The organism is Solwaraspora sp. WMMA2065 (genome assembly GCF_030345075.1).
GTDB lineage: Bacteria > Actinomycetota > Actinomycetes > Mycobacteriales > Micromonosporaceae > Micromonospora_E.
The window spans coordinates 2299509-2760881 of the sequence record NZ_CP128361.1; the positions used below are offsets into that span (position 1 = coordinate 2299509).

The window sequence follows — 461373 nt, forward strand, 5'->3', positions numbered from 1 at the left end:
AACTCGGCTGCTTCGGCGAACCGGCCGAGCGCGGCCAGCGCCCCGCCCTGCGCGCTCGCCGCGCTCTGTTCGCCGAGGGCGTACCCGATCTCGCGGAACAGGCCCACCGCCCGGCGGCTGTGGTCGACGGCCGCCCCTGCCCGGCCGGTCCGGACCAGGATCGCGGCGGTGTAGGTCAACGCCCACGCCTGCTCACGGCGGTCCCCGATCCGCCGGGCCAGTTCCAGCGCCCGGGCCAGGGCGGCCAGCCCGTCGACGTTGCGGTCCTGACAGAAGTACCGGGCCCAGCCCAGGAAGTTCAGCAGAACGGCCTCGTCGCGAGGGCTTCCGACCGCTTGGGCGGCGGCGACTCCCAGCGAGAAGATCTCGCCCCAGGGGTGCCGGTGACTGTTGGCGTCGGAGTACCAGTGCAGTGCCCTGGCGACCGCGACCACCTCGGCGTGCCGACCGCGCCGGGCGGCGTCGCGCAGTGCCGCCAGCCAGTTGCCGGACTCCCGGTCCAGCCAGTACGCCGCCGCCCGGTCGTCGTCGAACGGGGAATCGGCCCGACCGGCGTCCGGTTCGAACATCACCCCGGCCTGCCGGGTACGCAGCAGCAGCCAGCCGATCATCCGTTCGTGCGCCGCCGTCCGGCGGGTCTGCGGTTCCTCGGCGTCGAGGCGTTCCTTGGCGTAGAGCCGGACCAGGTCGTGGAACTGGTACCGGTCGCCGAGGGTCAGGAGGAGACCCGCCTCGACCAGCTCCTCCAGGGCCGTCGACGCGGTCTCCTCGTCGATGCCGGCCACGACGGCGACCAGCGCGGGTGCGAAATCGGTGCCGGGGATCAGTGAGGCCCGCCGGAACACTCGCGCGATCACCGGGTCCAGTTGCCGGTACGAGACCTCGAACGCCGACCGCACGCCCAGGTCCCCGGCGGTCAGGACGGTCAGCCTTCGACGTTCGTCGCGGAGCAGGTCCACCAGCCACGCGACCAACCATTGTGGCCGGCTGGCGAGCCGGTTGCCGGCGATCCGCACGGCCAGCGGCAGCTGTCCGCAGAGGGTGACGAGTTGGTCGGCGGCGGCCGGCTCGGCGGCGATCCGGTCGGCGCCGACGATCGCCGCGAGCAGCGCTCGACCGGCCGCCGGGTCGAGCAGGTCGAGCGGCTGGCGGACCGCGCCGGCCAGGCCGGCCAGCGGACGCCGACAGGTCACCAGCGCGAGGCATCCCCGCCCGGCCGGCAACAGTGCACGTACCTGTGCCTCGTCTGCGGCGTTGTCCAGGATCACCAGCAGCGGCCGGTCCCGGGTCAAGGTGCGGAACAGTCCGCCCCGCTCGGCCGACGACGCCGGAACCCTGCTGTCCGGCACCCCGAGCGACCGCAGCAGTCCGGCCAGCGCCTCGGCCGGGTCGACCGGGCCGTCCGGCGAAGCGCTCTGCAGGTCGACGAAGAGCTGGCCGCCGGCGAAGGCACCGCTGAGCCGATGTCCGGCCACCACGGCGAGACTGGTCTTACCGATCCCCGGCGGCCCGTGCAACACCACCACCGAGGCGGTGTCCGAACGCCCGGCGGCAACCTCGGTGGCCAGCGCCGCGAGCCGTTGCAGGATCTCCGTCCGGCCGGTCAGGTCCGGGACCGCGGAGGGCAGTTCCCCGGGTACGGTCACCGTCGGGCGGTCGGGCGGCACCGTGCCGCCGTCGTGCGGCTGCCGCTCGGCCCGGGCCAGGGCGACGAAACGGTCCCGGTCCGACCCGGCCAGCCGCAGGGCGTCGGCGAGCAGCACCACCGTCCGTCGTTGTGGGCTGCGCACCCGGCCCCGTTCCATCTCCCGGATGCCACGGACGCTGGAACCCGCCGCCTCGGCAAGCTCCTCCTGGGTCAGTCTCCGCTGCAGGCGGAGGGCCCGGAGCAGATTCCCGAACTGGTCATGCTGCACCTGACTGGTAGCCATGGCTTCCCCAACCACCCAACGCCCTGGCGCACATGACGTGCGTGCTGCCACCTCTACGTAACTATAATCGGCGACAATATGCACAGAGTGTGATCGCAGTCGTGACAAAACAGTGACGAGTCGCCGGAACCCGGCCCGCGCCGGCACGGGCTCCCAGCCGCTCGAATCAGGAGATCGACGGCGGCTGGCCGGTGGCCTCCAGGACCGACAGCCAGAGGTCGCCGTGCGGGTCGACCTGGTTACGGGTGCTCACCGCCAGCGGCATCGGCACATGCACGAACCTGCCCCGCCACCGACCCACCACCAGGTCCGTCCGACCGGCCATCGCCGCGTGCACCGCCGCATGCGCCAACCGAATACAGTAGACACTGTCGTACGGGTTCGCCGGCACGCCACGGATCGTGTAACTCGGGTCGATGTACTTCACACTCGCCTCGCGCCCGGCCCCGGCGAAGTCGTCGACGATCCGCTGCCGCAGATAGCGTCCGAAGTCGTGCAGCCGCAGATTGCCGGAGGCGTCGTGGCCCACGGGTTCACCGGCCAGGTGCTCCTGGCCGGCGCCCTCGGCGGCGACGACCGTCGCGTGCCCCCGGTCGGTGACCCGCCGGCGCAGGTGCGCCAGGAGGCCACCCGGGCCGTCCAGAGCGAACGGCACCTCGGGCACCAGGACGAAATCGGCGTCGTGGGTGGCCAGGGCCGCGTAGCAGGCAATGAAACCCGAGTGCCGGCCCATCAGCTGTACGAGCCCGATCCCGCCGGGGAACGCGGTGGCTTCCACATGGGCGGCCCGGATCACCTCGGTGGCGTGCGCGACCGCCGTCTGAAAACCAAAACTCTGATCGATGTACGGAATGTCGTTGTCGATCGTCTTCGGCACCCCGACGACGGCGACCGGCCGGCCCCGACGGGCGAGCACCTCGGTGATCCTCGACGCGCCGCGCATCGAACCGTCGCCACCGATCACGAACAGGATGTCGATGCCGAGCTCGTCGAGGGTGTCGGCGATCTCCTCCGGATCCTGGTTGCCCCGCGACGTACCGAGGATCGTGCCGCCGTACTCGTCGATCCGGTCGACGACGGCCGGCGTCAACGGCACCACCGGATGGCCGTGCCGGGCGACCAGCCCCTGATAGCCGTTGCGGAAGCCGACGATCTGCCGCACCCCGTAGCCGGCGGTCAACTCCAGCACCAGGGCCCGGATGACGTTGTTCAGGCCCGGGCAGAGCCCACCGCAGGTGACGATCCCGACCCGGGTCCGGGCCGGCTCGAAGAAGATCTTCTGTCGCGGTCCGCCCGGCTCCAGGCTGGGCAGCTCGTCGATGGGCAGACCCCGGCCGGTGAGCATCCCGACGGTGTCGTCGAGCAGCACCCGGTCGGACTCGTCGACGTAGTGCCAGCTGGTGTTGCGCCCGAGCAGCAGTCGGGCCAGCGGCGAGTCGAACAGGCACCCGCCCAGCGTCCGGATCTCCAGTCGCACCGGCTCGTCGGCCATCCACCCATGGTCCCGGCCGTAGTTTTCGGCAGCGTTACCGAACGGCGCCCTCGACCGATCCGACCTGATCAGGGCGGCGATCGACGATTCGACGGCGGCGGTGTCCAGCGGATCACCGATGGCGATGTTGCAACAGAACACCGTCGACCAAGACGGCGACCGCGTACGCCGTGCGGTCGCCGGTCAGCGGAGTCAGGATCTCACAGAGATGGTCCCGTCAGGATGAAGAGCCCGCTGGCCGCAGGGATTGTCACCGGAGTGATCGCGACAGCGGGTACGTGACACTTCCTCTCCGCCGACTTGCACACCTGGGTCCCCCGACCGGCTGACACCCGCACCCCACCACCACGGCGCCGCCGCACCCAGCCACACCGACCGCCAGTATGTCCACGAGACCTGGGATTACTTACGATCTGAGGGCGTATGACATCATCTAGGCATGGCAGCGCTCACCGTGGACAGTGCCCGGTCCGATGACGCTCGATCGAGAGCCATCGGTAGATTTCACCCAGCAACGATTCTGACCGCCCTGTGTGTCACACTTGGCGTCCTATACAGATTCCTTGCACTGCTGTGGAGTGTGCCGCCCACCAATAGCGATGAGGCGACCATGGGACTGGCCGCGATCCACATATCGAAGGCCGAGAATTTTCCAGCATTCTTCTACGGGCAGAACTACATGGGAACACTCGAAGCCTACTTGGCTGCGCCGATATTCGCACTATTCGGACCATCGGTTATTTCGCTGCGAATCCCGAACCTGCTCCTCTTTGGCTCATTTCTTGTCATAATGTGGCGGCTCGTCGACCAGCTTTACCGCAGCCGCTGGTTTACTTTGCTGATAGTCGGAATTCTGGCCCTCGGCTCGGACCGGATACTGAAGAATCAAATGATTTCCGGTGGCGGCTATCCTGAAATCAATCCGGCAGGCGCCGGGTTAATGTTGCTCGCAGTTGGGCTCGCGGCAGACCGGTATCGCCATCGCGGCGCCGCCTTCGCGGCATGGGGATTCATCGCGGGATTGATGATCTGGGTTGACCCACTCGTCCTGCCATATATTCTTTGCGCAGGTGCGGTCCTAGCTATCTTTACAAAGAAGGAGATTATCTGGAGCGGTGGCGCCCTCCTCGCCGGAGGCACCCTCATAGGAGCAACACCCCTCATCGCGCACTCAATCAGCTCACGCGTCAATCCGATCTCCGTGCTGCTGACTTTGAGCGGAAGCAGTGAGGCATCACCATGGATGGACCACCTGTATGGCGGTATGATATTCGGTATCCCAATGGGGATGGGATTCTGCGCGCCAAGCGAGTGCACGCCATGGCAACTCTGGTGGGGACTTGCTTTTCCGCTGCTTCTCCTAGTTGCAGCAATAGCCACATTGGCTTCGATTCGACATGAGGAAGGAATTCAGAAAGTAACCTCCGTAGCCCACCTAGGTTTGTTGATCGGCGCGGCATTGACGATTCTCGCGTACGTTCGGAGTAGTGCCGCAGCAGACACTCCAGTCGAAAGTGCCAGGTACCTCTCGTGCCTACTAATTTCGCTACCAGCCGCGCTGTGGCCACTTTGGGAATCACTGCAGAGTCGCGTGGTAGTTTGGCGCGTGGCATCAGCAACCATTCTCGCCGCCACTGCAATATCGACCTTGGTCGCCACTGCTGGTGTCGTGGCAATTGCGCCCAACATGAGAGATCTTGCCCAACAAAGGGATAACATGATTGCACGACTCGAACAACTCGGTGTAACCCACGTGTTTAGCGAGTACTGGACGTGCAATAACATCACCTTCGCGACAAACGAGAGCATCGTGTGTGCCGTCATTGACGAGGGCGACTTGAGTCCAGGCCTAAACCGATACTTGCCGCATCTGGAGGCGGTGCAGGATTCGAGCGATCCAGCATATGTTCTTCCTGTCGATTCACCCGCTAATCCGGTCGTCACACGGCTACTCTCAACGAATCAAACCTCACCCGCCATTGTGAGCGTACCCGGCTACCACATCTACCTGCCGAGCAGCTGAGATGCGTCCGCATCCGCCGGGCCTGAACCGGTTTCAACCCAAACCATCCGACATACATTAGGTATTCACCGGGGCGAGTAAGCTTTCCAGCATTTCGGCCGGTGGCGCGACCTGCGGCGTCTTGGCGTGCTGATAGTTGCAGATTGCAGGGCCGTCGATCCGTTGCTGTGCTCACGAGAGGAACCCTTGCCCTCGTCGCGAGGCAGGCGATGATGATCGACAATCTTTAGGCACAGGTCGACGATCTGCGGGTGGTGGTGGTGGAGGAGGAGTTGCGGCGCGGGTTAGACTCCCGATTCGTCGAACTCGTCGCATCCGCCGTCGTCGGACAGCCCGTTCAATCGGCCATCGCCGAAGAACTCCGTTGCGGGACTACCGGCGGCAGTTGTTTGAGGCGTCGCGTCAACCGCCGCCCAAGGTGGTCCAGTACCACATGGCAGAACCCCCGATGCCCGTGTTGCGGACAGGTCAACCAGGGCCAGCCGCCCCGGTACGTGACCGGTCGGGCCAGTGGGGACCCGGAGTGTCCGCCCGCGCGGTCCTCGCCACGATCGGCCACCATCTGCCCAACGCGCGGGCCGCGGCGCTGTTGGACCCGCTAATCGGCCCGGATCCGCGGCCTGCTGCAGAACATCACGTCATGCTCGCCCAAGTCCAGATCGAAGCCAGATCGACCGATCCCCACGATCATTACACCGCAGCGCCTGGTCGCGGCCGTGCCGGAATCGTTGAAGGGGCCCTGACCGCCATGAGCAAACTAAACACCTAGACCGGGCTCTATGCAATAACCTGGACGGGCACAGCACTCTGCAAGGTGCCCTGAATATTTCGAGAACCTCAGGATCACCGAGAGCCGTGCCCGCCCAGTCAAAGCTACAGCACTCCAGACATCAACGCATAGTTCCCAACCGCGAGCACTCCGACTTTGTCGGGCACATGATTGAAGAACTCTAGGCAGGGATTAGGGTGTACCCCTTGAATGCGGCATAGGTGCCGGATGGGCAGTACGCAAACGAGCCGCGCCTGTCGCCAGCCCAACGGGTAACGCCGTTGTACGTCCCACCATTTGTGCAGATCACAAAATAGCGGTAGCTGTCCGGCCCATTCCCGTCGACCCAACCGCCGAAACTAGTATCGGTATTTAGATATGTCTCAGGTTCGCCGAACCACTGCACTCCCACCGAAGTGGCCGATGCGGGCACAGCCATCACTGTAACGGCCGCAACGACGCATGCACCCAAAAGACCAACCTTTGCCACGAACCTACGAAGCATCTTCGTTTCCTTTTAAGTCAACCGATAATAGAAGCTCAAGCGAAGGATCTATCAGATTCGAGTCGTGCCCCTGCGCCAGCGAACACGCCGAATTCCTCGCTTGCTACACGTCGTGGAACCGCGCGGCCAAGTAAGCTTGCGATGCCCATCGTCAATCTACTGCCACAGTTTGCCTTTCGAGCTTTTCAAGGCAAACCCCTTAGCCGCTCGAACTGCAACGAATCTCAGCCGAATCTTCCTTAGACGATAATCATGGTCAGATTCGATCGGTCAGACGAGGTTACTACCGTAGTAGCTACCGAGGTAGTAGACGTATACCCCACCGGAGGTGGCCGACGTGCCGGAAGGACAGGAAACATACGATGCAGTACGGTCTCCCGCCCACAACACCATACCGTAGTACCACGAACCGTTGCTACACCTTACTACACCTCGGTAGGTGTAGTCTGGGCCGTTTCCGTCGCACCATCCTCCGGCGAATGTCGAGTAACGGCTAGCGTAACACTCCCCTAGCCAACCCGCACTGACCCCGACGTTGTCCGATCCGCCGATTCGCCCCACGCTCTCGGCGACCAAAACCGCCTCACTTATCGAACCCACGTCATGTGCGGAGGCTTGGGCTGGATTCGCCATAACAGCGAGAGCTAGACCGACGGCTGCTGCACCAACAGCAATTCTGGAAAGAAGCTTCTGCACGATACCTCCAGTTCGAGGGGTCAGGCCGTTTATCAACCTCTTGAGTTGATGCTGCAATCGTCTACACCTGACATACGGCAGTCAAGATGCGATTGATGTGACTCATTACATAGACCGACATCCTCCCTGCTCAGCCAGCGAACACCAATCGATGATCTTAATCAACTCCCTGTCTCAAAAGTGACATTGTCATGACTCAGATTGTCTTTCGTCAGATCATGAGCGTCCGCAAACGCTCGAGCTCAGCCAGCACCGATCCGACCATCGCCTCCAGACAACCGTGGTCGTAGCCTTGGCCAACGGGTGAAGGTCTCAGCGAGGGCAGGCTGCTGGCACATTAGATCGGCGACGCCAACGAGTTGATCGCACCGCGCTCTGAGCCTCGATCCACCGACGCGGTTGCCGCTGAATGTTGGTTGATCATTTCTGTATTGGGTGGTGCGGCGGGCGTGAGGGAGTCGCCGATCACGTGATCGGCTTGCTCCGAGGGTGAGTGTTCGGGGTGGAACGGGATTGTGGCCTGTGGTCGGGCCGCCTGGTTTCGGCTGGTGGGGTGTGGTCAGCCGGGTGCCGGCTGGACGGCGGTGAACAGGTTGTCGAACGCCGCCTGCCAGGGCCAGTACTCGGGCAGGTGTAGGTGGATGGTGCGGGCCCGGTGGGCGAGGCGGGCTGCGACGGTGATGATCCGGGTCCGGATGGTGGCGGGTCTGGCGGTCGACCAGGTGCCCGCGGCGAGGTGTCCGGCGGCGCGGGTGAGGTTGTGCGTGATCGCGGCGCAGGTCAGCCAGGCGTCGTTGGCGCTGAAGTGTCCGGAGGGCAGGTGGGCGAGGGGGCCGGCGATCAGGTCGGCGTTGACCTGCTCGATGATCGCGTGTTGCCGGTGCTGGGCTTCGGCCTGTACGAGGGTGTACGGGCTGTCGGTGAACACGGCGTGGTACCGGTAGGTCGGTAGGAGTTCGTCCTGGCCGGGGATCTGTTGCGGGTCGTCGCGGCGGACGCGGCGCACGATCAGCCGGGCGGTCGCCTCGTGTCGGGTGCCGGCGAACGCGGTGTACGTGGTTTCGGCGATCTGCGCGTCGGAGATCCACCGGCCGGCGTCTTCGTCCCGGACGGCCTGCGGATAGGTGATGTCGACCCACTGGTCGGCGGCGATGCCGTCGCACGCGGCGCGGATCTTCGGGTCGATGCGGCAGGTGACCGAGAACCGCACGCCACGACGCCGGCAGCCGCTGATCACCGTCTTGGCGTAGAACGCCGAGTCCGCTCGCACCATGATCTCCCCCGAAGCGCCGCATGCCCGGGCGGTCGTGATGGCCTCGGCGATCATGGTGGCGGCGCCCCGGGACGAGCCGGCGTTACCCGACCGCAGCCTCGTGGCGGCGATCACCGGCGCGGACAGCGGGGTGGACAGCGTCGCGACCAGGGGGTTGTAGCCGCGCAGGTAGACGTTGTAGCCGCCGACCTTGGCGTGGCCGAACCCGATGCCCTGCTTCTGCTTGCCGTACACCCGCCGCAGCATGGAGTCGATGTCCACGAAGCACAGGGTGTCGGCGCCGGTCAGGATCGGTGCCCGGCCGGTCAGACCGATCAGGGTGTCGCGGGCGGCGGCCTGTAACTGCCGTACGTGCCCGTGGGTGAACGTACGCAGGAACGACCCGAGCGTCGACGGCGCGTACACGCTGCCGAACAGCGACCGCATGCCACCGTGCCGGGCGATGTCGAGGTCGTCGATGCTGTCCGCGCCCGCGAGCATCCCCGCCACGACCGTGGCGACCTTCCCGGCGGGGTTCGCGCCCTTGTCCGTCGGCAGCCGCACCCGGTCGGTGACCGCGTCATGCAGACCGGCCTGCTCGGCCAGGCGCATCACCGGAACGAGACCGGCACACGACACCAGATTCGGATCGTCGAACGTCGCGCGCACCACCGGCGCGTCCTGGCGTATTCTCACCTGCGAGGTGCCCTCTCGAACCGAGCGATAGAAGCGTCAGAACTCCTATCCTTCCAGTTCAGAGGGCACTTTCTATAGCCGGGGTCCTGCCGGTCCGACCTTCATCGGTGGATCGAGGCTGAGTTGCCCGAGCGAGAGGAACCGCAGCGTGCCGCCATTCACCTGCCAGGCGCGGACCCGAGTAGCGCCTCGCTCTGGTGGCGTACCAAGCGATCAGGTCGTCGACGGCGAGCTCGATACTGGTATCGTACGGCACGGGATACGCTCACCGTGCAGATGCCCGGCCTTCGTCCGGAAGCCGGTCAAGATGAGCCCAGTGTTGCTTGTAGACCGCCCGCTGGGTGACCCCACCCCAGTAGATCCGGGTAACCCGCCTGGCCAAACAGCCTGGTCTTGACGTTGAGGTCGTGGATCATTGCCTCGTCGGCGACCTCGACCACGAGCAGCACATCGGCGGCCCCCCAGAACTACAACCGCGATCCGACAGTGCGGGTCGGAAAGCGACTCCCCGGTCGGCAGGGTCGCGGTCGTCACCCGCACCCCGTCTCGCGGCAGCATCGCCAGCGACCGGCCCGGGCACTCAGAACTCGTCGAGTTGAAGGAAGACCAGCAGCAGAAGCATCGAGGCGGCGGCACCGGCGAAGCTGATCAGGAAACCCAGCTTCGGGAACCGGGGGCCGCCGTCGGTCTCCAGCCGGGACGTGCCCCACTTGCTGATCACGAAGTACGCGGCGAAGAAGCCGGTCGCCGGGAAGCCGGCGCAGGACCAGATCCACTTGGTGCTGTAGTCGACGCCGGCGGTCACCGGATTCAGGAAGAACCCGAACTGCAGGACGGCGACGGCGGCCGCGAACCCCAGGTAGACGGTGACCGCCCGGGCCAACGGTGACCAGCCGGGCAGCAGCGGCGGGCGGCCGGCGGCCTGCTCCGCCTCGGTGGCGGCGGCGTCGGCCTCGTCGAGCTGGCGGCGGGCCGACTCCAGCTCCTGCTCCGGATCCGGCGGGAGCCCGCCAGCCACGGTCGGGTCGCCGGAGACCGGGGCGCCCGACACCGGGCCGGCCGCACCCGCGCCGCCGCCGTACTGCTGCACCGACCCGGCGGCCGGGGAAGGCGGCCCGGAGGCCCCAGCCGGCAGCGGCACCCGCTGCTCGCCGGTGGCCAGCTCGGGGCGGCGTGGCGGCGGAGGAAGCCCGACCGGCCCCGGCATCGCCCGGCCCGGCGGGGGCGGCGGGGGCGGTGGCCACGGGACACCGGCCGGCGAGACGCCGTACCCGCCGGACTGTCGCTGGCCCGGTGCGCTGCCGGCGGCCGGGGGCGCGGCGATCGGCGGCGGCGCGGGCGGTGCCTGCTCGCCGGCGGCCTGGGCGATCGCCGCCAGCCGCTGCCACTGGGCGTACAGCCGCTGACCGAGCTGGTCGGCGTAGCCGGTGAGCCGCTGTCGACGGGTCTGATGCTGCGCCGAGCCGGCCTGACCGGTGCGGTGCAGCTCGTGCAGGTGCCGGGCCAGGGCGGCGTACTCGTCGAAGTCGCTGCTCACCGCGCTCAGCCTTCCTCGTCCAGCTCGCGGCCGGGCAACGCGAACGGCACGATCAGCCGGGTCCGCTGGTCGTGCCGGTCGATCAGCAGCGCCCGGTTCGGCCGCGGCCGGTACGCCAGGTCGTGGGTGCCCAGGTAGGAGCCGAGCTCACCGCCGGGGACGTTCATCGCCACCAGGCAGGCCAGGTCGTCGCGGTTGTGTGAGCCGCCCAGGTCGTCGGCGAGCCGCCGTAGCCCACGCCACCAACCCAGCAGATGGACGCCCTGGCCGGGCCCCTGGCGCAGCACCACCTGCAGGTCGTCCAGCCCGGACTTGTACATCTCGTCCTTCGCGCCGAGCACCCCGGCTGCGGCGTCCATCCCGAACACCACGAGGTACGTCCGCCCGCCGTCAGTCGTCGTAGTGGTGTCCGGGTTGGCCAGTCGGCGCAGCTCCTCGCGCAGCTCGGCGGCGGTCAACCGGGTGATCGAATGCCCGAAGGCGTGCAGCGCCTCAGCGGTTTCATCGGCGACCTCGTCGGCGGAGGCGACCAGCGGGGCCAGCAGGAACCGGGCGTGGCCGGCCGGCTCCTGCCGGGCCAGGCTGACCGTGGCGGCGTGCAGCACGTCGGCGGCGTGGCCGGTGGTGCCGACCACCGCGATGTGCCGGCCGGGGGTGGCGTCCAGCGGGAACACCGCCGACGTCAGATCCACGTCGACCTGCCGGCCGACCAGCGCGAGGGGACGCCGCCCGCCGGGGGCCAGTGAGCGGTACGTCGGGTCGCCGTCGAGGTGCGCCGCCTCGTACCCCTTGAAGATCGCCGGTGGCCGGGAGCCGGCGGCGCGGGCCTGCCACAGCTCGTGGCGCAGCGCGGCGATCCGCCGGGCACCGCCGTGCGCGTCCGGGAACCGGACGACCGTGTTGGCACCGGCGATGCCGGCCGAGGCGTTGACGATCGCCTGCCCGACCGGCAGCCCGCCGGCGGTCTGGTTGAGCGGGTCGAGGACGCCGTTGCCGCCGGGCAGCGCCACCCGCAGCGGGAACTGGCCGAAGATCGAGTCGGTCTTGCCGTAGAGGGCTTCGATGCCGGACATGCTCTGGCTGGCCAGGACCAGGTGTACGCCGTACGACCGGCCTTTGCGGGCCAGCTCCTCCAGCAGGGCGGCGGCCTCGCGGGCGACCGAGTCGTTACCGTCGAACAACACGTGGAACTCGTCGATCACGGCGACGGTACGCGGCGTCGGCGCGCCGTCGCGGGGCAGGTCGGCCAGCTTCGTCACGCCGTGGCGTTTCATCGCCGCCGCCCGCCGGTTCAGCTCGCGGCGCAGTTCGCGCAGCACGGCGACGCCGTACTCCCGGTCGGACTCGATGCCGACGGCGCGGGCGTGCGGGATCCACGACGGGTCGCGGCCGGTCGGCACGAACTCGGTGAAGCTGACGCCTTCCTTGAAGTCGAGCAGGTAGAGCGCCAGCTCGTCGGGTGGGTAGCGGGCGGCCAGGCCGTACAGCAGGTCAAGCAGGAAGACGGTCTTGCCGGAGCCGGTGCGCCCACCGACCAGCCAGTGCGGGGTGACGTCGTCGAAGGCGAGGACCGCCGGCTCCCGGCCGGCGCGGCCGACGACGGTGTGCAGGCCGGTGCCGGCGGTCTCGGTCCAGATCCGGGGCGGCAGCAGGTCGGCGAAGTCGAGTGCGGAGCCGCGCCGGTGGATCTCGCCGAGCCGGTCGGCGAGGGCCTGCACGACCCGGGCCGGCGGGTCGCCGTCGAGGGCGACCGGTGCGGCCAGCCCGGTGCCGTCGGAGCTGAACGGCTGGCCGGGTGGGTCGCCGACCCAGCCCCGGTTGCCGTCGAGTCGGATCTGGGTGGTCGGGCCGAGCGTCGGCGGCTGCGCCCCGGTGCCGGTCGGCGGGTAGCCGGCGACGATCACGCAGACCCGGGCGGCGTTGCCGGCGTGGGTGAGCGCGGCGAGGCGCATCAGCTCGGCGCGGCTGTCCGGCAGCGCCGCCGCGACCACCACCAGCAGCTCCCCCGGCTGCCCGCCGGTGCGGGCCTGGGCGGCGCGTACGTGCTGGTCGGCGTCGTCGAGGCGTTCCTTGGCTTCGGCGTCGGTGGCGGCCGGTGCCGCCAGCACGCCGGCTTCGACCAGCGGGCGCAGCGGCAGGAAGGTGGCGCCCATCGAGGTGGTGTCCAGCGCGGCCACCCGTACCGTGCCGGGTGGGGCGGCGGCGAGCAGTCGCACGACGAGGCTGCGCAGCAGGGCGGCGATCCGTGGCTGGCGGGCGTCGGCGTCGATGGCCAGGTGGGTGCCGGCGCCGAGCGGCACCAGCGCGGGGAACTCGACCGGGTCGCCGGTGCCGGCCAGCCCGACCGGGCGGGCCATGCCGACCCGCACCGGGGCCGGGCCGACGGCCGGGTCCTGGATGGCGCTGGTCGCGCCGGTGGTGAGGGTTTCGCCGACGTGGCGCAGCCGTTCGGTGACGTCGCCGAGGTCCGGCGGCGGCGGTGCCGGGCTGTCCGCTATGGCCGATCGGGCGGTGGTCAGATGGGTCACGGCCCGCCGGTGGGCGGCGACCGCCCGACGGTACGCGGCACCGAAGCTCATCCCACCCCCACCTGCCACTCGGGTAGCCACCGGAACACTATCCGAATCGGGCGGGCGCTGTTAACCCGGCTGCCCGGCCGGCGGCGGTAGCCGGCCGGGCAGCCGGGTCAGGACGGTCAGGTGCCGACGGTCAGACGCCGGTGATCGAGGTGATCCAGTCGCGGCTGGCAGCGACCGAGGAGTAGTTCTGCGAGCTCGACCCGTTGGAGTTCGAGCAGACACCAACCTGTTGTCCGTTGTAGAACTGCGGACCGCCCGAGTCCCCCTGCCAGGCGATGCCGGTCACCGGGGAGCTGCGCAGCGCCGGTCCCTCGTACGCGTCCCGGCCCCGCACCGACACCACCTGCACCGAGGCTGTTTTGAGCTGCGGCGACAGGTGACAGTTGAGGCAGGTACGGCCCCAGCCGTAGATGGTGTTGGTCGAGCCGACCGGCGGGTCGCTGCTGGCGAGCGTGACGTACGTGGTGCTGATCGGTGTGCTGAGATACAGCAGCCCGATGTCGTATAGGTATCCGTACTGGGAGTAGGTCGCGCTGACCGCGCTCACCTGGCCGCCGGTGGCGTGATGGACACTGCCGGCCCGTACCGACATCGAGCCGCCGATGCAGTGCTCGGCGGTGAGCACCCAGCGGGAGGCGATCATCGAGCCGGAGCATCTGAACGAGCCGTCGCTGTAGACAGCGGCTGCCCAGGGCGCTGACAAGACGGTGTCGCCGCCGATGATCTGCTGCGGTGCGCCAGCGGCTGTCGACGGAGTCGTGACGGCGGCCACGAGTGCCGTCACGGCCACTACCAATAGTTGACGGAGACGCAAGGCGGTGCTCCTCACTGAGCGGACACCCAGCCCTGGCGTCCCACTCATCAAAGACCCCCGGCAATGATCTTATCGCTGACGGTATCGATGAACAATGCGCATTCACCTGCATAGATTGCAGCGTGGCCGGCCGGACGCCGGACCGGCATCGTCGACACCCGGGATCGGACGGTAGTGCCGGCGCCGAGCCCGAAATGCGCCTAGTATCCGTAATCAGAGTGTCCCGACGACCGTCGGAAGTGCGATCGATGCGACCTGGCGACAACGACGGCGCCGACGCCGACGGCCGGGAGACCGGGCACGGCACCCGCGACCATTCGGAGCACGAGGAGACCGAGCTCGACGACACGGAACGCGACACGATGTTGCGCCGGCTCGCCGACCGTCTCGACAAGCCGCTCGGTGTCCTCGGTGTACTGTTCCTGCTGCTGGTGATCGGCCAGTTCGTCACCACCCATCCGCCGACGGCCGCCGTGCTCGGCGCGGCCAGCTGGGCCTTGTGGGTGGTCTTCGTCGCCGAATTCTCGCTGCGGGCCTGGTTGGGCCGGCATCACCCGGGCCGGTTCTGGCGGCGCAACTGGTGGCAGCTGCTCTTCCTGGCCGTTCCGGTGCTGCGGTTCGCCCGGGTGGCGTTGGCCTTGCGGACGGCCCGCGCCGGTGCGGCGATCACCGCGGCGGTACGGGGTTCACGCTCCGCCGGCCGGTTGCTCACCGACCGGCTCGCCTGGCTCTTCGCGGTGACGGTGAGCCTCATCCTCGCCGCCGGCCAGCTGCTCGTGGTCTCCGGCTCCTATCCGAGCTACGCGCAGGCGCTGCACGACGTCACGCTCACCACGATCACCGGTCAGCGGATGGCGGCGCGGGATCCGTTCGCCCAAGGCCTGGAGCTGATTCTGGCCGCGTACTCGGTCGTCGTCTTCGGCACCCTGGCTGGCGCGCTCGGTGCCTACTTCCTCAGCAACCGAACGACTCCCGGCGACGACCGCGGTGGCGACAGCAACCGGGACCAGGCGGCCACCTGACGGGCGGCCCGGTCCCCGTGGTGCGGGCGGGGACCGGACCGCCAGGTACGTAGCGCCGTCAGGTGGGCGGCACTGCCTGTCAGCCGGTGACCGTGTTGAGCGCGGCCAGGTAGCCGTCGCGGTAGCCGGCGGCGTTCGGGTGGTACGCGGCGATCAACGCGGAGAAGTCGTTGATCCACGGGCTGCCGGCGCAGACGCCGTGCCCGGCGAACTGCGGCCGGGTGTCCACGAAGGTGGCCCCGGCGGCCGACGCGCGGGCGGCGGTGACGTCGGCCAGCAGGTCCGCCGCGTCGTTGATGATGGACCGCTTGGTCAGACTCATGCTGAACAGGCCGCAGTAGCGGACCTCGTCGAACAGGCGCGGGTAGCCGAGCACGATCAGCTGCGCGTCCGGTGCCCGCTGTCGGATGGCGGCGTAGGTGGTGTCGAGCCGGCCGGGCAGTTCGGTGGTGGCGAACCGTTCGGCCCGGTCGACCGCGCTGGCGCAGGAGGACTCGCTGCCCAGCCGGCAGCTCAGCACGACGTCGGCGAATCCGGCGTCGTTGCCGCCGATGGTGATGGTGACCATCGTGGTGCCGGCGTCGAGCGCGGACAGCTGGTTGTCGAGCACGTCGTCGGTGACCGCACCGCCGCAGGCGACGAAGCGGAAGCTGGCCGGCGCGTTGGCGGCCGCCCACAGCGGCGCGTACGAGCGGTCGCTGCGCAGGCAGGTCGTCTCGTAGGGGCCGGCGCCGACGCCGGAGGAGAACGAGTCGCCGAGGGCGACATAGTGCACGGCGGCGGGTGCGGCGTGCGCCGGAGCGGTGGCCGCGCCGATGCCGACGCCGGTGGCGCCGAGGGTGACGGCCAGCGCGACGGCGGCGCGGGCCAGGGGACGAAGGGGCATGGACGGACCTCACAAGGATGGGGGGATCCTCGTGGCCGCGCGCGTGGCCGTGGGGAGTAACGGTTGTTACTAGCCGGTAATGCTATCGAAACATCCGCATCCCCGAAAGAGGAACGGCCCCACCGAAGACCAGCAGATCTTCAGCAGGGCCGAACGGAACGGTCCTGGTCAGCGGGCGGCGAGTGGCTGCGCCGTCGGCACCACCGGTGCCGGCAGCTCCCCCACCCCACCGAGGTACGAGTGGATGGCGGCCGCCGCCGCCCGTCCCTCGGCGATCGCCCACACGATCAACGACGCCCCCCGGTGCATGTCACCGGCGACGAAGACCCCCTTGGTGGCGGTCTGCCAGTCACCGTCGGAGTCGATCGCCCCGCGCCGGTTACGGACCAGCCGCAGCTGCTCCAGCAACGGCTGCTGCTCGGTGCCCTCGAAGCCGATCGCCAGCAGCACCAGGTCCGCCGGCAGCTCCCGCTCGGTGCCCGGCACCACGGTCAGGATCCGCTCGCCGTCACGCTTGGTCACTGTCACCTCGGCGATGCGGACCGCCCGTACCGCGCCGGTGCCGTCGTCGACGAACTCCTGCACCGCGACGGCGAAGACCCGCTCGCCGCCCTCCTCGTGCGCCGGGTACTCGCGCAGCACCCACGGCCAGGTCGGCCACGGGTCCCGGGCCTCGTCGCGGGCGCTCGGCGGCTCCGGGTAGAGGTCCAGCTGGTAGACCCCGGCCGCACCCTGCCGGTGCGCCACCCCGAGGCAGTCGGCGGCGGTGTCACCCCCGCCGATGATCACCACGTGCCGGCCGGCCGCGTCGATCGCCGGCCGGTCCACCGGTACGCCGTCCACGTGCGATGACCCGGACTCCGACGGCGGCTCGACGGCCACCACCCCGGCCGCCTCGGCCGTGCGGGCGTGCGCCGCCGCAGCCGCCACCACCCGGTTCGACTCGACCAGGTGCTCCATCGCCAGGTGCACCCCGCGAAGCGCCCGGCCCGGCGTCGCCGGGGTGTCCCGGCCGGCCAGCGCCCCGCAGGCCAGCAGCACCGCGTCGTGGTCGGCGCGCAACTGCTCGGCGGTCACGTCGACGCCGACGTTCACTCCGGTGCGGAACTGCACGCCCTCGGCCGCCAACTGGGCCAACCGCAGATCGATGTGCTCCTTCTCCAACTTGAAGTCGGGGATGCCGTACCGCATCAGGCCGCCGATGGCGTCGTCACGCTCGAAGACGGTGACCGCGTGCCCGGCGCGCGCCAGCTGCTGGGCGGCGGCCAGCCCGGCCGGGCCGGAACCGACCACCGCGACCCGCCGCCCGGACGGCTCCGGCACCGGATGCGGAGTGACCAGACCGGCGCCGACCGCCCGGTTGATGATCTCCACCTCGACCTGCTTGATGGTGACCGGCGCGCCGCCGGCGATACCCAGCACGCAGGCCGCCTCACAGGGCGCCGGGCAGAGCCGGCCGGTGAACTCCGGGAAGTTGTTGGTGGCGTGCAGCGACTCGATCGCCGACGCCCAGCCACCGGTACGGACCAGGTCGTTCCAGTCCGGGATGCGGTTGCCCAGCGGGCAGCCGTCGTGGCAGAACGGAATGCCGCAGTCCATGCAGCGGGTCGCCTGCTCGCGGATCAGCTCATCGGTGGCCGGCGGGTAGACCTCCCGCCAGTCCATGATCCGCACCGGCACGGGTCGGCGATGCGGCAGCCGCCGGTCGATCCGCAGGAATCCGGTCGGGTCAGGCACGAGCCACCTCCATGACGGCCTCATCCACGTCACGGCCGGCGGCTTCGGCGGCCCTCATCGTCTCCAGCACCCGTCGGTAGTCGCGCGGGACCACCACGGTGAACTCCTCCACCGCCTCCGGCCAGCGCTTGAGCAGCGCCTCAGCCACCGCCGAGTCGGTCTCGGCGAAGTGCCGCTCGACCAGCTCACGCAGCATCGGCTCGGCGTCGGCGGCCACCGGCTCCAGATCCACCAGCTCCCGGTTGACCAGGTTCTCGTCGAGGCGCCACAGGTACGCCGTACCGCCGGACATGCCGGCGGCGAAGTTGCGCCCGGTCGGGCCGAGCACGACGACCGTACCGCCGGTCATGTACTCGCAGCCGTGGTCGCCGACGCCCTCGACGACGGTGACCGCACCGGAGTTACGCACCGCGAACCGTTCGCCGACCCGCCCGCGGAGGAACAGCTCACCGGCGGTCGCCCCGTACAGGATGGTGTTGCCGGCGATGATCTGCTCCTCGGCACCGGCGCCACCGGGCGCCGCGAACGGGGCCGCCGGGTCCGGGCGGACGATCAGCCGACCACCGGACAGGCCCTTGCCGACGTAGTCGTTGGCGTCGCCGACCAGCCGCAGCGTCACCCCGCGCGGCAGGAACGCGCCGAACGACTGCCCGGCGGTGCCGGTCAGGGTGAACTCGATGGTGTCGTCGGGCAGCCCGGCCCCGCCGACCCGGCGGGTCACCTCGCCGCCGAGCATCGCGCCGACACTGCGGTGCTCGTTGCGGACCGGCACCGACGCCCGCACCGGGGTCCGCTCGGTCAACGCCGGTCCGGCCAGGGTGATCAGCTCGTTGTCCAGGGCCCTGTCCAGACCGTGGTCCTGGGCGCGGACGCCGCGCAGCGCGGCACCGGCCGGCAGCGCCGGCACGTGCAGCACCGCGGACAGGTCCAGGCCCCTGGCCTTCCAGTGCTCCACGGCCGGCGTGGTGTCCAGCAGGTCGGCCCGGCCGATCGCCTCGTCGATTGACCGGAAGCCCAGCTCGGCCAGGTAGCTGCGGACCTCCTCGGCGAGGAACAGGAAGAAGTTCTCCACGAACTCCGGCTTGCCGGTGAAGCGTTCCCGCAGCACCGGGTTCTGGGTGGCGATGCCGACCGGGCAGGTGTCCAGGTGGCAGACGCGCATCATCACGCAGCCGGAGACGATCAGCGGGGCGGTGGCGAAGCCGTACTCCTCGGCGCCGAGCAGCGCCGCGATCAGCACGTCCCGGCCGGTCTTGAGCTGGCCGTCGACCTGGACGGTGACCCGGTCACGCAGCTTGTTCAGCAGCAGCGTCTGCTGGGTCTCGGCCAGGCCCAGCTCCCACGGGGTGCCGGCGTGCTTGAGCGAGTTCAGCGGGGACGCACCGGTGCCGCCGTCGTGCCCGGAGATCAGGATGACGTCGGCCTTGAGCTTGGCGACGCCGGCGGCGACAGTGCCGACGCCGATCTCGCTGACCAGCTTGACGTGCACCCGGGCGGCCGGGTTGACGCACTTGAGGTCGTGCACCAGCTGGGCGAGGTCCTCGATCGAGTAGATGTCGTGGTGCGGCGGCGGAGAGATCAGCCCGACGCCGGGGGTGGCGTGACGGGTCTTGGCGATCCACGGCCACACCTTGTTGCCGGGCAGCTGGCCGCCCTCACCCGGCTTGGCCCCCTGCGCCATCTTGATCTGCAGGTCGTCGGCGTTGACCAGATACTCGCTGGTGACGCCGAACCGGCCGGAGGCGATCTGCTTGACCGCCGAACGGCGGGCCGGGTCGTAGAGCCGGTCGACGTCCTCGCCGCCCTCGCCGGTGTTGGACCGCCCGCCGAGGCGGTTCATCGCGATGGCGAGGGTCTCGTGCGACTCGGCGGAGATCGACCCGTAGCTCATGGCGCCGGTGGAGAACCGCTTGACGATCTCGCTAGCCGGTTCGACCTCGTCGATCGGCACCGGCTCGCGGACCCCGTCGCGCAGGGTGAACAGCCCACGCAGCGAGCCGGCCTCGGCGGCCAGGCCGTCGACGGTGGCGGTGTAGCGGCGGAACACGTCGTACTGCCCGGAGCGGGTGGCGTGCTGCAGCAGGAACACCGTCTCCGGGTTGAACAGGTGCAGTTCACCTTCACGCCGCCACTGGTACTCGCCGCCGACGTCGAGGCGGCGGTGCGAGCGCTCGGCGCTGTTCGACGGGTACGCGCGGTCGTGCCGGGCGGCGATTTCAGCATGGATGCCGGACAGCCCGACCCCGCCGACGGTGCCCGGGGTGCCGGCGAAGTAGCGCTCGACCAGCCGGGGGTCCAGGCCGACCGCTTCGAAGACCTGGGCACCGCAGTACGAGGAGACCGTCGAGATGCCCATCTTCGACATGATCTTGAGCACGCCCTTGCCGAGCGCCTTGACGTAGTTGCCGATCGCCTCGGTGGAGGTGATACCGGCCAGCGCGCCGGTGGCGATCAGGTCCTCGACCGACTCGAAGGCCAGGTACGGGTTGACCGCGGCGGCGCCGTAGCCGATCAGCACGGCGGCGTGGTGCACCTCGCGGCAGTCGCCGGACTCGACGAGCAACGCCACCTGGGTGCGGGTCTGCTCACGCACCAGATGCTGGTGCACGGCGGCGGTGAGCAGCAGCGACGGGATCGGCGCCAGGTCGACGGTCGAGTCCCGGTCCGACAGCACGAAGATCCGCACGCCGTCCTCGATCGCCTCGGACACGTGCCGGCAGATCTCGGTGAGCCGGGCCTTGATCCCGTCGGCGCCGTCACGCAGCGGGTACAGGCCGGAGACCCGGACCGCCTTGAAGCCGGGCAGGTCGCCGTCCTCGTCGATGGACAGGATCTTGGCCAGCTCGTCGTTGTCGATGATCGGGTACGGCAGCACGATCTGCCGGCAGGACGCCGGACCCGGGTCGAGCAGGTTGGCCTCCGGGCCGATGGTCGACTGCAGGCTGGTCACCATCTCCTCCCGGATGGCGTCCAACGGCGGGTTGGTGACCTGGGCGAAGAGCTGGTGGAAGTAGTCGAACAGCAGCCGGGGCCGGGTGGACAGCGGCGAGATCGGGGTGTCGGTGCCCATCGACCCGATCGGCTCGATGCCCTTGCGGGCCATCGGCGCGATCAGGATCTTCAGCTCCTCCTCGGTGTAGCCGAAGGTCTGCTGGCGGCGCTGCACCGAGTCGTGCGCGTAGACGATGTGGTCCCGCTCCGGCAGGTCCCGCAGGTCGATCAGCCCGGCGTGCAGCCAGTCGCCGTACGGGTGGGCGGCGGCCAACTCGGCCTTGATCTCCTCGTCTTCGACGATGCGCCCGGCGGCGGTGTCGACCAGGAACATCCGGCCCGGCCGCAGCCGGCCCTTGGCGATCACGGTCGCCGGGTCGAGGTCGAGCACGCCGGCCTCGCTGCCCAGCACCACCAGGCCGTCGCTGGTGCGCCACCAGCGGCCCGGCCGCAGCCCGTTGCGGTCCAGCACCGCACCGACCAGCTCACCGTCGGTGAAGGCAACCGAGGCCGGACCGTCCCACGGCTCCATCAAGCTGGCGTGGAAGCGGTAGAAGTCACGCTTCGCCGGCTCCATCCCGGGGTCGTTCTCCCAGGCCTCCGGGATCATCATCAGTACGGCGTGCGGCAGGCTGCGCCCGGCCAGGTGCAGCAGTTCGAGGACCTCGTCGAAGTTGGCCGAGTCGGACGCCTGCGGGGTGCAGACCGGGAACAGCCGGCGGATGTTGCCGGGGATGTCACCGGTGGCGAGCAGTGCCTCGCGGGCGTTCATCCAGTTCTTGTTGCCCCGGATCGTGTTGATCTCGCCGTTGTGCGCGATGAACCGGTACGGGTGCGACAGCGGCCAGGACGGGAACGTGTTGGTGGAGAACCGCGAGTGCACCAGGGCGATCGCGCTGGCCACCCGCTCGTCGCGCAGGTCGGGGTAGAACTCGGGCAGTTGGTCGGGGGTGAGCATGCCCTTGTAGACCATGGTCCGGCCGGACAGCGACGGGAAGTAGGCGGTCACGCCGCGCTCGGCGCTCTCCCGCTCGGCCTGCTTGCGTACGCAGAACGCCACCCGGTCCAGGTCCAGCCCGGCCAACGGAGTGCCGGCCGGGCCGGCCGCCGAGTCGGTCAGCCGCTGCGCGGACAGGAAGAGCTGCGCGATCCGGGGGCGGGCGGCGTCGGCGGTCTCGCCGAGCCCGTCCGGCTGCACCGGCACGTCCCGCCAGCCGAGCACGTCGGCGCCCTCGACCAGGGCGTACTTCTCGACGATCCGGCGGACCCGGGCCTCGTCGGCCGGTTCAGCGGGCAGGAACACCAGGCCGGTGGCGTACTGCCCGGCCGGCGGCAGGTCGAAGTCGACGACGGCCCGCAGGAACTCGTCCGGGACCTGGATCATGATGCCGGCGCCGTCACCGGTGTTCTGCTCCGCACCCCGCGCACCACGGTGGTCGAGCCGGCACAGCGCGGCCAGGCCCTTGGCCACCACGTCGTGCGAGCGGCGGCCGTTGAGGTCCGCCACGAAAGAGACACCACACGCGTCGTGCTCGTGGGCGGGGTCGTAGAGACCCTGCGCCGGCGGCTGGGATGCCTGCGGCGGGCAGGGGTGCGGTCCCTGCGGGTACGGAAGAACCACCGGGCCTCCTGTCGTCACTCGCGCATGAACAGGTTTCGGGACGACGTCGGCCCTGGAGAGTTTTCTGAGTCTACGTGAGGGGCCACCGGACATCACCAGTGCGAATTGATCACACGTCCATTGTATGGGACGTGTAGTCTCACAAGGTGGCCAACCAGGAGAACGCACTCCTCGATCGGCTGGACCGGTTCTGCGATGCCGTACCGCGTGCTGCCGCCCGCCCCGAAGAGCTGGGTGACTATGTACTTTTCGTGCGGAAGGAGGAGGCGGGTTGGCCGTTCTACGCCCGTCCCCGGGTAGGCGTGACCGCACCGCCGGCCGCCGCCGACATCACCACCGTACGCGCCCGGCAGCGCGAACTGGGCCTTCCCGAGTCCTTCGGATGGATCCACGAGATCAACCCGGACCTGCTGGCGGTGGCCAGGTCGGCCGGGCTCGGCGTGCGCCAGGCTCCGCTGATGGTGCTCGACCCGACCGCTCTGCCCCCGGTTGACCGGTTCGCCGACCGGCCGGTGCGGCTGCTCGACCCGGACTCATTCGGCTTCGCGGCCGATCTCACCACCTGGTTCACCATCGCCCAGGCGGCGTTCGGCCCGTCCGGCGGCACCGGCACCGGGCTGCCGACCGTCGGCGCCGACGCCCCCGAGATTGTTACAGTGACATTTCCCACTGTCGACAATGGCGGTCCCGGCGTTGGCGCACCGGACCCGGCCGGGCAGCCCGCGCCGGCCTCCGGCGGGCTCGCCACCGCCGCCCCACCGGCCCCGACCATCGTCGACCCGGCCCTGCCGGACGCTCTGGTCGAGCACGAACGGTCGGCGATCGCCGACGGCAGCCACACCATCGCCCTGGCCGGGCTGCCGGCCGGCGGCCAGCCGGCCGCCGTCGGATCACTCAACCGGGTCGACGACGTCGCCGAGATCGTCGGCGTCGGCACCGTGGCACCGGCCCGACGTCAGGGCCTGGCATCGGCCGTCACCGCCGCGCTGGCCCGGCACGCGCTCGCCACCGGCGTCGACCTGATCTTCCTGGCCGCCGGCGACGACGACGTGGCGATGCTCTACCACCGGCTCGGCTTCCGCCGGGTGGGCACCTCCTGTGTCGCCGAGCCCACCGCCCACCCCGGCGGCTGACCGGCCCACACCCCGCAGGCGACCAGCCCACTCGCCGCGGGCAACACGGTCAGGACGGCGGCGGCTGCCACTGCGCGGCGGTGGCTGCCACACTGCCCATCAGCCGCGGGCTGATGGTGCCGAGCGTTGCGTCCCGGGCCCGCAGCGCCAGCCGGCCCCGCGCCGACAGCACCGCCGCCATCCGCCGGGTCTGGCGCACCATCGCCACCGCCCGTGGCCGGCGCAACCGGCTGTACGACTCGACCGCCGCAGCCAGCGCCGGACCCGGCACGGTGTCCCGCACCAGGGCGCACAGCGTCGCCGCGTCCTCGAACGCCAGACAGGCGCCCTGCCCGAGATGGTGCGGCATCGCGTGTGCCGCGTCACCGAGCAGCACCACACCGCCCGGCCCGACCGGGAACCCGTACGCCGGGGGTAGCGGCCGCAGCTCGCGGACCTCCTGCTGGACCAGGTCAGCCGGCTCGGTGGCGGCGAGCAGCTCGCCCACCGGGGCCGGCCAGCCGGCGAACCAGCGGCGCAGCAGGGTCAGCTGGGTCGCCGGCGGCTCCGGGCGGGAGGCCCCGGCGGCCGTCGCCACCCAGTAGATGCCGCCCCGGCTGGAGCCGCCGGCCGAACCCCGCTCACCCAGCGACGCCGAGACGAACCGGTAGCCGGCGCCGAGTATCTCGCCGCCGACCTGGCCGGCGGCCAGCTGCGGCGCCCGGTACCAGGGAATCACCGCCCGCCAGGCCGAGCACCCGGAGCTGACCACCGAACTGCCCGGGGCCAACGCCGGACGCAACGCGCTGTGCACACCGTCCGCCGCCACCACCAGATCGGCCTCGACGACGCCCCTGCCGATGGTCACCGCCGGCCGGTCCACCGCCGGCCGCAGGCCCTTCACGGTCACCCCGGTGCGGATCTCGGCCTGCTCGCCGAGACCGGCGATCAGCGCGTCGTGCAGATCCTCCCGGTGCACCACCACGGGGGCGCGGTCCTCCGGCTGCGGCCGGGGCTGCACCAGCCACTGCCCGTCGGGGCGACGTACCCCGGTGTGCGACACCGGGGTGGCGATCGCTTCCAGCCCGGCACCGAGGCCCAACGCCCGCAACGCGCGAACACCGTTGGGCCAGAGCACCAGGGCGGTGCCGTCGGACCGGACCCGGTCCTCACGTTCCAGCAGGGTGACCCGCCAACCGGTGCGGGCCAGGGCACCGGCGACCGCCAGACCGCCGATACCCGCCCCCACCACGACCGCAGTACGCATCCCGCCCCCTCTCCCCCGGTCGGCCGGCGCCCGCCGACCGGCGGTCAGCTTCCGGTCTTGCCGGTGCCGGCACCGGTCTCGGCGTCGGCTCCAGCGACGCCGTCGGTGCCGGTGCCGGTCGCGGTGTCGGTCGGCTCGGCGGCCGACGGGTCAGCGGCCGGCTCGGTCGCGGCCGCCGGAGTGATCTCGGCCGCCGACGTGGCCTCGATGCCGGTCCCGGCGGTGGTCTCGGCCGGCAGCTCACCGGTGCTCTCGTACCGCCGGAACTGTTCCTCGGTGACCACCCGGTAGCCGGCGGCCAACTCGGCGGCGGGTTTCTTGCCCGACACGTCGACCTGGGACACCTCACCGGCTGCCCCGGATCCGGTCGCCCCGCTCTTGGCCGGCCCGGCGGTGCCCGAGCCAGCGGTGCCCGAGCCAGCGGAGCCCGAGCCAGCGGCGCCCGGCCCGGCCTCGTCCGAGCCGGCGTCGGCCGACGTCGACCCGCCGACGGGCGGCATCGGCCGGCCCTCCTCGTCCAACGGGACGAGGAACTGCTGCGGGCCGCGTACCCGGACGAGATAGACCAGCGCGGCCAGGAAGACCACCGCCGAGGTCCACACGTTCAGCCGGACACCGAAGATCTCGTTGGCCTCGTCGGTCCGCATCATCTCGATCCAGAACCGCCCGGCGGTGTAGCCCGCCACGTACACCGCGAACGCCCGACCGGCACCGAGCTTCCAACGGCGTTCGGCGAGCAGCACCAGCGCGGCGACACCGACGTTCCAGATCGCCTCGTACAGGAACGTCGGGTGGTACAGCCCCGGCTCCAGCACCGGGTTGCCCTCCGGGTCGCGCAGCGCCTGACCGGGGTTGCTGCGGTCCATCTGGTGCACCTGCAGCCCCCACGGCAAGGTGGTCGGGCCGCCGTACAGCTCGTTGTTGAACCAGTTGCCGAACCGGCCGACGGCCTGGGCGAGCGGCAGGCCGGGAGCGAGCGCGTCGGCGATCACGCTGAGCGGGATGCCCAGCTGTCGGCCGGCCAGCCAGGCACCGACCGCGCCACCGGCGACAGCGCCCCAGATACCGAGACCGCCCTGCCAGATGTAGAACGCCTCGATCGGGTTGCCGTTGGCGCCGAAGTACGCCTGCGGCGAGGAGATGACGTGATAGAGCCGGGCACCGAGGATGCCGAACGGCACCGCCCAGATGGCGATGTCCAGCACCGCCCACGGCCGGACCCCGCGCTGGCGGAGCCGGTACTCGGTGACCGCGCTGGCCACCACGATGCCGAGGACGATGCAGAGCGCGTACGCCCGGATGGGAATCGGACCAAGTTGCCAGACAGCGGTGGCCGGGCTAGGGATCGCGGCGAGTGTCACGGGTGCACACGCTACCGTCGTGGACCCCGAACCAGTGACCCCCGGTCAGCCAGCGTCAGGCGTGTCGCCGGCTGACCAGGTCACGGTGCCTGCTTTGCCAAGCCGCCCAACCCGCTTCACCGGGTCACGGCACGTACCCCGGCGGCGAGTTCACCGCTGAGCGACCGCAACGCGGCCAGCCCGGCGGGCAGGTCTGCCCCGTCCAGCAGGCACCGGATCAACGCGCTGCCGACGATCACCCCGTCGGCGAACGAACCGACCTCGGCCGCCTGGGCGCCGTTGCCCACCCCGAGACCGACGCCGACCGGCAGGTCGGTGAGCTGGCGCAGTCGGCCGACGAGGGTCGGTGCCGCGCCGGACGACTGCTCGCGGGCCCCGGTGACACCCATCAGCGCGGTGGCGTAGACGAAACCCCGGCAGTGCCGCACGGTCATCGCCAGCCGCGCGTCGGTCGACGACGGCGAGACGAGGAAGGTCCGGTCCAGGCCGTACGCGTCCGAGGCGGCCAGCCACTCGTCCGCCTCGTCCGGGATCAGGTCCGGGGTGATCAGCCCGGTGCCGCCGGCCGCCGCCAGGTCACGGGCGAAGGCGTCGACGCCGTACCGCTCGATCGGGTTCCAGTAGGTCATGGTCACCACCGGCGCGCCGGTCGCGGCGACTGCCTCGATGATCCGCAGCGCGTCGGCGGTGCGGACCCCGCCGGCCAGGGCGATGTCGCTGGCCCGCTGGATCACCGGGCCGTCCATCACCGGGTCGGAGTAGGGCAGCTCGACCTCGATGACGTCGACCCCGGCGTCGACCATCGCCCGCATCGCGACGATGCTGTCGTCGACGCTGGGGAAGCCGGCCGGCATGCAGCCGACCAGCACGGCGCGGCCCTCGGCCCGGGCCTTGTCGAACGCCACCGAGATGCTCATCGGTCCTGCCCGTCGAGTCGGTCCTGCCCGTCGAGAATGCCGAAGTAGGCGCCGGCGGTGTGTACGTCCTTGTCGCCGCGCCCGGAGAGGTTGACCACGATGGTCGGCTCGCGCCCCAGCTCGGCGGTGAGTTCCGGGATGATCCGCAGGGTGCCGGCGAGCGCGTGTGCGCTCTCGATCGCCGGGATGATCCCCTCGGTGCGGCAGAGCAGCTGGAACGCCGTCATCGCCTCGGCGTCGGTGATCGGCTGGTAGCGGGCCCGGCCGGCGTCGTGCAGCCAGGCGTGCTCCGGCCCGACCGCCGGGTAGTCCAGCCCGGCCGAGATCGAATGCGAGTCCAGGGTCTGCCCGTCGTCGTCCTGCAGCAGGTAGGTACGGGCACCGTGCAGCACCCCGGCGGCACCGCCGGTGATGCTGGCCGCGTGCCGGCCGGTGGCCACCCCGTCCCCGCCGGCCTCGAAGCCGTACAGCCGGACCTGGTCGTCGCCGACGAAGGCGTGGAAGATGCCGATGGCGTTGGAGCCGCCGCCGACGCAGGCGGTGACCGCGTCCGGGAGCGCGCCGAGGCTGTCCAGGCACTGCTGGCGGGCCTCGTCGCCGATGCCGCGCACGAAGTCGCGGACCATCACCGGGAACGGGTGCGGGCCGGCGGCGGTGCCGATCAGGTAGTGGGTGTGGTCGACGCTGGCCACCCAGTCACGCAGCGCCTCGTTGAGCGCGTCCTTGAGGGTACGCGACCCGGTGGTCACCGGCACCACGGTGGCGCCGAGCATCCGCATCCGGGCCACGTTGAGTGCCTGCCGTTCGGTGTCTACCTCGCCCATGTAGACCACGCATTCGAGGTCCAGCAGGGCGGCGGCGGTGGCACTGGCCACACCGTGCTGACCGGCGCCGGTCTCGGCGATGATCCGGGGCTTGCCCATCCGCCGGGTCAGCAACGCCTGGCCGAGCACGTTGCGCACCTTGTGCGCGCCGGTGTGGTTGAGGTCCTCCCGTTTGAGCAGCACCGTCGCGCCGACCTGCGCGGACAGCCGCTCGGCCCGGTAGAGCAGCGACGGGGTGCCGGCGTAGTCGCGCAGCAGTCGGTCGAAGTCGGCCCGGAAGCCGTCGTCGGACATCGCCTTGCGGTACGCGACATCCAGCTCGTCGAGGGCGGCGATCAGCGCCTCCGGGACGAAGCGTCCGCCGTAGCGGCCGAAGTGGCCGGTGTCGTCGGGCAGCGCGGCGGACCCCACGCCGGTGCCCGGCGCGTCGACGCCGGTGACGTTCGGGGCGTTCATCGGACCGGCCTCGGCGTCGCCGGGTGGTTGCCGGCGTTGACCAGCTCGGCGACCGCGTCCCGGGGGCTCTTCTGGGTCACCAGGCCCTCACCGACCAGGACGGCGTCGGCGCCGGCCGACGCGTACCGGATCAGGTCGTGCGGCCCGCGCACCCCCGACTCGGCGATCTTGACGACACTGTTCGGCAGCCCTGGCGCGATGCGTTCGAACACCGACCGGTCCACCTCCAGGGTGCGCAGATCACGGGCGTTGACCCCGATGACCTGGGCGCCGGCTTCGAGGGCCCGGTCGGCCTCCTCCTCGGTGTGCACCTCGACCAGCGCGGTCATGCCCAGCGACTCGATCCGCTCCAGCAGACCGACCAGCACGTTCTGCTCCAGCGCTACCACCATCAGCAGGACCAGGTCGGCGCCGTGGGCGCGGGCCTCGTGCACCTGGTAGCTGGAGACGATGAAGTCCTTGCGCAGCACCGGCACGTCGACGGCGGCCCGTACGGCGGTGAGGTCGTCCAGTGAGCCGCCGAACCACCGCTGCTCGGTCAGCACGCTGATGCAGCGGGCACCGCCGGCGGCGTACTCCGAGGCAAGGTCGGCCGGGTCCGGGATGTCGGCCAGCGCACCCTTGGACGGCGAGGCCCGCTTGACCTCGGCAATCACCCCGACCCCAGGCTTGCGCAGCGCTGCGCAGGCGTCAATTGGCGGCGGCGCGGCGGCGGCGAGCTCACGGATCCGGCTCAGCGGGACCAGCCCTTCGCGGCGTTGTACCTCGGCTCGGACGCCGGCGATGATCTCGTCGAGCACTCCGAGCGCCGGCGCCGACGGTCCGGCGCTGTCCTCCTGGTCAGCAGTCACCAACGGACTCCCCTCTCCGGGTGTCATGCGCCCGATGCTAGGTGGCGACGCAGGTGAGCCGGAGTCGGGGGTATGGCGCGCCTCACCATCTGGGCTGGGGCATAATGCCCAACTTTTGTGAGAAGGGCGTCACCCACCGTGCCAACGACCAACCGGGGGCCGGGCCACCCGGGCAGCACCGGACCCCATCGACACTGATCATATCGTGTCGGCGGTGCCGGCTCCGCTGTGGTGCAGATCAACACCGGTGGTACGGGTGCCGCCCGCCCCGTTGGGCGATAGTTGACCTGCGGGTCACCGCTGTGAAACAGCCCCCGGTCAGCATGGGTTCGGGCAGACTGGTCGGCGGTAGCCGCCGGCCACGCAACCACCTGGGGGACGCCATGAGCAGCACACCACGGGACGCCAATGTCGACCTGATCGCCATCCCCCGGGCCGTGGTCTCGCTGGCCGCCGAGGTCGTGCACACCATGGAACGGGCCGTGGTCGGCGATCACCGGGTACGTACCGCCAAGGGCAACGCCTGGGAGGCGATCTGCGCCGACCGGGCCCGCGCCCACCAGCGGGACGAGATCCGCCGGCTGGTGGCCACGCTCACCGCCGGCCGGTCCGTCGACGTGCCCGACACCGCTGATGAAGCCACCACAACCGCCACCGCTGAAGCCGCCACCGCTGAAGGCATCACCGCTGAAGCCGCCACCGCTGCCGTCACCGGTCGGCGCCCAGGTCGTCCTCGGTCGGGTCCTCGCCCCGGTCCAAAGCGTTCCACGCATCCAGCGTCGACCGGGTAGACCGGCCACCCGCACCGGTCACCCGGCCGTCGGCACCCGGACCGGACCCGGCACCACCGGGCCCCGCCCCACCAGACCCGTCACCACCGGGCCGGCTTCGCTCGTACCGGGCGCCCATCGCCGGCCAGTGCCGGGAGCGCAGCGCGGTGACCAGCCCACCGGCGGCGAGCAGCACCGCACCGATCACCGTCGACGCCGGCCACTGCGGGGCCGACACAGTGCTGTCCGTCGTCGGACCGGTCGGACCGGCACCAGCGACCAGCACCGTCAGCCCACCGGCCGCCAGCGCCACGCCGAGTGCCGCGAGCAGCGCGCCGACCAGCCGCCGGGCCAGCCCTCGGGTGGCCAGCACCGCGCCGGTGCCGGCCAGTCCGACCAGGGCGACGGCCGGCAGCCACGGCAGCACGTCGGCACCGGTACGGGCCACCTCGACCGCCGGCAGCGGCGCCGGACGCCCGGTCACCTCGACCGCCCAGTCCCGTCCAGCGGCGTACATCACCAGGCCGGCTCCGGCCAGACAGGTGACGGCGGTGCCGGCGAGGGCCCGCCCCGGCGCGGCGGACATGCCCGGACCGGTCACCGGGCCGGACGCAGCGTCTCGGCGGCGGCGATCGCGACCAGCACCGCCGCTGCCTTGCTCTGCGTCTCCCGTTCCTCGGCGGCCGGATCCGAGTCCGCCACGATCCCCGCGCCGGCCTGCACGTAGGCGCGGCCCCGGCGAATCAGCGCGGTCCGGATCGCGATCGCCATGTCCAGGTCGCCGCCGAACCCGAAGTAGCCGACGGTGCCGCCGTACAGGCCACGTCGGGTCGGCTCCAACTCCTCGATGATCTCCATCGCCCGGACCTTCGGCGCACCGGACAGGGTGCCGGCCGGGAAGGTGGCCGCCAGCGCGTCGAACGCGGTCCGGTCCTCGCGCAGCTCGCCCACCACCGTCGACACGATGTGCATCACGTGGCTGTACCGCTCGACGGTGGCGAACTCGGGCACCTCGACGGTGCCCGGCCGGCAGACCCGGCCGAGATCGTTGCGGCCCAGGTCGACCAGCATCACGTGCTCGGCACGTTCCTTCGGATCGTTGAGCAGCTCGGTGGCGAGGGCGGCGTCGACCTGCGGGGTGGCGCCCCGCCGCCGGGTGCCGGCGATCGGGTGCAGCATCGCCCGCCGGGTGCCGCCGGCGGTGACGGTGACCTTGAGGTGCGCCTCCGGCGAGGAGCCCACCACGTCGAAGTCGTCGAACCGCAGCAGGTACATGTACGGGCTGGGGTTGGTCGCCCGCAGCACCCGGTAGACGTCCAGCGGGTCGGCGGAGGTGTCCCGCTCGAACCGCTGAGCCAGCACGATCTGGAAGCACTCGCCGACCCGGATCGCCTCCTTGGCCTCCTCGACCGCCTTGGGGTACGCACCCGCGGCGGTGCGGCTACGGGCCGCCGGCCCGGGCCCGGCGGGCGCGTCCATCATCGACACCATCGGCGGGTTGGGCCGGGACAGCGCGGTCGTCATCGCGTCGAGCCGGCCGATCGCGTGGTGGTAGGCGGCTGCCGCAGTGACCGGGTCGGCCGCCGCCGGCAGGACCGCGTTGGCGACCAGGATCGCCGTACCGTCGAAATGGTCGAGCACCACCAGGTCGGTGGCGAGCAGCAACCCGAACTCGGGCAGCGCGAGATCGTCCTCGGTGTGCTCGGGGATCCGCTCCAACCGGCGGACGAAGTCGTAGCTGAGGTAGCCGACCAGGCCGCCGGTCAGCGGCGGCAGGCCGCCGCCGACCGGGTCGGTGTCCGGGGCCGGCCCGGTCAACGCGGCGACGGTCGCCCGCAGCACCTCGACCGGGTCACCCTCGGTGGGCACCCCGTCGGGCGGATCGCCGAGCCAGTGCGCACCGCCAGCTGACTCGGTGAGCGTCGCCGCGCTGCGTACCCCGATGAACGAGTAGCGCGACCAGGCGGTGCCGGCCGACCCGGCACCCTGTTCGGCGGATTCCAGCAGGAAGGTGCCGGGTCCGCCGGCGAGCTTGCGGTACACCCCGACCGGGGTCTCGCCGTCGGCCAGCAGCCGTCGGGTGACCGGCACCACCCGACGCTGCCGGGCCAGGGTCTGAAAGGTCGGCTCGTCCGGGCTGACCGTACCGGTGATCATCGATTCTCCTGAGGGTCGGCGATGGTGCCGGTCACCGGCAGCTCGTCGAAGAAACAGTTACCGGCCCCGGTGTGGCAGGCGGCGCCGACCTGCTCGACCGTGACCAGCACCGCGTCGCCGTCACAGTCCAGCCGCACCGACCGCACGTACTGGTGGTGCCCGGAGGTGGCGCCCTTGACCCAGTATTCCTGCCGGCTGCGCGACCAGTAGGTGGCCCGGCCGGTGGTGAGGGTGCGGTGCAGCGCCTCGTCGTCCATCCACGCCATCATCAGCACCTCGCCGCTGCCGTGCCGCTGCACGATGGCGGCGACCAGGCCGTCGGCGGTGCGGCGCAGCCGGGCGGCGACGGCGGGATCGAGCGCGGAGCTCCGCGGCGGGTCGCCGGGCGCGGGCCGCCGGGCGGTGGTCGGTGGGCCGGCTGCCGATTCATCTGGTACGGACACAGTGCCCGATTGTTCCGTACGCCCCGACCGCTGTGGCGCGGCCTCCGGCGTGCGGTGTCGTGAGCCCGACAGCGGTCGGCCGGAATCGACGGTTCGGGGGCTGTGCCGGTACGGCTTCCGGAGTACCTTGGCTGTGCGCCGCCACGGTCCAGGTCTGCGGGCACATCCACTGCCCGGCGGGCCCCGGCCCCGGTGCCCGCCGATCGCACCTTCCGCTCAGGGTTACTGCACCTGGGCCGGTGGTCTGTGTCTGCCGGGCCTGTCGGCTGTGGCCGGCGCAGCGAGTCGGCGCACCACCCAGCACCACGCCCGTGCGGACGGCTCCGGTCACACCGGGACCGGGTCGCCCCCGCCGAAGCGGACGGAGGATCAGCAATGCAGCCCACCCCCACCCCTGCACACGCCGGGCCGGTGAAGCCGGAGGAGACCGGCGCAGGTTCGGGTCCCGTGCACGGCACCCCGGTGCCGACGCCCCGAACCGCCTTCGACGACAACCCGATCAACGAGGCGACGACGGAGATCCCGATGATCGTGCCGAAGCCGGCCGACCGCAACGGTCCGAGCCCGTTGCCGCCGATCGCCACGCAGCTGCTCGGTGGCGGCGCGGCCGTCCCCGACGCACCCGAGCACCAGCAGTCGGCTCAGCAGGACCCGGCGGAGTCCGCGGCGACAGCGCCCGCCGGGGCAGCGGGAGACCCCGACGGCCCGGCGGGCGGCCCGGCCGACGGCGAGGACGACGGCGAGGACGACGACCGGGGCGCGCCGGCTGCCGCGACGGCGGTGGCCCAGGACGAGCCGCCGGCACCAGTATCCGGCCAGCCGGACGACCAGGCAGACGACCAGGCGGACGACGACCCGACGTCCGGGCAACGGGCGGGGACCGACGCCGAGTCGGACGGGGAGGATTCCGGGCCGGTCGACCAGGACGCCGCAGCCGCCGGTCAGGAGAGGAACGGCGACGGGGATCCGACCGCCGGCCCGGATGGGCAGGCCGACCCGGTTGACGACGAGCGGTCGGGCCCGACGGCCGGGGCGGATGACGACCCGGCGGACGACGAGGAGACCGTCACCGCGCACGGCGACGCCGGCGATCTGTTCTACGCCGCCGACGACGGCTTCGACGAGGACGACGACGAGGAGTTCGACGACGAAGACGAGGATGCGGACGAAGACGACGACGAGGACGAGGACGAGGAGCAAGCTGCCATGCTGACCACAGTCGAGGAGCCGACCGGCCCGGCGGCCGGGCACGACGAGGAGCCGGTAGCGGTCCGGCCGGCGCGGCCGGGTGACGTGACGCTGCCGCCGATCACCATCTGGACCGAGGACGCCGCCGACGAGCTACGCGACGAGTGGCACGAGATCAAGGCCCGGTTCGTCGACGAACCGGAGGTCGCCCTGGCGCAGGCTCAGTCGCTGGTCGGGCACACCGTCCGTACGCTGGCCGAGCGGCTGCTGGCCGAACAGGTCGAACTTGACCCGCACCGGCACAACGAGACGCCGGACACCGAGTCGATGCGGATGGCGTTGCGGCAGTACCGGGAGTTCCTGGACCGGCTACTCGCGATCTGACCCTGTGGGTGGTGTGGGACGGGTGGTCCCGTCCCACACCACCCACAGGTCGGCGTCCCGCAGCGCCCGCAGCCCGGCGTTACGGCGTGGCGGTCCGCCGCACCTCGCTGCGGCAGGCGTCGATCTTGTAGTCCAGGACGGTGAGGTTGTGTGCGCGGTGAGTCCGACCCGCCCTGCGGCCTCGCTGACAGTCACCGTGCGTTCCATTGACGATTCCACGCGGTCCAGGATCGCAGCCCTACGGCGCTGGCGGCCACCACCGCGACCGCCGGCCACCACCGCGGCTGCCGTCGCCCATGGACCAGCCGAGGTAATTCAACTATCGTTGAGTTCATCAGATGATGAATTTCTTCGGAGGCAGCCATGGACCCCGTCGTCGAGGTCACCGACCTCGTGGTCGACCGCGGCCGACGCCGCGTTCTGCACGGCGTCTCATGCACCGTCAGCAGCGGCAGCGTCACCGGACTGCTCGGTCCGAGCGGTAGTGGCAAGAGCACGCTGATGCGGGCCGTCGTAGGCGTGCAGACTGTCCGGTCCGGACAGGTCCGGGTGTTCGGCCGACCGGCCGGGGCACCGCAGCTGCGGCGTACCGTCGGATATCTCACCCAGGCGCCGAGCGTCTATGCCGACCTCACGGTCCGGGAGAACGCCCGGTACTTCGCCGCCCTGTACGGCCTGCCGGCGGCCGACGCCGACCAGGCCGTGGCGGACGTCGGGCTCGCCGCAGCCGCCGGACAGTTGGTGGCCGACCTGTCCGGCGGCCAACGCAGTCGCGCCTCGCTGGCCTGCGCGCTGGTCGGCCGCCCGGAACTCGTCGTGCTCGACGAGCCGACCGTCGGCCAGGACCCAGTGCTGCGGGCCGAGCTGTGGGCCCGGTTCCACGCCCTCGCCGCCGCCGGCACCACCCTGCTGGTCTCCAGCCACGTGATGGACGAGGCCGGCCGGTGCGACCGGCTGCTGCTGATCCGCGACGGTCGGTTGATAGCCGACGACACCCCGGCGGCGATCCGCGCCGCCGCCGGCACCGACGACCTGGACGAGGCCTTCCTGCGGCTGATCCGCGACCATCAGACCACCGACCCGAGCCGAGGAGCAGACCGGTGAACCCGAGGATTCTGGCCGTCACGGTCGGCCGCGTGCTGCGCCAGCTGCGCCACGACCGGCGTACCGTCGCGCTGCTGGTCGTCGTACCGGCGCTGCTGTTGACCCTGCTCTACTACATGTACGGCGACCAGCCCGCCACCGGCGGGCAGCCGGCGCTGTTCGACCGGGTCGCGCTGATCATGCTCGGCGTCTTCCCGTTCGTGATCATGTTCCTGGTGACCAGCATCGCGATGCTGCGCGAACGCACCAGCGGCACCCTGGAACGGCTGCTCACCACCCCGCTGGGCCGGCTGGACCTGCTGTTCGGCTACGGCATCGCGTTCGGGCTCGCGGCGGCGGTGCAGGCCACCCTGGCCAGCGCTGTGGCGTACTGGCTGTTCGACCTGTCCACCGCCGGCAGCCCGGCGTTGGTGATCGCGATCGCGGTGCTCGACGCGCTGCTCGGGGTGGCGCTCGGTCTACTGTGCAGCGCCTTCGCCCGCACTGAGTTCCAGGCCGTACAGTTCATGCCGGTGGTGGTGATCCCACAGCTGCTGCTCTGCGGGCTGTTCGTCGCCCGCGACGAGATGGCCGGCTGGCTGGAGGCGATCAGCAACGTCCTGCCGCTGTCCTACGCCGTGTCGGCGTTGACCGAGGTCGGGGCGCATCCGGAGCCGACCGCGACGCTCTGGCGTGACCTGACCGTGGTCGCCGGGGCAGTGGTGGCCGCGTTGGTCCTCGCCGCCGCGACGCTGCGCCGCCGCAGCGGCTGAACCCGACGCGACAGGAAGCGGTACCGATGGCACGACGCACCGGGCGACGACCGGGCAACCCGGACACCCGCGAGGCGATCCTGACCGCCGCCCGGCAGGTCTTCGGCGAACGTGGCTTCGACCAGGCGTCGGTGCGCGCGATCGCCGCGGCGGCCGGTGTCGACCCGGCGCTGGTACACCACTACTTCGGCACCAAGGACAACCTGTTCCTGGCCGCGATGGATGCGCCGGTCGATCCGGGTGAGCTGCTTCCGCAGGCGCTTGCCGGCGGGCCCGACGAGGTCGGCGAACGGCTGGTCCGGCTGGTGCTGGGGGTCTGGGACTCGCCGGCCGGGGTGGCGGCCCTGGCGCTGCTGCGGTCGGCGTTGACCAACGACTGGACCGCCCGGCTGATGCGCGAGTTCGTCACCACCCAGATCATCCGGCGGGTGCTCGGCCAGCTCGACATCGAACCGGCGGAGCTGCCGATCCGGTCCGCTCTGGTCGCCTCGCAGATGGCCGGTCTGCTGGTGGTCCGGTACATCCTGCGGTTGGCACCGCTGTCCACCATGGTGGCCGATGAGGTGGCCGCAGCGGTCGGTCCGACGATCCAGCGCTACCTGACGGGGCCGCTGACCACAGCAGCCGGGGCGGCCGAGACGACGCCGGGCTGAGTCTGCTGCCCCGCGTCAGGCGGCGGCCGGTGGGGCGCAGCGCCGGCAGAGCACCGGGTGCAGCAGGCGGGCGAGTTCGGCGCGATCACGGACCGGGGCCGGGAAGGCCAACCGGGCGCGCGGCCCGTGCGGGCCGAGCGCGACCACGAAACCGTACCGGTCCATCCGGACGACCTGCGGATCCCCGGCCAATGACCGGTGACCGGCGTCGCGCAACTGCCGGCGGATGAACGCGGTCATCTCGGCCCGGTGGTGGTCGGCGAGGTCGGCGAGCAGCTCCGACTCGACGGCGCCGATCGGGTCGGGCTCGGCGGCGGCGTACTCGTCCGGGTCGACGTCGATCGTGACGCCACAGCGTTCCAGCCGGACCTCGGCCACCTCCATCCTGAAGATGGTGGCCCCCCGGCCGATGTCGAGCAGGTCGGGGCAGGCGTGCACGTCGGCGAAGTCCAGTGCGGCCATCCGGGCGGGGGCGCCGTCGAGTGGGCCGACCCAGCCGGACACCCAGACCCGGCCGTGCGTCGGCGAACCGGCCACCGGCGGTACGTCGGCCACCTCCAGCACCACGGCGGTGTCGTCGGTGCCGGCGACGGGTCGCAGCGCGCTGTCGAGCAGATCGGACCCGGCGGCGAGCAGCAGGATCCGCCCCATCGGGTCGGTCGCGTGCCGTACGGCGTGCGGTCCGGGGCGGCAGGCGACGTGCGCCATGCCGGGCAGCCGGCCGGATGCCATCGTCCGGGCGATCTCCGCGGGACTGGGCTGCATGACACGGACCTCCGAGATCAGTTAGGCTCACCTTAGTGAGGGCAGGCTAACCTACTGAACCGGAGACGTCCACGTGAACCACCCACGACCCAAGGCGCGCATCTCCCGCGCCCTCGGCATCCCGCTGACCCGCAAGTGCACCCGGTACTTCGAGCGGCGGCCGTACCCGCCCGGCGTGCACGGCCGCGCCCGCCGCAAGCCCTCCGACTACCAGGTGCGGCTGCTGGAAAAGCAGCGGCTACGGCACCAGTACAACGTCAGCGAGACCCAACTGCGGCGCGCGTTCGACGACGCGGTACGCGGCACCGGCAAGACCGGCGAGGCTCTGGTCACGCTGCTGGAGCGACGCCTCGACGCGATCGTGCACCGGGCCGGCCTGGCCCGCACCATCTACCAGGCACGGCAGCTCGTCGCCCACGGCCACTTCACCGTGGACGGTCACAAGGTGGACCGGCCGTCGTACCGGCTGCGCCCGGGTCAGCTGGTCCAGGTCCGGGAACGCAGCCGGACCAAACCGCCGTTCCAGATCGCCGCCGCCGGGGCGCACGCCGGCGACGGGCCGGGGGCGCCGTACCTGTCGGTCAGCCTCACCGAACTGACCGCGACCCTGATTCGCGAGCCCGCCCGCCGCGAGGTGCCGATCATCTGCGACGAGCAGCTGGTCGTCGAGTTCTACTCCCGCTGACCCCAGGGCGCCGTACCTGCCGGCCCGGTGGCCTGCCTGGCGGGTACGGCGCGGAGCCGGCGGTCACCGGGTCTGCTCCAGCCAGGAGGCGAAGAGCCGACCGTAGACCGACTTCGGATCGGCGAGCAGTTCCTCGTGCGGGCCCCGCTGTACCACCCGGCCACGGTCCATGACGATCACCTCGTCGGCCGCCTGGGCGGTGGACAGCCGGTGCGCGATCGCCACCGTGGTGCGACCCCGGGTGACCGCCTCCAGGGTCCGCTGCAGCCGTACCTCGGTCGCCGGGTCCACCGCGCTGGTCGCCTCGTCGAGCACCAGCAGATCCGGATCCGCCACGTAGGCCCGGACCAGCGCCACCAGTTGCCGCTCACCGACGCTGAGCGCCTCGCCCCGCTCACCCACCGCAGTGTGCACCCCGTCCGGCAGGCCCGTCACCCAGTCGGCCAGCCCCAACTCCGCGAAGGCGGCGGTCAGCTGCCCGTCGGTGAGCTCCGGGCGGGCGAACCGGACGTTCTCGGCGACCGTCGCGTCGAACAGGAAACCGTCCTGCGGAACCATCACCACCCGGGACCGCAGCGACTCGAACCGGACCCGGTCGAGCGGTACGCCGGAAAGCTTGACCTGCCCGGACACCGGGTCCATCAGCCTGGTGAGCAGCTTCGCGAAGGTCGTCTTGCCGCTGCCGGTCTCGCCTACCACCGCCACCCGGGTCTTCGCCGGGATCTCCAAGGCCACCTCGGAGAGCACCGGCGGCCCGCCCGGGTAGGCGAAGCAGACCTGCTCGAACCGCACGTCCAGCGGCCCGCCGGGCAGGTGCACCCCGTCGGCGCCCGGGTCGGCCACATCCGGAGCGACGTCCAGCACGTCGAGCACCCGCCGCCAGCCGGCGATCGCGTTCTGCGCCTCGTTGAGCACCTCGGTGGCGATCTGGACCGGCTGAATGAACAGGGTCACCAGGAACAGGAACGCGGTGAGCTGGCCGACGGTCAGTCCGCCGTCCACCCCCATCCGGACGCCGACCACCACCACCCCGGCCAATGCCAGGCCAGCGGCGATCTCCCCGGTGGAGAAGCTGACCACGCTGGTCCGCAGCGCACGCTGCTGGGCGCGGCGCTGCCCTTCGATCGCCTCGTCCAGCCGACCGGCGGTGCGTCGGGACACGCCGTACGCCCGGATCACCGCCGCACCGACCACGCTCTCCGCGACCGCGGCGAGCAGCGCGCCGGTGCGTTGACGGACCACGCCGTACGCGGCCGCGAGCCGACGCTGGAACGCCCGGATGATCAGCAGCGCGGGAACGAAGGCGGCGAGGACCACCAGGGTCAGCTGCCACGAGTAGACCGCCATCACGGCAGCGGTCACCACCACCTGACCCATGCTGATCAGCAGGATGACCCCGCCCCACTGCAGGAACTGGGTGATCTGGTCGACGTCGCTGGTGACCCTGCTGACCAGCGAACCGCGCCGCTCGGACTGCTGGTGCAGCATGGACAGGTCGTGCACGTGCCGGAACGCACGGGTCCGCACGGCGGCGAGCGCGGTCTCGCTGACCGTGAACAGTCGGCGCACCATGAAGTAGCCGCAGATGGTCGTCACGACCAGCACGGCGGTGGTGGCCGCGACGATCGTGCCCACCACTTCGAGATCGGGGCCGCCCGGCGCGCGCAGGCCGTTGTCGATGGCCTGCTGGACCGCGACCGGGATGGCGGCCCGGCCGATCATCGACACCAACGCCAGCAGCAGGGTGCCGGCCAGCCCGGTCCGCAGCTCCGGGGAGAGCGCCAGCCCGCGACGCATCGTCTGCCAGGTCGACTCGGGTGTGCCTGCCAGCGGGCCGGCGGCCGACCCGCCCGACGGGGCAACGGGGTCGCCTCGACGCTCGCGGTCGGACCGGTCGACGGTGGGCGCACTCACGCGACCACCTCCGCCGCCCGCGCCGGACCACCGCCGGGATCGCCGTCGCCGCTGGCGGTGCCGGTGCCGGACCGGGTCCGCTCCCGCTCCGCTTCCGCCTGCTCATACGCGGTGACCAGGTCGTTGTAGCCGGGGCAGCGGGCCAGCAGCTGCTGATGCGTGCCGTGGTCCACCACCCGGCCCTGGTCGAGGTAGACCACCTCGTCGGCGAGGGCGATGGTGGCCCGCCGGTACGCGACGATCAGGATCGACGTGGCGATCTCGGAGTTGCGCAGCGCGGCCAGGATCGCCGCCTCCACCCGGGGGTCGACGGCGCTGGTCGCGTCGTCGAGCACCAGCAGCCGGGGCTGCCCGGCCAACGCGCGGGCCAGGGTGAGCCGCTGCCGCTGACCGCCGGAGAGTGTGGTGCCGCGCTCACCGACGACGGTGTCCAACCCGTCGTCGAGCGCCGCGACGAACCCGTCCGCCTCGGCCAGCCGCAGCGCCGACCAGGCCACCTCGTCGGTCAGCCCTGGCCGGTCCAGGGTGACGTTCGCCCGGACCGTGTCGTCGAAGGCGAACGGCACCTGGGCGACCAGGGAGACCGTGCGGGCCAGCGAGCCGGCGGTCAGCCAGGGCAGTTCGACGTCGTCCAGCATGACCCGGCCTGCGGTGGGGTCGACCAGCCGGGCGGCCAACGCGGCGATGGTCGATTTACCGGCTCCGGTCGGCCCGACCAGAGCCACGGTCCGCCCGGCGGGCACGGTGAACGAGACGTCGCGCAGCACCGGCGGCAGCGCGGCGTCGGCGCCGGGCACGGTGACCGCGGTCCGGTCGACGGGCTGGTCGGCCGGGGCCGGCGCGGTGGGCTCGCCGACCGGGGGTCGGTAGCTGAACCAGACCCGGTCGAAGACCAGACTCGCCGGGGTGGCGGCGGCGGGCAGTTCGGTGTCGCCGTACGGCATCTCGCCGGTGGCGGTGAGCACGTGCCGCACCCGGTCCCATCCGGCGACGCTGCGCGGCAGCTCGGCCAGCACCCAGCCGATCGCCCGGACCGGGAAGGCCAGCACGGTGAACAGGAACGCGACGCTGACCAGGTCGGCCACGCTCACCGCGCCCTGCCGCAGCCGGGCGGCACCGACCAGCAGTACGGCGAGGGTGCCGAGGCTGGGCAGGGTCTCCAGCAACGGGTCGAACAGCCCGCGCAGCCGGCCGACGGAGATCAGCGCGTCGCGCAGCTCGACCGCCCGGCCGGCGAACCGGGCAGTCTCCTGGGCCTCCCGCCCCATGGTCTTGACCACCAGGGCGCCGTCGAAGCTCTCGTGCGCGATCCCGCTGACCTCAGCCCGCAACTGCTGCGCCCGGACCTGCCGGGGCGCCATCCGGCGGGAGTAGACCACGTTGAGGGCGAACAGCGCCGGGAACACCGCCAGCCCGACCAGTGCGAGCACCCAGTCGGTGGCGAACAGTGCGGCGATCGCCGTGACCAGCATCACCACCGTGCCGACGGCGAACGGCAACGGGGCGACCGGGAACCAGGTCGCCTCGACGTCGGAGTTCGCGTTCGACAGCAGGGTGCCGGTGGGGTGCCGCTGGTGCCAGGACATCGGCAGGTCGAGGTAGCGACGGGTGACCCGGCGGCGGTAGCTGGCCTGCAGGCGGTACTGCATGAAGCCGGCGCCGAGCCGCCGGCCGAAGATGCCCACCACCTTGACCACGCTCACCGCCAGCAGGGCCGCCGCGCCGGCTCCGAGCAGGCCGGTCTCCACCCGCCCGGACTCGATCGACGGGACCACCACCTCTCCCACGATCGCCCCGACCACGTACGCGCTGGCGATGGTGAGCAGCCCGAACACGACGCTGCCGCCGACGCCGACGGTGAACAGCCCTGGCTGCTCGCGGATGCCCTGGCCGAGCACCCACAGGCCGCGGAGCAGGACGTCACGGCTTGTTCGATTGGCCACGCTACCCCCGACTGTAAGTCCTGATCATCAAATCTCATCCTTACCGACCCACAATGCCAGCGGGGTACGACGACTGTGGCCACCGACACAGCACGCCCCCCGGCGCCGGCACCTGGCCCCGTACCGCAACGTCGACTTGCTCGGCACGACGTCCGTCGCGTGCCTAGGATCGGGTCATGGCGCGGTTCGCACAGATGGAACGTCATGCCCTGGCCGACCTGTTCCTTGCCGTTGGTCCGGATGCCCCTACGGTGAACGTCGGGTGGACCACCCGGGATCTCGCCGCGCACCTGATCGTCCGGGAGCAGCGGCCCGACGCGGCAGCGGGCATCTGGCTGCCGCTGCTGCGCGGCTACAGCGAACGGGTCCGGCTCGAACTGGCCGCCCGATCCTTCCCGGACCTGGTACGGATGGTCCGGCAGCCACCGGCGTGGAGTCCGGTGAGCAACCGAATCACCGACGAGGTGGTCAACCTGATGGAGTTCTTCATCCATCACGAGGACGTCCGCCGCGCCCAGCCGGACTGGCAGACCCGGGACCTGCCGCCCGGCGAGCAGGCCGCACTGTGGAAGCGCGTCTCGGCGCTGACCAAGCTGCGGCTGCGCAGGTTCCCCGGCACGGTCACCGTCGTCGCCGACGGCTACGGCGACGTGGCGACCGGGACCGGGACCGGGACCGGGACCGGCGGGGACCAGGTGTCGATCAGCGCCCCACCCGGGGAACTGGTGCTCTTCCTGACCGGCCGGCAGCGGGTGGCCCGGGTCCAGATGGACTGCGCCGCCCCGGTCGAAGAACGATTGCGTAACGCCCGCTTCGGCTTCTAGCGATGATCCTCGTCGCGGCCCGCCCGGACCGCGATGATGATCATACCGGCACGCCTTCCCTTCCCTGGGCGGCCGGCTGGAGGCCGTATGCGCGCGTTCGCACCGACGTCCGTGGTCGCCCCACCGTTCCGGCCCCGTGCCAGCCCGTACCGGTCGACGCTCGCCCGGGCATCGGCGAGCTGGGCGGACCGGCACGGGCTGACCGCCGATCCGCAGCGTGTCGCCCGGCTGCACCGCGCCAACGCCGCCGAGCTGGCCGCCCGGGCCGCGCCCGACGCGGACATCGACCGGGTGCAGCTGCTCAGTGACCTGATCACCTGGCTGTTCGCCCTCGACGACCGGTGTGACGAGGACGGGCTCGGCACCGACCCGGGCCGGGTCGCACCGGTGATCAGCCAGTTGATGCGCGCACTCGACGGACCCGGTGCGACGCCACCGACCGACCCGGACGATCCGGCCGAGCGGTCGCCGCTGACGCTGACCCTCGAGGATCTGTGCCACCGGATCCGCCGGCTGGGCCGGCCCGGGGTCCTGCTTCGGTTCACCGCTTCGCTGCACCAGTACCTCTTCGCGCTGCTCTGGGAAGCCGGCAACCGCCAGCAGGGCCGGGTGCCGGCGGTCGCCGAGTACATCCAGATGCGCCGGCACGCCGGCGCGGTACTGCCCAGTTTCGCGCTCACCGACCTCGCCGAAAGCGGACTGCCGCATTCCCGTCACCGGGTTGACCCGAGGCTCGCCAGACTGAACACTGTGGCGGCGGATCTGGTCTGCTGGTGCAACGACCTGTTCTCGTACGGCAAGGAACATGGCCAGGATCCCCACAACCTGGCCACCGTGATCGCCCACGAGACCGGCCACGGTCCGGCGGCGGCTCTGGCCACCGCCGCCGAACGGTTCAACGACGGTCTCGCGCTGTTCCTCCGGCTGCAGGCCGAGGTGCTGACCGACGCGCCGCCGTCGGTGGCCCGCCTGGTCGCGACGCGACGAAACTGGATCCGTGGCACCTACGACTGGTCGGTGAACTCCAGCCGGTACCAGCCCGGGTGACCGCCGTCGCCGACGACGGCCCCGGCATGCCGCACAGGCTGGTCCTACGTGGCGTCTCAGGGGCCGGCTCCACCGGTCTGGGTCTGGACATCGCCCGCCGGGCCGCGCAGGCCAGCGGTGGTCGGCTCGAGCTGGCCGACGGCTCCCCCGGCGCGGTGGTGACGCTGCGGTTCGGGCCGCCCACCGGCGGCTGAGCCAGCCCGGCCCGTTCGGTTCAACCCCGCTTTGTCGACGACGCAGCGTGCCGCTATCCGGCGACGGGCGAACCTTTGGTCGTACCACGACGACAGGAGGTTGGAGATGGCCAGCAGACCGATGATCGTGATGATCGGGCTGGGTGCGGTCGCCGCGCTCGCCGTCGCGGGCACCGCGCTCGGCGCGGCGGCCCAGGACGTGACCGGCGGTGCCGGGTCACCCAGCCCGGCTGTGGTCGCCAGCGAGTCGGGACAGGAAACGACTTCGGTACCGCGTACCGGCACGGACGGCCGGCCGATCTGGGAGGTCGAGGTCGTAGCCGACGGCGTCGAGTGGGACCTGGACATCGATCGGGTGACTGGAGACATCGTCAAGGTCGACCGCGACGACGATGACGACCGCCGGGATCGCTGAGTGGCGGTCCGGGCCGGTCGGCCGGCCGCCGGGACGAGGTGCCGCCCGTCCCGGCGGCCGGACGGATCAGCCGATCGGTGCGGGCAGCAGCGGCGGACGCTGGGTCAGCGTCGGCACCGCAGTCAACGTCGGGCGTGGGGTCAGCGTCGGGCGTGGGGTGAAGGTCGGGCGTGGGGTGAGGGTCGGGATCACGGTCGGATTGACGGTCAGCGTCGGTACCGGAGTGATGATGTTCCGGAACAGCACGTAGAGCAGCAGGTTCGGCGAGCCGGGCCCGGGGTTGACCACCACGTTCGGCGTGGCGAGCCGCAGGATGAAGGCGGTCACCTGCGCCGGGGTGTAGTTCGGGTACGCCTGCAGCACCATGGCGGCCGCGCCGGCCACGTGCGGGGCGGCCATCGAGGTGCCGCTGATCGTGTTGGTAGCGGTCGGGCTGGTGTGCCAGGCCGAGGTGATCTGCGATCCGGGCGCGAACAGGTCCAGGCAGCGTCCCCAGTTGGAGTACGGTGCCCGGTTGTCGTTGCGGTCGGTGGCCCCGACGGTCATCGCGGCGGTCACCCGGGCCGGCGAGAAGTTGCAGGCGTCGGCGTTCGAGTTGCCGGCCGCCACCGCGTAGCTGACGCCGGAGGCGATCGAGGCGGTCACGGCGCTGTCCAGCGTGGCGCTGGCCCCGCCGCCGAGGCTCATGTTCGCCACCGCCGGTCGGCCGGCGGCGTTGGTGGTGACCCAGTTGACGCCGGCGAGGACCCCGGCGACGGTCCCGCTGCCGGAGCAGTTGAGCACCCGGACGGCGACCAGCCGGACCTGCTTGGCCACTCCGAACCTGGTGCCACCGACCGTACCGGCGACGTGGGTGCCGTGCCCGTTGCAGTCCGCCGACGTGCCGCCGAACGCGTCGTACCCGGGGACGGCCCGGGGGCTGAGGTCGGTGTGGTCGAACCGGATGCCGGTGTCGATGATGTACGCGGTGACCGTCGAACCGGTGTTCGGGTAGGTGTAGGAGCGGTCCAGCGGCAGGTAACGCTGGTCGATCCGGTCCAGACCCCAGGACGGCGGGTTGACCTGGGTGCCCGCCAGCGAGACGGTGTGGTTCTGTTCCACGTACGCCACGGACGAGTGCGCCGCCAGGCGACGGGCGGCGGCCTCGGAGAGTTTGATCTCGAAGCCGGTGAAGGCGGTCTCGTACAGCCGGTTGACCACACCACCGTAGGTGCCGGCGAGGGCGGCGGCGCGGGTCGCGATCCGGGCGGTCCGCGTGGTGCGGGAGCCGCTCACCGCGCTGGCCTTCAACGTGACGATGTAGCTGCCCGTCACCGCGGTGGCGCCACCCGCCTGGCGGATCTCGCCGGTGGGTGCGGCCGCGGCCGGCGGGGTGACCGTGATGGTGGCGACGGCCGCCGCCACGACCAGTACCAGGGCCCGCCGGACGTGCGTGCGCAAGGGTGTCATCTCCGTCCTTCCTTCGATCTTTGATCCACAGCGGAGCGCCCACTGCGGACAGATGAACGATCGACGATGCCGATCGGACCGATCGTAGGTCGGAGCTGATTGACAGTTTCCTATATCTCTTCGGTCATACTACTCGCAGTATGCATACGACTACCCTCAGCACTGTCACCATTCGGCGGTAGCAACGGGTGCGACCCCCGGGCGCTGGGGTGCCCGGGGGCCGCGTGCACTGCTCGACTCGTCGGATCGGTCAGCTGATCACCGGATCAGTTGACCACGAAGAGCAGGCGGTTCGGCGAGCCGGAGCCCGCACTGGACACGACGCCGGTGGTGGCGTTGCTGACCAGGTAGCTGGCCACCTGGGACGGGCTGTAGGAGGGGAACCGGCCGAGCACCAGAGCGGCGGCACCCGCCACGTGCGGGGAAGCCATCGAGGTGCCGCTGATGGTGTTGGTCGCGGTGTTGCTGTTGTACCACGGTGCGGTGATCGACGAACCCGGCGCGAAGATGTCCAGGCAGGAGCCGTAGTTGGAGTACGACGCGCGGGCGTCGCTGCTGGTGGTGGCGCCGACGGTGATCGCGCTGGAGACCCGGGCCGGCGAGTAGTTGCAGGCGTTGGCGTTCGAGTTGCCGGCCGCCACCGCGTAGCTGACGCCGGAGGAGATGGAGTTCGCCACCGCGCTGTCCAGCGTGCTGCTGGCCCCGCCGCCGAGGCTCATGTTCGCCACCGCCGGCTTCACCGCGTTGGCGGTGACCCAGTTGACCCCGGCGACGACCCCGGCGATGGTGCCGCCGCCGGAACAGTTGAGCACCCGAACGGCGACCAGCCGGACGCCCTTGGCCACCCCGTACGCGCTGCCGCCGACCGTACCGGCGACGTGGGTGCCGTGTCCGTTGCAGTCCGCCGACGTGCCGCCGAACGCGTCGTAGCCGGCGCGGGCCCGCCCACCGAAGTCGTTGTGCGTGGTGCGGATGCCGGTGTCGATGATGTACGCGGTGACGTTGCTTGCCGTCGTGGGGTAGGTGTAGGCGTTGTTCAGCGGCCGGTTGCGCTGGTCGATGCGGTCCAGACCCCAGGACGGCGGGTTGTTCTGGGTCGCGGCGAGCGACACGGTGTGGTTCTGCTCCACGTACGCCACGGACGAGTGCGCGGCGAGCCGGCGAGCGGCCGACGGCGACAGCCGCGCCTCGAAGCCGTTGACCGCGGCGCCGAAGACACGGTTGACGGCACCGCCGTACTGTGCGGCGAGGCTGTCGGCCCGGTCGGCGACGGCGACCGCGCGGGCCGCGTCATTCCGGGCCGCGACGGCGGCGTCGGTGAACACCACGATGTAGCTGCCCGCGACCGCGGTGGCCCCGCCGGCGAGCTTGATCTCCCCGGCCGGAGCGGCGGCCGCCGGGTTGCCAACCAGCGCGGTGGCGACGGCGGCGGCGCAGCCGGCCAGCAGCAGCCGGCGGCCGGTGGTACGAAGAACGGTCATCCCTGTTCCTTCCTGGATGCGGACACCCGCGTCGGCTTGTGGCCGTCTCGGTCGCGGGCGGGCGATCGGGATATCGATCGATGGGATCGTATGCAGGAGCGTAGGCAGGTTTATATATCGATATCCCTATACCGCCGACGCATGGTTTGCGGTGCCCGGCGCCGGCCCGGGCCGCCGACCCCGAAGCCGGGCACCGCCGCCGGACACCGCCGGGCACGGGCGAACCAGCCCTTGACGAGGAACGGCACCGCGAGACCTGGCCGGGTTTGCCGCGCTGGGCGACGCTTGGGGCTAGCCGAAAGCCGACCCTGGCACTACTGTTCGGTAACACAGAATTTACGTGACGGCGCTCACTATCACATATGCGGAGGCGACGGACCCGATGGCTCTCGACGTCCCATACCGGTCGATTCCCGACATGTTTCTGCAGCGGGTGGCTGCCACGCCGGACCGGAACGCGATCGCCGGCCCGGCCCCCGGCGACTCCGGCCTGACCTGGATGACCTGGGCCGAGGTCGCCGGCCGGACCAGGGCGATCGCCGCCGGCCTGTACGGGCTGGGCGTCGGCAACGAGGACCGGGTGGCCATCCTGGCCAACACCCGGATCGAATGGGTGCTGGCCGATCTGGGCATCATGTGCGCCGCCGGCGCGACGACCACCGTCTACCCCACCACCGAGCCGGCCGACGCGGCGTTCATCGTCGGCGACTCCGGCTCGAAGATCCTGATCGCTGAGAACCGCGCCCAGGCCGACAAGATGGTTGGCGCGGACCTGCCCGCGCTGACCCACGTGGTGCTCATCGACGGAGCAGCCGACCCCGCCGCGACGGTCCCCCAGCTCACCCTGGCCGAGCTGGAGGAACGCGGCGCCCAGGCACTCGCCGAGGAACCCGGCCTGATCGAACGGATCGCCACCACCATCGAGCCGGAGCACCTGGCCACCCTGATCTACACCTCCGGCACCACCGGGCGGCCCAAGGGCGTCGAGCTGCTGCACCGGGGCTGGTGCTGGGAGGCTGTCGCCCAGTCCCAGCTGGGCATCATGAACCCCGACGACCTGCAGTACCTCTGGCTGCCGCTGTCGCACTCGTTCGGCAAGACCCTGCTATGCAGCATCATCCACGTCGGACTTCCGACCTACGTGGACGGCCGGGTGGACAAACTGGTCGACATGTTGTCGGTGGTCCGGCCCACGCTGATGTGCGCCGCCCCGCGGATCTTCGAAAAGGTCTACAACAAGGCGGTCACCACAGCACAGGAGGCCGGCGGCGCCAAGGCCCGGATCTTCGACTGGGCGGTCGGCGTCGGTCGCCAGCGGGTCGCCCGGCAACAGGCCGGCCGGCCGGTGTCGGGTGGGCTGAAGCTCAAGTACGCGATCGCCGAGAAGCTGGTCTTCAGCAAGCTCCAGGCCCGCCTCGGCGGGCACATCAACGCGCTGGTCTCCGGTTCGGCGCCGCTGAGCCCGGACATCGCCGAGTTCTTCGCCGCCGCCAACCTGCCGATCTGCGAGGGCTACGGGCTGACCGAGGCGAGCGCGGCCAACTTCGTCAACCGGCCGGTCCAGATCAAGATCGGCACCGTCGGGCAGGCGCTGGGCGACCTGGAGTGCCGCATCGACGAGGACGGCGAGGTGCTGCTGCGCGGCGCACCGGTGATGCGTGGCTACCACAACCTGCCGGCGGAGACCGCCGAGGCGTTCACCGCCGACGGGTTCTTCCGCACCGGCGACATCGGCAACCTCGACGACGAGGGCTTCCTGACCATCACCGACCGCAAGAAGGACCTGGTCAAGACGTCCGGTGGCAAGTACGTGGCACCGTCGCACATCGAGGGCCTGTTCAAGGCGGTCTGTCCGTACACCTCGCAGGCGGTGGTGATCGGCCAGGCCCGCAACTACTGCACCATGCTGGTCACCCTGGACCCGGACGCCATCACCGGATGGGCCGCCGACGGACCGCTGGCCGGCCGACTGTACGCCGAGATCGTCGCCTCGCCCGAGGTGCACACTCTGGTGGCGGGCTACGTCGCCGAACTCAACGCCAAGCTCAACCGGTGGGAGACAATCAAGAAGTTCGCTATCCTCAGTCGGGATCTGACCATCGAGGACGGCGAGATGACGCCGTCGCTCAAGATCAAACGCCGGATCGTGGAGAACAACTTCGCCGCCGAGATCGACCGGATGTACGCCGGTCAGCTCGCCGAGATCTGACCGTGGGGTCGGGCACCAGCCGCCGTCAGGCGATCATAGCGGGTTCCCGCCACTGGCGGCGGCTGGTGCGGTCAAGGTCGTAGCGCACGGCGGCGATCCGTCGTACCGCATCGGTCAGCACCGGCACCGGCAGGGTGAACGGCAACCGCAGGAACCGCTCCAGGGTGCCGTCGATGCCGAACCGGGGACCAGGGGCCAGTCGTACCCCGGACTCCTCAGCCGCCCTGGCGAGCGCGCTGGAGATCGGGCCGTCCAGCTCCGCCCAGAGGGTCACCCCGCCGTGCGGCACGGTGACCCGCCACTCGGGCAGCACGCTGGCCAGCTCGGCGAGCAACGCGTCCCGCTGGGCGGTGAGCTGCGCCAACCGGGCCGGCACGATGGTGTCCGCAGCGGCCAGCAGGTGGACCCCGACCAGCTGGTCCAGCACCGGACCGGCCATGTCCACCCCGACCCGCAGCGCGGCCAGTCGCTGCACCAACGGCGCCGAGGCCCGCACCCAGCCGATCCGCAGCCCACCCCAGTAGGGCTTGCTCATCCCCCCGACGGAGATCACCCGGGAATGCCGGTCGAAGACCGCGGTAGGCGGCGGCACCGGGGTGCCGTCCAGCGGCAGGTCCACGAACGACTCGTCGACCACCAGGTCGGTGCCGCTGGCGTGGGCCGCCGCGACCACCCGCTCCCGCAGCGCTGTCGACATCAGGTGACCGGTCGGGTTCTGGAACTCGGGGATCAGGTAGGCCAACCGGGGCCGGTCCTGCCGGATCGCGCCGAGCAGCAGGTCGGCGTCCCACCCGTCGCCGTCGGTGGTCGCCAGTCCGTGGGTGGCGATCCGGGCCCGGCGGGCGGCGAGCGCGGCGAGCGCGTTCGGGTAGGTGGGCGACTCGACCAGCACCGGCGCGCCGGCTGGCAGCAGCAGCCGTAGCACCAGGTCGAGGGCGTGCTGGGTGCCGCTGGTCACCATGATCTGTTCCGCGCTGGTGGGCAGACCACGCCGGGTGTAGCCCTGGGCTACCGAGGCCCGTAGCTCGGCAAGCCCGGTCGGGTAGTAGCCGGCGTGCTGCAGGTAGCGGGGCAGGTCCTCGGCGGCGGCCCGGGCCGCCGGCACCAGCTCGGGCGGGGCGGCCAGCGCCGCGTACCCCAAGTCGATCATGTCGGGGGCGGTCTCCGCAGTCCACAGCCCGGAGCTGGCGACCTGGTGGCCGCTGGGCAACGTGGTCCAGCTGCCGGCTCCCCGGCGGCTGGTCAGGTGGCCGGTCTCCCGCAGGCTGCGGTACGCGGCGGTGACGGTGGTCCGGCTGATCCGCAGCGCCTCGGCCAGTTCCCGCTCGGCCGGCAGCCGTACGCCGAGCGGCAGCCGCCCGTCAGCGAGCAGGCCGCGGACCGCCCCGGCCAACGCGGCGTAGTCCGGGTTGCGCCGCCGGCCGGGCAGGGCATGCCACTGGCCGAGCAGCCGGGCCAATTGGCTCCCCCGCACGATCACCGCCATAACCAGTTGCCTCCAATTGGCCGTACCGCCATCGCCGATTGGACTTCAGAGTGGCATGCATGACCAGAATTGGCAACGGCGGTGGACTCCGCTGCAGACCGGATCCCAACCCCGGTCACCATCCCGGCGGCCGCCCCGGCCGCCACCCGGGTCGGCGACTGCCCCGGCGGCTCGGACAGCTCTACGCCGGCCTCACCCTGTACGGCGTCAGCATGGCGCTGATGATCGAGTCGGATCTCGGGCTGAACCCGTGGGACGTCTTCCACCAGGGGTTGACCCAGCTGACCGGGCTGAGCTTCGGGACCGTCACGGTGCTCGTCGGCGGCGCCGTGCTGCTGCTGTGGATACCGCTGCGGCAGCGGCCCGGCCTCGGCACGGTCAGCAACGTGGTGGTGATCGGCGTCGCGGTGGACGCTGGCCTCGCACTACTGCCGGCACCGACGCACCTGCCGGTCCGGGGCACGTTCCTGGTCGCCGGGATCGTGCTCAACGGCCTGGCCACCGGCCTGTACATCGGGGCGCGGATGGGCCCCGGCCCCCGGGACGGGTTGATGACCGGCTGGGTGGCCCGGCACCCGCGCAGCTCGGTCCGGCTGGTCCGCACCGTGATCGAGCTGACCGTGCTGGCGTGCGGCTGGCTGCTGGGCGGCACCGCCGGGCTGGGCACCGTGCTCTACGCCGTCGGCATCGGACCGCTGGTGCAGTTCTTCCTGCCGCTGTGCACCGTACCCACCGACGCAGCCGCGCCCGACAGAACCGCGCCCGAGCCGGTCCCGGCGGTCAGTCATCCGGTGGACGGTAGCTGACACCGGCCCGGTCCAGCCGGCGCAGCTGCCCGGTCAGCCGGCTACGGAACTCCGCCCACACCCCGGGCGGGACCGCGCCGGTGTCGTCGGTCGGCACCGGTCCGGACCAGCCCACCTCGGCCAACGCCGCCAGCCGGGGGAAGGCCCGCCACCACACCCGCTGCTCGGTGGGCAGGTACTCGCTCCACAGCTGCCCCTGCACCCCGAGCACGTCGCCGGGCTGGAACCCGTACACCGTGCGCAGCGGCAGCACCCCGGCGATGGCCAACGGCTCGGCCGGATCGTCGGACTCGGCCCAGTCGAAGTACGTGTGGCTGTACGGCGCGGCGACCACCGGCAGACCGGCGGCCCGGGCCGCGTCGATCCGGTCGATGCCCCGCCAGGCGAAGACGGTGGCCCCGGCCGGTGCACCCCGGTCGAGCAGTTCGTCCCAGACTGCAGTCCGCCGGCCGTGGCCCGCCAGATGCTCGGCGAGCCGCCCGGTCCACCAGCCCTGCAGGTCCGCCACCCGGGGCAGGCCGAGTTCGGTGGCACGAGCGACGGCCGCCGGGTTCGCCGCCCACTCGGCGGTCGGCACCTCGTCCCCGCCGACGTGCACGTACTCGAACGGGAAGACCTCGACCACCTCGTCGAGGATGTGGTGCACGGCGGCCAACGTGGCCGGTTCCAGGTTGAGTACGTGGGTGGAGATCCCCCAGGTCGTCCCGACTGCCAACTGGCGGGTCGGATCGTTGCCGAACTCGGGATAGGCCGCGATCGCCGCCTGGGCGTGCCCGGGCAGGTCGATCTCCGGCATGATCCGCACGCCGCGCCGAGCCGCGTACGCCACCAGGTCACGCAGCTCCGCCTGCCGGTACCAGCCACCGTGCGGCACCCCGTCACTGCGGCCGTCCCGGAGGTGACCGGCCGGCGACGCCACGCGGAACCCGCCCACCTCGGTCAACCGGGGGTACCGCCGCACCTCGAACCGCCAACCCTGGTCATCGGTCAGATGCAGGTGCAGGGTGTTGAGCTTGTGCATGGCCAGCACGTCGACGTAGCGGTAGAGCAGCGGCAACGGGTGGCACCAGCGGGCCACGTCGAGCAGCGACCCCCGCCAGGGGTACGCCGGCACGTCGACGATCTCCACCATCGGCAGCCGCCACGGCACCCCGGTGACCGGGCCGGCCGCGTACACCTGCTCGGGCAGCAACTGCCGCAGCGTCTGCACCGCCCAGCGCAGCCCGGCCTCGGCGGCGGCCACCGCCCGGACCCCGGCCGGGTCGACCCGCAGCCGGTAGCCCTCGGCACCGAGCTCGGGATCATCGCGCACCAGCAGGCTGATCACGCCATCGCCGGGTGCCCCGACCGGCGGCAACGGCAGCCCGGTCGCCGGGGTGAGCAGCTCGCGCAGCAGGTCGGCGACACCGACCGGCGCGCACACGCTGGTCGCGGCATCGAGGGCGAAATGCCCGGCCTCACGGATCAGGTGGGTGGGACGTGGCAAAAGCATGTCCACAGCCAAGCACAGGAGTTCCGCCCGCGCGCCCGGCGCGGCATCATGGGCAGATGATGGACGAGGGGTGGGCTTGGTCGGACGCGTGGATCTTCGTCTCGGCGGTCATCGCGGGCAAGGTGGGTCGGCACCGCAGGTCGCCGCTGAGCCGTCGACCCGAAGGGGTACGTCTGGTCGACGTGCTCGCCACCGCCGAACACCTCAACCAGGCGATCCCCACCCGGGAAGAAATAGAGACCGGGGTACGCCGACTGCTCGGTGCCGACCTGATCTCGGTCAGCGACGGCTGGTTCCTGGTGACCGAGGCCGGGGAACAGCTGTGGCGGGACCGGCCACGCAGCGGTCTGACCACCACGGTGGACAGTGTGCACGGGGTGCTCGACCAGCGGTACGCCGCCACCGAGGCCGAGTGGCGGCTGGACGACCAGGACCACGCCGCCGCGATGCTCGAATACACCGGGCGTTTCCTGCCGCCGGTGCCCCGGCGTTCGGTGGAGAACTCCGCCGCCGCCCAGCAGGGCCGGGCCTGACCTCGGGCGGGTCGACGGGGTCGGCTACGGCGGTCAGCGCACCGGGTGGCCGGCGTCACGCAGCTCCTGTTTGACCGCGCCGATGGTCAGCTCGCCGAAGTGGAACACGCTCGCGGCGAGGACCGCGTCAGCCCCGGCGGCCACCGCCGGTGGGAAGTGCGCGGTGGCACCGGCACCGCCGCTGGCGATCACCGGTATGTCGACCACCGCCCGTACCGCAGCGATGAGCTCGACGTCGAAACCCGCCTTGGTGCCGTCGGCGTCCATCGAGTTGAGCAGGATCTCACCGGCACCCAGTTCGGCCCCGCGCCGCGCCCAGGCCACCGCGTCGATCGCGGTCCCCCGCCGACCGCCATGGGTGGTCACCTCGAACCCGCTCGGCGTGTCGCCGCTGGCGACCGTCTCCCGCCCGGCGCGGCGTACATCCAGGGACAGCACCAGCACCTGCCGGCCGAACCGGTCGGCGACCTCAGCGATCAGACCGGGACGGGCGATCGCCGCGGTGTTCACCCCGACCTTGTCCGCCCCGGCGCGCAGCAGCGTGTCCACGTTCTCCACCGAACGCACCCCGCCGCCGACGGTGAGCGGGATGAACACCGACTCGGCGGTCCGGCGGACCACGTCCAGCATGGTGCCGCGGGCGTCGGAAGAGGCGGTGACGTCGAGGAAGGTCAGCTCGTCCGCTCCGGCCGCGTCGTAGGCGGCGGCCAGCTCGACCGGATCCCCGGCGTCGCGCAGGTCGACGAAGTTGACCCCCTTGACCACCCGGCCCGCGTCCACGTCGAGGCAGGGGATCACCCGGACCGCGACGCTCACCCGGAAACCTCCGGGCGACCGGCGTCGCGCAGCGCGGCGAGCGCCTGCGCGACGCTGAACGCGCCCGCGTACAGCGCCTTGCCGGCGATCACACCCTCCACCCCGGCCGATTCCAGCGTGGCAAGCGCCCGCAGATCATCCAGGGTGGAGACGCCGCCGGAGGCGATCACCGGCGCGTCGGTCCGCGAGCACACCTCACGGAGCAGGTCCAGGTTCGGTCCCCGCATGGTGCCGTCCTTGGTGATGTCGGTGACCACGTACCGCGCGGCCCCGGCCTTGTCCAGCCGTTCGAGGATCTCGAACAGGTTGCCGCCGTCACGGGTCCAGCCTCGGGCGGCCAGCGTACGGCCACGCACGTCCAGGCCGATCGCCACCCGGTCGCCGAACTCGGCGACGATCCGGTCGCACCAGACCGGATCCTCCAACGCGGCGGTGCCGATGTTGACCCGGGCCGCGCCGGTGCCCAACGCGGCGGCGAGCGACTCGTCGTCGCGGATCCCGCCGGACAACTCCACCGCCACGTCGAGCTGCCGGACCACCTCGGCGAGCAGATGGGCGTTGCTGCCGCGGCCGAAGGCGGCGTCGAGGTCGACCAGGTGGATCCACTCCGCCCCGTCACGCTGCCAGGCGAGCGCCGCCTCCAGCGGATCACCGTAGGAGGTTTCGCTACCGGCCGCGCCCTGGACCAGGCGGACGGCCTGGCCGTCGGCGACGTCGACAGCGGGAAGCAGGGTCAGAGTCACGGATCGTCTCCTCGAAGATGGTGGGTGTCAGGTCCGTCGGCCGAGTGCGATGACCACGACGGCGGGTGCCACGAGCAGCAGTACGGCGATCAGCAGCAGGCGCAGCGCCATGTCGGGCACGGCCAGCCAGACGACCGCCAGCGCCGCCACGGTCAGCACTGCGATCCCGGCGCGTTCGGCGCGGCTGCGCCGGATGAACAACCGCCCGGTGCGCCCGCCCGGCCGGCGTGGGGTGAGCCGGCGCAGCGCGGACCGACGACGCTGCCGGCGGGCGCTGGTCCGGGCCCGGGCGGCCCGCTCGCGTTCCGCCTCGGCCAGCCGGGCGGCCCGGCGGCGGGCCCGTTCCTTGCTCACCGGTCCTCCCCTCCCGTCGTGGTCGGCGCAGTCAGCATGGCCAGCCAGTTGCCCAGCAGGGTGGCCCCGGTCTGGCCGGACTTCTCCGGATGGAACTGCGTCGCCGACAGCGCACCGCGTTCGGCGGCGGCCACGAAGCGGCCCCCGTGACCGGTGGTGGTGACCAGGGCGCCGGCGGCGGTCAGCTGATCGACGGCGAGCGCCGCGTAGGAGTGCACGAAGTAGAACCGGGCGTCGGCGGGCTGCCCGGCGAACAAGGTGCTGCCGGCCGGCGCGGCGACGGTGTTCCAGCCCATGTGCGGCACCCGCTCGGCGGGCAGCCGGCGAACCCCGCCGGGCAGCAGGCCGAGCCCTTTGGTGACCACCCCGTGCTCCTCGCCGTACTCGAAGAGGATCTGCATGCCGACGCAGATGCCGAGCACCGGGCGTCCCTCGGCGACCCGCCGGGCGATCACCGGCGCCGCGCCCAACTCGTCGATGCCGGACATGCAGGCCGCGTACGCGCCGACACCCGGCACCACCAGCCCGGCGGCGGCGTCGGCCGCGGCCAGGTCGGCGGTCACGGTCACCTGGGCACCGGCCCGGGCCAGCGCGCGTTCGGCGGAGCGCAGATTGCCGGAGCCGTAGTCGAGCACCACGACGGCCGGCGGTGGCGTGGCCATCAGTCACCTCCGGGTAGCAGCCAGAACACACCGGCGGCGACCGCCAGCAGGGCGAGCCCGGCGGCCAGGCCGACGGCACCGCGCCCGGCACCCTGACGATGCAGCGACCAGGCACCACCGACCAGCACCCCGGCCAGCGCGAACAGCGCTACCGGCAGGAAGCTGTCCACGTTACAGCGCGCCTTTGGTGCTGGGCACCGAGCCGGCCGACCGGGGGTCGATCGCCACCGCCTCGCGCAGCGCCCGGGAGACCGCCTTGAACTGGGCCTCGACCACGTGGTGCGCATCCGGGTGGCCGCCGTCGCGGGCGGCCCGCAGCACCGACACGTGCAGCGTGATCATGGCCGAATGGCCGAGTGACTCCCAGATGTGCCGGGTCATGCTGGTCGGGTAGACCGGCCCGATGTAGGGCGCCAGCGCCGGCTCGTCGTGCACCACGTACGGCCGGCCGGACAGGTCGACCGCCGCTCGTACCAGCACCTCGTCCATCGGAATGGTGGCCGAGCCGTACCGGCGGATGCCCGCCTTGTCGCCCAGCGCTTGGCGCAGCGCGGTGCCCAGCGCGATCGCCGTGTCCTCCATCGTGTGGTGCGCGTCGATCTCCAGGTCACCGACCGTCTGTACGGTCAGGTCGAAACCGCCGTGCCGGGCGATCTGGTGCAGCATGTGGTCGTAGAAGCCGACACCGGTGCCGATGTCGGCGGTGCCGGTGCCGTCGAGGTCCAGCTCCACCAGCACCTTGGTCTCGGCCGTGGTGCGTTCGACCCGCGCGGTGCGGTTCATCAGATTCCTTCCGTGGACGCTCCGGCCCGCAGGCCAGGGAGGAAATTTGCGGCTGTCTGCGACGTGGCGGCCCGTTCGGCCTTGGCGACCAGTTCGGTCATCGCGGCGAGGAACGCGTCGGTCTCCTGCGGCGTCCCAGCGGTCACCCGCAGCCAGCCGGCCAGCCCGACGTCGCGGACCAGCACCCCACGCTCCAGCAACGCCTGCCAGACGGCCCGCTGGTCGCCACCGGCGACGCCATCGACACCGCACAGCACGAAGTTGGCGTCGCTGTCCGCCACGGTGAGCCCGAGCCGACGCAGCTCGGCGACGATCCGGTCCCGCTGATGCATGATCACCCGTACCGTACCGAGCAGGGTGTCCCGGTGCGCCAGCGCCGCCCGGGCCGCCGCCTGGGTGAGTGCCGACAGATGGTAGGGCAGGCGGACCAGTTGGACCGCGTCGACCACCGCCGGATGCGCGGCCAGGTAGCCCAGCCGACCGCCGGCGAAACCGAACGCCTTGCTCATCGTCCGGGTCACCACCAGCCGTGGATGCGTCGACAGCAGCTGCACCGCGCTGGCCGTGCCGGGGCGGGCGAACTCGGCGTACGCCTCGTCGACGACGACCATGCCCGGCGCGGCGGCCAGCACCGCCCGCACCACCGCCGGGTCCAGGGCGGTCCCGGTCGGGTTGTTCGGGGAGCAGAGGAAGACCAGGTCCGGCTGGTGCTCGACCACCTGGCCGGCCGCGTCGTCGGCGGACAGGTCGAAGTCGGGTCCGCGCCGGCCGTCCACCCACCGGGTGCCGGTGCCCACCGCCAGCAGCGGATGCATCGAGTACGCCGGGGTGAAGCCGAGCGCCACCCGGTCGGGACCGGCGAACGCCTGCAGCAGCTGCTGCTGGATCTCATTGGAGCCGTTGGCCGCCCACACCCCGGCGGTGGTCAGCCCATGGCCGAGATAGCCGGCCAGGTCGGCCCGCAGCGCGACCGCATCCCGGTCCGGGTAGCGGTTGAGTTCCCGCAGTTCGGCGGTGACCGCCTCGGCGATCGCCTCGACCACGACGTCCGGCAGCGGGTAGGAGTTCTCGTTGGTGTTGAGCCGCACCGGCACGTCCAACTGCGGTGCGCCGTACGGGCTGCGCCCGCGCAGATCGTCGCGGATCGGCAGGTCGTCCAGGGTGATCGGGCCGGTCATCTGGTCACCGTCGATCCACCCGCGATCGGGGAAACGGCCGGTGAGTTCGCTGCCGGGGCGGCGCTGCCGGTCGGGTCGGCGAACCGGGCCCGGACCGCCTGCCCGTGCGCCGGCAGGTCCTCGGCCTCGGCCAGAGTGACCACGTGGTCGGCGACGTCACGCAACGCGTCCGCGTCGTACTCGACGAGGTGGATGCCGCGCAGGAAGGACTGCACCGACAGACCCGAGGAGTGCCGGGCGCAGCCGCCGGTGGGCAGGACGTGGTTGGAGCCGGCGCAGTAGTCGCCCAGCGACACCGGGGCGTACGCGCCGACGAAGACCGCCCCGGCGTTGCGGACCCGCAGCGCCCACTGCCGGGCGTCCCGGGTCTGGATCTCCAGGTGCTCGGCGGCGTACGCGTCGACCACGGCCAGACCGGCGTCGAGGTCGTCGACCAGGACGGTGCCGGACTGCTCGCCGCCGAGCGCGGTGGCGATCCGGTCGGCGTGCCGAGTGGCCGGCACCTGCCGGGCCAGCTCCCGGTCGACCGCGTCGGCCAGCCCGGTCGACGGGGTGACCAGCACGCTGGCCGCCAACGGGTCGTGCTCGGCCTGGCTGATCAGGTCGGCGGCGACGTGCACCGGGTCGGCGGTGTCGTCGGCGAGAATGGCGATCTCGGTCGGGCCGGCCTCGGCGTCGATGCCGACCACCCCGCGCAGCAGCCGCTTGGCGGCGGTGACCCAGATGTTGCCCGGCCCGGTGATCACGTCGACCGGGGCGCACCGGTCGGTCCCGTCCGGATCGACGGCGGCACCGTAGCCGAGCATCGCGACGGCCTGGGCGCCGCCGACCGCGTACACCTCGTCGACGCCGAGCAGGGCGCAGGCGGCCAGTACGCGGGCGTCGGGCAGCCCGTCGTTGTCGCGCTGCGGCGGGCTGGTCACCACCAGCGACGCCACCCCGGCGACCTGGGCGGGTACCACATTCATCACCACGGTCGACGGGTACATCGCCAGCCCGCCGGGCACGTACAGCCCGACCCGGCCGACCGGCACCCAGCGTTCGGTGACGGTGCCTCCGGGCACCACCTGGGTGGTGACGTCGGTCCGGCGCTGGTCGGCGTGCACCCGCCGGGTCCGGTCGATGCATTCCAGCAGCGCGGCCCGGACCCCGGGGTCGAGGTCACGCTCAGCCGCGGCGAGCGCCTCGGTGGGCACCCGCAGCCGGTGCGGGCTGACCCCGTCGAACCGCTCGGCCGCCTCCCGGATCGCCGGGTAGCCATGGTCACGGACCGCCTCCACCAGCGGGCGGATCCGCTCGACCGCCGCGGAAACGTCGAGCTGGGCACGGGGCAGCAGGCCACGCGGGTCGCGTGACCCGCCTCGCAGGTCGATCCGGTTCAGCACGCCTGCGAGTCTAGGCGTCCTCCCACTGGCCGGACGCCGCCCGTCCAGCGGACGGGACAGTGAGCGTGACCACGCTAGGCTCGACCGGTGGGTCAGCGGCTACCGGTCTTTCCGCTCGGGACGGTGCTCTTCCCCGGGTTGGTGCTGCCTCTGCACATCTTCGAGGAGCGCTACCGGGCGCTGGTCCGGCATCTGACCAGCCTGCCCGACGGGGTCCCCCGGGAGTTCGGGGTGGTGGCGATCCGGCGTGGCTGGGAGGTGCTGCCGACCGCCGGGCCGCCGGGCGCGCCGACGCCGACCTCGGTGAGCCTGCACGAGATCGGCTGCACCGCGCAGCTGCGGCAGGTCACCGAGCTGCCGAACGGACGGTACGACCTCGTGACGGTGGGTCGGCGCCGGTTCCGGATCACCGACCTGGCCACCGAAGGTACGCCGTACCTCACCGCGTCGGTGCAGTGGCTGCCCGAGCCGACCGGGTCCGAGGAGCTGGCCGACCTGCTGGCGCCGCAGTTGCTCGCGGTGTTCCGGCAGTATCTCGACCTGGTCCGGACCGACTCGGCCGAGATCACCGAACAGCTGCCGGAGCAGCCGACCGTGCTGTCCCACCTGGTGGCGGCGACCGCCGCGTTGCACATCAGTGAGCGGCAGGCGCTGCTGGCGGAGCTGGACACCGCCCGGCGGCTACGGGCCGAGCTGCGGATGCTCAATCGGGAGGTGGCGCTGCTGCGCCGGGTGCGGGCGGTGCCGGTCCCGTTGCCCGAGTTGGCGATTCCGGCGAGTCCGAACTGATCCGCGGATCGGCGGCGACGTCCGGGGCCGGCTCCGGACGCAGGTCCGGGTGGTCGGGTCCGGCCCCGACCAGGTCCGGCTCGGGACGCAGGTCCGGGTGGCTGGACCAGCCGGCCAGCATGGTGTACGCCAGCACTGCGCCGAGCGCCGGAGCACCGAACGCGCCGGTGACCGTCGGCAGCACGCCGAACCACAGGTCGAAGTCGCCGGCCTGCAGATCCGGTGGCCGCTCCAACTGGGCACCGAGCGCCGCCGTCTCCAGTGCCCGCTGGTAGCCGGCCAGGCCGATCTGCCGGCCGAGGGTCCAGGCCAGCGCTGCCGCGCCGAGCCCACCGACGGTGACGGCGACCAGCCCGTACGGTCCACGGGACCGGGGCAACGACGCCCAGACGACGATCCCGGCGAGGATCCCGTAGCCGACGCCGAGCATCGCGAACCAGCCGTCGGCGGCGACGAAGTACTCCGGGGCGCCGCCGCGTACCGCCGCGCCCTGCTCGGTTCTGACCACCGGAATCCAGGGGGCCAGCATCGACCAGGCGACGCCGAGCGGAGCACCACCGACGGTGATCGCGGCGGCGACGTACAGCCCGGGCCGACGCCAGATCCGGCGCCGGCCGGCGGCCCGGGTGGGCTCCACGGCGCCGGTGTCGGGCGGCGGCGCCGGCGACGCCCCGGACGGGCCGGTCGGATCACCGGGTGGGCCGGCGTCAGCGGTGGAACTCACCCGTCGATCCTCTCGCAGATCTCAGCCGGCCACGGCGGTGGGGCCGAGGAGCGCTTTGAGGTCTGCCATCAGGGCGGTGGTCGGGGCGACCCGGTGCGGGCCGAGGCGCAGCAGGGTGGCGCGGCCGCCGTTGACGAGTTTGACGTGTACCTCGGCCGAGCCGGGGTGGCTGGTCAGCACGTCGCGGAGGCTGTCGACCAGGGGTGGGGTGCAGCGGGCCGGGGACAGTGCGATCACGATGGGTTTGATCTCGTCGGCGGCGGTGATCTCCGGTACGGACAGGTCCATCGCCATCAGTCGGGGCTGGTCGTCGCGTCGGTCGACCCGGCCCTTCACCACGACGATGGCGTCCTCGGCGATGTACTGGCCGACGAGTTCGTAGGTGTTCGGGAAGAACAGCACCTCGACGGCGCCGCCCAGGTCCTCCAGGGTGGCCGACGCCCACGCCCGGCCCTGTTTGGTGATCCGCCGCTGCACCCCGGAGAGGATGCCGGCCAGGTTGACCACGGTACCGTCGGCGACCGCGCCGTCCTCGGACAGGGCGGCGATGGACATGTCCGCCGCTGCGGCGAGGACATGCTCGACACCGAACAGCGGGTGGTCGGAGACGTACAGGCCGAGCATCTCCCGTTCGAAGGTGAGCAGGTCGGTCTTGTCCCACTCGCCGTCCGGGATCGGTGGGGTGACCACCATCGGACCCGCGCCGCCGCCGGCCGGGTCGGCGGCGCCGAACGCGTCGCCGAACAGGTCGTACTGGCCGACCGCCTCGTTGCGTTTGAGGTCCATGAACGAGTCGATCGCGTCGGCGTGCACGGTCAGCAGGCCCCGGCGGGTGTGCCCCAGCGAGTCGAACGCCCCCGCCTTGATCAACGACTCGACGGTACGTTTGTTGCAGGCCACCGCGTCGACCTTGCGCAGGAAGTCGTAGAAATCGGTGTAGGCGCCCTTGTCCTTGCGGCACCGGGCGATCGCGTCGACCACGTTCGTACCCACGTTACGCACGGCGGCCAGGCCGAACCGGATGTCGGCGCCGACGGCGGTGAACCGGGCCCCGGAGGCGTTCACGTCCGGCGGCAGCACCTTGATCTTCATCCGCCGGCACTCGGCCAGGTAGACGGCGGCCTTGTCCTTGTCGTCGCCGACGCTGGTCAGCAACGCGGCCATGTACTCGGCCGGGTAGTTGGCCTTGAGGTACGCCGTCCAGTAGGACACCAGGCCGTAGCCGGCGGTGTGCGCCTTGTTGAACGCGTAGTCGGAGAACGGGACCAGGATGTCCCACAGCGTCTTGATCGCCTCGTCGGAGTAGCCGTTGTCCCGCATGCCCTGCGAGAACGGCACGTACTCCTTGTCCAGGATCTCCTTTTTCTTCTTGCCCATCGCCCGGCGCAGCAGGTCCGCGGCGCCGAGCGTGTAGCCGGCCAGCTGCTGGGCGATCGCCATGACCTGCTCCTGGTAGACGATCAACCCGTAGGTGTCGCCCAGGATGTCGGCGAGGGGTTCGGCCAGCTCGGGGTGGATCGGCACCACCGGTTTACGGTTGTTCTTGCGGTCGGCGTACTCGTTGTGCGCGTTGGCGCCCATCGGACCCGGCCGGTACAGGGCGAGGACGGCGGAGATGTCCTCGAAGTTGTCCGGCACCATCGAGCGCAGCAGCGACCGCATCGGCCCGCCGTCGAGCTGGAACACCCCGAGCGTGTCACCACGGGCGAGCAGCTCGTAGGCGCGCTTGTCGTCCAGCGGCAGATCCTCCAGGACCAGGTTGAGGTTCTGGTTCTCGGCGATCCCGGCCAGGCAGTCGTCCATCACGGTCAGGTTGCGCAGCCCGAGGAAGTCCATCTTCAGCAGGCCGATGGACTCACACGCGCCCATGTCCCACTGGGTGATGATCGCCCCGTCCTGCTCCCGCTTCTGAATCGGCAGCACGTCCACCAAGGGGTCCCGGGACAGGATCACCCCGGCCGCGTGCACCCCCCACTGCCGTTTCAGCCCCTCCAGGCCCTTGGCCGTGTCGACGATCTTGCGGACCTCGCCGTCGGACTCGTACAGCGCCCGGAACTCCACCGCCTCCGGGTAGCGCGGGTGTTTCGGGTCGAAGATGCCGGTCAGCGGGATGTCCTTGCCCATCACCGGCGGCGGCATCGCCTTGGTGATCCGGTCACCCATCGCGAACGGGTAGCCGAGCACCCGCGCCGCGTCCTTGATCGCGGCCTTCGCCTTGATCGTGCCGTAGGTGATGATCTGGGCGACCCGCTCCTCGCCGTACCGCTCGGTCGCGTAGCGGATCATGTCACCGCGGCGACGCTCGTCGAAGTCCATGTCGATGTCCGGCATCGACACCCGGTCCGGATTCAAAAACCGCTCGAACAGCAGGCCGTGCGGGATCGGGTCCAGCTCGGTGATGCCCAGGGCGTACGCGATCAGCGCCCCGGCCGCCGAACCACGGCCCGGACCGACCCGGATCCCTTCCCGCTTGGCGTAGTGCACCAGGTCCGCGGTCACCAGGAAGTAACCCGGGAAACCCATCTTGAGGATCACGTCGAGCTCGTACTCGGCCTGCCGGCGGTGCCCGTCGGGCACCCCACCCGGGAAGCGGCGCTCCAGCCCGCGCAGCACCTCGGCCCGCAGGAACGACTCCTCGGTCTCCCCGGCCGGTACCGGGAACTGCGGCATCAGGTCCCGCGACGAAAACAGGGCCGAATAGTCGCCGATCTTCTCGGCGATCTCGAGGGTGTTGTCACATGCCCCCGGCACTTCGGCGTCCCACAGTTTCCGCATGTCCGCCGCGGATTTGAGATAGAAGTCGCGGGCGTCGAACTTGAACCGTTTCGGGTCCGCCATCGTCGAACCGGACTGTACGCACAGCAGCACCTCGTGCGCGTCCGCGTCGCGTTCATGGGTGTAGTGCAGATCATTGGTTGCGACCGGTTTGAGATTCAACCGCTTACCGAGCCGGATCAGATCGTCCCGGACCCGGGTCTCGATACCCAGTCCGTGATCCATCAGCTCCAGGTAGAAATTGTCGGCACCGAAAATGTCGCGGAATTCGGCCGCCGACGCGCACGCCTTCTCGAAGTCACCGATCCGCAACCAGGTCTGGACCTCACCGGACGGGCACCCCGTGGTCGCGATGATCCCCTTGCCGTACTCGTTCAGCAGTTCCCGGTCCGCACGCGGCTTGTAGAAGTACCCCTCCAGGCTCGCCCGCGAGCCCAGCCGGAACAGGTTACGCAGGCCGTCCGCGTCCGCCGCCAGCATCGTCATGTGGGTGTACGCGCCACCACCGGATACGTCGTTCTCCCCACCCTCGGCCCACCGTACCCGGGTCCGGTCCCGACGGTCCGTCCCGGGTGTGAGATACGCCTCCAGGCCGATGATCGGTTTCACCCCGGCGCCGGTCGCCTGCTTGAAGAAGTCGTACGCGCCGAAAAGATTGCCGTGGTCGGTCATCGCCAGGGCCGGCATCTCCAGACGGTTGGCCTCGGCGAACAGTTCCTTCAACCGGGCCGCTCCATCGAGCATCGAATACTCTGTGTGCACGTGCAGGTGCACAAAACTATCGGACACCGACCCGGCCCCCTTCTCCCGTCCCGGCACGACCAGCGAACCCTATCGTGTCGCCAGCGGCCCCGCACCGAGGCGCGCGGGGACCGCAGCCGCACGGCCGGCACGACTTTCACTCGCCCCCGACTCACGACACTCCCAGGAGAGTACGAGCTCCACCCGACAACACTGTCAGCGAGGGTTTACCGTCTCTGTGTGAACACAGCCAGACAGATACCCACATTTCGCTCCAGGTTGGCCGGCATCGGCGTCGAGACGCTGGTCAGCATCGGTGCCGCGTTCGGGTTCCTGGCCTGGAGCAAAGACATAGATGTCGATCCACTGGACCGGAAAGGGCAGGTGAGCGGTCTGGCAGCACTCCAGCTCCGGTTCGCGGTGCTGGCCGGCGTGCTGGTCGTTGCGATGGTGCTGATGCACCGGCTGCTCGCCCCTGCGCACCGGCCGTACGTCGTCCGGGCCGGCTGCGCCGCAGTCGCCGGGCTCGCCACCGGGCTCGTCGCCGGTGGGATCGCGGTGGCACTGCGCGGCACCCGGCTGCCGCTGTGGGCCGGCGGCGGCGACTACCAGTGGATCCTCGAGTGGACCGCCGCGTTGTGGTCCGGGCAGGACATATCCGACCACTACCCACCAGTCGTCTTCTGGGTGATCGGGGCCTGGGCGCGGTTGACCGACCAGCCGCACGTCCTCGCCCTCAAGGACCTCCAACTGGCCGGTACGGCTCTGTTCGGCCCGGCCGCCTATCTGGCCTGGCGACTGGTGCTGCGTCCGCTCTGGGCGGTGACCGTCGGGGTGCTGGCGATGCTGCCGATGATCGAACCGGTCAAGCCGTACCCGCAGATCACCCTGGTGATGCTGATCCCGGTACTGGTGAGATTCCTGTCGACGGTCCGCCGGGCCGACCGGATGACCGACCGCCGGGCGCTGCTGGCCGGTGCGGTGGCCGGGGTCGGACTCGGGCTGCTCTTCCTGCTCTACTCCGGATGGTTCGTCTGGTGCGCCGGCGGCATGCTGGTGGCCGTCGCGCTGGCCGCCCCGTGGCGGGCCGGCTGGCGGTCGATCCTACTGCTCGGCGGCGCAACCCTGGTCAGCTTCGTGCTGGTCGGATGGGTGCATCTGCGCGGCCTGCTCGCCCCGACCGGCGGCACCTCCGACGACTACTTCTATTTCGACACCGACACCGAGCCGGCGTACATCGCGATGTGGCGCAACGACCGGCCGGCCGACGTCGGCCCGGTCTGGCCGCCGGTCGGCGAACTCGGCGGGGTCGGACTGTTCACCCTGCTGCTCGCCGCCGGGCTCGGGCTGGCCCTCGCGCTGGCCTGGCGGCGCAGCATCGTGATCGCCCTCGGCGCGTGCGCGGCCAGTGCCTGGTTCCTGCGGATGTGGCTGGCCAGCGAGCAGTGGGAGACCCAGACCGTACGGCTGTATCCGCGGACCACCGCAGTGGTGCTCTACTGCCTGCTGATCCTCACCGGATTCGGTGTGCTGCTCGCCGTCCAGCACTGGCGCGGCCGCACCGGCGCCGCCGCCCCGGGCCGGGAGCCGACCGTACCGGTCGGGTTGCTGCTCGTGCCGCTGCTGTTCGTGCTCGCCTCCGCCGGGTCCGCCACCGTCGACCGGTACATGCCCGACGAGCGGACCAACCACGCCGGCTACTTCGCGTGGATCGCACACACGACGCCCGACCCGGACGGCCGGTGCTCCCGCTGGGGTGTGGCGCACGGCTGCCAGCCGACAGCCGACCGGGTGCCAGCGGACTGACCAGGGGCCAGCGGGACGGGCCCGGACTCAGCGGACGAACGGCTCCAGCATCATCGCGGCCGCCTGCAGCCATGCCTGCCGCGTCTCCGGCTGCAACTGCACGTACTCGATCGACGACCCGGTTTCCAGGGCCGGGTCGTAGGGCACCACGGCCACCGCCCGGGTCCGGGTGGCGAAGTGCCGGCGCAGGTCGTCGAGCAACGGCATCGGCCCCGGACTCGGGCAGGACAGCAAGGTCACCGCGTTGCGCACCAGGTCGCCCATGCCGACATCGTCCAGCAGGTCCAGCATCCAGTCCGCGGTGAACGCCGCGTCCTCCCGGGGCACGCAGGTGACCACCAGCTGATCGGCGGCCTGCAGGACGGTCTGCCAGTTGGCGCTCTCCACGTTGTTGCCGGTGTCCACACAGATCACGTCGTGGGTCCGGCGGAGCAGCTCCAGCACCCGCCGGACGGTGTGCGGGTCGAGCCGCTGCGCGAACCGAGGGCTCTCCTCACCGGCGAGTACGTCGTACGAGCCGTCGGAGGCGTGCCGGAGGTAGTCGTCGAGCCGGTCGGTCAGCTCGTAGCCGTGCGAGCCCTCGATCTCCACCAGATCGGAGATCAGATGGCGGATGGTCCGGGCATGACGGGCGCTGCCGGCCCGCAGTCCGAGCGTGCCGCGCAGTTCGTTGTCGTCCCAGGCGAGCACCCCACGGCCACGGACGCTACCGATCGTCGCCGCAGCGAGCACGGTCGCCGTCGTCTTGTGCACCCCGCCCTTCGGATTGGCGAACGCCAGCACCCGCGGTATGCCGAGGTTGCGACGCAGGATGCCGGTGGCCCGGTCGACCTCCGCGTCGGGCCGGCTCTCCCGCCACTCGATCCGTGCCGGGTATCCGCCACCGCCGTCCGGGCCCGGCGGGTACCCCGGCCCCGGCCCAGGTCCGCCCCGGCGCGGCGGCTCGGCGGCCGGCGGGTAGCCGCCGACCTCGGGGCCGCCCGGGAAGCCCTGTTCCGATGGTGGCGGCACACTCGGGCGCACCGGCCGAGCGGCCCGGTCCGCAGGGTGGCCGGGCATCACCGGATAGCCGGGCGGGTAGCCACCCGGGGCGGCCGGAGCCGGCGGCGGCGCCAGGGCGGCGTACCGTCCGGCGGCCGGCGCCGGCGGTCCCTGGTCGGCCGGATAGCCATGATCAGCCGGATCGGCGGGATAGCCGGGGTGGCCGAGGGTCGAGGGGTGACCGGGACCGGCCGGATGGCCGGAGTCGCCCATCCAACTGCCACCGGTGGAATGCCCCGGCTCCGGATGGTGACCCGGCACCTGCGCGATGCCGTTGGGCACCTGGGCCGTGCCGCGACCATTCTCCCGCGACCGGGGCGCCGCCCCGTTGGGGTCCGCCACCTCAGGCTGCTCACCGGTACGGCCACCGAGGCGTGCCCGGTCGAGCAGCGCGCGCCAGCGCGGCGCTGGTTCGGCAGGCCGGCCCCAGCCGGACTCGGTGCCCTCCACGGCTCGCCCTCCCAGCGCTATCGGTCCCCGCCTGACAGGCTACGAAGCTAGACCTGTTCAGGCCACACCGCCAAAGGCCCGTTGTTCGGCCCGACCGGCCATCTCTACCGGACTCCCCCGGTCCGGTCACCGCAGCCGTCACCCGACGAGGAGCGTGGCGGCACCGGGGGTAGCGTACGGAACCGGGACACCGGTGGTCGATACCGGCCCGCTACCAAGATTCACCGGTGGGGTGCCCCGGGCAGACCGGCGGTCCGCCGGTGGCCGGCGACGCGCCGGTCGGTGACGGGGTACAGCCGGACGGCGTGCCAGCCGTCGCGGCCGGACGGCCCGGCCCGTTGGTCGACCGGCCCGCCGGGGCCGGGGTCGGGCGCCCCGACCCCGCCGGCGACGGGTCAGCCCTACCTGCCGGGTTTCCCGGACCGACCGGCGACGTGTCGACACCGTCCCGGCCGCCGTCGTCGGCGTCCGGGGCGGAATCGGCGCTGCCCGGGGTGGACTCACGGTCGGGTGCGGAACTGGTCCGCCCAGCTGACCCCGCGTCCGGGTCGCCGTCGGTCGCCGGAGCAACACTGGTCGGGCCGCCGCCGACCTTGGTGTCGGCCGCACCGCCCGGCTCGGCGGCCGGAACATCGAACGGCAACCCGCTGCTGGTGAGCGCGGCGTCGCCGACCGGCACCACCTCGTCGTACTCAGGTAGCGGAGGCAGGAACACCGCCCGGTCCAGGCGGCGGACCTCGGGCGCCGGATCGACGACCCGGATCTCGGCCAGGCGGGCCAGCCTGCGCAGATCGACCGGGACGCCCTGCACCACCGCCGCGAACACGCAGGCGCAATGGTCACGGTAGGCGGCGGCCTCGGCGGTGGCCACCCGGGCACCCTTGTCGTAGGCCAGCCACTGGTCAAGATCGGCTGCCCGGCCGAGTTCGGCGACCCGGCGTCGGTAGTCGGTCGCCTGCCTGCTCTTGCGCTCGGCGACCTGTTCCATCCCGGTCAGCACGTCCTCGGGCAGCTGAAAGGCCGGCATCCGGATCACCTGGGTCTTCTCCCGTCCCAGCGGAACCCGGGTGTACACCTCCACGGCAGACACTCCGGACAGGACAGCGGCGAGCCGGTCGGGTGCCAGATACCCGTTGAAGGTTGCCAGGGCGTAGTTGTCGCCGGTCGACCCGGCAGGTGCCGGACCCTCCGGCAAGGTGGCCAGCTCGCCGCGTACCGCCCGGAGGTAGTCCGGTATGGACTCACCCTCGGCTACTCCCACCTGCACGACGTCGTCCACCGCGCGAACGGCGCCGTCGTCGTGATCCACCGCCCAGACGGCGGCGACCAGCACCGCGCTGATCGACACCCCGGCCACCCCGGCGAGCAACTGGGGACGGACCGGTCGCTGCGCGAGCCGGACGGCAGCGTCCGCCAGGACCGGCAGCAGCCGTCGGTCGATTCGCCGCAACAGGTCGCCGGCACGCACGGGCGACTCCCCTTTCCCGATGGCGGGTGGACGCTGAGTGACCGCGTGTTCGCCGGCTCTCAATCGCCGAGCACGGCCAGGGCACGCTTCAAGTCGTCAGGGTAGTCGCTGTGGAAGCGAACTTCCTCCGCCGTACGGGGGTGTAGGAAACTGAGCGCACGGGCATGCAACCACTGGCGGGTCAGTCCGAGTCGGACGGCGAGTGTCGGATCCGCACCGTACGTCAGGTCACCTACGCACGGGTGCCGCAGCGCGGAGAAGTGCACCCGGATCTGGTGGGTACGGCCGGTCTCCAGGCGGATGTCGACCAGACTGGCGGCAGGGAAGGCCTCGACCGTCTCGTAGTGGGTGACGCTCGGCTTGCCACCCGAGACCACCGCCCACCGGTAGTCGTGGGTGGGATGGCGGTCGATCGGGGCGTCGATGGTCCCGCGCAGCGGGTCGAGGTGCCCCTGCACGACGGCGTGATAGCGCTTGTCCACCTCGCGTTCCTTGAACGCGCGTTTGAGCACCGAGTACGCGTGCTCGCTCTTGGCCACCACCATCAGGCCGCTGGTGCCGACGTCGAGCCGGTGCACGATGCCCTGGCGTTCGGCCGCGCCACTGGTCGCGATGGTGTGACCGGCCGCCGCCAGACCGGCCAGCACGGTCGGGCCGGTCCACCCGGGGCTCGGGTGCGCCGCCACGCCCACCGGCTTGTCCACCACGACGATGTCCTCGTCGGCGTACTCGACCCGCAGTCCGTCGACCGGTTGGGCGATCACCACCGGAGCCGTGACGGGCGCCGGCAGGACCACCTCCAGCCAGGCGCCGGCACTCACCCGGTCGGACTTGTGCCGGGTGACCCCGTCCACCTCGGCGTCGCCGGACTCCACCAGCGCGGCGGCCGCGGTGCGGGACAGTCCGAACAGCCGGGAGACAGCCTGATCGAGCCGGGTGCCGTCGAGCCCATCGGGCACCGGCAGCGACCGTCGCTCCCCATGGCGGGCAGGTGTGGTCAACGGTCCACCTTTCCGGACAGCCGGCGGCCGTCGCGCTGTCGGCCGGTCAGTTCCAGCAGTACGGCGAGGAGTACGCCGACGACCAACGCGCTGTCGGCCACATTGAAGATCGGGAAGACCTGGCCGTACGGGTGGAAGACGCTGAACATGTCCACCACGTGGCCGAGGAGGGGTCCGGGGGCGCGGAACATCCGGTCCAGGAAGTTGCCGAGCGCCCCACCGAGGATCAGCCCGAGCGCCACCGCCCAGGGCAGCGACCGCAGCCCTCTGGTCAACCAGCCGATCCAGCCGACGACCGCCACGGTGACCAGCGGGAATATCCAGGTGTAGTCGGATCCGAGGCTGAACGCCGCACCACTGTTGCGGATCAGCGTCAGGTAGAGGGCACCACCCAGCAGGCGGACCGGTTCCCGGTCGGTGAGGGCGCTGATCGCCCACTGTTTCGCGCCGAGGTCGACGAGCAGTGCCGCCGCCGCGACCAGGGCGAAGACCCACAGCGCACGTCGGCCGGTGCCCGTCACCGGCGAGCCGGTGACGGGCGTGCCATCGCCCCCAGGTGCTGGCGGGGCGTCGCCACCGGCGTTCGGAACGTCCGGGCGCGGATCGCTGTCGGCGGACAGACGCCTCTCCCTTCTCAGTGGAGCGGCTCGCCCACGTCGGGCCCGTCACCGCCCGGCTAGCGCCGCTCCTCGATCTGCTTGCAGGACACGCAGAGGGTGGCCGAGGGGAAGGCGGCGAGCCGCTCGACCGGAATGTCCGTGCCGCACCGCTCACACCAGCCGTAGTTGCCCTCGTCCAGCCGCTCCAGCGCCCGCTCCACCTGGTTGATGCGGTCCAGGATGCTCCTGGCGAGGGAAATCTCCTGCTCCCGCTCGAACGTCTTGGTGCCGGTGTCGGCCTGGTCGTCGCCGGCCGAGTCGGTCAGCCGTTCCCGCTGCAGCTCGGTGATCTCGCTCAGCGTCTGATCATACTCGGCTCGCAACTCGTCCCGACGGGCCTGCAGGGCAATCTGGATCTTGGTGGTCTCGGCCGCGCTGCGCGGTGCCCGGGCCACTCGTCCGCGGGCGGCGGTCTTCGTGTCGGCTGGCTTCGCCATCGTCGCTCCCTCGGCCGCGTCACCCGCGGCGATCGGCAGTGCCTGTACGGGATCCTCCGGCGTCGGCAGGCCGGACGGTACGCGGCGCGGCGTCGTGGACGGGGTCACCCGACCCGTCCGGCGCCTCGCTTCCGTCAGCTCGGCCATGCTGCCCCCAAAGCACAAAACGGGCGTACAACGGGTCCGTTGCACACTCCGGAGATTCGCAAGGATACGGAACGTGAAGACATCCGACAACAATGGCACAGCTTTCGTCCGGTGATGCACCGATTTGACTGGCCAGCTTGAGCGGCAGGGGACGGTGGCGGGGCACAGGCCGGCATATCACCCAAGAAGGACATTCGCCGGGCCTCATCGAGGAAGCGCGCGACGTGGTCGAGGTGTCGGCGCTCGGCCGTTTCATCCGTCCCGCAGACGTCTTCAGCCGTCCCGCAGACGTCGCAGCCGAGCGTCCAGCACCTCAGCCTCGTCGGCGGTCACGGTGTCCACCTTGAACAGCTTGTCCCGACTGGCGGCACCCGCCCGTAGCGTGATCCGCCGGGTAGGCACCTCGAGCGCAGCCGCGAGCGCATGCCGGGCCGCCTCCGTCGCACGACCGTCCACCGCCGGGGCAGTGACCGCGACGACCAGCGCTGGTCCCTGTGAGCCGGGGTGGCAACCACCGATCCGGGCCCGGGAGGCGCCGGGCTTGACCCGGACGGCGACCACCAGGTCGGTCTCCGGACGCCCGCCGGCACCGGCGGCCGGCCGGGTGGGCCGGCGGCTGCTCGAACGGGACATGAACCGAACGCCGCCTGTTCAGACGCGGCCGGACTCGGCCAGCAGGGTCCGGTTCGGCTGGCAGAGCCCACAAGGCGTGAATCCGAGCTCCAGGGCCTCGCGCACCGGCAGCGGCTCACCGTCCCTGGCCACCAGATACAGGCAGCTCGCCAGGTGGTAACGAGGCCGTCCGTCGACCACGATCACTTCGGCATCGAGCCCGGCGAGCCGGGCGTGATCGGTCTCACCCGTCTCCTCGACCGCTGGCTCGTCGGGCGGGTCGTCGTCGGCCGCCCCGCCGCCGAGATGGTCATCGGCCGGATCGGTCGGCTGCCGACCGACCGGCGCGGCGGATGACCATTGACCGGCCCCCTGTACCGGATCGGGGTCAACGCCGAACTCCGGACGGGACAGCGGCTCCGGGTCGACCGAGCCGACGCGTCCGCCCCCTGCTCGGGCCGCAGCGGCCTGCCTGGCACCGACCACGAGAGCAACCGCCGCGAGCAGACTGGCGACGATCGAGCCGACCAGCAGCAGGCTGGACCCGCTCGCCAGGCCGAGCACAAGCAGGGTGACGGCGACGAGGATGAGCACCAGACTTGCCACTATCACGGCTCACCCCCGCCGCATCGTTGCTGACGTACCCCCCGCGAGAGGCTCGGCCTCAGCGGCCGGCCTCCAGCGCACCGGACCGGCCACCGCCGTAGGAGCTGGCCAGGCCGGCGGTCGCCAGACCACCACCGCCCGAAGCGGAGCGACCGCCCTCGACCCGCCCCATCTCGGCCTCGAGGCCCTGCCCGCGACCGTCCAGGTCGCGCAGCTGGCTCTCCAGGTACGCCTTGAGCCGGGTGCGGTACTCCCGCTCGAACTGCTTGAGCTCCTCGATGTGCTTCTGCAGCGCGGTGCGCTTGGCGTCCAGGCCACCCATCGCCTCCTGGTGGCGCTGTCGCGCGTCCCGCTCCAGCGCGTCGGCCTTGGCCCGCGCCTCGCGGGTGACCTCCTCGGCCTTGGTGCGGGCGTCGGTAAGCAGCTTGTCCGCTTCCCGGCGGGCGTCGGAGACGTGGTCGTCCGCCGTCCGCTGGGCCATCATCAGCACCCGCAGCGCCTGCTGCTCGCCGTCGCCGCCGCCACCGACGGCCGGGCCACCGGCCGACCTGACCTGCTCCAGCTCGGCCTGCATGGCACGGGCGGCCTGCTCGGCGGCGGCCTTGTCCCGCTGTACGCGGTCGAGCTGGGCCTTCATGTCGTTGAGCTCCGCCGCGAGACGCGGGTCGGCGCCCGGGCCCGCCGGCCCGCCACGGCCGCCGCGCTCCACCTGGGCGCGTAGCTCGTTGTTCTCCTCGATCAGACGGGCGAGCTCACGCTCGACCTCGTCCAGGAAGGCGTCGACCTCCTCCTCGTCGTACCCCCGCTTGCCGATCGGAGGCTTTTTGAAGGCGACGTTGTGGACGTCGGCCGGGGTTAGCGGCATCGAAACTCCTCGGGTCAGTTGCGGCCGCGTAGCGCGCCGGTCAGTTGGTTGCCCTGATCAGCGGCTCCACCACGAACGTGATCAGCACGAACAGGATAACCAGGAGCACAAGGGAGGCCAGGTCGAAGCTCACGGTACCAATTCGCAGTGGTGGGATCACCCGCCTCAACGCCTTAAGGGGGGGATCAGTGACGCTCCACACCGATTCCAATCCGGCTGCGGCACCCCGACCGGGTTGCCAGCGTCGACCGTACTGAAGCACCGCGCTCAGGACAAACCTCGCCAACAGGGTGAGCAGAAAGACATACAACAGCAGATACAGGACTTGGAACAAGATCGACAACACGGCAGGCGAGATCCTCAGGTCAGGGCTAGCCCAGGCTGAAAAATCCACCCTCGGCTATCTTGGCCTTGTCCTCCGCGGTGACCTGGACGTTGGCCGGTGAGAGCAGAAACACCCGGTTGGTGACGCGTTCGATCGTACCGCGCAGACCGAACGCCAGACCGGCAGCGAAATCAACCAGACGGCGGGCGTCTGCCTCATCCATCTCGGTGAGGTTGATGATCACCGGCGTGCCGTCGCGGAAGTGCTCCCCGATCGTCCGGGCCTCCCGGTAGGTGGTCGGGTGCAGCGTGGTGATCTGGTACCGCTGCTCCTCCTCGGCGACGACCATCCGCTCCCGCACCGCAGGCTGCGGCGCAAGAGCCAGGTTGTCCCTGGTCGGGTAGCTGGCCGACGCAGCCTCGGCACCGGCCCGGGTGATCGATCGCACACTGGCGCGCTCGCCCCGGTCCGGATCCGGACCCCGGTGCTCCCGCTCAGCGGCCCGGTGCTCCCGCTCGGCGGCCCGGGCCTGCAGCCGCTCCGACGGCCGCAGCCGCTCCACCGGTGGCCGCGCGCGTGGTGGCGGGTCGTCCGGCTCCTCGTCGTCAGCGAACTCGTCAGCATACCTACTGTCACGATAGCGCGACTCTCGGTAGCCACCCTTGTCGTAGCCGTCGTCGTAGCCCTGGTCGTCGTCCTCCTCGACCAGGCCTAGCCAAACCCCCGCTTTGCGCAGTGCACCCATGCCGCGCCCCTCCGTCCGCCGTGCGGCACGCGCCCCCGCCGTGCCACTGTCGCGCGTGAACACTGCAGTGCCCACCGGTCCGAGCCGGCTCCCCGCCATGACCGGTGCGCGGTCACGGACGTCGACCCCCGACGACGGGGAGTCCGGCTCAAACAACACTGATGTAGTTTGGTATCCGCCGCCAGGCTACCGTAGCGTTGGGCGCTTTCCGAGCAACGCACTTCCGACACGGACATGTGTCGCGCCGGCGTCCACCGCCGCCTCCAGGTCGGCGCTCATCCCGGCAGAGACCATCCAGGCCTCCGGCGCGGCGGCTCTGAGCTGGGCAGACACCTCCGCCAGCCGGGCAAACGCCGGCTCCGGCGACTGGTCGAGCGGAGCCACTGCCATCACCCCGGCGAGTCGCAGATCGGACTTGCCCAGGATGCACTCGACCACCGGCCAGAAGCCGGTCACCGCATCCGCCGAGTCCGGCACCGCGCCACCACGCCCCGTCACGCCGTCCAGACTGACCTGGACCAGCACGTCGAGCGCCCGGCCACGCCCACTGGCGGCGGCGGCCAGGGCTCGGGCCAGGGGCACCCGGTCCACCGAGTGCACCAGGTCCGCGTAGCCCACCACCGACCGGCACTTGTTGCGCTGCAACTGGCCGACGAAGTGCCAGCGCAGTCCCGGCCCACCGGACGGACCCGCAGCCAGCTCGGCGACCTTGGCCGCCGCCTCCTGGTCCCGGTTCTCGCCGACGTCGGTGACCCCGAGCTCGGCCAGCAGCCGCACGTCGGCGGCTGGATAGGTCTTGGTCACCGCGATCAGCGTGACGCTGTCCGCCGACCGACCCGCCGCCGCCGTGGCGGCGGCAAGCCGGGACCGTACGGCGGTCAGCCGGTCGGCCAGTTCCGCACGTCGTCGTTCGGTGTCGACCGTCATGAGCCGTTCTTGAGAAAGTCCGGGACGTCGACGTCGTCGAAGAGCACCCGGCGGGTCTGCTGGGTCGGCGTCTGAGGCGCCGGGGCGACAGCCGGGCTGGTCGGCGCGGCCGGCGACACCGGTGCCGCCGGGACCTTACGCGGACCCTCGGCCGGCTTGTACGCGGGAGCCCCACCGTCGAAGCCGGCCGCGATGACGGTGACCCGCACCTCGTCGCCCAACGCGTCGTCGATAACCGCCCCGAAGATGATGTTGGCGTCGGCGTGCGCCGCGTCGGTGACCAGTTGCGCCGCGTCGTTGATCTCGAATAGGCCGAGATCGGAGCCACCGGCGATGGAGAGCAGCACCCCCCGGGCACCGTCCATGCTCTGCTCCAGCAGTGGGCTGGAGATCGCCGCCTCGGCCGCCTCGACCGCCCGGTTCTCGCCCCGGGCACTGCCGATCCCCATCAGCGCGCTGCCGGCCCCGCTCATCACGCTCTTGACGTCGGCGAAGTCCAGGTTGATCAGGCCGGGCGTGGTGATCAGGTCGGTGATGCCCTGGACACCGGAGAGCAGCACCTGGTCGGCCTGCCGGAAGGCGTCCATCATGCTGATCCCCCGGTCACCGAGGGCCAGCAGCCGATCGTTCGGGATGACGATCAGCGTGTCGCACTGGTTACGCAGCTCCTCGATGCCGGCCTCGGCCTGCACCTGGCGTCGCTTGCCCTCGAAGGAGAACGGCCGGGTGACCACACCGATCGTCAGAGCGCCGAGCTTGCGGGCGATGTTGGCCACCACCGGCGCCCCGCCGGTGCCGGTACCGCCGCCCTCACCGCAGGTGACGAAGACCATGTCGGCGCCCTTGAGCACCTCCTCGATCTCGTCGCGGTGGTCCTCGGCGGCGTTCTTGCCGACGTCCGGGTTCGCCCCGGCACCGAGCCCCCGGGTCAGCTCCCGGCCGACGTCGAGCTTGACGTCGGCGTCGCTCATCAGCAACGCCTGGGCGTCGGTGTTGATCGCGATGAACTCGACGCCCTTGAGGCCAACCTCGATCATCCGGTTGACGGCGTTGACTCCGCCTCCGCCGATGCCGACGACCTTGATGACCGCCAGGTAGTTGTGCGGAGGTGTCATCGGGGTGCCTTCCCTTCGAGAGTGGCGGGCGCCGGCCTGACCCGGCCCACTGGGACCACGGAGGACAGACCCGTCGGTACACGAGAGCGGGACGAACCCTCACCCTCTACTAGAGGCTTAGGGTTATGTCAACCACTGAACCTCTCCGGGCAACGTATGCGCACGTACCGCGTGATCCAAGGACCATGCTGGGCGTGTCGCGGGCCGCGCCGGGCCGAGCCAGTCTCGGCAGACCGTAATGTACCTTCTACACCGAGCCGTCCTGAAATCACCCAGACGACATGCCGGATCAGCGGATGGTCACCACATCCGGGGCACTGACGTCGATCACGCTGCCGTCCTGGACCAGCAACGCGTCGGCGACCCGGGCCTTGACCGCGTTCTCCGTGGCGTCACCCCAGATCACCACCCGGTCGTCGGCGAGCCGCAGCTCGATCCCGGCCGGGCCACTGACCACCATCTCCTCCAGTACCTCGCGCAGCTGGGCGGTCAGCGAGTCGAGCACCACGACCGCGTCGCGGACCAGCGCCTGGTCGAACTCGGCCGTCTCCAGCCGGACGACCGCCAGGTCGTCCGGGCGCGTGGCCAGTGTCCGGAAGGCCACCCCGGCCCCGTCGACCACCACGAACGCGTCGTCCTGGGGCACCACGGCGGCCGGCACCCGCTCCACCACGGTGATCACCACCGTACCCGGCCAGTCCCGGCTCGCCACCGCCCGCTCCACCGCGGCCAGGCCGGAGACCCGGCCGGCCACCGCGGCCAGATCCACCCGGGCCAGTGGGGTCCCCTGTGGAATCTGCGCGGCCTGCCGTACCTCCGACTCGGTCACCAGCGCCGCCCCCGCGACCCGGACCTGGTCCACGCCGAACACCGAGGTCGCCGAGACCACCCACCAGCCGACCGCGGCCAGGGCCGCCAGGCAGCCGGCCACCGCCCAGGGCAGCGCGGCCCGCAGCCGTCGTCGCCGGGCCCGGCGCATGAACCGCCGGACCGACGGCGGCACCGCCTCCCGGCTCGCCCGGACCAGCCGCCAGCGGCCGGTGGACCCGTCCGCGCCGCCCGGCTGGCGCCGGGTGTGCCCGGTGTCCGCTCCCGCCGGCCCGGACCGGGCGGCGGGCACCCCGGCACGACCGGTCCGACCTGCCGGCCGGACATCGCCCACCCGACCGGAACCCACCCGACCGGTGCCGGAGCGGCTGGAACCGGTCCGACCCGAGCCGGGCCGCGGCGAGCGACCAGCCGGGGTCATCCGGCGTCGGCCGCCGGACCGGCGAGCGCGGACAGCAGTTCGTCACCCAGCAACGAGATCGGTGGAGCGCCCATCGTGACCACCAGGTCACCCGGCCGGCAGCGGCGGACCACCTCCGGTGGGACATCCTCCCAGGACGGTACGAACACCTTACGATCGTCCGGCAACGGGACGTCCGCCGTCAGCGCCACCCCGCCCTCACCCGGCTCCCGCAGCTCACCCGGCCCGAACACCTCCATCACGATCACCTCGTCGGCGATCGCCAGGGCGGCGGCCAACTCGGCCTGCAGGTCCCGGGTGCGGTAGACCCGGTAGGGCTGGAACACCACCACCAGCCGACCGGCACCGGCGACCTCCCGCATGGTGTGCAGCGCCGCGGTCATCGACGTCGGATGGTAGGCGTACTCGTCGTAGACGGTGACGCCGCCGGCCGAGCCCTTGCGTTCGAACCGGCGACGAACCCCGGGGAACGCGCCCAGCGCGGCGACCGCGTCACTCAACGGCAGCCCGAGGCGCAGCGCGGTGAGCACCGAGGCGGCGCTGTTGAGCCCGAGATGCCGGCCGGGTACCGGCAGGGCGATCTCACCGAGCGGCGCGCCGTCCAGGGTGGCCAGGTAGCGGACCCCGGCCGCGGACGACGTGATCTCGGTCAGCCGAAGATCGGCGTCGGCGGACTCGCCGTAGGTGTGGACGGTCCGGCCCTCGTCGCGCAGCGCCTCGGTCAACTGCCGGGTTCCGGGGTTGTCCGCGCAGGTCACCACGAACCCGTCCGGATCGGTCAGCCCGGCGAACTCGGCGAAACCAGCGGCGAGCCCGGCCAGGTCACCGTACGTGTTCAGGTGGTCGGCGTCGATGTTGGTGATGATCGACACGAACGGGCGGTAGAGCAGGAACGAACGGTCACTCTCGTCGGCCTCGACGACGAAGTACTCGCCCGTACCGTGGTGGGCGTTCGAACCGACCTCGGAGATCTCGCCACCGATGACGAACGACGGGTCCTCGCCGGCCCGTTGCAGGGTCAGGGTCACCATCGAGGTGGTCGTGGTCTTGCCGTGGGTGCCGGCGACCGCGATGGTCCGCCGACCGGTCATCGCCGCCGCCAGGGCCTCCGACCGGTGCAGCACCCGCAGCCCACGCCGACGGGCGGCGGCCAGCTCCACGTGGTCGGCCGGGATGGCGGTGGAGTAGACCACCGTGTCCACCCCGTCGAGGTTGGCCTCCTCATGGCTCATGTGGATGGTGCCGCCGAGTGCCCGCAGCACCGCCAGCGACGGCCAGTCCCGCAGCTCGCTGCCGGTCACCGGGATCCCCCGGGTCAGCAGCAGGCGGGCCAGGCCGCTCATCCCGACCCCGCCGATACCGATCAGGTGTACGGTCCCCAGCTCCTCGGCGGTGAGCGTGCCGGTGGGGGCGAACTCGGTGATGTTCACGTGGTCACCTTCCCGTGCGGGTCATCGGGACACCGCCTCGTAGACGAAGTCGAGCAGCGCCTCGTCGCCGTCGCGGCGACCGTACCCGGCCGCTGCCGAGCCCATCGCAGCCAGCCGCTGCGGGTCGCGGGCCAACGGGACCACGACCTGCTCCACCCAGGCCGGGGTCAGTTCGGCGTCGTCGACGAGCAGACCACCGCCGGCCTCGACCACCGGCAGCGCGTTGCGCTTCTGCTCCTGGTTACTGTGCGGATAGGGAACGTAGACCGCGGGCAATCCGATCGCGGCGACCTCGGCGCAGGTCATCGCGCCCCCCCGGCAGACCATCAGGTCGGCTGCGGCGTACCCGAGCTCCATCTCCGACAGGTACGGCAGGGTCACGTACGGCACCGGCAGATCACTCGGCACCGAGACCGCCTCGTTGCGGGCACCGATCGCGTGCAGCACCTGGACGCCGGCCCGGGCCAGTTCCTTGGCCGCCCCGGAGACCGCCAGGTTGATCGACCGGGCGCCCTGGGAGCCACCGGAGACGAAGACCGTCGGCAGATCCGGGCGCAGCCCGAAGTGCGCTCGGGCGGCCTCCCGGGCGGCCACCCGGTCCAGCCCGGTGATGGACCGGCGCAGCGGCACCCCGACCACCCGGGCGTCGCGCAGCGACTCGGCCTGGACCGGCTGGTGTGGGAAGCCCACCGCGACGTGCTTGGTGAACTTCATGCCCATCCGGTTGGCCACGCCCGGCGGCACGTTCACCTCGTGCACCACGATCGGCATCTCGCGACGCCACGCCGCCAGGTAGGCCGGTACGGACACGTACCCGCCGAAGCCCACCACCACGTCGGCCCGCACCTCGTCGATGACCTTGCCGGCGGCGCGGGCGGCCTTGAACATCCGGTCTGGCGTACGCACAAGGTCCATGTTGACCGACCGGGGCAGCTGATGTGCGGGGATCAACCGCAGATCGTACCCTTTCGGCGGAATCAGCTCGTTTTCTAGCCCTTTCGGGGTACCGAGACAGGTGATCTGCACGCTCGGGTCGTGCCGGCGCAGACAGTCGGCGAACGCCAACAACGGGTAGATGTGCCCACCGGTCCCCCCACCTGCCAGCACCACCGATCGCAGCGGACCCATCAGCATCTCCTCTCGCTCGACTCGGTGGCCGCGCGGCGGGCCCGGCGGACCGCCGACGGCGTACGCGGCACGCCGGGCGGTTGCGTACGGGGCCCGTCGGCCCGGATGCGCGCTTCGCGGGGGTACGTTAACGCCCGTCCCGTCGCCTCGGTACACGGGGCGGCGTTGACCCGCCCTGGCCGCCTGACCCCGACCCCGACGCACCGCGACCGCCCGGCTGCCCGGAGCCGGCCGGTTTCGGTCCGACGCCGGTCATCCGCGGCTTGGCCGGGTGGCGCGGGCGGGGCATCGGCGGCAGCGGGGCCCAGACCAGTCGCACCCAGCGGGCCGGCGGACGGGCGTTGAGCGCCCGGGCGGCGTCGGGCTCGGCCCGGGCGAACGACGCCAGCATGCCGATCGCGGCGAGCGTCACCACCAGCGCACTGCCACCGGCGGAGATGAACGGCAGCGGAATACCGGTGATCGGCAGCAGCCCGATCACCCCGGAAATGTTGATCACCGCCTGGCTGATCAGCCAGCTGGCCGCCGCTGCGGCGGCGAGTCGCCGGAACGGGTCGGCCACCCGACGGGCGATCCGCAACGCGGTGTACGCGAGGACCGCGAACAGGGCCAGCACCACGACGCAGCCGACCACCCCGAGTTCCTCGGCGACGATGGCGAAGATGAAGTCGTCCTCGGCCTGCGGCAGGTAGCCCCACTTCAACCGGCTGGAGCCGAGCCCTTCACCGAACCATCCCCCGTTGGCGATCGCGTACCTCGCCTGCAACGCCTGGTAACAGTCGTCGACGCACTGGTCCGGAGGGGTGAAGAACGACGTCAGCCGGGCCAACCGGTAGTTGTCCGCGTCCTGGGCGCCGGAACCGGCGCCCTGCCAGGCGGCGGCGATCAGCAGGCCGATGCCGACCAGACCGACCGCGCCCAACGTGGCGAAGATCCGCAGCGGTACGCCGGCTGCCCAGAGCAGCCCGACGACCAGGGCCAGGATGCACAGCATGGTGCCCAGGTCGTTGTAGCCGACCAGGAGGAACAGCAGGCCGACGGCGGGGAACAGCGGAATTGCCAGCTCCCGCCAGTGGCCCAGCTCGGCACCTTTGCGGGCGATGACGTCGGCGCCCCACAGCACCAGGCCGAGCTTGGCCAGCTCGGAGGGTTGCAGCTGAAAGGAACCGAAGTAGAGCCAGAGCAGCTCCGCCTCGACCGGACCGACCCGGGCGGCCTGCCAGCCCGCCAGCGTGGACACCAGCAGCAGCCCGTTGAGCAGCAACAGCAGGGCGACCGCCACGCCGAGCACCACGATGCCCAGGGCACGGAACGTCGCCGCCGGCAGCCGCTGACAGATCCAGAACGCGACCAGGCCGATCACCGCGAAGGTCGCCTGTCGGCTCAGCACGCTGAACGCGCTGCCGTCGTCGATGTACGCCTTGATGCTGGTCGCGGAGAAGACCATGGTCAGGCCGATCATCAGCAGCAGCCCGCTGCTGAAGATCAGCAGATAGTACGAGGCGAGCGGCCGGGCCAGCAGACCACGCAACGCGGCCAGTCCGCCGATCGGATCCAGCCGGGCGGTGGGGCCGTGCCGATCTGGGACAGGCTGCCCCGGAGCCGGGCGATCCGGGGCAGGCCGGTCCGCGGCAGTGACAGGCCGATCCGTGACGGGCCGGCCCGGGTCAGCGCCCATCCGGGCCGCCACCTGTCGTCGCCATCGGTCCATCATCAGCGCTGCCGCCCCCGGCGGCCGGGCATCGACACCACACCGGCGTGTCGGGCCGGTCGCCGCAGCGGGCGCGGGCTGGTCCGGGCTAGCCCATCACCGCGAGAAACTCGCTGTAGAACAGGCCGAGACCGATCGCCACGCCGATCCCGGCGATGATCCAGAAACGGACGACGATGTTGACCTCGCTCCACCCGGCCAGTTCGAAGTGGTGCTGCAGAGGCGACATCCGGAACACCCGTTTGCCGGTGGTGCGGAACGAGATGATCTGGATCACCACCGACATGGTGATGATGACGAAGAGCCCACCGATGATCAGCAGCAGCAGCATGGTCCGGGTGGCCATCGCCATCCCGGCGATCAGCCCGCCCAGCCCGAGCGCGCCGGTGTCGCCCATGAAGATCCGCGCCGGCGAGGTGTTCCACCAGAGGAAACCGACACATGCCCCGGCGGCCGCCCCAGCGATCAGCGCGATTTCCAACGGGTCGCGCACCTGGTAGCAGTACTCGGCCGTGTAGTTCGGGTCGGCGCACCAGTGCCGGTACTGCCAGAAGGCGATCAACGCGTAGGTGGCGAGCACCATCACCGACGCGCCGGTGGCCAGACCGTCCAGACCGTCGGTCAGGTTGACGCCGTTGGTCGTGGCCATCACCACCAGGATGAAGATGACCACCGACGCGGCCTTACCGACGTCGAGGGCGTCGATGTCGCGGATGAACGACAGCGTGGTGCTGCCGACCGTCTCGGTGTTGGTCGCGTCGCCGGTGGAGTCCACCATCGTGCTCGGGAAGTACAGCGCGATCACCCCGAACACCGCGCCGACCAGGATCTGACCGAGTAGCTTGCCCCGTTTGTTCAGCCCGGCGCTGTTGCGCTTGCGGACCTTGAGGAAGTCGTCGACGAAGCCGACCGCCCCGGAGAAGACCAGCAGGCCGAGCAGGACGAGCGCGGTGATGGTCGGTCCGACCTGGGCGATCTGCTGGGCCGGCAGGGTGGTCAGGGCGAGGTGACCGGCGACATACGCGATCACCGTCGCCACGATGAAGACCACGCCGCCCATCGTCGGCGTGCCCTTCTTGCCCTGGTGCATGACCGGGCCCTCGGCCCGGATCGGCTGGCCGGCCTTGAGCCGCGTGAAGACCTTGATCGCCACCGGGGTGCCGAACAGCGACACCAGGAAGGCCACGGCCGCCGCGACGATGACCGCTCTCACGCCGTCGCCTCCCCTGCCCCGGTGACCGGCGTACCCTCGGCGGCCGATCCGTCGCGCAGCGCGTCGGCGACCTCCCAGGTGCGGTACCGCGAGCCCTTCACCAGCACCACGTCCCCGTCGGTGAGCTCCCGCCGGAGCAGGTCGATCGCCGCCTGTTGATCGGTGACCAGCACCGACTCCCCTTCCCACGTCGCAACCGCCGCCGCCGCCTGCCGGATCGGCGCGGCCTGTTCACCCACCACCAGCACCCGGTGCACGCCGAGCTCGGCGGCCAACCTGCCGACCTCGGCGTGCCCCTGCTCCTCGTACTCGCCGAGCTCGGCCATGTAACCAAGCACCGCGAAGGTCCGTCGCCCCGAGCCGAGATCGACCAACGCCCGCAACGCCGCCGCTGCGGAGGCGGGGTTGGCGTTGTAGGAATCGTCGATCACGGTGATCCCGTCCGTCCGGTCGATCACGTCCATCCGACGGGTCGAGACCAGCCGGAGCCGGCCTAGCCCGGCCGCCAGCTCCGCCGGGTCGGTCAGCCCCAGCTCGATCGCCACGGCCGCGGCGAGCAGGCTGTTACCGACCTGATGCCGGCCGCTGACCGCGAGCCGTACCGGCGCCGACCCGGCCGGGGTGACCAGCTGGTACGCGGCACGTCCCCGGGCGTCCACTGCGACCTTCTCGGCACGCACCGTCGCCGCGGGATCCTCCCCGGCCAGCACCACCCGCCCAGCGGTGCGGTCAGCCATCCGCCGCACCCGGGGGTCGTCGGCGTTGAGCACCGCGACGCCGTCGGCCGGCAACGCCTCGACCAGTTCGCCCTTGGCGGTGGCGATGGCGTCGACCGAACCGAACTCCCCGATGTGCGCGACCCCGACATTGATCACCACACCGATCCGGGGCGGCGCGATCTCGCACAGATGCCGAATGTGGCCGATTCCCCGGGCACCCATCTCCAGCACCAGAAACCGGGTCTCGACGTCGGCCTGCAGCACGGTGTACGGCTGACCGAGCTCGTTGTTGAACGAGCCGGCCGGCGCCACCGTCGGGCCGAGCCCGGCGGCAAGCTGCGCGATCAGGTCCTTGGTCGTGGTTTTACCGGACGATCCGGTCAGGCCGATCACGGTCAGCTGGGGCAGCCGGTCCAGGACCGTCCGGGCCAACCGGGCCATCGCGTCGAGCGGGTCGTCGACGAGCACCATCGGCACCGGGGCGGCACCGCCGGCGGTGGCGACCGGGCGGGTGCCGAGCACCGCGACGGCTCCGGCGGCGAGCGCCGCGCCGGCGAAGTCGTGCCCGTCGACCCGCTCGCCGGCGAAGGCGACGAACAACCCGCCGGGCCCGATCTTGCGGGAGTCGAACTCCACCCCGCCGGTGACCCGGCTGGCCGGGTCGGCGTCCCGCAGCCGCCCACCGACCGCCTCGGCCACCTCGGCCAGCGTCATCGTGATCATGCCTGCCTCACCAGTGCCGGGAACCGGGCGGTCAGCGACGCCGCGAGCTCCACCCGGTCGTCGAACGGCTGCACGTCGCCGTCGATCTCCTGTCCCTGCTCGTGGCCCTTGCCGAGCAGCGCGACCACGTCGGTGGGCCCGGCCAGCCGGACCGCCTCGTCGATCGCCGCCCGCCGGCCGGCGACCTCCACCACCTCGGCACCGGCGACGCCGTCGGCCCCGTGGCGTACCTCGGCCCGGATCGCCGCCGGATCCTCGGTCCGCGGGTTGTCGTCGGTGACGATCACCAGATCGGCACCGCGGGCGGCGGCGGCGCCCATCGTCGGACGTTTGCCCCGGTCCCGGTCGCCACCGGCCCCGATCACGCAGATCAGCCGGCCCCGCCGCGAGTCGGCCAGGCCGCGCAGCGCGGTCAGCACGGCGACGATAGCGTCCGGTTTGTGCGCGTAGTCCACCACGCCGAGCACCGGCCCAGGAGCGGCGACCTGTTCCAGCCGGCCCGGTACGCCGGGACAGTCGGCCACTGCAGCGACGGCCGTTGCCGGGTCGACGCCGAGCGCGACCAGGGTCGCGATGGCCAGCAGCGCGTTCGCCACGTTGTGCCGCCCCGGCAGTCCGACGGCGGCCTCGAGGCAGATCCCGTCCGGGCCCAGGGCGATGAAGTGTTGCCGGTAGCCGTCGTCGCTGACCGCCGCGGCCCGCCAGGTGGCGGCGGCGTCCCCGGCGGCCGAATAGGTGACCGTGTGCGGACGACGCAGCGGCTCCAGGGCCGGGTCGTCGTGGTTGAGCACCTCGACCGCGCAGCGGCCGTCGAAGAGCCGGGCCTTGGCGGCGAAGTAGTCGGCGGCGTCGGCGTGGAAGTCGAGGTGGTCCGACCCGAAGTTGGTGTAACCGCCGACCGCGAACCGCACGCCACCGACCCGGTCCAGCGCCAACGCGTGGCTCGACACCTCCATGACCACGCTGGCTACGCCATGCTCACGGGCCACGGCCAGCATCGCGTGCAGGTCGGTCGCCTCGGGCGTGGTCCGTACGCTGGGCACGATCAGGTCGCCGAGGCGGGTCTCGACCGTGCCGATCAGCCCGGTCGACTGGCCGGCGGCCCGCAGCCCCGACTCGACCAGGTACGCGGTGGAGGTCTTGCCGGCGGTACCGGTCAACCCGACCATGGCCAGGTCCCGAGTCGGCTCGCCGTAGACCACCGCTGCAACCCGGCCCAGCACGGCCCTCGGCTCGGGAACCACCAGGGCGGGTAGCCCGGCTTCGGCAGCCGCCGGGGCGCCGGCCGGATCGGTGAGCACGGCCACCGCGCCGCGGGCACCGGCGTCGGCGACGAACTCGGCGCCGTGCCGGCGGGCTCCGGGCAGCGCGGCGTACAGGTCACCGGGCCGGACATCGCCGCTGGCGTGGGTGATTCCGCTGATCAGCGGGGCTGCGGCGGTCGGTGGCGGCACCGCCAGCGACGCGGCGAGCTCCGCGAACGGAATCGGACGATTGGTGCGGGGTCGTGGATTGCCGGGCACGGCGCTAGACCCTACCCGGTCCGCGGTCCGGGGCCGCGCAGCGGCGTACCGGTCGCTCCGCATCGCGCAGCGTTTCGTCCGTACGGGTGAGTCCCGCACGTCGCCGGGGCACGGACAGTCACGGGTGCACCACGAACTCGGGTGGCTCGGTGCCGCTCGGCGGGACCCGGTAGTGCAGCAGAGTGAAGCGCATCATGTCGCGAAACGCCGGGGCGGCGACGTCCCCGCAGCCACCACCGGGGGTGTGCGACACCACGGCGATCACGTAGCGCGGGTCGTCGGCCGGCGCCATGCCGATGAACGACGTCACCTCGCCGGGCGCGACGGAGCCGTTGACGATCCGCCGACCGGTGCCGGTCTTGCCGGCCACCCGGTAGCCGGGGACCGCCGCCGCGGTGCCGGTGGCACCGGGGATTGTGGTGACACCTTCCATGATCGCTCGCAGCGCGGCGGCGTTGTCGGCGCCGAGCACCCGGCGGGCGGTCGGCGCCTCGGTCGGGGTGCGCTGTCCGTGCTCGTCGACGATCTCCCGGACCAGTCGGGGCGGTACGTAGACGCCGTCGTTGGCGATCGCCGCGTACGCGGCGGCCATCTGCAGCGGGGTGGCGTCGACGCTGTGTCCGAGCGGCACCGACCCGTACGACGAGGCGCTCCACTCGTCCAGCGGCAGCACCCGGCCGCTGGCCTCGCCGGGCAGTCCGACCCCGGTCGGGCTACCCAGACCGAACGCCTGCTGGTACGCGTGCAGCCGCTCCGGCCCGAGCTGGTCGGCGATCTTGATCGTGCCGACGTTCGACGAGTAGGCCAGCATGCCGGCCAGGCTGGTCGCGACACCCGCCTCGATCGGGCGAGTGTCCCGGAAGGTGGTGTCGCCCTTGCGGATCGTCGGCCCGAGGTCGAGTGTGGTGTCGGGCCCGATCAGCCCTTCCTCCAGGGCAGCGGCGAGCACCAGCGGCTTGTGCACCGAGCCGGGTTCGGCGGTGAAGGTGGTGGCGATGTCCTGCCGGTCGGACGGGTCGCTGGACCACGCGTCGGCGGCGTTGTAGGTGGGCTCGCTGGCCTGGGCGAGCACCTCCCCGGTATGCGGGTCCAGTACCACCGCGGCGGCCACGCTGACGGTGCACTGCTCCAGCGTCGCGCTGAGGATGCGTTGCACCTCGTACTGCAGGTCCCGGTCGATGGTGAGCACCAGCGAACTGCCGGGCTGCGGCTCGGTCTCCTGCCGGTAGCCGCCGGGAATCTCGGCCAATCGCAGGTCACGGTTGCCCTGCTCGGCGATCCGCTGCCCGTTCACCCCGCGCAGCACCTCGTCGTAGCGCGCCTCGAGGCCTTCCAGCCCGTTCATGTCCAGGCCGACGAAGCCGAGCAGGTTCGCGGCCAGGTCGTTGCCGGGCACCTCGCGCCGTTCGTCGTAGTCCACCCCGATACCTGCCAGCTCAAGGTCCATCACCTGGTCGGCGAGTTCGACGTCCACCCCACGGGCCAGGAACTCGAACCGCGACTCCTGCCCGTCCTCGCGGGTCTGCGGCACCAGCCGGTCCAGCAGCGTGGAGCGGGGGATGCCGAGCAGCGGTGACAGCGCCTCCGCCGTCGCCTGCGGATCCTCGACCAGACCCGGGTCGGAGTAGACGAACCGGGCGGCGACGCTGTGCGCCAGCACCGCGCCGGTGCGGTCGTAGATGCTGCCCCGGGGGGCGGGCACGACGACCGGCGAGCCGACCCGGTCCCAGACGCCGCCGTCGGCGTACGCCGGGGCGTCGACGACCTGCAGCACGATCAGCCGGATCCCGATCACCACGAACATGGTCAGGGTGAGAAAGGTGCCCAGCCGCAGCCGGCGCCGGGGATCGGCCAGCCGGGGCAGGGTGGCGGGCCGCCGTGGGCGGCCCCGGGTGCCCTGTCGGGCCGGGCCCGGGGCACGCCGGGCGGAGCCGGACGACGCCTGCCGGGACCTGCCGGCCGACCCGGCACGGCCGGTGGTTGACCGGCGGCGGTCGGAGTCGGCTCCGCGCCGCGCTGCCCGGTCCGGGTCGGCTCCGCGCCGCGCTGCCCGGTCCGGGTCGGCGCCGCGCCGTGCCCTCCGGTCCGGGTCGACGTCGCGGCGCGGCGTGGTCCGGCGGTCAGGGTCGCGACGTGGTCCGGTACCCGGTCCGGTGCCCGGGTCGCCGGGGTCCGCCGGGCCGGTCCGGTCCGGCGGCCGACCGCTGGTGGCCCGACCCCCGTCGAGCACCTGCAGCGCGGGCCGGAACGGATCCCGGCTGCGTTCGGCGCGGCCGGTACGGCGTTGCTCGGCTGTCTCGCGCACCGTCCGACCCCGGGGGGTGTAGGCACGGGCGTCGGCGATCCCGCCGATCGGGCCGGGTTCACCGACGCCGCCGCGCCGGGATCCACGTGGATCCCGGCGCGGCGGATCGGAACGGTCAGCCACCCGGCCTACTCCCCTGCCCCCTGCTGCGAGCTGGTGATGGCCGGCTCACCGGTGGCCGGCTGCGGTACGCCGATGATCCGTCCGTCCGGCAGCCGGATGAACGCCGGCGGACCGGACTCGACCAGGCCGAGCTTGCGGGCCTGGGCGGCCAGGTTGTTCGGCGCCTCGTACTGCGCGATCTCCTTCTCCAGCTGCTGCTCCTGCAGATCCAGGTTCGACTGCTGCTGCTGCAGGGTGCCGATCCGCACCGCGTTCTCGTTGATCTTGGTGTTGACCAGCAGCACACCGAGCACCCCACCGACGACGACCACCAGGATCATCGCGATGAACGGTGCCCGGGGCACCGACACCGGTGCCGGCGGTGCGACCCGCAGTCGCGGCGGCGCCGGCTCCGCCGAGCTGTCCCAGACCCGGACCGAGTCCTGAGTCGTGGGCTGCTCCTGCAGCGCCGCGCTGCCCTGGGTCGCGTAGCCCCCTGACGGGTTGCTGCGCCGCGCCGCGGTCCGGCCCCCCGACCGCAGTGCGCCCACCCGGGCGCCGCGCTGACCGACCTGCCCCGAGCGGTCGCGCTTCTCGACGTTCATCTCCCCTCCCCCTACTCTTTCTCGTCACGACCCCGATCGTGACGTCTCCGCCGGCCGGCTACCCCGTCCGGTGTGGATGGCCCGGACGCCGCCGCGCCGGGCCGATGTGGTGCTGTCCCCGGGTGGGGCCGTTCGCGGGCGGCCCCACCCTTTCCCCGCCCGGCGGTGCCGGCACTGCGCACCGCCGCCTGTCCGATCTGCTTCGCCACCGGTCCGATCTGCTCCGCCGCCCGCAGCCGCACCGACGCCGCCCGCGGGTTGGCCGCGATCTCCGCCTCGCTGGCCTGCTCGGCACCCCGGCCGAGCAGCCGCAGCGTCGGGCCGGTGCCCGGCAGTTCGACCGGTAGCTCCAGCGGCGCGGTGCTGCGCGCCCGGCCAGCCAACGTCTGCTTGGTGATCCGGTCCTCCAGCGAGTGGTAGGACAGCACCACCATGCGTCCGCCGACGTGCAATGCGTCCAGCGCGGCCGGCAGCGCCCGGCGCAGCACCGCCAGCTCCTCGTTTACCTCGATGCGTAACGCCTGAAACGTTCTTTTCGCGGGGTTTCCCCCAGTTCTTCGGGTAGCCGCCGGCACGGCCGACTCGACCAGCTCGGCCAATCGCGTCGACGAGGTGATCGGCTGCCGCTGCCGCTCCCGCACGATCGCCGAGACGATCCGGCTGGCGAACCGCTCCTCGCCGTACTCCCGCAGCACCCGGACCAGGTCCCCCGGGGGGTACCCGTTGACGATCTCCGCGGCCGTGGTCCCCCGACCCTGGTCCATCCGCATGTCCAGGGCGACGTCCCGGGAATAGGCGAACCCGCGGTCGGGCGCGTCGAGCTGCAGCGAGGACACCCCCAGATCGAACAACACGCTGTCCACCCCGGACAGCTCGAGCTGGGCGAGGACCTCGGGCAACTCGTCGTAGACCGCGTGGACCAGATGGACCCGGTCGGCGAACCCGGCCAACCTCGCCCGGGCATGGGCCAGCGCCTCCCGGTCACGGTCCAGCCCTACCAGGGTGACCAGTGGGAACGCCGCCAGCACCGCATGGGCGTGACCACCCAGGCCGAGGGTCGCGTCGACATGCACGGTCGGCCGGTCACCGCGGTCCAGCGCGGGGGCGAGCAGCTCGAGACACCGCTCGAGCAGCACCGGTACGTGCGTACCGCGAAGCTCCCCCATGTCGACCCCCAGTGACCTGCCTGCCGTGTCGTGCCCGGTTGCTGCGTTGCCGCTCGTCGTACCGCCAGATCCCCATCCGCTCTACTCCCGCCCACCGTCCGCGCCGGGCCGGTGCTCGAAACACGCGCCTGGCGCCGGGGAAGTGGCGCCAGGTGCGGGAGCGGCTGGAGATCTCGCAGTACGTCGGACGACCGGTGCCGACCGGCGGCTCTCGCGTCAGCCACCGACACCCGACGAGACGCCGGGCGGTCGACCATCCGTTGCCCTACAGTCCGCCGGGCAGCACCCCCTCTTCGATGTCCGCGAAGTCGTCCTCGCTATCGGAGAGGTATGTCTCCCATGCCTGCTTGTCCCAGATCTCCACCCGGCTGCTCGCCCCGATCACCACGAGGTCGCGGCCGAGCCCGGCGTACTCCCGCAGATGCGCCGGGATCGTCACCCGGCCCTGCTTGTCGGGCACCTCGTCATGGGCACTGGCGAAGAAGACCCGGCTGTAGGCCCGCGCCGCCTTGTGCGTCATCGGTTGCTCGCGCAACTGCTCGGCGATCCGCTGGAACTCCGGCGTCGGGAACACGTACAGACAGCGTTCCTGCCCCTTGGTAATCACGACACCTCCCGCCAGCTCGTCCCGAAACTTGGCTGGAAGGATCAACCGGCCCTTTTCGTCCAGGCGTGGAGTATGGGTGCCGAGAAACACGGCCCAACCCCCCTTGCCCTTGTACGGCATTCGCGGTGCCGCATCCCCCGGGGCCGGCGGGCCCTCCCGGCCCCGCCATCGCGCCCCACTCTACTCCACTTCCCTCCACCTGCAACCGGAATCGCGACCGAAACACGCCCGATTCACCGACAAAACCGCACGTCAGCGGGGGTGGTGCCGAGTGGAGGAGGCGAGGGCCCGCCCTAGGTCCACTTTCCGACAGGCACAACCGATCCCAGGCACACATCGGGTGAAACGGGCCCCATTACAGCGCTACAACGGCTGTCCGCTCTCGATCGCGGGCTCGCCAGCGGGCAGACGGTGGAGGGAAGTGGAGATCCTGCGCCGGCTACCGCGCGAGGATCTCCAGAGCGGCCCGTACCGGATCACCGTTCCAACGGGAGGCTAAGGCATCGACCAACGTCCAGCCGGCCCGACGCAGCGCCCGCTGCCGCGCCAGATGCGCCTGTGGACCGTCCGGATGGACCCCGCAGATGAGGCCCACGGCCTGCGCGCCGACACCGAGACAGATGTCCACCGTCCAACGCCCTACCGGATAGTCGAACCGCACCGGCCCGTCGAGATCGGCCAGCCGGGCACCGAGCTGCCCGACCCAACCGCTGACCCCGACCGTGGCCACCGCGCCCCCGGACGGCACCGCAGGCGGGGGCCGGCGCGCGTACTGCAGGAACTGCCCCACCAGGCCGTCGGGTGCCGTCAGCGAGGTCACCACCACCAATTGCCGCCGCGCCCGGGTGATCAGGACGTTGAACAGGTGCGGATCGGCGAGGAAACGCAGCCGGGCCGGTGGATCGGCGGCGGTCACCGCGAACGACGCCACCACCGTCTCGGCCTCGCCGCCCTGGATCGCGTGTACGGTGCCGACCCGCAGCCCCAGCTCTTCGATCCGCTCTACCGGGAACTCCTTGACCAGCGCCGCCTCCAGCGCGTCAGCCTGAGCGCGAAACGGGGTGACGACGCTGATCTGCGACCGGCCGGAATCGGCGAGCTCCCGCACCACATCGACGGTGGCGGTCACCTCTGCCTGGTTGACCCCGTCCACGGTGGCCGCCGACACCACCTGCCGCACCGCGATGACGTCGATCGACTCGTTCGCCGGGTGGCGGGTCGCGACCGCGAACCGGTCGGCGTAGAACCGCCGGGCCGAAAACTCGATCAGCTGCGGTACGCAGCGGAAGTGCTCGTCGAGCCAGGTGACCGCCGCGCTGGCGGCAGCGAGGTCGAAGGCGCTGACCCGACGGACGTCGAGCCGGTCGTCCAGACCGTGGCGGTCCAGTGTGTCGGCCACGTCCACGTCCGCGACGAAGGAGACGAACCGCAGCTGCCGCGGGTCGCCGACCACCAGCGCCCGACGGGCCCGGGCCAGTGCCGGCGCTGCCCGGATCTGGTCGCTGTGCGAGGCCTCATCGAGGATGACCAGGTCGAACAGACCGGGCACCGGCGGCAACAGTTCGGCCACGTCGGTCACCGTGCCGATCCACAACGGCAATGCCCGGACCAGCGCCGGACCGTCCAAGGCGCTCAGCAGCTCCCGGCGCCGGTTGCGCCCGGCCCGCAACGCGCTGGCCAGCGCCCCCGCGTTGCGCCGGGCCGCCAAATCCCACCGCCGTTCGCTACCGGCGCGGTGGCGCATCGCGGTCCCGACGTGTTCGGCGAGTTCCCGGTCGGCCTGGTCGAGTCGGTCCCAGTGCACCGTCAGATCAGTTCCGCCTGCCACGGCGAGCCGGGCCCGGGCCGCCACCGCCCGGGCCGCGTCCACCGCCGCGGCCACCTGGTCCAGAGCACCGTCGGTGCTCCCCGCGAGGTCGGCGGCGACGCCGAGCCGACGCCGCAGCCAGCGACGGGCGGCCCACCGCCGCCACCGCGCCCGCCAGCTCCGGCCCGCGCCGCGCGCCAGCCGGACCTTGCGCGCGGCACCGGCGAGGTCCGTCCCGGGTGCGAACGCACCCGGCGCGCTCAGTGTCAACGCACCGAGCAGAGGCTCCCACGAGGTAGCGGCGGCGGCCAACTGCTCGGTCTCCAGTGCGAGCCGGATCAGTCCGGTCTCCCGGTCGACCCGGTCACGGGCCACCGCCACCGCCTCCTCGGCGGCGTACACCCTCGCCGCCGGCACACCCGCACCGGCACCAGCGGCGAGAGTAGCGGCGACCTCCGCCCTTCGTTCGGCGTCGCCGAACAGCACCGGCGTCGGCCCCCGGTAACGGGCCAGCAGATCAACCAGTACGTCGGCGGCGTGCGGCGACTGCGTCACCACCAGGACACTGCCGCCCCGGTCGACCGTGTCCAGGGCGGCGGCCACCACCGCATGGCTCTTGCCGTTGCCTGGCGGACCCGAGACGACGGTGAGTCGTTCCCGCCGGACCCGACGGACCACGTCCGACTGGGCGGCGGTCAGCGGCAACGGCGACTCGACCGCGGCAGCGTCGGCCCCGGTATCCGGCAACCCGGCCGCCACCGCTGTGCCGCTGCCGGTCGGCTGGTACACCTCGGCCAGGGCGGTGCCCGTCAGGTCCCAGCCGGCCCAGGCCCGGCACCGATTCCAGGTTCGCCGCCACGGCGCGATCCGTGACCAGGGAGGTCAGCTCCAACTCACCGGCCGACACCACCCGGTAACCACGCAGCGCACGCTCCAACCGGACCGGTTCGGACAGCAACGGCAGCCGGACCCGGCGACGGACCCCGTCCCGTTCGACGGTGCCGACGACCAGACCCAGGCCGCGTCGCAGGATCCGCTCGTCGCGGTGCAACAGGTCGACCGCGGCCAACCGGTCGGTGGCGGCGTCGCGCCGGTGCCGGTCCGGATCGGCGAGCCAGAGCAGCGGCTGGCCACCGCGGGTCACGTCCAACGCCCGCTCTGGTGCGGCGGGTGCCAGCTCGGCCAACGCCCGCAGCGCGGTAGCGACCATTGAGCTGCTCATCGGTCGTCGACCGTACCAACGCGTCCGTGCGGCGATCCACGCCCACCACGGTCCGGTAACCTCGCTCGCGTGACGGACGCGAAGATGCCCTTGCGGGCGAAGGTGGCAAGCTCGGTGTCCCGCACCGCTGCGGCGCTGTCGCGGGCCGCTGGGCGAGGTGACGGGTCGGTGATCGGCGGTTGGATCGGCCTCAAGATCGATCCGGAGCTGCTGGCGCATCTCGCCGCCGGGCGGTCCGTCGCGCTGGTCTCCGGCACCAACGGCAAGACCACCACCACCCGGCTCGCCGCGGCGGCGGTCGGCGTACTCGGCCGGGTCGCGACGAACTCGTACGGCGCGAACATGCCGACCGGGCACACCTCCGCGCTGGCCAAGGCGGGCACCACGCCGTACGCGGTGCTCGAAGTGGACGAGCACTACCTGGCTCAGGTGCTCGAGGCCACCAGTCCCCGGGTGGTCGCCCTGCTGAACCTCTCCCGCGACCAGCTGGACCGGGCCAAGGAGGTGGCCATGATGGCCCAGCTGTGGCAGGTGGCGCTGGCCGAGCATCCCGAGGTCAAGGTGGTGGCCAACGCCGACGACCCGATGGTGGTGTGGGCGGCCGCTACCGCCGGCTCGGTCTCCTGGTTCAGTGCCGGGCAGCGCTGGCACGACGACTCGTGGGTCTGCCCCGAGTGCGGTTCGGCGATCGAACGCTCCGACAACCAGTGGTGGTGTGCCGGCTGCCCGCTGCGCCGGCCCGAACCGGAGTGGGTGGTCGACGAGGACGGCGTCATCGACCCGACCGGCGCCTGGCACAAGGTGACGCTGCAACTGCCCGGCCAGGTCAACATCGGCAACGCGGCCACCGCGCTGGCGGTGGCCGCCGAGTTCGGCGTACGCCCGGTGGCCGCGGTGTCCCGGTTGGCGGTGGTCACCTCGGTGGCCGGCCGGTACGCGCAGGTGGTCCGCAACGGGCGGACCATCCGGCTGCTGCTGGCCAAGAACCCGGCCAGTTGGCTGGAAGCGTTCGACATGGCCGAACAGGCGCCGACGCTGCTGTCGATCAACGCCCGCGACCCCGACGGGTTGGACACCTCCTGGCTGTTCGACGTCGACTTCTCGCCGTTGCGCGGTCGCCAGGTGCTGATCACCGGGGACCGCGCCTTCGACCTCGCCGTCCGGCTGGAGGTCAACGACGTGCCGTTCCTGCACGTCCCGTCGCTCAACGCGGCGATCTCCTCGGTGCCGCCCGGCCGGCTGGAGGTCATCGCGAACTACACCGCATTCCAGGACATCCGAGCGGAGCTGGACCGTGTCAACTGAGTCGTTCCCGGCCATCGGCCCGTCGATCGGCGGGCCCAGCGTGCTCCGCCTGGTCTGGATCTACCCTGACCTGCTGTCCACCTACGGCGACCGGGGCAACCTGCTGATCCTGGCCCGCCGGGCCCAGCAGCGCGGCATCCCGGTGGAGCTCACCGAAATCCGCTCCGACCAGCCGGTGCCGCAGTCGGCGGATATCTACCTGATCGGCGGCGGCGAGGACGGCCCGCAGGCGCTGGCCGCCCAGCGGCTCCGGGCCGACACCGGGCTGCACCGCGCCGTCGACCAGGGTTCGGTGATCTTCGCGGTCTGCGCCGGCTACCAGCTGCTGGGCACCTCGTTCTTCGCCAAGGGCACCCAGTGCACCGGCCTGGAACTACTGGACCTGCAGTCCGACCGGGGACCGAGCCGGGCGGTCGGCGAATTGGCCGGCGACATCGACCCGCGGCTCGGCGTACCGCCGCTGAGCGGTTTCGAGAACCACGGCGGGCGCACCCATCTCGGCAACGGCGTCTCGCCGCTGGCCCGGGTCACCGCCGGGGTCGGCAACGACGGGACCAGCGAGGGCGCCTGGCGGGGCAACATCCTCGGCACCTACGCGCACGGCCCGGCGCTGGCCCGCAACCCGGCGCTGGCGGACCTGCTGCTGCGCTGGGCGATCGGTGCCGCCAGTCTGCCGCCGCTCAACGACATGTGGGCCGACCGGCTGCGGGCCGAACGGATGGCCGCGATCCGCGCATGAGGCGGCTGTGGCAGGCGCTGCGCGAACCGGCGGTGGCCCGGTTCGCGGCCCTGCTCGCGCTGATCGCCGGCTGCGGACTGCTGGTGCTGCTGATCCCCCGGCCCGACCTGGCGGCCCTGTCCGGCCTGCCGGACCGGCTCGGCCTGGCCGCACCGGTGCTGGCCGTGGTGGGCGGCGCGCTGCTGCTGACCGTCCTGGTGCCCCGGACCTTCATCACGCTGACCTGGGGTGCGCTGTTCGGCCCGGTGGCCGGGGCCGGCTACAGCCTGGCAGCGGCGACGCTGGCGGCGCTGATCGGCTTCGGTGTCGGCCGCTGGCTCGGCCGCGAGTACGTCGCCAGCCGCACCTCGGCGGCGCCGGCGGGCGGCCTGGCCAGCCGGACCGGTCGGGTCCGGCTGCGGCTGGCCCAGCTGGACCGGTGGTTCACCACTCAGAGCGTGCTGGGCGTGGTGACGGTCCGGCTGTTGCCGGTCAGCGGCTTCGGGATGGTCAGCCTCGGCTACGGCACCACCGGGGTCCGGCTGACCCCGTTCCTGATCGGCAGCGTACTGGCGTCGGCGCCGACCGCAGTCGGCTACGCGGTGATCGGCGCGGCCGTGGTCGCCCCCGGTGAGGTCAACTGGCTGGCCGCCGCGCCCGCCGGACTGGGCGCGGCGGCCACCGTCGTCCTGCTGCTGCGCTGGCGCCGCGCGGTCCGCGCCAGTGCCGCCGCCGCCCGCGTCCCAGACCACGATGTCACCGCGCCGGCGCGGGACCGGGCCGGGTCCGACGGCGACGTCACCGCCTCGGCGTAGCCGGACCGGGCCGGGACGACGCCGCCACGGCCGCCGCGACCTCGAGTGGATCGGCCGGGTCGCGACCGAGCAGCCGGACGAGATCGTCGCCGCCGGCACCGAGCAGCCCGTGTCGCACCGCGCTCGCGGTCGACACCAGCATCGGCGGTTGGAACGGCAGCAGACCCGCTGTGTCCGCCAGCCGGGCGCGGTACTCCCCCAGGCCGATGGTGCGGTGTCCGACGCCGAGCCGGGCCGCGACCTCATCGGCGGTCACTGGCCGGCCGACCAGGTCGTAGCGGCGGCCGGCATGCTCCGACGCGGCGGCGGCGACCAGCGCGGCGGCCTCGGCCAGGTCGGCCCGGGCGACCGCGGCCAGGGCCCCGGTGCCGAAGGCGGACTCCAGCCCCTGCGGGCCCCAGGTGAGCAGCGCCCCGAACAGTTCGGCGTACAGCCCGTTGCGCAGTACCGTCCAGCCCAGGCCGCTGGCGGCCAGCAGCTGTTCGGTGACCCGGTGTGCCAGCGCGAAGCCGAGATGGTCGCCCGCCGTGGTCAGGCTCGTGTACACCACCTGGTCGACCCCGTCGCGGACGGCGGCGTCGACGACCGCCCGGTGGCGGGCGACGACCTGGTCGTCCTCGGCGTAGCCGGCGGAGACCAGCACCAGCGTCCGGACGCCGCGCAGATCGAGGTCGGCCGGCCGGTCGAAGTCCAGGTGCCGCAGACCCGGGCGCGGTGACCGGCTGGCACCGGTGACCGGTGCCCCGGTGCGGCCCAGCCGGTCGACGATGGCCGCGCCGAGGTGTCCGGTGGCACCCGTGACAAGGATCATTGAGGACGTCCTCCTGCTCGCCGTAGCTTCCTGCGGCGATCGTCCCGTCCCCCTGTCGGCACCGACAAGAAGGCACTCTCATGTCACCCACGCACACCGCGGTAACCACCTCGGCCGCACAGCTGGAGCCGTGTGGGCGCGCCGAGCACCCCGACTGCGGCATCCGCGACGTGCTGGACCGGCTCGGCGACCGGTGGTCGGTCCTGGTCGTGGTCGAGTTGGCGGCCGGGCCCCGGCGCTTCCGCCAGCTGCAACGGTCGATCGACGGCATCTCGCAGCGCATGCTCACGCTCACCGTCCGCCGGCTGGAGCGGGACGGGCTGGTGACCCGTACGGTCTATCCGACCGTCCCCGCCCAGGTCGACTACCGGCTGACCGACGTCGGCGCCAGCCTGACCCACCTGGTCAAGGCGCTGGCCGACTGGTCACTCGCGCACCGACCGGTGATCGCCGCCGCCCGCCAGCGCTACGACGACCGCGCCGGCGATCACCTGGCCGGCTGAACCCGGGCCGGCCCGCAGCTGACCCTGCGGGCCGGGCCGCCGGCACCAGGAGCCCTGGCCTCAGGGGACCACGCTGACCATCCGGCCCGGGACCACGATCACCTTGCGCGGCGTACGGCCGGCCAGGTGCTCGGCGACGGCGGCCAAAGCGGCGGCCCGTACCTCGTCCTCGGCGGCCTCGGCCGGCACCTCGACGCGGCCCCGCACCTTGCCGGCCACCTGCACCGGGTAGATCACCGACGCGGCCCGCAGCAGCGCCGGGTCGGCCGACGGGAAGTCGGCGTAGGTCAGCGAACCGGTGTGGCCGAGCCGCTGCCACAGTTCCTCGGCGACGTGCGGGGCGAACGGCGCCAGCATCAGGACCAGCGGCTCGGCCGCCTCCCGGGGCGTCGCGGGCAGCCGGGTCAGCGCGTTGGTCAGCTCGATCAGCTTCGCGATCGCCGTGTTGAACCGCAGCCCGTCCATGTCGGCGCGGACACCGTCGACGATCCGGTGCGTCAGCCGGCGGACCTCGTCGGCGGCGGGCGCGTCGGTCACCCGGGACGCGCCGGTGTGCTCGTCGACCAGGGCCCGCCACACCCGCTGCAGGAACCGGTACGAACCGACGACCGCCCGGGTCTCCCAGGGACGGGAGACCTCCAGCGGGCCCATCGACATTTCGTACACCCGGAACGTGTCGGCGCCGTACGCCTCGCACATCTCGTCCGGGGTGACCACGTTGCGCAGGCTCTTACCCATCTTGCCGTACTCGCGGTTGACCGCGGTTTCGCCGTGGAACCAGCCGCCGTCGCGCTCGGTCACCGCCGCCGCGTCGACGTACGCGCCGCGCGCGTCGGTGTACGCGTACGCCTGGATGTAGCCCTGGTTGAACAGCCGGCGGAACGGCTCGACGCTGGACACGTGCCCCAGATCGAACAGCACCTTGTGCCAGAACCGGGCGTACAGCAGGTGCAGCACGGCGTGCTCGACCCCGCCGACGTACAGGTCGACACCGCCGCAGTCGGTCGCCGACGCCGGTCCCATCCAGTACCGCTCGTTGGCCGGGTCCACGAAGGCGTCGGCGTTGGCCGGGTCGGCGTAGCGCAGCTCGTACCAGCAGGAGCCGGCCCACTGCGGCATCGTGTTGGTCTCCCGGCGGTAGCTCCGCCGGCCGGCCGGCGCACCCGGCACCCCGGTCAGGTCCAGCTCCACCTCGACCCAGTCGGCGGCCCGCGACAGCGGCGTCTCCGGGTCGGATGCGGCGTCGTCGGGGTCGAAGGTACGCGGCGAAAAGTCGTCGATCTCGGGCAGCTCCAGCGGCAGCATCTCCTCCGGCAGCGGGATCGGCAGTCCGGTCTCGTCGTAGACGATCGGGAACGGCTCGCCCCAGTAGCGCTGCCGGCTGAACAGCCAGTCCCGCAGTCGGTAGGTGACCGCGCCCCGGCCGTGGCCGCCCGCCTCCAGCCAGGCGATGATCCGTTCCTTGGCCTCGGTCACGCCCAGACCGTTCAGGAAGTCGCTGTTCATCGCCGGCCCGTCACCGGTGTACGCCTTGCCGGTGAAGTCCGCCGGCGGTGTCACGGTCCGCACGATCGGCAGGTCGAACACCTCGGCGAAGTCCCAGTCCCGCTCGTCCTGCGCCGGCACCGCCATGATCGCCCCGGTGCCGTAGCCGGCCAGCACGTAGTCGGCGATGAAGATCGGCAGCCGGGCGCCGTTGACCGGGTTGGTGGCGTACGCGCCGACGAAGACGCCGGACTTGTCGCGGGTCTCGGCCTGCCGTTCGGCGTCGGTGCGCCCGGCCGCCTGCTTGCGGTACGCCTCGACCGCCTCGGCCGGGGTGGCGTGCCCGCCGGTCCACGCCGGCCGGGTGCCCTCCGGCCAGGCGGTCGGCACCAGCTCGTCGACCAGGGCATGCTCCGGGGCCAGCACCATGTAGGTGGCGCCGAAGACGGTGTCCGGCCGGGTGGTGAAGACCTCGATCGGCGCGGCGTCGGTCGGGAAGACGATGTGCGCGCCGGTGGACCGGCCGATCCAGTTGCGCTGCATCAGCTTGATCGGCTCGGGCCAGTCCAGCAGGTCCAGGTCGGTCAGCAGCCGGTCGGCGTAGGTGGTGATCCGCATCATCCACTGCCGCAGGTTGCGCTTGAAGACCGGGAAGTTGCCGCGCTCGGACCGGCCGTCGGCGGTGACCTCCTCGTTGGCCAGCACGGTGCCCAGACCGGGGCACCAGTTGACCGGCGCCTCGGAGACGTACGCCAGCCGGTGCGCGTCGACCAGTTCGCGGCGTTCCCGGTCGGTCAGCTCGGACCAGGCGCGCCCGTCCGGGGTGGCGCGCCGACCCGACTCGTACGCGGCGATCAGCTCACTGACCGGCCGGGCCCTGCCGGCCTCGGTGTCGTACCACGAGTTGAAGACCTGCAGGAAGATCCACTGGGTCCAGCGGTAGAACTCCACGTCGGTGGTGGCCACCGACCGCCGGTCGTCGTGGGCCAGCCCCAGCATCCGCAGCTGGGCCCGGTAACGTTCGATGTTGGCCTCGGTGGTGGTCCGCGGGTGCTGGCCGGTCTGCACCGCGTACTGCTCGGCGGGCAGGCCGAAGGCGTCGAAGCCCATCGCGTGCAGCACGTTGCGGCCGGCCATCCGCTGGTAGCGGCCGTAGCAGTCGGTGCCGATGAAGCCCAGCGGGTGGCCGACGTGCAGGCCCGCGCCGGACGGGTACGGGAACATGTCCAGCAGGAAGAGCTTCTCGGCGTCGGCGCGCGGGTGGGCCGGGTCGGCCAGCGGGCCGACCGGGTTGGGCGCGTGGAAGGTGCCGTCACGCTCCCACCGCTGCTGCCACCGTCGCTCGATCTCGCCGGCCATCGCGGCGGTGTACCGGAACGGTGGGGTGTCCGCCGCGGTCTCGACTGCCTCGCTCATCGTCGGTCGCCACCTCAGGGTCGGTTGTGGGCTGTGGTGTATTGGTCGTGGGCATGAAAAAACCCCTCCACAGGAGGGGTCGCCGTGCTGCCGCCGCCGGACGGCCGCTGCGCCGGTCAGGCGGCCTGGTGGGTCAGCACGGCCGGAGAAGGAGCAGGAAGGCGCCGGCCATGGCGTCAGTGTACTCCGGGTCGGCGAACCAGGTGGACCGCCCTCACCGCCGGCTCCGGCGACGGCTACGACCGGCCGGCCTCCCCCGGTCCCTCCGGCACGGTGCCCGGCCGTGACCGGTCTCCCTGTCCCGCGTCGGGCCGGGGCCCGCCCTGCTCGGCGAGGGCGTCGAACCTGCTCTGCGGGCTCATCGGCGCACCGGACAGGTAGGCCGACCGGGCCAGCGCGTACCCGCCGACCGGCGCGGTGACCACCTGCAGCAGTACGGCCAGGGTCACCACCACCGCGGTCCGTGGGCTGGGCAGCAGGGTCAGCGCGCCGAGCAGGATGAGCACCAGACCCAGGCTGGCCGCCTTCGCCACCGCGTTCATCCGGTTGTAGACGTCGGGCAGCCGTAGCATGCCGAGCCCGGTGATCCCGATCAGCAGGGTGCCCGCGCCGAGCAGCACCCCGGCGAGCACGTTCCAGCCGTTCACCGGCTCCTCCGATGCACCAGGCGGGCGAGCGCGACCGTGGCGAGGAACCCGACCAGGGTCGCGGTCAGCACGATGTCGAGCAGTTCGGCGATCCGCAGCCGGGCGGCGAGGACGGCGACCCCGGCGATGAAGACGAAGAAGCCGAAGTCGACGGCGGCGGCGCGGTCGGCGTCGGTCGGGCCGATCACCAGGCGGATGATCGCCGCCGCCATCGCCAGGGCCAGGACGGCGAGGACGAGGTCGAGTCCGGTCACCGGTCGGCTCCCTCCGGCTGGTCGGCCCGGTCGTCCCGGTCCCCCGGGTCGTCCCGGTCGACCGGGCGGGCGGCGGGCAGCAGGTGGTCCTGCAGCCGGGCGAGTTCGGCGCGGAACCGCTGCGGGTCCTCGGCGTGCATGCCGTGCACGAACAGGGTCGGCGGTTGCGGGCGGACCGCCACGGTGAGCGTGCCCGGGGTCAGCCCGACGGCCAGCGCCATCAGCACCATCTCGGTGCTGGTCCGGGTCCGCAGCGGGAACTCGACGATCCCCGGCGACAGCCCGCTGCCCGGCGTGACGATCTCCCGGGCGACGACGACGTTCGCCACCACCAGGCGGCCGGTGAAGTAGCCGACGAAGCTCAGCACCCGCCCGGCCCGGCGCAGCGTCCGGACCGGCCAGTGCAGCAGCGTCCGGTCCGGCCCCCGGCGCGGCCTGCCGGCCCGGCCGCCGCCGGCTCCCCGGCCGGTACGGGCTTCCACCGGGCCGGTTCGGGTCTTTTCGGTCCGTCGCGTTCGTCTGGTCAACGTCCGGTCACCGCCTCCACATAGGCGCTCGGGTCGATCAGTCCGTCGGCGGCGGTCGCCGCCAGGCCGAGCAAAGGCTGCGCGGCCGGACCCAGCAGCAGGGTGAGGGCCGCGAGCAGCACCGCCGGCCCGGTCAGCCAGGTGGTCATCCGCGGCGGCACGTCGTCGGTACGGGCGGCCGAGTTCGCGGACACCGAAGGTTGGCCGGCCGGGTTCACGGAGGCCGACGGGCGGCCACCATGGTCCACCGGTGCGGGCGTGGGTTCACCCCAGAACGCCAGATCCCAAATCTTGATCATCGAGATGAGTGTGCCGAGGCTGACCAGCACCGCGACGGCGAACAGCAGATAGTCGCCGTTGGCGACCGCTGCCCGCAGCAGCAGGAACTTGGCCAGGAACCCGGAAAACGGCGGCATCCCGGCCAGCGACAGCCCCGCACCTATGAAGGCCAGGGCGAGCAGCCGGTGCACCGTGGCCAGCCCGCCGAGCCGGTCCAGCTTATCGGTGCCGTAGCCGACCACCACCGCCCCGGCGCAGAGGAACAACGCCGCCTTGACCAGGATGTACTGCACCAGGAAGAAGATCGCCGCAGTGAGCGCGGCCGGGTTGAACACCGCCAGCCCGATCAGCAGGTAGCCGATCTGGCTGACCATGTGGAACGCGAGCACCGAACGCATCGTGGTCTCGCCGAGCGCCCCGAGGACGCCGATCACCATGGTCACGGCGGCGGCCAGCCCGATCACCCACCGGTAGTCGACCGCGCCGTCATAGACCACCGCCACGATCCGGACGATCGCATACCCACCGACCTTGGTGAGGACGCCGGAGAACAACGCGGTGACCACCGGTGGCGCGTACGGGTAGCTGCGGGGCAGCCAGCCGTGCAGCGGCACCACCGCGGCCTTCACCGCCAGGGCGAGCAGCACCACTGTGCCGGCCAGGGCCAGCGCGCCGTCGCGGCTGGCCGACCCGGCCAGTTCGCCGAGATCGACGGTGCCGGCGACGGCGTAGACCAGCCCCACCCCGGCCAGCAGGATCGTGGAGGCGAGCAGGTTGACGGTCACGTAGATCCGCCCGGCCACTGTCCGCTCCCGGCCGGCGCCGGCGGTCAGCAGTACGTACGACGGCACCAGCATGACCTCGATCAGCACGAACAGGTTGAACAGGTCGGCGGTCAGGAACGCCCCGAACGCGCCGGCGCTGGTCATCAGCGCCAGCGGGACCAGATACGGTCGCCGGTCGTCACCGGAACCGATGGCGAAGACCCCGCACAGCAGCACGACCAGCGCCACGACCGTGACCATCAGCGCGCTGAAGGTGTCCGCCGCCAGGGTGATCGCGAAGCCTGCCGGCCAGCCACCGATCCGCTCGGTCAGCACCTCACCACGGCGGGTCGCGGCCAGCAGCATTCCGCCCTGGGCGAGCACTGCCACGCCCGTGCCCAGCCAGCCGATCCGGTGCAGCGTCAACCGACGCGGTACGGCCAGCAGCAGCCCGGCCACGACCAGTGGCAGCACGATCGGACCGACCAGCGGCAGCGGCGCATTCATCGGGGCAGCTCCCCGGTGTCGCCGCCGGCCACCGTCCGACCGTGTTCGGCGACCTGGTCGGACATCGACCGGGGCTCGGTCAGCACCGGCTCCGGGCCAGCTTCCGGCTCCGGGCCCGCTGCGATGTCCTGGCCCGCCGCGCTGTCCGGATCGACCTTGTCCTGCGGGCCGGCCTCGCCCAGCTCCAGGTCGGGTCGGCCTGGTCGTGGCCGGTCGACCACCGCGAGCGCGAGCAGGAAGATCGTGATGCCGAATGTGATCACGATGGCGGTGAGCGCGAAGGCCTGAGGCAGCGGATCGGCCGTCGCCGCCGGGTCGACGTCGCCGAACGGCGGCTGCCGGCGCCACAGACCGCCCGAGGCGAGCAGCAGGATGTTGACGGCGTGGCCGAGCAGGACGAAGCCGATGACGACCCGGATCAGGCCGCGGTGCAGGATGAGGTAGACGCCGGCCGCAGTGAGCAGGCCGATCACCAACGCGACGGTCATGGTGCCCGCACCCCCGCCCCGTCGGACGGAACCGCCCCGTCGGACGGTTCCGCCGTGCCGAGCCGCCGTACCGACGCCGTGATCAGGCCCAGCACCATCAGATAGACGCCGAGGTCGAAGAAGGTCACCGGCGACACCGCGAAGCCGAGCACCGACAGTTTCAGCCCGGGCGACGGCGTCAGGAACGGCTCACCGGCCAGCAGCGCGGACAGACCGATCCCGAGACAGGTCAGCAGCCCAGCGGCGAGCAGCGGCCCGGGCCGCAGCCGGCCGGCCGCCGTCGGTGGGCGTCCGGCGTACGCCAGCTGACCGAGCCCGGCCGCGATCCCGGCCACCAGCGCGGCGACGAAGCCGCCGCCGGGCTCGTCGTGGCCGCGCAGGAACAGCCACGCCGAGACCACCAGCATCACCGGGGTGAGCAGTCGGTACGCGAACCGGAGCACCGGATCCGGCTCGGCCGGGCCGGATCCGGTGCGGCCGCGCCCGGCGGTGCCGCCAGGCCCACCGGCGACGCCGGGCCCGCCGGCGACGTCGGGCCCACCGGCGACGTCGCGTCCGGTGGTCCGGAACAGCCCGACCAGCCCGAGTGCCACGGCGACAAGGACGGTCGCCTCACCGAGGGTGTCGAACGCCCGGAACTCGACCAGGATCACGTTGACCACGTTGCCGCCGCCGGTCGCCGGTTCCGCAGTCCGCAGGAAGTAACCCGCCGGGGCGGACAGGTCACGACGACCGGTCAGCCCGACCGTCGCGGCCACCGCGACGGCACCGGCGGCGACCGCGAGGGCGGCGGCGAAGAAGCTGACCGGCTGACGGTCGGCGCCCGGCAGCCGAGCCGGCAGCCGGCGCAGGACGAGCATCGCGACGACTGCGGTCAGTACCTCGACGAGCATCAGGGTCAACGCCACGTCCGGCGCGCCGGCGAGCAGAAACCAGGTGGCGACCATCAGGCCGACCAGGCTCAGCAGCCCGACCGCCGCGAGCGCCGACCTGGCCAGCACGATCCCGGCCAGGGCCACCGCGAGCAGCACCAGCAGCGGCCAGTCGCCGGCCGCCGCGCCAGCGGCCGGCCAGGACGGCATCGACCCCAGCGCGGCGCTGCCGGCCGCCCCGATCAGCACCAGCAGCAGCACCGGCCGGAACAGGTGGGCGGCCGGCGAGTCGTAGCGGGTCGGCCGGCCGACGATCCCGCCCAGTCTCAGCAGCGCGCCGTAGCAGCGGTCGAAGGTGACCGCCCCGGCCGGCGGCAGCCGCACCGACTGCACCAGCCGGTCGACCCGTCCACGGGCGGCGAACAGGGCCATCCCCGACAGCACGGTGAGCGCCGACAGCGCCAGCGCCGGGGTGAAGCCGTGCCAGAACGCCACGTACGGCGGATCGCCGCCGGGGGACGCGTCCTCGGTCGCCTGGTCGATCAACGGGCCGAGCAGCGCGGCCGCCGGGCCGAGCAGCAGGCTCAGCAGCGCGGCGATCGCCGCCGGGGTCAGAAACGCCAACGCCGGCTCGTACAGCTCCGGCTGTCGCGGCGGTCCGGCGAAGGTCTCGTAGACGATCCGGGCGCCGTACGCGAAGGTGAGGGCGGACGCCGAAACGGCCAGCACCTCGGCCGACGGGCTGAGCCACGGATCGACCCCGGTCTTGATCAACGCGTCGAAGATCGCCTCCTTGCTGACGAACCCGAGCAGTGGTGGCAGGCCGGCCATCGACATCGCGGCCAGGCCGGTCAGGGTGGCGGTCACCGGCATCACGTGGCGCAGGCCGGAGAGCTGTCGGATGTCCCGGCTGCCGGCCTCCCGGTCGATGATGCCGACGAGCATGAACAGGGTGGCCTTGAACAGCGCGTGAGCGACGGTGTGCAGCACCGCAGCGGCCAGCGCCGCCGGGGTGCCGACCCCGATCACCCCGACCAGCAGCCCGAGCTGGCTGACCGTCGAGTACGCCAGCATGGCCTTCAGGTCGTGCTGGCGCAGCGCGAGGAACGCACCCGCCAACGCGGTGCCGAGCCCGCCGAGGACCAGCACGATGGTCCAGGCGGCCTGGTCGGCGTAGATCGGCGAGAACCGGATCAGCAAGTAGATCCCGGCCTTGACCATCGTCGCGGCGTGCAGGTAGGCGCTGACCGGGGTGATCGCCACCATCGCGCTGGGCAGCCAGAAGTGGAACGGGAACTGCGCGGACTTGGTGAACGCCGCGACGATCAGCAGCCCGCCGACCACCCAGGCGACCGGCGAGCCGAGCAGCCGGTCGGGGTAGGCCAGGATGGTGGTCAGGTCGCTGGTGCCCAGCTGGACCGTCATCACCACGACCGCCGCCAGCAGCGCCAGGCCGCCACCGGCGGTGACCAGCAACGCCCGGGTGGCGGGGCGGGCCGCCGCCGGACTGGCCTGGCCGATCAGGAAGAACGAGCAGATCGTGGTCAGCTCCCAGAACAGGAACAGCAGTACCGTGTCGGCGGCGAAGACCAGGCCGAGCATCGCCACGGTGAACAGGGTCAGCAGCGTGTAGAGCGCGGCGCACGGGCGGTGCGGGGCGAGGTAGCGCGGGCAGTACATCATGATCAGCGCGCCGACCCCGAGCACCAGCAGCCCGAAGACCATCGCCAGGCCGTCGAGCCGCAGCGCGAACGCGATGTCCAGCGACGGCAGCCAGCGCGCCGAGACCGCGACCGCGCCGTTGTCCAGCACCACCGGCAGCCGGGAGGCGAGCAGCCCGCAACCCAACAGGTAGCCGACCGCGAGCGGGTAGCCGGTGTCGCGGCCGAGCGATCGGGTGAGCAGTGGTACGGCGGCGGCGAGCCCGGTCAGCAGGGCCAGCACCGCGACCATCGTCAACGGGCACCCCTCGGTGCGGCGGTGACCCAGGGGTACGGACCGGCCCGGCACCGGCCGGCGGTCGTCGGGCGCACCTCAACCGTCCTCGCTGGCGGCCAGCAGCACCGGCCGGGTGGCATCCCGGACCACCTGGTCGGCGACGCTGCCGAGCAGCCGGTTGGACAGTCCACGGCCCCGCCGCCCGACCACGATCATGTCCACGTCGCGCGCCTGAGCGACGTCCAGCAGGGCCCGGGCGGGCCGGCCGGTGACGATCTCGATGCTGCTCGGCAGCGGCTGCCCGACGGCGTGGCGCAGTCGGGCCGCCCGGTCGGTGAGCAGTTCCCGTGCCCGGTCCAGCTGGTCGACTTCTTCGGCGGTGCGTTCGCCCCGCTCGACGGCGGCGACGTCGACCACGGTGGTCAGGATCAGCTCGCCGACCCGACCGGCGAGCACCCGGTGCGCCGTACGCAGGGCGTGTTCGGAGTCGGCGGAGCCGTCCAGGCCGACCAACACCCGGGGCCCCGTGCCGGGTGCGCTCGGCCCGGTGTCGGGCGGTGCCGGGCGGGTTTCCAACCGCCCCGTCGGTCGCGATCCGCGCTCCACCGCGATCGGGACGAAGAGCAGTCCGAGCACGGCGCCCAACGGATACCAGTACCAGGCGCGTTGGCCGTGCCGGGCGATGAACACCGCCACCGCTACGATCCCGGAGAGCACCCAGACGGCGACGACGGTCACGATGTAGCCGGCTGTGGACATCCAGCTCCCTCCGGTTGCACGTACCGGTCGACCCGCCCGACCATCTGACCTGGTCACCGCTGGTGTCGCCGACTACCCGGGAAACGCCGGTCCTACCCGGCCGCCCGGCGGGTTCACCCCGGCGGGTGGTGTCGGTCGGGGCGGGGCGCGGTCCGGGCGGGCGCTTGAACCGGACCGGTCACCGGCCCGTACTCCCGGTGGGGAGCGGGTGCCGCCCTGCCCGCTCCCGCGCGGCTCCCGGACCGTCCGTCTACGACCGGGTTGCCCACGGTGAGCATGGGCGGGTGAGCAGACCACGCCATCCCGTGGATGGCGGACGCGCGAAAGATGGATAGCCTGAGAGGCATGTGGGGTCCCTGCGGCGGGAGACGACGGTCCCCCACGTGACCGACGGCGGGCGGCCGGGCCGACCCGCGTGACGCCGTACGACGAGGAGGAGGATCGTGACCCAAGACAGCTGGGACGATCTGGGTGCTCCGATGCCCCATGACGAGTTCCGCGCCGTGTCCGACGCCATCGTGGCCAACATAGAGCAGGTCATCGAGGGCAAAACCGCCACGGTTCGGCTGGCACTCGCCGTCCTGCTCGCGGAGGGGCACCTGCTGATCGAGGACGTTCCCGGAGTCGGCAAGACCAAACTCGCCAAGACGCTGGCCAGGTCGATCGACTGCTCCGTACGCCGGATCCAGTTCACCCCGGACCTGCTGCCCAGCGACGTGACCGGAGTCAGCGTCTACAACCAGGACAACCACGACTTCGAGTTCAAGCCGGGCGCGGTCTTCGCCAACCTGGTGGTCGGCGACGAGATCAACCGGGCGTCGCCGAAGACCCAGGCCGCGCTGCTCGAATGCATGGAGGAGCGGCAGGTCACCGTCGACGGCACCACCTACGAGCTGCGGACGCCGTTCATGGTGATCGCCACCCAGAACCCGATCGAGATGGAGGGCACCTACCCGCTGCCGGAGGCGCAGCGGGACCGGTTCACCGCCCGGATCGCGATGGGCTACCCCGACCCGAGCGCCGAGCTGGCGATGCTCGACGGGCACGGCGCGGCAGACCCGGTGCACCAGCTGCAGCCGGTCTCCGACGCGGCGGGGGTGCGGCGGCTGATCGCCACCGTCCGGGAGGTGCACGTCGCCGACCCGGTCAAGCAGTACGCGGTGGACCTGGTCACCGCCACCCGGGAGTCCCCGGAGCTGCGACTCGGTGCGTCGCCCCGGTCGACCCTGCAGCTGCTGCGTACCGCCCGCGCGGTCGCCGCGCTGGAGGGCCGCGACTACGTGCTCCCGGACGACCTGCAGGCGCTCGCCGTTCCGGTGCTGGCCCACCGGCTGATCCCGACCGCCGAGGCACAGCTGGCCCGACGGACCACCGACGCGATCATCGCCGAGCTGGTGCACCGGATGCCGTTGCCCCACGAGCGGCAACGGCCGGCCGCCCCGGCGTACGACGGCAGCCAGTTCGGCCCGGCCGACGCCCCGATGGCCGTCCCCTTCGAGCCGCGAGGCCGGTGACCGATGCGGGCGGCGCTGCGCGGCCTGACCACCCGCGGCCGGTCGTTCCTGGCCGCCGGCGCGGCGGCGGTCGTCTCGGCACTGATCCTCGGCGAGAAGGACCTGCTGCGGGTCGCCATCCTGCTGGCCGTCCTGCCGCTGCTGGCCGCCCTGTACGTGGGCCGTAGCCGGTACAAGCTGGCCTGTACCCGCTCGCTGGAACCGCACCGGATCCCGGTCGGCTCCAACGCCCGGGTGGTGCTGCGGCTGCAGAACCTGTCCCGGCTGCCCACCGGCACCCTGCTGCTGGAGGACCGGCTGCCGTACGCCCTGGGCAGCCGGCCCCGGGTGGTGCTGGAACGGCTCGGTGCTCAGCAGGCCAGTTCGGTGGCGTACACGGTGCGGGCCGAGGTCCGCGGCCGCTACGAGGTCGGCCCGCTGGTGGTCCGGCTCACCGACCCGTTCGGCCTGTGCGAGCTGACCCGGGCCTTCCCCAGCGTCGACCGGCTCACGGTCATCCCACAGGTCACCGCGCTGCCGTCGGTCCAACTCGCCGGCGAGTACGCCGGTTCCGGTGACAGCCGGGCCCGGTCGGTGGCGGTGCACGGCGACGACGACTCCGCCACCCGCGAGTACCGCCGCGGTGACGACCTGCGCCGGGTGCACTGGAAGTCGACCGCCCGCACCGGTGAGCTGATGGTGCGCCGGGAAGAACAGCCGTGGGAGACCCGGGCGACCGTGGTGCTCGACACCCGCGCGTACGCGCACCGTGGCGAGGGCCCGACGGCGAGCTTCGAGTGGGCGGTGGCGGCGGCAGCGAGCATCGCCGTGCACTTCCGGTCGAACGGCTACCGGCTGCGGCTGGTCACCGACACCGGCATCGACGCCGACGCCACCGAGGCCGACGGGGACGGACTGCTGCTCGACCGGCTGGCCGACGTCACCGCCAGCCAACGCAGCGACATCGCCACCCTGGTCGAGCAGGTACGCCGCCGCTCGGACAGTTCACTGGTGATCGCGTTGTTCGGAGCGCTCACCCCGACCGAGGCTAAGCTGCTGGCCGGGCTGCGGGGCAACCGGTCGACCTGCGTCGGCCTGCTGATCGACAGCTCGACCTGGATGAATCTGAGCCCGGACGAACGGGCCGAGGCCGACCGGGCGCACGGTGCCGCCGCGCTGTCGCTGCTGCAGAGCGGCTGGCGGGTGATCGGAGTGAACCATGGCGACCAGTTGCCGTCGCTGTGGCCGCAGCTCGCCCGGGGTTCCCAGGGCTTCGCCTGGCGGGCCGCGCTGGCCGAGACGATAGCCGGAGGAGTGAATTGACCACCCGCAGACACCTCGGTCTGGTCGCGGCGGCAGCCACCCTGATGGCGGCCGCGCCGATGGCCACCATCTTCCAGGACTGGACCTGGCTGGTGCAGTGCGCGATCACCGTGACCATGATCGGTGGCGCCGGGATGCTGGTCCGCTCGTTGCGGGCTCCCGGATGGCTGCACCCGGTGGCCATGATCGGCGCGCTGCTCCTCGCCCTGACCTGGCTGTTCCCCAGCGGCGACGAGTTCCTCGCGGTGCTGCCGTCGCCGGCGACAATCGGCCACTTCGGTGCGCTGCTGGCCCAGTCGGCGCAGGACGTGCACGCGTACGGCGTGCCGGTGCCCGACGGCGACGCGCTGCTGTTCATCACCGCGCTGGGGATCGGTTCGGTCGCGGTCGTCGTCGACGTGCTCACGGTGACCCTGCGCCGGCCGGCGCTGGCCGGCCTGCCGATGCTGGCGATCTACTCGGTGCCGGTGGCGATCTACGTCGACAGCGTTCCGGCGGCACCGTTCGTGGTCGGCGCGGTCGGCTACCTGTGGCTGCTGATGGCCGACAACGTCGACCGGGTCCGCCGGTTCGGCCGCCGGTTCACCGGCGACGGCCGGGACGTCGACGTGTGGGAGCCGTCGCCGCTGGCCGCCGCCGGTCGGCGGCTCGCCGTGCTCGGGGTGGTCATCGCGGTGCTGATCCCGCTGACCATCCCCGGCATGACGTCCGGGCTGCTGACCAACCTCAGCGGCGGCGGGACCGGCGGCAACGGGCTGGGCAACGGCCCCGGCCAGGTGAACCTGTTCGCGGCGTTGAGCGGCCAGCTCAACCAGAGCGAGGTCACCGAGATGGTCCGGGTGACGACCAACGACCCGGCCCCGGCGTACCTGCGGATCGGTATCGCCGATGAGCTGCGCGAGGACGGTTTCGCCAGTCGCCCGCCACGCGGGCGGCCGGACTCGGCCCGGTCGCTGCCCGACCCGCGGACCGACCCGGACATCCGCAACACCGGGGTCAGCCACCAGGCGTACGAGGCGACCGTCGAGGTCACCGGGAACTTCAACATGGCGCTGCTGCCGACCTACGCGGTGCCGGTGCAGATGCGCGACGTGGACGGCAACTGGGCGTACGACCGCACCGCGCAGATCGTCTTCTCCGGCCAGTCGCGGGCCCGCAACATGACCTACGGATTCGAGTACGTCCGCACCAGCTACACCCCGGGGGCACTGCGCCGGTCCCAACCGTTGCCGGCCGACAACGACCTGCGGCAGGCGTTCACCGCAGTGCCGCAGGTGCCGCAGGTGACCGAGCTGGTCGGGGAGCTGACTGCCGGCGCGCGCAGCGACTACGACCGGGTGCTGGCCATCTACGAGCACTTCTCCCGAGACAACGGTTTCACCTACAGCCTGGCCACCGAGGGCGGCACGGCCGGCCAGGACATCGTCAACTTCCTCGACAACAAGGTCGGTTTCTGCCAGCAGTACGCCGCCGCGATGGCGTGGCTGGTCCGCGCCGCGGACGTACCCGCCCGGGTGGCGTTCGGTTTCACCAACGGCTCCCGACGACTGGAGAACACGTACACGCTGACCAACCTGAACCTGCACGCGTGGACCGAGGTCTACTTCGACGGGCTCGGCTGGGTGCCGTTCGACCCGACCCCGGCGGCGAGCATCCCCGGCTCGGTGCGCTCCGAGTGGGCGCCGGACGTGGACGCCCCGCCGGACGCCGGACCGAGCGCCGGACCGAGCGCGGCCCCGTCCGCCGCGCCTTCGACGACGGCGCTGCCGGAGACCGGGCCCGGCCAGCTCGACCCGGGTGCACTGGGTGCCGGATCCGCTGCCGATTCCACCGCCGGTCCCCGTTGGCCGTGGTGGGCCCTCGCTGGTGTGGTCGCGGTGCTCGTGTTGGCGGCCCTGCCTGCGGCCCGACGCGCGACGGTACGCCGTCGGCGGCTGGCCCGTGTCCTGGCTCCGGTGACCCCGGCGGGCACCGACCCGACGGACGCTCGGGACGCCGACTCCCCCGCCGCGAGCGGGGCCGCCGCCGGTGGTGCTCCGCTGATGACCGTCACCGGCGCCGACGCCGGGGCCGCCCGGCAGCACGCGCACGCCGTCTGGAGCGAACTGGTCGACACCCTGGTCGACCTGCGGATGCCGGTCGACCGGTCGGAGACGCCACGGGCAACCGCGGCGCGGCTGGCTGCTCTGGAGTCGGTCCACGGTGCGGCGACCGACGCGGTCCAGCTACTCAGCCAGGCGGAGGAGCGGGCCCGGTACGCCCGTCAACCGGTGCCGGGCGAGCCGCTGGTCGAGGCGTTGGGGCGGGTACGGGCGGCGTTGGCGGCCGGGGTGGGTCGGCGTACCCGGCTGGCGGCCCGGCTCCTGCCGCTGTCGGTACTGCTGCGCTGGCGGGACGCGGTTGTCGAGGCGTACAGCCGGGTCTTCTCGGTCGTCGGCCGGTGGCGCGACGCGGCGGCGCGGTTGAGTCCGCGCCGGCTGTTGGCCAACCGGGCGGGTCGCTGACCCGTCCCGGGGTTTCGCGAAACCGCCACCTCGGGTCGGCGCACCGGGCATAATCGCCCACGTGCCGAGACGCTTGATCGCAGCGCGGTCAGTCAAGCAGCGCGGTCAGTCGACGAGATCCGTGGCCGACCGCCGCTGCCCCGCGTGGCGGGCCGGTAGGCGGGCACGACAAGACCACCCGGCTCACGCCGAACCGGGCGGCTGGTCCCGCCCGCTAGGTCAGCGGTGGCCCTCCGGCCGCTGGCGCCAGCGCTCGTCCAGCCGGTCGATCAGCGATGACCGTCGCCCGCTGCGGGTCCTCCGACGTGTGGTCCCGCCGACCACCCGCAGGTCGGGCGAGTTCGACTTGCGCTGGGACTGCATGGCGAACGCCGCTGCCCCGAGCATGACCACGAAGCCGGCCACACCGAGCAGCGGCACTTTGCTCACTGTGCCGTAAACGACCAGGGCAAGGCCAATGATGATCACACCGGCAGCGACGAGCAGGCGACGCCGCGCGTGGAAACGCGGGTCGCTGGCGCGCACGGCCGAGGCGAATTTGGGGTCCTCGGCAAGCGACCGCTCGATCTGCTCGAACAGCCGCTGCTCGTGCTCCGAGAGCGGCACGGCACTCCTCCCCGGTCACGTTGGTCAGCCCGGTCGGACCGACAGACCGTGGCAGCCAACCGGCTGCTTACCCGCAAGTCTACGAGGGGGGTCGCGGGTCGGAAAGCCGGACGACGGACCGCCTAGGTTGATTTTCCGTCCGGCGGACGTCATCACCTGGTAACAGAGTAGCCGCCCAACCGGACAGTGCACCGCTGCCCGGCCCTCGTCACACCAGGAACTCGATCTTTCTCGCCCACCGCACCGCGAGTTTCACTCTCATAGCACACTCAACCGGGCAAATCACTCGCGACCAGCGCCGGTGGTGATCAGCAGCGGAACGGCCATCTCGACCTCGGTCACTCCACCGTGGAAGCCGACCAACGCGGAGCCGACCGGATCGGTCCGGGTGGCCACCACGACGAACCGGTCCTGACAGATCACCACGACGTCGCCGATCCGGCCCAGATGCCCCGACGGCACCGGGCCGAACCAGCCTTCGGCGATCAGCTCGTCCCGCTCGGCCACCCGGGCCGCCGGGCCGAGGACGGCCCGCCACCCGGCGATGACGTCGCCCACCGCGCCCGGCACCGGGTGCAGGTAGCGGGCGCGGGGCTCCCCGGCGACCACCCGCACGCCGGCCCGCAGCCGGGGGTCGGTGTCCAGGTCGAACCGGTGTCGCGGGTCGGCCGGCACGTTCAGCTGACCGTGGTCGGCGGTCACCAGCAGCGCCGCGTCCCGGGGCAGCCCGCCCAGCACCCGGTCCAGCAGCCGGTCCAGGTCGGCGGCGGCGGCCCGCCAGGGCGGGGAACCGACCCCGGACAGGTGGCCGTGCCGGTCCAGGTCGGGATGGTAGCCGGAGACCAGCACCGGAGCGTCGCCGGCGGTGACCGCGTCGAGCAGCCCGGCGGCGAGGGCGTCGGCGTCGGCCGCGCCCCGGTACGCGCCGCCCCGGTTGGCGGCGACCGTCAGCCCGCTGCCGGCGAACTCGGGCCGGCTGACCACGGTGACCGTCACCCCGGCGGCCGCCGCCCGTTCCAGCTGGGTCGGCACCGGCTGCCACCGCCGCGGGTCCGGGTCGTCGCGCCAGTCGACGTGGTTGAGTACCCGGTCGGTGCCGGGCACCAGGCTGCGGAAGCCGAGCACCCCGTGCGCCCCCGGCGCGGCACCGGTGCCGAAGCTGACCAGGCTGGTCGGTGTGGTGGACGGGAAGCCGGTGGTGAGCCGCCGCGCGTACCGGCCGGCGGAGAGCGCGGCCAGCGTCGGAGCGTGTTCGCCGGCGGCCGGCAGCTGGTGCCAGCCGAGCCCGTCGACCAGCAGCACCACGACGCGCCGCACCCCGGCGAGCGGCCCGGCGAGGCCGAGTACGTCGTCCGCGCCGGGCACCCCGAGCACCGCCAGCACGCTGGGCAGCACGTCGGCGAGGCTGGCCGCGCCGTACTCCGGGCGCACCGGGCGCAGCAGCTCCGCAGCCGGCGGGTCCGCCGCTGTCACAGCGGACGCCGGGCGAACAGGTGCAGCTGGGTGGCGAGGTCCCGGTACGGCGGCTGGGCGGCGACGGCGAGCTCCAGGGCGAGCAGGGCCTGCGGGTCACCCTCGGCGACGGCCGCCGGCAGCAGGTCGGACAGTACGCGTACCCCGTGGATCTGCTCGACCCGCAGCCCGGCGGCGGCGAGCAGATCGACGGCGCGGTCGGCGTCGTAACGGCGGCGCAGCGTGTCCCGCGCGCCGGCGGTGCCCTGTGGGTCGGCGAGCAGTGCGGCGGCGAGGTCGAGATGTCCGTTGACCGCGCGGGCCAGCACCGCTGCGGCGCGGCCGGCCACCAGTACGCTGGCCGCCCCGCCCGGCCGCAGCACCGTGGCCAGCGACTCCACCACCCGGGCCGGCTCGTCGACCACCTCCAGTACCGCGTGGCAGAGCACCAGGTCGGCGCTGGCCGGCGCGATCAGCTCGCCGAGCGCGTCGCCGTCGCCCTGGGTGGCGGTGATCCGGTCGGCGACCCCGGCGTCGGCGGCCCGTCGGGTGAGCGCGGCCAGCGCGTCGGGGCTGGCGTCGACCACGGTCACCTGGTGTCCTGCTTCGGCCAACGGCACCGCGAAGCCACCGGTGCCGCCGCCGACGTCGACCACGGTGAGCCTGCGGCCGGGCTGCCGGTCCAGCTCGTGACGCAGGACGGACCAGACCACGGCGGTTCGCGGGCCGGCCGCCTGGCCGGCCGGGATGTGTGTCGGTTCCACCCGCGCGAGCCTATCGGCCCGGCCCGGTCCCACTCGGTCCGGTGCGGCCCGGTGCGGCCCGGTGCGGCCCGGGGCGGCCGATTCCGGGGCGGCGCTCGTCGCCGGGCGGCGGTACTCCGCGATTGACGGTATATCGCACTACGAAGTAGTCTGCGAAGCGTGGATACCACCCAGCTTCTCAAAGGGGTGCTCGATCTGGCCGTCCTCGCTGTGCTGCAGCACGAGGACGGCTACGGCTACGACATCCTGCGGCGACTACGCACCGCCGGGCTGACCGAGGTCGGCGACGCCTCGGTGTACGGCACGCTGCGCCGGCTGTTCCAGGCCGGTCTGCTCACCACCTACGTGGTCCCGTCCGAGGAGGGCCCGCACCGCAAGTACTACTCACTCAACGGCGCCGGGCGTGACCAGTTGACCCGCTCCGGCAAGACCTGGCGCGGCTTCGCCACGACGATGGACAACCTACTTGACGATCGGGGGGTGGCGGCGTGAACGCCGCGACGCAGGCTGAGATCACGCACTACGTCGAGCAGGTCCGGTCCGCGCTGGCCGACCTGCCCGGCCCGGTCCGCGACGAACTGCTGGAAGACCTGCCCGAGCACCTCGCCGAGGTGCTCGCCGAAGGCGACGGCACGCTGGTCGACCGGCTCGGCGACCCGACGGAGTACGCCGCCGAACTGCGCGCCAGCGCCGCACTGGACGCCCCGGCGTCGCCGCCGGGGATCGGCCACCGGGCGGCTGCCGCCTGGCAGGCCACCCGCCACCGGCTGGGCCGGATCGACCGCCGGGTCGGCCCAGTCCTCGCTCACGGCACCGCCAGCGAGTTCCTGCGGTCGCTGCGCCCCGGCTGGTGGGTACTGCGCGGCTACCTCGCCGCGATGCTCCTCACCCACCTGGTCTTCGGAGGGATCTCCTCGCCGCTGCCCACCCCCGATGGCAGCGTCCCGGCCGGGCTGCTACTTCTCACCGTGGCCGTGACCGGCTCGGTCTGGCTCGGCCGCCGAGGACTACGACTGACCCGACGGCCACGGCTGGTGGTGACTGGCGCCACCGCCCTGGCGCTCGTTGGGTTCGCCTCGTACTTCCTGTTCGGCCTTGGATCAACGTCAGAAGGTCCGCTCGTCGTGATGGAGTCGAACGGCGGCGCGGCCTACCTCGCTCCCCCGTTGCCGGCTCCGCTGGACGTGTATGTCTACGACAGTCAGGGACAGTTGGTGGAGGGTGCCCGGCTGTTCGACGAGAACGGCGAGCCGATCGTTCTCGGCTACCCGGACTGGTGCGAGTTGACGGACCTGGAACGATTGCGGATCGGGCAGGGCATTCTCCGCATGGGCGACCGGTTTACCTTGCACGACTCGAACGTGGAGTACCTCTACCCGCTCTGTCCCGAGCGGAACCCGTTCCAACTGCCGGCCCTGAACCCGAGCCCCGACACCACCCCGGCACCCGACCCGTCGCCGAGCTGATCTGCGGCATCGGCTGTGTATTCAGCGGAAGTCCCGGGACGTCGGACTGACCGGGGTGGTCACCGCGTCCAGCCGGTCGGCGACCAGGTTGATCACCCCTTCGGCCTTCTCCAGCCGGCCCCGCACCAGCAGCGCCGCGCTGGACCGGGCCACCGTCCGGTAGCGCTGCCACAGCCCGGGTGAGCAGGTCACGTTGAGCATCCCGGTCTCGTCCTCCAGGTTCACGAACGTCACCCCACCGGCGGTCGCCGGGCGCTGCCGGTGGGTGACGATACCGCCGACCCGGACCCGGGTGCCGGCCTCGACCCGACCCAGGGCGGCGATCGGCACCGCCCCGGCGGCGGCCAGCCGGTCCCGGACGAACCGCACCGGATGATTCTCCGGCGACAGCCCGGTGGCCCACACGTCGGCCATCAACGCGTCGACCTCCTCCAGACCGGGCAGGGCCGGCGCCGCGACCCCGACGGCGACACCCGGCAGCCGGTCGGCGCGTTCCTGCGCGGCCGCCCCGGCCCCCCACAGCGCCTGCCGACGGGTCAGCCCGAAACAGGCGAACGCGTCGGCGGTGGCCAGCGCCTCCAGCTGGGCAGCGGTCAGCCCGACCCGGCGGGCCAGGTCCGGCATGTCCCGGTACGGCCCGTGCGCGGCCCGCTCGGCCTCGATCCGCTCGGCCAGGTCGTCGCCGATGCTCCGGACCGCCGACAGGCCGAGGCGCACCTGCGGGCCGCCGACCCCCCACTGGTGCGGCGGCTCCCCCGGCGCGCCACCCCACCGGGTACGGGCGTCGACGACCAGGGTGGCCGCCGCGCCGCTGGCGTTGACGTCCGGCCGGTGCACCCGTACCCCGTGCCGGCGGGCGTCGTCCACCAGGGTCTGCGGCGAGTAGAACCCCATCGGCTGGGCGTTGAGCAGCGCGGCCAGGAACGGTGCCGGGTGGTAACGCTTGAGCCAGGCACTGGCGTACACCAGGTAGGCGAAGCTCATCGCGTGGCTCTCCGGGAACCCGAAGCTGGCGAACGCGCTCAGCTTCACGTACAGGTCGTCGGCCAGTTCACCGGTGATGCCCCGGCCGGCCATTCCGGCGTACAGCCGGTCGCGGATCGCGGCCATCCGAGACGCCGACCGTTTCGACCCCATCGCCCGGCGCAGCTGGTCGGCGCCGGCGGCGTCGAAGCCGGCCAGGTCGATCGCCAACTGCATCAGCTGCTCCTGGAACAGCGGCACCCCGAGGGTCTTCTCCAACGCGTTGCGCATCAGCGGATGCGGGTAGGTCACCGGGTCCTGGCCGTTGCGCCGGCGGATGTACGGGTGCACCGAGCCGCCCTGGATCGGGCCGGGCCGGATCAACGCCACCTCGACGACCAGGTCGTAGAAGCAGGTCGGTTTCAGCCGGGGCAGGGTGGCCATCTGGGCGCGGCTCTCCACCTGGAACACCCCGACCGAGTCGGCCCGGCACAGCATCGCGTACACCTCGGGGTCGTCCAGCGACATGGCGCTCAGGTCCAGTTCGGAGCCGATCAGGTCGTGCGCGTCGTGCAGCGCGGTGAGCATGCCGAGCCCGAGCAGGTCGAACTTGACCAGGCCGACGCTGGCGCAGTCGTCCTTGTCCCACTGCAGCACGGTGCGCCCCGGCATCCGGGCCCACTCCACCGGGCACACCTCGATCACCGGCCGGTCGCAGATCACCATGCCGCCGGAGTGGACGCCCAGATGCCGGGGGAAGGTCTGCAGTTCGTCGGCGTACGCCACCACCTGCGCCGGAATGTCCTCCCCGGCCGCCGCGACCGCGCCGTAGTGGTCGATCTGTTTGCTCCAGGCGTCCTGCTGGCCGGGCGAGAACCCGAACGCGCGGGCCACGTCGCGCACCGCCGACCGGGGCCGGTACGAGATCACGTTGGCCACCTGGGCGGTGTGTTCCCGGCCGTAGCGGCGGTACACGTACTGGATGACCTCCTCGCGGCGGCCGGACTCGATGTCGACGTCGATGTCCGGCGGGCCGTCGCGTTCCGGGGCGAGGAACCGTTCGAACAGCAGCTGGTGGCGGACCGCGTCGACGTTGGTGATCCGCAGCGCGTAGCAGACCGCCGAGTTGGCCGCCGACCCCCGCCCCTGGCAGTAGATGTCGGCTTCGCGGCAGAACGCCACGATGTCGTGCACGACCAGGAAGTAGCCGGGGAAGTCCAGCCGCTCGATCATGTCGAGTTCGTGGTCGAGCTGCCGGTACGCCTCCGGGTGGGCCTCGCGGGGGCCGTACCGTTCCAGCGCGCCCCGCCAGGTCAGCTCCCGCAGCCAGCTCATCTCGGTGTGTCCGGCCGGCACCGGGTGGTCCGGCAGCCGGGGGGCGACCAGCTGCAGGTCGAACGCCAGTTCGGCGCCGTACGCGGCGGCCCGGGCCACCGCACCCGGGTAGTCGGCGAACCGGGCCGCCATCTCGGCACCGGAGCGCAGGTGGGCGGCGCCGGCAGCGGGCAGCCAGCCGTCGATGTCGTCCAGGCCGCGCCGGGCCCGGATCGCGGCCAGCACGGCGGCCATCCGGTGCCGGGCCGGCGTGGCGTAGTGCACGTTGCCGCTGGCCACCGTCGGCAGCCCGCGGGCGCCGGCCAGCTCGGCGAGGGCGTCGTTGCGGTCGCCGTCGTCCGGATGCCCGTGGTCGGTCAGCTCGACCGCGACGCCGTCCGCACCGAACAGCGCCACCAGCCGGTCCAGCTCCGCGTCGGCGGCGGCTGCTCCGCCGGTACGCAGCGCCGCCGGCACCGCCCCCTTGCGGCAGCCGGTCAGCACCAGTACGTGGTCGCGCAACTCGGCGGCGACCTGCTCCAGGCTGCCGTAGTCGGGTCGGCCCTTCTCTCCGCCGCGCAGCTGCGCCCGGGAGATGACCCGGGCCAGCCGGGCGTAGCCGGCCGGGCCACGGGCCAACGCCAGGAGATGTCGCCCGGCCGGATCCGGCTCCCCGGTGCGCGGTGCCGCCCGCCGGTCTGCGGTGTCCATGGTGCTGAGGGACAGCTCTGCACCGAACACGGTCGGCAGTCCGTACGCGGCGGCCGCCTCGGCGAACCGCACCACCCCGTAGCAGCCGTCGTGGTCGGTGACGGCCAGCGCGGTCAACCCCAGCCGGACCGCCTCCTCGACCAGCTCCTCCGGGTGGCTGGCCCCGTCGAGGAAACTGAAGTTGCTGTGGCAGTGCAGTTCGGCGTACGGCGTGACCGGCCCGCCCCCGGCGGCGGCCGGCCCCCCACCGGCGGTGACCAGCGGCGCGGCCGACGGTGCGGCCGACGGCGCGGTCAGCCCCGGCGGCGGTGTGTACGGTGCCCGTTTGCGGGTCCAGCCCGGCGCGTCACCGCCGTCGCCGTCGACCGCGAGCGGGTCGACCACCATCGGGTCGTCAGTCATAGACGGCCTCCACCACCCAGCGCCCGTCGGTGCGGGCGATCAGCAGGGCGCTGCCGTCGGCGAGCGCGACCTGGAACCGGGCCCGGCGGCGCGCCTCGGCCGGCGCCCACCAGCGTTCGTCGAGCGGCCACGGGCCGGCCCAGCCGGTGACGTCGACCGGGGTGCCCGTACCGACGGCGACCCGGGCCGGTGGGGCGCTGACCACCAGCCGGGCGCTGACGGTGACCGGTTCGCCTGCCGCGTCGTACACCTCGGCCGGCAGCGGGGCGGGCAGCACGACCGCCGGTGCCGGTGGTGGCAGCCGGCCGGGCCACGGCGGCGCTTCGGGCCGGGTCGGCGCCCGTTCGTCGCCCCACGGCACCAGTCGGACCTGGTCGACCGGGGACCGACCGCCACCGAGCACGGCGGTGACCACCGCGTCCGGCCCGAGCAGCCCCTGCACCCGGGTCAACGCCCGGCGCGCCCGGGCGTCCTCCGCGCCGATCTCCCCCCACAGGCCGGGCTGCAGGGCGACCCGGGCGAGCACCCCGTCCGGGACGAGCCGCAGCCGGACGATCCCGGCGGTGGGCGCCGGCGGTGACGCGGCGGTGCCGGCACCCGGCCGGCGGGCGGCGGCTCCGGTGAGCCAGCCGTCGAGCTGCCAGCGCAGCCGGTCGGTGATCGCCGCGGCGGTGAGCATGCCGTCGTGCCGCCAGACGCGGTGCAGTTCCTGGCCGTGTGCGGTGACCGCTTCGATGCCGACCCGGGTGCAGGCCAGTCCGTTCCCGCTGAGCTGGTCGTGCAGCTGCTCGGCCAGGGCGCGGGCGGCGAACGCGGCCGCGTCGACCCGGTCGAGCGGTTCGTCGTAGTCGGCGGTGACGGACAGTTCGGGGGGCGGTTGTCGGGGGGTGAACGGCTGTTCGTCGCGCCCGGCGGCGAGCCGGTGGGCCAGCGCCGCGTCGGGGCCGAACCGGGCGAGCACGTCGCGGGCCGGCAGCGCGGCGAAATCCCCGAGGGTACGCAGACCGAGCCGGCGCAGCAGGCCGGCCAGGTCGGGTCGGCCGAGCACCCGCAGCGGCAGCCCGGCCAGGAACGTGCGGCTGTCGCCGGGCGGGACGATCCGGCCGGTACGGGCGGCCAGCCCGGCGGCGAAGAACCCGTCGGCGACACCCACCTGGCTTTCGACTTCGCAGACCTGCGCGACGTGTTCGACGATCTGCTCGGCGGCGGCCTCCTCGCCGCCGAAGTAGCGGGCCGGGCCTCGGGCGGCGACGGCGCACGCCCCGGGGCGGTGCACCTCGACTCCGGCGACGACCTGTTCGATCGCGGCGACGACCGGCTCGAACGCCCGGGCGTCGCGGGCCGGGTCGTGGTCGAGCACGGTGAGCCCGGGGCAGCGGCTCTGCGCCTCCCGTCGGCGCAACCCGGGATGTACGCCGTCGGCGCGGGCAGCCGCGGTGCAGGCGACCACCCGGTTGGCGTGCAGCACGGCGACCGGCCCGGTGGCCGGCACGCCGTCGATGATCTCGGCGGCCGTCACCGGCCAGTCGGGGCACCAGACGACCAGCGCCCGGGTGGGCCGGCCGGCCGGGGTGGCCATGTTCATCCGCGCCGCACCAGGGTCAGCTCAGTGCGGCTCATCGCCGCTGCACCAGGGTCAGCTCGGCACGGCGGGTCCGGCGGGTGATGCCGCCGGCCGGCGCGGCGGCTGCCGGGGTGGGTGGGCCACCGGGCAGCCAGATCCGGATCTCCCGGGGCCGGGTCAGCGCTCCCCGGCCCCGGGCGGAGACGACCATTTCCCGACGGCGGAGCCGGCCCCGGCCCGGCCCGAGCCCTTCCCAGCGGCCGTTCACCACCTGCAGGGTGACGTCGGGGGCGTCCCACCGGCCGCAGGGCACCAGCACGCAGCCCCGCTGCCGGGCCCGGGCGGCGAGCCGGCCGGTCACCTGCGCTGTCACGGCGGCGGGGGCTGCGACGACCACCACGTCCACCCCGTCGATCAGCGCGGCGACCACCGCCGGCCAGTCCGGTCCGGGGTTGGGCACCAGGGCCAGCCGGTCCAGGGCGATGCCCAGCTCGGCTGCGGCGGTGACACCCAGCGCCGGCACTCCGACGACGGCGCACCACAGCCCGGCCCGGGACGCCTCGGCGAGCAGGGCCAGCAGCAGCGAGGTCGCGCCGAGCCGGGCCGACCGGTGGGGCAGCACGTTGACGGTGGAGCCGCGGCGCAGCCCTCGCCCGGGGAGCAGGCCGGTGAGCATGGTCGGGACGGGAAGCACCCGGTCGATGCCGCCCGCCCCGGGCAGGCCGGTCGGGTCCGGCGTACCGGCCGTCGCCGCTGATCCGGCGCCGCCAGCGAACGCACTGGCCGGGCGGACCAGGCCGGCGGCGACGGCGGACAATGCCGCCGTGCCGGCCACCATTCGCCCCGCCATCCTGCTTCTCTCCCCCCGGGTGTTCCGCTTACATGGTGTTTGGTGGTGGTGTGCGCGCGTGATCGCCGCCGGCACCACGAGTGCCGGCGGCAACAACAAAGTCACGCCTGCGTGGGTTGGTCGGTCAGGCAGCGGCCAGGCCGTCGAGAGCCGGGTCGAGCGCCGGTTGGTGGGCCAGCCCGAGGGTGTCCTCGACCAGGGAGACGAACTGCCCGGCGGAGCGCAGCAGGTCATCGGCTTCCCGGGCGGTGACCACCCGGGGGATGCCGGCTTCGGCGGCGGCCCGTTTGCTGGCACCGGCGGCGAAGAAGGTGGCCCACTCGGCCATCTCGGGAGCGACCATCATCAGCAGGGCCCAGACACTGGTGACCCGGTTGCGGCGGGTCGGTGCGGGCCGGGCGCGGGCGGCGAGCATCGCGGCGGCGGCGCGCAGGGCTGCCAGGTGGGCCGCCGCGTACCGCAGCCCGTCGGGGCGGGTGTTGCCCGCTTCGGTCAGCCCGTGCCGGGCGAGGACGAGCAACTGGGCCGGGGTGCGGTTGGGCAGCAGGTGCGCCGGCACCGTGGGTGCCTGGGCCGGTGCCGAAGTGGTCGGCATGGATCCTCCTCCGCGCGTTTCACCTGTTCGGGTGCCCGCCCACGGAGGAAGACGTCGGCGGGGCGTCGTCGGTGCGGATGCGGATGCTTCCCCACACCGCATCCGCACCGACGATGCTGGCGGGGTCCGCTGCCCGCCGCCCGGGGGTCGGGGGCGGCGGGCAGCGGTCCTGCCTGGTGGCGCTGGACCCGCGAAAGTCCAGTGCCGGGGCGTGCGGCTCGCGGCGCCGCACTGCCGGGACTCGCGCCGCGAATCGCTCCTCCCGGCGGCCAGTACGGGTGTCGACTCCGGTGGTGCCGTTGCTGACCGGCGGACCCAACCAGCAGAGCTACCTGTTATCGAACACCCGTTCTAACCTCTGCTTCAGAGTACACCCTGCCACCGACGAAAATGCAACGTCAGGCACGCCGAACGCCGCTGGCCGGGTCCCGGCGTACGGGACCCGGCCAGCGGACCGGACAAGCAACCTCATCGGGTTCGACCTGGGCAGAGCTCAGGGACGTGGCTCAGGGACGGCTCAGGCGGAGTAGCCGCGCTTGGCGGTCCAGTCAGCCAGCACATCGAGGCCCATCCAGTACTCCTGGCCCTCGAAGTACGGGTCAGCGATCTTCACCGTGTCACCACCATCGCGGTAACCCGTCACCGTCAGGTAGTGCCCACCCTCGTACGAATGCGCCACCCCGTCGACGTCCGACGCCGTGCCCATGATGTTCGCCACCACGGCCCGGTCGTCGTCCACCGCCTCACGCACATCCGCCTTCAGCTTCGCCACATGCTCCGGCTTCGCCGCGGCCGCACCGATCGACACCGTCTCGTACTCGTCACCACCGGTCACCTCGTTGAGTACCCGGGTCGTCTCCTCAGCCGAATCGGTACCGGCCTCGGTCGTCCCCAACTTCTCCGCCACCTCGTCCTGCGACGGGGCCTTACCCTGCGCCGTCAACGCGATCCGCGTCGCCGCCGGCCCGCAGTAGTAGAAGTTCGGCTGCGCCTCGTACTGCACCGCCACCTCACGCGCACCGCCGTCGGCGGCACCCGGACCAGCGGCCTGCGCCACCACCGCAGGAGCGGCCACCACACCACCAGCGGTCAGCAGACCAGCAACCGACAGAGCAGACTTACGGAAGATCGTGTTCATAGCAGAATCTCCGTTCCGAGGGGAATGAACCGGACACCAGACCACACCGGGTCGATGACCGGTCACGAACGGGACAGAACAGAACACGCACAAGAAAATCGAACTCAAATGATGCGCTCCAACCTGCGCACACCCGCCGGTCCAGGCGGGGGGCGGTCTCACCGGCGCACCGGATACAACCATCCGAGGATGCCCGGCATTCCGCACCCGGCGGGGCCGCAGACCCGGCCGCACCCGCACCGGGCGACAGACCAGGCGGACCAGGCGGATCAGGCCCGGCAGATCAGCCCGGCCACTCGCCCACTCGGTCCAACGCCAGGATCCAACGCCGCCCGGCCGGCCGATGTTCCCCCGCGCCCGGCACCTCAGCCACCCGCCCGCCGCGCCGCACCGAACCTCGCAAACAGGCCTAACCGCGCAAACGGGATGCCGCCGACCCTGGTCAGTCGCCCGGCCTCTTCCACAGCACGTACTCCAGTTGCAGCGGGCCCTGCTCGCCGTCGACCGACGTGCGCTGGGTGAGCGTGCCGTACCGCCCGTCGCTGGTCCGGATGCAGTAGACCGGGAACAGCCGCCGCCACCGGTTGCCGCTGAACATGCCCTGGACGACCTCCTCGTCGTTCCAGGCCGAGTCGGGCAGTGACGAGCAGCCGCCGAGGGTGGGCGTACCTTCGTCCCAGTCTGCGGCCTGTGCGCCGTTACGCAGGGCGGCCTGGCCGCCGGTCAGCGAGCTCCAGGTGCCGGCGGACCGGGGCTCCACCAGATCCACCGCCGCGGCGAACTCCGGATCCTGCTCCGGGTCGCCGAACCGCCCGGTGTCCAGGTCGTAGTGCAGGTCGTCACCGTCGAAGACGAGCCGGTCACCGGCGTACACCGGTTCGCTGTCCAGCGCGTCGGTGATCACGAGCGTGGAGTCGACGGTCGGGTCGGCGGTGATGGTGATCCGGTTCTGTTCGATCTCGGTGACGAACCGCCCGTCCATGTCGATCCGCAGCTTGCGGGTGGTGTCGATCCGGAAGACACTCACCCGCTGCGTACCGTCGATCGTCTGGTTGATCAACAGGTAGGTGGCGTCCTGGTCGGCCGCCTGCTCGCGGGCCGCCTCCTCGGTGGCGTAGATGCCGACTTCGGCGACGATCCGGTACGGCGCCGGCAGCGCCGCCACCGATTCCTTGGCGATCTCGACGACGATCGGCATGATCGCCTCCTCGAAGGCGGCCATCCGTTCGTCGTCGCCGCAGCCGGCGACGGCGGTCACCGTGACGGCGGCCGCGACGAGCCCGGCCACCGCCCGGACCCACCGGCCCGACCCGATACCTCCGTACGGCCGTGATCGTCCCGTTCGTCGCACGCGCGCCTACCGCCTCTCCGATCACACCGACACCGACCTGCCGGTTCGCTGATCATGATGAGGTGGTCGCGCAAGGTCAACGCCCGGTCGGGCTCAGCCGGACGCCATCGCGATGTCGAGGGCCGCCGACCGGACGTCGGGCACCGGGTGGCGGCGCAGCCGGTGCAGCGGCGACCGCCACGGCGGCGACCAGCCGTACCGGTCACCGGCGCGGACCAGCGCCACCGCGAACAGCCCGCCGGCCAGGTCGCCCCGCTCAGCGAGCGCCCCGACGACGGCGACCAGCACCGCCGGCTCCCAGCTGCCCTCGGCGCGGCGGACCTGGTCGGTCAGCGTCTCGGCGAGCCGGCCAGCCAGCACCGGACGGTCGGCGACCAGGTCGGCGAGCGCGGTCAACTCGGCCGCGACCGGGGTCGCGGTCGGTGCGGCCAGCGGCACCAGGTGGGTGAGCAGCCGAGCCGCCTGCGGGGTCAAATCGGCAAAACCGGCGAGGGTACGCGCGGCGGCCCGCACCGCCGTCCGGTCGGTTTCCGGGTCGGCGTCGCGGCACCAGCGCACCGCCGCGTCGACGACCCGGTCGAGGCGGCGGTGGGCCGGCCGGTCCCACGCCGGGTCACCCGGCCGGTCGTCGGCCCGGTCCAGCCGGGCCAGCGCGGCCACCGCGGCCACCAGCGGCGACCGGTCGACCGCCGGCGGTGACCCGTCAGCCGCCACTGCCACTGCCGCCGCCGATTCGTCGAGCAGCCGGATCACCACCCGCATCGCCGACGCCCACCGGTGCGGGTCGTCCAGGTCGGTCAGGGCGGCGACGGTCAATTCGGTCAGCTCGGGCGCCCAGCGGGCCCAGGCCGGCAACGCCGCCCAGGCCAGCCGGGCCGCTTCCGGGTCCGGGTTGCTGGTGGCGGCCACGACCAGGGCGGCGTACCGGGGGCGGTCCGGCTCGGCGATGGTCGACGGCGGTGCGTCCAGCAGCGCCGACACCTCAGCCCGCGACGGCGCCGCCGAATCGGGCCGGCCGACACCAGCCGCTCCGGCCAGGATCGTCCAGCTGGCCGGCACGTCGGGCCGCTGCCGGGCGGCGGCGACCGCGGCGGCCCGCACGTCGGGGTGCTGGTCCACCCGCTGGTACGCCGCGGTGACCACGTCGAACGCCTCCGGCGGGCCGAACCGGGCGAGCAGCCGCAGCGCCTGCTTGCGGCTGGTCACCTTGCCGGCGCCGAGGGCGACGTCGGTCAACATGGCGACCAGTGTCGACGGTGCGACGAGCCGGGCGGTACGGCCGGCCGCGTAGACGGCGACCCGGGCCCGGTCGTCGTCTACGTGCCGCAGCAGCACCGGCAGCGCCTCGTCCGGCCGGTCGGTCCAGGCCAGCGCGGCCAGCGCCGCCTCGGCCAGGGTGACGTCCGCCGCGTCGAGGTACCGGGCGACGACCGCCCAGCCGGCACCGGGCACCGGGGCAGCGCAGCTGATCGCCCGTACCCGATGGTGTTTGGCCATGCTCCGGTCGGCGGCGATCGACGCCAGCAGGTCGGCGTACGCCTGCTGGTGGCGGGGCAGCCACCGGGCGACCCGGTGCGCGGGGCCGGGCACCCAGCGGGCACCGGCGGAGAGGAACTTGCCGGTCCGCTTACCGGGCGGCGTGGTGAACACCTCGTCGAGCAGGTCGGTGCGGCGGGTGCAGATCGCCTGCCACACCTCGTTGACCTCCACCGTGGACACATCGACGGCGAGCACCTCGCCGACCCGGTCGGCCCGGGTCGCCGGGTCGGCCAGCCACAGCGTCACCGCCCGGCGGAACACCGACGACACCACGCCGGGGCGGATCGCCCGGCGCAGCAGCCGCTGCAGGTGCGGCAGCCGCCAGGCGCGCCGGCCGAGCGACCAGGCGACGGCGAACAGCGGCTCGAACCGGTCCCGGGCCGCCGCGCCCTCGATCCACGGTGCGATCCGGGTGAACAGGTCGTGCTCCTGGCCCCGGCGCAGCACCTGGTCGAGCCGGCCGAGGAACGGCACCTGCCGGCCGTCGTACAGCGTGTCGAAGGTCTGCATCGCCCAGCCGACCAGCGCCGGGTCGGCCGTATGCCGGCGCAGCACCTGCCCGGCCAGCCCGCCGATCGCGGTCAGACTGGCCGACGAGGTGTCCCGGGCGGCCACCGCCTGGGTGACGACGTCGGTCAGCGCCGGCACCGTCGCCGGGGTGAGCAGGCCGACGACCTGCGACAACGCGGTGAACGCGCGGGCCCGTACCGGGTCCTGGTCGTTGCGCAGCCGGCGCAGCTGCTCGACGACGGCGGCGACGGCCGCCGGGTCGCCGCTGCGGCCGGCGGCGGCCAGCAGCAGCGCGTAGCCGGTGCCCCGGGCGGTGGCGTCCGCGCGCCGGGCCGCCGCGACCAGCGCCGACTCCGCCTCGGCCCAGGGCAGGAACGCGGTGTACGTCAGCGTCCAGTCCTCGCTGGCCCGGACCCGGTCCAGGTCGAGTATCCGGCGGACCTCCCGGTGCTGCCAGTGGCGGGGCAGCACGGTCAACAGTTGCTCCGACAGCAGCACGTCGGCGGTGTCCACGTCGGCCGTCACCGCGTCGTACAGCTCGCCCCGACGGGCCGGGGCCAGCGCGGCGAGCAGCCGGGCGAAGGCACGGTCGGTGCCGCGCAGCCGTACCCCGAGCGGCACCAGGTCGGTCAGGTCGGCGTCGCGCAGCCGGTACAGCAGGCCGGACGGCAGCTGCTGGCGGCGCAGCCAGCCGGCCCGGGCCGGGGCGGTGAGCAGCCGCAGGGTCCGCGCCGGATCCGCGCCGGTCAGTACGCCGTACGCGGTCGTCGCGCCGGGCAGGCTGGTCGTCGGGGCGTACCGCTCCAGCAGGTCGAACACCCGCGTCGGATGCTGCTGCGCGGTGTGCAGCACGGCGCGGCCCCACTCGGACCACCAGGTGTCGCGGGCGGCGCGGGACCGGGCGGCGAGTTGCGTCTGCGCGAAGTCGAGCAGCACGGTGGGGTGCCGGCGGGCCAGCGCGATGCCGTTGGCGACGGCGTACGACAGCGGTGGCAGCAGCCGGGCGACGGTCTCCGGGCCGCAGGCGGGCAGCAGGACCGCGGCTTCGCCGTCACCGAACCGGGCGCGGACCGGGTCGATCAGCGCGTCGGCGAGGTCGGCGCGGCGGGCCGCGCGCAGCGTCCGGTACGCGGTGCGCCGCAGGTCGGCCGGGGCATCGTGCAGCAGCGCCGCCACCTCGTCGGGGTCGGCCCAGCCGGAGCGCAGGTACGCGGTGACCGCGACCGCCCGCAGCCGGCGGTCCGGGTCGCTGAATCCGGCCCGCACCGTCGTCTGGTCGCCGACGATCACCGCCATGGTGAGCCCGAGGAACCGCTGGTGGGCGTCGCCGCCGGTCAGGTCGGCGAGTACGGCGGGCAGGTCTCCGGTGGCGGCCAGCCGGCGGGCGTGCCCGGCCAGGGCGGACATCCGGGCGTGGTGGGTCAGCGGGTCGAGGGCGGCGAGCAGTTCGGCGGTGGGGTTCGGCACCGCATGATCGTCTCAGCCGCCAGCAACCGCATTTCTTCTGGACATCGACCAAGCTTCGTGGAAATTCCATCATCTTGTCGGATCAGGTCACTGACGAAAACTGTTCGCGTTCGTCGGTTGACGCGCCATGCATACAGTTGACGTATGGACGAAATCGTCACCGGCGCATTGATCATCTTGGCCGCCGTGGCAGCCGTGGCCATCGCGATAGCGGTAGTCCGTTCGCGAGCGCCGCAGCGCCGCAGCACACATCCCGAACTGGTCCGCTACCTCGCCGGCCGCACGATCGCCGAGGTCGCACCAGAACAGGAACAACTGTTCCCTTCGCTGGCAGACGTCTACCTTTCCGATCCGCAGCGGGTGATGTCCCGGCGGCGACGCCGGAAGGACCCACTCGGCTTCGGGATGCCACCACTCGACGACGTTCTAATGATCGGCATCGTGATCTGGGTGGCCGACAAGATGGTCGGCGAGCTGATCGGGAAGGCCACCAGCAGCGGATTCGAGCGGTTCCGAAGCTGGCTGCGGCGGCTTTTCCGCCGCAGGGCCGCCACGCCCACCGACACCCGTACGGACCGGGAAGTGGCGTTCGCCCTGCGTCAGGCAGACGCCGCCGAAGCCCGACGAATCGTGCTGGCCCGGCTCGCTCAGGCCAAGATCGACGCGAACAAGGCTGAGCGGCTCGCTGACGCGATGGTGCTCGCCCTGCTCACCGTCCCGCTACCGACGGACACCACGCCGACGACGCCTGCCGACCCGGCCGGCTCCCACACCCCGCAGGGACAGCAGTGATCACCCGGGCCACCGACGAGATGACCGGCCGGATGGTGCCGTCCGGCAGCAGCCGACTCACCGCATGTCTCGTCACCACCGCGACCATGCTTGCCCTCCTCGTCGGCTGCACCGCCGACCAGGACCGGACACCGGACACCGGGCCGACCCCCGGATCCGGCACCAGCGCTGGTGCCGGATCCGGCGATCCGCAACTGCAGTCGTTGCTGCTCACCACAGCCGACCTGCCGGACGGTCTCAACCCGACCACCGATCTTGACGACGCCAGCGGCGGCCTGGACACCGGCTGCCAGGCGATGGGCGGATCCACCGAGCCCGCCGCCGAGGCCCGGGCCGACTTCGCCGGCGAGTCCGGCACCTTCGTCAGCGAATCGCTCCAGCAGATGCTTACTGTGGACGACGCCCGAGCAGCGATGGCCGAGCTGGCCGAGGTGCCGGCCGTGTGCGGCACCTTCCCGGCCGAGTACGGCGGCCTCTCGACAGAAGTATCGGTCACCACCGCCGACCCACCACCGGTCGGCGACGAACAGGTGGGGCTGAAGTTCACCGTGTCCCTCAACCAGCAACCGCTCGTCGTCCTTCACCACTACGCCATCCGCGTCGCCGACCTGCTCATCGTCGTCTTCCACACCGGACCGATGCCGGGTGACGCGAAGCTGGCTGGTACGGCGACCGAGGCCGCGTACCGCAAGGCGACCGGCACGTGAGCATCACGGCGTCACCGCCGTCGGCCGGGCCGCAGGACGGTGCCGATCCGGATCGACGACGGCTGCGGGCCCTGCTCAGCGGCGCCGCGCTCCTGCCCTCGGACACGTCGGTCCGCTACGCCGTCCTGGCCGGCATGGTGCTCGCCACCACCAGCATCATTTACACCAGACTGTGGTTGGACCGCCTCGGTCCGGACAGCCCGTATCAGGGTTGCTCAGCAGAGTTGACGCAGCTCGGCAACGTCTGGCAGATCGCGGAGCCGCTGCCGGCGTACCGGCCGATCATGGAACGAATCGCCGGATGCCTGCGTGACGACGCCGCCGCCGCGTCGAGCTGGGCGATGGTCGGGATCGTCGTCGTAGCAGCCGCCGCCGTCGCCGGCTACCTGGCTCTGCCCCGGTGGCGGATCCGACGACGCGGACTGCGTCCACTCGGGCCCGAGGCACCGGAAGGGCTCGTCGCCCACCTCGACACGCTGGTCACCCGCGCCGGCCTGACTCGGGCACCGACCTTCTGGCTGGACCCGTACGCCCGGGACCAGGCACACGCGTTCGGCACCCAGCGACACTGCCGAATAGCGCTGCATCCGGCCGTGGTCGGGGACTTCACCGATCCGGCTCGACGCGGCCGGTTCGACGCCGTGGTGCTGCACGAGCTGGCGCACCTGCGCAACCGCGACATCCGCTACACCTACCTCACCCAGACCACCTGGTGGTCGTTCCTGCTGCTCGCCGTCGCCCCGTACCTGGTGTTCCGGCTGCTGCCGATCGGATTCGGCGACGCCGACGGGTGGTGGCCGGCCCCCATGCATCCGGACACCCCACTGCTAGAGCGATTCCTGTCTATCGCTGTACTGATGGTGATAATGCTGAGCAGTCAGTCGATCCTGCGGATACGCGAGACGCACGCCGACATTGCATCGGCCGCAATCGGCGACCCGACCCCCTTGCGAAAGTTGATGGAGGAGGAGCAGCAGCGCCAGTCCCGGTGGTGGTGGCTGAGCAGCCATCCACCCGCCCGGCAGCGGGCCCAGTTGCTGCTGGATCCGACCCGGCTGCCGGCCACCGGCCTCGTCGTGGCCGTCTGCGTCAGTTTCGCCGTCGCGCTGCTGCAGTCCAGCTACAACGAGATGCTGGTGCAACTCGCCCTCGTGTTCTCCGGTGATTCCACTGCGTTCTTCCTGGCCTATCCGACGCTGAGTCTGCTCACCCACTTCACAGGCGCGTTGCTACTGGCCGGGATCGCCGCCGTGATCGGCTGGCATGCCGTGCTGCGCCAGCAGCTGCTGTCCGGAGTCCGACGACCGTGGCTGGCGCCGCCGGTGCTGGCCTGCGCCCTGGCCGCCGGGGTCCTGGCCGGGGAGCCGTTCGCTATCTACCACGGCAGCGTGGGCAGCTGGGGTTTGTTCGACTCCGTCGGTGCCACCGGATGGGCGCGCTGGATCTCGGCGGGTGCGCTGGTCGGCATGATGCTGGTCGTCGTGCTGTGGGTACGACAGGCCGCGCAGGTGTTCACCGGCATGGTCGACCGGACGCCACGGTGGGGAGTGCTGCTGACGACGCTGGTAGCGGCGATCGCGCTCTACCCGTACCACGTGTCGTGGTCCGGCATGCACGACAGCCCGCTGATGGCAACCGTCGTCGATTTCCTAATTGTCAACCCCGACCTGGCCTGGACCGCCGAGTGGTCGCCGCCGGCACGGTCGTGGGCGATGCGAGCGTCCCTGCCGATGGTGGCGATCGCGGCGATTCCGGGTTCGGCGCTGCTGCTGGCGGCACCGAGCGTGGCGGTCACCGTCCTGGCGTTGCTGCGCCCGCCGGCCGACACGCCCCGCTGGTGGCAGACCGCCGGGCTGGGTGCCTCGGGTGCCCGGCCGGCGCGGCCACGCCGGCCACGGCTCGCACGGGCCGTCTGGACCGGCATCGGCGGCACGGCGGCGTTCCTGGCCGCCGCGACGCTGCTGGCCCTGTTGGTCCGGGCACGAGGCGGCCCAGCGGACGGGGTGAACATCGTCGGTGCCGGCACCTACCTGCAGCTGGTCACCGGCTACCTGATCGCCGGCTCCGCTGCGGTGACCGCGCTGGTCGCCGGCTTGGTGGTCGGATCCGTCGGGCGGTTCCCGCTGGCGTTGCTGGCCGCGACGCTGACGACCTCCGGCGGGGTGCTCCTGTCAGCGGTGCCGATCATCGCGGGCATCTGCGGTACCGGTCGGTCGGTCGAGTGTCTGCCGATCATCGGGCGAAGCATCATGGTCACCACGATGTTCGGGGCACCGTGGGCCATCCTGCTCGGCTGCGTCGGCGCGCTGCTCGCGACCGGGCTCGCTGCGGCGGTCGGTGCGCTCCGCAAACGACGCACCATGCCCGAGGACGACCCAGCGGACGCCAGGCCGGTAGCCAGCCGGCCGGTCCGAGCACTCTACGGCACCATCCTCGTCACACTGTTGCTGGCTCCGCTGGCGGTCGGCGCTTGGCTGCTGGTGCGGCTGGCCACCTGAGCCAACGGCACCTCTGTCTCCTGGCCGAGCTGGATCCCTATGTAGATGTCCGAGTATGCTGCCGGGTATGACGCGACCGGTCCAGATCACCACCGGGGTGGCCCGGGTGTTGGCGGCACTGCTCGACGACCCCGGCACCGGCCGCTACGGCCTAGACGAGTTGTTCCGAAGTCCCGTCAGTGGTCGTAGGCGATCAGGGACCGGGTGACGGGTGCGCCGGTCTTGTTGTTGTGCCAGATCGCGGCGGCCATCGCGAGGAGTCGCTGGGCCACCCGTACGGCGACGCCGACGAAGGTCCGCCCACCGTGTTCCTCAAGATCAAGCTGGCCCTTGAGGGTGTCGTTGACCGACTCGATCAGCTGCCGGACCTTCTTGAGCATCGGTTCGCCGTAGCGGGCCTTCTCCCGCTTGCGTGACGGGCGTAGCAGGGTGATGCCCTGGTCGGCGAGTTCCCGCTCGAGTGGTCCGGACGCGAAGCCCTTGTCGCTGATCAACAGGATGCCGTCGTGTTCTGCGACGACACCGGCCTCGACCTCCAGCATCGCGGCGAGGACCTCCCGCTCGCCGATCTTCGGGTTCGCCAGGGCCCACAGGATCGGCATCCCGGTCGGGGTGCAGACCAGGTACAGGCGCAGTCCCCAGAAGAACCGGGAGTGGGAGGCGCAGTAGCCGTATCCGGCCCAGCCGGCCAGGTCCGAACGTTGCACGGTGGGGCGGGACATGCCGCACGGCACCGGGGTGGAGTCGACGATCCAGTGGTTGTCGAACCAGAAGTCGCTGTCGCGGGCCAGGTTCCGGATCGTCTTCTTGATCAGCGGGAGGGCGGCGCGGAGCCGTTTGTTGTAGCCGGGCCGCTGCGGTAGGTAGGGGAACATGCCGGCCAGGTGGACCCGGGCGTAGCGGATCCAGTGGGCTTCGGAACGGGCGCCGAGCAGGACCTGTGCCACGGCCAGGCAGACCAGTTCGGAGTCGGTCAGCAGTGGTGGTCTGCCGCGCCACCGGGGCGTGCGGATGCTGTCGTCGATCTTCACGTACAGTGCGGTCAAGAGGGTGTCCAGGTCTTGCGTCACAACATGATCTTGGATGCCCTCTCCTCATGCCCGGACATCGACCCCTGACTTCGGAACTACTCGTCTAGAGCTGATGCGGGCCACCGGGCAGCCCAGCGGCACCCTCTACCCGATCCTCAACCGGCTCCTGGCCGCCGGCTGGGTGCACGCGCAGTGGGAGCAGATCGACCCGGTGGCCGAAGGCCGCCCGGCCCGGCGCTACTACCAGCTCACCCCGGACGGCCTGGTCGCCGCCCGCACCGAGCTGGCCGCGCTCTACGCCACGCTGCGCCCGCACGCACCCGGGCACGCCGACCCGGCCACCGGCCGACTCGGCACCGTCACTCCGGAAACCACCTGACCGCCATGCTGAGCTGGCTGGTCCACCAACTGTTCACCGTGGCGGCCCGCCGCTGGCCGGCCGCCGACCGCGCCGAACTGATCCGCGAATGGCTTGCCGAGGCGCACACGCTCCATAACGAGCCAGGCGTTCCCGCGCCGGTACGGGTCTGGCGGCAGGTCCGGTTCGCGACCAGTCTCGCCTGTGCCAGGCGATCCTCGATCGGTGCCATCGGCACGGTCCCGGTCGACCACGTGGAGTGGACCGCCCGGCACGTCGTCGCCCTGTTCCTCGCCCCGCTGGCGGCGGCCGTCCTGGCGATCCTCGCCAACGGACCACTATGGATGGCGGCCAGCACCGGCGACCACCCGCCGGCGGCCCTGACCCTGCTGAGCCGCACCGGGCACGTCGTCGCCGGGATCGGCTGCGGCGTACTGCTCGCCGACCGGATGCGCCGACGGCGCGGAGCGCCGGTCAGCTGGCCGTGGTGCGTCGCCGCGACGATCCCGGTGCTGACCGGGCTGGTTGTCGCCGGATCGGCCGTACGCCACCTGGCGATCACCCTCACCGGACCGACGGTTACTGCCGCCGGCACCGGTCCGGCGGGCACCGACGTGGGCACAGCAGTCGTCGCCGGTACGCTGCTCCCGTTGACCGTCGTGGTGGCGGCCCTCGCCTGCCGCGCCACCCGGTGGGCGCTCGCCGCCGCCGTACCGGGCACCGCCGCCATCACACTGACCGCGACCGTGCTCGTCGCCGGGCCGGCCGGAGCGCAGACACCGTTGCCGATCCCGCCGGGGATCCTGCTCGGCGCCGTCGCGCTGTCCCTGGCGTACACGGTGCGGGCGGTCCGGCCACGACCGCCGACGCCGCCGCGACCACGGCCGACCCCGGCCCCACGCCTGCTGGTGGCGACGGTGCCGGTCATCGGTGGCGGACTGATCGTCGCCTACCTGTTCACCCCGTACGGTTGGTGGACGACGCTGCCCACACCGGTCGTCGCGGTCGCCACCCTCGCCACGAACGGGTTCTGTTTCGCCGTGGCACGCTGGGTGGCCGTCCGGATCCCGGCGGGCCGGCCCGACCCGATCTGGCCGGAGGTCGTTCCCGGTCAGCCGGAGCCCGTACCGCTACGCCGATCCTGGCGGGAGCTCCTCGCCTGGGGCGGCGCGGCGGGCGCGGCGATCGGCTGGGCGGTCACGCTCGCGTACCTGACCCCGGACATCGGACTGCAGACGCCGTGGCCGCACACCGACGCGGTGCCGGCCGGCTGGGCCGAATGGGACACCTCGACCGGCCGGGTCTGGATGCAGGACCTGCAGATGTACGCCATCTGCTGCGTCGCGGTGTGTCTGGCGGCCGCCGCCGCGTACCGTCGCGCGTCGCTGCTGCCCGCGCTGGCCAGCCCGGTCGTGCTGCTCGCCGCCACCGTCGGGGTGATCCGGTCCGGTTGGCACACCCCGGTCGCGCTGCCCTGGCTGGCCGCCGGGGCGCTACTACTCACGATCGCGGCATGGTGGGCGACCGATCACCTCGCCCCCACCCGTCGACGCACCCCGGAACGCGACAGGTTGCTGATCGCGCGGCTCGCCGTGCTGGCCGCGTTCCTGGTCCCCGGCAGCTACCTCTACGGCGTCTTCCTCAGCGACGGACCGCCGGTCCCACCGGTCGCCCTCGCCGTGACCATCGGCCTGTCGACCGTACTGGCGATCGTCGCCAGTGCCGCAGTGACCGCGTCCTCGGCACGGACGTCGATCAGGACGCTGCCCGAGACCACCGCGGCGGCCTGGTCGCTCACGGTCGGTGCCGGCGCGGCCGTGTTCGGTACGGCGGTGTTCAGTACGGCGGTGTTCAGCGGCGCCACGACGGCGTCGCCGGTCAGCTATCCCCTGCTGGCCGTCGCGCCGGCGCTGGCAGTGCCGGCCGCCGCGCTGACCATCGCAACGATCCGCGCTCCACGAACACGTCGCACACCTGAGGCGGGCCGCGCTACGAAAGCGGGCCGAGCGCCCCGGCCTGCCGGCAACGACCGTCACAACGTCGGTTCCGTACGCCGCCTCGCTGTCGTGCGCCGCGTCGGCGGTGGCATCGGGCTCGGCGTGACGCTGCTGACCGCTGGATACGTGGCCCTGATCTGCGGCATGATCCTCGCGTTCGGGTTCGGCCAACTGATTCCCTGGCTGGAGTACCAGCAGAGCTACGACCCGATCGGCTATCTGCCCGGTGGGGTCGCGCTCGGTCTGCTGCTGGCCTTTCTCACGCCGTACCTGGTCGAACCGTGGGGAACGTATCCGGCCCGGTCGGTGGTGCCGGTGCCGCCGCCGGCTGTCGCCGAGTCACCAGTGTCGTGATCCACTTCGCACTGTCGAACCGCGTCCCGGCGAGTCGCGTCGATCAGCCGAAGTGGATCAAAGCGGCTATCCGGCCGGCTCGGCGACGGCCGTGCCGAGGGCGTGAATCCGCTGACGGATCTCGGCGATCGGCGCGGACAGGTCGACCGGGTGTACGTCGACCCGGATTCCCGAACCGGCCAACTGGTAGCTGCCGGACGTCGGACCGCCGGCGGCGTACACCAGATGGCCCCGGGCCAGCCCGTACGTCGTGCAGTACGCCAGCATCTGGTAGACGTCGCTGTTCGGCGGACGGCCCGGCCCGGCGGTCTCACCGGGTTTGCCCCACGCGGTCGGCTTGTACTTGGCGTCCACCACCGCCCGGCACGACGACCCGTCCCACCAGGTGATGTCGGGTCGCAGCCCGATCCGCCGCCCGGTGTCCAGGTGCGACTGGTGCTGGGCGCGCAGCCGGCCGCCGTACCGGGACTCGATGCTGTCGCGCAGCATGGCGGTGAGCCAGCTTTCGAAGACCGCGTTGAGGTCGAAGACGAAGCCGGTGGTGGCGAACGGGCCTGGCGGCTGTTCGACGCTGTTGCCGGCCAGGATCAGCCGGGCCAGCCGCAGCGCCGGCTGGTAACGGGCGGTCAGCCGGTCGACCCGGGTCACCGGCGACACTGCCCCAGCCGGCAGCGGGGTAACGTCGGCGAGCGCGGCGACGATCCGGTGCAGGGCGTGCCGGGTCACTGCCGGTACGCCGGGCAGCCGCTGCAGCCGGTGGGCAGCTGCCAGCAGGATCCGGTTCTTGGTGATGTCGACCGTGTAGTCGTCGTAGCGGACCTCCAGCGGCGGGGCGAAGCCGAGTCGACGCCGGACCTGGTCGGCCTCCCGGATCCGGCCCCGCAGCACCGGCAACGCCTCCTCACGTACCTGGTAGCCCTGCAGCACCCCGGCGGCGAACGCGGCCGAGCAGGCGGCGGTGAACGCGACCGCCATGGCCGGCACCAGGTCGGTCTCCTCGGCCAGCCCGACCGGCTCGTCGCGCCAGCCACGCTGATCGTCGGCGTACCCGAGCAGCCACATCAGCCGACCGATCGGCAGCTTCGGGCGTACCCGGACCTCGACGGCCGGCTCGGATCCGGCCTGACCCGCGCCCGACCGGCCCGCGCCCGGCCGGCCCGTGTGGACGCGGACCACGCCGACGCGGGAGCCGGCCCGCAGCCGCAGCCGACCGTCCAGGGTGGCCGAAACCCGGACCAGGCCGGTGGCGGCCAACGCCCGGGCCACGGCCTTCGGCACCGGGTCGTAGTCGCGGGTCTGATGTTCACACAGGCTGAGCAGCCTCACTGGGGCTCGTCCCCGGTCTCCTCGACCGGCTCCGGCGGCTCGACCGCCGTCAGGGTCGCCGCCGAGGTGCTGCCGGCTGCGAGCGCCTTCCACAACACGTCCAGGCCGTAGCGGGCGCGCACGTCGACGCCGTCGCCGACGTGGCGCTCCTCCAGCAGCGGCAGGATCGCGGTCTTCCAGATCCGGGCCAGACCGTCGGCGGTGGCGGCCCGTGACGTCATCAGGTACGACGGGCCGACAGCGGCGTCGCGGTCGCCGATCCGGCGGTTCAGCTCGTCGAGCAGGTCGGCCCGGTCGGCCGGCAACTGTTGGTCGTCGAGCCAGCGGCGCAGCATGTCGACCAGCGGCGGCTCGCCGGGGAACAGCGACTGGAAGTAGAACCGGCGGCGCATCGCCGCGTCGACCAGGGCGATCGACCGGTCGGCGGTGTTCATCGTGCCGATCAGGTAGACGTTCGGCGGCAGGTCGAAGTCGTCGCCGGGCGAGTACTGCAGGGCGATGTTGCGGTCGCGGTATTCGAGCAGGAAGTACAGCTCGCCGAAGACCTTCGCCAGGTTGGCGCGGTTGATCTCGTCGATGATCAGGATGTACGGCTGCGCCGGGTCGGCGCGGGCGTCCTCGACGAGCTGTTTGAACGGACCGGGTTCGAGGGAGAAGCCGACGCCGTTGCCGTCGTCGGCCGGCCGGGGGCGGTAGCCCTCGAAGAAGTCCTCGTACGCGTACGAAGGGTGGAACTGCACCAGCCGGTACGCGTTGTCGGCCTCGCCGGTGAGGAAGCGGGCGAGTTCCTGTGCCAGGTACGTCTTGCCGGTGCCGGGCGGCCCGTACAACACGATCTGTTTCTTCTCCCGCAGCAGGTCGACGGTCTCGGCCAGCCACTCCCGGTCGATGAACAGCCGTTCGGCGAGTGCAGTGGTCGGCTCCGGCAGCTCGGCCGCCAGGTCGGCCAAGTCGGCCACGTCCTCGCCGTCGAGGTCGGCGGACCCGCCGTCGGCGTCGTCGCCCTCGCCGATGCCGGCGAGGGCAGCGAACTCGGCGGTGTGTACGCCGAGGCCTGCGACGCTGAGATACCCGGCGAGTTTGCTGCGGGCGGCATCGGACAGTTCGTCGCGGTCGGCCGGCGCGGTCGGGTTGGCCCATCGCACGGCACGGCGCAGGTTGGACAGGTCATCGGTGGACGCGACCCGGGTGACCGGGCCGGTCACCTCGCCGATGTAGAGGCCACGCCGGTCACCGGCGACAACGATGTCCCCTTCGCTCATCTGGTTGTGGAACCGGTCGAGGACACCGGCCATTATGGCCCGCTGCATCGGAGTCAGGTCCGGTGCGGCTTGCCGCAGCTGTTCGACAATCTGGGCCCTGGAGCCGGCGATCTCACCGTCGAGCCGTTCAGTGAAGCCGATGGAGCAGAATCCGTCGGCGAGCCAGTCGTCGAGCAGGTTGCGGCCGTGCACCCGGGCACTGCGGACCAGCCAGCCACGTTGTCCGGTGGTGGCGGCCGCCACCGCTGACGGCAGCCAGCGGTCCGCCCATGGCGGGTGGTAGAAGTGCACCGGCTGGTCGGGTGACTCGGCGTTGAGGGTGTCACGGATCGCCACCAGGTCACGCTCGACGTCACCGGTCGGAGTGGTGAGCCGGTGGGTGAAGGCGGCGACGATCAGCTTCTTGTGCTTGTTCGACGCGATGTCCGGGAAGACATCCGGGAATGCCAGGTTGAGCAGCAGGTTCCGCTGGCTGTACGCGGCGTTGATCGGCACGCCGTCGAGGATTTCGCGGAACTTCCACGGATCGTCGAGTGCGCGGCGTTGTTCGTCGCGCGGCAACGCCTTCCACGCCTGGAGCACCCGGACCAGCCAGGCGATCTGCCGGTCCCGCTGAGTCAGGTAGGCCACGCCGGCTTTGACCCGCCCGTGGTCGAGCACCGCGTCGAGATCGGCCGGGATCCGCACCGGTTCCGGCAGCAGCGTCAACGCAGCCCCGATCACCTTGCGTTTGACGGTCCCGCCCAGGTCGCGGGGCAGCAGCAGATGCAGGTAGATCAGCTCGGCCATCAGCTGGATCGCGGTCGCCGGTACGCCGTCGAGCTGCCCGCGCAGCTTCCTGGTGAAACTGCCGGTGCCGGCGTCCGGCCGCTGCACGAAATACTTCTCCAGCAGGTCGGCCGACTCAGCTGTCCAGACCGGACGACCGGGAGTAAATGCCGAGTCGTTGGCGGCAAGGCCCGCTTCGATGATCCGCCCGGGCGGCGGCGTAGACGTCTACCACGGCCGTGCACGCTACGACATCGCCGAGCATTGCGGATCACCGGTGCCGGTGGCAGATGCGTCCGGTCGGGACATCGGCGTACCCGGGCGGTTGTCTGAAATCTGTCTACCGGTTTGGTGCGGCTGGCCAGTCGGGTCGGATATGTTTGCCGGCTGCCCTCGAAGCAGCGGTGGACCGGCATCCGCGGTCCGCCTGTCCGTCCGTGTCTTAAGTACAGGCACCGGAACGACAGAGGGGAACGGATGAGCAGCCAGTCTCCAGCGAGCGGCAAGAGCCGGCACTGGGTGGTGATAGAGACCGGCGCCAATCAGGCGTACGTGTTCGCCAGCAACAAACAGGCGGTGAACGTCGGGGCCAGCGAATTGATCTTCCGGAGCGGCACCGAGTGGGTGACCGAGGTGGTCAGAAGGATCAACGAGAGGTCCGGACGGGACGTTGTCGAGATCGTGGTAGCTGCCTCGGGCAAGGCACTGCTGCTGGCCCGGAACGCCGCCGTCGGGAGGGCAGTCATCCGGGCGGTGACCCGCCGGGCACTGCATCAGGCGCCAGGGCTGGAGATCTGGGGCACCGTTGACCCGAAGCCGGTCAACGGCGACGCCGACCTGGCGGCTGGACTGAGCCGGGCGTACCAGTTGCAGGCGGCGTGGCGCAGCCGTCGCCCGTCGCCGCTGCTGCGGCACCCAACGCTGCCGTTCACCCGGCCCTGCCACTACTCGGGGCAGCCATCGACCGCGTTCGGCGACGAAGGCGGCACACCGTACCCGAGGGCGGCTAAGGTCGACGCGGCCTGGCGGCGGCGCAACGCCGGCCGGAACCGGATGGCCGATCGGCTGGTCGACTCGGCGGTGGTCCAGGCTGACAAGTTGAACGACGGGGTCAGCAACGCCGGCTGGGTGGCGGTGATGCACGCCGACGGCAACGGCATCGGCAGCGTGTTCCGCAGCATCGCCGATGCGTACAGCGGTCAGGAGTTCCTGGCCAAGCTGGGTGCCTTCAGCCGGGCGCTCGACGAGGTGACGGTCGCCGCGCTGCGGTACGCCGTCGAGCAGGTCAACGACCGGACCGGCTGGTTGCTGCCACTGGTCGTCGGCGGTGACGACGTGACCGTGGTGATGGACGCCCGGCCGGCGTTCGAGGTGACCGCGACCTTCGTGGAACGGTTCGCCGAGCAGGCCGCCGGCAACGAAACCATCTCGCAGGTGCTGGCCGACGTGCAGCTGCCAGGGCTCACCGCCTGCGCCGGGATCGCGTACGTCAAACCGCACTACCCGTTCAGCCAGGCGTACGAGTTGGCCGAGGAACTGTGCAGTTCCGCCAAACAGATCAAGCGTATCGATCCCAGCTGTGGTGCGCTGGACTTCCACGTGCTGCACGACTCGATCGGGCAGCATCTGGGACGGATCCGGGCACCGCTGACCGTGGCCGATGGCGACGAGGCCGAGTTGCGGCTGTGGCCCGGTCCGGTGGTCATCGGCGAGCCGGCGGAAGGCGGCTGGGCGGCGGCACACCACGTCACGCCGTTGCGCACGGTGGCCAAAGAGTTGGGTCGCAAGTCGAGCGAGGACAATCCGCCCGTACTACCCCGCAGTGCTCTGCACCGGTTGCGGCAGGCGCTGCTCGCCGGCCGGACCGAAACGAACCGGGCTCGCGACCAGGTCACCGTATGGGCGCCCAAAAGGGAGAAGGCGGAAGCGTTCCTGCGGGAACATCTGCTGGTCGACGAACCGCCGGCGGACTCCGGCGTCACTTTCAGCCGGATCCTCGGCGCAATCGACCTGATCGACATGGCGACCGGTACCGCTCCGCACACCGCCGCGGAACTCGACGACATCCGCACTGCGCCGTCCAGGGAGGCTGCCTGATGACCAACACCAAGTCAGCGGCGGGCAACGCCGAATTGCGCAACGGCCAGCCGTTCACCGTCGACGTGGAGTTCCTCAGCGACTGGGGCTGCGGCACCGGCACCGGCCGGCACGGCGCGGTGGACCGCGAGGTGCAGCGCGACGCCGACGGCCTGCCGATGCTACGCGGTAAGGCACTCGCGGCGGTCCTGCGTGACGCGGCGGAGACCGTCGCCACCGGTTTGGACGAAGGCGTCACCGGCACCTGGCGCACCTGGGTGGAGGCGGTCTTCGGCAGCCAGCCCGGCGCGTCGTCCCTGCAACGACTCGGCCCCGCCGCAGCTGGCGAGCCGCGACCGCAGCCACGCTCGATGCCGGTTCCGGCAGCGCTGCAGGCCCGGCCGCTTCGCCTGCACGCCGACGTACGGGAGGCGGTCGCCGCGTTCGAAGACCGTGACCGCCGACTGGCCCGGGAGGCGGCCGTATTGCTGCGCCCCGGGGTGCAGATCGACCAGTATCGGCACACCGCAGCCGACGACATGTTCCGCATCGAGGAACGGGCAGCGGTCGGGTTGACCGTGACCGCCGACTGGCATCTGGACTTTCCGGGGCTCGACGTCGGCGCCCCGGTGCCATGGGAGGCCGAACTGCTGCTGCTGGCCGCCGCCCGGCTGGTCGACGCCATCGGTGGCAAGCGTCGACGCGGCGCGGGACGGTGCCGGGTCACCATCGCCGGCCACCGCGCCGGCACCCAGTTGGCCACGCTGCTGGGTCAGATCGACCGGGCGAGGACCCCGGCCGATGTGAGGCCGACAAATGCCGCGCCGACCACCGAGACTGCCGACGCGACGCTCGGCGCCATGACCGAAACCCTGCCGGAGCACCGCCACGATCTGCGGATCACCGCGCTCACTCCGTTGATGGTGGCCCGTGGCGTGCTCGGCAACCTGGTGTTGTCCGAACGATTCGTGCCCGGTACGTCGCTGCTGCCGATGGTGGCCAAGGCGCTCGGCGACCGCGCCACCGAGCTGATCACCAGCGGTCAGGTGGTGGTCACCAACGCCACCGTCGAGGTCGGCAACAAACGGTCGCTGCCGCTGCCCCGTTCCCTGCATCAGTTCAAGGACGCCGACCCCGACCTGCCGGACGAACCACCGGTCCTGGTGAATCTGCTGAAGCCCCGTAGCGACGACGGCAAACGACTGCGGACCATGGTCGGCTTCTGCGTCCGCGACACCGTCGACGGCGGCATCCGCATCGCCGAGGTGGACCTGGTGACGCAGGCGCACGCCGTCATCGACGACGCATCGCAGCGGCCGACCGAGGAGTCCGGTGGCCTGTTCGTATACGAGGCGATCGCCGCCGGCACGGTGCTGCGCTGCGAGCTGTGGCTCCCCGCCGACGCTCAGCTCAAAACCGACCGGCTCAACGGCGAACACGCGATCGGGCGGTCCCGCAAGGACGACTACGGCCACATCAGGGTCGAGGTCATCGACCAGCCCGGTGAGCCGGTGTTGATTAGCCGCGACGAGAATCCGGCCGAGGGCGAGCTGGTCGTCTGGCTGCTGTCCGATTTGCTGCTGCGCGGCCCGGCCGGTGCGCCGGTGACCAGTCCGGACCTGCTGGGCACCGTGCTCGGCGAGGCGCTGGGCGTCGACCTGACACTGCCGCCGCTGGAGCCGGGACAACCACCGGCGGAGTTCGTCACCACCCGGCGGGTCGAGTCATGGCAGCGCCGCTGGTCGATGCCGCGCCCGTCACTGGCCGGAATCGCCGCCGGCAGCGTCGTGCGGTTTCAGATGAGCGGGGTGCCCGGCGACGAAGCGCTGCGCCGGGTCGAGGCCGCCGGGCTCGGGGAGCGGACCGCCGAAGGCTACGGCCGGCTGGCGTTGCAGCCCTGGCTGCTCGGCCAGGAGACGGTTCGGCTACCCAAGCCCAACAAGAACATGGGTGGCAGCAGGGGCGATGAGGGCACGGCTCGACGGTGGCTTCCGGATAACGTACCGGAGTTGGCGGTCGAACTGCTGCGGCGTGGCTGGCGGCGGGAACTGCACCGTACGGCAGCGGTCCGGGCAGCCGACGACACCCTGCGCGACCTTCTCGTACCGGGCAACGCGACCGCGGCGCAGTTGGGGATCCTGCGCACGTTGGCCGACCGGCTCACCGCCGGTGACGGCCCGGCGCAGCTGCGGGGCTGGATCGCGGCGACCCGCCGCAATCCGCCGCGCATGCAGGTGTGGGGCGAGCAGCGGCTCGATCAGCTGGCGCTGCTGGCCAGCGGCAACGAGGAGCTGTGGACGCTCCTGGGTGTACGCCCGCCGGAACCCATCGCGGGCAAGCTGTACCAGCAGGCAGCCGGTTGGCTGCTCACCGAGGTGGCACGGGCCGAGGTCGAACGACGCCGCAACCCGGGGACAGACGACGACCAGCAGGCCGGTCCAGAAGCCGACCGCAACGAGGAGGTGCCGGTATGAGCCGCCAGGTGGCAATCAGGTGGGAGCTGACCGGCGTCCTCGTCGCCAAGGCGGCGGTGCACATCGGTGGTCTCGACGCCGGGCCGGCACAGCTGGTCCAGGCCCGCGACGGTGCCGGCCGGCCGCTGCTGCCCGGCACCGCGCTGGCCGGGGTGATCCGCTCCGCGCTGCGCGGTGCAGGGAGCCCCGACAGCGCCCTGTGGGGCCTGCCGTCCGATTCGGACGGCGACGGCGGGCAGGCTTCCTGGGTACGGGTCGACGACGCCCCCGCTCTCGACGGCCCGCACGTCGAGGTACGCGACCACGTGTCGATTGACCGGTTCCACGGTGCGGCGGCCAAGGGGCACCTGTTCAGCCGGGAGGTGCTGGCCGCCGGCACCCGATTCGACTTCCGCATGGTGGTCGACGCCCCCGCAGACGGCGACGCGGCGGCGCAGGCCCTGGTCGAAGCGGTCGCGGCTCAGCTACGCGGCCCCGGCATCAGCGTCGGCGCGGCCACCACCCGTGGGCTCGGCCTGGTCCGGCTGACGGACGCCGTACGGCGTAAGTCGGATCTGGCCACCCAGGCCGGCATGCTCGCCGCGCTACGCACCGGTGGGGAGCCGGTGGGCCTGCCCCCTGCGGACCCGGATCAAGTGCCGGCCGGTGTGCTGCGGATCGTCGTGCCGTGGCGACCGCACGGTCCGCTGGCGGTGCAGGTCAGCTCGGACGGGGACGTGGTCAGCGCGTTTCCGTTGACCGGCCGCGACGGGGCCGACATCCATCTGGAACTGCCCGGCAGCTCGATCAAAGGTGTGCTGCGCAGTCACGCCGAGCGGATCACCCGTACGGTGACCGGCAAGTCCGCGCCCGAGGACTTCCTGGACCAGATGCGCGCCGACGGGCTCGGCTCGGTGGCGGCACTGTTCGGCACCGCCGCCGCCCGCGACAGCAGCGACCGGGATCAACCGACTGGACGGCGCGGCGCGTTGCAGGTGACCACCTGCACCAGCAGGGCCACCTTGCCGGCGGCCCAGTGGGACGCGGTGCGCATGCTGCAGCAACGCCTCGGTGACAGTGCGGGTGGTGGTGTCGAGATCGGCAAGAAGCCCGACAACAGACGATCGAGACAAAGAAAGAAGAATCAACCGCAGGCGGCTGGCAACACCGCGAACACGGCCAGCAAGGATGGCACCCAGCAGGAAGCAGACGTGCACCGGGTCGCGTTGGGCCGCCTGCAGCTCGCCGTCGACGAGCTGAACCGTGGCGTCAAGGGCATCAAGTTCATGATCGCGCACCACGTGGCGGTGGACCGGTGGACCGGCGGTGCTGCGGACGCGTTGCTGTTCGCCACCCTGGAGCCGCACACCACCGACGACAAGGCATGGCACCCGATCACCCTCGATCTGCGGGTCAACGAACTCGGGCCGGCCCCGTCGAAGCCGGACCCCGAATCCGACAAGGACGGGCAGTGCGCCCCGCCGCCGGAACAGCTTGCCGCGCTGGCGTTGCTGCTGCTGGTTCTGCGGGACCTGCGCGACGGCTGGCTGGGCTTCGGCCACGGCACCGCCCGTGGTGCCGGTGGCGTGCGGGTCGACGCCGACAAGGTCCGCTTCACTGCCGGCTCGATGACCGGTTGGTTCAGCTGCCTCGACGGCCGGTCGCTGGCCCAGGTGCTGGCCGACCAGGAGCTGACGGCGTCGCTGACCACCGCCTGGCTGGCCACGACTGAAGGAGCACCGGCATGAGCAGGGTCATCCGTACCGTTCGTCCGGTCGACGCGGGCCCGGCGGGCACGGCGCTGGCTGCGTTCGCCGCGAGCACGTCGGGAGTGGGTTTCTGCTACCGGCCGGCGGATGTCCGCTGGTTCCGGTTCGCCTCCGACGGGGTGGCCAGGGGCGCTAACGGGTCGGCGCTCGACCTGACCGGTGTGTTCGAGCTCCGGGCGTTCACCGGCTCGGCTGAACTGCGTTGGCTGCATGACAGCGGCGGAACGGGCACCGCTCACTGGGTCGGCGAGTCCGACACCGGCCACAGCCGGCCAGGCGTGCCGTGGCGGCTGCAGCACAAGCCGTACGAGCGGCTGCTGTGGGGCGCCGTGGTCGGCGAACGCAACGACCACGGCTGGGTGACGCTGCACGACGGACGGATCGGCACGCTGCCGGTGCCGGTCGACGGGCCGGCACCGGAAGGCTCCCTGGTGTGGCTGCAGGCGGTCGAGTACGCCGAGAACGACAAGCACGGCAACGTGGCCGTCGTGGATGAACGTCTGGTCGGGCTGGTGGCCCGACCGTTTCCGACGCCGAAGGACAAGGGGGCCGCACGATGACGATCGCACAGGTGCCGAGCGAGGCACCCGAGCCGTTGCCGATCGGCAACGGGTTCCTCAACCCGTACGCCTTCGTGTCGATCCCGGACCGGGCAGAGCTGCCGGAGTCGCTGTCGGACTGCGGGGTGGACAGCAAGTTGGCGGGCAAGCCGGTCGGCCACGACCGTTACCACGCCGACCGGTGGACGGGGACGATAGGCGTCACCGTCACCACCCGTACCCCGATGTTGATCCCCGACCATGGGCGACGTGCGGCCGCTAGCACGAACGCCGATGAGCCGCTGGAGGTGCGGGTGGACCACAAGGGCCGCCCGATGCTGGCCGGGTCGGCGGTAAAAGGCGCGCTGCGCTCGGCGTACGAGATGATCACGAACTCGCGGTTCGGGGTGTTCCAACAGGACAGGCAGCTGGCTATCCGGTCGACTGTTGACGAGAGCCTCGCCGACCTGCGACCGGCGGTGGTGCTGGAGGTCGGCGACGACACCGCCACCCTGCAGGTGGTCGAGTCCCTCACGCCGGACCATCTGCAGGGCAAGAAACTGGAGCGGCCGGTGCAGACGGCGGTGTGGTCGAAGATGACGCTGCGATGCGGGTGCACCGGCGGCTGCAGTGGCAAGATCGGGCACGGCACGGACGGCGGCGAGGATCCGCCGCGCAGCCCCGAGTTGGAGGCGTGGATCTACTTCGCCGCGCTGGGCAAGTTTCCGCTGTGGCGGGTCGCCGCCCTTGCTGAGCCGGGCAAGCTGTGCGACAAGTCAACGGCGCGACAACGGCGGAGCGAGGACATCGAGCGTGAGAAGAAGCGCACCCGCGGGCTGACGATCGATGCGCAACATGACCTGGTCAAGGTTCGGGGACGGCTGCACCGTACCGGCAGCACCTTCCCGGCCGGCGGTGAACGGAAACGGTACGAGCGTTTCGTGATCACCCAGGTGTTCGAAGGCCCCGCCGACGCGAAGCTGACCAAGGTCACCGTCGGCAAGCAGCTGCTCGACGGCTGGCAGGCCACGATCGACTCGTACCACCAGGCGCATCACCGGGAGAAGGACACGAGCACCCGCTACGGCCAGTACGTGTGGCAGCCGCAGCGGTGGAGGCAACTGCGCCCGCACGACACCCTCTACGTCAGGATCGAGGAGGTCGACTCGGCGAAGGGCCGCACGATCCAGGCCAACCGGCTGTTCCCGGCGATGGTCGGTCGGGTGCCGTTTGCCGGCACGCCGGAGCAGAGCCTGCCGGAAGCACACCGTCCGGCGAAGAATCATTCGGAGCTGTCGCCAGCCGACCGGGTATTCGGCTGGGTGGGGCAGGATGGCCGCCGAGGTGACGAAGGCCCCGCCTATCGGGGGCATCTGCGGGTGCTGCCGCCACACGAGTCACAGGCGCCGGACCCGAGCAGCGTGCACCGGATCGGTGGAGGGCTGCAGCTGGTCGCCCTCAACTCCCCCAAGCCGTCACAGTTCCGCTTCTACCTGGGTGACCGCGACGGCAAGCCGCTCAACGGAGTGGCGAAGGACGCCGACGAGGGCTACCCGGCCGAGCAGAGCAAGCCCGGTGAGCAGGACAAGCAGGCCGAGCGACGCTTGCGCGGGCGCAAGGTCTACCTGACCCACGCGGAGGTGCTCTACGGCCAGCACTCCCCCACGTACTGGAATCCGCCGGCTGCCGACGGCACCGGCCCGCTGAAGCCGGACCTCGTGCACGTCAAAGCCGGCCCGCGCTACCGCGAGTACGCCCGGACGCCGGTCCGCGACGGTGACAAGGACAACGTGGACGTCGTCACGTCGGTGTCGCAGTGGGTGAAGCAGGGCACGAAGTTCCGGCTGACGCTGCAGGTCGACAACCTCACCGACACCGAACTCGGCGCGCTGCTGTGGCTGCTGTGGCTACCCGAAGGTGCCTGCCTCAAGCTCGGGCTGGGCAAGCCGCTCGGGTTCGGCGCGGTGCGGGCCGAGGTGAACTGGGACGACACCAGGCTGTTCCATGGCGACCGGCTGCGGGACCGCTACCGACTGTTGTCGCGCTCGCCGGAGCCGGTCGACGTGTCGGCCGTCCGGCAGCTGATCGACGACTACGACGCACTACTGCGCGAACATCTCCCAACAGTACGGACGGAGTTCCTGAACGCCGCCTACGGTTTCCTCAACGCCCCGGTGCACTACCCCCGGGCGGCGGACACCGACAAGGAGCACACGCCGCCGCAGCCGGGCCAGCCGTCGACGCCACGCAACACCACCTACGACTGGTGGGTGACCAACGACGCCATCGGCGAGAAGGACAACCGGCCGAAGGACCGACGGCTGGCGTTGGGTGAGCTGTCCAATCCGGCGAACCTCGTCCTGCCGTACCACCCGATGAAGAAGGAACGCAACGCTGGCGGCAAGGGTGGCGGTAACGGGGGCAACGGCAAGAACGGCGGTGGCGGTGGAAAGAACGGCGGTGGAAAGAAGTAACTCGGCGCGGTGGTGAGCCGGCTAGGCTCCGGTGGAGGTCCCGCTACCGGAGCCCGGCAGCCGGCCCGGCTGACGTGTCAGGTGTCGCGCAGTCGGCGTACGTCGTCGCGTAGCTCGGCGAGCACGTCGGCCAGCCGGGGCCCGCTGCCGAGTCGGTCGCCGAACGCGGCACGGGCGGCGTTGGCCATTGCGGTGAGCAGCCCGCTGACGGTGTGCTGCGCTCCCCCGGTGTGCTCCAGGATCAGGTCGCCGAGGGCACGGGCGTCGAACGGCCCGTGCCCATGGGTGACCGGCAACTGGTTGCGGGTGGCGAACATCCAAGTCAGCTCGTTGCGGATCTTCGTCTTGGTCTGTGCGTGGTTGTCCGCTGAGCGTTCGGCGCAGGCGCATGCGCCGATGATCGCCCGCATCCCGGTTGCCGGGTCCTTGTCGATGCCGGGCAGCGCGGCCCACACCTCGATCCGTTCAGCGACCATCCGGACGGCGCGGTCCTCGGCGTCCACGATGGTCATCGGCCAGTCCTCCGGCTCGCCGGCGAGGCGCAACGCGTTTGACAGACACTGCGCTTGATCGCGCAGCTGTTTGCCAGTGGCGAGGGTGCCGAGTAGCCGGGCGGCGGTGTCGAGTTCGGCGACGTCCAGGGCGTGGCTGGCTGCGGCGAGGATGGCCCGGTCGGTGCCGAAGCGCAGCGGCAGCCGGTGGGTGCCGGCGTCGAGCACATTCTGGGTCTCGGTGACGAGCTGGCGCAGGAACAGCGGGATTCCCCGTACGGCGGCGATCTGCTGCCCGGCGGCGAGCAGGGTCAGCACATGCTCCTTCGGCCCGGTCGGGATCAGCACGATCGCCCCGGTGTCCGGGCCGACGTGCTGGCTCAGCAGCTCGACCGCGGCCTTCTCGGTGAACGCGGCCGGGTCGTCGGGGTCGAGCCCGACGGCAGCGACCGAAGCGGTGACGACGGTGTGTCCAGCGGCGCGCAGCTGCTCGCCGACCCGCTGCGCGTGGGTGAACGTCCCGGAGGCGGTGCCGAGGATGATCATTTTCACCGGTACCTCGACCGGACCGCCGAGGTAGGTCTGGACGTCTTTCTCGATCCGCCGCCACCGGTTCTGTCGGACAGCATCGGCGATCTCCTTGATGACGTAGTCACCGCCTTTGCTGTCCGGCCAGCCGAGGATGGTGAGGTAGCAGACGGTGTCGCCGGGCACCAGGGGCAGCGGCCCGAGTCCGGACGGGGTGGGCAGGTCGGCCGCCGGGGCGGTGTCGTGTTCGGCGAGGTGCCGGCGCAGGGCGTCGAGCATCGCCGGCTGCGGCGGCGCGAGTTCGTGGGAGCTGTCCTTGCCCATCTCGTTGAGCTGCCGCACGATCGGCGAGAGGAGCCACTCGCCGCTGGCGGTGCGCTTCGCGTCGAGCACGGCGGAGTCCTGATGCTCCCGGTCGATCGTGCCTATCAGCTTGCCGAGGGTGGCGATCCGTCGCCCGTTGCGCTGCTGCGCCCAGTGGAGCAGGTCGAGCGTGCTGCCGTCGTTTTCCCGCAGCTCCTGGTAGCGGTGGACGATGTAGGCGCGGACGGTGAAGCCGCTGCTGCCGTCGCCGCGCATCAACGCGGCGGCCATCACGGCCCGCATCCGGTCGGCGTTCGGCACGACGTACGCCTGCCCGAAGTGATCAGCCTCAGCGTCCACGACCCGCCGCTGCTCAACCGTCAGGCTCAGCTGACCCGCATCGGCGAGAGCCCGCAGCAGATCGTGGTAACGCCAGCGACGCAGCAACGGCACCACCGGGTCGACCGGCAACCCGACCGTCGGGTCGTAGACGGCGTGCCGGGGCGCCACGGTCGGCCCGATCCGGATCAACGACCACGGCAACCCGGACGTGATCACCGCGTCGAGCGCGCCGAGGATGACCTGGGTGGAGCCGCTGCCCCACACCGTGTAGACCCGCCCCGCAGTGGAGTCGGCGCGGCTGCGCAGGAAGCGGGTGACACCGCACGCGATGTCGGGTTCGGTGACGCTCACGCCGTGGACGATGGTGACGGCGGTGACCGGTACGCCGTACAGGTCGGGTTGGCGGTTGAGGGCGTGCGCGACGACGTCGGCGATCGGCGCGACGACCGGGGTGCACAGGAGCACCAGGTGGATGGTGGTGGCGCTGGTATCGGCCGGTAGTGCGCTGAGTGCGGCGGCGAGCGGCGCGACCTGGCCGGTGGTCTGCTCGGGGGTGCGCAGCAGCAGGATCTGCCGGGTGTGGGGGTCGTCGTCGGGCCGCTGTTCGAGCCGGGCGAGGAGGTCACCGGCGTCGGCCTGCCCGGCCGACAGGCGGGCGCGGCCCGCCGGTGCGCCGAGGTCGGAGTTTCCGACGGCGTGGAGCAGGTAGGTGACGGGTCGGGTCACGTTCGTCCTATTCGGGTCGGGTGTCGACGATGGTGCCGAGCCTGTTGCCGCCGAGGCCGGGCAGGCCGGGTCGACCCGCCTGGCCGGCGCGTTCGGCGCGCCAGGCCAGCTCGGTGTGTTCGGTGTCGCGCAGCCGGCGTACGTCGGCGCGCAGCTCGGCGAGCAGGTCGGCCAGTCGGGGGCCGGCGCCGGGGCGGTCGCCGAAGGTGCTGCGGGCGGCGGCGGCCATCGCGGTGAGCAGCCCGCTGACGGTGCGCTGCGCTCCCCCGGTGCGCTCCAGGATCAGCGGCTCCAGGTTGAGTGGCTCCGGGGCGAGCGGCTCCGGGTTCAGCGGCTCCGGGGTGTCGCCGTCGGCGCGGCCGTGGCCGTGGGTGATCGGCAGCCGGTTGCGGATCTCGTACAGCGGTCGCAGCACCTGCCGCCGGGTGGCTTCCTTGAGCCGGTTGGCGTCGATGGAGTGTTCGGTGCTGGCGCAGGCACCGATGATGGCGCGCATGCCGGTGGCGGCGTCCCGGTCGACGTCGGGCAGCGCGGCCCACACGTCGATCCGTTCGCCGATCATCCGGAAGGTGCAGTCCTCGGTGGTGGTGACGTCGGCCTGCACCGGCACCGGCCAGCAACGCAGCTGCTGGGTGGCGCAGCGCAGCGCGTCGGACAGGCTCACCGCGCGGGCGCTCAGTGGCTGCCCGGTGGCGAGGGTGCCGAGCAGCCGGGCGGCGGTGTCGAGTTCGGCGACGTCCAGGGCGTGGCTGGCGGCGGCGAGGATGGCCAGGTCGGTGCCGAAGCGCAGCGGCAGCCGGTGGGTGCCGGCGTCGAGCACGCTCCGGTCGCGGGTGACGAGCTGCCGTAGGAACAGCGGGATTCCCCGTACGGCGGCAGCCTGCTGCCCGGCGGCGAGCAGGGTCAGCACATGCTCCTTCGGCCCGGTCGGGATCAGCACGATCGCCCCGGTGTCCGGGCCGACGTGTTGGCTCAGCAGCTCGGCGGCGGCCGGCTCGGTGAAGGCGGCCGGGTCGTCGGCGGCGACGCCGAGGTCGGCGATCGGGGCGGCGACGGCGGTGTGCCCGGCGGCCCGCAGCCGGTCGGCGGCCTGGCGGGCGTGCGGGTAGGTGCCGGCGGCGGTGCCGAGGATCAACGCCTTGACCGGCACCGGCTGGCCGGCCGGCACCCCGAGGTAGGTGCGGACCGCCGGGTCGAGGTCGTCGCGTCGGTCGGGGTCGGCGGCGGCCTGGACGATCTGTTCGACGATGTACGGGCTGCCGTCGCGCGACGGGTTGCCGACGACGCTGAGGTACCAGACGGTGTCGCCGGGCACCAGGGTCAGCGATCCGAGCCCGGCCGGTGCGTTGTCACCGGCTGTCGGAACGCCACCGGCGGTGGCGGCGGCCGGGGATCTGTCGTGTTGGCGCAGGTGTCGGCGCAGCGCGTCGAGCATCGGCGGGTCCGGTGGTTTGAGTTCGTGGGCGCTGGCTTTGCCCATCTCGTTGAGCTGGTGGACGATCTGCGAGGCGAGCCACCGGCCGCTGGGCGCGGCTTTCGCCGCCCGTACCGCCGGGTCTGCATGCCCGGCGCGTTGCTCGCGGATGACCCGCAGCATCGCCCCGAGGGTGACCGGGGATCGTTTGGCGTGCTGTTCGGCCCAGGTGAGCAGGTCCAGCGGGGAGCCGTCGGCGGCGCGTAGTTCGTGGTAACGCTGGGCGACGTAGGCGCGGACGGTGAAGCCGCTGCTGCCGTCGCCGCGCATCAACGCGGCGGCCATCACGGCCCGCATCCGGTCGGCGTTCGGCACGACGTACGCCTGCCCGAAGTGATCAGCCTCAGCGTCCACGACCCGCCGCTGCTCAACCGTCAGGCTCAGCTGGCCCGTATCGGCGAGAGCCCGCAGCAGATCGTGGTAACGCCAGCGACGCAGCAACGGCACCACCGGGTCGACCGGCAACCCGGCCGTCGGGTCGTAGACGGCGTGCCGGGGCGCCACGGTCGGCCCGATCCGGATCAACGACCACGGCAGCCCGGACGTGATCACCGCGTCGAGCGCGCCGAGGACGGTCTGGGTGGAGCCGCTGCCCCAGACGACGTACGCCCGATCGGTGCCCGGGTCGGCGTGGGTGTCGAGGGTGTGGGTGACGCCGGTGGCGATGTCGGTCTCGTCGAGGCTGTCGCCGTGCATGACGGTGACGGCGGCGATGGTGCCGCCGTACAGGTCGGGCAGGCGGCGGACGGCGCGGTCGATCGCGGCGGCGATGGCGGCGACCCGGGCGGTGGTGGCGAGGATCAGGTGTACGGCGGTGCCGGCGGTGTCGGGGTCGGCATGCAGTACGGCGAGGGCGGCGGCCAGCGGCGCGGTGTCGCCGGTGGTCTGCGCCGGGGTGCGTAGCCGCAGGATCCGCCGGGTCTGGTCATCGTCGTCGGGCCGCTCGTCGAGCAGCCGCAGCAGGTCGGTGGCGCCGGCGCTGTCGGGTGGGGGTACGCCGAGGTCGGCGTGCCCGACGGCGTGCAGCACGAAGGAAACGCGAGGGGACACGGCCCGTCCAATCGAGGGGGTGGTCGGGGGGATGGTGCCGAGCCGATCAACGTTACTCAGTGGATTTGTCACGGGGCAGGCGGTGTCGGGTATCCGATGGCAGCCTTGCCCCGGCGACGGGTTCCACAGTGGCGCGGTCGGCGTCGATGATGGCACGGTGACGGACGATCGGTGGGACGGACCGGGGCTGACGGTGTTCGGCTCGGCCACCGGTGGCGGCCGGGCGGGCCGGCCGGCCCGGGCCGGCGGCGGGTCGGGCGGTGACCGGGGCGGCTGGGCGGGCGGGCTGCGGGCGGCGTTGTCGGACGGGACGGCGGCGGTGGCGGTCGGCGGCGCGCTGGCCGGCGGGTTCGGTGTCGAGGCGGCCAAGTCGGTGATGGTCGGTGAGGCGGCCGGCCGGTGGTGGTTCGTGGTGGGCTGCCTGGCCGGGGTGACACTGCTGGTGGCCGGGTTCGGGCTGCGGGAGCGGGCGCACCGGCAGGTGCAGGTGGGGATCGTGGTGACCGCGCGCGACGTCGGGCGCGGGCTGGCCAGGGCCCGGCAGTACGAGCAGCAGGCCGAGGAGTTCAGCCGGTCGACGTGTGCGGTGACGGTGGCGACGGCGGTCACCTTGTCCGGCGATCCGGTGGTGGACAAGTCTCGGGTCGAGGAGTTGGCGGATGAGACGTTCAACGCGTTGATGCTGGCGCAGCGGCTGACGCCGGAGGCGACCCGGGTCAATCTGATCCCGACGATGCCGCTGCATCTGGCGTTCTGGTTCGGTGCCCGGCTGGGTCACACCCATTCGCGTGAGGTGCGGGTCCACGCCGTCCGCCAGGCCGACGGGTCTCCCCCGTATTTCGCGGCGACGGCGTTGCGGGCCACCGAGTCGGCGGCGGCTCCGCTGTCGGCGAGCCTGGAGGTCGTGGCGGGCGGGGATCCGTCGCGGGCGGCGCTCGCGCTGGATCTGCAGGGTTTCGGGCGCCAGTTCGCCGATCCGGTACGGGAGACCTGCCGACAACACGGCATCGGTCACCTGCTGGTGCTGCGCAGCGCGGGTTCGTTGCTGGCCGAGGACGCGGCCACCTATACCGGGGTGGTGGAGCAGGCCCGCCGGGAGTGGCTGGCCGCCGCGTTGCCGAGTGCCGCCCGCACCGGCCGGTACGCGGTGTTCCTCAGCGGCTCGGTGGCGATCTCGCTGGCGTTGGGTGCCCGCCTGGCGGCACCGGATCCGGGGCGGTGGACGGTCTTTTCGTTCGACCGGGACACCCACTCGTACCAACCGTTTCCCTTGCCGGAGCCGACCCGGTGAGCGACAATTTCCACATCGACCTGTCGGCGACTACCGGACGGGAGGTGAGACAACCACGCCGGACCCAGCAGCCTCCATCGAGGACAGACAAGCCATCGATGTACGCAAGATTAAGTGCCGGAGTTGCGGCGAAATGTCGATTGCGACAACCTCCGGCACGCCCGGGATCCAGGGGAGGTTGGCGGAAAGATCCCAAAGTGCGCCCGAGCTGCGAAAACCCACCTCACAGAGATCATCTAAGCCGGCATCAAGATCATGATGATCATGAGGTTGCCCTCCGAGCCACCTGTTTGCCCAGCTCAGGCCGCCCGACATTTCGGACACGGTCCCCGGACACACGAAAACCGCACCGGATTGAAACCGGTGATATGAGCGCGTAAACTCGGTAGTCCCAAGTCCCCGGACACACGAAAACCGCACCGGATTGAAACTCTGACAGGCCTTTGGTAATGGCCCCGGCTACAGTCCCCGGACACACGAAAACCGCACCGGATTGAAACCAGCCACCACCAGCGCGATGAGGCGCATGGCGTGGTCGAGTCCCCGGACACACGAAAACCGCACCGGATTGAAACTTGAGAACGGCGTTGGTTGCCGGGCAGTACACGATGGTCCCCGGACACACGAAAACCGCACCGGATTGAAAGCCGTTCCAAAACGTCAAGGACGAGAAGCCCCGAGTCGAATTCAGGGCTGGGTGTCAGCGTGGCGGCGATGGAGTGGTGGTCAGCTCGCCGCACTTGGGGCACCAGCGGCTCTTGACTCGGAACGAGAACAGGCCTGCGAGGAAGCCGATTAGCGCGGCGCTCGTCAACGCGCAGATGTCCATGATCCTCTGCCTTCTCTACGGATGAGGATGGTGGGGTTGGGTCGGTGGTTGCAGCCACCGGCCCGACCCCGAGGTCCGCCGGGTCACCCAAAGCGGAACGAAAGGCCCGGAGCGCACCCAGCCGTACGACGCCCCCGTTGGCGTAGGCGTTGGGCACAAGTGGCCGGCCATGGAGCCGGGGCGCCGTACGACGTAACCGCCCGAACCAGTTCCGGCCACCTGACCCACACGGACGACGGAACGCCCGGCCAGAATTACCCGGGTTCGGTCACTCCCGGCAGTAGTACGACTCGTACTCGTACAGCGCCGTTCGGCCCTCCCCACGGTCGCGCCCGGAGAGGGTCAGCAGCTTCACGGAGACCATGACGCGCTGCCCCGTCCCGCCGGAACCCGCGTCACACCACACCTCCACCGTGTCCGTCTTCGGCAGCTCACGCGGGCCGATCACCAGGATCGTCACGACGTACGCCCTCCGCCCGAATCGGTGGGATCGAACCGGGCGAGCACGGCGGCCCGCTCCCGGCGGGACAGCTCCGGAGTGTGTGCCCACATGGACAGCAGACGTTCGGCGCTGGGCCGGTCGGTGGCCTCGAACGCCCGGAGCGCGTTCTCCACCCGGTCGATGACAGGGCTCTTGCCGGGCGGGTAGAGCGCCATCAGCCGGGCGGGTGCGAGTTCGTCCGGTGGGGCGGGGAAACTGTTCATCGGGTCGGACCTCCTGTGTCCGATCAAGGCCCCGGGCTGGCGTGTCCGCGCCGCTCAGGGCCGCCTCGTCTGGCCAGGGGTGGGTACGTGGATCGTCCAGCGAACTCCGCCGCTCACCACCGACCCCTGTTCCGGGTTTGCCGACCGGGCTCCGGATCACCCGATGCCGGCGGCGGGTCGTCGAACCGGCAGCCGATGTGCCGTTGCCGCCACTGCCGCAGTCCTTCCCGGAGCCGTTCGGACTCGGTCCGAGCGGCATCGCTCTGTCGGACCAGCCGATCCAGCTCGTCGGCGAGAAGCCCCAGATAGACGTACACCTCGTCGGGGTCCAGCCCACGCCACCGCGACCCGAACCGGACCGCCCTGACCTGGTGCGGTTCGACCTGATGCCTCACGCCCTCGGACACTGCGCAACCCCGATCCCGCGTCTCCCGATCCCTGCTGGCACACGCGAATCATGAGCCACACTTGCAGGAGTAGTCAATAGGGTAGTTCCGATTGGGTAGACCCGAACATGCCTACCGTTCGGCTCATGACCGGAGGACCGGGCGAGTTGATGGGTCCGTACGAGATCGCCGAGTACCTCGGCGTGTCTCGGCAGCGGTTCCAACAGATCGCTCGCCGACCCGGCTTTCCGAAGCCCTACCAGGAGCTACGCGGCATGAAGGTGTACCTCGCCGCCGAGATCACCGAGTGGGCGAAGCACAACCGGCCGCCGCGCCCGGACGCCGACGAGTAGCCCTCTCCGCCCTCCGAATCGGCAGCGCGGACCCGGCCGGCTCGGGCGAGGTACTGATCTACGTCCTTCCATGTACGTCGTCACCTGTCGGCGGCGCGCGCCGGCAGGTCACACGCCCGACACTCCGCCAACCGACTCGGCATGTCCCGCGAGGGTCTCCCGCGCCTGGGCCAGCACATCCGCGTCCGGCCGGTTCCGCATCGCCGCCACCGCGTCAAAGAGCGTCCCCTGCGGATCACCATCAGGTGCCGCCGCCACCCCACGCGCGGTCAGCAACCGGAAACGGGGATCACGTCCGTTCGGGGTACCCCTGTCTGGCGGGCAGGCTGTGGAGCAACGATGCGAACGATGTACGGCTGAAGTCGAGAATCGGACCCGCCGGGCCGGCCTTACTGTCCCGCACGCCCACCCGATCACCCGTCACGTTCACCTCGACGCAGTTGTCGTCGCCGCCGGACCGCGTGGACTTGCGCCAACCTGCGGCTGGAAAGCTGCTCATTACCTCGATTCTCCTCACCGACCCGCCCCAGCTGCAGCTTGAACTTCACGAGGTTCGACCCCGAGCGACTCCAGCGCCGCCGACAGCGGCACGAACTGTCCCTCGGCACGGGAGCGGACGATCACCGCAGCGTCCTTGCTGTCCCGGAACGCTTCGAGCTCTTCCCACTCGTCGATCCCGACCAGTACGGCCACCGGCCGCTCGTGCGTGGTGATGATGACCGGCTCGCCGGTGCGCCCGACCGACTCCAGCGCCCTGCCCGCGTCATCGCGGAGGTCTTCCAGCGTGATCCGCTCCACACGGGCACCGTACCGCCCGGTGCCTTGCCAGCCACGTTGGCGACCCCAGTAGATCGGCGGCCACGTTCAGTGGGCGGTCCAGCCGGGTTGGCGGGGGAGGCGGTGTGGCTGGCGGACCGGCAGCCACCTGGCCCGGCGGGCGCAGTCGGGGCACGGGGCGTGGCCGTGGATCCGGTCCGCCGGGCCGGCGACCGCGGCCAGGTCGGCGACGACCCGGGCCGCGGTCAGGTTGACCTCCGGTGGCACCAGCCACCCGCTGTACTGGAAGCGGTCGGCGATCGGGCCGAGCCGGGCGCGGACCTCGGCACGGCGGCGGTCGTTCACGATGTCGTAGACGACGAGCACCGGCCGGTTCACCAGCCGGCCCAGCCCTGCTCGGGGAGAACTTCCAGCGGTACGCCGTACCCGGCGGTTTCGCAGTCCGGGCAGGACGGCAGGGCCAGCAGGTGCCCGCCGCCGGTGAACCGTTCGGCGCTGGCGGCGAGCAGCCGGTCCAGATGCGCGTCACCGATGTGGATGGTGAAGACGCTGTACAGCACCCGTACGCCGTGGCGGCGCAGCAGCGTCGTCAGCTGCCGGCGGTCGCGGTCGTCGGGCAGGTCGAAGGTGACGGTCCACCAACTGGGCTGCATGCCGGTCACCTCCAGCGGAACGGCCGGTACCGCGCCTGCTCGTCGAGCAGCCAGCCGCGCAGCCGCAGCGCCTGGCGGCGTACCAGTTGGTGGTAGGTCGGCTGGTCGGCGGGGGCCGGCCATTCGCGGGCCGGCATGGCCAGCCGGGCCTGATACCGCGAGATCAGCGCGGACGTCGCGCCGGGTGTCAGGTGGGTGCCGTCGAAGTCGGCGTCGGTCACGGTACGCAGACCGAGCATCGCCAGCACGGTGCTCTCCAGCAGCGCCGGCCGCCACTCCTCCATCAGGTCGAAGGCGAGCGTGGGCCGGCCCCGGCTCGGAGTGTGCAGGAACGACAGGTACGGGTCGAGCCCGGCGGCGAGGATCGCCCCGTGCACGGTTTCCCGCAGCAGCGCCGAACAGTAGTTGATCAGCGCGTTGGTCACGTCGCGGCGGCTGCGGTCGCGGGCGGCGAACCCGTACTCGGCCGGGGTCATCACCCGGATAGCCCGGAAGTACGCCCCGGCCGCCGCGCCTTCGATGCCGATCAGCTGCGCCAGGTCGGTCGCGGCGCTGGCGGCCTGCTCGAACTCGGCGAGCCGGGTCACCGCCGCCCACACCGTCGCCGGGTCGCCGCTGCGTTTCGCGCGGCGGCGCAGCAGCGTCGCCTGGTTGGCGATCTTAGCGGGGATGACAGCACGGGCCAGGTCGAGCCGGGCAGCCGGGTCGCGGTGCCGGTCGAGTTGACGCAGCCGGGCGGCGATGTGCCCGGCGGTGGGCGGTTCGAGCCGGCCGAGCGGTCGGCCGTTGCGGCTGAGCAGGATCAACGGGATGTCGTGGGCGAGCATGCTGTGCATTGCGTGCGGGGTGACGGTCACCCGGCCGGTGGTGACGACCTCGCCGACCATGGTCAGCGGCGCGGAGGCACGCAGCACACCGTCGCGGTGCACGACGAGCCGGCCGTCGCGCCGGCCGAGGACGCAGTCCGGGCCGATCACGTGGAACGCCTTGCCGATCATCGCCGGCTCCCGTTGCTGGCCGGCAGCTTGCCCCGCTGCGGCGTGTTGAGCAGCGGGTGCGTCCAGTCCGCGTTGGGCTGCTTGGGCCGACCGTGCTCGCCGTCGAACACCCAGCCGAGCATGCTGAACCCAGCGTCGAACGTGGTGATCTGCGTCTTGCCCGGGTGCAGCCGCAGGTTGAGCGCGGCCAGCTCGGCACCGATCTGCCGGGCGCCGTTGACCGCCGCGTCGAGGTCGAGGCAGAACAGCGCCAGGTCGTCGGCGTAACGCACCAGCCGGCCGTGCCGGCCGTCGACCCGGGCGTCGAACTCACGCAGGTAGAGATTGGCCAGGGTCGGACTGATCGGCGCGCCTTCGGGAACACCCCGACCCCGGGTACGCAGACCGGCGGCGGTCAGCATCGGCGCGGTGAACCAGCCGCGTACGATCCGGCTGACCGCCGGGTCGGCGAGACTGCCGCTGACCATCTCGTGCAGGAGCTGGTGGTCGACGCTGGCGAAGAAATCCGCGATGTCCGCGCGGACCACATAGCGCAAACCCTTGTCCCGGTACGCGAGAGCCATCGTCAGCGCGTCCACCCAGGAACGACCCCGCTGGTACGCGAAACTGACCTCGGCGCGGCGGGTCTCCCACCGGTCGCCGGCGACGTGCAGGAAAGCGCGCTGGGCGACCCGGTCGGCGACGGTCGGAATGCCCCGGTCGCGGCGCTCGCCACCACGGGTGACGGTCATCAGTCGAAGGGGTTGCGGAGTGTATTCGCCGCTGCGCAGCAGCGCGGACAGCGACTCCAGTCGTGGGCCGAGGTGGTGGGCGAACTCGGCGACGGTCACGCCGTCCGCTCCGGCGAGTGCGGTGCCGGCGGCGACCCGCGACCAGGCGGCCCACAACGTCGGCTGGTCAGACATCCGACTCAACAGCCGGGAAGGAGAGGTATTCATGCCGAGATCGGACGGACGAACTCCGATAGAATCGGTGGCATCGACGTTACCGCCGAGATCAACAGGAGCTTATGTCCGGAAATGCCCCTTGCGACAACCTCCGACACGCCCGGGATCCCGGATAGGTTGGCGGAAAGATCCCAAAGTGAACCTGAGCTGCGAAAACTTGCCCCACGGAGATCATTTGAGGCTTCCCCAAGATCATGATCAACAAGAGGTTGCCCCCAGAGCACCATGTTTGCCCAGCTCAGACCGCCCGACATTTCGGACACGGTCCCCGGACACACGAAAACCGCGCCGGATTGAAACCGGCGATGTTCTCGTAGAACAATCGCGACGGCAGGGTCCCCGGACACACGAAAACCGCGCCGGATTGAAACCCCCCGCGGCTGACACTGAAGGAGTGCCCCCAGGTCCCCGGACACACGAAAACCGCGCCGGATTGAAACTGCCGTTGTCTTGGGCCACTGTTGACCTTTCGTCGAGTCCCCGGACACACGAAAACCGCGCCGGATTGAAACCAGCGAGAGCCATTTCCTTTCCTTCCTGTAGAACGGGTCCCCGGACACACGAAAACCGCGCCGGATTGAAGCACTTTCAGTCTGATCTGGAGAACGGCGGTACGGGTGGTCCCCAGACACACGAAAACCGCGCCGGACTGAAACCTTGAACTGCGCGTTGGCCTCGATGTACGGGGGGTCCCCAGACACACGAAAACCGCGCCGGACTGAAACCGCCCCATTGGGGTCAACGGGGCACCAGGTTGCCGGGGTCCCCAGACACACGAAAACCGCGCCGGACTGAAACCGCCGCCGAAGCCGTCTTCGCGTCGGGGAACTGGGGTCCCCAGACACACGAAAACCGCGCCGGATTGAAACTTGTTCCCCTCAGAGCGAAGCACAAGCTGCAGTTCGCGCAGTCCCCAGACACACGAAAACCGCGCCGGATTGAAACTGCAGGAGCACTTGGACAGCGCCACTCTACGCGAGGGTCCCCGGACACATGAAAACCGCGCCGAATTGAAACCCCTCCACCGAAGAACAGTGCCACTCCACGGTACAGGTGTCCCCGGACACACGAGAATCGCGCCAGATTCGGGCAAGCAAATGCCCGTCGTGGTGTCCGCGAGTGGCAAAGCCACGACGGTGCAACATTGATCCCGATGCACCGCAGCGCGTGATCCCGTCCAGGGGAGAAAATCCCGTGACGGGATCACGCGAAGTCGCATCGGGTCTATCGAGAGACAGCGTCAGTCGGGCTGGGATCAGGTGTCGTGGTGGCGGGACTCGTTGCGGGGGCCTGGCTCGCCGGGTGACGGATATCGGGATGGCTGGGTGTTCGGGCTCGGTGATGCTCCGGCAGCGTCGTGGGCCGCTGGTGGCGCGGTGGTCCGGGCCACCGACGGTGGGCCGGCGGCGTCGCTGAGACCGCGTGGTGAGTCCGGCCCGCAGGCCAGGCACTCCGGGTCGCGGTCGGCGTCCAGCACCGCCGTTTCGTTCGCCGCCGCGTCCACCAGCAGATACCGCACCGGTGGCCGCCACGGCGAGACATAGTTCAGCAGCTCGCCGACTGCGTACCCGGCGATGATCTGGTTGAGGAAAACCACGCTGGGCGTCGGCTCGGCCGGATCGTCGACCCGGTAGCCGGCCGCCCGGCGTGCAGCGGCCAACCCGGGATCAAGCTCGGCATCCACCAGACGCGGGTCGTAGCCGGACAGGCAGAGCAGGCACGGGCCACCGGGGCGGACCACCGCCAGATGCCCGCCGGCTTCCAGCCGTACCCGGGAATTGGTTTCTTGGTTGTGGTCGTCGGGCGGCTCCGGGCGGGGTGCCGGCCCCAGCTCGACCCCGACGTCGAGATAGCAGCGGGCGTACTGCACGGCCAGCCGGTTCAACGCCCAGCGTGGCGCGTGCCCGTCAACCGCGCCGACGATCACCTCGGCCGGGCGCACCTGCTGCCAGACGACCGGGTCGAGGATGCTGCCGGCGATGCCGCGTACCCGTACCTGCGGGTTGATGGTCCGGACCGTGCGTGCCGCGACGGTGACCTTGGTCGCCGCCCGCGCCACGTCGGCCGGCTTGGCGCCGACCAGACGGTTCAGGTTGGTGGCGGTGACCGTGTCGGGGTCGACCAGCAGCAGGCCGCCCACGCCCAGGTGGGCCAGCGACTGGACGACCTGGCTGCCGACACCGCCGAGGCCGACCACGGCGACGGTCAGCTCGGCGAGCCGGCGCTGCGTGTGCGGGCCGAACGCCCGCACCTGCCGGTCGTAGCGGTCCGCCGGGGTCGGCCCAGTGGCACCGGCCTGCGGGTCCGGCCCACCGGCCGGTGCGGTCAGGATCGGCGTGGTCAGAATCGGCACAGTTTCACCTCGGTCAGGTCGTCGTCGCCGAGCAGCACCAACCGGTCGAGCATCCGCAGCGTCCCGTCGTCCGGGTCGGTGTACGCGCCGGCCACCGACGCCTGCCCGAGCACCACCGACGCCACACCGACCGGCGGCGCGGCCGGCATCCGGTCGAGGAACTCGGTGTGCGTCTGGCGCATGTTCTCCACGTCCAGGCCGGAGAACCTGACCGTGTCGTCGGCGAACGGATGACTGTGCACGTCGACCAGGGACAGGCCGGTCTCGAAGCAGGCGATCAGCACCTCCCGGGTCAGCCAGGCGGCGACTTCGATCCGTACGCCGTTCTGCACCGACAGCGCGTCGTCCGGGATCGGGATGGCCCGGGTGACCAGCAAGTCGGTGACGGCCCCGGCGCCCCACGGGTCGGTCCACCGGCCGGCGCGGGCCAGCAGGTAGGCGCCGCGTTCGTCGTCACTGTCGCGCAGATGCCGCCGTACGGTGTCCCAGGTGTCGTGGCTGATCCGCAGCACGCAGGACATCAGTCGACCGTGCCGAGGTAGGTGCGGATCGCCTCGACGTAGCTGACCAGCGAGTCGAAACGCGGATCCCAGTTGCGTTCCGGGTCTTCCAGGCAGTACCAGCGGTAGCCCAGCTCGGCGTATCGGTTCTTGTAGGCCGAGAAGTAGTGGGGCGGTTGCACGAGCGCGCGGCCGTCGCGGCGGCGCAGGTGGTCGCCGAGGAAGAAGCCGTCCGGTGCGGTCTCCGGGTAGGTGGCCGGCGGCACGATCAGCACGGTGGTGCGGTCCGGCTCCCAGTGCGGCGGGAGCCGGAACTCGGGGATGTGCAGCCAGGATTCGTCGTCGGCGACGGTCAGCCCCGGGTACGCGTACGCGAGCTGGGCGGCTTCGTGGCGGATGCGCAGCCGCCTCGGGTCGAGCGTCGTCATCGCCTTGGAGTGCCGGGCGTGGTGGGTGAACTGCTGCTGATCGGCGACGCGGATCCGCTGGTCGTCGGGGACGATGACGTTGCGGTCGTCGTCCTGGCGGACCAGGACCCGTTCCTGCGGCAGGCCGGCCGCCCGCTTGATGTCGCGGCCGGACAGCATGTCGTCGATTACCGGTACGTCGACCCCGTTGATCCTGATCGTTTTGCCCATGTCGTCCTCCGGTTGCCGGGGTTGCTCCTACCTGGAACAGATGGACGAAGTGGCAGCGCAGTCCACCAGCTGGACGTGTGTGGACGGTCACCGGCTTTGGATCGGCCTCCAGTTGCTACCATCGAGTAACCACACGTATGGTAGTTGCACGAACACCAGGGGTTAATCTCACTGGCTGCCGCGACCATCGTCCACGGCTCTCGGGCCGGCGCCCTGGGCGGTCGCTCCCCACCACATCACGACACCGGTGTCGTCCGGCGGGCACCCAGCCCGCCTGCTCATCCACCCCGCTGTTCTCCTGCGTCGCAACGGGAGGCACCTCGATGGACACCGCACTGCGCTCACCGGAAGACCCGAACGACACGTACGCCTGCTTCCTCCTCGCCGTCGTCCGCGCCATGACCCACCACCTGGGGATGGTCATCGCCCGCACCGTGCACGGCACCAGCCACTGCGTCGACAGCCCGCGCGCCGCCAACCGGTGGCTGCACCTGTGCGCCAACTGCGCCGACGTACGCGACGAGCACATCCGCCGCCAGTTCGACCGACTGCGGCGCAATGCCACCGTCCACGGCACCGCCAGCGGCAGCGCCCGCACCGGCGTCGGCGGCCCCAGCCGGATCGAGGAGATCAACCAGGTGGTGTCCTTCCTCTACGGGCCACAGGCGTCGACGGTCGACCCGGACGCCGCTGGCGCGGACCTGCTCCGCTACGCCCACCACCCGAACCGGGCCAACGCCGACATCGCACCCTGGCTACGCGCCATCTACTGGCAGTTCGTGCACCAGGACCAACGCCAGGCCATCGCCGAGCTGCGCCGCCGGTCGGCGACCGCACGCGGCATGCACGCCCGCCCCGAACGGGACCTCACCACCGCCCGCTGGGCAGCGCCGCTGGCCAACGACCCGGTCGGCCTGGACCTGCTGATCAGCTTCGTGATCGGGCTGCGCGACTAGGTCTCCGACCCGTGGCGGATCCCGCACGCGGCGGCCAAGCACGGACTCACGGACCAGCAGGTACGCCTGCGTCTGACGGCGGCCGTCGACCAGCTCCGACGGATCAACCCGAGTTTCTACGAGGCGAACGTCGCCGCCGCACTGCACCGTCGCGCCGACCGGCTCGACCCGTGCGACGACCTGCCGGGTGCCCGGCCGATCCGCGGCACCGCCCCGGGCGACCCGGCCGAGCGGTACGCCGACCCGGCGACACTCCCCAACGGCGTCGCCGCCGCCAAGTGCTGCTGCGGCTACTGGCCAACCCGGCCGTACGCCGCAGCGGGCTGCCGAAACTGCTCGCCGAGATGTGCGATGTCGCGCTCGAACGATCCGCCGTCGACCTGGAGAAGTCCTGCGCGCGACGACTGCGGCTGCCGGCCGGCACAGCCCGTCGGCGACTGGAAATCCTCGCGGTCCTCGTCGCCGGTGCCGGTGTCGAGTGGCTGGACGATCTCCTATCGGAACCGCCCGGATAGTCCGGTATCCGGGGAGTGGGTGGGGCGACGGAAACCCACCGCCGCCCCACCCACTCCCCTATTCCATCACTGTGGACGAGCGAATAGACTGGAGCCCGGCAGGCCCACCAGAGCCACCCAGGGAGGTGATTGGTCCGGAATGCCCGTTGCGACAACCCCCGACACGCCCGGGATCCGGGGTAGGTTGGCGGAAAGATCCCAAAGTAAACCTGAGCTGCGAAAACATGGTCTTCGGAGATCATCTAGCCACTCTCCAAGATCATGATCAACAGGAGGTTGCCCCCGAGAGCCCCTGTTTCCGCAGGTCAGACCGCCCGACATTTCGGACACGGTCCCCAAGCACACGAAAACCGCGCCGGATTGAAACTTGACCGCTGCCCCATTCTTTTGGGGATCCACAGTCCCCAAGCACACGAAAACCGCGCCGGATTGAAACCTTACACGTGCCGAAGCGCACGCACGTGGCCATGGTCCCCAAGCACACGAAAACCGCGCCGGATTGAAACTTCACCAGGTTGATGGAAAAGGCGTACCCCGGTCCCCAAGCACACGAAAACCGCGCCGGATTGAAACCTCCCGCACCGCTTCGTCAGCGGTGGGAACGGCGGTCCCCAAGCACACGAAAACCGCGCCGGATTGAAACTGCCACACCTAGCACTGCTCCGGCTGCTGCCGGTGGTCCCCAAGCACACGAAAACCGCGCCGGATTGAAACTGATGCTGTTACCGTTCTGAGTACAGGCTCGGAACGGGTCCCCAAGCACACGAAAACCGCGCCGGATTGAAACTTGGGCATTTCTTCACCTCCTCTCGGTTGAAGAACGGTGTCCCCAAGCACACGAAAACCGCGCCGGATTGAAACCTCCCTGCGGGCCGGTGATGAAGGACTGGCGGAATGTGTCCCCAAGCACACGAAAACCGCGCCGGATTGAACCAGCCCCGGCGGGCCGCCACCACTACCCATAGTCCCCAAGCACACGAAAACCGCGCCGGATTGAAACTGGCAGGGCCGCCCTCCATCCCCCCCCCACGATTGAGGTCCCCAAGCACACGAAAACCGCGCCGGATTGAAACCGTCCCCGATCTTCGCCTTGACGGCGGCGTTCACGACGGGTCCCCAAGCACACGAAAACCGCGCCGGACTGAAACCTGGCCACCAGATTCAGTTGACCTGCAGCTCTACTCGCTGGACACAAGGTGAAGATCACTTATTTGATTCTTGCGACGCTGGCCGGCCTTGTCGGGGCCGTATTCGGTTCGTGGCTGGGTTGGCAGACGGCAGGGCCGACCACCGACACGGCGGCAGCCCGACAGGTGGCCGCTGTCGCGTTTCCCGGCGTCGAGGTGAGTGAGCCGACCCGAAACGGTGACCGGCACGGATTTCCGCCGGCTGTCGACAGTGCCTGGACCCTGCTCGTCGGAGGTGACGGCTACGTCGCCGGAACCGTCACCCTGCCGTTGCCGTTCGGTCCGGCGTCGACCTCCGACGGCCGTCCGGTCAGCGAGGCGGTCGACCGGCTCACGGCTGCCGGTTGGGATGCCGAGCGATTCCGCGCCAACGGCGACTACGACGCTTTCACGGCGACCCGGGACGGTGTCGCCGTGCGTCTGTCTGCGCGGGATGCTACGAGCTTCGTGATCGACGTTGGCCGCGCGCGGCCGTGGTGGGTCTGGCCGCTGGCGGTCGCCGGATTCCTCGTCGCCCTGATCACCACGTTGCTTGCCCTCCGGCAGCTCGATGCGCACACCAGCGGACGCGCCTGGGTCCGGGTCGTCGCCGTCTCCTTGCTCGGAGCTGCCACCGTATTGAGCCTGCCCGCTCTGGCGGTGGGTGGGCTGGCCGCCAGCCATGCAGCGATCACCGGCGGCGACCCGTGGGCGCCGCCGTGGCTCGGCTTCACGATGGTCGGCCTGCGCCCGATGGCGTGGCTGGCCGGGCTGCTCACCGTCACGGCGGTCCTCGTCGCCGCTGCGTCACCGACGCGAACGCCGGCGACCGCCCGGACACCGGGCCGGGGACGCCGTACCGCAGAAGGGTCTGATCCTGCTGCGGCATAGTTGTGCCGCAGCAGGCATCAGCCACATTCAGGGTTCAGGGCTCGCGGTTGAACAGCCGTTTCGACCAGAGGTATCCGCCGAGCGCGATGGCCGTGCACCAGGCGAGCGCGATCCACCCGTTGCTGCCGACCGGTTCGGCCATCAGCAGGCCGCGCAGAGTTTCGATGATCGGGGTGAACGGCTGGTACTCGGCGAACCAGCGCAGCCCGGCCGGCATCGAGTCGGTGGGGACGAACCCGCTGCCGAGCAAGGGCAGCAGGATCAGCGGCATCGGCAGGTTGCTGGCGGTCTCGACGCTGCGGCTCACCTGGCCGAGCGCGACGGACAGCCAGACGAGCGCGAAGGTCACCACCAGCAGGAAACCGGCGGCACCCAGCCACCCGACCGGCCCGGCGGTGGGCCGGAAGCCGACCAGCAGCGCGACGCCGACGACGACCGCCACGCTGACCGCCGCCTGGATCATGCTGCCCAGGACGTGTCCGGTCAGCACCGAGACACGGGCGATGTGCATCATACGGAATCGGCCGATGATGCCTTCGGTCATGTCCATCGCGATCGAGATCGCCGTCCCCTGGACGGTGGTCGTCACGGTCATCAGGATGATCGCCGGTGCCACGTAGTTGACGTACGCGGCGCGCCCGCCGGCCCCGCCGCCGGGGAGCGCCCCGCCGGGCATCATGGCGCCGAGTTGGCCGAGCCCGGCGCCGAGGGTGCCGCCGAACACGTAGACGAACAGCAGCAGGAAGACGACGGGCATCCCGACGAGGGTCACGGTCATCGACGGGTATCGCAGCATGCGTCTGAGGTTGCGGCGCAGCATCGTCGCCGAGTCGCGCAGCGGGTGGGTACGCAGGCCAGCGGCGACGGCGGTGGCCGGGCCGGTCAGGGCGTGGGCGCTCATCGGGTGGTCACCTTGTCGTCGTCGGTGGGTTCGCCGGTCAGGGCGAGGAAGACGTCGTCGAGGTCGGGGGTGTGTACGGACAGTTCGTCGACTTCGACGGCGTGGGCGTCGAGCCGGCCGATCAGGGTCTTCAACGCCTGCAGGCTGCCGTCGCTGGGCACCCGCAGGGCGAGCGGGTCGGGGTCGCGGGTGACCTGACCGAGTGAGTGGGATGCCTGGCCGAGCGCTCCGGGTGTCTGGCCGGGTACGCGGGTGGCCGTGTCGAGTACGCGGGTGGCCGTGTCGAGGCGTCGCTGGTCGGCGAAGCGCAGCCGGATGTGCCCGCCGGGGATGCGGCGTTTGAGGTCCTCGGCGGTGCCCTCGGCGACCACCCGCCCGTGGTCGAGCAGCGCGATCCGGTCGGCGAGTTCGTCGGCTTCGGCAAGGTACTGGGTGGTCAGGAAGATGGTGACGCCGTCGACAACCAGGTCCCGGACGATCTGCCACATGGTGCGCCGGCTGCGCGGGTCGAGCCCGGTGGTCGGCTCGTCGAGGAAGATCACCCGGGGGTCGCCGACCAGGGTCATCGCCAGGTCGAGCCGCCGCCGCATGCCGCCGGAGTAGGTCGACGCCGGTTTGCCGGCCGCCTCGGTCAGGTCGAACTGGTCGAGCAGTCCGGCGACGCGCCGGCGGCGGTCGGCCCGGCCGAGGTGGTGCAGGTCGGCCATCAGTCGCAGGTTCTCCGCGCCGGTGAGCAGGTTGTCCACCGCCGAGAACTGGCCGGTGACGCCGATCGCGGCGCGTACCGCGTCGGGGTCGCGGGTGAGGTCGTGCCCGGCGACCCGGGCGTCCCCGGCGTCCGGTCGGATCAACGTGGACAGGATCTTGACCGTGGTGGTCTTCCCGGCGCCGTTCGCGCCGAGCAGCGAGAAGACCGTTCCCGCCGGTACGTGCAGGTCGATGCCGTCGAGCACGACATGATCGCCGTACGCCTTGCGGAGCCCGGTGGCGGCGATCGCCGGCCGGGGCTGCGTGGAGTGCATAGTCGCCCTCTCTTCGAGCAAGGAGTGGGTCAGGAGCGGCGGATGGTGATGTCGCCGTAGGAGACGCGGCCGCGTACCTCGACGGTCTCGTCGGCGTCGTCGGGCCGGGTGGCGGTCTCCAGCAGGTTGTGGACCTGCCCGAAGTCGGTCTTCACTTCCAGCCAGGCGGCGGTGCCCTCGGCGATGCCGACGTCCAGGTTGCCCATGGCGGTGCCGAGCACGACCGAGCCGCGCACCACCTCGCCGAGGCGGATGCTGCCGTTGGACGTCTTCGCGTCGACGCCGGCGCCGGCGCGTTCGACGCGGATGTCGCCGTTGGCCGCCCGCACCCGTACGTCGCCGGTGACCGCGTCGATCGTGGTCTCGCCGTTGGAGTTCTTGACCACGGCGGTGCCGTCGATCTCGCCGATCTGGATCTTTCCGGAGCCGGTGGTGATCCGGGCGTCGCCGGTGACGCCGTCGACGGTGACGTGGCCGGCCGAGGTGTCTACGCGCAGCGGGCCGGTCAGTTCCAGCCAGGCGTTTCCGGCGGCGGTCCTGACCCGGCACTGCCCGAGCCGTCCGGTGCAGCGGACGTCGCCCAGTTGCGTCTCGGCGGAGACCTGGGAACCGCTGGGCAGTTGGATGGATACCTCGACGGACCGGGTCCGGCGGGAGAAGTCGAAGGCGGGTGATTTCGGGGCGGTGATCCGCAGGGTGCCGTTGGCGTAGTCGACGCGTACCCGGGCGGCGGCGGCCACGTCGGAGTCGTCGGTGTCGTCGCTCGGGCGGACCTCGACGACGGTGTCGGTGCGCTGGGTCGCGGCGATCTGTACGTTGCCGCTGACGAGTTCGAGGGTGACGGAGATCGGCTCGGGCGTGTCGAAAGTAGGCATGGTTGTCCCCGCATCATGGTCGGTGGGTCGTCCCCGCAGGTCGGGGACGTGAGGTGTGGAGAGTGGACCGTTAGTGGGAGGGAGCGCGGTGCGGCTAGCGCACCCAGCCGGTGAAGGTCTGCGTGCTGCGTTTCCCGGTGCCGCGTTCGTCGCGGCGCCGGTCCCGGTCGGGCCGCTGCAGACCGGCGGCTGCCGCCCGGACCAGCCAGGCGTTGACCGAGCGCCCCTCCTTGGCGGCGGCCTCCTCGACCACAGCCTTGAGCTGCTCGGGTAGGCGTACGTTGATCCGCGTCACCGGGCCGTCCTCGGTGATCAGCAGGTCGTTGTCGGGTGGGCCGTCGGCCGTCGCCGCGCCGTCCCCGGCGGTGGTCCCGGTCGGTTCGGCGGGTGGCGTGGTGACGACGAAGTGCGGGTCGCGGCCGCGTAGCCGCAGCTCCACCGAGCCGGGTGCCAGGTCGCGGGTGATCTCGTCGGCGGCGGCCGACAGCGCGTCCAGCAGGGTCATCCGGATCGCCGACTCGAGCGACCCGGTCAGGCGCTCGACCAGCGCCCGCGCCTCGTCTCCGCCGGTTTCGGCGAGGGTGGCGAACTCCCGCCCGAGGTTGCTCACGTACGACGTCAGGTCCATGGTGCCATCATGGCACAAGATGGCACCACCGACAAGCCATCGTGACATCACCATGATGCCGCACTGGCACCTTGCGGCACCTGAGCCGAGGAAGTGACGCTGCGGCCGACAGACGAAAGCTGCGCGGCACCCACCGGCCGGTGGGTGCCGCGCAGCCCTTGTCGATCAGCTGGCGGTGCAGCTCAGCGACGACACGTTGGCTCCGTTGTTGCCCGAGCCGATGAAGCCGAACGTCGTACTGGCTCCGGCGCCGAGCGACCCGTTGTAAGAGACATTGCGTGCGGTCACGTTGGCACCGCTCGACGTGACCGTGGCACTCCAGGACTGGCTGACGGTCTGCCCGCCGTTGAACGTCCAGGTGACCGTCCAGCCGCTCGACGTTGATCCGGCGGTGACCCGTACCTCACCCTGGAAGCCACCTTGCCACTGCCCGATCACCGAGTACGCCGCCGAGCACGACGGCCCGGTGGACGGCGGCGGGGTCGTGCCGCCACCGCGGAAGGTGAACTCGTCGACGTCGAACAGGTAGCTGGAGCCGCCAGTGAAGACGAGGAACAGTTGCTGCGTACCGCTGGGTGGGGTGAGCGTGCCGGTGACGGCGGTCCAGGTCTCCCAGTCACCGGTCGGGCTCACGGTGGCCGTACCGATGACGGGTCCCGACGCCGAGCCGGTCCGCAGCGAGATGGTGCCGCCGGAGCCGGCCGAGGCGACCCGGGCGGGGAACGACGTGGCCCCGGCCAGGTTGTACGGGGTGAACGAGATCCAGTCGCCGTTCTCGATGTAGCCGACCGCGCTGCCGCCGTGGGCGGAGGCCTTCTCCACCAGGGTGGTGCCCTGCTGGTCGCCGTAGTGCTCGGCCTGGCGGGTCCGGGGCTGCAGCACCGTCTGCGTCGAGGTCACCGGGATGGTCGCGCCCACCGGGGTGTACTCGGCGATCATGACTCCGAAGATGTTCGCATTCGGGTCGTGTTCGCCGTCCTCGGTGGTCTGCAGGGTGCCCGAGCAGCCGGTCGCGCTGGAGATGCCATGGGCGTGGCTGTCGTGCCCGAGCAGATAGTTGACCTTCACCCGGCTGCAGTCGATCGTCGACACGTCCGGGTCGGTGACCGTCACCTCGAACGGGATGGCGTCACCGAACTCGAACAGCCGGCCGTTGCGCGGTAGGTCGAGGGTGACCGTCGGCCGGCCCACCCCGATCACCACGCTCGCGGTGGCGCTGCGGCCGGTGCTGTCGCGCACCGTGAGCGTCGCCGTGAACTCGCCGTTGCTGGTGTAGGTGTACGACGGGTTCGGCTGCGTCGAATCGGTGCTGCCGTCCGTGGTGAAGTCCCACGCGTACGTGATGGCGTCCCCGTCCGGGTCGCTGGTCCCGGCCGAGCTGAACTGTACGGTCAGCGGCGCGTTGCCGGTGGTCGGGTCGGCGGACGCGGCGGCGATCGGCGATCGGCCGCCGCCGGAGCCGGTGACCGTGACCGTCTTGATCCACCGCCGGCCGAACTCGCCGATGAACACCTTGCCGTCCATCGACGCCGGGAACTTCACGTCGGAGGCGAGCGAGGCGTCGTAGTTGTAGACCACGGCGTCCATCGGAGACAGGCTGCCGCAGCACAGCTCCGGCGGGTTCTGCTCGCCACCGTACGGCAGCCAGGCCCGCTGGGACGGGGGCAGTTGGGTGATACCGGAGTTGTTCGGGGAGTTGTTCACCGGGCCGCCGGAGCAGTTGAACGGTGCACCGGAGGGGCCGGACGGGAACGTGAAGTCGATGTACGGCGTGTTGTAGTTCGAGCAGTACGGCCAGCCGTAGAAACCGGGCTGGGCGATGCGTTCGAACGCGACATGGTTCGCCGGCCCGCGGTTGGGGTCGGCGGTGCCGGCGTCCGGCCCGTACTCGCCGAGGTAGACGACGCCGGTCGCCTTGTCCACGGACATCCGGAACGGGTTACGGAAGCCCATCGCGTAGATCTCCGGCTTGGTGTTCGCCGTGCCGGCCGGGAACATGTTGCCGGCCGGGATGGTGTACCCACCGTTTGCACTCGGCCGGATCCGCAGCACCTTGCCCCGCAGGTCGTTGCTGTTGCCGGCGGTACGCTGCGCGTCGTACGCCGGGTTGCGGTTGGACCGTTCGTCGATCGGCGTGTAGCCGCTGGAGTCGAACGGGTTGGTGTCGTCTCCGGTCGACAGGTAGAGGTTGCCGTCCGCGTCGAAGTCGATGTCACCGCCGACGTGGCAGCACATGCCGCGGCTGGTCGGGACCTGCAGGACCGTCACCTCCGACGCCCTGCGACGCCGAGCCGGTCGACGGCGCGTCGCCGCCCGGGGTGGACAGCGGCGGCGAGTAGTACACGTAGACCCATCGGTTGATGGCGAAGTTCGGGTCCACCTTGATGCTCTGCAGACCTTCCTCGTCGTGGGTGTACACCGGGATGGTCAGCGCCACCTTGGTGTTGCCGGCCGCGTCGGTGTAGCGGATGGTGCCTTCGCGGGAGGTGTGCAGCACGCCCCGGTTCGGCAGCACGGTCATGCCCATCGGCTCGCCGACCTCGGCCACCCCCTTGGCCAGGGTGACCTGGCTGTAGCCGGGTGGTATCTGGCTGGTCGAGCAGTTGCCGGTGACCTGCGCGGCGTACTGGATGCCGCCCAGCACGTGGCGGCGGAAGTTCGCGTCGCTGAAGCTCTCGTTGGTGTGGCCCATGCCGGTGTACCAGGAGCGGCCACCGTCGTAGCCCCGGCACCACGCGATCGGGTGGTCGCTGCCCATCGTGCCGCCGGTGTACGTGCTTTCGTCCACGGTGGCCAGGATGTGGTTGTCCGAGCGTGGGTTGGTCCGGTAGTTGTACCGCTCGTCGTAGCGGTTCCACGCGGTCGGCAGCCCGGCGGTCGACGGGTGCGAGCTGTCCTCGATCCGTACGGTGGCGTTCTGGTTCGCCGGGTGGCTGGCGAAGTACGCGCCGACCAGGTCGCCGTACGGGCGGGCTCGCCAGGGCGGCCCTGCTCGCCTTCGCCCGGGGCGACACACGATGCCGGCTCCAGGTCACCGCGTCGCCATCGAAGGCCGTCGTTGCAACCCTACGGGAGCCACAAATTGGAAGTCAATGGATCTGCAACAGCCCGGACGGGCCCAGCGGTACGCCCGCCGGGACCACGTCCTTCCATTACGACCTTGGTACGTCGTAATCTCTGTCGATGGAAGCGCTCCCACGATCGCCCAACCCACGACAGGAGAACCTCTACATGCCGTCGATACGGACACGGTGGGCCGCCACAATGGCGGCCGGCCTGCTGCTCGGAGCGGTCGCCGCCGTCCCGACCACCCCCGCCACGGCAGCCGCCGCCCCACCGGCTGCCCGCACCGACACGTCAGCCACCACATCAGCCACAGCCACCACATCAGCCGCGGCCGCGGCCGCTCAGGCCGTACCGGCGAACGACTGGCTGCACACCGACGGCAACACGATCGTCGACGAGGCCGGCAACCAGGTGTGGCTCACCGGGGCCAACTGGTTCGGCTACAACGCCACCGAGCGGGTCTTCCACGGCCTGTGGTCGGCCAACATCGAGGCGGTCACCCGCGCGATGGCACAGCGCGGCATCAACATCGTCCGGGTGCCGATCTCGACCCAGCTGCTGCTGGAGTGGAAGGCCGGCCAGCCGCTGGCCCGGCCCAACATCAACGCGTACGTCAATCCCGAGCTCGACGGGCTGAACAACCTGCAGATCTTCGACTACTGGCTCGACCTGTGCGAACAGTACGGGCTGAAGGTCATGCTGGACGTGCACAGCGCCGAAGCGGACAACTCCGGCCACCTCTACCCGATGTGGTTCAAGGGCTCGATCACGCCGGAGGACTTCTACCAGGGCTGGGAGTGGGTGGCCGAGCGCTACCGCGACAACGACACGATCGTCGCGATGGACATCGAGAACGAGCCGCACGGCACCCCGAACGACCCGCAGCGGGCCAAGTGGGACTCCTCGACCGACCAGGACAACTTCAAGCACGCCTGCGAGACGGCCGGCCGACGGATCCTGGCGATCAACCCCGACCTGCTGATCCTCTGCGAAGGCATCGAGGTCTACCCGCGCCCGCACGCCGACTGGGACTCCCCCAACACCAACCCGGACCTCAGCCCGAACTACTTCTACAACTGGTGGGGCGGCAACCTGCGGGGCGTCGCCGAGCACCCGGTCGACCTGGGCGCCAACCAGGACCAGCTGGTCTACTCCCCGCACGACTACGGCCCGCTGGTATACGAGCAGCCGTGGTTCCAGGGCGAGTTCGACAAGGCGTCGCTGACCGAGGACGTGTGGCGGCCCAACTGGCTCTACATCCACGAGGACGACACCGCGCCGCTGCTGATCGGCGAATGGGGCGGCCGGTACGGCCAGGACGCCCGGCAGGACAAGTGGCTGCACGCCCTGCGCGACCTGATGATCGACTACGGCATCCACCACACGTTCTGGTCGCTGAACCCCAACTCCGGTGACACCGGCGGCCTGCTGCTCGACGACTGGACCAGCTGGGACGAGGTCAAGTACAACCAGGTGCTCAAGCCGGCACTGTGGCAGCACGACGGCAAGTTCGTCAGCCTCGACCACCAGGTGCCGCTCGGCGGGGCCGGTTCCACCACCGGGATCAGCCTCGCGCAGCGCTACAGCGACGGCGGCGGGGACGACGACGTGACCGCGCCGACCGCGCCCGGCCAGCCGACCGCCAGCGACGTCACCGCCGACTCGGTGACGTTGACCTGGGCGGCGTCGACCGACAACGTCGGCGTCACCTCGTACCAGGTGCTGCGGTCGACCGGCGGTGCGCCGGCCACCCTGGTCGCCACGGTCTCCGGCACCGCGTACACCGTGTCCGGCCTGACCGCCGAGACCAGCTACACGTTCACGGTGCGGGCCCGCGACGCCGCCGGCAACGTCTCGCCGGCCTCACCGGCGCGGACGGTCACCACCGCGGCCGACGACGGCGGCCCCGGCGACGACGGCTGCACCGCGACGTACACGGTGACCAGCAGCTGGCAGGGCGGCTTCCAGGGCAGCATCGAGGTGCGCAACACCGGCACCTCGGCGATCTCCGGCTGGACGCTCACCTGGACCAACCCGAGCGGTACGTCGATCGGGTCGCTGTGGAACGGCCGGTTGACCACGTCCGGCGGGGTGAACACGGTACGCAACGAGCCGTACAACGGGGCCCTCGCGCCGGACGCCGCCACCACGGTCGGCTTCGTCGGCTCCGGTCCTGGCACCACGCCGACCGATCTGAGCTGCACCGCGTCCTGAGCGAACCCGAGTTCGGACCGAATCCGGACCCGATCCGCTGCCCGACCCCGACCGGGTCGGGCAGCGGATCCCCCGGCCCGTTGGCGCCGGTCTGCTTGAGTGGGGGCACTCACCGACCACACCAGACCGAGAGGGTACGCCGGCCGATGCCCACCCAGATCGTCGTCTCCCTGGTGCCGACCGCCGCCACGGCGGTCCCGCCGCCGCACACCGGCCCGGCCGTCTACGCCGCGTTCCTCAAAGCGGTCCGCGCCGTCGACCCGGAGCTGTCCGCGATCATGCACGACAGCCCCCGGTACAAGCCGTTCACCCTCAGCCCGGTCCTCGACGAGCAGGGCCGGCCACCGTCGACACCGGGGCAGCCGGCCCGGATCGTGGCCGGCCTGCTGATCGACGCGTACGCCGCCCCGGTGCTCGCCGCGCTGCACCACGCCGCCGGGCATCAGATCGCACAGACCCGGTACCGCACCGTCGACGTCGCCGTGCACGCGGTGTCGTACGCCGAGCTGGCCACCGGCGCCGACCCGGCCGCCACCACCTGGGCGTACGACCTGCTGACCCCGGTCGGGTTCGCCACCGGACGCGGGGACGGTGCCCGCCGCCAGCGCCCCTGGCCGGACGCGGAGCGGGTGTTTACCAACCTGACCCGGCGCTGGGACGCGTTCGCCGGGGAGGTGGCGTTGCCGACGTCGGCGGAGCCGGCGGTCGTCGACCATCTGGAGGCGGTCGACGCCCAACTGCGGATGGTCACGCACCTGGTGGAGCCGGGGCAGCGTAACCCGCAGCACCGGTTCCGCCGGGGCACGGTCGGCTCGGTGACCTTCCAGTTGGCGGAGGCGTCGGGGGTGCCCGGCGACGCGCGGCGGGCGGTGGACGCCCTGGCGGCGTTCGCCAGCTACGCCGGCTTCGGTGACCGGACCGCGATGGGCATGGGCCACGTCCGGCGCAGACTCAGCCCGCCCCCGCAGCAGTGATCCACTTCGGCTCATCGGACTGCCGCCCGGCGTGTCGGGTCGATGAACCGCAGCGGATCAAGGCCAGCCGGTGACGACCGTTGGCCGGGTCTGCCGCGTACGCGGCAGACCCGGCCAACATGGTCAGGGCGAGGTCAGGACGTCAGTGCGAGTAGCCGCGCGTGGCGATCCAGTGCGCCAGGGTCTCGGTGCTCACCCAGTAGTGTTCGGCGCCCAGGAAGGCCGGGTCGGCGATCTTGACAGCGTCGCCGCCCTCGCCGTAGCCGACCACGGTCACGTAGTGCCCGCCCGGGTACGAGTGGGTCCGGCCGTCGACGTCGCTCACCGTACCGATGATGTTGGCCACCACGGCTCGGCCGTCGTCCACGGTCGCCCGCACGTCGTCGCGCAACTGGTCGATCTGCGCCTGGCTCGCCTTGGACGCCTCGATCGCGGTGGTCCGGTACTTGTCGTCGCCGGTGAGCTCGTTGAGCACCCGGGTGGTGTCCGCGGCCGAGTCGGTGCCGGCGACCGTGGTGCCCAGCCTGCTGGCCACCTCATCCTGCGACAGTTCGCGGCCCTGCGCGGTCAGCGCGATCCGGGTCGCGGCCGGACCGCAGTAGTAGAAGTTCGGCTGCCGCTCGTAGCGGATGTCCAGCAGCCGGCCCTCGCTGGACCACCCGCCCTGGTCGGAACTGGCGGCAGTGGTGGTCAAGCTCGTGGTGTCCGAGGCCGGGGCAGCCTGGGCTGCGGCAGCCGGACCGGCCACCACACCGCCGACTACCAGCAGACCGGCGACGGACATTGCGGATCGGTGAAGAACGGTGGTCATCTGCGGATCTCCGTTCCGGGAGGGTGCGGAAGATCCGGGCACTGATCGTCTGGCAACGGCCCGGACCCCGCGAACGGGACAATCGGTCAGTCGGTGCCCAGCGCGGCGGTCAGGGCTGATACCACGCCCATTCCCGACCGCGCCCAACGCCCCGCGTGCGGAAATCACAACAACGCGTACGCCACGGGACGCACCGGGTAACAACCGCAGCGGGGCGGCCGACATTCCGCCGTCCCGCCAATCAACCGGAGATCAACCGCCGATCGCCGGTCGCTCGGCAACATCGTTGAAGATCTGGTCCTCGAACGCGAGCAGCGTCGAGCCGACAGCCTTGATGAATGCGAAGTTCAGCCCTCCGCCGACCACCGCTCCGACGATCGGCACCGCCTTGCCCAGAGTGCGCGCCGTGAGCCGTTTGAGCAGTTCCTGCGCGACCCGCAGGGCGAGGAACTCGACGCCCTTGATGCCCAGTTCCACCCCGATCGAGAGTCCGACGATCTTCATGAACTCGGGGAAGCTGACCGCGTACCGCCCGGTCCGGTGGTAGATCACCGCGAGGGTGACCCGGAACTGCTGGGCGATGGTGTTGGCGAGGTCGGCGGGGATGCCCAGGGCCAGCGTCACGCCGCCGCCGAGCCCGGCAGCGGCCCCGGTGCCGGCGGCCAGACCGGCGCAGTAGTTGATGTAGCCGTTGATTCCCATCGAGTCGACTTTCTCCTTGATCTTGAACCCGTCGAGATTCTTGTGAACAAACTGGAAGGACTTCGCCAACGCACCGGCAGAGTTTGTGTTCACCGTGACCACCTGACCCGCAAATCTTGTCGTCAGACCATCGGATGCCGACTGATCGATCGGCACCTCGACGGTATTCGACGACGAAGCCCAGCGGCGAGAGCAGTACGTACAAGCGCGACAGTCAGCCGTACCGTCAAACCGCCGGGCCGGGCGGCTCACCCCGGCGAAGGACCATTGTCGACTAGCCGGAAGTATGTCGCGAGCGTCGCGTCGCCCAGCTCTTCGAGGATCAGCCCCCGGGTGGCGGAATGCTGCAGGTACGCCGAGGCGCTGCTGATCGCGTACGACGGTTCCCCACCGTCCCGTTCCACGGCGCTGATCGAGAAGTGCTGCCTTGGCTCGGATGCCACGCAGTCCGCCGCGACGACGGTCAGCGGGTCCGCCCCCGACGACCTGACCTGCCAGCACGCGTCGGAGCCGTCCGGGTTCGGTTCGGCGGCGCGGATCCGGAAGGTGTCCGCCCCGGCCGGTTCAATGACGAACAGCCGCCGGCCCTCGGTCCCGTCGACCTCGCCCAGCGGGCCGTCGTCGAGCAGCGACACCGCCGACTCGAACGCGTCGGTACGCACGATCGCGACCTGGCGGTCCCCGGACAGCAGCGGATCGTCCCCGACGGAGGCCGGCGCCCCGGTCGGCGCCCCGGTCGGCGATCCAGTCGACGCACCGGACGGCGCACCGGACGGCGCACCGGACGGCGATCCGGACGGCACGCTCATTGTCGGGCCGGCGGGCCCGACCGGCAGCTGCGGTGCGGCGGTCACCAACTGGATCGCAGCGACGCCCGCGCCGACGGCTCCGACCAGCGTCACCGCCAGCGCGGCGGTGGTGGCACGTCGGCGTCGGCGCAGCGTCTCGCCGCGCCGCCGGATGTCCGCCGCCGGGGCGAGCCGGCCGGTCTGCCCGGCCCGCCGGGCCACGTCGCGCAGCGTCTCGTCGAATCGGTCGTCAGACGGCACGGCTCCGCCCTTCGTCGCCGCTGGTGGTCAGGTGTACGGCCAGCGCCTTGCGGCCCCGGGCCAGCCAGGTCTTGATCGTGTTCGGGCTGGTGCCGGTCTCCGCGGCGATCTCGGCGACGCTCAGGCCGACCAGGTGGTGCAGCACGACGGCCCGGCGCTGGTCGACACCGAGCCGGCGCAACGCGGCGACGATCGCGACGTGGTCGGCCGACACCTCGTCGGCCTGGTGGCCGTTGGCGTCGCGGCGGTGGGCGCGCAGTCGGTTCACCGCCTTACGCCAGGAGCTCACCGCGATCCGGTACGCGACCGTGCGTACCCAGGCTTCGGGGCTGTCACAGTCGCGCACGGACCGCCACCGGTCCCACGCGCGGGCGTACGCCTCCGCGACCGCGTCCTCGGCGTCGGCCCGGTTGCCGAGCACCACGGACAGGTGTCCGAGCACCCGTTGGGCCGACGCGGCGTAGAAGGCGTCGAACTCGTCGGCGTCACGCATCCGTCGTGCTCCACCCGTCACCTGGTCGTTCCTGCACCGGTCACCGGGTCGGCGCCGGCCCGTTGTCGGTGAACCGGAACCCGTCCGGGGTCGGCGAACCGTCGCCCTGCTCCTCCAGGATCAGCCCGGAGCGGGCCGAGGTGCGCAGGTACGCCGACCTGCTGCTGATCATGAAGGTGTCGTCGGCGCCGGTGTCGGCCGCGACGATCGCGAACCGCTGCCGGGGGTCCCCGGCGTCGCAGGCCGCACCCTCGACCGACAGCGATCCCCCGTCTCCCGGGTTGCGCACCCGCCAGCAGACCGGGTCACCGGCACCGGGACCGCCGCCGGTCGCCTGGTACGACTCGATCAGGAACAGCCGCCCCTGCAACGGGACCACGACGAACAACTGGCGGCCCTCGTCGCCGTCGACCTCGGCCAACCGTCCGTCGTCGGTGATCGACAGCCCGGACTCGAACGCCTCGGCCCGCACGATGCTGACCTGCCGGGTGCCGGACAGCACCTGCGGCAGGCCGCCCGTGGGTGCCGTCGGCTCCGGCGGCGGTGCCAGGCTGGCGGTCGGGGTCCCGGTCACCGTCGTCGGGTCCGGGTCGGACGTCGGCGTCGCGTCACCGGCCGGTGCGTTCGTGCCGCACGCCGCCACCGCGCCGGCCAGCACGGCGATTCCCAGACCTGTGATCCATCGGCTCGTCACCACGGTTCTCACCCTCATCCGCCTGTCGGTGACCCGGCAGCGACGGCTACCCGCCCACCGCCGCCGGGTCCGGTCGATGTTCTCGATTCGACCGACATACCCCCAGACGTGTGGCGGCGGCGCCCGGTTTCAGCCATGCACATGGACTTGCGGCGACCTGGCGCACGTGCGCAGCCTTCCCCGCACCGGTCCGTCAGCCGCGCGGAGCTGGCACCTGGCCACCGTCTCCGTCACCTGCCGCGGTGCCGTTCGTCGCAGCCGAATAGGCATTACGACCGCCCTGGTAGGGGCTTTGTGGCAGTACGGACGACCGTACGCCCGCCGGACCTCCTGCGGCCGCCGGCCTGACCGGGGCAGGGCGAGCGGGCCGGGGCAGGCGGGCGACGTCGAGGGCCCGCAATCTCATCGCGGGCTTCTCGACAAGATGCCACGACGGTACAGCGAACAGCATCGTGCCGATTACCGACAACAGGATGTACGATGACATGCCGTACTCGGCCACGCCGACCAGTGCCAGAACTTGCTGCACCGGGAAAGCATAGATGTAAATTCCGTACGAGTAGTCCCGCCCACGACCGACCCGTCCGAGCCGTCGCGGAAGCGCAACACCCAGATATGTGAGCAGGTACGCGTAGGCTGGCAGTCCGACAACGACGAATCCGCCCCACAGTAGGCTGATCGCGAGCAGGACGGCTGCCAACACAGCCAGCCGGCCGTCCATCGGTATGCGATGCATATAGCAGCGGACGGCGGCGCCCAGCACAAAGAGGAAAGTCAGATACAGTAGCCAGTCAGAGGCGAACGAGCCGATCAGCGGAAACGGGCCGACCGCCCCGACGGGAGCTGGCCGGAATGCCCATGTCGAAGCAATTGAAATGTCACGAATAATCAGTGCATAGCCGAATATCAGGATTGCCAGCAATGCCCGCGGGGCCAGGCGCAGGACCGAAGTCACACTGAGGACAGCGACCAGGCCATAGCACAAAAGTTCGTACCGCAAGCTCCACAGTGATCCATCGAACGCGCTCGGCCCACCCATCATCTGACCGAACGGAGTAGACGACAACAGTCCCGATATCGGGTACTGCTCCATAGCGGTGAACCAGTTGACCGCCAGGTAGGAAAATGGACCTTGCGGATGACTCCAGAACCCTCGCATCGTACCGTTCTCGTACAGAGCGACCAGCGGCGCCACCACAAATGCGGTGACCAGTAGACACACCCAGAAGCCGGGAAAAATCCGAAGCACCCGATGCCAAGAATACCGCAAGACCGAGTGCTTGAGCGCACTTCCCGTGATCAAGAATCCGGAAACCACGAAGAATCCCTGGACCGACAGCGAACCGAGCTCGCTCTGCCCAGCCGATATCCCGTAGCCAAGGCTCGCCGCGCCGTAGCCCAGCGGCCAGGCATGCGCCACGAGGACACCAAGGGCCAGGGCCAGGCGGATCAGCCCGAACGAATTGCTGTCCGGCACGTACCGGTCGGCAAGGCTCGGCAGACCGCGACACATCGCCGCATGCGCACTCAACACGGATCTCCTCAGGCCGGACCGCCTCATTGATGAAGGCCGAGGTCTCCCGCTGGTCACGACGACCCCGACACGGGGACAATCAGGTCGTCCCCGCACCGAAAGAACCTTAATGCCCACAGACTGACGAGTGGACTCGATTCCAAGAACGACATGCCTTTCTTCGACGAAGCAGGTTGACTAACATGAAAGGCCGTCCGATATCAGCCGTGCCGGGAAACTTCCCGGCAGGCGCGGTCGGCCAGGCGGGTCGTCTCCGGCAGCCGGTAGTGCGGCGTCAGGCGCAGGGTGATCTCGGTCGCCTGGGCGATGTCGATGAGATGCCCGGCCGACACGTACACCGGTCTGACGCCGGTGCGGGTGCGCAGCACCCGGCCGACCACCTCACCGTTGTCGACCAGGTCGGCCCAGCCGCCGCGCTCGGGTGGCACCTCGCCGTGGGTGCTGACGAACGCCGTCTTGGCCACGCCGAACGCCGGGATGCCGGTGACCACGCTCAGGTGGCTGGCCAGGCCGCAGCGGCGCGGATGCGCTACGCCGTACCCGTCGCAGACCAGCAGGTCCGGGCGGACGGTGAGCCGCTCGAGGACGGTGAGCAGGACCGGAACTTCGCGGAACGCGAGCAGGCCGGGAACGTACGGGAAGTCGCAGACGCCGGTCGCGGTCGCGCTGGCCACGACGGGCAGGTTGTCCGCCAGGTCGAGCACGACGACGGCACCGGCGAGTCGGCCCGCCGACGACGAGTCCGATTCGTACGCGACGTCGACACCGGCGACGAACCTCGGCGGTACGGGCATCGGCTGGTCGACCCGGACCCGGCGGGCCAGCTCGCGCTGGATCTCGACGGCCTCCCGCTCGGTACGCGGCATCGCCGCCGTCACCGCTTCCCCGTCCCGTGCGTGGCCGGCGGAACCGGCAACGGATACGTCGGCGGGTGCGGCTGTCCACCCAGGTCGATCCAGTAGCGGCGGGTACGGCCGAGCTCGGTGTCCCGTACGTCCTCCAGCACCCCGCCGTGGCGTTCGATGACCCGCGCCGACGCGGCGTTGCCGTCGCCGCAGGTAATCAGGACCCGGTCCAGGCCACGGGCGGCGGCCAACGGCAGCATCGCGCCGAGGGCCCAGGTCGCGATGCCACGGCCACGCGCCGACGGCCGTACGCCGTAGCCGATGTGTCCGCCGGCGCGGCGCAGGAAGTCGTTGAGCCGGTGCCGCAGCGAGATCGCCCCGAGGTAGGCGTCCTGCTCGACGATCCACCGGTGGGTGGTGTGCACCCACCCTTCGTCGGCGGGCAGCGACTCGTCGCCCTGTCGGCACAGCCGGTCGACCCAGGCGGCGAACCCGGCGGCGGTGTCGACGTCGTCGGACGGCCGCAGCCCACTGCCGTCCTGATGGGTGCCGCGCCCCCACTCGTCGCGGGCGTCGAGCCATGACGCGTACAGCTCGATGGTGGGTGCGATCAGCTCAGGCATGGCAATCCGTATCCGTCGGCTCGCCCACCGCCTCTCCCCTGCCCTGTGGTTTTGCCACCCGACCAGCTTGACCGCAGGGCTCAGACGCTCGGCGGTGGCGGGGTGGTGGTGAGTTCGCCGCACTTGGGGCACCAGCGGCTCTTGACCCGGAACGAGAACAGCCCGGCCAGGTAGCCGAGCACCGCAGCGCTGGTCAACGCGCAGACATCCATGACATGTTCCTTCTCTCCAGGGCGGGCAAGACATGACTCCGGTCGGCGGCGACGGCTCAGGTCACCGGGCCGGGGGCGGCGTCGGGCCGGCAGCCCGTCGCCGACGGTCGATCCAGGAGGCACGCAGCGACAGCCAGCTCGACGGGCCTCGGGCGTACACCTCGGATGCTCCTATAGATGTCAAGCTGCTAGTTCAAGATCTTTTGAGGTGATGAGCTGGTAAAGCTCGCGCGCGACGTAGCGCTTGAGGCAGCGGATGATCTCTTTCTTGGACAGGCCTTCCTTGGTGCGCTGCTCGGCGTAGGCGCGGGTGCGCGGATCCCAGCGCAGCCGCACGAGTACGACGCGGTAGAGGGCGGCGTTGGCCTGTCGGTCGCCGCCGCGGTTGAGTCGGTGGCGGTTGGTCCTGCCGGACGAGGCGGGGATCGGGGCGACACCGCAGAGCATGGCGAACCCGGCCTCGGAGGTGAGCCGGTCGTGGTTCTCGCCGGCGGTGACGAGCAGCTGACCGGCGACGTCGGGGCCGACGCCGTGGGCGGCGAGCAGGCCAGGGTTGATGGCGGCGACGAGCGGTTCGAGTAGTTCGTCGAGTTCGGTGATCTCGGCGGACAGTTGCTGGTGGCGGCGGGCGAGCGAGCGCAGGGCGATCGTGGCTGCGGTGGCCGGAGCTGCGGCGTCGGCCGGGTCGAGCTGCAGGCTGGCGCAGGTGGCGATCAGCTGCTTGACGGCCAGGCCGCGCAGTTGGGCGCGTAGCTGGTCGGGGGCGGTAACGATCAGTGCCTTGATCTGGCGTTGGGTGTCGGCGCGCTGGTCGACGGCGCTGCGGCGGGCCACCCGCAGGTTGCGCAGGGCTACGACGCGGCCGTCGCGCTGCTCGGGGGTGCCGGTACGTTCGCCGGCCAGGGCGGCCTTGGCCGCTTGGATGGCGTCGATCGGGTCGGACTTGCCCTGGAAGCGGCGGGTTTTACGGTCAGGGCGGTCGACCTCGACCAGCTCAACCTGCTCGTCGCGGAGTCTGCGAGCGAGTCCGGCCCCGTAGGCGCCGGTGCCTTCGACCCCGACCCGCGGCAGACGGCCGAACCCGCGCATCCAGGTCAGCAGGGCGGTGTAGCCGGCCGTCGTGGCCGGGAACTGCTGGGTGCCAAGAACCCGTCCGACCAGGTCGATCACAGCGGCCGTGTGAGTGTCCTGGTGGGTATCGACTCCACCGACGACCTCGACCGCGGCGTTATCAGGTGTAATAGAGGGCATCGTCGTCCTGTCGTTCGTGACTGGGGGCAGGGCGGCACGCACCAGCCGGGCAACGCGGACAAGACAGAGATGGGGCCTCTGGCCAGGCTCCTATTAGGTCACAACGCCACGTCCGGTGAGTGCATGAGCACCTCCCGACCGAGGCCGACAAATCCCGTTAAGGACCCGAAGTCAGTCAGTAGGCGGGTCAGACCTCGACGGGAGGTGCTCATGAACATCATCTCTGTCAGTAGGGATGCGAACACCTCGCGCCGCCGGTCGGCCGGCAGGCGCGGCCGGGCCAGCTGTGGTTGCCGGGCGGCGGCCCGGTCCCACATCAGGGTTTCGGCGTGCAGGGCGTCGATCTCGTTGCGGCACGCACCGGTGCACCGGTAGACGCGGGTGGCGGCACGGACGGCCGGGGTCATCGGGGTCCGGCAGTCCGCGCAGTGGATCAGTGCGGCCAGTGGGTATCCGGCCGGGTCGGGGTAGTCGACCATCATCAGCCGCCGCCGGTCAGCCACGGTGTGCGGCGACGGTGCGGCCGAGTGCCGCACGGGTCTGCCGGGCCAGGTCGACGATCGGCGGCCAGCCGTGGTCGACGAGGGTGCGCAGGTCGTCGTAGGCGTGCGGCGGCGCACCGTTGAGGATGTGCCGGTCGAGGCCGCAGGCCCAGGTCAACGCCGCCAGACCCTGATCGGTGACGTGGAGGCGGCGGCGGGCGCGCAGCGCGGTGGCCAGCCGGACGGCGGGCCAGCCGGCGGTGTTCATGTCGGTGGGCACCCACCGTTCGCCGCGACCGACGAGGCGGCGGCGGGTCACTTCCCGGCGTACGTGGCCGGCGCGGGCCAGTCGGGTGGCGACCTGCCGGACCGCGGTCTCGCTGAGCAGACCGACCCAGGTCTTCACCGGTTGCGGGGTCGGCGCGGCGCTGATCTGGGCGAGGACGCCGTGCACCAGGTCGTCGGGCGGGGCGACGGTCGCGCCGACGACGACCAGGCCGCGGCGCACGGCGATCCGCTGCGGGTAGAGCAGTTCGGCCAGCAGCGCGGCGGCCAGTCCGTGGCTGAGCGCGCGGGGGTGCAGCAACGGTCGGCCGTGCAGCCGGTGGTGGGCCATCCGGAACAGGTCGTCGGCCAGCGGGTACGTGGACATTCGACAGACTCCTCGGCATCGTGCGCAGACAAGGGCGTGGAACGCCGCCCGCCGCCACGCCCACCTCGGCAGCGACGACGGGCGGCGGCTCAGGTGCGCCAGACGATCAGCAGGTCGTCGGCGTCGGCACCGACGTACACCTGATCGATGGCCTCGCCGATCACTTCGGCGTCGGTGCGCGGCGGCGACACAGCGGCCAGGTCGGGGCGGCGGCGGGCGATGGACAGGCCGACGAGCCGCTCGATCCGACCCGCGTCTACCGGGCCCAGCCGGCAACCACACGGCCCCCGGTACGCCCGACCGCCGTCAGCGGTCCGCAACGGCTGCATCCGCCGCCCACACGCCGCGCACATCAGGACCCCACGTAACGGCCACCGGTCGGACGTATCGCCGCGCTCGGGTTCCCCGACCGGTGGGCCGTCTTCTGGCAGGTCAGAGCGCAGCGAAGGCATCGAAGGACTCCTACGGGTGCACGAGGTTGGCCGGCGACGGAACGGGTGCCACCGGCACAGAGGACTGAAGATCACAGATCGTCGCGATCCAGTAACTCGCTTGGATCGACAGTGGCACGCCGAATCTGGTCCGTCAATTCTTCCATGGAAAAATCTTGCGACCATCTCGATCGGTCGGCCCTAATGATCAAGATGGATCGCGCTAGCCTGGTTGCGCCGACAGGCATGGATGGTCCAAGATGGCGGAATCCACCTCACCCACTGTGGAGGCAGACGTGCCCAAGGTCGTCGGTCCAACCATCCCGCGCTGGCAGCTCGGCGAGGAGCTCACCCGCCTACGCCGCGCCGCCAACCTCACCGAGGCAGACGTCGCCGACAAACTCGGCTGCTCCGAGTCGAAGATCAAGAAGGTCGAGGCCGGCTACGTCGGCACCAACCGCGCCGAGCTCATGGTCATGCTCGACATGTACGGCGTCACCGACGAGGCCGCCCGCAACGACCTGATCGAGCTGCAGAAGCGCGGCAAGGAACGCGGCTGGTGGTCCAAGTTCGGCATGGTGCCCCAGCAGTTCGCGACCTTCCTCAGCCTGGAGTCCTCGGCGACCAGCATCCGCGTCTTCGAGCCGCTGATGGTCCACGGACTCCTGCAGACCGAGGACTACACCCGCGCGATCGTCTCGACGCACCTGCCGAACGCGCCCGCCGAGGAAGTCGAACGGCAGGTGCAGATCCGCCGCGCCCGCCAGGAGCGGCTCTTCGCCGACCCGCCGCAGACCTGGATCATCCTCGACGAGGCGGTCCTGCACCGCCGAGTCGGCGGCACCGACGTGATGCGCGCCCAGCTGACCCAGATCCTCGACACCGTCAAGGCTGCTCCATGGCTCACCCTCCAGGTCGTCCCGTACAGCCACGGCAGCTACCCCGGCGAGCTCGGCGCGTTCACGATTTTCGACTTCGAGGAGGACATCCACTCACCCGTCGTCTACGTGGAAGGTCAGGCCGGCGGCCTCTATCTTGAACGTGACGCGGACCTGCGTCGGTGTAACCTGGCGTACAACCACATCACGGCCGCCGCGCTCAGCCCACCCGAGAGCGCCAAGCTGATCACCGCCCTGACCCGCGCCACGGGTTGACCGACGAGGAGCAGCACGTGACCCCCGACCTCGACCTCAGCACTGCCGTCTGGCACAAGAGCAGGAAGTCATCCGCGAACGGTGGCTGCGTCGAGGTCGCCAACCTGGGTCAGGCGTACGCGCTCCGCGACTCCAAGAACCCGGACGGTCCGGTCCTGATCTTCACCCCCGAGGAGTGGGACTGTTTCCTCGACGGCGCAGAAAAGGGCGAGTTCCGCCAGCTCTGACCGCAACCTGCGACCGCCTACCCCGCAGACACCTCCGCCAGGTACGGCGAACAGCCACGCCATCGGCTGGCCAGTACGCGGCGGCATCTCTTCCCCTTTGCCGCTGCCGGCAATCGGCTGTCCTTGCTTAACTCAGCGATGTCGACGTCATCACCTGGGCCCAAGCCAGCGAGATCCAGCGCGAATTGCGGCCCGAGAAGACGATCGGTTTGTCGGTCGAACCCCAGCCCGTAGCGGCCGCAACCAGATTCTAGTCAATCACCCAATCGGCAATCTTCGTGGGGCGAGACCCGTCAAACATAGCCCTCAGAAATCCTTGAACCGATTCAGCATAGCGATATACCGACGCGTCGCGACCAGCAAGCAATGATCCATCGTTGGTCATGAATATTGTGAATATGAAATCCGTCCACACCTACCGGGCACAAACTTTTCCTAACGGCAGAGGACAGATCATCATTTTAGCGAACTACAGCAACAGAATCTTCTCAAAGAACGAAGGATCTCGATACGTTCCCTCATCCTCATGCCACACGAGAGGACCAGAGAGCACATAGTTGGCGAGTTCACCTCCAACAATGAACAACTCAGTCCCTCCAGGAAATTCGCGGCCAGCTTGCGATTCAATTTCTGACCGCTCGCCTCCATTAGCCCTGCCAATCGTCAGGCTCTCGAAAACTGTATCGAGCTGCATGCGAGCCACCTGCTGAAAAAGGACGTCGATCCTGGTTGAATTATCCTCGTCGCGCGAACTACGCAGAAGCAGAACCTTATGACTCACGGAGTAGCGCCACAGCTTGAATTGGCGAGAAGACTCGAACAAAACTTCCATTAGATCCCTACCAATTGGGTTTCGCAAGGTCCACTCGCGCGCCGGCGTGATAAAACTTGATGCTACTCCAAGTCCTGACTTCTCGTCGAACAGCTAGACCAAGCTGAGCCATTTCCCAGTCAGTAGCGCCAAAATTGCCACCTCTGCCGGCATTATAGGCATTCATGAATCTTTCTGAATGCGTAGCGCCATCCATACCGTCAAGTGCGACATGGATCGTCGTATCCTCATCCCTGATAGCATCCTTCACAGCCATCTGCCAGCCAGCCATGCCACTTTCGGGATCAACCGGCTTCAAGCCCGGATCATTGAAGGTTCTTACGTTACTCAGACCTTCGCCCCTCAGCTGGCTCGCCAACTTCTCACCATGTTCGTTAATGCCGAGAACTGCGTTGTTGCAGTTGTGTACAAGAACCGGCGTGTCGCCGGCAAGTACATGATACGTGTGGGTGTGGGCGACTGTCAGGTCGCGCATCTCCCGCTCGTCGCGGCGTGTCTGGACCGACACCACCGTGACCTCGCCGCGACCCGCCACCCGCAGCTTGGCACCCGGCTTGAGGTCGCCGGCGTTGACCCATGCCTGCCGGTTGTCGTCCCAGAAGGGGTGGTTCGGTGTCGTCTCCACCACGGTGGAGGTGCCGTCGCTGGTGCGGACCCGTACGTCGGTGAGTTCGCGGTCGGTGTTGCGGTGCAGTTGGGTGACGGGTTTCGGCAGCGATGTGCCGGACACCGGGTCGGTCGCTATGACCTGGTCGCCGACGTTGATGTCGGCGATGGGGCGGGTGGTGCCGTCGGCCATCAGCACCCGGGTGTCGGGGGCGAAGCTGTGCGTACGACAACCCGGACCCGACCCGCCACGACCACTTGAGGCGGACGGACCGGCGGTGCTGCCGCCGCGTCCCGGTGGAGCCCGCGCGGGGCCTGCACCGCCGCCCTTGCGGCCGATCAGGTTGAGTCCCGGCACCGACCCGAGGGCGGCGGCTCTGAGGTCGACCCGTCCGGTGGTGGCGGCCTGGGAGATGACATCGGAGATGCCGTTCTCCACCGCGTCACTGGCCAACCGGGCGGTAACCCCCGAGCCGGCCTTCGCGGCGATCGCCGTACCGACCTTCGCCGCGATCGCCCCACCGGCACCACCGGCCAGGCCCATGATCGCCCCCGTACCGAGCGAACCGAGCGCGTCACCGACGGAGTGGATGTCGCCCTGCGCCACATCCTTCGCCAGGTTGATCAACGCACCCGCACCCACCATGCACGCCACCGCGCCCGCACCGGCGGTCACCGCCGTACACGCCAACCCGGCCACGACCGCGCCGGCGATCGCGGCGACCTCCAGGATGGTGTCCTTGTGCTCCACCACCCACTTCTTGGTGGCGTTCGCCGCATCCTTCACCACGCTGACGGTCTTCTTCACCACCCGGGTCGCCTTCGCCGCGACCTTCTTCGCCGCCTGCTTCACCTGGGCGACCTTCTGTTTCACCTTCTGTTTCGCCTTGGCGACCTTCTTCGCCACGTACTTCTTCGCCTGGTTGACCTTCTTCTTGACTGCCTTCTTCGCCTTGGCGTACGTCTTCTTGACCTTGTTCTTGACCTTGGCGGCCTTGGCCTTGACCTGGTTGACCTTCTTCTTCGCGGCGGTGGTCACCTTCTTCGCCGCGGTCTTCGTGACCTTCTTCGCCTTCTGGTAGGCGGCACTGCCGTAGCTCGACACGCTGGACACCGCACGACGGGTCGCACTCGACACCTTCGACGTCGCCTTCGACGCCAGCTTCGCCGCCGCCTTCAACGGGTTGCCCCAGTGCCCGGTCGGGTCGATCGTCGTCAACGGCGTGCCGTCGCCGTACTGGTAACGGTTCGCCGCGATCGAGTCCGGCACCGGGCTGTTCGCGGCCGAGTCGCGGGTGTCGAACTGGCCGGTGTCGGTGTTGTACCAGCGGGCGTGCATGTTCACCCGCGACGTGGCCGCGTCGGTCCATTCCGACTGGTAGCCCAGACTCCCGACCATCCCGGTACTGGCGACCACCTTGCCCAACGGGTCGTACGTCGTCGCCCCGGCCAGGGTGGTGCCGGTCGTCGTGAACTGACCCACCACGTCGGTGTGCAGATCCGTCCACACCAGCCGCTGCGTCCCACCCGCCGTCCCGGCCACCACCTCACCCGACGGCCCCCGCACATACGTCGCCGTGTCGTCCGCCGCCAGGTCGTTACCGACCCCGGTGTACGCGAACCCCGGCCGCACCGCCCGACCCAACCCGTCATAGTCGTAGGTACGCGCTGGCCCACCACCGCTGACCTGCTGGCTGTGCACCTGGCCGAACGCGTCGGCGGTCGTGGCGACCGTGCCGGCGGCGGCGAGGGTGCCACGGGCGGTGTACGTGTACGCCGTCCCGTCGGCGGTCAGCAGCCGGTTCCGCTGGTCGTAGCTGAACAGCTTGGCGCCGTTCTGCACCCGGTTACCGGCCTTGTCGTACGCGTACACCACGGTCGCCGAACCGTTGTTCCACGACGTCAACCGGTCGGCCAGGTCGTAGCTGTAGGTGTTGGTGACGGCGGCACCACCGAACCCGGTGGTCGTCTTCGAGGTCAGGTTGTCGTTTTCGTCCCAGCCGTAGCCGATCGCCGCGATCTGCGTACCACCGGAGGTTTTCAACGTGTCGCCGGTGAGCCGGTGCAGGTCGTCGAAGGTGAACTCCCGACGGTTGCCGGTGCCGCCGTAGGTGATCTGCGAGACCTGGGACAGGTTGTTGTACGCGTACCCCATCGTGACGCCGGCGGTCGGGTTGGTCAGGCTGGCCAGCCGCCCGGCGGTGTCGTAGCCGTAGCTGGTGGTGCCGGCCGCGTCCTGCCGGCTGGCCAGCTGCCCGCTGCCGTTGTACGTGAACGTCGAGTTGCCGACCGGGCCGCTGATCGACAGCGGCAGGTCCCGGTCGTCGTAGCTGATCGTGTTGGTGCCACCGCCGCCGGAGAACTCGGTCATCCGGCCGCCGAGGTCGTAGTCGAAGACCCGGTCGACGGTCGTCGCCTCCGCGCCGGAGCCTTCCTGACGCAGCAGCTGGCCCATCTCGTCGTACTCGCTGCTGATCGTCACCCCGCCGGGCAGGAACTGGGTCACCGGTCGGCCGGCGGCGTCGTAGGCGACGCTGAACGTCCGGTCGGCCGCCGCCGGGTGCGCGGAGGTCGACGGCTCGATCTGCTCCTCCGGCAGATGCCACGGGTTGTACCCGGTCCAGAAGGCGTTGCCCCGCCCGTCGGTGAACCGGGTCCGGTTGCCGGACAGGTCGTAGCCGAACGTGGTGACGATGTCGTCGGAGCCGGAGATCGGCTGGGTGTGCTTCGTGAGCGCACCGGTGGCGTCGTACTCGAAGGTGGCGGTGGTGCCGCGCCCGTCGGTCGCGGCGGTCACGTTGCCGGCCCGGTCGTAGCTGGTGGTCTCCCGCACCAGCTGCACACCGGACGCGTCGTACGAGGCGGTGGCCAGGACCCGGCCGGTCAGGTCGTAGTGGGTGTTGCTGTAGCTGTCGTCGGGCAGCGTGGTCCGGACCGCCCGGCCTGCACCGTCGTAGGTGTACCCGGTGGTGTTGCCGGCCCCGTCGGTGACGGTCAGCGGCTGCCCGACGGCGTTGTACGTCACGGCGGTGGTCACCCCGGTCGGGTCGGTCACCTGGGCGAGCCGGCCCCCCGGGCCGTAGCTGTACGTGGTGGTGTGGTTGGTGCCGGTCTGCCGGACCACGTCGGTGCTGGTGACCTGCCGGCCCAGGTAGTCGTAGGTGGAGCTGGCCACCGCGCCGGTCGGGTCGGTGGTGGTCAGCAGGTCCCCGGCGAGGTTGTACGTGTAGCGGGTGGTGCCGTCGTTCGGGGTGACCACCTTGGTCAGCCGGCCCAGCTGGTCGTAGGTGTACTCGGTGGTCTCGTCGAACGGGTCGGTGACCGAGGCCACCTGCCCCGACGCGTCGTAGCTGTAGGTGATCTCCGGGGTGATCGGGGTGGCCGACCCCGGCGGGGTGTACGCCGGCAACTGCTCACCGGCCACCCGGCCGTCGGCGTCGTAGCTGGTCACCGACCAGTTGCCGGACGGGTCGAGGGTGTCGGTGACCTCGTCGAACGTGTTGTAGCCGACCCAGGAGGCGGCGTTGGCCAGCACCGGCGACGGGCTGTCGACCGACTGGGCGTACGCCGCCGGGGCGGTGGTCTTGACCGCGTTGCCGCCCTCGTCGTAGGTGATGTAGGTGGTGTCGCCGTTGGCGTCGGTGGCCGCGACGACCTCGCCATTGTCGTCGACCTGGTAGCTCTCCCGCACCACGTGGGCGTCGGCTGCCGGTGCGGTGCCGCCGTGCACGGCGGCGACCTCGGTCGGGCTGAGCGCCTTCTGGTACGCCTGCACGTCGCTGATCTCACCGGGCCAGAAGTTGCCCCGGGATCCGTTCCACATGCCGGCACCGACGACGAACGTGCCGCGGGCGGTGAACGGCTTCGCGCCGCTCTGGCTGCCTTCCAGGGCACCGTCGACGTAGATGCTGATGGTGCCGGTGGCCGCGTCGTACGTCCCGGCCAGGTGGGTCCAGGTGTTCAGCGCCGGGGTGCTGGTGGACACGACGGTGACCGGTTGCGTCACGTCCGGCGCGTCGAGGGTGCTGGTCCGCAGCCGCCAGCGGTCGGCGTCCTTGTCGTAGGCCAGGTCGAACGGGGTCTGCTGCTCGCCGTTGGCGGCGACCGCCTTACGCAGGTCACCCTTGTCGGTCAGGTACACCCAGGCGGCCACGGTGAAGCTGCGTCCGGTGTCGATGACCGGGCCGTCGCTTTCGATGACCGAGCTGATGCCGTTGAAGCCGGCCGCTCCGCCGTTGCCGGTGGTCCACCACATGCCGGGGACGGCCGTGCCGGGGCTGTTGCCGGCGGAGTCGGCGGCGGCGACCCCGGCGGTCTCGTCGAGCCGCCAGCGCAGCACCGGGGTGGGGTCGGCGATCGACGGGTACTCGGTCTCGGCGAGCACCTCGCCGGCCGGGTCGTACAGGGTTTCGCTGAAGCCGACCGTTGCGCCGCCGGCGTCGGCGTGCCGTTCGGTGACCACGTTGTCGTCGGCGTCGTAGCCGTAGTGGGTGGTGCGCTTCAGCCCGTCCGGGTCGACCGTGGTCGACGTCTCCCGGCCGGCGGCGTCATAGGTGTACGTGACGACGGTCGCGCCGTCGTCGGTGACCTCCCGGACCAGGTTGCCGGCCGCGTCGTACTCGTTCGACTCGACGACGAACGACGAACTGCCGTCGGTGCGGGTGACGTCGGCGATCAGCCCGTTGTCGGTGTACGTGTACTCGGTGGTCCAGCCCATCGGGTCGGTCTCGGCGGCCAGCCGCCTGGCCGGGTCGTACGACTTCGCCGAGATCAGCACGTCGGTGGCGGGCTGCGGGTCGTCCGGGTCGCCGGTGAAGCCGACCACCGTCGTGGTCAGCAGGTTGCCTTCGGCGTCGTACGTGTTGGTGGTGACGCCGCCGTCGTGGTCGGTCTCGGTGACCACCCGGCCGTACGCGTCGTAGCCGAGGGTGGTGACCGTGCCGCCCGGGGTGGTCGAGGTCGCCTGCTGGCCGTACTGGTTGTAGGTGTGCTGCTCGGTGCGCGACGCGTCGCCGCCGGTCAGGTCGGCGACGGTCTCGGCGAGCACGTTGCCGTCGTCGTCGTAGGTGTAGGTGGTGCGGGCGGTGTGCACCGCGCCGGTGACCCGGTTGGTGACCGCCGGCCCGGTCTCGGTCGCCACCCGCCCGGCCGCGTCGTACGTGTAGGTGGTGGTCAGCCCGGCCGGGAAGGTGTCGCTGAGCTCCGTCTCGGTCAGGGTGCGACCCAACCCGTCGTACGTGAACCGGTCGATCTTGCCGCTCGGGTCGGTGACCTGGGCGACGTCGCCGTTGGCGTAGTACTCGACGGTCTGCACCGCGCCGCCCGGGGTGGTGACCCGGGTCGGCAGGCCGGCCGGGGCGATCCCACCGCCGTACGCGGCGGTGCTGGTGCCGTCGGTGTAGCCGGTGGTGGTGACCCGGCCGAGCGGGTCGGTGATGGTGGTCTGGTTGCCGCTGGTGTCGTAGCCGTACGACGTACGGTAGGTGTCGTCGGTCTCCGACGCCGACCGCCCGTCGCGGACGGTGAGCAGCAGGTCGTTGCGGGCGTCCGGGGTCAGCGTCGTGGTCGTCGCGTCCGGGTAGTAGGTGTAGTAGACCGACGAGCACTTGTCGGCTGACTGGTCCTGGCAGCTGACGCTCTGCTTGGTGTTGCCGCGCACGTCCTGGAAGGTCTGCGTCCACACCCCGCGCGGGTCGTAGACCAGGCTGTTGTAGCCGCCGACGTCGTAGCCGAACTTGGTGACGTTGCCGAGCGCGTCGGTCTGCGCCACCGGCCGGCCGCCGTTGACCAGGTCGTAGCTGTAGGAGACGGTCTCGCCGGTGGGGCCGGTGACGGCGACCTGGGACACCGGCATCGGGATCGCGGTGGCCACCCCGGAGATCATCGTGACGGCGACCGGGGCGGTCTGCTGCGACGCCGCGTAGTGGGCGGTGACCTGCGTCTGGCTGAGCTCGCTGGTGAAGAACGCCGCTTCGGCGATCTGCCCCGGAAAGTAGCTGATGTCCCCGGAGGTCGACGGCCAGGTGCTCGGGGTGAAGCCGGTACCGAGGTACGCGTAGGCGGCCGGGGTGGTCTGGCCGCCGTAGTTGAGCGTGCCGACGAGGGTCCCGTCGAGGTAGAGCCGCTGGGTGCTGGCGGACAGGGTCATCGCGACGTGGTGCCAGTTGCCGTCACGGACACTGCCGGTGGTGGTGATCGGCGGATGGGTGTTGCCGCACCAGCACCACTTGCCGCGCAGTTTGCCGTCGGCGCCGACGTACAGCGCGGGAATCCGCTCGTTGGCGACGAGACCGCTGGTGATCGAGTTGGTCTGGAAGCTGTAGAGAACACCGCTGGAGGTGCCGCCGGTGGGCATCCTGAACCACATCGACACCGACGCCGGATCGGTGCCGCCGATGCGTTCCGGTGGCAACTCGACGTACGAGCTGGTGCCGTTGAAGGAGGCGGCGGTGGCACCGGCGAACGGGCCGTCCGCGCCGAGGGTCACCTGGTTGTAGGTGGCGACGCCACCGTCGACCTGGTTGACCGCCTCGGTCACCGCCACCTCGCCGAGACGCCAGTAGTCGGCCGGTTTGGCGCCGAGCACCGACGCGGCGTACACGTCGGCGCTGCCGGCGACGGTCGGGGTGCCCATCGTCCAGACGCCGCCGTTCTCGTCGGTGACGGTGGCGACCCGGCCGGTGGTGCCCTGGTAGGTGACCTGCGCGGTGACGCCGCCGGTCGGCCGGGTCACCGTCGACAGCACCGGATGGGTACGGGTGCCGGCGGCGTGCAGGGCGGCGACGGTGGCCGCCGGCAACGCCTGGTTGTGGAACGCCACGTCGGAGATCGAGCCGGAGAAGTAGCTGGCCGCAGCCGGGCTGACCCCGCTGTTCTGGTGGCCGGGCCAGTTGCCGCCGATGAAGCCGGCGCCGACGTGGATGTTGTCGGCGTTGTCGGGCAGCTGCATGATGATGCCGCCGAGGCTGCCCTGGGCGACGCCGTCGAGGTAGAGGGTCTGCGTGCTGCCGGCCCCGGCGAGCGCCACGTGGTGCCAGTCGCCGTCGTTGACCGGCGCGGCGGTGGTGATCGCGGCGGCGGCGTTGCCCTGCCAGAACTGGCCGCGCAGCTTGCCGTCGCTGCCGACGTACAGCGCCGGCACGTAGGTGGTGGGTGTGGTGCCGGCGGTGACCGGCGCGGCGCTGTAGCCGAACAGCACGCCGTTGACGGCGGTGGTGCGGAACCACATGCTGACCGTCTGGTACTGGCCGTCGGCGACCAGGTCGCCCGGCAGCTGCAGGTACGACGAGGTGCCGTCGAAGGCGGCGACGGTGGCGGTCGAGCCGGGGCGGGCAGCCGGCTGGCCGAGGGTCACTGCGGCGTACCGGGCGTTGTCGATGCCGGCGTTGGTGAGCACCGCGCTGCGGGCCACCGTTGCCGCAGACGGCTCCGACAGCGGCCAGTACGAGTACGGCCCGGTGTCCAGCACCGTGTTGGCGTACGGGGAGATGGTGGTGTGGCTGTAACCGTGGCAGGCGCTCGGGCCGGTCGGCGGGCAGACCCGCGTCAGGGTGTCGTCCGGGCCGTACCCGTACTGCCAGGTTTCGGCGCTGGCCGGGATGCCCGGATCGGCCGGGTCGGTGGCGACGGTGGTGACGTGCGGGTGGGCCGACCCGGTCGGGGTGTCCCAGGTCAGCCACAGCGAGCGGCCGGCGGCGCTGGTGATCCGGCTGGCCAGCCCGCCCGTGTAGTCGACGGTCAGGGTGCGGCCGTTGGCGTCGGTGACCGCGGTCAGCCGGAACACGCCGCCGCCGGCGGACTGCCCGAACGTGTAGACGGAGGCGTCCTTGTCGGTCAGCGTATAGCCGGTCAGGGTGGTGCCGCTGCGGGTCTCGGCGAAGGTGGCGAACCGGCCGGACGGTGCGGTGAACGTGCCGTCGGCGTTGCGGCCGAACGCGATGTCCTGCCCGGTCGGATAGGTGACCAGCACCGACTGGACGCTGCCGGTGGCGTCCGGCACAGCGGTGGCCCGCACGTCGAGCAGGCTCGACCAGCCGGTGCCGAACGCCGACGTACGCCGGGTGTCCAGGCTGTTGTAGCTGCGGGTGATGCTCAGTGACGGGCCGACGGTGGCGACCGTCGCGTCGGTCGCCGAGGTGGTGTAGTTGCCGATGCCCGGGTCGTATCCTTTGCCGGCGTTCTGGCTGAGGTTGCCGGCCAGGGTGGGTTGCGGCACGCCGGTGGTGAACGCGTACGCCGGGTATACGGCGCTGTAGCTCACCTGGTCGTGCACCCGGACCGTGTAGAGGTAGGTCTTGTTCCAGGCCAGGGTGCCGCTCGGTACCCGCCACGACGGGCTCGTCACCCAGCCGGAGTTGGCCACCACGGTGGTGCCGGTGCTGTCGTAGACGACGTATTGGTGGCGCAGCCCCTGGTTGGGCCAGGCGTCCGGGTCCTTGGACCGGACCAGCAGTTCCGGGGTCAGCGTCGGAGTCACCGCGTTGTTCGCCGGGTAGCGGACGTTGACCTGCGGCGCGACGTTGTCGGTGTAGGTCAGCTCGACGTACGGCTTGTAGGCGCCGCCGCCGTAGTTGGCCGAGGTGAACCGCTTCCAGCCGTTGGAATCGGTCTCCGAGGCGGTCAGCGCCAGTCCGTGGTTGGTCCCGCCGGTGGACCAGTCGTTGAAGGTGGCGACGTTCAGCGGCACGGTCACCCACTTGCCGACACTGCGGTCGCCGGAGGTGTTCTGGCAGGACGGATAGTTGTCGGTGACGGTCAGCGAGCCGATCGAGCTGGAGATCGCCGGGCCGGGGTGGCTGGCGGTGGACAGGTTCGCCACCGTCCACGCCTGGTTGACCCGGTGCACGGAGAAGGCCCGATGCTCGGAGCAGCTGTAGGCCCAGGTCAGGTAAAGCTTCAGTTTGGCGGCGGTGATCCGCTTGCCGATGAACCCGTCGTCGTCGAACTCGTCGAAGTGGATGAACGAGCGGGCCTTGACGCCGCCGCCGTCGTAGGTGCCGACCGGCAGGTTGTCGCCGTTGTGGTTGGTGGTCGTGGTGTCGCTGTCGACGTACACGTCGCCGGTGGTGCCGGTGGTGGCGGTCGGGTCCACCCGGACGGGGTAGACCCGGGCCGGGTCGTCCAGCCAGGCCCGGTCGGCGGTGACCTTCAGCGCCTGGCCGCCGCCGGGCTGGTCGACCAACTCGAACTCGACGTCGGGTGACTGGGCGGGTGCGCCGGACTGCGGGTGGACGTTGCTGTCCTCCATGAACCCGCGCGGGAACCAGACCCGGGCGGTGCCGTCGGCGTCGACCAGCTCCACCCAGCCTTCGGCGGTGAGCCGGGGCGTCAGCCCGGTCAGGTCGAGCGGGAACGTCCAGGTCGACGGGGCCTGCGGTGAATGCAGGATCAACGTCTCCTTGAGCCCGGCGTCGAAGGTGATCAACTCCAGGTCGGTGTGCGGCAGGATTTCCCGGTAGGTGGCGGTGTTGCCGTCGGTCTCGGCGGCGACGTCGGCGGCACCGTCGAGTTCGTAGGCGACCCGCTTTCCGTCGGGCAGTGCCAGCACCCCGAGGTCGGTGTCGCCGGTGCTGCCGGCGACGCTCACCTGCAGGCTGTTGGCCCGCATGTGCAGCCGCCCGTCGCGGCGCTCGACCAGGTCGGTGTCGATCGGGCGCCAGCTACCGTCGGCGGCCCGGTAGTTGACCGGTCGGCTGTAGGTGCGCACCGTCGTGGAACCGTCGGCGTTGTCGTAGACGTCGGTGCGGGCGGTGGCCTCGTCGGCGTCCCGGCGGCTGGTCGCCGCGTCGAATCCGGGCTCGGCGACACCGGTCGGGGTGGTCGGTGCCGTCGGGTCGTGCGGCTGGTACGGCGGCAGTGTGTCGGCTGCCTGGCTGACCCGGCGGCCCGCGCCGCCGGCCGCGGTGGTCTCCCCGGCCGGCACGTGGTGCTCGCCGGTGAACGGTGCCGGGCCGGCCATCACCGGCGCGCCGAGGGCGGCTGCCGCTGCCGACCACAACGGACGGTTGACCGCCCACGACCACAGCCACGACGTCGGCCAGGAGTCGGGCGGTACTGCACCGGCCGGCACCACCACGGTCAGTCCGAAGAGCAGCAGCGTCAGGGTCGCGATCCGGCGGGACGCACGACTGATGGCACGGCGCATGGCCGCCCTCCCCCGTGTACAAAGACTGTCCGACGTCGATCACGCCGACATCGGACAGTCTCCGACGGCGCTAGCGGATCGCACAAGCATCCGTACGGAGGGTTGACTTAGATCAACCCTCGGCGATTTAATCCCGGGCTCAGTCGTCGGCCGGGTCACCGACCGCAGCCACGACCAGGTCGCGTACCCGCTGCTGGATCGCGGCCGGCTCGGCGTCGGACACCACGGTCACGTTGCTGGCGTCGCCCGCCGACTGGCCCTCGGCGACGAGTACGAAGTCGACCTGCGGGTAGCGGGTGGCGTCCCCGACCGTCGCGGCGGTCGGCGCCTCGCCGACTGCCAGGACCAGCTGACACTGGCTGCCAGCGAGGCTGGCGAGGTATCCGGCGGCGTTGTCGGCGGTCTGCGGCCCGTTCACTTCGAGGAACTGCACCCTGGCCCGGGTCTGCAACGAGGCGTCCTGCATGCCGGCCCAGACCGGTGCGGCGGCCGAGTCGGTCACCCCGGCGGCCCCGGTCAGCAGGCACGCGGTGACGTCACGGTACTCGCGGGCGCGGGGCTCCTCGGGATCGTCCGGCCACAGCACCACCGTCAGCAGCACCGCCGCGACGACGACCAGCCCGGCACCGCCGGCCAGCAGGGCGATCCGCTTGCGCCGCTGTCCATCCTGGTGGTCCTGCGTTCGCTGCCCGTCCCGACCGCCCTTGCGCTTCGTCACGGTCGCACCCTACCCGCACCGGAACACAACGGGCGTACCGTCCACACTGATCCGCACCATCGGTCAGCTGTCGGCACCGGGTCCGCCGATGGTCGGGCCGGTCGGCCAGAGTGCCGTCAGGTCGGCCGGGGTCAGCGGGCCCTGGTACGCGGCCCGCAGCACCGCCGTACGGGTCTGCGAGTCGCCCCGGTCGGCGAGCGCCACGAACCAGTCGACGCCGGCCGGGTACGCCCACAGGTACGACCGCAGCTGCGGGTCGACGCCGCGGTCGGTCAGCGCGTCGCCGATCTCCTCGTCGGACCAGAACGGCACCCGCTGCCGGGCCCACGCCACGCAGTCGGCGACCGGCACGCCGTCGTCGACCGCCCGGTGCAGCCCGGCCCGGACCAGTTGGGTGTAGTGCGTCACCCGCACCCGTGCCACCGCCGCCGCGTCGTCGCCGGTGACGAACAGCGGCAGCGCCTGCGCCAAGCCTTCCAGCAGCACCTGGGTGTCCGTGTGCACCGACAGCAGGCGGACCGCACCGTCGTCCACGGTCGACCATTGGGCGTACCAGCTGGCCGACTGCAGAGCGTGGCCGAGCACCTCGTGCAGCGCGAACACCCGGGCCTGCGTCTCGGTGAACTCGGCGCGCTGCCGGTTCAGCCGCAGCCGGGCGGCGGAGCCGGCCCCGTCCAGCCAGTACGACCAGTAGGCGTCGACGTCGACCCGTTCGATTGTCAACTGGTACGGCGCGGCGGTGCCGGTCGCCGCGCGTACGAGGGGTTCCAGCTCGGCCGCCGCCTGCTCGATGGCGTCCGGGACGTCCTGGCGACGCAGGATTCCTTCGGCACGGGCCAGTTGGCCGGGGAGCCCGTCGTTCCAGTCGACGCCGAGGTCGGCCAGGCTCGCGCGGGCCCGGTCGCCGACCGCCGCGAGGTGGTCGTCCGGCCAGCCCGCCGCACCGCAGCCCTGGGTCCGCCGGATGTAGTCGGTCAGCGGCAGCCGCTCGCCGAGCATGGCCCGCAGGTAGGTGATGTCCGCGTCGACCCGGGCCCGCAGCCGGTCGTCGGCCCGGCAGTCCGGCTCGTCGGCGACGGCAGTCAGTTCGTCGGCGACGGCGGTCAGTCCGGCCAGTACGGCGAACCGGCTGGTCGCGGGGGTGGGCGGTGGGGCGGCCGGGTCGAGCGGCGCGCAGTCGTAGTCGATCACCGGGGTGGCACCACGTTGGCGCTCGTAGCCGTCCCACGCCCGCAGCGTCGCCTCGACCCTGTCCCGTACCGGCATCGTCGTCACGTTCCCCATCCTGGCGTACCGACTGGCACAGCCAACTTCCAGCTGGGATCCAGCGGGCTGCGGGCAACGGCGGTGAGGGTTGGTCGCAGATCCGCACGACACCCGACAGTGAGCCCTCTTCACGAACGGAGAAACGGATGCGACGCGACTCCCGCCGGGACACCACCCCGCGCTACCAGGGACGTCCGCTGGCCCGTCCCGACGAGGAAATCGTCGACCAGGGCCTCGGCTTCGACCTCGGCACCCTGCTGGGTCGCCGGCAGGTGCTGCGGGCGTTCGGCCTGGGGGCCGCGACCCTCGGCCTCGCCGCCTGCAGCGCGAACACGGGCGCCAGCGGCGGCACCTCGGCGGCGGCCGCGGCCGCTGCGGCGACCGGCGAGATCCCGGACGAGACCGCCGGGCCGTACCCCGGTGACGGCTCCAACGGGCCCGACGTCCTCGAACAGAGCGGCGTCGTCCGCAGCGACATCCGCTCCAGCTTCGGCGAATCCAGCGGAACCGCCGACGGCGTACCACTGACCCTCGAACTCACCGTCACCGACCTCGCCAACAACGGCACCCCGTTCACCGGCGTCGCCGTCTACGTCTGGCACTGCGACCGCGAAGGCCGCTACTCCATGTACTCCGAAGGCGTCACCGACCAGAACTACCTGCGCGGCGTCCAGATCACCGACACCGACGGCAAGGTCACCTTCACCACCATCTTCCCCGCCTGCTACACCGGCCGCTGGCCGCACATCCACTTCGAGGTCTACCCCGACGAGGCCAGCATCACCGACGCCGGCAACGCCATCGCCACCTCCCAGGTCGCCCTCCCCCAGGACGTCTGCGACACCGTGTACGCCGAACCCGCCTACGACTCATCGGTCACCAACCTCGCCCAGCTCAGCCTCGACACCGACAACGTCTTCGGCGACGACGGCGGGGCGAGCCAGCTGGCCACGGTGACGGGTGACGTCTCGGCCGGCTACGCGGCGACGCTGGCCGTGCCGGTCGACACCACGACGGCACCGACCGGTGGTGGCGCCGCTCCCGGCGGTGGTGGACCGGCCGGCGGTGGGCCCGGCGGGGCACCGCCCAGCGGCATGCCGTCCTGACCTGCCACGTACTGCCGCCGGGTCAGCCGCCCCCACCGTCGTCCGCTTCGCCACCCCGTAGCCGATGCCACCGTCGTACGGCAGGTCGCTGCATTTCCAGTCCCAGACCACCAGTTTTGCGTGGCATTCAACCGCGGCCACCGGCGGATCTACGAACGCATCGCCGCGCACGACCCGGAAGGCGCCGCGGCGGCGATGTTCACGCACATCACCGAAGCCTGGCTCGTCCGCCGCAGCGGGTTCGGCGAACCGGTCCGGCTGCAACGGTAGGGCCGGTCCCCCGACATGCCGCTGGCCGGGTTCCCGTACGGGAACCCGGCCAGCGCAACTGTCATCGGTCAGGCGGAGTAGCCGCGCTTGGCGGTCCAGTCAGCCAGCACATCGAGGCCCATCCAGTACTCCTGGCCCTCGAAGTACGGGTCAGCGATCTTCACCGTGTCACCACCATCGCGGTAACCCGTCACCGTCAGGTAGTGCCCACCCTCGTACGAATGCGCCACCCCGTCGACGTCCGACGCCGTACCCATGATGTTCGCCACCACGGCCCGGTCGTCGTCCACCGCCTCACGCACATCCGCCTTCAGCTTCGCCACATGCTCCGGCTTCGCCGCGACCGCACCGATCGACACCGTCTCGTACTCGTCACCACCGGTCACCTCGTTGAGTACCCGGGTCGTCTCCTCAGCCGAATCGGTACCGGCCTCGGTCGTCCCCAACTTCTCCGCCACCTCGTCCTGCGACGGGGCCTTACCCTGCGCCGTCAACGCGATCCGCGTCGCCGCCGGCCCGCAGTAGTAGAAGTTCGGCTGCGCCTCGTACTGCACCGCCACCTCACGCGCACCGCCGTCGGCGGCACCCGGACCAGCGGCCTGCGCCACCACCGCAGGAGCGGCCACCACACCACCAGCGGTCAGCAGACCAGCAACCGACAGAGCAGACTTACGGAAGATCGTGTTCATAGCAGAATCTCCGTTCCGAGGGGAATGAACCGGACACCAGACCACACCGGGTCGATGACCGGTCACGAACGGGACAGAACAGAACACGCACAAGAAAATCGAACTCAAATGATGCGCTCCAACCTGCGCACACCCGCCGGTCCAGGCGGGGGGCGGTCTCACCGGCGCACCGGATACAACCATCCGAGGATGCCCGGCATTCCGCACCCGGCGGGGCCGCAGACCCGGCCGCACCCGCACCGGGCGACAGACCAGGCGGACCAGGCGGATCAGGCCCGGCAGATCAGCCCGGCCACTCGCCCACTCGGTCCAACGCCAGGATCCAACGCCGCCCGGCCGGCCGATGTTCCCCCGCGCCCGGCACCTCAGCCACCCGCCCGCCGCGCCGCACCGAACCTCGCAAACGGCGCCTGACGCCCATCGGTGTCCTGCGTCCACCCGAAAACTGATAGCGACCTTGGCGGCGGGTTGCGTACCGTCCGGCGGCATGAGCGCCGAGTTGAGCCCGTTCATCCGCGAGGGACGTATCGTCTCGTTGCCGGCCCGGCAGGCGCGCCGCCGCCCGGTGCTGGCGCACATCGCGCAGGCGTGTTTCGAACGCGACGTGGTCTACGACGAGTCGACGGTCGACGAACGGTTACGCCGCTGGTGTGATGGCGGTGCGGTGGACCACGTGACGGTCCGCCGATACCTGATCGAAGCCGAGCTGATGGCCCGGGCCGACGGCCGGTACTGCCGCAACGCGCTGGCGTTGCCCTACCCGAACACCGCAGAGCGGTACGTGGAGTCGATGGGCCTGAGCTGAGCCGACCGGCCATCAGTTGCCGGCGGACTCGTAACGGCGCAGACCGGATCGGAAGATCAGCGCCGCCACTCCGACGCAGTAGGCGGCGATCAGCGGGGTGAGCCAGCCCAGCCAGGTCGGACCGACCCCGGCGCGGGCGGCATCGCCACCACCGGCACTGAGCACCGCGCTGGCCGGGAAGAATCCGACGAAGGCGAACGGCAGCCCGACCACCAGCACCAGCCGCACCCCGAACGTGTAGACCGACACCGGGTAGCGGGCCAGGTCACCGATCTGGTGCACCGCGTACGCGAAGATCGAATGCGGACTCTGCAGCCAGAACGCCGACGAGTTGGTGGCCAGGCTGATCGACAGCTTGACCGCCATGCCGCTGGCGAACAGCCCCAGCCCGCCGACGACCAGCGCCGGGGTCCAGGCGACGTCGACCCGCCACACCGCCCAACCGAACATCGCCCCACCGGTGACCAGGTTGCCCAGCCCGTTGATACCGACGTCGTCGCTGAGCACCTGCAGCACCACCGGGTAGGGCCGGACCATTTTGTAGTCCAGCTCCCCCTTGTTGACCAGCCACGGCAGCCGCCACACGCCCTCGAACAGCAGCGGCCCGACCGCGTCGGAGAGCACCACGATCGAGTAGATCAGGACCACCTCGGCGAACGTCCAACCATTGACCTGCGGCACCCGGGAGAAGACCGCGCCGAGAAATGCCAGGCCGACGAGCTGGGTCAGCGCCGACCCGGCGACCAGGATCCAGAAGTCCGCCTCGTACTCCAGGGTGGACCGTAGGTGGGCACCGAGGCTGCGCCAGTAGAGCCGCAACCCCCGGCGCAGGCCGGTCCGTGATCGCATGATCAACCCCCGTGTACGGTCAGTTGGCGCACCGCCGACCGCCAGGCCAGCCGGGCACCCCACCACAACGCCACCGTCCACACCGCCTGAATGCCGATCAGCAGCCAGGCGTCGGATCCGGTCGCCTGGCCGAGGTAGATCGTCGCCGGAGTGAACGTCATGCCGGCGAACGGCAGCACCGCGGCGATCGCCTGCAGCCAGCCGGGCAGCAGGGTCAACGGCACCAGCGCCCCGGAGAACAGGTTGGTGATCGCTCCCCGGGCCAACGAAACGCCAAAAATGTTCTGCGTCCAGAAGCACAGCAGAGCTGTCAGGTAGACGGTGGTGAACCGCAACGGCAGCACCAGCAGCGCGCTGACCGCGAACAGCGCCGCCTGGCCGGGCGGCGGCACCGGGACCGGCCCGGTGACCGCCAGCACCACGGCGCAGACCGCCAGCGAGAAGGCAACCTCGACGGCGGCGATGCCGAGCGTCTCGGCGAACCGGGCCCGCTGGTAGTCGACCGGGCGGGTCAGGTCGACCGCGACCATGCCATCGCGGATCCGGGCGGCCATCTCCCAGTCACCGAACGACATCAACGACCCGGTGACATAGGCGATCAGCAGGTACGCCTTCATCTGCGGCCAGCTGAACCCGCCGACGCTGGTCCCGGAGCCGAGCAGCACCGCCCAGATGGACAGCATGGCGAGCAGCTGCAGCAGCACCCCGGCCATGCCGAGGACGAAACTCAACGGGTACGCGACCGCGCTGCGGGCCGCCACCCGGGCCAGCGCCCGGTACGGCCGGACACCGCTGGACCGGGCCGGGGCGTCGGTGGCGGCGACCGTGGTCACGGTGCCGGCACCAGCCGCAGCTCACCGGCGTACACCTTGCGGACCACGTCCTCGATGGCCGGCTCGTCGATGCGCAGGTCGCGTACCTCGGACACCGCCGACACGGCCGCGATCACCTGGCCGGCGGTGACCGCGAACCGGTCGAACCGGACGGTGAACTCACCCGGCGTCGCGCCGGCGGCTACCTGTGCGCTGCCGACGGCGGCGGCGACCGTGTCCAGCTCCACCGGGTCGGCCAGGTGCAGGTGCATCGAGCGGTGCCGGGCGAACTGGTCCTTCACCCCGGCCAGCGGGCCGTCGTAGATGATTCGCCCCTGGTCGATGATCACGATCCGCTGGCAGAGGTCCTCGATGTCGCCGAGATCGTGGGTGGTCAGGATCAGGGTGGTGCCGTCGGCGCGCAGCTCCCGCAGGAACGCCCGGACCCGGTCCTTGACCGCGATGTCCAGCCCGATGGTCGGCTCGTCGAGGTAGACCACCCGGGGACGGTGCAGCAGCGCGGCAGCCAGGTCGGCCCGCATCCGCTGACCGAGGGAGAGCTTGCGGGCCACCACCGGCAGCAGCTCACCGAGCCCGAGTACGTCGTCGAAGCGCTCCAGCTGCTCCCGGTAGGTGGCCTTGTCGACGTCGTACAGGTCACGCAGCAGGGCCAGGGACTCGCGGACCGGCAAATCCCACCACAGCTGGGTACGTTGGCCGAACAGCACACCGATCTGTCGGGCGTTGGCGACCCGCTGCCGGTGCGGCACCACCCCGCCGACCCGGACCTGCCCGGCGGTCGGCACCAGGATGCCGGCCAGCAGTTTCACCGTGGTCGACTTGCCGGCGCCGTTCGGCCCGACGTACGCCACCGCCTCGCCCGCCTCGACCCGCAGATCGACGCCGTCGACCGCGACATGGTCGGCGAACCGGCGTACCACCAGGTGTTTCAGCGCGCCGCGCAGACCCGGGTCCTTCACCGGCCGGCGGAACCGTTTGGTCAAGCCATCAGCTTCGATGAAGGCCATCTCCGAATGGTGCCGTACCCGTGCGTCGCCGCCCACCGAATTTCCGGCCGGCGGACCACCATGATCTCCGGCCGGCGGACCACCATGCGGTAAGGGCCGGCATCGCGGTACGGCACTGACAGCGGCGAGGGTAGCCTCACCGCCGTGACGACTGCGTTCGCCCGTCGACAGGCGCTCGGCCTGGCCATGGTGGTCGGGGCCAGCGCCCTGTTCGCGATCAACGGCACCGTTTCCAAGCTGGTGCTGCGAGCCGGGCTGGACGCCCCGCAACTGACCGTGCTGCGGGCGGTCGGCGCCTTCACCGGGCTGCTGGTACTCAGCGTCGTGCTGCGGCCCGGTGCCCGCCGGGTGCGGCTGCGCCGCCGCGAGGTTCCGCTGCTCGTCGCGTACGGGCTGACCGGTTTCTTCCTGGTCCCGATGCTCTACTTCGTGGCCATCTCCCGGCTACCGGTCGGCATCGCGCTGCTGTTCGAGTACACCGCGCCGCTGATGGTGGCGGTCTGGGCCTGGGCCGTGCAACGCCAGCAGGTGCTGCCCCGGCTGTGGGCCGGGCTGGCGTTGAGCCTGCTCGGGCTGGCCTGCGTGGCGCAGGTGTGGGGCGGGCTGACCCTCGACCCGCTGGGGGTGGCCGCCGGGCTGGGCGCGGCCGTGATGCTCGCCGCGTACTTCCTGATCGGCGCCCGGGGTGTCCAGGACCGGGACACCCTGTCCCTGACCACCTGGGCGTTCGGCGCATCGGCGATCGCCGGGCTGATCGTCCGCGCCGCCACCGCCGGCCTGGACGGCTGGCAGCCGCTGCTCACCCGTACCGAGGGCGGGATGCCGGTCGCGTTGCTCTGCTGCTACGTGGTGGTCCTCGGCTCGATCGTGCCGTACCTGATGATCACCGGCGCGTTGCGGCACCTGCCGGCGACCAGCGTCGGCATCGTCGGCATGGTCGAGCCGGTGTTCGCCGCTACGGTGGCCTGGGTGGTGCTGGGCTCGGGTGAGACGTTGACCCCGGTGCAGCTGGCCGGCGGCGCGTTGGTGCTGACCGGGGTGGCGTTGGCCGAGACCGCCCGGACCGGCACCGGCGTGCCGCCCGCCGTACCGCCGGCACCCGACGGTCCGCTGCCCCCCGGACCGCCGCTGCCGGACGGCCCGACGTCACCGGGACCGTCACAGCCGGACAGCCGGCCGCCGTCGGCCGGCGTAGTGGCCGGTGCCGGCGGGTAAGACCGGCGGTATGAGTGCACCGAAGCGGGTCGCCGTCGTCGCCCACCGCAAGAAGACCCTCGGCGGCGGCCTCGACGAGTTGCGCGCGGCGATCGCCGGGCACGGCGCCGAGGACATCGACTGGTACGAGGTGCCGAAGAGCCGCAAGGCACCGAAGAAGGCCCGGCGGGCCGTCGAGCGGGGTGCCGAGCTGGTCTTCGTATGGGGCGGCGACGGGATGGTGCAGCGGTGCCTGGACGCGCTGGCCGGTCGCGACGCCACCGTGGCGATCGTCCCCGCCGGCACGGCAAACCTGCTGGCGGGCAACCTCGGCGTGCCGGAGGACCTCGGCGAGGCGGTACGGATCGGCTTCGAGGGCGAACGTCGCCGGCTCGACCTGGGCAGGGTCAACGGCGAGCATTTCGCGGTGATGGCCGGGGCCGGTTTCGACGGGCGGCTGATCCGCGACGCCGACCGGGACCTGAAGGACCGGGCCGGCAAACTCGCGTACGTCTGGACCGGTCTGCGCCACGTCGGCGGCGTCACGCCGAGGACCCGGATCAAGGTCGACGGCACGATCTGGTTCGACGAGCCGGCCAGCTGCGTCCTGGTCGGCAACGTCGGCCGGATCACCGGCGGCATCCACGCCTTCGACGATGCCCGGCCCGACGACGGCTGGCTGGAGGTCGGGGTGACCACCGCGCAGGGGGCCGCCGAGTGGGCGCGCACGCTGGGTCGGATGGCGGTCGGGCGCTCGGAGCGCTCCCCGTTCGTCCGGATGACCCGCGCCCGGCGGGTCGACATCCGGCTGGCCGAGCCGATGACGTACGAACTCGACGGCGGCGCCCGGGGTCAGGCCAAGAAGATGAAGGTACGGGTGGTTCCCGCCGCGATCACCGTCTGCGTCCCGGCCTGACTCCGCCCGCCGGGTCGACTGGCTGCCGGGCTCAGCGGGCTCAGCGGGCTCAGCGGGTGACGGTCAGCCCGGTCACGAAGGCCGACCAGGCGGCCGGGCCGAAGGCGAGCAACGGGCCGGTGACGTCCTTGCTGTCGCGGACCAGTACCCGGCCAGGGAGATTGTCGGCGACCTCGACACAGGTGTTGCCGCCGTTGCCGGACCGGGTCGAGGTACGCCATCGTGGTGTCACACTCGTACCGCTCATAGTTCCTTCACCAGACCTTCGATCAGCTCACGTGATGCTCGCTCGGGAAGCGCCTCGGTCAGCAGACTGTCCCAGATCCGCACCACCTGCTCCACACCGCTCGGATGGTCCACGGGATGCCCGAAGACCCCGTCCACATGCACCACGTCGTCGCCCTCGGGCAGCGTACCGATGACGAATCCACCGGACATGCCAGCGTACGCCCCAGCGCTGAGCGGCACCACGTACAGCTTGATCCGCCGCTCGTTCATCAGCGTAAGCAGATAGTTGAGCTGCTCGCGCTGTACAACCGTGTCGCCGACGATCCGGCGCAGCGCCCCTTCGTCGACCACGGCGACAAACACCGGTGGCTTCTCCCTGGCGAGCAGCCGTTGGCGATCCAACCGCATGGCCACCTGATCCTCGACCCCGTCTGCGGTGTACAGGCCGGTGCCGGTGAAAACCGCACGCGCGTATTCCTCCGTCTGCAGCAGTCCCGGCACCAGCAACGGCTCGTACATCCGCAGCTTGACCGCGCGGTCCTCGACCGCGCGCCATGACGCAAACCAGCTCGGCGCTTGCTTCTTGTTGATCAGATCCAGCATCTCGGCGAGAAGACCGCCGGTATCCAAGGCTTCGTCAGCACCCGCAGCCAAAGTCATCGTCGGCCGGCGCCGCCCCGTCTCCACCGCCGCAATGGTGGAGGCGCTGTAGTTGATTTTCGGGGCAAGCTGATCCTGCGAGACATCCGCCGCTGCCCTGGCCGCTTTGAAGGCCTTGATCCACATATCGACATCCACCAGCCGATCCGATCAGCAAAGAATGATCGAATCAATACGCTGTTGAGCTCTCGGATGGGCATCCTGTCGAACTGACCGAGGTGCGCCCGTCGTGGTCAGTGCGCGCGCGGCGGAACCTGAATTCGGAAGAGCGCGTGGCGGCGTACCGGGCCGTCGGGCACGTTCGGGTGGTCGAAGTCGCCGTCCGGGTCGCGGGTCATCCCGATCCGCCGCATCACCGCCTGCGAGCGCAGGTTGCCGACGGCGGTCAACGCGACGATCTCCGGCAGGCTGAGGGTATCGAAGCCGTACGCCAGGCAGGCGCGGGCCGCTTCGGTCGCGTACCCGTTGCCCCAGGCGTCGCGGCGCAGCCGCCAGCCGACCTCGACCCCGCCGAACGGCATGTTGGCCTCCACCGGGCTCAGGCCGGTCATGCCGATGAGCTCGCCGGTCGCCGCCACCTCGACCGCCCACCAACCCCAGCCACGCTGGTCCAGGCCGGCCTGGCAGCGGGCCATGGTGGCGGCGCTCTGCTCGCGGGTCGCCAGGCCCGGGAAGAACTCGCGCACCTGAGGGTCGGCGTTCATCGCCACCCACGGCTCCAGGTCGGACCCGCGCCAGTGCCGCAGCACCAGCCGCGGCGTGGTCAACTCCGCCATGCCGGCACTGTAGCGCCGGTGCCGCACGCCGAGACCGTCGAGCCCGATCACCGGCCGGGCAGGAGGATCACCGTACGGCCGCCGCCGACCGGCCCCTCCTGGCAGGACAAGCCGGTGCCCTGCAGCCATCGGCCGGTGACCGCCACCGGATAGGTGACCTCCACGGTCCGGCCGGCGTCGGTGGTCGCCGAGAACCGCATCGGCAGTGGCGCCGCCAACCGGTGCATGATCGTGTCGCAGTCGAAGGTGACCCGTACGTCGACGGATCCCACTCCTCCAGGCCGTACGCGGGTCTGCCCGCCCGTGTCGGCCACTGCCAGGCCGGGGGACTCCGTGTCGAGGACCCGTACGGTGACCTGCTGCGTTCCGGTGTTGACCACGGTCACCTTGGCGTTCAGCTGCCCGTCGCCCATGCTCCACACCTCGCCGGCGAACGCCACCATCGAACCGGCGGTGGCCGCCGCAGCTCGTTGCTGCTGGTAGTCGTTGAGCAGCCAGCCGCCGAGGCCGCCCATGGCCACGCCGGCCAGCAGCACACCGACGAGCCGGCCCGGTCCGCGAAAGCGTCGCCGCGCCGCGCCGCCAACCGGTGCCCCGGGCGCCGTCGCGCTGGTCGGCCGGTCGAGATCGATGAGCCGCCCCTCCGCCGTCACCGGACCAGGTTAGTCGCAACGCCGATCAGTCAAAGACGACGGTGGCTGCGTGCAGCGGACGCATCGTCACCTTCATCGGCCCTGGGGTGCCGGTCGGGCTTGATGCCACACGTGCATCTTGATGCACCTGTGGCATCAAGCCTGCGGAGGCACCTTGGGTCCCCGGGAGCCGGCACGGGGCACTCCGCTCGCGCGGCCGGCCGGCCGCGCGCAGTTCCGGCGTCGATGAGGTACCTGACGTTCGGCTCGTGCCGCAGCGGGCAGGCGTGCAGACGAAGCAGGGCGAGCGGGCAGGGCGGGTGGAGCGGCGAGCGGCTGAGTTCAGTGGCGGAGCAGGCCGCGTACCGGGACCGGGGTGACGTGGCCGCTCGGCGGGCGGGTGCGGTCGAGCTCCAGACCGACGTCGACGATCACCGCCCGGGTCAGCTGCGGCACCTGCGACAGCGGCACCCACTGTGCCAGGTCCGTGGAGCCGCCGACCTCGGGCCGCAACGCGCCGCCGACGACCCGTACCCGGTAGAAGACCCCCAGGTTGTGCCGTTCGCCGCGGCCGGGCAGCCGGCGCTGCGCGGGCACCGTACGGGAGTCGACGCCGAGCAGCGACTCCACCTCGACCTGGTAGCCGGTCTCCTCGGCCGCCTCGCGGACCACCGCGTCGACCGGGTCCTCGGCGTGTTCGACCTTGCCGCCGGGCAGCGTCCAGTGCCGCCGGGAGCCGCCCGGCGAGACGTAGCGGGCCAGCAGCAGCTGCCCCTGGTCGACACAGACCGCATAGGCGGCCACCCGAAGCCGGTGGGCAGTCATGCTCGCACTCCTCCGCGCTAGATCCGCCACAAGGAGCATAACCACCCCAAATAGGGTGTAATTGATCCGGACGGCGGCACGATCCGGGCCACGAGCAAGATAGAGGCCATGCAGACACATCCGAACGTGCAGGCGGTGCAGGACGCGTTGAACACCGCCGACGCCCGGGACGGCTCCGGCGCCAGCTGCCGGGTGCGGCTGCTGCCCGACGCGGTGCACACCGCCGCCGCGGCAGCCGCCGCCCTTGAGATCGAGGTGGGGCAGATCGCCAACTCGTTGATCTTCGACGCGGACGGTGAGCCGCTGCTGGTGCTCACCTCGGGCGCACACCGGGTGGACACCGCGAAGGTCGCCGCCGACCTCGGCATCGACGCGCTCCGCCGGGCCACCCCCGAGTTCGTCCGGGAACACACCGGGCAGCCGATCGGCGGGGTCGCGCCGCTGGGCCATCCCAAGCCGGTCCGTACCCTGGTCGACGTGGCGCTGCAGCAGTACCCGGAGATCTGGGCGGCCGGCGGCGTACCCCGGGCGGTCTTCCCGACCACCTACGCCGAACTGCTACGCATCACCGCCGGCACCGCCGCCGAGGTGGCGTGAACGACCCGGTCGGCCGTACGGCCCCGGTGCCCGAGCTGGTCACGCTGCACGTCTGGCGGGTCCCCCGGCGACGGCTGCCGCGAGTGCTGGCCCGGATGGCCGTCGACGCCCGCCGGCTGCGGCGCGTCGACGGCGTACGGTTCGCCAAACTGCTCGGCACCGGGACCGGCACCGGGTTCGGGCCCACCGACGTCGACCCGACCCGGTGGGCGGCGCTGGTGGTGTGGGACGACCCGGCGACGGCGACCGGGTTCGACACCTCGCCGGTCGGGCAGGCGTGGCTACGGATCGCCGACGCGCGGGTCCGCGTCGACCTGCGGCCGCTGCACAGCCGGGGCCGCTGGTCCGGCGTCACCCCGTTCGGTGGGCCGGGCGGTGGGCAACCTGGCGCCGGGCGACCGGTGCTGGCGTTGACCCGGGCGCGGCTGCGGCCCACGAAGGCGGTCACCTTCTGGCGGGCGGTGCCGCCGGTCGCCGCCGCACTGGCCGACGCCGACGGGCTGCGCTGCCGGTTCGGCGTCGGCGAGGCACCGCTCGGCTGGCAGGGCACCGTCAGCGTGTGGCGGGACACGGCGGATCTGACCCGGTTCGCGTACCGTCACCCGCAGCACCGGGCGGCCATCACCCGGACCCCGGTGACACAGTGGTACGCCGAGGAGCTCTTCGCCCGGTTCGAGGTGCTCGGTGTCGCCGGCGACCGGGCCGTGCTGGGCTGGGCCGGAGAGGACGAGGATGGGACATGCGGTGCTGGCGGCGGATGAGAGGCGGACCCCGATGAGGCTGGTGCCGTGGCTGCCGGACGACCTGCTGCGGCGGCTCGACGACGTGGTCACCGTGTACGGCGAGGCGATGAACTACCGGGCCGAGCTGTTGGAGGTACGCCGGGGCTACATCGCCACCCACGTACGGCGCCCCGGATTCCGGGCGGTCGCCACGCTCACCGCCGAAGGCGCGCTCGCCGGGTTCGGCTACGGCTACCGGTCGGCCGCCGGGCAGTGGTGGCACGACCAGGTACGCGGCGCGCTGCCGAAAACCGCCCGCGGCACCTGGCTCACCGACTGCTTCGAAGTGGTGGAGCTGCACGTGCACCCGCAGGCGCAGGGGCACGGAATCGGCGCGCACCAGCTGCGTACCCTGCTCGGGATGGCCGCCGGAGCGACCACCCTGTTGTCCACCCCGGAGGCCGACGAGCAGCGGTCCCGGGCCTGGCGGCTGTACCGGCGGTTCGGCTACGTCGACGTGTTGCGCAACTTCCACTTCCCCGGGGACGAGCGGGCCTTCGCGGTGCTCGGCCGCACCCTCCCGCTGCCCCACCCGCAGGCAGCACCGGCTGCGGGGGCCGGACCGACGACGGACCCGCAGCCGCGCCGGTCATGAGCGCACGACGGGTGCTGCCCTGGGCGATGTTGGCGCTGCTGGTGCTGGCCCAGATCGGCTACCCGCTGACCGGCGGCGGCAACCGGGCCGGGTTGACCGTCGCCACCGTGGTGATCGGCTTCGTCCTGTCGGTCGGCCACGCCTGGCTGACCCGGGGGCCGCGCAGCGCCGCCGCGCTGCTGCTGGTCACCACCGGCGGCGGGCTGGCGGTTGAGGCCTGCGGGGTGGCGACCGGGTTCCCGTTCGGCGGCTACGACTACGCCGGCACGCTCGGGCCGAAGCTGCTCGGCGTACCGGTGGTCATCCCGCTGGCCTGGACCTGGATGGCCTGGCCGGCATGGCTGGTCGCGGTGCGGCTGGTCCGCCCGGTGGTGGCCCGGATCGCCGTCGGCGCGGTCGCGCTGGCCGCCTGGGACCTCTTCCTCGACCCGCAGATGGTCACCGAAGGCCACTGGACCTGGCTGGACACCGACCCGGCGCTGCCCGGGGTGCCGGACGTCCCGGTCGGCAACTACCTGGGCTGGCTGGCCGTTGCGGCAGTGATGATGACGCTGCTGCAGCGTACCGCCGGGGTCGCCGCCCACTGTGCCGACGGGCCGGTGGACGCCCCGATGTACGCGCTGTACCTGTGGACGTACGCGTCGAGTCTGCTCGCCCACGCGGTGTTCCTCGGACTGCCCGCCTCGGCCGGCTGGGGCGGGCTCGGCATGGGGCTGGTGGCGGTGCCGTTCGCGGTGACACTGATCCGCTCGCGACGGGCGACTGGACCTGCTGGACGCCCGCCACGGCAGGCGACATGACCTGGTGGACGGCGGCTACGGCGGGTGCGCTCGGCATCGTCGCGGTGCTGCTGGCGCTGACCGCGGCGACGCTGGTCAACACGCTGCGCTGGCTGCGCCGGCCCGGCCCGGCAGCCCGGGTGACCGAGCCGGTGTCGATTCTGCTGCCACTGCGTGACGAGGCCGAGCGGGTGGCTCCGTGCCTGCGGGCGCTGCTCGCCCAACGGCAGCTGACCGACTGGCGGATCGTGGTGCTCGACGACGGGTCGACCGACGGTACCGCCGAGGTGGTCGCCGAGGTGGCCGGCGACGACCCCCGGGTACGGCTGATCACCGGCGCGCCGCTGCCGGCCGGCTGGCTCGGCAAGCCGCACGCCTGCCAGCAGCTTGCCGACGCGGTCCCCGCCGCACCGGCCGGGGTGCTGGTCTTCGTGGACGCCGACGTGGTCCTCGCCCCTGGGGCGGTGGCCGCCGCCGTCGGCACCCTGCGGTCTGTGCCGGCGCAGCTGCTCAGCCCGTACCCGAGGATCGTCGCCGGGTCGGTCGGCGAGCGGCTGGTGCAGCCGCTGCTGCAGTGGAGCTGGTTGACGTTCCTGCCGCTGCGCGCGATGGAACGTTCGCCGCGTACCTCACTGGCCGCCGCCGGCGGGCAGTTCCTGCTGGTCGACCGGGACGTGTACCGGCGGGCCGGCGGGCACGCCGCCGTGCGGGACCAGGTGCTGGAGGACGTCGGGCTGGCCCGGGCGGTGAAGCGGGCCGGTGGGCGGATCGCCCTGGCCGACGGTTCGGCGTTGGCGACCTGCCGGATGTACGGGTCCTGGCGGGAGTTGTCCGCCGGCTACACCAAGTCGCTGTGGGCGTCGCTGCCGTCGCCGGCCAGCGCGGCCGCCGTCGTGGCCGGACTGTTGGCGTTGTACGCGGCCCCGCCGGTGCTCTGCGTCGTCGGGCTGGCCGGGCTGGCCACCGGGGCCGGTCCGGCGGCGACGGTGCTGGTCGCGGCCGGTGCCGTCGGGTACGGGCTGGGGGTGACCGGACGGGCGCTCACCGCCCGGGCCACCGGCGGCCGGGCGATGCCGGACGGATTGGCACATCCGATCTCGGTCGCGCTGCTCGGCTGGCTCGTGATCCGGTCCTACTATCTGCGCAAGCGACGGCGCCTCGCCTGGCGCGGTCGCCCGGTGGCCCTGCCCTGACCGAAACTGCTGTGAGGAGGAGCGCCGATGAGCCGGGTGGTGGTGATCGGCGCCGGGGTCGGCGGGTTGGCCGCCGCGATCCGGCTGGCCCACGGCGGGCACGACGTCACCGTCATCGAACAGGCCGACACCGTCGGCGGGAAACTGGCCCGCTGGACCCGACAGACCCCCGCCGGTGCGTTCACCTTCGACACCGGGCCGAGCCTGCTGACCCTGCCGCAGGTCTTCGCCGACCTGTTCGACAGCACCGGCGAACCACTGGAGAAGGTGCTCGACCTGGTCGAGCTGGATCCGATCGTGCGGCACCGGTTCCCGGCCGGGCCCGGCGAACCGACCGGGCCCGGCGAACTGAGCGGGCCCGGCGAACTGAGCGGGCCCGGCGAACTGAGCGGGCCCGGCGAACTGAGCGGGCCCGGCGAACTGGGCGGGCGGCCCGACCCGCGCTGGCTCGACTCGTGCGCCGACCCGGCGGCGTTCACCGAACGGATCGCGGTGGCCTTCGGTGACGAGGCCGCCGACGACTGGCAGCGGGTGTGGCGGCGGGCCCGACGGATCTGGGACGCCTCCTGGCGGGACGTACTGCGCCGGGAGGTCGGCTCGCCGCTGGCGATGGCGCGGATGGCGTACCGGCTCGGCGACCTGGCGGCGGTCGCGCCCGGCCGCAGCCTGCGCGGGATGCTGCGTCGCGAGGTCCGCGACCCGCGGCTGCGGACCCTGCTGGAGCGCTACGCCACCTACACCGGCGCGGACCCACGGCGGGCGCCGGCGGCGCTGCTCGCGGTGCCGTACGCCGAGTTGACCTTCGGCGGCTGGTACGTGCGGGGCGGGCTGGGGGCGCTCGCCGACGCGCTGCTGTCCCGCTGCCTGGACCTGGGCGTGGTGGTGCGTACCGGGTCGACGGTCACCGCGATCGACGCGGCCGGCGGCCGGGTGCACGGCGTCCGGGTGGCCGGCGAGACCCGTCCGGTGCCGGCCGACGTGGTGGTGGCCAACGTGGACGCGTCGCGGGTCTACCGGGAGCTGCTGCCGCACGCCCGGCGGCTGACCCGACTGGCCGACCGCAGCCTCGGCGGTTTCGTGCTGCTGCTCGGGGTGCGCGGCCGTACCCCGGAGCTGGCCCACCACACGGTGTTCTTCCCGCGCGACTACGACGCCGAGTTCGACGCGGTGTTCGGCGATCCGGGACGGGGTCGGCCGGCCCGGCCGGCCACCGACCCGACGATCTTCGTGACGGTCGCCGACGATCCGGCGGCCCGGCCGGACGGCCACGAGGCGTGGTTCGTGCTGGTCAACGCGGCCCGCCAGGACCTGTCGCTGGCCGGGGTGGACTGGCACCGGCCGGGTCTGGCCGACGCGTACGCCGATCAGGTGCTGCGGGTGCTGGCCGACCGGGGGGTGGACGTGCGGGACCGGCTGCTGTTCCGCGAGGTACGCACGCCGGCGGACCTGGCCGCGGCGACCGGCACCCCGGGCGGGTCGATCTACGGTACGGCCGGCGGGCTACTGCGGCCGGCGAACCGGGCACCGGCGGCCGGAATGTTCCTGGTCGGCGGGTCGGTGCACCCCGGTGGCGGGCTGCCGATGGTGACCCTGTCAGCGCAGATCGTCGCCGACCGGATCGGCCCGGCCGGCCGCTGAACCAACGCCCAGGACCGTCAGGCCAAGGCGCGGCGGACGGCGGTGAACAGTTGGCTGAGCCCGAACAGGCCGAGCAGCACCCAGACCGAGGTTGCCAGGGTGAGCACCCCGGCGGCGAGGTCCGGTGCGATCAGCGCGGCGGCACCGGCCAGCAGCAGGCCGACCAGGGCGATGCTGACCCGGGTCGGTCGTTCCCCGACCGTCACCGCGCCGATCTCCCGCATGCCGGCCGCCGCCGCCCGGGCCCGCAGGTACTCGTGCAGCCAGGACAGCGTGCCGGCGGCGACGACCAGCGGACCGGGGGCGCCGGCCAGCCAGAAGCCGAGCAGCCAGAACGCCTCACCCGCCCGGTCGGCGAGCGAGTCGTAGACGTAGCCGAGCCGGGTGGTCCGGCCGGTGACCACGGCCAGCGCGCCGTCGACGGTGTCGGCGACCGCGGCCAGCAGCACCAGGCCGGCGGCGGCGAGCAGGCCGGGACCGCCGCGCGGGGCAAGCACCGGCACCCCGAGGCAGAGCAGCACTCCGGCGGCGGTGACCGCGGTCGGGCCGACCTTGGCCCGGCCGAGCAGGTCTGCGACGGCGTGCGCGGCGCGCAGCCAGTAGCGCACCACCGGGGTGGCGGTGCGGGGGTCGAAACCGCCGTGCAGCCGTGCCCAGGTGACGGCGTAGTCCTGCCAGTTGAGCCGGGTCTCCACGACAGCTCAACCGCTGCGGGACGGCTCGGGTGGCGGGCCGGTCACGCCCGGGTGCCGGCGGCGACGTTGAGCCACACCTCGCGGGTGGCCGTCGACCGGTTCATGGTGATGAAGTGCAGACCGGGCACGCCTTCGTCGATCAGCCGCTGGCAGAGCTGGTTGGCCTGGTCGATGCCGAGGCGGCGGACCGCGTCGGCGTCGTCGGCGACCCGGGCGAACTGGGCGGCCAGCGCCGGCGGGAACGGGGCACCGGACAGCTGTTCGGAGCGCTCGATGGTGGCCAGTTTGGTGACCGGCATCACACCGGGCAGGATCGGGGTGTCGCAGCCGGCCGCCGCGACCCGGTCCCGCAGCCGCAGGTAGTCGTCGGCGTCGAAGACCATCTGGGTGATCGCGAAGTCCGCACCGGCCCGGCATTTGCGGACGAAGTACCGGGTGTCGGTGGCGATATCCGGCGAGCGCGGGTGTTTGTACGGGAAGGCGGCCACGCCGACGCTGAAGTCACCCGACTCGCGGACCAGCCGGACCAGGTCCTCGGCGTAGTGCACGCCCTGCGGGTGGGCCACCCACTCCCCGGTCGGGTCACCGGGCGGGTCGCCCCGCACGGCGAGCACGTTGCGCACGCCGGCACCGGCCAGCCGGCCGATGACGTTGCGCAGCTCGGCGACCGAATGGTCGACGGCGGTCAGGTGCGCCATCGGCAGCAGGGTCGTCTCGGTGGCGATCCGTTCGGTGACGTCGACCGTGGTGTCCCGGGTGGTGCCACCGGCGCCGTAGGTGATCGACACGAACGACGGCCGCAGCGGCTCCAGCTCGCGGACCGCCTGCCAGAGCAACTGCTCGCCGGCGGGGGTCTTCGGCGGGAAGAACTCGAACGAGAAGGTCGGCTGGCCGGCGCGGATCAGCTCCCCGATCGACGGCTGCGAGCCGGGGAGTACGGACGGTAGACCGAGAGCCACGCAGCCGACTGTACCGGGTGGCCTGCGGGCGGCGCATCGACCAGCCGATAGCGTCAGGGAGTGGCAGACAGCATCACGGTCGCGCCGACCGACCGGGCCGACCTGCGTCGACGTGTCGACCGGGCGTTGGCCGACTTCCTCCAGGGCCGGCGACGCTGGCTGGGCGACGTCGACGAGGCGCTGCTGCCGGTGGCCGCGGCGATCGAGGACTTCGTGCTCGGCGGCGGCAAACGGCTGCGGCCGGCGTTCGGCTACTGGGGTTACCGGGGAGCCGGCGGCGGCGACTCACCCGAGGTGGTCGCGGCCCTGGCGGCGCTGGAGTTCGTGCAGGCCAGCGCCCTGATCCACGACGATCTGGTGGACGGTTCGGACACCCGGCGCGGCGAGCCGTCGATCCACCGGCGGTTCGCCGCGCACCACCGGCGCAGCGGGTGGCGCGGGCCGGCGGACGGCTTCGGTGCCTCGGCGGCGGTGCTGCTGGGCGATCTGTGCCTGGTCTGGTCCGACGAGCTGCTGCACGGTGCCGGGCTGACCGACGGGATGCTGCGGCGGGCCCGGCCGGTCTTCGACGAGATGCGCACCGAGGTCACCGTCGGGCAGTACCTGGACGTGCTCACCCAGTTCACCGGCGACACCTCGGTGCACCGGGCCACCCAGGTGGCCCGGCTCAAGTCGGCGAAGTACACCGTGGAGCGGCCGCTGCTGCTGGGCGCGGCGTTGGCCGACGCGCCGGCCGCCGTCGCCGCCGGCTACTCCGGGTACGGGTTGCCGCTCGGTGAGGCGTTCCAGCTGCGTGACGACGTACTCGGGGTGTTCGGCGATCCGGCGCTCACCGGCAAGCCGGCCGGCGACGACCTGCGGGAGGGCAAACGTACCTTCCTGGTGGCGTCCGCGTACCGGACGACGTCGCCGGCCGGCCGGGGGTTGCTGGACGACCGGCTCGGTGATCCGGCGCTCGACGCCGACGGGATCGAACGGCTGCGCGAGGTGATCGTCGCCAGTGGCGCGTTGGCCGTCACCGAGGCACGGATCACCGAGCTGACCGAGCGGGCGTTGACCGCGTTGGCGCCGGTGCCGGTCGAGCCCGAGGCCGGGCAGGTGCTCCGGGATCTGGCGGTGGCGGCGACCACCCGTACCGGCTGACCGCCGCCCACGCCAGACCGGCTCAGCTCAGCCGGTAACTGTTGGCGAAGTTGTTCGGGCTGCACGTGTTGAGCCGGTTGGTCACCAGGTCGTAGGTGTACCCGGACGGGACGGTGCAGGTGGAGATGTTGTCCCTGGGCAACCGCAGCCGGTAGCTGTTGGCGAACATGTCGAACCTTTCCCTTGACAATCCTCCCCGCACTAAGGGACGGGGATTCCCTGGGTCGCCCCAGGGGGTTCCTGCTTCGCCGACGACCGCCCCGTCCGAGAGGAGGACTCCCGGTGAGGTCTTACACCGCCTCCACAGGCAGTCACGGAGAGCCCCTCCGCGAGAATGTTGCGGGCCGCGTTGACGTCCCGGTCATGGGCCTGCCCGCACCGGCAGGTCCACGACCGGACCGCCAACGGCATCCGGCCAGCCAGTTCGCCGCAGTCCGAGCACAGTCGGGTCGACGGGAACCAGCGGTCCACGACCACCAGATCGCGGCCGTACCAGTCCGTTTTGTACTCCAGCATGCTGCGGAACTGCCGCCAGGCCGCGTCGGAGATGGCGCGGGCCAGACGGTGGTTGGCCATCATGTTGCGGACGGTCAGGTCCTCGATCACGATCGTTTGGGTTTCACGAACGAGCCGGGTGGTCAACTTGTGCAGGTGGTCGCGGCGGCGGTCGGCGATCCGGGCATGAACCCGGGCCACCGCCAGCCGGGCCTTGGCCCGGTTCGCCGAACCTTTGGCCTTGCGTGCGAGGTTCCGCTGGGCGCGGGCCAGCCGATCGCGGTCACGGCGTTCATGTCTCGGGTTGGGGATCTTCTCCCCGGTGGACAGGGTGAACAGGCTGTCGAGGCCGGCGTCGACCCCCACCACGGCGGTGGTGGCCGGGGCCGGGTCGATCCGGTCGTCGCAGAGCAGGGAGACGAACCAGCGGCCCGCCGGGTCCTGCGACACGGTCACCGTCGACGGCGCCGCGCCCTGCGGGAGCGGTCGGGACCACACGATGTCCAACGGATCGGACATCTTCGCCAGGGTCAGCCGACCGTCGCGCCACCGGAACGCGCTGGCGGTGTACTCCGCCGACCGCCGCGACCGCTTCCTCGACTTGAACGTCGGGTACCGGGCCCGTTTCGCCCAGAAGTTGGCGAACGCGGTCTGCAGGTGCCGCAGCGCCTGCTGCAGAGGGACGCAGGAGACGTCGTTGAGGAACGCCAGTTCGTCGGTCTTCTTCCACCCGGTGAGCATCGCCGACGTGGCGTTGTAGGTGACCCGTTCCCGACGCAGGGTCCACGCCTCGCTGCGGGCGGCCAGCGCCATGTTGTACACCAGCCGGACACAACCGAACGTCCGGGCGAGCTCGGCGGCCTGCCCGGGGGTGGGGTGGAAGCGGTACCTGAACGCCCGCTTCACGGTCCTGGACACAGTCCACAGTCTAGCGATTCGGTCGTGAGCCGTGGGGTCGCGTGTGGGGTGGACGCCGATCCGCCTTGGCGGCGGATCGGCTTTCCCTGTCCTGCTCCGCAGGGGTTCCGTTTCCTCCCCGGCCGCAACGCCGGAGTATCCACGGAAGGCATCCGATGATAGATTTCTCCCCTTCGGGCAGAACAGAACGGGGGTATAGGCAGGTTCGCGCGACCGCAGTACGGACGATAGACGATCAGATGACGTAAATCAATGCGTCACATCGTGACGGACTTTGCCGTAAACAAATCGGTTGAATTGCATAGCAGTTTCCGGTCAGTGCTCGTCTCTGCCGGTGTCCCCGGGCCGGCGCCCCGGACGCCGCCGCAGCCGGGCGAGCAGCCAGTCGCCCTCGCCGGCCGCCGGGGTGCGCTGCACGCCACGCCGCCCCAGCCAGACCCACACCGAGAGGGTGAACAGCACCATCGTGAATCCGAACAGCAGATCCTCGACCGGCGCGTACGCGATCCGCAGCCCGACGATGGCGGCCGGGTCGTAGCGCACGATGGCACGGCCGGTCAGGATCCCGTTGGAGAGCAACTGGAAGCCGACGATGATCGGGTAGGTCGCCCAGAAGACCGCCCGCAGCACCAGTCGGGTGCGCAGCACCACGAGGTCGACCAGCACGGCGGCCACCACCCCGAGCAGCGCGGCGACGGTGTAGCTCACCGGACTCGCCGCCGGCCGGCATCGGCCCCGTCGCCGCCCCGACTGCGGTCGGCCTCGTCGCCCGCCGGCCGGTGGTCGGCCTCGTCGCCGGCCGACCAGCGGTCGTCGGGGCGGCGTGGGCGGCCGGGCGGGGTACGCACCGCGCGGACCGCCTCGAACCCCAGCACCGTGCAGATCGGCACGACCACGAAGAACAGCAGCTCGTCCAGTGGCAGCCGGCCGGGCAGCAGCACACCGGTGGTCTGGGCGGGGTCGAAACTCCAGTGCCCGGCGGCGATCGCGGCCAGGTCCCAGGCTGCGAAGACCACCACCACCGCCAGCAGGGTCAAAGACAGCCGACGCCACCGGCGGAGCACGTTGACCCGCAGCACCGGCTCCAGCCAGATCGCGGCGAACAGGCAGCCGGCCAGCACCGCCAGGTAGCTGAGCTGACCCATGCCGGTTAGAAACCCTCGGCCTGTGCCCGACGTTTCACCTCGCGGGCGCGGTCGCCGCCGAGCGCCGTCGCGGGCGTGCCGGGCAGCGAGTCGTCCGGCCGGTACAGCCAGCCCAGCATCTCCTCGTCGGAGAAGCCGGCGTCGTGCAGCAGGGTCAGGATGCCGGGCAGGTGCTTGCGTACGGTGTGGTTGGCCACCAACTCGGCCGGCACCCGGCGGACCCCGTCGCGGCGGACGGCGAGCAGCTCCCGGTCCCGGATCATCTGGTGGACCTTGCTGATCGTCACGTCGAGGCGTTCGGCGACATCGGGCAGGGTCAGCCAACCGGCCGGCTCGCCGACGGTCACCGGCCCGGTCCCACCGGGGGCCGGCGGCGCTGGGGTCGAGGCGGGATCTGTCACGTCACCACCCTGCCACGCACCAGCCCCGCCGGCACCACTGACCCCGTCCTGGCGCGCCAGGGGCCCGTCCGGTTGCGCCGCGCCGGGTCGCCGTTCGGTGGGCCTGGGCGGGTTGCCAGTTGGTTGCCGTGCGCTGCCGGCAGGTAACGGTTTGGCCCGGTTCGGCGGACCCGGCCTGATCGGAGTTCTGCCCTCCCCCTGCGGCCGCATAGACTGCCTGCCGATGGACACACAGGTCGCCGACTCGCTGCTGGGCTCGTTGATCGACGGGCGGTACCGGATCCGTGCCCGGGTGGCGCGGGGTGGCATGGCGACCGTGTACACGGCGACCGACGAACGGCTCGAGCGCACCGTCGCGCTGAAGATCATCCATCCGACCCAGCTCAACGACGTGCAGGGTCGCGATGCCGGGTTCCTCGACCGGTTCACCGACGAGGCCAAGACCATCGCCCGGCTGACCCACCCCAACGTGGTCGCCGTCTACGACCAGGGCACCCACCTCGGGCTGCCGTACCTGGTGATGGAGTACGTCCGGGGCCGGACGCTGCGCGACGTGCTGGCCGAGCGACGGCGGCTCAACCCGGGCGAGGCGCTGGCGATCCTGGAGCAGATGCTGGCAGCGATCGGTGCCGCCCACCGGGCCGGCCTGGTGCACCGCGACGTCAAACCCGAAAACGTGCTGGTCGCCGAGGCGCCGACCGGCGGCGCCGGGAACCTGATCGACAGCGTCGTGAAGGTCGCCGATTTCGGCCTGGCCCAGGCGGTGCAGGCCAGCGCCGAGGCCGGCGGCGGTCAACTGATGGCCACCGTGGCGTACGTGGCGCCGGAGCTCGTCACCCAGGGCCGGGCCGATCCGCGTACCGACGTCTACTCGGCGGGCATCGTGCTGTTCGAGATGCTCACCGGTCGGGTGCCCTACGACGGTGACCGCCCGGCGGAGGTCGCCTGGCAGCACGTCGACCAGGACGTGCCACCGCCGTCGCAGTCGGTGCCGGGTGTCCCGGCGATGGTCGACGACCTGGTCGTGCGGGCAACCCGCCGGGATCCGGGTGAACGCCCCACCGACGCCGGAGCGCTGCTGTCCGACGTCCAGGTGGTCCGCGACGATCTCGGCAACGCGAGCGCCAATACGGCGGTGCTGCGCCAACTGGCGCAGCCCACGATGGCGGTCTCGCCGGTGCCGGAGGCCGAGCGCCCGTCCTGGGCCCGACTGCCGGAGCCGAAGGACCGACGGGACCGGTCGGCACCGCGCCGACGGGCCGCCTCCAGCACCGTGGTCCGCTCGGCCGCCGCCGGTGGGCCACCGGTGATGGCCAGCGGCGGAGCCGACCCGGCTCCCGGCCGGCGGCGCAGCACCGAGCGGAGCCGGGCGAAGAGCACCGAGCAGCCCGGCGGCGCAGGCCTGGGCGGGCTGCGGGACCGGCTGGTGGAGAACCCGCGGGCCCGGCTGGCGGCGATCGCCGGGGCGCTGGTGTTCCTGCTGCTACTCGGGGTCGGCGGCTGGTGGCTCGGGGCCGGCCGGTACACCGTCGCGCCCAGCATGGTCGGCCTCGACCAGGCGCAGGCACAGGCACTGGCCGCGCAGCGCGGCCTCACGATCAGCGTCGCCGACCCCCGGCACGACGAGAACGTCGCCCGGGATCTGGTGCTGGCCCAGGATCCGCCCAGCAACGGCCGGATCGTCCGCGGCGGCGAGATCACCCTGACCTTCTCCCTCGGTCCCGAGCGCTACGCGGTGCCCGACGTGGTCGGCAAGACGCTCGACCTGGCCCGGGTCGACCTGGAGAAGGCGCAGCTGGTGTTGGAGCAGGCGGCCGACCGGTACGACGACAACCTGCCCGCCGGCGTGGTGGCCGCCGTCGACCCGCCGGTCGGCACCGAGGTGCAGGCCGGCGAGGTGGTGAAGGTGACGGTCAGCAAGGGCCGGGCCCCGATCACCGTGCCCAACGTAGTGGGGCTCGACGTCGACGAGGCCCGGCGGATGCTGGAGGAGCTCAAGCTCGAGCCGCTGGTCGCCTCCGAGGAGTCGGACAAGCCGAAGGACCAGGTCATCGGTCAGGAGCCGGCGGACGGCGCCGGGGTGGAAGAGGGTACGGAGATCAAGCTCAGGGTGAGCGAGGGCCCGCCGGCGGTCGTCGTGCCGAGGATGATCGACCGGCCATGTCAGGAGGCGCTGGCCGAACTGCAGGGCCTGGGCTTCCCGGTCCGGGTCGACTTCAACCCCAACGGCACGGTCCGCTACCAGAGCCCCAACGACGGGTCCGAGGTGCCGCCCGGCACCGAGATCGTGATCGGCTGTCTCTGAGATGTCGGTCGACGGTTCCGCCGGGCACCGGCCGGTCGGCTCGCACACGCCCACCTCGGGCGGGCTGGCCCGAGCCGCGCTGCCGTACGCCGACGCGGCCGCCTCCGAGGTGGTGCAGGTGTACATCGGCAACTCGCGCGGCTGGGCGATGCCCGACGGCGACCCGGCCCAGGACGTGGCGTTCCGCGACGGCTGCGCCGAGCGTGGGCTGCGCGCGTACATCCACGCCTCGCTGCTGGTGAACCTCGGATCGCCGACCGCCGCCACGGTGGAACGCTCTGCCGCGACCCTGGCGCACGCGCTGCGCCGGGGCCGGGCGATCGGCGCCGAGGCGGTCATCTTCCACGCCGGCAGCGCCGTCGACGACGGGTACGCCGACACCGCTATGCGGCAGGTCCGCGAGGCGCTGCTGCCGTTGCTGGACGCCGCCGAGGCCGCCGACGGACCGATGCTGCTGGTCGAGCCGAGCGCCGGCGGCGGCCGGTCGCTGGCGTCCCGGGTGGAGCATCTGCGGCCGTACCTCGCCGCGGTGGACTGGCATCCCCGGATGGGCGTCTGCTTCGACACCTGCCACGCGTGGGCCGCCGGGCACGACGTGGCCGGCCCGGGTGGCATGACCGCGACGATCGACGCGCTGGTCGACGCCGTCGGGGCGGACCGGCTGCGGCTGGTGCACGCCAACGACTCCCGCGACGGTTGCGGGTCCACCCGGGACCGGCACGAGACGATCGGCGCGGGCATGATCGGCGAGGCGGCGTTCGCCGAGCTGATGCGGCATCCGGCCACTGCCGGCGTGCCGGTGCTGGTCGAGACGCCGAGCGAGAAGCACGTCGGGCACGCCGCCGACGTCGCGACGCTGCGTCGCCTGGTCGAGGCGGCGACTGTGCGCTAGCGGCGCAGAATGGCGCCGAGCACCTCGCCCGCCCGGTCCACCGCCGTGTCGTCGACGTCCAGGTGTGTGACCAGCCGGGCGGCGGTCGGCCCGAGCACCGACACCAGCACCCCGTCGGCCCGGGCCGCCTCGGCCAGTGCCGGGGCGTCCAGCGTGGTCTTGGTCAGATCGAGACCGACGATGTTGCTGCGCACCTGGTCCGGGCACGCCACACCGTACGGCTCCAACGCCTGCGCCAGTCGGGCCGCCCGCACATGGTCGTCGGCGAGCCGGTCCACGTGGTGCGCCAGGGCGTACCGCCCGGCGGCGGCGAGCACCCCGGCCTGACGCATCCCGCCGCCCATCCGCTTACGCAGGACGCGGGCGGCCGCGACCCGCTCGGCGCTGCCGACCAGCACCGAGCCGACCGGTGCGCCGAGCCCTTTGGACAGGCACACCGAGACGGTGTCGAACAACGCGCCGTAGTCGGCCAGCGGCACGCCGTCGGCGACGTGGGCGTGCCAGATCCGGGCACCGTCGCAGTGCAGCGCCACCCCGGCCGCGGCGGTCACCTCGCGGAGGCGGCGCAGCACCGGCGTACCGATGATCTGCCCGCCGGAGCGGTTGTGGGTCTGCTCGACGGCGACCGCCCGGGTCGGCACCGCGCCGAAGCCGGCCGGCCGGATCATCGCCGCGACCAGGTCCGGGTCCGGGTCACCGCCGGCGGCCGGCCAGGTCCGCGAGGAGATCCCGCCGTACGCCGCCGCAGCACCGACCTCGTAGGTGACCACGTGTGCGTCGGCGTCGCAGAGCAACTCGCCGCCGGGCGGCACCAGGGTCTGCAGGGCGACCTGGTTGGCCATCGTACCGGTCGGGGCGAACAGTCCGGCCTCGTGCCCGAACATCGCCGCGACCTCGGACTCCAGCGCGTTGACCGTCGGATCCTCGCCGTACACGTCGTCGCCGACCTCGGCGGCGGCCATCGCCGCCCGCATCCCCGGCGTCGGCCGGGTGACGGTGTCCGACCGCAGGTCGACCACCGGCCCGGCGGCGCTGCCGAGCGGGGTCGGCTCAGCCACGGAGCATCTCCGCGACCAGGAAGGCCAGCTCCAGGGACTGCTGGGTGTTGAGCCGCGGATCGCAGGCGGTCTCGTAGCGGTCCGGCAGGTGGATGTCCTCGATCGCCTGAGCGCCGCCGAGGCACTCGGTGACGTCCTCACCGGTCAACTCGACGTGCAGACCACCGGGGTGGGTCAGCAGGCCCCGGTGCACCTCGAAGTAGCCGAGCACCTCGTCGACGATCCGGTCGAAGTGTCGGGTCTTGTAGCCGTTGGACGACTCGTGGGTGTTGCCGTGCATCGGGTCGCACTGCCACACCACCCGGGCACCGGCGGCGGTGACCTTCTCCACGATCGGCGGCAGCGCGTCGCGGACCTTGTGGTTGCCCATCCGGCTGATCAGCGTGAGCCGGCCGGGGATGTTGTCCGGGTTGAGCTTCTCGCACAGTTCGAGGGCCTGCTCGGGGCTGGTGCCGGGGCCGAGCTTGACGCCGATCGGGTTGGCGATGCGGGAGATGAAGTCGATGTGCGCGCCGTCGATCTGCCGGGTCCGCTCGCCGACCCACAGGAAGTGCCCGGACAGTCCGTAGGGGCGCTCGCCGGAGATCCGGGTCAGCGCCCGGTCGTACTCCAGCGCGAGCGCCTCGTGCGAGCAGTAGAGGGTGACAGTCCGCAACGCCTCGTCGTCGGTCATCCCGCAGGCCTGGATGAACGCCAACGCCCGGTCGATCTCCCGGGCGATCGCCTCGTAGCGTTCGCCGGCCGGGGACCGCTTGACGAACCCCTTGTTCCAGTCGTGCACCGCGTGCAGGTCGGCCAGCCCACCGGCGAGGTAGGCGCGGAGCATGTTCATCGCGGCGGCGGAGTTGGCGTACGCCCGGATCATCCGCTGCGGATCGGCGATCCGGGCCTGGGCCGTGGTGTCCAGCGAGTTGATCATGTCGCCGCGGTACGCGGGCAGCCCGAGCGCGTCGGTCGGCGCGGATCGGGGCTTGGTGTACTGACCGGCGACCCGGGCCACCTTGACCACCGGCAGCGACGCGCCGTACGTCAGCACCACCGCCATCTGCAGGATGGTACGGGCGTTGGCCAGCAGGTGGCTCTCGGTGTTGTCGGTGAAGGTCTCGGCGCAGTCGCCGCCCTGCAGCAGGAAGGCCTTGCCGTCACAGACCAGCGCCAGCCGCTCCCGCAACTGGTCGACCTCGTACGGGGCGACCACCGACGGGACGTTGCCCAGCACCTGGCACACCTCGTCGACGACGGCCGGATCCGGCCAGGGCGGTGTCTGTGCCCGGGGCAGGCCACGCCACCGGTCCAGTCCGAACGCCTCGTCCTCGACCGAGTTGGCGGCGGGACGGCTGGTCTGCAGGCTCGGGTGCCCGACCGACGGGTAGCTCAACTGATGCCATTCTTGGCCCATGGCCAAAGCCTAGACCGGCGGCGCGGCGACGGACCCGCCGGCCGGGCCGGCACCGGGCTCACCCCGCCGGGGCGGTGCCGGGCTCGCCCGCCGGGGCGGGAGGTGGTCCGCTAGCCGGGGCGGTGCCGGCACCGCTGGGCTGGTCCGTCGGCGCCGTTGTCTCGTCGTGGATGCACCAGTCGCCGTCACCGGCGCCGACCGGCGTCACGGTGAACACGAGACGGACCTGGATCGTCTCAGGCCCGGCCCGGAGCGTGGTGGATCCGACGGCAGCGGTGACGGTGGCGGTGACCTCGTGGCCGACCGGGACCGGCCGGGAAGCCACGATCTCCCCCTGCTCCACCATCACCGACTCGGCGAAGTCGCCGTTGGGGCCGGTGGCGCTCGCGTCGAAGATCTCCTGAGTCGCGGCGCAGAGTTGGGCGCGCCCTTTGTCGAGGTCCTTGGCGACCATCGCGTCGAGGTAGTCCTGCACGAGCCGCCGGGACTCTTCGGCACCAATAGGCACGTCCGTCCCGGTCGGTTCCGGCTGTGGTTGCGGGCTGACGGTGCAGCCGGTGGCCGTCGATATCAGCAGGGCCAGGGTGCCGACGGCCATGCCGCAGGCTGGTAGCGACCTGGTCCGCATCCGCAGCGCGCTGGTCCGCATTCGATCCCTCCCGTGCCGCTGGCCGATGTCGCGGCAGGCCGCCGTCACCAGCCGCCGAGTCTACGACCGGACCGGCGGAAACTGATCCGTCATGGGATTGACATGCCGTCAACACAGTCGTAGCTTCCTTGTCGAATCGCTTCGTCGAAGCGTTTCGACAACCAAGTCGCCCCCTTCACCGATCAGCCGCGTTCGAGCCCCCGCCGCCAGCGGGCGGCCTCACCGCGGTCCGTGACCTTCACCCGACCCCTGTCCCCGTGGCGGCGCCCGCACCGCGCCGCCCCTGCGGCACACCCGCGAGGAGGCTGGAAATGTTCCGTCGACAGATAACAAGCACCCGCACCCTGATAGCCGCCGCACTCACCGCTACCGCCCTGACCCTGTCGGCCTGCGGCGCCGATGCCGACGACAGCGGCGACGGCAGCACCCTGCGCCTGTGGCACTACGAAGGCGTCAACAGCGCCATGGGCATCGCCTGGGCCGAAGCCATCAAGCAGTTCGAGGCCAGCCATCCCGGCGTCACCGTGGTCTACGAGGAGAAGGGCTTTGAGCAGATCCGGCAGAACGCCGGCATGATCCTCAACTCCGACGAGGGCCCGGACATCCTGGAGTACAACAAGGGCAACGCGAGCGCCGGTCTGCTGTCCAAGCAAGGCCTGCTCACCGACCTCAGCGACGTGGTGGCCGAACGCGGCTGGGACGAGATGATCTCGCCGAGCGTCGCCACCACCTGCAGGTACGACGGCAACGGGGTGATGGGTGGCGACACCTGGTACGGCATCCCCAACTACGGCGAATTCGTGATGGTCTACTACAACAAGGACATGTTCGCCGAGTACGACCTGTCGGTGCCGACCACCTTCGCCGAGTTCGAAGGCGTCCTGGACACCTTCGTCGACAACGGCGTCACTCCGATCTCGGTCGGCGGCGCCGAGTACCCGGCCCAGCAGATCCTCTACGAGTTGGCGTTGACCCGGGCCGACCGGTCCTTTGTCGACGACTTTCAGCTGTACGCCAACCCGGTCGACTTCCACGGTCCGGAGTTCAGCTACGCGGCCACCACGTTCGCCGAGTGGGTCGACAAGGGCTACATCGGCGCCGACTCCGCCGGCATCAAGGCCGAGGACATGGGCGTCGCCTTCACCCAGGGCAGCTTCCCGATCATGATCTCCGGCAGCTGGTGGTACGGCCGGATGAGCGACGAGATCACCGACTTCGAGTGGGGCACCTTCCTCTTCCCCGGCAGCGACCTGCACCCCGGCTCCGGCGGAAACATCTGGGTGGTGCCGAGCAACGCCAAGAACAAGGACCTCGCCTACGACTTCATCGACATCACCATGCAGCCGGACATCCAGAACCTGCTCGGCGAGTCCGGCGGGGTGCCGCTGGCCGCGGACCCGGCCGCGATCACCAACCCGAAGGCCAAGGAGCTGATCGAGAACTTCAACACGCTCAACGACTCCGACGGGCTGGCCTTCTACCCGGACTGGCCGGCACCGGGCTACTACGACGTCCTGGTCGCCGGGGTCCAGCAGCTGATCAACGGCAGCAAGTCGCCGGACGAGGTGCTCGACGAGATCGCCAAGCCGTACAACGACAACCTGGCCAGCATCGGCGAGTGAGCGACGACCGTGCGCCGGGGACGCCGGTCCCCGGCGCACGGTCCGCTCCGGGAGGTTCCATGGCTAAGCCGCTCACCCGCCCCCACCCCCGTTCCCGTCACCGGAAAGCGGACTACGGATACGTAGCCTTCCTGCTCCCCGGGATCGTGCTGTTCCTCGCCGTGATCGTCGTGCCACTGCTGATGAACATCGGGATCAGCTTCACCCGCTGGTCCGGTGTCGGGACGCCGGAGTGGATCGGGTTCGACAACTACGATCGGCTGCTGCGCGACACCAACTTCTGGGTCTCGTTCCGCAACATCGGGTTCATCATCCTCGCGATGGCGGTGCTGCCGACGCTGCTCGGCCTGTTCCTCGCCGCGGTCCTGTTCGACTACGTGGCCAAACGCATCGGCCCACGTACGGCCAGCGTCTTCCGGTCCGGCCTCTACCTGCCGCAGGTGCTGCCGGTCGCGGTGACCGGCATTGTCTGGGGCTGGATCCTGCACCCCAGCTACGGCGCGCTGAACTCGATCCTGGACCGCGTCGGCCTTGGCGCCCTCGCCCAGAACTGGCTCGGCGACCCGGCCTACGCCCTGTTCAGCGTCATGGCGGTGATGGTCTGGTTCCAGCTCGGCTACCCGGTCGTGATGTTCATGGCCGGCCTGCAGCGGGTCGATCCGGAACTCTACGAGGCGGCCGATCTCGACGGTGCCGGCTGGTTCCAGCGCTTCACCCGGATCGCGGTGCATCAGATCAAGCCGGAGATCTACGTCGTACTGGTCACCACCACCATCGCCGCGCTGAAGATCTTCGGGCAGATCTTCGTGCTGACCCGGGGTGGTCCAGGCAACGCCACCCTGGTGCCGTCGTACTTCGCCTACCAGAACTTCTTTGAGAAGGCCAACGCCGGATACGGCGCGGCGATCGCCACCGTACTGACCGTCATCATCATGATACTGACCTATGTGTTCCTGCGGATCCAGACCCGCGATGAGCGCCTGGAAGGGAGCTGAGATGGTCGCCGCCACCCCACCTGCCCGGCGCGGCCGGCCCGGCCGGCTGACCGCGTCGACCGTCCTGACCGCATTGACCGTGCTCACCCTGCTGGTGCTGGCGCCGTTCCTGGTTGTGGCCCTCAACGCGGTCAAGGCGCCGGCCGAGTACGCCGCGGATGGTCCACTCTCGCTACCCGGTGAGCTCTACCTGCGCGGCATCGTCGACTTCTGGTTCCGGGTCGACTTCGGCGAGAAGCTGTGGAACAGCTTCCTGATCAGCGCCACGGTCGCCGTACTAGCGGTGCTGATCTCGGTGCTCAACGCGTACGCTATCGGGATCGGTCGCCTGCGGGGTCGGATCGCGTTCCTGATGTTCTTCCTGCTGGCCAACCTGCTGCCGCAGGAGGCGCTGGTCTACCCGCTCTACTATTTGTCCAAACAGGTTGGTCTGTACAACAGCCGGATCGCCGTCATCATCATCTTCACCGCGATCCAGGCGGCGTTCGGCACCTATCTGCTCTCCTCGGTGTTCCGGGACTTCCCGCGACAGTTGCTGGAGGCCGCCGCGATGGACGGGGCGGGCAAGTGGCGGGTGCTGTGGAAGGTGGTGGTGCCGACCAGCTGGCCGACCCTGTCGGTGCTGTTCACCTTCTTTTTCATCTGGACCTGGAACGAGTTCTTCCTGCCGCTGATCTTCCTGATCTCCAACGACAAGCAGACGGTTCCGGTCGCGCTCGGCGTCCTGCAGGGAGACCGGATGATGGACGCCACCACCACCAGCGCGTCAGCGCTGCTCGGCATCGTGCCGGCGGTGCTGTTCTTCCTGATCTTCCAGCGCACCCTGACCCGGGGTGTGATGGCCGGCGCGGTCAAGTAGGACCTGACCCGAGAGAGAGTGCGATGAAATTCAGCAACGGCTACTGGCGGATGCGCGACGGCGTACGGCCGCTCTATCCGGCTCAGGTGCACGACGTCGAGGTCGAGCCGTCGGCACTGACGGTGTACGCCCCGACCAGACGGATCACCGGTCGCGGCGACACCCTCAACCAGCCGCTGCTCACCGTACGCTGCACCTCCCCCGCTCCCGACGTGATTTCCGTCCAGGTGGGACACTTCCTCGGCCGGCGGCGCCGGCATCCGGACTTCGCCCTGGCCATCGAGCCGGACACCGACGTCCAGGTGACCGATGAGGCCGAGTACGCCAGCATCACCTCGGGTGAGTTGACCGCCCGGTTCGCCCGGGGCGACAGCTGGCGGCTCGAGTTCGTGGCCGCCGGCCGGGTGCTCACCGGCAGCGGCTACAAGAGCATGGCCGCGTTGGACACCGACGACGGGTCGTACGTGCGGGAACAGCTCAGCCTCGGCGTCGGCGAGACGGTGTACGGACTCGGCGAACGGTTCGGTCCGCTGGTCCGCAACGGTCAGGTGGTCGACATCTGGCAGGAGGACGGCGGCACCAGCAGCGAGCAGGCGTACAAGAACGTCCCGTTCTACCTCACCACCGGCGGGTACGGGGTGTTCGTCAACCACCCCGGACTGGTCTCGTTCGAAGTCGGCTCCGAGGTGGTCTCCCGAGTGTCGTTCAGCGTCGCCGGGCAGAGCCTGGAGTACCTGGTCATCTACGGCCCGACGCCGCGCGAGATCCTGCGCAAGTACACCGCCCTGACCGGCCGCCCGGCCCTGCCGCCGGCCTGGTCGTTCGGGCTGTGGCTGAGCACCTCGTTCACCACTTCCTACGACGAGCAGACGGTCAGCTCGTTCATCGACACCATGGCGGAGCTGGAGTTGCCGCTGTCGGTGTTCCACTTCGACTGTTTCTGGATGCGCGAGTTCCACTGGTCGAACTTCGAATGGGATCCGCGGGTCTTTCCCGAGCCTGAGCTGATGCTCGAACGGCTCCGCAAGCGGGACCTGAAGATCTGCGTGTGGATCAACCCGTACATCGCGCAGCGGTCGGCGCTGTTCGCCGAGGGGGCGGCGCGGGGCTACCTGGTCCGGACCGCAGACGGCGACGTCTGGCAGTGCGACCTCTGGCAGGCCGGGATGGGTCTGGTCGACTTCACCAACCCGGACGCCCGACGCTGGTACGCCGACAAGTTGCGGGCGTTGCTGGACATGGGCGTCGACGCGTTCAAGACCGACTTCGGTGAGCGGATCCCGACCGACGTGGTCTGGCACGACGGCGGCGACCCGGAACGGATGCACAACTACTACACGCACCTGTACAACCGGACGGTGTTCGACCTGCTCCGGGAGCACCGCGGCGAGGGCGAGGCGGTGCTGTTCGCCCGGTCGGCGACCGCCGGCGGGCAGCAGTTCCCGGTGCACTGGGGCGGTGACTGCGAATCCACCTTCGAGTCGATGGCGGAGAGCCTGCGTGGCGGGCTGTCGCTGGCGATGTCCGGATTCGGCTTCTGGAGTCACGACATCGGCGGTTTCGAGGGCCGGCCGGCGCCGGAGGTGTTCAAGCGCTGGATCCCGTTCGGGCTGCTCTCCTCGCACAGTCGGTTGCACGGCAGCCAGACCTACCGGGTGCCGTGGACGTTCGACGAAGAGGCGGTCGACGTGCTGCGGGTCTTCACCCGGCTCAAGGCCCGGCTGATGCCGTACCTGTTCGGTCAGGCGGTACTGGCCCATCGGGACGGGATCCCGGTGATGCGCCCACTGGTCGCCGACTTCCCGGACGACCCTGCGGTGACCCATCTGGAGCGGCAGTATCTGCTCGGGGACAGTCTGCTGGTGGCGCCGGCGTTCCGGGCCGACGGGCAGGTGGACTTCTACCTGCCGGCCGGCACCTGGACCCACCTGCAGACCGGTGAGGAGGTCACCGGCCCGGGCTGGGTGCGCCGGACGGTCGGGTTCGACCAGGTGCCGGTGCTGGTGCGCCCCGGCACGGTGCTGCCGCTCGGGGCGAACGCGGACCGACCGGACTACCCGTACGTCGACGGGGTGACCCTGGCGGTGTACCAGCTCGCCGACGGGCAACAGGTGCAGGTGTCGGTGCCGGCGTTGGACGGGTCCGAGGCCGCCCGGTTCGTGGTCGCCCGGCACGGCACGGCGGTCACCGCGGACCGGGTCGCCGGGCCGGCCCTGCCGTGGCGGGTGCAGCTGGTCGGCCACGGCGAGGTCCGGGAGGTGGCCGCCGACATCAGCCGGTGGCAGGGGGAACTGACGGACCGGTAGCCGGGTTGGCCGCCGGGTCCGTTGCCGCCCCGGCGGTGAGGGCACCGGCGACCGAGGCGGCCAGCCGGGCGACGTAGCCGCGCGGCAGCGGGGTACGGGCCACCGCGAGCCGCCAGTAGAGCGGGCCGACCATCAGGTCGACGACGAAGTCGGGATCGGTGTCGGCGGGCAGTTCGCCCCGCCGCACCGCCCGGTTCGTCACCAGGGTGCCGATCCCCCGCTGGTTGTCCCGCAGGGCTGCCTGCAGGGTCTGCGCGATCGCCGGGTTGCGGGCCGCCTCGGCGAGCAGGTCCGGCACGATCTGCCCGGCCAACGGATGCCGCAACGCCCGGGCCGCGATGGTCAGCACCAGCTCAAGGTCACCGCGCAGCGAGCCGCTGTCCGGCACGGCGGTCACCCCGACCGCGACCTCGGAGACGATCCCGATGACCATCTCCAGTTTTGAACCCCACCGCCGGTAGACGGCGGTCTTGCCGACCCCGGCCCGGCGGGCCACCGCTTCGATCGACATCCTGCCGTAGCCGACTGCGGCCAGTTCCTGCAACGCGGCAGCCCGGATCGCCTGCGTCACATCCTCCCGCAGTACCGCCGCGCCCGCCGGCGGTCGCTTTCCGTCGCCCTGCATTCGAGCCAGTGTAACCGCACGACGGTACGGTTGCGTATCGTCGTCGCCTCCCCTACCGTTTCCGTCAGGACGCGACGGTATCGTTCCGTGCCATCGGACATGAAAGATGAGCAGCCGGGCATGAACCGGCCTCACCGGTCCGGCCCCACCCGTGCCATCGGGTCGCGCGGCACCGTCGTCGCGGCGTCCGGGACGAGAGGTACCCGTCGGAGAGGGGCACGGGTGTGCACGAGCGGCAGCGTTGGCTGATGGAAGGACAGATCGGATGCGGCAGCCAACCAGTGGTACGACCGTGACGCTGGAACCGGACAGCGGGCCCACCCTCGCCGAGCTGGCCCGACAACACGGCCTGGCGGTGAGCGGTGCCCGCCCGTCGCTGGGTGCCTACGTCAAGCAGTTGTGGTCGCGGCGGCACTTCATCTGGGCGTACTCCAACGCCCGGCTGATCGCCATGTACACCAACGCCCGGCTGGGTCAGATCTGGCAGGTGATCACCCCGCTGGCCAACGCCGGGGTCTACTTCCTGGTCTTCGGGCTGCTGCTGGGCACCGACCGCGGCATCGACAACTACATCGCGTACCTCTGCACCGGGATCTTCATCTTCACCTTCACCCAGCAGGCGGTGACCACCTCGGCCCGGTCGATCGGCGACAACATGAACCTGATCCGGGCGGTGCACTTCCCCCGGGCCAGCCTGCCGTTGACCTCGGTGCTGGTGCAGTTGCAGCAACTCGCCCCGTCGATGGCCGTGCTGGCGGTGATCATGCTGGCCACCGGTGAGTGGATCGACCTCAGCTGGCTGCTGCTGATCCCGGCGTTGCTGCTGCAGACGCTGTTCAGCGGCGGGCTGGCCATGATGGTGGCCCGCTGGGCGGCCCGCACCAGTGACCTCTCCCAACTGCTGCCGTTCGTGATGCGGACCTGGCTGTACTCGTCCGGCGTGTTCTACAGCATCGACCGGTTCACCGGCGACCTGCCCGGCTGGGTGGTCACCGTGCTGCAGTTCAACCCGATGGCGGTATACATCGACCTGGTCCGCTACGCGTTGATGGATTCGATGGGCAGCCCGCCCGGGTACCTGTGGCCGGCGGCCGGCGGCTGGGCCGTGCTGATGGGTGTGGTGGGCTTCATCTACTTCTGGCGCGCGGAGGAGGAGTACGGCCGTGGCTGACCTGCTGGACGCACCGGCTTCCGGGGCCGACACCCGGGTGCCCACCGTGATCGTCGACAACCTGCACGTCGTCTACCGGATCAACACCGGCGGCGGCGGGCGCAACAGCCCCGTCGCGGCGCTGCGGCGGATCGCGACCCGCAAGCAGGCCCCGACGGTACGCGAGGTGCACGCCATCCGCGGCGTCAGCTTCGTGGCGCACCGCGGCGAGGCGATCGGGCTGATCGGCAGCAACGGCTCCGGCAAATCGACCCTGCTGCGCGCGGTGGCCGGCCTGCTGCCGCCGCGCCGGGGCAAGGTATACACCCAGGGCCAGCCGTCCCTGCTCGGGGTGAACGCCGCTCTGATGAACGACCTGACCGGCGAACGCAACGTGGTGCTCGGCTGCCTGGCGATGGGGATGAGCCCGGCGGAGGTGCGGGCGAAGTACGACGGGATCGTGCAGTTCTCCGGCATCAACGAGCGGGACGACTTCGCGTCGCTGCCGATGCGGACCTACTCGTCGGGTATGGCGGCCCGACTGCGGTTCTCGATCGCCGCCGCGAAGAGCCACGATGTGCTGATGATCGACGAGGCGCTGGCCACCGGCGACGCCGCGTTCCAGCGGCGCAGCGAGGAACGGGTCCGTGAGCTGCGGGCCGAGGCCGGGACCGTCTTCCTGGTCAGCCACAGCAACAAGTCGATTCTGGACACCTGTGAGCGCAGTATCTGGCTGGAGTCCGGCGTGATCCGCATGGACGGGCCGAGCACCGAGGTGGTCAAGGCCTACCAGGAGTACGCCAACCGCAGGTGACCCGAGCCGGGTGTCCGGGGGCGGCGTACCCGCCGCCCCCGGACACCCGTGCGGGTGGTGGTTTCAGCCTCAGCCGAGACCGGTGCGGATCGCGCTGACCAGTTCACCGTTGCCGGTGTCGCCGGACAACTCCCAGAAGAACGCCCCGCCGAGGCCCTGCCCCTTGGCGTAGTTCATCTTGCCGCCGATGGTGGCCGGGGTGTCGTAGCTCCACCAGTTGTTGCCGCACTTGGCGTACGCGGTGCCGCCGACGGTGCCGGTCGCCGGACAGGTGTTCTTGAGCACCTTGTAGTCCTCGATGCCCTGCTCGTAGGTGCCCGGCGCCGGACCGGTGGCGGTGCCCCCCGGAGCGCTCTGGCTGACGCCGCTCCAGCCCCGACCGTAGAAGCCGATGCCGAGCAGCAGCTTGTTCGCCGGGATGCCCTTGCTCTTCAGCTTCTGAATCGCCGCGTCCGACCAGAAGCCCTGCTGCGGGATTCCCGGGTACGAGGTCAGGGGCGAGTGCGGGGCGGTCGGTCCCTGCGCGTTGAAGGCACCGAAGTAGTCGTACGTCATCGGCATGATCCAGTTCAGGTCGCCGACCGCTCCGGCGTAGTCGGCCGCGTCGATCTTGCCGCCGTTGCTGCCGTCCGCGGTGATCGCCGCGGTCACCAGCGCGCTCGACCCGAACCGGTCACGCAGTGCCGAGATCAGGTTCCGGAATGCCGCAGGACCGCTGGAGTCGCAGGTCAGGCCGCAGGCGTTGGGGTACTCCCAGTCGATGTCGATACCGTCGAACACGTCCGCCCAGCGCGGGTCCTCGACCAGGTTGTAGCAGGACTCGGCGAACGCGGCCGGGTTCTGCGCGGCCTGGGTGAAGCCGCCGGACCAGGTCCAGCCGCCGAACGACCAGATCACCTTCAGGTGCGGATACATCGCCTTGAGCTTGCGCAGCTGATTGAAGTTGCCCCGCAACGGCTGGTCCCAGGTGTCGGCGACCCCGTCGACGCTGTCCGCGGCGGTGTACGCCTTCTCGTAATCGGCGTAGCTGTCCCCGATGGCGCAGCGCCCACCGGCGGTGTTGCCGAAGGCGTACATGATGTGAGTCATCTTCGACGCCGACCCACTCGTGTGGATGTTGCGCACGTGGTAGTTGCGGGCGTAGACCCCCCACTGGGTGAAGTAGCCGACCACCTTCTGCCCACCGGGCGGCGGGGGCGGAGTCGTCGGCGGTGGCGTGGTAGGCGGCGCGGTGGTAGGCGGCGCCGTCGTCGGAGGTGGCGCGGTGGTCGGGGCCGGGCCGCCTGCGCAGGAGACCCCGTTGATGGTGCAGTTCTGCGGTGCCCGGAAGGCGCCGGTGCCGATGTATCCCCAGCTGAACGAGGCTCCTGGCGCGAGACCACCGGCCCAGCTCTTCTTCACCGCGGTGTACCGGTTGCCGCTGCGCGTCACCTCGGCGTCCCAGAAGCTGCTGATGGTGGTACCGGCCGGCAGGTCGAACTCGATCCGCCAGGTGCCGACGGTGGCGTCGGAGCCGTTGGCGACCGTCACCCGGACCTCGTGGCCGGTACCCCAGTCGGAGCTGGCGACGAAGCTGGCGGAGATGGTGCCGGCGCCGAACGCCGCAGTGACCGGCACCGCCGCCGCAGCCGTCACCACGGCCAGCGCCCCGGCCCAGACGGCGCGGCGCAGTGATCTTCTCATCAGGCGTCTCCCCATTTAGTTAGGAAACTTTCCATAAAGTGCCTGAGACGCTACTCACACATCGACCAGTTCGTCAAGATGTCGATATCTCGATGGCTGCGACTCGACCAGGTGTCATCCCGACAGCAGCGGGGACCGCGCGGGACGAACCCGGGGCTCAGATCCGGCGGCGGCCGGAGAACCCGCACTCCAGGCGGTGGTACCAGCGGATCTCGCCGTCGCCCTCCAGCCAGCACCACAGGACCGGACGGTCGTCCAGCTCGCCCGGGAAGTCGAGCAGCACCGGGGCGACGCTCTTGACCTGGATCTCCTGCTCGTTCAGCTCGTCGAGAATCCCGTAGATCCGCGCTTCCAGCCCTTTCACCTCGGCCAGACCGCCGTGCGGGCTGTCCGATCCGGCCGCCAGATCCGCCCGCAACTCAGCCAGGTCAGCGCGGAGCAGGACCAACTCGTCGATCCGTGGACGGAGGGTTGCCATCAGGTGGCGTGCCTGGGCGAGGGTGAACACGTTCTCCAGTATGGTCCATCACCACTCTTCGTGGGTCGACCGGTCACCGGAGGACTGCGGCCGACCGTTACACAAGGCCGCCGGACTGCGGCCTGACCGCCCGGCACGGCCACTGACCCGGACGGCTGCCCCGGGCCGCCGCCGGTCGCCGTGCGCCGGCGGCGGCACTGGGCGCGTCGGCGGAACGCGCCCGGCAGCCGGCCGCAGGGGGGCAGCCAGGGCCGGCTGTCGACGTCGCCGCAGGGGAAGTCACGACACGACGCCGGTGCGGCGGTCGCTCAGCTCCGGCGGGCTTCATTCCCGTCGAGCCACCTACGACCACCTATGTCGCAAACGGTAGCCACACCGACACGTTCAGCGGAAGAGGGTGAGCGTGAATGAATACCTCAGCCGTGCTGCGCGGCCAACTCCCGAGCACGGTCGCGGGCCGCTTCCAGGGCGGCGAGCAGCGCCGCCCGGACCCCGTGGTTCTCCAGCTCGCGGATGGCCGAGATGGTGGTGCCGGCCGGCGAGGTGACGGCCTCGCGCAGCTTGACCGGATGCTCGCCGGAGTCCCGCAGCATCACCGCCGAACCGATCGCCGTCTGCACGATCAGGTCGTGCGCCACCTGGCGGGGCAGCCCGAGCAGAATTCCGGCGTCGATCATCGCCTCGACCAGCAGGTAGAAATAGGCCGGGCCGGAACCGGACAACGCGGTGACCGCGTCCTGCTGGGTCTCCGGCACCCGGATCGTGACACCGAGCGGCTGGAACATCTCCTCGGCGAGGGCCAGATGCGCGGCGGTGGCGTGCCGGCCAGCGGAAATGGCGGTCATCGCCTGGTCCACCAGCGCCGGGGTGTTGGTCATCACCCGTACCACCGGGGTGCCGTCCGGTAGCCGGCGGGCGAAGAACTCGGTCGGCAGGCCCGCGCAGAGCGAAACGACCAGCTTGTCCGCCGGCACCTTGGGGCCGATCTGGTCCAGCAGGGTGGCGGCGTCCTGCGGCTTGACCGCCACGGCCAGCACCTCCGCCTCGGCCACTGCGGTGTGGTTGTCCACCACCGACACGCCGTAGCGCACCGCGACGTCCTCGGCCCGCTCCCGCCGCCGGGTCGTGGCCAGCAGTTGATCGGCCGGCCAGCCGGCCCGCAACAGGCCGGAGAGGACCAGTTCGCCGATCTTGCCGGCACCGATCACGGCCACCTTGTGCGCGCCGGGAGACATCCGTACGTCATCCTCTCTCGAACCGGTCCGAACCGAACCGCGACGAACCAGAACCGGACCGAACCGAACCGCGCCGGACCGGGCGGAGCGGCGCCCTGGCGAGAGCCGCCCATCCCGGCCCGAAATCGGTCGTCAGCTGCCGAAGAAGACCTCGGCCTCGGTGTAGCGCTCCAGTGGCACGGTCTTGAGCTCCCGGGTCGCCTCGGCCAACGGCACCCGGACGATGTCGGTCCCCCGGATACCGACCATCTTGCCCCAGTCTCCGTCGTTGGCGGCGTCGATGGCGTGCAGGCCGAGCCGGGTGGCGAGCACCCGGTCGAAGGCGGTGGGGGTGCCGCCGCGCTGGATGTGCCCCAGCACGACGGTCCGGGCCTCCTTGCCCGTCTTGGCCTCCAGCTGCTCGGCGAGCCACTGGCCGATGCCGCCGAGTCGGACGTGGCCGAAGGAGTCAAGCTCCTTGTTCTGCAGGACCATCTGGCCCTCCATCGGGTGGGCGCCCTCGGCGACCACCACGATCGGGGCGTACTGCTTCTGAAAGCGCTTCTCGACGTAGGTGGCGACCTGCTCGACGTCGAACTCGCGCTCCGGCAGCAGGATCACGTTCGCCCCGCCGGCGAGTCCGGCGTGCAGCGCGATCCAGCCGGCATGCCGACCCATGACCTCGACCACCAGGGTGCGGTGGTGGCTCTCGGCGGTGGTGTGCAGCCGGTCGATGGCCTCCATCGCGATGTTGACCGCGGTGTCGAAGCCGAAGGTGTAGTCGGTGGCGCCGAGGTCGTTGTCGATCGTCTTCGGCACGCCGACCACCTGGACGCCGAGTTCGTGCAGCTTGGTGGCGACGCCGAGGGTGTCCTCGCCGCCGATCGCTACCAGGGCGTCCACGCCCTGGGACGCCAGGTTCTCCTTGATCCGCTCGACCCCGCCGTCGATCTTGAACGGGTTGGTCCGGGACGAACCGAGGATGGTGCCACCCCGGGGCAGGATGCCCCGTACCTCGTCGATACCGAGAGGCCGGCTCAGCCCCTCCAGCGGTCCGCGCCAGCCGTCGCGGAATCCGATGAACTCGTGACCGTAGCTGGCGACGCCCTTGCGCACCACCGCCCTGATCACTGCGTTCAGGCCGGGGCAGTCGCCGCCGCCGGTGAGCACGCCGATACGCATGATCCGCTCATCCTCCAGGAAACTGTGCGGTAGACCCACTCGAGCCCCAGGAACGAAGTCCGGTCAGACCGTCGGCATCATTGCCGGCCCGGGGCGGGCCGTCAGTGCGCACTTTATCGGCCCGGCCAGCGACCGGGCGAGCAGACCCCGAGGATCACCGGACCGTCGGTGGCCCGGTCACCGCAGGTACGCCCGGCAGATCACCTGCCAGCGGGCGAGATTGTGGCGTGCGTCGACGAGCGCGTCGTGCCGGTCGGCGGCCGACGCCGGCAGATCCGGCCGACCGACGTCGTCCCACCGCTGCCGCAGGTCCTTGGTGAACCGGGGGATCTCCCGGGGCAGGGCCGGCATGGCCCCCCACAACTGGGCCAGCGCCACATGGTCGTACGCGGCGTACCAGGCCCACAGCTCCAACTCGGTGGCCGAACCGTCGCGCAGCGGCGCGACCAGGAAGGCGTACAGGTCGTCGCGGATCCGTGACCGGGACCGCCAGGCCGGATCGGCCGGTGACGGCAGCTTGTCGAGCACGTGACGACGCACCCACGGCACCGCCCGGGCACCGTCGAACTCGGTAGAGACCGCGTAGAACTCCCGGCCGTGCTCGTCGACGACACCGATCGAAACCAGGTCGACGAGGCGCCCGTCCTCGATGAACTCGCAGTCGTAGAAGTAGCGGTAGATCATTACCGCCATCCTCGCCGATACCGGAAATAGACCCCCATCGGGGTACCGGCCGGAGCGTCGCTGTCGACCAGCTCGCTCCGACCGGTACCGCATCCCCACGGCCGGATCCGCCGGGCCCCCGTGTCGGCCCCCACCCGCCGGTGGATCTGGCCGCTAGCCTGCCGGTTTGTCGGGCACAGGACTGTCACAGAAATGATTGTGGGGGTGTACACCACGCGACACGGCAGCCATGATCTGATGTTGACACCGTTGTCCGAACGGTATCTATTTCATGTTCGCCTGGGTCGGGTGATGCACCCCGGACGGGCACGATGGTGCCCCCGGTGGGATGGTGCCCTTGGTGGGGAGGGGTTGGACCGTGGAGATGCGCCTGCCGGAGCCGGGTGACGCGCTCACCGGCGTGGACATGTTCGCCGGGCTCGAACCGGAGGTCCGGCAACGGGTCATCGCTGCCGCCGTACCCCGCACCTACCGCAGGGGTCAGTTGCTCTTCGTCGAGAACGACCCGGGCGAATCGCTCATCGTGCTCAAGAGGGGTGCCGTCGCGGTCTTCCGCACCGCGCCGACCGGCGAACGTGCAGTGCTGTCCGTCGTCCGCCCACCCGACGTGCTCGGCGAGGTGTCGCTGCTGGACGCGTCGACCCGGTCGGCGTCCGCCGAGGCCATCGAGGACTGCACCGCGCTGGCGTTGTCCCGGGGCGCGTTCATGGATCTGGTGCACTCCAACCCGCGCATCCTCGACGCGGTGATGCGCTCGCTCGGTGGGCTGATCCGCCGGCTCACCGAGCAGAACGCCGATCACGTCTTCCTCGATCTGCCCGGTCGGGTGGCCAAGACGCTGGTCCGGCTGGCCGGGGAGAGCCAGGCACCGATGATCACCATCGAGTTGAACCAGAGCCAACTGGCGGAGATGGCCGGTGGCTCCCGGCAGAGCGTCAACCAGGCGATCGGATCGTTCAGCAACCGAGGTTGGCTGCGTACCGAGGGTCGGCGGATCGTGGTGACCGACGTGGCCGCGCTGCGCCGCCGGGCCGGGATGGCCGACCGCTGAGCCGGAGTGGCCGACCGCTGAGGACGAAACCGGCGGCACGCGCGTGGCGCGCGTACCGCCGGGTCTGACGTCTGCCGCCGTCAGGGCTGGCTGCTGGTCGGGCCGATCCAGTTGGTGCCGACCTTCTCCCCGGTCGGACCGATCCACTCCTCGGCCACGACACCCTCCTCCTGCAACTTCGCCAGCGTGCCGGCGTCGAGATCGATCATCTCCCCCGCGCCGTGGCTGGCCCCGGACGGATCCGTCCAGTCCTGCTCCAACTTGACGTACACCATGTCAGGACTCCCCTGCTCGGTCTGATCTGGCCAGATGAATGTAGCCCGGTACCACCCGTAGATGGACTGTCCATTAGCCAACAGCCCGGTTTTGGACAGTTGACCGCACCGGCGATACTCGGCCTGACGCACCCGCCGTGACCTGTGAGTCCGGCCACCCCGGCAGGTCGGGTCCGGCACCACCACGCCCGGCCAGGCGAAGCCGCTGGCCAGGGCAGGTGGCCAGATGCGACAGTAGGCTCCCGACTCGACGTTCCCGCGAGGAGGCTGGCATCGCTGCCCCGTGCGAAAAGTGTGGCCGGACCGCGGCCGACGACGACCGCTACTGCGGCGGCTGCGGTACGGCGCTCATCCCTGTCTGCGCGCACTGCGAACGCCCGCTGGCGGCCGACGCGAGCTTCTGCACCTCCTGCGGGCAGCCGCAGGGCGGCCGACGGCCGACCGAGCCGAGTCAGGAGGACCGACGTCGGGTCAGCGTCCTGTTCATCGACCTGATCAACTTCACGCCGTACGTGGAACGGGTCGATCCCGAACAGGTCCGGCGGATGCAGACGAACTTCTTCTCCATCGCGCGTCGGGTCGTCGGCCAGTACGGCGGGGTGGTGGAGAAGTACATCGGCGACGCGGTGATGGCGCTGTTCGGTGCGCCGGTGGCCACCGAGAACGACGCCCTGCGCTGCGTCCGGGCCGGGCTCGACCTGCGCCGCGCCCTGACCGAGTTCACCGCTTCCGCCGGCGAGGGACTCCGGTTCCGTATCGGCGTGGCCACCGGCGAGGCGCTGGTCGACACCGGTGCGGCCCGCGACGGTGGCCAGGCGTTCCTGGCCGGCGACGTGGTCAACACCGCATCCCGGATGCAGTCGGTGGCACCGACCGACGGATTGCTGGTGTGTGGCGTCACGCACGGGCTGACCAAGGAGGCCATCCGCTACGATCCGCAACCGGCGGTGACGCTGCGCGGACGGTCGTCACCGACCGAGGTGTGGCTGGCGCTGGCCCCGTTGCGTCCGGTGCCGGCCGACCGGCAGACCGACGCGACCCCGCTGATCGACCGCGAACACGAGTTGGGGTTGCTGGTCAACGCGCTGTACCGGTCGATCCGCGACCAGCGGCCCCAGGTGCTCACGTTGCTCGGCCAGGCCGGCATCGGCAAGAGCCGGCTGGTCCGGGAGCTGCTGCGGCACACCGAACGCCTGGTCGACCAGCCGGTCACCTGGCGGATCGGGCGCTGCCCGCCGTTCGGGGAGAACGTCACGTTCGCCGCGCTCGCCGACATCGTCAAGGCCGAGGCCGGCATCCTCGACACCGACCTGGCCACCGTCGCCGAGCAGAAGCTGGCCGCCGGGGTCCAGGGGCTGGTCGGGCCGGAGGCGGACCGGCTGGTCGACGCGCTGCGCCCACTGGTCGGGCTGCCGCACCGCAACCTGCCGGCCGAGGAGACCGAGTCGGCGTGGCGGCGCTTCCTGCTCGCCCTGGCCGCCCGGCAGCCGACCGTGCTGGTCTTCGAGGACCTGCACTGGGCCGACGAGGCGATGCTGCGCTTCGTCGAGCTGCTCGGCGCCTCCGCCCGGCAGGTGCCGCTGCTGTTGCTGTGCACCGCCCGGCCCGAGCTGACCAGCCGTGAGCCGGCCTGGGCGGGCACCACCCCGGGCGCGCTGACCATCACCCTGCCGCCGCTGCGCGACACCGGAGTGGCCGCGCTGTACGCGCACATGTTCGGCGCGGCGCCGTTCTCGGCCGATCTGCTCGGCCCGTTGATCGAGGTGGCCGACGGCAACCCGCTCTACGCCCACGAGTACGTGCGGATGCTGATGGAGCAGGGGGCGTTGCGGCGCAGCGGCCGTGGTTGGGCGTTGACCCGCAGCGGACGGCTGCCGATCCCGGACAGTGTGCACGGGGTGATCGCCAACCGGATGGATCTGCTGGACGCCACCGACCGGGCGGTGCTGCTCGCCGCCGCCGTGGTCGGGGTGCAGTTCTGGCCCGGCGCGGTCGCCGCCGCCCTCGGCCAGCCGGTGGAGCTGGTCGACCGGGCGCTGCGCCGGTTGGAGCAGCGCGACTTCGTCCACGAACAGCCGGATTCGACGATGGCGCAGCAACCCGAGTTCCGGTTCCGCCACGTGCTGGTCCGCGACGTCTGCTACCAGCGGTTGCCCCGTAACGAACGGGTCGCCCGGCACGCCCGGACCGCCGACTGGTTGGACACCCTCGCCGGCGACCGGGACACCGACCTGGCCGAGGTGCTGGCCCACCACCGGTGGGCGGCGCACGAGATCGCGGACACGCTGGGTCTGGAGACCCACGGGTACGCCGGGGCCGCCCGGGACGCCCTGCACCGTGCGGCCCGCCGGGCGTACGCCCTACACGCGCTGGACGTGGCGAGCGGGCACGTGGAACGCGCGCTGCGCCTGGTGACCGTCGCCGGCACCGACGGGCTGGGTGAGCGGTTGCAGCTCGAACTGCTCGGTGCCGAGCTCGCGTTTCTGCGCGACGGCCCGGGTTTCCTCGCCGACGGGGGCACCGAACGGCTGAGTACGCTCGCCGACCAGCTGGCCGACGTCGACGATCAGGGGTGCGCGGCCCGGGCCTGGACCCTGCTCGGGCGGGCCGCCTGGCTGCGGACCGACCGGGACGAGGCGCTGCGCTGCCTGGACCGGGCGGTGGAGCTGTTCGACGCGCTGCCGGACACCGATCAGAAGGCCGACGCGTACGCCGAGCTGGGCCGGCTGCACATGCTCAACCTGGAACGGGATCCGGCGGTCGCGGCGGCCGGCGCGGCGGCCGAGATCGCCGACCGGCTGGGGCTGACCGAGACGCTGGTCAACGCCCGGATCACCGTTGCCATGGCCCGGTACCAGTCCGGGGACCGGTCCGGGCTCGACGAGCTGCGGGCGGCCACCGCGATGTGTCGCGAGCACCAACTGCTCGCGCTGCCCCGGGCACTGCAGAACCTGTCGTACGCGTTGTGTGAAGAGGGCGACTGGTCCGGCGCCCAGGAGCTGATGTCCGGTGCCGCCTCCGGCTCCGGGCTGAGCACCGGATACTCCGGCGAAGCCATGCGTGCCTACTTCGCCGGGGACTTCGCCGCCTTCCTCGCTGCGGCCGACGCCTTCGTCGCGACGCCCAGTGGCCGGTGGGACATCCAGGTACGGGGCCTACGGGCGTGTCTGCGGGTGCTGCGCGGCGATCCGGTGCCGATGGCCGACCAGAGCGGGGTCGACGACGTCGCCGACGCGGTGCGCGCGGCCCGGGACAGCGGCTTCCGTCGGCCGTACTGGAACAGCCTCGGGTTGGGCGCACTGTGCCGGGCGCTGCAGGGACGGGGTGTGGAGGCTGCAGCGCTGCTCGACGAGCTGGACCGGTCCTGGTCGAAGGTGCCCGCGCTGGCCAGCGGCGAGTGGATCGCGGCCGCCGCGTTCGCCGCCGCGTTCGCCGGGCGTGGCGCGGCGGTGCAGGTCCGGGCGATGCTCGACCGGGTGCAGCATCGCACCCCGTGGGCCGAGGCCGCGCTGCGGACGGTGACCGCGGCGGTGGCGGCGGCCGACGGCGAAAACCGCGCGGCAGGTGAGCTGTATGCTGCCGCGGCGGCCGGTTTCGCCGACATCGACGCGACCACCGACCGGATGATCGCGTTGGCGTTGGCCGTGGCGGCGTGGCGGCGTGGCGGCGACCGCGATGCCGACGCGGCGGCGCTGGCCGAGGTGCGAAGCTTCGCGCTGCGCAACAAGGCACCCGGGTTGCTGCACCTCGGCGATCAGGACGCGGGCGGCTACCGCTGGTCTCCGACCCTGGCGTCGTGACCGCAGGCGGCGAGGTTCACGGGCACGGCACCGCACAACGCACTCCCACAACCACCTACCGGCGTGTCACGATTCAAGGGCACGGCACGCCCCCGGCCGGGGGTCCGCCGGCGGACAGGGCCCGACGGCGGCCGGTGAGGAGTTGATTCGGTGTCTGCGGGTGGCGCGCGTCGAGGGCGGCGGGACAACGGCCTCGACGCATCCGAGTACGCCGTGGCCGGCGACGTCGACCCACGGGTCGGCGAACACCTGCTCGACGTGCTCGCCGCCGGTGGGATCGCGGCCTACCTTCAGCCGTCGTCGGACGTCAATCCGGTCACCCGCACGACCACCGTGCCGGCCCGGCCGGTGGACCGGCTCTTCGTCGACCGGGCGCACCTGGACACCGCCCGGGGCTACCTGGTGCAGTTGGCCGAGGACGGCCCGGTCGCGCCGGGCAGCCGCTCCGGTTCCCCGACGACCGGGTCCGGGCAGACCACGTCGCCGGCGTCGGACCCGGTTGTTCCGGCCGGCGCGGGGCAGCAGGCCGGTCGGGACGCCGATGTCGACGCCGTCTGGGCCGGCATCATCGCCAACTACCACGTTCCGGCTCCAGCGGACCCCACCGCCGCGCCCTGGCCGGCCGCCGAGAATCTGCCGCCGGTCGAGAACCTGCCGGTGGAGGGCCGGTCGACCGGTCGGGATCCGCTCGCCGACGGTCCACGCCGGGACGGGACCGCAGGCGAGGGCGACGGCCGTGAGCCGGCCGGCCGGGACGCCACCGATCGCCGGGGCACGACCGATCGGGCCGGCCTCAACCGGGACAGCGACGGCCGGGACAGCGACGACGGTCGCGGCCGCGCCGAGCCGGAGATCACGGCCACCGGCACGCCGGACCCGTTGCCGTGGGCGGTCGGCTACACCAACATCTCCGTCGGACGGCGAGACGACGAGCCGTCCCTACTGGATGGGCTGGACACCTTCGGTGCCCGGTTACCCGACGAGCCGGAGGAGGGATACACCCCTCCCCTGCCGCCTCCGCTGCCCCGGTTGTCGTCGGCTGCGGTCCTCGGGGTACTGGCGATCATCGCCGGCTTCATCCTCTTCGTCTTCCCGACGGTGCTTCCGGTGGATCGTGGACTGGCCATCCTGCTCGGTTTCGCTGGCGTGGTCGGTGGGTTTGTCACGCTGATCTGGCGGCTGCGGCCGGATCACGACGAGGATGACGATCTGGACGACGGCGCGGTCGTCTGAAACCTGACCAACGGATGGCGAAAATTCGGATTCATTGACGACTGTGGTCACTCTGTAACACTCGCGTAACTTGGTCTCAGTAGGAATAACTCTCGTAGCCGATCCCCCCACGAGTTCGTGATCACTCGCCATGCGCGGCAACCGCCGCAGCGAAACGAGGTCCCCTCATGCGTCAGAGTTCTCTCGTCGTGGTGGCGAACCGACTGCCGGTGGACGACAGCGTCGCGCGCGACGGCGCGTGCGAATGGCGTCGCAGCCCCGGTGGTCTGGTCAGCGCCCTGCACCCGATCCTGCAGCACACCCCGGCCACCTGGGTCGGCTGGGCCGGTGGCGCCGGCCCGGCACCGAGCCTGCCGGACATCGACGGCGTACGGATGCACACCGTCGCTCTGTCCCATGAGGACATCAGAGACCACTACGAGGGGTTCGCCAACGCCACACTCTGGCCGCTGTACCACGACTCCGTCGAGCAGCCCGCATACCACCGTAGGTGGTGGGAGGCGTACCAGCGGGTGAACCAGCGCTTCGCCGAGGCGGCGGCGGCCGCCGCCGAGCCGGGCGCGCTGGTCTGGGTGCAGGACTACCACCTGCAACTGGTACCCGGAATGCTCCGGGCGCTACGGCCCGACCTGCTGATCGGATTCTTTCTGCACGTTCCGTTCCCGCCGCCGGAGCTGTTCATGCAGCTGCCCCGCCGGGCCGAGCTGATGCTCGGCATGCTCGGCGCCGACCTGGTGGGGTTTCAACGCGCCCAGGCCGCGCACAACTTCGCCCAGCTGGCGACGAAGGTGCTCAAGGTGCCGGCCACCGACCGGCGGATCGCCATCGACGGCCGGGTGGTACGCATCGGCGCCTTCCCGGTGTCGATCAACATGTCCGAGATGGAGTCCCTCGCCGGCCGGCCGGACGTGCTGGACCGGGCCCGTCAGCTGCGGTCCGACCTCGGTGACCCGCAGCACGTCATCCTCAGTGTGGACCGGATGGACTACACCAAGGGCATCGAGCAACGGCTCAAGGCGTACAGCGAACTGATCGCCGACGGGCACATCAAGGTCCGCGACACGGTGATGGTCCAGGTCGCGGTGCCCAGTCGGGAACGGGTCGAGCAGTACCGCATCCTGCGCGACCGGGTGGAACGCGAGGTCGGACGGATCAACGGCGAGTTCGGCCGGGTCGGCGAACCGGCGATCCACTACCTCAACCAGTCGTTCAGCCGGGCCGACCTCGCGGCGCTGTACCGGGTCGCCGACATCATGGCGGTCACCCCGCTACGGGACGGGATGAACCTGGTCGCCAAGGAGTACGTGGCAGCCCGGGTCGACAACGACGGTGCGCTGCTGCTCAGCGAGTTCGCTGGTGCCGCCGCTGAGTTCCAGCAGGCGTACCTGGTCAACCCGCACGATCTCGACGGGCTCAAACTGACGCTGATGCACGCGCTGGAGGCGTCACCCACCGACGTGGCGGACCGGATGCGTTCCATGCGCGAGCACCTGCGCACCCACGACATCCGGGCCTGGGTGCACGGCTACCTCACCGCGCTGGACCGCACCGGTTCCCTCGCCGCCCGGCTCACCGCCTGATCCTACCGGTCTACCGTCGCCGGTCAGCCGGCTCCCTTGTCCAGCCAGTCGAGGATCGCGTCGACCGGTTCCGTCCACCGCGCGTCGAGCATCAGATCGTGGCCCATCCCGGGGAACAGCAACGGAGCACCCCCGTACCGCCGGGCCGCGCGGTCCAATACTGACACCGGCACCACCCGGTCGTCCGGGCTACCGAGAACGAGCACCGGCGGGTCGCCGACCGGCGGCTCGACCCGCTGGCGGGCCAGCAGCTGCCACTGGGCCCGGGCCGACGCGCGCCCCAGACGGTTTACGTAGGACAGCGCGACGGCCTCCGGAAGCTCCCGGCTGAACAGCTGACCGGCGCGCAGCCGCACCGCCCCGCCGAAGACGGCCGGCAGGGTGCCGAACGGGTTGCGACGCAGCGCGGCGCCGAGCAGCGGCCAGCCACCGAGTACGGGAGCGGCCAGCACCGCGGCCCGCGCCGGGTAGCGGGCCAACGCGTGACCGACCACCAACGCCCCAGCGCCGTGCCCGATCAGCACCGCCTGCCGGGGCAGGCCGGCCGCAGCCTGCACCACGTCGTGCACGTACGCCCGCAGGTCGGCCTGCGGCGCCGCCCCGCTGTCCCCGTGCCCGCGCAGACTGACCGCGTACGCCGGGAATCCGCGCTCGGCGGCCCGCTCCAACCAATGCTCGGCGAAAACCCACGCACCGTGCCCGAAACCGGGCACGAACAGCAGCGGCGGCCGGCCCTCGTCGCGCGACACGTCGGCGTGCAGCACCTCGCGACGCACCGCCGGGACCGGTCTGGCCCACTCCCGGGTACGGACGATGCGGGGGGCCGCAAGGGTACGACTCATCGGGCCGCCACCTCCAGACTGTCCAAGGTCTCCTGCAGCGCGCGCAGGTAGGTGTCGTGACTGACCTCGAACCAGCGCCGGGCCGGGTCGGCCACCTTGGCGTCGTGCCAGGGCCGTCCCGCGCCGGCCTCGATCCGGCCGGCCAGGGCAGCGGTGACCGCCGGATCCGCCGACCGGGCGCGCAGCCACCGGGCGACCACCACGCTCTGCCAGTGGACCACCGGGAAGACCCCGAACTCCGCCTGCACCAGCCCGACCACCGACAGCGTCGGGTGTCCCGGGGCGAAGGCGTGCAGGTGCAGGCGGGGCCGACCGTCCGCGTCGACGCCGAGCACCCGCGGATCGAGAAAGTCGAACTGGGGCTGGTAACCGGTGGCGAGCACGACGAGGTCGGGATCCACTTCGGTGCCGTCGGTGAGCTCTACGGTATGCCGGCGGAACCTGGCCACGTCGGGCACCGGGCGGACCGTACCGTGCCCGATGTGCAGGACGAGTTGGCTGTTGACCACCGGATGGGCGTCGAACACCCGGTGCTCCGGAGCCGGTAGCCCGAACCGGGTCTGGTCGCCGACGACCAACCGGAGCAGCCGGTGGAGAACTCCCTGGCGCAGCCAGCGTGGCAGACGCCGGGCGAGCAGCCCCGCGTTGACCTGGTCACTCGGCCGGCCGAACAGGTACTTCGGGGTGTACCAGTAGCCGCGACGGGTGGAGTGCCAGCAGCGGGCCGCCTGTTGCCCGGCCTCGACGGCGATGTCGCAGCCGGTGTTGCCGCCGCCCACCACCAGTACCCGCCGGCCGCGCAGCTGAGTGGCGTCGTGGTAGGCCGACGCGTGGATCACCTGCCCGGTGAAACCGGACAATCCTTCGTAGTCGGGAAGCCGGGGTGCCCAGTTGTGTCCGTTGGCGACGACCACGGCGGCGTAGCGCTGGGTGCGTTGGGCACCGTTGCCGCCGGCGCTGCGGGTCGTCACGTCCCACCGGTCCCCCGGCGCCGGTTCGACCCGTACCACCTCGGTGCCGAACCAGATGTGCCGGCGCAGATCGAAGTGGTCGGCGTAGCGTTCCAGATAGGCCAGCAGCTGGCTGTGGTGCGGGTAGTCGGGCCAGCTGTCCGGCAGCGGGAAGTCGGGGTACTGGCTGAACGGCTTCGACGAGATCAGGTGGGTGCTGGCGTAGACCGGACTGCGGTCGTGGCGCCAGTTCCAGGCACCGCCAACGCCCGTCTCCCGTTCGTAACAGTCGACCCCGAACCCCTGTTCGCGCAGGTTCTTGACCGCGCACAACCCGCTCGCCCCGGCACCGATGACGCAGACGTTCTCACCCTGTTCGGAGATCGGGCGGTCGTCCCGCCACCGGTCGGTGCCGGTGATGGGGCTGTCGTAGTCAGCGGAAGTAGACACCGGCAATCTCCTTCGTACGGCTGCGAAATCGTGCCGGCTAGCCGCCCCGCTTGTCCAGTCCCGGTGCCGGATCGGTGAGCACCAGATCGGCAACGACCGGAAGATGGTCACTTGCCCGCCGCGCCGCCGGGGTGTCCACCACCCGGCAGCCGGCCACCTCGATGCGGGGATCGACGAAGATCGCGTCGATCCGTCGGCGGGGGTCGCGGCCCGGGAACGTGCCGGCCCGGTCCGCCCCGACGGCGGCAGCGGCGTCGGTGAACCCGGCGGCGGCCAACTGCCACGCCGCACCGGTGTCGCCCGGCGGACGGGCGTCGGTGCCGGGCGCAGGCCGGGCGTCGGTGCCGGGCGACGGAGGGTCGTCGGGGTTCGCCGGCTGATCGTTGACGTCCAGGCCGAGAATCACCGATCCGTCGACGTCGGCGCAGGCCTGACGTAGCAGCCGGGCCTGCGCCGGCCGCTCCGTCGGATCAGTGGACAGATGCGATCCGGCCACCACGAAGCGGGCCGGGCCGACCGCGCAGCGGGCGAACACCGCGCCGCGCAGGTGCCGACCGGGCGTCAGCGGGAACCGGACCGACCAGGTACCCGTCACCCGTACCCGCAGCGTGGTCAGCACCAGATTGCCCAACGGCGGTGGCCCACCGGCTCCGACGACCATGTCGAACGCGTTCGCCAGCGCGGCGGACCTGGTACGCCACCGCCACCGGCGCGGTGCCTCCTGCAGAATCGCCACGTCCGGTGCGACCTGGCGGACGACCTCGGCCAGCGCGGCCCGGTCGTCACGCTGGCCGTGGATGTTGTACGTGAGCACCCGCAACCGCACACCGGCCCGCTGTGGCGCGGTCGTCTGGTCAGCCGTCACAGTCCCCTCCTCGGCCCGATGGGCTCAGATCCGGCGGGCGAGGTCGGCCGCACCGACCACACCGGCAGCGTTGCCCAGCTCGGCCGGCCGCACCTCGGCCACCGGAATGCGGACCCGTTGGGCCAGCGCGTCGGTGTACGCCCGTTGAGCGGGGCCGAGCAACAGGTCACCCGCGTCGACGACGCCGCCGCCGATCACCATCACCTCGGGATCGAGGATCTGCGCCAGGTCGGCCAGGCCGATGCCGAGCCAGCGCCCGATCTGCGCGAACGCCTCGCAGGAGACCGGGTCACCGGAGCGGGCCGCGGTGGTGACCATCGGTCCGGTCACCGCCTCGGCGTCGCCACCGGCCAGGGCCAGCAGTTTGATTGCCCGGTCCGGTTCCTGCCGGGCACCGGCGCGGGCGAACCGGACCAGTGCGTTGCCGCTGGCGTACTGCTCGATGCAGCCCTGCCGGCCGCAGCCGCACTGGTGTCCGTCCGGAACCGCAAGCATGTGGCCGAGTTCTGCGGCGATGCCGTGCGCGCCGCGGACGAGTTCGCCGCCGTACACGATGCCGCCGCCGATGCCGGTGCCCACGGTGAACATGACCATCGAGTCGGCGGCGTCCCGGCCGGCGCCGTGCCGGAACTCTGCCCAGGCCGCGACGTTGGCGTCGTTCTCAACGATCACCGGCAGGTCGACCGCCGCGCTCACGTAGTCCCGCAGCGGCTCGTCCCGCCAGGCGAGGTTCGGGGCGAACAGCACAGTTGAGCGACGCTCGTCGATCCAACCGGCGGCCCCGATGCCGACCGCGCCGACCGAGTGGTTCGCCGCCAGCTCGAGCACCACCTCGACGATCACGTCCCGGGTCTTGGCCACGTCGTCGGCCGGCGTCTCGTGCCGGGTCCGGGCCAGGACCTTTCCGTCCGGATCGACGACCCCGCCGGCGACCTTGGTGCCACCGATGTCGACTCCGATGGTCAGCGTCACCGCTGCCGCTCCCCTCTGCTGTGCTCTTCGCGCGCCGGTGTCCGCACCGGGTCCCCTCCGGCGACGGTCCACCGCTGGACGGTGGTCCGGCCGGACGGTGCCGGATCAGGCCAGATCAGGTCCCGGCCGGCCGTGGTCCGGCCGGGTGGCACCCGACCGGTCCGGCTCCGCCCTGTCGGCATCCGCGCCGGGTGTCACCGGGGCGGTCACCGCCGGACCACCGGGGCGGCCCCGGGCTGGTGGTTTGCCTGTCCCGGCGACGTCGACGGGGGCGTTCGTCGCGGCCGACCAGACGTCCCGATCACCCGCTGAGTCCGAATCATCCATGGTCCAGGTGGCCTGGCGCCAGACCTCGTCGTCCGAGGTCATCCGGCCGGTCGGCGGATCGTGCCGGTCCGGCGGCGGGCCGGCGGGATCCGCAGCCGGCGAACCAGCCGCAGGCTCCGGCTGCGCTGCGGGGTCAGCCGTACGGTCCGGGGCCGCCGCGGGGTCAGCCGTACGGTCCGGGGCCAGGGCACGCAACAGGCTGGCGACTCCGGCGGCGAAGTCCCCGGCACCGGCGGCCAGCCGGTCGGCCAGCTCCGGACTGGGATCACGCAATACCGTGATGGCCCGGCAGACCGGGCAGACGCAGCAGGCCGGGTCGCCGGTGGCGACCGGACCGGTGCCGCCCAGCAGGTCACGCAGCAGGCCGAGGCCACTTGCGGCACCAGCGCCGAGCCGCTGGCCGCGCGCCGCCAGCTGCGCCATCGCCAACGCGGTCGCCACCAACCGTTCCGCCTCCGCCCGCGCCGAGCGAGGATCCGTTCCCACCGTCGGCCCGCCCCCTAGCCTGTCTCCGTCGTACCGAGCTGTTCCACTCGGTGCTTGAGCTGTGTCAGGGCAGCATCCATGATCATTTTTTCGGCTTTGCGGCGGAACATCCCGAGCATCCCGACGGAGAGCTCCACCTCCAGCGTGTAGGTCACCGTGGTGGACCCGTCCCCGTTGTCCTCGATGTCGTACGCACCGTCCTGCCGACGCTGCATCCGGGACGGCTCAGCCAGCCGCCACTCGATTCGGGACAGGTCCTCGGAGTACTCGTAGATCAACGTGTACTCGTCGGCGAGCACTCCGGCATCCAGCACGAAGCGGACCTCACGCGCGTATCCGTCCTCGTACTCCTGGCGCACCTCGACCCGGTCCAGCGCCTCGGTCCACTCGGGGTAGCGCACGAAGTCGCAGATCACCGCCGTCACCCGGGACGCGGGTGCGGCGACGACGATCGACTTGGTGGAGGACTCCGCCATGTGGGGCAGGCTACCCGGTGCCGGGCAAGATCAAGCCAGTGGCCGACAACCATCCGGCCGCCCCCGGCAGCGGGCTGACCGCGCAGGTCATCGGCCGCCCGGTAGGTTGCGGGTAGCCGGACGTGCACCGCCGGTCCGGTCCGCCTCAGCCCGCGAGCGCAAGGAGTGCAGGTGCGCGAGTTCTCCGTACCACCGGTCGTCACGGTCGGTGATGCCGCCAACCTGACCGATCCGGTCTGGGACAACGCCGAGTCAGCACCCGACGCGGTGCAGTTCACCAGGCCCGGCCCCCACGGGCAGCAGGAAGTGACCTGCCGGGAGTTCCGCGACGAGGTGGTGGCGGTCGCCTGCGGCCTGATCGGCGCGGGCATCACCGCCGGCGACCGGGTCGGTCTGATGAGCCGGACGCGGTACGAGTGGACGCTGCTCGACTACGCGATCTGGTCGATCGGCGCGGTGACCGTGCCGGTGTACGAGACGTCCAGCGCCGAGCAGGTCGCCTGGATCCTGGCCGACTCCAGCGCGGTCGCCTGCGTGCTGGAGACCAACGGACACGCGATCACCCTGGCCTCGGTCCGCGACCGGCTGCCCGCGCTACGCGAGGTGTGGCAGCTGGAAACCGGTGGTCTCGACGAGATCCTGGCCCGGGGCGGGACCGTCGACGCCGCTCAGGTGCAGCACCGCCGCCAGCAGCTGACCTCGAACGACATCGCCACGATCATCTACACCAGTGGAACCACCGGACGGCCGAAGGGCTGTGTGCTCAGCCACCGGAACATGTACGCCGACATCGCCAACGCGGTGCCCGGCCTGCCGAACCTGTTCCACGAGGGTGCCGCCACCCTGCTGTTCCTGCCGCTGGCGCACTCATTCGCCCGGCTGATCCAGATCGGCGCGGTGCACGCCCGGGCCACCATGACTCACGCCGCCGACCCGAAGAACCTGGTCGACGACCTGGCCAGCGTCCGCCCGACGTTCGTGTTGTCCGTACCCCGGGTCTTCGAGAAGGTCTACAACGCGGCCCGGCAGCGCGCATACGACGGCGGCAAGGGCGCCATCTTCGACCGGGCCGACCAGGTGGCCGTCGCCTACAGCGAGGCGCTGGACACCCCTGGTGGGCCGGGGCTCGGGCTGCGCGCCCGGCACGCGGTGTTCGACCGGCTGGTCTACCGGAAGCTGCGGGCCGCGCTCGGCGGCCGGTGCCGCACCGCGATCTCCGGTGGCGCCCCACTGGGTGCCCGGTTGGCGCACTTCTTCCGCGGCATCGGGGTGACTGTCTACGAGGGGTACGGGCTGACCGAGACCTCCCCGGCGGTGTCGGTCAACCTGCAGCACGCGATCCGGATCGGCACCGTCGGCCGGCCGCTGCCCGGCGTCAGCGTCCGGATCGCCGACGACGGCGAGGTGCTGGTCAGCGGCGATCTGGTGTTCCAGGGGTACTGGAACAACCGACAGCAGACCGACGAGGTGCTGACCGACGACGGCTGGTTCCGCAGCGGGGACCTCGGCCGGCTCGACGACGACGGCTTCCTGACCATCACCGGTCGCAAGAAGGAGCTGATCGTCACCGCCGGCGGCAAGAACGTCACGCCGGCCGTGCTGGAGGACCAGTTGCGAGCCCACCCGCTGGTCAGCCAGTGCGTGGTCGTCGGCGACCGCCGGCCGTTCATCGCCGCGCTGCTCACCGTCGACGAGGACGCCTGGCCGGCCTGGCTGGAACGCAACGGTCACCCGCCTGGCCGCACCGTCGCCGAGCTACGCGACGATCCGGCGTTGCTGGCTGAACTCCAGCAGGCCGTGGACGAGGCGAACCGCGCCGTCTCGGCCGCTGAGTCGATCCGGCGGTTCCGGGTACTGGCCCGGGACTTCACCGAGGCGAGCGGCGAGTTGACCCCGTCGCTGAAGGTGAAACGGGCGATGGTGCACGCCAACCACGAAGCCGAGATCGCCGAAATCTACGGGAGCTGACTACCATCCGTCACGTGTCCGCACCGACGTCCGACGCGCCCCGTCCGCATCCACTCGCCGCGGTGGCGCGCCTGGTCATGCTCGCGCTCGTCGCGGTGCTGACCCTGATCACCACCCGGGATCTCGGCGAACTGCGCTGGGTGGCGCTGCTGGCGGTCGCCGGCGCTCCGGCGGTGCTCGTCCCCCGCCACCCGGTCATCAGCATGCTCGGCCGCCTCGCCGAGGTCGTCATCGTCGGCCTGGCCACGAGTGAGGTGGCCGCCGCCGCCAACCTGCGCGGCTCCATCGGCGCCGGGCTGGGCGCCTCGGCGATGCTGCCGTACCTGTCGGTGCCGTTGACGGTGGCGGTGCTGCAACGGCGGACCCGCGAGGCGACCGCGCTGCTCGGCGTCACCGCGCTCACCCTGGCCCTCAGCGGGTTGTTCACCACGATCGACGGCCGACCGCAGCTGGCCCAGCTCGGCTTCGTCGCGGTCTGCACCCAGTGGCTGATCCTGGCCAGCCTGGGCATCCTGGCCGCCGGCACGCTGCAGCAGGTGATGCAGGCCCGTGGGGAGAGCAAGCCCGCCCCGTACGCGGAGGCGACCCGGCTGCTCACCCAGCTGCGCAGCGTCGCGCGGCAGCTGCCCGGTGCCACGCTCGACCCGGGCAGCATCTCGGAGCATCTGATCGAGGAGCTGCGCGCGGTGGCGCCGACCGGTCGCACCGCGGTGCTCTCCGGCAGCGGTGGGGGGCGGCTGGTGGTGCTCGCCCAGGCCGGCCTGGACCGGGTCGACTGGGAGACGACCCTGGACGCGGATTCGGCCATTGCCGACGCCTGGGCCAGCCAACTGCCCCAGACCGCGGCCCGGTCCCAGGCCCGATCGCACCCCGGCGGTGACGTGTCGGCGCTGGTGGTGCCGCTGGTCGCCGGGGTGCGCACGGTCGGTCTGGTGATTCTGGAGACGGACAGCGCCAACGCCTACCCACCGCCGGTGGTTGCCCGGATCACCGCGTTGACCCGCCCGGCAGCGCTGCGGCTGGAGGCCGCGCTGCTGTTCGACGAGGTTCGGTCGCTGGCCACCAACGAGGAACGGCAACGGCTGGCCCGGGAGATCCACGACGGGGTGGCCCAGGAGTTGGTGATGGTCGGGTACGGCATCGACAACGCCCTGGCCACCCTGCCGGAGGGCAGTGACGAGACCGCCGAGGACCTGCGGACACTGCGCGGCGAGGTCACCCGGGTGATCACCGAGCTGCGGCTGAGCCTGTTCGAGCTGCGCAGTGAGGTGGACCGGCACGGCGGGCTGGCGGCCGCGATCGCCGAGTACGCCCGTACCGTCGGATCGTCCGGCCGGTTGCGGGTGCACCTGTCGCTGGACGAGTCCGGGGCCCGGCTGCCGGCTGCCACCGAGGCGGAACTACTGCGCATCGCCCAGGAGGCGATTACCAATGCGCGCAAGCATGCCGGCGCCGCGAATCTGTGGGTCACGTGCGACATTGACCCGCCGTACACGCAAATAGAAGTGTCGGATGACGGTCAGGGGATCGCCGACCAGCGTCCGGATGGGCGGTACGGTCTTGCGATCATGGCAGAGAGAGCGGAACGTATCCGGGGCCGGTTGGAGATCAGGCCACGACACCCGAGCGGAACGACCGTGGCAGTGGTGCTCGGAACCTCGCCCCGGCGCGATAGCGTGCGCGATAGCGTGACAGCACCAGAAGGGGAGTAGCCACAGCATGACCACCAGCCCCACACCGACCACCCGGACCAAGGTCCTGCTTGTCGATGATCACGACCTCATCCGGAAGGGCCTGCGGCACGCTTTCGAGCGCGACCGCCAGTTCGAGGTCGTCGGTGAGGCCGCGACGGCGGCCGAGGGTGTACGCCAGGCGGGCGCCCTGCAACCAGATGTTGTGATCATGGACCTGCGGCTGCCGGACGGCAGCGGCCTTGAAGCGACCCGGGCGCTGCGAAAGTCCAGCTCCACGATGGGCATCGTGGTGTTGACCATGTACGCTGGCGACGACCAGCTGTTCGGCGCCCTCGAGGCCGGGGCCAGCGCGTTCGTGCCGAAGACCGCACCGGCGGACGAGGTGGTCGCGGCGGCCCGGCACGCGGCCTCGTCGCCGAGCGCGTTCACCGCAGCTGACCTGGCCGAGGCGATGAAACGCCGGCTCGCGCCGTCCGGGCCGCAACTGTCCCCCCGGGAGGGCCAGGTGCTGCGCCTGCTCGCCGATGGGATGAGCGTGGCCGGGATCGCCAAGCAGTTGTTCGTCAGCGAGTCGACGGCGAAGACGCATATTTCCAAGTTGTACGAGAAGCTCGGCGCGGCGAACCGGGCCCAGGCGCTGATGACGGCGCTGCGGCTCGGTCTGTTGGAGGCGCCGGACGCTCCGAAGTTCTGACCTGGTCACGTGGTGCCGGCGGCGGGTGGGCCGGCCCACGTCGACCGTGGCGGCTCTGATCGGTGCGGGCGGGAACCTCGCGGGTCGGACGCTCTGGATGCCCGGGCACGCAGCGGGCACAATGGCTAGCTAGCGCCAGCAGCCAGCCAGCAAACGGTCAGACAGGGACAAAAGGGGCGAAGATGGATCGGCCGCACTGGGCACCGGAGAGCATCGACGTCGAGCGGCCGAGCGTCGCCCGGATGTACGACTATTATCTCGGCGGCTCACACAACTTCGCCGCCGATCGGGCCGCCGCCCAGGCGATGATCACGGCCGTTCCCGAAGCCCCGTTGATGGCCCAGGCGAACCGAGCCTTCATGCGCCGCGTCGTGCAATTCCTCGTCGAGTCGGGAATCCGGCAGTTCCTCGACATCGGCTCCGGGATCCCCACTGTGGGCAACGTGCACGAGATCGCTCAACGGCTGGCACCGGAATCGAAGGTCGCCTACGTGGACGTCGATCCGGTCGCCGTCGCACACAGCCGGGAGATCCTCGCCGGCAACGACCGGACCACGATCCTGCAGGAGGACCTGCGCAACCCGGAACGGATCCTGCACGATCCTCAGGTGCGCAAGCTACTCGACTTCGACCAGCCGGTCGCGGTGCTGATCGTCGCGGTCCTGCATTTCGTGCCGGACTCCGACGACCCAGCCGCGATCCTGGCCGAGCTACGCGCCGCGCTCGCGCCCGGCAGCCATCTGGTCCTGTCCCAGGCCAGCGACGACGGCCGCAGCGATGAGGAACGCCGCGAGGCGGACCAGATCTACCGGCGCACCGACAACCCGCTCAGCATCCGGTCCCGGGCCGCGCTGACCAGCTTCTTCGACGGGTTCGACCTGCTACCGCCGGGCGTGGTCTGGGTGCCGCAGTGGCGCCCTGAGTCGCCCGAGGCGGCCGAGGACGCCGAGCGTGCCGTCTTCATGGGCGGGGTAGGCCGACTCGGTGGCTGAGCAGTCCGACCCGGCCGCCGATCCGCCCGGTGGACGGCCACCGGGCGTCGCCGCCGTCGCCCGGGCCTGGGCCAAAGCGGTAACCGGGACCAGCTACCTGCCGCTGGCCCAGGAGCAGCTGGAGGCGTTTCTCGGCGACCTGACCGTACGGCTCGTCACGGCACTGCGCGCCGAGCCGTTCACCGTCCGGGTCGGCTACCAGGTCGGCTCGGACCTGGTCGCCGCGCACATCGCCTCGGCTGAGGGGCTCGGCCGCACCATCGAGGTACTCGACCTGCGACTACTGCGCGACCTGGACATCGACGACCCGGACATGCCGGACCGGATGGCACGGCTGCTCGGCAGTATCGCCACCGGCTACACCCGGGCACTACGCGACCGCACCCTGGACGAGCAGGAGACCATCCGCCGCGCGGCGTTGGTCGCCCGGGAGCAGGCCGAGATCGCGCTGCGGGAGAGCGAGGCCCGATACCGGCACCGGGCCACCCACGACCCGCTCACCGACCTGCCCAACCGGAGCCTGTTCACCCAGCGGCTGGACGACGTGTTCAGCACGGCGGGTCGTACTGGCGGGGACGGACGCCGACTCGGCGTCTGCTTCGTCGACCTCGACGGCTTCAAGATCGTCAATGACACCCTCGGCCACCACATCGGGGACCTGCTGCTGGTCTCGGTCGCCGAGCGGCTGCGCCGTGGCGTCGGCGAACACCTGGTGGCCCGAATCGGTGGCGACGAGTTCGTCATCCTGGTCGCCGACACCACCTGCACCGACGACGTGCTCAAGGTCGCCGAGGCCGCGCTCGCCGCGATCGGCGAACCGGTCGTCGTCGACGGTCACGAGCTGACCGTGACCGCCAGCATCGGCATCGTGGAGCGCACGGTCGCAGGCACCACCCCGAGCGAGGTGATGCGGGCCGCCGACGTCACTCTGCACTGGGCGAAATCGGCGGGCAAGGGCCGGTGGGCGCTGTTCGATCCAGTGCGCAACGATCGCCAGCTGGCGCGGTACGCGCTGTCCGCGGCGATGCCCACCGCTCTCGACCGGGGCGAGTTCTTCCTGGACTACCAGCCGCTGGTCGCGCTCGCCGGCGGCGCGCTGCTCGGCGTCGAGGCGCTGGTCCGCTGGCGGCACCCTACGATGGGGGTACTCGGTCCGGACCGGTTCATCTCCCTCGCCGAGGACTCCGGGCTGATCGTCCGGCTCGGATCGTGGGTGCTGGCCGAAGCCTGCCGGGAGGCCCGGCGCTGGCTGGACCGCAGCGCGAACGCCCCGTTCGTCAGTGTCAACCTGGCTGTGCGGCAGGTCAACGACCCCGGTCTGGTCCGGTACGTGACCGAGGTACTCGCCGACACCCGGCTACCGGCCGGCCGGCTGCAGCTGGAGATCACCGAGAGCGCCCTGATGAGCACCGCCGACGGACCGGTCCGTACCCTGCGCGAGCTGGCCGATCTGGGCGTACGGATCGCCATCGACGACTTCGGGACGGGCTACTCCAACCTGTCCTACCTCCGCTCGCTGCCGGTGCACGAGCTGAAGCTGGCCGGGAAGTTCGTCGAAGGGCTCCGTGCCTCGGCAGGCACCGACCGCACCGACGAGAGCATCCTGCTCACCTTGGTGACGCTGGCCCACACGCTGCGGCTGACGGTCACCGCCGAAGGAGTGGAGACCGCCGGGCAGGCCGAGCGGCTCCGGGCGATCGGCTGCGACGCCGCCCAGGGCTGGCATTTCGGCCGTCCTGGACCAGCCGACGGGATCACCGAACGACTCGGCTGACGCCGCAAGCAGCCGGACACCGCAGGAGGGCCAGGCGCGCCGCCGGGGTCACGCCGCTCAGCCGGCCAGCAGCGACGCCATCCGCTGCGCCTGGGTGTCCCAGCGCCACTCACGCTCCACCCAGGCCCGACCGGCGGCGCCCATCCGCCGGGCCAGCTCCCGGTCGGTCAGCAGGACACCCAGCCGGTCGGCCAGCTGGCTCGGATCCCGGCCGTTCACGACGTACCCGGTCTCGCCGTCGCGGACCGCATCCGGCGCGCCGCCGGAATCCCCGGCCACCACCGGCAGCCCGGTCGCCGACCCTTCCAGGTAGACGATGCCGAGGCCTTCCACGTCGAGCCCGCCGCGCCGGGTGCGGCAGGGCATCGCGTACACGTCCCCGGCGGCGTAGTGCGCCGGCAGCTCCGCCCAGGGCACCGCCCCGGTGAAGGTGACGTCGTCGGCCACCCCGACGCGCCGGGCGAGCCGTTGCAACCGGTTGCGGTCCGGACCGCCGCCGACGATCAGCAACGCGGCGCCCGACACCCGACGCCGTACCAGCGGCCATGCCCGGATCAACGTGTCCTGACCCTTGCGGGGCACCAGCCGGGACACGCAGACCACCACCGGCCGGTCCGACAACCGGTGCCGGCGGCGCACCTCGCCGCCGTCGACGCCCGGATGGTAGGCATCGGTGTCCACACCCGGGGCGAGCCGACGCAGCTCGGTCAGCCCGCCGACCGCACGGTCCAGCCGCACCCGGGTGTACTCGCCCAGGTAGGTCACCACGTCGGTGGCGCGGGCGATCCGGCGCAGCATCGACCTCGCGCCGGGCAACGCGGCCCACCCCACCTCGTGCCCGTGGGTCAGAGCCACCGCCCGGCTGATCCCGGCCCGTCGACGCAGGCCGTCGGCGAGCAGCCCGAGCGGCGCGGCCGCGCCGAACCAGACCGTGTCGCAGCCCCTGGCCCGCGCCAAAGCGGCGGTCTGCCGGGCCACCGCCGGTGTGGGCAGCAGCATGCCGGTTGGGTCACGGACCACCTCGAACGGCTGGTCGGCGTCGAACCGCTCGGCACCGTCGTAACTCGACGCGTAGACCACGATGGTCTGCGCGGGCTGCCGCAGCGCCAGATTGTGCACGAACGACTGGATGCCGCCGGGTCGCGGCGGGAAGTCGTTGGTGACCAGCAGGGTGCGGTTCATCGGCCCGCCCGGTCGGCGTACCTGCGGGCCGCCGCGATTCGTTCCACTGTCGACGGGTGCGTGGCGGAGTAGAGGTACTCCCAGCGGGGCGGATCCGGATCGGCGAGATTGATCGCGGACAGCCGGCGGTGCACCGCCGCGTACGCCGCCGGATCACCGTGCAGCGTCAGCGCGTGCGCGTCAGCGCGGACCTCGACCCGGCGCGACACCAGTGCCTGCACCGGTGTCGCCGCCAGGCCGACCAGCGTGACCACCGCCAGCAGCAGGGCGATCGCCCTCGGCTCGGCGATGTCCGCGACGCCGGCCGCCCGCAGCACCGGCCGCCAGCCGCCGAGCAGGTACAGCCCGACCACGGCTGCGGCGGCACCGAGCGCGCCCAACAGAGTGCCGGTCAGCACGTCGCGCGCGCGGGCGTGGCCCAGTTCATGGGCGACCACGGCGGCCAGCTCCGCCGGGGGCGCCTCGCGCAGCAGGTTGTCGTAGACGACGATCCGCCGGGTGGGACCGAACCCGGACACGTAGGCGTTGACCGCGCGGGTGCGCCGGGACGCGTCGGCGACCAGCACGTCCCGCACCGCGACACCGTCGCGTTCCGCCAGCTCCAGCAGTTGCGTGCGCACCGGACCGGCCGGCATCGGGGTGAACTTGTTGAACACCGGCTCGACCAGCACCGGCAGGACGAACGACAGCAGCACCACCAGGGCGGCCGCGCCGGTCGCGGCCAGCGCCCACCACCAGCGGGGGGCGAGCCGGACGACGGTGTAGAAGCCGAGCAGGGCCACCGTCGCGATGACCGCGCCGACCGCGTACGACCGGACCAGGTCCACTCCCCAGCCGGCCCAGCCCTGGGTGGCCAGTCCGTGCTCGGTCAGGATCCGGTGCCGCCAGGCGGCGAACGGCAGGGTCAGCAGGTCGGCCAGGAACACCACGAGCAGCCCGCCGAGCAGCGCCTGGGCGACCCAGTGGTCGCCGAACGGCCGGCCGGCGACCAACACCAGCCGGGCACCGACCGGGGTGAACCCGAGCAGCAGCGCCGCCAGCAGGCCGACCAGCATCGCGCCGTAGCGACCGGGACGCAGCGCCGCCCGCAGGGCCCTCCCCCGCTCGACCTGGTCGACGGGCAGCTCACGCAGGGCGGCGAGCTGATCGGCGCGGGGCACCGGCGGCCGGTGCCACGGCACCAGCACGGCCGCCGCGACGACGACCGCCACCCCCAGGACGACGAAGGTCACCAGCGCCCATGCGCGAGGCGTCATCGGGCTCCTTCCGCCGACCGGTCGCCCGACCATCCTAGGTGTGCCGGCGCGGCCCCGGTCCACACTCGGGCGACCGGATCCTCTCAGGCGGACCGGTCGATCGCTCAGGCGACCTGTCTTCGGGACCGGGGCCGGCGCTGCCGGCGGCCGCGCGCCGCTGCCGGCGACTCGCCGAGCACCTCGACGTCGAACCCGGCACGCGCGAACACCTCGATCGCGTACCGCTCGCCGGCGTCCAGGTGGGCCACCGTGTCCGGGCTGTCGATCAGGGCACTGACCAGGCAACCCCGGCAGCTCGGGCCGCGCTCGACGGCGCAGGTGTCACAGTCGATCAGCATGGTCGTCTCCTCACGTGGCGGTGCCGTCGAACGGTCGGCCGGCGGTGATCGGCCCCCGTACGACGCAGCATCGCCGACCGACCACCGCCAGTGACATCGACGATAGGCGTCAGGTACGACAGTTCCGCGTGACCGGGTGTCGGCTCAGGAACGAGCCAGTCGACGCAGCAGCGAGTCGGCGCCCATCGGGTACGCGCCGTGCCGCCGGACCCCGTCGGCCACCTCCCGGTCGGAGGAGACCACCACGATCACCCGGCCGGACGGCTCGGCCCGGACCAGCCGGCGGATGAGTTCGTCGGCCGTCTCCCCTTTTCGGGAGAACAGCACCCGCACGCCACGTGGAGCCGGCGGCAACCCGTGCATCCGCTCAGCGCCGTCGAAGACCACTGTCACCTCGTCCCCGGTCTGCGCGGCGATCCCACCGAGCCCGGTGATCAACCTCTTGCGTTGCTGCTCCAACGGCATCTCGCCGAAGCCCCGCTTGGTCACGTTGTAGCCGTCGACGACGAGGTGCGCCCGGGGTAGGGCGAGCAGGTCGTCCAGCCGGGCCGGGTCGTCGGTGTCGCGGGCCCGGGTCGACGTCGCCGCCGCCGGTCGGTCGGTGAACGCGTCGGCGACGTAGTCGGCCGGCAACCGGTCGGCCGGGTCCAGGGCGAGCTCCCGCCGCAGCCCCTGGGCCGCCTGCCCGATCGTCTCCAGCAACAGCCACAGCCGGGCGTCGTCGACCGCCCGGGCCTCCTTCGCCGACTGCCGGGCGGTCCCGGCGGTCAGCTCCGCGTCGGCGAGCTTGGCGCGCAGCCGCCGCAGCTCGGCGTCGTGGTCGGCGGCGGCCCGCGCGGCCCGGCCGCGTTCGGTGGCGAGCAGCTCGTTGGCCCGCCGCTGCTGCGCCTGTGCCTCACGCAGCGTGCGGGACAGCTGCCGGGACTCCTCGCGGAGCTGGCCCAGTTCCTCCCGTACCCGGGCCAGCTCGTCGCGGAGCTTCTCCACCTCGACCCGGGCGACGGTGCGGTCGTGTTCGGCTCGGTTGGCGCGGGCCTCGGCATCGCGGATCAGCTCGGCGACGGCGGCCCGGTCGGCCTCGGCCCGGACCGCCGCACCGGCGGCGTCGACCAGCTCACGCCAGCCCGCCGGCCGCATCAGGTACGCCAGGGCGGCGACCTCGACCGGGTCCGCCGCCGCGGGTGAGACACCTTCGCTGACCGCCGCACCCAGTTCGCCGGTCTCGGCCAGCGCGCGGGCGGCCACCCGCTGCCGCAGTGACGGATCGTTGGTGAGCGCCGCCGCGATCGCCGCGGCACCGTAGCGGGCCCGCCGGTTCGGCGCGAACTTGGCGACCTTGCGCAACGGAGGCGGCATCTCGTCGGTCGGGATCTCGGGCAGCGCGGCGGCGGCGAGCACGACGATGCGCGACCGCACCGGCTCGGGCAGCACCGGCTCGGCGGGTGGACCACCGGCCGGCTGGTCGGCGGACGGGGGCAGGGCGCCGGTCGTCGGCGCCGCCCCCTCGGGACGAGCGTCGGTCGGATCCGGTGCGGCCATGCACCCCAGTCTCCCACCGGGTGGCCGCCGCGTGCCCGACAGGAAGAATGATCTCGCAGAGTCGATCGGATCGTTACCGGTGGTACGCATGGGACGGCTGTGTCGTACCCACGTCCTATCGTCTGCGCCGTGGCACCGCCTGATCCCGTACCTCGACCGGCCTACACCCAGGGCTCGATCGACTCGCTGCTGTCAGCCGGACAGGGCGGGCCGCTGTCGACCGGCGCGGACCGGTCGCTACGGGAGACCACCTTCGTCGTGCTGGATCTGGAGACCACCGGCGGCGCGCCGGACGGTGGCGGCATCACCGAGATCGGCGCGGTGAAGGTGCGCGGCGGCGAGGAGCTCGGCGTCTTCGCCACGCTGGTCAACCCGGGCCGACCGGTGCCGCCGTTCATCACCGTGCTCACCGGCATCACCGAGGCGATGCTCGTTCCCGCGCCGCCGATCGAGCAGGTGCTGCCCAGCCTGCTGGAGTTTCTCGGTGACGCGGTGCTGGTGGCGCACAACGCGCCGTACGACGTGGGTTTCCTCAAGGCCGCGTGCGCCCGGCACGGCTATCCCTGGCCGGCGCCGACGGTGCTGGACACCGCGGCCCTCGCCCGCCGGGTGCTGACCCGCGACGAGGTGCCCAACCGCAAGCTCGGCACTCTCGCCGGCTACTTCCGCACCCCTCGGCGGCCCACCCACCGGGCCCTGGCCGACGCCCAGGCGACGGTGGACGTGCTGCACGGGCTGATCGCCCGGCTCGGCGGGCACCAGGTGACGAGCATCGGCGACGCGGTCGAATTCAGCCGCGCGGTCAGCGACGTCCAGCGACGCAAGCGGCACCTCGCCGACGGGTTGCCCCGCTCCCCCGGGGTGTACATCTTCCGGGCGGCCGACGACCGGCCGCTGTACGTCGGCACCTCCGGCGACGTCGCCACCCGGGTACGCAGCTACTTCACCGCCGCCGAGCGGCGGGCGCGGATGTCCGAGATGCTGGCCGCGGCGACGCGGGTCGACGCGGTCGAGTGCGCCCATCGGTTGGAGGCCGAGGTACGTGAGCTGCGGCTGATCGCCGCCCACGCGCCGCCGTACAACCGCCGGTCGAAGTATCCGGAGCGGGTGGTCTGGTTGAAGGTCACCGACGAGGTCTATCCACGGCTGTCCACGGTCCGGGCGATCTCACCGGCCGACACCACCGTGCTCGGGCCGTTCGCCTCCCGCCGGGCGGCCGAGCTGGCCGCCGCCGGCATCCACGACGCGCTGCCGCTGCGTCAGTGCACCCACCGGTTGTCCGCCCGGACCCGGACCCCGGCCTGCGCGCTGGCTGAGCTTGGTCGTTGTCCGGCACCGTGCGAGCACCGGATCGACCCGCAGCAGTACGCCGAACTCGCCGTCGCCCCGCTGCGGACGGCACTCGAGACCGACCCGCAGCCACTGGTCGACACGTTGCTCGCCCGGATCGACCGGCTCGCCGCCGCGCAGCGGTTCGAGGAGGCGGCGGTGGTCCGGGGCCGGTTGGCCGCATTCCTGCGGGCGACCGTCCGAATGCAGCGGTTGACCGCACTGACCAGGATCGCCGAGCTGGTCGCGGCGCGACGGGCCGGGCACGGTGGCTGGGAGCTGGCGATCGTCCGGCACGGTCGGCTCGCCGCTGCCGGCGTGTCGCCGCCACGGCAGCACCCCCGGGCCACCATCGACCTGCTGTGCGCCACCGCGGAGACGGTGCCGGCCGGGCACGGCCCGGTGCCCCGGGCCAGCGCGGCCGAGAGCGAGCGGATCCTGTCCTGGCTGGAGCCGGAACAGACCCGGCTGGTCAGGGTGAGCGGGGACTGGGCCTCACCGGCCGGCGGCGCCGGCCGATTCCATTATCTGCTGGTCAAGGCCGAGGAAGCCGCCCGGACGACGGCCGGGGTCGACGAAGCAGACCAAAGACTCGACCGATCGATCACCCGCAAGTAGCCGATCGTACTACGCTCGCTCGCTTAGGCTGTTAGAGAAGTGCAGTCCTGTCAGCCAACGCCCGATTCGTGGCGTGCGTCCGGGCGGTCGACCCGCCGGGCGATGGGTGAGGAGGTGTCTCCGCGTGGACGTCGACGCCGGTCCCGGCGCCGCCATCGGACGTTTCCTGCCCACCACGACACCCCTGTCCGCCCGCCTGCGAGCCTGGCTGTCCTGGTCTCCCGGCTCACCGGACCCGGTCGCCGAGCTGATCCGCGTCCACCGGTCGATCCACCCGTCGGCGGACCCGGCGGTGCTGCGCCGCGGCTACCAGATCGCCGACAGCATGCACGCCGGGCAGTACCGCAAGAGCGGCGAGCCGTACATCACCCACCCGTTGGCCGTCGCGGAGATCTGCGCCGGGCTCGGCATGGACACCACCACCCTGGTGGCCGCGCTGCTGCACGACACCGTCGAGGACACCACGTACGACCTGCCGACACTGGCCGCGGACTTCGGTGACGAGGTCGCCCACCTGGTCGACGGGGTGACCAAGTTCGACAAGGCGTTCTACGGCAAGGCCGCCGAGGCGGAGACCATCCGAAAGATGATCATCGCTGCGTCGAAGGACGTCCGGGTGCTGGTCATCAAACTCGCCGACCGGCTGCACAACATGCGGACCCTCGGTGTGCGCTCGCCTGCCTCCCGGGCCCGGATCGCCAAGGCGACCCTGGACGTGCTGGTCCCGCTCTGCGACCGGCTCGGCATCCAGAAGCTCAAGCGGGAGCTCGACGACATCGTCCTGTTCCACCTGGAGCCGGAGGCCTACCAGCAGATCGAGGAGCACCTGGCCAACCGGCCGGGCTGGGCGACGTACCTGGACGCCGTTTGCGGACAGGCACGGGTGACGCTGCGCCGGGAGAAGGTCGCCGCCCGGGTCGCGCCCCGGCCACGGCACCGCTACTCGATCTGGAAGGACACCGTCACCGGCGGCCACCGGGCACCGTTCGACCTACCCCGCATCGAGGTCGTGGTCACCGGGCCGGACACCGACTGCTACGCGGCGCTCGGCGCGGTCCACTGCCGCTGGCGACCGGTACCGGGCAGGTTCAAGGACTTCATCGCGGCGCCGAAGAACAACCTCTACCGCTCGCTGCACACCACCGTCATCGGCCCGGACGAGCGTCCGCTCGAGGTGCTGATCCGGACCGACGCGATGCACCGGTCCGCCGAGTTCGGCATCGCCGCGCCGTACCACTTCCCCAAGCCCGGCCGCAGTCGTGCCGCTGCCCGCGCCGACGAGCTGGCCTGGCTCCGCAGGGCGATCGACTGGTCGCAGGAAAACATCGACGCTGACCAATTTGTCCACTCGCTGCGCTGCGACCTGGTCGACGCGCAGATCCAGGTCTTCACCGACGGCCGCCCGATCGTGCTGCCGGCCGGGTCGACGCCAGTCGACCTCGCATACGAGCTGGATCCGCGCAAAGGCGCGCACTGTCTCGCCGTACGGATCAACGGCCGGCTGGCCCCACTGGCCTCCGAACTGACCGACGGCGACGTGGTCGAGATCTTCACCGAGACCGACGACCAGCCGACCGGGACGGCACCGACGTCGGCCGGGCCGCGAAAGGAGTGGCTGGGTTTCGTCAAGTCGCCGCAGGCCCAGATGCAGATCAACCGCTGGTTCGCCGAACACTCCGAACCGGGCATCAGCATCAGCGACAAGGTACGCCTCGGCCGCGCCACTGTCAGCCTGATCCTGCGCAAACACGACCGGGCGTTGTCCAACGACAAACCACTGCGCCAGCTCGCGGAGAACCTCAAGTACCCGGACATGGAGACCCTGCTGGTCGCGGTGGTGGACCGGACCATCGAGCCCGAGGCCGTCGTCGACCAGCTCATCGCCCTGGTCGACCAGCCGGGCTGACCTGACCCGGCGCCGACGACCGGCTACCTCTAGCCTGAACCATATGATCACCCGCCGATCCCCCGCACGCGCCCTGTTGTACGGCGTGTTCTACCGGTTACCGCACCCGGTCCGTCGGCGGTTGGTCCGGCTCGCCGTGCAGAAGTACATCGTCGGCGCCGTGACGCTGGTGACCGACTCCGAAGTCGGCCCGTCGACACCCGCCCGGCTACTGCTGCTGCGCCAGCCGCCCGGCCGGGGCTGGACACTGCCCGCCGGTCTGCTGCGACACCGCGAGGCGCCGGTGGTCGGCGCGGCCCGGGAGCTCGCCGAGGAGACCGGCATCCGGCTCGCCCCGGACCAGCTACGCCCGGCGGTGCCGAATGCCGTGGTGCACGCCAAGGGTTGGGTGGACGTGGTCTTCGAAGCCTCCGTGGCAGCGTCGCGAACCCAACTGGTGGTCGACGGGGCCGAGGTGTACGAAGCCGCCTGGCACCGGCTCGACGACCTGCCCCGGCTGACCCCGGCGACCGCCCGGCTACTCGCGCGCTACGGCATCGGTCCACTCGTCAGCCCGCCAGCGGCCCAGGAGCCGGGGTGAGCGCACCGGCGGCCGGACCGGACCGGATCTGCGCGGTGATCCTCGCCGCCGGTGAAGGCCGCCGGCTGCGGCCGTTGACCGGTCTCGTCCCGAAGGCGCTCTGCCCGGTCGGGAACGTACCGCTGCTGGACCGGGCGCTCGCCCGGGTCGGTGCCCTCGGTTTCACCGGGCCGGCGGCGGTCGCGGTCAACGCCTGCTACCTCGGCCGGCAGGTGGTGACCCAGGTCGGCGACCGGGCACAGCTGTCCGTGGAGCCAGGAGACCCGTTGGGCACCTCCGGCGGCGTCGGCCGGCTACGGGACTGGATCAGCGGTCGCGGCGTGCTGGTCGGCAACGTCGACGGCTATCTCGCCCATCCAGAGCTCGACCCTGGGCCGGACATCGCGGCGCTGCTCGACGGCTGGGACGGCGAGACCGTCCGGCTGCTCGGCCAGCGGTTCACCCACCCGGCCGCCCGGGGCGGCTTCGACGGGCACCGGTTCGCCGGCTTCTCGCTGCTGCCGTGGCGCTACGTCAGCGGTTTAGCGGCCACTCCCGGCGAACTGGTCCGTACCGTCTGGCGGCCGGCGGAGGCCGCCGGCGCGCTGCAGGTGATCAACTACTCGGGGACCTACCTGGACACCGGGACACCACCGGACTACCTCGCGGCCAATCTGCACGCGGCAGGTGGCCGGAGCCTCGTCGACCCGTCGGCCACGGTGACGGGCCCGGTCGACCGCTCCGTCGTCGGCGCCGACGCGGTGGTACGGGGGACGCTGGTCCGCTCGGTGGTGTGGCCCGGCGCACAGGTGCATACGGGGGAACGGCTGACTGACGCGATCCGGGTGGACAGCGATCTGACGGTGTCCGCCGGCTGAGCACCCGGCTTGAGTAACATCGGCGGCGGACGCCGGTGAGAGACGGAGGACCTGCGTGATCACTGCCATCGTGTTGATCGACTGCGCCACGGACTCGATCCCGGAGGTGGCCGAGGCGCTCGCCGGTCTCGACGGGGTGAGCGAGGTCTACTCGGTGGCCGGGCACGTGGACCTGATCGCGATCGTCCGGGTGCGGGAGTTCGACCAGATCGCCGACGTGATCGCCGGACGGATCTCGAAGGTTCCGGGGGTGCTCAACACCGAGTCGCACATCGCCTTCCGCGCCTACTCACAGCACGATCTGGAGGCGGCCTTCGCCATCGGGCTGGCCGACGCGGACTGACCGACGACAGCGCTGAGCCAACAGCGGGAACTGGCAGCTGCCGCAGGCAGAGCCGCCCAGGAGACATAACGACGCGGCTGGTCGTCGGGGGCCACAGACCCACTGGCGACCAGCCGCGTTACCGTTCGGTGTCTGACGTCGACTGCCCGTCAGCAGACGGGCGGTGAGGTCGACGGTGCCCAGCGGAACGAGGTGATCTGATCGTTCGCGAGCGGATCAACGTTGCCACCGCCGCTGTACGGCGGGACGAAGATGTACCAGTTGCCATCGTAGTTGAGGTCAGGATACAGGCAGACGCCCCGGGCGGAAGTGTTCCGGACCGAACTGATCTTGTCGTCGAAGCTCCATGCCCGTAGATCCGGCTGATTGCCGGTGTTGACCGATACCCAGACCATCAGGCCGTTACCTCCGCTGTGCTCCCACATGCACATGGCGTTGGTCGGACAGTCCCAGTACGCGGCTTGCGCAGGCGACGGCGTCACGACTACCAGGGCCATGCTGGCGCCCATGGCCCACGTCAGCAACTTCCTTGCCAGCTTCACGTAGCTCCTCCTCCGAGCGACTACCTTGCGGTTGATCGATCACTGTCGACCATGACGCTACGTCGAGAGGAAACCGTCACCAATGGATCACCGCAGTCTCTTAGGGATACCGCTACTACCGTGGCGACAGGGCTTGTGGGGGCGGCCGGTGCAGGTGTGAGATCACAGAGGCGCCCGCCGATCTGCTCGGCGGACGCCTCTGTCAACTCCGGGTGCGCGGTGGTCAGCGGCTGCCGCTGCTGATCTCCTCGCGGTCGGCCGGCTGCTTCTCCTTGCCAGCCGACCGCAGTTCGGCCGGCTGTTCCTCGGCCGGGTCGATCGCCACATGCGCCGGCGGCGAAACCTGTGCCGGCTTCTCAATCGGGAAGAAGAAGCCCTTGACGGCCGGGCCGAGTGCGCCGAGCCGGTTCATCTTCTTGGGTACCACCCAGCCGACGTACTCCAGCTTGCCGTGGCCGTGCTCATCGGTCGGCCCGAGCGGCTGGTGCACCTCGACGAAGCGGCCGTCGGGCAGCCGGCGGATGATTCCGGTCTCGACGCCGTGCGCCAGCACCTCGCGGTCGTGCTGCTGCAGACCGAGGCAGATCCGGTAGGTCACGTAGTAGGCCAGCGGTGGCAGCAGGATCAATCCGATCCGACCGGCCCAGGTCATCGCGTTCAGGCTGATGAAGAACTTGTCGGCGAACACGTCGTTGCCGCCGGAGATGGTCAGCACGATGAAGAAGGTGACGGCCATGGCGCCGACGGCGGTACGGGCCGGCACGTCCCGGGGCCGCTGCAGCAGGTTGTGGCTGGCCTTGTCCTTCGTGTACCGCGCTTCGAGGAACGGGTACGCCAGGGAGAGCATGACCAGGATGCCGGGCAGCACCACGGTCGGCCAGAACAGCGGCGGGATCACGTACCCGTCGCCGATCGGGATGGTCAGCTCCCAGGCTGGCATCAACCGGGTGGAGCCGTCCAGGAACATGACGTACCAGTCGGGCTGGCTCGCCGCCGAGACGACGGCGGCCTCGTACGGGCCGAACAGCCACACCGGGTTGATCTGGAAGACCCCCGCCATCAGGGCGACCACCCCGAAGACGATCATGAAGAAGCCGCCCTGTTTGATCGCGTAGCGGGGGAACATCCGCTCACCGACCACGTTGTCGTTGGTCCGTCCCGGGCCGGCCCACTGGGTGTGCTTCTGCTTGAAGACCAGGCCGAGGTGTGCGCTGATCAGCGCCACCAGCAGACCGGGGATCAGCAGCACGTGGGCGATGTAGAACCGGCTGATGATGATCGTGCCCGGGAACTCACCGCCGAAGATCGACGAGGTGACCCAGGACCCGATCACCGGGATGGACAGCATGATCGCCGAGGCGATCCGCAGCCCGGTGCCGGACAGGCCGTCGTCGGGCAGCGAGTAGCCGGTGAAGCCGGCGAGGAAGCCGACCCAGAACAGCAGCGAGCCGATGATCCAGTTCGCCTCACGCGGCTTGCGGAACGCGCCGGTGAAGAACACCCGCAGCATGTGCACCACGATCGAGGCCATGAACAGCAGCGCCCCCCAGTGGTGCATCTGCCGCATGATCAGGCCGCCCCGGACGTCGAACGAGATGTCCAGCGTCGACGCGTACGCCGCCGACATGGGGATCCCGCGCAGCGGAGCGTAGCTGCCGTCGTAGACGACCTCCTCCATCGACGGGTCGAAGAAGAAGGTCAGGTAGACACCGGTGAGCAGTACGACGACGAACGAGAAGAGCGCGATCTCGCCGAGCAGGAACGACCAGTGGTCCGGGAAGACCTTGTTCAACAGCTTGCGTAGCGGGGTGGCTGCCTGGAACCGGTCGTCGAGCTGCCCGGCGGCCTGGCCGGGCAGCGCCCGGGCGTCGAACTTACGGCGTTTCATGGCCGCTCCCAGAAGTCGGGTCCGACGATCTCGGTGTAGTCGGAGGTGGCGACGAAGAAGCCCTCGTCGTCGACGGAGATGGGCAGCTGCGGCAGCCGACGGCTGGCCGGGCCGAAGACCGGCTTGGCGTTGTCGGTGATCAGGAACTGCGACTGGTGGCAGGGGCAGAGCAGCCGGTTGGACTGCTGCTCGTACAGGCTCGCCGGGCAGCCCGCGTGGGTGCAGATCTTCGAGTACGCGATGTAGTTGCCCCACATGTAGTCGGGCTTGCCCGCCGCCTCGTTGTTCTCCCGGGCGGTCCGGGCGTCGTCCAGCCGCAGATGGATCAGCAGGGTCGGCGAGTCGGCGTACCGGTTGGTGTGCCCGCCGGGAACTCCGGGGAAGACCGTCATCTGACCACCGACGCTGACGTCAGCGGGCCGGATCGGTGAGCCGTCCTCCCTGGTCAGCCGGACCAGCTCGGTGCCGCCACCGACCGTCTCGACCGGCTCCCAGCCGGTGGTGGCCATCTGGTTGTCGGTGTGCGGATCCCGGATCAGACCGCCGACCAGCGGAGCGGCCGCGACTGCGGCGACCGGAGCCAACCCGGCCAGCAGCGACACCCCGAGCAGCGGCCGGCGCTTCACCCCGAGCTCGTCCACCATGTAGGTGAGCGTGCCGCCGGTGATCTTGCGGTCTTCCGGGCTGGACGGACCATCGTGCCGGTCCTGGATCGCCACCTCGTGGGGCAGCAGCTTCTTGCCCCAGGTGAGGATGCCGACACCGATGGCCAGCAGGGTCAGCCCGAGGCTGACGCCGAGCAGCGGGGTGTAGAACTTGCTGATCCCGGTGCCGAGTTCGTACTCCCAGGGCCACCAGATGTAGACCACCAGGAACGCGGTCGCGGTGAGCCCGGCGAGCAGGAACAGACCGGCGACGAACCGGCTGATCCGTCGCTCCGCCCTGGTGCCGGGCACCGGAAATGGCGGCTCGTAGTGGACGATCTCGATGTCGTCGCGCCGGGCGCCCTCGCGCAGCACGTCGAACGGCGTCAGCCGTGGGTCGTCCAGGCTCACCGGCGCCGGCTGGCGGTGCTGGTGGGTGGTGTCGATGTCGGTGCTCATGACTTCCCCGCAATCCACAGGCTGGCGAAGACCAGCGCGGTGATGCCGACCAGGAAGATGGCGATGCCCTCGGTCACCGGACCGTACCGGCCGAGGTTGGCCAGCCCGCCGGGGTCACCGTCGGTCTTCAGCCCTTCCTGCACGAAGGCGATGATGTCGCGCTTCTGCTCGGGGGTGAGCTGGTTGTCCCCGAAGACCGGCATGTTCTGCGGACCGGTCAGCATGGCGGCGTACAGCTGCCGGTCGGTGGCCGGCTCCAGGCTCGGTGCGTACTTGCCGGAGGACAGCGCGCCGCCGCCGCCGCTGAAGGCGTGGCAGGACGAACAGTTGATCCGGTAGAGGTGACCGCCGACGGCGATGTCACCGCCGGTACGCAGCATCTCGCCGTCCGGCAGCTGCGGGCCACCACCCAGCTCCTGGATGTACTGGCCGAGCTGGCGGATCTCCTCCTCGGTGAAGACCACCGGCTTGCGCTCGGCCTGGGCCTCCTGCCGGGCCATCGGCATCCGGCCCGTGCCGACCTGGAACTCCACCGACGCCGATCCGACACCGATCAGGCTGGGGCCGCGTCCCTCGACGCCCTGGGCGTTGCGCCCGTGGCAGGAGATGCAGCTCTGGTCGAACAGCGCCTTGCCGTCCTCGGCCGCCTGGGACAGCTGCGGGGTGTCCTGCGCCTGCAGGCCCGGAGCGAAGACGGTGTACGCACCGCCGGCCAGGAACAGCGCGGCGAGCAACCGGACCGCGGTGCCCAGCCGACGGCGGCCCCGGCCTCGCGGCGTGGCCCGCCCGCTGCGCAGCCGGGCGAGGAGACCGCGTCCACGGTCGGCTCGCCGGTCGGCGGGGGTGTCAGATGTCATTGACCTGAATCCTTGTCGGTTTTGCGACCTGCCTGGTCGGCACGACGCCGCACCATCACGGTGAGTGACCGCTTGATGATCATTGCAGCCAGTAGATCATGAAGTAGAGGCCGATCCAGACCACGTCGACGAAGTGCCAGTAGTACGACACGACGATGGCCGAGGTGGCCTGCGCCGGGGTGAACCGCCCCATCGTGGTACGGACCATGTAGATCAGAAAGGCGACCAGGCCGCCCGCCACGTGCAGGCCGTGGAAGCCGGTGGTGAGGTAGAACACCGAGCCGTACCCGTCGCCGTTGATCTTGATGCCGTGGTGGACCAGCTCCCGGTACTCGTTGATCTGGCCGAGCAGGAAGATCAGGCCCATCACGAAGGTGATCGTGAACCACCGCCGCAGCGCGTGCACGTCTCCCCGCTCCGCGGCGAACACCCCGATCTGACAGGTGACCGAGGAGGCCACCAGGATCGCGGTGAAGACCGTCGCGTACGGGATGTTCAGCTGTGGGGTGTGCTCCTCCCACATGCTGTAGTCCGCCGCACGGATGGAGAAGTACATCGCGAACAGCGCCGCGAAGAACATCAGTTCGCTGGAGAGCCACACGATCGTCCCGACGCTGACCATGTTCGGTCGGGTCAGCGAGTGGATCCGGCTCTTGTCAATCGCTGGGGCCGCAGTCACGCGGTCATTATTGCTGCCGGTCAGTGCCCACGGACGGCGGGGTGGCAAACCCGACCCGCCGGTGGGCCGGATAACGTCGACCGGGGCCGCTGGCCTAGCCTCGTCATGTGGCAGATGTCGCTGCGATCGCCGTCCCGCCGTTCACGGTCTCGGCCCTGTTCACCGAGATCCAGCTGACCAGTTGGCTGGCGCTGACACTCGTCGTGGCCGCCGGCCTCTACCTGTACGGGGTGCACCGGCTACGACTGCGCGGCGACCGCTGGCCTGTGTCACGCACCGTACTGTTCCTCGGCCCCGGACTGGGTGGCATCGCCGCCGTCACGGTGAGCGGACTCGGCGCCTACGACACCACGCTGCTGTCGGTGCACATGGTCCAGCACATGGTGCTGTCGATGATCGCGCCGATCTTCCTCGCGCTGGGTGCACCGGTCACCCTGGCGCTGCGCACCCTGCCTGGCGACCCGCGGCGCCGCCTGCTCGCCGTCCTGCACAGCAGGTACGCCCGGGTGGTCACCTTTCCGCTGGTCGCCTTCGGCGTGTTCGTGATCAACCCATTTGTGCTGTATTTCACTGATCTGTACCGGTTGACCCTGGAGAGCAGCCTCGCCCACGAGTTCGTCCACGCCCACTTCATCATGACCGGCTGCCTGTTCTTCTGGCCGCTGGTCGGGCTCGACCCGCTGCCCGGCCGCTGGCCGTACCCGGCCCGGGCGCTGCTGATGGTGCTCTCCGTGCCGTTCCACACCGTGCTCGGGCTCACCGTCATGCAGAGCAGCACCCTGTTCGGTGGCGACTGGTACCCGTCGCTCGGGCTGACCTGGGCCGACCCGTGGGCCGACCAGGAGGTGGCCGGCGGCATCCTGTGGGCCGGCGGGGAGTTCGTCAGCGTCACCATGCTCGCCGTGCTGGTGGTGCAGTGGATGCGCCAGTCCGAGCGGGAGGCCCGGCGCATCGACCGGGAACTGGACCGTCAGGAGGCGCGACAGGCCCGCGCGGTGGCCGCCGCCGACTGACCCGCTCGCCGGACGCGACGCGGTCGGACGGTACGATCAGCGCGCAGCTACGAGGTGGGAGTCGAGCGAGAAAATGACCGAGCGCGTGCACACCGTCCTGCTCTACAGCGACGACCCGCAGGTACGGGACCGGATGCGGCTGGCCGTCGGCACCCGCCCCGCCACCGACCTGACCGTCGAGTTCGTCGAGGCGTCCGACTACGCCGGCTGCGTCCGGCTGGTTGACGAGTACGAGATCGACCTGATGCTGCTCGACGGTGAGGCCACCCCCGGCGGAGGGCTCGGCATCGCCCGACAGATCAAGGACGACCGCGCCGACGCGCCGCCGACCTGCGTGGTGATCGCCCGCGCCGCCGACCGCTGGCTGGCCTCGTTCGCCGAGGTCGACGCCACCCTGATGCACCCGCTCGACCCGGTGACCACCGGCCAGACCGTCGCCGGCATGCTGCGCGGCCGGTCCGGCAAGCTGCCCGCCGCCTGACCCACCCCTGCACCGGGCCGCACCGTCCACGTTCCGCCGCCCCGCCCCGCACCGCATCACGCACGCCCCATCGCACCTGGGAGAGACCCCATGGGTGAACGGTCCTGGCCGAATCTGCTCAGTGCGCTGCTCGCTGGCGAGCAGCTCTCCACCGCCGACACCACCTGGGCGATGGGCGAGATCATGACGGGCTCCGCCACGCCCGCGCAGATCGCCGGCTTCGCCGTCGCGCTGCGGGCCAAGGGCGAGACGTCGGCCGAACTGGTCGGGCTGGTGGAGGCGATGATCGCCAACGCGGTGCCGGTCGGTCTGCCGGACGGGCTACGCGCGGAGACGGTGGACGTCGTCGGCACCGGCGGCGATCGGGCCCACACGGTGAACATCTCCACCATGGCGGCGATCGTGGTGGCCGCGGCCGGTGCCCGGGTGGTCAAGCACGGCAACCGGGCGGCCTCGTCGTCGTGCGGCGCCGCCGACCTGCTGGAGCACTTCGGCATCCCGCTCGACCTGGGGCCCGATGGTGTGGCCCGGTGCGTGGCCGAGGTCGGCATCGGTTTCTGCTTTGCCGCCCGGTACCACCCGGGAATGCGGCACACCGGGACGACCCGGCGGGAGATCGGCGTACCGACCGTGTTCAATTTCCTCGGCCCGCTGACCAACCCGGCCCGGCCCCGGGCCGGGGCGATCGGCTGTTTCGACACCCGGATGGCGCCGGTGATGGCGCAGGTGTTCGCCAGCCGGGGCGACACCGCACTGGTGATGCGGGGTGAGGACGGGCTGGACGAGCTCAGCACCGCCGCCCCGACCAGGGTCTGGTTCGCCGCCGACGGCGTGGTGCGCGCGATGGTCGTGGACGCCGCCGAGGACCTGGGGGTTGCCCGCAGCGCCCCCGGCGATCTCCGGGGCGGGGACGCCGGCTTCAACGCCGATGTCACCCGCCGGCTGCTCGCCGGACGGACCGGTCCGGTCCGGGACGCGGTGCTGGCCAACGCCGCAGCGGCGCTGACCGCTCAGGCGGTACAGACCGGCGCCGCGCCGGCTGACGAGTTGCTGGAGACGATGCGGGCGCAGCTGGGCCGGGCCGCCGAGGCGGTGGACAGCGGCGCGGCCGCCACACTGCTGGACCGGTGGGTGCAGGTGGCCCAGTCGGCTGCGGGTACCACCGCCGGCTGACCGCCCGCTGCGACTCCTGTCGTCCACGCGCCCCGGGCCACCGCGCTGTTGCAGGACCCGACCTCGCTGCGGGACTGGTACAAGCAGAATCTGCGCTGGCTCTGGGGCACCTTCCGGGGCATCCTCGGTCACCGGGTGGGGCGGCAGGTCAGCACCTTCGACTACGCGTACCTGCTGCTGATCCTGCGCTGGGTGCTGTCCGCCTGGCGGCTACACCACCGGCAGCTGCTGCTCCTGCTCCCGCTGATCATGGTCGCCGACGTGACCTACCGGGTGATCTTCGTCCACGCGGCGGTCAAGGCCGTCCGCCAACCCACCGTCGACCGCTGTGTCTGGTCCTCGCCGGAGCGGATCGGCACCCCGGTAGCTGTCGGCGGCGCCCCGACAGCCGTCGCCGGCTGGGGCGCCAAGCTGCGCCGCCGCAACAGCCGGTGACGGTCGGCCGGCTCAGCCGACGCCGGCGACGAACCGGCTCAGTGCTCGGCCCGGCTCAGTGCTCGGCGGTACGCCGGGTGCCGGTGTAGTACTCGAACAGCAGACCGGCTGCGGTGGCGATCACCGAGAGCAGCCCGAAGATGAGCAGCCACCACTGCCAGAAGACCAGGCCGAGACCGGCGACGGTCGCGGCCAGCGCCACCCCGAACGGCCAGTAGCTGCCCGGGCTGAAGAAGCCGACCTCGCCCGCTCCGTCGGAGATCTCAGCGTCCGGCCGGTCCTCGGGGCGCAGATCGATCCGGCGCGACACGAACCAGAAGAAGCCACCACACATCGTGCAGAGCAGGAAGGACAGGATCAGCGCCGTGGTGCCGATCCACTCGACGTGCCCGAGCTGCCCGTAGGTCCACGCCGGGTAGACACCGGACACGACGAGCAGGAACGCCGCGACGATGCCGAACAGTCGCCACTCGGTCTTCATGACCGGCCCTCAGCTTCCCGCGCCCTGGGCGCTCGCGTTCCCGAAGTTCTGCGCGTCACGCTTGGTGTCGAACGGGAAGGTCGTCACCGCGTACGGCTCCTCCCCGATCGCGGCCAGCGCGTCCGGCGTCGAGCTACCGGCCTGCTTCGCCGCGATGAACTGGTCGTACTGCTCCGGGTCGACCACCCGCATCTCGAAGTTCATCATCGAGTGGTACGTGCCACACAGCTCGGCGCACCGGCCGACGTAGGCACCGTTCTGTTCGATGGTCACCTCGAACTGGTTACGGATGCTGCCCGGGAAGACGTCCCGCTTGAACAGCAGCTCCGGCACCCAGAACGAGTGGATCACGTCGGTGCTGGTCTCCTCGAACCGGATGGTCCGCTCCGACGGGACCACCAGCACCGGGATGATGTCGGAGGAACCGACCGTCGACGCCACCGTGTTGGCGTCCTCACCGACCCCGTCGCGGTAGTCGAACTGCCAGTTCCACTTGAACGCGACGACCTCGACGGTGACGTCCGGGTCCTCGCTGAGCCGGTCGACATCGGTCTGCACGACGGCCGTGTAGTAGAACAGCACCGAGACGACCAGGATCGGCGCGATGGTGTAGAGGAACTCCATCGGCATGTTGAACCGGGTCTGCACCGGCAACTGGTCGCCGCGCTTGCGGTACCGGATGATGCACCAGAAGATCAGACCCCAGACGAAGACGCCGACCGCGAGCGCCGCGATCACCGAGGCGATCCACAGGTCGTACATCCGGTGGGCCTGCGGTGTGATGCCCTGCGGCCAGCCGAAGCCGCCGAACGCCTCCCCGACGTCGCAGCCAGTGAGCAGGGTGAGCAGTGCCGCGCCGCCGAGACCGAGCCCAGCGGCCCGGAACCGGAGCTGTCGCCGACCGGGCGCGCGCCGTGCGTGCGTCGGCTGCCGGCCGACGGCCGACGGCTGCCCTGCTGAATCGCTTGCGACCACCTGGTCCTGCCTCCCTCGCGGTGCCACCGATGCCACCTGTGGCAACCGGATTGACCTGGCCACGCGTGACGACATCGGCGATCAAAGGCGTCACCGACGGTCGCAGATTACTCGACCCGACGGGTCACCATCGGCGTGGGGTCTGGTTTGTCACCCGCCACGACCACCGGCGGGCCAGCCCACGGCCGGTACCGTCGACGGCTGTGGACTATCTCGACGCCGCGACCGCCGCACCGCTGCACCCGGTCGCCCGGGAGGCACTGTCGGCGGCGTTGACCGACGGCTGGGCCGACCCGGCCAAGCTGTACACCCGGGCCCGCCGGGCCGGTCAGCTCCTCGACGCGGCCCGCGAGGTCACCGCCGACGTGCTGCGGGTCCGCACCGACGAGATCTCCTTCACACCCAGCGGTACGGTCGCTGCACACGCCGCCGTCCTCGGCGGTCTCGCCGGGCGGCGTCGGGTCGGGCGCACCCTGGTGCACTCGGCGATCGAGCATTCGGCGGTGCTGCACGCCGGGCAGCGGCACACCGCCGACGGCGGCGAGGCGGTGCCGGTGCCGGTGGACCGGCTCGGCCGGCTCGATATGGCCGCCTGGTCGGGGGCGGTGGCCCGGCCGGGTGTGGCGTTCGCCGCACTGATCAGCGCCAGCCACGAGGTGGGTACGGTCCAACCGGTCGCCGAGGCGGCCCGGGCCTGCGCCGCGCACGAGGTGCCGCTGTACGTCGACGCCGCCCAGTCGGTGGGTCGGATGCCGGTGCCGGACGGCTGGTCGGTGCTGACGGCCAGCGCTCACAAGTGGGGCGGGCTGCCGGGCGTCGGGGTGCTGGTGGTCCGCAAGGGCACCCGGTGGGAGTCGCCCTACCCGGCCGACGAGCGGGAATTCGGCCGTACGCCCGGAGCGGTGAACCTGCCGGCGGTGGTCGCGTCGGCGGCGGCGCTGCGCACGGCGGCCGCCGAGGCGCACGCGCAGGCCGCCCGGTTGTCGGCACTGGTGGACCGGATCCGCGCGACGGTGGCCGCGACGGTGCCCGACGTGGAGGTGGTCGGCGACCCGACCGACCGGCTGCCGCACCTGGTCACCTTCTCCTGCCTGTACGTCGACGGTGAGGCGCTGCTGCACGCGCTGGACCGGCGCGGCTTCGCCGTCTCCTCCGGCTCGTCGTGTACGTCGTCCACGCTGCGCCCGTCACACGTGCTGGAGGCGATGGGGGTGCTGTCACACGGCAACGTCCGGGTGTCGCTGCACCGGGACACCACCGACGCGGAGGTCGACCGGTTCCTGGCCGAGCTGCCGCAGGTGGTGGCCGACCTGCGGGCCGAGGCCGGGGTGGTCGGCCTGTGACCGACGACGACACGGCACCGCAGCGCTCCGGCGGCGAGACGGCGCAGCCACCTGGTAGCGAGGTGGCGGAGACTCTCGACTGCCTGGGTCAGCGCTGCCCGCTGCCGGTGATCGCGCTGGCCCGGCGGCTGCCGCAGCTGCCGGTCGGGTCGGTGGTCCGGGTGCTGGCCGACGATCCGGCGGCCGCCCTGGACATCCCGGCCTGGTGCCGGATCCGGGGCCAGGAGTTCGTCGCCGCGTCGACCGTCGCCGACTCCCCCGCCTTCGACGTCCGCCGCAGCCACTGAAGCCTCCCGCCGAACTGCTAGTCGATCAGCAGCGCCACCGATGTGAGGCTGAGGTACCTAACCTGCTCGTTGATACGTAACTCAGCCTCACATCGGCGTGTCCGCGACAGCCGGTTGAGACACCTCTTCGAGATACACCTCAACCGCCCTCCGGCGGAGCGCACGTCGTGCCGTTCGGCCAGGCCTGTTGGTCCACGGCACCAGGCCCAGCAGAATGCCGGCGTGCGAGGATGGCGGGCGTGAGCGCGCAGAACGGGTGGAGCAAGCTGCTGGAGTCCAACCCTGGGCACTCGCAGTGGTACGTCGACCGGTTCCGGTCGCTGGCCCGCGACGGGGCCGACCTCGACGGTGAGGCCCGGCTGGTCGACGCGATGCTGCCCCGTACGGCACGGGTGCTGGACGCCGGCTGCGGACCCGGCCGGGTCGGCGCGGCGCTGGCCGCCGCCGGTCACGACGTCGTCGGCGTCGACCTGGACCCGGTGCTGATCGATGCCGCCCGGCAGGACCACCCCGGCCCGCGGTGGCTGGTCGGCGACCTGGCCGAGCTGGACCTGCCCGCACAGGGCATCACCGACGGCTTCGACGCGATCGTCAGCGCCGGCAACGTCATGACGTTCCTGGCGCCGGACACCCGCCAGGAGGTGCTGCGCCGGATGCGGCTGCACCTGCGCGACGGCGGCCGGATCGTGGTCGGGTTCGGCACCGACCGGGGCTACCCGGTCACCGACTTCCTGGCCGACATGCACGCCGCCGATCTGGTCGAGGATCTGCTGCTGGCGACCTGGGACCTGCGCCCGTACCGCGACGACTCCGATTTCCTGGTCGCGGTGCTGCGACCGGCCTGACCTCCGCGGTTCAGGTCAGCTGGCGACCGTCGGGCGGGTCGACCCACACCAGCTGTACGGGGTGGACCATCCCGTACAACCGCAGTGCTGCCTTGATGCCGCTGAACGGGTTGGGCAGGCCGCCGTTGGTCGGTACGACCACGGCTTCGTCGTCGAACGCCAGCCCCCAGCCGAGCACTCCACCGTCCTCGCTGTCCTCGCCGGCCTCAGTATCCGCACAGATGGCGAAGCGCGCCGGCGGCTCCCCGTGCAGGTCTTCCAGCAGCCTGCGCTGCTCGTCAACCGTCTCCGACGACCATCGTTCTTCGCTCTCGTTCACCACACGCTCCCCTCCATCGATGGCTAGACGTCTAACGTAAGCAGTTGCATCGAGATTGGCAATAGGCAATGATGACTGCATCGCTAGCGGAAGGCGGGAGTGATGAGCACACGGATGGACCCCTCGGCGCTGCGCTGGCTGATCGGTGCCGAGCTGAGTCGCTACCGGCGCGACGTGCCGATGTCGCTGAGTGAACTGTCCGCCGAGACGGGGATCGGCAAACCCAAGCTCGGGCACATGGAGACCGGCCGCTACCAGCAGTTCCCGGACGACATCGCCAAGGTGCTGCGGACCTGCGGCGCCGATCAGCCGACGATCGAACGGCTCACCTCGCTGGCCGGCCGGTCGGATGCCAAGACCTGGTGGGCTCCCTGGGCGAACGTCGTGCCCGACTGGTTCCGGACCTACGTCGGGTTGGAAGGACTGGCCGACAGCGCGTTCGTCTTCGAGTCGATGGTGCTCCCCGGCCTGCTGCAGACCGAGGAGTACGCCCAGGCGCTCACCCTCGGCACCGGGTTCGTCCGGCCCGACCACGCTGAACGGTTCGTGTCGTTCCGTCAGGCCAGAGCCCGCCGGCTCACCGACGACGAGCCACTGACGCTGCACGCGGTGATCGGCGAGGCGGCGCTGCGGTTACGGGTCAACGGCGACAACACCAGGCGCGCACAACTGCGGCACCTGGCCGACCTCGCCAGCCTGCCGCATGTCACCGTCCAGATCCTCCGGCCCGAGGACGGGCCGCATGCCGCTACGCCGCTCGGCAAGTTCGTGGTGCTGGACTTCGACCGGGTCCGGCCGATCGCCTACACCGAACTGCTCGACGGTGCCATGTACATCCAGGACCCGGACGGTGTCCGCACTTATACGATGGTGGCGGACAACCTGCGTCAGGCCGCTCTCTCGCCCGCCGATTCCCGCGCGCTGATCCGGGAGCTGGCCGACGCGGCATAGCGCTGGAGGCTGTCATGCCCACCCCCGACCTGACCACCGCCCGCTGGTTCACCAGCAGCCGCAGCGCCAACAACGGCGACTGCGTCGAGTGCGCCGTACTGCCGGACGCCGTCGCGGTCCGCGACAGCAAGGACCGCACCGGACCGACGTTGCACTTCTCCGCCGACCAATGGATCACCTTCGTCACCCAGCTGACCGCGCGTCAGGTGAGCTGAGCAGAGATCAAGATCAGGTGAGCGCTGCGGACGTCTCAACCGCGAGGTGAGGTCCATGGCGCTCACCTGATCTTGGCCATCGACGCTGTCGTGGGTGCGCAAGCCGACGCTGTTGCGGGGCGAGCGGGTGAGCGGGTAGGCGGCGTGGCCGGCGGTGCAAGCAGTTGGTCAGGCCGGCAGGTAGGGGCGGACGTCGTCGGCGGCGGCGTCGCCGTACGAGTCGGCGAGCCGCTTGAGGAAGATGTCCGGCTTGACGGCGTACTCCTGCGGCCCGGTGGTCTCCAGCACCAGCGCGGCGAGCAGGCAGCCGACCTGCGCGGCGCGATCCAGACCGAGGCCCCAGCCGAGGGCGGCGAAGAAGCCGGCGCGGAAGCCGTCACCGACACCGGTCGGGTCGTCGGCGACCACGTCGCGGGCCACCGGTACGTGGATCCGCTCGATGCCCCGGCCGGTGATCTCCACCCCGTCGGCACCGAGCGTGGTGACCCGTACCGACACCAGGTCGAGCACCTGGTCGCCGATGAGTCCGACCTTGCTCTCCAGCAGCGACCGCTCGTACTCGTTGGTCAGCAGGTACTCGGCACCGTCGATCAGCCGGCGGACGTCCTCGCCGCTCATCCGGGCCAGCTGCTGGGACGGGTCGGCGGCGAACCGGTAGCCCCGGTCGCGGCACTCGGCCGAGTGGCGCAGCATCGCCTCGGGGTCGTTGGCGCTGACCAGCACCAGTTCGAGGCCGCCCACCCGGGCGGCGACCGGTGCCAACTCGATGTTGCGGGCCTCGCTCATCGCACCGGCGTAGAACGACGCGATCTGGCACAGGTCGTCGTCGGTGGTGCAGACGAAGCGGGCCGTGTGCGCCAACTCGCTGACATGCACCGAGTCGCAGTCGACGCCGTGGCGTTCCAGCCAGGAACGGTAGTCGGCGAAGTCGGCGCCGACCGCGCCGAGCAGTACTGGACGCAGACCGAGCTGGGCCATCCCGAAGGCGATGTTCGCCGCCACCCCGCCACGGCGGACGACCAGGTCGTCGACGAGGAACGACAGGGACACCTTGTCCAGCTGGTCCGCGATGAGCTGACCCGCGAACCGGCCGGGGAAGTGCATCAGATGGTCGGTGGCGATCGAGCCGGTGACGGCGATCTTCATGTCGGCCCTCGGGTGTCGGGGTGGGAAAATCGTGCGCGGGCCAGCTTACCGGTACGGGGACCGTCAGAACCCCTACCGCTCTCGAATCGGCACGATCACCGCGCCGTCAACCCTCGCCGTCAGCCGACGTCCGAGTCGGGTCTCCCGGCCCCGGACGCGGCTGCGGACACGTACCCCCTGGCGGCTCAGTGGAAGGAGTCGCCGCAGGCGCAGGAGTTCTGCGCGTTTGGGTTGTCGATGGTGAAACCCTGAGCGTCGATCCGGTCCGCGAAGTCGATCTTCGCGCCGGTCAGGTACGGGGCGCTCATCCGGTCCACCACGACCTCGACGCCGCCGAAGTCGTCGACGATGTCCCCGTCGAGCGACCGCTCGTCGAAGAACAGCTGGTACCGCAGGCCGGAGCAGCCGCCGGGCTGGACGGCGACCCGCAGCCGCAGGTCATCGCGGCCTTCCTGGTCGAGCAGTGCCTTGACCTTCTCGGCCGCCACGTCGGTGAGGACGACGGTGGTCGAGGCGGCGGTCTCGGCCGTTTCGGACTGCGCTGATGTGCTCACGTGAAGGTCTCCCCTGCGACGGTGCGAATTCGTCCGTATCAGGTAACGCTAACCGGCCGGGCGACGATTCCCAATCCGGGTGGCCACAATCCGTACGTGATGCGCCGCGCATCCCACCATCCGGAAGATCACCAGCGCAAGATCACCGGAAACTCACCGTTCCCCGGCCGCCGGCACGCCGTCAGCGGCTCCATTGTCCGGCCAGCCGGGCGGCGATCCCACGCAGCCCGTCCGCCGGCTGGGCCAGCGCCTGCGCCAGCCCACCGCCGGTCTCCCCGCCGAAGTGGTCGACCAGGGCGCACGCCTCGGTGACGCCGGCCGCGGCCGACTCCCGCCGACCGGTGGACACCTGGCCGGCGACCACCACGCAGGGCAGTCCCCGGTCCCGGGCCGCGCCGGCCACCCCGGCGACCACCTTGCCGCGCAGCGACTGGTGGTCGAACGACCCTTCGCCGGTGATCACCAGGTCGGCGGCGTCCAACGCGGCGGACAGCCCGATCAACGCGGTGACAAGGTCGATGCCCGACTCGCACCGCCCGCCGAGGGCGAGCAGCGCGGCGCCGATGCCTCCGGCGGCGCCGGCCCCGGGCAGCGCGGCCAGCTCGGGCGGGCAGCCGGGCAGGTCCGCGACCAGGATGCCGGCGAACCGCTGCAGCGCGGCGTCGAGCAGCAGTACGTCGGCCCGGTCGGCGCCCTTCTGCGGCCCGTACACGTTGCTGGCCCCGTGCAGCCCGGTCAGCGGGTTGTCGACGTCGGTCGCGGCGACCAGCTCGACCCCGCGCAGCCGGGGTGCGCCGTCGAGGCGGTCGACCCCGGCGAGGGCCGCGCCGCCGTACGGCAGGGCGTAGCCGGCGGCGTCGAGGGGGGTGACCCCCAGCGCGGTGAGCATGCCGGCCCCGGCGTCGTTGGTGGCCGACCCGCCGAGCCCGACGACCACTCGACGGGCACCGTGTTCGACCGCCGCGACCAGCAGCAACCCCAGGCCGTACGAGGTGGTGTGTTTCGGGTCACGTTCGGCCTCGGTGAGCAGGTGCAGGCCGCACGCCTGGGCGCTCTCCACGTACGCGGTCGGTCCGGCGGTCACGGTCGCCCCGGCCCCTGGGCCGTCGACCAGCAGGATCTCCCCGGGTACCGGTCGGCCGAGTGGGTCGACCGTCGGTACCGGGACCCGCCGGCCGGCGGTCGACTCGGCCAGCACCTCGACGAATCCCGGACCGCCGTCGGACAACGGGCGCAGCACCAGCTCGTCGGTGGGCGCCCGGTCCCGCCACCCGGTGGCGACGGCGGCGGCCACCTCGGCGGCGGGCAGGGTGCCGGCGAACTTGTCCGGACAGATCAGGACCCGCATGGTCTGGCAGTGTGGCAGGCCACACTTGGGCTGGTCGCAGGCGGGCGGACCTGTGCGAGCATGGATCTCGTGACTTCGACGTGGGTTGAGCCTTCCAGCACCGCGACCGCCCTGTTGCTGCTCGGCCGGGGCAGCGACCCGGCCAGCGAGCGCGGCGTCGACTGCCCGGGCGAGCTCCCGGCACCCAGCGATCCGGATCTGGTCGCCCGGGCCACCGCCGCCAAGGCGGCGCTCGGCGACCGGGTCTTCGTGCTCGGTCACCACTACCAGCGCGACGAGGTCATCCAGTTCGCCGATGTCACCGGCGACTCGTTCAAGCTGGCCCGGGAGGCCGCCGCACGGCCGTCGGCCGAGTTCATCGTCTTCTGCGGTGTGCACTTCATGGCGGAGAGCGCCGACATCCTGACCGGCGACGCGCAGCGGGTGGTGCTGCCGGATCTGGCCGCCGGCTGTTCGATGGCGGACATGGCCGCCCTCGGCCAGGTGGAGACCGCCTGGGAGGCGCTGGCCGACGCGGGCGCGGCCGACTCGACTGTGCCGGTGACGTACATGAACTCGTCGGCGGACATCAAGGGCTTCGTCGGCCGCAACGGCGGGGTGGTCTGCACCTCGTCGAACGCCAAGCGCGCGTTGACCTGGGCGTTCGAGCGCGGTCAGCGGGTGCTGTTCCTGCCGGACCAGCATCTGGGCCGCAACACGGCGGTGCTGGAGATGGGGCTGGACGCCGACGACTGTGTGCTCTACGACCCGCACAAGCCCGGTGGTGGGCTGACCGCGCAGCAGTTGCGCGAGGCGAAGATGGTGCTCTGGCGGGGGCACTGTTCGGTGCACGGCCGGTTCACCCGCAGCAGCGTCGACGAGGTACGGATGCGGGTGCCCGGGGTCAACGTGCTGGTCCACCCGGAGTGCCGCTACGAGGTGGTCACCGCCGCCGACCAGATCGGCTCGACGGAGTACATCATCCGGACCATCGAGGCCGCCCCGGCCGGATCGGCGTGGGCCGTGGGCACGGAGCTGAATCTGGTCCGCCGGTTGGCGCTGGCCCACCCGGACAAGCAGGTCATGTTCCTGGACCGGACGGTCTGCTACTGCTCGACGATGAACCGGATCGACCTGCCGCACCTGGTGTGGGCGTTGGAAGAGCTGGTCGCCGGCCGGGTGCCGAACCAGATCACGGTCGAGCCGCGTACGGCGCACTTCGCGCGGGTCGCGTTGGACCAGATGCTGGCACTGCCCTGATCGGACAGGCTCCCTGATCGGATAGCGGACACCGCATCACCAGATCACCCAACGTAATCTAGCTCCTACGTATACGTGCCATCGTTCCCGAATTCGTGCCAATCGCAGCCGCTGCGGGATCCCACTTCCATCACGGAGCGCTATGCTGCCTCAGGCGACGAACGGGCAGCGCGGATCTTCGATGCTCCCCGGTGACAGCCGGTAACCGGATGTCACCCGAGGTCCACCGACCGCCGGCTCCGTACGCGGGTCGTCCGGTTTCACTCACCGCCGGTCGGGACATGTTGATCCCATCTCGCCGGGCCAGCTCCACCCCACAAGACGGCAGCATCGACGCGCTGGAGGTTTCCTTGACCGACGACGTCCTGATCGTGCACGGCGGCACTCCCCTGCACGGGCAGATCCGGGTTCGAGGCGCCAAGAATCTCGTCTCCAAGGCGATGGTGGCCGCCCTGCTCGGCGACGAGCCGAGCAGGTTGTACGACGTACCGCGGATCCGCGACGTCGAGATCGTCCGGGGCCTGCTCGAACTGCACGGGGTCAAGGTCAGCGACGGCGTTGAGGACGGCGAGCTGGTGCTCGATCCGGCCAATGTGGAAAGCGCCTCGTTCGACCAGATCAACGTGCACGCGGGGTCCAGCCGGATTCCGATCCTGTTCTGCGGCCCGCTGCTGCACCGGCTCGGCCACGCGTTCATCCCGGACCTCGGCGGTTGCCACATCGGTCCGCGGCCGATCGACTTCCATATGCAGGCGCTGCGCGAGTTCGGCGCGGTCGTCGAAAAGACCCCGCAAGGGCTGCACCTGACCGCGCCCAACGGTCTGCACGGCACCAAGTTCGAGCTGCCGTACCCGAGCGTCGGCGCCACCGAGCAGGTGCTGCTGACCGCCGTACTCGCCGACGGGGTGACCGAGCTGCGCAACGCCGCGGTCGAGCCGGAGATCGTCGACCTGATCTGCGTCATGCAGAAGATGGGCGCGATCATCAAGGTGCACACCGACCGGGTGATCGAGATCCACGGCGTTCCCCGGCTCGGCGGCTACTCGCACCGGCCGATCCCGGACCGGATCGAGGCAGCCAGCTGGGCGGCGGCGGCGCTGGCCACCGGCGGCGACGTCAACGTGCTCGGCGCGCAGCAGGCCGACATGATGACCTTCCTGAACGTGTTCCGGTCGGTCGGCGGCGCGTACCAGGTCACCGACGCCCGCCCACCGCGCGTCGGCAGCGCCGGCCAGGAGGGCGGCATCCGGTTCTGGCACCCGGGTAACGAACTGCGCGCGGTGGCCCTGGAGACCGACGTGCACCCGGGCTTCATGACCGACTGGCAGCAGCCGTTGGTCGTCGCGTTGACCCAGGCCCGTGGGCTGTCGATCGTCCACGAGACGGTGTACGAGCAGCGGCTGGGCTACACCGAGGCGCTCAACACGATGGGCGCGACGATCCAGGTCTACCGGGAGTGCCTGGGCGGTACGCCGTGCCGGTTCGGCCGGCGCAACTTCAAGCACTCGGCGGTGATCGCCGGGCCCAGCAAGCTGCACGCCGCCGACCTGGTCATCCCGGACCTGCGGGCCGGGTTCAGCCACCTGATCGCGGCGCTCGCCGCCGAGGGCACTTCCCGGGTGTACGGCGTCGACCTGATCAACCGCGGCTACGAGGACTTCGAGGCCAAGCTGGCCGACCTCGGCGCCCACGTGGAACGCCCCTGATCCGAACGCGTCCAGTCGCCGACCCGACGCGTCCTCGCCCGGGTCTGACGTACCCGTGCCCGGTTCGTGCCGTTGTGGCCCGGACCGGGCACGGTCGCGGGGCCTTCACCCACCGGTCGGCGCACGACGACCGGGTGCGAGGTGCGGGTGACGCACCTGGTTGGCTACCCTTCACGCGTGCCGTCGCTGTTTCGCCGCAAGTCCGCCGATGTCGTGGAGGCCGACCTGCCGGAGGACGATGTTCCCCCGTCGCAGGACGAGGCCGGGTCCACCCGTGCCCGCAGCCACACGCCGAGCAAGAAGGAACTCGGCGTGGTCACCCCGAAGCGGCCGGGTGCCGGCCGCCGACCGGCGGGCAGCACCAAGCCGCTGACCAAGCAGGAGGCCCGCGAGCAGCGGCGGGCCAGGCGGGCGGCGATCTCGGAGGAGTTCCGCCGCGAGGGCGGGCCCCGCGACCGGGCCCCGGAGCGGGGGCTCGCCCGCGACGTGGTGGATTCCCGGCGTACGGTCGGCACCTGGTTCTTCGGCGGGGCGTTGCTCGTGTTGATCGGGTCCGGGCCGACGATGCCACCGGTGGTGCAGTTGGCGTCGAATCTGCTCTGGGTGACGCTGGCGGTGCTGGTGGTCCTCGACTCGGTGTTGATCTCCCGCCGGATTCGTAAACTGGTCCGGGAGCGGTTCCCCAAGTCGGACCAGCGGATGGGCGGCCTGTACTTCTACGCCATCATGCGCGCGATGACGTTCCGCCGGATGCGCACCCCGATCCCCCGGGTGGAGCTCGGCGACAAGATCTGACCGGCCCGGCGGGCGCTGGACGGGCTACGGCACCCGAGCAGCCGGAGCGCCTCGGCGAGGGCGGAAAAGACACTGTTTCGATTCAGTACGGGCGGTTCGGTGGCGTCGACCGAGCCCGCGCGGCTACCCTCCATCCGCAACCACGCCGCCACTGGGCCGGGGGGACCCGATCGGGTTGCCACGGTCGCTCAGCGAGTATTCGACGAGGTGACACGCCGTGAGCGAGCCACACGGACCGCTGACACGGTTCTCGCCTGCCCGGCGGGCCGCCCGTAACGACACCCGCGGCGAGGTGCCGGCGTGACCGAGGGGTACTTCGACCGTCGTTGGCAATCTTGGCAGTGGGAAGACGACGGCGCACCGGACCGTTCGGCCGACGGACATCGTGACGTCAGCTGGGACGACGACGACCGGTGGGAAGCGATGCGCCGGGCGCGGGATCACCGGCCGCAGGAACCGGGCTGGGTCACCGATCCGACCAGCGAATGGGTGCCGCTGCCGGGTCAGCGCTACCCCGGCGACAACGGCGCGGGTCGGTCGGTCCGACGGGAGCCGACCAGCCGCGGTGTCAGCCGTGGGCGAGCCAACGTCTACCAGTCCGGTTCCGGATCCGGGCGGGCACCTGTCGGCGACCGGACAGACCAGCCCCCGGCCCGCAGGCCGCAGTTTGACGCCGACCGGGCCCGGCGGGACGGTCACCGCGAGGCGCCACGCCCGAACGGACCTGGGCCGGAAGCCGCCGGAGCCGCTGGCTGGTTCGCCGAGGGCGGCCAGCAGCAGCCGTCCCACACCGACGGGACCGGCCGTCGGCAGCATCCCGACGACGTGTTCCACCAACGCCGCCGGCATCCGGACGCTGTCTTCCATGAGCGCCCGCACCCACCGGAGCGACGCCGTGGTGGTCCACCCGCCGAGCGGGAGCGGCCCCAATGGCAACCGGCTGAGCCGTTCGACCGGGACCGGCCGCAGCCTCGTGACCAACGGCCGCCGGTGCGGCCGGACGGCCCGGTGTCCCGGTGGGACCAGCACCACCGGGCAGGCCCACCGGACGGCCCTCGCCGGGACGGACAGCAGCCCTCGGACGCCGACCCGCGCCGCACCCCGCAGCGGTGGCATGCGCCACCACCGACGGCACCCGCACCACCGACGGCACCGCCGACACCGGCACCGGATCGCCCGGCGGCCGCCCGCCAACACGCCCGGCAGCCGGGGCCGGACGAGGTGTACCGGGTCAAGCCCGCCGCCCAGGCGCCTCCGCCGACGCCCACTCCGACGCTGGCACCCACGTCTCCGGCGGCACGGCCCCGGCCAGCCGCTCCGGTCGCCCCGGAGCGTCCGACAGCGTCCCCGGAGGGTCAGGTCTCCGGCGCGGTCCCGCCACCGCCGGGTCGGATGCCCACGGCAGGGGCGGTCACCGACGGCCGGATCCACCGACCGGTTCCGGGTCAGACCGGCGAACAACTGCCGATTCCGGTCTCCGCCCCGGCCGGGCCGCCCCCGGAGTTCCGGGTGCAGACGCCGACCGGCGAGCACCCGCAGATCCGGCCGGTCCCCCGAGGGGAGGATGCCGCCACACCGGAGTACGTGGTGCGCGCCAAGGCCGAGCCGCGGCACGCCCCGCCGCCGTACATCGTGCGCCCGCAGCCAGACCAGCCAGCACCGCCGCGACCGGCGCAAGCCTCCCCGACGGTGCCCATGGCTGCTCCGCCGACGCCGGTCTTCCCCACCGCCGCACCGTCCGGTCGGGTTCCGTCCGACGCCTCGGTCCCAGTCCCGGCGGAGGCCCCAGCCGAGGTCCCGGCGGAGGCCCCACTCCAGTCGGACCTTTCGGTGTCACCGGCCGCCGCGCTGGTACGGCCGGACGCAGCGCCCGCTGCGGAAACCTCCACCACTGCGGACAGCGACGGTGGACCGGCTCCGCTGCCCGACCAGCTCAATACCGACCCGGTCGACACCGACCCGGTCGACACCGACCCGGTCGACACCGACCCGGTCGACACCGACCCTGCTGCCGGACCAACCGACGATCCGACCGGTACCGCCCCGGACGACAACGATGGCGGCTCCGGCCCTACCGGGCCGCCGGCCAGTCCGGACACCGTCCTACCGGTCACCGGGACCGCCGCCGGTTCGGCAACGGCGCTCGGCGCACCCACTATGCTGGCCCCGCTCGTACAGCCGGACCAGCCGGCCGACGAACCCGACCCGGCACCGGATCCCGAGACCGCACCGGACGAGACCGAGCCCCAGCTCAGCGACCCCGAACAGATGCTGTCGTCGTACCACTGGCGTTTCCACCACGAGACGCTGCGTGAGCTGGTGGACAATCCCGACGAGTTCCGGGCCATCCGGGACCGGCTCACCGAGAAGATCGAACCGGCGACCGACAACGCCACCCGGGCCCGGCTGTTGAGCCTGCGGGCGGTCGTCTCCCGGATCCTCGGCGACCTCGGCAAGGCACTGGCCGACGCCAAACTGGCGCTGGCGCACGCCGAGGCGACCGGGGAGCTACGCCGGGTCGCGATCGCCCAGGCGCGGCTGGCGCACGTGCTGCAGTGGCGGGGTGACTTCGCCGAGGCGGACCGGTTGTTCGAGGAGGCCAACTCGGCCGAGCTACCCGACCGGCTCCGGGCCACGATGCACGAACATGCCGGCCGGTCCTGCTACGACCAGGGCCGCTACATGGAGGCGTGCAACCACTTTGAACGTGCGCTGGAGCTGCGCAAGGTCGAGGATCCGGACCTGATCGCGCGTACCGAACTCGCGCTGGACGCGGTGTTCGCCAAGGTCGCCGAGAACGGTTGGGGGCCGTACCCCCGGGACCGGGAGGAGATCCTGCGGCTGCACCGTCCGCCGCGACCGACCTTCAACGACCGGGCCCAGCAATGGGGGTACGCGGGGGTCGACGGCGAGCTGGTGATCGCTCCCGGCTACGCCGACGTCCAGCCGTTCCACGAGGGGGTGGCCTGGGTCCGCCGGCCGGAGGCCAAGTGGTGGGAGCTGATCGACGAGTCGGGGACGACGGTGATCGCGCCAACCGCCGGCTACATCGGGGTCGGCTCGTTCTCCGACGGACTCGCCTGGGTCACCGCCGACGGCACCGGCAGCTGGATCGCCATCGACCGGAACAACACCGTGGTGATCGGGACCGGCTTCGAGGACGTACGCCCGTTCCGGCGCGGCGTCGCGGTGGTCCGGCGCGGGGGCTGGGGCGCGGTCGACAAGACCGGCCGGATGCTGCTCCCGCCCCGGTTCGGCGGCTTCCCGACCGCACTCACCGACGGCCGCTACATCGACGGCTTCACCGACGAGGGTTTGGCGATCATCGACTCGGGTGGGCGCAAGGGCGTGGTCGACCGGTCCGGACGCATGGTCGTACCACCGGTGCATCCGGCGATGGCGATCCATCCGGTGGCGTTCCTGGTCGCGGCCCCCAACGGACACTGGGGGGCGTTGGACCGGCGCGGGGAACCGCTGATCGACCCGGTGCTGCCCAGCCGCGCGGACGTGATGGACGAGATCGACCGGCTGCTGGCCGACACCAAACCGCTGCTGTGACGCGGCGGTACGCGGCGCCCGTACCGGACAACCGGTCCGTCGGCACCATCGCGAGATCGATTTACCGCTGTACGTAAGCTCATGCCGAACCCCCCGGCGGGCCGACCGACGACTAGGGTTGGGGCATGGAATTCCGACACCTAGGCCGCTCCGGCATGCTCGTCAGCGAGATCTCCTACGGAAACTGGATCACCCACGGATCGCAGGTGGAGGAAGAGGCAGCCAACGCCTGCGTGCGCGCCGCGCTGGACGTCGGCATCACTACCTTCGACACCGCCGACACGTACGCCGGCACCCGGGCCGAGGAGGTGCTCGGCCGAGCGCTGCGTGGCGAACGCCGGGAAGGGCTGGAGATCCTGACCAAGGTCTTCTGGCCGACCGGCGAGGGGCGCAACGACCGGGGACTGTCCCGCAAGCACATCATGGAGTCGATCAACGGCTCGCTGCGCCGGCTGCAGACCGACTACGTCGACCTTTACCAGGCGCACCGGTTCGACTACGCCACGCCGTTGGAGGAGACGATGGAGGCCTTCGCCGACATCGTGCATTCCGGCAAGGCCCACTACATCGGGGTCTCGGAGTGGAACGCCTCGCAGATCCGTCAGGGTCACGCGCTGGCCCGTGAGCTGAAGATCCCACTGGTGTCCAACCAGCCGCAGTACTCGATGCTGTGGCGGGTCATCGAGGCTGAGGTGATCCCGGCCAGCGAGGAACTCGGCGTCGGGCAGATCGTCTTCTCGCCGCTGGGTCAGGGTGTGCTCACCGGCAAGTACCAGCCTGGTCAGCCACCGCCGGCCGGCTCCCGGGCCACCGACCAGTCCGGGGGCGCAACGTTCATCGCCCGGTTCATGACCGACCAGACGCTGAGCACCGTGGCGCAGCTCAAGCCACTGGCCGAGCAGGCCGGCCTGTCGATGGCCCAGCTGGCCCTCGCCTGGGTGCTGCAGAACCCCAACGTGTCGTCGGCCATCATTGGTGCCACCCGGCCCGAGCAGGTGCGGGACAACGTCAAGGCCAGCGGGGTCCAACTGGACGGTGGCCTGATGAAGGCCATCGACGAGATCCTGGAGCCGATCGTCGAGCGGGACCCGGGCAGGACCGTCAGCCCGGCCAGTCGGCCGTAGCCGGCCCCGTGCGAGGTCATGCCGCTGCGGGCGGAGCCGCAGCGGCATGACGCGTCGTAGGTGCACGCACCCGGCCCGGCGCTAATGGACCGCCGCCACGCCGGGCGGCCGTCAGGACCAGAAACGGATCAGCGCCAACCCGTAGCCGTAGAGCGGCGCGGGCAGCCCGAACATGTCGCCCAACCAGAACACGGCCCGGAAGAACGCGCCGCCGATCTGGTCGTCCCACAGCAACGCGAACAGGCCGATGAAGCCGAACGGCGCGAGCACCTGGTAACCGCGCTGCCAGGCCGGTGGCAGCCACGGTTGGACCATGTTGCCGCCGTCCAGTCCGGGGACCGGCAGCAGGTTGAGCACACTGGCGGTCAACTGCAGGAAGCCCAGCAGGGCGATCCCCGCCCAGAACTCCTGGCGGGTGCCCGGATCCACACCGGCGAGGAACGGCACCGCGAGCACCACCGCGAGAGACACGTTGACCGCCGGGCCGGCGAGGCTCACCAGGGTGTGCCGGACGCGGCCCGCGATCCGGTGCCGGTCCACCCAGACCGCGCCGCCGGGCAGGCCGATCCCGCCGAGCAGGACCACCAGCACCGGCAACGCGACGGACAGCAGCGGATGGGTGTACCGGAACGGGTTGAGCGTCAGATAGCCGCGGCGCGCCACGCTGCGGTCACCGAACCGGTAGGCAACCAGCGCGTGCGCGTATTCGTGCAGGCAGAGCGAGACCAACCAGCCGCTGACCACCAGCACGAAGACGGCCACCCGGGCGTACCGCTCACCCGACCAGGCGAGTGCGCCACTGCCGGCCACCAGTGCGACCAGGACGAGGAAGACCGGACTGGGCCGCCAGCTCGTCGTCGGCCGACCGGCCCGCAGGCCACCCGACGGTCCGTCGGACGGCACCGGCCGCATCTCACTTGCCTGCCGGCAGCAGACTCATCCGGTACTCGGTGCGGTCGTCCTCCAACAGCTCGACCGAGGCGACGCCTGCCGCGGCCAACTCCCGCCAGGCCTGGCCGATCCAGGACTCGGCGTCGGCCTGGGTGCCGAACGTCTCGGCCGGCCCCTGCGTGGGCTGACCTTCCGCGTCCACGTACCGCCAACTCCATGGCATGTGCTGCTCCCCTCGGCGATGGACGCCGCAAGCCTAGCCGCGGCCGGTGACATCCCACCTCACCGGAGCACGGCCGGCACCGCCCCGGCAGGTCACGGCCGGCCGCGCCCGCCGTAAGGTACTGGCATGTCCGTTGGCGGGTGGCAGTCCATTCTTGTACTCGGTGGAATCCGGTCCGGCAAGTCCGACTTCGCCGAGTCCCTGATCACCGGTGATCCGATGGTGCGTTACGTGGCGACGGGTGCGGCCGATCCGTCCGACGCCGAGTGGCTCGCCCGGATCGAGGCGCACCGGGCCCGCCGGCCGGCCGACTGGCACACCGACGAGGCCACCGGGGATCCGGGCCGGCTGATCGAGGCGATCTCGTCGGCCCGCGCGGATGAGACGCTGCTCGTCGACGACCTGGGCGGTTGGGTCGCCGCGCTGCTCGATCCGACCCGGCAACCAGCCGACGACCGGGCCACCATCGCTGAGCTCTGTGCTGCGGTGCGGTCCTGCCCGGCCCGGTTGGTGCTGGTCAGCCCGGAGGTAGGGCTGGCGTTGGTGCCGTCCACACCGGTCGGGCGGGCGTTCGCGGACGCGCTCGGCTCAACCAACCAACTGCTGGCCGAGGTGTCCGACGCGGTAGTGCTGGTCGTGGCCGGACAACCGGTGCAGCTCAAGTCGACCGGTCCGGCCGCGACCGCCACGGTGACCAGCCCGGAGCCGCAGTCGCAAGCCGGGCCGGAGCCGGCCGCGACCAATGGGTCCGGCGCGGCGGCACAGATCGCCCCCGGGATGACCCTGCCGATGCCGGCGGAGAAGACCCGGACCGCCGGCATCGCCCGGCTGGGCCAGCTGGACCTGCCCGGAGCCGGGTTCGGTGCGCTCGAGAACGTCATCGGCTTCGCCGCCGGTACGCAGGACGCGACCAGCCCGCAACCGTGGGACCAGGTCCAGGTGGTGCTGGTCCACGGCGACCACGAAGGTGGAGTCGCCGCCGGCGACAGCCCGCAGGACTCGGCGCGCCGGGCCGACCAGGCCCGCGCCGGCCACGGGGCGCTGGCGCGGCTGGCCGCCACCGCCGGTGCGGTCGTCGACGTCGTTGCCGCCCCCGTCGCCGCCCCGATCGAACATCAGCCGGCGCTCACCCCCGACGAGGTGAACAGCGCCTTGGCAACCGGGTGGGAGGTGGCGCAGCGGGCCGGCCGGGCCGGCGTGGCGGCGATCGTCATCGCCGCCTGCGGCGCGGGCGGTGCCGCCGCAGCGGCCGCCGTCGTCGCGGCGACCACCGGGGCGGAACCGGCGGCGCTGCTCGGCCGGGTGTCCGCAGCGGGCGGAAAGGTCGACGACGCCGCGTGGATGTCGCGGTGCGCCGCCGTACGCGACGCGCTGCACCGCACCCGGCGCGGCACCCGTGGTGCCCGGGAGGTGCTGGCGGAGTACGCCGGCGGGGACGTCGCGGTGGCCACCGGGGTGCTGCTCGGCGCGACCGCCAACCGGATCCCGGTGCTGCTGGACGGCCCGGTCGGGGTGGCCGCCGCGCTGGTCAGCCGGGATCTCGCCGGCCAGACCCGGCACTGGTGCCTGCTGCCCGACCACGGCCGGCAGCCGACCGTTCGGCACGCGGCGGACGTACTCGGCCTGACCCCGCTTCTGGATCTGCGGCTCGACCTGGGTGAGGGCGCCACCGCGCTGGCCGCGTTGCCGCTGCTGCGTTCGACGCTCGCCCTGGCCGACACGCTCGGCGAACACCCGACGTTCGCCGAACCGGAGCCGGCCGGTCCCGGTCCGGCGGCCGCCGGACCGGCCGCCGCCGACCCGGTGCGGTGACCGCCGGACCGCCCACCGGTCCGGGACATGCGGTGTCCGCCGGCGTCCGGCTCGCCGTCACCACCTTCACCGTGTTTCCGCTGCGGCCCGGTCCGGTGCACCGACCGGCGGCGGCCGCGGCGATGGCGGTCGCCCCGGTGGTCGGCCTCGGTCTCGGCGTACTTCTGGCAACGACCCTGCTCGCGCTCTCGGCCGCCGGAACCCCGGCGCTGGTCGCCGCTGCGGTGGTGACGGGCCTGGCTGCGGCGTCGACCCGAGGGCTGCACCTGGACGGACTGGCCGACACCGTCGACGCGCTCGGCTCGCACCGGCCCGCCGACGGCGCGCTGGCGGTGATGCGCCGGCCGGACATCGGCCCGTTCGGCGTGGTGGCCCTGGTCGTCGTGCTGCTGGCGCAGACGGCGTCGCTCGGTTCGCTACCGGCCGGACGGTCGTGGCCGGCGGTGCTGGCGGCGGTCGCCACCGCGGTCGCGGCAGGCCGCCTCGCGGTCACCTGGGCCTGCCGCCAGGCCGTGCCGGCCGCCCGACCGGACGGGCTCGGCGCGCTGGTGGCCGGCACCCAGCGGTGGCCGCTGCTGGCGGCCGGCACGGTCCTGGTCGCCGCCGTGGCGGTCGCCGCCGTACCCGGCCGACCCTGGCAGGGGCCGCTGGTGGTGCTGGGCGCCGTGCTGCTGTGGCAGACCTGGCTGCGCCATCTGGTACGCCGGTTCGGCGGGATCACCGGCGATGTGCTGGGTGCCGGGGTCGAATTCACCACCACCGCCGTCTACCTGGGCCTGGTAACCGTGCGGTGACCCGGTGTCAGGTGACCGGCCGTGCTGGCCGCACCCCGACCGGCCGTCGGCAACGGGCCACGGCGATCGGCAACCTCGGCCGCCACGGGTCCGGTGCCGGGTAGCGTTCACCTCGCCAGCGACGCACGACCCGGGGAGCAGGGAGCACCTATGGCCGCCAGTTCGGACGACCTGCTGCTGCCAGTGCCGGTCCCGGAGTCGCTGGCCGCCACGTACCTGGTCCCGGTGGTACCGCCGGACGCGGCTGTACCGGAGGCGCTGGACGCGGTGGACTGGCTCGGTGACCGGCTGCCCCCACCGGTACGCGACCTGACCCGACAGATGCTCGGCAGTCCGCTGATGACCGTGCAGACCCGCCCGGTCGACCGGCTGCCGGAGCTGCCGCCGGATCTGCTGGCCGCGTTCGGGGCAACCGGCGGTCAGCTGGCCCGACTCCGCACCGCACAGCGTTGTGTCGTGGTCCAGGCCAACTACCGGCCGGGTTGGCCGCCGGCGCATGAGTGGGCCGCGCGGGCGGTCGGCGCGGCGCTGGCCGACGCCCTCGACGTCGACCTGATCGACCTGTTCGGGCTGCAGTTCCTCGACCCGGCGGGTGCGTTGCGGTCGCTGCCCGACGCCGACGGCCGGATCCGCCTGGTCGACTGGATCCTGGTGCCCTACTCCCCCGACGACGACGGGCTCTGGTTCACCACGAAAGGGCTGCGTCGGTTCGGGCTGCTGGAGCTGCAGGCGCAGCAGGTGCCGCCGAGGTTCGTCCGGGCCTGGGGGGCGATCATGACCGGGACCGCCCGCCGGCTGCTGCGGATCTGGACCGAGGCCCTGGCTGAACCGGAGCCGCCGGCCTTCGTCCAGTTGCCGGTGAATTTGCCGGTGTCCGGCCACGACATCGCCGTCGCGTACGGCAACCAGGACCGGCACGATTCGGCGGGTTCGGCGCTGCTGCGGATCGTGCTGGACCCGTCGACCGATCCGGAGGCCGACTCCTTCCTCACCCTCCGCCCGCCGCCGCAGGTCGCCGACAGCGACGCCGGGGACTATTTCACCCAGGTCTGCGGCGAGCTCTTCGGCGCCGGGCAGCCGGAGATCCACTACGCCCGGCGCAGCGACGCGATGGCACAGGCGATCACCACCGCCCGCCGGTCGCTGGGCGAGGTCCGGGCCCGGTACCTCGCCCGCGCGCTCGGCGGTCAACTGCTGGTCAAGTACGGTCTCACCGCGCCGGACGGCCACGAGTACGTATGGGCCAACGTCACCGGCTGGCCGCATCCCGGCCGGATCCACGCGGCCAGCACGGTCGACGCGGTCTGCGACCCGACCGTACGGGTCGGCAGCCCGGTCGAGGTGGACGCCGCGGACGTGGTCGACTGGGCGCTGATCAGCGGCGACCGAATGGTGGAGGGTGGTTGGACCGAGTCGGTACTCGATCAGGGCGACCGGGGCCCGACCGGGCGGTGAGCGGTCCGGTCGGGCGCTGAGCCGGGACGCCGTCAGCGCAGCGGGCAGTCAACGCACCGACGACGGTACGAACGGCGGGGTCACCACCCGCATCGGCGCGTGTCGGCCGCGCACGTCAACCTGCACCTCGACACCGTCGGTCGGCACCGCAGCGGTGTCCAGCAGAGCCAGGCCGACACCTGCCCTGCGGGTCGGCGAGAAGGTACCGCTGGTCACCGCACCGACCTGCGCTCCGTCGAGCAGCACGGCCATGCCGGGTCGCGGGATGGCCCGCTGCACGGCCTGCAGACCGCGCAGCAGCCGGGCCGGCCCGGCTGCTTTTTCCGCCAGCAGTGTGGTCCGACCCCAGAAGTCCGGTTTGCGCCAGCCGACCGCCCAGCCGAGCCGGGCCTGCACCGGGGTGACCGCCACCGTCAGGTCCTGGCCGTGCAGCGCGTACCCCATCTCGGTGCGCAGCGTGTCCCGAGCGCCCAGCCCACAGGCCCGCGCGGCGATCGGTGTCTCGGCGGCCAGCAGCAGGTCCCACACCCGGCCCGCCGCCTCGGCCGGCACCACCAGTTCGTAGCCGTGCTCGCCGGTGTACCCGGTGCGGCAGACGACCAGTTCGGTGCCGGCCAGCCGATCGGCGACGAAGCTCATGTACGGATGCCCGGTGGGCAGCCCCAGATCGGCGAGGAGTCCGGCCGAGGCCGGTCCCTGCACCGCCAGTACGGCGTACCCGGTGTGCTCGTCGGTAACCGTGACCCCGCCGGGCGCCGCCGCCCGCAGCCGGCCGACCACCTCGCCGGTGTTCGCCGCGTTGGGTACCAGGAACACGTGGTCGTCGGCGTACCGGTAGGCGATGATGTCGTCGACGACGCCGCCGGTGGCGTCGTCACAGCAGAGCGTGTACTGGGCCGAACCGGCGGCGATCCGGTCCAGGTCGTTGCTGAGGCAGGTGTTGACGAACGCCGCCGCGCCGGGTCCGGTGACCCGGGCCTTGCCGAGGTGCGACACGTCGAACACGCCGACGGCGTCACGCACCGCCTCGTGCTCGCGCAGCACGCCGCCGCCGGCGTACTCCAGCGGCATCTGCCAGCCGCCGAAGGCCGCGAACTTCGCGCCGAGCGCGACGTGCCGGTCGTGCAGCGGGGATCTGCGCGGCGCGCCGTCCCCGGTCATGGTCACCTCGGTCATGGGAGGCAACTTACCGGCGGACCCGCAGGTGGCTAGCATCGGCGGGGCACCACCCCGTCCGGCGGAGCAAGTTGCGCCGGAGACCAACCCGCCGGTCGCCACAAGCCGACCGGCCCAGCTGCCGGAGACGCCGAGTGACATCAACCACCACAACCCTGGACCTGGTCGACACCGACCCCGCTGAGCTGGCCGTCGACGCGCTGGTGATCGGCGTACACAGTCAGGACCAGCCGGACGCAGACCAGGCGGCGGCGGACGGCACGCCGGGCACGACGCCCGCCCTGTTGCTGGCGACCGGGGCGGAGAGCATCGCGGTCGCGTTCGAGGGTCGACTGACCGAGGCCCTCAGTCTGCTCGGCGCCACCGGCGCCGCCGGCGAAGTGATCAAGCTGGCCACGCTCGGTACGGTCGGGCCGCCGCTGCTGGTCGCGGTCGGGCTGGGTCCGGAGCCGACCGGCGCGGCGCCCGCCCCGGAGACGCTGCGCCGAGCGACCGGCGCGGCGGTACGGGCACTCGCCGGCACCTCGCGGGTCGCCGTGGCGTTGCCGGTCCCGGATGACGCGGACGGGCCGGCGGCACTGCGCGCGGTCGCCGAGGGCGCGCTGCTCGGTAGCTACCGGTTCGCCGGTTACAAGACCCGGCCGCAGCCGGGCCGACGGGCACCGGTCGCCTCGATCGCCCTGCACGTCACCGACGCCGCCGACCCCGCGGTGCAGGCCGAGGTGGCCCGGGCGGAGGCGGTCGCCGCGGCGGTGATCGCCTGCCGAGACTGGGTGAACACCCCGCCGAACGAGCTGCGGCCACCGGCGTTCGCCGATTCGGTACGGGACACGGCGGTCGCTGCCGGGCTGACCGTGCAGGTGCTGGACGAGCAGGCGCTGATCGACGGGGGCTACGGCGGGATCCTCGCCGTGGGCGGCGGCTCGGCCGCACCGCCCCGGCTGGTGATCGTCTCCTATACCCCGCCGGAGGCGGCCCCGGACGCCCCACGGGTCGCGCTGGTCGGCAAGGGCATCACCTTCGACACCGGCGGCGTGTCGATCAAGCCGGCGCAGGGCATGTGGGAGATGAAGTCGGACATGGCCGGTGCGGCCGCCGTCGGGGCGGCGATGCTGGCGATCGCCGCGCTACGGCCGTCGGTGCCGGTCACCGCGTACCTGCCGATGGCGGAGAACATGCCGTCGGGTACCGCGTACCGGCCCGGCGATGTGGTGACCATGTTCGACGGCAAGCGGGTGGAGGTGCTCAACACCGACGCCGAGGGCCGGATGGTGCTCGCCGACGCGATGGCCCGGGCCTGCGCGGACGGCTGCGACTACCTGCTGGAGACCTCGACGCTGACCGGCGGGCAGGTGGTCGCGCTGGGCAAGCGGATGGCCGGGGTGATGGGCAGCGACGAGCTGTGTGCCCGGGTACGGGCCGGCGGGGACGCGGTGGGTGAGCCGGCCTGGCCGATGCCGCTGCCCGACGACGTCCGCAAGGGCATGGAGTCGGAGGTGGCGGACATCTGCCAGGTGAACTCGGCGATGGACCGGGCCGGCCACATGCTGCAGGGCGGGGTGTTCCTCCGCGAGTTCGTCAGCGAGGGGGTCGCCTGGGCGCACCTCGACGTCGCCGGCCCGGCCTACCACGCCGGCGAGCCGTTCGGCTACTGGAGCAAGGGTGGCACCGGCGTACCGGTGCGCACGCTGGTGCACCTGGTGCAGGACATCGCGGCCAACGGCTGACCCGTAACGTCCCCGCGTGGGTCGGGTGCCGGCCGGCACCCGACCCACGCGGGGACGTCAGCCCCGGTCGGCCCGGTCGGCCCGCTTGCGCCGTTCGTTGAAGTCCCGCATCCGCTGCGGGTAGCCGACCAGCGCCACGTCGTAGATCGGGATGGCCATCTTGTGCGCGAAGCGACGGGCGGTTTCCGGACCGTCGACCCGCCGACGGGTCCACTCACCGTCGTACGCGATGAGCATCACCGTCGTCTCGGTAACCGTGGTCCGAGGCTCGATGAACGCCTCGACCCCGCGGCGGCTGCGGACGAACTCCTCGAGATGGTCGAGATCAGCCCGGTTCGCCGGCCGTCCTCCCGGTGCCCCGCTCGACTGCTTGCGCCGACGAAACCACGCCACCGGCGTTCCCCTCCCCCAGCTGACAAAGACCGCGCGGGTGCCGGCCGGGCGGCCTGGTGCGGTCGGGCCGGGCCCGGCTGTCCGACGCCCGCGCGCATAGACGGACAGGGCAAGCCTACGTTGCGACCACGTGTCCTTGGGCACCTCGTTGAGCGTTCAGACACTACAAGTGACAAGATGACCGGGGAAAGTCTGCCCGTTCCATGGGACGACGCAGGGGACGGCCCTCCTGTGCAGCGACGTGACCTGGGAGTGAACTGTGAGTGAGCCGAACGGCGGGACCTTCGACCTGGTCATCCTCGGCGGCGGTAGTGGAGGCTACGCGGCTGCCCTGCGCGCCGTACAACTCGATCTGTCGGTAGCCCTGATCGAGAAGGACAAGGTCGGTGGCACCTGCCTGCACCGTGGCTGCATCCCCACCAAGGCGCTGCTGCACGCCGCCGAAGTGGCCGACAACGCACGCGAGTCCGAGCAGTTCGGTGTCAAGGCGGACCTGGTCGGCATCGACATGGCCGGGGTGAACAGTTACAAGGACGGCGTGGTCGGCCGGCTGTACAAGGGCCTGCAGGGCATGATCAAGTCTTCGAAGATCACCTACGTGGCGGGCACCGGCCGGCTGGTCGGCCCGGACACCGTCGAGGTCGACGGAGCCCGGTACACCGGCCGCAACGTGATCCTGGCCACCGGGTCCTACTCGCGGAGCCTGCCCGGCATCGAGGTCGACGGCGAGCGGATTCTGACCAGCGAGCACGCGCTGGAGCTGGACCGGGTGCCGTCGTCGGCGATCGTGCTCGGCGGCGGGGTGATCGGTGTCGAGTTCGCCAGCGTCTGGCGCTCCTTCGGCGTCGACGTGACCATCGTCGAGGCGCTGCCCCGGCTGGTCGCCGCCGAGGACGAGGAGTCGTCCAAGGCACTGGAGCGGGCATTCCGCAAGCGCGGCATCGGGTTCAAGACCGGCAAGCCGTTCGAGAAGGTCGAACGCACCGAGTCCGGCGTCCGGATGACGATCGCCGGCGGTGAGACCCTGGAGGCCGAGCTGCTGCTGGTCGCCGTCGGGCGTGGGCCGGTCACCGCCGACCTCGGATACGAGGAGCAGGGTCTGAAGATGGACCGTGGCTTCGTGCTGACCGACGAGCGGCTGCGGACCAATCTGCCGAACGTCTACGCCGTGGGCGACATCGTACCCGGCCTGCAGCTGGCCCACCGCGGTTTCCAGCAGGGCATCTTCGTCGCCGAGGAGATCGCCGGCCGCAGCCCGGCGGTGGTCGACGAGAGCGGTATCCCCCGGGTCACCTACTCGGACCCGGAGCTCGCCTCGGTCGGGCTGACCGAGGCGAAGGCCAAGGAGCAGTACGGGGCCGACAAGGTCAAGACCTACAACTACAACCTCGGCGGCAACGGCAAGAGCCAGATCCTCAAGACCACCGGCTTCGTCAAGCTCGTCCGGGTCGTCGACGGCCCGGTCGTGGGACTGCACCTGGTCGGTGCCCGGGTCGGCGAGCTGATCGGCGAGGCACAGTTGATCTACAACTGGGAGGCCGACCCGGCCGACGTCGCACCACTCGTACACGCCCACCCGACCCAGGGCGAGGCGCTGGGCGAGGCCCACCTGGCCCTGGCCGGCAAGCCGCTGCACGCACACGCCTGACTAGAGGAGTCTTGTAGATATGCCGGTATCGGTCACCATGCCCCGGCTCGGCGAGAGCGTCACCGAGGGCACCGTCACCCGCTGGTTGAAGCAGGAAGGCGACCGGGTCGAGGTCGACGAACCGCTGCTGGAGGTCTCCACCGACAAGGTCGACACCGAGATCCCGTCGCCTGCGGCCGGGGTGCTCACCCGGATCGTGGTGAGCGAGGACGAGACCGCCGAGGTGGGCAGCGAACTCGCGGTCATCTCCGGTGGTCAGGAGGACGACGGGCAGCAGGACGACGGTGGGCGGACCGCCCCCGCTGCGAGCGCGCCGCAGGAACAGCCTGCGGAGCCGGAGCCGGCCGCAGCGCCGGAGCCGGCCCAGCCGGCGGACGGCCCGCCGCCGACGTCTGGTGGCGACGCCACTGCGGTCCGGATGCCGGCTCTCGGCGAAAGCGTCACCGAGGGCACCGTAACCCGCTGGCTCAAGCAGGTCGGTGACGCCGTGGAGGTCGACGAACCGCTGCTGGAGGTCTCCACCGACAAGGTCGACACTGAGATCCCGTCGCCGGTCGCGGGGACGCTGCTGGAGATCAAGGTGCCGGAGGACGACACCGCCGACGTCGGTGCCGAACTGGCACTGGTCGGCAGCCCCGGCGGGGCCTCGGCTCCGGCGGCACCGGAGCCGGCCGCCGCACCGGAGCCGGCCACCGCGCCGCAGGCCGACCCCGCCCAGCCGCAGCCGGCGGCACAATCGGAGCCGGCCGCTCCCGCGCCGGCCCAGCCGGGTGCCTCGTACGCCAGCCCGGCCCCGGCCACCGAGTCCGCCTCGCCAGCGCAGGCCGCACCGCCGGCACCGCCGGCACAGCAGACCGCTCCAGCGGCCCCACCGGCCAGCGCCAACGGTGCCGGCGGTTACGTCACCCCGCTGGTCCGCAGGCTCGCCGCCGAGCAGGGGGTCGACCTGGCCTCGGTGCGCGGCACCGGGGTCGGCGGGCGGATCCGCAAACAGGACGTGCTGACCGCGGCCGAACAGGCGCGGGCCGCAGCCGAGCGGGCCAAGGCCGAACAGGCCAAGCCGGCGGCACCGGCTACGGCACCGACGGCGGCCAAGGCGCAACCCAGCCCGCTGCGGGGCCGGACCGAGAAGATGAGCCGGACCCGGACGGTCATCGCCAAGCGGATGCACGAGTCCCTGCAGAGCTCGGCCCAACTGACCACGGTCGTCGAGGTCGACGTGACCAAGATCGCCCGGTTGCGGGCCCGGGTCAAGGGCGACTTCCAGGCCAAGCACGGCGTCAAACTGTCGTTCCTGCCGTTCTTCGCGCTGGCGGCGGTGGAGGCACTGCGCACCTACCCGGTGGTCAACGCCTCCATCGACATGCAGGCCGGCACGATCACCTACCCCGACGGGGAGCACCTCGGCGTAGCGGTGGACACCGAGCGGGGTCTGCTGGTGCCGGTGATCCGCGACGCTGGCGATCTCAACCTCGGTGGGCTGGCGCGGCGGATCGCCGACGTGGCGGAGCGGACCCGGACCAACAAGATCGGGCCCGACGAGTTGTCCGGTGCCACCTTCACGCTGACCAACACCGGCAGCCGTGGGGCGCTGTTCGACACCCCGATCGTGCCGTTGCCGCAGGCCGCCATCCTCGGCACCGGAGCGGTGGTGAAACGCGCCGCGGTGGTCGACGACCCGGAGCTCGGCGAGATCATCGCACCCCGGTCGATGGTCTTCCTGGCGCTGTCCTACGACCACCGGCTGGTCGACGGCGCGGACGCCGCCCGGTTCCTCAGCGCGGTCAAGGAGCGGCTGGAGGCCGGCGCGTTCGAAGGCGAGCTCGGCCTGTCCTGACGGCGTTCCACGACAGAGCGACCCCGGTTGCCGTAGCGGTGGGTGCCGGCCGATCCCGGCCGGCACCCACCCGCCGTTTTGCACCCAATGGCGGTGGTCCGCAGCCGGCACCACCGCGATCAGCGAAGATGTCCGCATGCGCATCCTGTTGGCCGGCGCGTCCGGCTTCCTCGGCACCAGACTGACCGACCACCTGCACAGCTGCGGACACGAGACCGTACAACTGGTCCGCCGGCCGGCGCGCGGGCCGGCGGAGTTCAGCTGGTCGCCGTCGGCCGGGCAGCTCGACCCGGCGGTGTTCACCGGCATCGACGCGGTGATCAACCTGGCCGGTGCCGGGGTCGGCGACAAACGCTGGACCGACGGCTACAAGGCGTTGATCCGGTCCAGCCGGGTGGACAGCACCACCACGCTGGCCACCGCGATGTCCGGTCTCGCGGCAGCGGACCGGCCGGCGGTGCTGCTGAACTCGTCAGCGGTCGGCTGGTACGGCGACACCGGCGACCAGCCGGTCGAGGAGAACGCCCCGGCCGGTGAGGGTTTCCTGGCCGACGTGGCGCGGGTCTGGGAGGCGTCCACCGGGCCGGCCGAGAACGCCGGCGTACGGGTGGTCCGGCTACGCACCGGTCTGCCGTTGCACCGTGACGGCGGCCTGCTCAAGCCGCAGCTGCTGCCGTTCCGGCTCGGGCTGGGCGGCAAGCTCGGCAGTGGGCGGCAGTGGGTGCCGTGGATCGCCATGCAGGACTGGCTGCGGGCGGTGACCTTCCTGCTCGATCACGATGACATCTCCGGCCCGGTCAACGTGGTCGGGCCGGCGCCGGTGACCAACGCGGCGTTCGGCAAGGCGCTCGGGTCGGCGGTGCACCGACCGGCGGTGCTGCCGGTCCCCGCGTTCGCGTTGCACGTGGCGCTGGGCGAGTTCGCCACCGAGGCGCTGCGCTCCTCCCGGGTGTTGCCCGGGGCGCTGACCGAGGCCGGGTTCACCTACCGGTACCCGGACCTGCCGGACGCGCTGCACGCCGCCCTGACGCAGGGGTGACCCCGCGCCGGGTAGCGTCCAGACCGGTCAGGGCAGCGCCGGGAGCAGGTCGGTGCCGATGGCCGTGATCAGGTCGCCGGTGGCAGCCGGACCGGCGCCCTCGACCATCAGCACCAGCCGGTGGGCGCCGATGGTCGCCGCGCTGGCGGCAAGCCGCGCGGCGCATTCGGCCGCGCTGCCCAGTGGGTGGATTCGCAGCAGGTGCTCGGCGTAGGCGTCGAGGTCCCGGTGGGCCGGCGCCGAGCCGTCGATCCGGACGTACTCGCGGGTGGTGGCCAGCCACGGTGGCAGGGTCCGGCGGAGCACCCGCTCGGCGGCGGCCCGGGAGTCGGCGAGCCCGATCAGATGCACCGAGGCGTGCGGCACGATGGCCGGGTCGTGCCCGTTGGCTGCGGCGACGTCCGCGTACCGGGCCAGCGTGGCGGCCTTCGCCGCGTCGTCGTCGTGCACCCCGAGCAGCAGGGCAAGTCCGCGGCTGGCGGCGAGGTCGACCGTCGCCGGCGAGGTCGCCGCAATCCAGATCGGCATCGGGCGGGCCGGTCGCGGCACCACCGGCACATCGCGGAACGTGAAGAACTGACCGTCGGCGCCGACCGTCGCCGCGCCGGAGAGCCAGCGGCTCAGCAGATCCAGCGATTCGGCGAAGCCGTCCCGGTACCGGTCCAGGCCGGTGCCGTAGACCTCCAGGTCCACCCAGGGGCCGCCACGGGCGACCCCGAGCCGGAACCGGCCGGAGGAGACCGTGTCAAGCAGGACTGCTTCCTCGGCGAGCGCGACCGGATGCCGGTTGGACAGCACGGCCGCCGCGGTGCCGACGGCGATCCGACGGGTGGCGCCGAGCAGGTAGCCGGCCAGGGTGGTGGCGGACGGGCACTGCCCGTACGAGACGAAGTGGTGTTCGGCAAGCCACACGCCGCCGAGGCCGGCTGCCTCGGCGGCGCGCGCGTAGCCGACGGTGGCCGGCAGACCATGTGCCGCCAGCAGGAACAGGTCCACTGCTGGCTGGTTCAGGTCGCCGGCCGCCGTCGAGATGGTCGGCTCAGCAGTCACGCAGCTCGGGTGACTGGTTGCGCAGCTGGGCCACCGGGGAGATGAACTCCTGATAGGTCTCGCCGCCGACGGCGGACAGTTTGAAGGCGGCCACCCGGTGGCAGTTCTGGAAGGCGAACTTGACGCCGAAGTGCCGCTCCAGGCCGCCCCGGATCGCGTCGCTGGCCAGCGCCCGCAGCAGTTGGCCACGCTCGGCCTCGCTGGGTGGCGGCACCGCGTGGTCGGCGAACTCGGCCGTGCCACCCTGGGCCTCGGTGGCCACCTGGGACACCACCGACCAGGCGTACGGCAGGGACTGGCGTACGCAGTCGACGAATTCGGCGTCGTCGACCCGGCCGGATTCGGCCCGCTCCAGCAGGGCGGCAGGTACGTCGAGGGACATGCTTTCTCCTCACGCTACGGTCAGCGGACCAGCAGGTCTGGTCCGAGTACGAACTCCGGGTCGACCTGGTCGGCGAGGTTCTCGCCGACCCGGTCGTTGGCCCAGGCGGCGGCGTTGCGTAGGTGGAACTCCACCGCCTGCCGGGTGTAGTTGGCCCAGTCCTTGCCACAAGCATCGACGGTTGTGCGCATCGTGTCCAGAGCGTCACGGTTCGCCGGCTCCATCGCGGTGATCGGCTGGTGCCGGCCCCGCTCGGCCGCCTTGACGAAGGCCGACCGCCCGATCCAGGTCAGCAGATCCGCGCCGACGTGCTCGCGCAGGAAGTCCACGTCCGACTCGTCGTCGATCTTGTTGCCGACGACGTGCACCCGGACGCCGTAGTCGCGGGCGTAGCCGACGTACTGCCGGTAGACCCCGACGCTGCGCACCGTCGGCTCGCAGACCAGGAAGGTGGCGTCGAACCGGGTGAACAGCCCGGAGGCGAACGAGTCGGCCCCGGCGGTCATGTCGACGACCACGTACTCACCGGCACCGTCGACCAGGTGGTTGAGCAGCAGTTCCACCGCGCCGACCTTGGAGTGGTAGCAGGCGACGCCGAGATCGTCGGTGGCGAACGGCCCGGTGACGGCGAGCCGGATACCAGCCACCTCGCGGACCAGCGCGTCGTAGATCGGGTTGGCCCCGGCGACGGTGAGCAGCCGCGAGCCTCGCCCGGGCGGGGTGGTCTTGACCATCGCCGCGGCCGAGCCGATCCGGGGATTGTCGCCGCGCAGATACTCCTTGATGTCGGCCAGGTGGTCGCCCAACGCCGGTAGCAGCACCGCCTCGTTGTCGCTGGCGCCGAGGGCCGCGGCGAGATGCTGGTTGATGTCGGCGTCGACCGCGAGCAGCGGCGGCGGGCCGTCGTCGGGGCCGACCGGGGTGGCTGCGAGGTGGCGGGCGAACAGGGCCGCCAGGGTGGTCTTGCCACTGCCACCCTTACCGACAAAACAGATCTTCACCGTGGATCTCTCCCAAACAACTCAACAGGTACGCGTACATTGGAAGTCATTTCCAATAACTTCGTCAAGCCTAGGTACGGCACGGGCGTGTCGGGCGAAATTGGTACTCTCCGCCGGTGCCGACCGCTCCGTCCCCACTGCCCGACAGCGCCGCGACCACCCGGCCGGTGACCAGCGGCCGGTTGAGGGGCCGGGCCGGCGGCCCGGCCCGCTGGCGCGCCGACCTGGTCGTCGCGGTGGTCGCGGTGGTCCTCGCCGGCTGGGTCACCAGCGGGCTGTGGGCCGGTCCGGACAGCCGGGCGATCACCGTCAACTCCAGCGACCAGGCGCTGTTCGAGTGGCTGCTGGGCTATGGCGCCTACGCGCTGACCCACGGCGAGAACCCGCTGTTCACGTACCTGCTCAACGCCCCCGACGGGGTGAATCTTGCGGTCAACACCTCGATCACCGTGTACGCGGTGCTGTTCGCGCCGCTGACCTTCCTGATCGGGCCACCGGCGACATTCCTGGTGATCCTCACCCTCAACCTGGCCGGCACCGGCTTCACCTGGTACTGGCTGCTGTCCCGGCTACCCACCGGCGACGACGGCGCTCCGTTCGTGCCGTCCCGGCTGGCGGCCGCCGTCGGCGGACTGTTCTGCGGCTTCGCGCCGGCCATGGTGTCGCACGCCAACGCCCACCTGAACTGGACCGCCGGCTGGCTGGTGCCGATCATCGTCTGGCGGGTCCTCGCGCTGCGTGGGCGCCCCGGGGCCCGGCCGCTGGGCCGGGGCGGCTGGGTGCGCAACGGCCTGATCCTCGGCGTAGCCGTCGCGGCGGCCTTCTCGATCGCCGCCGAGGGCCTGTTCTTCACCGCCCTGGCCTGCGGCGTGTTCCTCGGCGTCTGGGCGCTGGACCGCAGCCGCGCCGCCGAGGTCCGCGACGCGCTCCCCCGGCTGCTGCGCGGCCTGGCGCTCACCGCGGTCGTGGCGACCGCACTGTTGGCGTACCCGTTGTGGTTGCACTTCTTCGGCCCGCAGGTGTTCCACGGCACCGGTTTCGACGCCCGGGTGCACAGCGAGGACCTCCTCGCCTACGGGGCGTTCCCGGAACGCTCGCTGGCCGGTGTCGCCGGGCTGGGCACCGGGCTGGCGCCGAACGAGACCGAGGAGAACAGCTTCTTCGGCGTACCGCTGCTGATGTTGACCGTCGGCTGCCTGGTGCTGCTCTGGCGGGCCGCCGATCCCGGTCGGCGAGCGACGCTGCGGGCCCTCGCCGTCACCGCCGCCGTGTTCGCGGTGCTCTCCCTCGGCCCCCGGCTGAAGATCGGCGGGACGATCACCGACATCCCGCTGCCGTACGCCCCGCTGGCCGGCGCACCGGTGTTCAACGCCGCGCTGCCGGCCCGGCTGGCCATGGTGGTCACCCCGGTCATCGGCATCCTGCTGGCGCTGACGCTGAGCCTGCTGCTCACCCGTCGGGCCGGCGGGCAGGCGCGGTACGGCCGGTGGTGGGCCGCGGCGTTCGTCGCGGCGCTGCTGCCGCTGACCCCGGCCAGTCTGCTCACCATCGAACGGGAGCCGATCCCGGACTTCATCACCTCGGGTGCCTGGCGTGACCACGTCAGCCAGGGCGGGGTGCTCGCCCCGGTACCGTTCACCCTCGATGTGCTGCCCGACGGTCAACGTTGGCAGGCGTACGCGTTCGCGCACCGGCAGGGCGAGTTCGCCATCCCGTCCGGCTTCTTCCTCGGCCCCGGCGGACCGGACGGCCGGGGCCGGATCGGACCGGTCCCCCGGGCCACCGACGGGCTGCTGCACGAGGTCGCCCGCACCGGCGTGGTGCCGCCGATCACCGACGCCGACCGGGCCGCCGCCCGCGCCGACCTGCGGTACTGGGATGCCGAGGCGGTGGTGCTCGCCGACCGGGTGCACGGGGCGAAGTTCCCGGTCGACGCCGAGGCGCTGCTGACCGCGACCACCGAACTGCTCGGCCCGCCGCAGCGGGTCACCGACGTCTGGCTCTGGCCGGCGCCGGAGGGCGGCTGGTGAGCCGGACCACGGACCGACCCGACCGACCGGTAGCGGACTAGGCTGGACGACGTGACCAGCATCATTTCCCGCCTGCGCGGGGTCCGAGCCGGCGTCGTCGACTACCAGACCGCCTGGGCGGAGCAGCGTCGACTGCACGCCGCCGTGGTCGCCGGCGAGGAGCCGGACACCGTGCTCCTGCTGGAGCACCCGAGTGTCTACACGGCTGGCAAGCGCACCGAGCCGTGGGACCGCCCGGTCGACGGCACCCCGGTGGTGGACGTCGACCGGGGCGGCAAGATCACCTGGCACGGCCCGGGGCAGTTGGTCGGCTACCCCATCGTCCGGTTGTCGGAGCCGATCGACGTGGTCGCCTACGTACGCCGGGTCGAGCAACTGCTGATCGACGTCTGCGCCGAATTCGGGCTGGCCGCCACCCGCCTCGACGGGCCGAACCACAGCGGGGTCTGGGTGCCGGCCGACGACCGTGGACCGGCCCGCAAGGTGGCGGCGATCGGCATCCGGGTCGCCCGCGGGGTCACCCAGCACGGTTTCGCGATCAACTGCGACCCGGACCTGACGGCGTATGACCGGATCGTGCCGTGCGGTCTGCGCGACGTCGGTGTCACCTCGCTGAGCGCCGAGCTCGGCCGGCCGGTGACCGTCGCCGAGGTGCTGCCGGTCGTCGAGCGCCACCTGCCCACGCTCGGCTGAGCCGACCGCTCTCGGGTCCGCCGGCCGATCGATGCCTCGGGTGAGCCAACTCACCCGGTGAGCGGTGGCCGCACGGTCGCCTGGCCGCCCGAGCGGGCACCGGCCGGCGTAGGCTGGCAAGGGTGACCATTGCTCCGGAGGGACGACGCCTGCTGCGCCTGGAGGTCCGCAACGCCGAGACCCCGATCGAGCGCAAACCCCCGTGGATCAAGGTCAAGGCCAGGATGGGGCCGGAGTTCACCGAGCTGCGCGGGCTGGTGCAACGGGAAGGGTTGCACACCGTCTGTCAGGAGGCCGGCTGCCCCAACATCTACGAGTGTTGGGAGGACCGGGAAGCCACCTTCCTCATCGGTGGGGACCAGTGCACCCGGCGCTGCGACTTCTGTCAGATCGACACCGGCAAACCGGCCGAGTTCGACGCCGACGAGCCCCGCCGGGTCGGCGAGTCGGTCGCGGCGATGGGTCTGCGCTACGCCACGGTCACCGGGGTGGCCCGCGACGACCTGCCCGACGGGGGTGCCTGGCTGTACGCCGAGACCGTCCGGCAGATTCACTCGCTGCAGCCCGGCTGCGGCGTCGAGTTGCTGATCCCGGATTTCAACGGCGACGCCGGCCAGCTCGACGAGGTGTTCGCCGCCCGACCGGAGGTGCTCGCTCACAACGTCGAGACGGTGCCCCGGATCTTCAAGCGGATCCGGCCGGCCTTCCGGTACGAGCGCTCGCTCGACGTGCTCACCCGGGCCCGCACGGCCGGCCTGGTGGCCAAGTCCAACCTGATCCTCGGCCTCGGCGAGGAGCGCTCCGAGGTGTCGCAGGCGCTGCGCGATCTGCACGCCGCCGGGTGCGAGCTGATCACCATCACCCAGTATCTGCGCCCGACGCCACGGCATCACCCGGTGCAGCGCTGGGTCAAGCCGGAGGAGTTCGTCGAGCTGCGCGAGGAGGCCGAGCGGATCGGCTTCTCCGGGGTGATGAGCGGCCCGCTGGTGCGTTCGTCGTACCGCGCCGGCCGGCTCTACCAGCAGGCGCTGCGCCAGCGCGAGGCCCAGCCGCTGGCCGGCTGACCGCCCGGTGAACGGCTTCGCCCCCGGCAACTAGACTGCCTCGCATGGCGAAACCCCAGGAGAAGGTGTCGTTCGGCCAGCGGCTGAAGCAGATCGGCATGGTGTTCTCGTTCACCGCCAAGCGCGACAAGTGGTTCGTCCCGCTGGCGGTGGCCGCCGTCGTGCTGCCGCTGGCGATCACCGTGCCGGTGACGCTGAAGCTGGGGTGGATGTGGCTGCCGGTCGGCATCCTGGTGGCGCTGCTCGCCGTACTGATCGTGCTGAACCTGCGGTCCAACACGGCGATGATGAACGTCGCCGAGGGCCAGCCGGGTGCGGCGGCCTCGCTGCTGGAGAACATGCGCGGTGACTGGCGGGTGACGCCGGCGGTCAGTTCGACCACCCAGATGGACATGGTCCATCTGGTGATCGGGCGGCCCGGGGTGATCCTGCTCGCCGAGGGCAACCCGCAGCGGGTCCGGGGGTTGCTCGGTCAGGAGAAGCGGCGGCTGGCGAAGGTGATCGGCAGTGCGCCGCTGTACGACTACGTGATCGGCACCGACGAGGGCGAGTTGTCGATCCGCAGGATGCGTACGACGCTGATGCGCTTGCCGCGCAACCTGACCGGCAAGGACGTCAACGCGTTGGACAAGCGGCTGACCGCGTTGTCGGCCCGGCCGCAGTTACCCAAGGGCGCCATTCCGAAGAACATGCGACCGCCGAAGGGCGCTTTCCGGCAGACCCGGGGCCGCTGACCGCCGGTCGCCGCAATGACGGCGCGGTGCGGTGGGCCGGGCGGTGCGGTGGGCCGGGCCGGGCGGTTGCGGTCGTGGGTCAGCTGGGGACGGCGACGACGACCGAGCCGGCGGCCCGGTCGTGCAGGCCGCGTCGCCGCTCGTCCATCACCAGCGGCGGGATCACCAGGGCCAGCAGCAGTCCGCGCAGCAGTGCCCGGGGTACGCCGATCCGGCCGCCGTCGGCGGCCGAGACACACCGGATCCGGGCCAGCCACATTCCCGGGGTCTGGGCGAACAGCCCGAGGAAGATGCCGTACTCGGCGATCAGCACGACTACCGGTGGCCAGCCGGACCGGGCCGGGTCGGCAAACAGGCTGGAGATAAGCACACAGAGTAGCCAGTCAATCACTAGGGCACCGGTGCGGCGAAGCAGGCTGGACACCTTGGCACCCGACCCCGCCGGACCGTCCGTCGCCCCACCCGCAGCCGCATTTGCGCTAGCCGCCACGCTGCTCCCCCTTCCGATACCCACGAACGGCCAGACTAGCCTGGGCCATCTGCCGTATCCTGCGGGGGACGATTGGTCGGGATCACGCTCCGCAGGGGACGTAACACGGCGGAAACATTAGAGACACGGTGGGGCAACTCCGCGGCCATAGCGTCGCGACCAGCATAGCCATCAGTGCGACGTGCCAGGAGGACGTGTGTTCGCCAATCCCGAGGAACTACTGCGGTACCTCAAAGACGAGGGCGTGAAATTCGTCGACGTACGCTTCTGTGACCTGCCCGGCGTGATGCAGCACTTCAACTTGCCGGTCGAGTCGGTCGACGAGGACATTTTCACCACCGGCCTCGCCTTCGACGGGTCTTCGATCCGTGGTTTCCAGGCGATCCACGAGTCGGACATGCTGCTGCTGCCGGATGTCGCCACCGCATTCATCGACCCGTTCCGGATCGAGAAGACGCTGGCGCTCAACTTCTTCATCCACGACCCGTTCACCCGGGAGGCGTACTCCCGGGACCCGCGTAACGTGGCCAAGAAGGCGGAGGCCTACCTGGCGGCGAGCGGCATCGCCGACACCGCCTACTTCGGACCCGAGGCGGAGTTCTACATCTTCGACTCGATCCGCCACGAGACCTCCGCGAACCAGGCCTACTACTACATCGACTCGATCGAGGGCTGGTGGAACAGCGGTCGCGAGGAAGAGGGCGGCAACCGCGGGTACAAGACCAACTACAAGGGCGGCTACTTCCCGGTGCCGCCGGTCGACCACTACGCCGACCTGCGTGACAAGATCGTCCGCAAGCTGATCGACACCGGCTTCACCGTGGAGCGGTCGCACCACGAGGTCGGCACCGCCGGCCAGGCCGAGATCAACTACAAGTTCTCCACCCTGCTGCACGCCGGCGACCAGCTGCAGCTGTTCAAGTACATCGTCAAGAACACCGCCTGGGCCAGCGGCAAGACCGCGACCTTCATGCCGAAGCCGCTGTTCGGCGACAACGGCTCCGGCATGCACACCCACCAGAGCCTCTGGCTCAACGGCGAGCCGCTGTTCTACGACGAGACCGGCTACGCCGGCCTGTCGGACACCGCCCGCTGGTACATCGGCGGTCTGCTGCACCACGCGCCGTCGCTGCTGGCCTTCACCAACCCGACGGTCAACTCCTACCGTCGACTGGTGCCGGGCTTCGAAGCACCGGTCAACCTGGTGTACTCGCAGCGCAACCGGTCCGCCTGTACCCGGATCCCGGTCACCGGCAGCAACGCCAAGGCCAAGCGGGTCGAGTTCCGGGTGCCGGATCCGTCGGCGAACGTCTACCTGGCCTTCTCCGCCATGCTGATGGCCGGCCTGGACGGCATCAAGAGCAAGATCGAGCCGCCGACGCCGATCGACAAGGACCTGTACGACCTGCCGCCGGAGGAGTGGGGCAACGTCAAGCAGGTGCCGGGTTCGCTGCCGGCCGTGCTGGACTCGCTGGAGGCCGACCACGACTTCCTGCTCGAGGGTGGGGTCTTCACGCCGGACCTCATCTCCACCTGGGTCGACTGGAAGCGGTCCAACGAGGTCGACCCGGTCCGCCTGCGGCCGACCCCGCACGAGTTCGCGATGTACTTCGACTGCTGATTCCGGCCGCGCCGGTCCAGCAGTGGGCGACGGCGGTGGGGGCGGGCCTCGGCTCGCCCCCACCGCCGTTTCGTTGCCCGGACCTCCTCCAGCCGCCCGTCAGCTCGCCCCGGGGCGCCGGGCGGACCGGACCGCCCGCACCACCAGCACCACGATCAGGGCGCACATGGCGACCGTGCCCGGCGCCTTGGTGAGCGCGGCGACCCCCGTGCCGTCCGGCAGGACCAGGAAACCGGCGACCGCCACCGGCGCCAGAAACCACCCGGTGCGGTACGCGGCACCGGCCAGCAGCGCCAACGGCCAGCTGAGGTACCACGGGTAGACGACCGGCGCGGCAAGCACCGTGGCGGCCAACGCCAGCCCCGCCCCGAACACCACGGTCCCCCGGTCCCAGGTCTGCGGTGGGCCGACGGAGTCCGCCACCGGCACGGCACGACTGTCCGGGCCCCGCCAGCCGGCCAACGGTCCACCGCCACGCCACACCCGCCACCACAGCCACATCAGGAAGCCGGCGAGCAGCGCCAGGCCCACCGCGCGGGCCGGCCCGACCGCGTCCAGTCGCACCCCGAACAGCCGCCCCAGGTAGTCGATCAGCAGCCCGACGGCGGTCGGCGGCGAAATCCACTGCCGCGAGTCGCCGCTGTGGGTCAGCCCGTCCACCCAGCCCAGGCCGAGCCCGGACAGCACGGTGGTGGCTGTGACCGCGCCGACCACCCCCGCCACCACCAGCGCCCCGGCCCGCACCAGGGCGGCCGGGCGGCGCGGCCCGGCCACCGCGAGTGCCGCCGCGAACGGCACCACCACCAGCGCGGTCGCCTTCACCGCGACGGCCAGCCCGAGCAGCAGCCCGCCGGCGACGGCCGCCATCGCGGGCCGGCGGGCCGATCCGGCGGCGATCACCCACAGCGCCGCGACCAGCAGGCCGACCATCAACGCGTCGTTGTGCGCCCCCGACACCAGGTGGATGAGCACCACCGGGCAGCCGACGGTCAACCACAGCGCCCGGCCGGCCGGCAGGCCGCACCTGGCGGCCAGGCCGGGCAGCGCAACCGCCACCAGCACCAGCCCGGCCACGGCGGTCAACCGCAACGCCAGCAGGGCGCCGGTCAGGCCGGCACCGACCGCCACCGCCAGCCCGGCGAGCCAGACGAACAGCGGCCCGTACGGGGCCGGGGTGTCGCGCCACAGCGGGGCGACCGCGTCGACCCAGGGACAGCCCTGCCCGGTCACCCCGGCGTACGGGTCGCCGCCGTCGCGCAGGATCCAGCCCTGGCAGGCGTACGAGTAGGCATCCCGGCTGCCCAGCGGCGGTGCCACCAGCAGCGGCACCACCCAGAGGCCGACGGTGGTCAACGCCCACTGTACCGACGGCACGCCGTGCTGGGCCGACCACCAGGCCCACGTCATCGCGCCGGTGCCGGCGGCCCAGGCGAGCACGCTGAGCACGCCGGTTCCGCTGGTGAAGACCGCCCAGCCGGCGGCCGGTGGTTCGGGCAGCGCGCCGCCCAGGCCGGCGGCGACCGCGAGGGCGACCGCGCCGGCCAGGCCGACGTAGCGGATGAGGTGGTACCGCGTCCCGGGCTCGCCGCAGCGGTCAGGCACCGAGGACCCGCTCCGCCGCGGCCCGGCAGCGGCGGGCGGTCCGCAGGTAGTCGTCTAGGAACTGGCCGGGGTCGGTGCCGCCGAGCAACCGGACCACCCCGGCCAGCTCGGCACCGTGCCGGGGCAGCTGGTCGGTGGCCCGGCCCCGGACCAGCATCAACGCGTCGCGGACCCGGGAGGCGAGGACCCAACCGTCGCGCAGCGCGGTCGCGTCGGCCCGGTCGACCAGGTCGGCGTCACGGGCCGCAGCCAGCGCGACCAGGGTACGGGTGTCACGCAGCGCCGGCACCGCGTGCCCGTGCCGCAGCTGGGTCAGCTGCACCGCCCATTCGACGTCGGCGAGCCCGCCCCGGCCGAGCTTGGTATGGGTGGCCGGGTCGGCGCCGCGCGGCAGTCGTTCGGTCTCCACCCGGGCCTTGATCCGGCGGATCTCGACGACCTGCTCCCGGCTCAACCCGCCGGCCGGGTAGCGGACCGGGTCGGCGACGGCGACGAACTCCTCGCCCAGCGACGGGTCGCCGCAGACGAACCGGGCCCGCAGCAGCGCCTGCGCCTCCCACACCTTCGCCCACCGGGCGTAGTACTGGGCGTACGCCGCGAGGCTGCGCACCAGCGGCCCCTGCCGGCCCTCGGGGCGCAGGTCGGCGTCCACCCCGAGCGGCGGGTCGGGGGCCGGCATGCCGAGCAGTCGGCGCAGCTCCTCGGCGACCGCGCGGGCGGCCGCGCTGGCCTCGTCGTCGGCGAGGCCGGGCGGCGGGTCGTAGACGAAGAGCACGTCGGCGTCGGAGGAGTAGCTCATCTCGTACCCGCCGAGGCGGCCCATGCCGATGATCGCGAACCGCAGACCGCCCGGCGGCGGCACGGTCTCGACCGCGACCCGCAGCGCGGCGGCGAGCGTGGCGTCGGCCACGGCGGACAGCCCGGCACCGACGGCGGCCACTTCGAGCCGGCCCCGGGCCTCCCGGGCCGGGGCCAGAGCGCCGGCCCGGTTGAGCACGTCGGCGCAGGCCAGCCGGAGCAGTTCGCGGCGGCGCAGGGCCCGCACGGCGCGGACCGCCTGGACCGGATCCGGCGGCTCGCCGCCACCGCTGCCGAGGTGGCGGGCCGCGGCGGCGCCGAAGCCGGTGCGCAGCACCGCCGCGTCGCGCGGGGTGAGCTCGGCGTCGGACGCCAGCATCCGCAGCGCCTCGGGCTCGCGGGCCAGCAGGTCGGCTGCGTACCGGGACAGCCCGAGAGTGCGGGCGAGCCGGCCGGCTACCAGGCCTTCGTCGCGCAGCAGCCGCAGATACCAGGGGGTGCTGCCGAGCTTGTCGGACACCTGCCGGTAGCTCAGCAGCCCTCGGTCCGGCTGGGGGGCGTCGGCGAACTCCTGCAGCAGCACCGGTAGCAACGTGCGCTGGATGGCGGCGGTCCGGGAGACGCCGCCGGTGAGGGCCTCCAGGTGCCGCAGCGCCCCGGCCGGGTCGGCGAAGCCCAGCACCTCGAGCCGACGCCGGGCGGCCTGCGGGGTCATCCGCAGCGACTCGGCCGGCACCCGGGCGACGGATTCGAGCAGCGGCCGGTAGAGCAGTTTGGCATGCAGGCGGCGTACCTCGGTGGCGTGACTGACCCAGTCGGCCCGGAACGCCTCGACGACGTCGGTTTCGGGGGTCGAGGCGTAGCCGAGGGCCTGGGCGAGCCAGCGCAGCGCCACCGGGTCGGCCGGCACGGTGTGGGTACGGCGCAGCCCCTGCAGTTGCAGCCGGTGCTCGACACCGCGCAGGAACCGGTAGCCACGCAGCAACGCCTCGCCGTCGGCGCGGCCGACGTACCCGCCGGCGACCAGGGCCCGCAGGGTGGGCAGCGTGCCGGGGGCCCGCAGCGTCTCGTCGACCCGACCATGCACCAGCTGCAGCAGCTGGACGGCGAACTCGATGTCGCGCAGCCCGCCGGGGCCGCGTTTGATCTCGCGTTCCAGCTCGCGGGGCGGGACGTTCTCGATGATCCGGCGGCGCATGGCCCGCACGTCCTCGACCGCCTCCGGACGCTCGGCGGCGTGCCAGACCAGCGGCGACAGCAGCCGAATCCACTCCTGCGCGAGGTCACGGTCGCCGGCCGCCGGCCGGGCCTTGAGTAACGCCTGGAACTCCCAGGTCCGGGCCCACCGCTGGTAGTAGGCGAGGTGGCTGGCGAGGGTACGGACCAACGGCCCCCGGTTGCCTTCCGGGCGCAGTGCGGCGTCCACCGGCCAGGCCACCAACCCGCAGATGTGGATCAACCGGGTGGCGACGGTGGTGGCGACCGTCAGGTCGGCGTCGTCGGCGGCGACGAAGATCACGTCCACGTCGGAGACGTAGTTCAGCTCGTCGCCGCCGCACTTGCCCATCGCCACCACGGCGAGGCCGGGCGGATCGCTGCCGTCGGGCAGCTCGGCGACGGCGATGGCGTACGCGGCGGACAGGGTCGCGTCGGCCAGCGCGGACAACGCCGCCATGGTCTGTTCGAGACACCGCCCGCCGGTCAGGTCGGCCGCCGCGATCCGCAGTAGGGCCAACCGGTACGCCCGGCGCAGCGCGGTGACTGCCGCCGCGCCGACCAGCGGGGTCGACGCGGCGTCGGCATCGGTGATGGCCGGGGCGACGTCGAGGACACCGTCGGCGGCGGGGGCCACTCCGTTCTCGGTGGCGAGCACCGACCACTGGTCCGGGTTGGCGACCAGATGGTCGCCGAGACTGGACGAGGCACCGAGGACGGCGATCAGCCGCCGACGTAGCCCCGGGTCGGCGTGCAGGGCGTCGAGCACCGGCGACCCGCCGGCACCGGCGCCACCGGTGCCGTTGCCGGTGTCGTCGTTGCCGGTGGCGGCGTCGCGCCGCTGCGCCTCGACGAGCCGGTGCAGCTGACGCAGCGCCAGATCGGGGTCGGCGGCCCGGGACAGCGCGGTCAACAGTTCGGCGGCCGGCGGGTCGACCGGCTGCTGCGCCTGCACCTGCCACAACCCGAGCCCGTCGGGGCCGAGCAGGTCGGCGGCCCGGACGGTGTCTGTACCGCTGACGTCGAAGCCGTACCGGGCGAGCCGGCCGGTGGCACTGGTCGGTCTGGTCATCGGGGGCCTAACTGCCGAGCAGCGGAAGGGTCCGGGGGATGTCCGAGTCGGGCAGCTGGCCGAGGGCGAGCGCGGCGAACCGGACGGCGAACGGTTGCCAGACCTCCTCGATGTCACCGAGCACCTCGACGCAGGCGTCGACGACCACGTCGGCGGGCAGGCGCAGCTCGGTCAGGATGGTGGACCCAGCCGCCCAGGTGCTGACCATGTCCCGGTCGCACTCGATGTGGAACTGCAGCCCCCAGGCCCGGTCACCGAGGCGGAATGCCTGGTGGGGGTAGTGCGTGGAGGCGGCGAGCAGCACCGCGCCGTGGGGCAGCTCGGTGATCTCGTCGACGTGCCACTGCAGCACGTCGGGTGCGAGGGGCACAAACCGGAACAGCGGGTCGGTGGCGGCGGCGTCGCGCTTGCCGACCAGGGCGGGCCCGATCTCCGGGCCGGCGGCGCTGCGTTCGACGGTACCGGCGTGCGCGGTGGCGAGCAGGTGGGCACCGAGCCCGATGCCGAGGGTCGGGATCCGGTGGCGGACGGCCTTACGCAGCAGCCCTTCGACCGCAGGCAGCCAGCTGGCGGCCGGGTCGGGACCGACGGCGGACGGCCGGCCGCCGAGGACGATCACCGCCGGTCGGTCGGCCAGGTCGGCCGGGACCGGGTCGTCGGCGTACGGGCGGCACACCTCGATCGGCAGGCCGGCTTCGGCGAGCCACTCCCCCAGCCGCCGCAGGTCGTCGGTCGGGTCGTTCTCGATCACCAGAGCGCTGCCCACGTGTCGAGGCTATCCAATCGGCCGGGGCGGTGACCGTAGGTGGTGCCTGCGTGCTCGCGGTTGCGTACTCGTAAAATCTGCTCGCTCGGACCGGGACCAGATCTGCTCGCTCGGACCGGGAACCTCGCGTAGTCTCGCGCCGGTGACCGACCCGCGACCGGCCGACCGCCGAGGTGGCGAGCCGCGTTCCCCAGCGGCTGAGCCGGTCCGGCCTGGAGCTGCAACGCTGCACCCGCCCGCGCTGCGCCCCGGCGACGAGGTCCGGATCGTGGCCCCGGGTGGGCCGGTCGCAGCGGAGCCGGTCGAGCGGGGGATGGCCGTGCTGGCCGGCTGGGGGCTGCGGCCCCGGTTGGGCCGGCACGCGCTGGGCCGGCACGGTTTCCTGGCCGGCACCGACCGGCAGCGGGCCGCCGACCTCGCCGAGGCGTTCGCCGATCCGGCGGTACGGGGCATCGTCTGCGCCCGGGGCGGCTACGGCACCCAGCGGGTGGTGGACCTGCTGGACATGGCGGCGGTACGCCGGGATCCGAAGGTCGTCTGCGGCTACTCGGACATCACCGCGCTGCACCTGGCGCTGTGGCGGGGTGCCCGGTTGGCGACGCTGCACGGGCCGGTGGCGGCCTGGGACGACGAGCGGACCCCGGCGGTGTCCGCCGGGTCGCTGCGCCGGGCTCTGATGGAGCCGGTGCCGACGGTGCTCACCCGGTCACCGGACGAGGCCGGCGCGACTGTGCTGGTGCCGGGTCGGGCCGACGGCACCCTGCTCGGCGGCAACCTGACCGTGCTCGCGGCCTCGGTGGGCACCGCCGACCTGCCGGACCTGACCGGGGCGATCCTGCTGATCGAGGAGATCGGTGAGCCGCCGTACCGGGTGGACCGGCTGCTCACCCAGCTGCGCCGGGCCGGTGCGCTGGAGCACCTGGCCGGGGTCGCGGTCGGCCAGTTCACCGACTGTGCCGACCGGCACGGGGTGGACGTCGCGCAGGTGCTGGGCGAGCGGCTGGGCGACCTCGGTGTACCGGTGCTCGGTGGGCTGCCGCTCGGGCACGGGCAGACCCCACGCACCGTCGGCCTCGGCGTACCAGCCACCCTCGACGCCGCCGCCGGCACCCTCACGGTCTCCCCCGCCGTGCGCTGACCTGAGCTGGCCGGACTCTCAGCCCACTGACAGCTTCGGCACGGGTTGCGTTGAGGGCGGCCGGGCACCGTCGGTCAGGTCATCGCACCACACCGAGACGACATCCGGAGGTCGACTTGTCCAGAAGGATCACGAGGAAGCGGGCGCTCGCCGGCCTGGCTGCGGCGGGCGTGCTCAGCGTCGGGATCGCGGCGCCGACCATCGCCTTCGCGCAGGAGGGCGCCGAGCCGAGTGCAAGTGCCAGCGCCGACGGATCGACCGGCGAGGAGCGCCGGGCGGCGAAGACGACCGAGTTGGCTGAGGCGCTGGCCGCGGAACTCGGCGTCTCCGCCGACGACGTCACCGCCGCCCTGGAGAAGGTCCGTGAGGAGCGGGCCGGCGACCGGCCCGAACGCGGAGATCGGCCGGAGGGGACGGCCGACCGGCAGGCCGCGCTGCAGGAGCGGCTCGACGCGGCGGTCGCCGATGGGAAGCTCACCCGGGCCGAGGCCGACGCGGCGCTCAAGGCGTACGAGGAAGGGGTGCTCGCCGGCCCCGGACGCGGCGGTGGTCCGGGCCGTGGCGGCCCGATGGGCGGTACGGACGAGGAGCCGAACGCCGCCGAGTCGCCGGACGGCACCTGACCCGATCCCGCCCCCGAAAGGTCCTGGCGCCGGAACGCCCTTCGCGGGGTTGCTCCGGCGCCAGGATCGTCTTCGCGCCGGCCGGCGGCGGACGGGGACGACGAGCCGGCTCAGGCGATGCAGGCGCAGACGATCAGGGCGGCGCCGAAGTGCGACGCGGCGCTGACCCGGGCGGCGGGGTGCGGCTCGTCGGAGCAGACCACCGCGCCGAGCCGGCCGGGGGTCAGCCAGTCGAGCACGGCGAAGGCCAACGCCATGATGCCGAGCCCGATCAGTCCGAAGAGGACTGTCGAGGCGAGCCCTTTGGTGAACGACGGGTAGCTCGTCAGGATCGCGGTGAAGACGATGCCGGCGACGCCGAGCTGGTTGGCGGCGAGCAGCAGCGCCGCGTTGCCGTTGCGCTGAACCCAGATCAGCTCGCGCAACTTCCCAGGGGTGAGCCAGTCGACCACCACGAAGCCGGCCGCCATCAGAGCGACGCCGACCGCTCCGAAGACGATGCTCTGCCAAGCTCCGGTGAGCAGATCCTCCAGCACGCACGTTCCTCCCGATCGGGTCGCCGCGGGGGCGGCGAGTGTCGGGAGGGACGATAGCGTGGCGGCGCCAGCCTGCTCAGAGCGCGCCGAGGTAGCGGCGACGCTCGTACGGGGTGACCTCGCGGCGGTACTGCTCCCATTCGGAGCGCTTGTTGCGCAGGAAAAAGTCGAAGACGTGCTCGCCGAGCACCTCGGCGATCAGCTCCGAGCTGGCCATCACCTCGATGGCCTCGGAGAGGTTCTCCGGCAGCGACTCGTACCCCATCGCCTTGCGCTCGGCGGCGGACAGCGCCGACACGTCGTCCTCGGAGCCCGGCGGCAGCTCGTAGCCCTCCTCGATGCCCTTGAGGCCGGCGCCGAGCATCACCGCGAAGGCCAGGTACGGGTTGGTCGCCGAGTCCAGCGAGCGGACCTCGACCCGGGCCGAGTTCGGCTTGCCGTACGCGGGAACCCGCACCAGCGCGGACCGGTTCAGGTGCCCCCAGCACACGTACGCCGGGGACTCGGTGATCCGGTCCGGCAGCGCCTGCGGGAACAGCCGCTTGTAGGAGTTGACCCACTGGTTGGTGACCGCGGTGTACTCGCGGGCGTGCACCAGCAGTCCGGCGATGAACGCCTTGGCGACCTTGGAGATCTTCATCGGATCGCCGGCGTCGTGGAAGGCGTTGCGCTCGCCCTCGAACAGCGACAGGTGGGTGTGCATCCCGCTGCCCGGCTGGTCGGTGAAGGGCTTGGGCATGAAGGTCGCCGCGACGCCGTGCGACAGGGCGACCTCCTTGACCACGTGGCGGAAGGTCATGATGTTGTCGGCGGTGGTCAACGCGTCGGCGTAGCGCAGGTCGATCTCCTGCTGGCCGGGAGCCACCTCGTGGTGGCTGAACTCGACCGAGATGCCGATCCGCTCCAGGGCGAGCACCGCCTGGCGGCGGAAGTCACGGGCCACCGCGTGGGTGGTGTGGTCGAAGTAGCCGCCGGAGTCGACCGGCACCGGGGTGGACCCGTCGGCCGGGCTGTTCTCCAGCAGGAAGAACTCGATCTCGGGATGGGTGTAGAAGGTGAAGCCCTTGTCGGCGGCCCGGGACAACGCCCGGCGCAGCACGTGCCGGGGATCAGCCCAGGACGGCGTACCGTCGGGCAGCAGGATGTCGCAGAACATCCGGGCGCTCTCGCCGCTGACGCCGCCCTCGAACGGGAAAACCTGAAATGTGGTGGGATCCGGCATGGCGACCATGTCGGACTCGAAGACCCGGGCGAACCCTTCGATGGCGGAGCCATCGAAGCCAATGCCTTCTTCGAATGCTGCCTCAAGCTCCGCCGGCGCGACCGAGACGCTCTTGAGCGTGCCGAGCACGTCGGTGAACCACAACCGAACGAAACGGATGTCGCGCTCTTCCAGAGTACGGAGCACGAACTCCTGCTGACGGTCCACGTCTACCCCTCGTGACACTGGTCTGCCCGGACCGGTTCCATTCTCCGCGCTGCTGCCCTCCAGCGCAGGACCAGGTGCTGTCGGCTCCCACCTGAGCTGCCCAGTCTTTACCGACCTCGTTACACCGACGTTACGGGACCGCTCCGGTCGCGCACCTGGCGGGGCCAGCCGACAGTCCATACCATTCCGGCTCTTTGCTACCAATCGTCACGAAGGGGATATTAGACCACGATCACCGGGGCGCACCGGGGCATGTCCGCACAGTCACCTGACCGGTCCCCTCCGCAATGCGTCGGCGACCGGCGGGGTGGTCGGAGTCGCGCTGGGGGAAGATAGCGACATGCCGACGCTGCGCATCGCCCTCGCCCAGGTCAACCCCACCGTTGGCGATCTACCGGGCAACGCCCGACTGGTCCGCGACTACACCCGTACGGCGGTGGACGCCGGCGGGCAACTGGTCGTGTTCCCGGAGATGATGCTCACCGGCTACCCGGTGGAGGACCTGGTGTTCCGGGAGTCGTTCGTCGCCGCCGCCCGGTCCGGCGTCGGGCAACTCGCCGCCGACCTGGCCGCCGACGGGTTCGGCGACGTACCCGTGCTGGTCGGCTACCTCGACGCCGACGGGCCGGCCGCGATCAGCGCCGAGGCCGACCCCGGCCGGGGTCCGCGCAACGCCCTCGCCGTGTTGCACGGCGGCACCGTGGCGGCCACCTACTTCAAACACCACCTGCCCAACTACGGCGTCTTCGACGAGGACCGCTACTTCGTGCCGGGCACCGCGTTGACCGTCGTGCGCGTCGGCGGGGTCGACGTGGCGTTGACCATCTGCGAGGACCTGTGGCAGGCCGGCGGACCGTTCACCGCCGCCCGCCGCGCCGGCGTCGGCCTGGTCGTCACGGTCAACGGGTCGCCGTACGAGCTGGACAAGGACGACGCCCGGCTGCCACTGGTGCGGCGGCGGGCCGCCGAGGCCGGCGCCACCGTGGCGTACGTCAACCTGGTCGGCGGCCAGGACGAACTGGTCTTCGACGGCGACTCCATGATCGTCGCCGCGGACGGCACACTGCTGGCCCGCGCGCCGCAGTTCGTCGAGCATCTGCTGCTGCACGACCTGACGCTGCCGGCCGCGGACGCCCCGGCGCAGGACCGCGCCGCGACCCCGGAGACCGCCGACGCGACGGCCACCCCGGAGACCCCGGACGGCCCGGACCGGATGACCGTCGACCGGGTGGCGGTCGGTGACCGGCCGGTCGACCCGACGGGTGGGCCGGTCAGCGGCGGGGTCGCCGAGCCGCTGCCGACCGAGGCGGAGATCTGGTCGGCGCTGGTGCTCGGGCTGCGCGACTACGTCCGCAAGAACGGCTTCTCCTCGGTGGTGCTGGGGCTGTCCGGCGGGATCGACTCGGCGGTGGTGGCTGCGATCGCGGTGGACGCGCTCGGCCCGGACCGGGTCGTCGGCGTCTCGCTGCCCAGTCAGTTCTCCTCCGAACATTCCCGGGCCGACGCCGCCGAACTGGCCAAACGGACCGGCCTGGACTACCGGATCGAGCCGATCCAACCGATGGTGGATCCGTTCCTGGCCAACATCTCGCTCTCCGGGCTGGCCGTGGAGAACCTGCAGGCCCGGGTACGCGGGGTGATCCTGATGGCGCTGTCCAACCAGGAGGGCCATCTGGTGCTGACCACCGGCAACAAGAGCGAACTGGCGGTCGGCTACTCCACCCTGTACGGCGACTCGGTCGGCGGCTTCAACCCGATCAAGGACGTCTGGAAGTCGCTGGTGTGGACGCTGGCCCGGTGGCGCAACGACGACGCCGTGCGACGCGGCGACGAACCACCGATCCCGGAGAACTCGATCGCCAAACCACCCAGCGCGGAGCTGCGGCCCGGTCAGCTCGACACCGACTCGCTGCCCGACTACGCGCTCCTCGACGGGGTGCTCACCGGCTACATCGACGGCGATGCCGGCCGCGACGACCTGGTCGCCGCCGGGCACGATCCGGCGCTGGTCGACCGGGTGCTGCGGATGGTGGACCTCGCCGAATACAAGCGGCGGCAGTCGGCGCCCGGCACCAAGATATCGATCAAGGCATTCGGCCGCGATCGACGACTGCCGATCACCAACCGGTGGCGGGAGCCCGGCGACGGATGAGACCCACCGGGTGCCGGGTGAGGTGTGAATTCCTGCACTGAAGCCTCTCCGCGCCGGTGCCACCGGTGGCACCATCGGGACGTACCCCGGGGACCGCGACCGCGGCCACGAGGGTGAGAGGAGACGACGATGTCCCGATCCACGCCGGGCGCCGGGCCCAGCCAGTCAGCCACGTCCACCGAGCCGGCCGATCCCGCCACGCCGGCCGAGGCCGTCGCACTGTACGGCGGACCGGTCAGCCGCCGGGTCCGCACCCGTGACCTGACCGCCGCCAAGGAACGCGGCGAACGGTGGGCCATGCTCACCTCGTACGACCAGTACACCGCCGCGATCTTCGACCGGGCCGGCATCCCGGTGCTGCTGGTCGGCGACTCCGCGGCGAACAACGTGTTCGGCCACGAGACCACCGTGCCGGTCACCGTCGACGAACTGCTGCCGCTGGTCCGGGCCGTGGTCCGGGCCACCCGGGGCGCGCTGGTCGTCGGCGATCTGCCGTTCGGCTCCTACGAGGAGGGGCCGACGCAGGCGCTGCGCACCGCCGTACGGTTCATGAAGGAAGGCGGCTGCGGCGCGGTCAAACTCGAGGGCGGCCGGCGGGTCGCCGACCAGATCGCCGCGCTGACCGGGGCCGGCATCCCGGTGATGGCGCACGTCGGCTTCACTCCGCAGCGGGAGCACACCATCGGCGGCTACCGGGTGCAGGGCCGTGGCGACGCCGCCGACGAGGTGATCGCCGACGCCCACGCGGTCGCCGAGGCCGGCGCGTTCGCCGTGGTGCTGGAGATGGTGCCGGGGGTGGTCGCCAAGCGGATCACTCACGACCTGCCGGTGCCGACGGTCGGCATCGGCGCCGGCCCGGAGACCGACGCGCAGGTGCTGGTCTGGCAGGACATGTCCGGCATGCGGTCCGGCCCGACCCCGCGGTTCGTGAAGCCCTACGCCGACCTCGCCGGGGTGCTCGCCGACGCGACCCGCCGGTACGCAGACGACGTCCGTGCCGGCCGGTTCCCCACCGCCGCACACACCTTCTGACCGACCGCCGTCACCGCCCAGTCCCGGCGGATCGCGAGATCCGCCGGGACTGGGCGGAGCTCACAGATCGGTGACCCGCACCCCGGAATGCGCCTTGTACCGGCGGTTGATGGCGATCAGGTTGGCGGTGAACGCCTCGATCTGGTGCGCGTTGCGCAGCCGGCCGGCGTAGATGCCCCGCATGTCCGGAATCCGGGCGGCGAGCGCGGCGACGACCGCCGCCGCCTCCCGGTCCTCGGCGCAGATCAGGACGTCCAGGTCGATCCGCTCGATCTTCGGGTCGGCCAGCAACGGCGCGCTCAGGTGGTTGAAGGCGGCACAGACCCGCGAGTCGGGCAGCAGCGCCGCGGCCTGCTGTGCGGCGCTGCCCTGCGCCACCGGCAACGGGTACGGGCCCTGCTTGTCGAAGCCGAGCGGGTTCACACAGTCGACCACGATCTTGCCGGCGAGCGGGTCGCGCAGTGCGGCGACGGTCGCCTCGTGACCCTCCCACGGCACCGCGATGATCACCAAGTCGGACCCGCCGGCCACCTCGTCGTTGCCGCCGCCGCTGATCACCCCGGCCGCGACCCCGGGCAACGCGGCGATCTCCTTGGCCGCGGCGGCGGCCCGGGTACCGTCGCGGGACCCGATGCGGACCGGCTGACCGGCGCGGGCGAGCCGGTACGCCAGGCCCCGTCCCTGGTCGCCGGTGCCGCCGATAATGCCGACCGTGAGGCCGGAGACGTCGGGCAGTGTGCTGGCGTCATATCCCATCCGCTCATCCTCACCCACCGGACGGCCGCACGGGACCGGACCGTGACGTCGACCACCACCCGGTTCCGCACCGGCCACCACCTGCTCCGAGATGTGGTCAGCCGCCGTCCGCGACGGGGACCGGTCCAGGCTCGTCGGCCGGGTACCGGAAGATCACCCGCCGGCTGGCCGGGTCGGCGGTGACCAGCCGGACCCGGACCCGTTCGCCGACCGGTGGAGCGCCGGTGCAGCGGGCGATCACCGCCGGCTCGTCGAGGGCGACGGTGCCGCGCGGCGCCCGCTTCGCGGTGCCCGGGTCGGCGTCCAGCACCGCAACGTCGAACTCCGCACCGACCCGGTTCGCCAACAGCACCGCCTCGGTCAAGTCGATCGCGGCGCGGGCCGCCGCACCGGCGGTCCGGTCGGTACCGGCCATCACCTCCGGCAGCCGGGGCAGCGCCTCGGCGACCGACGGGGGTACCTCCCGGCCAGCGGTCACCGCCAGGCAGACCTCCGTGGCGTACCGGTCGGCCAGCCGCCGCAACGGCGCGGTGACGTGGGCGTACGGGGCACCGACCCCGCCGTGGCCGGATTCTGCCGGCGGCTGGCCGGCGAACGCGGTGTACCGGGCACCGCGCAGCAGCTCGGCGGCGTGGTCCAGGAACGCGGCGCCGCGCGGCTGTGCCGCGTCTACTCCGGCGGTGACCTCACCGACGGCTGCGCCCGGCGGCCACCAGACACCCAGGGCACGGGCCGCCGCCTGCAGCCGGGTCACCGCCGCCGGTTGCGGTGCCGGCATGGTACGCAGCAGACCGACGCCGGCCCGCAGCATGATGTCGGCGGCAGCCATTCCGGTGAGCAGCGAGATCTGGGCGTTGTGCTCCTCGATCGGCAGCGGTGGACGCAGCACCAGTCGCCAGCCGTGGCCGGCTGGTTCGACGTCCTGGTCGGGCAGCGGGAGCGCGACCGCGCCCCGCGCCGCCGCCCGCGCGCTCAGCAGCCCGCCGATGCGCGGCAGCCGGGCGATCGGCTCGGCGAGCTCAGCGAGCCGACCGGCGGTCAGTGCGGCGTGCACGGTCGGGTAGTCGAGCTGCGCCCGGCTGCGGACCCGGGCGCGTTCCAGCCGGGTGTCGACCAGTGCGCCGTCGGCGGCCAGGTCGAGCGTCCACACGACGGCCGGCCGGACGGCGTCGGAGGTCGGCCTCCGGCGGCGGTACGCGCGACGCAGCCTCGTCCGCCTCGCGTTGCGCCGCGGGCGGGAACGCGGTGGGCAGTTCCAGCTCGCGGCGCAACGCGCCAAAGTCGATCCGGGACGCGGTCAGGCGGGGCAACGGCACGGATCATTCCTATCAGCCGGCCGCCACGAACGCGCCGGTGGCGCGTCGGCGGCCGGTAGGTCAGGGTGTGCCGATGCGGCGGCCGTGCGCCCTGGTCAGCGGCCAGCCTTGCGGGCGGTCTGGGTCCCCGCCTTCTTGGTGGTCTTCTTCGCGGTCTTCCGGGTGGCCGCCGCCTTCTTGGCGGTACCCCGCTGAGCGGGGGTGGCGTTCTTCGGTGAAGTGGCTCGCTGCACCCGGCCAGCGGTGCGTTTCGTCGCGGCTGCCACCTTCTTCCCGGCCCGGCCGGTGGTGCCCTTGGCCGGCGTGGACCTGGTCGCGGTCGTCGTCGCCGTGGTTTTCGCGGCCGTACTCTTGCCTGCGGTCGCGGTCTTCCTCGCCGGGCTGGTCTTGCGCGCGGTGGCTGTCGTCTTCTTGGCTGGAGTGGTCTTGCGCGTTGTGGCCGTCGTCTTGCGCGCCGCCGGGCTGGTCTTCTCGGCCGCAGCCTTCTTCGCCGTCGGGCTCGTCTTGCGCGCCGTCGGGCTGGTCTTCTTCGTAGCGGGTTTCCTTGCCACCGTCGCGGACGCCTTCCGTGCGGACGTCTTCTTCGCTGCCGGGCTCGTCTTCTTCGCCGCCGGGCTCGTCTTCTTCGCCGCCGTCTTCGTGGTGCCGGTGCTCGACGCCCGCCGGGTGGCGGGACGGGTCGCGGCTTTGGTGCCAGCAACCATGGCTTTTTCCTCCTTGCGGACTTTCAATGGATTTGTCCCCTATGGAGACTGTGGAGTCTCCGGAATCCGACCCAGGTAGGCCGGACCGGCCTAGTCCTGCTCCCCGGTCCAGCGGGCGTCCTCGGTCTCCCACTCCTCGTTACGTTCCGACACCCGCTGCAGCGCCTGCTCAGCTTCGGCCTTCGAGGCGTAGGGACCGAGCCGGTACTTGGCGGCACACAGATCCGCCCCGGACTCCACGCGCTGATGACGCAGGCACCAGAAGTACTCGCCATCAGGTCCGCTGTCGCTCACGGAAACACTGTGCACGGAAAAACGGCAAAGCGCCACCGTTTCGCGCAAAATGTCCGAGCCTTTCCATCATAGACGCAAGCCATTCCTATCCGACGCCAACACTGCCCAATTGGCGCTCCGACCCGGAAAAGGCCTACGGCACAGGCAATTCCGCTGAGGGGGTACGCCTGCACCGGCAGCGGTGGTGCACGCTGGGAACCGGTCGTCGTTCGATGGTCGTCGGGCGGAACGGCGCGCCGATACCCTCCCATCAAGGAGGGAGTCCATGCGATCCGGACGCCTGGTGCAGACCGCGTTCACCGACCTCCGGGCAACCCGTGCCGGCACCGTCAGTCCACACCGGCCGGGAACGCGGTCTCGATCAGCCGCCGCAGCCCGTGGCCGTCGTCGACGGTCACGTCCGGCACCCCGTCGGGCTGGCCGCGTTCCCGACCGGTGCGGGCCGAGACCATCAGCACTGCGGCACCGGCACCGGCCCGCCGCGCGCACGGGATGTCCCGGGCCGGGCTGTCCCCGACGAACCAGCAGTCCGCCACCGGTACGCCGAGTGCCCGCGCCGCGAGCCAGGCGACCTCAGGGTTGGGTTTACGCACCCCTGCCTCGTCGCTGTAGATCTGTACGGCGAACCGGTCGCCAAGACCGACAGCGTCCAGGAAGTCGCGGTGCGCGGCACCGCACAACGTGTTGCTGACGATCGCCAGCGGCAGACCGGCGTCGGCGGCGACGTCCAACGCGGTACGGATACCGGGGCGTACCGCCCAGTCCGCACGCCGGGTCCACGCGTAGCTCAACGCGGTCGCCTCGCGCAGCACCGCGTCGCGGGCCGGGGCCGGCCAGCCGGGTGTGATGAACTCCCGCCAGACCTGTTCGTGGCCGTACTCCCGGGGGCGGTCCTGCTCGCCGATCCGGTCCCGCCAGGCGGCGTACTCGCGTTGCCCGTCGATCAGCGACCGGGTGATCCGCTCGGCGGACAACGCGTCGCCGACGAGCGCGCAAAGCCGGTCGACCAGGTGGGTCGGCTGCGGTGACATCGAGGGGGCGTCGACGATGACTCCGCCGAAATCGAGCAGCAGGGCGCGAGGGGTGGGCAGCATCCGACCATCATCCCCGGCGGGCGGGCTCGCCGGCGACTCCGGACCCCGCCATGTTCACGCAAACATCGCGAGCACTGCTAGTGTCAGCACGGCTTCCGGCGTACCCCCGGCACCGGGCATCGCCAACACCGGGAGAGGAAGGTGTCGACGCCCGATGAGCTCGACCGCACCCGACCCGCCGGGGCGTCGCCCACGCCGGGTGTCGATGGCCGACGTGGCCCGGCTGGCCGGGGTCTCCACCCAGACCGTCTCCCGGGTGTCCACCGGGCACCCGGGAGTCGTCCCCAGCACCCGCCAGCAGGTCGTCGCCGCGATGCAGCAACTCGGCTACCGACCGAACAGCGCCGCCCGGGCGCTCAAGTACGGCGAGTTCCGCACCATCGGCGTGATCACCTTCACCCTGTCCACCACCGGCAACAGCCACACCGTGGAGGCGATCGCCACCCACGCCGCAGCCGAGGGTTACGTGATCACGCTGATCCCGGTCGCCGCTCCCACCCAGGACCGGGTGCTCGGTGCCTTCACCCGGCTCGGCGAACTCGCGGTCGACGCGGTCATCGTGATCATGGAGGTGCACCTGCTCGACACCAGCACCGTGCTGCTACCTCCCGACGTGCACCTCGTCGTGGTCGACTCGGATGCCGGCGACCGCTACCGGGTGGTCGACACCAACCAGGCCGACGGTGCCCGGCAGGCCGTCCGGCATCTGCTCGACCTCGGCCACCGTACGGTGTGGCACGTCGCCGGGCCGCCGGAGTCGTACGCCGCAGAGCGGCGGGCGGCCGCCTGGCGTACCACCTTGTCGCAGGCCGGCCGCCAGGTGCCGGCGCTGCGCCGCGGCGACTGGTCGGCCGGGGCCGGTTACCGGGCCGGACTCGAACTGGCAGACGAACCGGACTGCACCGCGATCTTCGTCGCCAACGACCAGATGGCGCTCGGGGTGCTGCGGGCCTTGCACGAACGCGGCCGGGTGGTGCCGCGTGACGTCAGCGTGGTGGGCTTCGACGACATCGCCGAAGCCGGCTCGTTCATCCCGCCGCTGACCACCGTCCACCAGGACTTCGCCGAGGTCGGCCGGCGCTGCGTCGAGGCGGTGCTGCACCAGGTCCGCACCGGCACCGCGCAGACCGGCACCACCCTGGTGCCGACCCGCCTGGTGGTCCGGGCCAGCACCGCCGCCCCGCCGACGGCACGCTGACCCAGCGGCGCCGACGGCACGCTGACCGGATCCCACGACCGGTCAGTGCGCCGTCGGCACCGCCCGTACCGAGACCCCCCGGGGCGGCAGCGTTTCGGCCGGACCGACCAGCGGTACGCCCGCCACGTCGGCCAACGACACCGGCTCGTCGGTCCGGTTGATCAGGAACCAGTGCTCGCCCCGGACGGCCAACTCGACCCGGCCACGCAGCCGCTCCGGCAGGTCGCTGCGCACCCCGGCGGCCGTCGCGAAGCGCGCCAGTACAGCGGCCAGATCGGACACCCCGAGCCGGGTGGAGACGTAGCCGGCGGAACCGGCACCGACCGTACGGCGGGTGACCGCCGGCCGACCGGCGTACTCGCCGGTGCGGTACGCCGCCAACACCTCGACCTGCGGATCGGTCACCGTGACGCGGTCGGTCCACAGCTGCCCGGTCGCGCCGGTGTCCAGCACCACCTGTGCGCCGTCGGGCAGCGGGCCGAACTCCTCGATGCGCAGGCCGAGCAGATCCCGCAGCGCCCCCGGGTACCCGCCCAGCCAGATGTGGTCGTGCTCGTCGACGATGCCGGAGAAGTAGGTGGTCACCAGGTGACCACCGGCGGCGACGTAACCGCGCAGCCGGTCGGCGAGCGCCGCCGGCACCAGATGCAGGATCGGGGCGACCACCAGGCGGTACCCGGAGAGATCGGCGGCGACCGGCAGCACGTCGGTCCGGATACCGAGGGCGAGAAACGCCGAATACCAGTCGAGCGCCTCCTGCCGGTACCGCAGCCGCGACGTCGGATGGGAGTCCTGCTCGCAGGCCCACCACGATTCCCAGTCGAACAGGATCGCCGCCGGTGCCGGCGTGCGCGGGCTGCCGGCGACACCGGCCAGGTCGGACAGCGTACGGCCGAGCTCGGCGACCGAGCGGAACAGGTCGCTGTCGGCCCCGGCGTGCGGCAGCATCGCCGAGTGGTACTTCTCCGCCCCGGCCGCCGACTGGCGCCACTGGAAGAAGCAGACCGCATCGGCGCCGTGCGCCACATGGGTCAACGAGTCCCGGGCCAGTTCCCCCGCGCGTTTGGGCAGGTTGACCGGCTGCCAGTTGACGGCGCTGGTGGAGTGCTCCATCAGGAACCACGGCCGTCCGCCGGCCAGGTTGCCGGTCAGGTTGGCGGAGAAGGACAGTTCGTCGAGGGCCTGCGGTCCGGGGTGCACGTAGTGGTCGTTGGCGACGAAGTCGACCTCACCCGCCCAGTCGGCATAGTTCATCCCGGACGACTCCCCCATCACCATGAAGTTGGTGGTGACCGGCATGTCCGGGGTGACCGCCCGCAGCACATCGCGTTCGGCACGCAGGTGCTCCCGCAACGCGTCGGAGGAGAACCGCTTGAAGTCCAGCTGCTGGGTCGGGTTCGGGTAGGAGGCGGCCTGCCGGGGCGGCAGGATCTGGGTGAAGTCGGTGTACCGCTGCGACCAGAACGCCGTACCCCAGGCGTGGTTGAGCGTGTCGATGTCGCCGTAGCGGTCCCGCAGCCAGGTCCGGAACGCGGCTGCGGCGTCATCGGAGAAGTCGTACACGTTGTGGCAGCCGAGTTCGTTGGAGACGTGCCAGGCCGCCAGCGCCGGGTGGTCACGGTAGCGCTCGGCGATCGCCCGGACCAGGCGCAGCGCGTACGCCCGGAAGATCGGCGAGGTGGGCCGCCAGTGCTGCCGGGCACCGGGCCACACGGTGGCGCCGTGCCGGTCGACCGGCAGGATCTGCGGGTGGGCGGCGGTCAGCCACGGCGGCGGCGAAGCGGTCGCGGTGGCCAGGTCGACGGCGATGCCGTTGGCGTGCAGCAGGTCCATCACGTCGTCGAGCCAGGCGAAGTCGAACTCGTCCGGGCCGGGCTGCAGCCGTGCCCAGGAGAAGATGGCCAGCGAGACGATGTTCACCCCGGCGGCGCGCATGGCCGCCACGTCGTCGTCCCAGACCGACCGGGGCCACTGTTCGGGGTTGTAGTCGGCACCGTAGCCGATCCGGGGGCCGCCGTTGCCCGGCCAGCGCAGCCAGCGGTAGTCGCCACCGAATGCCACGTACGTCTCCTCGCTTCTGGGGGGGTGGGTGCGCGGGCCCGGCACCGGCCATCGCGGCGGTGCCGGGTCCGCGCCGGGTCAGCTGACGGCGAAGCCCTGGTCGGTGCCGTAGCTGACGCAGGTGTCCCGCCAGGCGTCGAGCGCCCCGGTCAGCGGGCTGTCCGACACGTATGCCTGCCCGACGGTGTCGTTGAACACGCTGTTGGCGTACACCTGGAACGGTAGGTAGGACCAGCCGTCGACGACGTTGCCGGCCGACTCGGCGAAGATCTCGTTGGCCTGCTGCCCGCCGAAGTACGCGAACTCGGTACCGAGGAACTCCGGCGACTGCAGCTGCGCGGTGGTGGCCGGGAAGGCACCGCCGTCGACCCGGATCTGCACCCCGTCGCCGGCGTTGGCGTACTCGATGAAGCCGTACGCCAGGGCCTTGTTCGCCGCAGCCGAGGGAATCGCCAGCGAACTGCCGCCGTTCTCGGCGCTGGCGGTGCCGCCGGCGTCCCACTGCGGCAGCGGGGCGACCCGCCACTTGCCGGCACCGTCGGCGACGCCGGAGATCAGGTTGGCCGGCATCCAGGCGCCGGTGGCGAGGCTGGCGATGGTCCCGTCGGCCAGCCCCTGGTACCACTGGTCGCTCCACGAGCTGACCGGGGCGAGCAGGTCCTCGCTGATCAGCTGCTGCCAGGTGTCGGCGAACCGGGCCGAGCCGTCGTCGGTGAAGTCGATGCGCACCTCGGTGCCCTCGACCTGGAACGGCTGGCCGCCGGACTGCCAGATCAGGCTGGTGGTGAATCCGGCGTCGCCGACGTCGTTGGTGATGTACACCTGCGGGTCGGCCCGGTGCAGTTCGCGGGCGGCGTCGACGTACTCCGCCCAGGTGGCCGGCACGTCGATGCCGTGCTCGTCGAACACCTCCTGGTTGTAGAACAGCGCCATCGGGCCGGAGTCCATCGGCAGACCGTGGACGCCGCCGCCGGTGTTCACCGACGACCAGGGTCCGGGGGTGAAGGTGTCGGCCAGGTCGCCGGCCCCGTAGCCGGTGAGGTCGGTGACCGACCCGGCGAGGGCGAACTGCGGCAGCGCGTAGTACTCGATCTGGGCGACGTCGGGCAGCCCGTCACCGGCGGCGATCGCGTTCTGCAGGGCGGTGTACTGGTCGTCGCCGGTGCCGGCGTTGACCAGCTCCACGGTCACGTTCGGGTAGGCGGTCTGGAAGTCGGTGACGACCTCGGCGAGGGTCGGCTCCCAGGCCCAGACGGTCAACTCGCCGCCGGCCTCCAGGGCGGCCTGCACGTCGGCGGCGGAAACCTGCTCGTCACCGGCGGAGCCGGTCGGGTCGTCGCCGGAGCCGCAACCGGCCAGCGCCAGGGTGGCCGCCGCAGCGATCGCGACCGCCCGCACAGTGGTGCCGTTCATGGGGTGTCCCTTCGGTGATGGGTGGTCACTCCTTGACGCCGCCGGCGGCCAGACCCGACTGCCAGTAGCGCTGCAGGAGCAGGAAGGCTGCCAACAGCGGCAGGATGGTCAGCAGCGACCCGGTGATGACCAGGTGGAACACCGGCTGACCGCCGGCGGTGGCGGCCTGGGCGTTCCAGGCGTCCAGGCCGAGGGTCAGCGGGTACCAGTCCGGGTCCTTCAGCATGATCAGCGGCAGGAAGTAGTTGTTCCAGGTGGCGACCATGCTGAACAGCAGCACCGTGACGATGCCGGGAGCCAGCAGCGGCAGGCAGATCTGGAACAGGGTGCGCATCTCACTCGCCCCGTCACAGCGCGCCGCCTCCAGCAGCTCGTCGGGGATCGCCTCGGCGGCGAAGACCCACATCAGGTAGAGCCCGAACGGCGTGATCAGCGACGGGATGATCACCGCCCACGGGGTGTTGGTCAGGCCGAGGCGGCTGAACATCAGGAAGGTCGGCACGGCCAGTGCGGTGCCGGGCACGGCGACCGCGCCGATGACGATCGCGAAGACCGCCCGTCGGCCGACGAAGTCGAACTTGGCCAGGCCGTACCCGCCGAGGGTGGCGAGCAGGGTGGCGCCGCCGGCCCCGGCGACCACGTACAGCAGGGTGTTGCCCAGCCAGCGGAGGAAGATCCCGTCGTCGTAGCGCAACGTCTCGACGACGTTGTCCCACAGTGCGAAGTCGTCGGCTAGCCACAGACCGAACGACGAGAACAGGCCCTGTTGCGACTTGGTGGCGTTGACCAGCAGCCAGATGAGCGGGACGAGGCTGTAGACGAGGACCATCCCGGTCAGCGCGGTCAGGGTCAGGCTACGTCCGGGTCTGCGCACCCGGGTGGGGGCGGGCCGCCGCACCCGGGCGGGGCCGGGCGTCACTGCCCCTCCCGGATGCCGCGCAGCTGGACAAGGTACGCGATCGCCATGGTCACCAGACCCATCACGATGGCGACAGTTGCCGAGTAGTTGTACTGCTGCCCGGAGAACGACAGCGAGTACGCGTACAGGTTGGGGGTGAAGTAGGTGGTGATCGCGTTGGGTGCCAGGTGCTGCAGGATGCTCGGTTCGTTGAACAGCTGGAAGCTGCCGATGATGGAGAAGATGGTGGCGACGACCAGTGCGCCCCGGATGGCCGGCAGTTTGATGGCGCGGATGACCCGCAGCTGACCGGCGCCGTCGACCTCGGCCGCCTCGTACAGCGACGTCGGAACCACACGCAGCGCCGAATAGAAGATGACCATGTTGTAACCGACGAACTCCCAGGTGACGATGTTGCCGATGGACAGCAGCACCAGGTCGGGGTGCAGCGGGTCGGGCAGCGTCACGCCGAGCGCGTCGTTGATGTTGCCGACCAGCCCGAACCGGGTGCCGTACATGAAGCCCCACATCAACGTGGCGACGACGGCCGGTACGGCGTACGGCAGGAAGACCGCGACCCGGAAGAAGCTCCTGCCGTACAACCGGCCGCTGTCGATGGCCAGCGCCACCAGCAGCGCGAGGAACAGCATGATCGGCACCTGGACGGCGAGAAAGACGGCCACCCGGCCGAGCGCCGACCAGAACTGCGGGTCCGTCAGCGCCCGCTGGTAGTTGTCCAGCCCGACGAAGGAGTTGCCGCCGATCAGTTGCCGCCGGTAGAGGCTGAGGTGGATCGCGTAGCCGATCGGCGCGATGAAGACGAGCGCGAAGACCAGCATGAACGGCGCGACGAACTGCCAGCCGGCCAGCGAGCGCCGGCGCGGCAGCCTGCGGGGTCGCGCCTGAGGAATGGTCATCACGCCCAACCCTTGGTAGCCGAAGGCCTTGTTTGCGCAAACATCGACCACAGCCACGTGATGTTTGCGCAAACATCGGGGTCCGATGTTTGCATCGCCCCGGCCCCGCGTCAACCCCGGCCCGTCAACCCGTTCAGCTGGGCACGGACCGGCTCGGCGTCGGGATGCCGCAAACTGTCCAGGATGCCCACTGCCGCGCCCCAGCACGCCTCGGCCGCCGCCAGATCTCCGGTGTCGTAGCCGACGTCGCCCAGGTCGCTGAGCACCAGCGCCTCCAGATGCCGGTCACCGAGCCGACGGAACAGCTCCAGCGCCTCCTGGTAGCAGACGGCGGCCTCGTCCGGGTCACCGAGATGCTGGTACGCGTACCCCAGGCTGTGCCAGGTACTCGCCTGCCCGGGCCAGTCACCAAGCTCCCGCAGCAGCTGCAACGCCCGCCCGCACCAGTCGAGCGTCTCGGCGTACTCGCCGAGCCGGGCGTGCTGCCAGCCGACCACATTGAGCGCCTTGCCCTCCCCCCGCCGGTCACCGGCCGCCGCGTACAGCTCGTACGCCGTCCGCCCGTGCGCCAACGCGTCGCGGTGCCGGTCCTGGCGCTCCCGCAGCAACGACAGGTGCAGGTGGGTGAGCCCCTGCCGGGCGAGATCCCCCCGGCTCTGCTCCAGCTCCAAGGCAGCTTCAAGGTGATGATGCGCCTCGGCGTGCCGGTTGGTCCGCAGGTACGCGCGGGCCAGGTTGCGATTCGCCACCGCCTCCGCGGCGATGTCGCCGACCCGCCGGGCCAACTGCAACGCGGACCGCTGCATGACGGTCAGCGCCGACCAGTGCCCACCCCGGTCCAGATAGGTGTACGCCACCTGAGTCAGGTGCAGCGCCTCGGCCCCCAGCCCGGCGACGACAGCCGCGTCGAAGACCGCATCCAGGTTGGTCTGCTCGATGGTGAACCAGGTCAGGGCCGCTTCGCTGTCCGCCGGGTACTCGGCGACGACGCCGGGGCGGGCCGGACCGGGCACCGGCGGAGCGGGGTTCGGCTGCAGGGTTCGGTCGGCATGATAGGCACTGTGGACATAGTGGTCGACCAGCCGCCGCAGGGCGGCGTCGAGCGCCGACCCGGTTTCCAGCTGCCGGGCCCGCTCTGCGGCGTAGACCCGCAGCAGATCGTGCAGACCGTGACGCCCGCCGGGACACGCGTTGAGCAGGTTCGCCCGGACCAGCTCGGCGAGCAACGGTCGCACCCGGGCCACCGGCAGACCGGCGAGACTCGCGGCCGCCGGGGCCGACACGGTCGGACCGGGGTGGATGCCGAGCAGCCGGAACAGCTGCGCCGCCGACGGGCTCAGCGCCTGGTACGACCAGGAGAAGACAGCGCGGACCCCGAGCTGCGGATCGTCCGGTGCCAGCGCGTCGAGGCGGTGCTGGGCGACCCGCAGCTCGGCGGCGAGCGCCGCCAACGGCATCTGCGGGGCGATGACGACACGCGCCGCGACGACCGCCAACGCCAGCGGCAGGCCGGCGCACCGGGCGACGATCCCGCCCACCGCCGCCGGCTCGGCGGCGCACCGCCGATGGCCGATCCGGCGCCGCAGCAGTTCCGCCGCGTCCGCCGGATGCAGCAGATCGAGGGTCAACGGCTGGGCGCCGTGCGCGGCGACCAGCCCGGTGAGCTGGTTCCGGCTGGTCACCACCACCAGGCACTGCGGCGAACTGGGCAGCAGCAGCCGTACGTGAGCACTGTCACGGGCGTTGTCCAGCACGATCAGCAGCCGACGACCGGCCAACGTGGTGCGGTAGAGCGCAGCCTGAGCGTCCGGGTCGTCCGGCACCTGGGCCGGCGGTACGCCCAACGCGTCGAGCAGCAGGCGCAGCGCGGTCGCCGGCTCGGTCACCGACCCGTCCGGGTCGAACCCACGCAGGTTCAGGTAGAGCTGCCCGTCGGGGAACCGGTCGGCGACCTGGTGCGCCCACTGCACGACGAGGGTCGTCTTGCCGACCCCGGCGGTGCCGCTGACCGCCACGATCCGGACCGTACCGGCCGGGGCGGTCCGCCGCGCCGGCCCGGTGTCCGGCGCAAGCCGGTCAAGCTGAGCCATCTCGGTACGGCGGCCGCTGAAGTGACCCAGCGCGGGCGGTAGCTGCCGGGGCACCACCCGGACCACCGGGTCGACCGCCGGCTCCGCCGGCACGGTGACGCGACGGCGCTCGTCGACCCGGTCCCGGGCGCTGGCCAGCACCCCCCGCTCGATCGGACTGGCACCGAGCAACCCGACCAGCACGTCGAACCGGTCCGTCGGCGGCAGCGTCTTCCCGGTGAGATACTCCGCCACCGCCGTGTGCGACCAGCCGGCGCGGGTGGCCAGCACCCGGTAGGACAGCACCCGCTGGCCCTCGCGGCGGGCGTGCCGCCGCCGCAACGCCCTCAGCAACGCGGCGAGGTCGTCCACTGTCCGTACCCCGGCGGCATCGCGTACCAGCCGGTCGGGCGGCCGCGTGTCCACTCTATGCACCATCGCGACTCTCACGACCCTCACTGGTCAGCCAGCACTGTGGCGACCCGCCGTGCGACGACCCGCTCCGCAGCGGATGCTAGTCGGTGTACGCCGATGTACGGAGATGATCGTGATCACCCTCCTGCCCCCGGTCGACAACGCACCCTGAACGTGTACGGATGCACACCGGACAGAGAGGATGCCGGCCGATGTACTGGTCCACGCGGGTTCGCGGGTAGCGACGGCTTACTACGGTCAGGCGGCGGGTGACCGGACGGGGCCCCGGTCACCCGCGTGTTCGTTCCCGGCGTACCGCCCACCGCCAGGCCCGCCGGCCGGCAGACTGGGTCGATGGACGACGAGCCGACCATCGGACACCGGTCGGTCCGCTGGCGGACCTGGGCGCCGCTGACGGCGCTGACTGCCGTCGTGCTGGCCGGCGGCACGCTCCGGCTCGCCGGCGCCGGCCCTGCCGCCGACGGGGTGTGGGCGGCCGCCACGGTCGCCGCGCTGCTGCCGGCGCTGCGCTGGATGGGTCAGTCGCTGCGCCGGCGGCGGATCGGCGTCGACGTCATCGCCGTACTCGCCCTGGTCGGCGCGCTGCTGGCCGGCGAATACCTGGCCGGCGCGGTGGTGGCGCTGATGCTGGCCAGCGGGCACACCCTGGAGACGTACGCGCAGCGACGGGCCGGCCGGGACCTGCAGGCGCTCGTCGCGCACGCGCCGCGTACCGCCCGGCGGCGGGCCGCCGACGGTACCGTCGCCACCGTCGACGTGGGTGAGATCGCCACCGGGGACCGGCTGGTCGTCGGCCCCGGGGACGTGGTCCCGGTCGACGGCGTCGCCGAGGAGCCGGCCACCCTCGACGAGTCGGTGGTGACCGGCGAGTCGCGGCCGGTGGAGCGGGCCGCCGGGGAACGCGTCGCCAGCGGGGTGGTCAACGCCGGGACCGCGTTCGCGCTGCGCGCCGTCGAGACCGCGCAGGGCAGCACGTACGCCGGGATCGTCCGGCTGGCCACCGAGGCCGGTGCCGGCAAGGCACCGACGGTACGCCTGGCCGACCGGTACGCCGCCGCGTTCGTCCCGTTCACCCTGGTGCTGGCCGGGGCCGGCTGGATCGTCTCCGGTGAGTTCGTCCGCGCGGTCGCGGTACTGGTCGTCGCCACCCCCTGCCCGTTGCTGCTGGCCACCCCGGTCGCGATCGTCGCCGGGCTGTCCCGCGCCGCACGCCGCGGCGTGCTGGTCCGCGACGGCGGTGCGCTGGAGCAGCTCGGCCACGCCCGTACCCTGCTGGTCGACAAGACCGGGACGTTGACCACCGGCAGGCCGGAGACCGCCGACGTGGTCACCGGCGACGGGGCCGACCCGACCGAGCTGCTGCGGCTGGCCGCCTCGGTGGAACAGCTCTCCCCGCACGTACTGGCCGGCGCGGTGGTCCGGGCCGCCGGCGACCGGGGCCTGCGGTTGACCGCCCCGGCCGAGGTCACCGAGGATCCCGGCCGGGGCGTCCACGGCCGGGTCGACGGCCGTACGGTGCGGGTCGGCCAGCCGGACGGGCCGCTGCCGGACTGGGCGGTCCAGATCCGGGACCGGGCCGAAGCGGACGGGCTGTCGGCGGTGTGGGTCGGCGTGGACGGCGTACCCGCCGGGGCGATCCTGCTGCGCGACCCGGTGCGGCCCGATGCCGCCGGCACGGTGCGGCGGCTGCGGCAGGCCGGGTTCACCCGGCTGGTCATGCTGACCGGCGACCGGAGGGAGGTGGCCGAGCGGGTCGCCGCGCAGGTCAAGGTGGACGACATCGTTGCGCACTGCCCGCCGCAGGAGAAGACCGCCCGGGTACGCGACGAGTCCGCCCGCGCGGTGACGGTGATGGTCGGCGACGGGGTGAACGACGCCCCGGCGTTGGCCGCCGCCCACGTGGGCGTGGCGGTCGGCGGCACCGGAACCAGCGCTGCGGCCGGGGTCGCGGACGCGGTACTCACCGGCGACCGGCTGGACCGGCTCGCCGACGCGGTCGACATCGCTCACCGGTCCCGGCGGATCGCGGTGCAGAGCGCCTCGGTCGGCATGGGGCTGGCGGTGGTGGCGATGGCGGTCGCCGCGTTCGGCCTGCTGCCGCCGGTGGCCGGCGCGTTCACTCAGGAGGGTATCGACGTCGCGGTGATCCTCAACGCGCTACGCGCGCTGCGCCCCGGCCGCCGCCGACCCGCCACGTCGTCACCCGGCACGCCGTGACCCAGGTCGGCAATGACCCTGGTTCAGGCCGCCAACAGATCCGACAGCGCCGCCATGTGCGGCACCTGGCCACGGTGCTGCCGAGCCTGCAGCACCAGGTTGGCCACGACGAGTGACGGGTCGACCTGCGGCACGCTCACCTCGAGGTGCTCGCGGGCCCAGGGAGCGACCTCGCTCCACCGGTAGAACGACGTGCCGTCCCGGGCCGGATTGACTGGCGGTGGGAAACCGCCGGGGCCACGCTGACCGGTGACGTACCGGCGGATCGACTCCCGGCTCTGCCCGACCCGCTGCGCGATGTCGGCGAGCGTCACCAGGTCCTGGTCGATCAGCCGCAGCGCCGTCAGGCCGACCGACTCGACGGCGCGGACCGCTGAGGCGATCGCGTCGGCCACGGTCGCGGCCTCCCGGTCGAACTCCGCGACCGGGAGGCCGCCGTCGACGCCGAATGCCGCGTCGTCGCATCCGGCTGCGAACAGGGCGTCAACCTCGTCCTCGGTCGGCCTTCGATCGAGCACGAGGGTAAAGGTGTGAATGGTCATCGTCGCACTCCGCATTCCTGCCGACCAGGCCGGCAACACCGGCACAATCTACGTGGTGCACTGGCCGTGAGCTGCGGAGAAGCGGTCGACTTGCTTCGCGTGGGTGGCCGAGTCACGAGGTGTCGTCCACACGGCTCGGCTGTCCTGACAGGTATCGCATCTCACCTCGCCCCATCGATGGCCTCGGTGCGTCTTGGTGACACGCATGCCGGCACGCGCCGCGTTGCGCAGCGCTTCGGCGATCTCCTTCTTGGGGTGCCGCCCCCGACTGACCATGCGAGATCTCCATGGAAGGGTGGGACATGGACGTGGTGCGAATCATCGGTGCCTCCGGTGAGGGGGTGGACGGAGACCGCCGCGCCAGCGTGAAGGAGCGGACTGCCTGGAGTCTGGCTGGCAACGGTGGGGCGAAAACTGATCGGGCACCAGCGTCCTGCCACCGGTCCTGCCCGTGCCTGCAGCACATTTGTGCCCGTGCCCACAAGCATAGCCGACGGTGGTGCAGTTGTGCACCGCCGTCGGCTGTCGATCGGTGGCGGGCGGTGCTACCAGCCTGGGCGCTCGACACCACCCATGCCGGTCTGGGTTTGATGCCACAGGCGCATCTTGATGCACCTGTGGCATCAAACCCAGCCGTACGACATGTGGGTGCGGCACGGAATCCTCGACATGATGGACGCCCGAGGCGAGGCGAGGCCCGCGTCAGCCAGGTCGGTTCACGACCGCCGTCGACCGGCAGGTCAATTCACGGCCGCCGCCGACCGGCGACCATTCGGAGGATCGCGTCCCGGGAGGCGCTCACCGTACGGCGCAGTTCGTCGAGGTCGACGTCGACGAGCCGCCCGGCCGCCTTGCGGAACCGGCCGGCCACGACGACCGTGTCGACGTTGCGGGCGTCGGCGCCGAGGACCAGGGTGCCGACCGCGTCGTTGAGCGGCATCGTATTGACGTCGTCGGCCCGCACCACCAGCAGGTCCGCCTGCCTGCCCGGGGTGAGCGAGCCGGTGACGTCACCGAGCCCGTTGGTCCGGGCGCCCTGCGCGGTGGCGAAGTCCAGCACGTCGCGGGTGGTGATCCGGTCCCCCACCGGGTTGTCCGTGCCGTAGCCGGCGTGCACCGCGCGCCGGCTTCACCCAGCTCGCCATCTCCGAAGTGCTCGCCTGCAGCGACGCCCGCGAGGTGCGCAACTTCGAGCTGGCCATCGTCCCCGGCCTGCTCCAGACCGAGGAGTACGCCCGAGCCGTCGCTTCCACGGCGTGGCCGGACGATCCCGGCGAGGTGGACCGGCGGGTCGAGGCGAGCACCCGGCCGAACGTCATGCTGCAGGTGCTGCCATTCAGCGAAGGACACCATCCCGGCACCACCGGGTCGTTCTCGATCCTGGACTTCGACGAGGACGTGCACAGCCCGGTGGCGTACGTGATCAGCCCAGCTGGCGACGTGTATCTGGAACGCCCCGAGGACATGAATCGGGTTACGCTTACCTACACCCACCTGCACGCGGCGGCGCTCAGCCCAGGCAAGTCCCGGGACCTGATCGCCGCGATCGCCAAGGACTTGGCGTAGACCAGAAGGAGGGCGCGATGGACCTCACCCGCGCCGTGTGGATCAAGAGCAGCCGCAGCAACGCCAACAGCCAGTGCGTCGAGGTCGCCCGCAACCTGCCGGGAGTCGTCGCCACCCGGGACAGCAAGGACCCGACCGGCCCGGCGCTGACCTTCGCCCCCTCCGCCTGGACCACCTTCACCACCGCGCTCAAGTCGTTCCAGCTCTCCGCGTAACCGCTCCTCCCCCACTCCAAGGAGGCACCGCGAATGCGAGACACCGACCTGACCAACGCCACCTGGCGTACGAGTAGCTACTCCGGCGGCAACGGTAACTGCGTCGAAGTCGCCGACAACCTGCCCGCTGTCGTCGCCGTACGCGACAGCAAGGACCGTTCCGGTCCCCTGCTCGCCTTCTCCTCTGCAGCGTGGACGTCCTTCACCGCGTCGCTCGGGGCGCAGACGCGCCAGCGGTAGCGGAGCCGTGACCGCGTTGCGAGTGCGGGCGCGGTCACGCCAACCGCTTCGGGAGCGGACCGCCATCGCCCGCGAGCACGCCTCATGACCGCTGAACTCGCCGCCGTCATCGACCGCGCCCGGTTCCTGCTGCTCGACTTCGACGGACCCGTCTGCAAGGTCTTCGCCAACCACCCCGCGCCCAAGGTCGCCGCCACCCTGCGCCGAGTGCTCGTCGACCAGGGCGTCACCGTCCCGCCCGGTCTGCTCGACGAACCCGACCCGCTCGCCGTGCTGCGCTGGAGCGCCACCCTTGACCGGCCAGCCATCGTGCGCCAAGTCGACGACGCCCTACGTGCCGCCGAGCTGGACGCCGTCGCCGTGGCCGAACCCACCCCGTACGCCCGGGAAGTCATCGTGACCGCCCACCGCGCCCAGCACGGCATCGCGGTCGTCTCCAACAACAGCGCCGACGCCATCAACCGGTACCTGATCGCGCAACAGCTGGACGCCTACATCAAGCCCGTCATCGGCCGACCCCACGCCGGCCCAGCCGGAATGAAGCCGAACCCGGCACCGGTGATCGCCGCCATCTGCGAACTGCGCGCCCACCCTGAGGACTGCGTGCTCATTGGCGACTCACCTACCGATATCGAGGCCGCCCAGGCGGTCGGCGTACCCACCATCGGCTACGCCAACAAGCCCCGCAAATACCACAGCCTCAGCGAATCAGACGCCATCATCGGCAGCATGGCCGAAGTCGTCGCAGCCCTCACCGACCGCCGGGGGCAAGGCGGTAGACCCGCGAGTCACGGAGACTGAAGCCGAGTCGTTCGTAGAGCCGGTTCGCGGCAGCACGAGACGGGCGGGACGTCAGGTCAACGGTCCGAGCGCCAGCCTCCCGAGCCAGCCTGACGGCCTCCTGGGTCAGCGCCGCCCCGACCCCGAGGCCGCGCGCCGACTCGTCGACCACCACATCCTCGATCCAGGCCCGCCTACCGGTCGGGATCGGGAACATCACCAGGGTCAACGCGCCGACGATCTCGCCCTCGCGGCGAGCGATCAGCAAAGTGCTTGCGTCCGACGCCACCAGCTCGTCCAGCGCCGTCAGATCGAGTGGCTTGGCGGAACGGGACAGCTGTGGAAGGAGCCCTCCGAACGCTTTCACGACCTCGTCGGTGGCGACTCGGACGGCTTCGATCTCGACGTTCATGCTCGCGACTCTATCCACCGGATGCCCCACGCGAGGCGGCCCAGCGAGTTCGGTAAGTCAGCCAGGGTCACCACACTCTGATGAGCACCCTCGGGTTCGGCAGCGGGCCTGCCGGCCTACGCCGTCGTTGCCGACCGCCTCCTCATCAGGTGATTGGCTGGCCACGTGGGCGGGGATGCCGGTGTAATCCCTGCCATGCGCATCACCTCGGAGACCGTCGACGCCGGCGTCCGCGAGCAGCTCTTCAGTATCGGGGACATCCCCGGGGTGCTCTGGACGCCCGCCGAGGGCTCCGGTCCCCGTCCGCTGATCCTGATCGGGCACGGCGGCGGCCAGCACAAGAAGGGGTGGGAGGTCGTCTCCAGAGCCTTTCCCTACGTCACCTCCGGTGGCTTCGCGGTCGCCGCGATCGACGCGCCGGGTACCGGTGACAGGCCGGAACACCCAGAGATCCGGCGGCTGGTCACGGTCATCGAGGAACGGGAAGCTGCGGGCGAGCCCTTCGGCCCGGCGTGGCCCGCGCTGAACGATACCGTGGCGTCGCAGCTCATACCCGACTGGCAGACCACCCTGGACGCGCTGCAGAACCTGGACTCCGTCGGCGACAGCCGGCCTGTCGGGTACTACGGCCACTCCCAGGCCGGTGAGATGGGCATCCGCCTGGTCGCGGCCGAGCCCCGGATCACGGCCGCGGTCCTAGGCCTCGTTGGAAGCGAGTGGCTCACCGGCATCGCAGCGCGGATCACGATCCCGGTCGAGTTCTTGCTGCAGTGGGACGACGAAGGCAATCCACGGGACTCCGTCATGAAGCTGCTCGACGCACTCGGCTCCGCAGAGAAGACGCTGCACGCCAACCCAGGCAGCCACTTTCGAGTCCCGTCGTTCGAAATCGAAAGCTCGATCCGGTTCTTCACCCGGCACCTGGGTAGCTCTTGTACCGCAAGCAGCTCCTGACACCACCGCGTGATCACCGATCTGGCTCCACGCGCCTACGGACCACCGACCTGATTCCCGCCCTCAAGGTAGACAGTCCCGCTGTCCGTCGCCGCTTCCACAGCGGCGGCGGCCCGCCTGGCCAGCAGCGGCGACAGCCGCTGCTGCGCCTGCGGCAGGGTCGACCACGCCCAGCTTCGCAACTCCTGCGGCGGAAGCCGGATCGCATCGGTCTGCGAGGCGTCCAGGACCCCGCCGTCGTACACGAACATGACCCCTTCGGTGCGGCCGGCGCGAGGCGGCACCCAGTCCACCACCAGCAGCCGGCCAGGAACAACCGCCAGGCCGAGTTCCTCGGCCAGCTCACGGACCGCCGCGTCGTACGGCGACTCGTCGGCCTCCACCACCCCACCGGGCAGCTCCCAGTAGTCCTTGTACGTCGGCTCGACGAGCAGGATCCGTCCGTCCCGGTCGCGCAGCAGCACGGCCGAACCCATCCGCTTGCGCGGCAACGTCGCTGTGTAATCGTCAGGCGGGGAGCTCACCACGGGAGGTTAACCGCCTGGATGTCCAGTTGACGGCAACTTCCGCTGGTCAGGGCTCGTGGCGCCGGGCCGCCTCGACCGATCATGAATCGAGAAGCACCAGCCGCCGCAGCACGGCTAGCGTGCCCCTCGGTCACACCCGACAACGACCAGGAGCGACATGATGAGTAAGGCAGGCACGGACGGTTTCTCCGAGGGCGAGCGCGCCGCCATGAAGGAACGCGCCGCAGAGCTCAGGAAGGAGACAACCCGCGGTCGTGGTACCAAGGCAGCCGCCGAGGAGCTCGACGTCCTGTCGAAGATCGCCCAGATGGAACAATCGGACCGCGCACTGGCCGAACGCATCCACGCCATCGTCACCGCCAACGCCCCCGACCTGTCCCCGAAGCTCTGGTACGGCCAGCCGGCGTACGCGAGAAAGGGCAAGGTCGTGTGCTTCTTCCGTAGCGGGCACGCGGACAAGGAGCCCTACTCCACCTTTGGCTTCACCGCTACGGCCAATCTCGCCGACGACAGCGGCCTGTGGCCGACGTCCTTCGCCGTCGCCCAGCTCAGCGAGCAGGCCGCAGAGACCATCGCCGCCCTCGTCAAGAAGGCCGTGAGCTGACCTGCGGGTACGGCTTCGACCGACAGGTGAGCGCCGATAGCGGGGTGAGGTTACGGTACGCTCGCTGCGCCGTGCATGACTGCTGCCCGAGGAGGTGAGTCCGATCAACGCTGCGACAGGCCGGGACTCCCTCCCCCGCATCTAGGGAGCGCCCGCACAGGGACTCTCGAAAGGCGTGTACGCGCATGCACAACATCCAGGAAGAACACTTCGCCGTCGACGGCGTACCCGCTGTGCTCTGGACCTCAGCCGGCAGCGGTGCCGACCGCCCGCCGCTGATCGTCATCGGCCACGGCGGCGGCCAGCACAAGACCGCTCCCGGCGTCCTGCACCGGGCCCACCGTTTCGTGTCCAGCGGCTTCGCGGCCGTCTGCGTGGACGTGCCGAACCACGGCGAGCGCCCGACCGACGAGCGCTACCAGGACATCGCCACCGAGATCCGGACCGCTGTCAGCTCCGGAGGTGACCTGGCCGCGCTGCTCGCCGACTTCCACGCCCTGGTCGCCGAGCAGACCATCCCGGAGTGGCAGGCCGTCCTCGACCATCTCGGCGGCGGGCAGGTCGGCTACTGGGGGATCTCGCTGGGCTACGGGCTCGGCGTACCGTTCGTCGCCGCCGAGCCGCGAGTGCGCGCGGCGGTCCTCGGCCTCGGCGGTGCCGCCGCCGCATCCACGCTGGACGCTGCGGCCAGCATCACCGTACCGGTCGAGTTCCTGGTCCAGTGGGACGACGAACGGGTGCCCCGGGCGCAGAGCCTGGCCCTGTTCGACGCGTTCGGCTCGACCGAGAAGACGCTGCACGCCAACCCGGGCCGGCACGCCGACCGGCTCCCGGAACACGAGCTGGACAGCACGGTACGGTTCTTCACCCGCCACCTCATGCCGCACTGACCAGCACTGATCGAAGCTGGCATCCGTCCGGATCGGCTCGACCTCAGCAGACCCGGTTGCCGTCCTCGAGACGGCGGGTCCGGCGTACTTCCGCGAACGCGGCACTCGATCACCTGCTGCCCCGTACGGCTCCTGACGCGACGCGGACGAACGGTCCGTGACCGGCGGAGCGCTGCTGGGCCAGGGCCTCGGGCAGAGGCATGGGCCGAAGGCACCTGGCCCAGCGGCATCTCACGGGCTGGAACAGGTCAGAGACGGCGAGGACGGTGAGCCGGAGCCGAGGAACCCGAAGGTCGCGGTGCCACCGGCCGGCAGCGTGCCGTTGTAGTCCACATTGCGTACCGTGACGCTGGAGCCGCTGGTGCTGAGGCTACCGTTCCATAGCTGACTGATGGTCTGCCCGCTGCCGAGGGTCCAGCGGACGGTCCAGCCGTTGATCGCTGTGCTTCCTGCTCGTACGACCACCTCGCCCTGGAAGCCACCGGGCCACGAGCTGACGGTCTGGTAAGAGGCGCTGCAGGCACCTGTGGTTGGTGGCGCGGTCGTCGTTGGTGGCGTGGTGGGCGGCGCCGTCGTCGGCGGCGCCGTCGTCGGCGGCACCGTGGTGGGCGGCGCTGTGGTGGGCGGCAGCGGCGTCCCGGACAGTCTCGGGCCCGCGCAGGCGGTGACAATGCCGGGGACGTCGTTTGCCGCGTCGAGCGAATAGCTGTACGGCGGGTTCGTGAACGGAGTGACGCCACTACCCTGGGCACCTGTGTCACGCCGACCGCTGGTGTTGTCGTAGACGTTTCCCCGCGCGGTGATGTACGTGGGGTTCGAGTCCTGGAACCGGTGCGGGTCCCGTATGTCCTTGAAGTAGTTGTTCTCCACGAGTACGGAGGCGTACGATCCGGTGCCGATGGCGTACGCGTTCCCGGGGGAATTGTAGTAGCTGTTGTAGACGTGGCCTTTGCCGAACAGCATTCGTGGTCCACGCTGGTCAACCAGATCAGCGAACCAGTTGTGGTGGTAGGTGGCGTTCAGCTTTCCGCTGTCGGTGTCGCCGTGGGTCGAGCCTCCACCCACCAGGCTGGCCAGCCTGTGCGAGTGGGAACTGTTGGTGTACCAGAACTTGACCCAGGACACCGTCATGTAGTCGACGCCTCGGGTGAGGTCCAGCAACCCGTCGCTGGCGTCCCACAGGTTCAGGTGGTCGAACCATAGGTGGTGGGCGTTACGCGCGGCGATCGTGTCGGCCGGGCTGCTGCCCTGGCCGCCGCCCTGCACGTTCAAGTTGCGGATGATGATGTTGCTACCGCCGTTGATGTTGATGCCACCACGGATCGTCGCGTTCGAGTCTGCGCCGATCAGGGTCTTGTTGCTGCCGACCTCCACGGCCGACGACCCAGTGCTGATCGTGCCGGATATCCGTAGCACGCGTGGAGTCGAGTCGTTGGCGTACTGCCGAAGGTCGCTAAGCGATGTCACCGTCTGCGGGGTGGCGTTGCCGCCGCCGGTCGTCGTGGCGACACCGTTCGCCGACACTGACGCCCAGCCGAACAGCCGGTCATCGCAACTTGCCAACACTGATGCCGCTGGTTCGTCGGCCGGGGCCTGAACAGCGGCAGCCGACATGCCGGACACGGCGAGTGCCCCGACAGCGGCGAAGGTGACAGCCACACCAAGCACGGTCGTCGTACCTGGTGGACGGCGTCTTGTGAAAACGCTGGTCCCAACGTTCTTCACGAAGTGCCTCCTGTTTCTACTGCGATGGAGCGGCCAGAAGTCAGCGGAATCTGACTCAGATGAACACTGTTCCCGAGGTACACAGATCCGTCGGCAATGCCCATGCCGTTCGGATGCGCTGGCGATCCCGGCCCTGTGCCACCGAAAGCCAGCCGGAAGCGGTCGGCCGCATGCCGTTCCGTTCGCGCTGAGCACACAGCCGTGAACCGTCGGTACGGCGGCCCGGTCACCGGCCGACGGATGCCCTCGACGGAGCACAGATCACACACAGTACATAGATGCTCAGCTATGAAGGAGATTAACTGCGGCGACGTCGATCGTCAAGCAGTTCCAGCCACTCGGTAACCCTCGATCCACCGATGAAGGTCGGACCGGCAGGACCCCGGCTATAGAAAGTGCCCTCTGAACTGGAAGGATAGGAGTTCTGACGCTTCTATCGCTCGGTTCGAGAGGGCACCTCGCAGGTGAGAATACGCCAGGACGCGCCGGTGGTGCGCGCGACGTTCGACGATCCGAATCTGGTGTCGTGTGCCGGTCTCGTTCCGGTGATGCGCCTGGCCGAGCAGGCCGGTCTGCATGACGCGGTCGCCGACCGGGTGCGGCTGCCGACGGACAAGGGCGCGAACCCCGCCGGGAAGGTCGCCACGGTCGTGGCGGGGATGCTCGCGGGCGCGGACAGCATCGACGACCTCGACATCGCCCGGCACGGTGGCATGCGGTCGCTGTTCGGCAGCGTGTACGCGCCGTCGACGCTCGGGTCGTTCCTGCGTACGTTCACCCACGGGCACGTACGGCAGTTACAGGCCGCCGCCCGCGACACCCTGATCGGTCTGACCGGCCGGGCACCGATCCTGACCGGCGCCGACGCCCTGTGCTTCGTGGACATCGACTCCATGCTGCGGCGGGTGTACGGCAAGCAGAAGCAGGGCATCGGGTTCGGCCACGCCAAGGTCGGCGGCTACAACGTCTACCTGCGCGGCTACAACCCCCTGGTCGCGACGCTGTCCACCCCGCTGTCCGCGCCGGTGATCGCCGCCACGAGGCTGCGGTCGGGTAACGCCGGCTCGTCCCGGGGCGCCGCCACCATGATCGCCGAGGCCATCACGACCGCCCGGGCATGCGGCGCTTCGGGGGAGATCATGGTGCGAGCGGACTCGGCGTTCTACGCCAAGACGGTGATCAGCGGCTGCCGGCGTCGTGGCGTGCGGTTCTCGGTCACCTGCCGCATCGACCCGAAGATCCGCGCCGCGTGCGACGGCATCGCCGCCGACCAGTGGGTCGACATCACCTATCCGCAGGCCGTCCGGGACGAAGACGCCGGCCGGTGGATCTCCGACGCGCAGATCGCCGAAACCACGTACACCGCGTTCGCCGGCACCCGACACGAGGCGACCGCCCGGCTGATCGTGCGCCGCGTCCGCCGCGACGACCCGCAACAGATCCCCGGCCAGGACGAACTCCTACCGACCTACCGGTACCACGCCGTGTTCACCGACAGCCCGTACACCCTCGTACAGGCCGAAGCCCAGCACCGGCAACACGCGATCATCGAGCAGGTCAACGCCGACCTGATCGCCGGCCCCCTCGCCCACCTGCCCTCCGGACACTTCAGCGCCAACGACGCCTGGCTGACCTGCGCCGCGATCACGCACAACCTCACCCGCGCCGCCGGACACCTCGCCGCGGGCACCTGGTCGACCGCCAGACCCGCCACCATCCGGACCCGGATCATCACCGTCGCAGCCCGCCTCGCCCACCGGGCCCGCACCATCCACCTACACCTGCCCGAGTACTGGCCCTGGCAGGCGGCGTTCGACAACCTGTTCACCGCCGTCCAGCCGGCACCCGGCTGACCACACCCCACCAGCCGAAACCAGGCGGCCCGACCACAGGCCACAATCCCGTTCCACCCCGAACACTCACCCTCGGAGCAAGCCGATCACGTGATCGGCGACTCCCTCACGCCCGCCGCACCACCCAATACAGAAATGATCAACCAACATTCAGCGGCAACCGCGTCGGTGGATCGAGGGTAACAGCCCCGGCCGCACGGCTGTTCCAAGATCATCTGGTGAGGTTGAGGATGGTGAATGGCCTGGTCATGTTGCGGGCGGCCCATCTGGTGGCTTCCGTGATGTCGGTTCGGCCGGCCAGGCGTAGGGCGTTGATCGCTAGGTTGCGTAGCGAGGCCAGGACGCGGGGCCCGGACCGGGTACGCGTGGTCGACCGGTCCTCCCGGTAGCAGGTGTCCCTGATCCAGTGCAACGACTCGATGGCCCAGTGACCGCGGTTGTAGGCGGCCAGTTCGGCGGGGCCGGCCTGGTCGGGAGTGTGGCTGGCGACGCCGAGCCGCGCGGCGGCGGACTGTTTCCCGGTGGCGGTGTGCGTGACGTAGCGTTCGATCAGCCAGACCTGGTTGACGTGCGGGAACGGCAGATCGGGCGGGGCGGGCAGGACACGGATCGTGCGGCGGGTCCGGCGGCCGTGTCCGATGTCGACGCTTTCCAGGTCGGGTGGGGTGTCGGCCCAGGGCAGCGTGTTGAGGGCGTCGAACAGGGTCCGGCGGTTCTCCTTGACCGGGAACATGAACTGGCCGCCACGGTGGTGGATGAGTTCGGCGGTCGCCCTGACGGTGTGTAACGCGTCCGCGGTGACTGTCCGGCCTGGCAGGTCGAGGGTCTGCAGCAGGGCGCGGGCGGTGGCTGGCTCCGTGGTCTTGGCGCCGTCGGTCGGCGCCTGGGCGAGCACGACGCCCGCCGCTCCCGGTCGCGGGTCCCCGGCGAGAGCGGACAGCAGGTGCAGCTGGTTCCCGTCGTCGCCGACGGCGCCGCCGACGGTCTTGCCGTCCAGACGTACCTGGGTCGGCGTGCCGGTTCTGACGTGGGCGTGTCGTGTCGTTGTCCATTCGGCGATGACGGCGTCGAGCACGTCGGCGTCGGCGTCGGTGCAGACCCGCCAGATCGTCGACCGGGACGGCCGTCGGGCCGGTCTGGCCCCGACCCGTTCGTAGAGGCTGTCCATGACCTCGGCCGGTACGTCGGCGACCCAGCCCGCGATCGCGGTGTAGCCGGTCGCCCCGGCCATGGTCGCGGCCGCCACCAACGTCAGGACGACCGCGACCGGATGGTCACGACCCTGCGCCGACCGGCCGTCGGACACCGCCAACAACAGCTCCAGCAGGTCGTGACACGACGACGCGACGTCCCCGACGACCGGCGTGGACACCGGATCGACAGCGGGGGTGACAGAATGCGGCATGACGAAGCTCCGGGTGGACAAGATCCTTGAGAAGACCTCGTCCTAACGGAGCTTCGTCCCCACTCGACACGCCGCCACAGCAACCGTCACCCACCGTTACAATGATCTTGAAACGGCCGTGGCCCCGGCCGACCGACCCACCTCTCGGAGCTACTGCCGGTCGCCTGACCGACGCCGGTCGGCGTCTCGGATGGCGTGCCGGACAGCAAGGCGAATGACCCAGTAGAGGACGACGAACCCGACCGCGTAGACGACGAGGGCACCAACGGGGACGGCGAGGGAGCCGATCTGCAGGATGTCGGACACCCCACCGACGATAGGGCTCTGGCACGAACGCCGATGCCCCGCCCTGTTGACGCAGCCGGCGAAGCACATGTGGTGCGATCTATGCCGAACTTGGGTGGGACGGACGAGTCGACCTGTACGCCGGATTCTGTCCCGTACGCGCCGGTTGCCCGGGTCGCGCAGCGGTGGCGGCCATCCATCTAGGCCTACCGTCGCCGGCAGGCTCCAGCGGCCTACCCGCAGACTCGGGCGGGCAGCCCTCGAACGCCTGCGCAGGTCGGCGTCTCGCGACACCGGCCCTCTTGGCCTTGCTCCGGGTGGGGTTTACCGAGCCATCCCGGTCACCCGGGATGCTGGTGGGCTCTTACCCCACCGTTTCACCCTTACCGGGCGTTTCACCGCCCGGCGGTCTGTTTTCTGTGGCACTGTCCCGCGGGTCGCCCCGGGTTGCCGTTAGCAACCACCCTGCCCTGTGGAGTCCGGACGTTCCTCGGCAACAGGGGACGTATCCCCCGCTGACGCGGCCGCCCGGTCGACTCGTCCGTCCGAGGATCAATCGTACGCAGCCCACGATCATTCCCCACCCGCAGGCCCGGCAGGCCACCACGACCAGCCCAGAACAGTGATCTAGAAGGATCATGGTCGATATACCGGCCAGATCCTTCTAGATCCACCGCACGACCTACGCCCGCAGCCAGGCAACAGCCAGGCGGCTCAGGTCAGCAGATCCACCGGTGGCTGGCCCCGCTCGCCCGGCGGCAGGTGGCCGATGTCGTTAGAGCTCACCAGGGTCGGCGGAGCGTCGCTGCGCCACTGCACGATCGTCAAGCCGCAGTTGAACTGGTTCAGCCCGAGCCACCGCCAGTACGGCGCGTCCAGCGCATGCCGGACCGCCCAGCCGATCACGAAGTTGTGCGTCACCACCAGTTCGTGCCGGTCGACGTCGCCGACCCGCCCCCAGTGGTTCACCGCTGCCTGTGCCCGTACCGCGCCGGGGTCGCGCTCCTGTTCCGGGACCGCGTCGACGAAATCGGCGTACCGCTGCGGCACCGCCTGGTCGGCGCGCCCGGGAGCCGGCACCGGCGTCACGTCGGCGGCGAACCGACATTCGTGCACCGGGATCCCGGGCAGGAAAGCCGCGATCTCCTCGGCGGTCTGCGCGGCCCGCGCCGCCGGACCGTGGTGGACGGCGTCGAACGGCACAGCACGCAGACGCTGACCGAGCCGGCGCGCTTGGCGCCGGCCGAGCTCCGACAGGCCTGGGTCGGACCCGGTCTCGTCGCTGTCCTGCTCGCCGTGCCGGACCAGGTACAGCAGCGTCCGCGCCATCCGATCATCATCCCGGCCCCGTCGCCGTCAGTGGGCCCGGGCCGCAGGAGTTCGCGCACGAGTTGAAGGTCAGCAACCTTACCGGCGGCAGAGGGTATCTGGCCTTCAACTCGAGCGCGGATCCGGCGGAGTGGCGGTCGGCGCGGGCAGGAGAAAGCAGGCTCAGCGGTCAGCGCGGGCAGGACGAGCAGACCCGGCGGTCAGCGGGCCGAGAGCGGGTCAGCGCAGGGCGCGGGCAAGCAGCAGGACGCCGATCCCGACGCCGAAGACGACGATGCCGAAGCGCAGCACGGTCGGCGGCAGCTTGCGCACCACTCGCGCGCCGACATAGCCGCCGACGATGGTGGCCGGGGCGACCGTCGCCGCCGCGACCCAGTTGACCGGGCCGAAGATGGCGAACACGGCGACGGTGGTCACCCCGACCGCGGCCGACAGCAGGTTCTTCAACGCGACGACGCCGTTGAGCGCCTCGTCGAGCACCAGGGCCAGGCCGGCGACCAGCATCACCCCGAGCGCGGCACCGAAGTATCCGCCGTACGCGGCGCAGAAGAACGTCATCGCCTGCAGTGACAGCTGTTCGCGCCCGGCTGACAGGTCGTGGGGTTCGCCGACGAGGCGCCGCAGCTGGTTCTGGAAGCCGAGCACCGCCGCCGCGCTGATCACCAGGAACGGCACGATCAGCTCGAAGGCCCGGGGCGGGGTGATCAGCAGCAGGACGCAGCCGAGGACCGCCCCGGCGACGGCGGTCGGGACGAGGCGCCACAGTCCGCGTCGGCGGGGCAGGTCGTCGCGGCTGCCGACGGTGCTGGCCACGTAGCCGGGGCAGACCGCGATCGCGTTGGTGACGTTCGCTGACACCGGCGGCAGCCCGACGGCGATCAGCGCCGGGAAGGTGATCAACGAGCCGCCGCCGGCCGCCGCGTTGACGGTGCCGGCCGCCAACCCGGCCCCGACCAGTAACGCGAACGCGGGAAGATCCATCCTGCGAGGCTAGCGGCGCACCGGCCGCCCAGGTCAGGGGGTGGCCAGGCCAATGCCCGCAGCAGCGGTCCCGGCGTCAGGGGGTGGCGATGCCGGCGAGGTGGGCGGTGTCATTGACGGTACGCACCGCCACGCCGCCGTCCGGCCAGGTGTCGATCACCGAGATGCCGGTCGGGTCGAGGTAGAGCCGGTGCAGCAACGCGTCCCCGGCGCCCAGCGCGTCGCGCAGCATGATCTTCAGCGGGGAGACGTGCGAGACCACCACCACGGTCTTTCCCCGGTACGTGGTGAGCAGTTCCCGCACCACCCGACGGACCCGGCCGGCGACCTGGGCAAACGACTCCCCGCCGGGCGGGGACAGTTCGGTGGAGGCGAGCCAGGCGGTCAGCTCGGCCGGCCAGCGTTCCCGTACCTCGGCGAAGGTGCGGCCCTCCCATTCGCCGAAGTCGCACTCGATCAGGTCGGCTTCGGCGCGTACCGGCGGGTCGCCGACCTCGGCGGCGATCGCCCGCGCCGTGTCGACGCAGCGCGACAGCGGCGAGCAGACGATGACGTCGACCTTCGCCCGGATCACCGCGATCCGCGCGGCGGCGGCGGTGGCCTGCGCCGCGCCCTGCTCGGACAGCGCTACGTCGCCGCGCCCGGAGTAGCGGCTTTGCTTGTTCAGCCCGGTCTCGCCGTGCCGGACCAGGATGAGCCGGGTGGCGGTGGCGGTGGTCGGCGGCTCCCACGACGCGGCCGGGGCGTCGCCGGCCCCGGCGACGGCGAACATCGACGGCTGGACCTCGACGACCGACCCGACGGAAGCCGTCGGGGCTGCAGACGCAGCCGAAGCGACCGGTGCCGGCGGAGCCGCGGTGGCCTTGGCCGATTTGCCAGCGGCCTGGTCCATCGCCTGGTTGGCCAGGGCGTCGGCGCGCTTGTTCTGCTCCCGGGGGATCCAGCTGAACCTGACCGAGTCGAACTCGCGGACCAGTGTCGCGGCCTGCGCGGCGAGCGGGCGCAGCCCCGGATTTTTGATCTGCCACCGGCCGCACATCTGCTCGACGACCAGCTTCGAGTCCATCCGTACGTCGACCGAGGTGGCGCCGATCTCGGCGGCGGCCCGCAGCCCGGCGATCAGCCCCTGGTACTCGGCGACGTTGTTGGTGGCGACGCCGAGCGCCTCGCCCCGTTCGGCGAGCACCGTGCCGGTGTCGGCGTCGAGCACCACGGCCCCGTACCCGGCGGGTCCGGGGTTGCCCCGGGCGCCCCCGTCGGCTTCGACGACGACCCTCAAGGCGGCCCTCACAGGCCCGACTCGGCGGTCCGCACCATGATGCGGCGGCAGTCCTCGCAGCGAACCACCTCGGCCGGGTCGGCCGCCTTGATCCGGCCCCGTTCGGTGGCGGACAGTTCGAGTCGGCAGCCGCCGCAGCGGCCGGCGCGCATCAGCGCGGCGGCCAGCCCACCCGAGTTTTCCCGGATCTTGTCGTAGAGGGCGACCAGGTCGGCTGGGAGGTCGCCGGCCAGCGGGGCGCGGGCGGAGGTCTTGAACTGTTCCTCGCTGGCGATCTCGGCGAGGTTGCGTTCCCGGGTCTGCTCGACCTCGGCACGCCGTTGCCGGGTGCTGTCAATGCGTCCGGTGACCTGGTCGAGCGCGGCCTGAGCGGTCTCCCGCTGTTCCATCAGCTCCAGTTCGGCGTCCTCCAGCTCGGTCTGCCGGCGGGTCAGCGATGCGAGTTCGTGCTGCAGCGCCTCCAGTTCCCGGGCCGGACCGGAGCCGGCGGCGAGCCGGGCCTGGTCCTTGTCCTTGCGGGCGCGGACCTGGTCGACGTCGCGCTCCAGCCGGGCGATGTCGCGGTCCAGGTCATCGACGGCGACCTGGGCGCGGACCCGCTCGTCCTCCAGCGCTGACAGTTCCCGCGCCAGGGCGTCCAGCTCAGCGTGCTCGGGCAGGGTCCGTCGCCGGTGGGCGAGCTGGGTGAGCGCGGTGTCGATCGCCTGCAGGTCGAGCAGGCGGCGCTGGGCTTGCGGGTCTGCCTTCACGGATGGGGCTCCTCATGGGTGGATGCGGCGGGCGCGGAACGGGCGGGTGCCGTGGCGGTGGGGCCGGCGGGTGCCGTGGCGGTGGGGGTGACGCTGGTCGCCACCCGAGCGCGGCCAGCGGACGGCGTGTGCAGCGTCCACGGGTCGGTGTCGAGGTCGGAGACTGTGGCGGCGACCCCGAGTTCGCCGGTGAGGTAGGCGGCGAGGTCGTCCAGCCAGGGGCGTTCGGTGGCCCAGTGAGCGGCGTCGAGCAGCGCCGGGCCGCCAGCGGCTGTCTGTTCGCTGACCGGGTGGTGGCGCAGGTCGGCGGTCAGGTAGGCGTCGACTCCGGCGGCGCTCGCGGCGGCCAGGTAGGAGTCACCGGCGCCGCCGCAGACCGCCACAGTGGTGACCAGGCGTCCCGGGTCACCGGCGGCCCGTACCCCCCAGGCGGTGGCCGGCAGCACCTCCGCGGCGTGCCGGGTGAGCGCGGCGAGGCTGAGCGGCTGACGCAGCGTGCCGATCCGGCCGGCGCCCTGGCCGGCGACGGCGGCGGCCGGGCTGCCGGGTGCCGCCGGCACCAGCGGTCGCAGATCGGTCAGGCCGAGCCGGTCGGCGAGCGCGTCGGAGACGCCGGGTCGGGCCACGTCGGCGTTGGTGTGCGCGGCGTACAGCGCGACGCCGGCCCGGATCAGGTCGTGGACGATCCGCCCCTTGTACGTGGTGGGGGCGACCGAGGAGACACCGCGCAGCAGCAGCGGGTGGTGGGCGATGATCATGTCGGCGCCGGCGTCGACCGCCTCGGCGACGGTTTCCGGTACGCAGTCGACGACGCACCACACGTGCCGCACCGGGGCGCCCGGTTCGCCGAGGACCAGTCCGACGCGGTCCCACTGCTCGGCCCAGGCCGGCGGGTAGCGCCGCTCGACGGCGGCGACCACCTCGGCGACCCGTACCGGTGATGCTGCAGTTGTGTCCACGGCGGCCCAGCTTACCCATCCACCCGCCGCGCTCCGGACGTTCAGGTACGGCGGCGTCCGTTCGTCTGTGGGGCATCGCGCCCGTCGGGCGCTGCGGCGTCCCGGTCAGCCGTGGGTGGTGCCGGCGGACAGCTGCTCGTCGAGGGCGTCGAGGGTGAGGTGCCAGGGGATCCGGTCGATGATCTGGTTCCCCTCACCGGGCGGCTGTAACGGCAGCACGTCGTCGCCGAGCAGCACCTGCACCCCCCAGCCGCGCAGCCGGGCGACGCTCTCCTGGAACGCCGGGTGCCCGGCGAGCGCGGTGTTGGTGAACGGCAGCGTGACGATCGGTAGACCCTTGCCCTGTGCTTCGACGACCAGTCCGAGGGCGAGGGTGTCGGTGATCCCGGCGGCCCACTTGTTGATCGTGTTGGCGGTGGCGGGGGCGACGATCATCGCGTCGGCGGGGGGTAGCACGTCCGGGTCGCCGGGGTTCTTGTAGTCGACCCGCACCGGGTGGCCGGTCTGTGCGGCCAGCGCCGGCAGGTCGACGAACTTGCGCCCGTCCGGGGTGACCACCACGCACACCGACCAGCCGCGTCGTCGGGCCAGCGTGACCAGCCTCCCGACATGTCGGGAGGCTGGGCTGCCGCAGGCGATCACGTAGAGGGTCCGGGCACCGGCCGGGGTCACACCGTCACCTCTCCGTCGATGGGTACACGTCCGTTGCGCGGGTGTCGGGTCACACGCCGACCCCCATGTGTTCGGCGAGTTCGGCGACCGGCGCCGAGGGCGTACCCCGGGTGCGGCGCAGCACGTCGGCCATGACGGCGTGGGCCACTGGCCGGCAGCGGATCTCCGCCGGGGCGAGCCGGTCGCCCTCCAGCAGCATCTCGGTGGCCTTTTCCAGCTCGCCGGACTGAGCGTAGCCGCGGGCAATGTCGAGCAGGTGGTGCGCCCGCCGTTCCGGCAGCAGGGCGCTGAAGCCCGGATCTTCCATTATCGCCTGGTGGGTCTCGACCGCTGCCCGGCCCTCGCCGAGCTCCACGGCGGCCGCCGCCCGGTGCAGTTGCACGTTGGTCGGGCCGAAGCAGGTCCAGTAGTGGTTGCGGTTCTCGCCGAGCGCCCGCGCCGCGTCGTCGGCGCCGTTGACCAGGTCCCGGACGGTGGCGCTGTCGCCGAGCCGAGCGGCGGCCATCGCGCCCTGCAGCAGCAGCAGGCCGTAGACGGACAGCTGCTCCGGGGTGCTGCTGCGGCTGTCCGCCGGGGCGAGCCCGTTGGCGATGTTCACGTTCACCTCCAGGGCCGCTCGGGACCGGCCGAGGGCCAGCAGTGCGTTGCCGACCCGGCAGGTCGCCACCCCGGTCAGCAGCCGGTCACCGGCCCGGTGCGACACCGCGATCGACCGGTCGGCGGCCAGCCAGGCGAGGTCGTACTCGCCGAGCTTGCGCAGCGTGGACGAGGCGATCTGGTAGAGCTGGCCGAGCAGACTCGCCGCCTGCTGCGCGTTGTCGTCGTCACCGGTGTAGTGGGCGTCGGCGGCCTGCGCGTCGCGCAGCAGCCGGGGCAGCGCCCGGGCCAGCACCCCGTACTTGGCGTGCTGGAAGGTCAGCCAGGCATGGTTGGTGGCCTTGTGCATCTCGGCGAGCTGCGGCGCGTCGTTCGCGGGTCGGAACAGAGTGCTGATCGAGTCGTAGCGTTCCAGTGCGGCCCGGATCTCCTCCACCTCCACCTGGTCGATGCAGGTGACGCTCTCCGGCCGCCGCTCCGGGTCCTTGCCGAGCAGCAGTTGCGCGTCGAGCTGTAGCACGTCGGCGATCTCGTGGATCACCGAGAACTTGTCCAGCCGGCGCACCCCCCGTTCGACCTTGTCCACCCAGCTCTTGGATTTTCCGAGCCGATCGGCGAACACCTGTTGGGACATTCTGCGCCGGCCACGCCAGTAGGCGACCCGCCGACCGATGGGTAACTCTTCCACGCTCATGTTCCCCCTCGCGGTGCCGGGCACTTCGGAGCCGGCAAATGTGCTGGTCGATGCGGCATCCCCCCGGACACCGGGACCACTGACCGTGCTCATCGCACAGGCAGTGCGTTAGGTCCATCACAGATGGTCGTAGTTTTCGATGCAAGTTGCAAAGGGTTGGCAGCCGAAAAGTTCCGGCGTGTCGCCGCGGCGTCCCCCGCCCGGGCACGCCGGATCCGGCTGCCCACACCCGACCGGTCGGACCCGACGAGTGGTCCGGGCGGCACCCAGATGCCTTGGAGGAATGTCGATCATGCGGTGGACGGTCCAACCGCCTTTCGTCCGCCTGCGGCTCCGCCGCGGCGCGCTGCGCTACGCCAGACACGGCTGGCCGGTGACGCCAGGGGCGTACCTGCACCAGGGGCGCTTCCGGTGTGACCGCCCCGGCTGTCCCACCACGGGCTGCCACCCGGCGTTGCAGCACTGGGAGCGGGACGCCAGTGATCAGCGCGACCGGGTCGGCTCGTGGTGGCGTCAGCAGCCGCACACCGTCCTGCTGGCCACCGGACACGCGTTCGACGTGCTCGACGTGCCGGCCCGGCTCGGCCTGCGGACGCTGTGCACGCTGCGGCTGCGCGGCGGAGCGGCGGCACCCGGCCGGGGCCAGCTGCGCGGCCCGGTCGCGGTCACCCCGACCGGGCGGTGGATGTTCCTGGTTCGCCCGGGTGACGCGCTGCGCCCGGAGCTGGCCGATTCGCTGGACGTCATCCAGCACGGGCCGGGCTCCTGGATTCCCGCCCCGCCGACGGTGCTGCCGCAGGGGCCGGTCCGCTGGGCGGTCGATCCGGACGAGGTCGGCTGGCGGCTACCGGACTCGTACGCCGTACAACGGATCATCGTCGACTCCCGGGAACACGCCGCCGCGCCACCCAGGCTGCCGCAGCCCCGCAGCGCGCCGGTCGGGCCGCTGCCGGGTGCCGTGCCGCTCACCGTCCCGGTCGTCCCGGCGGCGACGGTCTTCGTCCCCCGGCAGACGTCCACCCTGCGCCGGGCGTTGTGACCTTCCCAGTGGTCACCTGCGGGTGACTCCGCCTACCCGGGTGCTCACCCGGGTAGGCGGATCTTCCCGGCTGCCGCCGGCCCGGGACCTCACGGTCCCGGGCCGGCGGCCGTCCTGTTTGCCGGTTGAGGCGCAAGCTGCGGGACCGGGCTGCGTGAGCGGCGGGCGATTGGGTAATGCCCCGATGGCCGTTCGGTACGCATCGTTCGGTACGCATCGTTCGGTAGGCACAGCGCGTGCCGCACCACGCCACCAAAGCCACCACGCCACGGCCGTCGGGACGTTCGGAGGGAAGGCACGCCATGCTCAGCAGGGAGGATCAACGCCGGTTCGACCAGATCGCCCGCCATCTGCGGACGACCGATCCGGACTTCGTCGCCCGCCTGGGCGATCAGGCCGCCAACCGGCGGAACCGGGCGGCGATCATCGCCAGTGTGCTGCTCTGGGCGGTGGTGCCGCTGCTCGCCCTGTTCGGCGGCTGGATCGCCGCGTCGATCTGCACGGTGGCGCTCACCGCCGCGGGAGTCCTCGCGCTGCGGGCCCGCCGCTGGTAGCCCCGACCGCAGCGGCAGCCCACGTCAGTCGTCGGCCGGCGCGGGTTCGGCGAACCGCCGGTAGGCCCGGCCCAGCACTGTCGCCAGGCCCGGGCCGCCGATCACCGGTGACGGCGCCCCGAGCTGGCGCAGCAGCAGGTCGGCACGGGCCGACAGGACCGGCTCGCGGTCCGGCAGCGGCACCGGCGCCCGCCAGAATCCGGCGTCCGACGCGGCGACGGGTTCGGACAGGCCGGCCAGCGCCGGGCCGGCACCGACCGGGGACGTCACCGGCGGCGTGTCGGAGTCGGTGGACGACAAGCCACCGTCAACGGACGGCGCACCGTCACCCCCGCCGGCGGACGCCGCACCGTCGACGGACGGCGCACCGTCACCACCGCCCCGGGCGAGCCGCAGCTGACGCAGCAGGGCGGCCCGGTCCCGTCCCCGCCAGTGCAGGATCTGGAACGGGTCGGTGTCGAACTCCTCGGCCAGCAGATAGCAGGTGGCGGCCAGGTGCTTGCACGGCACCGCCGCGTCCGGGCAGCTGCAGCTCATCGCCAACTCGTCGACGCCGGCCGGGAACAGTGGTGCCCCGGCGGCGACGAACACCTCCTCCAGCTCCGGCGGCAGGTCGCCGGCGAGCAGCCGGGCACTATACAGCGCCTGGCCGGCCAAGGTGTTCTCGATCCGCCGCCACACCGCGTCACCGTAGCGCCGCAGCCCGATCCGCGCCTGGTACGGCCGGGGCCGGGATCCCTGCACCTGGGCGCTCACCACGCCAGGTGCCACGGTCAGGGCGAGCACCTGCCCGGCCCGGGCGTAGGAGCGGCCCCGGGTGAGCCGGGTGCCCAACGCGAACGACTCCAGCACGTCGACGAAGCGGCGCGACCACCAGGACTGTCCGATCGCGCCCCGGGTGCTGCGGGCGCGCAGCCCGCCGTCGACCCGCCGGGGCCGGCCGTAGTCCTCGAACCGGCTCATTCGACCACCGCCCCGGCCTCCAACGTGAACAGCTCCCGCAGCTGCGCGGTGGACAGCTCGGTCAGCCACTGCTCACCGCTGCCGACGACGGTCGCGGCGAGGCCACGCTTGTCCGTCACCATCGCCGCGATCTTCTCCTCCACGGTGCCGGCGCAGACGAACTTACGGACCTGCACCGCCCGCCGCTGCCCGATCCGGAACGCCCGGTCGGTGGCCTGGTCCTCCACCGCCGGGTTCCACCACCGGTCCACATGCACCACGTGGTTGGCGGCGGTCAGGGTCAGCCCGGTGCCGCCGGCCTTCAACGACAGGACGAACAGCGGCGGCCCGGCCCGACCACCGCCGCCGTCGGCATGGCCGGCCTGGAACCGGGCGACCAGGTCGTCACGGTCCGCCTTGGCCAGACCGCCGTGCAGGAACAGCACCTCCCGACCTGTGTACGCCGACAGGTACCCGCGCAGCATCGCGCCGAACTCGGCGTACTGGGTGAACAGCAGCGCCTTCTCCCCCGCCGCCAGCACCTCGTCGAGGATCCCGGTGAGCCGGGCGAGTTTGCCGGAGCGGCCGGGCAGATGCGAGCCGTCGCGCAGGAACTGCGCCGGATGGTTGCAGATCTGCTTGAGCTTGGTCATGGTGGCCAGCACCAGGCCGCGCCGCTCGACGCCGTCGCTGGACTCGATCCGCCCCATCATGTCGTCGACCACCGCCTGGTAGAGCGACGCCTGTTCGGCGGTGAGGTGGCACAGCACCTCCATCTCCAGCTTCGCCGGCAGGTCAGAGATGATCGAGGTGTCGGTCTTGAGCCGGCGCAGCACGAACGGGCCGGTGATCCGGCGCAGCCGCTGCGCGGCCTCGGCGTCGCCGTGGCGTTCCACCGGTTCGGCGTACCGGCGGCGGAACGTGGCCGCGCCGCCGAGCAGGCCCGGATTAGCGAACTCCATGATCGACCACAGGTCGGCGAGGCGGTTCTCCACCGGTGTACCGGTGATCGCGACCCGGTGCCGGGCGGGCAGTGACCGGATCGCGACGGCCTGGCGGGTCGCCGCGTTCTTGATCGCCTGGGCCTCGTCGACCATGATCCGGTGCCAGCCGACCCCGGCCAGGTCAACGGCGTCCCGGGCGGCCACCGCGTAGGTGGTGACCACCAGCCGGGCGCCGGTCACCGCAGCGACGAACTCCGGGCCGCGGGGCCGGTCGGTGCCGTGGTGCATGTGCACCGGCAGTTCCGGCACGAACCGGGCCGCCTCCCGCTGCCAGTTGCCGACCAGCGACATCGGACAGACCAGCAGCGTCGGACCGGCGTCGGGTGCGTCGGCGGCGAGCAGGGCGAGCAGCTGTACGGTCTTGCCGAGTCCCATGTCGTCGGCGAGCACCCCGCCGAGTCCCAGCGAATCCAGGAACCGCAGCCAGGCCAGCCCCCGCTGCTGGTACGGACGCAGCCGCCCCCGGAAACCGGCCGGCTCGGCCACCGGGGTGAGCCGGCGCTCCACCTCACCGCTGAGCAGGTCACCGAGCGCCCCGGTGGCGTCGATGCCCAGCACCGGCAGCCCCACGCCGCCGTCGTCGTCGCCGAGGGCGACCCGCAGCAGGTCCATGACGGTCAGCGCACCACCGGAGCGGAGCAGCGCCAACCCGGCAGCGATCCGCTTCGGGTCGACCTCCACCCATTCGCCGCGCACCCGCACCAGCGGTGTCTTGGCCCGGGCCAGATCGCGCAGCTCCTGCTCGGTCAGCGGCTGATCACCGAGGGCCACCTCCCACTCGTAGTCCACCAGGTCGGGCAGGCCGAACCGGCGGTCGACGGCGACAGTGCCCGGCGCGGTCGGGGTTCCCGCCCGCAGCCGGGCACCGAGCCGGGCCGCCGGCCGCTGCCACCAGGAGGGCAGCAGCACGCCGAACCCGGCGGCGTGCAGGGTCGGTGCCCCGTCACGCAGGAACCGGTGCGCACCGGTGACGTCCAGGTCGACGCCGTCGGGGGTGGCGGTACGCAGCGCGTCGTCGATCGCCGGCCAGAGCCGGCTGGCCCGACCCAGCTCGGCCAGCAGCGTCTCCTGCGGGTCGGCGGTGTGCCGGGTCAGCGGTTGGAGCTGCCGGCCGACGCGCCAGATCGCCGCCGCGTCGACCAGCAGGCTCGGCTCGGCGGTGGCCTGCAGTGCGAACTCCAGCCGCCACCCGTCAGCACCGTCGACGAGACCGGCCGACCCGTCGGCGGCCGGCTCCTCAGTGGCGGGGGCGGGTTCGCGCAGCCGGAACAGGGCCCGCACTGGACCGCCGGCCGCGTCCCGCTGCCAGTGCTCCAGCTCGGCGGCGAGGGTGTCGAGCGCCGCGACCGGGGCGGTGAAGTCCCGCCGGGGCCCGGTCAACGCGGTCAGCCAGGCGTCGCGGGCGGCCAACGGCCCGGACCGGGCCCGGCCCTCGGCCAGCCGTACGCCGTGCAGCGCGGCACGGGCGGCGGCGTCGGTCAACGCGTCGAACGCTTCGGCGACGCGCCGGTGTCCGGTGCCGGGCGCCCCGGCGGCCAGGGCCGCCGCCGGGGTGGCCAGCGTCAGCGACCGGGCCCACCGCTGGTCGGCACCGGTCAGCAGCGGCAGCCAGCAGGCGGTGGCCGACCCGGGTGCCGGGCCGGGCCGGACGGCGGGCAGCACCCGGCCCCGGGCGACCAGTTCGGCGGCGAACCCGGCGAGCAGCGCCAGGTGGCGTACCCCGGCACCGATCACCAGCCCGCCCGGCAGACCGTCGGCCGCCGCGACGCCGCCGGGCAGACCGTCGGCCGGTGCGACGTCGGCCGCCGGATCGACGTCGTGCAGGGTGCAGAGCACCGACAACGCCTCGTCGGCGTCGAACTCCAAGGTGGACACCAGCCAGTCGGCGTGGCCGCCGTCGCGGGCCAGCCCGGTGGTCGGCGCGTCGGACTGGGTACGGACCAGCTCCGGTGACTCGACCGGAGCACCGGCGACGGTCGGCAGCCGGACCGCCGTACTGCCGGTGGCCGCCTTGACCGCCACCGGCCCGAGCAGTGGGCTCAGCGCGGCGACCAGGGCCTCGTGTCCGGCGGCGAACGGGTGCGGTCGGCGGCGCGGCGGTCGCCCCGGCCGCCGGGGCGGCGCCGACGGTAACGTCGAGTCCTCGGCCCAGACGGCGAGCCGACCGTCGGGGCCGAGCAGCCCCTGCACCACCAGCACAGCCACTCCTTCGCCGTCGGCACCTGCGCCGATGGTACGGGTGGTCCGACTGGTGCGGCCGACGCCACGGCCGAGGTGGTCAGCCGTGCCAGGAGCGCCACAGGGCAGCGTACGCGCCGTCGGCGGCGATCAACTCGTCGTGGCTGCCCTGCTCGGTGATCCGGCCCTGGTCCAGTACCGCCACCCGGTCTGCGTCGTGGGCCGAGTTCAGCCGGTGTGCGATGGCAATGACGGTCCGCCCGGCCAGTACCGCCGCCAACGCCTGCTCGGTCCGGCGGGCGGTGGTCGGGTCCAGGGCCGCGGTCGCCTCGTCCAGGATCAGGATGTCCGGATCGGCGAGCACCAGCCTGGCGAGCGCCACCTGCTGGGCGTACGCGGCCGGCAGGTCGAGCGCGCCGTCGCCGAGCAGGGTGTCCAGGTCGGCGGGCAGGTCGGCGTACCAGTCGGCACCGACGGTGACCAACGCGGAGCGCAACGTCTCGTCGGACGCCTCGGGGGCGGCGAACCGCAGGTTGTCGCGCAGCGTACCGATGAAGACGTGGTGTTCCTGGGTGACCAGGGCGATCCGGCGACGCCGCTGCGCCGGGTCGAGGTCGATGACCGGGCAGCCGCCGAGGAGCACCGCGCCGTCGCGGGGCACCTCGATGCCGGCGACCAGCCGGGCCAGGGTGGACTTGCCTGCCCCGGACGGGCCGACGATCGCCAGCCGCTGCCCGGCGGCCACCGTCAGGTCGATGCCGCACAGCACGTCGACGCCGCCGCCGTAGCCGAAGGTCAGACCGGTCACCCGCACCTCACGGCCGGTCGGCGTCGCACCCCGGCCGCGCGGCTCCGGCGGCACCTGCCCGACGCCGAGCACCCGGGCGTACGACGCCAGCCCGCGCTGGGCCTGTTCGATCCACTGCAGGATGGTGTCCATCGGGTCGACGGCCTGCTGCAGGTAGAGTGCGGCCGCGACCACCGCCCCGAGGGTGACGGCGTCCCGGTGCAGCAGCAGCCCGCCGACCAGCAACGCGGCGCCGACCGGCAACGCGACGCTGGCCTCGGCCACCGGGAAGTACACCGAACGCAGGGCGAGGGTGGCCCGCCGGGCAGCCCACAGGTCGGCGATCCGCGCGCGGCCCGCGCGGATCCGTTCGTCGCCCAGCCGCAGCGCCTCCACGGTACGGGCGCCGTCGGCAGTGGTGGTCAACGTGTCGGTCAACGCGGCCATCGCCGCGCCCTCGGTCAGGTAGGCCGGCCGGGCCCGACGCAGATACCACCGGGTCACCGCCAGGATCGACGGCAGTCCGATCAGGCCGGCCAGGCCCAGCAGCGGATGCAGCCAGAACACCGCGCCGAAGAGCAGGCCCAGCTGTGCGGTGGCGATCACCACCACCGGCACCACATCGCGGACCATCGTGCCGACCGTGGCGACGTCGCTGGAGCTGCGGGTGGCGAGGTCGCCGGTGCCGGCCCGTTCCACCACCGACACCGGTAGCCCGAGGACGCGGTGCACGAAGTCCTCGCGGAGCCGGGCGACCGCCCGTTCACCGAAGCGCAGCCCGACGTACCGGGCGAAGCGGGTGAGCAGCCCTTGCAGCAGGACGAAGCCGACCAGTGCCGCCGCCAGCCGGTCGACCGCGGCCACCGACGCGCCGACGGTGACCACGTCGACGATCCGGCCGAGCAGCCACGGCCCGGCCAGACCGGCCAGGGCCGCGCCGAGGTGCAGCACCAGGATGCCGGCGACCACCCAGCGTTGCTGGCCGAGCAGGTCACCGGTCGCCCGCCGGACGGCACCCGGATCGGCCACCGGCAGTCGACCGGCCGACGGCCCGGTGGTGGCCGGCGCGCCCGCTGGCCCGGAGGCGGTCACGGTTGCCCCGCCCCGGGCGACGACCCGCCGGCCGGGCCTGCGACGTCAGCCAGCTCGCCGCCCCGGGCGACCAGCGCCCGGTAGCCCGGGTCGCCGGCCAGCAGGTCGGCGTGGCTACCGGTCCCGACGACCCGACCGCCCCGCAGGTACGTCACCGTGTCGGTGGCCGCGAGCAGCAGCGGGGACGTGGTGATCAGCACCGTGGTCCGGCCGGCCCGCGCGGTGCGCAGACGGTCGGCGACCCGCGCCTCGGTGTGTGCGTCGACCGCCGAGGTCGGCTCGATCAGGATCAGCATCTCCGGCTCCACCAGCAACGCCCGGGCCAGCCGGACCCGCTGCCGCTGACCGCCGGAGAGGGTACGGGCGCGGCTGCCGATCTGCGTCGCCAGGCCGTCCGGCAGCGACGTCACGACGTCGTCGGCGGACGCGACCCGGAGCGCCGCCCGCACCTGTCGGTCACCGGCCGCGCCCGGCTCGCCGGCCCGCGCACCCTGCAGGATCTGCCGCAGCGTGCCGGCGAACAGGTACGCGTCGTGGTCGGCGACCAGGATCCGGGCCCGCACCTCGTCGAGCGCGACCGCGCCCAGCGGCACCGCGCCCCAGGTCACGTCGGACCGGTGGAACCGGCCCAGCCGGTCGGCCAGGGCCTGCCCGTCGCCCGGGTCGTCGGCCGCCACCCCGATGATCCGGCCGGCCGGCACGGTGAATCCGCTGTCGGGGTCGTGCAGGTCGGCCGGCTGCGGCGGAGCGGCGGAGGTGTGCCGCGCCGGCAGGTTGGTCACCGGGTCGGGGGTGAGCCGCAGCAGGGCGACGATCCGGCGGGCCGCGACCCGACCCCGGATGAACTGGTAACTGCCCTCCTGCAGGAACCAGACCGGGACGGTCAGCGCGGCCACGTACCCGTAGACGGCGACCAGCTCCCCGATGGTGATCTCGTCGGCGACCGCCATCCGGGCGGAGAGCCACACCACGGCGGCGAGGAACAGCCCGGGGACGGTGACGGTGAGCGCCTCGATCCAGCTGTTCACCGCCGCGACCCGGTAGCCGTGCCCACGCAGCCGCTGTGAGTGGGCCACGTAGCGGTCGGCGAACAGGGACCGACCGCCGACCCCGGCCAGCACCCGCAGCCCGGCGACGATGTCACCGGCACGGGCGGTGAGCTGGCCCTGTTCCCGCCGATAGGTCTGCTCGGCCCGGTCCAACCGGCGCAGCAGCGGGCCGAGCAGCGCCGCGACCACCGGCACGCCGATCAGGATGACCGCTGCGAGCACCGGCGAGACCGTCCAGAGCAGGACCGCGACCACCAGGTACGCCAGCACCGCGCCGACGCCCGGCCCGGTCAGGGTGAGCACGTGCGAGGTGTGGGTGATGTCGGTGCCGCCGACGGTGGCCACCTCGCCGGTGGCGAGCCGGCTGGGCAGGACCGCGCCGATGCGCGCCAGCTGCCGCGACAGCACCCCGGCGGACCGGGCGGTGGCGTCCTCGCGGATGTAGGTCATCGTGCGGTGCCGAAACACACCGACCACGGAGATCAGCACCCCGGCGACCAGGACGGCACCGACCCACCACGCCAGTACGGCCCACCGGCCAGGACGCAGTCCGTCGTCGATCGCCCGGGCCACCAGGTACGGCCGACCGGCCAGGCCGACCATCCACACCGTACTGAGCAACGCGCCGCGCAGCACCCGCCACGGTTGGCGACACACCAGCCACCACAGGTAGCGCACCGGCCCCCGGACATCGGGACTGCCCGGATCGGGGTGCGGGATCAGTGGCGGCACCTGCCCAGGCTAAAACGTCCCAACTCACGCCGCCGACGCATTTTCCCATCGACCGGCTGTGTCGGTCACCGGGCACCGCTGAGCTGGGCCGCGCCGCGACCGGGCAGCTGGCACCGGTCGGGCAGGATCGCGGCAGTCCGACGATTCGATCATGGGGATGGGCCGACCATGGGATGGTCCTGGCTGGTGTGGCCGGTCGGGCTGCCGTGCTGATGGCCGCCGGATACTCACGGCGACGCTGCCCCGACGTCGGGCGCCCAGCGCGCCCGGCGCGTCTGCTGGTCGACGGCGAGATCCGCGATCGACGCGGCCACGGTCAGCCGCGACGCAGCGCCCCGGCCGGTCGCCGAGGCGGAGCAGCTGCTCACCCGGGCGCAGAACCTCGCCGCCGCCGTGCTCGGCCAGCAGATCATCGACCTGCACCGCCGGTGCGCGCGGGCGCAACGAGGCGCGGCCGGCGGCAACCAAGACGCGGTCGGTGGCACCGGGGAGCGAGGTGACTTCGTCCGGCGGTACCGTCGACTCACCATGGACTACACCGACCTGCTTGCCGACATCGTCGCCGCCGACCGGGCCGACCGGCCGGACGTCGACCGGCTCACCGAGCGGCTGGAGCAGTTGATCGGACGTGGCCGCGAGCTGGCCGACTCGCTCGCCGTACCGGGGAACTGAGCGGATGCGCGGAGCGCGGCCGGCGGCCGGCGGCGGCCGGTGGGTGGAGATCTCCCCGGAGCGTCTGCGGGGCTGGCTGGACGGCTTCTACGGCCGGCACGACGGCGCCGCCGAGGACAGCCTGACCCTGACCGGGGCCAGCAACGGCGACACGGCGACCCTGCACCCGCCGCCCGGCTTCGACGGGATCAACGACGTCGACGGTCTGCTCACCGCACTGATCCGGCCGCCGCGCATCGGCCTGCTGCTGGCCCGCAAGGGTGCGGTGGCGGCCGGTGTCGTCGACGGCACCGCCGTCGTCGTGTCCAAGGTGGAGCGGCACTATGTGCAGGGACGCACCGCCGCCGGCGGGCAGTCACAGCAGCGGTACGCCCGGCGGCGCGACAACCAGGCGACGGCGGCGGCCAACCGGGCCGCCGACGTCGTGGCCCGGGTGCTGCTGCCGTACGGCACCGCCGACGCCGAGGAGCCGATCGGCGCACTGGTCTGCGGCGGCGACCGGTTGATGGTCGACGCGGTCCTCGCCGACCGGCGGCTGGCACCGTTGCTGCCGCTGCGCCACCCGCACCTGCTGGACTGCCCCGAGCCACGGCTCGCCGTACTGCAGGACGCCGCAGTCGCCGCCCGCCGAGTCCGCATCCACCTGGTGCCGTAAGCCGGACGCCGCCCGCTCGTCGCCCACAATGGCCGTTGCGCCGAACGTACCTCGCCGACCGCCACGTCGGGCGGCAACCTGGGACATTTACCAGGGTCTACATCCATTGGTCCCGTCCGGTAACACTTTTCCACCAGGATCGGGTGACGACCCGACTACAGAAGGCGTGCCCGACGATGACTGTGACGAGCCGACCGACCACCGACCCGCCGGTCGGGGAACGCGCCGACCAGACCGGCCGGACCGACTGGCACGGGTTCATCCGGCTGGCCCGGCTGCGCTTCCTGCTCTACAACCTGCTCCCGGTGGGGCTCGCGGTGGCGGTCTCGGTGCACCAGGGCTATCCGCTGCACCTCGGCTGGTACGTCCTGGCGCAACTGTTCGCCTGGACGGTCCACCTGATGACGCACTACTGCAACGAGTACTTCGACCTCGCGGCCGACCGGGCCAACGTCTACTTCACCCCGTGGACCGGCGGCAGCCGGGCACTCGTCGACGGGCTGGTGCCACCGGTGGTGGCGTTGGGCACCGCATTCGTCCTGGCCGCCGTGGCACAGTTGATGATCGTCGCGATGCCGGACTGGCCGACCCGGTTGGCCGCCACCGCCGCCGTCGTGCTGGCCTGGTTCTACACCGCGCCGCCCGGCCGGTTCAACTACCGCGGCCTGGGTGAGGTGACCGTCGCGGCGATCCTCAACGGGCTGTGGCCGATTGTCGCTGTGCTGCTGCAGACCGGCACCGTGCCGGTCCTGCTGCTGGTGGTCCTCGCTCCGACCGCGCTGCTGCAGACCGTACGGATGATGGTGATGAACCTCGGCGACCGCCGCTCCGACAAGCAGGTCGGCAAGCGCACGATCCCGGTCATCATCGGCTACGGCCGGGCGGTACGCGTCATCGTCACCGCCCAACCGGTCGCCTACGCCGCGCTGACCGGCTCCGCCCTCGCCGGCTGGGTACCCTGGCTGGTCTGGGCACCGATGACGGCGACCGCGGCGATCTCCGGCTGGCTGGTGCTGCGGCTGTGCCGGGGCGACATGCGCGACCTCGACCCGCGACGGATGACCCCGGTGGTCTTCTGGGCCTCCAACCACGTCTCGCTGATCGTCGGCGCGGCGATGCTCGGCGTCCTGCTCGACGCGGCCCGCACCGGCGCCGACGGCGGCGCGCTCACCCTGCTCGGCGCGGTCCTCGCCGGATACGTGGGCCTGTTCGCCCACCGGCTGTGGCTGGTCGGGCGGACCCGCCCGACCAGCGCCCCGGCCGACCGCCGCTGATCACAGCGGCTGGGGCACCAGCCGGTCCGGCACCGCCCCCGGGGCCGTGCCGGTGCCGGCGGTGGCCGCCGGGGTGCCGACCGCGTCCGTCGCGGTGCCGGCGGCGACCGGCCCGGCCGACGGCCCGACAGCCAGCAACTCGTTGAGCACCTGGATGGCACCGGTGATCCGCAGCAGGGTCTGCTGGATGTCGGCCCGCCGGGCCTCCACCTCGGCGAGCATCTGCTGACCGGCCCGCAACTCGGCCTCCAGCTCGGCGACCCGCTGCTCCACTTGCTCCCGCATACCTGATCCGTCCCGTCGTGGGTCGTCTGTCACTGGTCGGAGATTTCGAACTGCCAGAAGGTCTTCGTGTGCGAGGCGACCGGCTGCCCCGGGATCCAGGTGAGGGCGTACCGGTACGGGCTGTCGCCACGCTTCTGGCCACTGTCCCAGATGTAGCTGTCGTAGTAGGTGTTGCGCAGCTTGCAGACCAGCTCGTTGTCAGCCAGCTTCCTCAGGATCCTCAGCTCACGCTCACCGACGACGACGTCACCGATACGCACCGTCTGCGCGGTCACCTGCCCGGCGTGGATGCTACGGGGCTCGCCGTCAGCGGCCCGGAAGTGAAAACCGGCCGGGTCCACTTCGAGCTGGTACGCGTACCGGCCGCCGTGGTGGAACCGGATGGCGAGCGTCGTGGGCGACACGGTCGGCGGGGTCGTGTCGGCCTGCTGCAACTCCAGGAAGACGAGCTTCCGTCCCGGCTGGACCTCGCCCGCCTCCCGGCGCAACAGCAGATGCCGGTGCTCGGCCCGGACCGCCAGCTGATGCCCGGCGACGGCGACGGTGCCGACCCCGATCTGGCCGGCCGTGTTGATGTTGAGCCGGGCAGCCTGGTTGGTGACCAGCGTCAACGCGCTCGCCGTCCCGGTCCCCACGATCATCCCCGCCGGCGCACCGAACATCCCCGCGTCGTGCGCCATCGCCCAACCGTCCACCTTCGCCGTACGTACCGACAGCTTGGTGCTCCCGGTACCGACCACATCGACCACCCGCCCCCAACCGAATGCGCCCGACAGATCGGCGGTACCGATGCCGACGTGCCCGGCGGCGTTGATACTCAGCCGGGCGGCCTGACCGGTAACGAGGGTCAGCGGGCTGCCGGTCGCGGTGCCGACGACCATCCCCGGCGGCGCACCGAACACCCCCCCGTCGTGCGCCGCCACCCGACCGTCCACGTTCGCCGTACGTACCGACAGCCTGGTGCTCCCGGTACCGACCACATCGACCACCCGCCCCCAACCGGCGGTGTCCCGCGGGTCGGCGGTGCCCACGCCGACATGTCCGTCGGTGCCGATGAAGAGCCTGGTCGTTCCGTCCGCGTCCGATTCGTGGGTTCGCACGTGCAGGCCGCGTCCGGCCGCTGACCGTCCGTCGTACTCCACGGAGAATCCCTGGTTGGTCGCGCCGGCCCAGAACCGGATCCCGCTGCGGTGCTGGTCGTCGGCGGCGACCCGGAAGGTCAGATGCCGGTCCTGGTGATCGAAGTCGCCCACGTCGAGACCGGTGCCGGCGGCGACACCGACACCGATGCCGCCCGTCATCGACAGACTGGACAGCTCGGCGGTGGTGCCGTGCACCGCGATGTCGCCGTTGTCGGCCACCGTGATTCGACCGAGCAGCACCGTCGGCCCGTCCAGATCGGGCTCCGCCTCGGCGGGAGCGACCGCCGTCGTCCCGTTCGGGGCGACCACCACCACCTTCGGACGTTCCTCCCAACGCCGGGCGCCGACACCGCCGTCCCCGGACTGTCCCACGTCCGTCGCGGACTCCTGGTAGGCCAGGCGTACCTCGACGTTCTGCTGGTTGGCGAATCCCGTACCCAGCGGCAGTTCGGCGGCGGCCGCCAGGACGAGGTGCCGGCCCAGGGCGTCGACCGCCATGCCCGCGGACACCGTGACCCGGAACGGCTCGTCCGCGGCGGCCAGGCCCAGGCCCTCGCTGACGCCGGTGAGCCGCAGCAGCCGGCTCTGCCGACGCTCACGGTCCAGGTGGAACCTCTGCTCGTCGATGAAGTCCTGGTCCTCCAGGAACTGCCCGTCGAAGAAGCGGACACGCTTCGAGACGACGTCAGGTTGGGTGTAGTCCGCCATCGGACCTCCTCCGGTTTCAGGTCGAGTCGCGCGTGCCGAGCAACGTGTTGCGGTTGAGGACGAGCCGCTCCGGCTTGCCGCCTTCGCGTTCCTTCAGCTCCTCGGAGACCAGCCGCATCGTGGGCACCACGACCTTGAGCGCGTAGAACGTGTGGGCCGGCTTCTCCCGGTCGATGATCGCCCGTGCGGTCTCCTGCACCCTGCGCAACTCGTCGCCGTCGGCGGCGCCGAGAGTCAGCTGTACCTGGAAGTAGTGGGCGGGTGTGTCGTACCCGTCCAGGATCACCACGTCCTCCCGGGTCACCTGGTCGGCCAACGGGCGCAGGTAGATCTCCAGCATCCGGCGCAGCCCGGCCAGGGTCCCCCGCTGCCGGTACAACGGCACGACCTCCCGGATGAAGCCGCGTTTGGTGTCCACGTCCCAGTCCGCGCGAAGGCTCAACGCCACCCAGCCGGCCAGCCACGGCAGGAAGTCCTCACCGGTGTGCACCGGATCGATGTAGTCGGCCGAACGTCCGATGGTCTGTTCCAGACCCTCGACGTCGTCGCGGCCGGTCAGGATCGCCTCGAAGGCCAGCAGGAACCGGCCGGCGAACGGGTCCTCCCGGAACATCACCGGGAGATGATCGAGGTACCGGCTCATCGTGCGCCCTCCCCGCCGGGCGGGTAGGTCCGGCCGTAGCCGTCGTAGCCGACCAGGTCCAGGCGGGCCAGCCGGGGCAGTTGGTGCACGTCCAGCGCGACGCTGCCCCCCGTGTCACCGGCACCGACGCCACCACCGGCGCCGACCAGGGCGAGCTGGACGTTCTCGATGTAGTCGAGCAGGGGTGACTGCTCGAGTACCGCATACACCTCGGACGGGTGGACTCCCTGTCCGAAGGGCCAGCCGGTGCCGCCGGTACCGCCGGTGAACGGGTCGTAGAACCGGTGCAGCCGGGCCCGAGCGTCGGCGAGCGCCTCGGTCGGCGGAGCATCCTCGCGCAATGCCAGATCGGCCGAGATCCCGATGTCGACGTACTGCGGGCCGACGACATGGTGACGTACGGTCAGCAGCCGACGCGGGGCCAGGAAGTCGTGCAGTTCGGTGGTCAGCTCCTCGGTCGGCACCGGATGGGTGTCGGTCTCCGTACCCGGCGCCGGGACGACGACGACGCTGACGTGTGCCGGGGCGACAGCGGCCGGATCCGTACCGGCGAGGTCACGACCCGCCACGCACCGGACCCGCCGCACCCGGTCCGGCCCGGCGGGCTGTCGCTGCGCCGGCCATACCGTGCCGACCAGGTACTCGTAGTCGTCCGCGGTCGCGGCCCGGTAGCGCTCATGCAGGTCGGCCAGGCTCTGCCGGACGGCGGCGTCGAGCCCACCGGTGGTCGGAGGTGTCCACTCCGGGCCGTTGAGCAGCTGCAGGAAGTTCCGGGTGTGGCTCTGCGGAATCTGGTTGACCTGGTACAGCTGCATCTCGGTCAACCAGGCCAGCATCTCGACCAGGATGACGCCGGGGTCGCTGGGGTTGTGATCGGTCCACTCCGGCAGCAGGACCGGGATGAGCGACCGTGCCTCGCCGACGAGGTCGTCGTAGTCGCGGTCGTCGAGGTTCGGCAACGGAATCGGCACGGCGGTCCTCACGCTGGAAGGGTCACGGTGATCTGGTGTCGCCCGGAATAGACCAGCGCACGTGCCAGCCACCGGGTCAGGTCCGCGGCAACCGGCTCGGCCGCGCCCTGCGCCAGCGAACGGCCGAGGACCGCCGCCAACCGCTCGCCGAGCGACTCGGACCGGGCCACCTGCACCACCTCGAGTTCGCGGACATGGTCGACCCCGTCGACTGCTGTGACCGCCGCGTACATGTCCGAACGGTGCGGCTTGCGGCCGAACGCCCAGCCGGTGCCGTCCGGTCCGCCGGTCAGCGGATGCAGGAAACGGTCCAGGACCTGCTCGACCCGCGCCTGGATCAGCCCGGCGGCCGTCGGGTCGCCGGCCACCACGGTGGCGGTGACGGTCACCTCGATCCACTCCGGGCCGGCCACCCACAGGCCGACGGTCGGCGCGCACCGCGCCCGCAGGTGCCGGTCCACCTGACGCAACAGACCCAGGCTGGGCACCGGTCGGGCGGCGGTGGAGAACGGGACCACGATGACCCCGACCCCACCTGCGTCAGCCTGCTGATGCTCACCGCCCGGCTGTTGGTCCGGGTCCAGCCACAGGTCGAACGGATCGAACCCGCTGGGCGACACCGCCTGCGCCCGGGCCACCTCGGCCGAGGACTCGAACGCGAGGTCCGCGAAGTCGTCGACCGTGACCGCCCGGTCACGGTGGCGTAGCGCCTTGGGCCCCCGTGTCCGCACCCGCTCCATCGGCTCCCAGCCGGACCCGCCGGAAGCGGGCTCGAGGTTGGTCACCGAGTCCAGGTAGGGAACCGCGGACTTCAACGTGGCGATGGTGTCCGCAGGTCGGTTGCCCCGCTCGCCGCCGCCCGTGCGGTAGGTGATCCGGACGTTGTTCTGCCCGATCGGCACCACCTGCCCCGCCTGCCCGTCACCGAATCCGATCTCGCCGGTGGCGGCGTCTATCGTGTAGTGGCGGTCCCCTGGCCCGGAGCGGTGGAAGTCCGTCACCTCGTGCCAGCGTACCCAGACCTGCCCCGCATCGTCGGCGGCCGTGACGGCACCCGCGCCGTCGGCCTCGACGAGCGCGGCCTCCTCCGCCGGTGACGGCCGCTGCGGCTCGCGGACGACGAGTCGCTGGTCGGCCAGCACCGGTGTCTGCGCGGTGGCCAGCCGCTGGCCGGCCTCGGCGAGGCCCGATCCGAGGATCTCCCCGGTGATGGTGGTCGTCTGCGTAGCCCACGTCGTGTTCGGCGAGACCCGACGCAGCCGTGGTGGGATCGCGAAGCCGCCACGCCGGTGTCGCAGTCGCAACCAGCACCGGTGCTGACCGAACGACTCCCGGGCGGTCAGGTCCGGAGGACCGACGAAGCGGACCACGCCGCGGTCGCCCAGCGTCCCGGTCTCGTCGACCGCGATCAACGGCCGCCAACCGTCGGCACCGCTGTACTCCCACACCAGGTCGGCCCGGTCGGTCAGGTCGGCGCCGGCCAGCCGGTCGGCCACCACGTCCTCGGGTGCCGGTGGTTCGACCTGCAGGTAGAGCGTGACCGGCCGGTTGTCGAACGGCTGGTCGAAGCCGAGGTAGAGAGCTCGGTCCCGGTGCGGATTGGGGGTGAAGGGGGTGATCTGCCACCGCTCGTCACCGTCGCGGTGGTGAGTGACGAGACGGAAGTCGTTCTCGGTCACACAGGCCTGGGCCGGGACCGCAGCCGCCAGCCCGGCCCGGGACCGCCACGACAACCTGGTGACGACCGGCGGAGCGAAGGTGGCGTCGACCAGTTCGTAGCCTCCGTCGTCGTTGCGGGTGTAGTGGGCCGCGACCCCGTAGTCGCCGCCGATCAGCCGGACCCGCACCCAGTGCGCCTCGACGCCGTTCACCTCGGTGCGCGCGAACCCGTCCGGTGGGGTGAGCGTCACGGTGGCGCTGTCGGTGAAGGCGTACTGCGGGTCGTCGACCATCACCCCCCGCCACGCCGCGCCGTCCCATGCCTCCCAGACGAGTCGCGGGTCGCCATCGGTGCGTACCGGCGGCACCACGGGATCCGCCTGGTCGGCCGGCCCGTTGGTCAGCGTCACGTCGACGACGAGTTCCGCACCCGGCCAGACCAGGCTCGCCGGGCACGCCAGATAGCAGGTGTCGTTGAACCGTGGCTGTTCGCCGAAGGGATAGAAGTCCCTGGTCACGTCCAGTGGGCTGGTGTTGCTGAAGGCCTGCGGCAACGCCACCGGATCCGGTGGCGTCTGCACCCGCGCGTCGATGCCGGTGACGACGGGCAGTTCCCAGTCGTAGCCGACGGACAACGCCGCCAGCCGGGGCAGGATGGCGTACGTCGCCCCGTGGTCGACGATCTCGGCCCGCAGCCAGTGGCCCGGCCGTCCCTGGAACAGCTCGGCCGGCCAGTCGGCCGGCACCCGGAAACTGACCTCGCCGTCGGCGGTGAACGCGAGCGTGCTGTCGACCAGTTCCCCGGCGGCGTCGCCGTCGGACTCCGCCGTCGCCGTGCCGGACTCGCCCAGCCGCCGCCATTCGTCGCCGACCTTGTACGACCACACCAGCCGCACCGGGGTCGCCGGGTCGGCGGGCGTGCCGGGCCGGGCCAGGGTGACCGCGAGCCGGGCCACCGTGCCGGGGACCACCACACCGACGCTGAGGTAGCACCACCGGACCTGACTGCTCTCGCCGAACGGGTAGAACCCGTCGACGGCGGCCTGCGGGGTCCGACGGCCGGACGCGACGGCGTCGAGCGCCAGCCCGGAGACCGGCTGCGGCATCGGCATGTCGAGCTGCGCGCGCAGCCAACCAGCGGTGGTGCCGTCCACATCGTACGCAGGCAGTGGCGGCAGATCGGCCAACGTCACCGTCCAGGCACCGTCCCACAGCGTCGTCCCGGCCTCGACCGGATGCCACCGGGCGCCGTCCCAGTAGGCCCAGGAGATCGGCCACTCGGCGAGCAGGGCGGCGTGCGAGGCGGTCAGTGCCAGGGTGACCGTCTTGGTTCCCTCGGCGGCGAGAACCGGGTCGCAGGCCACGAAGAACCGGTGCGGCACCGGCTGATCGCCGTTGAAGGCGTCGAACGGCTCGTCCCGCTGGCCGGTGGCCATGGCACTGCGGTCGGCGTAGGCGTCCTGCGGTGCGTCGTCGACCAGTACGGTCCGCAACTGGGCCGGGGTGACCACCAGATCGGTCACGGTCTCGAAGACGACCTCGTCGTCCTCGCCGTCGCGCGGGGTGGCCGCGACCTGAGTGCCGGCCGGGACCACCGCTTCGGTCTGGCTGCCCTGGGCCAGAGCGAAGGTGAGCGGCACGCGGGCCGGACGCGGCGGCGCCGGCCGGGTCCCGATCAGGTTGAGAAACGCAAGGTAGTCACGTTCCGGCACCTGGTTCAGCCGCTGCACCACCAGTTCGGCGTAGCGGGCGAAGATGCCGATCAGCGCCTGACCGGCGTCCCGCCGCCCGTCGGTGGGCGGCCGCCAGCCGCTGTACCGGGTCGCCAGCGCGGCGGTCTGCGCGGCGAGCGCCTCGCGGTCGCGGGGGTCGATGGGTGGGGGCTGTCCGGTCATGCCAGGTAGAAGGGGTAGACGAGATTGAACCGGCTGTTGGTCGAACGCACCTGGTAGTTGATTTCGATGAGCAGGCGGCGCCGGTCGTCGGGGTCGGGTGCGGCATAGACGTCCAGCACGTCGATCCGTGGTTCCCAGCGGGCCAGTGCCTCCCGCACCGACCGGCTGATCCGCCCGGCGGTGCCGACGTCGTTGACGTCGAACACGAGGTCGTGGATGCCGCAGCCGAAGTCCGGCCGCATCACCCGCTCACCGGGCGCGGTGCCGAGGATGAGCCCGATCGACTGGCGGATCAGGGCCGCGCCGTCGTCGCTGAGCCGGATGCCCTGCCCCGGCTCGTAGCCGAGTGGGAACGCCCAGCCGGTGCCGAGGAATCCGTGGTTCACCGCGCTGGTCACCCGATCGTCACCGTACCCGTGGCCAGGACCGCGCCGCTGGGCAGGTCCTGCGGATCGTTGCAGGTCGACGCGAGGTCACCGGACCTGATCGCCGGCTTTCCGTTGATCCTCACGGTCGCGCTGCCGCCTTCGAGGGTGGCCGTGTTCGACGGCTGTTTCTGAAACGACGTGCCGGGCGCGGTGGGTACGTGCGCCGGGGTGTTCTCGGCGGTGGAGCCGGCCACCGCCGCCGGCTTCCCCATGATCTTGACATCGGCGCTCAGCCCGCCGTTGATGATCCCGGTGAAGGGATGCGGCAACGGTGTAGGAGTCGGCGCGGGTGCCCCGGGCACCATGACGACGTGGATGTCGGTCGCGTTGACCCGGTCACCCTGCTTCGCCGCGAACTGTCCCATGTGATCTCACCCCCCATTCAGTTGATGTTGACCTGGCTGCCCTTGATGTCCAGCTGGCCGCTGGACTTCACCGCGAGCGCGGACTTCGCCTCGACCTTGACATCGGCCGTGGAGGTGATCTCGACGCCCGCGCCGGCCAGCCGCAACCGGCCGCCGGCGGAGATCACCACGTCCGCGTCGGCGGTGACGGTGATCTGGTTGTCCTTCGTGCTGATGACGATGCTGTTCCTGCCGCTGCCGTCGACGATCTCGATCCGCTCGTCCTGCTTGGTGTCGATCAGCCGGATCACGTGCTTGCTGCGGGAGACCATCACCCGTACGTCGTTGTTGCCGTCGTCGTTGTCGACCGGTGGGGCGTCCCTGCCGTTCCACAACCCTCCGACGACGTAGGGGATCTCCGGGTTGCCGTGTTCGAAGGCGACCAGGACCTCGTCGCCGACCTCGGGCAGGAAGTAGCAGCCGCGGCCGGGGCCGGCCATCGGCGAGGCCACCCGCGCCCAGTCGGTCTCGACGTCGTCGGCCAGCCAGGGCAGCGCCACCTTGACCCGCGCCAGACCGTCCGGGTCGCTGTTGTTGGTGACGATACCGATCACCACCCCGTGGTACCGCCCGTCCGGGTAGGCCGGCTCCCGACCAACCAACTGGTGGTAGACGTCCGTCACGCCGCGTTCCTCCGTACTTCGAGGCTGGACCGGTAGCCGTGCGCGGCGGTCACCGAATGGCTGACGGAGACGACGTAGTAGTCGCCGCTGAACGTCGCGCCCGCCCCCTCGATCCGCACCACCTCACCGGCGTGCAGCCGAGGTTGTCCACCGCACTCGGCCTCGCCGGTGATGTAGCTCAACGCCAGGTCGTCGAACTGCCCCCGGGCGAGCTGGTCGGCACGGGCCTGGTTCGGTGCCGACAGGTCCACCCTGGTCGACCTGGTCCTGCCGAAGACCCGGCCGACCTGCCGGGGTCCGGTCACCGCGCCCGTCGTGGTGGGCCCGGGACCGGAGCCGGCCACGGCGACGACGGCCTTCTTACCGGTCACGTCCCAGCCCCGCACGGAATGCTCGGCCATCTGGCCCATCGTGCGCAGCCGGGGGGTGAACTGGGAGATGTCGTCACCGACGTGCAGCTTCGCCGCCGGTGCCCGGCCGTGCTGCGGCGGCCGGAAGGTCAGCACCTTGTCCCGTACATGGATCTCGTACCCGATCAGTCCCGCCCGCCGCCGCAGGAACTCCAGATCGGTCTCATTGTTCTGCAGCACGTAGTCGAGATCGGTGCCGGTGTCGGTCACGTCGGCACGCAGGCCGGCCGCCTCGGCCAACTGACGGGCGATGGCGCTGTCCCTGGTCCGGGTGAAGGTCCTGGTCCGCTGCCGGCGGGCCAACCGGTGACGCAGGTCGTAGCCCCGGACGGTCAGCATCGGCGGACGGCCCTCCACAAACGACGGCTCCAGGCTGGTGATCTCCCCGATGATCGCCAGGTGCAGGTCCTTCACATACCCGAGTGCGATCCGCACCTCGGTGCCGACCGCGAACAGCGTCGAGTCCGACCAGGTCACCGCGAGCCGGTCCGCGTCCCAGTTCTTCAACGTCACGGTGAACATGCTCAGCGCGTTCAGGTCCTCCAGCACGGTCACCGACTTCACGTCCTTGTGGGCTTCCGGCGGCAGGCGCCGGCCACCGCACCGGATCTCGAAGTCCGGCCCCGACTCGGCAGTCTGCATCACCTGGTTCTCCGCTCAGCTCAACCGCGGGATGGTCAGCACCGTGCCGGGACGCAGGTCACGGGGGTTGACGATGCCGTTGGCCGAGGCGATGTGCCGCCACAGGCGCGGATCCCGGTACTCGGCGGCGGCGATGCTGTGCAACGTGTCGTTGCGCCGCACCACCCACGTCTTGTGCACGTCGGACGAGTGCAGCTCACGCTCCTTGAGCTGCGCGTCGGTGAGCGACTCCACAAAGCTGCACGAAACGGTCGCCCGCACCGGCGTGCCGTCGGGCAGGAACATGGTGAACCGTTCGCTGATCTGGGTGAGCACGCCGGTGAAGATGTCGGCGAAGGCACCCCAGGACAGGGTGCACAACGGCGGCCGGTGCAACTCCTTGTCGAACTCGGCCAGCCGGGACACCCGGCCGGTCAGCACGGTCACGTCGGTCGCGTCGCCGGTCTGGAACGGATTGGGTGGTGTCACCATCGAGGTGGCCCGGGCCCACATGGACGACTCCGCTCTCGACTCGTAGGTGTCGAAGAACAGCTCGAGCGACAGCGTCGCGGGCTGCATGGCCGCGAACTCCTGCTGCAGCCCGCTCCACGTCCACGCGCTGCCCTTGCCGGCGCTCTCGTGCGCGTACCAGCTGACCGACCGCGACCGGGTGATCTCGTGTGGATTGAACAGCGCCTCGATCGGGCCGTTGCGATCAAAATCCGCGCCGTCGTGGGCGATGGTCAGTTTCTGCAGTCCTCCGCCACCGGGGCCGAACCCGAGCAGCGCGTTGGCCAGACCCGCCTTGTTGAGGCTCACCGCCGCACCCCCCGACGCTCCGCCTCGACGGCCAACCGGCGCATGATCCGGCCGTGCACCTGTTCGGTGACCTGCCCGACGTCGACCCGCGGGGCCGGCTGAACAGGCAGCTGCGGCACGCCACGGTCGGGACGGGGCGGATCGACCACCGGAGCGCCCGGCCGCTGCCCGCCGACGTCAGGCGCACCGGGTCCGCGGCCGCCGGCACCGACAGCGCGATGCCCGGTCGCCGCTCGCGCGGGGCCGACCATCGACGGGTGGGACGGCCTACCGGCCACCGACGGTACGCCGACGATGCCAGGGACCGGGTGGACCGGCGCGACAGCAGCCACCGCGGACAGCGGAAGCTGTGGCACCGGTCGGGCCGCCGGCGGCCGCGCGGTGACCACCTGGACCGGGGCGCTGGCAGGCGGCCGCTGTCGGGCGACGGACGGCACTCCGGCTGCCGGCCGGGCGGGGCGGTCCGGCGCTGCCGGGACGCGGAAGGTCAGATGAGGTCCACTGGCGGCTCGGCCCGGGGCACCGGTCAACTCGCTCCAGTCGGCCGGGTCGGTGACCGCCGGCCCCGGCACGGCGGTCGGGCGCGGCCGGGCCGTCACGCCCGGGGCGCCCGTCGCAGCAGCCAGGCCAGTCGATGCCGGCCGTCCTGCGGGGCCGGCCCCCGGACCACCGGTGGACAGGGTCGCGGCGACCGCCTTGCGTTGGATCGTCAGCGGCCGGCCGGCGGCGGGCAGGGAGGTCACCGGCGGCGTGGGCCGGCCGGCGACTGCGGAACCGGCCGCGGTCCACACCGGGTTCGGCTCGGCGGCCGGACGCGCCGGTACCAGCGGGCCGGACGCGCCGACGGGCGGTCCGCCGGCCGGGCCGGACGGGCGGCCGTCAACGGAGGGGCGGTCGTCGACGGAGGGGCGGCGGGCGACCACGACCGGTACAGGGTCCACCGGGGCGGTTGGCCCGGTCTCCGTCGGTGCCGGTCCGGCCGCCACCGTCGCCGTACCGGCGGGGGTGGCGGCCCGAGCAGCCGGGCCTGCCGTCCGGGCGCCGACCGGGGCAGGCCCGACGGACGGCGGGGGCGCGGGTCGCGCGTACACGATGGGCGCCGCCGGCCCGGCGTGCTGCTGCGCAGCCACGTCGACGTAGCGCGCGGCGACCTCGGCCAGCGGCAGCCCCGCCGGCATGGTGTGGTGGCGGGTGAGCACGGATCGGGCCTGGCCCAGGTCGACCAGTCCGGGCCGCCGGGCCGGCCGGGACAGCCGGTGGACCAGCGCCGCGTCGAAGGTCGTGTCGTCGTCGTTCATCCGAGGCTCCCGGTCAGCCGACCATGCCGGCCACGCCGTGTGCCAGCGCGGCGGCCTGGCCCAGCAGCGGCTTGGTCAGACCCTCGTGCACCAGCTCCAGCGACTCGAAGCCGACGTCGTCGCCGCTCGCGCTGAAGGTCGGGCCGGTCCAGCGCACCGGCAACGCGTTGCGGAAGTTCCACCACATCACCGGGATCTGCCGCCGGTCGAGCAGCACGATCGTGCCGCTGCGGCGTTGGATGACGCCTCGGGCGGTGTTGTCGTACCAGCCCCACAGACCGCTGAGCGGGCTCAGCCCCTGCCGCAGCACCAGGTGCGCGGGAGTGGCCGCGCCGGGCAACTGGTGGACGAAGCCGTTGACTCCGCCCTCCCGGTAGGATTCCATCTCGATCTGACTTTCCAGGCCACTGACCTCGTTGAACCCGGCCAGCAGCAGGCCTTCGATCTCCACCGCGAAATTGAAGGTCGGAAACGGGTCCGGCAGCCGCAGGCCGGTCCAGTTGCCCACGGCGGCAGGTGCCCAGCTGAGCCCGAGCGGAATCCCGGTCGACATCATCTCCGTGCCCCTCCCTGTTCATTGAGCCGCTCGTTGATCCGGGCGACCTCCGCGACCCAGCGCTGCCGTTCCCGGTGGTCCAGCTGCATGATCTCTTGATATGGCCAGTGAAAGTGATAGGCCAGGTACGCTACTTCCTCGTGCAGCCGGTCCGGGGAGTAGCGCGTCATCCCCCCAGGCTGGGCGGCTCCACTTCGAACGATCCGCTGCAGTGCGGGCAGTCGACCTGCAGCCGGGCGTGTCCGTTGAGGTTGATGCGCTGGTAGAAGTCCTGCAGGTAGGCGAGATCGGCGGAGTAGAGGTTCTCCACCACGTTGGTGTTGACGTACTCCAGGCCGCCCAGCCGGTTGATCACCCGGGCCAGCAGGATGATCACCAGATACCCCGGATTCGACCGTACCCGGGGATCTTTGATCGGCTCGATCTCGTCCAGCGCCGTGGCCATCCGCATGGTCCCCTCGCGGTGCACCGTGCCGTCCGGCGCGACCAGACCGTGCGGCAGGGTGAACGGGAACTCGGTTCGGCGGGCCTCGGCGACCCCGGTCAACTCCACTGATCGACCTCGATACGCTCGCAGGCGAGGGTGAGCTGCTCCACCGCGATCTCGTCGCTGGTCGCGCTCAGGCTGGGTCCGCTCCACGACTTGGGCCAGCAGTCGAACAGATTCCAGGTCACCTTCGGATTGCCCTGCTGGTCGAGCAGGGTGATCGAAACGTTGTGCCGCTCCACGGTGCCCTTCATCACCTTCTGCCGCCACTCCCACAACTTGCTGTCGCTGGTCAGGCCACGGCTGAGGGTGATGTCACCGTAGCTGTTCAGCCCGGGGATCTTGCGCGGCGCCAGGTTCCGGTCCGTACCCTCCCGGTACTCGGCGGCGTTCTGGCTGGTCTCCAGCCCGGAAGCCTCCCGGAAGCCGGCCCGGGTGATGCCGTCCAACTCCACCGCGAAGTTGTACCCGAAGTAGGGATCGAGTCTGTCCACAACCGCACCTCACTGTCTGTCCGCACCGACTGTTGTCCGCACCGGTCACGCCACGCCGACCGTCACCCCGCTCGCGCCGTGGATGACGCGAACGGTGACGAACTCGGCTGGCGCGGTCGGCGCCACTCCGATGTGTGTCACTACCACCCCGGCCTCGATGACCGCAGGTGGGTTCGTCTCGTGGTCGCACTTGACGTAGAACGCCTCGGCGGGCGTACGACCCTGCAGGGCACCACGCTGGAACAGCCCGTCGAGGTACGCGGTGAGCTCCCGCATGATCCGCACCCACAGCCGTACGTCGTTGGGCTCATGGACCAGACCGGTCATGAACCGCTCGATCCAGCGGCCGATGGTGCTCACCAGACGGCGGGTGGTCACGTCCCGCCAGGCCGGGTCGGTGGCGAGGGTACGTGCGCCCCAGACCCGTACGCCCCGGCCGGGCAACGCGCGCAGACAGTTGACCCGCTGCTCGTACAACGTGCCGATCTCGGAATCGGTGAGCTGCACATGCAGGTCGACGACGCCCTCGACCACCGTGTTGGCCGGCGCCTTGTGGACGCCGACCCGCTGGTCGGCGGTGGAGTACACGCCGGCGACGTGCCCGGACGGTGGCAGGTGACGCAACCGACCGTCCGCGCCGGACGCGCCCAGCCACGGGTAGTACAGCGCGCCGAACGCACCGTCGGGCCCGGTCAACGCCGCACACTGTTCGACGATCATCTGCGGATCGATGGCCGGGACGCCGTCGAGCAGCGCGAACCGGTCACCGCGCTGCCGGCAGTGTCGCAGCATCGCCTGCTGCGCCTCGACGACCGGGGTGATGTCCTGGTCGACCGGCCACGGTGCGACGGTGACGATGTCGGGGGCGCAGACGAGGTCGACGTCGTCCAGGTCGTCCAACGTCACCAGCCCGGCCTGCACCGCCTCGACGGGCGACAGCGTCCCGGGCAGCCGGACGATGTGACACAGCGTCCCGCCGTTGTCGAAGAATCCCCGGACCGCGTCGGCCAGGAACCCGTCCGAGGTGTCGCCGGGGGACGCACTGCCGAAGATCGCCTCGAACTGCGGCCACAGGGTCAGCCGCTGCGGGGCGTACGGTCCGGCGGCGGCCCGGCCAAGGAAGGCGGGTACCCCGGTGAGCTGGGTCGGAGGCGGCGGCGGGAACACGTCCTGCCGGTGCACCCCGGGTGTCAGCTGGTGGGTCACGGTCTCGTCCGGTCGTCCGCTACTGGATCCCGCCGGCCCACTGGCTGATCCGGAACACCACGAACTCGGCCGGGCGCACCATCGCCACCCCGATCTCGACCACCAGTTGGCCGGCGTCGCGGACCGCAGCCGGGTTGACGGTCTCGTCGCAGCGTACGTAGAACGCCTGCTCCGGGGTGTTGCCCAGCAACGCTCCGGACGCCCACACGGTGGTCAGGAAGGCACTTACGTTGCGCCGGATCTTCGACCACAGCTCCGGCGCGTTCGGCTCGAAGACGACCCACTGGGTGCCCTCGTCGATCGACTCGCGCAGGAAGTTGAACAGCCGCCGGGAGGGCACGTACCGCCACTCGGCCTGTTCCTTGCCGGCGAGGGTGCGGGCACCCCAGATCGTGATGTTGCCGCCGAACTTGCGGATCACGTTGATGTCGTCCGGGTTGAGCCCGGCCTGCTGCGCTTTGCTGACCAGCGCCTCGACGCCCAGCGCGCCCCGGATCACCTCGTTGGCCGGTGCCTTGTGCACACCCCGCTCGGTGTCCACCCGGGCGTAAACCCCGGCGATGTGCCCGCTCGGCGGCTGGTACACCTTGTTCCCGTCGGCGTCGGTGGCACCCACGTCGATCCACGGGTAGTAGATCGCGCCGTAGCTGCTGTCCCGGACGTCGCCCTGGATCGCTTCCTTGGTCAACGTGGTGGTCTGCCGGCCGTCGAGGATCGCGAACCGGTCCTGCAGGTACTGGTTCTCGCAGTGGTCGAGCAGCGCGGTCTGCACCGCGTCGCTCACCGCGCCGGGGATCGCGACCAGCGCGATCTCGTCGATCGCGGCGAAGGTCTCCAACGCGCCGGCCAGATCCTCGTCCGAGGGTTCGGCGTCGGCGTCGACAGGAGCGACCCGGGTGATCCAGCAGCGGCCACCGCCGTTGTTGAAGAAGCCGTACACCGCGTGGGCGAGGGTGTGGTTGCCCTGCTGAATGTCACCGAAGAGGTTCTTGAACGTCTCCCAGCCGTCCACGAGCTGGGCCTCGCCGGCAGGCGCCACCGAGTGGAAATCGGCTGGCTCGGCCTCACCGGCCGCAGTCACTCCGGAGCGGCCGGGCAGCAGCGGCATCGTGACGTCGTCGGCGACGGCACCGATGAAGCCGGCGGTACTGGTCCCCACACCGGCGATCGGTTTGATGGCCGAGGGGACCTCCTCGACGTACACGCCCGGCGCTAGATACTGCGGCATCTGTGGGTACTCCCCCTCGTCAGGACTCGTGACTCACGCTCTGGCCGACCCGGATGACCGTCCCGGTCACCTCGGGCCCGACCGGCGTGGATTCGAACACGTCGACGCTGAGCGTGACGCTGTAGTGCAGGACCGCCTTGGGCCGACCGCCCATGGCCTGCCAGAACTCGCCGATGCCCTGCAGCTGGCTCTCGGCGGTGACCATCGCGCGCAGCGGTGGCTGCTGGCCGGCAAGGTCGCCCCGCAGGTAGTCGGCGGGAATCTCCCGGTGACGCAGCAGCACCCGCAGTACGTCGCCGAGCAGTCGGTGCTCGTCCTGCGCCGGGTTGGGCGCGCTGTCGTTGGGCCACGCGGTGACCAGATAGGAGCAGTCGACCCGGGCCGGCACCCGCCGCCGGGTGATCATGCCGGATTCCTGCCGGGTGTTCTCCCACTGGTTGGTCCGCAGCTCGTGGTTCTCCCGGACGTCGTAGAGGAAGAACGCGATCGCGGGCAGCGTGACGCCCGACGGCGGGAACTGGTCGTCCGGTGTGGCGAAGCTGACGGTGATCCCGGGCAACGCCAGCTCGCCCTGCACGAGAGCGGCGAGCGACGCGTCCAGATCATGAAACACTGCCCTGTCCCGCCCCCAACTGCGTCCTTCGCGCCGGTCGACAGGTCTACCGGACTGGCGTCCCACGAGCGTCTGCGTCGGCGTCTACCGAACCGCCTCGGTGGATCCAGGGCGACGACCCGGAGGGGCTTGAACTGGCAATTCAGATGCTGACGTGACGTGCAACACACCCAAGTCCGGCCGTCTGGGCCAGCAGGGTCACGAGATGAACAGTCCCCTGAAGAACTCTCCGGCCTTGGTGACCTCCCCCTGTGCGTACCCCTGTCTGGCGCGCAGGCTGTCGCGGACCCGGACCGCCATGTCGGCCCACTCGTTGGGCTGGTACGTGTGCCAGTAGGGATGCCCCTCGGTCTGGGCGAACCGCCGGTTCTCGACGACCACACCGGTCCCCCGCTTGGCTCCCCGACCGACACGAGGAGTGACCAGCTCGACAGCGTTCGCACCACCGTTGGCGGAGACGTCAAAGACCTTGTCACCCGTTCCGGCGAGGACCTCCTCGACCCACTCCCCGCACATCACGTCCAGGGCGATACCACCGATCGCTTCCCTCATGCCCGGAAAGACTGGTTGCACAGATTCACGCCCGGTACGCCCCAGCAGTTCGTCGACGAGCTCGTCGTTGCCAAAGAGCCCCTCAAGCTCGGGATACGAATGGACAATCTGGTTTCTGACCGTGGAGAGTCTCGTCTTGTAGAAGAAGATGCCGGCGTGGTTCTTGTGCAGCGTGGTCCACCGTTTAATCCGACCGATGATGAGATAGTTGATGATGAGGGCGAACAGTCCGCGCGCCTCGGCGAGCGCCCGGTCGCTGTAGTCGCCATCGATGTTGTTCCGGATCCATTGAACGACATCACCAGCTCGCGTGTTGGCCACCCCCATGACGGCCTTGTATGTATCCAACTTGTACTCCGTCGTCCCAGGGGCCGTCGGCTGTGCGCTCCGGTCGGCGAATTCGTCGCCGACCTGGGTGACCGACAGGCCGTAGGTCGCCTGCACATGCCCGTGCGCACCCGTCAGCGTTCCCGCCGGGGCGGTGGAACCGTTCGGATATCCGACGAAATTCACGCCGGCCGGATTCGCGGTCAGGCCGGGGAGACCGTCCAGCGGTACGTTCGTGTTCTGCGTGAGCGCCTGGTTGTCGATGTGCGTCGCCACCTGCACGAGCCGGTTCATGATGCTGCGTACCGTACCCTCGGAATCCTTGAACTCATCCATCGGTCCGGTCACGAGCTCAAGGATCGGGGCCGGCTGGCCGGCGCCACGAAGCGCATCCGGCACCACGGTGGAGTCCAGGTCCGGGGTGTGGTCGACATGCGCCTCGAAACGCCTGCCGCTAGCAACCGCTGTGGCGTTCGCCACGGGCCGGCTCTCCACCCCGCCCTGCCGGCTGAACAACGGCACATGATGGAGTTCCAGCTCGAACCCGAACTTGCGCTGGGCGACGGACGGTCCCGCCGCAGGCGTCGGCCCGGTGGTGCAGGGTCCGGCGGCTCCCTGCTGGACGGTGTGCGTCAGCTCGTGCCCCAGCAGCGCGTCACCCCGCGCGCTGCCCGGCCGGTACTCACTACGGCGTACGAACACGTCGGCGCCGACGGTGAAGGCCCTCGACCCGAGCGTGTCGTTCAGCCGGTCCGACTCGGCACCGACGTGCACCCGTACCCCGCTGAAGTCCGCCCCCGACACCCGCTCCATCCGCTCCCGCACACCGCCGGGCACCGCCCGCCCACCGCTGCCCCGCGCCCGGTCCACCGCCCGCGCGAGGCCAGGATCCGCCGCACCACCGGTAGGCGTGCGCACCCGACCGATCGCCTCCGGGGCACGCTGCACGGACGACCCGAACGCCAGCTGGGAGATCCGGTCCGCCTCCCGCTCGTACGGATCGTCCACCGGCCCGACGTTCAGTTTCGCCTGGATGATCGCCCCCGCGCCACGATTGCCGTACCGCCGCTGCAACGCGTCGCGAGACGCGACGGGTCGACGCGGAGCCGACCCGGACCCGGAGGCCACCACCGGGGACCGGTGCGCCACGCCGCTGTCATGCTGTGCTGAATGCACGTCGAACCCTCCACAGTCTCGTCAGAAGCGCCGATCAGCGGTGAACTTCCCGTTCGGCGGGTCGGTGCCGAGCTCCCCCGCCGACAGAATCTTGCCCATCTTCTGATACTCACGTCTGGTGGCGTGGAACAGATGTGCCATGGTCACCTTGCCACCGTCGGCGGCGGCGAGGAAGGCGCTGGCGAGGGCAATGTTCCGGATGTTCCCGCCCGGCAGATCCACCTGCCGGGCCAGCAGATCCAGGTCGAGGTCGACGTCGAGCGGCGCCCGCTCGGGCCAGACCTGCGCCCAGATGCGGCGGCGGTCCGCCACCTCGGGGACCGGGAAGTCGACGGTGGCGTGCAGCCGGCGGGTGAACGCGTCGTCGAGGTTCTTCCGCAGGTTCGTCGCCAGGATGACCACTCCCTCGTGCTGCTCCATCCGCTGCAGCAGGTAGCTGACCTCCAGGTTGGCGTACCGGTCATGCGCGTCGCGGACCTGGGAACGTTTACCGAACATCGCGTCGGCCTCGTCGAAGAAGAGCACCGCGTTGCTGGTGGCCGCCTCGGCGAAGATCCGGGACAGGTTCTTCTCGGTCTCGCCGATGTACTTGCTCACCACCGTCGACAGGTCGATCCGGTACAGGTCCAGGCCGAGCTCGTGGGCGAGCACGTCGGCGGCCATCGTCTTGCCGGTGCCCGACGGGCCGGCGAACAGCACCGCCAGGCCGCGACCGTTGGCCAGCTTGCGCTCGAACTCCCAGGACTCGTAGACCATCGACCGGTAACGGAGCTGGTTGGCGATCTCCCGCAACTGCTCCATCCGGTCGGCGGGCAGCACGATGTCCGACCAGCCGTAGTGCGGCGTGATCCGCTGCGCCAGGTCGACCAGCTTGCGGTTGGACTGCAGGCGGCACGCCGCGTACAGGTCGTCCTGGGTGACCCGGGGCGCCTCGGGCGTCCGGGCGTACGCCAGGTTGTGAGCGGTCACCGCGGCGTCGCGGATCTGGCCACCGGTGAGCCGGAACTTGCCGGCGGCAGCGGCCAGGTCCAGCACGTCACGGTCCGCCCCGACGAACGCGCCGTCCCAGATGCGCAGCCGCTCGGCGTAGCCGGGTGCGGGGAACTCCAGCCGGACGAAGGTCAGGCCCGCCGGCAGGTCGTCCGGCTCCCATGGCGTGCCACCGGCCAGAAACGCCGGAGCAGGGTGCGCCGGCAGGGTGGACAGCAGCAGCGACAGTCGCGGTCGGGCCGACTCGACGAGTAGGGAGTCGACGTCCGCCCAGCACACCACTGCACCCTGCAGCCGGGCCTCCCGCTCGACCAGGCCAACCAGGGTGGCGAACTCGTCGAACGGGCGGTCGGCCAGCAGATCAGCGGAGACCACCAGCAACGGCGCGTACCAGTGGCGCGCGCACGCCGCCGCGACGCTGCGCCGGCCGACACCGTAGGCCCCCTGGCAATAGACCACCAGGTCGTCGTCGGCGTGCTCGCTCAGCCGGGCCAGTGACGCTCCGAACTCCGCCGGGAAGTGCAGGTCATCGAGGGTCAGGGTCGGTGCGACGATCCGGGCGTACGGCTGAAGCTGCTCGGCGAGGTCGTCGTCTTCCAGCAGGAAACCGACGACCCGTGGTTCCAACCGGAGGTTGTTACCCAGCAGTGAGTGCACCGGTGCGGTCGGGTCCTCTGTCGACGTGATCAGCCGATGCCGCAGCAACGGTGCCGACGGCGCGAACCGGGCTCGCGCGGCCATCCGCGACTGACGGTCCGCGCACAACATCGTGAGAACGAGATCGACCGTCGGCAACCGACGGGTCAGATCGTCGTGCAGGTAGCCGTACAGCCGCTCGTAGCTCCGGTCGATCTCGGGCGCGAGGCAGGCCACGATCACTTCGACGTCGAACGGGGCGAGGTCGAACATCCCGGCCAGCGCCACCAGGCGCAGATGCGCACCGTCTTGGATACCCTGCGCCACCCGCTCACCGATCTCGCGGGACAACTCGTCCAGCCCGGTGCCGGTCTCCGGGTCGTCGTCGGCCGGCGGAACCCAGTCAGGCGCACCGTCCAGCAGCGCGTCGACCTCGGCATCGGAGACGTAGAAGGCGGAGAGCTCGCCAGCGGGTCTACGCTGCGCCCGGCGGACCCGCCTGACCTGCCGGCTCAGCACCAGATCGAGCCGGGCGAGTTCGGCCAGCAGGTGTTCCGTCGAGTTGGCGTACCCCGAAGCGGCCATGGATCCCAGCACCTCGTCCCGGTTGTCCCCGACCGGTACATCATTGCCGCCGGAAGCGGACGGCGCGATCGTGGATACGCCGACAGTCAGCACCGATCGGCCGCGGCCCGGTCGGATGTCCGCCGCCCGGTCCGCCCGGATCTGCTCGTAGAGGACCGTGGTGTCCACCGACGGGCGCACCCCGAACTCCTGGTCCACCACCGAGGTGCACAGTTCGTACTGGCGAAGCGCGGCGATCCGGTCGCCGGCGGCGTAGTGCAGCCGCATCAGCTGGCGGTGGGTCCGCTCGCGCGCCGCGTCGTGGCGCAGCACGGTCTGACCGAGGCCCACGCCCTTGGCGTAGAGACCACGGGCCTCGCAGTAGCCCATGAGCTGTTCCTGCATGGACAGGTAGGTGTCGCGTAGCCGGTCCCGTTTGGCACCGCACCAGTCGTGGTACCAGGTGGCGAGGAGGTCTCCACGGTAGAGATCGAGCGCGTGCTCGATCGCATGGGCCTGGTTGTCGGAGAGCGCTTCGCCGGGCACGTCGCGGACCGCCGCGTAGCTCTGCTCGAACGCGTCAACGTCCAGCCAGCAGGGCGCCTCCGGGTTGATCCGCACCCAGCCGGGGTCGATGACGACGAGTTCGCTCGCCCGGCGCTGGTCGTTCGGCTGGTCCTGCATGCTCGTGTTGAGCCGCCAGAGTGCCTGGCGCAAGTACTTGCGGGCAACGCCGGGCTCGGCGTCCGGCCACAGCAGTTCCGAGATGGATTCGCGAGCGTGCGTCCGGTTCCGATGAATGAGCAGGTAGCCGAACAGCTCGAGAGCCTTGCCCGGCGGCGCACTGAGCGGTTGGCCACGTCGGAGGATCGAGACCTCATCGAAGAGTCTCACCTGCACGACGTGTCTCCTTCGTACCGCAACGGCCCGTCCGGCCGGCCACCGCCGGCGCGGACGTGGGCGCCGCTCGCCGCCGCGTCGCCGCACGTCGTCCCCGGCTCCAGTGCCAATCAGGACATACGGGGGCCACGCTACTCCACGGTGCTTCGACCGGTCATCGCGACTGTCGTCGACCGGCCACTTCGGCTACGGCGACAACCGGGCCGGCAGGTCCTGCCCCGGCCACGGTCTGCGGACCGTCCTGGAAGAAATCGACGTCGAGACCGGCGACCTGGAACAACCGTCACCTTCTGTGATCGGCGACCACAGGGCCGGACTATGGCCGGCCGTCGATCCGATCCCGCACCTAGGCCAGCCACTCCTGTGCCGGAGCCGCAGGAAACATGCGACACAACGCCACCAAATAGGGCGCCGACGAAGTCGAATGGACACGGAAGTAAGCTCGAACGCGCGTTCTATTTTTGTCGCGTAGCCCGACGGAGCACTGCAGCACGGAATAGATTCTCGACTAACCAGCCCCTTCAAGTCAGGTCAGTTTTGACCCGGCCAAAGGGCATCTTCAACGCGCTGTAGACAGTTGCCGCATCAGTCAGAGACGCGCGCCACGTACCGAACTGCCATGGCGTCGGAACGGATGATGTAGCGAGTCGCTTCGAAGGAGAAGCCACCGGAGTCGAAGGAGACGTGCAGCAGGACGATGACCGGCACACCAGGCGGGAGTTTCAGCGCCTCTGCCTCGTCGCGGGTCGGGAATCGGGTAGTGACCTGTTCTCTGATCCGCGCGGTCCGGTATCCGAGTCTTTCGAGGGCAGCGAAGGTCCCACCTGGCCCCAAGTTCAGATCGGTCGCGAGGGCTGAGGTTCCGACGACGCTCGTCGGCAGGTAGGTGTTGCCGAGTTGGACGGGTTCGCCGTCGGCCAGGTACCTGTTCTCTCGGAGAACGACGACGTCGCCCAGGTCCAGGGAGAGCATGGCGGCTACGTCGCGCGGCGCATGCTGTCGGGATACGGCCCGGCATTCGACCAGTGGTGCGCGTCCCTGCATGGTTGCCTCGGCAGCGAACGGTGTCAGGTTCTGTTCCCGCAGGAGGGGGTTGGCATACCGGTCTGGTCCGAGCCGCATGAGCGGTGGCCGGTTACGGACGAAGACGTCGTAGAGCATCGTCGCGACCTGCGCCCATTGGGACGCGCTGACGGGCGCCGGTCCGCCCAGCTGCGCTGGCCACGTCGAGCGCGTTCGCCACGCTTCGACGTCGCGGTCCGGGCCGTTCCCGGACGCTGCGGATCGGAATGGGAATCCGCGTTCCTGGCCATCGGGATGGGCGGTCACGAGTCGCGTGAGCCGACCTTCGGCGTTGAGGCAGGCGTCCAGCGCTTTGGCGAGGTGCAGGCTGGGCGGTTTCTTGCCGTTCTCCACCTCACACAGGTACGAACGCGAAAAGTACGCCTTCTTTGCCAGATCCCGGAACGACATCCCGTGTTCCTGTCGAAGTCTGCGCATCAGTCGGACGAAGTCCGGGTCAACGACGACCATTCCGGTTCCTTCCGAGTGGCAGGGGATCAGAGACCTTGCCCCGTTGAGGTCGGCGCTGTACCAGTGCGACGCCCGCCAGGACCAGGAGCATGCCGAGGACCATGAACGCTGCCACCTGCTCGTTGACGACCAGGAAGCCGAGCACGACCGCGACGACCGGCAGCAGGTACGTGACCGTGGAGGCGAGGGTAGGGCCGTCATCGGTGATGAGCCGGTAGTTGAGCGCGTAGGCGGCCCCGGTGCCGAGGACGCCGAGGATCAGCAGGCTGACCACCGCGTCCAAGCGGAAGTCAGGAGCGGTCAGTCCGCCGAGGGGCAGGGCCAGGATCATCAGGATCGTTCCGGCAGCGAGCTGCGCGGCAGACAGCATGATCGGCGGGATTCCCCGGTTGGTGAGGAACTTGCCCATGTACACGTAGGAGACTCCGTAGCTGGCGGACGCCCCCAGGATCGCCAGCCCTCCCCAGCTGGCGACCTCGCTCGCCGACTCCCACGGCGTGAAGATGACCACCGCGCCGACGAAGCCGAGGGTCAACCCCGCTCCTCGCGACCACGTCGCCGTGCGGTCAGTCCCGACGACGAAGGCGATCAGCGCCGTCCACAGGGGCGTAGTGGCGTTCAGGACCCCGGCGACACCGGAGTCGACGGTCTGCTCACCGATGCCGAACAGGGTGTACGGGATCGCGTTGGCGACCAGTGCCGCGACGAACAGATGCCCCCACGTTGTCCGGTCGGCCGGGAACCGCAGCCCTCGGTGCAGGGCCACGGGGATGAGCACCAGTGCACCGAGGGCCAGGCGGACAAGAACGATCTGCACCGGAGTGAAGCCCCGTAGCGCCAGTTTGATCCAGAGGAACCCTGACCCCCACAGCAGCGCGAGCATCACCAGCCGTATGAGACTGCCTCGACTCATCAGACGGTCCTGTCAGTCCTCTACGGGCATGTCGTAGTCCAGGCCGTTCAGGTCACCGCGCATCACGAAGCTGGTGACCTCGAACGGGGTGTGCTGCTCGTCGAAGCTGGTGTGCAGCACCTCGATGACCGGTACGCCGGGCGGCATCCCCAACCCGGTCGACTCGTCGTGGTACGGCATCCGGGCCGAAATCTCTTCCCGGATGCGAGTGACCTGGTAACCGAGTTCTTCGAACCTGGCGTAGATGCTGCCCTTGCCGAGGGTCCGCTCGGTCGCCAGCGGCGAGCCGGCGGCGACGTCGACGGGGATGTACGTCACGCCGACCTGTACCGGCTCGTCATCGGCGAAGTACCAGTTCTCCCGCCGGATGACGGTTGCGATGTTCGCGTCGATGCCGAGGCGTTCGGCGACGTCCGGCGGCGGGGTGTCGCGGGTGACCGACCGGCATTCGGTCCGGGGCACGCGGCCCTGTTTCGTGACCTCGATGCGGAACGGCGACAGTCCCGTTTCGTTGCGCAGCTGGCGGGAGTAGCGGTTGGCTCCGAGGCGCATCAGGGGCCGGTTGGGGCGAACGTAGACGCCTCGCCCGTGCTGCGCGACGACCAGGCCCTCCCCTTGCAGGATGCTGATCGCTTCCCTGGCGGTGTTGCGGGCAGTGCCGTACCGGGCGGCAAGGTCCCGCTCAGAAGGCAGCTTGTCACCGGGTGCCAACCCGCCCACCTGGATGCTCAGACGCAGGTCATCGGCTATCCGTCGGCTTGGTGGTCGCTTGTCTGCGCTGGTCGGCTCGTCCATGTCTGCCCGCCTGTTCTGGGGGTCAACTGCACGCTCCACGTTACCCTCGACTGGCTCAAGCCAGCAGCTGGCGACTGTTCGCTATGTGCTTGGAACTGGCTCAGGCCAGGAGCAGTCGGCCGATCTCCTTCGGCCGCTTAGGAGTACTGGCGCCCACTGGCGACCGTCGTCGCGGGCCAGGAACTGAGACGACACAGGGCACCGGTCATCCGGTGCCCTGTGTCGCGTGCTGGTCAGAGTGTGGGCGCGGCAGGTTTCGAACCTGCGACCCCTCGCTTGTAAGCTCTGCGCGCGCCGTCCGGCAAGGTCCGCGTACGTCTCTGACCTCGGGCGCTGGTCCGTCACCTACCTACCCCGACTCCCTACGTCTGGCCCGGTTGCTGTCACCGTTGCTGTCGACAGCAACCGGGCGGCAGTCTGGACTCCCGGTTGGCACCATGACTCACCCGCGACTCGAGAAGCATGACTCCTCACTTCGGCTGTGTCGCGGGCACAGGCGATTTCGCGACGGTAGATCACGTCGTACCGCTGAGCTCAACCCGCCGCTGCCGAAAGATTCACCGTAAAGCTCCCGAGAACGAGAGCCAAAGTCAGAGCAGCTAGCTCCAAAATCCCCATAAGCGTAACCTCCGTCCCGATTGCATCCGCTTGAAGTGCAACTGCAACGAACGTGAAGAAACAACTGGCGACGATGAACAACAGCGAACGAGCCCGCAGAAGCGGGTTCAACCCAGCGATACGGCCTCAATGATACCAGCGACGCGCTGAAGCCCCACTCCACGCACACCCTGCCGTCGACCCTGCACTCCATGGAGCGGACCGCTGCCCGGCCCGCCACGTCAAGACGGCTTTAAAGCCCGTACGGACGCTGGCGGGTCGGGCGGTGGCCCGCTCGGCTCTGCCCGAGTCAACGGCGGTCGGGTGGCCCCCAAGGCGTGCGGCAGTTTCGAACCTACGGCCCCTCGCTTGTGAGATCCACTCCCGGCCGTCCACCTCGGTTCAGCATGGACCGCGACCAGGCACACGACCGCGCCGAAGACCCTCCCAGACCGCCCTGAACAGCGGTGAACCAGACCAAAACGGAGACTGCCTGCCTACCCGTGCCCCGCCTTGATGTGACATCCCGTCGCTGGATTACGACCAGACTGCCCGGCGTCTCACCGGTACGAGCTGACCTCTCCCCAGCATCCCTGACCTGCACCAGCCGCTGTCTGTCTCATTCCGTCTCAGCCGACGCACCCGGTCTACCACGTCCCGGTTACAGTCCCGGTGCCACCACGATCCCCTGCTGTGGGTTCAGCCTTGCAACTCCACCGACACCGCATGTTGCCGCATACGTTCAAAACAAAGCCGCCGTCTTATGATTCGCCAACGCGGCGTCGTATACCAATCAAGGAGCGACGCAGCACGTACAGACGCTCTCTCGTATCCAGGAAGGGACACATCAGCACCTCGCACGACCGCCATCACATAGGATAAATTATGCGAAAAGACCTGAAATTCAACATCCTTCCAGCGGTATTCCGATTGGACAAGTAGTTCATCCATGAGCACAGCAGCCGCTTCGGCTGCATCAACGACTCGCCCAAGCTCTCGACGTAGTTCAGTTCTTTCCCACAAATTTGTGTCATCCGCGTAACGAAAACCTGAGATTCGTTCCAAATAGCGATGCAACGCGCGAAGCTGGCGCAGAAACTCAGCATCACCTCGCTGTCTCGCAAGAATCGCTTCCTTGCGCGCCTCCAGCCGTGGCTTAGCGAGCCATTCGATTCCGAGCGTGATGACGCCGGATGTAACAGCAGAAATAAGGGCGGTCAGTACCAGTTGGTTGCCATCGATCACGAACCCAGCATGTCAGCATCGGTCAAGTCGACGCCCGCCTACCGTCGACTAGCCCTTCTAGCTTCTAGCTACCTGCCCGTCATGCTCGTCGTGGTGGTGCTGCTTTGTGCCGTGCGACGATGCGGGAAAGTGGGTTCCCTGCGATGTCGACAATCAACGGTAGCATGTCACGGAGCGACTCACAGACGCCTTCCTGGTAGTGGATAAGCCAGGCTTCGCAGACCTGGCACGAATGAGCTCGACCTGAGTCGACTTCCGTACCTAAAGAATCGTCCTTCGCGCTCACGACCACTCCTGTCGTTGCCTCCAGCACTTGACTAGTGGCACGCAACTGGCCCGGCCCGTCGGATCTGGCTTACGGCAGCCCTCGGTCGTCTCCGCTGGCGTCATTGCTACGCACGACCCGTTCTACGGCCCGATCAACTTGTTAAAGCCCAAAGTACTACTGCCAGCCGCGAATAGACCGACGACCACCGCAGCAGGCAAAGACCCGCCTGCCGCAGCAGCAAGAACACCGACAGCAAGACCACACCATGCGCCTAGCGTCAGGACCAAGGCAGATCGGGCGCTAAGGAGCACCTGCGCACTTCGCGATTCGTTCCTAGACTTGTTCACGTGGCTACACGCTACTGACCTCCAGGCGGACGTCCAGGCCCTCTGACCTGCACAGTTGCTCGATCCACCAGCGCGACGTCAACATATGTTGATGAAACCACCGCCACCCGACCCGCATCGTCCCATCGAGACCACAACTCTGAGCGCCGTCATCGAGCGCCTTGCCTGTCGCGCAGCTAGTGAGAGCGGTGGATCCAGACTGCGTGCCTTGGCTGACATCCGAGCTGCGGTTGAGTACAACATCCTCAACGAAGTCGACACCACGACCCATGAACACCTGCTGCACCTGCGAGGCCTACCCGTAGCACGGACCTGGCGGGAGATCGGCGATGACCTGGGCGTCTCGGCTCAAGCCGCCCATCGGAGGTACAGACGGCGAGATTTCAACCAGGCCGAGGAGCAGTAAAACCGACGCAATCTCCCATCTCATATTTAGAGTGGACAAGTTTGACATAAACTTCAAATCATGATACGAACTCGGTTGGCGTGGCGCCAGACCAACCAGCCGATCGCTATCCCGACCGCAATTGAACCGCCCTATCGAAGTCGCGCAGCCCCAAATCTGCTTAACACCCTAGCCCCACGTTGGCCACGTCTCTCATAGGCTAACGCGCTAGTCCGAGTTCTGTTGCCAAATGATAGACTCCGGATGACCGCGGTCCAGCTCGGGCCATTTCGGCGACTAATGCGCGGACAGATGGCGCGTACTGCAGTTCGGCTGGCGCCGTCCGGTGCGCCTCCGTCAAGGCACGTCCGGCCGCCAGCATGTTGCCGGCCCGCAGATACGTCCGGGCTATATCCAAAAGATATGCGGCCCTATGCTCGGCCGGCAGATGCAGCCACTGCCCACCTCGTATCGTTTTCTCATGTCGGGAGAGTGCCTGACACGTCTCGCCCAGAATTGCCTGTGTCACGATTTGAGCGAGTTCGACGGCGACAGGAGTGAAACGGATTCGCTGAATCTTCTCGTCATCTTGTTTCTGTGTGGCAATCTCGGCGGCGTGCCGCAGTAGCTCCCGCACGGTGGCCGGGTCGTTGTTGTTGGCGGCAGCTAGCGCAGCTTGTAGTAGCAGACCTCCGTGCACGGAGGTCTGCTCGGCTATTTCGGGGTGCCCTGGTGGCTGCGCGATGTAGTGTGCGGCTGCGATAGACGTTGCGAGCGCTAGCCTGTTCTGGCCTAGGGCGCGTAGTGCTTGTGTGAGGCTCAGCGCTGCGGTTGCAGCTAGTAGGCGATCTTTTCCGGCGGTGATGACTGCACGGTCAGCGGCGATCCATGCTAGGTGCGCTTCTTCGAGTTTGACCAGCACTGATGAAGCGAGTTTGTATGCCTGGACCAGCGGCTCTGTCCCCGTTTCCGGTCGCAGCGTGTGTAGCTGCTGGCTGACACTCAGGAGGTTGGGTAGAATGCGCAGAAGCTGAGGGTAGTCACCGTGCCCGTAGGTCAGCCAGGCGTGTTCTATCTGCTGCTGTATCTCTTCCGGTTTCGGCACACGTGTGGCTTCTATCTGGCCGTTGAATGTGGCGTGACAGACTAGCGCTGCTTTTAGATTTTCTACGCCATTGACTGAACTGCCATTGACTGAGGATGTTCCCTGCCCGTCGAGCAGTTCCGTGGGGTCGACGCGGAGCACTTCGGCGATGTGTTGGATAACTGATAACCTGTCCAGTTTCCGTACGCCCTGCTCCACCTTTTCGACCCAGCTTTTTGACTTGCCGATGCGGTCGGCGAGGACTTGTTGTGTCATTCTGCTTCGCATCCGCCATTGGGCTACTCGGCGTCCGATCGGTATAGGCGTCGCAGCCTTCCCTTGCTCGGTCGTTGTCACGGCAGGGGCTGGCGATCCGTGTTGCCGCTTCGCTGTTCGGCCTGCTCGTTCCGGTTGGCCGGTCGCGGGTTGGCCGGCGGGCTTCCGCTGGCAGGGTGGTCGCGTTCCTGCGCGGGGTGCACGACGTCGATTGCCAGGTGTGGACGTTGGAACCATTTCCCGAGCACGATTCCTCCGTGGAGATTGAGCGGTTGTTGTCGCCCTTGCTGGGAGCCGTGACGTGCTGCGGTGAACCTTCGAATGTTTGACCCGGTTGACCGGTCCGGCTCGGAAACGTTTGAGTACCGTTCGCTTTACGGGTGGGTCCAGCGTACGAATCGTTGGTTGAGGTCTTCGGGGTCGGTGATGGCGTTGGGGTCGAGTTTGGTGAAGTCTCGGGTGGCTTGGTGGAGCATGACGCCCATGTAGGTGGGTAGTGCGGCTGGGTTGGTGCGGAATTGGTTGATGAGGTCGATTCGGGCTTGTCCGCATGGCCAGGGGTGGGCGCAGGTGCGGCAGAGCCAGAGTGGTCGTAGTGGTGTGTGTGTTCTATGCGCTTGGCGGTTGTGGACGGGTGATTGGTTCGGTGGTGTTGTCACGAGTTCAAGGGTGTCGGTGTGACTAGCCCCTTGTCAATATGCCAGTAGCAGTTTGCCAAGTGGCGGTTTGACTAGTTGGCGTTTGAATAGTGTGCGGGCATGGGTCGCCACCTGTACGGGCCGCAGGAGCTGCAAGAGCGGCTCCGGGTGTCCCGTCAGCGGGTACAGCAGCTCATCCGACGTCCGGATTTCCCGGAGCCGTATGACCGTCTGGCTATGGGTTCTGTGTGGCGGATCGCGGACGTGGAAGCGTGGATCAAGAAGTTCCGGCCGCATCTGGATGAGCCGGACGAGGACTAGCTAACCCGTTCTGGTGTCCGTGAGTCCGCCGGTGGCGTGGTGGATGGTGTGGGCTGCCTCCTGCGGGTCGGTGGTGGCGGTGTCGATGGTCAGGTCCGCGTCGACGGGCGGTGTCTGGTCCCACGCCGTCAGGCGGTCGGCGGTGTCTCCGGTGGCGCGTTTCCGGATGCGGTGTGCGGCGATGTCGCGGGGGCACCACAGGTAGACGACCAGCCACCGGGCCGTTGGGATGGCGTCGGTGACGGCGTGGATGCCGTCGGGTTGGCCCAGGTGCAGAACGGGGACGCCGGTGGTGAGCGCCTGGTCCAGGCCGTGACGGTCGATGACGTAGGTGGCCCCGTACCGCTGGTTGCGCCAGATGATGCCGCCGGCCGCTTCTAGGGCGTCAAGGTGGTCGGGGGTGGTCATGCGGTAGCCGCTGGTCCGTCCCCTGCCGGTTTTGAGTCTGGCGAACAGGTGGTAGGCGGGGTCGATGGCGGTAAGCCGTTCGGTGACGGTGTCTTTGCCGGCCGCTGGTGGGCCGTAGAGGATGACGCCCCGTTTCATGCGGTTGCCGCCGGCGCGGCGAGGATCGCGGACAGCAGGTCTTTGGCCTGCTTCTGCAGGGGGACGCTGGACGCGCAGTTGTCGATGACGGTGTGGGGTGCGGCCGGGCGCATGTCGAAGTTGACGGTGTCGAGGTAGGCGGGCCAGTTGGCGAGTTTGGCGGCGTCGCGGGCCGCGCCCCGGTGGCGGATGTAGGTGTGCATAGTGTCGGCGTCGCAGTACACCCACACGAACAAGGTTTGGGCGTTCATGGCGGTGTGGCTGGCCTGGATGCGGTCGACCCATGCCGTGTCGGTGAACTCGCGGATGAACGGGGCGGTGACGATGGCGCTGTTGCCGCAGGCGACGTTCTCATGGGCTACCGCGATGAGGGATTCGTACTCGCGTGGCCGGACCTTGGTGAAGTAGTCGTCTGACTCGCGGTCGTGGGGTGACAGGCCGAGGAGTTCCAACGCGGCTTCGACGACGGGGCGGGTGATGGTGTCCTTGTCGAGCATGGGCCAGCCGGTTTCCCTGGCGAGGATGCGCCCGAGTTCGGTCTTCCCGCTGCCGGCGTAGCCGCCGATCATCACGACCCGTGGGGTGCGGAGGCGGATGTCACCGCCGCGTGTCTGGTTGGGGGCGTTGACGATCCGCTTCGATCGGGACTTGCTGACGATGAGTCCTTCGTCGCCGAGGATCTTCATCGCTTCGGAGATCGTGAAGACGCTGACGTCCCAGCGTTCGGCGAGTTCGCGGGTGGACGGCAGGGTGTCACCGTCGCGGAGGACGCCTGCTTCGATCTCGTTGCGCAGGTTCCGGGCCACCTGTTGGTGCAGGGAGTCTGGTCGGCTGAGTCGGGGCTGAGGGGATGTCATGGGGTCCTCTCGCGTCGGGCGTCTGTCCGCGTCTGTCCAGGGAAGCCTACCAGTTGCCTAACAGATGGTATGCCTATCGCCGCAGGTCAGGGGCCAAGTTTGATCTTCATCCGCCCCTAACAGTTGACCTGGCTTCATATCAGTTGTTAGCTTCATGTCGCTGGTCACGCCGACCGGCCAGGCCGAACAGGTCTGTAGAGGTCACCGCTGTGTCTTGTGGAGGAACGCGACATGCAGGCACCCCCTGTCCCGGACCCGACCGAGGTCGGTCCCACCGCCGCCGATCTGGTGGCGATCGAACGTGAGTGGCCGTTGATTGAGGCCGAGTTGGCGTTGCTGGACGCGGAGATCACCGCCCTGTACGCCGATGGCGGTCCGTCGCTGCTTGACCGTCGTCGGGTGCGGCGGGCTGAGCAGCGGGTGATGCGGGAAGCCGCCGCCCTGGGCGACGTCCAGGCCGTGACCGCGCTGCGGGTACGCAAGGCGGTGGCCTGATGACGACGCCCGCGAGCATGTACCCCCGCCCGGTGCAGGAGCTGTTGCCCGCTGCCCGTGCGATCGCCGTCCGCCTGGGTGAGGTTCCGTCGCGGAACCTGCTGATGAGGGAACTGCGGGTGGGTTCGCCGAAGGCGACCGCCCTACGGGAAGCCCTGAACCAGGAACAGCAGGATCAGGACGGGGGTCAGGTTGAGCCCGCCGGTGGGCACCGGGGGTTGCACCTGGTCCGCGACACCACCACCGACCGGCCTGCCGAGGTTGACGCCCCGGCCCCGGTCGACGCGTCGCCGGAGCCGTCGCCGGTGTCGGCGGATGTGTCGGCGGACCCGGTGCCGGTCGCCCCTGCTGACGAGTCGTCGGCCGGGTCCGGTGCGGACCAGCCGTCGCCGGTCGCCGAGGACACCGCGCAGCCGTTGTCGCCGGTGGCGGTGGACGGACACCCAGACACGAAGATCACGACCAGCGTGCCCCGGCAGGTCCGGTCGCCGGTGCGGTCGTGGGTGCTGCTGTTGCTGGCCGCTCCCGCGTTCGTGGCGATCTGGTCCGGCTGGGTCGGCCTGGGTGAGCTGACCGGGTTCGGTGTGGTGCACCCGCTACCGGGCATCTGGGATTCCCTCGCGGTGAACACGGCGATCACGTTGCCGATCGGCGTCGAAGCCTACGCCGCCTACGCGCTGCGGGCGTGGCTCGCACCCGACGGGGTTCCGCCACGGGCACGGCGGTTCGCGGCCTGGTCCGCGATCGGCTCGCTCGTTCTGGGTGCGGCCGGGCAGGTGGCGTATCACCTGATGGAGTCCGCCGGCATCACCGCCGCCCCGTGGTGGATCACGACCGTCGTCGCCTGTCTGCCGGTGGCTGTGCTCGGTATGGGCGCCGCTCTGGCTCACCTGCTGCACACCGACCGCCAGCAGCGGGAGCCGTGACTTTGCCCGGCGGCGCGGCCCATGGCCTAGGAACCTTCGCCGCGCCGCCGGCCCCTCGACCCTCAGCAATCGCTTCGGGAAGGACTCTCATCGTGGCATCCACGGCGTCACCGGACGAGTTGCCGTCAACGGAAATCGTGTCGCGTATCCAGCACACCCCGGCCGGCGCGAAGGCGTGGGTGGAGCGTGACGGGCGCGGCCGGCTGTTCGTCCGCTGCCAGGGCTGCACCCTCTACCGCCAGGTCGACGGCATGGCTCCCGCCCTGGCCGCGCTGGTCAACCACCTACCCGCCTGCCCCGCCGACGCGACCGACGTCGACACCGGTCCGGCCTGACCTGTCGAGCGACCGGGCGCGGCTACGGCTGCGCGGGCCGCGCCCGGTCCCTTCCCCCGGCTTTCCCCCTTGGTTCTGGACTTTCTGTTGGAGGCAATCCCCATGCCCACCCCTGACGACGGTTACGACTGGCAGGCAGCGGAAGCCGACCTCACCACCGACGGCAGTGCGGATGTGGTCGACCTGACTGCCCGCCGCCGCAAGACCAACCCGGCCGGGTCGTTCGCGGTCGACATCGACGACGAGAGCGACGACCGCGACGACGACGCCCCGGTCCCGGTCAACCCACCCGCAACCCCCGCTGGTGGCAGGTCCCGGCTGGCTGCTGTGGTGGGTGCGGAGCGTCGGCCGATCATCCCCGCCTGGCTACGCTCCCGCTCGGAGCTGCGGAACGTGGTGCGGTGGACGGCAGGCCACTACACGCACGTCAGCATGTATCACCTGTCCCGGTCGCCGAAGTACGCGGCACGGTTGGCGTGGCGTGCCCCGTTCGGTGTGGCCCGGCTGCTGGGCCACACGGTGCGGTGGGTGACCGACGCCGAGGGTATCCCCGTGCGCCTGGCCGTCGTGCGGCAGGAGAACGCCGAACTCTATTTGAAGCTGTCGCGGCAGCGTGACGTGCGGGTCCGGTGGCGCGGCCTGGTCCTGACCGCGATCCTGTTGCTCGGCGTGCCGACCGTGCTCACGTTGATGGCCCTGGCGGGGTCGTGGCAGCGGTGGGCGATCCTCGCCGGTGTCGTGGCTCTGTTCGGTGTGGCGGGTACGCCGAAGGACAAGCCGCTGTTGGACGTCGCGGCTGTCAGTCCGCGTGTGCGGAAGCTGTCCGCCGATGTGGTCACCCGCGCCTTCCTGGCCGCCGGGTTGTGCAAGCCGGACGACCTGATCACCTTCCCCGCCCCGATCATGCGCGACGGACCCGGCTGGCGTGCCGTGATCGATCTGCCGTACTGGACGAACGCTGACAAGGCGATCAAGAAGCGTGACCAGCTTGCCGCCGGCCTCGACCTCGATGAGGTGCAGGTGTGGCCGGAGCGGGTACGCGGCACCGCCGGTTCGGCCCGCCGGCTGGCGTTGTGGGTCGCTGATGAGGACCCGTACGCCAAGGGGTCCGGCGCGTGGCCGCTCATCGGCAAGGGCAGCGTGAACATCTTCGCGCCGTTCCCGTTTGGGCAGGATCAGCGCGGACGCCCGGTGCCGCTGCTGCTCATGTTCACGTCCCTGCTCGTCGGTGCGATCCCGCGTATGGGGAAGACGTTCGCCGCACGGCTCCCGGTGCTCGCGGCGGCGTTGGATCCGATCGTTGAGCTGCACATCTATGACGGCAAGGGCGGTCAGGACTGGCGACCGTTCGAACGGATCGCCCACCGTACCGGCTACGGCGTCCGCGACGAGGTCGTTCAAGCGCTGGTCGACGACCTTCGCGGCCTGGTCGCCGACATGAACCGCCGCTACGACACCATCGCCACCCTGCCCGCCGACCTGTGCCCCGAATCCAAGGTCACCCGGCAGATCGCCGAGAAGCGGTCGCTGAAGTTGTGGCCGATCCTCGTGGCGGTTGACGAGTTTCAGCGCTACTCCGCCCATCCCGTGCACGGCGACGAGATCGTGTCGCTGCTGACCGAACTGTGCAAGGTCGGCCCGTCGGTCGGCATCATGATCCTGCTCGCCACGCAGAAGCCGGACGGCAAAGCGGTCCCGACCGACCTGCGCGACAACATCGGCACCCGCTTCGCGCTGAAAACCATGACGTGGCAGTCCTCGGAAGCCGTCCTCGGTGCCGGGTCGTACACGGCCGGGTATGACTCGTCGCGCTTCCAACGCGGACACAAGGGCGTCGGCATCCTGCTCGGTGCGGACGACTCCGGCTCGGTCGACGAGGCCGTGACCGTGCGGACGAACCTCGCCGAAATGGCCGACGTCGAAAAAGTCATCAACCGTGCCCGTGAGCTGCGGGAGCGGGCCGGCACCCTCACCGGCCACGCCATCGGCCAGGCACCCGAGACGGTGGCCCGTGCCGGGGACACGTTGTTGGACGACATCCTCACCGTCGTCCCCAAGGGTGAGGCGAAGGTGTGGTCAGAGACCGTCGTCGCCCGACTCGCCGAACTGCGCCCCGAGGTCTACGGCGGGTGGGAGACGGGGAACCTCGCCCCGGCGCTCAAGCCGCACGGGGTCACGGTCGGCCGGCAGGTGTGGGGCACCGACCCGGTCACCGGGGAACGCGCCAACCGCAAGGGCATCCTGCGCGACGACATCACCACCGCTGTAACCAAGCGTGACCAACGCCGGAAGGCGGGATAGCCGCTCGCGGGCCGCTAGGTCTAGCCCCATCACCCGCTAGACCTAGCGGCACCGCTAGCCCTCGAAACAAACCCCTGCCAGGACGCTAGCCGCCTAGCGCCCCTACCCCCGCACGCCCGAAACCGCCCGTGGAGGCACCCCGTGGACCCGTACGCCACCCTCGCTAGCCTGCTCTGCCCCCTCGCCACCCTGATCACGTTCGGTTACCTGGTCACCTGCGCTATCTGGCCGTTCGGACCCTGCCGACGCTGCCACGGCACCGGGAAACGCCGCGCCCCGTACGGCAAGGCGTTCCGCCTCTGCTACCGCTGCGACGGCACCGGACGCCGTATCCGCATCGGCCGGCACGTGTGGAACGAGATCCGCCGCGAACACCGCAACGGCACCAACCGATGAACCGCCGCCGGCACCCCCACGGGGAACACACCGACTGGTGCGCACGCGACCACCGCTGCGGACACGACGGACACCGCTCCCCCTCGATGATCGTCGACCTGCCAGGCCACGCCCGCGCCGTCCTCACCCGCATCCGCACCGGCGACGGACACGACCAGGCCGAGATTCGCGTACGGGTCGCCCTGGCCGACGCCGACCCCGCCGCCCGCCGACAACTGGCCGTCCTGCTCGCCGACCTGGACGACCTGATCACCCGCGCTGGCCGCGCCAGGCATCCCCAGCCGCGCCATCACCACCCCGCCGCCTAACCCCCACCTACCGACACCAGACAGGGAGGAACGCCGTATGAGTCGACAGTCCACCCACGACCACAACGCGGAACGGGCCGTGATCGGCGCGGCGCTGGTCGCCCCGCCGGTCATCGCCGACCTGATCGCCCTGCTCAGCCCGGACGACTTCCACCGACCCGCGCACGGGATCATCTGGCAGGCGCTGACCGCCGTGCACGCCACCGGCCAGGCCACCGACCCCATCACCCTCACGGCCTACCTCGCCGAGTCCGGCGAGTTGGGCAAGGTCGGCGGTGCCCCCTACCTGCACACGCTCATGCAGGGCGTTCCCGCCGCCGCGAACGCGGGACACTACGCGCGGATCGTCGCCGACCATGCCGCCCGCCGCCGGGTCGTCGACCTCGGTGCACGCCTGACCAGCCTCGCCGCGTCCGGTGCCGATGTCGCCGACGTGGTGGCGACCGGTCGTGTGCTGCTCGACCAGGCCGACACCAGCGGTTGGGCACCGTTGATTCCGCTCGGCGACCGCCGCCACCTACCCGCGTTCCCCGCCGAGATGCTGCCCGCCTGGGTCGCCGACATGGTCTACGGGGTCGCCGAGTTCACACAAACCCCGGTCGACCTGCCCGGCTGCATCGCCCTGGCCGCCCTGTCCACCGCTGCCGGTGGCCGCGCCGAGGTGGAGGTACGCGGGTCGTGGCGGGAACCGGTCAACCTGTTCACGGTCGTCGTTTTGCCGCCGGGGTCGCGGAAGTCGGCGGTGTTCTCGGCGATCACCGGTCCGCTGTTGGCCGCTGAGAAGGCGTTGGTGGAGCGGACCCGACCGGCCATCGTGGAAGCCGAACTCGCGGCACGGGTGGCGGGGAAGACGGCAGAGCGGACGGCGATCGCCGCCGCGAACGCGGACGCGTCCGGCCGTGACACGCTCTTGGCTGAGGCGACCGCCGCCGCGATGAACGCCGACACCATCACCATCCCCGCCCTGCCGCAACTCGTTGCCGACGACGTCACCAGCGAGGAAGCCGCGTCCCTGCTCGCAGAACAGGGCGGACGCCTGGCCGTGCTGTCCCCGGAAGGTGGCATCTTCGCCACCATCGCCGGCCGCTACTCCGGAACCCCCAACCTGGAAGTCTTCCTCAAGGGCCATGCCGGGGACATGCTGCGGGTCAACCGCCGTAGTCGTGCGCCGGAACACGTCGAACATCCGGCGCTGACACTCGGTCTGGCCGTGCAACCCGACGTCCTCCGCGACATCGCCGACATGCCCGGATTCCGCGGCAAGGGGTTGCTGGCGCGCATCCTGTTCTCCCTGCCGGAGAACACCGTCGGACGACGCCGGATCGGAGCCGACCCGGTCCCTGAGTCGGTCGCGGCCACGTACGCGGGCAACCTCGCGACGCTGGTCCTGTCCCTCGCGGAGTGGACCGACCCGGCGGTGTTGCCGCTCACCCCGGACGCCAACGACCGCGTCATGGACATCGAACGGGCCGTGGAACCCCGGCTGGCTCCCGGTGGCGCGTGGTCACACCTGATCGACTGGGGCAGCAAGTACACCGGCGCGGTCGTCCGCATCGCCGGACTGATCCACCTCGCCGAACACCTACGCGACGGCTGGGGAAAACCCGTCCAGGCCGACACCATCGACCGGGCCGCCCTGCTCGGCGACTACTACGCCGCCCACGCCCTGGCCGCGTTCGACGACATGGGAGCCGACCGGACCAGCCGACACGCCCGCCACGTCCTGAACTGGATCGAACGCACCACGACGACCGCCTTCACGAAACGGGAGCTGTTCCGCGCGGTCCGCAGCAGTCAACTGCCCACCGTCGCCGACCTCGACCCCGCCCTGTCCCTGCTGGAGATGCACGGCTACATCCGCCAGGTCGACGCGCCCCGGACGCGGGCCGGTGGCGGCCGACCTCCCTCGCCCTCGTACCTGGTCCACCCGGACGTACACGGGCAACCCGCCGCCACCGTCCACGCCCTACCCGACGCCGTCCGGCGGACCGCCTGATGCCCCGGACAGAACTGACACAACTGACACAACCCCCCGCTGACCGAGGTTCTGTCAGTTCTGTCAGTTCTGTCCACGGCCAAACGCCCCCCGCCTGACCGGCCAACGGCCCTGCCGCGCCGCACCAGGCCGAACCCCTCGACACCCACCGCCACGCACCACCGGGGAGAAGCGTGAACCGCGCAGATCGCATGTGCCCCGCCGTCGAAGAAGCCGCTCACCGTCCCGGCCCCGCCTCGCCGTCGCGTGAACGCCGTCCAGTCAGCCGCAGGGAGAGGAACACGTTGGAAGCCACCCCCGCTACCCGTCCCCGTGTCCTGCGCGTCGAAGAGGCCGCGCATGAACTCGGCATCGGCCGATCGCTGGTCTACGACCTGATCCGGTCCGGCCGGCTGCGATCACTCAAGGTCGGCAGCCGCCGGCTGATCCCGACCGCCGCCATCGACGAAGTAATCGACCTACTGTCCCAGGAGGCGGCCTGATGGCTACCGGCAACCCAAGCGCTCGATCCAACGGCCCTCGCCGCAACCCCAACGGTGAAGGTTCGATCTACCAACGGGCCAGCGACAGCCGGTGGGTCGGTCAGGCGTACGTCCTCACCACCGACGGCACCCGCAAGCGCAAAGCCGTCTACGGCGCGACCTGGCAGGAGACCCACGACAAGCTGATAGCGCTCAAGGCTCAGTCTCGCCAGGGCATCCCGATCCCGGACCGGGCGTGGAAGCTCGCCGATTACCTGCCGTACTGGCTCGCCGGCTACGTCGCCGATCTCAAGCCGACCACCGCCCGAGGCTACGAAAGCGCCGTCCGGCTGCACCTCATCCCCGCGCTCGGCACCAAGCGTCTCGACGGGCTCCAGGTGCAGCACGTGCGCACGTTCCTCGGCGAGTTCCGCCGCAAGTGCCTGTGCTGCACGGCCGGGACCGACAAGAACCGGCCGGCTGATCGGCAGTGCTGCTCTGCCGGTCGCTGCTGCGCGCACTACCCGAGCGCGCGTCAGATTCAGTTCGTGCACGCCGTGCTGCGCAACGCGCTGCAGCACGCGATGCGGGAAGAACTCGTCTCCCGCAACGTCGCCAAGCTGGTCCGCGTGCCGTCGCCGCGATACAAGGTCGGCAAGGGACTGTCGGTGGAACAGGCCCGGACGTTGATCGCCGCCGCAGAAGGACATCGGCTGTACGCGCTGTACGTCGTCGCCGCCACGATGGGACTCCGACGCGGGGAACTGCTCGGGCTCCGCTGGTCGGATCTCGACCTCGACAACGGCACGGTCAGCATCGCGCAGACCGTGCAGCGGGCCGGCGGCAAACTGCACCTGCAGGACACCAAGACAGAGGATTCAGAAAGCGTGCTACCGCTGCCGGATTGGACCTGGATGGTGCTGCTCGACCACCAACAGGATCAGCAACGGGAGCGGAATCGGCTCGCCGAGGTCTGGGAGGATCACGACCTGGTCTTCCCGTCCGAGCGGGGAACACCGATGGAGCCGCGCAACCTGAACCGGCACTTTGCCGCGCTGCGGGACAAGGCAGGGCTGCCCGATGTCCGGCTGCACGACTTCCGACACACGGTCGTTTCGCTGCTGATGGAGCTGGGCGTACCGCCGCACGTCGTCCAGGCCATCGCCCGGCACGCGGACGTAAAGATCACGTTGAAGATCTACGCGCATGCGAACCTCGACGTGATGCGCCAGGCGCTCGGCAAGCTCGACGGGCGGCTGTCGTGAACGCGGCTGCTGTCACCGTTGCTGTCAGCGGGCCGTCTGGCTGACCCTCGACGATGCTCCGTCGCTGGTCGGGATGGGTGGGCGCGGCAGGTTTCGAACCTGCGACCCCTCGCTTGTAAGGCGAGTGCTCTCCCACTGAGCTACGCGCCCGGGCATCACAAGAATCGCCGGCCCGGCGGCGGCCAGTTTACCCTGCCTTCTCCAGCGCGGCGCGACCGAGTTCCCGGCGGCCGGCGACCCGTACGGCCGGCGAGCGGATCACCCGGCCCGCAGGGCCCGCTGGACGGTAGCGGGCCCCGCAGGGTCGGACGCTGGTCAAACGGCCCGGAGGCTGGTCAGTTGTCCGTGACGCGGGTCAGTCGGCCAGGTCGGCCAGCGCCTTGCGCCACACGGCCTGGTCGCGGGCCTGGCCGGGCCCGTTCATTTCGGCGAAGCGGACCACACCGGTCTTGTCGATCACGAACGTGCCCCGGTTGGCGATCCCGGCGGAGTCGTTGAACACCCCGTACGCCTGGGCGACCGCGCCGTGCGGCCAGAAGTCGGCGAGCAGCGGGAACTGGAAGCCTTCCTGCTCCGCCCAGATCTTGTGGGTGTAGACGGAGTCCACGCTGACGGTGAGCGTCTGCACGTCGTCGTTGACGTAGGCGTCGATGTTGTCCCGCACCTCCTGCAGCTCGCCCTGGCAGGTGCCGGTGAACGCGAGCGGGTAGAAGATCAGCAGGACCGCCTGCCGACCCCGGAAGTCGGTCAGCCGCACCTCCTGGTTGTTCTGGTCCTTGAGGGTGAACTCCGGTGCCGGCGTGCCGACCTCGACGGGCATGTGCGCTCCTTCACTCACTTCTTGGCCTTGGCCCCACGGCGCAGCACCAGCCGGGCGGCACTCCAGTCCTTGCCGGCGTTGACCATGGAAGTCTGTTGCAGTCCGGCGCTGGGCGCGGACTCGCTGATGTCACTCGGCTCGACGTGGCCGTCACGCCCGGCCTTGGGCGTCAGCAGCCACACCACCCCGTTGTCGGCCAGCGGGCCGAGCGAGTCGACGAGCAGCTCGAACAGGTCTCCGTCACCGTCGCGGTACCACAGCAGCACCGCGTCGACGACCTCGTCGGTGTCCTCGTCGACCAACTCGCCGCAGCGGTCGGTCAGGGCGTCGCGGAGATCCTGGTCGACGTCGTCGTCGTAACCCATCTCCATGACCACCATGCCCGGCTCGATGCCGAACCGGTCCGCCAGGCTCCGTACGCCGTCGGCGGCCTGACCAGCGGTCGCGCTCACTGTTACTTGCCTCCTCGTCTTGAGCTGCCGGTATCCGTCGGACACCGATAGCGGGTAGTTCACACAGTTGTGCCGCCCGGCGCAAGTGGCGCACCGAGTTCACCGGAATTTACCGTGCCAGCAGCGCTCGGGCACCCTGGGTGATGGCATCTTCGCCGACCAGCACCTGGTTGGCGGCCGGGCCGAGTGGGACGTAGGTGTCCAATGCCGCTATCCGGGCAGCGGCTCCGACGTATCCGGCTTCGACCAGCGCTGCCAGCACTCCCTCACCGACCCCGCCGGAGCGGCGGGTCTCGTCGACCACCAGCACCCGACCGGTGGCCGTCGCCTCGCGGATGATGTCGGCCACCGGCAGCGGCGCGAGCCAGCGCAGGTCGACGACCCGGCAGCCGGCTCCTTCGGCAGCCAGCCGGGCCGCGACCCGCAACGACATCCGTACGCCGTTGCCGAACGTGATCACCGTCAGGTCCTCGCCGCTGCCGACGGAGTAGCTGCGGGCCCGGCCGACCGGGATGTGCCGGGCGCCCCACTCCCCTGGCGGGGTGTACGGCGCCAGCCACAGTCCGTCGTCCGGCACGTGCAGGTCACTGGTGTCGTAGAGGGCGACGGGCTCCACGAAGACGCACACACTGCCGTCGACCGCCGCACTGGCCAGGCAGGATCTCAGCAGCCCGGCGGCATCGTCGGCCCTGGCCGGCACGGCCAGCACCAGGCCGGGTACGTCCCGCAGCACCGCCAACGAGTTGTCGTTGTAGAGGTGCCCGCTGAGGCTCTCCTGATAGGCGAGACCGGGCACGCGCAGCACCATCGGGTTACGGTAGCCGCCCCGGGAGAGGAACTGCAGCACGGCGGCCTCGCCGCGCAGCTGGTCCTCGGCGCTGTGCAGGTGGCTCAGATACTGGATCTCCGGCACCGGCAGCTGACCGGCGAGGCCGGCACCGAGTCCGATGCCGAGGACTGTGGTGCCGTCGCCGGTGGTGTCAAAGACGCGATGGTCGCCGAACCGGTCCTGCAGCCCGGCGGTGACGCCGTGCACGCCGCCCTTGGCGGCGACGTCGGCACCGAACACGGCCATCGCCGGGTACGACAGCAGACCGTCGGCGAGCGCCGCGGTGATCGTCTGGGCCAGGGTCATCGGCCCGCGTTCCTCCGGCAGCCGGGTGCCGAGGGTGGTGGCGCGGGTGGTGGCCGCGGCTCCGGCCGCGCGGGCACCGGTGTCGGCGACCACCCGGGCGACCCGGATCGGCCGGCGCGGGGCGATGGTGGCCACGACCTGTCCGGCGGTTTCGAGCTTGGCCTCCCCGATGACCTCCTCGGCGACCTTGCGCACCTGCCAGCCGACTTCGTCGTACCGGGAAATGATCTCGTCGGGGCTGGCCAGGCCGGCGGCGACCAGCAGCCGCGCGGTGCCGACCAGTGGGTCGCGGGCGACGTCGCGGTCGATCTCCTCGGCCGACCGGTACGCCGATTCGACGTCGGCGCCGCTGTGCCCCATCAGCCGGACGGTGGACAGGTGCAGCACCGCCGGCCGGCGGTGCTCGCGGACCCACGCGGCGGCCTCGGCGGCGACGTCGTAGGTGGCCGCCACGTCGCACCCGTCGGCGGCGAAGTACCGCAGCCCTGGTCGGGAGCGCAGCGTCTCGGCGACCCAGCCGTCCGGCGACCGTACGCTGCCACCCAGGCCGTTGTCCTCGCAGACGAACAGCACCGGCGTGGACAGCCCTGCGTGATCGGCCCAGCCGGCGGTGTTGAAGGCCGCCGCAGCAGCGGCATGGTTGACCGCCGCGTCGCCGAAGCTGCAGACCACGATGGCGTCGTCCGGCCAGGGCAGCCGGGGTTCCAGGTACGCCCGGCCGACTGCGGCGGACCGGGCCAGCCCTGGTTGACGTTGCCGGACGGTCGGCACCATCCGGCGCATCCGGTCGATGCCGAGCGCGGTCCCGACCGCCCGGGGCAGGTGCCCGCCGACGGTGCCGGAGGTGGGCACGATGTTGATCGCGGTGTTGCCGAACACCTTGCCCCGGCCACCGGTGGTCGGGTCGGCGGCGGAGGCAACGGCACCGCGCAGCACGTCCCGAGCGGCGTCGGTGACCGGGTCGGTGCCGGGGTCGCCGGCGTCGGAGTCGGCCACGCCGGAGCGAAGGCCCGGCTCGACGCCGGGCTCGTGGCCGGCGGCGAGGCCGGCCTGGGCGAGCCGGGCGCAGTAGAAGCCACCGGACCGGTAATGCAGTAGCGCCGGGTCGGTCACCCGGACGGCGGCGGCGAGCGCCGCGTTGCCCTCATGGCCGGACGAGCCGAGTGTGTAGAAACCTTCTCCGAAGCTGCGCAGCCAGCGTTTGGCCAGGTCGAGATGGCGGCTGGTGAGTTGGGCGTCGAACAGCGCCAGCGCGGACTGCCCGGTGAGCAGAGTGCCGTCGCGTACCGGTTGTTCGGGGGCCCGTCGGTCCGGTGCGGTGTCCATCGCGGCGACCGCGGTGCGGAACCGTTCGTCGAGGTCCTGCGGGGTGGTCACGTCGGACAGCATTACCGACGCCCGCCAGGCGCGGCCACCGGGCGGCGAGCGGGCCGCCGCTGGGCCGGGTCGGGGCAGACTGCAGCGCCGCTGGTGGCCGGGGAGGTCATGGTCGCGATGCTACGCGGCAGCCCGGGAAACGGCAGCGCAGCCGCGCCGCCAGGCGCGGCCTGGACGGCAGCGCAGCCGCGCCGCCAGGCGCGGCCTGGACGGCAGCGCAGCCGCGCCGCCAGCGGGGTCACTTGCGGGCGGCCGATAGCATAAGGTTCAGTACGTTCTGAACGTTCGCAACACACGTTGATCGTCACAGACGTGGATCGCCACAGACGTTGATCGTCGAACGCTTCGAGGTGGAGCGTCGTCAAACTCAAACCGAGGAGGCGAGGTCCGATGGCTGACCCGGCCATCCGTACCGAGCAGTTGATCAAGACGTACGGCCGCAACCGCGGCCTCACCGGCCTTGACCTTCAGGTCGAGACCGCCGAGGTGTACGGGTTCCTCGGCCCCAACGGGGCCGGCAAGTCCACCACCATCCGGCTGCTGCTGGATCTGATCCGGCCGACCAGCGGCACCGTCCGGGTGCTGGGGCTCGACCCGCGCGCCGACGGCATTCCGCTCCGCCGACGGATCGGTTACCTGGCCGGCGACTTCATCGTGGACGGCCGGCAGACCGGCCACGAACTCCTCACCTACCTGGGCAACCTACGCGGCGGTGTGCCGAAGGCGCGGATCACCGAGCTGGCCGACCGGCTCGACCTCGACCTCGGCCGGCGGATCAAAGGGCTGTCCAAGGGCAACCGGCAGAAGGTCGGGGTCGTGCAGGCCTTCATGCACTCCCCCGAGCTGCTCATCCTCGACGAACCGACCAGCGGCCTGGACCCCTTCCTGCAGCAGGAGTTCGTCGCGATGGTCCGCGAGGCGAAGGCCGCCGGGCAGACCGTCTTCATGTCCTCGCACGTGATGAGCGAGGTGCAGCAGACCGCCGACCGGGTCGGCATCATCCGCGACGGCCGGTTGGTCACCGTCGAACGGGTAGAGGAGCTGCGGGAACGGGCGGTACGCCGGATCGAGATCGTCTTCGACGCTGCGGTGCCGGCCGACGAGTTCACGACCGTTCCCGGGCTCAGCGACGTCACCGTGAACGGCGCCCGGCTCAGTTGCCGGCTCGACGGGCGGGCCGATCCGCTGATCAAGGCGGCGAGCCGGCACACCGTCGTCAGCTTCCTGGCCGAGGAGCCCGACCTGGAGGACCTCTTCTTCACCTACTACGAGCGGACGGAGACCGACGGTGTTGCTGCGTAACCCGTTCACCAAGGCGCTGCGCGACAACCGCCGGTCCATGCTGGGCTGGGCGGTGTCGATCGCAGCGGTCGGCACCATGTACGCCGCGTTCTGGCCGACCATGCAGACACCGGAGATGGCGGATGCGCTGGCCGCGTATCCGGAAGGGATGCTGGAGGCACTCAACTTCGACGACGTCACCAGCCCTGCCGGCTATCTCGGCAGCGCCGTCTACGGGCTGCTCATCCCCCTGCTCGTTGCGGTGTTCGGGATCGCCGCCGGGGCCCGGACGATCGCCGGTGACGAGGAGGCCGGCTCGCTGGACCTGCTGCTCGCCCACCCGGTCAGCCGGGCGCGGGCCGCGCTGCAGCGGTTCGCCGCGCTGGTGGTCGGACTGGTCCTCACCGGGGCGCTGCTGTGGCTGGCTCTGGTGGCGATCCGTGGTCCGGCCGAGTTCACCGCCGTCGGGGTCGGTGCGCTGGCCGCGATGACCCTGCATCTGGTGCTGTTCGGCACCGCGTTCGCCGCCCTGGCGTACGGCGTGGGGGCCGCTACCGGCAGCCGGGCGACGGCGCTCGGCGTCGGCGCGGCGGTCGCCGTGCTCGGCTACCTCGCCAACGCCGTCCTGCCCCAGGTCGAGGCGCTGGCGTGGGCCCGCGACATTTCTCCGTTCCACTGGTACCTCGCCGGCGACCCGCTGGTGAACGGGGTGCAGGTCGGCGGCGTACTGCTGCTCGCCGGCTTCGCTGTGGTCTGCGTCGCCGCCGGCACCTGGCGCTTCACCCGCCGCGACATCGCCGTGTGAGGGATCGCCGCGCGGCCGGGCGGGTGGGTGCGGCGCCTGCCGTGCCCACCGGCCGGACCGGCCCGGCTGCCACACTGGCAGGCATGGACTCCGACGTGATCTCCATCCGGACCGGCTCCCGGCCCGTGGTGCGCGACATCACCGCCGAGGCGGGGCGGTTCGTGGCCGGACGCGGCGACGGGCTGCTGCACGTGTTCGTACCGCACGCCACCGCCGGCATCGCGATCATCGAGACCGGTGCCGGCTCCGACGACGATCTGCTCACCGCTCTGGACCAGCTGCTGCCCACCGACGACCGTTGGCAGCACCGGCACGGCTCGCCCGGGCACGGCCGGGACCATGTGCTACCGGCGTTCGTCGCCCCGTACGCGACGTTGCCGGTGCTCGACGGCCGGCTCGCGCTCGGCACCTGGCAGTCGGTCTGCCTGGTCGACCCGAACGGGGACAACGCCGACCGCAAGGTCAGGTTCTCCTTCCTCGCCGGCTGACCCGCGCCGCCCGGAGCCGGTCGGAGCCGGTCGGAGCCGGTCGGAGCCGGTCGGAAGTTACCGTCTGGTACCTGTGTCCCAGATCGCCTCTATGGCGGCCGCGCGTGACGCAACCGGCCTCCAGGGGGCAGGATGGTCAGTAGAGACCTATCCCACACACAACTGAGGGAACGCCTGTGGCCACGGAACGCAAGCGCCCGGTGATCAGCGACGGCCTGCCGAGCCAGCTTCCGGACATCGACCCTGAAGAAACCAGCGAATGGGTCGAGTCACTCGACGGAGTGATCGACGAACGCGGCGCCAAACGCGCCCGCTACGTCATGCTGCGCCTGCTCGAACGGGCTCGGGAGCGTCAGGTCGGGGTGCCGCCACTGACCACCACCGACTACATCAACACGATTCCGCCGGAACGCGAACCCTGGTTCCCCGGCGACGAGATGATCGAGCGGCGGATTCGCGCGTACATCCGGTGGAACGCCGCCGTGCTGGTGCACCGCGCGCAGCGGCCGGAGATCGGCGTCGGCGGCCACATCTCCACGTACGCCAGCGCGGCGTCCCTCTACGAAGTGGGTATGAACCACTTCTTCCGTGGCAAGCAGCATCCCGGCGGCGGGGACCACATCTTCTTCCAGGGGCACGCCTCCCCGGGCATGTACGCCCGCGCCTTCGTCGAGGGCCGGCTGTCGGAGCAGCGCCTCGACGGCTTCCGGCAGGAGCTGTCGCACGCCGGGCTCGGCGGCGGGTTGCCGTCGTACCCGCACCCGCGGCTGATGCCGGACTTCTGGGAGTTTCCCACCGTCTCGATGGGCCTCGGCGCGATCAACGCGATCTACCAGGCGCGGTTCAACCGGTACCTGCAGCACCGGGGCATCAAGGACACCTCTGATCAGCACGTGTGGGCGTTCCTCGGCGACGGTGAGATGGACGAGCCGGAGTCGCTCGGCGCGATCGGGGTGGCCGCCCGCGAGGAGCTGGACAACCTCACCTTCGTCATCAACTGCAACCTGCAGCGGCTGGACGGCCCGGTACGCGGCAACGGCAAGGTCATGCAGGAGCTGGAGGCGTTCTTCCGGGGCGCCGGCTGGAACGTGATCAAAGTCGTCTGGGGTCGGGAGTGGGACCCGCTGCTCGCCGCGGACACCGACGGCGCGCTGGTCAACCTGATGAACACCACGCCGGACGGCGACTACCAGACCTACAAGGCCGAGTCCGGCGCGTACGTGCGGGAGCACTTCTTCGGCCGCGACCCGCGTACCCGCAAGATGGTCGAAGGGCTGTCCGACGACGAGATCTGGAACCTCAAGCGCGGCGGGCACGACTACCGGAAGCTGTACGCGGCGTACAAGGCGGCCACCGAGCACACCGGCCAGCCGACGGTGATCCTGGCCAAGACGATCAAGGGCTGGACGCTCGGGGAGCACTTCGAGGGCCGCAACGCCACCCACCAGATGAAGAAGCTGACCCTGGACGACCTGAAAACCTTCCGGGACCGGCTCTACCTGGACGTGGCGGACGAGCAACTGGAGGCGAACCCCTACCTCCCGCCGTACCTGCGCCCGGCCGACGATTCCCCGGAGATGACCTACCTGCAGGAGCGCCGCAAGGCCCTCGGCGGGTACGTGCCGACCCGGCGGACCGCCGCCCGCCCGCTGGCGGTGCCGGGCAGTGAGCGGTTCGGTGATGTCAAACGCGGCTCCGGCAAGCAGAAGGTCGCCACCACGATGGCCTTCGTCCGGCTGCTCAAGGACATCATGAAGGACCGCGAGTTCGGCAAGCGGTGGGTGCCGATCATCCCGGACGAGGCGCGGACCTTCGGCATGGACTCACTGTTCCCGACGCAGAAGATCTACTCACCGCACGGGCAGAAGTACACCGCGGTGGACCGGGAGCTGTTCCTGTCGTACAAGGAGTCGACCGCCGGGCAGATCCTGCACGAGGGGATCAACGAGGCCGGGTCGGTGGCGTCGTTCACCGCCGCCGGCACGTCGTACGCCACCCACGACGAGCCGATGATCCCGCTGTACATCTTCTACTCGATGTTCGGCTTCCAGCGCACCGGCGACGCGTTCTGGGCGGCGGCCGACCAGATGGCCCGCGGCTTCGTCCTCGGGGCCACCGCCGGGCGGACCACGCTCAACGGCGAGGGTCTGCAGCACGAGGACGGGCATTCGCAACTGCTCGCCGCGAGCAACCCGGCGGTGGTCGCCTACGACCCGGCGTTCGCGTTCGAGATCGCGCACATCGTGGAGAACGGCCTGCACCGGATGTACGGCGAGTCACCGGAGAACATCTTCTACTACCTCACGGTGTACAACGAGCCGATCGTGCAGCCGGCACAGCCGGACGGGCTCGACGTCGAAGGGCTGCTCAAGGGCCTCTACCGGTACGCGGCGGCACCGCAGGTGAGTCGGGCCGACGGCGGCGAGGCGCCGCGGGCGACGATCCTCGCCTCCGGCACCGGGATGCAGTGGGCACTCAAGGCGCAGCAGCTGCTCGCCGAGGACTGGGGGGTGGCCGCCGACGTGTGGTCGGTGACCTCCTGGACGGAGCTGCGTCGGGACGCGGTGGCCTGCGAGGAACACAACCTGATCAACCTGGGCGGTGAGGCGCGGGTGCCGTACGTGCGAACGGCGCTGGCCGACGCGCCGCAGTCGGTGGTCGCGGTCAGCGACTGGATGCGGGCGGTGCCGGACCTGATCGCCCGGTGGATTCCGGGCGACTACACCTCGCTGGGCACCGACGGGTTCGGGCTGTCGGACACCCGGCACGCGTTGCGGCGGCACTTCCATGTCGACGCCGAGTCGGTGGCCGTCGCGACGCTGCGGCAGTTGGCGTTGCGCGGCGAGGTGCCGGCCGAGGTGCCGGCGGGGGCCGCCAAGAAGTACGCGATCGACGACGTCAACGCCGCTCCGGTCGGGGAGACCGGCGGCGACTCCTGATCCGCAGCGACCGCAGTCGACGGGCCCCGGCGGGTGACCGCCGGGGCCTGCCGCGTCCGGGGCCGCACCGTCGGCGGACCTCGCCGTAGCTGCGGTCCGGCTGCGGTCAGCAGACGTTGGTCCGGCTGCCGTCAGCAGACGTTGGTCCGGTCGCCGGCGTTGGCGGCGTACCGGGCGGCGGCCAGGTCGGACAGGCGGCCCAGGGAGGTCTCCAGGTCGGCGCCGACCCGGTGCTTGCCGAGTCGCAGCAGGGTCGCGCTGACCTGGCCGGCCGGCCACCGCACGATGGTCAGCCGTACTGCGGTGCCGTCCCCCTCCGGGGTGAGTTCGACCTGCACCTCGGTGCGGGCCTCGGCCCGCAGGCCAGGGCCGGCGGCCCGCTCCCGCCAGGCGATCAGCTTGGGCGGCTGGAGCTCGATGACCTCGGCGTCGGCGGCCGCGCCGTCCGCCGTGTGCACCCGCATCCGGCGGATGTCGCCGCCGATCACCTCGGCCTGGCGGACACCGGCGAGCCAGTCGGGCAGCAACGCGGCCTGCCCGACCACCTCCCAGACGGTGTCGATCGGGGCCTCCGCCCGCCCGCTGCGTTCGATGAGGATCATCTGCCTGCCTGTCTCTGCCTGCTCGTCCTGACAGGCGCAGCCTAAAGCACATTCTCGGCAAAAGGTGCAGACTTCGCTGTTCACCCCGGGCGCCACCGGACCTGACCGTCGGGCGGGGATCGGCCGCCCGTAGGCTGGGGCCGTGACGGTACGCGTACGCTTCGCCCCATCCCCCACCGGCATGTTCCACGTCGGCGGTGCCCGTTCAGCACTGCAGAACTGGATCTACGCCAAGCAGCACGGGGGCGTGTTCGTACTACGGGTGGAGGACACCGACGCGGCCCGCAACCGCCCCGAGTGGATCGAGGGGATCCTCAGCGCGCTGGACTGGATCGGCATCCGTCGTGGTTCGTACGAGGGGCCGTACTTCCAGTCGGCCAACGCCGGCGAGCACCGCGCGGCGGCCGACCGGCTCCACCAGTCCGGGCGTGCCTACTACTGCGACTGCGCCCGCGCCGATGTGCAGGCCCGCACCGGCAGCGAGTACCGCGGGTACGACGGGTTCTGCCGCGACCGGGGTCTCGACGCCGGCGCCGGACGGGCCCTGCGCTTCCGCACTCCGGACACCGGCAGCACCACGGTCGCCGACCTGATCCGCGGCGAGCCGACGTTCGAGAACCAGTTGATCGAGGACTTCGTCATCGCCCGGGGCGACGGCTCGCCGGTTTTCCTGCTGGCCAACGTGGTCGACGACATCTCCCAGGGGATCACCCACGTGATCCGCGCCGAGGAGCACCTGCCGAACACCCCGAAACAGCAGCTGCTCTGGGCAGCGCTCGGGGTCAAGCCACCGGTCTGGGCACACGTACCGGTGGTCGTCAACGAGAAACGTCAGAAACTGTCCAAGCGCCGTGACAAGGTGGCGCTGGAGGCGTACCGCGACGAGGGGTACCTCGCCGACGCGATGCGCAACTATCTGATGCTGCTCGGCTGGGCGCCGAGTAACGACCGGGAGATCGTGCCCTGGTCGGTGATCGAGGAGGAGTTCCGACTGGAGGCGGTGAACCCGTCCCCGGCCTTTTTCGACGAGCGCAAACTACGCGCCTTCAACGGTGAGTACATCCGGGCGCTACCGGTCGAGGACTTCATCGCCGCCTGTCAGCCCTGGCTGACCGGGACGCCGTCGACGCCGGCGCCGACCGGCAGCGGTATCGCGCCGCCGCCGTGGCGGGCGGCCGACTACGACCCGACGACGTTCGCGGCGGTCGCCCCGCTCGCCCAGACCAGGATCGCGGTACTCAGCGAAATCGTCACCAACGTCGATTTCCTCTTCCTCGACGTCCCGGTAATCGACGACGCCGCGTGGGCGAAGGCGATGAAGGCTGGCGCAGCCGACTTGCTGGACGCGACGATCGCCGCGTTCGCGGCGCTGCCGGACTGGTCCGCCGAGCCACTGAAAGCAGCGCTGGAGCAGGTCGGCGCCGAGCGTGGCCTCAAGCTCGGCAAGGCCCAGGCACCGGTACGGGTCGCGGTGACCGGCCGGTCCGTCGGGCTGCCGCTGTTCGAGTCGTTGGAGGTCCTCGGGTCGGAGCGCACGTTGCGTCGGCTGCGCAACGCCCGCGCCCGGCTCGGCTGACGTCGCGACGGTCCGGTCAGGTGGTACGGCGGCGGACGAAGAACGCTCCGGCCGCCACCGCGACCAGCAGGACGACGGCACCGACCAGCCACGGCCACCATGGGGTCGACTCGGTGGAACTGGTGGCCTGCGGCGTCGGTGCCGGGGTCGCCTCCGGTGTCGGTTCGGCGGCGGTGGGGCTGGGTGCCCCGGTCGGTGACGGCTGAGCGGTCGGTGACGGATCAGCGGTCGGCTCGACACCGACCGTCAACGTGAAGGCGAACGCACCCTTTACCCAGTGTCCGTCGGCGGACAACACGTTGTAGTCCACTGTGTATTCTCCGGCGGGTCCGGGACGGAACGGCACGCTCACCGCCTTGCCGTCCACCACGGGCGCCCCGGTGGACGCCGCAGCGCCATCCGGACCGGTCACGCTCAGTTCGGTCTGCTCCTGGCTGAGGTTGGCCAGAAAGGTGAGTCGGACCGTCTCGGGGGCCTGCGCGAGCTCCGCACCGTCGGCCGGATCGCTCCCGGTCAGCACGTTGTGCGCCTGGGCCGGCGATGTCCCGAACAGCACCGCGAGCAGCCCGACGAACACCGCGAGCAACACCCCTGGTACGCGTACCACCCTGTCCCCCACCTGTTGCGATCGCCGGATACGATCGGTCGCCAGACGACGCGCCGGGCCGTCATCGGCCGACCTCCCTGGTTGGTCGGTCACCGGTCGTCGATGGTTCCCGAAAAATCCGTCCAGCGGGTGCAACCGTCCAGAGTCGTGCGGAGTCTCTCACAGTGAGGGTCCGCGACCACGCCCGCCGCTGATTACGTCGGGCCGCCATCGGGTAGTACGCACATCGACTAGGACCTGACCTCCGCGGGGCGAGGGAGTTGACCATGGGACAGCGGGCAGCCAGCCGTCTCCTAGCGGCCGGTGCGCTGCTCCTGGCATTCGGCACGTCCATCCTGGCGGCGAACCGGGTGTACGCGGCACCACCTGCACCAACGACCGTCACCATCGAAGGTGACGACCTGCCGGAGCCGCTCGCCGTGCACGCCGACGCCGACGCCGAGTTGTTCGCGGCGGTGCTCAGCCAGGTCAGTTGGCTCACCGGACCGGGCCAGACCAGTTCCCCGGAGCCGGGTGACCTCGGCCCGAAGTACCTGGTCGTGGTCATGGTGGCGGACGAGCCACATCGCACCTACGAGCTGTATCCGCTGGCCAAGGGAGGCCCGCGCGCGTTTCGACCGGCGGAGCAGCCTGGTGACGGCAAGACCGCAGCCGGCTGGTTCTTCGGCCGGCTGACGATGTCCGAGACGCTGCGAGCGGCCGGCGCACCGCTGCCGGCCCGCCCGGACAGCATCAGCGGTGGCATCGGCGGTGGTGAACGGGTGATTCCGGAGGACGCGCTCAACCCGGGCGAGGACATCGACCAGATGCTCACCGACCTGCGTCAGGTCATGGTGCTCAACGCCGCCGTGGTGGTCGGCATCACCCTGGGGATCGCGGGGATCGCCCTGCTGGTACGCCGCCGGACCAGGTGACCGGCCCGGCCGCACGGGTGACCGGAGCGGTCGGGCGGTGTCAGCACCAGCGGTGCGGCGGGCGTTCCCGACGTACCACCCGGGAACTCGGCCGGACCCCGAGATGGCGATGCGCGCCAGCCCATCCCCGTTGCCCCGCGCAGCAGGTCGACACCGGCTGCGGGTCGGCCGAACCGCCCCGGTCGGTTCCCTGCCCGGTCAACGTCCGGCCGAGTGACAGCTGGTCCCGCTCCCCCGGATGGTCCCGCCCGACGCCATGGTCCCGCCCGACGCCGCCGCTGTGGCCAGCCCCCAGGTACGCCATCACGAACTCCTCACCTCACACGAGCCGTCCCGAGACGACACCTTGCCAGGTACCGGGCCGGCCGCCGCCGGCCCCCCCGCCCGCGGTGACCACAGGCGGGCGGCCAGCGCCACCACCGTCACCGCCACCAGGGCGCCGCCGATCACGTCGACCGGCCAGTGCGCGAGCAGCACCAGCCGGGTCGCCGCGATGAACAGCGCGCCGGCTCCGGCGAGCACCACCACCAGCAACCGCCCGGTACGCCGTACCCCGGGCCAGACCAGCAGGACGACCGCGAACGCCGCAGCGGCGGCGTTGGTGGTGTGCCCGCTGGGGAACCCGTTGGCGGCGATGGTCACGAAGCCGTCCACCGGGCGGGGTCGGTGCAGCAGCCACTGTCCCAGCATCCAGCTGACCGGGGCCGCGACGGTCACCGTCGCGCAGAACCAGGCCCGGGGCCGGTCCCGGCGCACGGCGAACAGGGTGGTCGCGGCGGCACCGGCGGCCAGGAACGGCATCGTCGCCGCCAGGTCGGTGGCGATCCGCAGGACCGCCACCAGCGTCGGCCGGTCGGCGGCGTAGGCCCGCAGCCCGTCGGTCACCGGGGCGTCCAGCCGGGCGACCAACGCGGGATCCACCACCAGACCGATGGTCAGCGCCGCGAGGGCGAGCAGGGCCAGCAGCGGTACGACCAGCGGCGGGCGGGCGATCATCCGCACATGTTGGCACGGTCGGCGCGGTCCTGCCCGCTGGCCGTGACACCCTGACGGGGTGGCGACCAAGCGCAACGACGCCGGGCTCACCGCGACCCTGCGTCGTATCGAGCGGTCGGCCGGGGCGCTGGCGACCGCGAGCGTGGCCCGGATGGACGAGACCCTGCCCTGGTTCCGTGAGCTGCCCGCCGACCAGCGTTCCTGGGTGATGCTGATCGCTCAGGCCGGCGTACGGTCCCTGGTGGAGTGGCTGCGCGACGGTGGCGGCGCGAGCGGCAGCCCGCAGGAGGTCTCCGACGAGGTCTTCGCCGCCGCGCCGCGGGCGCTGGCCCGGTCGATCAGCCTGCAGCACACGGTCGCCCTGATCAAGGTCACCATCGACGTGGTCGAGGCGCAGGTGCCGCACCTGGCGGCGACCGGCGAGGAGTCGCTGCTACGCGAGGCGGTGCTGCGGTTCTCCCGGGAGATCGCCTTCGCCGCCGCCCGGGTGTACGCGCGGGCGGCGGAGTCGCGCGGCGCGTGGGATGCCCGGCTGCAGGCGCTGCTGGTCGACGCCCTGCTGCGCGGCGACTCGTCGGACGTGCTGGCCAGCAGGGCCGCCGCGCTGGGCTGGACCGATGCCTCGCCGGTGTCGGTGGTGGTCGGGCGGTCCCCGGGCGGCGAGGTCACCGCGGTCCTGCAGATCGTCTACCGGGCAGCCAGGCGGATCGGGGTGGAGACGATCGGCGGGGTGCACAACGACCGGCTGGTGGTGGTACTGGGCGGCGCGGCCGATCCGGCGGCGGCGACCGGCAAACTGCTGGACGCGTTCGGCGCCGGCCCGGTGGTGGTCGGGCCGATGGTGGCCAGCCTGGACGAGGCGACCGAGTCGGCCCGGGCAGCGCTGGCCGGGTACCGGGCGGCACCGGCCTGGCCGGCGGCGCCCCGCCCGGTCGCGGCGACCGATCTGCTGCCGGAGCGGGCCCTCGCCGGTGATCCCGAGGCCCGCCGTCGGCTGCGCCGCGACGTGTACGGGACCCTGGTCCGTGCCGGCGGGGAGCTGCTGGAGACCCTGGACGCGTTCTTCGCCGCCGGGGCCGTGCTGGAGGCGACCGCGCGGGCACTGTTCGTCCACCCGAACACGGTGCGTTACCGACTGCGGCGCATCGGTGAAGTGACCGGACTGTCGCCGTTCGCCGCCCGCGACGCGTACGCGCTGCAGATGGCCCTGGCGATCGGCCGGTTGGATCCCCCGCCGCTGTTGCGGGCCTCGCCCGACTGAACGCACTTCCAAAGCAACATGTGCGGGCAAAAGACGTGCACATCCGACGATCTTTGTAGGAATCCTCCAACGACGGTAGTGCGGATTGGTATCTCAGCGCACCCAAGTGACCCGTGGGTATCAGGAAGAGTCATAGCCGTGCTCGCTGTTCTCTCCCCCGGCCAGGGGTCCCAGAAGCCCGGCTTCCTCACCCCGTGGCTCGACCTGCCCGGCGCCGAGGCCCGTCTGCGGTGGTGGTCCGCGCTCGCCGGGGTCGACCTGGTGCACCTCGGCACCACCGCCGACGCCGACGAGATCAAGGACACCGCTCGCACCCAGCCGCTGCTGGTCGCCGCGGCCCTGCTCGCCGCCGAGCACCTGCCTGGCGGATCACCGGCCGGGCACCGCCGGGGCGGGCTCTACGACGTCGCCGTCGTCGCCGGTCACAGCGTCGGCGAACTCGCCGCTGCATCGCTGGCCGGGGTGCTGCCCGCCGAGTCGGCCATCACGCTGGCCGCGGTCCGGGGCCGGGAAATGGCCGCCGCGTGCGCGCTGGAACCCTCCGGGATGGCCGCCGTACTCGGCGGCGACCGGGACGAGGTGCTGGCCGCGATCGACCGCCACGGACTACACCCGGCGAACCACAACGGAGCCGGTCAGATCGTGGTGGCCGGAGCCACCGGCCAGCTGGAGAAGTTCGTCGCCGAGCCGCCGGCCCGGGCCCGGGTGGCGACGCTGCAGGTAGCCGGGGCGTTCCACACCCCGTACATGGCCCCGGCCGAGCAGGCGCTCGCGAGCGTCGCCGCCGGGATCATCCCGGCCGACCCCAACCGGATCCTGCTGTCCAACCTGGATGGCGATGCCGTCAACCACGGCCGGGAGCTGCTGCAACGCCTCGTCCGGCAGGTGACCGCACCGGTGCGCTGGGACCTGTGCATGCACACCCTGGCGAATCTCGGTGTCACCGGAGTACTGGAGCTGCCACCGGCCGGCACCCTCGCCGGTCTGGTCAAGCGGGAGTTCAAGGACCGTGGCGTGCCGGAGATCGTCACCGTGAAGACCCCGGACGACCTGCCTGCGGCGCGGGCGTTGATCGCCCGACACGGGATGGCCCCCAGTTCCGAGCCCACCAGGCAGTTCCGGGTCGTCGTGTCGGCCAGCGCCGGCACCTTCGAACCGGCTGCCGGACTCGCCGAGGGCGATCCGCTCACCGGCGGTCAGATCATCGGACACGTCACCACCCGGCAGGGTCCGGTCGAGGTCGCCGCGCACGACGCCGGCGTGCTCACCGAATGGCTCGCCCACCACGACGACCCGGTCGCACCGGGCCAGCCGCTGGCCCGGATCAGCGGTTCCGCACTGTGAGCGCGCACCCCCGACAGCGCGCCGGGAAAGGCAGCAACATGACCGGATCACAGATCGTGGCACTCGGGCACTACCAGCCCTCCCGGGTGGTCACCAACGACGAACTCGCCCAACTGGTGAATACCAACGACGCCTGGATCCGGGACCGTGTCGGTGTCGTCACCCGCCGAATCGCCGACTCGGAGACCGTCGCCGACATGGCCTCGGCGGCGGCCGAGAAGGCGCTGGCCAACGCCGGCCTGACCGCGGCCGACATCGACCTGGTGGTGGTGGCGACCTGCACCGCCATCGACCGCAGCCCGAACGTCGCCTGCCGGGTCGCGGCCCGGCTCGGCATCGCCGCCCCGGGTGCGTACGACATCAACACCGCCTGTTCGGGCTTCAGCTACGCGCTCGGCACCGTCGACCACGCCGTACGGGCCGGTGCCGCACGCAACGCCCTGGTCATCGGCGCGGAGAAGCTCTCCGATTTCACCAACTGGACCGACCGCTCCACCTGCATCATCTTCGGTGACGGCGCCGGCGCCGCGGTGGTCACCGCCACCGGCGGCAACGAGCCGGCCGGGATCGGACCGGTGGTCTGGGGCTCGGTCCCGGACAAGAGCGACGCGGTACGCATCGAGGGCTGGCGGCCGTACATCGAGCAGGAGGGTCAGTCGGTGTTCCGGTGGGCGACCACCGCGCTTGCCCCGTTGGCCCTGCAGGCCTGCGAGCGCGCCGGGGTCGACCCGACGGAGATCGCCGCCTTCGTTCCCCACCAGGCGAACGCCCGGATCATCGACGGCATCGCCAAGCGGCTCGGGATGCCCGACGCGATCGTCGCAAAGGACATCGTCGAGTCCGGCAACACCTCGGCGGCCAGCGTGCCGTTGGCGCTGTCGAAGCTGGTCGAGCGGCGGGAGATCCCGTCCGGCGCCCCGGTGCTGCTGTTCGGCTTCGGCGGTGGACTCACCTACGCCGGGCAGGTCGTCCGCTGCCCGTAAGCTCCTACCGCCCGCTCCGAGGTGGAGCGGGGCCGCCCGCCGACCCGGCAGGCATCATTGGTTCAACCGAGAGGAAAGTAGAAACCCATGACCCGTGACGAGATCACCGCTGGCCTCGCCGAGATCCTCGAAGAGGTCGCCGGGGTCAACCCGGACGACGTGGCCGGCGACAAGTCGTTCACCGATGACCTGGACGTCGACTCGCTCTCCATGGTCGAGGTCGTGGTGGCCGCCGAGGAGAAGTTCGGCGTGAAGATCCCGGACAACGAGGTGCAGAACCTCAAGACCGTCGGCGACGCGGTCGCCTACATCGAGACGCAGGCGTGACGATGGTCGACGTCGTCGTCACCGGGCTCGGCGCGACGACCCCGCTCGGCGGGGACGTCGCGGCGACCTGGGATGCCATGCTCAACGGCAAGTCCGGAGTCGACAAGCTCACCCACGACTGGGCCGCGCAGCTGCCGGTCCGGATCGCCGCCGAGTTGGCGTCCGAACCCGCCGAACGGTTGGACCGGGTCAAGCTGCGCCGGCTGGACCGATCCGAGGCGATCGCGCTGATCGCCGCAGGTGAGGCGTGGACGGACGCTGGGCTGGGCGACGCCGGCGTCGACCGGGAACGGCTCGGCGTCAGCATCGGTTCCGGCATCGGCGGCGCACTCACCCTGCTCGCCCAGGACGACATCCTGGAAGCCTCCGGGCCGCGCCGGGTGTCGCCGCACACCGTACCGATGCTGATGCCCAACGGCCCGGCCGCCTGGGTCGGGTTGGAGTTCGGCGCGCAGGCCGGCGTCCACTCGGTCGCCAGCGCCTGCGCGACCGGCGCGGAGGCGATCGCGCTCGGCCTGGACATGATCCGGGCCGGCCGGGCCGACCTGGTGATGGCCGGTGGCACCGAGGCCGTGGTACACGGCCTGCCGATCGCCGGTTTCGCCGCGATGCGGGCCATGTCCACCCGCAACGACGACCCGGAACGGGCGTCGCGACCGTGGGACAAGGGCCGCGACGGGTTCGTCCTCGGTGAGGGTGCCGGCGTCGTGGTGCTGGAACGGGCCGAGCACGCGGCGGCCCGCGGCGCCCGGGTGTACGCCCGGCTCGCCGGCGCCGGGCTCACCTCCGACGGCTACGACATGGTGCAGCCGCATCCCGAAGGGCTCGGCGCGGCCCGGGCGATCCGGCTGGCCCTCGCCGACTCCGGGGTGTCCGGCGGCGACATCGTGCACGTCAACGCGCACGCCACCTCGACCCCGGCCGGCGACCTCGCCGAGCTGGTGGCGCTGCGCGAGGCGATCGGCGACCACCCGGTGCTGACCGCGACCAAGTCGATGTCCGGCCATCTGCTGGGCGCGGCCGGCGCGCTGGAGTCGATCGCCACCATCCTGGCGATCCGCGACAGCGTCGTCCCGCCGACGATCAACCTGGACGACCCGGACGACCAGCTCGACCTCGACGTGGCAGCGCAGAAGGCCCGACCGATGGACGTACCCGCCGCGTTGAACAACTCGTTCGGCTTCGGCGGACACAACGTCGCGCTCGTCTTCACCCGGGTCTGAGAGCCGACCGGGTCACGACGACAACAGACAGGGCTCCGGCCCTGCCGACGGCGCTCCGGCCCGGCCGGGCCGGAGCGCCGTCGGCGTCTGGTCGACGCGCGTGGTCACCCGGTGCAACTGGTGGCAGGCAGGCCGGACACCGGCACCGGCAACCGGCCGGGTGCCGGTACGGCACCCCGCAGCACGTCGGCCAGCGCGGACATCGCCGCCGGGCTCGACGAGTAGGTGGCCAGCAGCGTCGCGGACCGGGCCTCGGCGAGCAGGTACGGGGTGTCCATGGCAACGGTCACCGCTGCGTTGACGTTCAGGTCGGACGGGCCGTCGCCGTAGCCGACCAGGTGCACGACCGTACCGCCCTGGCCGACCACCTCGGCCCCGGCGGCGCGCAGCTCCTCGATCAACAGCGCCCGGGTACGCTCCCGGCCACCCGAGGCGGTGACGGTCACCGGCCCGTCGACCCCGGCGCAGTCCCCACGCACCTGGGTGACGGCGGCAGCGGCCAACCGCCGCGCGGCGGCGTAGTGGTCTTCGGCGCCGAGCACCGTCATCGGCGGGGTGGTCTCCTCGGCGAGCCGCTGTTTGAGGGTCAGCACCCGGGTGACCGCCTGCACGAGTCGCGCCCGGGGCAGTGACCCGTCGAGCAGCGCGGCGAGCAGACCCTCGTACGCGGCCGTCACGTCCGGCGGCATGAGGATCAGGTCGTTACCGGCGTTGATCGCCGCGACGGCCGCGTCGCCGGGCGACAACGCGCGGGCCGGAGCCATGTTCATCCCGTCGGTGACCACCACCCCGTCGAAGCCGAGTTCGCCGCGGAGCAGGTCGGTGAGGACCTTGCGGGAGAACGTCGCCGCCACCCCTGGGTCGACCGCGGCGACGTCCAGGTGTCCGGACATCACCAGGCCGGCGCCGGCGTCGATGCCGGCCACGAACGGCGGCAGGTCGGCGGCGGCGAGAGCGTTCCGGTCCTGGTCGAGCACGGGCAGGTCGCCGTGGGAGTCGACAGCGGTGTGGCCATGCCCCGGAAAGTGCTTGAGGGTGGCCGCGACGCCGGCCGTCTGCAGGCCACGGACGGCGGCGGCGACCTGTCCGGCCGCCGCGTCCGGGTCGGCGCCGTACGACCGGGAGCCGATCACCGTGCTGTTCACCCCGAGGACGTCGGCGACCGGTGCGAAGTCGACGTTGACGCCGAGCGCCGCGAGTTCGGTACCGGCCGCCCGCCAGGCCGCCTCGGTCAGCTCCGGCTGCCCGGCCGCACCGGCCGCCATCGCGCTGGGCAGCAACGTCACCCCCTGGTTGATCCGGGTGACGATGCCGAACTCCTGGTCGGTGCCGATCAGCAGTGGCAGCTCGCCGACGCCGTCGGGCAGCGCGGCGGCGGGCAACCGCCCGGCGGCGTCCTGCAGCCCGGTGGTCAGCTCCCGCACCTGGGTGGTGCTGTCGACGTTGGTGGTGGGTTGGTTGCTGCCGGTCGGGTCGTCGGCCGAGAAGCCGACCAGGATCAGGCCGCCGACCCGGTAACGGTCGATCATCTCGGCCGGCGTGTCGACTCCGGCGAGCTGCTGGTTACCGGCCGCCGACCCCGGTGAGACCTCGGTCGCGGACGCTCCGTACGCGTACGGCATCAGCACCTGACCGACCAGGTCCTCGTCACTGAGAGTCGCGACCAACCGGGCGGCCGGCGATGCGGCAGGGCTGGCTTTCGGCTCGCTGGAAGGGCCTTCCGGGCTGCTGGGAGTGCTGGCTTCAGGACGGTCGCCGGGTCCGGCGCAGCCGCTCGTGACGCCGAGGACGGCCAGCAGAACGGAGGCGATTGTTACGCGGGGTGAGGGGAGCACACCGGCCATCCCATCAGGCTACGGTCGCGGCGGCAACCCGTGCCCGGCTGGCGCAGCTTCCGCGCCCGGCTCACCCGGCCGGATCAGCCCACCCGGGTGACCCGGATCAGCCCACCCGGGTGAGCAGGGTCACCGGCGCTCCTTCACCGGCGTGCCGGTACGGCTCGAGTTCGGTGTCCCAGGCGGTGCCCATCGCCTTGTCGAGGGCGTGCGCAATCGCTTCGGGAGCCGGCGACGCCGCAATGATCGCCCGGATCCGGTCCTCACCGAGCTGGATGTCACCGGCTGCCCCGATAGTGGCCCGGAACAGGCCGCGACCGGGTACGTGCATGAACCGCTCGCCGTCGGCGCCCGGGCTGGGTTCCTCGGTGACTTCGAAACGGGTCATCGGCCACTGCCGTAGGGCAGCGGCCAGCTCAGCCCCGGTCCCCGCCCGACCGGTCCAGCTGCACTCGGCACGCCGGCCGTTCGGATCGAGCGGCTGAGCGGTCCAGTGCAGGTTGACCGGCGCGACGAGGACGCGCGATATCGCCCATTCGACGTGAGGGCACACGGCGAGCGGGGTCGAGTGGACGTATACGACGCCACGCGTTGGCACGGTGACCTCCCGGAGAGCGAGGTGCGTCTTCCCCTACGACCTCGACCACCGGGCGGTGTGACCAATGATGACTGTTGTGACGGGTGGTGCGCCAGTGAATCGGCAAACTGGTCGAAAAATTGTCGCCGCCCGGCTCCCGGGTCCGCTCCGCCGCTGGGAATGACAGCCACGGGTGCGTCGTTGTCCCTGCTGGTCGGCCGGAAGCCAGGGCCGAGATCGAGGTGGCCAGCCGGTCTGCGGCCGGCCGTCCGGTAAGATGAGGGCGGCGTATGCCCGACACCCGGCGAACCCGTTCGTGTGATCCGTCGTACCGCCAGTTCCGTCCGTATCACCAGTGTTGCCAGTACCACCAGCTTTGCCAGTACCGCCAGTCCTGTCCGTACCGTCAGTCCTGCAAGGGAGTCCCCCCGTGGCGAGCAACACCTCCAAGACCGCGCGCGCGTCAGTCCGCGCCGGCCAGGCCGGTCAGGGTGGTGCCCTGAGCGTCCTCGGCGAGTTCAAGTACCTGATCCCGCTCAACGGCGGCAAGCACGCCTATGTCCGCAACCTCACCAACGGGAAGACCGCTCACCTGCGGACCGACTCGGACGCGTTCGTGGAGGAGATCCGGTCGCTGGCCGGTGCCGGCCACGCCGCGAAGATCCGGTTGGAGATCAACGCGCTGGCGGCCGCCCACCCGGGTCACGGCTGGGAGCTGACCGAGAAGCGGCTCGTCGAGGCCGGGGTCTTCGAGGCCTGAGCATGATCTGACGGATCGACGACGACCCGGACCTGGACCGGCCCCGCCGGGCGGCACGCCCGACGGGGCCGTTTCCGTCGCTGGTGTTGGCGGCCGCGCTGCTCAGTTGAGCAGTTCCACCTGGCCGTTTCCGAGGTCGTAGACCCCGCCGGTGACGTCGATCCGCCCGTCCGCGAGCGCCGCGGCGAGCAACTCCACCTGCCGGAGCCGCTGCACGGTCCGCCGCACGTGGGCCCGTACCGCGAGGGGCTGCACGTCCGGGTGCCCGACACCGACCTCGGTCACCGCCGGAGCGATCTGCTCGACCAGGTACCCGATGCTGCCGGTCGGGCGGCTACCCGTGCGTTGCGCGCTGATGGTCGATGCCACCGCCCCGCACCGCTCGTGTCCGAGCACGATGACCAACGGCACACCCAACGCGCCGACGGCGAACTCGATCGACCCGATGATCGCCTGGTCCAGCACCTGGGCGCCGGACCGCCCGACGCAGATCGAGCCGAAGTTCTGGTCGAAGATTGCTTCCAGTGGCACCCGCGAGTCGATGCAACCGAGCACGAACGCGATCGGATACTGCTCGCCGAGCGCCGCGCTGGCGGCAGCTGCCGACACGTCGTGACCGTGCCGTGGTCGTCCGGTGACGAAGCGCTGGTTGCCGGCCAGCAGCTCGGCCAGCGCCTCGGCCGGGCCGGGGTGATCGGGTGGTGGCGGGCCGGACGGACGCGGTGCCCGGGAATCCGGCATCGGGAACGACGGTGACGACATGGTTGCAGCGTGGCGTGCTACTGGCCGGTCGGGAAGGCAGTTGCGAGTCTTCTCACCGTGCTGGTTCCAGATCCGACCTACCGGGGTACGTCCCAGTCGGGACCGCCAGCGACACGGGCGGAGGTGACTCGGTGGGCAGGCCTCAGGAGTTCAGCGTCCGGCTGCCGGACGGAGCGGTGCTGCGCGGGCGGTCGAGCGGCAACGACCGGACCGGGTGCCGGCCGCCCTCGTCGAGGTGCTCGGCAGGGCGGCCGTACCTGGTGACCACCTTCGCCGGGCGGCCCCCTGCTGAGGCGGATCGAGGTTCGCCGGCGCCCTGGGAGCCGGCGCCGGGTTGGCGCGCGGACGGTAACGTCGTAAGGCTGCCGGGTCGGACCATCTGACGGGGGCACCACGCTCCGTCGTCGCCGCCCGGCGCCGTGACCGTCCGCCGGCGGACCGGCCGCCCTGCCCCGGCTGGCCCGCCCTCGCCCAGGAGCCGCAGCGTTGACCGACGCCACCACGCTGGACCAGGAGATCGCCGCCGAGCAGCGGCACGTCGACCGGGTGTACGCCCGGTTGGCGCAGCTACGCCAGGACGCGGTACGCGCCGAGCGGGACGGCTACCGCCTTGCCCGGGTGGGCAACGTCGGCGCCCTGGTGGAGCGCGACGCGATGGTCTTCCACGCGGCCCGGCGGCGGCATCTGCTCGACGCCGAGCACGAAGGGCTGGTGTTCGGCCGGCTCGATCTACGCGACGGCGCGGTGCTGTACGTGGGTCGGCTCGGGGTGCGCGGCGAGCGGGCCGAGCCGCTGCTGGTCGACTGGCGCGCCCCGGCCGCCGCCGCGTTCTACCAGGCGACGCCGGCCCGACCGCAGGGCGTGGTGCGGCGGCGCACCATCCAGTCCCGGGGCGAGCGGGTCACCGGCGTCTCCGACGACCTGCTGGATCCGGCGGCCGCGCCGGCCGGGATGCGGGTGGTCGGCGACGGTGCGCTGCTGGCCACCCTGGCCCGGGCCAAGGGACGTGGGATGCGCGACATCGTGGCCACCATCCAGCAGGAGCAGGACCAGGCGATCCGGTCGCCCGCCACCGGGGTGACGATCGTCTCGGGCGGCCCCGGCACCGGCAAGACCGCGGTCGCGCTGCACCGGGCGGCGTACCTGCTCTATTCGGACCGGAGCCGGTTCGCCGGCGGCGGCATCCTGGTCGTCGGCCCGACCGGGGTCTTCGTCGAGTACATCGCCGCGGTGCTGCCGGCCCTGGGTGAGGACAGCGCCACCCTGAGGTCGCTGGGGTCGCTGCTGCCGGGGGTGTCGGCGACCCGGACGGATCCGGCGGCGGTCGCCGTGCTGAAGGGGTCGCTACGGATGCGGCGGGTGCTGGAACGGGCGGTACGTGACGCGGTACCGGACGGGCCGACCGAGCTACGTCTGCTCTACCGGGGGCAGTTGCTGCGGCTACGCGGCCCGGAGCTGGACGGCATCCGGGCCCGGGCGCTGCCCCGGGGTGCCCGGCGCAACGAGGTCCGGCGGGCCGGTATCGACGGGTTGTTCGAGGCGCTGTGGGCGCAGGCCCGGCAGTTGGTGGCCCCGGCCCGGCTGCCCGGCCAGGCCGAGTTCGAGGACGAGTTGTCGGACCGGGACGATTTCCGGGACTTCCTGCGGGCCTGGTGGCCCCGGCTGCTGCCGCGACATGTGCTGGGCTGGCTGGCCCGGCCGGGCCGGCTGCATCGGTACGCGCGAGGCGTGCTCGACCCGGCCGAGATCACGGTGCTGTCCGACGCCTTCGGTGACCTGGTGGACCACGGACCGACGATCGCGGACGTGGCGCTGCTGGACGAGTTGGACGAACTGCTCGGCCGGCCGCCGCAGCCCCGCCGCAAGCACCGGGATCCGTTCCGGGTGGCCGGCGGGGTACGTGAGGTGACGACCTTCGCCGACCGGGAGCGGGCAGCCCGCGTCACCGCCCGGGAGCGGCCGGCCGACTACCGGGAGTACGCCCACGTGGTGGTCGACGAGGCGCAGGACGTGTCGCCGATGCAGTGGCGGATGGTCGGGCGCCGGGGCCGGCTGGCCTCCTGGACGGTGGTCGGGGATCCGGCACAGACCGCGTGGACCGGGGATCCGGCCGAGCTCGCCCAGGCCCGGGACCGCGCGTTGGGGCGGCGACCGCAGCGGGAGTTCCAGCTGACCACGAACTACCGCAACCCAGCGGAGATCTTCGAACTGGCCGCCGGGGCGATCCGCGAGGTCGCCCCGGACGCCCCGTTGCCGACGGCGGTCCGGGCGACCGGGGTGGCACCGCGCCGGGACCGGGTCTCCGCGGCGGCGCTGCCGGCCGCCGTCCGCGCCGCGACCGCCGAGATGCTGGCGGCGGTGGAGGGGACGGTCGGCGTCATCGCCCCGGTGACCCGGCGCGACGAGGTCGCCGGCTGGCTCGGCGGGTTGGCGACCTCGCGGCTGCAGGTGGTGTCGAGCCTGCAGGCGAAGGGCATGGAGTACGACGCGGTGGTGCTGGTGGCCGGCGAGGAGATCCGCGCCGAGTCCGAGGCCGGGGTGCGCACGCTCTACGTCGCGCTCTCCCGGGCGACCCAGCGGCTGGTCACCATCGACCTCGACCAGGAGTCGATTGCACATATTGCCATGTGAGCATTAGTCTGCCGACGAGACGCCGGGCAACGGAGGGTGGCAGGCGTGGGAGTCGGACACGATCACTGTGCCGGGAGCACCGGCCAGCGACACTACGGGTGCCTCTGGGCCGCCTTCGCCCTGCTGGCGGTCTTCATGGTCGTCGAGGCCGTCACCGCGCTGGCGACCGGCTCCCTGGCACTGCTGTCCGACGCCGGGCACATGTTCACCGACGTACTCGGCATCGGTATGGCGCTCGCGGCGATCGCCGCGACCCGACGACCGACCGGGGAGCCGCAGCGCACCTTCGGCCTCTACCGCCTCGAGGTGCTCGCCGCGCTGGCGAACGCCGTACTGCTCGCCGGGGTCGCACTCTACGTTCTGGTGGAGGCGGCTCGCCGGTTCGCCGATCCGGAGCCGGTGATGGTCGGCCCGATGCTGGTGGTGGCGATCGCCGGACTGCTCGCCAACATCGTCGCCTTCGCCCTGCTGCGCCAGGGGGCCAGGGAGAGCCTCAACGTACGGGGCGCCTACCTGGAGGTGCTCGGTGACCTGCTCGGCTCGGTGGGGGTGCTGGTGGCCGCCACGGTGATCGCCACCACCGGCTGGTGGTACGTGGACCCGCTGGTCGCCGTCGGTGTCGGGGCGTTCATCCTGCCGCGTACCTGGCGGTTGGCGCGGGCCGCGCTGCGCATCCTGGTGCAGGCGGCGCCGGAGCATGTCGAGGTCGACCGGGTTCGCAGCCGGCTGGCCGCTGTGCCGGGCGTCTGCGACGTGCACGACCTGCATGTCTGGACGCTCACCCCGGGCATGGAGGTGGCCTCGGCACACCTGGCCGTGACCCCGTCAGCCGAGATCGGCACGGTACTGCGGGACGCCCGGGCGGCCCTGCACGACGAGTTCGGTATCGAGCACGCGACGCTGCAGATCGAGCCGCTGGCCCCCGCCGACTCCTGCGGACCGGCTGACTGGTGATTAGCAGATGCTTAAGTTTCGTGACCTTACCGCGACGTTGACAACTACGATCTACGTATATTTCTGATTTTTCTGGATATAACAGACCTATCGATGCCGGGACGGCAGCCCGAGGAACCGGTAGTCTCGGCCCCGGTCTCCGCTCGGGCGGCGCCCCTCCGGCGCCCGCGGAGGCCGTCGCCTAATCGCCGTACGGCGAGCCGGGGAACCACGTACCTGGGGTGCATCCGCGTCACGCGGTAGGGATCTTCCGTCCCGAACCCGTCAGCTAACCCGGTCGGCGGCTGACGGAAGGAATGCACAGTGTCGCGCACAGTCCACAGAAAAACCCGATTCGCGTTATTGGCGGCGTTGACCGCCGCCCTGATGGCCGTCACCGGCACCCCGATCGGCTCGCCGGCCGGAGCCGCCCTGCCCGCCAACCGGCCCGACCGGGTCGACAACGAGGGAGGCACCGACAGCCTGCGCAAGGAGCTCGATGCGGCCTCCAAGGGCTGGATCGACGCCAAGGCGGCGCTCAACCACTCGAAGGGCCGGCAGAAGAAGCTGTCCGAGCAGCTCACCACGGTCGGTGCTGAGCTGGAGCAACGGAACAGGAACGTCGGACACATCGTCGACCGCGCGTACCGCAACGGCAGGCTCGGCCCGGTCTCCGCGTTGCTCAACAGCACCTCACCGGAAGGGTTCGTCGACCGGGCGGCGGCGCTGAGCGCGGTGACCGCCAACGAGGAGAAGCAGCTCCGCGAGCTGTACCGCACCCGTGACCAGGTAACCAGGTCCAAGGCTGCGATCGAGCATGAGATTCGGGAGCAGCAGAAGCAGGTCACCATCATGGACCAGCGCCGGAACCAGGCGGAGCGGGCCCTGGCCGTCGCGGTCGCCGCCGAGAAGCAGGCGGAGGAACAGGCGGAGGAACAGGCGAGGCAGCAGGCGGCGGAGGAGGCCGAGCAGGCCGCCGCCAGCGGATCCTCCGGCTCCGGGTCGTCGGGGTCCGGATCCTCCGGCACCGGGTCGTCGGGATCCGGGTCATCCAGCGCGTCGGCGACTCCGGCACCACGCAACGCGAACGGCTCCTGGCCGGCCGAGTCATGCAACGTCGACGACCCCACCACCTCCGGCTGCATCACACCCCGTACGCTGCACGCCCTGAACCAGGCGAAGGCTGCCGGCTTCACCCGCTACGTGTCCTGCTTCCGCAACGGCAGCTCCGGCGAGCACCCCAAGGGCCGGGCGTGTGACTTCGCCGCCCAGCCCAACGGCTTCGGTGGAGTGGCAACCGGCGGTGACAAGAGCTACGGCGACAACCTGGCGAACTACTACATCAACAACGCCGACCGGCTCGGTGTGCTCTACGTGATCTGGTACAAGCGGATCTGGCTGCCCAGCAGCGGCTGGAAGACGTACAGCGGTGCGGGTGGCGACCCGTCCAGCGACCACACCAACCACGTACACCTGTCGGTGTACTGACGTCCGCGATCGGGGGCGGACGGCCACGTCGGTGGCCGTCCGCCCCCGTTTTCTTTTCGCGGCGGAATCAGCGTACGGAGTCATTTGCGCAACAGCGGCAGACCGATCGGCATATTTGCCGACGGTCACCGGCGACCACGCGAGAGCGCTCTACCGCCATGCAGTCGCACTCGGCTCACGCAGAGCACATGCAGCCCATGAGGAGAGAGAGCGCTCTCACCGAGAGGTTTACAGCAGCACCGGCGCGGCTGTCAACAGACCACCACGACCCCGTACCGAATACACGAAACTTCATGTCGGGATATTGACAGAAGCCCGCATCTCTGATGACCTCCTGGCAATAACTCGTTGACGGGCGCGAATTTTCGCGATCGTGGACCGCGCCCGACCCGACCCGGAGGCACCATGAACCTGTCGATCCGTGGCGCGCGAACAGGTCGTACGCCGCGCCGGATCCTGGCAGCCACCACCGTGACAGCGCTGGCCGCGACCGGACTGATCTTCGGCGTACTGCGCACCGCCGACGCCGCCACCGTCGGCGCCGGCAGCTACACCACCACCCGCCCGGCGGGCGCCGCCGCCCCGACCGCCTGCGGAAACATCTCCGCCAACCCCCGGCAGTACGTCACGGGCACCGCCCCGGCCGGGGCGGTGCCGACCAACGACTGGTGGTCGTCGCTGCTGTTCAAGCGGTACAACTGCGCCTACTCCGACCCGCTGCACGCCCACCCGATGTCGTTCCAGCCGACCGCTGGCGGGCTCGGCGTCTCCTACACCACCGAGGCGGCGATCTCCGGTACGTCGACCGGCGTCGGCGAGTACCACTACCCGTACACGCGAGAGTTCACCCTCGGCGTCGCCGGGCTCAACGCCCCGGACGTCAAGGTCGACGGCTGGACCGACTGGACGGTCAGCCCGTACTGGTCCGACGGCGCCCGCACGCTACGCGCCACCGTCGGCCACGGTCTGCCGTTCGTGTACGCCCAGGTCACCGGCGGCAACGCCGAGCTGTCGTTCCCCGGCACCCCGACGGTCTGGCACCACAGCGGCACCCGGGTCGGCTTCTCGATGCGCGGCCACGACTACGTCGCCTACGGCCCCAGCGGAGCGACCTGGTCCGTCAACGGGACCACGATCAGCTCCACCCTCGCCGGCCGCGGCTACTTCTCCGTCGCACTGCTGCCGACCGGCGCCGGCACCAGCGCCGCCCGGCGCACCGCGCTGATGGACAGCTACGGCCGGTACGCCCACGCCCACGTCACCGGCACCCGGGTCAGCTGGAGCTACGACCAGGCCAGCAGCACGGTCGACGCCACCTACAGCTTCACCACCACGGCCCGGGAGGGCTCCGCCACCGGCACGGTCGTCTCCCTCTACCCGCACCAGTGGAAGCACCTCGACGGCGCCAGCCCGATCGCCGAGACCTACGTGTCGGCCCGCGGTCCGATGCGCAACCTGGTCGGCGCGACGTCGTTCCGGACCGCGATGCGCTTCCACGGCGTACTGCCGGAGGTCCCAGCGGTGGCCACCAGCGTCGGTGCCGACCTCGCCACGCTCACCGCGCACCTGGACCAGGCCGCGTCCGGCGACCCGCTCGCCGGCTTCGACAACGACACCTACTGGACCGGCAAGGCGCTCGGCCGGGCCGCCCGGCTGGCCGAGATCGCCGACCAGCTCGGCCGCACCGCCCAACGCGACCATTTGCTCACCGCCATCCGGAACCGGCTGACCGACTGGTTCACCGCCAGCCCAGGCAAGACGCAACGGGTGTTCTTCTACGACCAGGCGTGGGGCACTCTGGTCGGCTACCCCGCCTCGTACGGATCCGACACCGATCTCAACGACCATCACTTCCACTACGGCTACTACATCGCCGCCGCCGCGACGCTGGCCAAGTTCGACCCCACCTGGGCGGCGACCAGCCAGTACGGCGGCATGGTCAACCTGCTGATCCGCGACGCCAACAGCTGGGACCGCAACGACCCGATGTTCCCGTTCCTGCGCGACTTCGACATCTACGCCGGCCATGACTGGGCCGCCGGGCACGGAGCGTTCTTCGCCGGCAACAACCAGGAGTCATCCTCGGAGGGGATGAACTTCGCCAACGCCCTGATCCAGTGGGGCCTGGCCACCGGCAACACCGCGATCCGCGACGCCGGACTGTACATCTACACCACTCAATCGGCGGCCATCCAGGAATACTGGTTCGACTCCTCGGACACCAACTTCCCGGCCTCCTTCGGGCACCGGTCGGTGGGCATGGTCTGGGGCGACGGCGGGGCCTACGCCACCTGGTTCAGCGCCGAGCCGGAGATGATCCAGGGCATCAACATGCTGCCGGTCACCGGTGGCTCGCTCTACCTCGGCTACCGGCCGGACTACATCGCCACCAACTGGAACGCGCTGGTCACCAACAACGGCGGCCCGCCGACGGTCTGGCAGGACATTCTCTGGTCGTTCCAGGCGCTCGGCGACGCCAACGCCGCCCTGACCAATCTGCGGGCGAACCCCAACTACCCGGTCGAGGAGGGCGAGAGCCGGGCGCACACGTTCCACTGGGTGCGCAACCTGGCAGCGTTGGGTCGGGTCGACACCGGCGTCACCGCGAACACTCCACTTTACGCGGTGTTCGACCGCAACGGTGCCCGCACCTACGTGGCGAGCAACTTCACCTCGTCGCCGGTCACGGTCACCTTCTCCGACGGTACCCGGATGACCGTGCCGGCCGGCCAGACCGCCACCACCGGGGCGCACACCTGGAGCGGCGGCACCGCCACCGGCACCCCGACCAGCCCGAACCCGTCACCGAGCCTGCCCCCCACGCCGCCGGCCTCGCCCACGCCGGACCCGACCACCCCGCCGGTCACTTCGGACCTGTTCCACCTGCGGTCCGCCGGGGTGCTGAGCAACACCGCCGGGACGAACGCGACGACGGTCACGGTGCCGTCGGCTGGCGGGGCGAACTACGACGGTACGCCGCACAACCCGGTCACCTTCCGGGCCTGCGGGTTGACCGGTGCGTACCGGTCGGCAGCCACCACGTTCGACCTCCAGGTGGACGCGGGCACCTCGGTCGGTGCGGGTATCCAGGCCCGGGTGTCGTACGACTTCACCGGCTCCGGCAGCTACGGCCGCACCGAGACGTACCACTACTTCGCCACCGATCCGGTGCCCGGCACCGAGACCTACCGGCAGAGCGCCGGGCTGCGATCCGCCTCAGGAGAGTTCCGGGCGATGAGCAACGGGTGCGTCCGGCTGGAACTGTGGAACGCCATCGGTAATGCAGCGACCACGGTTCGGGTCGACGCGACGAGCGCCGACACCGGCCGGTCGACCCTGCGGGTGCCGTTCCGGATCGGCTGATCTGACCGCTGAAGGAGGAGGAACCCTTTCCCGACGCTCGGCGCCGGGAAAGGGTCCTCGCCGTCGACGATGCCGGACGTGCCGCGACGGCGGAGCCACTTCCCGGACATCGGCCATACTTTGCACGATTCCCCAGATTGACCGACAACTAACATAACTGGGACAAAACGCCGCCACTCGCCCTGTCGCAGCCGCTATTGCCGAGGCTGCCGCCGAGCAGGTCCCAGAGCGCGAACGCCGCCTCGACACTGGTCGGTCGGTTCTCCGGACGCTTGCTCATGCAGGCCCGACAGAGATCGGCCACGGGACGCGGCAACCCGGCGACGGCCAGCACCGGAGTGGGAGCCAGGGCCCCTGTCCGCACGCCGGTCGCCGGCGACCCCGGGCCGACCCCCAGGTACGGCAACCGGCCGGTCAGCATGTGGTAGAGCAAGACGCCGAGGGAGTAGACGTCGTCGCCCGGTCGGCCGGAGCCAGCCACCGTCCCCGACGCACGGCCGGCCGGCGGCGGATCCGCGAACCGGGCCAGGCCGAAATCAATGATCTTGGCACCGGACCGGGTCAACATCACGTTGCCGGCGGTGAGATCCCGATGCACAACGCCCCGCCGGTGAGCCACCGCCAGCACGTCTGCGGCGGTCCCCGCGGTGCGGACCGCGGTGGGCCAGGGCAATGGACCGCCAGTCAGCCGGTCCGCCAGCGACTCGCCGCAGATCAGCTCCATGACGACATACGACGACGTGCCGCCCCCGGGTAGCGGCAGTTCACCGACGTCGTAGACGCGGGGCACACTGGGATGCCGCAGCCGCTGGGTGAACGACGCTTCCCGGCGAATGTCGTCCCTGGCCCGTCGGTCGCCGGCGGCGGCCGGTGCCAGCAACTTGACCGCGAACGGCCGGGCCGAGTCGACGTCGATCGCCTGGTAGACAACCGACACCCCACCGCGACCGATCGGACGAAGAAGGACATAGCGCCGGAGAATGGTGGTACCCACCAGCAACCATGTCACGATAGATCATTTTCCGGCAGGACAGCGCTACCGACAAGATCTACCGCCGGGTGTTAACACGACCCTAATCAGCCGTTCGAACTGCGACCTGCCGCCACCGAGCACCACGAGCTCAGGAGAGCGGCACCTCACGCTCGGCGCCGTCACCGACGTACGGCTCGGGAGCACCGAACAGGCCGAGCAGCCCGGTCACCCACAACTGACGGTGCACGAACCGGCTCGGCTCGGTCACCACCAGCTTGATGCCGCTCACCTCGGCCGCCTGGAAACCGGCGACCATTGCGCTGATGCCAACCGAGTCGATGAACGTCACCAGCCGCATGTTCAGCTGGATTCGGGTCGGACGGCCGTTGGTCAGTACCGCCTGCACCGCTTCGCGCACCTCGTGCGCGGTATCCACGTCGATCTCACCCTGTGGTGAAATCTCAACCACTGCACCAGGCAGCGTCGATGTGACAACCGACAGGCTCACGCGAGCACCTCCACTCGCCCATCCGGGCGTCTCGTCAGTACGCGGGCCGCGACCGAGAGTATTCCGGTGCGGGCATCACCGCCAGCTTTCGCCGGGCCGGATCCGCATCCGACGGGCACAATAATCGCTAACAATCAGACAACCCGCATCATAGCCCCCTGCGCGCTGAGCTACGGCACGGACACCCGGGGCACGATTCGTTGCGGCACGGGCGCCTGAGGTGCCGACCACGAACCTCGGGTACCCATCGGCCTCCGGCTCGGCGCCGGCTGTCATCCCAACAGTAGCGGTCCGGTACGACAGAAGACAGCCGTAACAGCACGACGACAAGGGGGTTTGCCGCCGACCGGGGCTGGGCACGTGGAGGCAACCGCAGCGCGCCACGGCTCGCCGGGCGCTTCCGGCAGCCGTGGCGCTGGAGGAGGTAGCAGCATGTTCGCGACCAACCTGATGGAGCACCGCCGCAAGCCGCAACGCATCACCGACCAGGCCTGGGCGCATCTGGTCTCGGCGGTCGACTCCGCCGGTGACGCCGCTCGACTGGCCCACCGGCACACCTCGAACCTCGCCACCGAGACCGGAGCGCGGATGGGCCCGGCCAGCGCGGAGGCGCGGCACCGGGCGCGGGCGGCCGTCGACGCGCTCGCTGGTCGTCGCCGGGCCGTGCCGTGGGCGTGGCTCGCCGGTGCGGCGGCCGCCGGAGTGGCCCTCGGCTGGCTGGCCGGGGCGATGACCCGGTCGGTGCTCCGGCCCGGCGAGCGGTCCGACGAGGCCCGCATCGAGTTCGTCGACGTGGACGAGCCGGCCGGCAGTACCCCGCGGCGGTGACCCGGCACCGCCGCGGCACGACCGCCGGGGCGGCGTCGACCGACATCGACGCCGCCCTGGTCATGGACCCGCCACCCGGCTCAGTGCGTGGCGCAGCTCACCCCTGCCGGAACTGCGTTGCCCGCTGTCCAGTCGGCCAGGAAACCCGGCGTGGTGCTGCCCCCGGGACCGACCTTGAACGGCAACTCGGTCGCCTGCCAGGTGTCACCTCTGTCGGTGGAGCGCAGGATCGCGCCGTTGTTCGGGTCCCAGTCGTTGGTGTACATGCCGACTGCCGCGTACAGCCGGTTGGTCTGCACCGGGTCGGTGGCCAGGCTGAGAACACCGTTCCAGCCCCAGCGGTCCCAGCCCACCCAGTCCAGTAGTGGGATCCGCGACTGGACGGCCTCGTTCCAGCGGTAGGCACCGCCGATGTCGGTCCGGGCGTAGACGAGATCGGGTTCGGTCTCGTTGAAGACGATGCCCGGCACGAAGCCACCGCCGGGGGTGGCCCAGGCCCCCTCTCCTGGCTTGCCGACTCCCGCAACCGGCCGATCTCCAGACGTTCACACACTCCTCGACAGGGTGTCAATAGTTTGGTCGGCAAACAAAAAAACCCCCACCACCGGCCCGTCCGGCGATGATCGGCGACGGTACGTACGCACCGGGCGGCGGCGTCGACAGTAGGCTGGCCCGGTGGGGCAACGGGACCAGCAGGACTGGGCGCGGCAGCGCCGGCAGGCAATCGCCGCCCACGCGGCCGACCAGCAGCGCCGCCGGGCCAGCGAGGCCCAGCAGGCCGCGGATCTGCTCGCTGACTTCGTCGCGACCGCCCGGCACCACGGAATCGCCGTGCAGAACCTGTCCGCCCGACCACACCACGGCCGGGGCCGGTACCGGACCGGGCTGCACGGCTGGTATCTGAAATCGGACCGCACCCTGGCCGTCGGTACGGACGGGAAGCTCTACCTGTTGACCGTCCCGGCCAGCCTGCGGTCCAGGCTGACCGGCGCACGCGTCTCCCCGATGGAGCCACGACTGGTGATCGGTGCCGGTGGTCGCGACGGCGAGTCCATCCCGCTCGCCACCCTGCTCGACCGGCGGCTCGCCGCGGGCCCCGGGCAGTCCCGCTGACCGGAGACGCACCCTGTCCTCGATTGGACATGACCAGACGCTGGTTACTCTCCGCTGTCAAGCATAAGCTTCAAGTCACTTGCCGTTCTGCTCGGGCCCGGCGGACGGCACCGGTTCCATCCCTTTCGGCAGCCCGCGTCCACGCCGCGGAATGCCAATCTGCGAGGAGTCCCACCATGTCCGAGTCATTCAGCGCAGAACGCGACGCCGGCATCACCGAACAGCCGCCGGTGTCCAAGACCGAACGGGAGCAGGCCAGCATCGCGCTGGTCCCCGCCACCACGTCCGGAATGCCGCCGACCGCCCAGAGCTTCTTCGCAGTCGTCAACGCGAACGGCAGCCTGGCCCGTGGCTTCGGCGCGGTCTCCGCGACCCGTCTCGCCACCGGCACGTACCAGGTAGTCTTCAGCCACAACCTGACCGGGTCGGCCTACGTCGGCAGCATCGGTCTGTCCGGCAGCCTCGGCGCGTCAGCACCGGGTGAGATCACCGTCGTGGGTCGGGCCGGCGTCCCCAACGGGGTGTTCATTCAGACCTTCACCAGCGCCGGAGTACTGGCCGACCGTGGCTTCCACCTGGCGATCCTCTCCTGACCGGCCGGTTTTGTTGATCAGCCCAGAACCGTCGTACGACCGGAACGGCTGCGGGCCCGGACTCGTTCGGAGTCCGGGCCCGCAGATCGTTGAGCTACCAGGTTGGTCAGTTCACTTCGATCCGGACCGAGTCGAAGGCTGGCGTCTGATTGGCCCGCTCCGACATCGGCAGCCGGTGCGAACCGTCACCGGCCCAGACGGAGCACTGCGCGGTACCGGACTGCGGCATTCCCGAGACCTGGATGGTGATCTGGTCCGGCTCGCGACCGCCGCCGCCGTCCTCGGTCGCCACGAAGAACTCCGGCGCCGGAGCCGGGTCGGGCGCGACCTCGGTCGACTGCAGCATCCGGCACGCGGTGTGGAAGTGACCACGGGTCAGGCCCTGCTCGTCGAGCAGCGAGCTCTCGACGTAGTAGCCACCCTGAGCCGCCGGGAGGAAACGGTCCCGGACCAAGTTACGAGTGCTGACCCGGATGGTGAACGGCTCATCCACGCCGACCTCGTCCGGGAACTCGGTGATCAGCAGCGACGGGTTGTTGGCCGCCGCGCCGACCTCACCGAACTGCGTGTCGATACAGCGGTTGCCGACCTGGAAGCCGTCGTGGTCGTCCAGGTTGCTGTCGTCACAGCTGTTGGCCAGAATCTCCAGCCCGTTGTCGCCGTCGTTGTTGCCGTCGTTGTCGTTACCGTCGTTGTTGTTGCCCTCGTCTCCGCCACCGTCGTTGTCGTTACCGTCGTTGTCGTTACCGTCGTTGTCGTTACCGTCGTTGTCGTTACCGTCGTTGTTGTCCGGGCGGTTGACGAGTTCGCAGGTGGCCAGCTCGTCGAGCCCGCGCGGACGCGGCGCGACCCGGCCGATGGCGATCTCGATCCGGTCCAGGGTGGCGGCCCGCTTACTGGCCAGCGGGCCGAGGATGGCGTTGTTGATGAAGTTCGGCCCACCCTCGCCTACGCTACTTGCGAGCCGGTTGTTAGCCTCCTCGATCTGGTTCTCCAGCAGGCCGAGGTTGCGCTCCACCTCGGTACGCGCCGCAGCGGGGACCTCCGGCAGACTGTCCACTACGGATGGGCACTCGATGGTCGGAGCCGCGACGAGGGTCGTACCGCTTTCACACTCCTCGAGCGTGATCTGTCCGTCACCCCAGTGGTGCCGCACCTCGCGGCCGTTCTCCTGGGTCACCGTGGTGGTCACGCCGCCTTCAGCAGTGGAGCCAGGGCTCGGGGCCACACACTCCGAGGCGGTACGCAGCTGGTCGTTGGCAGATGAGACCTGAGTGACCGCGACGATGCCCGCGAACACCGTGACCGTACCGAGGACAGCGATGATGCGTTTGTTGCGGCCACTGACAGTGCGCTGGTTTCGGCCACGCGGGGTCGAACTGCGCCGTTGTGCCGACCTGTACATGGGGGTTACCTACTCCTTCTCGTCGAGGGCGGCGCGGTTGACAGGCGTCGTCCGGTGGGGCAGCCGTGTTCTGCTGGCTGGTCAAACGGGTGCCTTCAAACGCCCACTTCCATTGCCGGAACGAGTTCGCACCACGTTTACGGGAAGCCACGCTAAAAGTGAGATCTCTGGGCTGTCAAGCAGCCCGATCCCGTATCCGGGGTGTCTCACGGTTAGTGGAAAATTGGCGGGCATCCCTCAACCCGCCGACATCATACTTTCGGTCAATGGGCCGGGTTCAACATCGGCTCAAGAATCTTGTTTCGGCAGCTCAGGGTCGTCCGGCGGGCACGGGCCGTATTCACCTCGTTCGACCGACAAGACGGATCACGTACCGCAAGCGACCACCTGGGAACTCAGTGGAATCGCGCCGGGTCGAGCCGATCCCGCAGTGAGAAAATCCACCCGCCGGGCGATCGCAGGGGTGCGCCGCACCGGCGGACCGGTGCGGCGCACGAAAGGGTAGGGGATCAGGCTGGTACGGGTCAGGCAGGCAGTCCGCCCACCTGGGTGTCGATCCAGGAGCGGATCGACGGCAGGTCGCCGTAGATTGACGGGCCGGTGGCACAGGTGGAGTTGTTGTTGCCGGCGCGGCTGGTGGCCCCGATCAGGTACCACCGGCCGGAGACCATCCGGACCTGCGGACCGCCAGAGTCGCCGTAGCAGGCACCGGCGTTTCCGTTGGTGTTGTTGGTGCAGATCTCATAGCCGGCGTCGATGCCGAGACACCGGCTGTCCGCCACGATCGAAGTGTCCAACTCGTGGGCGACGGTCGGGGCCGAGCCGCAGCCACGGGGAGCGCAGGTCTGGCCCCAGCCGATGATCCGGGTGGCGGTGCCGACCGCCCCGGAGGCGGTCGGGATCGGTGCCGGAGCATAGCTGACCGAGCTGGCCAGCTGCATCAGCTTGACGTCGATCCGCGGGTGGTTGACCGCGCGGATCACCCGGACCACCGTGCCGCCGCTGGTCCGGTTGACGCTGCCCACCCGTACGGAGCTCGGGGTCGGGCAGTGCCTGGCGGTGACCACCCAGTTCGACTTGATCAGGGAGCCGGTGCAGCCAGAGGTGTAGACCATGAACGGGTAGTTCTCGGTAGCCGGACGGCCGTTCACCACCAGGATGCCGATCTCGTCGGCGGTGCTGGACGGCGGCGCGGCCTGCGCCGTGGTGGCCGGCAGCACAAGGCTGGCGGCGACGAACCCGGTGGCCAGCAGCATCCGGGACAGGAGCGGGAGTGCCTTCATCGTGCGGTGTCCTCATCGTCAGGGGGGTACGCGCCGACCCGATGGGCGGCGCGGCGACAGAACAGGTTGTTCGGCCTTGTCGGACAGGCGCTGCTGGGTACCCGATGCGAATACTATCGACAAACGACGATACTTCAATGCTTCTGGGGATACCGGTCCTGCCCTATTTCCGGGTGATGGCACGCCCGGACGCCAGCTGTCACAGGGTGAGGTCGGCTGGGATCGCCCCGGCGCGTCGGCGACCCGTGCGACCATGCGGATGCCTCCCGGTGCTGCCGC

At 71.2% G+C, this 461373-nt stretch carries 402 protein-coding genes, 1 tRNA gene, 1 other RNA gene, 4 pseudogenes, 2 CRISPR repeat arrays and 1 riboswitch (1 of these 411 cut by a window edge); of the genes and pseudogenes, 157 read left to right on the forward strand and 251 right to left on the reverse strand.

Annotation, left to right across the window (positions count from 1 at the left end; translation table 11 throughout):
• Both O7610_RS10405 and O7610_RS10410 read right to left on the reverse strand, forming a co-directional pair.
• Window positions 1-1931 carry the 5' portion of an ATP-binding protein gene (locus O7610_RS10405; protein ID WP_289213155.1) on the reverse strand. The gene continues 472 nt to the left of window position 1, outside the view, so only the first 1931 of its 2403 coding nucleotides appear in the window; the start codon lies at window positions 1929-1931; its stop codon lies beyond the left edge, outside the window.
• Between the two features lie 166 nt (window positions 1932-2097).
• Complete coding sequence (locus O7610_RS10410; RefSeq protein WP_289213156.1) at window positions 2098-3423, reverse strand: ATP-dependent 6-phosphofructokinase; 1326 nt, start codon at window positions 3421-3423, stop codon at window positions 2098-2100.
• Between the two features lie 610 nt (window positions 3424-4033).
• On the opposite strand from O7610_RS10410, the gene O7610_RS10415 reads away from it, so the two are divergent.
• Complete coding sequence (locus O7610_RS10415; protein WP_289213157.1) at window positions 4034-5446, forward strand: hypothetical protein; 1413 nt, start codon at window positions 4034-4036, stop codon at window positions 5444-5446.
• Window positions 5447-7975: 2529 nt separating this feature from the next.
• Here O7610_RS10415 and O7610_RS10420 read toward each other — a convergent pair.
• The 4 genes from O7610_RS10420 to O7610_RS10435 form a co-directional block, all read right to left on the reverse strand.
• Window positions 7976-9364, reverse strand: a complete 1389-nt coding sequence (locus tag O7610_RS10420) for an IS1380 family transposase (RefSeq protein WP_289212459.1) — start codon at window positions 9362-9364, stop codon at window positions 7976-7978.
• A 580-nt stretch (window positions 9365-9944) separates the two neighbouring features.
• A complete protein-coding gene (locus tag O7610_RS10425; protein ID WP_289213158.1) occupies window positions 9945-10901 on the reverse strand; it encodes a hypothetical protein in 957 nt (318 codons plus the stop codon).
• A 5-nt stretch (window positions 10902-10906) separates the two neighbouring features.
• A complete protein-coding gene (locus O7610_RS10430; RefSeq protein ID WP_289213159.1) occupies window positions 10907-13480 on the reverse strand; it encodes an FtsK/SpoIIIE domain-containing protein in 2574 nt (857 codons plus the stop codon).
• A gap of 130 nt (window positions 13481-13610) precedes the next feature.
• Window positions 13611-14294, reverse strand: coding sequence for a S1 family peptidase (locus tag O7610_RS10435; RefSeq protein ID WP_289213160.1), 684 nt, complete (start codon window positions 14292-14294; stop codon window positions 13611-13613).
• Window positions 14295-14542: 248 nt separating this feature from the next.
• Between O7610_RS10435 and O7610_RS10440 the strand changes: the two genes are divergently transcribed.
• Entirely contained in the window at window positions 14543-15316 is a 774-nt protein-coding gene (locus tag O7610_RS10440) for a hypothetical protein (protein ID WP_289213161.1), read from the forward strand.
• A gap of 79 nt (window positions 15317-15395) precedes the next feature.
• On the opposite strand, the gene O7610_RS10445 is transcribed toward O7610_RS10440, so the two are convergent.
• The 3 genes from O7610_RS10445 to gltB form a co-directional block, all read right to left on the reverse strand.
• On the reverse strand, window positions 15396-16202 hold the full coding sequence (locus O7610_RS10445; protein ID WP_289213162.1) for an SGNH/GDSL hydrolase family protein: 807 nt from the start codon (window positions 16200-16202) through the stop codon (window positions 15396-15398).
• Window positions 16203-16370: 168 nt separating this feature from the next.
• On the reverse strand, window positions 16371-17939 hold the full coding sequence (locus tag O7610_RS10450; RefSeq protein ID WP_281550551.1) for a glutamate synthase subunit beta: 1569 nt from the start codon (window positions 17937-17939) through the stop codon (window positions 16371-16373).
• Complete coding sequence (gene gltB, locus O7610_RS10455) at window positions 17932-22551, reverse strand: glutamate synthase large subunit (protein ID WP_281550552.1); 4620 nt, start codon at window positions 22549-22551, stop codon at window positions 17932-17934. Before gltB ends, O7610_RS10450 begins: the two co-directional genes overlap by 8 nt.
• Before the next feature lie 146 nt (window positions 22552-22697).
• On the opposite strand from gltB, the gene O7610_RS10460 reads away from it, so the two are divergent.
• Window positions 22698-23684 carry a GNAT family N-acetyltransferase gene (locus O7610_RS10460; RefSeq protein WP_281550553.1) on the forward strand — a complete coding sequence of 329 codons (987 nt, stop codon included), beginning with the start codon at window positions 22698-22700 and terminating at the stop codon, window positions 23682-23684.
• Window positions 23685-23733: 49 nt separating this feature from the next.
• Here the strand turns inward: O7610_RS10460 and O7610_RS10465 are convergent, their stop codons facing one another.
• The 5 genes from O7610_RS10465 to trpC all read right to left on the reverse strand — a co-directional run bounded on the left by O7610_RS10465 (window position 23734) and on the right by trpC (window position 29288).
• Window positions 23734-24930, reverse strand: a complete 1197-nt coding sequence (locus O7610_RS10465) for an FAD-dependent oxidoreductase (RefSeq protein ID WP_281550554.1) — start codon at window positions 24928-24930, stop codon at window positions 23734-23736.
• Between the two features lie 44 nt (window positions 24931-24974).
• A complete protein-coding gene (lgt, locus tag O7610_RS10470) occupies window positions 24975-26291 on the reverse strand; it encodes a prolipoprotein diacylglyceryl transferase (protein ID WP_281550555.1) in 1317 nt (438 codons plus the stop codon).
• A 116-nt stretch (window positions 26292-26407) separates the two neighbouring features.
• Window positions 26408-27208, reverse strand: coding sequence for a tryptophan synthase subunit alpha (gene trpA, locus O7610_RS10475; RefSeq protein ID WP_281550556.1), 801 nt, complete (start codon window positions 27206-27208; stop codon window positions 26408-26410).
• A complete protein-coding gene (trpB, locus tag O7610_RS10480; RefSeq protein WP_281550557.1) occupies window positions 27205-28488 on the reverse strand; it encodes a tryptophan synthase subunit beta in 1284 nt (427 codons plus the stop codon). Before trpB ends, trpA begins: the two co-directional genes overlap by 4 nt.
• Entirely contained in the window at window positions 28485-29288 is an 804-nt protein-coding gene (gene trpC / locus O7610_RS10485; RefSeq protein ID WP_281555624.1) for an indole-3-glycerol phosphate synthase TrpC, read from the reverse strand. Before trpC ends, trpB begins: the two co-directional genes overlap by 4 nt.
• A gap of 434 nt (window positions 29289-29722) precedes the next feature.
• Between trpC and O7610_RS10490 the strand changes: the two are divergent.
• Window positions 29723-29950: pseudogene (locus tag O7610_RS10490) on the forward strand (hypothetical protein); the annotation flags it as partial.
• Between the two features lie 97 nt (window positions 29951-30047).
• Here the strand turns inward: O7610_RS10490 and O7610_RS10495 are convergent.
• The 3 genes from O7610_RS10495 to hisI are packed head-to-tail and all read right to left on the reverse strand — an operon-like array spanning window position 30048 to window position 32709.
• A complete protein-coding gene (locus O7610_RS10495) occupies window positions 30048-30695 on the reverse strand; it encodes a Trp biosynthesis-associated membrane protein (RefSeq protein ID WP_281550558.1) in 648 nt (215 codons plus the stop codon).
• An 11-nt stretch (window positions 30696-30706) separates the two neighbouring features.
• Window positions 30707-32266, reverse strand: coding sequence for an anthranilate synthase component I (locus tag O7610_RS10500; protein WP_289213163.1), 1560 nt, complete (start codon window positions 32264-32266; stop codon window positions 30707-30709).
• Complete coding sequence (hisI, locus tag O7610_RS10505; RefSeq protein WP_281550560.1) at window positions 32263-32709, reverse strand: phosphoribosyl-AMP cyclohydrolase; 447 nt, start codon at window positions 32707-32709, stop codon at window positions 32263-32265. Before hisI ends, O7610_RS10500 begins: the two co-directional genes overlap by 4 nt.
• 375 nt (window positions 32710-33084) lie before the next feature.
• Here hisI and O7610_RS10510 point away from each other — a divergent pair, with 375 nt between their 5' ends.
• The 4 genes from O7610_RS10510 (at window position 33085) to O7610_RS10525 (ending at window position 36790) form a co-directional block, all read left to right on the forward strand.
• Window positions 33085-34281: a hypothetical protein gene (locus O7610_RS10510; RefSeq protein ID WP_281550561.1), complete on the forward strand. Its 1197-nt coding sequence runs from the start codon at window positions 33085-33087 to the stop codon at window positions 34279-34281.
• A 363-nt stretch (window positions 34282-34644) separates the two neighbouring features.
• Entirely contained in the window at window positions 34645-35385 is a 741-nt protein-coding gene (locus O7610_RS10515) for an ABC transporter ATP-binding protein (RefSeq protein WP_281550562.1), read from the forward strand.
• Window positions 35382-36137: an ABC transporter permease gene (locus tag O7610_RS10520; protein ID WP_281550563.1), complete on the forward strand. Its 756-nt coding sequence runs from the start codon at window positions 35382-35384 to the stop codon at window positions 36135-36137. Before O7610_RS10515 ends, O7610_RS10520 begins: the two co-directional genes overlap by 4 nt.
• Window positions 36138-36163: 26 nt before the next feature.
• A complete protein-coding gene (locus tag O7610_RS10525; RefSeq protein ID WP_281550564.1) occupies window positions 36164-36790 on the forward strand; it encodes a TetR/AcrR family transcriptional regulator in 627 nt (208 codons plus the stop codon).
• Between the two features lie 15 nt (window positions 36791-36805).
• Here the strand turns inward: O7610_RS10525 and O7610_RS10530 are convergent, their stop codons facing one another.
• Window positions 36806-37555: a DUF2470 domain-containing protein gene (locus tag O7610_RS10530; protein WP_281550565.1), complete on the reverse strand. Its 750-nt coding sequence runs from the start codon at window positions 37553-37555 to the stop codon at window positions 36806-36808.
• 73 nt (window positions 37556-37628) lie between these two features.
• Between O7610_RS10530 and rpsD the strand changes: the two genes are divergently transcribed.
• The gene (gene rpsD, locus O7610_RS10535) at window positions 37629-38240 is read left to right on the forward strand and encodes a 30S ribosomal protein S4 (protein ID WP_289213164.1); all 612 of its coding nucleotides are present in this window, start codon (window positions 37629-37631) and stop codon (window positions 38238-38240) included.
• Window positions 38241-38303: 63 nt separating this feature from the next.
• On the opposite strand, the gene O7610_RS10540 is transcribed toward rpsD, so the two are convergent.
• The gene (locus O7610_RS10540) at window positions 38304-40037 is read right to left on the reverse strand and encodes an ABC transporter ATP-binding protein (protein WP_289213598.1); all 1734 of its coding nucleotides are present in this window, start codon (window positions 40035-40037) and stop codon (window positions 38304-38306) included.
• A gap of 113 nt (window positions 40038-40150) precedes the next feature.
• Window positions 40151-42097 carry an ABC transporter ATP-binding protein gene (locus O7610_RS10545; RefSeq protein WP_281550567.1) on the reverse strand — a complete coding sequence of 649 codons (1947 nt, stop codon included), beginning with the start codon at window positions 42095-42097 and terminating at the stop codon, window positions 40151-40153.
• Between the two features lie 176 nt (window positions 42098-42273).
• On the opposite strand from O7610_RS10545, the gene O7610_RS10550 reads away from it, so the two are divergent.
• The 4 genes from O7610_RS10550 (at window position 42274) to O7610_RS10565 (ending at window position 44577) form a co-directional block, all read left to right on the forward strand.
• Window positions 42274-42921 (forward strand): TIGR03085 family metal-binding protein, encoded by a 648-nt coding sequence (locus O7610_RS10550; protein WP_289213165.1) that lies wholly within the window; start codon window positions 42274-42276, stop codon window positions 42919-42921.
• Between the two features lie 87 nt (window positions 42922-43008).
• Window positions 43009-43968, forward strand: coding sequence for a terpene synthase family protein (locus tag O7610_RS10555; RefSeq protein ID WP_281550569.1), 960 nt, complete (start codon window positions 43009-43011; stop codon window positions 43966-43968).
• Window positions 43965-44162, forward strand: a complete 198-nt coding sequence (locus O7610_RS10560) for an ATP-binding protein (RefSeq protein WP_475052302.1) — start codon at window positions 43965-43967, stop codon at window positions 44160-44162. Before O7610_RS10555 ends, O7610_RS10560 begins: the two co-directional genes overlap by 4 nt.
• Window positions 44163-44268: 106 nt before the next feature.
• Complete coding sequence (locus tag O7610_RS10565; protein ID WP_289213166.1) at window positions 44269-44577, forward strand: PepSY domain-containing protein; 309 nt, start codon at window positions 44269-44271, stop codon at window positions 44575-44577.
• Window positions 44578-44643: 66 nt separating this feature from the next.
• On the opposite strand, the gene O7610_RS10570 is transcribed toward O7610_RS10565, so the two are convergent.
• Together O7610_RS10570 and O7610_RS10575 are read right to left on the reverse strand one after the other, a co-directional pair.
• Window positions 44644-46026, reverse strand: coding sequence for a S8 family peptidase (locus O7610_RS10570; RefSeq protein WP_281550571.1), 1383 nt, complete (start codon window positions 46024-46026; stop codon window positions 44644-44646).
• 266 nt (window positions 46027-46292) lie between these two features.
• On the reverse strand, window positions 46293-47507 hold the full coding sequence (locus O7610_RS10575) for a S8 family peptidase (RefSeq protein ID WP_289213167.1): 1215 nt from the start codon (window positions 47505-47507) through the stop codon (window positions 46293-46295).
• A 382-nt stretch (window positions 47508-47889) separates the two neighbouring features.
• Here O7610_RS10575 and O7610_RS10580 point away from each other — a divergent pair, with 382 nt between their 5' ends.
• On the forward strand, window positions 47890-49716 hold the full coding sequence (locus O7610_RS10580; protein ID WP_281550573.1) for an AMP-dependent synthetase/ligase: 1827 nt from the start codon (window positions 47890-47892) through the stop codon (window positions 49714-49716).
• A 25-nt stretch (window positions 49717-49741) separates the two neighbouring features.
• On the opposite strand, the gene yczR is transcribed toward O7610_RS10580, so the two are convergent.
• Window positions 49742-51202, reverse strand: a complete 1461-nt coding sequence (yczR, locus tag O7610_RS10585; RefSeq protein WP_281550574.1) for a MocR-like transcription factor YczR — start codon at window positions 51200-51202, stop codon at window positions 49742-49744.
• A gap of 59 nt (window positions 51203-51261) precedes the next feature.
• On the opposite strand from yczR, the gene yczE reads away from it, so the two are divergent.
• Window positions 51262-52008, forward strand: a complete 747-nt coding sequence (yczE, locus tag O7610_RS10590) for a membrane protein YczE (RefSeq protein ID WP_281550575.1) — start codon at window positions 51262-51264, stop codon at window positions 52006-52008.
• On the opposite strand, the gene O7610_RS10595 is transcribed toward yczE, so the two are convergent.
• Complete coding sequence (locus O7610_RS10595; protein ID WP_281550576.1) at window positions 51983-53500, reverse strand: beta-N-acetylhexosaminidase; 1518 nt, start codon at window positions 53498-53500, stop codon at window positions 51983-51985. The genes yczE and O7610_RS10595 overlap by 26 nt on opposite strands.
• Window positions 53501-53556: 56 nt before the next feature.
• Between O7610_RS10595 and O7610_RS10600 the strand changes: the two genes are divergently transcribed.
• Window positions 53557-54033 (forward strand): hypothetical protein, encoded by a 477-nt coding sequence (locus O7610_RS10600; protein WP_281550577.1) that lies wholly within the window; start codon window positions 53557-53559, stop codon window positions 54031-54033.
• Window positions 54034-54066: 33 nt separating this feature from the next.
• On the opposite strand, the gene hisF is transcribed toward O7610_RS10600, so the two are convergent.
• The 8 genes and pseudogenes from hisF to hisD form a co-directional block, all read right to left on the reverse strand.
• Complete coding sequence (hisF, locus tag O7610_RS10605; RefSeq protein ID WP_281550578.1) at window positions 54067-54849, reverse strand: imidazole glycerol phosphate synthase subunit HisF; 783 nt, start codon at window positions 54847-54849, stop codon at window positions 54067-54069.
• Complete coding sequence (gene priA / locus O7610_RS10610) at window positions 54846-55592, reverse strand: bifunctional 1-(5-phosphoribosyl)-5-((5-phosphoribosylamino)methylideneamino)imidazole-4-carboxamide isomerase/phosphoribosylanthranilate isomerase PriA (protein WP_281550579.1); 747 nt, start codon at window positions 55590-55592, stop codon at window positions 54846-54848. The genes hisF and priA overlap by 4 nt, the downstream gene beginning before the upstream one ends.
• A 27-nt stretch (window positions 55593-55619) precedes the next feature.
• Window positions 55620-55946 (reverse strand): hypothetical protein, encoded by a 327-nt coding sequence (locus tag O7610_RS10615; RefSeq protein WP_278170174.1) that lies wholly within the window; start codon window positions 55944-55946, stop codon window positions 55620-55622.
• On the reverse strand, window positions 55943-56608 hold the full coding sequence (gene hisH, locus O7610_RS10620; protein ID WP_289213168.1) for an imidazole glycerol phosphate synthase subunit HisH: 666 nt from the start codon (window positions 56606-56608) through the stop codon (window positions 55943-55945). The genes O7610_RS10615 and hisH overlap by 4 nt, the downstream gene beginning before the upstream one ends.
• Complete coding sequence (locus tag O7610_RS10625; RefSeq protein WP_281550581.1) at window positions 56608-56778, reverse strand: CG2302 family histidine operon protein; 171 nt, start codon at window positions 56776-56778, stop codon at window positions 56608-56610. The genes hisH and O7610_RS10625 overlap by 1 nt, the downstream gene beginning before the upstream one ends.
• 1 nt (window position 56779) lies before the next feature.
• Window positions 56780-57391 carry an imidazoleglycerol-phosphate dehydratase HisB gene (hisB, locus tag O7610_RS10630; protein WP_123602584.1) on the reverse strand — a complete coding sequence of 204 codons (612 nt, stop codon included), beginning with the start codon at window positions 57389-57391 and terminating at the stop codon, window positions 56780-56782.
• Window positions 57391-58569, reverse strand: coding sequence for a histidinol-phosphate transaminase (locus O7610_RS10635; protein WP_281550582.1), 1179 nt, complete (start codon window positions 58567-58569; stop codon window positions 57391-57393). The genes hisB and O7610_RS10635 overlap by 1 nt, the downstream gene beginning before the upstream one ends.
• A gap of 80 nt (window positions 58570-58649) precedes the next feature.
• Window positions 58650-59954 (reverse strand): annotated as a pseudogene (gene hisD, locus O7610_RS10640) (histidinol dehydrogenase); the annotation flags it as partial.
• Between the two features lie 87 nt (window positions 59955-60041).
• On the opposite strand from hisD, the gene O7610_RS10645 reads away from it, so the two are divergent.
• Entirely contained in the window at window positions 60042-60743 is a 702-nt protein-coding gene (locus O7610_RS10645; protein ID WP_281550583.1) for an LON peptidase substrate-binding domain-containing protein, read from the forward strand.
• On the opposite strand, the gene O7610_RS10650 is transcribed toward O7610_RS10645, so the two are convergent.
• Both O7610_RS10650 and dnaE read right to left on the reverse strand, forming a co-directional pair.
• A complete protein-coding gene (locus O7610_RS10650) occupies window positions 60658-61467 on the reverse strand; it encodes a DUF2567 domain-containing protein (protein WP_289213169.1) in 810 nt (269 codons plus the stop codon). The two genes, O7610_RS10645 and O7610_RS10650, sit on opposite strands and share 86 nt — an antisense overlap.
• Before the next feature lie 21 nt (window positions 61468-61488).
• Complete coding sequence (gene dnaE, locus O7610_RS10655; RefSeq protein WP_289213170.1) at window positions 61489-65031, reverse strand: DNA polymerase III subunit alpha; 3543 nt, start codon at window positions 65029-65031, stop codon at window positions 61489-61491.
• 192 nt (window positions 65032-65223) lie between these two features.
• Here dnaE and O7610_RS10660 point away from each other — a divergent pair, with 192 nt between their 5' ends.
• On the forward strand, window positions 65224-66789 hold the full coding sequence (locus O7610_RS10660; RefSeq protein WP_289213171.1) for a hypothetical protein: 1566 nt from the start codon (window positions 65224-65226) through the stop codon (window positions 66787-66789).
• 27 nt (window positions 66790-66816) lie between these two features.
• Here the strand turns inward: O7610_RS10660 and O7610_RS10665 are convergent, their stop codons facing one another.
• The 24 genes from O7610_RS10665 to O7610_RS10780 all read right to left on the reverse strand — a co-directional run bounded on the left by O7610_RS10665 (window position 66817) and on the right by O7610_RS10780 (window position 94264).
• Window positions 66817-68301, reverse strand: a complete 1485-nt coding sequence (locus O7610_RS10665; RefSeq protein WP_281555626.1) for an AAA family ATPase — start codon at window positions 68299-68301, stop codon at window positions 66817-66819.
• 190 nt (window positions 68302-68491) lie between these two features.
• Window positions 68492-69748, reverse strand: a complete 1257-nt coding sequence (locus tag O7610_RS10670) for a hypothetical protein (RefSeq protein ID WP_281550587.1) — start codon at window positions 69746-69748, stop codon at window positions 68492-68494.
• 59 nt (window positions 69749-69807) lie between these two features.
• Entirely contained in the window at window positions 69808-70749 is a 942-nt protein-coding gene (locus O7610_RS10675) for an RluA family pseudouridine synthase (RefSeq protein WP_281550588.1), read from the reverse strand.
• Window positions 70746-71369, reverse strand: a complete 624-nt coding sequence (lspA, locus tag O7610_RS10680) for a signal peptidase II (RefSeq protein ID WP_475054119.1) — start codon at window positions 71367-71369, stop codon at window positions 70746-70748. The genes O7610_RS10675 and lspA overlap by 4 nt, the downstream gene beginning before the upstream one ends.
• Before the next feature lie 56 nt (window positions 71370-71425).
• Entirely contained in the window at window positions 71426-71845 is a 420-nt protein-coding gene (locus O7610_RS10685) for a TraR/DksA family transcriptional regulator (RefSeq protein WP_281555627.1), read from the reverse strand.
• Window positions 71846-72265: 420 nt separating this feature from the next.
• A complete protein-coding gene (locus tag O7610_RS10690) occupies window positions 72266-72625 on the reverse strand; it encodes a DUF167 domain-containing protein (RefSeq protein WP_281550590.1) in 360 nt (119 codons plus the stop codon).
• Window positions 72626-72643: 18 nt separating this feature from the next.
• Window positions 72644-73216 carry a hypothetical protein gene (locus tag O7610_RS10695; RefSeq protein ID WP_289213172.1) on the reverse strand — a complete coding sequence of 191 codons (573 nt, stop codon included), beginning with the start codon at window positions 73214-73216 and terminating at the stop codon, window positions 72644-72646.
• A 52-nt stretch (window positions 73217-73268) separates the two neighbouring features.
• A complete protein-coding gene (locus O7610_RS10700; RefSeq protein ID WP_281550592.1) occupies window positions 73269-74075 on the reverse strand; it encodes a DivIVA domain-containing protein in 807 nt (268 codons plus the stop codon).
• A 40-nt stretch (window positions 74076-74115) separates the two neighbouring features.
• Window positions 74116-74421, reverse strand: coding sequence for a YggT family protein (locus tag O7610_RS10705; RefSeq protein WP_123602596.1), 306 nt, complete (start codon window positions 74419-74421; stop codon window positions 74116-74118).
• A 25-nt stretch (window positions 74422-74446) separates the two neighbouring features.
• Complete coding sequence (locus O7610_RS10710) at window positions 74447-75145, reverse strand: cell division protein SepF (RefSeq protein WP_289213173.1); 699 nt, start codon at window positions 75143-75145, stop codon at window positions 74447-74449.
• Window positions 75146-75331: 186 nt separating this feature from the next.
• Window positions 75332-76072: a YggS family pyridoxal phosphate-dependent enzyme gene (locus O7610_RS10715; RefSeq protein WP_289213174.1), complete on the reverse strand. Its 741-nt coding sequence runs from the start codon at window positions 76070-76072 to the stop codon at window positions 75332-75334.
• Window positions 76069-77187, reverse strand: coding sequence for a cell division protein FtsZ (gene ftsZ, locus O7610_RS10720; protein ID WP_278170190.1), 1119 nt, complete (start codon window positions 77185-77187; stop codon window positions 76069-76071). Before ftsZ ends, O7610_RS10715 begins: the two co-directional genes overlap by 4 nt.
• A gap of 289 nt (window positions 77188-77476) precedes the next feature.
• The gene (locus O7610_RS10725; RefSeq protein ID WP_348650112.1) at window positions 77477-78214 is read right to left on the reverse strand and encodes a cell division protein FtsQ/DivIB; all 738 of its coding nucleotides are present in this window, start codon (window positions 78212-78214) and stop codon (window positions 77477-77479) included.
• A gap of 218 nt (window positions 78215-78432) precedes the next feature.
• Window positions 78433-79866: a UDP-N-acetylmuramate--L-alanine ligase gene (gene murC, locus O7610_RS10730; RefSeq protein WP_281550596.1), complete on the reverse strand. Its 1434-nt coding sequence runs from the start codon at window positions 79864-79866 to the stop codon at window positions 78433-78435.
• 21 nt (window positions 79867-79887) lie between these two features.
• On the reverse strand, window positions 79888-80994 hold the full coding sequence (gene murG / locus O7610_RS10735) for an undecaprenyldiphospho-muramoylpentapeptide beta-N-acetylglucosaminyltransferase (RefSeq protein WP_281550597.1): 1107 nt from the start codon (window positions 80992-80994) through the stop codon (window positions 79888-79890).
• A 127-nt stretch (window positions 80995-81121) separates the two neighbouring features.
• Window positions 81122-82672, reverse strand: coding sequence for an FtsW/RodA/SpoVE family cell cycle protein (locus O7610_RS10740; protein ID WP_475054584.1), 1551 nt, complete (start codon window positions 82670-82672; stop codon window positions 81122-81124).
• 121 nt (window positions 82673-82793) lie between these two features.
• Window positions 82794-83918 carry a phospho-N-acetylmuramoyl-pentapeptide-transferase gene (gene mraY / locus O7610_RS10745; RefSeq protein ID WP_281550598.1) on the reverse strand — a complete coding sequence of 375 codons (1125 nt, stop codon included), beginning with the start codon at window positions 83916-83918 and terminating at the stop codon, window positions 82794-82796.
• On the reverse strand, window positions 83915-85360 hold the full coding sequence (locus tag O7610_RS10750) for a UDP-N-acetylmuramoyl-tripeptide--D-alanyl-D-alanine ligase (RefSeq protein ID WP_281550599.1): 1446 nt from the start codon (window positions 85358-85360) through the stop codon (window positions 83915-83917). Before O7610_RS10750 ends, mraY begins: the two co-directional genes overlap by 4 nt.
• Window positions 85357-86946, reverse strand: a complete 1590-nt coding sequence (locus O7610_RS10755; protein ID WP_281550600.1) for a UDP-N-acetylmuramoyl-L-alanyl-D-glutamate--2,6-diaminopimelate ligase — start codon at window positions 86944-86946, stop codon at window positions 85357-85359. Before O7610_RS10755 ends, O7610_RS10750 begins: the two co-directional genes overlap by 4 nt.
• 55 nt (window positions 86947-87001) lie before the next feature.
• Window positions 87002-89311, reverse strand: a complete 2310-nt coding sequence (locus O7610_RS10760; protein ID WP_353850345.1) for a penicillin-binding transpeptidase domain-containing protein — start codon at window positions 89309-89311, stop codon at window positions 87002-87004.
• Window positions 89312-89316: 5 nt separating this feature from the next.
• On the reverse strand, window positions 89317-89895 hold the full coding sequence (gene ftsL, locus O7610_RS10765; protein ID WP_281550602.1) for a cell division protein FtsL: 579 nt from the start codon (window positions 89893-89895) through the stop codon (window positions 89317-89319).
• An 11-nt stretch (window positions 89896-89906) separates the two neighbouring features.
• Window positions 89907-91061, reverse strand: a complete 1155-nt coding sequence (gene rsmH / locus O7610_RS10770) for a 16S rRNA (cytosine(1402)-N(4))-methyltransferase RsmH (RefSeq protein ID WP_475054840.1) — start codon at window positions 91059-91061, stop codon at window positions 89907-89909.
• A 265-nt stretch (window positions 91062-91326) separates the two neighbouring features.
• Entirely contained in the window at window positions 91327-91758 is a 432-nt protein-coding gene (gene mraZ / locus O7610_RS10775) for a division/cell wall cluster transcriptional repressor MraZ (protein ID WP_123602607.1), read from the reverse strand.
• 349 nt (window positions 91759-92107) lie between these two features.
• The gene (locus O7610_RS10780) at window positions 92108-94264 is read right to left on the reverse strand and encodes a DEAD/DEAH box helicase (RefSeq protein ID WP_281550603.1); all 2157 of its coding nucleotides are present in this window, start codon (window positions 94262-94264) and stop codon (window positions 92108-92110) included.
• A gap of 13 nt (window positions 94265-94277) precedes the next feature.
• On the opposite strand from O7610_RS10780, the gene O7610_RS10785 reads away from it, so the two are divergent.
• The 4 genes from O7610_RS10785 (at window position 94278) to O7610_RS10800 (ending at window position 97535) form a co-directional block, all read left to right on the forward strand.
• The gene (locus O7610_RS10785; protein ID WP_289213175.1) at window positions 94278-94688 is read left to right on the forward strand and encodes a hypothetical protein; all 411 of its coding nucleotides are present in this window, start codon (window positions 94278-94280) and stop codon (window positions 94686-94688) included.
• Between the two features lie 93 nt (window positions 94689-94781).
• Window positions 94782-96002: a Mur ligase family protein gene (locus O7610_RS10790; RefSeq protein ID WP_281555629.1), complete on the forward strand. Its 1221-nt coding sequence runs from the start codon at window positions 94782-94784 to the stop codon at window positions 96000-96002.
• Between the two features lie 40 nt (window positions 96003-96042).
• Entirely contained in the window at window positions 96043-96741 is a 699-nt protein-coding gene (locus O7610_RS10795; RefSeq protein WP_475054844.1) for a type 1 glutamine amidotransferase, read from the forward strand.
• On the forward strand, window positions 96738-97535 hold the full coding sequence (locus tag O7610_RS10800; protein ID WP_289213176.1) for a TVP38/TMEM64 family protein: 798 nt from the start codon (window positions 96738-96740) through the stop codon (window positions 97533-97535). Before O7610_RS10795 ends, O7610_RS10800 begins: the two co-directional genes overlap by 4 nt.
• Here O7610_RS10800 and O7610_RS10805 read toward each other — a convergent pair.
• On the reverse strand, window positions 97519-98346 hold the full coding sequence (locus O7610_RS10805) for a Rossmann-fold NAD(P)-binding domain-containing protein (RefSeq protein WP_281550606.1): 828 nt from the start codon (window positions 98344-98346) through the stop codon (window positions 97519-97521). The genes O7610_RS10800 and O7610_RS10805 overlap by 17 nt on opposite strands.
• Before the next feature lie 80 nt (window positions 98347-98426).
• On the opposite strand from O7610_RS10805, the gene O7610_RS10810 reads away from it, so the two are divergent.
• Complete coding sequence (locus O7610_RS10810) at window positions 98427-98849, forward strand: winged helix-turn-helix transcriptional regulator (protein ID WP_289213177.1); 423 nt, start codon at window positions 98427-98429, stop codon at window positions 98847-98849.
• 60 nt (window positions 98850-98909) lie between these two features.
• On the opposite strand, the gene leuS is transcribed toward O7610_RS10810, so the two are convergent.
• The 8 genes from leuS to O7610_RS10850 form a co-directional block, all read right to left on the reverse strand.
• Window positions 98910-101750 (reverse strand): leucine--tRNA ligase, encoded by a 2841-nt coding sequence (gene leuS, locus O7610_RS10815; protein WP_289213178.1) that lies wholly within the window; start codon window positions 101748-101750, stop codon window positions 98910-98912.
• Between the two features lie 236 nt (window positions 101751-101986).
• Window positions 101987-102397, reverse strand: coding sequence for a monovalent cation/H(+) antiporter subunit G (mnhG, locus tag O7610_RS10820; RefSeq protein WP_281550609.1), 411 nt, complete (start codon window positions 102395-102397; stop codon window positions 101987-101989).
• Window positions 102394-102609, reverse strand: a complete 216-nt coding sequence (locus O7610_RS10825; protein WP_370461544.1) for an MrpF/PhaF family protein — start codon at window positions 102607-102609, stop codon at window positions 102394-102396. Before O7610_RS10825 ends, mnhG begins: the two co-directional genes overlap by 4 nt.
• A gap of 38 nt (window positions 102610-102647) precedes the next feature.
• Window positions 102648-103061, reverse strand: a complete 414-nt coding sequence (locus O7610_RS10830; protein ID WP_289213600.1) for a Na+/H+ antiporter subunit E — start codon at window positions 103059-103061, stop codon at window positions 102648-102650.
• 113 nt (window positions 103062-103174) lie between these two features.
• A complete protein-coding gene (locus O7610_RS10835; RefSeq protein ID WP_289213179.1) occupies window positions 103175-104728 on the reverse strand; it encodes a monovalent cation/H+ antiporter subunit D family protein in 1554 nt (517 codons plus the stop codon).
• A complete protein-coding gene (locus tag O7610_RS30850) occupies window positions 104725-105216 on the reverse strand; it encodes a sodium:proton antiporter (RefSeq protein WP_281550611.1) in 492 nt (163 codons plus the stop codon). Before O7610_RS30850 ends, O7610_RS10835 begins: the two co-directional genes overlap by 4 nt.
• The gene (gene mbhE, locus O7610_RS10845; protein ID WP_502959084.1) at window positions 105213-108047 is read right to left on the reverse strand and encodes a hydrogen gas-evolving membrane-bound hydrogenase subunit E; all 2835 of its coding nucleotides are present in this window, start codon (window positions 108045-108047) and stop codon (window positions 105213-105215) included. The genes O7610_RS30850 and mbhE overlap by 4 nt, the downstream gene beginning before the upstream one ends.
• 75 nt (window positions 108048-108122) lie before the next feature.
• A complete protein-coding gene (locus tag O7610_RS10850; protein ID WP_281550612.1) occupies window positions 108123-108785 on the reverse strand; it encodes a universal stress protein in 663 nt (220 codons plus the stop codon).
• A 443-nt stretch (window positions 108786-109228) separates the two neighbouring features.
• On the opposite strand from O7610_RS10850, the gene O7610_RS10855 reads away from it, so the two are divergent.
• From O7610_RS10855 to O7610_RS10865, 3 genes are read left to right on the forward strand one after another with little or no spacing between them, the layout of a single operon-like run.
• A complete protein-coding gene (locus tag O7610_RS10855; protein ID WP_281550613.1) occupies window positions 109229-110299 on the forward strand; it encodes an AAA family ATPase in 1071 nt (356 codons plus the stop codon).
• 3 nt (window positions 110300-110302) lie between these two features.
• On the forward strand, window positions 110303-111601 hold the full coding sequence (locus O7610_RS10860) for a DUF58 domain-containing protein (RefSeq protein ID WP_289213180.1): 1299 nt from the start codon (window positions 110303-110305) through the stop codon (window positions 111599-111601).
• Window positions 111598-114105, forward strand: a complete 2508-nt coding sequence (locus O7610_RS10865; RefSeq protein ID WP_281550615.1) for a transglutaminase TgpA family protein — start codon at window positions 111598-111600, stop codon at window positions 114103-114105. Before O7610_RS10860 ends, O7610_RS10865 begins: the two co-directional genes overlap by 4 nt.
• A 219-nt stretch (window positions 114106-114324) precedes the next feature.
• Here O7610_RS10865 and O7610_RS10870 read toward each other — a convergent pair whose 3' ends face one another.
• The 3 genes from O7610_RS10870 to O7610_RS10880 all read right to left on the reverse strand — a co-directional run bounded on the left by O7610_RS10870 (window position 114325) and on the right by O7610_RS10880 (window position 116927).
• On the reverse strand, window positions 114325-114711 hold the full coding sequence (locus tag O7610_RS10870; RefSeq protein ID WP_281550616.1) for an SCO2097 family morphological protein: 387 nt from the start codon (window positions 114709-114711) through the stop codon (window positions 114325-114327).
• A 282-nt stretch (window positions 114712-114993) separates the two neighbouring features.
• Complete coding sequence (locus O7610_RS10875) at window positions 114994-116184, reverse strand: alkaline phosphatase family protein (protein WP_281550617.1); 1191 nt, start codon at window positions 116182-116184, stop codon at window positions 114994-114996.
• Window positions 116181-116927, reverse strand: coding sequence for a methyltransferase domain-containing protein (locus O7610_RS10880; RefSeq protein ID WP_281550618.1), 747 nt, complete (start codon window positions 116925-116927; stop codon window positions 116181-116183). Before O7610_RS10880 ends, O7610_RS10875 begins: the two co-directional genes overlap by 4 nt.
• A 159-nt stretch (window positions 116928-117086) precedes the next feature.
• Here O7610_RS10880 and O7610_RS10885 point away from each other — a divergent pair, with 159 nt between their 5' ends.
• Entirely contained in the window at window positions 117087-117419 is a 333-nt protein-coding gene (locus O7610_RS10885) for a PadR family transcriptional regulator (RefSeq protein ID WP_281550619.1), read from the forward strand.
• Window positions 117416-118393: an HAAS signaling domain-containing protein gene (locus tag O7610_RS10890; RefSeq protein WP_289213181.1), complete on the forward strand. Its 978-nt coding sequence runs from the start codon at window positions 117416-117418 to the stop codon at window positions 118391-118393. The genes O7610_RS10885 and O7610_RS10890 overlap by 4 nt, the downstream gene beginning before the upstream one ends.
• Window positions 118394-118414: 21 nt before the next feature.
• Here O7610_RS10890 and O7610_RS10895 read toward each other — a convergent pair whose 3' ends face one another.
• From O7610_RS10895 to O7610_RS10925, 7 genes are all read right to left on the reverse strand, one after another.
• The gene (locus O7610_RS10895; protein ID WP_289213182.1) at window positions 118415-121783 is read right to left on the reverse strand and encodes an error-prone DNA polymerase; all 3369 of its coding nucleotides are present in this window, start codon (window positions 121781-121783) and stop codon (window positions 118415-118417) included.
• On the reverse strand, window positions 121776-123362 hold the full coding sequence (locus tag O7610_RS10900) for a DNA polymerase Y family protein (protein ID WP_289213602.1): 1587 nt from the start codon (window positions 123360-123362) through the stop codon (window positions 121776-121778). The genes O7610_RS10895 and O7610_RS10900 overlap by 8 nt, the downstream gene beginning before the upstream one ends.
• Window positions 123363-123399: 37 nt before the next feature.
• A complete protein-coding gene (gene imuA', locus O7610_RS10905) occupies window positions 123400-124197 on the reverse strand; it encodes a DnaE2-dependent mutagenesis accessory factor ImuA' (RefSeq protein ID WP_353850346.1) in 798 nt (265 codons plus the stop codon).
• Between the two features lie 124 nt (window positions 124198-124321).
• The gene (locus O7610_RS10910; protein WP_281550622.1) at window positions 124322-124792 is read right to left on the reverse strand and encodes an SAV_6107 family HEPN domain-containing protein; all 471 of its coding nucleotides are present in this window, start codon (window positions 124790-124792) and stop codon (window positions 124322-124324) included.
• A 517-nt stretch (window positions 124793-125309) separates the two neighbouring features.
• A complete protein-coding gene (locus tag O7610_RS10915) occupies window positions 125310-125930 on the reverse strand; it encodes a C39 family peptidase (RefSeq protein ID WP_289213183.1) in 621 nt (206 codons plus the stop codon).
• A 442-nt stretch (window positions 125931-126372) separates the two neighbouring features.
• Window positions 126373-127218: a hypothetical protein gene (locus O7610_RS10920; RefSeq protein ID WP_281550624.1), complete on the reverse strand. Its 846-nt coding sequence runs from the start codon at window positions 127216-127218 to the stop codon at window positions 126373-126375.
• Window positions 127219-127374: 156 nt separating this feature from the next.
• Window positions 127375-130797 (reverse strand): hypothetical protein, encoded by a 3423-nt coding sequence (locus O7610_RS10925; protein ID WP_289213184.1) that lies wholly within the window; start codon window positions 130795-130797, stop codon window positions 127375-127377.
• A 144-nt stretch (window positions 130798-130941) separates the two neighbouring features.
• On the opposite strand from O7610_RS10925, the gene O7610_RS10930 reads away from it, so the two are divergent.
• From O7610_RS10930 to O7610_RS10940, 3 genes are read left to right on the forward strand one after another with little or no spacing between them, the layout of a single operon-like run.
• Window positions 130942-131589: a hypothetical protein gene (locus O7610_RS10930; protein WP_289213185.1), complete on the forward strand. Its 648-nt coding sequence runs from the start codon at window positions 130942-130944 to the stop codon at window positions 131587-131589.
• Window positions 131586-132296 carry a hypothetical protein gene (locus O7610_RS10935; protein ID WP_289213186.1) on the forward strand — a complete coding sequence of 237 codons (711 nt, stop codon included), beginning with the start codon at window positions 131586-131588 and terminating at the stop codon, window positions 132294-132296. Before O7610_RS10930 ends, O7610_RS10935 begins: the two co-directional genes overlap by 4 nt.
• A complete protein-coding gene (locus O7610_RS10940; RefSeq protein WP_289213187.1) occupies window positions 132293-134794 on the forward strand; it encodes a M48 family metalloprotease in 2502 nt (833 codons plus the stop codon). The genes O7610_RS10935 and O7610_RS10940 overlap by 4 nt, the downstream gene beginning before the upstream one ends.
• Before the next feature lie 176 nt (window positions 134795-134970).
• Here the strand turns inward: O7610_RS10940 and O7610_RS10945 are convergent, their stop codons facing one another.
• A complete protein-coding gene (locus O7610_RS10945; protein ID WP_281553035.1) occupies window positions 134971-135864 on the reverse strand; it encodes an IS982 family transposase in 894 nt (297 codons plus the stop codon).
• Between the two features lie 73 nt (window positions 135865-135937).
• Between O7610_RS10945 and O7610_RS10950 the strand changes: the two genes are divergently transcribed.
• Both O7610_RS10950 and O7610_RS10955 read left to right on the forward strand, forming a co-directional pair.
• Window positions 135938-136204: a PadR family transcriptional regulator gene (locus O7610_RS10950; protein ID WP_502959085.1), complete on the forward strand. Its 267-nt coding sequence runs from the start codon at window positions 135938-135940 to the stop codon at window positions 136202-136204.
• A 5-nt stretch (window positions 136205-136209) separates the two neighbouring features.
• Window positions 136210-138534 (forward strand): hypothetical protein, encoded by a 2325-nt coding sequence (locus tag O7610_RS10955; RefSeq protein ID WP_289213189.1) that lies wholly within the window; start codon window positions 136210-136212, stop codon window positions 138532-138534.
• Window positions 138535-138600: 66 nt separating this feature from the next.
• Here O7610_RS10955 and O7610_RS10960 read toward each other — a convergent pair whose 3' ends face one another.
• Entirely contained in the window at window positions 138601-139860 is a 1260-nt protein-coding gene (locus O7610_RS10960; protein ID WP_289213190.1) for an McrC family protein, read from the reverse strand.
• On the reverse strand, window positions 139857-141998 hold the full coding sequence (locus tag O7610_RS10965) for an McrB family protein (protein ID WP_289213191.1): 2142 nt from the start codon (window positions 141996-141998) through the stop codon (window positions 139857-139859). The genes O7610_RS10960 and O7610_RS10965 overlap by 4 nt, the downstream gene beginning before the upstream one ends.
• 369 nt (window positions 141999-142367) lie before the next feature.
• Between O7610_RS10965 and O7610_RS10970 the strand changes: the two genes are divergently transcribed.
• From O7610_RS10970 to O7610_RS10990, 5 genes are read left to right on the forward strand one after another with little or no spacing between them, the layout of a single operon-like run.
• Window positions 142368-143987, forward strand: a complete 1620-nt coding sequence (locus tag O7610_RS10970) for a Cas10/Cmr2 second palm domain-containing protein (protein ID WP_289213192.1) — start codon at window positions 142368-142370, stop codon at window positions 143985-143987.
• A complete protein-coding gene (locus O7610_RS10975; protein ID WP_289213193.1) occupies window positions 143987-146440 on the forward strand; it encodes an RAMP superfamily CRISPR-associated protein in 2454 nt (817 codons plus the stop codon). Before O7610_RS10970 ends, O7610_RS10975 begins: the two co-directional genes overlap by 1 nt.
• Window positions 146437-148167 (forward strand): RAMP superfamily CRISPR-associated protein, encoded by a 1731-nt coding sequence (locus O7610_RS10980; RefSeq protein WP_289213194.1) that lies wholly within the window; start codon window positions 146437-146439, stop codon window positions 148165-148167. The genes O7610_RS10975 and O7610_RS10980 overlap by 4 nt, the downstream gene beginning before the upstream one ends.
• Window positions 148164-148748 carry a type III-D CRISPR-associated protein Csx19 gene (gene csx19 / locus O7610_RS10985; RefSeq protein ID WP_289213195.1) on the forward strand — a complete coding sequence of 195 codons (585 nt, stop codon included), beginning with the start codon at window positions 148164-148166 and terminating at the stop codon, window positions 148746-148748. Before O7610_RS10980 ends, csx19 begins: the two co-directional genes overlap by 4 nt.
• On the forward strand, window positions 148745-151201 hold the full coding sequence (locus O7610_RS10990; protein ID WP_289213196.1) for an RAMP superfamily CRISPR-associated protein: 2457 nt from the start codon (window positions 148745-148747) through the stop codon (window positions 151199-151201). The genes csx19 and O7610_RS10990 overlap by 4 nt, the downstream gene beginning before the upstream one ends.
• A gap of 77 nt (window positions 151202-151278) precedes the next feature.
• Here O7610_RS10990 and O7610_RS10995 read toward each other — a convergent pair whose 3' ends face one another.
• Both O7610_RS10995 and O7610_RS11000 read right to left on the reverse strand, forming a co-directional pair.
• Window positions 151279-153591 (reverse strand): hypothetical protein, encoded by a 2313-nt coding sequence (locus O7610_RS10995; RefSeq protein WP_289213197.1) that lies wholly within the window; start codon window positions 153589-153591, stop codon window positions 151279-151281.
• A 7-nt stretch (window positions 153592-153598) separates the two neighbouring features.
• Window positions 153599-156115, reverse strand: a complete 2517-nt coding sequence (locus tag O7610_RS11000; RefSeq protein WP_289213198.1) for a hypothetical protein — start codon at window positions 156113-156115, stop codon at window positions 153599-153601.
• 157 nt (window positions 156116-156272) lie between these two features.
• On the opposite strand from O7610_RS11000, the gene O7610_RS11005 reads away from it, so the two are divergent.
• Complete coding sequence (locus tag O7610_RS11005; protein WP_289213199.1) at window positions 156273-157406, forward strand: SAVED domain-containing protein; 1134 nt, start codon at window positions 156273-156275, stop codon at window positions 157404-157406.
• Window positions 157407-157730: 324 nt separating this feature from the next.
• Window positions 157731-158053: a CRISPR direct-repeat array (repeat unit 37 nt; unit sequence AGTCCCCGGACACACGAAAACCGCACCGGATTGAAAC).
• 450 nt (window positions 158054-158503) lie between these two features.
• Here O7610_RS11005 and O7610_RS11010 read toward each other — a convergent pair.
• The 3 genes from O7610_RS11010 to O7610_RS11020 all read right to left on the reverse strand — a co-directional run bounded on the left by O7610_RS11010 (window position 158504) and on the right by O7610_RS11020 (window position 159335).
• Window positions 158504-158695: a hypothetical protein gene (locus tag O7610_RS11010; protein WP_289213200.1), complete on the reverse strand. Its 192-nt coding sequence runs from the start codon at window positions 158693-158695 to the stop codon at window positions 158504-158506.
• On the reverse strand, window positions 158692-158940 hold the full coding sequence (locus tag O7610_RS11015; RefSeq protein WP_289213201.1) for a hypothetical protein: 249 nt from the start codon (window positions 158938-158940) through the stop codon (window positions 158692-158694). The genes O7610_RS11010 and O7610_RS11015 overlap by 4 nt, the downstream gene beginning before the upstream one ends.
• Window positions 158941-159053: 113 nt before the next feature.
• Window positions 159054-159335, reverse strand: coding sequence for a DivIVA domain-containing protein (locus tag O7610_RS11020; protein WP_289213202.1), 282 nt, complete (start codon window positions 159333-159335; stop codon window positions 159054-159056).
• Window positions 159336-159472: 137 nt separating this feature from the next.
• Between O7610_RS11020 and O7610_RS11025 the strand changes: the two genes are divergently transcribed.
• Window positions 159473-159679 carry a helix-turn-helix transcriptional regulator gene (locus O7610_RS11025; RefSeq protein ID WP_233605958.1) on the forward strand — a complete coding sequence of 69 codons (207 nt, stop codon included), beginning with the start codon at window positions 159473-159475 and terminating at the stop codon, window positions 159677-159679.
• Window positions 159680-159787: 108 nt separating this feature from the next.
• On the opposite strand, the gene O7610_RS11030 is transcribed toward O7610_RS11025, so the two are convergent.
• From O7610_RS11030 to O7610_RS11075, 10 genes are all read right to left on the reverse strand, one after another.
• The gene (locus O7610_RS11030) at window positions 159788-159955 is read right to left on the reverse strand and encodes a hypothetical protein (RefSeq protein ID WP_289213203.1); all 168 of its coding nucleotides are present in this window, start codon (window positions 159953-159955) and stop codon (window positions 159788-159790) included.
• Between the two features lie 13 nt (window positions 159956-159968).
• Window positions 159969-160178 carry a DUF397 domain-containing protein gene (locus O7610_RS11035; protein WP_289213204.1) on the reverse strand — a complete coding sequence of 70 codons (210 nt, stop codon included), beginning with the start codon at window positions 160176-160178 and terminating at the stop codon, window positions 159969-159971.
• A gap of 14 nt (window positions 160179-160192) precedes the next feature.
• A complete protein-coding gene (locus O7610_RS11040) occupies window positions 160193-160477 on the reverse strand; it encodes a type II toxin-antitoxin system Phd/YefM family antitoxin (RefSeq protein ID WP_502959086.1) in 285 nt (94 codons plus the stop codon).
• A gap of 66 nt (window positions 160478-160543) precedes the next feature.
• The gene (locus O7610_RS11045) at window positions 160544-160834 is read right to left on the reverse strand and encodes a CRISPR-associated endonuclease Cas2 (protein ID WP_289213205.1); all 291 of its coding nucleotides are present in this window, start codon (window positions 160832-160834) and stop codon (window positions 160544-160546) included.
• Window positions 160831-161109, reverse strand: a complete 279-nt coding sequence (locus tag O7610_RS11050; protein WP_281550647.1) for a CRISPR-associated endonuclease Cas2 — start codon at window positions 161107-161109, stop codon at window positions 160831-160833. Before O7610_RS11050 ends, O7610_RS11045 begins: the two co-directional genes overlap by 4 nt.
• A 5-nt stretch (window positions 161110-161114) precedes the next feature.
• Entirely contained in the window at window positions 161115-162107 is a 993-nt protein-coding gene (gene cas1 / locus O7610_RS11055) for a CRISPR-associated endonuclease Cas1 (protein WP_289213206.1), read from the reverse strand.
• The gene (locus tag O7610_RS11060) at window positions 162104-163045 is read right to left on the reverse strand and encodes a reverse transcriptase domain-containing protein (protein ID WP_289213207.1); all 942 of its coding nucleotides are present in this window, start codon (window positions 163043-163045) and stop codon (window positions 162104-162106) included. The genes cas1 and O7610_RS11060 overlap by 4 nt, the downstream gene beginning before the upstream one ends.
• Window positions 163046-164309: 1264 nt before the next feature.
• Window positions 164310-165407 carry a HesA/MoeB/ThiF family protein gene (locus O7610_RS11065; RefSeq protein ID WP_289213208.1) on the reverse strand — a complete coding sequence of 366 codons (1098 nt, stop codon included), beginning with the start codon at window positions 165405-165407 and terminating at the stop codon, window positions 164310-164312.
• Window positions 165395-165928 carry a hypothetical protein gene (locus O7610_RS11070; RefSeq protein WP_289213209.1) on the reverse strand — a complete coding sequence of 178 codons (534 nt, stop codon included), beginning with the start codon at window positions 165926-165928 and terminating at the stop codon, window positions 165395-165397. The genes O7610_RS11065 and O7610_RS11070 overlap by 13 nt, the downstream gene beginning before the upstream one ends.
• The gene (locus O7610_RS11075; protein ID WP_289213210.1) at window positions 165928-166545 is read right to left on the reverse strand and encodes an E2/UBC family protein; all 618 of its coding nucleotides are present in this window, start codon (window positions 166543-166545) and stop codon (window positions 165928-165930) included. Before O7610_RS11075 ends, O7610_RS11070 begins: the two co-directional genes overlap by 1 nt.
• 323 nt (window positions 166546-166868) lie before the next feature.
• On the opposite strand from O7610_RS11075, the gene O7610_RS11080 reads away from it, so the two are divergent.
• From O7610_RS11080 to O7610_RS11090, 3 genes are all read left to right on the forward strand, one after another.
• Window positions 166869-167501: a hypothetical protein gene (locus O7610_RS11080; protein WP_289213211.1), complete on the forward strand. Its 633-nt coding sequence runs from the start codon at window positions 166869-166871 to the stop codon at window positions 167499-167501.
• Between the two features lie 278 nt (window positions 167502-167779).
• Entirely contained in the window at window positions 167780-168016 is a 237-nt protein-coding gene (locus tag O7610_RS11085; protein WP_289213212.1) for a hypothetical protein, read from the forward strand.
• A gap of 331 nt (window positions 168017-168347) precedes the next feature.
• A CRISPR array of direct repeats spans window positions 168348-169164; the repeat unit is 36 nt; unit sequence GTCCCCAAGCACACGAAAACCGCGCCGGATTGAAAC.
• A gap of 48 nt (window positions 169165-169212) precedes the next feature.
• The gene (locus O7610_RS11090; RefSeq protein WP_289213213.1) at window positions 169213-170073 is read left to right on the forward strand and encodes a hypothetical protein; all 861 of its coding nucleotides are present in this window, start codon (window positions 169213-169215) and stop codon (window positions 170071-170073) included.
• Window positions 170074-170107: 34 nt separating this feature from the next.
• Here O7610_RS11090 and O7610_RS11095 read toward each other — a convergent pair whose 3' ends face one another.
• From O7610_RS11095 to O7610_RS30630, 6 genes are all read right to left on the reverse strand, one after another.
• Window positions 170108-170974 carry an ABC transporter permease gene (locus O7610_RS11095; RefSeq protein ID WP_289213214.1) on the reverse strand — a complete coding sequence of 289 codons (867 nt, stop codon included), beginning with the start codon at window positions 170972-170974 and terminating at the stop codon, window positions 170108-170110.
• Window positions 170971-171996 (reverse strand): ATP-binding cassette domain-containing protein, encoded by a 1026-nt coding sequence (locus O7610_RS11100; RefSeq protein ID WP_289213215.1) that lies wholly within the window; start codon window positions 171994-171996, stop codon window positions 170971-170973. Before O7610_RS11100 ends, O7610_RS11095 begins: the two co-directional genes overlap by 4 nt.
• A gap of 29 nt (window positions 171997-172025) precedes the next feature.
• Window positions 172026-172871 carry a DUF4097 family beta strand repeat-containing protein gene (locus O7610_RS11105; RefSeq protein WP_289213216.1) on the reverse strand — a complete coding sequence of 282 codons (846 nt, stop codon included), beginning with the start codon at window positions 172869-172871 and terminating at the stop codon, window positions 172026-172028.
• A 94-nt stretch (window positions 172872-172965) separates the two neighbouring features.
• A complete protein-coding gene (locus tag O7610_RS11110; RefSeq protein ID WP_289213217.1) occupies window positions 172966-173499 on the reverse strand; it encodes a toxin-antitoxin system HicB family antitoxin in 534 nt (177 codons plus the stop codon).
• A gap of 165 nt (window positions 173500-173664) precedes the next feature.
• Window positions 173665-175767: a carbohydrate-binding protein gene (locus O7610_RS11115; RefSeq protein ID WP_353850347.1), complete on the reverse strand. Its 2103-nt coding sequence runs from the start codon at window positions 175765-175767 to the stop codon at window positions 173665-173667.
• A complete protein-coding gene (locus O7610_RS30630) occupies window positions 175712-176515 on the reverse strand; it encodes a ThuA domain-containing protein (protein WP_353850348.1) in 804 nt (267 codons plus the stop codon). Before O7610_RS30630 ends, O7610_RS11115 begins: the two co-directional genes overlap by 56 nt.
• A 248-nt stretch (window positions 176516-176763) precedes the next feature.
• Here O7610_RS30630 and O7610_RS11120 point away from each other — a divergent pair, with 248 nt between their 5' ends.
• On the forward strand, window positions 176764-178779 hold the full coding sequence (locus tag O7610_RS11120; protein ID WP_289213218.1) for a cellulase family glycosylhydrolase: 2016 nt from the start codon (window positions 176764-176766) through the stop codon (window positions 178777-178779).
• A gap of 146 nt (window positions 178780-178925) precedes the next feature.
• Window positions 178926-179753, forward strand: coding sequence for a CRISPR system precrRNA processing endoribonuclease RAMP protein Cas6 (gene cas6, locus O7610_RS11125; protein WP_281550663.1), 828 nt, complete (start codon window positions 178926-178928; stop codon window positions 179751-179753).
• A gap of 142 nt (window positions 179754-179895) precedes the next feature.
• Here the strand turns inward: cas6 and O7610_RS11130 are convergent, their stop codons facing one another.
• The 13 genes from O7610_RS11130 to O7610_RS11190 form a co-directional block, all read right to left on the reverse strand.
• Window positions 179896-180564, reverse strand: coding sequence for a C39 family peptidase (locus O7610_RS11130; RefSeq protein ID WP_281550664.1), 669 nt, complete (start codon window positions 180562-180564; stop codon window positions 179896-179898).
• A gap of 252 nt (window positions 180565-180816) precedes the next feature.
• Complete coding sequence (locus O7610_RS11135; RefSeq protein WP_281550665.1) at window positions 180817-181359, reverse strand: hypothetical protein; 543 nt, start codon at window positions 181357-181359, stop codon at window positions 180817-180819.
• 155 nt (window positions 181360-181514) lie between these two features.
• Entirely contained in the window at window positions 181515-182315 is an 801-nt protein-coding gene (locus O7610_RS11140; protein ID WP_289213219.1) for a hypothetical protein, read from the reverse strand.
• Window positions 182305-182808 carry a sigma-70 family RNA polymerase sigma factor gene (locus O7610_RS11145; RefSeq protein ID WP_281550667.1) on the reverse strand — a complete coding sequence of 168 codons (504 nt, stop codon included), beginning with the start codon at window positions 182806-182808 and terminating at the stop codon, window positions 182305-182307. Before O7610_RS11145 ends, O7610_RS11140 begins: the two co-directional genes overlap by 11 nt.
• Before the next feature lie 40 nt (window positions 182809-182848).
• On the reverse strand, window positions 182849-183505 hold the full coding sequence (locus O7610_RS11150; RefSeq protein WP_289213220.1) for a hypothetical protein: 657 nt from the start codon (window positions 183503-183505) through the stop codon (window positions 182849-182851).
• 190 nt (window positions 183506-183695) lie between these two features.
• Window positions 183696-185033 carry an acyltransferase family protein gene (locus tag O7610_RS11155; RefSeq protein ID WP_289213221.1) on the reverse strand — a complete coding sequence of 446 codons (1338 nt, stop codon included), beginning with the start codon at window positions 185031-185033 and terminating at the stop codon, window positions 183696-183698.
• 203 nt (window positions 185034-185236) lie between these two features.
• Window positions 185237-185902 (reverse strand): endonuclease V, encoded by a 666-nt coding sequence (locus O7610_RS11160; RefSeq protein ID WP_289213222.1) that lies wholly within the window; start codon window positions 185900-185902, stop codon window positions 185237-185239.
• A gap of 8 nt (window positions 185903-185910) precedes the next feature.
• Window positions 185911-186504, reverse strand: a complete 594-nt coding sequence (locus O7610_RS11165) for a GNAT family N-acetyltransferase (protein WP_289213223.1) — start codon at window positions 186502-186504, stop codon at window positions 185911-185913.
• A gap of 80 nt (window positions 186505-186584) precedes the next feature.
• Window positions 186585-186716, reverse strand: a complete 132-nt coding sequence (locus tag O7610_RS11170; RefSeq protein WP_278170260.1) for a hypothetical protein — start codon at window positions 186714-186716, stop codon at window positions 186585-186587.
• A gap of 180 nt (window positions 186717-186896) precedes the next feature.
• On the reverse strand, window positions 186897-187967 hold the full coding sequence (locus tag O7610_RS11175; protein ID WP_289213604.1) for an IS110 family RNA-guided transposase: 1071 nt from the start codon (window positions 187965-187967) through the stop codon (window positions 186897-186899).
• Between the two features lie 98 nt (window positions 187968-188065).
• Window positions 188066-188470: a hypothetical protein gene (locus O7610_RS11180; RefSeq protein WP_289213224.1), complete on the reverse strand. Its 405-nt coding sequence runs from the start codon at window positions 188468-188470 to the stop codon at window positions 188066-188068.
• The gene (locus O7610_RS11185) at window positions 188463-189101 is read right to left on the reverse strand and encodes a GOLPH3/VPS74 family protein (RefSeq protein ID WP_289213225.1); all 639 of its coding nucleotides are present in this window, start codon (window positions 189099-189101) and stop codon (window positions 188463-188465) included. Before O7610_RS11185 ends, O7610_RS11180 begins: the two co-directional genes overlap by 8 nt.
• 89 nt (window positions 189102-189190) lie before the next feature.
• Window positions 189191-189421 carry a hypothetical protein gene (locus O7610_RS11190; protein ID WP_289213226.1) on the reverse strand — a complete coding sequence of 77 codons (231 nt, stop codon included), beginning with the start codon at window positions 189419-189421 and terminating at the stop codon, window positions 189191-189193.
• A 371-nt stretch (window positions 189422-189792) separates the two neighbouring features.
• Here O7610_RS11190 and O7610_RS11195 point away from each other — a divergent pair, with 371 nt between their 5' ends.
• Both O7610_RS11195 and O7610_RS11200 read left to right on the forward strand, forming a co-directional pair.
• Complete coding sequence (locus O7610_RS11195) at window positions 189793-190686, forward strand: helix-turn-helix domain-containing protein (RefSeq protein ID WP_289213227.1); 894 nt, start codon at window positions 189793-189795, stop codon at window positions 190684-190686.
• A gap of 17 nt (window positions 190687-190703) precedes the next feature.
• The gene (locus tag O7610_RS11200) at window positions 190704-190913 is read left to right on the forward strand and encodes a DUF397 domain-containing protein (protein ID WP_289213228.1); all 210 of its coding nucleotides are present in this window, start codon (window positions 190704-190706) and stop codon (window positions 190911-190913) included.
• 469 nt (window positions 190914-191382) lie between these two features.
• On the opposite strand, the gene O7610_RS11205 is transcribed toward O7610_RS11200, so the two are convergent.
• The 4 genes from O7610_RS11205 to O7610_RS11220 form a co-directional block, all read right to left on the reverse strand.
• Window positions 191383-191745, reverse strand: a complete 363-nt coding sequence (locus O7610_RS11205) for a hypothetical protein (protein WP_289213229.1) — start codon at window positions 191743-191745, stop codon at window positions 191383-191385.
• 7 nt (window positions 191746-191752) lie between these two features.
• Window positions 191753-202495, reverse strand: a complete 10743-nt coding sequence (locus tag O7610_RS11210; RefSeq protein WP_289213230.1) for a LamG-like jellyroll fold domain-containing protein — start codon at window positions 202493-202495, stop codon at window positions 191753-191755.
• Window positions 202496-202634: 139 nt separating this feature from the next.
• Window positions 202635-203213 carry a type 1 periplasmic-binding domain-containing protein gene (locus O7610_RS11215; protein ID WP_281550682.1) on the reverse strand — a complete coding sequence of 193 codons (579 nt, stop codon included), beginning with the start codon at window positions 203211-203213 and terminating at the stop codon, window positions 202635-202637.
• A gap of 63 nt (window positions 203214-203276) precedes the next feature.
• Entirely contained in the window at window positions 203277-204488 is a 1212-nt protein-coding gene (locus O7610_RS11220) for a hypothetical protein (protein ID WP_289213231.1), read from the reverse strand.
• A 137-nt stretch (window positions 204489-204625) separates the two neighbouring features.
• On the opposite strand from O7610_RS11220, the gene O7610_RS11225 reads away from it, so the two are divergent.
• Together O7610_RS11225 and O7610_RS11230 are read left to right on the forward strand one after the other, a co-directional pair.
• On the forward strand, window positions 204626-205585 hold the full coding sequence (locus O7610_RS11225) for an intradiol ring-cleavage dioxygenase (RefSeq protein ID WP_289213232.1): 960 nt from the start codon (window positions 204626-204628) through the stop codon (window positions 205583-205585).
• 90 nt (window positions 205586-205675) lie between these two features.
• A pseudogene (locus O7610_RS11230) lies at window positions 205676-205855 on the forward strand (FCD domain-containing protein); the annotation flags it as partial.
• 68 nt (window positions 205856-205923) lie between these two features.
• On the opposite strand, the gene O7610_RS11235 reads toward O7610_RS11230, so the two are convergent.
• Window positions 205924-206544: a C39 family peptidase gene (locus O7610_RS11235; protein ID WP_289213233.1), complete on the reverse strand. Its 621-nt coding sequence runs from the start codon at window positions 206542-206544 to the stop codon at window positions 205924-205926.
• A gap of 487 nt (window positions 206545-207031) precedes the next feature.
• On the opposite strand from O7610_RS11235, the gene O7610_RS11240 reads away from it, so the two are divergent.
• Window positions 207032-207349: a DUF2087 domain-containing protein gene (locus tag O7610_RS11240; RefSeq protein ID WP_281550686.1), complete on the forward strand. Its 318-nt coding sequence runs from the start codon at window positions 207032-207034 to the stop codon at window positions 207347-207349.
• A gap of 12 nt (window positions 207350-207361) precedes the next feature.
• On the opposite strand, the gene O7610_RS11245 is transcribed toward O7610_RS11240, so the two are convergent.
• From O7610_RS11245 to O7610_RS11255, 3 genes are read right to left on the reverse strand one after another with little or no spacing between them, the layout of a single operon-like run.
• Window positions 207362-208198 carry an ABC transporter permease gene (locus tag O7610_RS11245; protein WP_289213234.1) on the reverse strand — a complete coding sequence of 279 codons (837 nt, stop codon included), beginning with the start codon at window positions 208196-208198 and terminating at the stop codon, window positions 207362-207364.
• A 2-nt stretch (window positions 208199-208200) separates the two neighbouring features.
• Window positions 208201-209031: an ABC transporter permease gene (locus O7610_RS11250; RefSeq protein WP_282231521.1), complete on the reverse strand. Its 831-nt coding sequence runs from the start codon at window positions 209029-209031 to the stop codon at window positions 208201-208203.
• Entirely contained in the window at window positions 209028-210038 is a 1011-nt protein-coding gene (locus tag O7610_RS11255) for an ABC transporter ATP-binding protein (protein ID WP_282231522.1), read from the reverse strand. The genes O7610_RS11250 and O7610_RS11255 overlap by 4 nt, the downstream gene beginning before the upstream one ends.
• Window positions 210039-210182: 144 nt before the next feature.
• Between O7610_RS11255 and O7610_RS11260 the strand changes: the two genes are divergently transcribed.
• Both O7610_RS11260 and O7610_RS11265 read left to right on the forward strand, forming a co-directional pair.
• Window positions 210183-211253 (forward strand): EamA family transporter, encoded by a 1071-nt coding sequence (locus O7610_RS11260; RefSeq protein WP_289213235.1) that lies wholly within the window; start codon window positions 210183-210185, stop codon window positions 211251-211253.
• A gap of 10 nt (window positions 211254-211263) precedes the next feature.
• Window positions 211264-212148 carry a diacylglycerol/lipid kinase family protein gene (locus tag O7610_RS11265; RefSeq protein WP_289213236.1) on the forward strand — a complete coding sequence of 295 codons (885 nt, stop codon included), beginning with the start codon at window positions 211264-211266 and terminating at the stop codon, window positions 212146-212148.
• Between the two features lie 49 nt (window positions 212149-212197).
• Here the strand turns inward: O7610_RS11265 and O7610_RS11270 are convergent, their stop codons facing one another.
• The 5 genes from O7610_RS11270 to O7610_RS11290 form a co-directional block, all read right to left on the reverse strand.
• Window positions 212198-212395 (reverse strand): DUF397 domain-containing protein, encoded by a 198-nt coding sequence (locus O7610_RS11270; protein ID WP_281550693.1) that lies wholly within the window; start codon window positions 212393-212395, stop codon window positions 212198-212200.
• Window positions 212392-213174: a helix-turn-helix domain-containing protein gene (locus O7610_RS11275; RefSeq protein ID WP_281550694.1), complete on the reverse strand. Its 783-nt coding sequence runs from the start codon at window positions 213172-213174 to the stop codon at window positions 212392-212394. Before O7610_RS11275 ends, O7610_RS11270 begins: the two co-directional genes overlap by 4 nt.
• A gap of 95 nt (window positions 213175-213269) precedes the next feature.
• Entirely contained in the window at window positions 213270-213812 is a 543-nt protein-coding gene (locus O7610_RS11280; protein WP_289213237.1) for a GNAT family N-acetyltransferase, read from the reverse strand.
• Window positions 213813-213859: 47 nt separating this feature from the next.
• On the reverse strand, window positions 213860-214465 hold the full coding sequence (locus O7610_RS11285) for a hypothetical protein (RefSeq protein WP_281550696.1): 606 nt from the start codon (window positions 214463-214465) through the stop codon (window positions 213860-213862).
• A 321-nt stretch (window positions 214466-214786) separates the two neighbouring features.
• The gene (locus O7610_RS11290; protein ID WP_123602689.1) at window positions 214787-215269 is read right to left on the reverse strand and encodes an NUDIX domain-containing protein; all 483 of its coding nucleotides are present in this window, start codon (window positions 215267-215269) and stop codon (window positions 214787-214789) included.
• Between the two features lie 108 nt (window positions 215270-215377).
• Here O7610_RS11290 and O7610_RS11295 point away from each other — a divergent pair, with 108 nt between their 5' ends.
• From O7610_RS11295 to O7610_RS11320, 6 genes are read left to right on the forward strand one after another with little or no spacing between them, the layout of a single operon-like run.
• Complete coding sequence (locus tag O7610_RS11295) at window positions 215378-215866, forward strand: YbaK/EbsC family protein (protein ID WP_281550697.1); 489 nt, start codon at window positions 215378-215380, stop codon at window positions 215864-215866.
• Window positions 215863-216627 carry a monooxygenase gene (locus tag O7610_RS11300; protein WP_289213238.1) on the forward strand — a complete coding sequence of 255 codons (765 nt, stop codon included), beginning with the start codon at window positions 215863-215865 and terminating at the stop codon, window positions 216625-216627. The genes O7610_RS11295 and O7610_RS11300 overlap by 4 nt, the downstream gene beginning before the upstream one ends.
• Window positions 216628-216640: 13 nt before the next feature.
• On the forward strand, window positions 216641-217243 hold the full coding sequence (locus O7610_RS11305; protein WP_289213239.1) for a GNAT family N-acetyltransferase: 603 nt from the start codon (window positions 216641-216643) through the stop codon (window positions 217241-217243).
• Window positions 217240-218043, forward strand: a complete 804-nt coding sequence (locus O7610_RS11310) for a carotenoid biosynthesis protein (protein WP_289213240.1) — start codon at window positions 217240-217242, stop codon at window positions 218041-218043. The genes O7610_RS11305 and O7610_RS11310 overlap by 4 nt, the downstream gene beginning before the upstream one ends.
• Window positions 218040-219215, forward strand: coding sequence for a glycosyltransferase family 2 protein (locus O7610_RS11315; RefSeq protein ID WP_289213241.1), 1176 nt, complete (start codon window positions 218040-218042; stop codon window positions 219213-219215). The genes O7610_RS11310 and O7610_RS11315 overlap by 4 nt, the downstream gene beginning before the upstream one ends.
• Window positions 219216-219242: 27 nt before the next feature.
• The gene (locus O7610_RS11320; RefSeq protein ID WP_289213242.1) at window positions 219243-220853 is read left to right on the forward strand and encodes a phytoene desaturase family protein; all 1611 of its coding nucleotides are present in this window, start codon (window positions 219243-219245) and stop codon (window positions 220851-220853) included.
• 17 nt (window positions 220854-220870) lie between these two features.
• On the opposite strand, the gene O7610_RS11325 is transcribed toward O7610_RS11320, so the two are convergent.
• Both O7610_RS11325 and metF read right to left on the reverse strand, forming a co-directional pair.
• A complete protein-coding gene (locus O7610_RS11325) occupies window positions 220871-221548 on the reverse strand; it encodes a CDP-alcohol phosphatidyltransferase family protein (RefSeq protein ID WP_278170301.1) in 678 nt (225 codons plus the stop codon).
• 41 nt (window positions 221549-221589) lie between these two features.
• A complete protein-coding gene (metF, locus tag O7610_RS11330; protein ID WP_289213243.1) occupies window positions 221590-222507 on the reverse strand; it encodes a methylenetetrahydrofolate reductase [NAD(P)H] in 918 nt (305 codons plus the stop codon).
• Between the two features lie 60 nt (window positions 222508-222567).
• Here metF and O7610_RS11335 point away from each other — a divergent pair, with 60 nt between their 5' ends.
• The gene (locus O7610_RS11335) at window positions 222568-223650 is read left to right on the forward strand and encodes a polyprenyl synthetase family protein (RefSeq protein WP_289213244.1); all 1083 of its coding nucleotides are present in this window, start codon (window positions 222568-222570) and stop codon (window positions 223648-223650) included.
• A gap of 22 nt (window positions 223651-223672) precedes the next feature.
• On the opposite strand, the gene O7610_RS11340 is transcribed toward O7610_RS11335, so the two are convergent.
• From O7610_RS11340 to O7610_RS11360, 5 genes are all read right to left on the reverse strand, one after another.
• Window positions 223673-223819, reverse strand: a complete 147-nt coding sequence (locus O7610_RS11340; RefSeq protein ID WP_281550706.1) for a hypothetical protein — start codon at window positions 223817-223819, stop codon at window positions 223673-223675.
• Between the two features lie 32 nt (window positions 223820-223851).
• On the reverse strand, window positions 223852-225063 hold the full coding sequence (locus tag O7610_RS11345) for an RNA-guided endonuclease InsQ/TnpB family protein (protein ID WP_289213245.1): 1212 nt from the start codon (window positions 225061-225063) through the stop codon (window positions 223852-223854).
• A gap of 315 nt (window positions 225064-225378) precedes the next feature.
• Window positions 225379-225771: a lycopene cyclase domain-containing protein gene (locus O7610_RS11350; protein WP_281550708.1), complete on the reverse strand. Its 393-nt coding sequence runs from the start codon at window positions 225769-225771 to the stop codon at window positions 225379-225381.
• A complete protein-coding gene (locus tag O7610_RS11355) occupies window positions 225768-226208 on the reverse strand; it encodes a lycopene cyclase domain-containing protein (protein WP_281550709.1) in 441 nt (146 codons plus the stop codon). The genes O7610_RS11350 and O7610_RS11355 overlap by 4 nt, the downstream gene beginning before the upstream one ends.
• Before the next feature lie 5 nt (window positions 226209-226213).
• Window positions 226214-226555 carry an Rv2175c family DNA-binding protein gene (locus O7610_RS11360; RefSeq protein WP_278174562.1) on the reverse strand — a complete coding sequence of 114 codons (342 nt, stop codon included), beginning with the start codon at window positions 226553-226555 and terminating at the stop codon, window positions 226214-226216.
• 277 nt (window positions 226556-226832) lie between these two features.
• Between O7610_RS11360 and pknB the strand changes: the two genes are divergently transcribed.
• A complete protein-coding gene (gene pknB, locus O7610_RS11365; RefSeq protein WP_281550711.1) occupies window positions 226833-228914 on the forward strand; it encodes a Stk1 family PASTA domain-containing Ser/Thr kinase in 2082 nt (693 codons plus the stop codon).
• 1 nt (window position 228915) lies between these two features.
• The gene (locus O7610_RS11370; protein ID WP_281550712.1) at window positions 228916-229806 is read left to right on the forward strand and encodes a deoxyribonuclease IV; all 891 of its coding nucleotides are present in this window, start codon (window positions 228916-228918) and stop codon (window positions 229804-229806) included.
• Here the strand turns inward: O7610_RS11370 and O7610_RS11375 are convergent.
• From O7610_RS11375 to O7610_RS11385, 3 genes are read right to left on the reverse strand one after another with little or no spacing between them, the layout of a single operon-like run.
• Window positions 229803-230825 (reverse strand): threonine aldolase family protein, encoded by a 1023-nt coding sequence (locus O7610_RS11375; protein ID WP_289213605.1) that lies wholly within the window; start codon window positions 230823-230825, stop codon window positions 229803-229805. The genes O7610_RS11370 and O7610_RS11375 overlap by 4 nt on opposite strands.
• Before the next feature lie 31 nt (window positions 230826-230856).
• Window positions 230857-232263, reverse strand: a complete 1407-nt coding sequence (locus O7610_RS11380; RefSeq protein ID WP_289213246.1) for a class II 3-deoxy-7-phosphoheptulonate synthase — start codon at window positions 232261-232263, stop codon at window positions 230857-230859.
• Between the two features lie 58 nt (window positions 232264-232321).
• Complete coding sequence (locus O7610_RS11385) at window positions 232322-232912, reverse strand: hypothetical protein (protein WP_289213247.1); 591 nt, start codon at window positions 232910-232912, stop codon at window positions 232322-232324.
• A 311-nt stretch (window positions 232913-233223) separates the two neighbouring features.
• Between O7610_RS11385 and O7610_RS11390 the strand changes: the two genes are divergently transcribed.
• From O7610_RS11390 to yicI, 4 genes are read left to right on the forward strand one after another with little or no spacing between them, the layout of a single operon-like run.
• A complete protein-coding gene (locus O7610_RS11390; RefSeq protein WP_289213248.1) occupies window positions 233224-234534 on the forward strand; it encodes an ABC transporter substrate-binding protein in 1311 nt (436 codons plus the stop codon).
• Window positions 234535-234593: 59 nt separating this feature from the next.
• The gene (locus O7610_RS11395) at window positions 234594-235529 is read left to right on the forward strand and encodes a carbohydrate ABC transporter permease (protein WP_289213249.1); all 936 of its coding nucleotides are present in this window, start codon (window positions 234594-234596) and stop codon (window positions 235527-235529) included.
• Window positions 235507-236388: a carbohydrate ABC transporter permease gene (locus O7610_RS11400; protein ID WP_281550717.1), complete on the forward strand. Its 882-nt coding sequence runs from the start codon at window positions 235507-235509 to the stop codon at window positions 236386-236388. The genes O7610_RS11395 and O7610_RS11400 overlap by 23 nt, the downstream gene beginning before the upstream one ends.
• A 23-nt stretch (window positions 236389-236411) precedes the next feature.
• On the forward strand, window positions 236412-238694 hold the full coding sequence (yicI, locus tag O7610_RS11405) for an alpha-xylosidase (protein WP_289213250.1): 2283 nt from the start codon (window positions 236412-236414) through the stop codon (window positions 238692-238694).
• Here the strand turns inward: yicI and O7610_RS11410 are convergent.
• A complete protein-coding gene (locus tag O7610_RS11410; RefSeq protein ID WP_281550719.1) occupies window positions 238660-239319 on the reverse strand; it encodes a TetR/AcrR family transcriptional regulator in 660 nt (219 codons plus the stop codon). The two genes, yicI and O7610_RS11410, sit on opposite strands and share 35 nt — an antisense overlap.
• A gap of 265 nt (window positions 239320-239584) precedes the next feature.
• Between O7610_RS11410 and O7610_RS11415 the strand changes: the two genes are divergently transcribed.
• Together O7610_RS11415 and O7610_RS11420 are read left to right on the forward strand one after the other, a co-directional pair.
• Entirely contained in the window at window positions 239585-240490 is a 906-nt protein-coding gene (locus O7610_RS11415; RefSeq protein ID WP_289213251.1) for an ABC transporter permease, read from the forward strand.
• The gene (locus tag O7610_RS11420) at window positions 240483-241283 is read left to right on the forward strand and encodes an ABC transporter ATP-binding protein (RefSeq protein ID WP_278170321.1); all 801 of its coding nucleotides are present in this window, start codon (window positions 240483-240485) and stop codon (window positions 241281-241283) included. The genes O7610_RS11415 and O7610_RS11420 overlap by 8 nt, the downstream gene beginning before the upstream one ends.
• A gap of 69 nt (window positions 241284-241352) precedes the next feature.
• On the opposite strand, the gene O7610_RS11425 is transcribed toward O7610_RS11420, so the two are convergent.
• From O7610_RS11425 to O7610_RS11445, 5 genes are all read right to left on the reverse strand, one after another.
• A complete protein-coding gene (locus O7610_RS11425; protein ID WP_289213252.1) occupies window positions 241353-242966 on the reverse strand; it encodes a glycosyl hydrolase family 18 protein in 1614 nt (537 codons plus the stop codon).
• Window positions 242967-243123: 157 nt separating this feature from the next.
• Window positions 243124-243474, reverse strand: a complete 351-nt coding sequence (locus O7610_RS11430) for a DUF2203 domain-containing protein (RefSeq protein ID WP_289213253.1) — start codon at window positions 243472-243474, stop codon at window positions 243124-243126.
• Window positions 243475-243860: 386 nt separating this feature from the next.
• Window positions 243861-244679: a pyrroline-5-carboxylate reductase gene (gene proC / locus O7610_RS11435; protein ID WP_281550722.1), complete on the reverse strand. Its 819-nt coding sequence runs from the start codon at window positions 244677-244679 to the stop codon at window positions 243861-243863.
• A gap of 132 nt (window positions 244680-244811) precedes the next feature.
• Entirely contained in the window at window positions 244812-245840 is a 1029-nt protein-coding gene (locus tag O7610_RS11440; RefSeq protein WP_278170326.1) for a 6-phosphofructokinase, read from the reverse strand.
• 177 nt (window positions 245841-246017) lie between these two features.
• Window positions 246018-246524, reverse strand: coding sequence for a polyadenylate-specific 3'-exoribonuclease AS (locus O7610_RS11445; RefSeq protein ID WP_281550724.1), 507 nt, complete (start codon window positions 246522-246524; stop codon window positions 246018-246020).
• A 358-nt stretch (window positions 246525-246882) separates the two neighbouring features.
• Here O7610_RS11445 and O7610_RS11450 point away from each other — a divergent pair, with 358 nt between their 5' ends.
• On the forward strand, window positions 246883-247575 hold the full coding sequence (locus O7610_RS11450) for a Crp/Fnr family transcriptional regulator (RefSeq protein WP_281550725.1): 693 nt from the start codon (window positions 246883-246885) through the stop codon (window positions 247573-247575).
• A gap of 80 nt (window positions 247576-247655) precedes the next feature.
• Here the strand turns inward: O7610_RS11450 and O7610_RS11455 are convergent, their stop codons facing one another.
• Entirely contained in the window at window positions 247656-247850 is a 195-nt protein-coding gene (locus tag O7610_RS11455) for a hypothetical protein (protein ID WP_281550726.1), read from the reverse strand.
• A 218-nt stretch (window positions 247851-248068) separates the two neighbouring features.
• On the opposite strand from O7610_RS11455, the gene O7610_RS11460 reads away from it, so the two are divergent.
• The 4 genes and pseudogenes from O7610_RS11460 to O7610_RS11475 all read left to right on the forward strand — a co-directional run bounded on the left by O7610_RS11460 (window position 248069) and on the right by O7610_RS11475 (window position 254463).
• A complete protein-coding gene (locus O7610_RS11460; protein WP_289213254.1) occupies window positions 248069-251650 on the forward strand; it encodes an ATP-binding protein in 3582 nt (1193 codons plus the stop codon).
• A 150-nt stretch (window positions 251651-251800) separates the two neighbouring features.
• Window positions 251801-252073 (forward strand): annotated as a pseudogene (locus tag O7610_RS11465) (DUF308 domain-containing protein); the annotation flags it as partial.
• The gene (locus tag O7610_RS11470) at window positions 252053-252883 is read left to right on the forward strand and encodes a DUF308 domain-containing protein (RefSeq protein ID WP_281555639.1); all 831 of its coding nucleotides are present in this window, start codon (window positions 252053-252055) and stop codon (window positions 252881-252883) included. The pseudogene O7610_RS11465 and the gene O7610_RS11470, both read left to right, overlap by 21 nt.
• 167 nt (window positions 252884-253050) lie before the next feature.
• Window positions 253051-254463, forward strand: coding sequence for an alpha,alpha-trehalose-phosphate synthase (UDP-forming) (locus O7610_RS11475; RefSeq protein ID WP_289213255.1), 1413 nt, complete (start codon window positions 253051-253053; stop codon window positions 254461-254463).
• A gap of 23 nt (window positions 254464-254486) precedes the next feature.
• Here the strand turns inward: O7610_RS11475 and O7610_RS11480 are convergent, their stop codons facing one another.
• The 6 genes from O7610_RS11480 to O7610_RS11505 form a co-directional block, all read right to left on the reverse strand.
• Window positions 254487-255305 carry an alpha/beta hydrolase gene (locus O7610_RS11480; protein WP_281550729.1) on the reverse strand — a complete coding sequence of 273 codons (819 nt, stop codon included), beginning with the start codon at window positions 255303-255305 and terminating at the stop codon, window positions 254487-254489.
• Window positions 255302-256705 (reverse strand): flavin-containing monooxygenase, encoded by a 1404-nt coding sequence (locus O7610_RS11485; RefSeq protein ID WP_281550730.1) that lies wholly within the window; start codon window positions 256703-256705, stop codon window positions 255302-255304. Before O7610_RS11485 ends, O7610_RS11480 begins: the two co-directional genes overlap by 4 nt.
• Before the next feature lie 37 nt (window positions 256706-256742).
• Window positions 256743-257570 carry an endonuclease/exonuclease/phosphatase family protein gene (locus tag O7610_RS11490; protein ID WP_289213256.1) on the reverse strand — a complete coding sequence of 276 codons (828 nt, stop codon included), beginning with the start codon at window positions 257568-257570 and terminating at the stop codon, window positions 256743-256745.
• 24 nt (window positions 257571-257594) lie between these two features.
• Entirely contained in the window at window positions 257595-258542 is a 948-nt protein-coding gene (locus tag O7610_RS11495; protein WP_289213257.1) for an ROK family glucokinase, read from the reverse strand.
• Window positions 258543-258647: 105 nt separating this feature from the next.
• Window positions 258648-259355 (reverse strand): hypothetical protein, encoded by a 708-nt coding sequence (locus O7610_RS11500; RefSeq protein ID WP_289213258.1) that lies wholly within the window; start codon window positions 259353-259355, stop codon window positions 258648-258650.
• A gap of 14 nt (window positions 259356-259369) precedes the next feature.
• On the reverse strand, window positions 259370-259831 hold the full coding sequence (locus O7610_RS11505) for an SRPBCC family protein (protein ID WP_281550734.1): 462 nt from the start codon (window positions 259829-259831) through the stop codon (window positions 259370-259372).
• A 171-nt stretch (window positions 259832-260002) separates the two neighbouring features.
• Here O7610_RS11505 and O7610_RS11510 point away from each other — a divergent pair, with 171 nt between their 5' ends.
• The 5 genes from O7610_RS11510 (at window position 260003) to O7610_RS11530 (ending at window position 266953) form a co-directional block, all read left to right on the forward strand.
• Entirely contained in the window at window positions 260003-261799 is a 1797-nt protein-coding gene (locus O7610_RS11510; protein WP_289213259.1) for an AMP-dependent synthetase/ligase, read from the forward strand.
• 71 nt (window positions 261800-261870) lie between these two features.
• Entirely contained in the window at window positions 261871-263511 is a 1641-nt protein-coding gene (locus tag O7610_RS11515; protein ID WP_281555640.1) for a GAF domain-containing sensor histidine kinase, read from the forward strand.
• Between the two features lie 7 nt (window positions 263512-263518).
• Window positions 263519-264187 carry a response regulator transcription factor gene (locus O7610_RS11520; protein WP_123602728.1) on the forward strand — a complete coding sequence of 223 codons (669 nt, stop codon included), beginning with the start codon at window positions 263519-263521 and terminating at the stop codon, window positions 264185-264187.
• A 182-nt stretch (window positions 264188-264369) separates the two neighbouring features.
• Window positions 264370-265179 (forward strand): SAM-dependent methyltransferase, encoded by an 810-nt coding sequence (locus O7610_RS11525; RefSeq protein ID WP_289213260.1) that lies wholly within the window; start codon window positions 264370-264372, stop codon window positions 265177-265179.
• Window positions 265172-266953, forward strand: a complete 1782-nt coding sequence (locus O7610_RS11530; protein WP_281550737.1) for a putative bifunctional diguanylate cyclase/phosphodiesterase — start codon at window positions 265172-265174, stop codon at window positions 266951-266953. The genes O7610_RS11525 and O7610_RS11530 overlap by 8 nt, the downstream gene beginning before the upstream one ends.
• A 57-nt stretch (window positions 266954-267010) precedes the next feature.
• On the opposite strand, the gene O7610_RS11535 is transcribed toward O7610_RS11530, so the two are convergent.
• The 4 genes from O7610_RS11535 to O7610_RS11550 form a co-directional block, all read right to left on the reverse strand.
• The gene (locus O7610_RS11535; protein WP_289213261.1) at window positions 267011-268135 is read right to left on the reverse strand and encodes a glycosyltransferase family 4 protein; all 1125 of its coding nucleotides are present in this window, start codon (window positions 268133-268135) and stop codon (window positions 267011-267013) included.
• On the reverse strand, window positions 268132-269391 hold the full coding sequence (locus O7610_RS11540) for a M48 family metalloprotease (protein WP_281550739.1): 1260 nt from the start codon (window positions 269389-269391) through the stop codon (window positions 268132-268134). Before O7610_RS11540 ends, O7610_RS11535 begins: the two co-directional genes overlap by 4 nt.
• 104 nt (window positions 269392-269495) lie before the next feature.
• A complete protein-coding gene (locus O7610_RS11545; protein WP_281550740.1) occupies window positions 269496-269729 on the reverse strand; it encodes a hypothetical protein in 234 nt (77 codons plus the stop codon).
• Between the two features lie 144 nt (window positions 269730-269873).
• On the reverse strand, window positions 269874-271268 hold the full coding sequence (locus O7610_RS11550; RefSeq protein ID WP_281550741.1) for an NYN domain-containing protein: 1395 nt from the start codon (window positions 271266-271268) through the stop codon (window positions 269874-269876).
• Between the two features lie 177 nt (window positions 271269-271445).
• Here O7610_RS11550 and O7610_RS11555 point away from each other — a divergent pair, with 177 nt between their 5' ends.
• The 5 genes from O7610_RS11555 (at window position 271446) to O7610_RS11575 (ending at window position 276901) form a co-directional block, all read left to right on the forward strand.
• Window positions 271446-273215 carry a DEDD exonuclease domain-containing protein gene (locus O7610_RS11555; protein ID WP_475049116.1) on the forward strand — a complete coding sequence of 590 codons (1770 nt, stop codon included), beginning with the start codon at window positions 271446-271448 and terminating at the stop codon, window positions 273213-273215.
• 124 nt (window positions 273216-273339) lie between these two features.
• Window positions 273340-275121 (forward strand): RelA/SpoT family protein, encoded by a 1782-nt coding sequence (locus tag O7610_RS11560; RefSeq protein WP_281550742.1) that lies wholly within the window; start codon window positions 273340-273342, stop codon window positions 275119-275121.
• A 43-nt stretch (window positions 275122-275164) separates the two neighbouring features.
• Window positions 275165-275701, forward strand: coding sequence for an NUDIX hydrolase (locus O7610_RS11565; protein ID WP_281550743.1), 537 nt, complete (start codon window positions 275165-275167; stop codon window positions 275699-275701).
• Entirely contained in the window at window positions 275698-276558 is an 861-nt protein-coding gene (locus O7610_RS11570) for a nucleotidyltransferase family protein (protein ID WP_281550744.1), read from the forward strand. Before O7610_RS11565 ends, O7610_RS11570 begins: the two co-directional genes overlap by 4 nt.
• A gap of 55 nt (window positions 276559-276613) precedes the next feature.
• Window positions 276614-276901 (forward strand): Lrp/AsnC family transcriptional regulator, encoded by a 288-nt coding sequence (locus O7610_RS11575; RefSeq protein ID WP_281550745.1) that lies wholly within the window; start codon window positions 276614-276616, stop codon window positions 276899-276901.
• Window positions 276902-277050: 149 nt separating this feature from the next.
• Here the strand turns inward: O7610_RS11575 and O7610_RS11580 are convergent, their stop codons facing one another.
• The 5 genes from O7610_RS11580 to ctaE all read right to left on the reverse strand — a co-directional run bounded on the left by O7610_RS11580 (window position 277051) and on the right by ctaE (window position 281970).
• The gene (locus O7610_RS11580; RefSeq protein WP_289213262.1) at window positions 277051-277443 is read right to left on the reverse strand and encodes a peptidase inhibitor family I36 protein; all 393 of its coding nucleotides are present in this window, start codon (window positions 277441-277443) and stop codon (window positions 277051-277053) included.
• Between the two features lie 223 nt (window positions 277444-277666).
• Window positions 277667-279331, reverse strand: coding sequence for a cytochrome bc1 complex cytochrome b subunit (qcrB, locus tag O7610_RS11585; RefSeq protein WP_289213263.1), 1665 nt, complete (start codon window positions 279329-279331; stop codon window positions 277667-277669).
• Window positions 279328-280422 carry a cytochrome bc1 complex Rieske iron-sulfur subunit gene (gene qcrA, locus O7610_RS11590; protein WP_502959106.1) on the reverse strand — a complete coding sequence of 365 codons (1095 nt, stop codon included), beginning with the start codon at window positions 280420-280422 and terminating at the stop codon, window positions 279328-279330. Before qcrA ends, qcrB begins: the two co-directional genes overlap by 4 nt.
• Window positions 280423-280430: 8 nt before the next feature.
• Complete coding sequence (gene qcrC, locus O7610_RS11595) at window positions 280431-281291, reverse strand: cytochrome bc1 complex diheme cytochrome c subunit (RefSeq protein WP_281550749.1); 861 nt, start codon at window positions 281289-281291, stop codon at window positions 280431-280433.
• A 79-nt stretch (window positions 281292-281370) separates the two neighbouring features.
• Window positions 281371-281970 carry an aa3-type cytochrome oxidase subunit III gene (gene ctaE / locus O7610_RS11600; protein WP_123602742.1) on the reverse strand — a complete coding sequence of 200 codons (600 nt, stop codon included), beginning with the start codon at window positions 281968-281970 and terminating at the stop codon, window positions 281371-281373.
• A gap of 107 nt (window positions 281971-282077) precedes the next feature.
• Between ctaE and O7610_RS11605 the strand changes: the two genes are divergently transcribed.
• The 4 genes from O7610_RS11605 to O7610_RS11620 all read left to right on the forward strand — a co-directional run bounded on the left by O7610_RS11605 (window position 282078) and on the right by O7610_RS11620 (window position 285072).
• Entirely contained in the window at window positions 282078-282983 is a 906-nt protein-coding gene (locus tag O7610_RS11605; RefSeq protein ID WP_289213265.1) for a cytochrome c oxidase assembly protein, read from the forward strand.
• Window positions 282984-283056: 73 nt separating this feature from the next.
• The gene (locus tag O7610_RS11610) at window positions 283057-283464 is read left to right on the forward strand and encodes a hypothetical protein (RefSeq protein ID WP_278170359.1); all 408 of its coding nucleotides are present in this window, start codon (window positions 283057-283059) and stop codon (window positions 283462-283464) included.
• A gap of 90 nt (window positions 283465-283554) precedes the next feature.
• Window positions 283555-284637, forward strand: a complete 1083-nt coding sequence (gene trpD / locus O7610_RS11615; RefSeq protein ID WP_289213266.1) for an anthranilate phosphoribosyltransferase — start codon at window positions 283555-283557, stop codon at window positions 284635-284637.
• A 48-nt stretch (window positions 284638-284685) separates the two neighbouring features.
• Window positions 284686-285072, forward strand: a complete 387-nt coding sequence (locus tag O7610_RS11620) for a glycosyltransferase family 2 protein (RefSeq protein WP_289213267.1) — start codon at window positions 284686-284688, stop codon at window positions 285070-285072.
• Window positions 285073-285127: 55 nt separating this feature from the next.
• Here the strand turns inward: O7610_RS11620 and O7610_RS11625 are convergent, their stop codons facing one another.
• Both O7610_RS11625 and ctaC read right to left on the reverse strand, forming a co-directional pair.
• Window positions 285128-285553, reverse strand: a complete 426-nt coding sequence (locus O7610_RS11625) for a cytochrome c oxidase subunit 4 (protein WP_123602747.1) — start codon at window positions 285551-285553, stop codon at window positions 285128-285130.
• Window positions 285554-285562: 9 nt separating this feature from the next.
• A complete protein-coding gene (ctaC, locus tag O7610_RS11630) occupies window positions 285563-286528 on the reverse strand; it encodes an aa3-type cytochrome oxidase subunit II (RefSeq protein WP_502959087.1) in 966 nt (321 codons plus the stop codon).
• Between the two features lie 203 nt (window positions 286529-286731).
• Between ctaC and O7610_RS11635 the strand changes: the two genes are divergently transcribed.
• From O7610_RS11635 to O7610_RS11645, 3 genes are all read left to right on the forward strand, one after another.
• Window positions 286732-287871, forward strand: a complete 1140-nt coding sequence (locus O7610_RS11635) for a cysteine desulfurase family protein (protein ID WP_475049089.1) — start codon at window positions 286732-286734, stop codon at window positions 287869-287871.
• Window positions 287872-287933: 62 nt separating this feature from the next.
• Window positions 287934-288158: a sulfurtransferase TusA family protein gene (locus tag O7610_RS11640; RefSeq protein ID WP_281555642.1), complete on the forward strand. Its 225-nt coding sequence runs from the start codon at window positions 287934-287936 to the stop codon at window positions 288156-288158.
• Between the two features lie 230 nt (window positions 288159-288388).
• Window positions 288389-289003 carry a class I SAM-dependent methyltransferase gene (locus O7610_RS11645; RefSeq protein WP_502959088.1) on the forward strand — a complete coding sequence of 205 codons (615 nt, stop codon included), beginning with the start codon at window positions 288389-288391 and terminating at the stop codon, window positions 289001-289003.
• Between the two features lie 10 nt (window positions 289004-289013).
• Here the strand turns inward: O7610_RS11645 and O7610_RS11650 are convergent, their stop codons facing one another.
• Complete coding sequence (locus tag O7610_RS11650) at window positions 289014-289322, reverse strand: hypothetical protein (RefSeq protein WP_281550755.1); 309 nt, start codon at window positions 289320-289322, stop codon at window positions 289014-289016.
• Window positions 289323-289424: 102 nt separating this feature from the next.
• On the opposite strand from O7610_RS11650, the gene O7610_RS11655 reads away from it, so the two are divergent.
• Together O7610_RS11655 and O7610_RS11660 are read left to right on the forward strand one after the other, a co-directional pair.
• On the forward strand, window positions 289425-290273 hold the full coding sequence (locus O7610_RS11655; protein ID WP_281550756.1) for a helix-turn-helix domain-containing protein: 849 nt from the start codon (window positions 289425-289427) through the stop codon (window positions 290271-290273).
• Window positions 290274-290287: 14 nt separating this feature from the next.
• Complete coding sequence (locus O7610_RS11660) at window positions 290288-290488, forward strand: DUF397 domain-containing protein (RefSeq protein ID WP_281550757.1); 201 nt, start codon at window positions 290288-290290, stop codon at window positions 290486-290488.
• Window positions 290489-290656: 168 nt separating this feature from the next.
• Here O7610_RS11660 and O7610_RS11665 read toward each other — a convergent pair whose 3' ends face one another.
• The 3 genes from O7610_RS11665 to O7610_RS11675 all read right to left on the reverse strand — a co-directional run bounded on the left by O7610_RS11665 (window position 290657) and on the right by O7610_RS11675 (window position 293536).
• A complete protein-coding gene (locus O7610_RS11665) occupies window positions 290657-291634 on the reverse strand; it encodes a carbohydrate kinase family protein (protein ID WP_289213269.1) in 978 nt (325 codons plus the stop codon).
• A 185-nt stretch (window positions 291635-291819) separates the two neighbouring features.
• A complete protein-coding gene (gene erpA / locus O7610_RS11670) occupies window positions 291820-292188 on the reverse strand; it encodes an iron-sulfur cluster insertion protein ErpA (protein ID WP_278170370.1) in 369 nt (122 codons plus the stop codon).
• Window positions 292189-292369: 181 nt separating this feature from the next.
• Window positions 292370-293536, reverse strand: a complete 1167-nt coding sequence (locus O7610_RS11675; RefSeq protein WP_289213270.1) for a glycerate kinase family protein — start codon at window positions 293534-293536, stop codon at window positions 292370-292372.
• Between the two features lie 69 nt (window positions 293537-293605).
• Here O7610_RS11675 and nadA point away from each other — a divergent pair, with 69 nt between their 5' ends.
• The 5 genes from nadA (at window position 293606) to O7610_RS11700 (ending at window position 301958) form a co-directional block, all read left to right on the forward strand.
• A complete protein-coding gene (gene nadA, locus O7610_RS11680; protein ID WP_281550760.1) occupies window positions 293606-294775 on the forward strand; it encodes a quinolinate synthase NadA in 1170 nt (389 codons plus the stop codon).
• A 281-nt stretch (window positions 294776-295056) separates the two neighbouring features.
• Complete coding sequence (gene murA / locus O7610_RS11685; RefSeq protein WP_281550761.1) at window positions 295057-296481, forward strand: UDP-N-acetylglucosamine 1-carboxyvinyltransferase; 1425 nt, start codon at window positions 295057-295059, stop codon at window positions 296479-296481.
• A 177-nt stretch (window positions 296482-296658) separates the two neighbouring features.
• Window positions 296659-297276 (forward strand): DUF3043 domain-containing protein, encoded by a 618-nt coding sequence (locus O7610_RS11690; protein ID WP_289213271.1) that lies wholly within the window; start codon window positions 296659-296661, stop codon window positions 297274-297276.
• 300 nt (window positions 297277-297576) lie between these two features.
• Entirely contained in the window at window positions 297577-300834 is a 3258-nt protein-coding gene (locus O7610_RS11695; protein ID WP_289213272.1) for a WG repeat-containing protein, read from the forward strand.
• Window positions 300835-300959: 125 nt separating this feature from the next.
• The gene (locus O7610_RS11700) at window positions 300960-301958 is read left to right on the forward strand and encodes an aldo/keto reductase family protein (RefSeq protein WP_278170376.1); all 999 of its coding nucleotides are present in this window, start codon (window positions 300960-300962) and stop codon (window positions 301956-301958) included.
• Between the two features lie 111 nt (window positions 301959-302069).
• Here the strand turns inward: O7610_RS11700 and O7610_RS11705 are convergent, their stop codons facing one another.
• Window positions 302070-302861, reverse strand: a complete 792-nt coding sequence (locus O7610_RS11705; protein WP_289213273.1) for a site-2 protease family protein — start codon at window positions 302859-302861, stop codon at window positions 302070-302072.
• Between the two features lie 10 nt (window positions 302862-302871).
• On the reverse strand, window positions 302872-303072 hold the full coding sequence (locus O7610_RS11710; protein WP_281550765.1) for a hypothetical protein: 201 nt from the start codon (window positions 303070-303072) through the stop codon (window positions 302872-302874).
• Window positions 303073-303198: 126 nt separating this feature from the next.
• Between O7610_RS11710 and O7610_RS11715 the strand changes: the two genes are divergently transcribed.
• The 3 genes from O7610_RS11715 to O7610_RS11725 all read left to right on the forward strand — a co-directional run bounded on the left by O7610_RS11715 (window position 303199) and on the right by O7610_RS11725 (window position 307133).
• Window positions 303199-304884 (forward strand): bifunctional adenosylcobinamide kinase/adenosylcobinamide-phosphate guanylyltransferase, encoded by a 1686-nt coding sequence (locus tag O7610_RS11715; protein WP_289213274.1) that lies wholly within the window; start codon window positions 303199-303201, stop codon window positions 304882-304884.
• Between the two features lie 32 nt (window positions 304885-304916).
• Window positions 304917-305678, forward strand: coding sequence for an adenosylcobinamide-GDP ribazoletransferase (locus O7610_RS11720; protein WP_281550767.1), 762 nt, complete (start codon window positions 304917-304919; stop codon window positions 305676-305678).
• A 150-nt stretch (window positions 305679-305828) separates the two neighbouring features.
• Complete coding sequence (locus tag O7610_RS11725) at window positions 305829-307133, forward strand: DUF2314 domain-containing protein (RefSeq protein WP_289213275.1); 1305 nt, start codon at window positions 305829-305831, stop codon at window positions 307131-307133.
• Between the two features lie 48 nt (window positions 307134-307181).
• Here O7610_RS11725 and gcvT read toward each other — a convergent pair whose 3' ends face one another.
• Entirely contained in the window at window positions 307182-308309 is a 1128-nt protein-coding gene (gene gcvT / locus O7610_RS11730) for a glycine cleavage system aminomethyltransferase GcvT (RefSeq protein WP_289213276.1), read from the reverse strand.
• A gap of 134 nt (window positions 308310-308443) precedes the next feature.
• Between gcvT and O7610_RS11735 the strand changes: the two genes are divergently transcribed.
• Entirely contained in the window at window positions 308444-310036 is a 1593-nt protein-coding gene (locus O7610_RS11735) for a leucyl aminopeptidase (RefSeq protein ID WP_281550770.1), read from the forward strand.
• Between the two features lie 57 nt (window positions 310037-310093).
• On the opposite strand, the gene O7610_RS11740 is transcribed toward O7610_RS11735, so the two are convergent.
• The gene (locus tag O7610_RS11740) at window positions 310094-310429 is read right to left on the reverse strand and encodes a hypothetical protein (protein ID WP_281550771.1); all 336 of its coding nucleotides are present in this window, start codon (window positions 310427-310429) and stop codon (window positions 310094-310096) included.
• A 259-nt stretch (window positions 310430-310688) separates the two neighbouring features.
• Here O7610_RS11740 and lpdA point away from each other — a divergent pair, with 259 nt between their 5' ends.
• The 3 genes from lpdA to O7610_RS11755 all read left to right on the forward strand — a co-directional run bounded on the left by lpdA (window position 310689) and on the right by O7610_RS11755 (window position 314953).
• A complete protein-coding gene (gene lpdA, locus O7610_RS11745) occupies window positions 310689-312077 on the forward strand; it encodes a dihydrolipoyl dehydrogenase (RefSeq protein WP_281550772.1) in 1389 nt (462 codons plus the stop codon).
• A gap of 19 nt (window positions 312078-312096) precedes the next feature.
• A complete protein-coding gene (gene sucB, locus O7610_RS11750; protein ID WP_289213277.1) occupies window positions 312097-313914 on the forward strand; it encodes a 2-oxoglutarate dehydrogenase, E2 component, dihydrolipoamide succinyltransferase in 1818 nt (605 codons plus the stop codon).
• Window positions 313915-314050: 136 nt separating this feature from the next.
• Window positions 314051-314953 carry a TIGR01777 family oxidoreductase gene (locus tag O7610_RS11755; RefSeq protein ID WP_281550774.1) on the forward strand — a complete coding sequence of 301 codons (903 nt, stop codon included), beginning with the start codon at window positions 314051-314053 and terminating at the stop codon, window positions 314951-314953.
• Between the two features lie 27 nt (window positions 314954-314980).
• Here the strand turns inward: O7610_RS11755 and O7610_RS11760 are convergent, their stop codons facing one another.
• The 3 genes from O7610_RS11760 to O7610_RS11770 are packed head-to-tail and all read right to left on the reverse strand — an operon-like array spanning window position 314981 to window position 317386.
• On the reverse strand, window positions 314981-316003 hold the full coding sequence (locus tag O7610_RS11760; RefSeq protein WP_289213278.1) for an LLM class flavin-dependent oxidoreductase: 1023 nt from the start codon (window positions 316001-316003) through the stop codon (window positions 314981-314983).
• Window positions 315993-316385: an SCO5389 family protein gene (locus O7610_RS11765; protein WP_281550776.1), complete on the reverse strand. Its 393-nt coding sequence runs from the start codon at window positions 316383-316385 to the stop codon at window positions 315993-315995. The genes O7610_RS11760 and O7610_RS11765 overlap by 11 nt, the downstream gene beginning before the upstream one ends.
• 20 nt (window positions 316386-316405) lie before the next feature.
• Window positions 316406-317386, reverse strand: a complete 981-nt coding sequence (locus O7610_RS11770) for an ATP-binding protein (protein ID WP_289213279.1) — start codon at window positions 317384-317386, stop codon at window positions 316406-316408.
• A 137-nt stretch (window positions 317387-317523) separates the two neighbouring features.
• Here O7610_RS11770 and O7610_RS11775 point away from each other — a divergent pair, with 137 nt between their 5' ends.
• From O7610_RS11775 to O7610_RS11790, 4 genes are all read left to right on the forward strand, one after another.
• The gene (locus tag O7610_RS11775; protein WP_502959107.1) at window positions 317524-319416 is read left to right on the forward strand and encodes a DUF6311 domain-containing protein; all 1893 of its coding nucleotides are present in this window, start codon (window positions 317524-317526) and stop codon (window positions 319414-319416) included.
• 51 nt (window positions 319417-319467) lie between these two features.
• Window positions 319468-320109 carry a lipoyl(octanoyl) transferase LipB gene (lipB, locus tag O7610_RS11780; protein WP_281550778.1) on the forward strand — a complete coding sequence of 214 codons (642 nt, stop codon included), beginning with the start codon at window positions 319468-319470 and terminating at the stop codon, window positions 320107-320109.
• 122 nt (window positions 320110-320231) lie between these two features.
• Complete coding sequence (gene lipA / locus O7610_RS11785) at window positions 320232-321173, forward strand: lipoyl synthase (RefSeq protein ID WP_289213280.1); 942 nt, start codon at window positions 320232-320234, stop codon at window positions 321171-321173.
• A 44-nt stretch (window positions 321174-321217) separates the two neighbouring features.
• The gene (locus O7610_RS11790) at window positions 321218-321907 is read left to right on the forward strand and encodes a DUF4191 domain-containing protein (RefSeq protein ID WP_281550780.1); all 690 of its coding nucleotides are present in this window, start codon (window positions 321218-321220) and stop codon (window positions 321905-321907) included.
• A gap of 79 nt (window positions 321908-321986) precedes the next feature.
• On the opposite strand, the gene O7610_RS11795 is transcribed toward O7610_RS11790, so the two are convergent.
• On the reverse strand, window positions 321987-322331 hold the full coding sequence (locus tag O7610_RS11795; RefSeq protein ID WP_281550781.1) for an RDD family protein: 345 nt from the start codon (window positions 322329-322331) through the stop codon (window positions 321987-321989).
• A 262-nt stretch (window positions 322332-322593) separates the two neighbouring features.
• On the opposite strand from O7610_RS11795, the gene glnA (O7610_RS11800) reads away from it, so the two are divergent.
• Window positions 322594-324018 carry a type I glutamate--ammonia ligase gene (gene glnA / locus O7610_RS11800; RefSeq protein WP_281550782.1) on the forward strand — a complete coding sequence of 475 codons (1425 nt, stop codon included), beginning with the start codon at window positions 322594-322596 and terminating at the stop codon, window positions 324016-324018.
• Between the two features lie 99 nt (window positions 324019-324117).
• Here glnA (O7610_RS11800) and mptB read toward each other — a convergent pair whose 3' ends face one another.
• Genes mptB through O7610_RS11815 form a run of 3 tightly spaced genes read right to left on the reverse strand, consistent with a single transcriptional unit; the run spans window position 324118 to window position 329471 of the window.
• Entirely contained in the window at window positions 324118-325620 is a 1503-nt protein-coding gene (gene mptB / locus O7610_RS11805) for a polyprenol phosphomannose-dependent alpha 1,6 mannosyltransferase MptB (protein ID WP_289213281.1), read from the reverse strand.
• Window positions 325613-328705, reverse strand: coding sequence for a bifunctional [glutamine synthetase] adenylyltransferase/[glutamine synthetase]-adenylyl-L-tyrosine phosphorylase (locus tag O7610_RS11810; protein WP_289213282.1), 3093 nt, complete (start codon window positions 328703-328705; stop codon window positions 325613-325615). The genes mptB and O7610_RS11810 overlap by 8 nt, the downstream gene beginning before the upstream one ends.
• 7 nt (window positions 328706-328712) lie before the next feature.
• Entirely contained in the window at window positions 328713-329471 is a 759-nt protein-coding gene (locus O7610_RS11815; protein ID WP_281550785.1) for a type 1 glutamine amidotransferase, read from the reverse strand.
• A gap of 226 nt (window positions 329472-329697) precedes the next feature.
• Here O7610_RS11815 and O7610_RS11820 point away from each other — a divergent pair, with 226 nt between their 5' ends.
• The gene (locus O7610_RS11820; RefSeq protein ID WP_289213608.1) at window positions 329698-330609 is read left to right on the forward strand and encodes a S66 peptidase family protein; all 912 of its coding nucleotides are present in this window, start codon (window positions 329698-329700) and stop codon (window positions 330607-330609) included.
• A 116-nt stretch (window positions 330610-330725) separates the two neighbouring features.
• Window positions 330726-331232: a hypothetical protein gene (locus tag O7610_RS11825; RefSeq protein WP_281550786.1), complete on the forward strand. Its 507-nt coding sequence runs from the start codon at window positions 330726-330728 to the stop codon at window positions 331230-331232.
• 110 nt (window positions 331233-331342) lie between these two features.
• Here the strand turns inward: O7610_RS11825 and O7610_RS11830 are convergent, their stop codons facing one another.
• Both O7610_RS11830 and glnA (O7610_RS11835) read right to left on the reverse strand, forming a co-directional pair.
• Complete coding sequence (locus tag O7610_RS11830) at window positions 331343-331768, reverse strand: DUF350 domain-containing protein (protein ID WP_281550787.1); 426 nt, start codon at window positions 331766-331768, stop codon at window positions 331343-331345.
• A 76-nt stretch (window positions 331769-331844) separates the two neighbouring features.
• Window positions 331845-333197: a type I glutamate--ammonia ligase gene (gene glnA / locus O7610_RS11835; RefSeq protein WP_123602782.1), complete on the reverse strand. Its 1353-nt coding sequence runs from the start codon at window positions 333195-333197 to the stop codon at window positions 331845-331847.
• Between the two features lie 340 nt (window positions 333198-333537).
• Between glnA (O7610_RS11835) and O7610_RS11840 the strand changes: the two genes are divergently transcribed.
• On the forward strand, window positions 333538-335349 hold the full coding sequence (locus O7610_RS11840; RefSeq protein ID WP_281550788.1) for an NAD+ synthase: 1812 nt from the start codon (window positions 333538-333540) through the stop codon (window positions 335347-335349).
• Window positions 335350-335478: 129 nt separating this feature from the next.
• Window positions 335479-336381 (forward strand): 3-methyl-2-oxobutanoate hydroxymethyltransferase, encoded by a 903-nt coding sequence (gene panB / locus O7610_RS11845; RefSeq protein ID WP_289213283.1) that lies wholly within the window; start codon window positions 335479-335481, stop codon window positions 336379-336381.
• Window positions 336382-336441: 60 nt separating this feature from the next.
• On the opposite strand, the gene npdG is transcribed toward panB, so the two are convergent.
• The 3 genes from npdG to O7610_RS11860 form a co-directional block, all read right to left on the reverse strand.
• Window positions 336442-337137 carry an NADPH-dependent F420 reductase gene (npdG, locus tag O7610_RS11850; protein ID WP_281550790.1) on the reverse strand — a complete coding sequence of 232 codons (696 nt, stop codon included), beginning with the start codon at window positions 337135-337137 and terminating at the stop codon, window positions 336442-336444.
• A gap of 97 nt (window positions 337138-337234) precedes the next feature.
• Entirely contained in the window at window positions 337235-338287 is a 1053-nt protein-coding gene (locus O7610_RS11855) for an RNB domain-containing ribonuclease (protein WP_289213284.1), read from the reverse strand.
• 261 nt (window positions 338288-338548) lie between these two features.
• Window positions 338549-338686 carry a hypothetical protein gene (locus tag O7610_RS11860; protein ID WP_281550792.1) on the reverse strand — a complete coding sequence of 46 codons (138 nt, stop codon included), beginning with the start codon at window positions 338684-338686 and terminating at the stop codon, window positions 338549-338551.
• A gap of 10 nt (window positions 338687-338696) precedes the next feature.
• Here O7610_RS11860 and O7610_RS11865 point away from each other — a divergent pair, with 10 nt between their 5' ends.
• On the forward strand, window positions 338697-339236 hold the full coding sequence (locus O7610_RS11865) for a hypothetical protein (RefSeq protein ID WP_289213285.1): 540 nt from the start codon (window positions 338697-338699) through the stop codon (window positions 339234-339236).
• A gap of 11 nt (window positions 339237-339247) precedes the next feature.
• Here O7610_RS11865 and O7610_RS11870 read toward each other — a convergent pair whose 3' ends face one another.
• A complete protein-coding gene (locus O7610_RS11870) occupies window positions 339248-339451 on the reverse strand; it encodes an SPOR domain-containing protein (protein ID WP_281550794.1) in 204 nt (67 codons plus the stop codon).
• 329 nt (window positions 339452-339780) lie between these two features.
• Window positions 339781-340545, reverse strand: a complete 765-nt coding sequence (locus O7610_RS11875; protein ID WP_281550795.1) for an HAD family hydrolase — start codon at window positions 340543-340545, stop codon at window positions 339781-339783.
• Between the two features lie 154 nt (window positions 340546-340699).
• On the opposite strand from O7610_RS11875, the gene O7610_RS11880 reads away from it, so the two are divergent.
• Window positions 340700-341743: a LacI family DNA-binding transcriptional regulator gene (locus O7610_RS11880; RefSeq protein WP_289213286.1), complete on the forward strand. Its 1044-nt coding sequence runs from the start codon at window positions 340700-340702 to the stop codon at window positions 341741-341743.
• Window positions 341744-341785: 42 nt separating this feature from the next.
• Here O7610_RS11880 and O7610_RS11885 read toward each other — a convergent pair whose 3' ends face one another.
• The 5 genes from O7610_RS11885 to O7610_RS11905 all read right to left on the reverse strand — a co-directional run bounded on the left by O7610_RS11885 (window position 341786) and on the right by O7610_RS11905 (window position 349527).
• Entirely contained in the window at window positions 341786-343804 is a 2019-nt protein-coding gene (locus O7610_RS11885) for a beta-galactosidase (RefSeq protein WP_289213287.1), read from the reverse strand.
• A gap of 78 nt (window positions 343805-343882) precedes the next feature.
• Window positions 343883-345217 (reverse strand): ABC transporter substrate-binding protein, encoded by a 1335-nt coding sequence (locus O7610_RS11890; RefSeq protein ID WP_289213288.1) that lies wholly within the window; start codon window positions 345215-345217, stop codon window positions 343883-343885.
• Window positions 345218-345242: 25 nt separating this feature from the next.
• Window positions 345243-346046, reverse strand: coding sequence for a carbohydrate ABC transporter permease (locus tag O7610_RS11895; RefSeq protein ID WP_289213609.1), 804 nt, complete (start codon window positions 346044-346046; stop codon window positions 345243-345245).
• Window positions 346047-346132: 86 nt separating this feature from the next.
• Window positions 346133-347032 carry a carbohydrate ABC transporter permease gene (locus O7610_RS11900; protein WP_281550799.1) on the reverse strand — a complete coding sequence of 300 codons (900 nt, stop codon included), beginning with the start codon at window positions 347030-347032 and terminating at the stop codon, window positions 346133-346135.
• A gap of 110 nt (window positions 347033-347142) precedes the next feature.
• Complete coding sequence (locus O7610_RS11905; RefSeq protein WP_289213289.1) at window positions 347143-349527, reverse strand: ATP-binding protein; 2385 nt, start codon at window positions 349525-349527, stop codon at window positions 347143-347145.
• A gap of 342 nt (window positions 349528-349869) precedes the next feature.
• On the opposite strand from O7610_RS11905, the gene O7610_RS11910 reads away from it, so the two are divergent.
• The gene (locus O7610_RS11910; protein ID WP_289213290.1) at window positions 349870-351753 is read left to right on the forward strand and encodes a heavy metal translocating P-type ATPase; all 1884 of its coding nucleotides are present in this window, start codon (window positions 349870-349872) and stop codon (window positions 351751-351753) included.
• Window positions 351754-351776: 23 nt separating this feature from the next.
• On the opposite strand, the gene O7610_RS11915 is transcribed toward O7610_RS11910, so the two are convergent.
• Both O7610_RS11915 and O7610_RS11920 read right to left on the reverse strand, forming a co-directional pair.
• Window positions 351777-352295: a hypothetical protein gene (locus O7610_RS11915; protein ID WP_289213291.1), complete on the reverse strand. Its 519-nt coding sequence runs from the start codon at window positions 352293-352295 to the stop codon at window positions 351777-351779.
• A gap of 745 nt (window positions 352296-353040) precedes the next feature.
• A complete protein-coding gene (locus tag O7610_RS11920) occupies window positions 353041-353412 on the reverse strand; it encodes an amidohydrolase family protein (protein ID WP_289213292.1) in 372 nt (123 codons plus the stop codon).
• Window positions 353413-353447: 35 nt separating this feature from the next.
• Here O7610_RS11920 and O7610_RS11925 point away from each other — a divergent pair, with 35 nt between their 5' ends.
• From O7610_RS11925 to O7610_RS11940, 4 genes are all read left to right on the forward strand, one after another.
• The gene (locus tag O7610_RS11925) at window positions 353448-353861 is read left to right on the forward strand and encodes a DUF5753 domain-containing protein (protein ID WP_289213293.1); all 414 of its coding nucleotides are present in this window, start codon (window positions 353448-353450) and stop codon (window positions 353859-353861) included.
• Between the two features lie 17 nt (window positions 353862-353878).
• Window positions 353879-354076 (forward strand): DUF397 domain-containing protein, encoded by a 198-nt coding sequence (locus O7610_RS11930; protein ID WP_289213294.1) that lies wholly within the window; start codon window positions 353879-353881, stop codon window positions 354074-354076.
• Between the two features lie 33 nt (window positions 354077-354109).
• A complete protein-coding gene (locus O7610_RS11935) occupies window positions 354110-354316 on the forward strand; it encodes a DUF397 domain-containing protein (protein WP_289213295.1) in 207 nt (68 codons plus the stop codon).
• Window positions 354317-354400: 84 nt separating this feature from the next.
• On the forward strand, window positions 354401-355117 hold the full coding sequence (locus O7610_RS11940; RefSeq protein WP_289213296.1) for an HAD family hydrolase: 717 nt from the start codon (window positions 354401-354403) through the stop codon (window positions 355115-355117).
• On the opposite strand, the gene O7610_RS11945 is transcribed toward O7610_RS11940, so the two are convergent.
• The gene (locus tag O7610_RS11945; RefSeq protein ID WP_289213297.1) at window positions 355068-355508 is read right to left on the reverse strand and encodes a GNAT family N-acetyltransferase; all 441 of its coding nucleotides are present in this window, start codon (window positions 355506-355508) and stop codon (window positions 355068-355070) included. The two genes, O7610_RS11940 and O7610_RS11945, sit on opposite strands and share 50 nt — an antisense overlap.
• Before the next feature lie 165 nt (window positions 355509-355673).
• Between O7610_RS11945 and O7610_RS11950 the strand changes: the two genes are divergently transcribed.
• Window positions 355674-356462, forward strand: a complete 789-nt coding sequence (locus tag O7610_RS11950; RefSeq protein WP_289213298.1) for a dienelactone hydrolase family protein — start codon at window positions 355674-355676, stop codon at window positions 356460-356462.
• A gap of 35 nt (window positions 356463-356497) precedes the next feature.
• On the opposite strand, the gene O7610_RS11955 is transcribed toward O7610_RS11950, so the two are convergent.
• Window positions 356498-356986, reverse strand: a complete 489-nt coding sequence (locus O7610_RS11955; RefSeq protein WP_353850353.1) for an NUDIX domain-containing protein — start codon at window positions 356984-356986, stop codon at window positions 356498-356500.
• Window positions 356987-357149: 163 nt separating this feature from the next.
• Here O7610_RS11955 and O7610_RS11960 point away from each other — a divergent pair, with 163 nt between their 5' ends.
• Window positions 357150-357593 carry a DUF1801 domain-containing protein gene (locus O7610_RS11960; RefSeq protein ID WP_289213611.1) on the forward strand — a complete coding sequence of 148 codons (444 nt, stop codon included), beginning with the start codon at window positions 357150-357152 and terminating at the stop codon, window positions 357591-357593.
• A gap of 185 nt (window positions 357594-357778) precedes the next feature.
• On the forward strand, window positions 357779-358483 hold the full coding sequence (locus tag O7610_RS11965) for a dienelactone hydrolase family protein (protein WP_289213299.1): 705 nt from the start codon (window positions 357779-357781) through the stop codon (window positions 358481-358483).
• A gap of 231 nt (window positions 358484-358714) precedes the next feature.
• Here O7610_RS11965 and O7610_RS11970 read toward each other — a convergent pair whose 3' ends face one another.
• A complete protein-coding gene (locus O7610_RS11970; protein WP_281550816.1) occupies window positions 358715-360142 on the reverse strand; it encodes a pectate lyase family protein in 1428 nt (475 codons plus the stop codon).
• Window positions 360143-360672: 530 nt separating this feature from the next.
• Here O7610_RS11970 and O7610_RS11975 point away from each other — a divergent pair.
• Window positions 360673-362061, forward strand: coding sequence for an IS1380 family transposase (locus O7610_RS11975; RefSeq protein WP_289213300.1), 1389 nt, complete (start codon window positions 360673-360675; stop codon window positions 362059-362061).
• Between the two features lie 211 nt (window positions 362062-362272).
• On the opposite strand, the gene O7610_RS11980 is transcribed toward O7610_RS11975, so the two are convergent.
• The 10 genes from O7610_RS11980 to O7610_RS12025 all read right to left on the reverse strand — a co-directional run bounded on the left by O7610_RS11980 (window position 362273) and on the right by O7610_RS12025 (window position 371005).
• Entirely contained in the window at window positions 362273-363466 is a 1194-nt protein-coding gene (locus tag O7610_RS11980; RefSeq protein WP_281550817.1) for an ISAs1 family transposase, read from the reverse strand.
• Between the two features lie 150 nt (window positions 363467-363616).
• Window positions 363617-363772 carry a hypothetical protein gene (locus O7610_RS11985; RefSeq protein WP_281550818.1) on the reverse strand — a complete coding sequence of 52 codons (156 nt, stop codon included), beginning with the start codon at window positions 363770-363772 and terminating at the stop codon, window positions 363617-363619.
• Between the two features lie 100 nt (window positions 363773-363872).
• An RNA gene (gene rnpB, locus O7610_RS11990) (RNase P RNA component class A) lies at window positions 363873-364291 on the reverse strand.
• A gap of 174 nt (window positions 364292-364465) precedes the next feature.
• Window positions 364466-365080: a histidine phosphatase family protein gene (locus O7610_RS11995; RefSeq protein WP_281550836.1), complete on the reverse strand. Its 615-nt coding sequence runs from the start codon at window positions 365078-365080 to the stop codon at window positions 364466-364468.
• A gap of 219 nt (window positions 365081-365299) precedes the next feature.
• Window positions 365300-366061, reverse strand: a complete 762-nt coding sequence (locus O7610_RS12000) for a sulfite exporter TauE/SafE family protein (RefSeq protein ID WP_289213301.1) — start codon at window positions 366059-366061, stop codon at window positions 365300-365302.
• A 76-nt stretch (window positions 366062-366137) separates the two neighbouring features.
• Window positions 366138-367340, reverse strand: coding sequence for a bifunctional RNase H/acid phosphatase (locus tag O7610_RS12005; protein ID WP_289213302.1), 1203 nt, complete (start codon window positions 367338-367340; stop codon window positions 366138-366140).
• 8 nt (window positions 367341-367348) lie between these two features.
• Window positions 367349-368089, reverse strand: a complete 741-nt coding sequence (locus O7610_RS12010) for a zinc ribbon domain-containing protein (RefSeq protein WP_281550839.1) — start codon at window positions 368087-368089, stop codon at window positions 367349-367351.
• Window positions 368086-369048: a Nif3-like dinuclear metal center hexameric protein gene (locus O7610_RS12015; RefSeq protein ID WP_289213303.1), complete on the reverse strand. Its 963-nt coding sequence runs from the start codon at window positions 369046-369048 to the stop codon at window positions 368086-368088. The genes O7610_RS12010 and O7610_RS12015 overlap by 4 nt, the downstream gene beginning before the upstream one ends.
• Before the next feature lie 105 nt (window positions 369049-369153).
• Window positions 369154-369720, reverse strand: a complete 567-nt coding sequence (locus O7610_RS12020) for a flavoprotein (RefSeq protein ID WP_281550841.1) — start codon at window positions 369718-369720, stop codon at window positions 369154-369156.
• Between the two features lie 49 nt (window positions 369721-369769).
• Entirely contained in the window at window positions 369770-371005 is a 1236-nt protein-coding gene (locus tag O7610_RS12025) for a helix-turn-helix domain-containing protein (protein ID WP_281550842.1), read from the reverse strand.
• A 298-nt stretch (window positions 371006-371303) separates the two neighbouring features.
• Between O7610_RS12025 and O7610_RS12030 the strand changes: the two genes are divergently transcribed.
• The gene (locus O7610_RS12030; protein WP_281550843.1) at window positions 371304-372050 is read left to right on the forward strand and encodes a bifunctional DNA primase/polymerase; all 747 of its coding nucleotides are present in this window, start codon (window positions 371304-371306) and stop codon (window positions 372048-372050) included.
• 302 nt (window positions 372051-372352) lie between these two features.
• Entirely contained in the window at window positions 372353-372604 is a 252-nt protein-coding gene (locus tag O7610_RS12035; protein WP_281550844.1) for a DUF3040 domain-containing protein, read from the forward strand.
• Window positions 372605-372628: 24 nt separating this feature from the next.
• Here the strand turns inward: O7610_RS12035 and O7610_RS12040 are convergent, their stop codons facing one another.
• The 5 genes from O7610_RS12040 to O7610_RS12060 form a co-directional block, all read right to left on the reverse strand.
• Complete coding sequence (locus O7610_RS12040) at window positions 372629-373567, reverse strand: SWIM zinc finger family protein (protein ID WP_289213304.1); 939 nt, start codon at window positions 373565-373567, stop codon at window positions 372629-372631.
• Window positions 373564-376749, reverse strand: a complete 3186-nt coding sequence (locus O7610_RS12045; protein ID WP_289213305.1) for a DEAD/DEAH box helicase — start codon at window positions 376747-376749, stop codon at window positions 373564-373566. The genes O7610_RS12040 and O7610_RS12045 overlap by 4 nt, the downstream gene beginning before the upstream one ends.
• Before the next feature lie 79 nt (window positions 376750-376828).
• Complete coding sequence (locus O7610_RS12050; RefSeq protein ID WP_289213306.1) at window positions 376829-378607, reverse strand: ABC transporter ATP-binding protein; 1779 nt, start codon at window positions 378605-378607, stop codon at window positions 376829-376831.
• Complete coding sequence (locus O7610_RS12055; RefSeq protein WP_289213612.1) at window positions 378604-380292, reverse strand: ABC transporter ATP-binding protein; 1689 nt, start codon at window positions 380290-380292, stop codon at window positions 378604-378606. Before O7610_RS12055 ends, O7610_RS12050 begins: the two co-directional genes overlap by 4 nt.
• Window positions 380293-380615: 323 nt before the next feature.
• Window positions 380616-380756, reverse strand: coding sequence for a hypothetical protein (locus O7610_RS12060; protein ID WP_281550848.1), 141 nt, complete (start codon window positions 380754-380756; stop codon window positions 380616-380618).
• Between O7610_RS12060 and O7610_RS12065 the strand changes: the two genes are divergently transcribed.
• From O7610_RS12065 to O7610_RS12075, 3 genes are all read left to right on the forward strand, one after another.
• Window positions 380689-381060 (forward strand): DUF6403 family protein, encoded by a 372-nt coding sequence (locus O7610_RS12065; RefSeq protein WP_281555650.1) that lies wholly within the window; start codon window positions 380689-380691, stop codon window positions 381058-381060. The two genes, O7610_RS12060 and O7610_RS12065, sit on opposite strands and share 68 nt — an antisense overlap.
• Window positions 381061-381064: 4 nt before the next feature.
• Window positions 381065-381715: an acVLRF1 family peptidyl-tRNA hydrolase gene (locus tag O7610_RS12070; protein WP_281550849.1), complete on the forward strand. Its 651-nt coding sequence runs from the start codon at window positions 381065-381067 to the stop codon at window positions 381713-381715.
• A gap of 176 nt (window positions 381716-381891) precedes the next feature.
• Window positions 381892-382989: a prenyltransferase gene (locus O7610_RS12075; protein WP_281550850.1), complete on the forward strand. Its 1098-nt coding sequence runs from the start codon at window positions 381892-381894 to the stop codon at window positions 382987-382989.
• Here O7610_RS12075 and O7610_RS12080 read toward each other — a convergent pair whose 3' ends face one another.
• The 25 genes from O7610_RS12080 to O7610_RS12200 all read right to left on the reverse strand — a co-directional run bounded on the left by O7610_RS12080 (window position 382990) and on the right by O7610_RS12200 (window position 412148).
• Entirely contained in the window at window positions 382990-383274 is a 285-nt protein-coding gene (locus O7610_RS12080; protein WP_281550851.1) for a hypothetical protein, read from the reverse strand.
• A 29-nt stretch (window positions 383275-383303) separates the two neighbouring features.
• Window positions 383304-385124: a ricin-type beta-trefoil lectin domain protein gene (locus O7610_RS12085; RefSeq protein ID WP_289213307.1), complete on the reverse strand. Its 1821-nt coding sequence runs from the start codon at window positions 385122-385124 to the stop codon at window positions 383304-383306.
• 16 nt (window positions 385125-385140) lie between these two features.
• Window positions 385141-385767, reverse strand: a complete 627-nt coding sequence (locus tag O7610_RS12090) for a phage tail protein (protein WP_281550853.1) — start codon at window positions 385765-385767, stop codon at window positions 385141-385143.
• Window positions 385764-386750 (reverse strand): baseplate J/gp47 family protein, encoded by a 987-nt coding sequence (locus O7610_RS12095; protein WP_281550854.1) that lies wholly within the window; start codon window positions 386748-386750, stop codon window positions 385764-385766. Before O7610_RS12095 ends, O7610_RS12090 begins: the two co-directional genes overlap by 4 nt.
• On the reverse strand, window positions 386747-390292 hold the full coding sequence (locus O7610_RS12100) for a putative baseplate assembly protein (protein WP_289213308.1): 3546 nt from the start codon (window positions 390290-390292) through the stop codon (window positions 386747-386749). Before O7610_RS12100 ends, O7610_RS12095 begins: the two co-directional genes overlap by 4 nt.
• On the reverse strand, window positions 390289-390690 hold the full coding sequence (locus tag O7610_RS12105) for a GPW/gp25 family protein (protein WP_281550856.1): 402 nt from the start codon (window positions 390688-390690) through the stop codon (window positions 390289-390291). The genes O7610_RS12100 and O7610_RS12105 overlap by 4 nt, the downstream gene beginning before the upstream one ends.
• Window positions 390687-391085, reverse strand: coding sequence for a PAAR domain-containing protein (locus tag O7610_RS12110; protein ID WP_281550857.1), 399 nt, complete (start codon window positions 391083-391085; stop codon window positions 390687-390689). Before O7610_RS12110 ends, O7610_RS12105 begins: the two co-directional genes overlap by 4 nt.
• A gap of 17 nt (window positions 391086-391102) precedes the next feature.
• Window positions 391103-391747, reverse strand: coding sequence for a phage baseplate assembly protein V (locus tag O7610_RS12115; protein ID WP_289213309.1), 645 nt, complete (start codon window positions 391745-391747; stop codon window positions 391103-391105).
• Entirely contained in the window at window positions 391744-392799 is a 1056-nt protein-coding gene (locus O7610_RS12120; protein ID WP_289213613.1) for a phage late control D family protein, read from the reverse strand. The genes O7610_RS12115 and O7610_RS12120 overlap by 4 nt, the downstream gene beginning before the upstream one ends.
• A 15-nt stretch (window positions 392800-392814) precedes the next feature.
• Window positions 392815-393597, reverse strand: coding sequence for a CIS tube protein (locus O7610_RS12125; protein WP_281550859.1), 783 nt, complete (start codon window positions 393595-393597; stop codon window positions 392815-392817).
• Window positions 393594-394895 (reverse strand): hypothetical protein, encoded by a 1302-nt coding sequence (locus O7610_RS12130; RefSeq protein ID WP_281550860.1) that lies wholly within the window; start codon window positions 394893-394895, stop codon window positions 393594-393596. Before O7610_RS12130 ends, O7610_RS12125 begins: the two co-directional genes overlap by 4 nt.
• Window positions 394896-394908: 13 nt before the next feature.
• Entirely contained in the window at window positions 394909-395451 is a 543-nt protein-coding gene (locus tag O7610_RS12135; RefSeq protein ID WP_281550861.1) for a phage tail protein, read from the reverse strand.
• A complete protein-coding gene (locus O7610_RS12140) occupies window positions 395448-395621 on the reverse strand; it encodes a DUF6760 family protein (protein WP_289213310.1) in 174 nt (57 codons plus the stop codon). The genes O7610_RS12135 and O7610_RS12140 overlap by 4 nt, the downstream gene beginning before the upstream one ends.
• Complete coding sequence (locus O7610_RS12145; protein WP_281550862.1) at window positions 395618-396004, reverse strand: hypothetical protein; 387 nt, start codon at window positions 396002-396004, stop codon at window positions 395618-395620. Before O7610_RS12145 ends, O7610_RS12140 begins: the two co-directional genes overlap by 4 nt.
• Window positions 395995-396432, reverse strand: a complete 438-nt coding sequence (locus O7610_RS12150; RefSeq protein WP_281550863.1) for a phage tail protein — start codon at window positions 396430-396432, stop codon at window positions 395995-395997. Before O7610_RS12150 ends, O7610_RS12145 begins: the two co-directional genes overlap by 10 nt.
• A gap of 45 nt (window positions 396433-396477) precedes the next feature.
• Complete coding sequence (locus O7610_RS12155; protein WP_289213311.1) at window positions 396478-397638, reverse strand: phage tail sheath family protein; 1161 nt, start codon at window positions 397636-397638, stop codon at window positions 396478-396480.
• A 19-nt stretch (window positions 397639-397657) separates the two neighbouring features.
• Entirely contained in the window at window positions 397658-398866 is a 1209-nt protein-coding gene (locus tag O7610_RS12160) for a phage tail sheath family protein (RefSeq protein ID WP_281550865.1), read from the reverse strand.
• 19 nt (window positions 398867-398885) lie between these two features.
• Complete coding sequence (locus tag O7610_RS12165) at window positions 398886-399479, reverse strand: Pvc16 family protein (RefSeq protein ID WP_281550866.1); 594 nt, start codon at window positions 399477-399479, stop codon at window positions 398886-398888.
• A gap of 198 nt (window positions 399480-399677) precedes the next feature.
• Window positions 399678-401183, reverse strand: a complete 1506-nt coding sequence (locus tag O7610_RS12170; protein WP_289213312.1) for an eCIS core domain-containing protein — start codon at window positions 401181-401183, stop codon at window positions 399678-399680.
• A 372-nt stretch (window positions 401184-401555) separates the two neighbouring features.
• On the reverse strand, window positions 401556-404624 hold the full coding sequence (locus O7610_RS12175; protein WP_289213313.1) for an AAA family ATPase: 3069 nt from the start codon (window positions 404622-404624) through the stop codon (window positions 401556-401558).
• A 585-nt stretch (window positions 404625-405209) separates the two neighbouring features.
• Window positions 405210-406157 (reverse strand): UTRA domain-containing protein, encoded by a 948-nt coding sequence (locus O7610_RS12180; protein ID WP_281550868.1) that lies wholly within the window; start codon window positions 406155-406157, stop codon window positions 405210-405212.
• On the reverse strand, window positions 406144-407070 hold the full coding sequence (locus O7610_RS12185; protein ID WP_281550869.1) for a DMT family transporter: 927 nt from the start codon (window positions 407068-407070) through the stop codon (window positions 406144-406146). Before O7610_RS12185 ends, O7610_RS12180 begins: the two co-directional genes overlap by 14 nt.
• A 12-nt stretch (window positions 407071-407082) precedes the next feature.
• On the reverse strand, window positions 407083-407865 hold the full coding sequence (locus O7610_RS12190; protein WP_281550870.1) for a GntR family transcriptional regulator: 783 nt from the start codon (window positions 407863-407865) through the stop codon (window positions 407083-407085).
• Between the two features lie 1296 nt (window positions 407866-409161).
• Window positions 409162-409707, reverse strand: coding sequence for a hypothetical protein (locus tag O7610_RS12195; protein ID WP_289213314.1), 546 nt, complete (start codon window positions 409705-409707; stop codon window positions 409162-409164).
• Window positions 409708-410927: 1220 nt separating this feature from the next.
• Window positions 410928-412148: a helix-turn-helix domain-containing protein gene (locus O7610_RS12200; protein ID WP_289213315.1), complete on the reverse strand. Its 1221-nt coding sequence runs from the start codon at window positions 412146-412148 to the stop codon at window positions 410928-410930.
• 677 nt (window positions 412149-412825) lie between these two features.
• Between O7610_RS12200 and O7610_RS12205 the strand changes: the two genes are divergently transcribed.
• Window positions 412826-413026, forward strand: a complete 201-nt coding sequence (locus O7610_RS12205; RefSeq protein ID WP_278171234.1) for a helix-turn-helix transcriptional regulator — start codon at window positions 412826-412828, stop codon at window positions 413024-413026.
• Here the strand turns inward: O7610_RS12205 and O7610_RS12210 are convergent, their stop codons facing one another.
• Together O7610_RS12210 and O7610_RS12215 are read right to left on the reverse strand one after the other, a co-directional pair.
• The gene (locus O7610_RS12210; protein WP_289213316.1) at window positions 413027-413572 is read right to left on the reverse strand and encodes an ATP-binding protein; all 546 of its coding nucleotides are present in this window, start codon (window positions 413570-413572) and stop codon (window positions 413027-413029) included. It lies immediately after the preceding gene.
• Window positions 413569-414429, reverse strand: a complete 861-nt coding sequence (locus O7610_RS12215) for a GntR family transcriptional regulator (RefSeq protein ID WP_289213317.1) — start codon at window positions 414427-414429, stop codon at window positions 413569-413571. The genes O7610_RS12210 and O7610_RS12215 overlap by 4 nt, the downstream gene beginning before the upstream one ends.
• A 231-nt stretch (window positions 414430-414660) precedes the next feature.
• Here O7610_RS12215 and O7610_RS12220 point away from each other — a divergent pair, with 231 nt between their 5' ends.
• The 9 genes from O7610_RS12220 to O7610_RS12260 all read left to right on the forward strand — a co-directional run bounded on the left by O7610_RS12220 (window position 414661) and on the right by O7610_RS12260 (window position 422912).
• Entirely contained in the window at window positions 414661-414924 is a 264-nt protein-coding gene (locus O7610_RS12220; RefSeq protein WP_278171230.1) for a DUF6284 family protein, read from the forward strand.
• On the forward strand, window positions 414924-415850 hold the full coding sequence (locus O7610_RS12225) for an ABC transporter permease (protein ID WP_289213318.1): 927 nt from the start codon (window positions 414924-414926) through the stop codon (window positions 415848-415850). The genes O7610_RS12220 and O7610_RS12225 overlap by 1 nt, the downstream gene beginning before the upstream one ends.
• A gap of 92 nt (window positions 415851-415942) precedes the next feature.
• Window positions 415943-416185: a hypothetical protein gene (locus O7610_RS12230; RefSeq protein WP_289213319.1), complete on the forward strand. Its 243-nt coding sequence runs from the start codon at window positions 415943-415945 to the stop codon at window positions 416183-416185.
• A 102-nt stretch (window positions 416186-416287) separates the two neighbouring features.
• On the forward strand, window positions 416288-418486 hold the full coding sequence (locus tag O7610_RS12235; protein WP_289213320.1) for an FtsK/SpoIIIE domain-containing protein: 2199 nt from the start codon (window positions 416288-416290) through the stop codon (window positions 418484-418486).
• A 141-nt stretch (window positions 418487-418627) separates the two neighbouring features.
• Window positions 418628-418882, forward strand: coding sequence for a hypothetical protein (locus O7610_RS12240; RefSeq protein ID WP_289213321.1), 255 nt, complete (start codon window positions 418628-418630; stop codon window positions 418880-418882).
• Window positions 418879-419190, forward strand: coding sequence for a hypothetical protein (locus O7610_RS12245; RefSeq protein ID WP_289213322.1), 312 nt, complete (start codon window positions 418879-418881; stop codon window positions 419188-419190). The genes O7610_RS12240 and O7610_RS12245 overlap by 4 nt, the downstream gene beginning before the upstream one ends.
• A 37-nt stretch (window positions 419191-419227) precedes the next feature.
• On the forward strand, window positions 419228-421186 hold the full coding sequence (locus O7610_RS12250; protein WP_289213323.1) for a DUF3987 domain-containing protein: 1959 nt from the start codon (window positions 419228-419230) through the stop codon (window positions 421184-421186).
• Window positions 421187-421470: 284 nt separating this feature from the next.
• Window positions 421471-421668, forward strand: a complete 198-nt coding sequence (locus O7610_RS12255; protein ID WP_289213324.1) for a helix-turn-helix domain-containing protein — start codon at window positions 421471-421473, stop codon at window positions 421666-421668.
• On the forward strand, window positions 421668-422912 hold the full coding sequence (locus tag O7610_RS12260) for a tyrosine-type recombinase/integrase (protein ID WP_289213325.1): 1245 nt from the start codon (window positions 421668-421670) through the stop codon (window positions 422910-422912). The genes O7610_RS12255 and O7610_RS12260 overlap by 1 nt, the downstream gene beginning before the upstream one ends.
• Before the next feature lie 78 nt (window positions 422913-422990).
• Here the strand turns inward: O7610_RS12260 and O7610_RS12265 are convergent.
• From O7610_RS12265 to O7610_RS12280, 4 genes are all read right to left on the reverse strand, one after another.
• A tRNA-Val gene (locus O7610_RS12265) sits at window positions 422991-423062 on the reverse strand.
• Between the two features lie 205 nt (window positions 423063-423267).
• Entirely contained in the window at window positions 423268-423732 is a 465-nt protein-coding gene (locus O7610_RS12270; RefSeq protein ID WP_281550887.1) for a peroxiredoxin, read from the reverse strand.
• Window positions 423733-423746: 14 nt separating this feature from the next.
• Complete coding sequence (locus O7610_RS12275) at window positions 423747-424184, reverse strand: DUF3052 domain-containing protein (protein WP_123602854.1); 438 nt, start codon at window positions 424182-424184, stop codon at window positions 423747-423749.
• A gap of 109 nt (window positions 424185-424293) precedes the next feature.
• On the reverse strand, window positions 424294-426708 hold the full coding sequence (locus O7610_RS12280) for a transketolase C-terminal domain-containing protein (protein WP_289213326.1): 2415 nt from the start codon (window positions 426706-426708) through the stop codon (window positions 424294-424296).
• A 378-nt stretch (window positions 426709-427086) separates the two neighbouring features.
• Between O7610_RS12280 and O7610_RS12285 the strand changes: the two genes are divergently transcribed.
• The 4 genes from O7610_RS12285 (at window position 427087) to aceE (ending at window position 432209) form a co-directional block, all read left to right on the forward strand.
• Window positions 427087-427998 carry an ABC transporter ATP-binding protein gene (locus O7610_RS12285; protein ID WP_281550889.1) on the forward strand — a complete coding sequence of 304 codons (912 nt, stop codon included), beginning with the start codon at window positions 427087-427089 and terminating at the stop codon, window positions 427996-427998.
• Window positions 427985-428782 (forward strand): ABC transporter permease subunit, encoded by a 798-nt coding sequence (locus tag O7610_RS12290; RefSeq protein ID WP_289213327.1) that lies wholly within the window; start codon window positions 427985-427987, stop codon window positions 428780-428782. Before O7610_RS12285 ends, O7610_RS12290 begins: the two co-directional genes overlap by 14 nt.
• Window positions 428783-428865: 83 nt before the next feature.
• Window positions 428866-429270, forward strand: coding sequence for a YjbQ family protein (locus O7610_RS12295; protein WP_199757666.1), 405 nt, complete (start codon window positions 428866-428868; stop codon window positions 429268-429270).
• Window positions 429271-429446: 176 nt separating this feature from the next.
• Window positions 429447-432209 carry a pyruvate dehydrogenase (acetyl-transferring), homodimeric type gene (aceE, locus tag O7610_RS12300; protein ID WP_353850355.1) on the forward strand — a complete coding sequence of 921 codons (2763 nt, stop codon included), beginning with the start codon at window positions 429447-429449 and terminating at the stop codon, window positions 432207-432209.
• Window positions 432210-432340: 131 nt separating this feature from the next.
• On the opposite strand, the gene O7610_RS12305 is transcribed toward aceE, so the two are convergent.
• Window positions 432341-432811: an SRPBCC family protein gene (locus O7610_RS12305; protein WP_289213328.1), complete on the reverse strand. Its 471-nt coding sequence runs from the start codon at window positions 432809-432811 to the stop codon at window positions 432341-432343.
• Between the two features lie 142 nt (window positions 432812-432953).
• Here O7610_RS12305 and gltX point away from each other — a divergent pair, with 142 nt between their 5' ends.
• On the forward strand, window positions 432954-434387 hold the full coding sequence (gene gltX / locus O7610_RS12310; protein WP_289213329.1) for a glutamate--tRNA ligase: 1434 nt from the start codon (window positions 432954-432956) through the stop codon (window positions 434385-434387).
• Between the two features lie 16 nt (window positions 434388-434403).
• Here gltX and O7610_RS12315 read toward each other — a convergent pair whose 3' ends face one another.
• The gene (locus O7610_RS12315; RefSeq protein WP_281550893.1) at window positions 434404-434994 is read right to left on the reverse strand and encodes a copper resistance CopC family protein; all 591 of its coding nucleotides are present in this window, start codon (window positions 434992-434994) and stop codon (window positions 434404-434406) included.
• A 266-nt stretch (window positions 434995-435260) separates the two neighbouring features.
• Between O7610_RS12315 and O7610_RS12320 the strand changes: the two genes are divergently transcribed.
• Window positions 435261-435908, forward strand: coding sequence for a hypothetical protein (locus O7610_RS12320; RefSeq protein WP_281550894.1), 648 nt, complete (start codon window positions 435261-435263; stop codon window positions 435906-435908).
• A gap of 40 nt (window positions 435909-435948) precedes the next feature.
• On the opposite strand, the gene O7610_RS12325 is transcribed toward O7610_RS12320, so the two are convergent.
• Both O7610_RS12325 and O7610_RS12330 read right to left on the reverse strand, forming a co-directional pair.
• Window positions 435949-436212, reverse strand: a complete 264-nt coding sequence (locus O7610_RS12325; RefSeq protein WP_281550895.1) for a hypothetical protein — start codon at window positions 436210-436212, stop codon at window positions 435949-435951.
• Window positions 436212-436904, reverse strand: coding sequence for a phosphatase PAP2 family protein (locus tag O7610_RS12330; protein WP_289213330.1), 693 nt, complete (start codon window positions 436902-436904; stop codon window positions 436212-436214). Before O7610_RS12330 ends, O7610_RS12325 begins: the two co-directional genes overlap by 1 nt.
• A gap of 58 nt (window positions 436905-436962) precedes the next feature.
• On the opposite strand from O7610_RS12330, the gene O7610_RS12335 reads away from it, so the two are divergent.
• The 5 genes from O7610_RS12335 to fabF all read left to right on the forward strand — a co-directional run bounded on the left by O7610_RS12335 (window position 436963) and on the right by fabF (window position 442042).
• Window positions 436963-438165 carry a PucR family transcriptional regulator gene (locus tag O7610_RS12335; RefSeq protein ID WP_281550897.1) on the forward strand — a complete coding sequence of 401 codons (1203 nt, stop codon included), beginning with the start codon at window positions 436963-436965 and terminating at the stop codon, window positions 438163-438165.
• Between the two features lie 138 nt (window positions 438166-438303).
• Window positions 438304-439509 carry an acyltransferase domain-containing protein gene (locus O7610_RS12340; RefSeq protein WP_281550898.1) on the forward strand — a complete coding sequence of 402 codons (1206 nt, stop codon included), beginning with the start codon at window positions 438304-438306 and terminating at the stop codon, window positions 439507-439509.
• 38 nt (window positions 439510-439547) lie between these two features.
• Window positions 439548-440492: a beta-ketoacyl-ACP synthase III gene (locus tag O7610_RS12345; protein WP_281550899.1), complete on the forward strand. Its 945-nt coding sequence runs from the start codon at window positions 439548-439550 to the stop codon at window positions 440490-440492.
• An 87-nt stretch (window positions 440493-440579) separates the two neighbouring features.
• Window positions 440580-440819, forward strand: a complete 240-nt coding sequence (locus O7610_RS12350) for an acyl carrier protein (protein WP_123602866.1) — start codon at window positions 440580-440582, stop codon at window positions 440817-440819.
• Entirely contained in the window at window positions 440816-442042 is a 1227-nt protein-coding gene (fabF, locus tag O7610_RS12355; protein ID WP_289213331.1) for a beta-ketoacyl-ACP synthase II, read from the forward strand. The genes O7610_RS12350 and fabF overlap by 4 nt, the downstream gene beginning before the upstream one ends.
• A 104-nt stretch (window positions 442043-442146) precedes the next feature.
• On the opposite strand, the gene O7610_RS12360 is transcribed toward fabF, so the two are convergent.
• Together O7610_RS12360 and O7610_RS12365 are read right to left on the reverse strand one after the other, a co-directional pair.
• Window positions 442147-443886: a glycoside hydrolase family 3 protein gene (locus O7610_RS12360; RefSeq protein ID WP_289213332.1), complete on the reverse strand. Its 1740-nt coding sequence runs from the start codon at window positions 443884-443886 to the stop codon at window positions 442147-442149.
• A gap of 97 nt (window positions 443887-443983) precedes the next feature.
• A complete protein-coding gene (locus O7610_RS12365; protein ID WP_123602869.1) occupies window positions 443984-444475 on the reverse strand; it encodes a DUF3145 domain-containing protein in 492 nt (163 codons plus the stop codon).
• Between the two features lie 409 nt (window positions 444476-444884).
• Here O7610_RS12365 and O7610_RS12370 point away from each other — a divergent pair, with 409 nt between their 5' ends.
• Window positions 444885-445214: a hypothetical protein gene (locus tag O7610_RS12370; RefSeq protein ID WP_278170518.1), complete on the forward strand. Its 330-nt coding sequence runs from the start codon at window positions 444885-444887 to the stop codon at window positions 445212-445214.
• Between the two features lie 102 nt (window positions 445215-445316).
• On the opposite strand, the gene O7610_RS12375 is transcribed toward O7610_RS12370, so the two are convergent.
• The gene (locus tag O7610_RS12375) at window positions 445317-445976 is read right to left on the reverse strand and encodes a carbonic anhydrase (RefSeq protein ID WP_281550902.1); all 660 of its coding nucleotides are present in this window, start codon (window positions 445974-445976) and stop codon (window positions 445317-445319) included.
• A gap of 486 nt (window positions 445977-446462) precedes the next feature.
• Here O7610_RS12375 and O7610_RS12380 point away from each other — a divergent pair, with 486 nt between their 5' ends.
• From O7610_RS12380 to O7610_RS12395, 4 genes are all read left to right on the forward strand, one after another.
• Window positions 446463-448607, forward strand: coding sequence for a HelD family protein (locus O7610_RS12380; protein WP_289213333.1), 2145 nt, complete (start codon window positions 446463-446465; stop codon window positions 448605-448607).
• Window positions 448608-448652: 45 nt separating this feature from the next.
• Complete coding sequence (locus tag O7610_RS12385; protein WP_289213334.1) at window positions 448653-449561, forward strand: cation diffusion facilitator family transporter; 909 nt, start codon at window positions 448653-448655, stop codon at window positions 449559-449561.
• A gap of 168 nt (window positions 449562-449729) precedes the next feature.
• A riboswitch (cyclic di-AMP (ydaO/yuaA leader) is annotated at window positions 449730-449860 on the forward strand.
• Window positions 449861-449927: 67 nt separating this feature from the next.
• Entirely contained in the window at window positions 449928-451028 is a 1101-nt protein-coding gene (locus O7610_RS12390; protein WP_289213615.1) for a coiled-coil domain-containing protein, read from the forward strand.
• 405 nt (window positions 451029-451433) lie between these two features.
• Window positions 451434-454391: a glycosyl hydrolase gene (locus tag O7610_RS12395; protein WP_289213335.1), complete on the forward strand. Its 2958-nt coding sequence runs from the start codon at window positions 451434-451436 to the stop codon at window positions 454389-454391.
• A 148-nt stretch (window positions 454392-454539) separates the two neighbouring features.
• Here O7610_RS12395 and O7610_RS12400 read toward each other — a convergent pair whose 3' ends face one another.
• Both O7610_RS12400 and O7610_RS12405 read right to left on the reverse strand, forming a co-directional pair.
• Window positions 454540-455385 carry a serine/threonine-protein kinase gene (locus tag O7610_RS12400; RefSeq protein ID WP_281555656.1) on the reverse strand — a complete coding sequence of 282 codons (846 nt, stop codon included), beginning with the start codon at window positions 455383-455385 and terminating at the stop codon, window positions 454540-454542.
• Window positions 455386-455512: 127 nt separating this feature from the next.
• The gene (locus tag O7610_RS12405; RefSeq protein WP_281550906.1) at window positions 455513-455872 is read right to left on the reverse strand and encodes an STAS domain-containing protein; all 360 of its coding nucleotides are present in this window, start codon (window positions 455870-455872) and stop codon (window positions 455513-455515) included.
• Between the two features lie 432 nt (window positions 455873-456304).
• Here O7610_RS12405 and O7610_RS12410 point away from each other — a divergent pair, with 432 nt between their 5' ends.
• Window positions 456305-456700, forward strand: coding sequence for a hypothetical protein (locus O7610_RS12410; RefSeq protein WP_281550907.1), 396 nt, complete (start codon window positions 456305-456307; stop codon window positions 456698-456700).
• A gap of 80 nt (window positions 456701-456780) precedes the next feature.
• Here the strand turns inward: O7610_RS12410 and O7610_RS12415 are convergent, their stop codons facing one another.
• On the reverse strand, window positions 456781-457170 hold the full coding sequence (locus tag O7610_RS12415) for a hypothetical protein (RefSeq protein ID WP_353850356.1): 390 nt from the start codon (window positions 457168-457170) through the stop codon (window positions 456781-456783).
• A 205-nt stretch (window positions 457171-457375) separates the two neighbouring features.
• Between O7610_RS12415 and O7610_RS12420 the strand changes: the two genes are divergently transcribed.
• Together O7610_RS12420 and O7610_RS12425 are read left to right on the forward strand one after the other, a co-directional pair.
• Window positions 457376-457813, forward strand: a complete 438-nt coding sequence (locus O7610_RS12420; RefSeq protein WP_281550908.1) for a hypothetical protein — start codon at window positions 457376-457378, stop codon at window positions 457811-457813.
• 176 nt (window positions 457814-457989) lie between these two features.
• A complete protein-coding gene (locus tag O7610_RS12425) occupies window positions 457990-458406 on the forward strand; it encodes a hypothetical protein (protein WP_281550909.1) in 417 nt (138 codons plus the stop codon).
• Window positions 458407-458512: 106 nt separating this feature from the next.
• On the opposite strand, the gene O7610_RS12430 is transcribed toward O7610_RS12425, so the two are convergent.
• Together O7610_RS12430 and O7610_RS12435 are read right to left on the reverse strand one after the other, a co-directional pair.
• Complete coding sequence (locus tag O7610_RS12430; protein ID WP_281550910.1) at window positions 458513-459811, reverse strand: hypothetical protein; 1299 nt, start codon at window positions 459809-459811, stop codon at window positions 458513-458515.
• Window positions 459812-460335: 524 nt separating this feature from the next.
• On the reverse strand, window positions 460336-461094 hold the full coding sequence (locus O7610_RS12435; RefSeq protein WP_281550911.1) for a S1 family peptidase: 759 nt from the start codon (window positions 461092-461094) through the stop codon (window positions 460336-460338).
• Window positions 461095-461373 lie beyond the last annotated feature (279 nt).

Excerpts from the sequence above, each read along its gene's own strand:
- O7610_RS11525 (WP_289213260.1), top strand. The coding sequence starts at position 264,370 with ATGGATCGGCCGCACTGGGCACCGGAGAGCATCGACGTCGAGCGGCCG.
- O7610_RS12305 (WP_289213328.1), bottom strand. The coding sequence starts at position 432,811 with ATGATCCTCATCGAACGCAGCGGGCGGGCGGAGGCCCCGATCGACACC.
- O7610_RS11095 (WP_289213214.1), bottom strand. The coding sequence starts at position 170,974 with ATGAGCGCCCACGCCCTGACCGGCCCGGCCACCGCCGTCGCCGCTGGC.
- O7610_RS11400 (WP_281550717.1), top strand. The coding sequence starts at position 235,507 with ATGAGCGCCTGGAAGGGAGCTGAGATGGTCGCCGCCACCCCACCTGCC.
- O7610_RS11440 (WP_278170326.1), bottom strand. The coding sequence starts at position 245,840 with ATGCGTATCGGCGTGCTCACCGGCGGCGGCGACTGCCCCGGCCTGAAC.
- O7610_RS12360 (WP_289213332.1), bottom strand. The coding sequence starts at position 443,886 with ATGGCCGGTGTGCTCCCCTCACCCCGCGTAACAATCGCCTCCGTTCTG.
- O7610_RS11545 (WP_281550740.1), bottom strand. The coding sequence starts at position 269,729 with ATGCTGATCGACTGTGACACCTGCGCCGTCGAGCGCGGCCCGAGCTGC.
- O7610_RS12120 (WP_289213613.1), bottom strand. The coding sequence starts at position 392,799 with ATGCAGACTGCCGAGTCGGGGCCGGACTTCGAGATCCGGTGCGGTGGC.
- O7610_RS10690 (WP_281550590.1), bottom strand. The coding sequence starts at position 72,625 with ATGTCCCGTTCGAGCAGCCGCCGGCCCACCCGGCCGGCCGCCGGTGCC.
- O7610_RS11100 (WP_289213215.1), bottom strand. The coding sequence starts at position 171,996 with ATGCACTCCACGCAGCCCCGGCCGGCGATCGCCGCCACCGGGCTCCGC.
- O7610_RS10975 (WP_289213193.1), top strand. The coding sequence starts at position 143,987 with ATGACCAACACCAAGTCAGCGGCGGGCAACGCCGAATTGCGCAACGGC.
- O7610_RS11270 (WP_281550693.1), bottom strand. The coding sequence starts at position 212,395 with ATGAGCGGTACGAGTGTGACACCACGATGGCGTACCTCGACCCGGTCC.
- O7610_RS12430 (WP_281550910.1), bottom strand. The coding sequence starts at position 459,811 with ATGTACAGGTCGGCACAACGGCGCAGTTCGACCCCGCGTGGCCGAAAC.
- O7610_RS12285 (WP_281550889.1), top strand. The coding sequence starts at position 427,087 with ATGGCTGACCCGGCCATCCGTACCGAGCAGTTGATCAAGACGTACGGC.
- O7610_RS11310 (WP_289213240.1), top strand. The coding sequence starts at position 217,240 with ATGAGCGCACGACGGGTGCTGCCCTGGGCGATGTTGGCGCTGCTGGTG.
- O7610_RS10550 (WP_289213165.1), top strand. The coding sequence starts at position 42,274 with ATGGCGCGGTTCGCACAGATGGAACGTCATGCCCTGGCCGACCTGTTC.
- O7610_RS10895 (WP_289213182.1), bottom strand. The coding sequence starts at position 121,783 with ATGACTGACGACCCGATGGTGGTCGACCCGCTCGCGGTCGACGGCGAC.
- O7610_RS10500 (WP_289213163.1), bottom strand. The coding sequence starts at position 32,266 with ATGATCACCGGTACGGTCAGCCCGGACGAGCCGACCTTTCAGACCCTG.
- O7610_RS11665 (WP_289213269.1), bottom strand. The coding sequence starts at position 291,634 with ATGAAGATCGCCGTCACCGGCTCGATCGCCACCGACCATCTGATGCAC.
- O7610_RS11700 (WP_278170376.1), top strand. The coding sequence starts at position 300,960 with ATGGAATTCCGACACCTAGGCCGCTCCGGCATGCTCGTCAGCGAGATC.
- O7610_RS10465 (WP_281550554.1), bottom strand. The coding sequence starts at position 24,930 with ATGCGTACTGCGGTCGTGGTGGGGGCGGGTATCGGCGGTCTGGCGGTC.
- trpD (WP_289213266.1), top strand. The coding sequence starts at position 283,555 with ATGGGTGAACGGTCCTGGCCGAATCTGCTCAGTGCGCTGCTCGCTGGC.
- O7610_RS11210 (WP_289213230.1), bottom strand. The coding sequence starts at position 202,495 with ATGCGCCGTGCCATCAGTCGTGCGTCCCGCCGGATCGCGACCCTGACG.
- O7610_RS10685 (WP_281555627.1), bottom strand. The coding sequence starts at position 71,845 with ATGGCGAAGCCAGCCGACACGAAGACCGCCGCCCGCGGACGAGTGGCC.
- O7610_RS11945 (WP_289213297.1), bottom strand. The coding sequence starts at position 355,508 with ATGAACGTCGAGATCGAAGCCGTCCGAGTCGCCACCGACGAGGTCGTG.
- O7610_RS11355 (WP_281550709.1), bottom strand. The coding sequence starts at position 226,208 with ATGGGTCAGCTCAGCTACCTGGCGGTGCTGGCCGGCTGCCTGTTCGCC.
- yczE (WP_281550575.1), top strand. The coding sequence starts at position 51,262 with ATGACCAGAATTGGCAACGGCGGTGGACTCCGCTGCAGACCGGATCCC.
- O7610_RS11280 (WP_289213237.1), bottom strand. The coding sequence starts at position 213,812 with ATGGCGGAGTTGACCACGCCGCGGCTGGTGCTGCGGCACTGGCGCGGG.
- O7610_RS11315 (WP_289213241.1), top strand. The coding sequence starts at position 218,040 with ATGACCTGGTGGACGGCGGCTACGGCGGGTGCGCTCGGCATCGTCGCG.
- O7610_RS11880 (WP_289213286.1), top strand. The coding sequence starts at position 340,700 with ATGAGCTCGACCGCACCCGACCCGCCGGGGCGTCGCCCACGCCGGGTG.
- O7610_RS11725 (WP_289213275.1), top strand. The coding sequence starts at position 305,829 with ATGGCCGCCAGTTCGGACGACCTGCTGCTGCCAGTGCCGGTCCCGGAG.
- O7610_RS11935 (WP_289213295.1), top strand. The coding sequence starts at position 354,110 with ATGCGAGACACCGACCTGACCAACGCCACCTGGCGTACGAGTAGCTAC.
- O7610_RS12085 (WP_289213307.1), bottom strand. The coding sequence starts at position 385,124 with ATGGCGGACTACACCCAACCTGACGTCGTCTCGAAGCGTGTCCGCTTC.
- O7610_RS11320 (WP_289213242.1), top strand. The coding sequence starts at position 219,243 with ATGAGCCGGGTGGTGGTGATCGGCGCCGGGGTCGGCGGGTTGGCCGCC.
- O7610_RS11185 (WP_289213225.1), bottom strand. The coding sequence starts at position 189,101 with ATGTCCACGTACCCGCTGGCCGACGACCTGTTCCGGATGGCCCACCAC.
- O7610_RS12375 (WP_281550902.1), bottom strand. The coding sequence starts at position 445,976 with ATGTCGTCACCGTCGTTCCCGATGCCGGATTCCCGGGCACCGCGTCCG.
- O7610_RS30850 (WP_281550611.1), bottom strand. The coding sequence starts at position 105,216 with ATGACCGTCGCGTTGGTGATCGGCCTGCTCACTGCGGCCGGCGTCTAC.
- O7610_RS10415 (WP_289213157.1), top strand. The coding sequence starts at position 4,034 with ATGGGACTGGCCGCGATCCACATATCGAAGGCCGAGAATTTTCCAGCA.
- O7610_RS12205 (WP_278171234.1), top strand. The coding sequence starts at position 412,826 with ATGGGTCGCCACCTGTACGGGCCGCAGGAGCTGCAAGAGCGGCTCCGG.
- O7610_RS11160 (WP_289213222.1), bottom strand. The coding sequence starts at position 185,902 with ATGCCGCGTACCGAGCGGGAGGCCGTCGAGATCCAGCGCGAGCTGGCC.
- O7610_RS11965 (WP_289213299.1), top strand. The coding sequence starts at position 357,779 with ATGCACAACATCCAGGAAGAACACTTCGCCGTCGACGGCGTACCCGCT.
- O7610_RS11380 (WP_289213246.1), bottom strand. The coding sequence starts at position 232,263 with ATGGGCCAAGAATGGCATCAGTTGAGCTACCCGTCGGTCGGGCACCCG.
- O7610_RS11910 (WP_289213290.1), top strand. The coding sequence starts at position 349,870 with ATGGACGACGAGCCGACCATCGGACACCGGTCGGTCCGCTGGCGGACC.
- O7610_RS12270 (WP_281550887.1), bottom strand. The coding sequence starts at position 423,732 with ATGCCCGTCGAGGTCGGCACGCCGGCACCGGAGTTCACCCTCAAGGAC.
- O7610_RS11655 (WP_281550756.1), top strand. The coding sequence starts at position 289,425 with ATGAGCACACGGATGGACCCCTCGGCGCTGCGCTGGCTGATCGGTGCC.
- yczR (WP_281550574.1), bottom strand. The coding sequence starts at position 51,202 with ATGGCGGTGATCGTGCGGGGGAGCCAATTGGCCCGGCTGCTCGGCCAG.
- O7610_RS12110 (WP_281550857.1), bottom strand. The coding sequence starts at position 391,085 with ATGGGACAGTTCGCGGCGAAGCAGGGTGACCGGGTCAACGCGACCGAC.
- O7610_RS11535 (WP_289213261.1), bottom strand. The coding sequence starts at position 268,135 with ATGAACCGCACCCTGCTGGTCACCAACGACTTCCCGCCGCGACCCGGC.
- O7610_RS11245 (WP_289213234.1), bottom strand. The coding sequence starts at position 208,198 with ATGCGATCACGGACCGGCCTGCGCCGGGGGTTGCGGCTCTACTGGCGC.
- O7610_RS10915 (WP_289213183.1), bottom strand. The coding sequence starts at position 125,930 with ATGAACACGATCTTCCGTAAGTCTGCTCTGTCGGTTGCTGGTCTGCTG.
- O7610_RS11625 (WP_123602747.1), bottom strand. The coding sequence starts at position 285,553 with ATGAAGACCGAGTGGCGACTGTTCGGCATCGTCGCGGCGTTCCTGCTC.
- O7610_RS12080 (WP_281550851.1), bottom strand. The coding sequence starts at position 383,274 with ATGCGGGAGCAAGTGGAGCAGCGGGTCGCCGAGCTGGAGGCCGAGTTG.
- O7610_RS11130 (WP_281550664.1), bottom strand. The coding sequence starts at position 180,564 with ATGACCACCGTTCTTCACCGATCCGCAATGTCCGTCGCCGGTCTGCTG.
- O7610_RS10700 (WP_281550592.1), bottom strand. The coding sequence starts at position 74,075 with ATGCCGCTAACCCCGGCCGACGTCCACAACGTCGCCTTCAAAAAGCCT.
- O7610_RS11385 (WP_289213247.1), bottom strand. The coding sequence starts at position 232,912 with ATGCGGACCAGCGCGCTGCGGATGCGGACCAGGTCGCTACCAGCCTGC.
- O7610_RS12235 (WP_289213320.1), top strand. The coding sequence starts at position 416,288 with ATGCCCACCCCTGACGACGGTTACGACTGGCAGGCAGCGGAAGCCGAC.
- hisH (WP_289213168.1), bottom strand. The coding sequence starts at position 56,608 with ATGGCCACGCCACCGCCGGCCGTCGTGGTGCTCGACTACGGCTCCGGC.
- O7610_RS10540 (WP_289213598.1), bottom strand. The coding sequence starts at position 40,037 with ATGCGTCGCGGGCTGGCGCTCTCCCCGGAGCTGCGGACCGGGCTGGCC.
- O7610_RS11050 (WP_281550647.1), bottom strand. The coding sequence starts at position 161,109 with ATGCAGCCCAGTTGGTGGACCGTCACCTTCGACCTGCCCGACGACCGC.
- O7610_RS11015 (WP_289213201.1), bottom strand. The coding sequence starts at position 158,940 with ATGAACAGTTTCCCCGCCCCACCGGACGAACTCGCACCCGCCCGGCTG.
- O7610_RS10810 (WP_289213177.1), top strand. The coding sequence starts at position 98,427 with ATGTCACCCACGCACACCGCGGTAACCACCTCGGCCGCACAGCTGGAG.
- O7610_RS12040 (WP_289213304.1), bottom strand. The coding sequence starts at position 373,567 with ATGAGCCGGTTCGAGGACTACGGCCGGCCCCGGCGGGTCGACGGCGGG.
- O7610_RS10410 (WP_289213156.1), bottom strand. The coding sequence starts at position 3,423 with ATGGCCGACGAGCCGGTGCGACTGGAGATCCGGACGCTGGGCGGGTGC.
- O7610_RS11415 (WP_289213251.1), top strand. The coding sequence starts at position 239,585 with ATGCGGCAGCCAACCAGTGGTACGACCGTGACGCTGGAACCGGACAGC.
- O7610_RS11175 (WP_289213604.1), bottom strand. The coding sequence starts at position 187,967 with ATGCCCTCTATTACACCTGATAACGCCGCGGTCGAGGTCGTCGGTGGA.
- O7610_RS10495 (WP_281550558.1), bottom strand. The coding sequence starts at position 30,695 with ATGTCCGCCGCGCCGGGGCGGGCCCTCGCCGGCACCGCCGTCACCTGT.
- proC (WP_281550722.1), bottom strand. The coding sequence starts at position 244,679 with ATGTCTCCCGGCGCGCACAAGGTGGCCGTGATCGGTGCCGGCAAGATC.
- O7610_RS10510 (WP_281550561.1), top strand. The coding sequence starts at position 33,085 with ATGCAGCCCACCCCCACCCCTGCACACGCCGGGCCGGTGAAGCCGGAG.
- qcrC (WP_281550749.1), bottom strand. The coding sequence starts at position 281,291 with ATGACATCTGACACCCCCGCCGACCGGCGAGCCGACCGTGGACGCGGT.
- O7610_RS10525 (WP_281550564.1), top strand. The coding sequence starts at position 36,164 with ATGGCACGACGCACCGGGCGACGACCGGGCAACCCGGACACCCGCGAG.
- O7610_RS11425 (WP_289213252.1), bottom strand. The coding sequence starts at position 242,966 with ATGAGAAGATCACTGCGCCGCGCCGTCTGGGCCGGGGCGCTGGCCGTG.
- O7610_RS10835 (WP_289213179.1), bottom strand. The coding sequence starts at position 104,728 with ATGAATGCGCCGCTGCCGCTGGTCGGTCCGATCGTGCTGCCACTGGTC.
- O7610_RS11810 (WP_289213282.1), bottom strand. The coding sequence starts at position 328,705 with ATGACCAGACCGACCAGTGCCACCGGCCGGCTCGCCCGGTACGGCTTC.
- O7610_RS12160 (WP_281550865.1), bottom strand. The coding sequence starts at position 398,866 with ATGCCGCAGTATCTAGCGCCGGGCGTGTACGTCGAGGAGGTCCCCTCG.
- O7610_RS10900 (WP_289213602.1), bottom strand. The coding sequence starts at position 123,362 with ATGGCCACCCCGGCCGGCCGGCCCACCCGGGCGCTGGTCGTCTGGTGC.
- O7610_RS10430 (WP_289213159.1), bottom strand. The coding sequence starts at position 13,480 with ATGAGCTTCGGTGCCGCGTACCGTCGGGCGGTCGCCGCCCACCGGCGG.
- O7610_RS11890 (WP_289213288.1), bottom strand. The coding sequence starts at position 345,217 with ATGAACGGCACCACTGTGCGGGCGGTCGCGATCGCTGCGGCGGCCACC.
- O7610_RS11295 (WP_281550697.1), top strand. The coding sequence starts at position 215,378 with ATGCAGACACATCCGAACGTGCAGGCGGTGCAGGACGCGTTGAACACC.
- O7610_RS11120 (WP_289213218.1), top strand. The coding sequence starts at position 176,764 with ATGGCGGCCGGCCTGCTGCTCGGAGCGGTCGCCGCCGTCCCGACCACC.
- O7610_RS12210 (WP_289213316.1), bottom strand. The coding sequence starts at position 413,572 with ATGAAACGGGGCGTCATCCTCTACGGCCCACCAGCGGCCGGCAAAGAC.
- O7610_RS11995 (WP_281550836.1), bottom strand. The coding sequence starts at position 365,080 with ATGGCGCGGACGCTGCTGTACCTGGTCCGGCACGGCGAGCAGGACAGC.
- O7610_RS10955 (WP_289213189.1), top strand. The coding sequence starts at position 136,210 with ATGCTGAGCTGGCTGGTCCACCAACTGTTCACCGTGGCGGCCCGCCGC.
- O7610_RS12280 (WP_289213326.1), bottom strand. The coding sequence starts at position 426,708 with ATGCTGTCCGACGTGACCACCCCGCAGGACCTCGACGAACGGTTCCGC.
- O7610_RS11505 (WP_281550734.1), bottom strand. The coding sequence starts at position 259,831 with ATGGCGGAGTCCTCCACCAAGTCGATCGTCGTCGCCGCACCCGCGTCC.
- O7610_RS10910 (WP_281550622.1), bottom strand. The coding sequence starts at position 124,792 with ATGCCGACCACTTCGGCACCGGCCCAGGCACCCACGGTGCCGGCGCAC.
- O7610_RS12330 (WP_289213330.1), bottom strand. The coding sequence starts at position 436,904 with ATGATCGCCCGCCCGCCGCTGGTCGTACCGCTGCTGGCCCTGCTCGCC.
- cas1 (WP_289213206.1), bottom strand. The coding sequence starts at position 162,107 with ATGATCGGCAAGGCGTTCCACGTGATCGGCCCGGACTGCGTCCTCGGC.
- O7610_RS11080 (WP_289213211.1), top strand. The coding sequence starts at position 166,869 with ATGGACACCGCACTGCGCTCACCGGAAGACCCGAACGACACGTACGCC.
- O7610_RS12390 (WP_289213615.1), top strand. The coding sequence starts at position 449,928 with ATGGCCGTCACCGGCACCCCGATCGGCTCGCCGGCCGGAGCCGCCCTG.
- O7610_RS11565 (WP_281550743.1), top strand. The coding sequence starts at position 275,165 with ATGATCACCCGCCGATCCCCCGCACGCGCCCTGTTGTACGGCGTGTTC.
- O7610_RS12030 (WP_281550843.1), top strand. The coding sequence starts at position 371,304 with ATGCGGTGGACGGTCCAACCGCCTTTCGTCCGCCTGCGGCTCCGCCGC.
- O7610_RS11840 (WP_281550788.1), top strand. The coding sequence starts at position 333,538 with ATGCCGACGCTGCGCATCGCCCTCGCCCAGGTCAACCCCACCGTTGGC.
- O7610_RS12250 (WP_289213323.1), top strand. The coding sequence starts at position 419,228 with ATGAGTCGACAGTCCACCCACGACCACAACGCGGAACGGGCCGTGATC.
- O7610_RS11675 (WP_289213270.1), bottom strand. The coding sequence starts at position 293,536 with ATGCGGGTCCTGATCTGTCCGGACAAGTTCGCCGGCACCCTGCCCGCC.
- O7610_RS11195 (WP_289213227.1), top strand. The coding sequence starts at position 189,793 with ATGGCGGAATCCACCTCACCCACTGTGGAGGCAGACGTGCCCAAGGTC.
- O7610_RS12295 (WP_199757666.1), top strand. The coding sequence starts at position 428,866 with ATGGACTCCGACGTGATCTCCATCCGGACCGGCTCCCGGCCCGTGGTG.
- O7610_RS11395 (WP_289213249.1), top strand. The coding sequence starts at position 234,594 with ATGGCTAAGCCGCTCACCCGCCCCCACCCCCGTTCCCGTCACCGGAAA.
- O7610_RS11610 (WP_278170359.1), top strand. The coding sequence starts at position 283,057 with ATGACCGAGCGCGTGCACACCGTCCTGCTCTACAGCGACGACCCGCAG.
- O7610_RS10635 (WP_281550582.1), bottom strand. The coding sequence starts at position 58,569 with ATGACCGGCCCGATCACCCTGGACGACCTGCCGATCCGCGACGATCTG.
- O7610_RS10715 (WP_289213174.1), bottom strand. The coding sequence starts at position 76,072 with ATGACGGTCGACACCGAACGACGACGTGCGGAACTGGCCGACCGGCTG.
- O7610_RS12435 (WP_281550911.1), bottom strand. The coding sequence starts at position 461,094 with ATGAAGGCACTCCCGCTCCTGTCCCGGATGCTGCTGGCCACCGGGTTC.
- leuS (WP_289213178.1), bottom strand. The coding sequence starts at position 101,750 with ATGAGCGAGGCAGTCGAGACCGCGGCGGACACCCCACCGTTCCGGTAC.
- O7610_RS10565 (WP_289213166.1), top strand. The coding sequence starts at position 44,269 with ATGGCCAGCAGACCGATGATCGTGATGATCGGGCTGGGTGCGGTCGCC.
- O7610_RS10530 (WP_281550565.1), bottom strand. The coding sequence starts at position 37,555 with ATGCAGCCCAGTCCCGCGGAGATCGCCCGGACGATGGCATCCGGCCGG.
- O7610_RS10710 (WP_289213173.1), bottom strand. The coding sequence starts at position 75,145 with ATGGGTGCACTGCGCAAAGCGGGGGTTTGGCTAGGCCTGGTCGAGGAG.
- O7610_RS11105 (WP_289213216.1), bottom strand. The coding sequence starts at position 172,871 with ATGCCTACTTTCGACACGCCCGAGCCGATCTCCGTCACCCTCGAACTC.
- murA (WP_281550761.1), top strand. The coding sequence starts at position 295,057 with ATGTTGATCCCATCTCGCCGGGCCAGCTCCACCCCACAAGACGGCAGC.
- sucB (WP_289213277.1), top strand. The coding sequence starts at position 312,097 with ATGCCGGTATCGGTCACCATGCCCCGGCTCGGCGAGAGCGTCACCGAG.
- O7610_RS11410 (WP_281550719.1), bottom strand. The coding sequence starts at position 239,319 with ATGCAGGGCGACGGAAAGCGACCGCCGGCGGGCGCGGCGGTACTGCGG.
- O7610_RS12000 (WP_289213301.1), bottom strand. The coding sequence starts at position 366,061 with ATGGATCTTCCCGCGTTCGCGTTACTGGTCGGGGCCGGGTTGGCGGCC.
- O7610_RS11660 (WP_281550757.1), top strand. The coding sequence starts at position 290,288 with ATGCCCACCCCCGACCTGACCACCGCCCGCTGGTTCACCAGCAGCCGC.
- O7610_RS10515 (WP_281550562.1), top strand. The coding sequence starts at position 34,645 with ATGGACCCCGTCGTCGAGGTCACCGACCTCGTGGTCGACCGCGGCCGA.
- O7610_RS12090 (WP_281550853.1), bottom strand. The coding sequence starts at position 385,767 with ATGAGCCGGTACCTCGATCATCTCCCGGTGATGTTCCGGGAGGACCCG.
- O7610_RS10570 (WP_281550571.1), bottom strand. The coding sequence starts at position 46,026 with ATGACACCCTTGCGCACGCACGTCCGGCGGGCCCTGGTACTGGTCGTG.
- O7610_RS11035 (WP_289213204.1), bottom strand. The coding sequence starts at position 160,178 with ATGAGCAGCTTTCCAGCCGCAGGTTGGCGCAAGTCCACGCGGTCCGGC.
- O7610_RS11915 (WP_289213291.1), bottom strand. The coding sequence starts at position 352,295 with ATGACCATTCACACCTTTACCCTCGTGCTCGATCGAAGGCCGACCGAG.
- O7610_RS10740 (WP_475054584.1), bottom strand. The coding sequence starts at position 82,672 with ATGGGCGCTGACCCGGGCCGGCCCGTCACGGATCGGCCTGTCACTGCC.
- O7610_RS10445 (WP_289213162.1), bottom strand. The coding sequence starts at position 16,202 with ATGCCCCTTCGTCCCCTGGCCCGCGCCGCCGTCGCGCTGGCCGTCACC.
- O7610_RS11305 (WP_289213239.1), top strand. The coding sequence starts at position 216,641 with ATGAGGCTGGTGCCGTGGCTGCCGGACGACCTGCTGCGGCGGCTCGAC.
- O7610_RS11070 (WP_289213209.1), bottom strand. The coding sequence starts at position 165,928 with ATGTCCTGCGTGCTGCGGATCAGCCACGACACCTGGGACACCGTACGG.
- gcvT (WP_289213276.1), bottom strand. The coding sequence starts at position 308,309 with ATGACCGAGGTGACCATGACCGGGGACGGCGCGCCGCGCAGATCCCCG.
- O7610_RS11755 (WP_281550774.1), top strand. The coding sequence starts at position 314,051 with ATGCGCATCCTGTTGGCCGGCGCGTCCGGCTTCCTCGGCACCAGACTG.
- O7610_RS11075 (WP_289213210.1), bottom strand. The coding sequence starts at position 166,545 with ATGGGCAAAACGATCAGGATCAACGGGGTCGACGTACCGGTAATCGAC.
- O7610_RS11205 (WP_289213229.1), bottom strand. The coding sequence starts at position 191,745 with ATGGAAGTTTTGTTCGAGTCTTCTCGCCAATTCAAGCTGTGGCGCTAC.
- O7610_RS12190 (WP_281550870.1), bottom strand. The coding sequence starts at position 407,865 with ATGGACGAGCCGACCAGCGCAGACAAGCGACCACCAAGCCGACGGATA.
- trpB (WP_281550557.1), bottom strand. The coding sequence starts at position 28,488 with ATGAACGCCCCGAACGTCACCGGCGTCGACGCGCCGGGCACCGGCGTG.
- O7610_RS12395 (WP_289213335.1), top strand. The coding sequence starts at position 451,434 with ATGAACCTGTCGATCCGTGGCGCGCGAACAGGTCGTACGCCGCGCCGG.
- O7610_RS11390 (WP_289213248.1), top strand. The coding sequence starts at position 233,224 with ATGTTCCGTCGACAGATAACAAGCACCCGCACCCTGATAGCCGCCGCA.
- pknB (WP_281550711.1), top strand. The coding sequence starts at position 226,833 with ATGGACACACAGGTCGCCGACTCGCTGCTGGGCTCGTTGATCGACGGG.
- O7610_RS10595 (WP_281550576.1), bottom strand. The coding sequence starts at position 53,500 with ATGCTTTTGCCACGTCCCACCCACCTGATCCGTGAGGCCGGGCATTTC.
- O7610_RS12180 (WP_281550868.1), bottom strand. The coding sequence starts at position 406,157 with ATGGTCGTCGTTGACCCGGACTTCGTCCGACTGATGCGCAGACTTCGA.
- O7610_RS10440 (WP_289213161.1), top strand. The coding sequence starts at position 14,543 with ATGCGACCTGGCGACAACGACGGCGCCGACGCCGACGGCCGGGAGACC.
- O7610_RS11165 (WP_289213223.1), bottom strand. The coding sequence starts at position 186,504 with ATGCCTGAGCTGATCGCACCCACCATCGAGCTGTACGCGTCATGGCTC.
- O7610_RS12075 (WP_281550850.1), top strand. The coding sequence starts at position 381,892 with ATGACTGTGACGAGCCGACCGACCACCGACCCGCCGGTCGGGGAACGC.
- O7610_RS11455 (WP_281550726.1), bottom strand. The coding sequence starts at position 247,850 with ATGGTGTACGTCAAGTTGGAGCAGGACTGGACGGATCCGTCCGGGGCC.
- O7610_RS10825 (WP_370461544.1), bottom strand. The coding sequence starts at position 102,609 with ATGGCGGCGGCGATCATCCGCCTGGTGATCGGCCCGACCGACGCCGAC.
- ftsL (WP_281550602.1), bottom strand. The coding sequence starts at position 89,895 with ATGAACGTCGAGAAGCGCGACCGCTCGGGGCAGGTCGGTCAGCGCGGC.
- O7610_RS11225 (WP_289213232.1), top strand. The coding sequence starts at position 204,626 with ATGCGACGCGACTCCCGCCGGGACACCACCCCGCGCTACCAGGGACGT.
- O7610_RS10755 (WP_281550600.1), bottom strand. The coding sequence starts at position 86,946 with ATGCGGAGCGACCGGTACGCCGCTGCGCGGCCCCGGACCGCGGACCGG.
- csx19 (WP_289213195.1), top strand. The coding sequence starts at position 148,164 with ATGAGCAGGGTCATCCGTACCGTTCGTCCGGTCGACGCGGGCCCGGCG.
- O7610_RS11765 (WP_281550776.1), bottom strand. The coding sequence starts at position 316,385 with ATGTCCCTCGACGTACCTGCCGCCCTGCTGGAGCGGGCCGAATCCGGC.
- O7610_RS11645 (WP_502959088.1), top strand. The coding sequence starts at position 288,389 with ATGGCGGGCGTGAGCGCGCAGAACGGGTGGAGCAAGCTGCTGGAGTCC.
- O7610_RS10555 (WP_281550569.1), top strand. The coding sequence starts at position 43,009 with ATGCGCGCGTTCGCACCGACGTCCGTGGTCGCCCCACCGTTCCGGCCC.
- O7610_RS10950 (WP_502959085.1), top strand. The coding sequence starts at position 135,938 with ATGCGGGCCACCGGGCAGCCCAGCGGCACCCTCTACCCGATCCTCAAC.
- rsmH (WP_475054840.1), bottom strand. The coding sequence starts at position 91,061 with ATGGGGGAGCTTCGCGGTACGCACGTACCGGTGCTGCTCGAGCGGTGT.
- O7610_RS11930 (WP_289213294.1), top strand. The coding sequence starts at position 353,879 with ATGGACCTCACCCGCGCCGTGTGGATCAAGAGCAGCCGCAGCAACGCC.
- O7610_RS12100 (WP_289213308.1), bottom strand. The coding sequence starts at position 390,292 with ATGACCGGACAGCCCCCACCCATCGACCCCCGCGACCGCGAGGCGCTC.
- murG (WP_281550597.1), bottom strand. The coding sequence starts at position 80,994 with ATGGGTCCGCTGCGATCGGTGGTGCTGGCAGGTGGGGGGACCGGTGGG.
- O7610_RS11110 (WP_289213217.1), bottom strand. The coding sequence starts at position 173,499 with ATGGACCTGACGTCGTACGTGAGCAACCTCGGGCGGGAGTTCGCCACC.
- O7610_RS11145 (WP_281550667.1), bottom strand. The coding sequence starts at position 182,808 with ATGCGTGACGCCGACGAGTTCGACGCCTTCTACGCCGCGTCGGCCCAA.
- O7610_RS11900 (WP_281550799.1), bottom strand. The coding sequence starts at position 347,032 with ATGACCATTCCTCAGGCGCGACCCCGCAGGCTGCCGCGCCGGCGCTCG.
- hisB (WP_123602584.1), bottom strand. The coding sequence starts at position 57,391 with ATGAACCGCACCGCGCGGGTCGAACGCACCACGGCCGAGACCAAGGTG.
- O7610_RS12185 (WP_281550869.1), bottom strand. The coding sequence starts at position 407,070 with ATGAGTCGAGGCAGTCTCATACGGCTGGTGATGCTCGCGCTGCTGTGG.
- O7610_RS10600 (WP_281550577.1), top strand. The coding sequence starts at position 53,557 with ATGATGGACGAGGGGTGGGCTTGGTCGGACGCGTGGATCTTCGTCTCG.
- O7610_RS10575 (WP_289213167.1), bottom strand. The coding sequence starts at position 47,507 with ATGACCGTTCTTCGTACCACCGGCCGCCGGCTGCTGCTGGCCGGCTGC.
- O7610_RS12140 (WP_289213310.1), bottom strand. The coding sequence starts at position 395,621 with ATGACGCGCTACTCCCCGGACCGGCTGCACGAGGAAGTAGCGTACCTG.
- O7610_RS10990 (WP_289213196.1), top strand. The coding sequence starts at position 148,745 with ATGACGATCGCACAGGTGCCGAGCGAGGCACCCGAGCCGTTGCCGATC.
- O7610_RS11170 (WP_278170260.1), bottom strand. The coding sequence starts at position 186,716 with ATGGATGTCTGCGCGTTGACCAGCGCTGCGGTGCTCGGCTACCTGGCC.
- O7610_RS11710 (WP_281550765.1), bottom strand. The coding sequence starts at position 303,072 with ATGCCATGGAGTTGGCGGTACGTGGACGCGGAAGGTCAGCCCACGCAG.
- O7610_RS11265 (WP_289213236.1), top strand. The coding sequence starts at position 211,264 with ATGAGTGCACCGAAGCGGGTCGCCGTCGTCGCCCACCGCAAGAAGACC.
- O7610_RS11060 (WP_289213207.1), bottom strand. The coding sequence starts at position 163,045 with ATGAATACCTCTCCTTCCCGGCTGTTGAGTCGGATGTCTGACCAGCCG.
- O7610_RS10800 (WP_289213176.1), top strand. The coding sequence starts at position 96,738 with ATGAGGCGGCTGTGGCAGGCGCTGCGCGAACCGGCGGTGGCCCGGTTC.
- yicI (WP_289213250.1), top strand. The coding sequence starts at position 236,412 with ATGAAATTCAGCAACGGCTACTGGCGGATGCGCGACGGCGTACGGCCG.
- O7610_RS11240 (WP_281550686.1), top strand. The coding sequence starts at position 207,032 with ATGAGCGCCGAGTTGAGCCCGTTCATCCGCGAGGGACGTATCGTCTCG.
- O7610_RS12070 (WP_281550849.1), top strand. The coding sequence starts at position 381,065 with ATGCGCGGAGCGCGGCCGGCGGCCGGCGGCGGCCGGTGGGTGGAGATC.
- panB (WP_289213283.1), top strand. The coding sequence starts at position 335,479 with ATGTCCCGATCCACGCCGGGCGCCGGGCCCAGCCAGTCAGCCACGTCC.
- O7610_RS11875 (WP_281550795.1), bottom strand. The coding sequence starts at position 340,545 with ATGCTGCCCACCCCTCGCGCCCTGCTGCTCGATTTCGGCGGAGTCATC.
- O7610_RS12215 (WP_289213317.1), bottom strand. The coding sequence starts at position 414,429 with ATGACATCCCCTCAGCCCCGACTCAGCCGACCAGACTCCCTGCACCAA.
- O7610_RS12245 (WP_289213322.1), top strand. The coding sequence starts at position 418,879 with ATGAACCGCCGCCGGCACCCCCACGGGGAACACACCGACTGGTGCGCA.
- qcrB (WP_289213263.1), bottom strand. The coding sequence starts at position 279,331 with ATGAAACGCCGTAAGTTCGACGCCCGGGCGCTGCCCGGCCAGGCCGCC.
- O7610_RS12425 (WP_281550909.1), top strand. The coding sequence starts at position 457,990 with ATGTCCGAGTCATTCAGCGCAGAACGCGACGCCGGCATCACCGAACAG.
- ftsZ (WP_278170190.1), bottom strand. The coding sequence starts at position 77,187 with ATGACACCTCCGCACAACTACCTGGCGGTCATCAAGGTCGTCGGCATC.
- O7610_RS11475 (WP_289213255.1), top strand. The coding sequence starts at position 253,051 with ATGCGTCAGAGTTCTCTCGTCGTGGTGGCGAACCGACTGCCGGTGGAC.
- O7610_RS10860 (WP_289213180.1), top strand. The coding sequence starts at position 110,303 with ATGCGGGCGGCGCTGCGCGGCCTGACCACCCGCGGCCGGTCGTTCCTG.
- O7610_RS12410 (WP_281550907.1), top strand. The coding sequence starts at position 456,305 with ATGTTCGCGACCAACCTGATGGAGCACCGCCGCAAGCCGCAACGCATC.
- O7610_RS11340 (WP_281550706.1), bottom strand. The coding sequence starts at position 223,819 with ATGTTCGCCAACAGCTACCGGCTGCGGTTGCCCAGGGACAACATCTCC.
- trpA (WP_281550556.1), bottom strand. The coding sequence starts at position 27,208 with ATGAGCATCTCGGTGGCGTTCGACAAGGCCCGGGCCGAGGGCCGCGCC.
- O7610_RS10970 (WP_289213192.1), top strand. The coding sequence starts at position 142,368 with ATGAGCAGCCAGTCTCCAGCGAGCGGCAAGAGCCGGCACTGGGTGGTG.
- O7610_RS11445 (WP_281550724.1), bottom strand. The coding sequence starts at position 246,524 with ATGATCTACCGCTACTTCTACGACTGCGAGTTCATCGAGGACGGGCGC.
- O7610_RS11980 (WP_281550817.1), bottom strand. The coding sequence starts at position 363,466 with ATGCCGCATTCTGTCACCCCCGCTGTCGATCCGGTGTCCACGCCGGTC.
- O7610_RS12035 (WP_281550844.1), top strand. The coding sequence starts at position 372,353 with ATGCTCAGCAGGGAGGATCAACGCCGGTTCGACCAGATCGCCCGCCAT.
- O7610_RS11370 (WP_281550712.1), top strand. The coding sequence starts at position 228,916 with ATGTCGGTCGACGGTTCCGCCGGGCACCGGCCGGTCGGCTCGCACACG.
- O7610_RS12220 (WP_278171230.1), top strand. The coding sequence starts at position 414,661 with ATGCAGGCACCCCCTGTCCCGGACCCGACCGAGGTCGGTCCCACCGCC.
- O7610_RS12325 (WP_281550895.1), bottom strand. The coding sequence starts at position 436,212 with ATGGCGTACCTGGGGGCTGGCCACAGCGGCGGCGTCGGGCGGGACCAT.
- O7610_RS11550 (WP_281550741.1), bottom strand. The coding sequence starts at position 271,268 with ATGGCCGCACCGGATCCGACCGACGCTCGTCCCGAGGGGGCGGCGCCG.
- O7610_RS10805 (WP_281550606.1), bottom strand. The coding sequence starts at position 98,346 with ATGATCCTTGTCACGGGTGCCACCGGACACCTCGGCGCGGCCATCGTC.
- cas6 (WP_281550663.1), top strand. The coding sequence starts at position 178,926 with ATGCCCACCCAGATCGTCGTCTCCCTGGTGCCGACCGCCGCCACGGCG.
- O7610_RS10930 (WP_289213185.1), top strand. The coding sequence starts at position 130,942 with ATGGACGAAATCGTCACCGGCGCATTGATCATCTTGGCCGCCGTGGCA.
- O7610_RS10980 (WP_289213194.1), top strand. The coding sequence starts at position 146,437 with ATGAGCCGCCAGGTGGCAATCAGGTGGGAGCTGACCGGCGTCCTCGTC.
- O7610_RS12135 (WP_281550861.1), bottom strand. The coding sequence starts at position 395,451 with ATGATGTCGACCGGGATTCCGCTCGGGCTCAGCTGGGCACCTGCCGCC.
- O7610_RS11790 (WP_281550780.1), top strand. The coding sequence starts at position 321,218 with ATGGCGAAACCCCAGGAGAAGGTGTCGTTCGGCCAGCGGCTGAAGCAG.
- O7610_RS11715 (WP_289213274.1), top strand. The coding sequence starts at position 303,199 with ATGTCCGTTGGCGGGTGGCAGTCCATTCTTGTACTCGGTGGAATCCGG.
- O7610_RS10850 (WP_281550612.1), bottom strand. The coding sequence starts at position 108,785 with ATGTCCACAGCCGGCTACATCGTGACCGTCGTCGCCGTCTGGGTGCTC.
- O7610_RS10750 (WP_281550599.1), bottom strand. The coding sequence starts at position 85,360 with ATGATCACGATGACGCTGGCCGAGGTGGCCGAGGCGGTCGGTGGGCGG.
- O7610_RS12345 (WP_281550899.1), top strand. The coding sequence starts at position 439,548 with ATGACCGGATCACAGATCGTGGCACTCGGGCACTACCAGCCCTCCCGG.
- O7610_RS11480 (WP_281550729.1), bottom strand. The coding sequence starts at position 255,305 with ATGAGTCGTACCCTTGCGGCCCCCCGCATCGTCCGTACCCGGGAGTGG.
- O7610_RS11290 (WP_123602689.1), bottom strand. The coding sequence starts at position 215,269 with ATGACTGCCCACCGGCTTCGGGTGGCCGCCTATGCGGTCTGTGTCGAC.
- O7610_RS11895 (WP_289213609.1), bottom strand. The coding sequence starts at position 346,046 with ATGGTCCTCGTCTACAGCCTCGTCCCGCTCATCTGGCTGCTGGTCAAC.
- O7610_RS10580 (WP_281550573.1), top strand. The coding sequence starts at position 47,890 with ATGGCTCTCGACGTCCCATACCGGTCGATTCCCGACATGTTTCTGCAG.
- O7610_RS10790 (WP_281555629.1), top strand. The coding sequence starts at position 94,782 with ATGCCCTTGCGGGCGAAGGTGGCAAGCTCGGTGTCCCGCACCGCTGCG.
- O7610_RS12350 (WP_123602866.1), top strand. The coding sequence starts at position 440,580 with ATGACCCGTGACGAGATCACCGCTGGCCTCGCCGAGATCCTCGAAGAG.
- O7610_RS11520 (WP_123602728.1), top strand. The coding sequence starts at position 263,519 with ATGACCACCAGCCCCACACCGACCACCCGGACCAAGGTCCTGCTTGTC.
- O7610_RS11940 (WP_289213296.1), top strand. The coding sequence starts at position 354,401 with ATGACCGCTGAACTCGCCGCCGTCATCGACCGCGCCCGGTTCCTGCTG.
- O7610_RS12320 (WP_281550894.1), top strand. The coding sequence starts at position 435,261 with ATGGGACAGCGGGCAGCCAGCCGTCTCCTAGCGGCCGGTGCGCTGCTC.
- O7610_RS11960 (WP_289213611.1), top strand. The coding sequence starts at position 357,150 with ATGAGTAAGGCAGGCACGGACGGTTTCTCCGAGGGCGAGCGCGCCGCC.
- O7610_RS12260 (WP_289213325.1), top strand. The coding sequence starts at position 421,668 with ATGGCTACCGGCAACCCAAGCGCTCGATCCAACGGCCCTCGCCGCAAC.
- O7610_RS11255 (WP_282231522.1), bottom strand. The coding sequence starts at position 210,038 with ATGGCCTTCATCGAAGCTGATGGCTTGACCAAACGGTTCCGCCGGCCG.
- O7610_RS11540 (WP_281550739.1), bottom strand. The coding sequence starts at position 269,391 with ATGACGCCTCGCGCATGGGCGCTGGTGACCTTCGTCGTCCTGGGGGTG.
- imuA' (WP_353850346.1), bottom strand. The coding sequence starts at position 124,197 with ATGGCGGGGCGAATGGTGGCCGGCACGGCGGCATTGTCCGCCGTCGCC.
- npdG (WP_281550790.1), bottom strand. The coding sequence starts at position 337,137 with ATGGGATATGACGCCAGCACACTGCCCGACGTCTCCGGCCTCACGGTC.
- O7610_RS11235 (WP_289213233.1), bottom strand. The coding sequence starts at position 206,544 with ATGAACACGATCTTCCGTAAGTCTGCTCTGTCGGTTGCTGGTCTGCTG.
- O7610_RS12225 (WP_289213318.1), top strand. The coding sequence starts at position 414,924 with ATGACGACGCCCGCGAGCATGTACCCCCGCCCGGTGCAGGAGCTGTTG.
- O7610_RS11025 (WP_233605958.1), top strand. The coding sequence starts at position 159,473 with ATGACCGGAGGACCGGGCGAGTTGATGGGTCCGTACGAGATCGCCGAG.
- O7610_RS12130 (WP_281550860.1), bottom strand. The coding sequence starts at position 394,895 with ATGAACGACGACGACACGACCTTCGACGCGGCGCTGGTCCACCGGCTG.